Annotated in this window: 436 protein-coding genes, 17 tRNA genes, 3 rRNA genes, 1 other RNA gene, 6 pseudogenes and 2 riboswitches (2 of these 465 cut by a window edge); of the genes and pseudogenes, 209 read left to right on the top strand and 254 right to left on the bottom strand. The window is 71.4% G+C overall.

The window, feature by feature from the left end; translation table 11 throughout:
• A protein-coding gene (locus OG448_RS16935; RefSeq protein ID WP_405554769.1) for an NDP-sugar synthase crosses the window boundary here: on the top strand, positions 1–500 show its 3' portion. It extends 232 nt beyond the left edge of the window; the window shows 500 of its 732 coding nt (coding positions 233–732); its start codon lies off the left edge, out of view; the stop codon is at positions 498–500.
• Between the two features lie 76 nt (positions 501–576).
• Here OG448_RS16935 and OG448_RS16930 read toward each other — a convergent pair whose 3' ends face one another.
• From OG448_RS16930 to OG448_RS16900, 7 genes are all read right to left on the bottom strand, one after another.
• The gene (locus OG448_RS16930) at positions 577–2262 is read right to left on the bottom strand and encodes a DoxX family membrane protein (protein ID WP_405554768.1); all 1686 of its coding nucleotides are present in this window, start codon (positions 2260–2262) and stop codon (positions 577–579) included.
• 128 nt (positions 2263–2390) lie between these two features.
• Positions 2391–3329: a 23S rRNA (guanosine(2251)-2'-O)-methyltransferase RlmB gene (rlmB, locus tag OG448_RS16925; RefSeq protein WP_405554767.1), complete on the bottom strand. Its 939-nt coding sequence runs from the start codon at positions 3327–3329 to the stop codon at positions 2391–2393.
• Between the two features lie 96 nt (positions 3330–3425).
• Positions 3426–4844, bottom strand: coding sequence for a cysteine--tRNA ligase (cysS, locus tag OG448_RS16920; RefSeq protein ID WP_405554765.1), 1419 nt, complete (start codon positions 4842–4844; stop codon positions 3426–3428).
• An 81-nt stretch (positions 4845–4925) separates the two neighbouring features.
• Positions 4926–5330, bottom strand: a complete 405-nt coding sequence (locus OG448_RS16915; protein WP_405554764.1) for a PPOX class F420-dependent oxidoreductase — start codon at positions 5328–5330, stop codon at positions 4926–4928.
• Between the two features lie 49 nt (positions 5331–5379).
• A complete protein-coding gene (gene ispF, locus OG448_RS16910; RefSeq protein ID WP_030804429.1) occupies positions 5380–5874 on the bottom strand; it encodes a 2-C-methyl-D-erythritol 2,4-cyclodiphosphate synthase in 495 nt (164 codons plus the stop codon).
• Positions 5864–6628: a 2-C-methyl-D-erythritol 4-phosphate cytidylyltransferase gene (ispD, locus tag OG448_RS16905; RefSeq protein ID WP_405554762.1), complete on the bottom strand. Its 765-nt coding sequence runs from the start codon at positions 6626–6628 to the stop codon at positions 5864–5866. The genes ispF and ispD overlap by 11 nt, the downstream gene beginning before the upstream one ends.
• Before the next feature lie 281 nt (positions 6629–6909).
• Positions 6910–7392 carry a CarD family transcriptional regulator gene (locus OG448_RS16900; protein WP_003953493.1) on the bottom strand — a complete coding sequence of 161 codons (483 nt, stop codon included), beginning with the start codon at positions 7390–7392 and terminating at the stop codon, positions 6910–6912.
• Between the two features lie 615 nt (positions 7393–8007).
• Here OG448_RS16900 and OG448_RS16895 point away from each other — a divergent pair.
• Positions 8008–8670: a DUF461 domain-containing protein gene (locus tag OG448_RS16895; RefSeq protein ID WP_405554760.1), complete on the top strand. Its 663-nt coding sequence runs from the start codon at positions 8008–8010 to the stop codon at positions 8668–8670.
• A gap of 74 nt (positions 8671–8744) precedes the next feature.
• On the opposite strand, the gene OG448_RS16890 is transcribed toward OG448_RS16895, so the two are convergent.
• Both OG448_RS16890 and OG448_RS16885 read right to left on the bottom strand, forming a co-directional pair.
• Complete coding sequence (locus tag OG448_RS16890) at positions 8745–9425, bottom strand: response regulator transcription factor (RefSeq protein WP_031183999.1); 681 nt, start codon at positions 9423–9425, stop codon at positions 8745–8747.
• Entirely contained in the window at positions 9422–10693 is a 1272-nt protein-coding gene (locus tag OG448_RS16885) for an ATP-binding protein (protein ID WP_391299392.1), read from the bottom strand. The genes OG448_RS16890 and OG448_RS16885 overlap by 4 nt, the downstream gene beginning before the upstream one ends.
• 208 nt (positions 10694–10901) lie before the next feature.
• Here OG448_RS16885 and phoU point away from each other — a divergent pair, with 208 nt between their 5' ends.
• The 4 genes from phoU to OG448_RS16865 all read left to right on the top strand — a co-directional run bounded on the left by phoU (position 10902) and on the right by OG448_RS16865 (position 12779).
• Entirely contained in the window at positions 10902–11573 is a 672-nt protein-coding gene (gene phoU, locus OG448_RS16880; RefSeq protein WP_405554759.1) for a phosphate signaling complex protein PhoU, read from the top strand.
• Between the two features lie 131 nt (positions 11574–11704).
• A complete protein-coding gene (locus OG448_RS16875; RefSeq protein ID WP_405554757.1) occupies positions 11705–12100 on the top strand; it encodes a DUF6234 family protein in 396 nt (131 codons plus the stop codon).
• A 153-nt stretch (positions 12101–12253) separates the two neighbouring features.
• On the top strand, positions 12254–12409 hold the full coding sequence (locus OG448_RS16870) for a hypothetical protein (protein WP_405554755.1): 156 nt from the start codon (positions 12254–12256) through the stop codon (positions 12407–12409).
• 121 nt (positions 12410–12530) lie between these two features.
• Positions 12531–12779 carry an SCO4226 family nickel-binding protein gene (locus tag OG448_RS16865; RefSeq protein ID WP_405554753.1) on the top strand — a complete coding sequence of 83 codons (249 nt, stop codon included), beginning with the start codon at positions 12531–12533 and terminating at the stop codon, positions 12777–12779.
• Between the two features lie 17 nt (positions 12780–12796).
• Here the strand turns inward: OG448_RS16865 and OG448_RS16860 are convergent, their stop codons facing one another.
• Positions 12797–13975, bottom strand: a complete 1179-nt coding sequence (locus OG448_RS16860; protein ID WP_405554751.1) for a low temperature requirement protein A — start codon at positions 13973–13975, stop codon at positions 12797–12799.
• Positions 13976–14069: 94 nt separating this feature from the next.
• Between OG448_RS16860 and OG448_RS16855 the strand changes: the two genes are divergently transcribed.
• Positions 14070–14204, top strand: coding sequence for a hypothetical protein (locus OG448_RS16855; protein ID WP_405554750.1), 135 nt, complete (start codon positions 14070–14072; stop codon positions 14202–14204).
• Between the two features lie 353 nt (positions 14205–14557).
• Here OG448_RS16855 and OG448_RS16850 read toward each other — a convergent pair whose 3' ends face one another.
• Positions 14558–16084: an FAD-binding oxidoreductase gene (locus OG448_RS16850; RefSeq protein WP_405554749.1), complete on the bottom strand. Its 1527-nt coding sequence runs from the start codon at positions 16082–16084 to the stop codon at positions 14558–14560.
• A 467-nt stretch (positions 16085–16551) separates the two neighbouring features.
• On the opposite strand from OG448_RS16850, the pseudogene OG448_RS16845 reads away from it, so the two are divergent.
• The 3 genes and pseudogenes from OG448_RS16845 to OG448_RS16835 all read left to right on the top strand — a co-directional run.
• Positions 16552–16765 (top strand): annotated as a pseudogene (locus OG448_RS16845) (replication initiator); the annotation flags it as partial.
• A gap of 167 nt (positions 16766–16932) precedes the next feature.
• A complete protein-coding gene (locus OG448_RS16840) occupies positions 16933–17538 on the top strand; it encodes a hypothetical protein (RefSeq protein WP_405554747.1) in 606 nt (201 codons plus the stop codon).
• A gap of 10 nt (positions 17539–17548) precedes the next feature.
• A complete protein-coding gene (locus OG448_RS16835) occupies positions 17549–17878 on the top strand; it encodes a hypothetical protein (protein WP_405554745.1) in 330 nt (109 codons plus the stop codon).
• 18 nt (positions 17879–17896) lie between these two features.
• Here OG448_RS16835 and OG448_RS16830 read toward each other — a convergent pair.
• Positions 17897–18028, bottom strand: a pseudogene (locus OG448_RS16830) (IS5/IS1182 family transposase); the annotation flags it as partial.
• 180 nt (positions 18029–18208) lie between these two features.
• Positions 18209–18340, bottom strand: coding sequence for a hypothetical protein (locus OG448_RS16825; protein WP_405554744.1), 132 nt, complete (start codon positions 18338–18340; stop codon positions 18209–18211).
• Here OG448_RS16825 and OG448_RS16820 point away from each other — a divergent pair.
• Positions 18312–18791, top strand: a pseudogene (locus tag OG448_RS16820) (IS5 family transposase); the annotation flags it as partial. The gene OG448_RS16825 and the pseudogene OG448_RS16820 sit on opposite strands and share 29 nt — an antisense overlap.
• Positions 18792–18905: 114 nt before the next feature.
• Here OG448_RS16820 and OG448_RS16815 read toward each other — a convergent pair.
• The gene (locus OG448_RS16815) at positions 18906–19667 is read right to left on the bottom strand and encodes a phosphoglyceromutase (protein ID WP_399570609.1); all 762 of its coding nucleotides are present in this window, start codon (positions 19665–19667) and stop codon (positions 18906–18908) included.
• Positions 19668–19807: 140 nt separating this feature from the next.
• On the opposite strand from OG448_RS16815, the gene OG448_RS16810 reads away from it, so the two are divergent.
• The gene (locus OG448_RS16810; protein ID WP_405554742.1) at positions 19808–21082 is read left to right on the top strand and encodes an MDR family MFS transporter; all 1275 of its coding nucleotides are present in this window, start codon (positions 19808–19810) and stop codon (positions 21080–21082) included.
• 76 nt (positions 21083–21158) lie between these two features.
• On the opposite strand, the gene OG448_RS16805 is transcribed toward OG448_RS16810, so the two are convergent.
• Complete coding sequence (locus tag OG448_RS16805; RefSeq protein ID WP_405554740.1) at positions 21159–21584, bottom strand: DUF2000 family protein; 426 nt, start codon at positions 21582–21584, stop codon at positions 21159–21161.
• Between OG448_RS16805 and OG448_RS16800 the strand changes: the two genes are divergently transcribed.
• Positions 21583–22461: an AraC family transcriptional regulator gene (locus OG448_RS16800; RefSeq protein ID WP_405554738.1), complete on the top strand. Its 879-nt coding sequence runs from the start codon at positions 21583–21585 to the stop codon at positions 22459–22461. The two genes, OG448_RS16805 and OG448_RS16800, sit on opposite strands and share 2 nt — an antisense overlap.
• Here the strand turns inward: OG448_RS16800 and OG448_RS16795 are convergent.
• The gene (locus tag OG448_RS16795) at positions 22436–22939 is read right to left on the bottom strand and encodes a YbjN domain-containing protein (protein WP_391299409.1); all 504 of its coding nucleotides are present in this window, start codon (positions 22937–22939) and stop codon (positions 22436–22438) included. The genes OG448_RS16800 and OG448_RS16795 overlap by 26 nt on opposite strands.
• Positions 22932–24269: a D-inositol-3-phosphate glycosyltransferase gene (mshA, locus tag OG448_RS16790; protein ID WP_405554736.1), complete on the bottom strand. Its 1338-nt coding sequence runs from the start codon at positions 24267–24269 to the stop codon at positions 22932–22934. The genes OG448_RS16795 and mshA overlap by 8 nt, the downstream gene beginning before the upstream one ends.
• Positions 24270–24445: 176 nt before the next feature.
• On the opposite strand from mshA, the gene OG448_RS16785 reads away from it, so the two are divergent.
• The 3 genes from OG448_RS16785 to OG448_RS16775 all read left to right on the top strand — a co-directional run bounded on the left by OG448_RS16785 (position 24446) and on the right by OG448_RS16775 (position 28146).
• Positions 24446–25252, top strand: a complete 807-nt coding sequence (locus OG448_RS16785) for a class I SAM-dependent methyltransferase (RefSeq protein WP_405554734.1) — start codon at positions 24446–24448, stop codon at positions 25250–25252.
• 221 nt (positions 25253–25473) lie between these two features.
• Entirely contained in the window at positions 25474–26598 is a 1125-nt protein-coding gene (locus tag OG448_RS16780; RefSeq protein ID WP_405554732.1) for an NlpC/P60 family protein, read from the top strand.
• A gap of 255 nt (positions 26599–26853) precedes the next feature.
• Positions 26854–28146, top strand: coding sequence for a PP2C family protein-serine/threonine phosphatase (locus tag OG448_RS16775; RefSeq protein WP_405554730.1), 1293 nt, complete (start codon positions 26854–26856; stop codon positions 28144–28146).
• A 271-nt stretch (positions 28147–28417) separates the two neighbouring features.
• Here the strand turns inward: OG448_RS16775 and OG448_RS16770 are convergent, their stop codons facing one another.
• The 4 genes from OG448_RS16770 to OG448_RS16755 form a co-directional block, all read right to left on the bottom strand.
• Positions 28418–28777, bottom strand: coding sequence for a DUF2516 family protein (locus OG448_RS16770; protein WP_405558827.1), 360 nt, complete (start codon positions 28775–28777; stop codon positions 28418–28420).
• Between the two features lie 105 nt (positions 28778–28882).
• Positions 28883–29512: a hypothetical protein gene (locus OG448_RS16765; RefSeq protein ID WP_405554728.1), complete on the bottom strand. Its 630-nt coding sequence runs from the start codon at positions 29510–29512 to the stop codon at positions 28883–28885.
• A 77-nt stretch (positions 29513–29589) separates the two neighbouring features.
• Positions 29590–30039: a helix-turn-helix domain-containing protein gene (locus tag OG448_RS16760; RefSeq protein ID WP_030804372.1), complete on the bottom strand. Its 450-nt coding sequence runs from the start codon at positions 30037–30039 to the stop codon at positions 29590–29592.
• Between the two features lie 126 nt (positions 30040–30165).
• Positions 30166–30816, bottom strand: a complete 651-nt coding sequence (locus OG448_RS16755; protein WP_405554726.1) for a hypothetical protein — start codon at positions 30814–30816, stop codon at positions 30166–30168.
• A gap of 85 nt (positions 30817–30901) precedes the next feature.
• On the opposite strand from OG448_RS16755, the gene OG448_RS16750 reads away from it, so the two are divergent.
• Positions 30902–31768 carry a GNAT family N-acetyltransferase gene (locus OG448_RS16750; RefSeq protein ID WP_405554724.1) on the top strand — a complete coding sequence of 289 codons (867 nt, stop codon included), beginning with the start codon at positions 30902–30904 and terminating at the stop codon, positions 31766–31768.
• Between the two features lie 55 nt (positions 31769–31823).
• On the opposite strand, the gene OG448_RS16745 is transcribed toward OG448_RS16750, so the two are convergent.
• From OG448_RS16745 to OG448_RS16735, 3 genes and pseudogenes are all read right to left on the bottom strand, one after another.
• Positions 31824–33065, bottom strand: coding sequence for an MFS transporter (locus OG448_RS16745; protein WP_405554723.1), 1242 nt, complete (start codon positions 33063–33065; stop codon positions 31824–31826).
• A 275-nt stretch (positions 33066–33340) separates the two neighbouring features.
• A pseudogene (locus OG448_RS16740) lies at positions 33341–33593 on the bottom strand (hypothetical protein); the annotation flags it as partial.
• The gene (locus tag OG448_RS16735) at positions 33590–34165 is read right to left on the bottom strand and encodes a TetR/AcrR family transcriptional regulator (RefSeq protein WP_405554721.1); all 576 of its coding nucleotides are present in this window, start codon (positions 34163–34165) and stop codon (positions 33590–33592) included. The pseudogene OG448_RS16740 and the gene OG448_RS16735, both read right to left, overlap by 4 nt.
• A 121-nt stretch (positions 34166–34286) precedes the next feature.
• On the opposite strand from OG448_RS16735, the gene OG448_RS16730 reads away from it, so the two are divergent.
• Positions 34287–35324: an aldo/keto reductase gene (locus OG448_RS16730; RefSeq protein ID WP_405554720.1), complete on the top strand. Its 1038-nt coding sequence runs from the start codon at positions 34287–34289 to the stop codon at positions 35322–35324.
• Positions 35325–35327: 3 nt separating this feature from the next.
• On the opposite strand, the gene OG448_RS16725 is transcribed toward OG448_RS16730, so the two are convergent.
• The 7 genes from OG448_RS16725 to OG448_RS16695 form a co-directional block, all read right to left on the bottom strand.
• Positions 35328–35810: a hypothetical protein gene (locus tag OG448_RS16725; protein WP_405554718.1), complete on the bottom strand. Its 483-nt coding sequence runs from the start codon at positions 35808–35810 to the stop codon at positions 35328–35330.
• A 125-nt stretch (positions 35811–35935) separates the two neighbouring features.
• Positions 35936–37024: a phosphotransferase gene (locus OG448_RS16720; RefSeq protein ID WP_405554716.1), complete on the bottom strand. Its 1089-nt coding sequence runs from the start codon at positions 37022–37024 to the stop codon at positions 35936–35938.
• Positions 37025–37162: 138 nt separating this feature from the next.
• Entirely contained in the window at positions 37163–37888 is a 726-nt protein-coding gene (locus OG448_RS16715) for an HAD family hydrolase (RefSeq protein ID WP_405554714.1), read from the bottom strand.
• A 38-nt stretch (positions 37889–37926) separates the two neighbouring features.
• On the bottom strand, positions 37927–38805 hold the full coding sequence (locus OG448_RS16710) for a GntR family transcriptional regulator (protein WP_391299439.1): 879 nt from the start codon (positions 38803–38805) through the stop codon (positions 37927–37929).
• 119 nt (positions 38806–38924) lie between these two features.
• Positions 38925–39833 (bottom strand): winged helix-turn-helix domain-containing protein, encoded by a 909-nt coding sequence (locus tag OG448_RS16705; protein ID WP_405554712.1) that lies wholly within the window; start codon positions 39831–39833, stop codon positions 38925–38927.
• 302 nt (positions 39834–40135) lie between these two features.
• The gene (locus OG448_RS16700; protein ID WP_405554710.1) at positions 40136–41374 is read right to left on the bottom strand and encodes a GNAT family N-acetyltransferase; all 1239 of its coding nucleotides are present in this window, start codon (positions 41372–41374) and stop codon (positions 40136–40138) included.
• A gap of 61 nt (positions 41375–41435) precedes the next feature.
• Positions 41436–42023: an aerial mycelium formation protein gene (locus OG448_RS16695; RefSeq protein WP_405554709.1), complete on the bottom strand. Its 588-nt coding sequence runs from the start codon at positions 42021–42023 to the stop codon at positions 41436–41438.
• A 162-nt stretch (positions 42024–42185) separates the two neighbouring features.
• Here OG448_RS16695 and dtd point away from each other — a divergent pair, with 162 nt between their 5' ends.
• Entirely contained in the window at positions 42186–42611 is a 426-nt protein-coding gene (gene dtd / locus OG448_RS16690) for a D-aminoacyl-tRNA deacylase (RefSeq protein ID WP_403387501.1), read from the top strand.
• Here dtd and OG448_RS16685 read toward each other — a convergent pair.
• A complete protein-coding gene (locus tag OG448_RS16685; RefSeq protein WP_405554707.1) occupies positions 42608–43075 on the bottom strand; it encodes an Lrp/AsnC family transcriptional regulator in 468 nt (155 codons plus the stop codon). The genes dtd and OG448_RS16685 overlap by 4 nt on opposite strands.
• Before the next feature lie 93 nt (positions 43076–43168).
• Here OG448_RS16685 and OG448_RS16680 point away from each other — a divergent pair, with 93 nt between their 5' ends.
• Complete coding sequence (locus OG448_RS16680) at positions 43169–43642, top strand: rhodanese-like domain-containing protein (protein WP_405554705.1); 474 nt, start codon at positions 43169–43171, stop codon at positions 43640–43642.
• Here OG448_RS16680 and OG448_RS16675 read toward each other — a convergent pair.
• From OG448_RS16675 to OG448_RS16660, 4 genes are all read right to left on the bottom strand, one after another.
• Positions 43604–43927: a hypothetical protein gene (locus tag OG448_RS16675; protein ID WP_405554703.1), complete on the bottom strand. Its 324-nt coding sequence runs from the start codon at positions 43925–43927 to the stop codon at positions 43604–43606. The genes OG448_RS16680 and OG448_RS16675 overlap by 39 nt on opposite strands.
• Before the next feature lie 86 nt (positions 43928–44013).
• Complete coding sequence (locus tag OG448_RS16670; RefSeq protein ID WP_405554701.1) at positions 44014–44979, bottom strand: YgfZ/GcvT domain-containing protein; 966 nt, start codon at positions 44977–44979, stop codon at positions 44014–44016.
• A gap of 10 nt (positions 44980–44989) precedes the next feature.
• Positions 44990–45427, bottom strand: a complete 438-nt coding sequence (locus OG448_RS16665) for a Fur family transcriptional regulator (protein WP_030804316.1) — start codon at positions 45425–45427, stop codon at positions 44990–44992.
• Positions 45428–45495: 68 nt separating this feature from the next.
• Complete coding sequence (locus OG448_RS16660; protein WP_135787903.1) at positions 45496–46071, bottom strand: FABP family protein; 576 nt, start codon at positions 46069–46071, stop codon at positions 45496–45498.
• A gap of 266 nt (positions 46072–46337) precedes the next feature.
• On the opposite strand from OG448_RS16660, the gene OG448_RS16655 reads away from it, so the two are divergent.
• Together OG448_RS16655 and OG448_RS16650 are read left to right on the top strand one after the other, a co-directional pair.
• Complete coding sequence (locus OG448_RS16655; RefSeq protein WP_405554699.1) at positions 46338–46700, top strand: DsrE family protein; 363 nt, start codon at positions 46338–46340, stop codon at positions 46698–46700.
• A gap of 54 nt (positions 46701–46754) precedes the next feature.
• Positions 46755–46871, top strand: a pseudogene (locus OG448_RS16650) (VOC family protein); the annotation flags it as partial.
• On the opposite strand, the gene OG448_RS16645 reads toward OG448_RS16650, so the two are convergent.
• The 8 genes from OG448_RS16645 to OG448_RS16610 form a co-directional block, all read right to left on the bottom strand.
• The gene (locus tag OG448_RS16645; protein WP_086694124.1) at positions 46868–47131 is read right to left on the bottom strand and encodes a DUF3099 domain-containing protein; all 264 of its coding nucleotides are present in this window, start codon (positions 47129–47131) and stop codon (positions 46868–46870) included. The pseudogene OG448_RS16650 and the gene OG448_RS16645 sit on opposite strands and share 4 nt — an antisense overlap.
• Before the next feature lie 98 nt (positions 47132–47229).
• Entirely contained in the window at positions 47230–47517 is a 288-nt protein-coding gene (locus OG448_RS16640) for a DUF1416 domain-containing protein (RefSeq protein WP_031183962.1), read from the bottom strand.
• Between the two features lie 45 nt (positions 47518–47562).
• Positions 47563–48408, bottom strand: a complete 846-nt coding sequence (locus OG448_RS16635; RefSeq protein WP_135787908.1) for a sulfurtransferase — start codon at positions 48406–48408, stop codon at positions 47563–47565.
• Positions 48409–48538: 130 nt separating this feature from the next.
• Positions 48539–48619 (bottom strand): Ms5788A family Cys-rich leader peptide, encoded by an 81-nt coding sequence (locus OG448_RS16630; protein WP_350751515.1) that lies wholly within the window; start codon positions 48617–48619, stop codon positions 48539–48541.
• A 230-nt stretch (positions 48620–48849) separates the two neighbouring features.
• Positions 48850–49587, bottom strand: a complete 738-nt coding sequence (locus tag OG448_RS16625; protein WP_405554696.1) for a DUF2993 domain-containing protein — start codon at positions 49585–49587, stop codon at positions 48850–48852.
• A 184-nt stretch (positions 49588–49771) separates the two neighbouring features.
• Positions 49772–50827, bottom strand: a complete 1056-nt coding sequence (locus OG448_RS16620) for a hypothetical protein (protein WP_405554694.1) — start codon at positions 50825–50827, stop codon at positions 49772–49774.
• A gap of 4 nt (positions 50828–50831) precedes the next feature.
• Positions 50832–51086, bottom strand: coding sequence for a MoaD/ThiS family protein (locus OG448_RS16615; RefSeq protein WP_391299468.1), 255 nt, complete (start codon positions 51084–51086; stop codon positions 50832–50834).
• A gap of 53 nt (positions 51087–51139) precedes the next feature.
• Positions 51140–51982, bottom strand: coding sequence for an alpha/beta hydrolase (locus tag OG448_RS16610; RefSeq protein WP_405554692.1), 843 nt, complete (start codon positions 51980–51982; stop codon positions 51140–51142).
• A gap of 111 nt (positions 51983–52093) precedes the next feature.
• Between OG448_RS16610 and OG448_RS16605 the strand changes: the two genes are divergently transcribed.
• The 6 genes from OG448_RS16605 (at position 52094) to OG448_RS16580 (ending at position 57738) form a co-directional block, all read left to right on the top strand.
• Positions 52094–52888, top strand: coding sequence for a winged-helix domain-containing protein (locus OG448_RS16605; protein ID WP_405554690.1), 795 nt, complete (start codon positions 52094–52096; stop codon positions 52886–52888).
• 106 nt (positions 52889–52994) lie between these two features.
• Positions 52995–54020, top strand: coding sequence for a LacI family DNA-binding transcriptional regulator (locus OG448_RS16600; protein ID WP_405554688.1), 1026 nt, complete (start codon positions 52995–52997; stop codon positions 54018–54020).
• A 101-nt stretch (positions 54021–54121) separates the two neighbouring features.
• Entirely contained in the window at positions 54122–55156 is a 1035-nt protein-coding gene (locus OG448_RS16595) for a S1C family serine protease (RefSeq protein ID WP_405554686.1), read from the top strand.
• Positions 55157–55225: 69 nt separating this feature from the next.
• Positions 55226–55459 carry a hypothetical protein gene (locus OG448_RS16590; protein WP_405554684.1) on the top strand — a complete coding sequence of 78 codons (234 nt, stop codon included), beginning with the start codon at positions 55226–55228 and terminating at the stop codon, positions 55457–55459.
• A gap of 90 nt (positions 55460–55549) precedes the next feature.
• Positions 55550–56284, top strand: coding sequence for a response regulator transcription factor (locus OG448_RS16585; protein WP_405554682.1), 735 nt, complete (start codon positions 55550–55552; stop codon positions 56282–56284).
• 8 nt (positions 56285–56292) lie between these two features.
• Positions 56293–57738 carry a sensor histidine kinase gene (locus OG448_RS16580; RefSeq protein ID WP_405554680.1) on the top strand — a complete coding sequence of 482 codons (1446 nt, stop codon included), beginning with the start codon at positions 56293–56295 and terminating at the stop codon, positions 57736–57738.
• Here the strand turns inward: OG448_RS16580 and OG448_RS16575 are convergent.
• A complete protein-coding gene (locus OG448_RS16575; RefSeq protein WP_405554678.1) occupies positions 57735–59354 on the bottom strand; it encodes an ABC-F family ATP-binding cassette domain-containing protein in 1620 nt (539 codons plus the stop codon). The genes OG448_RS16580 and OG448_RS16575 overlap by 4 nt on opposite strands.
• 89 nt (positions 59355–59443) lie before the next feature.
• Here OG448_RS16575 and mshD point away from each other — a divergent pair, with 89 nt between their 5' ends.
• The 7 genes from mshD to OG448_RS16540 all read left to right on the top strand — a co-directional run bounded on the left by mshD (position 59444) and on the right by OG448_RS16540 (position 66631).
• Positions 59444–60370, top strand: coding sequence for a mycothiol synthase (gene mshD, locus OG448_RS16570; RefSeq protein WP_405554676.1), 927 nt, complete (start codon positions 59444–59446; stop codon positions 60368–60370).
• Positions 60371–60473: 103 nt separating this feature from the next.
• Positions 60474–60860 carry a GntR family transcriptional regulator gene (locus OG448_RS16565; RefSeq protein ID WP_161199926.1) on the top strand — a complete coding sequence of 129 codons (387 nt, stop codon included), beginning with the start codon at positions 60474–60476 and terminating at the stop codon, positions 60858–60860.
• Positions 60857–61741 carry an ABC transporter ATP-binding protein gene (locus tag OG448_RS16560; protein WP_405554674.1) on the top strand — a complete coding sequence of 295 codons (885 nt, stop codon included), beginning with the start codon at positions 60857–60859 and terminating at the stop codon, positions 61739–61741. The genes OG448_RS16565 and OG448_RS16560 overlap by 4 nt, the downstream gene beginning before the upstream one ends.
• Positions 61738–62694 (top strand): ABC transporter permease, encoded by a 957-nt coding sequence (locus OG448_RS16555; protein ID WP_405554672.1) that lies wholly within the window; start codon positions 61738–61740, stop codon positions 62692–62694. Before OG448_RS16560 ends, OG448_RS16555 begins: the two co-directional genes overlap by 4 nt.
• Before the next feature lie 222 nt (positions 62695–62916).
• Positions 62917–65169, top strand: a complete 2253-nt coding sequence (locus OG448_RS16550) for an RNA degradosome polyphosphate kinase (RefSeq protein ID WP_405554670.1) — start codon at positions 62917–62919, stop codon at positions 65167–65169.
• Positions 65150–66184: a CHAD domain-containing protein gene (locus tag OG448_RS16545; protein ID WP_405554668.1), complete on the top strand. Its 1035-nt coding sequence runs from the start codon at positions 65150–65152 to the stop codon at positions 66182–66184. Before OG448_RS16550 ends, OG448_RS16545 begins: the two co-directional genes overlap by 20 nt.
• Before the next feature lie 15 nt (positions 66185–66199).
• Positions 66200–66631, top strand: coding sequence for an NUDIX hydrolase (locus OG448_RS16540; RefSeq protein ID WP_405554666.1), 432 nt, complete (start codon positions 66200–66202; stop codon positions 66629–66631).
• Positions 66632–66658: 27 nt separating this feature from the next.
• Here the strand turns inward: OG448_RS16540 and OG448_RS16535 are convergent, their stop codons facing one another.
• Positions 66659–66823, bottom strand: coding sequence for a hypothetical protein (locus tag OG448_RS16535; protein ID WP_405554664.1), 165 nt, complete (start codon positions 66821–66823; stop codon positions 66659–66661).
• A gap of 207 nt (positions 66824–67030) precedes the next feature.
• On the opposite strand from OG448_RS16535, the gene OG448_RS16530 reads away from it, so the two are divergent.
• Together OG448_RS16530 and OG448_RS16525 are read left to right on the top strand one after the other, a co-directional pair.
• On the top strand, positions 67031–67849 hold the full coding sequence (locus OG448_RS16530; protein ID WP_405554662.1) for a hypothetical protein: 819 nt from the start codon (positions 67031–67033) through the stop codon (positions 67847–67849).
• A 92-nt stretch (positions 67850–67941) separates the two neighbouring features.
• Entirely contained in the window at positions 67942–68112 is a 171-nt protein-coding gene (locus OG448_RS16525) for a hypothetical protein (RefSeq protein ID WP_405554660.1), read from the top strand.
• A gap of 3 nt (positions 68113–68115) precedes the next feature.
• On the opposite strand, the gene OG448_RS16520 is transcribed toward OG448_RS16525, so the two are convergent.
• On the bottom strand, positions 68116–68421 hold the full coding sequence (locus OG448_RS16520; RefSeq protein ID WP_361661319.1) for a metal-sensitive transcriptional regulator: 306 nt from the start codon (positions 68419–68421) through the stop codon (positions 68116–68118).
• Between the two features lie 206 nt (positions 68422–68627).
• Between OG448_RS16520 and OG448_RS16515 the strand changes: the two genes are divergently transcribed.
• Both OG448_RS16515 and OG448_RS16510 read left to right on the top strand, forming a co-directional pair.
• Complete coding sequence (locus OG448_RS16515; protein WP_030804247.1) at positions 68628–69248, top strand: DUF47 domain-containing protein; 621 nt, start codon at positions 68628–68630, stop codon at positions 69246–69248.
• A 7-nt stretch (positions 69249–69255) separates the two neighbouring features.
• Positions 69256–70254 (top strand): anion permease, encoded by a 999-nt coding sequence (locus tag OG448_RS16510; RefSeq protein WP_405554658.1) that lies wholly within the window; start codon positions 69256–69258, stop codon positions 70252–70254.
• 108 nt (positions 70255–70362) lie between these two features.
• Here OG448_RS16510 and pstB read toward each other — a convergent pair whose 3' ends face one another.
• The 4 genes from pstB to pstS all read right to left on the bottom strand — a co-directional run bounded on the left by pstB (position 70363) and on the right by pstS (position 74525).
• Complete coding sequence (pstB, locus tag OG448_RS16505) at positions 70363–71139, bottom strand: phosphate ABC transporter ATP-binding protein PstB (protein ID WP_405554656.1); 777 nt, start codon at positions 71137–71139, stop codon at positions 70363–70365.
• Positions 71140–71209: 70 nt separating this feature from the next.
• Complete coding sequence (gene pstA, locus OG448_RS16500; RefSeq protein WP_405554654.1) at positions 71210–72271, bottom strand: phosphate ABC transporter permease PstA; 1062 nt, start codon at positions 72269–72271, stop codon at positions 71210–71212.
• Positions 72268–73269, bottom strand: a complete 1002-nt coding sequence (pstC, locus tag OG448_RS16495; RefSeq protein ID WP_405554652.1) for a phosphate ABC transporter permease subunit PstC — start codon at positions 73267–73269, stop codon at positions 72268–72270. The genes pstA and pstC overlap by 4 nt, the downstream gene beginning before the upstream one ends.
• A 134-nt stretch (positions 73270–73403) precedes the next feature.
• Positions 73404–74525, bottom strand: a complete 1122-nt coding sequence (gene pstS, locus OG448_RS16490; protein WP_405554650.1) for a phosphate ABC transporter substrate-binding protein PstS — start codon at positions 74523–74525, stop codon at positions 73404–73406.
• 321 nt (positions 74526–74846) lie between these two features.
• On the opposite strand from pstS, the gene OG448_RS16485 reads away from it, so the two are divergent.
• Positions 74847–76412, top strand: coding sequence for an FAD-binding oxidoreductase (locus OG448_RS16485; protein ID WP_405554648.1), 1566 nt, complete (start codon positions 74847–74849; stop codon positions 76410–76412).
• 60 nt (positions 76413–76472) lie between these two features.
• Here OG448_RS16485 and OG448_RS16480 read toward each other — a convergent pair whose 3' ends face one another.
• The 4 genes from OG448_RS16480 to OG448_RS16465 all read right to left on the bottom strand — a co-directional run bounded on the left by OG448_RS16480 (position 76473) and on the right by OG448_RS16465 (position 80365).
• Complete coding sequence (locus OG448_RS16480; RefSeq protein ID WP_405554646.1) at positions 76473–77177, bottom strand: phosphatase PAP2 family protein; 705 nt, start codon at positions 77175–77177, stop codon at positions 76473–76475.
• 229 nt (positions 77178–77406) lie between these two features.
• Positions 77407–78351, bottom strand: coding sequence for an NlpC/P60 family protein (locus OG448_RS16475; RefSeq protein WP_405558825.1), 945 nt, complete (start codon positions 78349–78351; stop codon positions 77407–77409).
• Between the two features lie 160 nt (positions 78352–78511).
• Complete coding sequence (locus OG448_RS16470) at positions 78512–79279, bottom strand: trypsin-like serine peptidase (protein ID WP_405554644.1); 768 nt, start codon at positions 79277–79279, stop codon at positions 78512–78514.
• Between the two features lie 144 nt (positions 79280–79423).
• The gene (locus tag OG448_RS16465) at positions 79424–80365 is read right to left on the bottom strand and encodes an oxidoreductase (RefSeq protein ID WP_405554642.1); all 942 of its coding nucleotides are present in this window, start codon (positions 80363–80365) and stop codon (positions 79424–79426) included.
• A gap of 98 nt (positions 80366–80463) precedes the next feature.
• Between OG448_RS16465 and OG448_RS16460 the strand changes: the two genes are divergently transcribed.
• The 7 genes from OG448_RS16460 to OG448_RS16430 all read left to right on the top strand — a co-directional run bounded on the left by OG448_RS16460 (position 80464) and on the right by OG448_RS16430 (position 88369).
• On the top strand, positions 80464–81072 hold the full coding sequence (locus OG448_RS16460; protein WP_405554640.1) for a TetR/AcrR family transcriptional regulator: 609 nt from the start codon (positions 80464–80466) through the stop codon (positions 81070–81072).
• Between the two features lie 298 nt (positions 81073–81370).
• Positions 81371–81679: a hypothetical protein gene (locus OG448_RS16455; RefSeq protein ID WP_003991275.1), complete on the top strand. Its 309-nt coding sequence runs from the start codon at positions 81371–81373 to the stop codon at positions 81677–81679.
• A gap of 111 nt (positions 81680–81790) precedes the next feature.
• Positions 81791–82609 (top strand): hypothetical protein, encoded by an 819-nt coding sequence (locus tag OG448_RS16450; RefSeq protein WP_405554638.1) that lies wholly within the window; start codon positions 81791–81793, stop codon positions 82607–82609.
• Positions 82599–83927, top strand: coding sequence for a hypothetical protein (locus tag OG448_RS16445; protein WP_405554636.1), 1329 nt, complete (start codon positions 82599–82601; stop codon positions 83925–83927). The genes OG448_RS16450 and OG448_RS16445 overlap by 11 nt, the downstream gene beginning before the upstream one ends.
• A complete protein-coding gene (locus tag OG448_RS16440) occupies positions 83924–85483 on the top strand; it encodes an SCO6880 family protein (protein WP_405554634.1) in 1560 nt (519 codons plus the stop codon). The genes OG448_RS16445 and OG448_RS16440 overlap by 4 nt, the downstream gene beginning before the upstream one ends.
• A 9-nt stretch (positions 85484–85492) precedes the next feature.
• On the top strand, positions 85493–86905 hold the full coding sequence (locus tag OG448_RS16435) for an ATP-binding protein (protein WP_391299521.1): 1413 nt from the start codon (positions 85493–85495) through the stop codon (positions 86903–86905).
• A 9-nt stretch (positions 86906–86914) separates the two neighbouring features.
• Entirely contained in the window at positions 86915–88369 is a 1455-nt protein-coding gene (locus tag OG448_RS16430) for a type VI secretion protein (protein WP_405554632.1), read from the top strand.
• On the opposite strand, the gene OG448_RS16425 is transcribed toward OG448_RS16430, so the two are convergent.
• On the bottom strand, positions 88358–88906 hold the full coding sequence (locus OG448_RS16425) for a GNAT family N-acetyltransferase (RefSeq protein ID WP_405554630.1): 549 nt from the start codon (positions 88904–88906) through the stop codon (positions 88358–88360). The genes OG448_RS16430 and OG448_RS16425 overlap by 12 nt on opposite strands.
• 35 nt (positions 88907–88941) lie before the next feature.
• Here OG448_RS16425 and OG448_RS16420 point away from each other — a divergent pair, with 35 nt between their 5' ends.
• Complete coding sequence (locus OG448_RS16420) at positions 88942–89490, top strand: cysteine hydrolase family protein (protein ID WP_405554628.1); 549 nt, start codon at positions 88942–88944, stop codon at positions 89488–89490.
• 67 nt (positions 89491–89557) lie between these two features.
• Here OG448_RS16420 and rrf read toward each other — a convergent pair.
• From rrf to OG448_RS16400, 4 genes are all read right to left on the bottom strand, one after another.
• Positions 89558–89674, bottom strand: a 5S ribosomal RNA gene (gene rrf, locus OG448_RS16415).
• An 84-nt stretch (positions 89675–89758) separates the two neighbouring features.
• Positions 89759–92881, bottom strand: a 23S ribosomal RNA gene (locus tag OG448_RS16410).
• Positions 92882–93174: 293 nt separating this feature from the next.
• Positions 93175–94700: ribosomal RNA gene (locus OG448_RS16405) — 16S ribosomal RNA — on the bottom strand.
• The 16S, 23S and 5S rRNA genes sit together here, the layout of an rRNA operon.
• Positions 94701–95348: 648 nt before the next feature.
• Positions 95349–95897, bottom strand: coding sequence for a MarR family winged helix-turn-helix transcriptional regulator (locus OG448_RS16400; protein ID WP_405554626.1), 549 nt, complete (start codon positions 95895–95897; stop codon positions 95349–95351).
• Positions 95898–96032: 135 nt separating this feature from the next.
• Here OG448_RS16400 and OG448_RS16395 point away from each other — a divergent pair, with 135 nt between their 5' ends.
• The gene (locus OG448_RS16395) at positions 96033–97295 is read left to right on the top strand and encodes an MFS transporter (protein WP_405558823.1); all 1263 of its coding nucleotides are present in this window, start codon (positions 96033–96035) and stop codon (positions 97293–97295) included.
• 71 nt (positions 97296–97366) lie between these two features.
• On the opposite strand, the gene OG448_RS16390 is transcribed toward OG448_RS16395, so the two are convergent.
• A complete protein-coding gene (locus OG448_RS16390) occupies positions 97367–98995 on the bottom strand; it encodes a SpoIIE family protein phosphatase (protein WP_405554624.1) in 1629 nt (542 codons plus the stop codon).
• 130 nt (positions 98996–99125) lie between these two features.
• Entirely contained in the window at positions 99126–100505 is a 1380-nt protein-coding gene (locus tag OG448_RS16385) for an NAD(P)/FAD-dependent oxidoreductase (RefSeq protein ID WP_405554622.1), read from the bottom strand.
• A 307-nt stretch (positions 100506–100812) separates the two neighbouring features.
• On the opposite strand from OG448_RS16385, the gene OG448_RS16380 reads away from it, so the two are divergent.
• Together OG448_RS16380 and OG448_RS16375 are read left to right on the top strand one after the other, a co-directional pair.
• Entirely contained in the window at positions 100813–101529 is a 717-nt protein-coding gene (locus tag OG448_RS16380; protein WP_405554620.1) for a TetR/AcrR family transcriptional regulator, read from the top strand.
• 184 nt (positions 101530–101713) lie between these two features.
• Positions 101714–103669: a sigma-70 family RNA polymerase sigma factor gene (locus tag OG448_RS16375; protein ID WP_405554618.1), complete on the top strand. Its 1956-nt coding sequence runs from the start codon at positions 101714–101716 to the stop codon at positions 103667–103669.
• Between the two features lie 11 nt (positions 103670–103680).
• Here the strand turns inward: OG448_RS16375 and OG448_RS16370 are convergent, their stop codons facing one another.
• A complete protein-coding gene (locus OG448_RS16370) occupies positions 103681–105768 on the bottom strand; it encodes an asparagine synthase-related protein (RefSeq protein WP_405554616.1) in 2088 nt (695 codons plus the stop codon).
• A gap of 759 nt (positions 105769–106527) precedes the next feature.
• Between OG448_RS16370 and OG448_RS16365 the strand changes: the two genes are divergently transcribed.
• The 4 genes from OG448_RS16365 (at position 106528) to OG448_RS16350 (ending at position 111468) form a co-directional block, all read left to right on the top strand.
• Complete coding sequence (locus OG448_RS16365; protein WP_405554614.1) at positions 106528–107952, top strand: MFS transporter; 1425 nt, start codon at positions 106528–106530, stop codon at positions 107950–107952.
• Positions 107953–108022: 70 nt separating this feature from the next.
• Entirely contained in the window at positions 108023–109240 is a 1218-nt protein-coding gene (lhgO, locus tag OG448_RS16360) for an L-2-hydroxyglutarate oxidase (protein ID WP_405554612.1), read from the top strand.
• 74 nt (positions 109241–109314) lie between these two features.
• Positions 109315–110133, top strand: a complete 819-nt coding sequence (gene trmB, locus OG448_RS16355) for a tRNA (guanosine(46)-N7)-methyltransferase TrmB (protein WP_405554610.1) — start codon at positions 109315–109317, stop codon at positions 110131–110133.
• Positions 110134–110190: 57 nt separating this feature from the next.
• Positions 110191–111468, top strand: coding sequence for a PrsW family intramembrane metalloprotease (locus OG448_RS16350; RefSeq protein ID WP_405554608.1), 1278 nt, complete (start codon positions 110191–110193; stop codon positions 111466–111468).
• A 91-nt stretch (positions 111469–111559) separates the two neighbouring features.
• Here the strand turns inward: OG448_RS16350 and OG448_RS16345 are convergent, their stop codons facing one another.
• The 4 genes from OG448_RS16345 to OG448_RS16330 all read right to left on the bottom strand — a co-directional run bounded on the left by OG448_RS16345 (position 111560) and on the right by OG448_RS16330 (position 115331).
• Entirely contained in the window at positions 111560–112507 is a 948-nt protein-coding gene (locus tag OG448_RS16345; protein ID WP_405554606.1) for an aldo/keto reductase, read from the bottom strand.
• Positions 112508–112584: 77 nt separating this feature from the next.
• Positions 112585–113622: a M23 family metallopeptidase gene (locus OG448_RS16340; RefSeq protein WP_405554604.1), complete on the bottom strand. Its 1038-nt coding sequence runs from the start codon at positions 113620–113622 to the stop codon at positions 112585–112587.
• A gap of 7 nt (positions 113623–113629) precedes the next feature.
• A riboswitch (cyclic di-AMP (ydaO/yuaA leader) is annotated at positions 113630–113798 on the bottom strand.
• Positions 113799–114058: 260 nt separating this feature from the next.
• Positions 114059–114132, bottom strand: a tRNA-Met gene (locus tag OG448_RS16335).
• A 65-nt stretch (positions 114133–114197) separates the two neighbouring features.
• On the bottom strand, positions 114198–115331 hold the full coding sequence (locus OG448_RS16330; protein ID WP_405554603.1) for a dihydrofolate reductase family protein: 1134 nt from the start codon (positions 115329–115331) through the stop codon (positions 114198–114200).
• A gap of 155 nt (positions 115332–115486) precedes the next feature.
• On the opposite strand from OG448_RS16330, the gene OG448_RS16325 reads away from it, so the two are divergent.
• Both OG448_RS16325 and OG448_RS16320 read left to right on the top strand, forming a co-directional pair.
• Positions 115487–116107: an SCO4225 family membrane protein gene (locus OG448_RS16325; protein WP_405554601.1), complete on the top strand. Its 621-nt coding sequence runs from the start codon at positions 115487–115489 to the stop codon at positions 116105–116107.
• A gap of 171 nt (positions 116108–116278) precedes the next feature.
• On the top strand, positions 116279–118579 hold the full coding sequence (locus OG448_RS16320; protein WP_405554600.1) for an N-acetylmuramoyl-L-alanine amidase: 2301 nt from the start codon (positions 116279–116281) through the stop codon (positions 118577–118579).
• Positions 118580–118651: 72 nt separating this feature from the next.
• Here OG448_RS16320 and OG448_RS16315 read toward each other — a convergent pair whose 3' ends face one another.
• On the bottom strand, positions 118652–118990 hold the full coding sequence (locus tag OG448_RS16315; protein WP_405554598.1) for a MerR family transcriptional regulator: 339 nt from the start codon (positions 118988–118990) through the stop codon (positions 118652–118654).
• Between the two features lie 478 nt (positions 118991–119468).
• On the opposite strand from OG448_RS16315, the gene OG448_RS16310 reads away from it, so the two are divergent.
• Complete coding sequence (locus OG448_RS16310; protein WP_405554596.1) at positions 119469–119828, top strand: hypothetical protein; 360 nt, start codon at positions 119469–119471, stop codon at positions 119826–119828.
• Positions 119829–119938: 110 nt separating this feature from the next.
• Here OG448_RS16310 and OG448_RS16305 read toward each other — a convergent pair whose 3' ends face one another.
• The 7 genes from OG448_RS16305 to OG448_RS16275 all read right to left on the bottom strand — a co-directional run bounded on the left by OG448_RS16305 (position 119939) and on the right by OG448_RS16275 (position 127135).
• Positions 119939–120247, bottom strand: a complete 309-nt coding sequence (locus OG448_RS16305) for an SCO5918 family protein (protein ID WP_405554594.1) — start codon at positions 120245–120247, stop codon at positions 119939–119941.
• Positions 120248–120310: 63 nt separating this feature from the next.
• Positions 120311–121735, bottom strand: coding sequence for a DEAD/DEAH box helicase (locus OG448_RS16300; RefSeq protein WP_405554592.1), 1425 nt, complete (start codon positions 121733–121735; stop codon positions 120311–120313).
• A 172-nt stretch (positions 121736–121907) separates the two neighbouring features.
• Positions 121908–122111 carry a cold-shock protein gene (locus OG448_RS16295; RefSeq protein ID WP_030039020.1) on the bottom strand — a complete coding sequence of 68 codons (204 nt, stop codon included), beginning with the start codon at positions 122109–122111 and terminating at the stop codon, positions 121908–121910.
• Between the two features lie 387 nt (positions 122112–122498).
• Positions 122499–122571 (bottom strand) — tRNA-Lys (locus tag OG448_RS16290).
• 77 nt (positions 122572–122648) lie between these two features.
• Positions 122649–124133, bottom strand: coding sequence for an amino acid permease (locus OG448_RS16285; RefSeq protein ID WP_405554591.1), 1485 nt, complete (start codon positions 124131–124133; stop codon positions 122649–122651).
• Positions 124134–124263: 130 nt separating this feature from the next.
• A complete protein-coding gene (locus OG448_RS16280; RefSeq protein ID WP_405554589.1) occupies positions 124264–126414 on the bottom strand; it encodes a DEAD/DEAH box helicase in 2151 nt (716 codons plus the stop codon).
• Between the two features lie 226 nt (positions 126415–126640).
• Positions 126641–127135: a hypothetical protein gene (locus OG448_RS16275; protein WP_405554587.1), complete on the bottom strand. Its 495-nt coding sequence runs from the start codon at positions 127133–127135 to the stop codon at positions 126641–126643.
• Positions 127136–127283: 148 nt separating this feature from the next.
• On the opposite strand from OG448_RS16275, the gene OG448_RS16270 reads away from it, so the two are divergent.
• From OG448_RS16270 to OG448_RS16230, 9 genes are all read left to right on the top strand, one after another.
• The gene (locus tag OG448_RS16270) at positions 127284–127634 is read left to right on the top strand and encodes a metallopeptidase family protein (protein WP_161203442.1); all 351 of its coding nucleotides are present in this window, start codon (positions 127284–127286) and stop codon (positions 127632–127634) included.
• A gap of 46 nt (positions 127635–127680) precedes the next feature.
• Positions 127681–129150, top strand: a complete 1470-nt coding sequence (locus OG448_RS16265) for a metallophosphoesterase (RefSeq protein ID WP_405554585.1) — start codon at positions 127681–127683, stop codon at positions 129148–129150.
• A 113-nt stretch (positions 129151–129263) separates the two neighbouring features.
• Positions 129264–129339: transfer RNA gene (locus OG448_RS16260), tRNA-Glu, on the top strand.
• Positions 129340–129555: 216 nt separating this feature from the next.
• A tRNA-Asp gene (locus tag OG448_RS16255) sits at positions 129556–129630 on the top strand.
• A gap of 24 nt (positions 129631–129654) precedes the next feature.
• A tRNA-Phe gene (locus OG448_RS16250) sits at positions 129655–129728 on the top strand.
• A 148-nt stretch (positions 129729–129876) separates the two neighbouring features.
• The gene (locus OG448_RS16245; protein ID WP_405554583.1) at positions 129877–130218 is read left to right on the top strand and encodes a hypothetical protein; all 342 of its coding nucleotides are present in this window, start codon (positions 129877–129879) and stop codon (positions 130216–130218) included.
• A gap of 79 nt (positions 130219–130297) precedes the next feature.
• On the top strand, positions 130298–134242 hold the full coding sequence (gene hrpA, locus OG448_RS16240) for an ATP-dependent RNA helicase HrpA (RefSeq protein WP_405554582.1): 3945 nt from the start codon (positions 130298–130300) through the stop codon (positions 134240–134242).
• Between the two features lie 95 nt (positions 134243–134337).
• Positions 134338–134412: transfer RNA gene (locus tag OG448_RS16235), tRNA-Asp, on the top strand.
• Between the two features lie 141 nt (positions 134413–134553).
• Complete coding sequence (locus OG448_RS16230) at positions 134554–134736, top strand: DUF6274 family protein (protein ID WP_405554580.1); 183 nt, start codon at positions 134554–134556, stop codon at positions 134734–134736.
• A gap of 400 nt (positions 134737–135136) precedes the next feature.
• Here the strand turns inward: OG448_RS16230 and bldC are convergent, their stop codons facing one another.
• Both bldC and OG448_RS16220 read right to left on the bottom strand, forming a co-directional pair.
• A complete protein-coding gene (bldC, locus tag OG448_RS16225) occupies positions 135137–135343 on the bottom strand; it encodes a developmental transcriptional regulator BldC (RefSeq protein ID WP_003949541.1) in 207 nt (68 codons plus the stop codon).
• A gap of 532 nt (positions 135344–135875) precedes the next feature.
• Positions 135876–136718, bottom strand: a complete 843-nt coding sequence (locus tag OG448_RS16220) for a hypothetical protein (protein WP_405554579.1) — start codon at positions 136716–136718, stop codon at positions 135876–135878.
• Between the two features lie 247 nt (positions 136719–136965).
• Between OG448_RS16220 and OG448_RS16215 the strand changes: the two genes are divergently transcribed.
• Both OG448_RS16215 and OG448_RS16210 read left to right on the top strand, forming a co-directional pair.
• Positions 136966–138060, top strand: coding sequence for a Leu/Phe/Val dehydrogenase (locus tag OG448_RS16215; RefSeq protein ID WP_405554577.1), 1095 nt, complete (start codon positions 136966–136968; stop codon positions 138058–138060).
• A gap of 356 nt (positions 138061–138416) precedes the next feature.
• Entirely contained in the window at positions 138417–138668 is a 252-nt protein-coding gene (locus OG448_RS16210) for a DUF3073 domain-containing protein (protein ID WP_030816885.1), read from the top strand.
• Positions 138669–138790: 122 nt separating this feature from the next.
• Here OG448_RS16210 and purM read toward each other — a convergent pair whose 3' ends face one another.
• From purM to purS, 7 genes are all read right to left on the bottom strand, one after another.
• Complete coding sequence (purM, locus tag OG448_RS16205; RefSeq protein ID WP_086692257.1) at positions 138791–139861, bottom strand: phosphoribosylformylglycinamidine cyclo-ligase; 1071 nt, start codon at positions 139859–139861, stop codon at positions 138791–138793.
• A 42-nt stretch (positions 139862–139903) separates the two neighbouring features.
• Positions 139904–141433: an amidophosphoribosyltransferase gene (purF, locus tag OG448_RS16200; protein WP_030816890.1), complete on the bottom strand. Its 1530-nt coding sequence runs from the start codon at positions 141431–141433 to the stop codon at positions 139904–139906.
• A gap of 200 nt (positions 141434–141633) precedes the next feature.
• Entirely contained in the window at positions 141634–142074 is a 441-nt protein-coding gene (locus OG448_RS16195) for an META domain-containing protein (protein ID WP_405554575.1), read from the bottom strand.
• Between the two features lie 58 nt (positions 142075–142132).
• On the bottom strand, positions 142133–142888 hold the full coding sequence (locus OG448_RS16190) for a sterol carrier family protein (RefSeq protein ID WP_405554574.1): 756 nt from the start codon (positions 142886–142888) through the stop codon (positions 142133–142135).
• 59 nt (positions 142889–142947) lie between these two features.
• Complete coding sequence (gene purL, locus OG448_RS16185; protein ID WP_405554572.1) at positions 142948–145206, bottom strand: phosphoribosylformylglycinamidine synthase subunit PurL; 2259 nt, start codon at positions 145204–145206, stop codon at positions 142948–142950.
• A complete protein-coding gene (gene purQ, locus OG448_RS16180; RefSeq protein ID WP_030816895.1) occupies positions 145203–145883 on the bottom strand; it encodes a phosphoribosylformylglycinamidine synthase subunit PurQ in 681 nt (226 codons plus the stop codon). The genes purL and purQ overlap by 4 nt, the downstream gene beginning before the upstream one ends.
• Positions 145880–146143: a phosphoribosylformylglycinamidine synthase subunit PurS gene (gene purS / locus OG448_RS16175; RefSeq protein WP_030816897.1), complete on the bottom strand. Its 264-nt coding sequence runs from the start codon at positions 146141–146143 to the stop codon at positions 145880–145882. Before purS ends, purQ begins: the two co-directional genes overlap by 4 nt.
• 315 nt (positions 146144–146458) lie before the next feature.
• Between purS and OG448_RS16170 the strand changes: the two genes are divergently transcribed.
• The 4 genes from OG448_RS16170 (at position 146459) to OG448_RS16155 (ending at position 147670) form a co-directional block, all read left to right on the top strand.
• Complete coding sequence (locus OG448_RS16170) at positions 146459–146776, top strand: Lsr2 family protein (RefSeq protein ID WP_030816899.1); 318 nt, start codon at positions 146459–146461, stop codon at positions 146774–146776.
• A gap of 157 nt (positions 146777–146933) precedes the next feature.
• Positions 146934–147005, top strand: a tRNA-Gly gene (locus OG448_RS16165).
• Positions 147006–147084: 79 nt separating this feature from the next.
• A tRNA-Gly gene (locus OG448_RS16160) sits at positions 147085–147157 on the top strand.
• A gap of 437 nt (positions 147158–147594) precedes the next feature.
• Positions 147595–147670 (top strand) — tRNA-Gly (locus OG448_RS16155).
• 58 nt (positions 147671–147728) lie between these two features.
• Here the strand turns inward: OG448_RS16155 and OG448_RS16150 are convergent.
• From OG448_RS16150 to ffs, 6 genes are all read right to left on the bottom strand, one after another.
• Positions 147729–148628: a phosphoribosylaminoimidazolesuccinocarboxamide synthase gene (locus OG448_RS16150; protein WP_405554570.1), complete on the bottom strand. Its 900-nt coding sequence runs from the start codon at positions 148626–148628 to the stop codon at positions 147729–147731.
• Between the two features lie 70 nt (positions 148629–148698).
• Positions 148699–150204, bottom strand: coding sequence for a N,N-dimethylformamidase beta subunit family domain-containing protein (locus tag OG448_RS16145; protein WP_399570363.1), 1506 nt, complete (start codon positions 150202–150204; stop codon positions 148699–148701).
• 288 nt (positions 150205–150492) lie between these two features.
• The gene (locus OG448_RS16140) at positions 150493–152274 is read right to left on the bottom strand and encodes a hypothetical protein (RefSeq protein WP_405554568.1); all 1782 of its coding nucleotides are present in this window, start codon (positions 152272–152274) and stop codon (positions 150493–150495) included.
• A 263-nt stretch (positions 152275–152537) separates the two neighbouring features.
• The gene (purD, locus tag OG448_RS16135) at positions 152538–153806 is read right to left on the bottom strand and encodes a phosphoribosylamine--glycine ligase (protein WP_405554567.1); all 1269 of its coding nucleotides are present in this window, start codon (positions 153804–153806) and stop codon (positions 152538–152540) included.
• Between the two features lie 335 nt (positions 153807–154141).
• Positions 154142–156337 (bottom strand): DNA polymerase III subunit gamma and tau, encoded by a 2196-nt coding sequence (locus OG448_RS16130; RefSeq protein ID WP_405554565.1) that lies wholly within the window; start codon positions 156335–156337, stop codon positions 154142–154144.
• Positions 156338–156476: 139 nt separating this feature from the next.
• An RNA gene (ffs, locus tag OG448_RS16125) (signal recognition particle sRNA small type) lies at positions 156477–156573 on the bottom strand.
• Between the two features lie 72 nt (positions 156574–156645).
• Here ffs and OG448_RS16120 point away from each other — a divergent pair.
• Positions 156646–156733 (top strand) — tRNA-Ser (locus tag OG448_RS16120).
• A gap of 291 nt (positions 156734–157024) precedes the next feature.
• Here the strand turns inward: OG448_RS16120 and OG448_RS16115 are convergent.
• The 8 genes from OG448_RS16115 to OG448_RS16080 form a co-directional block, all read right to left on the bottom strand.
• The gene (locus tag OG448_RS16115; protein WP_405554563.1) at positions 157025–157552 is read right to left on the bottom strand and encodes an SMI1/KNR4 family protein; all 528 of its coding nucleotides are present in this window, start codon (positions 157550–157552) and stop codon (positions 157025–157027) included.
• A gap of 254 nt (positions 157553–157806) precedes the next feature.
• Entirely contained in the window at positions 157807–158445 is a 639-nt protein-coding gene (locus OG448_RS16110; RefSeq protein ID WP_405554561.1) for a hypothetical protein, read from the bottom strand.
• The gene (locus OG448_RS16105) at positions 158442–159854 is read right to left on the bottom strand and encodes a hypothetical protein (protein ID WP_405554559.1); all 1413 of its coding nucleotides are present in this window, start codon (positions 159852–159854) and stop codon (positions 158442–158444) included. Before OG448_RS16105 ends, OG448_RS16110 begins: the two co-directional genes overlap by 4 nt.
• Before the next feature lie 108 nt (positions 159855–159962).
• Positions 159963–160427: a hypothetical protein gene (locus tag OG448_RS16100; RefSeq protein WP_391296989.1), complete on the bottom strand. Its 465-nt coding sequence runs from the start codon at positions 160425–160427 to the stop codon at positions 159963–159965.
• 97 nt (positions 160428–160524) lie between these two features.
• Positions 160525–161136 (bottom strand): poly-gamma-glutamate hydrolase family protein, encoded by a 612-nt coding sequence (locus OG448_RS16095; protein WP_405554557.1) that lies wholly within the window; start codon positions 161134–161136, stop codon positions 160525–160527.
• 6 nt (positions 161137–161142) lie between these two features.
• The gene (locus OG448_RS16090) at positions 161143–162840 is read right to left on the bottom strand and encodes a copper resistance CopC/CopD family protein (RefSeq protein WP_405554555.1); all 1698 of its coding nucleotides are present in this window, start codon (positions 162838–162840) and stop codon (positions 161143–161145) included.
• 97 nt (positions 162841–162937) lie between these two features.
• Complete coding sequence (locus tag OG448_RS16085; RefSeq protein ID WP_405554553.1) at positions 162938–163543, bottom strand: GNAT family N-acetyltransferase; 606 nt, start codon at positions 163541–163543, stop codon at positions 162938–162940.
• A complete protein-coding gene (locus OG448_RS16080; RefSeq protein WP_405554552.1) occupies positions 163536–165719 on the bottom strand; it encodes a penicillin acylase family protein in 2184 nt (727 codons plus the stop codon). Before OG448_RS16080 ends, OG448_RS16085 begins: the two co-directional genes overlap by 8 nt.
• Positions 165720–165802: 83 nt before the next feature.
• Here OG448_RS16080 and OG448_RS16075 point away from each other — a divergent pair, with 83 nt between their 5' ends.
• The 5 genes from OG448_RS16075 (at position 165803) to OG448_RS16055 (ending at position 168603) form a co-directional block, all read left to right on the top strand.
• Positions 165803–166525: a siderophore-interacting protein gene (locus OG448_RS16075; protein ID WP_405554550.1), complete on the top strand. Its 723-nt coding sequence runs from the start codon at positions 165803–165805 to the stop codon at positions 166523–166525.
• 24 nt (positions 166526–166549) lie between these two features.
• Positions 166550–167149, top strand: coding sequence for an HhH-GPD-type base excision DNA repair protein (locus OG448_RS16070; protein WP_405554549.1), 600 nt, complete (start codon positions 166550–166552; stop codon positions 167147–167149).
• A 57-nt stretch (positions 167150–167206) separates the two neighbouring features.
• Positions 167207–167989, top strand: coding sequence for an HdeD family acid-resistance protein (locus tag OG448_RS16065; RefSeq protein ID WP_405554547.1), 783 nt, complete (start codon positions 167207–167209; stop codon positions 167987–167989).
• 112 nt (positions 167990–168101) lie between these two features.
• Complete coding sequence (locus OG448_RS16060; RefSeq protein WP_405554545.1) at positions 168102–168425, top strand: hypothetical protein; 324 nt, start codon at positions 168102–168104, stop codon at positions 168423–168425.
• A gap of 55 nt (positions 168426–168480) precedes the next feature.
• A complete protein-coding gene (locus OG448_RS16055; protein WP_405554543.1) occupies positions 168481–168603 on the top strand; it encodes a hypothetical protein in 123 nt (40 codons plus the stop codon).
• Positions 168604–168692: 89 nt separating this feature from the next.
• On the opposite strand, the gene OG448_RS16050 is transcribed toward OG448_RS16055, so the two are convergent.
• Complete coding sequence (locus OG448_RS16050; protein ID WP_405554541.1) at positions 168693–170264, bottom strand: helicase HerA-like domain-containing protein; 1572 nt, start codon at positions 170262–170264, stop codon at positions 168693–168695.
• Between the two features lie 131 nt (positions 170265–170395).
• Here OG448_RS16050 and OG448_RS16045 point away from each other — a divergent pair, with 131 nt between their 5' ends.
• Both OG448_RS16045 and OG448_RS16040 read left to right on the top strand, forming a co-directional pair.
• Positions 170396–170692: a type II toxin-antitoxin system VapB family antitoxin gene (locus OG448_RS16045; RefSeq protein WP_003986294.1), complete on the top strand. Its 297-nt coding sequence runs from the start codon at positions 170396–170398 to the stop codon at positions 170690–170692.
• A 133-nt stretch (positions 170693–170825) separates the two neighbouring features.
• On the top strand, positions 170826–171467 hold the full coding sequence (locus OG448_RS16040) for a LytR C-terminal domain-containing protein (RefSeq protein WP_405554538.1): 642 nt from the start codon (positions 170826–170828) through the stop codon (positions 171465–171467).
• 78 nt (positions 171468–171545) lie between these two features.
• Here OG448_RS16040 and upp read toward each other — a convergent pair whose 3' ends face one another.
• Positions 171546–172181, bottom strand: a complete 636-nt coding sequence (upp, locus tag OG448_RS16035; protein WP_405554536.1) for a uracil phosphoribosyltransferase — start codon at positions 172179–172181, stop codon at positions 171546–171548.
• Between the two features lie 105 nt (positions 172182–172286).
• On the opposite strand from upp, the gene OG448_RS16030 reads away from it, so the two are divergent.
• The 8 genes from OG448_RS16030 (at position 172287) to OG448_RS15995 (ending at position 177034) form a co-directional block, all read left to right on the top strand.
• Positions 172287–172502 (top strand): hypothetical protein, encoded by a 216-nt coding sequence (locus tag OG448_RS16030; protein ID WP_391297749.1) that lies wholly within the window; start codon positions 172287–172289, stop codon positions 172500–172502.
• Between the two features lie 354 nt (positions 172503–172856).
• Positions 172857–173393, top strand: coding sequence for a hypothetical protein (locus OG448_RS16025; RefSeq protein ID WP_405558821.1), 537 nt, complete (start codon positions 172857–172859; stop codon positions 173391–173393).
• Positions 173394–173452: 59 nt separating this feature from the next.
• Complete coding sequence (tadA, locus tag OG448_RS16020) at positions 173453–173884, top strand: tRNA adenosine(34) deaminase TadA (RefSeq protein WP_030806339.1); 432 nt, start codon at positions 173453–173455, stop codon at positions 173882–173884.
• A gap of 92 nt (positions 173885–173976) precedes the next feature.
• A tRNA-Ser gene (locus OG448_RS16015) sits at positions 173977–174061 on the top strand.
• Between the two features lie 161 nt (positions 174062–174222).
• On the top strand, positions 174223–174402 hold the full coding sequence (locus tag OG448_RS16010; protein WP_030806336.1) for a hypothetical protein: 180 nt from the start codon (positions 174223–174225) through the stop codon (positions 174400–174402).
• A 28-nt stretch (positions 174403–174430) separates the two neighbouring features.
• Positions 174431–174724 (top strand): Dabb family protein, encoded by a 294-nt coding sequence (locus OG448_RS16005; protein ID WP_405554535.1) that lies wholly within the window; start codon positions 174431–174433, stop codon positions 174722–174724.
• 185 nt (positions 174725–174909) lie between these two features.
• On the top strand, positions 174910–175761 hold the full coding sequence (locus tag OG448_RS16000) for an RNA polymerase sigma factor SigF (protein ID WP_405558819.1): 852 nt from the start codon (positions 174910–174912) through the stop codon (positions 175759–175761).
• 313 nt (positions 175762–176074) lie between these two features.
• Positions 176075–177034, top strand: a complete 960-nt coding sequence (locus OG448_RS15995; protein WP_405554533.1) for an RNA polymerase sigma factor SigF — start codon at positions 176075–176077, stop codon at positions 177032–177034.
• A gap of 146 nt (positions 177035–177180) precedes the next feature.
• On the opposite strand, the gene OG448_RS15990 is transcribed toward OG448_RS15995, so the two are convergent.
• Complete coding sequence (locus OG448_RS15990) at positions 177181–177375, bottom strand: hypothetical protein (RefSeq protein ID WP_030806323.1); 195 nt, start codon at positions 177373–177375, stop codon at positions 177181–177183.
• 205 nt (positions 177376–177580) lie between these two features.
• Here OG448_RS15990 and OG448_RS15985 point away from each other — a divergent pair, with 205 nt between their 5' ends.
• The 4 genes from OG448_RS15985 to OG448_RS15970 all read left to right on the top strand — a co-directional run bounded on the left by OG448_RS15985 (position 177581) and on the right by OG448_RS15970 (position 182073).
• Positions 177581–178072: a MarR family transcriptional regulator gene (locus tag OG448_RS15985; RefSeq protein WP_391297014.1), complete on the top strand. Its 492-nt coding sequence runs from the start codon at positions 177581–177583 to the stop codon at positions 178070–178072.
• Between the two features lie 13 nt (positions 178073–178085).
• Positions 178086–180605 (top strand): MFS transporter, encoded by a 2520-nt coding sequence (locus OG448_RS15980; RefSeq protein WP_405554531.1) that lies wholly within the window; start codon positions 178086–178088, stop codon positions 180603–180605.
• A 93-nt stretch (positions 180606–180698) separates the two neighbouring features.
• Positions 180699–181520 carry a YceI family protein gene (locus tag OG448_RS15975; protein WP_391297018.1) on the top strand — a complete coding sequence of 274 codons (822 nt, stop codon included), beginning with the start codon at positions 180699–180701 and terminating at the stop codon, positions 181518–181520.
• Positions 181521–181602: 82 nt separating this feature from the next.
• Positions 181603–182073 (top strand): PPOX class F420-dependent oxidoreductase, encoded by a 471-nt coding sequence (locus OG448_RS15970; protein ID WP_405554529.1) that lies wholly within the window; start codon positions 181603–181605, stop codon positions 182071–182073.
• A 37-nt stretch (positions 182074–182110) separates the two neighbouring features.
• Here the strand turns inward: OG448_RS15970 and OG448_RS15965 are convergent, their stop codons facing one another.
• From OG448_RS15965 to OG448_RS15925, 9 genes are all read right to left on the bottom strand, one after another.
• Positions 182111–182875, bottom strand: coding sequence for a TetR/AcrR family transcriptional regulator (locus OG448_RS15965; protein WP_405558818.1), 765 nt, complete (start codon positions 182873–182875; stop codon positions 182111–182113).
• A gap of 72 nt (positions 182876–182947) precedes the next feature.
• Positions 182948–184387 carry an MFS transporter gene (locus OG448_RS15960; protein WP_405554527.1) on the bottom strand — a complete coding sequence of 480 codons (1440 nt, stop codon included), beginning with the start codon at positions 184385–184387 and terminating at the stop codon, positions 182948–182950.
• Positions 184388–184452: 65 nt separating this feature from the next.
• Positions 184453–186645 (bottom strand): ArnT family glycosyltransferase, encoded by a 2193-nt coding sequence (locus tag OG448_RS15955; RefSeq protein WP_405554525.1) that lies wholly within the window; start codon positions 186643–186645, stop codon positions 184453–184455.
• Positions 186642–187955 (bottom strand): glycosyltransferase, encoded by a 1314-nt coding sequence (locus OG448_RS15950; protein WP_405554523.1) that lies wholly within the window; start codon positions 187953–187955, stop codon positions 186642–186644. Before OG448_RS15950 ends, OG448_RS15955 begins: the two co-directional genes overlap by 4 nt.
• Before the next feature lie 14 nt (positions 187956–187969).
• Positions 187970–189565, bottom strand: coding sequence for an ATP-binding protein (locus OG448_RS15945; RefSeq protein ID WP_405554521.1), 1596 nt, complete (start codon positions 189563–189565; stop codon positions 187970–187972).
• Entirely contained in the window at positions 189562–190302 is a 741-nt protein-coding gene (locus OG448_RS15940; RefSeq protein ID WP_030806287.1) for a response regulator transcription factor, read from the bottom strand. Before OG448_RS15940 ends, OG448_RS15945 begins: the two co-directional genes overlap by 4 nt.
• Before the next feature lie 73 nt (positions 190303–190375).
• The gene (locus OG448_RS15935) at positions 190376–191251 is read right to left on the bottom strand and encodes a DUF2797 domain-containing protein (protein WP_405554519.1); all 876 of its coding nucleotides are present in this window, start codon (positions 191249–191251) and stop codon (positions 190376–190378) included.
• A gap of 118 nt (positions 191252–191369) precedes the next feature.
• Positions 191370–192347 carry a Bro-N domain-containing protein gene (locus OG448_RS15930; protein WP_405554517.1) on the bottom strand — a complete coding sequence of 326 codons (978 nt, stop codon included), beginning with the start codon at positions 192345–192347 and terminating at the stop codon, positions 191370–191372.
• 66 nt (positions 192348–192413) lie between these two features.
• On the bottom strand, positions 192414–192764 hold the full coding sequence (locus tag OG448_RS15925; RefSeq protein WP_405554515.1) for an HGxxPAAW family protein: 351 nt from the start codon (positions 192762–192764) through the stop codon (positions 192414–192416).
• A gap of 78 nt (positions 192765–192842) precedes the next feature.
• Between OG448_RS15925 and OG448_RS15920 the strand changes: the two genes are divergently transcribed.
• The gene (locus OG448_RS15920; protein WP_405554513.1) at positions 192843–193313 is read left to right on the top strand and encodes a MarR family transcriptional regulator; all 471 of its coding nucleotides are present in this window, start codon (positions 192843–192845) and stop codon (positions 193311–193313) included.
• 446 nt (positions 193314–193759) lie between these two features.
• Here the strand turns inward: OG448_RS15920 and OG448_RS15915 are convergent.
• Together OG448_RS15915 and OG448_RS15910 are read right to left on the bottom strand one after the other, a co-directional pair.
• A tRNA-Arg gene (locus OG448_RS15915) sits at positions 193760–193832 on the bottom strand.
• Positions 193833–194046: 214 nt separating this feature from the next.
• A tRNA-Ser gene (locus OG448_RS15910) sits at positions 194047–194137 on the bottom strand.
• Between the two features lie 200 nt (positions 194138–194337).
• Between OG448_RS15910 and OG448_RS15905 the strand changes: the two genes are divergently transcribed.
• Positions 194338–194856, top strand: a complete 519-nt coding sequence (locus OG448_RS15905; RefSeq protein ID WP_405554511.1) for an SSI family serine proteinase inhibitor — start codon at positions 194338–194340, stop codon at positions 194854–194856.
• 300 nt (positions 194857–195156) lie between these two features.
• A complete protein-coding gene (locus OG448_RS15900; RefSeq protein WP_405554509.1) occupies positions 195157–199446 on the top strand; it encodes a PAS domain-containing protein in 4290 nt (1429 codons plus the stop codon).
• A gap of 42 nt (positions 199447–199488) precedes the next feature.
• Here OG448_RS15900 and OG448_RS15895 read toward each other — a convergent pair whose 3' ends face one another.
• Together OG448_RS15895 and OG448_RS15890 are read right to left on the bottom strand one after the other, a co-directional pair.
• Positions 199489–201144: a long-chain fatty acid--CoA ligase gene (locus tag OG448_RS15895; protein ID WP_405554507.1), complete on the bottom strand. Its 1656-nt coding sequence runs from the start codon at positions 201142–201144 to the stop codon at positions 199489–199491.
• Positions 201145–201274: 130 nt separating this feature from the next.
• Complete coding sequence (locus tag OG448_RS15890; RefSeq protein ID WP_405554505.1) at positions 201275–201865, bottom strand: SigE family RNA polymerase sigma factor; 591 nt, start codon at positions 201863–201865, stop codon at positions 201275–201277.
• Between the two features lie 573 nt (positions 201866–202438).
• Between OG448_RS15890 and OG448_RS15885 the strand changes: the two genes are divergently transcribed.
• Entirely contained in the window at positions 202439–203293 is an 855-nt protein-coding gene (locus OG448_RS15885; protein ID WP_405554503.1) for a bifunctional DNA primase/polymerase, read from the top strand.
• A gap of 64 nt (positions 203294–203357) precedes the next feature.
• Here OG448_RS15885 and OG448_RS15880 read toward each other — a convergent pair whose 3' ends face one another.
• Positions 203358–204287: a LysR family transcriptional regulator gene (locus tag OG448_RS15880; RefSeq protein WP_405554501.1), complete on the bottom strand. Its 930-nt coding sequence runs from the start codon at positions 204285–204287 to the stop codon at positions 203358–203360.
• 125 nt (positions 204288–204412) lie between these two features.
• Here OG448_RS15880 and OG448_RS15875 point away from each other — a divergent pair, with 125 nt between their 5' ends.
• Together OG448_RS15875 and OG448_RS15870 are read left to right on the top strand one after the other, a co-directional pair.
• Positions 204413–204796 carry a VOC family protein gene (locus OG448_RS15875; RefSeq protein ID WP_405558816.1) on the top strand — a complete coding sequence of 128 codons (384 nt, stop codon included), beginning with the start codon at positions 204413–204415 and terminating at the stop codon, positions 204794–204796.
• 31 nt (positions 204797–204827) lie between these two features.
• Positions 204828–205628: a phosphotransferase gene (locus tag OG448_RS15870; RefSeq protein ID WP_405554499.1), complete on the top strand. Its 801-nt coding sequence runs from the start codon at positions 204828–204830 to the stop codon at positions 205626–205628.
• A gap of 95 nt (positions 205629–205723) precedes the next feature.
• Here the strand turns inward: OG448_RS15870 and OG448_RS15865 are convergent.
• Positions 205724–205810 (bottom strand) — tRNA-Ser (locus tag OG448_RS15865).
• 152 nt (positions 205811–205962) lie between these two features.
• Positions 205963–207384, bottom strand: a complete 1422-nt coding sequence (locus OG448_RS15860; protein WP_405554497.1) for a S1C family serine protease — start codon at positions 207382–207384, stop codon at positions 205963–205965.
• A 403-nt stretch (positions 207385–207787) separates the two neighbouring features.
• Here OG448_RS15860 and OG448_RS15855 point away from each other — a divergent pair, with 403 nt between their 5' ends.
• From OG448_RS15855 to OG448_RS15845, 3 genes are all read left to right on the top strand, one after another.
• On the top strand, positions 207788–208621 hold the full coding sequence (locus tag OG448_RS15855; protein WP_405554496.1) for a glycerophosphodiester phosphodiesterase: 834 nt from the start codon (positions 207788–207790) through the stop codon (positions 208619–208621).
• A gap of 42 nt (positions 208622–208663) precedes the next feature.
• Complete coding sequence (locus OG448_RS15850) at positions 208664–209305, top strand: ATP-binding protein (protein WP_405554494.1); 642 nt, start codon at positions 208664–208666, stop codon at positions 209303–209305.
• 138 nt (positions 209306–209443) lie between these two features.
• The gene (locus tag OG448_RS15845) at positions 209444–210415 is read left to right on the top strand and encodes a DUF5926 family protein (protein WP_405554492.1); all 972 of its coding nucleotides are present in this window, start codon (positions 209444–209446) and stop codon (positions 210413–210415) included.
• A 206-nt stretch (positions 210416–210621) separates the two neighbouring features.
• Here the strand turns inward: OG448_RS15845 and OG448_RS15840 are convergent, their stop codons facing one another.
• On the bottom strand, positions 210622–211167 hold the full coding sequence (locus OG448_RS15840) for a hypothetical protein (RefSeq protein WP_405554490.1): 546 nt from the start codon (positions 211165–211167) through the stop codon (positions 210622–210624).
• Between the two features lie 55 nt (positions 211168–211222).
• The gene (locus tag OG448_RS15835; protein ID WP_405554488.1) at positions 211223–211888 is read right to left on the bottom strand and encodes a bifunctional DNA primase/polymerase; all 666 of its coding nucleotides are present in this window, start codon (positions 211886–211888) and stop codon (positions 211223–211225) included.
• Positions 211889–212391: 503 nt separating this feature from the next.
• Between OG448_RS15835 and OG448_RS15830 the strand changes: the two genes are divergently transcribed.
• The gene (locus tag OG448_RS15830) at positions 212392–213885 is read left to right on the top strand and encodes a PP2C family protein-serine/threonine phosphatase (RefSeq protein ID WP_405554487.1); all 1494 of its coding nucleotides are present in this window, start codon (positions 212392–212394) and stop codon (positions 213883–213885) included.
• A 127-nt stretch (positions 213886–214012) separates the two neighbouring features.
• Positions 214013–215479: an aminopeptidase P family protein gene (locus tag OG448_RS15825; RefSeq protein WP_405554485.1), complete on the top strand. Its 1467-nt coding sequence runs from the start codon at positions 214013–214015 to the stop codon at positions 215477–215479.
• 57 nt (positions 215480–215536) lie between these two features.
• Here OG448_RS15825 and OG448_RS15820 read toward each other — a convergent pair whose 3' ends face one another.
• Positions 215537–215986, bottom strand: coding sequence for an ATP-binding protein (locus tag OG448_RS15820; RefSeq protein WP_405554483.1), 450 nt, complete (start codon positions 215984–215986; stop codon positions 215537–215539).
• A 222-nt stretch (positions 215987–216208) separates the two neighbouring features.
• Between OG448_RS15820 and OG448_RS15815 the strand changes: the two genes are divergently transcribed.
• The 9 genes from OG448_RS15815 to OG448_RS15775 all read left to right on the top strand — a co-directional run bounded on the left by OG448_RS15815 (position 216209) and on the right by OG448_RS15775 (position 226043).
• Positions 216209–217054, top strand: a complete 846-nt coding sequence (locus OG448_RS15815) for a hypothetical protein (protein ID WP_405554481.1) — start codon at positions 216209–216211, stop codon at positions 217052–217054.
• 146 nt (positions 217055–217200) lie between these two features.
• Positions 217201–217941 (top strand): YcnI family protein, encoded by a 741-nt coding sequence (locus tag OG448_RS15810; protein ID WP_405554479.1) that lies wholly within the window; start codon positions 217201–217203, stop codon positions 217939–217941.
• An 89-nt stretch (positions 217942–218030) separates the two neighbouring features.
• The gene (locus OG448_RS15805) at positions 218031–218696 is read left to right on the top strand and encodes an SCO family protein (RefSeq protein ID WP_405554477.1); all 666 of its coding nucleotides are present in this window, start codon (positions 218031–218033) and stop codon (positions 218694–218696) included.
• Positions 218693–219145 carry a copper chaperone PCu(A)C gene (locus OG448_RS15800; protein ID WP_405554476.1) on the top strand — a complete coding sequence of 151 codons (453 nt, stop codon included), beginning with the start codon at positions 218693–218695 and terminating at the stop codon, positions 219143–219145. The genes OG448_RS15805 and OG448_RS15800 overlap by 4 nt, the downstream gene beginning before the upstream one ends.
• 13 nt (positions 219146–219158) lie before the next feature.
• Positions 219159–221201 (top strand): copper resistance CopC/CopD family protein, encoded by a 2043-nt coding sequence (locus tag OG448_RS15795; RefSeq protein WP_405554474.1) that lies wholly within the window; start codon positions 219159–219161, stop codon positions 221199–221201.
• A gap of 8 nt (positions 221202–221209) precedes the next feature.
• Positions 221210–222487: an iron uptake transporter deferrochelatase/peroxidase subunit gene (gene efeB, locus OG448_RS15790; protein ID WP_405554472.1), complete on the top strand. Its 1278-nt coding sequence runs from the start codon at positions 221210–221212 to the stop codon at positions 222485–222487.
• A gap of 111 nt (positions 222488–222598) precedes the next feature.
• Positions 222599–223531 carry a prephenate dehydratase gene (pheA, locus tag OG448_RS15785; protein ID WP_405554470.1) on the top strand — a complete coding sequence of 311 codons (933 nt, stop codon included), beginning with the start codon at positions 222599–222601 and terminating at the stop codon, positions 223529–223531.
• 434 nt (positions 223532–223965) lie between these two features.
• On the top strand, positions 223966–225243 hold the full coding sequence (serS, locus tag OG448_RS15780; protein ID WP_405554468.1) for a serine--tRNA ligase: 1278 nt from the start codon (positions 223966–223968) through the stop codon (positions 225241–225243).
• Positions 225240–226043, top strand: a complete 804-nt coding sequence (locus OG448_RS15775; protein WP_405554467.1) for an HAD family hydrolase — start codon at positions 225240–225242, stop codon at positions 226041–226043. Before serS ends, OG448_RS15775 begins: the two co-directional genes overlap by 4 nt.
• 308 nt (positions 226044–226351) lie before the next feature.
• On the opposite strand, the gene OG448_RS15770 is transcribed toward OG448_RS15775, so the two are convergent.
• Genes OG448_RS15770 through OG448_RS15755 form a run of 4 tightly spaced genes read right to left on the bottom strand, consistent with a single transcriptional unit; the run spans position 226352 to position 229859 of the window.
• Entirely contained in the window at positions 226352–227071 is a 720-nt protein-coding gene (locus tag OG448_RS15770; protein WP_031179129.1) for an ABC transporter permease subunit, read from the bottom strand.
• Between the two features lie 10 nt (positions 227072–227081).
• A complete protein-coding gene (locus tag OG448_RS15765) occupies positions 227082–227993 on the bottom strand; it encodes an ABC transporter ATP-binding protein (RefSeq protein WP_405554465.1) in 912 nt (303 codons plus the stop codon).
• Positions 227990–228907, bottom strand: a complete 918-nt coding sequence (locus tag OG448_RS15760; protein WP_405554464.1) for an ABC transporter permease subunit — start codon at positions 228905–228907, stop codon at positions 227990–227992. Before OG448_RS15760 ends, OG448_RS15765 begins: the two co-directional genes overlap by 4 nt.
• Positions 228897–229859 (bottom strand): ABC transporter ATP-binding protein, encoded by a 963-nt coding sequence (locus OG448_RS15755; RefSeq protein ID WP_030806183.1) that lies wholly within the window; start codon positions 229857–229859, stop codon positions 228897–228899. Before OG448_RS15755 ends, OG448_RS15760 begins: the two co-directional genes overlap by 11 nt.
• Before the next feature lie 285 nt (positions 229860–230144).
• Here OG448_RS15755 and OG448_RS15750 point away from each other — a divergent pair, with 285 nt between their 5' ends.
• Positions 230145–231902: an SDR family oxidoreductase gene (locus OG448_RS15750; protein ID WP_405554462.1), complete on the top strand. Its 1758-nt coding sequence runs from the start codon at positions 230145–230147 to the stop codon at positions 231900–231902.
• Between the two features lie 285 nt (positions 231903–232187).
• The gene (locus OG448_RS15745) at positions 232188–232736 is read left to right on the top strand and encodes an RNA 2'-phosphotransferase (protein ID WP_405554460.1); all 549 of its coding nucleotides are present in this window, start codon (positions 232188–232190) and stop codon (positions 232734–232736) included.
• Positions 232737–232749: 13 nt separating this feature from the next.
• On the opposite strand, the gene OG448_RS15740 is transcribed toward OG448_RS15745, so the two are convergent.
• Entirely contained in the window at positions 232750–233652 is a 903-nt protein-coding gene (locus OG448_RS15740; protein ID WP_405554458.1) for an LLM class flavin-dependent oxidoreductase, read from the bottom strand.
• Positions 233653–233759: 107 nt separating this feature from the next.
• On the opposite strand from OG448_RS15740, the gene OG448_RS15735 reads away from it, so the two are divergent.
• On the top strand, positions 233760–234686 hold the full coding sequence (locus OG448_RS15735) for an HAD family hydrolase (protein WP_405554456.1): 927 nt from the start codon (positions 233760–233762) through the stop codon (positions 234684–234686).
• Positions 234687–234699: 13 nt separating this feature from the next.
• On the opposite strand, the gene cydD is transcribed toward OG448_RS15735, so the two are convergent.
• The 4 genes from cydD to hisC all read right to left on the bottom strand — a co-directional run bounded on the left by cydD (position 234700) and on the right by hisC (position 242119).
• Positions 234700–238236: a thiol reductant ABC exporter subunit CydD gene (gene cydD, locus OG448_RS15730; RefSeq protein WP_405554454.1), complete on the bottom strand. Its 3537-nt coding sequence runs from the start codon at positions 238234–238236 to the stop codon at positions 234700–234702.
• A 59-nt stretch (positions 238237–238295) separates the two neighbouring features.
• The gene (cydB, locus tag OG448_RS15725) at positions 238296–239300 is read right to left on the bottom strand and encodes a cytochrome d ubiquinol oxidase subunit II (RefSeq protein WP_405554453.1); all 1005 of its coding nucleotides are present in this window, start codon (positions 239298–239300) and stop codon (positions 238296–238298) included.
• A 16-nt stretch (positions 239301–239316) separates the two neighbouring features.
• A complete protein-coding gene (locus OG448_RS15720; protein WP_405554451.1) occupies positions 239317–240825 on the bottom strand; it encodes a cytochrome ubiquinol oxidase subunit I in 1509 nt (502 codons plus the stop codon).
• Between the two features lie 208 nt (positions 240826–241033).
• A complete protein-coding gene (hisC, locus tag OG448_RS15715; protein ID WP_405554449.1) occupies positions 241034–242119 on the bottom strand; it encodes a histidinol-phosphate transaminase in 1086 nt (361 codons plus the stop codon).
• A gap of 416 nt (positions 242120–242535) precedes the next feature.
• On the opposite strand from hisC, the gene OG448_RS15710 reads away from it, so the two are divergent.
• The 3 genes from OG448_RS15710 (at position 242536) to OG448_RS15700 (ending at position 246075) form a co-directional block, all read left to right on the top strand.
• Entirely contained in the window at positions 242536–243648 is a 1113-nt protein-coding gene (locus OG448_RS15710) for a LacI family DNA-binding transcriptional regulator (RefSeq protein WP_130337776.1), read from the top strand.
• 298 nt (positions 243649–243946) lie between these two features.
• Entirely contained in the window at positions 243947–245020 is a 1074-nt protein-coding gene (locus OG448_RS15705) for a metallophosphoesterase (RefSeq protein WP_405554447.1), read from the top strand.
• A 194-nt stretch (positions 245021–245214) separates the two neighbouring features.
• Entirely contained in the window at positions 245215–246075 is an 861-nt protein-coding gene (locus OG448_RS15700; protein WP_405554445.1) for a hypothetical protein, read from the top strand.
• Positions 246076–246143: 68 nt separating this feature from the next.
• Here the strand turns inward: OG448_RS15700 and thiC are convergent, their stop codons facing one another.
• Complete coding sequence (thiC, locus tag OG448_RS15695; RefSeq protein ID WP_405554443.1) at positions 246144–247949, bottom strand: phosphomethylpyrimidine synthase ThiC; 1806 nt, start codon at positions 247947–247949, stop codon at positions 246144–246146.
• Positions 247942–248114: riboswitch (TPP riboswitch) on the bottom strand. It overlaps the preceding gene by 8 nt.
• 71 nt (positions 248115–248185) lie before the next feature.
• Between thiC and OG448_RS15690 the strand changes: the two genes are divergently transcribed.
• Entirely contained in the window at positions 248186–249622 is a 1437-nt protein-coding gene (locus tag OG448_RS15690; protein WP_405554441.1) for a YibE/F family protein, read from the top strand.
• Between the two features lie 102 nt (positions 249623–249724).
• Here OG448_RS15690 and OG448_RS15685 read toward each other — a convergent pair whose 3' ends face one another.
• The 4 genes from OG448_RS15685 to OG448_RS15670 all read right to left on the bottom strand — a co-directional run bounded on the left by OG448_RS15685 (position 249725) and on the right by OG448_RS15670 (position 251981).
• On the bottom strand, positions 249725–250162 hold the full coding sequence (locus tag OG448_RS15685) for an SsgA family sporulation/cell division regulator (RefSeq protein ID WP_030806138.1): 438 nt from the start codon (positions 250160–250162) through the stop codon (positions 249725–249727).
• A gap of 97 nt (positions 250163–250259) precedes the next feature.
• The gene (locus OG448_RS15680; RefSeq protein WP_405554439.1) at positions 250260–251117 is read right to left on the bottom strand and encodes an IclR family transcriptional regulator; all 858 of its coding nucleotides are present in this window, start codon (positions 251115–251117) and stop codon (positions 250260–250262) included.
• 203 nt (positions 251118–251320) lie between these two features.
• Positions 251321–251533: a DUF5326 family protein gene (locus OG448_RS15675; protein ID WP_030806132.1), complete on the bottom strand. Its 213-nt coding sequence runs from the start codon at positions 251531–251533 to the stop codon at positions 251321–251323.
• A 130-nt stretch (positions 251534–251663) separates the two neighbouring features.
• Positions 251664–251981: a cupin domain-containing protein gene (locus OG448_RS15670; RefSeq protein ID WP_030806129.1), complete on the bottom strand. Its 318-nt coding sequence runs from the start codon at positions 251979–251981 to the stop codon at positions 251664–251666.
• 59 nt (positions 251982–252040) lie between these two features.
• Here OG448_RS15670 and OG448_RS15665 point away from each other — a divergent pair, with 59 nt between their 5' ends.
• The 5 genes from OG448_RS15665 to OG448_RS15645 all read left to right on the top strand — a co-directional run bounded on the left by OG448_RS15665 (position 252041) and on the right by OG448_RS15645 (position 255733).
• Entirely contained in the window at positions 252041–252418 is a 378-nt protein-coding gene (locus OG448_RS15665; protein WP_405554438.1) for a phage holin family protein, read from the top strand.
• Positions 252419–252425: 7 nt separating this feature from the next.
• Entirely contained in the window at positions 252426–252917 is a 492-nt protein-coding gene (locus tag OG448_RS15660) for a low molecular weight protein-tyrosine-phosphatase (protein ID WP_405554437.1), read from the top strand.
• Positions 252914–254062, top strand: a complete 1149-nt coding sequence (locus OG448_RS15655; protein WP_405554435.1) for a cystathionine gamma-lyase — start codon at positions 252914–252916, stop codon at positions 254060–254062. The genes OG448_RS15660 and OG448_RS15655 overlap by 4 nt, the downstream gene beginning before the upstream one ends.
• Before the next feature lie 193 nt (positions 254063–254255).
• Complete coding sequence (locus tag OG448_RS15650) at positions 254256–255161, top strand: LysR family transcriptional regulator (RefSeq protein ID WP_405554433.1); 906 nt, start codon at positions 254256–254258, stop codon at positions 255159–255161.
• A gap of 89 nt (positions 255162–255250) precedes the next feature.
• On the top strand, positions 255251–255733 hold the full coding sequence (locus tag OG448_RS15645; protein ID WP_391297133.1) for an NUDIX domain-containing protein: 483 nt from the start codon (positions 255251–255253) through the stop codon (positions 255731–255733).
• Between the two features lie 15 nt (positions 255734–255748).
• Here OG448_RS15645 and OG448_RS15640 read toward each other — a convergent pair.
• Positions 255749–256718 (bottom strand): annotated as a pseudogene (locus OG448_RS15640) (globin domain-containing protein).
• A 326-nt stretch (positions 256719–257044) separates the two neighbouring features.
• Between OG448_RS15640 and OG448_RS15635 the strand changes: the two are divergent.
• A complete protein-coding gene (locus OG448_RS15635; protein WP_405554430.1) occupies positions 257045–257911 on the top strand; it encodes a GNAT family N-acetyltransferase in 867 nt (288 codons plus the stop codon).
• Positions 257912–257974: 63 nt separating this feature from the next.
• On the opposite strand, the gene OG448_RS15630 is transcribed toward OG448_RS15635, so the two are convergent.
• Both OG448_RS15630 and OG448_RS15625 read right to left on the bottom strand, forming a co-directional pair.
• Entirely contained in the window at positions 257975–258394 is a 420-nt protein-coding gene (locus tag OG448_RS15630) for a heme-binding protein (protein ID WP_405554429.1), read from the bottom strand.
• 95 nt (positions 258395–258489) lie between these two features.
• Positions 258490–259695 carry an MFS transporter gene (locus OG448_RS15625; protein WP_405554428.1) on the bottom strand — a complete coding sequence of 402 codons (1206 nt, stop codon included), beginning with the start codon at positions 259693–259695 and terminating at the stop codon, positions 258490–258492.
• Positions 259696–259838: 143 nt separating this feature from the next.
• On the opposite strand from OG448_RS15625, the gene OG448_RS15620 reads away from it, so the two are divergent.
• Both OG448_RS15620 and OG448_RS15615 read left to right on the top strand, forming a co-directional pair.
• On the top strand, positions 259839–260297 hold the full coding sequence (locus OG448_RS15620; RefSeq protein ID WP_405554426.1) for a MarR family winged helix-turn-helix transcriptional regulator: 459 nt from the start codon (positions 259839–259841) through the stop codon (positions 260295–260297).
• Positions 260298–260307: 10 nt separating this feature from the next.
• Positions 260308–260760 carry a GNAT family N-acetyltransferase gene (locus OG448_RS15615; RefSeq protein WP_405554424.1) on the top strand — a complete coding sequence of 151 codons (453 nt, stop codon included), beginning with the start codon at positions 260308–260310 and terminating at the stop codon, positions 260758–260760.
• Positions 260761–260824: 64 nt separating this feature from the next.
• Here OG448_RS15615 and OG448_RS15610 read toward each other — a convergent pair whose 3' ends face one another.
• Both OG448_RS15610 and dnaB read right to left on the bottom strand, forming a co-directional pair.
• Complete coding sequence (locus OG448_RS15610) at positions 260825–262213, bottom strand: serine hydrolase domain-containing protein (protein ID WP_405554423.1); 1389 nt, start codon at positions 262211–262213, stop codon at positions 260825–260827.
• Between the two features lie 58 nt (positions 262214–262271).
• Positions 262272–263753 carry a replicative DNA helicase gene (gene dnaB, locus OG448_RS15605; RefSeq protein ID WP_030806092.1) on the bottom strand — a complete coding sequence of 494 codons (1482 nt, stop codon included), beginning with the start codon at positions 263751–263753 and terminating at the stop codon, positions 262272–262274.
• Positions 263754–264213: 460 nt separating this feature from the next.
• Here dnaB and OG448_RS15600 point away from each other — a divergent pair, with 460 nt between their 5' ends.
• Positions 264214–265551: an MATE family efflux transporter gene (locus tag OG448_RS15600; protein ID WP_405554421.1), complete on the top strand. Its 1338-nt coding sequence runs from the start codon at positions 264214–264216 to the stop codon at positions 265549–265551.
• A 124-nt stretch (positions 265552–265675) separates the two neighbouring features.
• Here OG448_RS15600 and rplI read toward each other — a convergent pair whose 3' ends face one another.
• From rplI to rpsF, 4 genes are all read right to left on the bottom strand, one after another.
• Positions 265676–266122, bottom strand: coding sequence for a 50S ribosomal protein L9 (rplI, locus tag OG448_RS15595; protein ID WP_030806085.1), 447 nt, complete (start codon positions 266120–266122; stop codon positions 265676–265678).
• Positions 266123–266139: 17 nt separating this feature from the next.
• Positions 266140–266376 carry a 30S ribosomal protein S18 gene (rpsR, locus tag OG448_RS15590; protein ID WP_003949403.1) on the bottom strand — a complete coding sequence of 79 codons (237 nt, stop codon included), beginning with the start codon at positions 266374–266376 and terminating at the stop codon, positions 266140–266142.
• 40 nt (positions 266377–266416) lie between these two features.
• Positions 266417–267004, bottom strand: coding sequence for a single-stranded DNA-binding protein (locus tag OG448_RS15585; protein ID WP_405554418.1), 588 nt, complete (start codon positions 267002–267004; stop codon positions 266417–266419).
• A 78-nt stretch (positions 267005–267082) separates the two neighbouring features.
• Positions 267083–267373 carry a 30S ribosomal protein S6 gene (rpsF, locus tag OG448_RS15580; protein WP_003975025.1) on the bottom strand — a complete coding sequence of 97 codons (291 nt, stop codon included), beginning with the start codon at positions 267371–267373 and terminating at the stop codon, positions 267083–267085.
• A gap of 275 nt (positions 267374–267648) precedes the next feature.
• Here rpsF and OG448_RS15575 point away from each other — a divergent pair, with 275 nt between their 5' ends.
• The 3 genes from OG448_RS15575 (at position 267649) to OG448_RS15565 (ending at position 270437) form a co-directional block, all read left to right on the top strand.
• Positions 267649–267966 (top strand): hypothetical protein, encoded by a 318-nt coding sequence (locus tag OG448_RS15575; RefSeq protein ID WP_405554416.1) that lies wholly within the window; start codon positions 267649–267651, stop codon positions 267964–267966.
• A 182-nt stretch (positions 267967–268148) separates the two neighbouring features.
• A complete protein-coding gene (gene femX, locus OG448_RS15570; protein WP_030806071.1) occupies positions 268149–269270 on the top strand; it encodes a peptidoglycan bridge formation glycyltransferase FemX in 1122 nt (373 codons plus the stop codon).
• Between the two features lie 135 nt (positions 269271–269405).
• A complete protein-coding gene (locus OG448_RS15565; protein WP_030806068.1) occupies positions 269406–270437 on the top strand; it encodes an alanine racemase in 1032 nt (343 codons plus the stop codon).
• Positions 270438–270524: 87 nt separating this feature from the next.
• On the opposite strand, the gene OG448_RS15560 is transcribed toward OG448_RS15565, so the two are convergent.
• Both OG448_RS15560 and OG448_RS15555 read right to left on the bottom strand, forming a co-directional pair.
• Complete coding sequence (locus tag OG448_RS15560) at positions 270525–272030, bottom strand: glycosyltransferase family 87 protein (RefSeq protein ID WP_405554414.1); 1506 nt, start codon at positions 272028–272030, stop codon at positions 270525–270527.
• 126 nt (positions 272031–272156) lie between these two features.
• Positions 272157–274796, bottom strand: coding sequence for a transglycosylase domain-containing protein (locus OG448_RS15555; RefSeq protein ID WP_405554413.1), 2640 nt, complete (start codon positions 274794–274796; stop codon positions 272157–272159).
• A gap of 364 nt (positions 274797–275160) precedes the next feature.
• On the opposite strand from OG448_RS15555, the gene OG448_RS15550 reads away from it, so the two are divergent.
• From OG448_RS15550 to OG448_RS15540, 3 genes are all read left to right on the top strand, one after another.
• A complete protein-coding gene (locus tag OG448_RS15550) occupies positions 275161–275844 on the top strand; it encodes a helix-turn-helix transcriptional regulator (protein ID WP_405554412.1) in 684 nt (227 codons plus the stop codon).
• Between the two features lie 43 nt (positions 275845–275887).
• On the top strand, positions 275888–276970 hold the full coding sequence (locus OG448_RS15545; RefSeq protein ID WP_164190220.1) for an inositol-3-phosphate synthase: 1083 nt from the start codon (positions 275888–275890) through the stop codon (positions 276968–276970).
• Positions 276971–277063: 93 nt separating this feature from the next.
• Entirely contained in the window at positions 277064–278374 is a 1311-nt protein-coding gene (locus OG448_RS15540) for an MFS transporter (protein ID WP_405554410.1), read from the top strand.
• 35 nt (positions 278375–278409) lie between these two features.
• Here OG448_RS15540 and OG448_RS15535 read toward each other — a convergent pair whose 3' ends face one another.
• A complete protein-coding gene (locus OG448_RS15535) occupies positions 278410–279852 on the bottom strand; it encodes a CCA tRNA nucleotidyltransferase (RefSeq protein ID WP_405554409.1) in 1443 nt (480 codons plus the stop codon).
• A 260-nt stretch (positions 279853–280112) separates the two neighbouring features.
• Between OG448_RS15535 and OG448_RS15530 the strand changes: the two genes are divergently transcribed.
• From OG448_RS15530 to trxA, 7 genes are all read left to right on the top strand, one after another.
• Complete coding sequence (locus OG448_RS15530) at positions 280113–282485, top strand: DUF6049 family protein (protein WP_405554407.1); 2373 nt, start codon at positions 280113–280115, stop codon at positions 282483–282485.
• Positions 282486–282531: 46 nt separating this feature from the next.
• Positions 282532–284829: a murein biosynthesis integral membrane protein MurJ gene (gene murJ / locus OG448_RS15525; RefSeq protein ID WP_405554405.1), complete on the top strand. Its 2298-nt coding sequence runs from the start codon at positions 282532–282534 to the stop codon at positions 284827–284829.
• A 118-nt stretch (positions 284830–284947) separates the two neighbouring features.
• The gene (locus OG448_RS15520) at positions 284948–286642 is read left to right on the top strand and encodes a protein kinase family protein (protein WP_405554403.1); all 1695 of its coding nucleotides are present in this window, start codon (positions 284948–284950) and stop codon (positions 286640–286642) included.
• Between the two features lie 26 nt (positions 286643–286668).
• Positions 286669–287397 carry an RNA polymerase sigma factor SigM gene (sigM, locus tag OG448_RS15515; RefSeq protein WP_405554401.1) on the top strand — a complete coding sequence of 243 codons (729 nt, stop codon included), beginning with the start codon at positions 286669–286671 and terminating at the stop codon, positions 287395–287397.
• Positions 287394–288281 carry an anti-sigma factor family protein gene (locus tag OG448_RS15510; RefSeq protein WP_405554399.1) on the top strand — a complete coding sequence of 296 codons (888 nt, stop codon included), beginning with the start codon at positions 287394–287396 and terminating at the stop codon, positions 288279–288281. The genes sigM and OG448_RS15510 overlap by 4 nt, the downstream gene beginning before the upstream one ends.
• A gap of 171 nt (positions 288282–288452) precedes the next feature.
• Positions 288453–289424, top strand: a complete 972-nt coding sequence (gene trxB / locus OG448_RS15505) for a thioredoxin-disulfide reductase (RefSeq protein WP_391297176.1) — start codon at positions 288453–288455, stop codon at positions 289422–289424.
• Between the two features lie 43 nt (positions 289425–289467).
• Positions 289468–289800: a thioredoxin gene (gene trxA / locus OG448_RS15500; RefSeq protein ID WP_030806038.1), complete on the top strand. Its 333-nt coding sequence runs from the start codon at positions 289468–289470 to the stop codon at positions 289798–289800.
• An 89-nt stretch (positions 289801–289889) separates the two neighbouring features.
• On the opposite strand, the gene OG448_RS15495 is transcribed toward trxA, so the two are convergent.
• The 9 genes from OG448_RS15495 to rpmH all read right to left on the bottom strand — a co-directional run bounded on the left by OG448_RS15495 (position 289890) and on the right by rpmH (position 296669).
• Positions 289890–290507 carry a GNAT family N-acetyltransferase gene (locus OG448_RS15495; RefSeq protein WP_366566723.1) on the bottom strand — a complete coding sequence of 206 codons (618 nt, stop codon included), beginning with the start codon at positions 290505–290507 and terminating at the stop codon, positions 289890–289892.
• Between the two features lie 161 nt (positions 290508–290668).
• Complete coding sequence (locus OG448_RS15490; protein ID WP_405554396.1) at positions 290669–291763, bottom strand: ParB/RepB/Spo0J family partition protein; 1095 nt, start codon at positions 291761–291763, stop codon at positions 290669–290671.
• On the bottom strand, positions 291760–292833 hold the full coding sequence (locus OG448_RS15485) for a ParA family protein (RefSeq protein WP_086691993.1): 1074 nt from the start codon (positions 292831–292833) through the stop codon (positions 291760–291762). The genes OG448_RS15490 and OG448_RS15485 overlap by 4 nt, the downstream gene beginning before the upstream one ends.
• 288 nt (positions 292834–293121) lie before the next feature.
• Entirely contained in the window at positions 293122–293838 is a 717-nt protein-coding gene (gene rsmG / locus OG448_RS15480) for a 16S rRNA (guanine(527)-N(7))-methyltransferase RsmG (RefSeq protein ID WP_030806030.1), read from the bottom strand.
• A 117-nt stretch (positions 293839–293955) separates the two neighbouring features.
• Entirely contained in the window at positions 293956–294468 is a 513-nt protein-coding gene (locus OG448_RS15475) for a protein jag (protein WP_405554394.1), read from the bottom strand.
• Positions 294469–294483: 15 nt separating this feature from the next.
• On the bottom strand, positions 294484–295776 hold the full coding sequence (gene yidC / locus OG448_RS15470) for a membrane protein insertase YidC (protein WP_405554392.1): 1293 nt from the start codon (positions 295774–295776) through the stop codon (positions 294484–294486).
• Positions 295777–295779: 3 nt separating this feature from the next.
• Positions 295780–296142, bottom strand: a complete 363-nt coding sequence (gene yidD, locus OG448_RS15465; RefSeq protein WP_086691980.1) for a membrane protein insertion efficiency factor YidD — start codon at positions 296140–296142, stop codon at positions 295780–295782.
• Entirely contained in the window at positions 296139–296510 is a 372-nt protein-coding gene (gene rnpA / locus OG448_RS15460) for a ribonuclease P protein component (RefSeq protein WP_405554391.1), read from the bottom strand. The genes yidD and rnpA overlap by 4 nt, the downstream gene beginning before the upstream one ends.
• A 21-nt stretch (positions 296511–296531) precedes the next feature.
• Positions 296532–296669 carry a 50S ribosomal protein L34 gene (rpmH, locus tag OG448_RS15455; protein WP_003975051.1) on the bottom strand — a complete coding sequence of 46 codons (138 nt, stop codon included), beginning with the start codon at positions 296667–296669 and terminating at the stop codon, positions 296532–296534.
• Between the two features lie 405 nt (positions 296670–297074).
• Between rpmH and dnaA the strand changes: the two genes are divergently transcribed.
• From dnaA to OG448_RS15410, 9 genes are all read left to right on the top strand, one after another.
• Entirely contained in the window at positions 297075–299024 is a 1950-nt protein-coding gene (gene dnaA / locus OG448_RS15450; protein WP_405554388.1) for a chromosomal replication initiator protein DnaA, read from the top strand.
• Between the two features lie 1299 nt (positions 299025–300323).
• On the top strand, positions 300324–301454 hold the full coding sequence (dnaN, locus tag OG448_RS15445; protein ID WP_030806004.1) for a DNA polymerase III subunit beta: 1131 nt from the start codon (positions 300324–300326) through the stop codon (positions 301452–301454).
• A gap of 170 nt (positions 301455–301624) precedes the next feature.
• The gene (gene gnd, locus OG448_RS15440; RefSeq protein WP_391297193.1) at positions 301625–302503 is read left to right on the top strand and encodes a phosphogluconate dehydrogenase (NAD(+)-dependent, decarboxylating); all 879 of its coding nucleotides are present in this window, start codon (positions 301625–301627) and stop codon (positions 302501–302503) included.
• A 72-nt stretch (positions 302504–302575) separates the two neighbouring features.
• Positions 302576–303697 (top strand): DNA replication/repair protein RecF, encoded by a 1122-nt coding sequence (gene recF / locus OG448_RS15435; protein ID WP_405554385.1) that lies wholly within the window; start codon positions 302576–302578, stop codon positions 303695–303697.
• Entirely contained in the window at positions 303694–304230 is a 537-nt protein-coding gene (locus tag OG448_RS15430; RefSeq protein ID WP_405554384.1) for a DUF721 domain-containing protein, read from the top strand. The genes recF and OG448_RS15430 overlap by 4 nt, the downstream gene beginning before the upstream one ends.
• 382 nt (positions 304231–304612) lie before the next feature.
• Positions 304613–306679, top strand: coding sequence for a DNA topoisomerase (ATP-hydrolyzing) subunit B (gene gyrB, locus OG448_RS15425; RefSeq protein WP_405554383.1), 2067 nt, complete (start codon positions 304613–304615; stop codon positions 306677–306679).
• Between the two features lie 43 nt (positions 306680–306722).
• Positions 306723–309335, top strand: a complete 2613-nt coding sequence (gyrA, locus tag OG448_RS15420; protein ID WP_405554381.1) for a DNA gyrase subunit A — start codon at positions 306723–306725, stop codon at positions 309333–309335.
• A 17-nt stretch (positions 309336–309352) separates the two neighbouring features.
• The gene (locus OG448_RS15415; RefSeq protein WP_405554380.1) at positions 309353–310054 is read left to right on the top strand and encodes a DUF3566 domain-containing protein; all 702 of its coding nucleotides are present in this window, start codon (positions 309353–309355) and stop codon (positions 310052–310054) included.
• A 110-nt stretch (positions 310055–310164) separates the two neighbouring features.
• Positions 310165–310238: transfer RNA gene (locus OG448_RS15410), tRNA-Ile, on the top strand.
• A 349-nt stretch (positions 310239–310587) separates the two neighbouring features.
• Here the strand turns inward: OG448_RS15410 and OG448_RS15405 are convergent.
• Complete coding sequence (locus OG448_RS15405; protein WP_405554379.1) at positions 310588–314631, bottom strand: AAA family ATPase; 4044 nt, start codon at positions 314629–314631, stop codon at positions 310588–310590.
• A gap of 445 nt (positions 314632–315076) precedes the next feature.
• On the opposite strand from OG448_RS15405, the gene OG448_RS15400 reads away from it, so the two are divergent.
• Positions 315077–315265, top strand: a complete 189-nt coding sequence (locus tag OG448_RS15400) for a ferredoxin (RefSeq protein WP_405554377.1) — start codon at positions 315077–315079, stop codon at positions 315263–315265.
• 126 nt (positions 315266–315391) lie between these two features.
• Here the strand turns inward: OG448_RS15400 and OG448_RS15395 are convergent, their stop codons facing one another.
• Entirely contained in the window at positions 315392–315781 is a 390-nt protein-coding gene (locus tag OG448_RS15395; RefSeq protein ID WP_405554375.1) for a DUF6344 domain-containing protein, read from the bottom strand.
• A gap of 327 nt (positions 315782–316108) precedes the next feature.
• On the opposite strand from OG448_RS15395, the gene OG448_RS15390 reads away from it, so the two are divergent.
• Both OG448_RS15390 and OG448_RS15385 read left to right on the top strand, forming a co-directional pair.
• Positions 316109–316237 carry a DLW-39 family protein gene (locus tag OG448_RS15390; RefSeq protein WP_003999697.1) on the top strand — a complete coding sequence of 43 codons (129 nt, stop codon included), beginning with the start codon at positions 316109–316111 and terminating at the stop codon, positions 316235–316237.
• Positions 316238–316438: 201 nt separating this feature from the next.
• On the top strand, positions 316439–317707 hold the full coding sequence (locus OG448_RS15385) for a hypothetical protein (RefSeq protein ID WP_405554373.1): 1269 nt from the start codon (positions 316439–316441) through the stop codon (positions 317705–317707).
• A 97-nt stretch (positions 317708–317804) separates the two neighbouring features.
• Here OG448_RS15385 and OG448_RS15380 read toward each other — a convergent pair whose 3' ends face one another.
• Both OG448_RS15380 and OG448_RS15375 read right to left on the bottom strand, forming a co-directional pair.
• Positions 317805–319094, bottom strand: a complete 1290-nt coding sequence (locus OG448_RS15380) for a protein kinase domain-containing protein (RefSeq protein WP_405554371.1) — start codon at positions 319092–319094, stop codon at positions 317805–317807.
• A gap of 84 nt (positions 319095–319178) precedes the next feature.
• Positions 319179–319727 (bottom strand): helix-turn-helix transcriptional regulator, encoded by a 549-nt coding sequence (locus OG448_RS15375; RefSeq protein WP_030805968.1) that lies wholly within the window; start codon positions 319725–319727, stop codon positions 319179–319181.
• 180 nt (positions 319728–319907) lie between these two features.
• On the opposite strand from OG448_RS15375, the gene OG448_RS15370 reads away from it, so the two are divergent.
• Positions 319908–319980: transfer RNA gene (locus OG448_RS15370), tRNA-Ala, on the top strand.
• Between the two features lie 519 nt (positions 319981–320499).
• Positions 320500–320733 (top strand): helix-turn-helix domain-containing protein, encoded by a 234-nt coding sequence (locus OG448_RS15365; protein ID WP_405554369.1) that lies wholly within the window; start codon positions 320500–320502, stop codon positions 320731–320733.
• A gap of 59 nt (positions 320734–320792) precedes the next feature.
• Here OG448_RS15365 and OG448_RS15360 read toward each other — a convergent pair whose 3' ends face one another.
• Genes OG448_RS15360 through OG448_RS15350 form a run of 3 tightly spaced genes read right to left on the bottom strand, consistent with a single transcriptional unit; the run spans position 320793 to position 322020 of the window.
• Positions 320793–320993, bottom strand: a complete 201-nt coding sequence (locus OG448_RS15360) for a DUF397 domain-containing protein (protein WP_405554367.1) — start codon at positions 320991–320993, stop codon at positions 320793–320795.
• A gap of 59 nt (positions 320994–321052) precedes the next feature.
• Positions 321053–321634: a hypothetical protein gene (locus tag OG448_RS15355; protein WP_405554365.1), complete on the bottom strand. Its 582-nt coding sequence runs from the start codon at positions 321632–321634 to the stop codon at positions 321053–321055.
• A complete protein-coding gene (locus OG448_RS15350; protein WP_405554364.1) occupies positions 321631–322020 on the bottom strand; it encodes a hypothetical protein in 390 nt (129 codons plus the stop codon). Before OG448_RS15350 ends, OG448_RS15355 begins: the two co-directional genes overlap by 4 nt.
• 147 nt (positions 322021–322167) lie before the next feature.
• Here OG448_RS15350 and OG448_RS15345 point away from each other — a divergent pair, with 147 nt between their 5' ends.
• Positions 322168–322410: a GntR family transcriptional regulator gene (locus OG448_RS15345; RefSeq protein ID WP_405554362.1), complete on the top strand. Its 243-nt coding sequence runs from the start codon at positions 322168–322170 to the stop codon at positions 322408–322410.
• Positions 322411–322462: 52 nt separating this feature from the next.
• On the opposite strand, the gene OG448_RS15340 is transcribed toward OG448_RS15345, so the two are convergent.
• The 34 genes from OG448_RS15340 to OG448_RS15175 all read right to left on the bottom strand — a co-directional run bounded on the left by OG448_RS15340 (position 322463) and on the right by OG448_RS15175 (position 345927).
• The gene (locus OG448_RS15340; RefSeq protein ID WP_405554360.1) at positions 322463–322840 is read right to left on the bottom strand and encodes a hypothetical protein; all 378 of its coding nucleotides are present in this window, start codon (positions 322838–322840) and stop codon (positions 322463–322465) included.
• The gene (locus tag OG448_RS15335; protein WP_405554358.1) at positions 322830–323258 is read right to left on the bottom strand and encodes a hypothetical protein; all 429 of its coding nucleotides are present in this window, start codon (positions 323256–323258) and stop codon (positions 322830–322832) included. The genes OG448_RS15340 and OG448_RS15335 overlap by 11 nt, the downstream gene beginning before the upstream one ends.
• Positions 323258–323524: a hypothetical protein gene (locus OG448_RS15330; RefSeq protein ID WP_405554356.1), complete on the bottom strand. Its 267-nt coding sequence runs from the start codon at positions 323522–323524 to the stop codon at positions 323258–323260. The genes OG448_RS15335 and OG448_RS15330 overlap by 1 nt, the downstream gene beginning before the upstream one ends.
• Positions 323525–323526: 2 nt before the next feature.
• Positions 323527–324279 (bottom strand): N-acetylmuramoyl-L-alanine amidase, encoded by a 753-nt coding sequence (locus OG448_RS15325; RefSeq protein ID WP_405554354.1) that lies wholly within the window; start codon positions 324277–324279, stop codon positions 323527–323529.
• A gap of 10 nt (positions 324280–324289) precedes the next feature.
• Positions 324290–324772 carry a hypothetical protein gene (locus OG448_RS15320; RefSeq protein ID WP_405554352.1) on the bottom strand — a complete coding sequence of 161 codons (483 nt, stop codon included), beginning with the start codon at positions 324770–324772 and terminating at the stop codon, positions 324290–324292.
• Position 324773: 1 nt separating this feature from the next.
• Positions 324774–325982, bottom strand: a complete 1209-nt coding sequence (locus tag OG448_RS15315) for a hypothetical protein (protein WP_405554350.1) — start codon at positions 325980–325982, stop codon at positions 324774–324776.
• The gene (locus tag OG448_RS15310) at positions 325979–327112 is read right to left on the bottom strand and encodes a hypothetical protein (RefSeq protein ID WP_405554349.1); all 1134 of its coding nucleotides are present in this window, start codon (positions 327110–327112) and stop codon (positions 325979–325981) included. Before OG448_RS15310 ends, OG448_RS15315 begins: the two co-directional genes overlap by 4 nt.
• 15 nt (positions 327113–327127) lie before the next feature.
• Positions 327128–327982 (bottom strand): phage distal tail protein, encoded by an 855-nt coding sequence (locus OG448_RS15305; protein ID WP_405554347.1) that lies wholly within the window; start codon positions 327980–327982, stop codon positions 327128–327130.
• Between the two features lie 2 nt (positions 327983–327984).
• Positions 327985–331476 carry a hypothetical protein gene (locus OG448_RS15300; RefSeq protein WP_405554345.1) on the bottom strand — a complete coding sequence of 1164 codons (3492 nt, stop codon included), beginning with the start codon at positions 331474–331476 and terminating at the stop codon, positions 327985–327987.
• A gap of 18 nt (positions 331477–331494) precedes the next feature.
• Positions 331495–331641, bottom strand: a complete 147-nt coding sequence (locus tag OG448_RS15295; RefSeq protein WP_405558815.1) for a hypothetical protein — start codon at positions 331639–331641, stop codon at positions 331495–331497.
• A complete protein-coding gene (locus OG448_RS15290; protein WP_405554343.1) occupies positions 331614–332135 on the bottom strand; it encodes a hypothetical protein in 522 nt (173 codons plus the stop codon). Before OG448_RS15290 ends, OG448_RS15295 begins: the two co-directional genes overlap by 28 nt.
• Before the next feature lie 94 nt (positions 332136–332229).
• Positions 332230–332796: a phage tail protein gene (locus tag OG448_RS15285; RefSeq protein WP_405554341.1), complete on the bottom strand. Its 567-nt coding sequence runs from the start codon at positions 332794–332796 to the stop codon at positions 332230–332232.
• 29 nt (positions 332797–332825) lie between these two features.
• The gene (locus tag OG448_RS15280) at positions 332826–333155 is read right to left on the bottom strand and encodes a hypothetical protein (protein WP_405554339.1); all 330 of its coding nucleotides are present in this window, start codon (positions 333153–333155) and stop codon (positions 332826–332828) included.
• A complete protein-coding gene (locus tag OG448_RS15275) occupies positions 333152–333601 on the bottom strand; it encodes a hypothetical protein (RefSeq protein ID WP_405554337.1) in 450 nt (149 codons plus the stop codon). Before OG448_RS15275 ends, OG448_RS15280 begins: the two co-directional genes overlap by 4 nt.
• On the bottom strand, positions 333601–334068 hold the full coding sequence (locus tag OG448_RS15270) for an HK97 gp10 family phage protein (protein ID WP_405554336.1): 468 nt from the start codon (positions 334066–334068) through the stop codon (positions 333601–333603). The genes OG448_RS15275 and OG448_RS15270 overlap by 1 nt, the downstream gene beginning before the upstream one ends.
• Entirely contained in the window at positions 334068–334751 is a 684-nt protein-coding gene (locus tag OG448_RS15265; protein WP_405554334.1) for a hypothetical protein, read from the bottom strand. The genes OG448_RS15270 and OG448_RS15265 overlap by 1 nt, the downstream gene beginning before the upstream one ends.
• A gap of 3 nt (positions 334752–334754) precedes the next feature.
• Positions 334755–335045, bottom strand: coding sequence for a hypothetical protein (locus OG448_RS15260; protein WP_405554333.1), 291 nt, complete (start codon positions 335043–335045; stop codon positions 334755–334757).
• Positions 335046–335058: 13 nt separating this feature from the next.
• Positions 335059–335265 (bottom strand): hypothetical protein, encoded by a 207-nt coding sequence (locus OG448_RS15255; RefSeq protein WP_405554332.1) that lies wholly within the window; start codon positions 335263–335265, stop codon positions 335059–335061.
• Complete coding sequence (locus OG448_RS15250; RefSeq protein ID WP_405554330.1) at positions 335265–336581, bottom strand: phage major capsid protein; 1317 nt, start codon at positions 336579–336581, stop codon at positions 335265–335267. Before OG448_RS15250 ends, OG448_RS15255 begins: the two co-directional genes overlap by 1 nt.
• A 200-nt stretch (positions 336582–336781) precedes the next feature.
• The gene (locus tag OG448_RS15245; protein ID WP_405554328.1) at positions 336782–336940 is read right to left on the bottom strand and encodes a hypothetical protein; all 159 of its coding nucleotides are present in this window, start codon (positions 336938–336940) and stop codon (positions 336782–336784) included.
• Positions 336940–337581 carry an HK97 family phage prohead protease gene (locus OG448_RS15240; protein WP_405554326.1) on the bottom strand — a complete coding sequence of 214 codons (642 nt, stop codon included), beginning with the start codon at positions 337579–337581 and terminating at the stop codon, positions 336940–336942. Before OG448_RS15240 ends, OG448_RS15245 begins: the two co-directional genes overlap by 1 nt.
• Complete coding sequence (locus OG448_RS15235) at positions 337581–337928, bottom strand: hypothetical protein (RefSeq protein ID WP_405554324.1); 348 nt, start codon at positions 337926–337928, stop codon at positions 337581–337583. The genes OG448_RS15240 and OG448_RS15235 overlap by 1 nt, the downstream gene beginning before the upstream one ends.
• 2 nt (positions 337929–337930) lie before the next feature.
• The gene (locus OG448_RS15230; RefSeq protein ID WP_405554323.1) at positions 337931–340246 is read right to left on the bottom strand and encodes a phage portal protein; all 2316 of its coding nucleotides are present in this window, start codon (positions 340244–340246) and stop codon (positions 337931–337933) included.
• Between the two features lie 10 nt (positions 340247–340256).
• Entirely contained in the window at positions 340257–341606 is a 1350-nt protein-coding gene (locus OG448_RS15225) for a terminase large subunit domain-containing protein (RefSeq protein WP_405554321.1), read from the bottom strand.
• Positions 341603–341989, bottom strand: a complete 387-nt coding sequence (locus OG448_RS15220) for a hypothetical protein (protein WP_405554320.1) — start codon at positions 341987–341989, stop codon at positions 341603–341605. The genes OG448_RS15225 and OG448_RS15220 overlap by 4 nt, the downstream gene beginning before the upstream one ends.
• 156 nt (positions 341990–342145) lie before the next feature.
• Positions 342146–342289, bottom strand: a complete 144-nt coding sequence (locus tag OG448_RS15215; protein WP_405554318.1) for a hypothetical protein — start codon at positions 342287–342289, stop codon at positions 342146–342148.
• Between the two features lie 24 nt (positions 342290–342313).
• Positions 342314–342913, bottom strand: coding sequence for a hypothetical protein (locus OG448_RS15210; protein ID WP_405554316.1), 600 nt, complete (start codon positions 342911–342913; stop codon positions 342314–342316).
• A 167-nt stretch (positions 342914–343080) separates the two neighbouring features.
• Positions 343081–343338: a hypothetical protein gene (locus OG448_RS15205; RefSeq protein ID WP_405554315.1), complete on the bottom strand. Its 258-nt coding sequence runs from the start codon at positions 343336–343338 to the stop codon at positions 343081–343083.
• The gene (locus OG448_RS15200) at positions 343335–343478 is read right to left on the bottom strand and encodes a hypothetical protein (RefSeq protein ID WP_405554313.1); all 144 of its coding nucleotides are present in this window, start codon (positions 343476–343478) and stop codon (positions 343335–343337) included. The genes OG448_RS15205 and OG448_RS15200 overlap by 4 nt, the downstream gene beginning before the upstream one ends.
• A gap of 78 nt (positions 343479–343556) precedes the next feature.
• The gene (locus tag OG448_RS15195) at positions 343557–344210 is read right to left on the bottom strand and encodes a hypothetical protein (protein WP_405554311.1); all 654 of its coding nucleotides are present in this window, start codon (positions 344208–344210) and stop codon (positions 343557–343559) included.
• On the bottom strand, positions 344207–344734 hold the full coding sequence (locus OG448_RS15190) for a hypothetical protein (protein ID WP_405554309.1): 528 nt from the start codon (positions 344732–344734) through the stop codon (positions 344207–344209). The genes OG448_RS15195 and OG448_RS15190 overlap by 4 nt, the downstream gene beginning before the upstream one ends.
• 10 nt (positions 344735–344744) lie before the next feature.
• The gene (locus tag OG448_RS15185; protein WP_405554307.1) at positions 344745–344888 is read right to left on the bottom strand and encodes a hypothetical protein; all 144 of its coding nucleotides are present in this window, start codon (positions 344886–344888) and stop codon (positions 344745–344747) included.
• Positions 344889–344897: 9 nt separating this feature from the next.
• Positions 344898–345674, bottom strand: a complete 777-nt coding sequence (locus OG448_RS15180) for a hypothetical protein (protein ID WP_405554306.1) — start codon at positions 345672–345674, stop codon at positions 344898–344900.
• Positions 345675–345747: 73 nt separating this feature from the next.
• A complete protein-coding gene (locus OG448_RS15175; RefSeq protein WP_405554304.1) occupies positions 345748–345927 on the bottom strand; it encodes a hypothetical protein in 180 nt (59 codons plus the stop codon).
• Between the two features lie 193 nt (positions 345928–346120).
• Between OG448_RS15175 and OG448_RS15170 the strand changes: the two genes are divergently transcribed.
• The 3 genes from OG448_RS15170 to OG448_RS15160 all read left to right on the top strand — a co-directional run bounded on the left by OG448_RS15170 (position 346121) and on the right by OG448_RS15160 (position 347068).
• Complete coding sequence (locus OG448_RS15170; RefSeq protein ID WP_405554302.1) at positions 346121–346378, top strand: hypothetical protein; 258 nt, start codon at positions 346121–346123, stop codon at positions 346376–346378.
• Between the two features lie 41 nt (positions 346379–346419).
• Positions 346420–346629 (top strand): hypothetical protein, encoded by a 210-nt coding sequence (locus tag OG448_RS15165; RefSeq protein WP_405554300.1) that lies wholly within the window; start codon positions 346420–346422, stop codon positions 346627–346629.
• A gap of 88 nt (positions 346630–346717) precedes the next feature.
• On the top strand, positions 346718–347068 hold the full coding sequence (locus OG448_RS15160; protein WP_405554298.1) for a hypothetical protein: 351 nt from the start codon (positions 346718–346720) through the stop codon (positions 347066–347068).
• 64 nt (positions 347069–347132) lie between these two features.
• Here the strand turns inward: OG448_RS15160 and OG448_RS15155 are convergent, their stop codons facing one another.
• The 22 genes from OG448_RS15155 to OG448_RS15050 all read right to left on the bottom strand — a co-directional run bounded on the left by OG448_RS15155 (position 347133) and on the right by OG448_RS15050 (position 357682).
• A complete protein-coding gene (locus tag OG448_RS15155; RefSeq protein WP_405554297.1) occupies positions 347133–347357 on the bottom strand; it encodes a hypothetical protein in 225 nt (74 codons plus the stop codon).
• A 2-nt stretch (positions 347358–347359) separates the two neighbouring features.
• On the bottom strand, positions 347360–347629 hold the full coding sequence (locus OG448_RS15150) for a response regulator transcription factor (RefSeq protein ID WP_405554295.1): 270 nt from the start codon (positions 347627–347629) through the stop codon (positions 347360–347362).
• A complete protein-coding gene (locus tag OG448_RS15145) occupies positions 347626–348564 on the bottom strand; it encodes a hypothetical protein (protein ID WP_405554293.1) in 939 nt (312 codons plus the stop codon). The genes OG448_RS15150 and OG448_RS15145 overlap by 4 nt, the downstream gene beginning before the upstream one ends.
• On the bottom strand, positions 348561–348917 hold the full coding sequence (locus tag OG448_RS15140) for a hypothetical protein (protein WP_405554291.1): 357 nt from the start codon (positions 348915–348917) through the stop codon (positions 348561–348563). Before OG448_RS15140 ends, OG448_RS15145 begins: the two co-directional genes overlap by 4 nt.
• Entirely contained in the window at positions 348914–349186 is a 273-nt protein-coding gene (locus OG448_RS15135) for a hypothetical protein (RefSeq protein ID WP_405554290.1), read from the bottom strand. Before OG448_RS15135 ends, OG448_RS15140 begins: the two co-directional genes overlap by 4 nt.
• A 24-nt stretch (positions 349187–349210) precedes the next feature.
• Positions 349211–349771: a WhiB family transcriptional regulator gene (locus OG448_RS15130; protein ID WP_405554288.1), complete on the bottom strand. Its 561-nt coding sequence runs from the start codon at positions 349769–349771 to the stop codon at positions 349211–349213.
• 49 nt (positions 349772–349820) lie between these two features.
• Positions 349821–350402 (bottom strand): histone-like nucleoid-structuring protein Lsr2, encoded by a 582-nt coding sequence (locus OG448_RS15125; RefSeq protein ID WP_405554286.1) that lies wholly within the window; start codon positions 350400–350402, stop codon positions 349821–349823.
• Entirely contained in the window at positions 350399–351241 is an 843-nt protein-coding gene (locus OG448_RS15120) for a hypothetical protein (RefSeq protein ID WP_405554284.1), read from the bottom strand. The genes OG448_RS15125 and OG448_RS15120 overlap by 4 nt, the downstream gene beginning before the upstream one ends.
• A gap of 83 nt (positions 351242–351324) precedes the next feature.
• The gene (locus OG448_RS15115) at positions 351325–351762 is read right to left on the bottom strand and encodes a hypothetical protein (RefSeq protein ID WP_405554282.1); all 438 of its coding nucleotides are present in this window, start codon (positions 351760–351762) and stop codon (positions 351325–351327) included.
• A complete protein-coding gene (locus OG448_RS15110) occupies positions 351762–352004 on the bottom strand; it encodes a hypothetical protein (protein WP_405554280.1) in 243 nt (80 codons plus the stop codon). Before OG448_RS15110 ends, OG448_RS15115 begins: the two co-directional genes overlap by 1 nt.
• Positions 352001–352525 (bottom strand): hypothetical protein, encoded by a 525-nt coding sequence (locus OG448_RS15105; RefSeq protein ID WP_405554278.1) that lies wholly within the window; start codon positions 352523–352525, stop codon positions 352001–352003. The genes OG448_RS15110 and OG448_RS15105 overlap by 4 nt, the downstream gene beginning before the upstream one ends.
• A complete protein-coding gene (locus OG448_RS15100) occupies positions 352522–353022 on the bottom strand; it encodes a hypothetical protein (RefSeq protein WP_405554277.1) in 501 nt (166 codons plus the stop codon). The genes OG448_RS15105 and OG448_RS15100 overlap by 4 nt, the downstream gene beginning before the upstream one ends.
• Positions 353019–353267 carry a hypothetical protein gene (locus OG448_RS15095; protein ID WP_405554275.1) on the bottom strand — a complete coding sequence of 83 codons (249 nt, stop codon included), beginning with the start codon at positions 353265–353267 and terminating at the stop codon, positions 353019–353021. Before OG448_RS15095 ends, OG448_RS15100 begins: the two co-directional genes overlap by 4 nt.
• The gene (locus tag OG448_RS15090; protein ID WP_405554273.1) at positions 353264–354178 is read right to left on the bottom strand and encodes a hypothetical protein; all 915 of its coding nucleotides are present in this window, start codon (positions 354176–354178) and stop codon (positions 353264–353266) included. Before OG448_RS15090 ends, OG448_RS15095 begins: the two co-directional genes overlap by 4 nt.
• On the bottom strand, positions 354175–355065 hold the full coding sequence (locus tag OG448_RS15085) for a PD-(D/E)XK nuclease-like domain-containing protein (protein ID WP_405554271.1): 891 nt from the start codon (positions 355063–355065) through the stop codon (positions 354175–354177). Before OG448_RS15085 ends, OG448_RS15090 begins: the two co-directional genes overlap by 4 nt.
• Positions 355065–355337, bottom strand: coding sequence for a hypothetical protein (locus OG448_RS15080; RefSeq protein ID WP_405554270.1), 273 nt, complete (start codon positions 355335–355337; stop codon positions 355065–355067). Before OG448_RS15080 ends, OG448_RS15085 begins: the two co-directional genes overlap by 1 nt.
• Entirely contained in the window at positions 355337–355822 is a 486-nt protein-coding gene (locus tag OG448_RS15075; RefSeq protein ID WP_405554268.1) for a hypothetical protein, read from the bottom strand. Before OG448_RS15075 ends, OG448_RS15080 begins: the two co-directional genes overlap by 1 nt.
• Entirely contained in the window at positions 355819–356001 is a 183-nt protein-coding gene (locus tag OG448_RS15070) for a hypothetical protein (RefSeq protein ID WP_405554266.1), read from the bottom strand. The genes OG448_RS15075 and OG448_RS15070 overlap by 4 nt, the downstream gene beginning before the upstream one ends.
• A 76-nt stretch (positions 356002–356077) precedes the next feature.
• Entirely contained in the window at positions 356078–356680 is a 603-nt protein-coding gene (locus tag OG448_RS15065; RefSeq protein WP_405554264.1) for a hypothetical protein, read from the bottom strand.
• Positions 356677–357039 (bottom strand): hypothetical protein, encoded by a 363-nt coding sequence (locus OG448_RS15060; RefSeq protein ID WP_405554262.1) that lies wholly within the window; start codon positions 357037–357039, stop codon positions 356677–356679. Before OG448_RS15060 ends, OG448_RS15065 begins: the two co-directional genes overlap by 4 nt.
• 93 nt (positions 357040–357132) lie before the next feature.
• Entirely contained in the window at positions 357133–357384 is a 252-nt protein-coding gene (locus OG448_RS15055) for a hypothetical protein (protein WP_405554261.1), read from the bottom strand.
• Entirely contained in the window at positions 357368–357682 is a 315-nt protein-coding gene (locus tag OG448_RS15050; RefSeq protein WP_405554259.1) for an XRE family transcriptional regulator, read from the bottom strand. Before OG448_RS15050 ends, OG448_RS15055 begins: the two co-directional genes overlap by 17 nt.
• A 265-nt stretch (positions 357683–357947) precedes the next feature.
• Between OG448_RS15050 and OG448_RS15045 the strand changes: the two genes are divergently transcribed.
• From OG448_RS15045 to OG448_RS15035, 3 genes are all read left to right on the top strand, one after another.
• A complete protein-coding gene (locus OG448_RS15045) occupies positions 357948–358304 on the top strand; it encodes an XRE family transcriptional regulator (RefSeq protein WP_405554257.1) in 357 nt (118 codons plus the stop codon).
• Positions 358305–358474: 170 nt separating this feature from the next.
• Entirely contained in the window at positions 358475–358729 is a 255-nt protein-coding gene (locus OG448_RS15040) for a hypothetical protein (protein ID WP_405554255.1), read from the top strand.
• A 26-nt stretch (positions 358730–358755) separates the two neighbouring features.
• Positions 358756–360063 carry a tyrosine-type recombinase/integrase gene (locus OG448_RS15035; RefSeq protein WP_405554253.1) on the top strand — a complete coding sequence of 436 codons (1308 nt, stop codon included), beginning with the start codon at positions 358756–358758 and terminating at the stop codon, positions 360061–360063.
• A gap of 339 nt (positions 360064–360402) precedes the next feature.
• Here the strand turns inward: OG448_RS15035 and OG448_RS15030 are convergent, their stop codons facing one another.
• Positions 360403–361101 carry a DUF5324 family protein gene (locus OG448_RS15030; protein WP_405554252.1) on the bottom strand — a complete coding sequence of 233 codons (699 nt, stop codon included), beginning with the start codon at positions 361099–361101 and terminating at the stop codon, positions 360403–360405.
• A gap of 278 nt (positions 361102–361379) precedes the next feature.
• Between OG448_RS15030 and OG448_RS15025 the strand changes: the two genes are divergently transcribed.
• Both OG448_RS15025 and OG448_RS15020 read left to right on the top strand, forming a co-directional pair.
• Complete coding sequence (locus OG448_RS15025) at positions 361380–361910, top strand: peptidylprolyl isomerase (protein WP_405554250.1); 531 nt, start codon at positions 361380–361382, stop codon at positions 361908–361910.
• A 119-nt stretch (positions 361911–362029) separates the two neighbouring features.
• Positions 362030–362929, top strand: coding sequence for a rhomboid family intramembrane serine protease (locus OG448_RS15020; protein WP_405554248.1), 900 nt, complete (start codon positions 362030–362032; stop codon positions 362927–362929).
• A 272-nt stretch (positions 362930–363201) separates the two neighbouring features.
• Here the strand turns inward: OG448_RS15020 and crgA are convergent, their stop codons facing one another.
• Positions 363202–363456, bottom strand: coding sequence for a cell division protein CrgA (gene crgA, locus OG448_RS15015; protein WP_030805947.1), 255 nt, complete (start codon positions 363454–363456; stop codon positions 363202–363204).
• Positions 363457–363609: 153 nt separating this feature from the next.
• On the opposite strand from crgA, the gene OG448_RS15010 reads away from it, so the two are divergent.
• From OG448_RS15010 to OG448_RS14990, 5 genes are all read left to right on the top strand, one after another.
• Entirely contained in the window at positions 363610–364398 is a 789-nt protein-coding gene (locus OG448_RS15010) for a DUF881 domain-containing protein (RefSeq protein ID WP_405554246.1), read from the top strand.
• Between the two features lie 181 nt (positions 364399–364579).
• Positions 364580–364741, top strand: a complete 162-nt coding sequence (locus OG448_RS15005) for a hypothetical protein (protein ID WP_030805941.1) — start codon at positions 364580–364582, stop codon at positions 364739–364741.
• Positions 364738–365379: an aminodeoxychorismate/anthranilate synthase component II gene (locus tag OG448_RS15000; protein ID WP_030805939.1), complete on the top strand. Its 642-nt coding sequence runs from the start codon at positions 364738–364740 to the stop codon at positions 365377–365379. The genes OG448_RS15005 and OG448_RS15000 overlap by 4 nt, the downstream gene beginning before the upstream one ends.
• On the top strand, positions 365376–366452 hold the full coding sequence (locus tag OG448_RS14995; protein ID WP_405554244.1) for a class E sortase: 1077 nt from the start codon (positions 365376–365378) through the stop codon (positions 366450–366452). Before OG448_RS15000 ends, OG448_RS14995 begins: the two co-directional genes overlap by 4 nt.
• Positions 366453–366500: 48 nt before the next feature.
• The gene (locus OG448_RS14990) at positions 366501–367247 is read left to right on the top strand and encodes a class E sortase (RefSeq protein WP_405558814.1); all 747 of its coding nucleotides are present in this window, start codon (positions 366501–366503) and stop codon (positions 367245–367247) included.
• Here the strand turns inward: OG448_RS14990 and OG448_RS14985 are convergent, their stop codons facing one another.
• The 7 genes from OG448_RS14985 to OG448_RS14955 form a co-directional block, all read right to left on the bottom strand.
• Positions 367248–367898 (bottom strand): restriction endonuclease, encoded by a 651-nt coding sequence (locus OG448_RS14985; RefSeq protein ID WP_405554243.1) that lies wholly within the window; start codon positions 367896–367898, stop codon positions 367248–367250.
• 83 nt (positions 367899–367981) lie between these two features.
• Positions 367982–369967: a Stk1 family PASTA domain-containing Ser/Thr kinase gene (gene pknB, locus OG448_RS14980; protein WP_405554241.1), complete on the bottom strand. Its 1986-nt coding sequence runs from the start codon at positions 369965–369967 to the stop codon at positions 367982–367984.
• Positions 369968–370137: 170 nt separating this feature from the next.
• Complete coding sequence (locus OG448_RS14975; protein ID WP_391297230.1) at positions 370138–371610, bottom strand: penicillin-binding transpeptidase domain-containing protein; 1473 nt, start codon at positions 371608–371610, stop codon at positions 370138–370140.
• A 172-nt stretch (positions 371611–371782) separates the two neighbouring features.
• On the bottom strand, positions 371783–373255 hold the full coding sequence (locus OG448_RS14970) for an FtsW/RodA/SpoVE family cell cycle protein (RefSeq protein ID WP_405554239.1): 1473 nt from the start codon (positions 373253–373255) through the stop codon (positions 371783–371785).
• Between the two features lie 27 nt (positions 373256–373282).
• Positions 373283–374836, bottom strand: coding sequence for a Stp1/IreP family PP2C-type Ser/Thr phosphatase (locus tag OG448_RS14965; RefSeq protein ID WP_405554237.1), 1554 nt, complete (start codon positions 374834–374836; stop codon positions 373283–373285).
• Positions 374837–374977: 141 nt separating this feature from the next.
• Positions 374978–375514, bottom strand: a complete 537-nt coding sequence (locus OG448_RS14960) for an FHA domain-containing protein (RefSeq protein ID WP_405554235.1) — start codon at positions 375512–375514, stop codon at positions 374978–374980.
• Between the two features lie 10 nt (positions 375515–375524).
• Positions 375525–376379, bottom strand: a complete 855-nt coding sequence (locus OG448_RS14955; RefSeq protein ID WP_030805914.1) for a DUF3662 and FHA domain-containing protein — start codon at positions 376377–376379, stop codon at positions 375525–375527.
• 438 nt (positions 376380–376817) lie between these two features.
• Between OG448_RS14955 and OG448_RS14950 the strand changes: the two genes are divergently transcribed.
• Positions 376818–376901, top strand: a tRNA-Leu gene (locus tag OG448_RS14950).
• 114 nt (positions 376902–377015) lie between these two features.
• On the opposite strand, the gene OG448_RS14945 is transcribed toward OG448_RS14950, so the two are convergent.
• Genes OG448_RS14945 through OG448_RS14915 form a run of 7 tightly spaced genes read right to left on the bottom strand, consistent with a single transcriptional unit; the run spans position 377016 to position 386277 of the window.
• On the bottom strand, positions 377016–377915 hold the full coding sequence (locus OG448_RS14945; protein WP_405554233.1) for an aminoglycoside phosphotransferase family protein: 900 nt from the start codon (positions 377913–377915) through the stop codon (positions 377016–377018).
• A 43-nt stretch (positions 377916–377958) separates the two neighbouring features.
• Positions 377959–379218, bottom strand: coding sequence for an ATP-grasp domain-containing protein (locus OG448_RS14940; protein WP_405554231.1), 1260 nt, complete (start codon positions 379216–379218; stop codon positions 377959–377961).
• Positions 379219–379235: 17 nt separating this feature from the next.
• Entirely contained in the window at positions 379236–380234 is a 999-nt protein-coding gene (locus OG448_RS14935) for an alpha/beta hydrolase (protein WP_405554229.1), read from the bottom strand.
• Entirely contained in the window at positions 380231–380665 is a 435-nt protein-coding gene (locus OG448_RS14930) for a RidA family protein (protein WP_405554227.1), read from the bottom strand. Before OG448_RS14930 ends, OG448_RS14935 begins: the two co-directional genes overlap by 4 nt.
• The gene (locus tag OG448_RS14925) at positions 380662–381891 is read right to left on the bottom strand and encodes an acetyl-CoA carboxylase biotin carboxylase subunit family protein (RefSeq protein WP_405554226.1); all 1230 of its coding nucleotides are present in this window, start codon (positions 381889–381891) and stop codon (positions 380662–380664) included. The genes OG448_RS14930 and OG448_RS14925 overlap by 4 nt, the downstream gene beginning before the upstream one ends.
• 55 nt (positions 381892–381946) lie before the next feature.
• Positions 381947–383176, bottom strand: coding sequence for a cytochrome P450 (locus OG448_RS14920; protein ID WP_405554224.1), 1230 nt, complete (start codon positions 383174–383176; stop codon positions 381947–381949).
• Positions 383173–386277, bottom strand: a complete 3105-nt coding sequence (locus OG448_RS14915) for an amino acid adenylation domain-containing protein (RefSeq protein ID WP_405554223.1) — start codon at positions 386275–386277, stop codon at positions 383173–383175. The genes OG448_RS14920 and OG448_RS14915 overlap by 4 nt, the downstream gene beginning before the upstream one ends.
• Positions 386278–386468: 191 nt before the next feature.
• On the opposite strand from OG448_RS14915, the gene OG448_RS14910 reads away from it, so the two are divergent.
• Complete coding sequence (locus OG448_RS14910; RefSeq protein ID WP_405554221.1) at positions 386469–389432, top strand: type I polyketide synthase; 2964 nt, start codon at positions 386469–386471, stop codon at positions 389430–389432.
• A 61-nt stretch (positions 389433–389493) separates the two neighbouring features.
• On the opposite strand, the gene OG448_RS14905 is transcribed toward OG448_RS14910, so the two are convergent.
• The 3 genes from OG448_RS14905 to OG448_RS14895 all read right to left on the bottom strand — a co-directional run bounded on the left by OG448_RS14905 (position 389494) and on the right by OG448_RS14895 (position 393468).
• Complete coding sequence (locus OG448_RS14905; RefSeq protein ID WP_405554219.1) at positions 389494–390246, bottom strand: thioesterase II family protein; 753 nt, start codon at positions 390244–390246, stop codon at positions 389494–389496.
• Positions 390243–392150, bottom strand: coding sequence for a non-ribosomal peptide synthetase (locus OG448_RS14900; protein ID WP_405554218.1), 1908 nt, complete (start codon positions 392148–392150; stop codon positions 390243–390245). Before OG448_RS14900 ends, OG448_RS14905 begins: the two co-directional genes overlap by 4 nt.
• 61 nt (positions 392151–392211) lie before the next feature.
• On the bottom strand, positions 392212–393468 hold the full coding sequence (locus OG448_RS14895) for an MFS transporter (RefSeq protein WP_405554216.1): 1257 nt from the start codon (positions 393466–393468) through the stop codon (positions 392212–392214).
• 208 nt (positions 393469–393676) lie between these two features.
• Between OG448_RS14895 and OG448_RS14890 the strand changes: the two genes are divergently transcribed.
• Entirely contained in the window at positions 393677–395644 is a 1968-nt protein-coding gene (locus OG448_RS14890) for an alpha/beta hydrolase family protein (protein ID WP_405554215.1), read from the top strand.
• Between the two features lie 94 nt (positions 395645–395738).
• Here the strand turns inward: OG448_RS14890 and OG448_RS14885 are convergent, their stop codons facing one another.
• Positions 395739–396953, bottom strand: coding sequence for a helix-turn-helix domain-containing protein (locus OG448_RS14885; RefSeq protein ID WP_405554213.1), 1215 nt, complete (start codon positions 396951–396953; stop codon positions 395739–395741).
• Positions 396954–397252: 299 nt separating this feature from the next.
• On the opposite strand from OG448_RS14885, the gene OG448_RS14880 reads away from it, so the two are divergent.
• The 14 genes from OG448_RS14880 to OG448_RS14815 all read left to right on the top strand — a co-directional run bounded on the left by OG448_RS14880 (position 397253) and on the right by OG448_RS14815 (position 411010).
• Positions 397253–397411 (top strand): hypothetical protein, encoded by a 159-nt coding sequence (locus tag OG448_RS14880; RefSeq protein WP_405554211.1) that lies wholly within the window; start codon positions 397253–397255, stop codon positions 397409–397411.
• A 177-nt stretch (positions 397412–397588) separates the two neighbouring features.
• Positions 397589–398398: a phytanoyl-CoA dioxygenase family protein gene (locus OG448_RS14875; protein ID WP_405554209.1), complete on the top strand. Its 810-nt coding sequence runs from the start codon at positions 397589–397591 to the stop codon at positions 398396–398398.
• Between the two features lie 11 nt (positions 398399–398409).
• Positions 398410–399459, top strand: coding sequence for a polysaccharide deacetylase family protein (locus OG448_RS14870; RefSeq protein ID WP_405554208.1), 1050 nt, complete (start codon positions 398410–398412; stop codon positions 399457–399459).
• Positions 399456–400703 (top strand): FAD-binding protein, encoded by a 1248-nt coding sequence (locus OG448_RS14865; RefSeq protein ID WP_405554206.1) that lies wholly within the window; start codon positions 399456–399458, stop codon positions 400701–400703. Before OG448_RS14870 ends, OG448_RS14865 begins: the two co-directional genes overlap by 4 nt.
• Before the next feature lies 1 nt (position 400704).
• Positions 400705–401697, top strand: a complete 993-nt coding sequence (locus tag OG448_RS14860) for an aldo/keto reductase (protein ID WP_405554204.1) — start codon at positions 400705–400707, stop codon at positions 401695–401697.
• Between the two features lie 52 nt (positions 401698–401749).
• On the top strand, positions 401750–402541 hold the full coding sequence (locus OG448_RS14855; protein ID WP_405554202.1) for an SDR family NAD(P)-dependent oxidoreductase: 792 nt from the start codon (positions 401750–401752) through the stop codon (positions 402539–402541).
• Positions 402542–402593: 52 nt separating this feature from the next.
• A complete protein-coding gene (locus tag OG448_RS14850) occupies positions 402594–403820 on the top strand; it encodes an ATP-grasp domain-containing protein (protein ID WP_405554200.1) in 1227 nt (408 codons plus the stop codon).
• 80 nt (positions 403821–403900) lie between these two features.
• Entirely contained in the window at positions 403901–405124 is a 1224-nt protein-coding gene (locus OG448_RS14845) for a RimK family alpha-L-glutamate ligase (RefSeq protein WP_405554199.1), read from the top strand.
• Positions 405121–406305, top strand: a complete 1185-nt coding sequence (locus OG448_RS14840) for an acetyl-CoA carboxylase biotin carboxylase subunit family protein (RefSeq protein ID WP_405554197.1) — start codon at positions 405121–405123, stop codon at positions 406303–406305. The genes OG448_RS14845 and OG448_RS14840 overlap by 4 nt, the downstream gene beginning before the upstream one ends.
• Complete coding sequence (locus OG448_RS14835) at positions 406298–407617, top strand: MFS transporter (RefSeq protein ID WP_405554195.1); 1320 nt, start codon at positions 406298–406300, stop codon at positions 407615–407617. The genes OG448_RS14840 and OG448_RS14835 overlap by 8 nt, the downstream gene beginning before the upstream one ends.
• Before the next feature lie 177 nt (positions 407618–407794).
• Complete coding sequence (locus tag OG448_RS14830) at positions 407795–409189, top strand: DUF2252 domain-containing protein (RefSeq protein WP_405558813.1); 1395 nt, start codon at positions 407795–407797, stop codon at positions 409187–409189.
• A gap of 64 nt (positions 409190–409253) precedes the next feature.
• Positions 409254–409724 carry a hypothetical protein gene (locus OG448_RS14825; RefSeq protein WP_405554193.1) on the top strand — a complete coding sequence of 157 codons (471 nt, stop codon included), beginning with the start codon at positions 409254–409256 and terminating at the stop codon, positions 409722–409724.
• A gap of 75 nt (positions 409725–409799) precedes the next feature.
• Positions 409800–410621, top strand: coding sequence for a hypothetical protein (locus OG448_RS14820; RefSeq protein WP_405554191.1), 822 nt, complete (start codon positions 409800–409802; stop codon positions 410619–410621).
• A 59-nt stretch (positions 410622–410680) separates the two neighbouring features.
• Positions 410681–411010, top strand: a complete 330-nt coding sequence (locus OG448_RS14815; RefSeq protein ID WP_405558811.1) for a rhodanese-like domain-containing protein — start codon at positions 410681–410683, stop codon at positions 411008–411010.
• Between the two features lie 9 nt (positions 411011–411019).
• Here the strand turns inward: OG448_RS14815 and paaE are convergent, their stop codons facing one another.
• The 5 genes from paaE to paaA are packed head-to-tail and all read right to left on the bottom strand — an operon-like array spanning position 411020 to position 414645.
• Positions 411020–412084: a 1,2-phenylacetyl-CoA epoxidase subunit PaaE gene (paaE, locus tag OG448_RS14810; protein WP_405554189.1), complete on the bottom strand. Its 1065-nt coding sequence runs from the start codon at positions 412082–412084 to the stop codon at positions 411020–411022.
• Positions 412084–412632, bottom strand: a complete 549-nt coding sequence (gene paaD / locus OG448_RS14805; protein ID WP_405554188.1) for a 1,2-phenylacetyl-CoA epoxidase subunit PaaD — start codon at positions 412630–412632, stop codon at positions 412084–412086. Before paaD ends, paaE begins: the two co-directional genes overlap by 1 nt.
• On the bottom strand, positions 412626–413345 hold the full coding sequence (paaC, locus tag OG448_RS14800) for a 1,2-phenylacetyl-CoA epoxidase subunit PaaC (protein WP_405554186.1): 720 nt from the start codon (positions 413343–413345) through the stop codon (positions 412626–412628). The genes paaD and paaC overlap by 7 nt, the downstream gene beginning before the upstream one ends.
• A complete protein-coding gene (paaB, locus tag OG448_RS14795; protein WP_030805879.1) occupies positions 413342–413629 on the bottom strand; it encodes a 1,2-phenylacetyl-CoA epoxidase subunit PaaB in 288 nt (95 codons plus the stop codon). The genes paaC and paaB overlap by 4 nt, the downstream gene beginning before the upstream one ends.
• Positions 413626–414645 carry a 1,2-phenylacetyl-CoA epoxidase subunit PaaA gene (gene paaA / locus OG448_RS14790; protein WP_405554184.1) on the bottom strand — a complete coding sequence of 340 codons (1020 nt, stop codon included), beginning with the start codon at positions 414643–414645 and terminating at the stop codon, positions 413626–413628. The genes paaB and paaA overlap by 4 nt, the downstream gene beginning before the upstream one ends.
• A gap of 343 nt (positions 414646–414988) precedes the next feature.
• On the opposite strand from paaA, the gene OG448_RS14785 reads away from it, so the two are divergent.
• From OG448_RS14785 to OG448_RS14775, 3 genes are read left to right on the top strand one after another with little or no spacing between them, the layout of a single operon-like run.
• A complete protein-coding gene (locus OG448_RS14785) occupies positions 414989–415795 on the top strand; it encodes a DUF5819 family protein (protein WP_405558809.1) in 807 nt (268 codons plus the stop codon).
• The gene (locus OG448_RS14780) at positions 415792–417006 is read left to right on the top strand and encodes an HTTM domain-containing protein (RefSeq protein ID WP_405554182.1); all 1215 of its coding nucleotides are present in this window, start codon (positions 415792–415794) and stop codon (positions 417004–417006) included. Before OG448_RS14785 ends, OG448_RS14780 begins: the two co-directional genes overlap by 4 nt.
• Entirely contained in the window at positions 417003–417743 is a 741-nt protein-coding gene (locus OG448_RS14775; RefSeq protein WP_405554180.1) for a TrmH family RNA methyltransferase, read from the top strand. Before OG448_RS14780 ends, OG448_RS14775 begins: the two co-directional genes overlap by 4 nt.
• An 8-nt stretch (positions 417744–417751) precedes the next feature.
• Here the strand turns inward: OG448_RS14775 and paaN are convergent, their stop codons facing one another.
• Positions 417752–419443: a phenylacetic acid degradation protein PaaN gene (gene paaN, locus OG448_RS14770; protein ID WP_405554178.1), complete on the bottom strand. Its 1692-nt coding sequence runs from the start codon at positions 419441–419443 to the stop codon at positions 417752–417754.
• 212 nt (positions 419444–419655) lie between these two features.
• On the opposite strand from paaN, the gene OG448_RS14765 reads away from it, so the two are divergent.
• On the top strand, positions 419656–421170 hold the full coding sequence (locus tag OG448_RS14765; RefSeq protein WP_405554176.1) for a 3-hydroxyacyl-CoA dehydrogenase: 1515 nt from the start codon (positions 419656–419658) through the stop codon (positions 421168–421170).
• A complete protein-coding gene (locus OG448_RS14760) occupies positions 421167–421754 on the top strand; it encodes a TetR/AcrR family transcriptional regulator (RefSeq protein WP_405554175.1) in 588 nt (195 codons plus the stop codon). The genes OG448_RS14765 and OG448_RS14760 overlap by 4 nt, the downstream gene beginning before the upstream one ends.
• 16 nt (positions 421755–421770) lie before the next feature.
• On the opposite strand, the gene OG448_RS14755 is transcribed toward OG448_RS14760, so the two are convergent.
• Complete coding sequence (locus OG448_RS14755; RefSeq protein ID WP_405554174.1) at positions 421771–422271, bottom strand: Lrp/AsnC family transcriptional regulator; 501 nt, start codon at positions 422269–422271, stop codon at positions 421771–421773.
• Between the two features lie 175 nt (positions 422272–422446).
• Between OG448_RS14755 and pdhA (OG448_RS14750) the strand changes: the two genes are divergently transcribed.
• From pdhA (OG448_RS14750) to OG448_RS14720, 7 genes are all read left to right on the top strand, one after another.
• Positions 422447–423592: a pyruvate dehydrogenase (acetyl-transferring) E1 component subunit alpha gene (gene pdhA / locus OG448_RS14750; protein ID WP_405554172.1), complete on the top strand. Its 1146-nt coding sequence runs from the start codon at positions 422447–422449 to the stop codon at positions 423590–423592.
• On the top strand, positions 423589–424593 hold the full coding sequence (locus OG448_RS14745; RefSeq protein WP_405554170.1) for an alpha-ketoacid dehydrogenase subunit beta: 1005 nt from the start codon (positions 423589–423591) through the stop codon (positions 424591–424593). Before pdhA (OG448_RS14750) ends, OG448_RS14745 begins: the two co-directional genes overlap by 4 nt.
• Positions 424593–425915: a dihydrolipoamide acetyltransferase family protein gene (locus OG448_RS14740; RefSeq protein ID WP_405554168.1), complete on the top strand. Its 1323-nt coding sequence runs from the start codon at positions 424593–424595 to the stop codon at positions 425913–425915. Before OG448_RS14745 ends, OG448_RS14740 begins: the two co-directional genes overlap by 1 nt.
• 79 nt (positions 425916–425994) lie before the next feature.
• A complete protein-coding gene (locus OG448_RS14735; RefSeq protein WP_405554166.1) occupies positions 425995–426933 on the top strand; it encodes an NTP transferase domain-containing protein in 939 nt (312 codons plus the stop codon).
• Complete coding sequence (locus tag OG448_RS14730; RefSeq protein WP_405554165.1) at positions 426930–428321, top strand: molybdopterin molybdotransferase MoeA; 1392 nt, start codon at positions 426930–426932, stop codon at positions 428319–428321. The genes OG448_RS14735 and OG448_RS14730 overlap by 4 nt, the downstream gene beginning before the upstream one ends.
• The gene (locus tag OG448_RS14725; RefSeq protein ID WP_405554163.1) at positions 428318–429415 is read left to right on the top strand and encodes a potassium channel family protein; all 1098 of its coding nucleotides are present in this window, start codon (positions 428318–428320) and stop codon (positions 429413–429415) included. The genes OG448_RS14730 and OG448_RS14725 overlap by 4 nt, the downstream gene beginning before the upstream one ends.
• Positions 429416–429461: 46 nt before the next feature.
• Entirely contained in the window at positions 429462–430442 is a 981-nt protein-coding gene (locus OG448_RS14720) for an NAD(P)H-quinone oxidoreductase (protein ID WP_405554161.1), read from the top strand.
• 13 nt (positions 430443–430455) lie between these two features.
• Here the strand turns inward: OG448_RS14720 and OG448_RS14715 are convergent, their stop codons facing one another.
• On the bottom strand, positions 430456–431043 hold the full coding sequence (locus OG448_RS14715; RefSeq protein ID WP_405554160.1) for a hypothetical protein: 588 nt from the start codon (positions 431041–431043) through the stop codon (positions 430456–430458).
• Positions 431044–431155: 112 nt separating this feature from the next.
• Between OG448_RS14715 and OG448_RS14710 the strand changes: the two genes are divergently transcribed.
• Complete coding sequence (locus OG448_RS14710) at positions 431156–431695, top strand: bacterial proteasome activator family protein (protein ID WP_405554159.1); 540 nt, start codon at positions 431156–431158, stop codon at positions 431693–431695.
• Between the two features lie 58 nt (positions 431696–431753).
• Here OG448_RS14710 and OG448_RS14705 read toward each other — a convergent pair whose 3' ends face one another.
• Positions 431754–433361, bottom strand: a complete 1608-nt coding sequence (locus OG448_RS14705) for a protein kinase domain-containing protein (protein WP_405554157.1) — start codon at positions 433359–433361, stop codon at positions 431754–431756.
• Positions 433362–433720: 359 nt separating this feature from the next.
• Here OG448_RS14705 and OG448_RS14700 point away from each other — a divergent pair, with 359 nt between their 5' ends.
• Positions 433721–435367: a protein kinase domain-containing protein gene (locus OG448_RS14700; protein ID WP_405554155.1), complete on the top strand. Its 1647-nt coding sequence runs from the start codon at positions 433721–433723 to the stop codon at positions 435365–435367.
• A gap of 66 nt (positions 435368–435433) precedes the next feature.
• Here OG448_RS14700 and OG448_RS14695 read toward each other — a convergent pair whose 3' ends face one another.
• The gene (locus tag OG448_RS14695; protein WP_405554154.1) at positions 435434–436477 is read right to left on the bottom strand and encodes a phosphotransferase; all 1044 of its coding nucleotides are present in this window, start codon (positions 436475–436477) and stop codon (positions 435434–435436) included.
• 505 nt (positions 436478–436982) lie between these two features.
• Here OG448_RS14695 and pdhA (OG448_RS14690) point away from each other — a divergent pair.
• The 3 genes from pdhA (OG448_RS14690) to OG448_RS14680 are packed head-to-tail and all read left to right on the top strand — an operon-like array spanning position 436983 to position 440542.
• Complete coding sequence (pdhA, locus tag OG448_RS14690; protein ID WP_405554152.1) at positions 436983–438173, top strand: pyruvate dehydrogenase (acetyl-transferring) E1 component subunit alpha; 1191 nt, start codon at positions 436983–436985, stop codon at positions 438171–438173.
• Between the two features lies 1 nt (position 438174).
• Positions 438175–439152 (top strand): alpha-ketoacid dehydrogenase subunit beta, encoded by a 978-nt coding sequence (locus OG448_RS14685; RefSeq protein WP_405554150.1) that lies wholly within the window; start codon positions 438175–438177, stop codon positions 439150–439152.
• Between the two features lie 10 nt (positions 439153–439162).
• Positions 439163–440542: a dihydrolipoamide acetyltransferase family protein gene (locus tag OG448_RS14680; RefSeq protein WP_405554148.1), complete on the top strand. Its 1380-nt coding sequence runs from the start codon at positions 439163–439165 to the stop codon at positions 440540–440542.
• Between the two features lie 109 nt (positions 440543–440651).
• Here the strand turns inward: OG448_RS14680 and OG448_RS14675 are convergent, their stop codons facing one another.
• A complete protein-coding gene (locus OG448_RS14675; RefSeq protein ID WP_391297298.1) occupies positions 440652–441548 on the bottom strand; it encodes a D-alanyl-D-alanine carboxypeptidase family protein in 897 nt (298 codons plus the stop codon).
• A gap of 213 nt (positions 441549–441761) precedes the next feature.
• Here OG448_RS14675 and OG448_RS14670 point away from each other — a divergent pair, with 213 nt between their 5' ends.
• Both OG448_RS14670 and OG448_RS14665 read left to right on the top strand, forming a co-directional pair.
• Entirely contained in the window at positions 441762–442412 is a 651-nt protein-coding gene (locus tag OG448_RS14670) for a GntR family transcriptional regulator (protein ID WP_405554146.1), read from the top strand.
• Complete coding sequence (locus OG448_RS14665) at positions 442409–443713, top strand: nitrate/nitrite transporter (RefSeq protein WP_405554144.1); 1305 nt, start codon at positions 442409–442411, stop codon at positions 443711–443713. The genes OG448_RS14670 and OG448_RS14665 overlap by 4 nt, the downstream gene beginning before the upstream one ends.
• A gap of 7 nt (positions 443714–443720) precedes the next feature.
• Here the strand turns inward: OG448_RS14665 and OG448_RS14660 are convergent, their stop codons facing one another.
• A complete protein-coding gene (locus tag OG448_RS14660) occupies positions 443721–444452 on the bottom strand; it encodes an SAM-dependent methyltransferase (RefSeq protein WP_405554143.1) in 732 nt (243 codons plus the stop codon).
• A gap of 49 nt (positions 444453–444501) precedes the next feature.
• Entirely contained in the window at positions 444502–445326 is an 825-nt protein-coding gene (locus OG448_RS14655; protein ID WP_405554141.1) for a maleylpyruvate isomerase family mycothiol-dependent enzyme, read from the bottom strand.
• 197 nt (positions 445327–445523) lie between these two features.
• Between OG448_RS14655 and OG448_RS14650 the strand changes: the two genes are divergently transcribed.
• The gene (locus OG448_RS14650; RefSeq protein WP_405554139.1) at positions 445524–446318 is read left to right on the top strand and encodes a carbon-nitrogen family hydrolase; all 795 of its coding nucleotides are present in this window, start codon (positions 445524–445526) and stop codon (positions 446316–446318) included.
• 3 nt (positions 446319–446321) lie between these two features.
• Here the strand turns inward: OG448_RS14650 and OG448_RS14645 are convergent, their stop codons facing one another.
• Both OG448_RS14645 and OG448_RS14640 read right to left on the bottom strand, forming a co-directional pair.
• Positions 446322–446816, bottom strand: coding sequence for an LURP-one-related/scramblase family protein (locus tag OG448_RS14645; protein WP_405554137.1), 495 nt, complete (start codon positions 446814–446816; stop codon positions 446322–446324).
• Between the two features lie 32 nt (positions 446817–446848).
• Positions 446849–447838 (bottom strand): GlxA family transcriptional regulator, encoded by a 990-nt coding sequence (locus OG448_RS14640; protein ID WP_405554135.1) that lies wholly within the window; start codon positions 447836–447838, stop codon positions 446849–446851.
• Positions 447839–447889: 51 nt separating this feature from the next.
• On the opposite strand from OG448_RS14640, the gene OG448_RS14635 reads away from it, so the two are divergent.
• Positions 447890–448285: a cupin domain-containing protein gene (locus tag OG448_RS14635; protein WP_405554133.1), complete on the top strand. Its 396-nt coding sequence runs from the start codon at positions 447890–447892 to the stop codon at positions 448283–448285.
• Positions 448286–448316: 31 nt separating this feature from the next.
• Positions 448317–450146 carry a thioredoxin-like domain-containing protein gene (locus OG448_RS14630; RefSeq protein WP_405554132.1) on the top strand — a complete coding sequence of 610 codons (1830 nt, stop codon included), beginning with the start codon at positions 448317–448319 and terminating at the stop codon, positions 450144–450146.
• A gap of 1 nt (position 450147) precedes the next feature.
• Here OG448_RS14630 and OG448_RS14625 read toward each other — a convergent pair whose 3' ends face one another.
• On the bottom strand, positions 450148–450327 hold the 3' portion of the coding sequence (locus tag OG448_RS14625) for a DUF6458 family protein (RefSeq protein ID WP_391297317.1). Its footprint extends 75 nt past the window's final position; only the last 180 of its 255 coding nucleotides appear in the window; the start codon falls outside the window, past its right edge — the gene reads right to left on this strand; the stop codon is at positions 450148–450150.

The following is a 450327-nucleotide window of genomic DNA, read 5'->3' as shown; positions in this document are numbered from 1 at the left end:
CGGCCGAGCTGCCGCTGTCCGTCACCACCGTCGTGGAGACCGAGCCGCTCGGCCGCGGCGGCGGCCTGAAGTACGCCGCCGCGCACCTGCCCCGCCCCGACCGGCCCTGGTACGCCACCAACGGCGACATCTGGACCCGCTTCTCCCTGCGGGACATGGCCGACTTCCACACCGAGCGCGACGCGGTCGCCACCCTCGCGCTGGCCCGGCCGCGCATCCCCTGGGGCGCCGTGCGCACGGACGGCTTCGGGCACATCACCGACTTCATCGAGGCCCCGCCGTCCACCGTCGAGATCAACGCCGGTGTGTACGTGTTCTCCCCCGAGTTCCGCGACCTGCTGCCCGACCGCGGCGACCACGAGCGCGCCACGTTCCCCCGCCTGGCCCGTGAGCGCAAGCTCGCCGGGTTCCCGCTGCCCCAGGGCGCGTACTGGCGGGCTATCGACACCGTCAAGGACCTGACCGAGGCCGCCAAGGAGCTGGACGCCGGCCGCGCCTAGCGCGAGCCGCCCGCCGCACGCAGAAGGGCCCCGTACCTCAACCGCGAGGTACGGGGCCCTTGGCGCGCCCAGGGGGTCAGTTGCCGAACAGACCGCCCACCAGGCCCGGCTGGCCGGTGGAGGAGCCACCCGCGTCGCTGCCGCCGCCCGACTCCGTGCCGCCGCCCGAGGTGCCCGAGCCGGTGCCGCCGGTCGCGGTACCGCCCGCGCTGGTCGGCCCCGCCGTGGTGCTGGAGGCACCGCCACCGCCACCGGTGGTCGGGGTGGTCCGCTGGGGCGGGGCCTGGCCCGTGGTGCCCTGGGTCTGGCTGGGCGCCGCCGGAGCCGTACCGGCCGTGCGGCCCGCGCCCGGGGTGCCGGCCGCGCCGGACGGGCTCGCCCCGGCCGAGGCGCTGCCCGTGGGCGAGCTGGACGCCGAGGGGCTGGCCTGCCTGCGCGGGGTGCCGGGCGCCGAGGGCAGCGGCGAACCGGGCTGGTTGTTGCGCGGCGCCTCACCCGGACCGGGCACGACCACCCGGCTCGAGTCGCGCACCGCACCGCCGAGCAGCGAGCCGACCAGCAGGGTCAGCCCGACGGTCACGGCGGTGATCAGCGCGCCCCGGCGCAGCACGTACCGGCGCAGGTCCCAGATGGCGGCGCGCGGGCCCAGCGTGCGCCAGGCGCTGCCCGCGAGCCTGCCGTCCACGGAGTACACCGGGGCACCCGCGATGACCAGCGGGGACCAGGCGGCCAGGTAGATGATGTCGGGCGCGTCGTAGGCCGGGACCGTCTTCCAGCTCACGGTGACGATGAGCGCGGCCGAGAGCAGCGCGCCCACCACCGCGGCGACCCGCTGCCAGCAGCCCAGGACGGTCAGCACGCCGACCACGACCTGGAGGAAGGCGATGACCAGCCCGGAGCCGACGGGGTGGTGCAGCGCGAACTGGCGCAGCGGCTCGGCCACGTCCCACGGGTGCAGGGTGTTGAGCCACTTGACCATGGAGCCGCGCTCGCCGCCGTCGAAGTAGACGGGGTCGCACAGCTTGCCCATGCCGGCGTAGATCGAGATGAAGCCGAGGAAGACGCGCAGCGGGAGCAGGACCACGCCGAGGTTCATCCGGCGGCCGGGGTAGTACGCGTGCCGCGCCGGGTCATCACCGCGCCGGGCGGCCCGCGAGCCGGAGGGCCGGGCAGGCGGCTCGTCGGGGTCGAACTCGTCGCTCGCGTACGGCGATTCGTCGTACGGGGGCTCGTCGTAGGCGCTGCCGACCGGACGCATGTGGGGCAGCAGCCGGGTGCCGCCGTCGGGGCCGGTGCGCTGGTGGCCGAGGACGGGGGTCTCGACGGTCGGGTCGAGCCGGTCGTAGGCGTCCGCGTAGCCGGTGTGGTCCGGGCCGAGACGCGGGATGACCTGGGTGGCACCGGCCGGTTCGTCGGGGTGGCGGACGCTGCTGCCCCGGACGGCCTGGAGCAGGCGGTGGGTGCCGGTGTCGTCGGGCGCGGACCGGCCGCTCCACACGACCGGACGGCGCCGGCCCGCGGCCTCGCCCGCCGGGCCCGCGGCGGACATGCGCGCGGGGTCCTGAGCGATCGGACGCGGGGCGGTTCTCGGGGACTGGGTGCGCCTGCCCGCCGTCCCCAACTGCACGCGGAAGCTGGCGTGATTGACGATGACCTGCGCCGGATCGCTCGGCACCTTCACCATGCTCAGCGCGGGAGCGTCGTCGAAGCCAGACGAGCGGTCCCCCGTGGGAGTGCGGGGTGTTCTGGTGTCCACACTCATCTAACCGAGTGACGCCGAGTTAGGACACTGCTTTGACCGGCCCGATGTGTCCGGGCCGCGTCAAAGTCGTCGTGAACGCCGGTCATCCCCCGGAATTACCGCATCCGGGGGAATCGCCGAACGGTCGTTCAGGAGCGGCGGCGGGACGCCTCGTACAGCACGACACCGGCGGCGACACCGGCGTTGAGGGACTCCGCGCCACCCGGCATGGGGATGCGGACGCGGTGGTCGCAGGTCTCGCCGACCAGCCGGGAGAGGCCCTTGCCCTCGCTGCCGACCACGATGACGACCGGGCCGGACAGCGCCGCCAGGTCGCCCACCTCGGCCTCTCCGTCGGCGGCCAGGCCGACCACGGTGATCCCGGCCTTCTTGTACTGCTCCAGGGCCCGGGTGAGGTTGGTGGCACGGGCGACCGGCGTACGGGCGGCCGCACCGGCCGACGACTTCCAGGCACCGGCGCTCATGCCGGCCGAGCGGCGCTCGGGCACGACCACGCCGTGACCGCCGAAGGCGGAGACGGAGCGGACGACGGCGCCGAGGTTGCGCGGGTCGGTGACGCCGTCGAGGGCGACGATCAGCGGGTCCTCGCCCTTGTCGTAGGCACCGGCGGGCAGGTCCTCGGGGTGCGCGTACTCGTACGGCGGGACCTGGAGGACGAGGCCCTGGTGGTTCAGGCCGTTCGTCATGCGGTCCAGCTCGGGGCGCGGGGCCTCCATGAGGTGGATGTTCCCGCGCTCGGCGGCGAGCTGGAGGGCCTCGCGGACGCGCTCGTCGTTGTCGATGAACTGCTGGACGTAGAGCATGGTCGCGGGCACGCCGTCGCGCAGCGCCTCGTACACCGGGTTGCGGCCGACGACCAGCTCGGAGGAGGAGCGGCCGGCGCCCTTGCGCTGCGGCGGGCGGCCCTGGGCGCGGCGGACCTTGGCAGCGGCGGCGCGCTGCTTGGCGTGGCCCTTGCGCATCTCGGCCGGGGGCGTGGGGCCCTTGCCCTCCAGGCCACGGCGCCGCTGGCCGCCGCTGCCGACCTGGGCACCCTTCTTGCCTGACATGCGGCGGTTGTTCGCCATGAGTTACCCGTCTCCGTGAGCGTTCGTACGTATGTATGCAGTGTGCCGCCCGGATCGCCGGGCGGCACACTCGATCAGGCCCGTTGCCGACCCCGCCTAGCGCGGGCCGAGGCTCCAGCGCGGGCCCTGCGGGCTGTCCTCGACGACCAGGCCGGACTGGCCGAGCTGGTCGCGGATGGCGTCGGCGGTGGCCCAGTCCTTGCGGCCGCGGGCGGACTCCCGCTGCTCCAGGACGAGGCGGACGAGGCTGTCCACCACGCCGTGCACGCTTTTGTTGAGCACGGTTTCGCCGCGTTCGCCGCTCTCACCGGCCCACTCGGGGTCCAGCGGGTCGAGACCGAGGACGCCGAGCATGGCGCGCACCTCGGCGAGGCGGGCGACCGCCGCCTCCTTGTCGTCGGCGGCCAGCGCGCTGTTGCCCTGGCGGACGGTGGTGTGCACGACCGCGAGGGCCTGCGGCACGCCCAGGTCGTCGTCCATCGCCTCGGCGAAGGCCGGCGGCACCTCGGTGGCCGGTTCGACCTCGCCCCCGGCCTTCTCCAGCGCGCGCTGCACGAAGCCCTCGATGCGCGCGAACGCCACCTCGGCCTCGCGCAGCGACTCCTCGCTGTACTCGATCATCGAGCGGTAGTGCGGGGTGCCGAGGTAGTAGCGCAGGACGATGGGACGCCACTGCTTGACCATCTCGGAGACCAGCACGCTGTTGCCGAGCGACTTGGACATCTTGTCGCCCGCCATCGTCACCCAGGCGTTGTGCACCCAGTACCGGGCGAAGTCGTCGCCGAACGCCTTGGCCTGGGCGATCTCGTTCTCGTGGTGCGGGAAGATCAGGTCCAGGCCGCCGCCGTGGATGTCGAAGACGGAGCCCAGGTACTTGTGCGCCATGGCCGAGCACTCCAGGTGCCAGCCGGGGCGGCCGGGCCCCCAGGGCGTCGGCCAGCTCGGCTCGCCCGGCTTGACCGCCTTCCACATGGCGAAGTCGCGCGGGTCCCGCTTGCCGGTCTCGCCCTCGCCGGACGGCTGGAGCAGGTTGTCCAGTTCCTGCCGGGACAGCTCCAGGTAGCCGTCGAAGGAGCGCACGTCGAAGTAGACGTTGCCGTCGGCCTCGTAGGCGTGGCCGCGCTCGATGAGGCCCTGCATCATCTCGATCATCTCGGTGATGTGGCCGGTGGCGCGGGGCTCGTAGGTGGGCGGGAGGCAACCGAGCGCGGCGTAGGCGTCGTTGAACGCCCGCTCGTTCTCGTACCCGATGGCCCACCAGGGGCGCTTCTGCTCGTGGGCCTTGTTGATGATCTTGTCGTCGATGTCCGTGACGTTGCGGATGAACGTCACGTCGTAACCGCGGTACTCGAACCAGCGGCGCATGATGTCGAAGTTCAGGCCCGAGCGGATGTGCCCGATGTGCGGTGCCGCCTGCACGGTGGCGCCACAGAGGTAGATCGAGACACAGCCCGGCTGGACCGGGGTGAAGTCGCGGATCTGCCGGGCGCTGGTGTCGTACAGGCGAATGGTCACCACACCAGGGTAGTGGGAGCGGGGCCGTGCGATGCCACCGGACGGTGACATCGCCGCTCCGGGCTGTCTCCGGGCTGTCTCCTAGAGGCTGCCGACCACCTTGCGCGGGGTGATCCGGACGACGACGCGCTCGGCGTCGTTGGCGGAGGCCGGGTTGAACTCGGCGTACTTCTTGCCGCTGTACTTCAGGGACAGCTCGTCGATGAGCGCCTGGCCGCCCTCGGTGGTCAGCTCGGCGGTGCCGCGGATCTCGGCGTACTCGTAGGGGTTCTCCGGGTCCGTGACGACGACGGTGACCCGCGGATCGCGCTTGAGGTTCTTCTCCTTGCGCCGGTCGACCGTGGTGGAGATGAGGACGTCGTCCCCGTCCCGCTTCACCCACACCGGTGACATCTGCGGACTGCCGTCGGGCTGGACGGTGCCGACGACGATGAACACGGGCGTGTCCAGCAGGGACCTGAGCCGGTCGGACAGGGCAGCGGACATGAAGATCCTCCTCGATCGACGATGGCTGTGCGGGTACCCTCGCACGCTCCTACGACACGCGCACCACGAGGGCCGTGGCGACCGCCATCAGCCCCTCTTCCCGGCCGGGGAAACCGAGACCGTCGGTGGTCGCGCCGGACACGGAGACCGGGGCCCCGGCGGCGGCGCTGAGGATCTGCTGCGCCTCGTCCCGCCGCTTGCCGATCTTCGGGCGCGGCCCGACGACCTGCACCGCGACGTTGCCGATGGCGAAGCCCGCGTCCCGCACGATCCGGGCCGCCTCGGTGAGCAGGGTGACCCCGGACGCGCCGGACCACTCGGGCCGGCCGGTGCCGAAGTGCTGCCCCAGGTCACCGAGTCCGGCGGCGGAGAACAGCGCGTTGCAGGCGGCGTGCGCGACCACGTCGGCGTCGGAGTGCCCGGCCAGGCCCGGCCCCGCGTCCTCCCACTTCAGCCCGGCGCACCACAGCTCGCGGCCGTCCTCGAAGGCGTGGATGTCGGTGCCGATGCCCACCTGGGGCAGGGCGGGGATCTCAGAAGCCATCGTTGAGCCTCCTGCGGGTGAGGACCGCCTCCGCCAGGACGAGGTCCAGCGGCCGGGTCACCTTGAACGCCTCCTCGTGACCGGGCACGGTCACGACCCGCTCGCCGAGCCGCTCGACCATGCTCGCGTCGTCGGTGACATCCTCGGTCACCCTTTCGTGGGCGCGGACCAGCGTGGCCCGGTCGAAACCCTGCGGGGTCTGTACGGCGCGCAGCCGGGCCCGGACGGGCGTGCCGAGCACCGGTTCGGGCTCGCCGGGGGTGGCCGCGGGCTCGACCTCCTTGACCGTGTCGGCCAGCGGCAGCGCCGGGACCACGGCGGGGGCACCGTCGCGCACCGCCTCGACGACCGTGTCCACGGTGTCGACGGGGACGAGGGGGCGGGCGGCGTCGTGCACGAGGACGACGTCGTAGGCGGGCGGCAGGGCGTCCAGGCCCAGGCGGACCGACTCCTGGCGGCTCTCCCCGCCGGGCACGACCAGGAAGTCCGTGCGCTCGGGCAGTGCGTGCGCGTCCAGCAGCGACTTGACCTCGGCGGCGCCCTCGGGCGGGGCGACGACGACCACCAGGGAGACGTGCCGGGAGGCGGCCAGGGCGCGGATCGCGTGGATCAGCATGGGCGTGCCGTTCAGCGCGCGGAGCGCCTTGGGGGCGCCCGGACCGAGGCGTACACCCCGGCCGGCGGCGGGGATCACGGCGGCGACACGGCTGTCCTGGCGCGGCTCGGCGGGCGCGGGACGCGATTCGTCAGACATCGGTTCCTGTCAGGTTTGTGTGCTCGGGGCCGGTGGGTATGGCCTGGAGGAGCGCCTGGGCGCGACGCCTTGACCGGACCCTTTCCGTGAACCACGGTCGAGCCGTCCACCCCCGGAGGCGAGAACGAACAGGGGAGCAGAACGACAGGGGCAGCGCACAGGGGAGGCATACGGGGACGAATATGCCGCAGCGCCCGGCGACAGGGTGAGTGTCATCGGGCACCACGGCATTTTTGCTGCGCTGGACGTGAAGGCGGGCGGGGCATGCCGCCCGCTCCTTGTCAGGAGGCGAGTACCTCGTCGAGCAGCGCCTCGGCCTTGTCCTCGTTGGTGTTCTCCGCGAGGGCCAGCTCGCTCACCAGGATCTGGCGGGCCTTGGCGAGCATGCGCTTCTCACCGGCGGAGAGTCCGCGCTCGCGCTCGCGGCGCCACAGGTCACGCACGACTTCCGCGACCTTGATGACGTCGCCGGAGGCGAGCTTCTCCAGATTTGCCTTGTAGCGGCGCGACCAGTTCGTGGGCTCCTCGGCGTACGGCGCGCGCAGCACCTCGAAGACCCGGTCCAGCCCGTCCTGACCGACCACATCACGCACGCCGACGAACTCCGCATTGTCCGCTGGCACACGTACCGTCAGGTCGCCCTGGGCGACCTTCAGCACCAAGTAGGTCTTGTCCACGCCTTTGATCTGACGAGTTTCGATTGCCTCGATCAGCGCGGCCCCGTGATGGGGATAGACCACGGTGTCGCCAACCTTGAACGTCATGTGACAGGTACCCCTTCCGTGGCTATCCAGGGTAACACGGATACGGCGTCTTCTGAATGGCGTTTTCGCAGGTCAGGGCATATCTCGGGGCTTGACAACAGCAACAGGAACGTGCTGCGGGCCACCCGCGGAAGCGGGAATTCGCAGGTGGGAGCCACTCTGCGTGCAGAGTGAAACATCTACGTCACACGCCCCAGAGAGTCGCCCCGATTGGTTGAATGTCCCGGTTTGCCCGCCTCCAAGCGTACGACTTCCGCTCCTTCGTTCGATGACCGGAGTCGGGTGCGAGACGAATCCGGAATTGATCACGCCACCCGGCGGTGATCAATTCCGGACACGCGCGTATTCCTTCACGGAAATGCCGCCCGGAGTGTCGCGGAGTGTCACCGGGATGCCGTCAACGGCGTCGTACGGCGTTATCCGAATGGCGGACGGGAAGCTCCCGGCGGCCGATCAGCGGTGTCCTCGGTACCCCCAGCGGGAGGGAAGCGGGGCACTTGGGGAGGGTCGGGTGCGGCGGCGCGTGAACGGCTCGGTAGCCTGAGGGCGCTGACAGATCCTTAGGGCGGCTTTACAGGACAGCCGCCCCTGTGCGTTCAAGGAGTTGCCGCCGCCGTGAGCAGCAGCCTTCGACGCGGCGTCCTCGCCGCATCCGCCATCGCGTTCTCGATCGCCTCGCTCGCCGCCTGCGGCGCCGGCAACAACGCCCAGACCCTGGAGATCCGGCCGGACAACGCCGCGACCCACGTCGGGCCCATCAAGGTGCAGAACGCCCTCATCATCACCCAGCCCGACGCCAAGGCCAACGGCCCGGCCGCCGTCGCCGCCACGCTGTTCAACGACGGCGCGACCGACCAGACCCTCCAGTCGATCTCCGTCGACGGCAGCAACGAGAAGGTCGAGCTGAAGCCCGCCAAGGGCGGAAAGCTCGTCGTCCCGGCCCACGGCCGCCTCGTCATCGGCGGCAAGGACAACGCCTCCGCCATGCTGGCCAGCGGCCGCGAGGCGGTCCAGAACGGCAACGCGCAGAAGGTCACCTTCACCTTCGACAAGACCGGTGCGGTCGCCCTGCGCGCCTTCGTCGTCCCGGCGACCAGCTACTTCAGCGGCTGGGGCCCGAGCGAGGTGCCGTCCGCGCCGGCCGCCGCGACCTCCTCGCCGTCGGGCAGCCCGTCCGCGAGCGACAAGCCCGAGGGCGACAAGGCCAGTTCGTCGGCCTCCGCCCCGGCGTCCTCCCCGAGCGACTCCGCGTCGCAGTCGGCGCCCGCGGGCCACTGAGCACGTACGTATGACGTGAGGGGGGCACCCGGCCGGGTGCCCCCCTCACGTCATGTACCGGCCGCTCGCGCGGTCTACGGCTCGAACTTGTAGCCCAGCCCGCGCACCGTCACCAGATAGCGCGGCGCGCCCGGGTCGGGCTCGATCTTGGCGCGCAGCCGCTTCACATGGACGTCGAGGGTCTTGGTGTCGCCCACGTAGTCGGCGCCCCACACCCGGTCGATGAGCTGCATCCGGGTCAGCACCCGGCCGGCGTTGCGCAGCAGCATCTCCAGCAGGTCGAACTCCTTCAGCGGCAGGTCGACCTTGGCCCCGGACACCGTCACCACATGGCGGTCGACGTCCATCCGGACCGGTCCGGCCTCCAGTGCGGCCGGGGTGACCTCCTCCGGCTCACCGCGCCTGCGCAGCACGGCCCGGATACGGGCGACCAGCTCGCGCGAGGAGAAGGGCTTGGTGACGTAGTCGTCGGCCCCTATCTCCAGGCCGACGACCTTGTCGATCTCGCTGTCCTTGGCGGTCACCATGATCACCGGGACGTTGGAGCGGCCGCGCAACTGGCGGCACACCTCGGTGCCGGGCAGCCCCGGCAGCATCAGGTCCAGCAGCACCAGGTCGGCGCCGTTGCGTTCGAACTCGTCCAGGCCGTCGGGGCCGGTCGCGGCGACGGCGACCTCGAAACCCTCCTTGCGCAGCATGTACGACAGGGCGTCGGAGAAGGACTCCTCGTCCTCGACGACGAGCACTCGGGTCACGGAAGGACCTCCGGGGAGGGAAGCGAAGCGTACGGGGACTGGTCGGCGGGCCCGGACTCGTCGTCGAGTCCGGGGTGCCTGGCCGCGCGGTCGCGGGCGACGCCCGCCTCCGGCAGCCGCAAGGTGAAGGTGGAGCCCTGGCCCTCGGCGCTCCAGACCGAGACCTCGCCGCCGTGCGAGGCGACCACGTGCTTGACGATGGCGAGGCCGAGGCCGGTGCCGCCGGTGGCGCGGGAGCGGGCGGGGTCGACGCGGTAGAAGCGCTCGAAGATGCGCTCCTTGTCCTTGTCGGAGATGCCGATGCCCTGGTCGGTGACGGCGAGTTCGATCAGCTCGCCGCCCGGGGCGGAGATCCGGCGGGCGGAGATGCCGACGCGGGTGTGAGCCGGGGAGTAGTTGACGGCGTTCTCGACCAGGTTGCCGAGGGCGGCGGCGAGCTGGCCGCGGTTGCCCCAGACATGCAGGCTCCCCCGTACCGCGCCGGGCGGGTCCTGGATGGCGGTGGCCATGGTGATCTGCTTCGTGCCGGCCTGGTGGCGGCAGCGGTCGACGGCCTCGGCGACCAGCTCGTCCACGCGCACCGGCTCGGCGTCCTCCAGCGGGTCGTCGTTCTGCACCCGTGAGAGGTCGATCAGCTCCTGGACCAGGTTGGTCAGCCGGGTGGCCTCGATCTGCATCCGCCCGGCGAAGCGCTGGACCGCGTCCGGCTCGTCGGAGGCGTCCATGACAGCCTCGGAGAGCAGCGAGAGCGCTCCTACGGGAGTCTTCAGCTCGTGGCTCACATTGGCCACGAAGTCACGGCGTACCGCCTCGATGCGGCGGGCCTCGGTCAGGTCCTCGACCAGCAGCAGCACCAGCCGGGAGCCGAGCGGGGCCACGCGCGCGGACACGGCCAGGGCCTCGCCCCGTCCGGTGCCGCGCCGGGGCAGGTCCAGCTCGACCTGTCGTATCTCCCCGTCGCGCCGGGTGTCGCGCGCCATCTGGAGCATCGGCTCCACGGCGAGCTTGCCGCCCCGGACGAGGCCGAGGGCGTACGCGGCGGAGCTGGCCTTGACCACGGCGTCGGCCTCGTCGAGGACGACGGCGGAGGAGCGGAGCACCGACAGCACGGTGTCCACGCCGGGCGGGAGCACCGCGTCGGTGTGCAGGGAGGTACGGGTGGGGCGCTTCTGTTCGCGTTCGCTCCAGCGGAACGCCAGCATGGCGATGACACCGGTGAGTACACCGGCGATCGCCGCCGCTGCGGCGACCGCCGCGTTCACGTCCATGTCACCAGGTTAGGCATGGCGTCCGCCCTGACCACAGCCACCGTCGTGCGACCTCGGGCACTCGTCGCCCAGAGTTCACCTTCCATCCAGTGGTGGTTCATTCGGGAGGGCGGAAACGGACGCGTACGGGACGGAACGTGGGAGCGTGGGGGTCGCACCGGCCACGGACTCCGGACCCCCGACGACATGTAGTAGGAGAGGGAACCTGATGCGGGACGCGTACCACGAGGAACTGGACTCGATCGGCGACGGTCTGGTGGAGATGGCCCGGCTGGTCGGCTCCGCCATCGGGCGCGCCACCACCGCCATCCTGGACGCCGACCTGAAGCTGGCCGAGAGCGTGATCGAAGCCGACCAGCGGGTCGACGAACTCCAGCACGATCTGGAGGCACGGGCGATAGCCCTGCTGGCGCGGCAGCAGCCGGTGGCGACGGACCTGCGCATCGTCGTCACCTCCCTGCGGATGTCGGCCGACCTGGAGCGCTCGGGCGACCTCGCCCAGCACGTGGCCAAGCTGACCCGGCTGCGGTACCCCGAGCGCGCGGTCCCGCAGGACCTGCACGCCACCATCCTGGAGATGGGCCAGCTCGCGCAGCGCCTCATGGCGAAGGCGGCGGAGGTCATCATCACCAAGGACGTCGATCTCGCGCTCCAACTGGAGCAGGACGACGACGACATGGACCTCCTCCACCGCACCCTCTTCCAGCACCTCATCGACGACCGCTGGAAGCACGGCATCGAGACGGCGGTCGACGTCACGCTGCTCGGTCGCTACTACGAGCGCTACGCGGACCACGCGGTGTCTGTCGCGAAGCGGGTCGTCTACCTGGTGACGGGCGAGCACGCGGACGAGATCCAGCAGGAGGGGGCGGGGGGCTGAGCCGCCCTCCGGGGGTTGGGGGGTGCCGGGGGCGGGGGGCTGAGCCGCCCTCCGGGGGTTGGGGGGTGCCGGGGGCGGGTTGAGTACCCGTACTCATGTGCGACTCCCCCGTCCCCCCGCACCCTGCGTGCATGACCGAATCCCTTCCGGCTCCGAGACGCCGGCTCCCCTGGTCGCGCAGGACACGCCTGGGCGTGGACCTCCCCCTGGCGATTTTGCTGTTCCTGCTGGAGATCGCCTGGGTGGTGCTGGACGCGATATACGGCGTCGGCCTGGAGGTATGGGCGGCGCAGGGCGACCAGGCGCGGATCGACGCCGCCGACCTCGCGTTCATGGACCGGCTGCAGGTGCTGCGGATAGTGGTGATCGCCCTGGCCGTCCTCGCGGCGGTCTTCCGCGCCCGCTGGACGGCGATGGTCCACCTGCTGATGGCCCTCTTGCTGGCCGGCGCACTGGCGGGCGAGCAGCACGACTGGGAGAAGAGCCACTCGACACCGGGGTGCGTCCGGTACAGCGCGAACTGTTGAGGGGGCTGGTGCTTTCCGTGCCGTAGAGCCTGCGCGCAGGGGGCTCGCGGTGGTGGAGCCGGGCGTGCGGGCGCATCCGTGCGCCGTTGATGCGCCCAGTGGAGCGGGCATGGAATGGGCGGGGGCACCTGGCCCCCGTGTCGAGGAGGACCCATGCCCGAATCCCCGAGCACCACGCCCGACCCCACCCAGGACCGCGACAGCGTACAGCCCGCCCAGATCAGAAGCCTGCCGCTGGTGGCCGCCTGCGGCTGCGGCTCGGGTTGCGGCTGCGGCTGCCAGCAGGGCGCGCCCTGCCAGTGCGGCTGAGGACGACGGCGGTGGAGGGGCCCCGGAGACTCCGGGGCCCCTCGGCGTGACTGAACCGGGTCGCCGTGAGGGGACGTGCGGGCCCAGCATGGAGAAAGGGACATCGCAAGGAGGAGTGATCATGACCAAGTTCATGGACATCCACCACGGCATGGAAGGCATCACGGCCGACCAACTGGCTCAGGCCCACCAGGCCGACCTCGCCATCGAGCAGGATGAGAACGTGCACTTCGAGGCCGCCTGGGCGGACCCGGAGTCCGGCACGGTCTACTGCCTGTCGGAGGCCCCGTCGGCCGAGGCGGTCCGACGCATCCACGAGCGCGCCGGACACAGACCGGACGAGGTGCACCCGGTACCGCTCCAGGTCTGAGCGGCGCGGAGGTCGAGTTACGCGCCGGCCCGGTGCCCGGCGCGATGCGTGGCCGTGACGACGGCCGCCACCAGCACCGACATCACGCACCCGGTCGCCAGTACCGGGCTCGGGGTGAAGGTGACCGCGAGGGCGGCGAGAACGCCCGCCGCCCAAATGACGTCCAGGGCACCGAACTTGACCGCCCCGCGATGCAACAGCCTCAGCACGGCGACGTACAGCGCGACCGGCACCGTGTACGCGGCCGCGACCACCGGCCGGTCGAGGTGCGCGTGCCCCGTGAGGTGCGCGATCTCGACGGCGAGCCCGGCGGCGACGGCCGCAGCGGAGGCGTAGACGAAATAGTGGCCGTAACCCCAGCGGAGCGCCGTACCGAGGGAGTTGAGTTTCCCGGCCGCGCTCTGGGTGAAGTACAGCCACCACATGGCGAAGACGGTGAGGACGCCGCCGACCACGAGGGGGGCGATGTCGCCGAAGGAGACCTCGGTGTCGAGGGCGGCGCGGACGGTGCCGGTCGCGGCGGTGATGGACTCGCCGAGGACGATCAGGGTGAACAGGCCGTAGCGCTCGGCGATGTGGTGCGGGTGCCAGGTGGTCTGCCCGGCGCGCTCCGCCCAGGCGGGGACGGCGAGTTCGGCGACGACGAGCACGAGGAAGGACGGCAGCCCGGCGTCGTCCGGCAGCCACAGCCGCGCGACCCAGCCGATCTGTACGACGAGGATGCCGACCGCGTACCGCAGACACGTCCGCCGCCGCTCCGGGTCGCTGCGGGCGGCGCGCAGCCACTGGCTCACCATGGCCAGCCGCATCACGACGTACCCGTACGTGATGACCGTGAAGTCGTACTCCTGAAGCGCCTTCGACGCCCCCGCCGCCAGCACCAGCGCGCCGGCGATCTGGAGGAGGGTGAGCAGGCGGTACGGCACGTCGTCGGTGTCGTACGCCGAGGCGAACCACGTGAAGTTCATCCACGCCCACCAGATGGCGAAGAACACGAGCGCGTACCCGAGCACCCCGTGCCCGACCTTCCCGGCGGCGAGCTCGTGCTCGAAGGCCGCGGCGGTCTGGGCGACCGCGGTGACGAAACAGAGGTCGAAGAACAGCTCCAGAACGGTGGCCGTGCGGTGCCGTTCGGTACTGGGGCGGGGCAGCATGGGGCGGTGCCAGGCGCTGCCGCTGGGCTGTGGGTGGTTCATGACGTCCCGTCATCCGAGTGTGCGGTGCCCTGCGGGGGCGCTGCCGGACACCCATGCTGCCGCACACCGGCGCTCCCGCGGCGTTCACCTGCTGGTGACCCAGGTTCCCGCCCTGGTCTTCAAGGGCGTGCCCGAGGAAGACGCCACGGCAGCCGTCCTGGCGCTGTGCGAGGCGGGCGCCCGGGCTGAGGCGAGAGAACAGCCGGAGCCGGACTTCCTGGAGCCATGAGCAAGGCTCCCACCGGCGGAGAAACCGCGGGTGGGAGCCTTGGTCGGAAGGGGTGGGATTTTCTTCTTGCCCTGGGTCTCGCCGTGGATCTTGGTGAGCTGGGTTTTTGCTGGTCAGGAGCTGCGAGCTCTTCCGCCTGGTCGTCGTCGTTGTCGTCATCGGCCACTGTCGAGCGGCTTCGGACGGCCCAGAGACGGCCGAGGCGACGCCCCGTTGGCAAGGCCTACGAGCTGATCGGCAGCTCCCTCGCTCGCTGCCGTACTTGGGCCCGTAGCTCCTGCGGTCGACTGTGGAACGCGTTGTGGCGGAAAGGCCGAGCCTGACCGGGGCGGGCCCCGGCGGCGCACTGTCGATCAGCGTGACGCGGGCGGGATGCTCTGCTCGTACTGGAAGACGTTGTAGGGGTCGTACTTCGCCTTGATCTCGCGCAGCCGCTCGAAGTGGGGTCTCCCCCAGTAGGCGGTCTCCCACTCCTGCATGCCGACGTTCGGCACGTTGACGTAGGCGCCGTCCACGAAGCTGCGCATCGCCTGGCTGAATTCGGCGGTCCAGGCCTGGCACGTCGAGGTGAGCGGGTCGCAGACGCCTGGTGTCGTCGAAGGAGTCCCCCAGGCTGCGCCGATCTCGCCGTAGAAGATCGCGTCGCGGTGCACGAACGCGGTGCCGCCGCGGGGCTCCTTCTTGATCGCCCCGCCGAAGGCATCGACGAAGTAGTTGCTGTCCTCCGTGGGAGCGTTTCGCATGTAGTAGCCGATGACGTCGATCGCCTTCTTCGGGAACAGCTTCTTGGCGAACTGTGAGAAGAACTTCACGTTGGCGGGCTCCTGCGAGCGCGGGACCTGGGCTCCGGCAAAGATGGGGCCCCAGTTACCGACCTGCACCTTCACATCGGGCGTGCCGATCGACAGGATCGGGGCCAGCATCTTTCTGGCCTCTGCCGCCGTGCCCTCCGCGAGCCACGCGAACAGCAGGATCTGGGACTTGTGGATCTCAACTTCGGATCCGAGGCGGTTGTCGGCGAACGGCACCGTACGCTGCCAGGCATCGAAGATCCCATGCAGGTCCGTAAGGCCGTCCCAGGTCGCCTGCACATAGGCGATGCGCTTGAGTGGGTGCACCTTGTAGGTGAGTTGCGTGACGATTCCGAAGTTGCCGTTTCCCGCCCCACGGAGCGCCCAGAGCAGGTCTGAGTGGTCCTTCAGATCGGCATGGATCACCTTGGCGCAGTCGCGACCCGACGGGACGACGACCTCGGTCCCGATCAGGCTGTCACAGGCCATGCCGAGCCAGCGGTTGAGGGGGCCAAGGCCGCCGCCGACCGTCGCACCGACCAAGCCGACGCTGCCCTCGCTTCCGGTCGTGACCGCGAGGTCCTGCTTGGCGAGCGTCGTCACCGCTTCCAACTGGGTCAGGCCGGCGCCGACCTTCGCGATACGAGCGTCGGCGTCGACGTGGACCGACTTGAGCTGGCTGACGTCGATCACGATGCCGTTGTCGATGTTCGACCAGCCCTCCAGGGCGTGGCGGCCGCTGCGTACCCGCAGTGCGACGTTGTGCTGCCGCGCCCAGGTGAGGGCGTTCACCACGTCCTGGGTCTTCTGGGCGAAGACGATGACCAGCGGGTAGTGAGAGAACAGCTGGTCGTAGTCGATGCGATCATCCGTGTACGAGGCGTCACCGGGGCGGACGACGCGACCGGTCAGCTTCGCCGGCGGACATCCCGACGACCCTTTGGTCGGGTCACTCGCGGCCAGAAGGCCCGAGGTGCTCGCGGCCGCAATGTCCGGCGCGCCTGCGGCCATAAGGCCCGGGACGACGACCGCCCCGGCGCCGGCGGCCGCTGACGCCCTGAGCAGGTAGCGGCGGGAAAAATCGCTCAAGGTTCAGATCCTCTCGATCGGGCTACGCCGGTACGCGGCTGAGGGAGCCCTTACCCGCCAGATGCCGGGCAGTCCTTTGTGGTCGACCCCCGCACGGTAACGGGGCGACCATGCCGTGTTTCCCGACACGCCAATTGAGGACGATGACGACAGTCTGAAGGAGTAACTCAGGCGGGATCTCGTCATAACCGGCGGTCAGAATACGCGGGTGCTCTCAAAGATGATGGGATCGCCGATGTCGCTAGTCAGGTCAGCATCTCGCAATGGCCCGACGAACCGCCTTTCTGCGTGGAGTTGGGCAGCCGCCACCGTAGCTTGAGAGGTGGTCGGCACCGTGATGAGTGTGGTTGGGGCGCTTGTTACTGCCACAGCTTCTTCTAGTTGCACGACACGCATCGTGGCGTCACAACCCCGTTGGCAAAGCAAAAAGTTAGAGTCGCGCACAGAGCGTGCTTAGGTCGTGCACCATGCCCGCCCTCCTGCGCCAGCTCTCGGGCCTCGGCGGCTGCACCCACCCACCCGATCCGCCTCGACGGCCACCGCACCGAGTACGACGTGAACACCCGCACCGGCGAGATCGGCGGCGTCCTCCACCACCTCGACTCCACCGCCCTCCCGGCCGGACACCTCCTCGTCCGCTGCAACAACCGCCGCACCACCCGCTGCGCGGCCTGCGCAGATGAAGACTGCCTCGGCCGAATCGTCACACCGGTTACGCCCCACCAGCGCACTTCAGCAAGATCGTGTTACGAGCTCGTAGGGAACGATCTTGAGCACACCGGGCATTCCAGGCAAGATGAGCAGCTCATCGTATCGGTTCCACTCCGGAGCGTGAACATGGTCACGCGGTGATTCCTTGCAGATACAAATCTCGGAAGGAGAGCATAAGGAAGCTCACAGAAGACATACAGAAGCATCCGGCAGCGAAAAGAGAAGACGTGCGCGCTATGTATTTCCGCAGGTCCACCGCGACGTTCATCGCGGCAGCGGGGGCCGCTGTCCTGCTAACCGCACCTATACCCGCGAATGCATCCACCGAGGTGCCCGCAGCAGCCACGGCGAGCGCGTCAAACCCCTGCAAGTCGCAGCACTACTCCAAGGTCGCCTATACCTTCTACATCGGCCCGAGCAAGATGCCTCTGCGCTGCGGAACGAAAACTTGGGGCTACAACCACATAGTTGAGCGTGGACGCTGGAGCACCAGCTTCAAGAACAAGATCAGTGACACACTCTTCAACGGTTACGAGAGGACCGCCGGGGTGTACTACCGATACAAGGTGGGCACTGGTTGCTCCTCGAAGCCGCCGAGGAAGAACTTCAAGGTGGTCGTCAACAAGGGCCCCCTTGGAGGGATGCCGGGCGGTCTGACGCCCCAGGGGATCATTACGGCCACGGTAGAGTACACAACCCCGGCCGTAGCTGCAGCGTCAGCGAGTGCAGAGGCAAAGTGCTGAGAGGACCCATATGGCCACCCCGGAGCAAGTAAGGGAAGCACTCACCCAAAGACTTTCAGGACTGCAGAGCGAGGGAGGAGGAACCTCTCTTGAAGTCCTTGAGGTGAAGGTGACGTCTGTCTTCCCTAAATTGCTTCTGGAAATCAAGGTCAGCGTCTCAGGGCAACTCTGGGAAGTCTCACTTGGCTACCAGGGTTATGAAGCAAGTTTGGTGAGCGGAGACCTCCCCGAAGAGAGCCTGAATTACCTCGGGATGCTTGTGCGAACCCACCTGTTCGAGTGGTGGCACACAAAGGACACAGAGAAGTTCTCAGCGCGCATGGGGAAAAGACTGGACTGAGAGAGTGAGGCTTTTCCATCATCGGGCTGAGCTGGCCAAATGCAGGGTGAGGACGGCCTGGACGAGGCAGGTGATCCGGGTGGTCGAGCACCGGAGCCTGCGAAGGAGCCGCCAGGACTTGAGGGTGGCCATGGCCTGCTCGACGAGGGCGCAGCACGAAGCCTCTGGTGGAGACGGATTTCTTGGTCGAAAACCCATCTACCAGGGGCTTCACCCGTCTGTCAGCCCAACTGCCTGTCCAGCCCGACAGGTTGGAAAGAGCTCACTGACCACCCCCGGACACCCGAGCGCCCCCGCCGTGGCAGTCGGCGGGGGCGCTGCTGTTTGTGCCTACTGCTGCCGGGCCCGCAGCTCCTCCATGACCGCCCGCACCACCGGCCGGGCCATCTCCACATCCTCCGGATTGCTGGTCAGGATCTCCACCAGGAGGCCGGTGTCGGACCGGCTCTGCCTGCAAGGCATCCTGTTCGTCCGCTACAACGGCATAGCCTGGCAACTTCTGCCCTTGGAGCTGGGGTTCAGCTCGGGACAGACATGCTGGCGCCGGCTGGACCGGTGGCAGAAGGCAGGAGTCTTCGACCAGCTGCACCGGGTCCTGCTCGCCGAACTGAACGCGAAAAAAAGGGGACCCGACACCGGTCCGTCGCCGGTCGACCGGCGGAAGACGGGCAGCAAACACCACCTGATCTGCGACGGACGCGGCACCCCGCTCAAAGTCATCACGACCGCGGCCAACGTCAACGACGTCACCCAGACCCTCGCCCTGGTCGACGGCATCCCACCCGTCGCGGGCCGCCCCGGCAGGCCCCGCCGACGACCCGACGCCCTGCTCGGCGACAAGGGCTACGACTCCAACCCCAACCGCGACGAGCTCCGCCACCGACGGATCCTGCCCGTCATCTCCCGCAAGGGATCACCCAACATCGTGTTACGAGCTCTAAGCGCCACGGCCCAGCGGCGGCCCCGGCGCAACAACAAGCCCCCTGCCAACGGAGAACCCGCAGGCAGGGGGCTTGATCGTGGGCGCTTACTTCTTCTTGCCCTGGTTCTTGACCGCCTCGATCGCGGCCTTCGCCGCCTCCGGGTCCAGGTACTTGCCGCCGGGGGTGACCGGCTTGAAGTCAGCGTCCAGCTCGTAGTACAGCGGGATGCCCGTCGGGATGTTCAGGCCCGCGATGTCCTCGTCCGAGATGCCGTCGAGGTGCTTGACGAGGGCGCGGAGGCTGTTGCCGTGAGCGGCGACGAGGACCGTCTTGCCGTCGAGGAGGTCGGGGACGATGTCGTCGTACCAGTACGGGAGCATGCGGACGACGACGTCCTTGAGGCACTCCGTCTGGGGACGCAGCTCCGGGGGGAGGTCCGCGTAGCGGGCGTCGTTGAACTGGGAGTACTCCGCGTCGCGGGGGAGCGGCGGCGGCGGGGTGTCGTAGGAGCGGCGCCAGAGCATGAACTGCTCCTCGCCGAACTCAGCCAGCGTCTCCGCCTTGTTCTTGCCCTGGAGGGCGCCGTAGTGGCGCTCGTTCAGCCGCCAGCTCCGGTTGACCGGGATCCAGAGGCGGTCCGCGGCCTCCAGCGAGAGCTGGGCCGTGCGGATCGCGCGCTTCTGGAGGGACGTGTGGACCACGTCGGGCAGGAGATCGGCGTCCTTCAGCAGCTCGCCGCCGCGTACCGCCTCCTTCTCGCCCTTCTCGTTGAGGTTGACGTCCACCCAGCCGGTGAACAGGTTCTTCGCGTTCCACTCGCTCTCGCCGTGGCGGAGGAGGATCAGCTTGTACGGTGCGTCGGCCATGCCTCAGAGCGTAATCCACCCCCTGAGCGCGTCGTCCGGCCACCGACGCTTGACGGCTTCTGTTAATCCAGTGGCTTCCGGCAGCCCTGGCCGAGTAAGTTCCGCTTGCCGCAAGCGCCACTTACCGGGGGGTCCCGTCCATGTCCACCGCCGCACCGGGCCGGCTGATCGCCGCCGCCAGGTCATCCGTCTCGGGGCTCCCCCGCGCCTTCTGGTGGCTGTGGGCCAGCACCCTGGTCAACCGGCTCGGCGCGTTCGTCGCCACCTTCATGGCGCTCTACCTCACCCTCGACCGCGGCTACTCCGCCTCTTTCGCGGGTCTGGTCGCCGCACTGCACGGTCTCGGCGGGGTCGTCTCCTCGCTCGGCGCCGGGGTGATGGCGGACCGGCTCGGCCGACGGCCCACCCTGCTGATCGCGCAGGTCGGCACCGCGCTCTCCGTCGCGCTGCTCGGCTTCATGCACGACCCCGTCGCCATCGCGGCCGTCGCCTTCCTGGTCGGCGCCGCCAACAACGCCTCCCGGCCCGCCGTGCAGGCGATGATGGCCGACATCGTGCGGCCCGAGGACCGTGTACGGGCGTTCTCACTGAACTACTGGGCGCTCAACCTCGGCTTCGCCGTCTCCTCCGTCGCGGCCGGTTTCATCGCCGAGTTCAGCTATCTCGCCGGCTTCCTCATCGAGGCCGGGATGACGCTGGCCTGCGCGATCCTCGTCTTCCTCAAGCTCCCCGAGTCCCGGCCCGCGCCCGTCGCCAAGGAGGCCGGGGAGCCGGAGATCGGTCTGGGTACGGTGCTGCGCGACCGGCGCTACATGGCGGTCGTCGGCCTGTCCTTCCTCGTCGCCCTCCTCTTCATGCAGGGCTCGGTCGGCCTGCCGGTCGCCATGGGCCAGGCCGGCTTCTCCCCCGCCGACTACGGCACCGCCATCGCCGTCAACGGCGTCCTGATCGTCGCCCTCCAGATCCCGGTCACCCGCTTCATCGAGCACCGCGACCCGCGCCGCCTGCTGGTCATCTCCTCGCTGCTCGCGGGGTACGGCTTCGCGCTCACCGCCTTCGCCGGGTCGCTGGGCGTCTTCGCGCTCACCGTCTGCGTGTGGACCCTCGCCGAGATCGTCAACGCGCCGACCCAGACCGGCCTGGTCGTTCGCCTCTCCCCCGTCCACGGCCGCGGCCGCTACCAGGGCGTCTACAGCCTTTCCTGGTCCGTCGCCGCCCTGGTCGCCCCCCTGATGTCCGGCACGGTCATCGACCACCTGGGCGCCGCGTGGCTCTGGGGCGCGTGCGCGGTCATCGGCACGGTGGCGGGCCTGGGGTACGCCCTGCTGATGCGGGGGCTGCCGGTGGAGGTGGCGGAGGTCGCGGGCGCGCCGGCTCCGGCGGAGGGCCGGCCCGCCGTGGAGAAGGCGGCCTGACCTGCGGGAGCCGCAACCGAGGGAGGCGCGGGGTGACCGTCCCGGCCCAGCCCCGCCCCTCTACCGCGCCGACCGCCTACGGATGCATCCTCGCCCCCTTCACCACCTTGTCCACCCCGCCCTTGGGGCCGTACACCGCCAGCCCGACCAGATCCAGGTCGGCGGTGGGCACGGCCCGCACCGCCGCCCGGTTGTCCGTGTCGTTGCCGGTCGAGAAGAGGTCGGCGGTGAAGACCGCGCGGGGCAGCGCCCGGGTGAGGGCGCGGGTGTGGGCCGCCTTCAGGACCTCCTTCGTCGCCTCGAAGACCAGCACCGGCTGGCGGAACATCGGCAGGTAGGCAACGCCGTCGGCGTCCTCGTACGGAGCGCCGATCACCTCCGGGACCTGGCTGCCCAGGCCGCTGACCAGGAACGACGTGACGTTGAGCCGTTGCCAGGGGGCGAGGTCGCCGCGGAGGAGTACGGCGATCTTGGTGTCGAAACGCAGGGGCTGTTCGTCCATGCCCCGAGACTGCCGACCAGACCCCGGCCCGGTCTTGTACGTTTCTTGCGTGGCCGCTGACCAGCCGGAAGTCTCCGCGTGGCGCCCCTCGGTACCGGGTGTCGTGGAGGTCTTCCACGCCCGGTTCACCGAGTACGCGTACCCGATGCACGTGCACGACGCCTGGACGCTGCTGATCGTGGACGACGGCGCCGTACGGTACGACCTCGACCGGCACGAGCACGGCACCCCGCGCGACACCGTCACTCTGCTGCCCCCACACGTCCCGCACAACGGCTCCCCCGCCACCCCGCACGGCTTCCGCAAGCGGGTGCTGTACCTGGACGGCAGCCGGCTCAGCCATGATCTGATCGGTCCCGCCGTCGACCAGCCGGACCTACGGGACCCCGAACTACGGCACCACGTAGGTCAGTTGCACCGCGCCCTCGCCCGTCCCGGCGACGAACTGGCCGCGGAGAGCGGGCTCGTACTCGTCGGTGAGCGCCTGCGGGACCACCTCCGCCACCGCGACCCCGAACCCCCACGCAACGACCCGCTGCTGGCCCGTCGTCTGCGCGAACTCCTCGACGAGCACCTCACCGACGGCCTCACCCTCACCGAGGCGGCCGCGCTGCTGCACGCCCATCCCGCCCACCTGGTACGGGCGTTCAGCACCGCGTACGGCATCGCCCCGCACCGGTACCTGACCTCGCGCCGGGTCGGCCGGGCCAGACGGCTGCTGCTGGACGGGCTGGCGCCGGGCGAGGTGGCGGTGGCGGCCGGGTTCTACGACCAGGCCCATCTGACCCGGCACTTCAAGAAGTTGGTGGGTGTGACACCGGGCCGCTACCGCAACGACGCCTGGAACAAGCTCAGTCGCGGTCGAGCAGGTGCGTGAAGGCGTCCAGGTTGCGGGTGGACTCGCCGCGCGAGACGCGCCAGGCGTGCTCGCGGCGGATCGCGGAGGCGTAGCCCAGTTCCAGCAGGGTGTTGAAGGCACCGTCCGCCGCTTCGAGGATCTGGCCGAGCAGCCGGTCGACCTCCTCGGGGGTGACGGCGGCGAGCGGGAGACGGGCGGTGACATAGACGTCGCCGAGTCGGTCGACCGCGTAACTCACGCCGTACAGCTTGAGGTTGCGCTCCAGGAGCCAGCGGTGGACGCCCGCCTCGTTCTCGTCGGGGTGCCGGATGACGAAGGCGTTGACGGAGAGGGTGTGGCGGCCCACCAGCAGCGAGACGGTGGTGGACAGCTTGGCGGTGCCGGGGAGTTTGACCACGTAGGAGCCCGGTTCGGGGTTCTCCCATTCCAGCTCGGCGTCCTTCAGCGCGTCCTCGAGGGTGCGCGCGGCCCGTTCCGTCGCCTCGGTGTCAGCCATGCTGCGAGCGTACGCGACGGCGGTGGGACTGGGTGGCGGCCGCGTACACGTCGGCAGTGGCGGCGGCCGAGGCGTCCCAGCCGAAGCTGAGGGCGTGCCGGGCGGCGGCCGCGCCCATGCGGTCGGGCAGGCCGGGGTCGTCGGCGAAGCGGCGCAGCACGCGCGCGTAGTCGGCGGGGTCGTGGCCCTGGACGAGGAAGCCGGTCTCGCCGTCGCGCACGGCCACCGGCAGGCCGCCGACACAGGCGGCGATGACCGGCGTGCCGGCCGCCTGCGCCTCGATGGCGACGAGCCCGAAGGACTCGCTGTAGGACGGCATGACCAGCACGGACGCGGCCCGGAACCAGTCCGCGAGCTGCTCCTGACCGACCGGCGGCCGGAACCGCACGACGTCCGCGATACCGAGCCGCGCGGCGAGCTTCTGGAGCCCCTCCGGCTTGGCGAGCCCGCTGCCGCTGGGCCCGCCGACGACGGGGACGACCATGCTCCGGCGCAGCTCGGGACGCTCGTCCAGCAGGTGGGCGACGGCGCGGAGCAGCACGTCGGGGGCCTTGAGGGGCTGTATCCGGCCCGCGAAGAGCGGTATGAGCGCGTCCTGGGGCAGGCCGAGGCGGGCGCGGGCGGCGGCGCGGCCGTCCATGGGGCGGAAGCGGTCGAGGTTGACGCCGGGGTGGACGACGGCGACCTTCGCGGGGTCGGCCTCGTAGTGCCGGACCAGCTCCGCGGCCTCCTCGGCGGTGTTGGCGATGAGGCGGCGGGCCGCGGAGACGATCTGGGTCTCGCCGATGACGCGGGCGGCGGGCTCGGGGGTGTCGCCGGTGGCCAGGCTGGCGTTCTTGACCTTGGCCATGGTGTGCATGGCGTGCACCAGCGGGACGCCCCAGCGCTGGGCGGCGAGCCAGCCGACGTGGCCGGAGAGCCAGTAGTGGGAGTGGACCAGGTCGTAGTAGCCGGGGCGGTGGCCGGCCCATGCCTGCATCACGCCGTGGGTGAAGGCGCAGAGCTGGGCGGGCAGCTCCTCCTTGGCCAAGCCCTCGTAGGGGCCCGCGTCGACGTGCCGGACGAGGACGCCGGGAGCCAGTTCGACCTTGGGGGCGAGGTCTCCGGCGGTGGCCCGCGTGAAGATCTCGACCTCGATGTTGAGGGCGGCCAGCCGCTGGGCCAGCTCCACGATGTAGACGTTCATGCCGCCCGCGTCGCCGGTGCCGGGCTGGTGGAGCGGCGAGGTGTGCACGGAGAGCATGGCGACCCGGCGTGGCTTGCGGTGCAGTCTCAGCCGCGGGGTGGTTGCCGGGGAGCGACGCCCGAGCCTGCTGACGTACTGGCTCACTGGGCTTCCTCCTCGCTCGGGCATGCCTGCCGGGGGACCGTCCGAGTCCTCCGAGGGGGACAACAGCGGAGGGGGTTCTTCCCATTTCCCGATCAAGTGGTTTTACCCAATCATGACCCGCGTTCGCTCAACCGTTCGGCCGGAGGTCGTCACCCCGCCCGCTTACCCTCATAGACATGGCACCCCGCACGACCCGCCCCGTAGGCACGGTGACGCGCGGGACGACCAACCCCAACCGGCTCCGCCGCATGGACCGCTGGATCGCGGCCACGCACGGCGCCGAACTGCGGCGCGCGGCCGACCCGCTGGCCATCGACCTCGGGTACGGGGCCGCGCCCTGGACCGCCGTCGAGCTGCTCGGCAGGCTCCGTACCGTCGCCCCGCACGCGCGCGTGGTCGGCGTCGAGATCGAACCGGAGCGGGTCGCGGCGGCGAAACCGTACGAGCGCGACGGGCTCGCCTTCCGGCACGGCGGGTTCGAGATCCCCGTCCCCGGCCGGCCGCTGCTGATCCGGGCCGCCAATGTGCTGCGGCAGTACGACGAGGAGCAGGTCGCCGCCGTGTGGCGGGGGCTGTGCGCACGGCTGGCCCCGGCGGGCGACGGCTCGCGCGGCGGGCTGCTGGTGGAGGGCACCTGCGACGAGATCGGGCGGCGGCACGTCTGGGTCGCGCTCGGTCCGGAGGGGCCGCGCACGGTCACCTTCGCCACCCGGCTCGGCTCGCTGGAACGCCCCTCCGACCTGGCCGAGCGGCTGCCGAAGGCGCTGATCCACCGCAATGTGCCGGGCGAGCCGGTGCACGCCTTCCTGCGCGACTTCGACCGCGCCTGGGCCGCGGCCGCGCCCTACGCCTCCTACGGCGCACGCCAGCGCTGGCTGCGCACGGTCCGGGACCTGACGGCCGACTGGCCGGTGACGGACGGGCCGGCGCGCTGGCGGCAGGGCGAAGTGACGCTGTCCTGGGACGCGTTGGCACCCCGCTGACGCTGGTTCACCTGTTCGAGGGAATCGCGGAGAATCCGGGATCTCGGGGGAACGATCTCCGGGTCCGGTACGTCAGACGGGCGGGAAGATCGCGGGGGAGGCGCGGGGAGCCGGGGGGATGTACGACTTCGTACGACCTCTGTCACTTCGCGCGGGATCGTGGCACGATCCTGCGGACGGACCGTAAGTTACTGACGGTAAATCAGCTTGGGGGGACTGTTATGGGTAGGGGCAAGCGCGGGCTGCTCGCCGCCGCCGTGACCGTGGTCTGCGCGGTGACCGTACTGGCGGTGCCGGGTACGGCGTTCGCATCGGTACCGGCCGGACCTGCCGACCCCTCCCCGGCACCCTCGGCGAGCGCCACCCCCGAACCCACTGCCCCGCCGGCCCCCGTTCCCGACGCCGAACTGGAGAAGGTCCGCGCGCGGCTCGACGGGCTGTACCACGACGCGGCCGTCGCCACCGACGCCTACAACGCGGCCGAGGAGAAGACGCGGAAGCAGTCCGTCCAGCTCGCCCGGCTGGAGAAGCGGACCGACGCGGCCCGGCAGAAACTGGCCGAGCTGAAGGACCAGGCGGGCGCCGCCGCGCGGGCCCAGTACCGCGACAGCGGGATGCCGCCGATGGCGCGGTTCCTGCTCAGCGACAACCCGGAGCACTTCGCGGACGGCGCCGGAACCCTGCTGAACGGCGCGCGGGCCACCAAGAAGCTGATCACCGAGACGGACCGTGTCGAGCGGGAGCTGAAGCGGGACACCGACGACGCGGCCGCGCGCTGGAAGAAGCTGGAGCGGGACCGCAAGGACAGGGCCGCCGCCCAGAAGACGATCCAGGCGCGGATCAAGGACGCCGAGAAGCTCGAGTCGCGGCTGGAGAAGAAGGAGAAGGAGCGGCTGGCCGAGCTGGAGCGCCAGGCCGCCCGCAAGGCGCAGACCGCCTGGCTGGACACCGGCGTCCTGAAGAAGACGGCCGACGCCGCGACCGCCACCGCCACCTCCGCCGGGGCCAGGGCGGTCGCCTTCGCCACCGCCCAGCTCGGCAAGCCGTATGTCTGGGGAGCCGAGGGTCCCGACTCCTTCGACTGCTCCGGCCTGACCTCCCAGGCGTGGGCCGACGCGGGCACCCCGATCCCGCGCACCTCGCAGGAGCAGTGGAAGCAGCTCCCGCGCGTGGACGTGACGGAGATGCGCCCCGGTGACCTCGTCATCTACTTCGCCGACGCCACCCACGTCGGGATGTACGTGGGCGACGGCAAGATAATCCACGCCCCGCGACCGGGCCGTACGGTCACCATCACGGGCGCCGGCACCATGCCGATCCTGGGGGTCGTGCGCCCGGACGCGTGACCGGCGCCACACCCCGCCCCGCCCTGTGACCAACGGCACGCGGGCGGGGTGGAACCAAGTGAGCTTCGTCATCCCGCACCCCCTGCCGCACCGCCCAACTGCCGTACGGGTCAGGGCATATGACAGCGGTCTGCGCGATACGGACGCCACGCGCCCCATTCCGTCGGGACGGCCGATGCCGCTAGGGTCACCCGACGGCGTTACGAGGCCCCTCGACGCCGCCGTGCCCTCGGGGGGAGGGAAGGAAACCAGGACATGCCCGTACCCGTACCGCGGCAGAGAGCAGTCCCGGCCGCCGAGTGCGGTCCGGCGCAGGTCTCGGCCGTAGCCCTCACGGAAGAGACGCACCGCGACACCGCCGCCCTCGGCGCGGCGCTCACCGTACTGCTCGTCGAGGACGACCCGTCCGGCGCGCTCGTCCCCGAGCTGCGGGACTCGGCCGGCCGGCCGATCCGCGTGCGTACCGCCCGCAACCTCACCGAGGCGGGGCGGCTGCTCACCCCCGACGTGCACTGCATCCTGCTCGACCTCGCCCTCCCGGCCGCCGGCGGCACCGGCACCGAGGACGGCGACGAGCTGGCCGTGCTCCGTCAGGTGCTGGAGCTGGCGCCGCGGCACGCCGTGATCGCGCTGACCGCCTCCGGCGACGCCGAGCGCGGCGCTGAGGCCGTGCGCGTGGGCGCCCAGGACTACCTCTTCCGCGACGAGCTGGACAGCCGGCTGCTGAGCCGCGCCATCCGGTACGCCGTGGAGCGCAAGCGTTCCGACACCGCCGAGCGGCGGCTGGCGGAGGGCCGGCTGCGCGCGCAGGAGAACCGGCGCCTGGAGCGCGGGCTGCTGCCGACGCCGCTCCTGGAGGGCGCCGCGCTGCGGTTCGCCGCGCGCTATCGCCCCGGCCGCTCACGCGCGCTGCTCGGCGGCGACTTCTACGACGCGGTCCGCACCCCGGACGGCACCGTGCACGCCATGATCGGCGACGTCTGCGGCCACGGCCCGGACGAGGCCGCGCTCGGCGTGGAGCTGCGGATCGCCTGGCGGGCGCTGACCCTGGCCGGGCTGTGCGGGGACGAGCTGCTGGGCACGCTCCAGGAGGTGCTGGAGCACGAGCGCTCGGACGACGAGATCTTCGCGACGCTCTGCACGGTGGACATCGCGCCCGACGGCCGCCGCGCGGGCCTCTGCCTGGCCGGGCACCCGGCCCCGCTGCTGATCCGCCCCGGCGCGACTCCGGTCCCCCGCCTGCTCCCCTTCGACAACAACGGCCCCGCCCTCGGGCTGCTCCCGGGCGCCCGCTGGCCCCGCACCCAGGTCGAGCTGGGCGCCGAGTGGAGCCTCATGCTCTACACCGACGGCCTCATAGAAGGCCGCACCTCCCCCGGCGGCCCCCGCCTCGGGCAGGACGGCATGCTCGACATGATCCACCGCCAGCTCTCCGAGGGCCTGCGCGGCGAGGAGCTCCTGCGAGCAGCGGTCAGCGAGGTCCGCCACCTCAACGGCGACGAACTGACCGACGACGTGGCCGTGGTCCTGCTGGACCGGCTGGCGTAGGGGCTGTCACGGGGAGGGGCGGGCGTTCGCTGCCCCTGCCCGATGCGCAGGGTGGTCGCTGTCCTGCCCAGCTCCGCGCAGCGACCGGCATCGTCGGCCGGCGCCTCAGCGTGCTGGGGCAGCCCGCTCGTACCCCCCGGCGCGAGCGGCATCTCAGCCCCTCCGGCCGGGCGCAGACCCCTCGGCACTCGCGTCCCGCCCGGCGGAGCCAATCCAGGGTGTCTGCCTGCGGCCGGCCCGGCGGGCCGACTCCGCCGAACCGGCGGAGCCCTCAGCGGCCGCCGTTGTACGGGCCGTACGGGCCGTCGCTGCTGCTGCCGCCCCCGCCCTTGCCCCGGCCCCAGCCACCGCGGTTGCCGCCGGTGAGGGCCTTGACGGCGGGGCGGACGTCGACGAGGTAGACGATGCTGGCGACGGCGCCCGCGATCGGCAGGATGGACAGGATCGAGAAGAGGTAGCTGACCACGAGGGCGATGCCCAGGATGACCAGCCAGAAGATCTTGTTCTGCTTGCCCGCCGCGCGGAACGCGTCCTCACGCCGGAAGGCCGCGTCGAAGAGTCCGAACGCGGCCAGTGCCATGAGGACGATCTTCAGGAGTCCCATGAACCCCTCGAAGCCCAGCATCAGCATGTTGCCCACCGCTCCTTGCCTTCTGAATCGCTGCCGTCACGCTACCCGCAGAACGGGCCGGGCACCCCGATGGTGCCCGGCCCGTACCTCGTCCGCCGTCCGGTGTCACTTGGCCGGCGGGGTCGGCTTCTTCGGCTGAGGAGCCTTGCGGGCGGCGGCCGGGGCCGGAGCCGGCTTCTTCGCGACGGGCTTCTCGGCAGCGGCCGGGTCGGGCTTGGCGACGGCCGGGCCGGCGGCACCGGCGGCCGGCTTCGGGGTCTCCTTGACGACGCCCGGCTCGGGCTGGCCCTCGACCGCGATGGCGAGTTCCTCGATCTCCTCGGCGGCGTCGCCGCGCCAGGTCTTCACGGCCTGCTCGCCGTGCTCGGCGACCTTCTCGTACGCCTCACGGGCCTTGACGGCGTACTCGGCGGCCACGCCCACACCGCGCAGGGCGAGGTCCTGGGCCGTCTCGCCGACCTTCTTGAAGTCGACGTCGAGGTTGCCGATGAGGCCGTTGACCTTGGTCTGGATGGTCTCCTGCGCCTCCTTGGCGCGAGCGGTGGCCCGCTCCTGCACGACCTTGGGGTCGGTCCCGCGGACCTGCTCGATCCGGGCCGGGGCCTGGGCGCGGAGCTGCTCGACCAGCGAGGGCACCTTCCGGACCTGCCGGATGGCGAGATCGGCGGTACCGGCGGCGAAGTAGAGCGGAGTCGGGTCGCTGAAGGTCTTGCGCAGGTCGTCGGTGATGGCCATGGTGAAGGTCCTCCCGGATTCGCGTTCGGCTGAGGTAGGTGTGGTCCGCGTGCGGTGGCCGGAGCCCTGGTCCGGCTTCATCCGGCCGTCCGCCGCGGACCGGCATCACTGCCGGGGGTGTCGCTCGGTTGCGCTTCCGTACCGTCGGACTCCTCGGGTCGTACGGGGCCTTCGCCACCGAGTCCGTTCTCCTTGCGGAAGGACTCGTAGATCTGGAGCAGGACCTGCTTCTGCCGTTCGTTGAGCGAGGGATCGGCGAGGATGACGGCGCGCGTCTCGACCTCGTCCCGGTCCCGCTCGGCGTCGAGGATGCCCGCGCGGACGTACAGCGTCTCGGCGGAGATCCGCAGCGCCTTGGCGACCTGCTGCAACACCTCCGCGCTGGGCTTGCGCAGCCCGCGCTCGATCTGGCTCAGGTACGGATTCGACACCCCGGCGGCATCGGCGAGCTGCCGCAGCGAGAGTTGGGCATTGCGCCGCTGCTCGCGCAGATACTCACCGAGATTGCCGACGTTGAGCGATGCCATGCCTCCACCATGCCCACCCACGCTAACTTTTGCAAGCACCTGCTTGCAAAAGTGTTGTGCCCGAGCTGTGACCGGGGAGATTTCTACCCATATGACGGCTTACAGGCGGCCCCATCGCGATGACGGCTACGCCTCCGCCCCCGGGAACCGCACCCGCACCGCCACCCCAGGCGTTGAGGGCGTCGACGTCGCCGAGAGCACGCGGGCCCAGTCGACGCCTATGTGGCCCAGCGGTACGGATGTCTCGGCCGGGGCCTCGCTCGTCCGGACCGTCATCTCCGTCCAGCCCCGCCCGCTCCCGCTGCGCGTGGCCAGTACCGGGAGGCGGCGGTCCCGTGGCACCCCGCCCACCGCGACGACGGGCACCCCGAACATCAGGAAGCTGCCGCCGCCCTCCGTGGCGGTGCGGCGGGCGCGGCGGGCGTGGGGTTCACGGCCCGGCAGTTCCTCCAAGTGAGCGCTCAGGCGGTTGACTTGGCAGTGCTCCTCGAACATCCGCTTGATCTCTGCCGCCCCTGAGGCCGGGATGTCGTGGAGCATGGTGCCCGGCTGGCGGTCGAAGCTCCGGGCAGCGGCAGAGGCATCCGGGCCGGCCACGGCGAAGTCGACCGAGTTGGCCACCTCCTCGGCCAGCTCCGGGTCGTCGACGCCGAGCAGCGCCGGGTCGATCTCCGCCGGTGACCGTTCCCCGCTCCACAGCCCCAGATGGCCGCCGTCGAGGACGACCAGGGTCCCCGAGGGGCAACTGATCTCTCCGAGCTTGAAGATCGTTTCCATGGCGCGCGAGTCTACGGACGCCCGGTCGGCCGATGCCCTGGCGTGAAACCGCCCACCCGCTCCTCCGCGTGCGGAAGCATGAAGCATGCGGTCAAGTGACTGGTACCTCACCGAAGACGTCGAAGACTTCCTCGCCCACGCCGGAGGGTTTCTCCGGGCGCGGCCCGCGGAGCACGTCATGCAGCTCACGTGGGCCGAGAGGGTGCGCACCCGGGGGCGGGGGGCGTTCGAGCGGACGCCTGTTTTCGGGGTGCTGGAGGAGGACGGCCAGGTCAGCGGCACCTTCTACCACCTTGCGCCCCGCCCCCTGGGCCTCTCCCCGCTCACTCCCGAGCAGGCCGACAGCCTCGCCGCCCGCCTCGCGGACCTCGGGCACTCCCCGACCGCCGTCGGCGCGGACCACGACACCGCCACCGCCTTCGCCGAGGCGTGGCAGCGGCACACCGGGGCGACGCCGAAGCTCCGTGACGTACGGGTCCGCCTCTACCGACTCGGCACCCTCACCCCACCCGAGCCGCACCCGGAAGGCCGGGCCCGCGTACTCGGTGACCGGGACCTCGACCAAGCCGTCTTCTGGTGCGGGGAGTTCGCCAAGGCCGTAGGGGAGGACGTCACCGTCGACGCCGGCACCTGGCCGAGCACCCGCTACGCCGACAAGCGGTACACCCTTTGGGAGACCCCGGACGGCACCCCCGTCTCCATCGCCGGCATGAACCCGCTCATCGGCGGCCAGATCCAGGTGGACATCGTCTACACCCCGGCCCACCTGCGCGGCCACGGCTACGCCGCCGCCGTCTCGGCCGAGGTGAGCCGCGCCGCGCTGGCCACCGGCGCCCAGGAGGTAGTCCTCTTCGCCGACCAGTCCAACCCCACCAGCAACGCCCTCTACCAACGCCTCGGCTACCGCCCACTCTCCGACTGGTCGGGGTACGACTTCATCCGCGCCGACTGAGCCGCCGAGCCCCTCGCCACGGAGGAGGACATCCGCTTCGCCGTACCCGAACTGCTCAGTGTGTGCGGGTGACCTCCGGTGACGGCGCGCGGACCTCGGCGGGCGGCGTCCGCAGGTTGCGCACTTGGGGAGCGAGCAGCGCCGCTGAGGTGGCCAGGACGACCAGGGTGGCGCAGCCGGTCAGGGTCCAGCTTGTGCCCACGGCCGAGGCGATGGGGCCGGCGACGAGCATGCCCAGCGGGGCCAGGGCCAGGGAGCCGAACCAGTCGTAGGAGGTGACTCGGGAGAGGACGTGTTCGGGGATCTCGCGTTGCAGGGTGGTGGACCACAGGACTCCGAAGACGTCGTTCGCCACGCCCGCGCCGAACATGGCGGTCGCCGTCAGCCAGAGGGGGGCGCCGAGGCCGAGCAGGAGCATCGGTATGGCGGCCGGGAAGGTACTCAGTACGGCGACGAGGATGGGGCGCCCGACCCGCACCCGCGCCGCGAGGCCCGCGCCCGCGATGGTGCCGAGGGCCTGGGCGCCCACGATGACCGACCAACTCCGGGCGCCGCCCTGGTGTTCGACGGTGAGGGGGCCCAGGACGCCGACCTCGGCGTTCAGGGCGGCGATCACGACCGCGTACTGGGCGACCACGACCCACAGCCATTGCCGCGAGGCGAACTCCCGCCAGCCTTCGCGGAGTTCGGTCCAGCCCGAGGCCCGTACGCGCGGCCGGCCGACCACCTTCAGCCGCCCCGTGAGGGCCGCGCTGACGGCGAAGGAGGCGGCGTTGAGGGCGAGTGCCCAGCCCGCGCCGACCAGAGCGACGGTCACGCCGGACAGACCGAGGCCGAGGAGGAGGGAGGTGTTGGTGCCGACGCGGAGGAGGCCGTTGGCCCGCTGGAGCCGGTCGGCGGGCACGATCAGGGGGACCAGGCCCTCCATCGCGGGGGCGAACATCGAGGTCGCCGTACCGGCCGCCACCGCGAGCAGGCACATCGCGGCCAGCGGGGCGTGACCGGTCAGCACGATGGCGGCGAGTCCGGCGTACGCGCCCGCGCCCAGCACGTCGGCCAGCACCATCAGCCGTGACCGTGACATACGGTCCGCGATCACGCCGCCCACCAGGATCAACACCAACTGCGGCAACGCCTGGCAGGCCAGCACCAGCGACAGCCGGCCCGCGCTCGCCCCCGGCAGCGCGAGCACCGCGAAGCCGAGCGCGACCCGCGCGAAGCCGTTGCCCAGCACGGAGACGACCCGTGCGCCGAGGAGCAGGACGAAGCGCCGGTCGCGCCAGAGCGGGGTAGCCACGACCCCGCACCCTATGCCCGCCGGGGAAGCTCCTCCGCGACTTCCGAGGCGCCGATCACCTTCTGATCTCCAGAAAGTCCCGGAGGCTGCTCGCCAGCAGGTCGAACTGCCCGGTCATAAAAGGGCTCTGGCCTGCCATACGCGACCGGAGCCGGACAGGGCACAGGCGCGGCCCTCGGCTGTCATGGCGAAGACCAGGGCCGGTTGCTCACCCGGGATCTCGATCTCGCCGTGCTCGCGGAAGAGGGCGGCGACGGTCGCGGGCGGCTGGATGGAGCGGCCGGGTCGAGGCCGGGGCAGATGAGGTCAGGGGACAGGTCCAGGGTGTCCGTCTCGGGGTCCGGGTCGCGGTCACGGGCGAGCCGCTCGCCGGTGACCGCGTCGAGGAGGCCGTGCCCGCTGCTGGACACCACCTCACCCGCCGACCCGGACGAGACCCTCCCCCCACCGGCCGCCACGGCGACGGGGCCGGCATCACGGGCGCGGCGAGGTACCGGTCCCAAGTGCCTGCTGGTACTCCGTGGTCATGACGCCCCGTACCGCAGCCCGTCCATCAACAACCCCACCATCCGCCCCGTGTGCCCGTCGTCGTCCTGCACCGGCAGGGTCAGGTTGCCGACGGCTCGGAGGAGGTCGTTGGGGTCGATGTCGGTACGGACCTCGCCGGCCTTGGTCGCCGCCGCGAGGAGGGACTCCAGGGCCGGGACCAGGCGGAGTTGGAAGTAGGCGGGGAGGCTGTCGTAGGCCGGGTCGCCGGAGTGGAGGGCGGCGCTGAGGCCGCGCTTGGTGGCGATGAAGTGGGTGAAGCGGAGGAGCCAGCGGCGGAGGGCCTCGACGGGGTCGTGGTCGGCGGCGAGCGCGGGCGCGGTGTCGGCGCAGGCGTCGACCTCGTGGCGGAAGACGGCCGCGATGAGGTCGGAGCGCTGCGGGAAGTGCCGGTAGAGGGTGCCCGCGCCGACGCCCGCCCGTGCGGTGATCTGCCGTACGGGCGCGTCCACGCCGGACTCGGCGAACACCTCGGCGGCGGCCGTGAGCAGCGTGTCGATGCTGCGCCGCGCGTCGGCCCTCAGGCGCGGGCGGGACGGCTCGGCGTCGGTCATGCCAGTCCTCCACTTGCTAACCGGAACAGCGCTCCGTATCGTTCTTCCCGGAACACCGTTCCGTTTTCGTGAGCGTAACGCGCCGCGGCGGGCCCTGGCCACCGCGGGTTGGAGGAGACTCATGAAGTACCGCACGCTGGGCCGGACCGGCATGAAGGTCAGCCCCTACTGCCTGGGCGCGATGATGTTCGGCGCCGTCGGCAACCCCGACCACGACGACTCCGTACGCATGATCCACAAGGCGCTGGACGCCGGGATCAACTTCATCGACACCGCCGACATGTACTCGTACGGGGAGTCGGAGGAAATCGTCGGCAAGGCGCTGAAGGGGCGGCGGGACTCCGTCGTGCTGGCCACCAAGGCGCGGCTGCCCATGGACTCCGGCGCCCTCGACCCCAACATGCAGGGCGCGTCCCGGCGTTGGCTGACGCGGGCGCTGGACGACTCGCTGCGCCGGCTCGGCACGGACCACGTGGACCTCTTCCAGATCCACCGGCCCGACCCGGACACCGACATCGAGGAGACCCTCTCCGCCCTCACCGACCTGGTGCGCGCGGGCAAGGTCCGCGCGATCGGCACCTCGGGCTACCCGGCCTCCGACATCGTCGAGGCGCAGTGGGTCGCCGAACACCACCGGCTCCAGCGATTCCGTACCGAGCAGCCGACGTATTCGCTGCTCAACCGGGGTATCGAGCGCGAGGTGCTGCCGGTGTGCGAGCGGTACGGGATGGGGACGCTGATCTACAGCCCGCTGGCCGGGGGCATGCTCACCGGGCGCTACCGCAAGGACCGGCCCGCCGACACCCACCGCTCCACCTACGGCTTCCGGTACCTGCGCGACGAGCGGCGGCTGGACACCGTGGAGCGGCTGATCCCGGTCGCCGAGGAGGCCGGCGTCTCGCTGACGCATCTGGCGCTGGCCTTCGTGATCAGCCACCCCGGAGTCACCTCCGCGATCATCGGCCCGCGCACGATGGAGCAGCTCGACGATCTGCTCGCGGGCGACAAGGTCACGCTGACCGACGAGATCCTGGACCGTGTCGACGCGGTCGTCCCGCCCGGTACGGACGTCGGCGCCCTCGACATGGAGTACGCCCCGCCCGCGATCACCGAGGCGCACCTGCGGCGCCGGTGGGCCGGGGAGCGGTCGGCCGCCTGAGGGTCAGTCCGACGGATTCCTGTCCAGCCACTCCCGCAAGGTGGTGAAGTCGGCCGGGGTCAGCCCGTAGTCGTGGTCGACGCGGTGCAGCAGAGCCGGGGCGGGGTGGTGGACGGCGACGTACGCCCGGTCGGCCTCGGTGATCTCGTCGTCGATCCAGATGAACGGCCGTCCCGCCGCGAACTCGACCAGCGGGCGCGTCTTCCAGTGGATCAGCGCGGGCGGCTCGTCCTCGTCCGGCCACGGCACCACCGGCAGGCGCGGCAGCCCCAGCCACGGCCCGACCACCGCGTTGGCGTCATCCATCCAGGTCGACGCCCACACCAGCTCACACCCCAGCTCCATCAGCCGGGCGCCGAGCGCGGGGTCGACCCGCCCGAGCAACGGATGCCCAGCCGTGCCGCCGCCCCGCTCGAACTCCGGGTACGTGGCGTCGGGGGCGCCGAAGGGGATGAGCGGGCCGTCGATGTCGAGAAAGAGCAGCATCACCCCTCAGCATCGGGCATGCGTCCATCTCCGGCCAGGAAAGCGGCGGCTCGGGCACGCGGCCCCGGAAAGGACCTCGCGCGGCCTCGCCGCCGGGACAGCCCCCGTCCCCGTACGGAAGGCCCTCACTCCCCGTTCCGCCCCGCCCCCTCCGCCCGGTGCCAGCGGGTCAGCGCGGTGGCCACTCGGCCGGCGTCCGGGACATCGGTCAGGCCCAGCGGACGCGCCCCCCGCACCAGGATCTCCCGCAGCTTCACCGCCAGAACCACGGCCGGAGGAGCGGCGGGACCCTCCAGCGCCAGGGCCGAGCGGATGACGTCCGTGAAGACGGACTGGGCTCGCTTGTACGCCAGCAGCGGCGCCAGGTCGTCCGCCCAGCCGCGCACGCTCCCCGGCCGCACCGCGCGGACGGTGGTGTGCCAGCGGGCGGCGATCTCGCGGGCCTGGGCGGCCGGGTAGCGCATGAGGTGGAGGTGGGTGGCGAGGTCGTACAGGGGGTCGCCCACCATGGCCAGTTCCCAGTCGATGGTCCACAGCCGGTCGACCGGGTCCACGATGAAGTTCTCGCGGTGCAGGTCGGCGTGGAGGAGGCAGAAGGGGCGCCGGGACAGGCCGTGCACCTGGGCACGCAGGTGCTTGAACGCGGTCTCCGTCAGGCCGAGTTCGGCGAAGAGCCGCTCGAAGCGGTCGAGGTTGCGGCGGTGGACGCGGTGCTCGGTGAAGTGGACGAGCCGTTCCAGGAAGCCGTCGCTGTCGCCGTCCGCCGGGCGGTCCTCGGCGGCGCAGCGCCGCTCGGCGGTGACGTCGTCCGGGCCGATCGCGGCCAGCTTGCCGAACAGCTCGGTGATCTGGCGGCACAGCGCCTCCGGCACCTCGCTGCCCGAGGGGTGGAGCGCGCCGAGGGTGGTGCCCTCGATGAACCGCATCAGCCGCATCCCGCCGACCTCCACCAGGCCGGGGACGCGGGGTACGCGGTCGCCCAGCGCGGTGAGCAGGCGTTCCTCCGAGGCGAAGCAGCGCCGGTCGAACCAGAGCAGCCCGTCGCGGGGCTCCCGGCACTTCCACCGCCCCGGATGGCGCCGCGCGGCCTCTCCGGCCAGCGGGAAGACGTACGTCTCGTGGTGGTACCCCTGGAGCGGGCCCTCGACCACCTTGTCGTCGCCGCTGGCCTCGGCCGCGTTCAGCCGAGCAATCGAAACCGTTTCGGGGGACATGGCCCGTTCTCTCGCCGTGCGCCCTGCCGAAAGGGGCGGAAGTGGCAGCACGCTACCGCCTCGGCAGCGGGTCCCGGGCCCATGACTCCGGACCGGTTCCCCCGTACCGGCGACCGGACGTACACGTGTGCCGACTCGCTACCCGCGCAGGACATGCAGCAGGGGTTCCAGGGAGGTGAGGACCGTGCCGGCGCCCGAGGCGCGGAGCTGCTTGGCGCGGCGCTCACCGGTCGCGTAGCCGAGGAAGCGGACCCCGGCGCTTTCGGCGGCGACGAGGTCGGTGGGCGAGTCCCCGATCATGAGCGCCGAATCGGGTGCGGCGCCCAGGGCGGCGAGGGCCCGGTTGAGGCAGTGCGGGTCGGGCTTGAGGTGGCGCAGCTCGGCGGTGCGGCCGTAGATGTGCGGGGAGAAGCAGCCGGTCAGGCCACGTCCGGCGAGGTAGGCGTGGACCACGCGCGGGGAGTTGTTGGTGGTGACGGCCAGCCGCGAGCCGACGGCGGCCCAGGTGCGGATCAGCGGGTCGGCGTACGGGGTCGGCCACGCGGAGGCGGCGGCCAGCAGTTCGTCCTGGGTGAGGCGTTCCTCCAGCTCGGCGACGAGGTCGCTGCCGGGGTGGCGGCGGTCCACCGCGCGCAGCACCACCTGCGGGTCCAGCGTCTCCCGCTCGTCCTCCGTGAGCAGCCCGCGCAGGCCCCGTTCGGCCAGCCACTCCACCAGCCCGGCCGCGACCCGTTCGGCGCGGTGCCGGGCGAAGAGACGGCAGACCGGGCCGTCGAAGTCCCAGAGGACGACCCGCGCGCCGATCAGTTCCCGTAGCTTTTCGGTCCCCTGGTCGCTCTTCTCCTCGACCGTTTCGGTCGCCACCAGCTCATGCTGCGTCGTTTCCGGCGTCTCAGAAGTCACTAGGAGAGTGTCAGGTCCGTCGTGATGGTTTCCCAGAGGGCGTCGAACCACTTCTGCGACTGTTCCACGAAGGAGGCGTCCCGTTGGCCCGACCGCTTCTCGAAGGAGAACAGCATGGACTCCGAGCCGAGGGTGTCGAACATCTCCAGGGTGCCGGTGTCGGTGGGTTCCTCGCGGCGGGTGACCATGTAGTACGCGTACAGCGCCTCCGCGCCGTTGAGCAGGTACAGCTTGGCCGGCGGGGTGAACGGCAGCGCGCGGAAGGTGACGTGGACGTCGATGTCGTGCGTGGCGCGCAGGGCGTTGAGGTTGTACTGGAGCACCTGGCCCTGCGCGTTGCGCATCGCCAGCCAGCGCCGGTGCACCGGGTCCGCGTCGTCGCCCCCGGGGTCCACCGGGACCGGGAAGGCGAGGCTGATGTCGCGCGAGGGCAGCAGGACGCGTACGTCGATGCGCTCGGGCCGCACCCGGCCCTCGTGGATCAGGCGCAGCGGCTCACCGAGCGCCGGGATCAGGCTCTGCGCGGTCAGGCAGACGGCGTCGACGCGGACGTGGGACGCGGTGAACGCCTCCGCCAGCCGGTGGGCGAGGGCGACCATCGTCGGCTGGGGGCCGTCCTGCGCGGGGGCGGGTTCCGCGACGCGCGGCGGGCTGCCCTTGGTGACGCCGGTGAGCAGACCCTCGTCGTGCAGCAGGCGCAGCGCCTGGCGGACCGCGCCGCGCTCCACGCCGAACTCCTCGGCCAGCTCGGCCTGGGTGGGCAGCCGCTCGCCCGCCCTGAGTTCACCGGCGCGGATGCGGGCGCGCAGGGCGTCGGCGATCTCCTGGGCGGTGAACCGTCTGCCGCTCACTGCCACGTTCTCCTGGGTCACGACCAAACGGTACAACCTCCCTCCATCTACGGGCAGTTGTCGGAAGGTAGTCGCCAAATGAGGTCAGCCGGAGAAGATTTGGCCGCCAACTCGGTCTAGTTGGCGGCCGAACAAGGGCCGCGGCGCTAGCCCAGCACCAGCTCCGAGCTGATCGTCTCCCACAGCGCGTCGAACCAGAGGCGGGACTGCGTCACGAACTCGGCGTCCCGCGCACCGGCCCCCCGCGCGAAGGCGAACAGCATCGAACGGGTGCCCTCGGCGTCGTACAGCGTCAGGTGCTCCGGGCCGATGTCCCGCTCGCGCCGGGCGAGCGTGTAGTACGCGAACAGCGCCTCGGAGCCGTTGAGCAGGTACAGCTTGACCGGCGGGGTGAAGGGGAGCGCGCGGAAGCGGACCCGGACGTCGATGCCGTGCGTGGTGCGCAGCGCGAGCAGGTTGTGCCGGAGCACCTGGCCCTGGGCGTTGCGCTGGGCCAGCCAGCGCCGGTGCAGCAGACCGGTGTCGGCGGCGTCCACCGGCGCGGGGAAGGCGAGGGCGATGTCGCGGCTCGGCAGCAGCAGCCGTACGTCGATCTTGGCCGGTTTCAGCCCTCCCGCGTGGATCTGGCGCAGCGGTTCCCCGATGGCGAGGGTGAGCGAGACGGAGGTCAGACAGAGGGCGTCGACGCGGACGTGCGGGACCGCGAAGGCGGCCGCGACGCGCGGCGCGAGGCCCGCCATCGTGGGCTGCGGCGGCGCGGCCGGCCCCACCGCGCCGGGCGGGACGGCCACCGTGGCCGGGCTGCCCTGCGACGTTCCGGCGAGCAGCCGCTCCACGCGCAGGATGCGCAGCGCCTCGCGGACCGTGCCGCGCTCGACGCCGAACTCCTCGGCCAGCTCCGCCTGGGTGGGCAGCCGTTCGCCGGGGCGCAGCACACCGGAGTCGATGCGGGTGCGCAGGGTGTCGGCCACCACGCGAGAGGTGACGCGTGAGGGCTGTGACCGTGGTGACCTGTTCCGCCCAGTGGCGGAGACGTGTTCCGGGTCCACGGACAAAGGCTACAACTTCCCGCCATCTTGCGGCAGTTCGCGGGATGATGGTTATGAGCCGCTTCCGCGCGGCTATAACTACAGTGAAGTTGGCAGCCAACTTGACCGACATGGTCGAGCTTTCCGGCGGTTGGCCGACCGGGCCCCCCTCCGGAGGGGAGCCGGGAGCCCGGCAGGGGGCGGCCACGGGAGCGCACAGCCACAACTGAACACCCGCACAGCCACAACCGAACAGCGTCAGCGCACAGCCACAACCGAACAGCACACTACGGATGAACGGCCGCCGGCACGGCAGCAGGCGACCGGGGTCAGAAGGAGTCCGGGCACCACGGCCGCCCGGACGTGCGGAACAGGGCGTCGGCCGCTCGGGCGGCGCCCTCCCGCTCCTCCTGGACACGCCCCAGCGCCGCCAGCCGTGCCAGCGAGCCGTCTCCGAGCCACACCGTGGCCAGCTCGGCCACCGGCAGCGTCAGCTCGGCGGACGCGCCGCCCGCCGGAGTGCAGGACGCGCCCTCGGGGGACGCCTCCAGCCGGTACCGCCCGCCCGCCGTGCCGTCCTCGTCCAGCACCTGGAGCACCAGCGACCCGGACCGCTCGTAGCTCCGCGCCTCCAGCGCCCGCGTGACGTCCAGCAGCCGCACCCACAGCCAGTCCGTGTACGTCTCGACGCGGGCCGCGCGGGCGTCGGGCAGCAGGAAGGGCAGCAGGGAGTCGGGGGCCCGCCAGCCGGTCTTGACGTGGGCGATCCAGTCGATCGAGCACAGGTAGCGCCACAGCGCGGCCTCGGCCGCCGGGGTCGCGGCGGTCAGCCAGTCCACCTTGGCCGTGTTGGAGGGCTGCTGCCCCTCCCACTTGATCTCGCAGCGGTACGACACCATGCCCTCGACCTCGCCGGAGGCGGACCGGTACACCGCGTAGAACGGCTCGGTCCAGTCCCGGCCGAAGCGGGCCACCCCGGTACGGGCGTCCCACCACAGCTCGTCCCGGCCGATCGCGCCCGGCGTCACCGCGCGCACCCGTTCGGAGAGCTTCGGGCCCAGCGCGCGCACCTCGGCACCGTCCACCAGGTCGATCCGGGCGCCGTCCCCCGGCCCGGCCCAGCGCGGGTCGAGCCCCGAACGTCCCACGTCCACGGTCCAGTTGGTCGCCCAGGTCGCGGGGCCGAAGCCGTGCCGGCCGTAGATCGGGTACTCGGCGGCGATCAGTGTGGCGATCACGTCCCCGCGCTCCCGCGCGGCCGCCAGGTCCTCGCGCATCATCCGCGTGAGCAGGCCGCGGCGGCGGTGGGTCGGGGAGACGGTGACGTTGGAGATCGCGTTCGCCGGGACGTACGCGCCGCCGACCGCGGTGACCTCCTGCGCGAAGGAGCGGAAGGTGCCCACGCAGCGGCCGTCGTCGAAGGCGCCGAGCAGGCGTCCCGGCTGGTACTGCCGGAGCCTGGCGGCCCGTTGCTCCGGAGTGATCACCGGGTCCTGGAGGAAACCGGTGTCCAGCGCGCGGTGCCAGTTGTCGAACTCGTGCTCGGCCACGGGGCGTACGTCGATCATGGGGCCACGGTAGGCGCGGGACCCGGCGTGTGTCGCGCGCATTTCCCCCGCCCCGGTCCACTCAGGCCAGCAGGTCGTCCACCTGGGCCTCGCCCGCCCGGTACCGGCGCGCGATCTCGCCCCCGCAGTCGTCGGCGGTGCGCTGGAGTCCCTGGCGGCGGTGCGAGATCTCCTGCTCGTACCGGGTCAGCCGGCCCATGGCGTCCGCCAGCTCGGCGTCCGTGCGGGCGGTGAGGTCGGACAGCTCGACCTCGGCGAGCATCTCCGCCGCGAGTCGGCCGTACTCCTCGCTGTGCGGGGTGCCGAGCGTGACATGGCGGGCGGAGGAGCGGTGGCGGGCCGGGGCGTCGGCGAGGATCTCCGACAGCCGCTCCACCACGGACCCGTCCACCGGCGCCGGTACGCGCTCCCCGCCCCGCCGGGCCAGCTCGGCGCGCAGGATGTCGATCCGGCCCTGGAGCAGCCGCCGGACATAGCTCAGGTCGGCCTCGTCGCGCTGGGCGTCCCGGCGCAGGGCGCGCAGCTCGGGCAGGCTCAGCGGGGCGACTACGGACGGGCCGGGTTCCTCGGACGGCGGGCTCGGCGGGCTCTCGGCGCGTTGTGCGGGCGGCCGGTGTGTGACCGGACCGCTGGTGCTCGGTGTGCTCATGTGCGGTGGACCGTCCCCTCGACCGGCGTGTGGGAAGCATCGTGCCACCCCCGGTGGCCGCTATGTGACCGACTGCCCCCGAACGGCCCTGGATGGGGGGTATTGATTGGTTGTGGACCCCCCGGACAGAGTCTCCCCCGGCCGCACGGCATGATGGGGCGCATGCGTGCGGTGGTGCAACGGGTGGACGGCGCGAGCGTCGTCGTGGACGGCGAGACGGTGGGCGCGATCGAGGGCGAGGGCCTGTGCGTCCTGGTCGGCGTGACCCACGAGGACACCAAGGAGAAGGCGGCCCAACTGGCCCGCAAACTCTGGTCGGTGCGGATGCTGTCCGACGAAAAGTCGTGCAGTGACATCGACGCCCCGCTGCTGGTGATCAGCCAGTTCACCCTCTACGGCGACGCCCGCAAGGGCCGCCGCCCCACCTGGAACGCGGCCGCCCCCGGCCCGGTCGCCGAACCCCTGGTCGACGAGGTCGTCGCCCAGCTCCGCGCCCTCGGCGCGACGGTCGCCACGGGCCGCTTCGGTGCCCAGATGCGGGTGTCCCTGGTGAACGACGGCCCGTTCACGATCCTGGTCGAGGTCTAGGCGGGGCGCTGTGCCGCGACCGCCGTCACGGAACGGCCCGGCAGCGGGCTGGAGTAGACGACGCTGGTGGTGACCGAGCCCAGGCCCGCAATACGTCCCGTCACCCGCTCCAGGTCACGCATCGAGCGGGCGACGACCTTCAGGACGAAGCAGTCCTCGCCCGTCACATGGTGGGCCTCCACCACCTCGGGCGTGCTGTCCAGCAGATCGTGGAACGGCTTGTAGTTGCCGGTGGGATAGCGCAGCCGCACGAAGGCGAGGATGTCCAGGCCGAGCGCCTCCGGGCTGACGACGGCCGAGTAGCCGGCGACGACCCCGCTCTCCTCCAGCCGCCGCACCCGCTCCGTCACCGCGCTCGGCGACATGGCGACGGCGCGGGCCAACTCGGCATAGCTGGCACGCCCGTTGCGCTGGAGGGCGCTCAGGATGCGTATGTCGGTGGGGTCGAGGGAATCGGCGGCCATGGCCGAGAGATACCACGGATCGCCCGGCGCGTGGCGGCGAACGCCGTGGATCGCCGGTTCTGCGCGGGGAGCTCCGGCCCTAGCGTCTACGGCATGACAGTCACCGAGATCAGCGCGGCCCTGCGAATGCCCCCGGCCGCCCCCGCCGAGGCCGCCGCGTTCTTCGCCGCCCGCCTCGCCTTCCAGGCCGACGTGTCCGACGTGCACGCCTCGCTGGAGTCCGGCGCGCCCGGGTTCGTCCTGGTCGACTCCCGAGGGCCGGAAGCGTGGGCACAGGGGCACATCCCCGGAGCGGTGCACCTGCCGACCGCCGAGATCCCGGGGCGGGCGGCGGACCTCCTGGACTCCACGGTCCCGGTCATCACGTACTGCTGGGGCCCCGGCTGCGACGGCGCGACCCGCGCGGCCCTGGCCCTCGCCCAACTCGGCTTCCACGTCAAGGAGATGATCGGCGGCATGGAGTACTGGACCCGCGAGGGCTTCCCCGTGAAGACCCCGTCCGGCACCACCCGCCAGGCCCCCGACCCGCTAGTGGCCCCGCCAGGCGCGCCCGACTGCGCTTGTTAGCACCCAGGCGTACGCCCCGAGCCCGAGCGCGGTACGGGCCAGAGCGTCGAGCCACATCCCGGTGTCCCCCCAGGAGATCAGCAGGGTGAGCGGGGCGGCCACGGCGAGGGCCGCCCCGTACCGCCCCCACGTCCCGCGCCCGAGCCATGCGCCCAGCAGCCCTGCCGGGATCTGGACGGCGATGTGGAGGAACAGGACGAGCGGGGGGATGACGAGGAGCGCGCTGACCGGGGAGTCCGCCGCCGGGTCGTCGGCGGCGCCGCGTAGGCCATCTCGACCAGCCATGCGGGCCACACCACGAAGGAGCACAGCAGGACGGCGCCGCTCAGGTGCATGGCGCCGACGTGCCGCAGCACCGGTCTGCCGCTCACCTACGGCTCGACCACCGTCTCCTGGGCCGCCGCCGTGTCTCCGGCCAGGAGCCGTGCGTCCGTGGGGACGTTGCGCTTGATGACGGCCAGGGCCACGGGGCCGAGTTCGTGGTGGCGTACGGACGTCGTCACGACGCCGATCTTGCGGCCGTCCGGGCCGTCGTCCGCGAGGCGGAGCTCGGTGCCGGGCGGGGGGAGGTGGACGTCGCTGCCGTCGAGGTGGAGGAAGACCAGGCGGCGCGGCGGCTTGCCGAGGTTCTGCACGCGGGCGACCGTCTCCTGGCCCCGGTAGCAGCCCTTCTGGAGGTGGACGGCGGTGCCGATCCAGCCCAGCTCGTGCGGGATGGTGCGGTGGTCCGTCTCGAAGCCGAGGCGGGGCCGGTGCTGCTCGACCCGCAGCGCCTCGTGGGCGAGGAGACCGGCGGCCGGGCCGGAGCGGGCGGCGAACGCCTCCAGCTCCTCGCGCGGCAGGAAGAGATCACGGCCGTACGGCGTCTCGCGGACGACCGCGCCCTCGGGGACCTCGGCGATGGAGCCGGCGGGCAGGTGGACCACCGCGATGTCGGCGGTGCGGTCGGCGACCTCGACGCGATAGAAGAACTTCATCGACTCCAGGTAGGCGATCAGCGCCTCCTGGGTGCCGGGCTCGACGTGCGCCCACACGGTCGTACCGTCGTCCACCAGGTACAGGGCGTGCTCGATGTGCCCGTTGGCGGAGAGGACCAGCGCCTCGGTGGCCTCGCCCGCGGGCAGATCGCTGACGTGTTGGGTGAGCAGCAGATGCAGCCAGCTCAGCCGGTCCGCGCCGGTGACGGCGACCACGCCCCGGTGGGAGAGGTCGACGAAACCGGTGCCGTCGGCGAGGGCGCGCTGCTCGCGGAACAGGTCGCCGTAGTGGGCGGCGACGCCTTCGTCCACGCCCTCGGCGGGAACGGCGCCGGGCAGGGACAGCAGGGGGCTCTTCATACGGGCCAGCCTACGTCGGGGTGGTTGAACTCTTCAGCGTGCAGTCCGCGCACCGGCCGAAGATCGCGAAGTGCTTCATGTCGGTGTCGAACCCGAACTGCTCGCGCAGCCGCGCGGTGAAGTCCGCGGCGACCTCCACGTCCGCCTCGATCACGTTCTCGCAGTCCCGGCAGACCAGGTGGAGATGGTGGTGGCGGTCGGCGAGGTGATAGGTGGGCGCACCGTGGCCGAGGTGGGCGTGACTGACCAGGCCCAGCTCCTCCAGCAGCTCCAGCGTGCGGTACACGGTGGAGATGTTGACCCCGGAGGCGGTCCTGCGGACCTCGACGAGGATGTCGTCCGGCGTCGCGTGCTCCAGGGAGTCCACGGCTTCGAGCACGAGCTGCCGCTGCGGCGTCAGCCGGTAACCGCGCTGCCTGAGATCACTCTTCCAGTCGGTGCTCACCACACTGGAAGTGTAGGGCCGCCGGGCCGGACGCCCCGCTCGGACGGGCGCCGGCCCGGTTTCGTACGGGCCTACTTGAAGAACGCGATGCCGTCGTCGGGCATGTCCTCGGGGAGGTCCTTCGCCCAGCGCTCGACGTCCTCCGGGGTGACGGCCTTCTTGAGCTGGGCCGACATGTAGGGGCGCAGCTCGACCTCGGGGGTCTGCTTCTCGCCGACCCACATGAGGTCGCCCTTGACGTAGCCGTACAGGCGCTTGCCGCCGGTGTACGCGGGGGACTCCGGGGTGCGGGCGACCGCGTCGGTGACCAGGTCGATCTGGGGCTTCTTGTCCGCCAGCTCGCCGTACCAGATCTCCACCACGCCGTCGTCGCGGGTCATCGTGACCGTGATCTTGCGCTCGGCGTCGATCCGCCAGAAGCCGGCCTCGGACTCCAGCGGGCGGACCTTGTTGCCCTCGTTGTCGAGGACCCAGGTACGGGACCGGTACTCCAGGAAGTCCCGGCCGTCGTGGGTGAAGCTCACCTCCTGGCCGAAGTTGCACTTCTCGGAGCCGGGGAAGTCGTGGACACCCGCGCCCGCCCAGTTGCCCAGCAGAAAGGCGAGGGGGACGAGGTCCTTGTGCAGGTCAGACGGGATCTCGATCATGAGCGGCCGTTCCTGTCGGTTCTGGGGCGTTGCTTCAGCGCTGGCCCTGGTACAGCTTCTTCACGGTCAGCCCGGCGAAGGCGAGCACGCCGACGCAGACCAGGACCAGCAGCAGTTCGAAGAAGATCTCCACGGGTGTGCTCCTTGAGCGGAAGTGGACGTACGACAGAGCCGCGCCCAGCTTACGCGGCCGGGGTCGGAGTCTCCTGGCGAGGTCCGGATGCGGGCGCCGGGAGCCCCGCGGAGGCCCGCACTACGATCGCGGCATGGCGAACAAGCTCGTGATCAAGGTGACCTCCGGGGCCGACGCTCCGGAGCGGTGTTCTCAGGCGTTCACCGTGGCGGCGGTGGCCGTGGCGAGTGGGGTGGACGTTTCGGTGTGGCTGACCGGGGAGTCGGCGTGGTTCGCGCTGCCGGGGCGGGCGGCGGAGTTCGAGCTGCCGCACGCGGCGCCGCTGCAGGACCTGCTGGAGTCGGTGCTGACGGCGGGACGGGTCACGCTGTGCACGCAGTGCGCGGTGCGGCGGGACATCGGCGAGGGGGACGTCATCGAGGGCGTGCGCATCGCGGGGGCGCAGGTCTTCGTGCAGGAGGTCATGGCGGACGGCACACAGGCCCTCGTCTACTGATCATCCGCCTGCCGGAATCGGCCCGTGCTGAGGCTCGGGACGATCGTGATGGGGGCCGCCGACGTGCGGCGGGCCGCGGAGTTCTGGGGGCGCCCCGACGACCCCGACTTCGTGGTGCTCGCCGACCCGGAGGGCAACCGTTTCTGCGTGATCGACACAAGCCACCCTTAGGGGCGCGGGCGCTTCTTGCCGTCGAGTTCGTCCCACCAGTCGTCGGACTCGGGGTCCCCGGAGGGGGCGTCCCACCACCGGTCCTCGGGACCGCGCCGGTTGGCGACCATCGCGGCCACCGGCGGGATCACCATGGCGAACAGGCACATCCCGACCGCCGCCGGGACGGACCAGATCCGGACCACCGCCCAGGCGAGGACGAAGAGGACGACGCAGACCCCCATCATCACGAAGTACCAGCGACGCCGCCGTGCGTACATGAGTCCAGAGTAGGGCCGGACAGCCGGAAGAGCCGCGCCCCAGGTGTCCAACCCGGTGGGCGCGGCCCCTGCCCCGGCCGCAGATGTCCGCGTACGTCTCAGACGGCGATGGCGACCTCGGCCAGACCGCCCGGCTGGGCGACGACCGTGCGGTCCGCGGTGCCGCCGGGCACCAGGGCCCGTACGGTCCACGTGCCCTCGGCCGCGTAGAAGCGGAACTGCCCCGTGGCGGAGGTGGGGACCTCCGCGGTGAACTCGCCCGTCGAGTCCAGCAGGCGGACATAGCCCGTCACCGGCTCGCCGTCCCGCGTCACCTGCCCCTGGATCGTGGTCTCACCGGGCTTGATCGTCGAGGCGTCCGGGCCGCCGGCCTTCGCTCCACACATGTCTTTCTCCGTAAGGGGTCTGACCAGAAGGTCGGTCGGGGTTGCTTACTTGGCTGCGCCCAGCTCGATCGGCACGCCGACCAGCGAGCCGTACTCGGTCCAGGAACCGTCGTAGTTCTTGACGTTCTCCACGCCCAGCAGCTCGTGCAGCACGAACCAGGTGAGCGCCGAGCGCTCACCGATGCGGCAGTAGGCGATGGTGTCCTTGGCGAGGTCGACGTCCTCCGCCGCGTACAGCTCCTTCAGCTCCTCGTCGGACTTGAAGGTGCCGTCGTCGTTGGCGTTCTTCGACCACGGGATGTTGCGGGCGCTGGGCACGTGGCCGGGGCGCTGCGACTGCTCCTGCGGGAGGTGGGCCGGGGCGAGCAGCTTGCCGGAGAACTCGTCGGGCGAGCGCACGTCGACCAGGTTCTGGCTGCCGATCGCGGCCACCACGTCGTCGCGGAAGGCGCGGATCGCGGTGTTCTGCGGCTTGGCCTTGTACTCGGTCTTCGGCCGCTCGGGCACCTCGTCGCCGGGGACCAGCTCGCGGGCGTCCAGCTCCCACTTCTTGCGGCCGCCGTCGAGGAGCTTGACGTTGTCGTGGCCGTAGAGCTTGAAGTACCAGTACGCGTAGGACGCGAACCAGTTGTTGTTGCCGCCGTAGAGGACGACCAGGGTGTCGTTGCCGATGCCCTTCTCCGACAAAAGCTTCTCGAAGCCCTCCTGGTCGATGAAGTCGCGGCGGACCGGGTCCTGGAGGTCCTTGGTCCAGTCGACGCGGATCGCGTTGCGGATGTGGTTCTTCTCGTAGGCGGACGTGTCCTCGTCCACCTCCACGAGGGCGATGGTCGGGTCGTCGAGGTGCTCCTGCACCCAGTCGGCGTCGACCAGGACGTCGCTGCGGCTCATGCTTTTTCTCCTCCGGGGCAGTCACGGTGGCGTGCGGTGAGAGGGGTGCGCGCGCATACGGGTGTGCGGCGGCGCACGAATGCCCTTCCAGCAGGGCGGCATGGAGATGCGGGAGTGCGGTGACTCCCGCTCAGAAGGGGCGACAGAGCATGGCGGCAACGCGGCACAGGTCCACTGCCCGCCGCTTCGTGAGATCCGCCTGTCGCTTCATGCCGTCGATCGTAAGGAGATCCGGGCGCACGTGTCACCGGCGTGTCGGATAATGAGACGCCATCGTCCGCATACTGGTCGCCGTCTGGGCATCCGGACACACGGAAAGCGCCCCGGCCCCCGGATTTGGGGCCGCAGGGCGCTTAAGGAGGTCTTCACGCCCGCCGCACATCTGCTTTACGGACAAGGCGTCTCGTCAGTCGGACAGACGTACGACGCTCCGGCAGGGTCCTACCCGGCCAGCTTCAGGTCCGAACCCGTCACGCCGATCTGCACCCCGTCCGCCGTGGCCCGCACGCTGCTCACCGCGATGCCACCCGGCAACTGGTCCAGGGCCTGCTGGAAGTCGGTGATCTGGCGGAAGGTGCCGTCGGCCAGGTTGGCGCCCGCGATGACCGGCAGCGCGTCCGCGTGCACCGAGACCTTGCCGCCCTTGACGTCGACCGAGCTGAGCACCGGGACGGTCCGCTGGATGCCGAGCGCCGGGATGCCGAGCTTCACCGAGACCTTGATCTTGCCGTCGCCGCCGTTGCCGAGGCCGGTGATCTGGGCGGTGATGCCGGGCGCCAGCTCGGTCGGCTCGGTCTTGGCGGCCTGCATGAGCTGGTCGTAGGCGATGGTCGCGGAACCGGTACCGCTCTTGGCGGTGGCCGATGAGTAGTCGCCGGAGAAGGTGACGTCCTTCAGGTCGGCCTTGAGGTCGTCGATGCGGATCGTGCGGCCCTCGGTGCCGGTGGGCGCCGGGTAGGACTTGATGCCCAGCTCCACGTCGTCCAGCGAGCCGGCCGCCACCTGGGTGAGGAACGGGAAGCCCTTGATGTCCACGTCCGGCGTCGAGGCGAGGTTCTCCCGCGCCCGTACCCGGTCCGCGACCTCACCCTCGGCGAAGTGCACCGCCACCCGGTCCGCGATCACGAAGAGCCCGCCGAGGATCACGACGAGAATCAGGAGTATTCGCAGGGCCCGCATGTTCTCCCCAAGGGTCGGCGGCTCGGTTCCGGCGCCGCCACCGTAGCCCCGCCGGTGCCGCCAGGGCGGGAATTGTGGATCACCTGTGACGGGCCCGCGCCGTACTGCGGCTTTTCCCGCGTTTACCCCCAGCGCTTTCAGGAAACCCCGGCCGGGAATCGCCTCCCGGCCGGGGTGAGTCCGGTCAGGCGAAGACGCGGCCCAGGAGCCAGACCGCCGGGGCGGCCGCGGCGAGGGGGAGGGCGACGCCCGCCGTGAAGTGGACGAAGCGGGAGGGGTAGTCGTAAGCAGCGACGCGGTGGCCGATGAGCGCGCAGACCGCCGCGCCCGCGCCGAGGGCCGCGCCCTGGGAGCCGAGGTCGGTCAGGCCGCCGACCGCGAAGCCGGCGCCCGCCGCCGCGAGCAGGGAGAAGACGACCGAGACCGGGGTGGGCATGGGCAGCGCGCGGGCCAGGACGGCGACCGCGACCGCCGCCGCGCCGACCGACACCGCGGCCGGGGAGGCGCCCAGGTAGCCGGTGGCGAGGATGGCGAGCGCCGAGGAGGCGACCGTGGCCATCAGGCCGTACATCCGCTCGTCCGGCGAGGCGTGCGAGCGGAGCTGGAGGACCAGGGCCAGCAGGACCCAGATGCCGAGCGGGCCGAGGATCGCCACCGGCGCCTGCTCGCGGCCCGACGCCAGCACGGCCGCGTCGGCGACCAGGCCGCCGAGGAAGGCCAGCGCGATGCCCTGCCGAGCGGGCCACATGCCGTTCAGCCGGAACCAGCCGGCCGCCGTCACGGCCTGGAGCAGCACCAGCGGCACGACCAGGGCGTACGAGCCGAGGGGCGCCGCGACCGCGAGCAGGGCGCCGAGCAGCGCGGTGAGCGCGGCGGGCTGGATGCCGGGCTCGATGACCGGGGAACGGCCCTCCAGGCGGGCCCGCTGGGCGTCGGTGATCCGGGCGTTCCCGGCGAGGGTGGCGGGACCGAAGGCGGGCTCGGGCTCCTGCACCGGCTGGGGCGCGGGGGCCTGCTGGTACGTCTGCCCGGCCACCGGCACCCGCGCGTGGTTCTGGGTGTCCCAGGTCTGCCCCTGCCACTGCTGGGCCGCGCCCTGCTGGCCCCCGTAGGGGTCGGCGTAGGGGTTCGGGAACTGCGGCTGCCCCGGGGGCGGGGCCCAGTTGCCCGGGGTCTGCGGCTGCCCGTAGGGGTCGTACCCCGAGTACGGGCCGCCCTCGTACGACTGCTGGTCGCTCAACGCCTCATCCTCCTGCGAACGGCGGGAGCACCTCGACCGTGCCGCCCTCGGCCAGCCGTACCGTCTCATGCGCGCGGGTCCCGACGGGAGCGCCGTCGACGAGGAACGCGCACCTCTGCAGCACGCGGGTGAGTTCGCCGGGGTGCCGTTCGCGGACCGAGGCCAGCGCCTCGGCGAGCGTGCCGGCGTCGTACGGTTCGTCGGCGGTCCCGGCCGCGGCCTTGGCGGCGGCCCAGTAGCGCACCGTGACCTTGGGCATCTCGTTCCTCATCGGACAGCGGGAAACAACAAATAAAGACGGTGCCGCCAAGGCTAGTCCGTCCCCTGCCCGGTGCGCGCCCGCGCCCAGCGGCCGATCCGGGCCAGCAGCTCGTCACCGGCCGCGTTCTCGGCGTGGCCCATGCCCGGCTCCAGCCAGAGTTCGCCCGCCTCCCCGGCCGCGTCGGCGAGCATCCGGGGGTGGTCGAGCGGGAAGTAGCCGTCACTGTCACCGTGCACCACCAGCAGCGGGACCGGTGCCAGCCGCGCGGCCGCCTCCACCGGGGACAGCGGCACCGGGTCCCAGTCGCGGTGGTGGATACGGGTGCGGAAGCCGTAGCGGCCGACCAGCCGGCCCGAGGGGCGGGTGACCAGCCAGTGCAGCCGGCGCATCGGCGCGGTGCCCCGGTAGTACCAGCGGGCGGGTGAGCTGACCGAGACCACCGCGTCGACCGTGCCGGGGTTCAGCGCCGCGTGCCGCAGCACCACCGAGCCGCCCATGGAGAAGCCGACGCTCACCACGCGCGCGTGCCCGAAGCCGCGCGCCCAGTCCACCGCCGCCGTCAGGTCCAGGACCTCCCGGTCGCCCACCGTGGAGCGCCCGCCGGAGGCGCCGTGGCCCCGGAAGGAGAAGGTCACCACCGCCCCGTACGCGGCCAGCGCGCGGGCCACCCGGCGCACGTGCGGCCGGTCCACGTCCCCGGTGAAGCCGTGCGCGACCACGAAGACCACGTCGGCCGGGCCCGTTTCGTATACGGCGGGTCCGGGATCGTATACGGAATCCACCGGAATTCCGTCGGCCGTACGCAGAAAAGTCCGGACACCGGGGGCTTGACCCGTCTCGGAATTCGGACGAATGGTGGAACGTGGCGCATGACCCGCCGGACGGTTGTTCATGTGGGCTATTCTGCTGGGCAGAGGACTCGGGCAGTGAAGCCCCCGAGTCCTTTTGTGCTTTCGGTACCGCACCGGACGCGTCCTCGCAGGGACCGAGGAGGAACCAGACGTATGAGTTCGCTGCTGCTCCTGACCAACGCCCTCCAGCCGTCGACGGAGGTGCTCCCCGCCCTCGGCCTGCTGCTGCACAACGTGCGGGTCGCCCCGGCGGAGGGCCCCGCTCTCGTCGACACCCCCGGCGCCGACGTCATCCTCGTCGACGGCCGCCGCGACCTCCCCCAGGTGCGCAGCCTGTGTCAGTTGCTGCGTTCCACCGGGCCGGGCTGTCCGCTCGTCCTGGTGGTCACCGAGGGCGGGCTCGCCGCCGTCACCGCCGACTGGGGCATCGACGACGTACTGCTGGACACCGCCGGCCCGGCCGAGGTCGAGGCCCGGCTCCGGCTCGCCATGGGCCGCCAGCAGCTCGTCACCGATGACTCCCCCATGGAGATCCGCAACGGCGACCTCTCCGTGGACGAGGCCACCTACTCCGCGAAGCTCAAGGGCCGGGTGCTCGACCTGACCTTCAAGGAGTTCGAGCTGCTGAAGTACCTGGCCCAGCACCCCGGCCGCGTCTTCACCCGCGCCCAGCTCCTCCAGGAGGTCTGGGGCTACGACTACTTCGGCGGCACCCGCACCGTGGACGTACATGTACGGCGGCTGCGGGCCAAGCTCGGCCCGGAGCACGAGTCGCTGATCGGCACCGTCCGCAATGTGGGATACCGCTTCGTCACCCCGGAGAAGCCCGACCGGGCCGCCGAGGAGGCCCGTGCCGAGGCCCGGCGGGCCGCGTCGGGGCGGGCAAAGGCGGCGGAAGGGGACACCTCCGCCGTCCGCGAGGACAGCGGGGTCGCGGCGGACGCTTAAAGCCGCTCGGGCCGGGGTAGTGCCAGGGCACCCCGGCTGTCTCCGGCCCGCGGTCCACGCCACGAATGCCCTGCCCAGAGCGGGTCAATCCGCGTAGACTCCGCGCGTGGCGAAGGTGACTCGGGATGACGTGGCACGGCTGGCGGGGACCTCCACCGCCGTGGTCAGTTATGTCATCAACAACGGACCCCGGCCGGTCGCTCCGGCCACGCGCGAGCGTGTCCTCGCGGCCATCCAGGAGCTGGGGTACCGCCCGGACCGGGTGGCCCAGGCGATGGCCTCGCGCCGTACCGACCTCATAGGTCTGATCATCCCGGACGCCCGCCAGCCCTTCTTCGGGGAGATGGCGCACGCGGTCGAACAGGCCGCCTCCGAGCGCGGGAAGATGGTCCTGGTCGGCAACACCGACTACATCGCCGAGCGCGAGGTCCACTATCTGCGGGCCTTCCTCGGCATGCGGGTCTCCGGTCTCATCCTCGTCTCGCACGCGCTGAACGACCAGGCCGCCGCCGAGATCGAGGCGTGGGACGCCCGCGTGGTGCTGCTGCACGAGCGCCCGGAGGCCATCGACGACGTCGCCGTCACCACCGACGACCTCGGCGGCGCCCAGCTCGCCGTCCGCCACCTGCTGGAGCACGGGTACGACTACGTGGCCTGCATGGGCGGCACCGCCGACACCCCGGCCGTGGGCGACCCGGTCTCCGACCACGTCGAGGGCTGGCGCCGGGCGATGGCCGAGGCGGGCCTGTCCACCGAGGGCCGCCTCTTCGAGGCCGCGTACAACCGCTACGACGCCTACCGGGCGGCGCTGGAGATCCTGGCCGGGCCGAACCGGCCGCCCGCGATCTTCTGCTCCACCGACGACCAGGCCATCGGCGTGCTCCGGGCCGCCCGCGAGCTGCGTCTGGACGTGCCGGGCGAGCTGGCGGTGGCCGGGTTCGACGACATCAAGGAGGCGGCGCTCGCCGACCCGCCGCTGACCACGGTGGCCTCCGACCGCCCGGCGATGGCCCGCACGGCGGTCGACCTCGTGCTGGACGACGGTCTGCGTGTGGCGGGCTCCCGCCGGGAGCGGCTGAAGACCTTCCCCTCCCGCCTCCAGGTCCGCGCAAGCTGCGGCTGCGCGGGCTGAACCCGCAGGTCACAAGGGTCTCATCGGAACCGAAGGCGGTTCTTCCGGGGTTCTCAGCCGGGCCTCAGGAAGCTCTCATGGTCGCGGGACATGCTCCTCGTATGACCGAGAGCACGCGCCGCATCGGCGGCCACGAGGACGAGCACCCGCAGGGAAGTACCGCACAGCCGTACGCGGCTTTCCCCGCGGCCGGCGTGCACCCCGAGTGGCCGCCCCCGCCGGCCCACGCCCCCACCGCGGGGCCGGTGCCCGGGCGGCGGCACAAGCGTCCCGGTGGCCCGGTCACGCTGCTCGCGGCGGTCGCGCTGGTCGCGGCCGCGGTCGGCGGAGGCACCGCCTACGCCTTCCAGCAGCTCACCGGGCACGGCACCACCGCCACCGACACGGCCACCCCGGTGGTCGCGGCCGGCAAGAAGGGCGACGTGGCGAACATCGCCGCGGCGCTCACCCCGAGCGTGGTCGAGGTCAACGCGACCCTCGCGAACGGCTCGTCCACCGGCTCCGGCGTGATCGTCAGCAGCGACGGCGAGATCGTCACCAACAACCACGTCGTCTCCGGCGCCTCCTCGGTGAAGGTGCGCACCAGCGACGGCACCAGCCGCACCGCCCGCGTGGTCGGCACCGACAGCTCCAAGGACCTGGCGCTGCTGAAAATAGAGAGGGCCTCGGGGCTCAAGGCGGCGCCGCTCGGCACCTCCTCGAGCGTCCAGGTCGGCGACACGGTCGTGGCGATCGGCTCCCCCGAGGGGCTGACCTCCACCGTGACCAGCGGCATCGTCTCCGCGCTGGACCGGGGCGTGACCGTCTCCACCGAGGACAGCCAGAGCGGCCAGGGACAGGGCGGCGACGAGCAGTGGCCGTTCCAGTTCGGCGGCCGTGAGTTCAACGGCGACACCGGTTCCTCCACCACCACCTACAAGGCCATCCAGACCGACGCCTCTCTCAACCCCGGCAACTCCGGCGGCGCCCTCATCGACGCCTCCGGCCGGGTGATCGGGATCAACTCCGCCATGTACTCCTCGGGTTCACAGGCTTCCTCGTCCTCGGACGCGGGCAGCATCGGACTCGGCTTCGCCATCCCCGTCGACACCGTCAAGGCCGACCTGGCGAAGCTGCGGGCGGGTTCCACGAGCTGACAGCACGTACCTGAGCACCAGCGCAGTACCGAGCAGCACCGAGCAGCACCGAGCAGCAGGGAGAACGTCATGATCAAGAACGTCTCGCACCAGGCCCCTGTCTCCGGACCGGCGAACGTCGCCCTCGCCCTCGAGGTGGCGCACGAGCTGCACACCCCCGACCCCACCCCCCGCCTGCCCGAGCTGCCCTCCCCCGCGCCCCAGCTGATGGGCCTGCGCACCTCCGCCGCCCGCCCGCACCGCCGCAAGGTGCCGCTGAACCGCCTCACCGCCCTGACCCGGCTCACCCCGGCCGGGGTCTGACCCCCCGGCCTCGGACGCCGCGGCGCCGAAACGTGCGAGGCTGAGAACCGCCCGTCCACGACCCACCGCACCCACGAGGTACCGCCAGCGATGAGCCCCGCCGAAGGCGACCGTGACCCCCAGCGCATCCTGATCGTCGACGACGAACCGGCCGTACGCGAGGCCCTGGAACGCAGCCTCGTTTTCGAGGGGTACGACACCCGGGTCGCCGTCGACGGAGCGGATGCGCTGGAGCAGGCCGGGGACTACCGGCCCGACCTGGTCGTGCTGGACATCCAGATGCCCCGCATGGACGGCCTGACCGCCGCCCGCCGCATCCGGAACACCGGGGACACCACCCCCATCCTGATGCTGACGGCCCGGGACACGGTCGGGGACCGGGTGACGGGACTGGACGCCGGGGCCGACGACTACCTGGTCAAGCCCTTCGAGCTGGACGAGCTGTTCGCCCGCATCAGGGCCCTGCTGCGGCGCAGCTCGTACGCGGGAAGCGTGTCCGCCGAGGCCCGCGAGGACGAGGCGCTCACGTTCGGCGACCTGCGGATGAACCTCGCCACCCGGGAGGTCCGGCGGGGCGAGCGGCCGGTGGAGCTGACCCGTACGGAGTTCACCCTGCTGGAGATGTTCATGGCGCACCCGCGCCAGGTGCTGACCCGTGAGCAGATCCTCAAGGCGGTGTGGGGCTTCGACTTCGAACCCTCCTCCAACTCCCTCGACGTGTACGTGATGTACCTGCGCCGCAAGACCGAGGCGGGCGGCGAGCCCCGGCTCGTGCACACCGTCCGGGGTGTCGGGTACGTACTGCGGCAGGGCGGCGCCGAGTGAGAAGGCTGATGCGCCGCTACCGGGCGCTGCCGATCCGGGCCCGGCTGGCCATGCTGGTCGCGGCGGCCGTCGCCTTCGCGGTGGCCGCGGTGTCGGTGACCTGCTGGTTCATCGTGCAGGGCAAGCTCTACAGCGAGATGGACGAGCGCCTCCAGAGCCTCGGCCGCCCGCTCAGCCCCGACCAGGTGACCACGCTGCTGCTGACCTGCCCGCAGTCCCCCGGCGCCGACGAGGGCCCGCCGTCCTTCCTCTACCTCCAGATCGTGACCGCCGAGGGCAAGACCTGCGTCACCCCGTTCTCCGAGGGCACGGTCAAGGCCACCGAAGCGGACGTGGCCGCCGCCCGTCACGCCACCCTCGGCCGGCGCACCCTGCGCGACGGCGTCGACTCCAAGGGCGACGACGTACGGGTGATGACCAGCGCCGTGCCGGTCGGCGGGGCGCCCGGTGGGCAGCCGTACCCCGAGGTCGCCGTGATGGTGGCCTTCTCCCTGAAGGACACCCAGCGCACCCTGAGCGACCTGGCGCTGATCCTGCTGCTCGTCTCCGGGATCGGGGTCGTGGGCGCGGGCGTGGCCGGGCTCGCCGTGGCGCGGGCCGGGCTCCGGCCGGTGGACAAGCTGACCGAGGCCGTCGAGCACGTGGCCCGCACCGAGGACCTGGCCGTCCGCATCCCGGTGGCCGAGGACAGCGACGACGAGGTGGCCCGGCTCTCGAGGTCCTTCAACTCGATGACGACCGCGCTGGCCGGGTCCCGCGACCTCCAGCAGCAGTTGATCGCGGACGCCGGGCACGAGCTGCGCACCCCGCTCACCTCGCTGCGCACCAACATCGAGCTGCTGACCCGCAGCGAGGAGACCGGCCGCCCGATCCCCGCCGCCGACCGCAAGGCGCTGCTGGCCTCGGTGAAGGCGCAGATGACCGAACTGGCCGCGTTGATCGGGGACTTGCAGGAGCTGTCCCGCGCCGAGGGGCAGCGCGGGGAGCGCGTCCAGGTGTTCTCCTTCCAGGAGACCCTCGAGGAGGCGCTGCGCCGGGCCCGGCTGCGCGGGCCGGAGCTGACGATCACGGCGGACCTGGAGCCCTGGTTCGTCCGGGCGGAGCCCTCCGCGCTGGAGCGCGCGGTGGTCAACATCCTGGACAACGCGGTGAAGTTCAGCCCCGAGGGCGGCACGGTCGAGGTCGGGCTGACCGACGGCGTGCTGACCGTACGGGACCACGGTCCGGGCATCCCGGCCGATGAACTCCCCTACGTGTTCGACCGGTTCTGGCGCTCCCCCAGCGCCCGCGCGCTGCCCGGCTCGGGGCTGGGGCTGTCCATCGTGGCCCGTACGGTCCAGCAGGCGGGCGGCGAGGTGACGCTCGACCGCGCCCCGGACGGCGGCACGGTCGCCACCGTCCGGCTGCCGGGCGCGCCGACGCCCCCGCCGGAGACGTACCAGGAGCAGCCCTAGCGGGCGCGCTCCACGCGGCGTTCGTCCCACACCGGTTCCGGGGTCTCGCGGACCCGGCCGTCGGAGCCGAAGACCAGGAAGCGGTCGAAGGAGCGGGCGAACCAGCGGTCGTGGGTGACGGCCAGCACGGTCCCCTCGTACGCCTCCAGCGCCTCCTGGAGGGCCTCGGCGCTCTCCAGGTCGAGGTTGTCGGTGGGCTCGTCCAGCAGCAGGGCGGTGGTCCCGGCGAGTTCCAGCAGCAGGATCTGGAGCCGGGCCTGCTGGCCGCCGGAGAGCCGCTCGAAGTTCTGCTCGGCCTGCCGGTCCAGGCCGTAGCGGCGCAGGATCGACATGGCCGGGCCGCGTGCCTGGGAGTGCTCGGACCACAGGATGTCCAGCAGGGTGCGGCCGACCAGCTCGGGGTGGGCGTGGGTCTGTGCGAAGTGCCCCGGCACCACCCGCGCGCCGAGCTTCCACAGCCCGGTGTGCGCGATGTCGGCGCCGGCCAGCAGGCGCAGGAAGTGGGACTTGCCGGAGCCGTTGGAGCCGAGGACCGCGACCCGCTCGCCGTAGAACACCTCCAGGTCGAACGGTTTCATCAGCCCGGTCAGCTCCAGCGCCTCGCAGGTGATCGCGCGCACGCCGGTACGGCCGCCGCGCAGCCGCATCCGGATGTCCTGCTCCTTGGGCGGCTCAGGGGGCGGCCCGGCCTCCTCGAACTTGCGCAGCCTGGTCTGGGCGGCCGCGTACCGCGAGGCCATCTCGTGGCTGACCGAGGCCGCCTGCTGGAGGGTGACCACCAGCTTCTTGAGCTGGGCGTGCTTCTCCGCCCAGCGCCTGCGCAGCTCCTCGAAGCGGGCGAAGCGCTCGCGGCGGGCGTCGTGGTAGGTGGCGAAGCCGCCGCCGTGCACCCAGACGTCGGCGCCGCCCTCGGCGGGCTCCACGCTGACGATCCGCTCGGCCGAGCGGGCGAGCAGTTCCCGGTCGTGCGAGATGAACAGCACGGTCTTGCGGGTGGCCCGGATCTGCTCCTCCAGCCAGCGCTTGCCGGGCACGTCCAGGTAGTTGTCCGGCTCGTCCAGCAGCAGCACCTCGTCCTGGCCCCGGAAGAAGTACTCCAGCACCAGCCGCTTCTGCTCACCGCCGGACAGGGTGCGCACCTGGCGCCACTGGGCCTGGTCGTAGGGGATGCCGAGCGCGGCCGTGGTGCAGATGTCCCACAGGGTCTCCGTCTCGTACCCCTGGGCCTCGGCCCAGTCGGAGAGGGCCTGGGCGTACGCCATCTGCGCGGCCTCGTCGTCCACGGTCATGATCGCGTGCTCGGCCTCGTCGACCGCCTTCGCGGCCGTGCGGATGCGCTTCGGGGCGACGGAGACGAGGAGATCGCGGACGGTCGACTCGTCCCGGACGCCGCCGACGAACTGGGGCATCACCCCGAGTCCGCCGCTGACGCTCACCTTGCCGCCGTGCGCGTCGAGTTCGCCCGCGATGATCCTGAGCAGCGTCGTCTTGCCCGCGCCGTTCGGGCCGACCAGCGCGACGGCCGAGCCCTCGCCGACGCGGAACGACACATCACCGAGCAGCGCCCGCCCGTCCGGCAGGTAGTACTCGAGATGCGCGACGTCCAGATGTCCCATGGCCCGCATTCTCCCCGCTCGACCCCGCCGGGCGGAAACGGGATTTCCGAGCACCCGGCGCGGGCCGTGCGCGCCGTACCCTCGTACGCATGAGCAGCGACGACTCCGTACGGTCCTTCCCCGCCCGCTCCATCGAGACGCACGCCGCACTCACGCCGGGTCAGGCCGAGGCCGTGCTCGCACTCCTCGCCGAGGCCGCCCGCGCGGACGGGCAGCAGCCGGTGTCCGAGCAGGGCCGGCTGCAACTGCGCGGCGGCGCCCGCCCCGGCGTCTCCCACCTGCTGCTGTACGCCGGGGACGAACTGGTCGGCTACGCCCAGCTCGAGGACACCGACCCGGTGGAGGCACCCGCCGCCGAGCTGGTCGTGCGCCCCTCGCAGCGGGGACGCGGGCACGGGCGGGCGCTCGGCACCGCGCTGCTGGCCGCCTCCGGCAAGCGGCTGCGCGTCTGGGCGCACGGCGGCCACCCGGCGGCCCGGCACCTCGCCCAGGTGCTGGGGCTGACCCTGTTCCGCGAACTGCGTCAGATGCGGCGCCCGTTGACCGGCCTGGAGCTGCCCGACCCCGTCCTGCCCGAGGGCGTGACGGTACGGACCTTCGAGCCGGGCCGGGACGAGGAGGCGTGGCTCGCGGTCAACGCGGCCGCCTTCGCCCACCATCCGGAGCAGGGCTCGATGACCCGGCGCGACCTGGACGACCGGGAGAGCGAGGCGTGGTTCGACCCGGCCGGGTTCTTCCTGGCCGAGCAGGACGGCGAGCTGGTCGGCTTCCACTGGACCAAGGCGCACGCCGAGGAGCGGCTCGGCGAGGTGTACGTGGTCGGGGTGCGCCCCGGCCGCCAGGGCGGTGGCCTCGGCAAAGCTCTCACCACGATCGGCCTGCGCCACCTGGCCGGACGCGGCCTGCCCACCGCGATGCTCTACGTCGACGCGGACAACAAGGCGGCGGTGTCGGTCTACGAGCGGCTGGGCTTCACCACCCACGAGACGGACCTGATGTACCGCACGGAGACCTGAACCCTGAGGCACATCCGCTGAGTTGAGGGGCGCCCGGCTTGACGGGTGCCCCTCTTCTGCACCACCATTCCACTACTCAATTAGTGAAAGGGTGGTTCAACGCATGGTCGAATACCGCATCGACCGGCACAGCGGGGTCGCCACCTACGTCCAGATCGTCCAGCAGACCAAACAGGCCCTGCGCCTCGGACTGCTGCGCCCCGGTGATCAGTTGCCCACCGCCCGCGAAGTCGTGGAGGCCACCGCCATCAACCCCAACACCGTCCTGAAGGCGTACCGCGAGCTGGAGCGGGAGGGACTGGTGGAGGCGCGGCGCGGGATGGGCACGTTCGTCCGCCGCACGCTCGGCGCCGCCCCGGCCGACTCGCCGCTGCGGGCCGAGCTGGAGGAGTGGGCGGGGCGGGCGGTCCGGGCCGGGTGGGACCGGGACGACATGGCGGCCCTCTTCACGGCCGTCCTCGACAAGAACTTCCAGGGAGAACGTTCATGAGCGACACCGCGATCGAGGCCGTCGGCCTCGGCAGACGGTACGGCCGGCGGGGCGCCTGGGCGCTGCGCGACTGCGCGTTCCGGCTGCCCGCCGGGCGGGTGTGTGCCGTGGTGGGTCCCAACGGCGCGGGAAAGAGCACCCTGTTCGCCATCGCGGCCGGTCTCATGGCGCCCACCGAGGGCGAGTTGCGGGTCCTGGGCACTTCTCCGGCCGACGCCCGGCCCCGCGTGGGCTACGTCGCGCAGGCCAAGCCGCTGTATCCGCAGCTCACGGTCGCCGAGACGCTGCGCATGGGCGCCGACCTCAACCCCGGCCACTGGGACGCGGCCGGTGCGGAGCGGATCGTCGCCGGGGGCGACCTGGACCCCGGTGCCCGGACACGGTCCCTCTCCGGCGGCCAGCGCACCCGGGTCGCGCTCGCCCTCGCGCTGGGCAAGCGACCCGAACTGCTGCTCTTGGACGAGCCGATGGCCGACCTCGATCCCCTCGCCCGGCACGATCTGATGGGCGTGCTGATGGGCACGGCCGCCGAGCACGGCACCACCATCGCGATGTCCTCCCACGTCGTCGCCGAGGTCGAGGAGTCCTGCGACCACCTGCTGCTCATCGGCTCCGGCCGGGTGCGGCTGGCCGGCGACATCGGCGACCTGCTCGCCGCCCATCTGCGGGTCGCCGGGTCTGCCGAGGCCGACGGCCTGACGGGTCACACCGTCGTCGAGTCCCGTACCACCGGGCGCCAGCTCTCCGCACTGATCCGGCCGGTCGGCCCGCTCTCCGGAGACTGGCGCACCGGGCGGCCCACCCTGGAAGACCTCGTCCTCGCCCATCTGCGCGGCGCGGACGCGCCCGCGCTCACCCTGACCGAGGAGCGCGCCGCGTGAGCACCCTCTCCGTTTCCGCCCGCTGGACGTTCCGTCTGCACCGGTGGGCGCTGATCACCTGGGCGGCCCTGGTGGTCGTGGGCGTCGGGCTGCTGGTGTGGCTGGCGGGGCCGCTCATGGACCAGGCCGCGCGCGGCTGGCAGCAGCTCCAGGCGTGCCAGGAGAGCATGTGCACCGTCGACAGCGCGGCCATGGGCCGGTACTCCAACCTGTACGAGCTTCTGACCGACGCCATGTTCCTCATGCCGTTCCTCGTGGCCGCCTGGGCGGGCGCCACGCTGACCGCGCGGGAACTGGAATCCGGCACCGCGCTGCTGGCCTGGACCCAAGGCGTCACCCCGGCACGCTGGCTCGCGTCCCGGCTCGCCCTGCCGGCCGCGGCCGTCACGGCGGGCGCCGGCGTGCTGGTGGCCCTCCACCGGTACGTCTGGTCGGCGTCCGAGGACCGGGTGGACACACGCGCGGGCTGGTGGCTCCTGCGCACCTTCTACGCCAACGGCCCCGCCCTGGTCGCCGTCTGTCTGACCGCCCTGGCCGTGGGCGCGCTGACCGGTCTGCTGGTCCCGCGCACCCTGCCCGCCCTCGGCATCACCGTCGCCGCCACCGCGCTGCTGTTCACCGCCGCCCACTGGCTGATGCCGTACCTGTGGCCGTCGGTGACCGAGGTGTCGCGATTCCAGGACGGCTACCGCGGTCTGTACACCGGTGTCGAGCTCTCGCACGGCCTGGTCACCAGCGCCGGGGCGCACATCCCGGCCCCGGACTGCCACGCGACCAGCATGGACGTCTGCCGGCGGATCTACGAGCAGCACGGCGGCACCGGCTTCTACGTCACCTTCCACCCCGCCTCCCACTACTGGCCCCTCCAGCTCACCACCACCGCGGTCCTGCTGGTCGTGACCGCGCTGCTCACCGCCGCCTCCTTCGTGGTGCTGCGCCGCCGTACCGGCTGACCTCCGGGGGCGGCCCCGGCCCCTGCGGGCCGCCCCCCGATTTCCCGCACGTCATGTGCCCGTAACCCTTGATTCAGAACCGCTTGCGACCCTCGGGCGATGGAACCCGTGGCCCCCCACTTTCAGCCGCGGCCCGAGGGGGCCGAGGGCGGCGCGTGCGTTCCCGCGGATCACTTGAGAACAGACGCTGCCGTAACGCCCCTGGCGCGGAAGAATGGGTTCATGAGTCAGCGAGAAGCCCAGGTACCGGCCCATCCGTCCCCCGACGCCGCCCTGCGGCCGCAGCCCCCCGTGGGCTCGATCGCCGCCCACCGGCCGCACACGGTCGCGGCGACCGTCTCCGACCTGGAACCCGATCTCGACACCGACCTCGACGTGTACGAGGAGCGGGTCACGGACGGCGCCCCGCTGCCGCAGGGCCGCTTCCTGGACCGGGAGCGGAGCTGGCTCGCCTTCAACGAGCGCGTGCTGGAGCTGGCCGAGGACCCCACCACCCCGCTGCTGGAGCGCGCCAACTTTCTCGCGATCTTCGCCAGCAACCTGGACGAGTTCTTCATGGTCCGGGTGGCCGGTCTGAAGCGGCGTATCGCCACCGGGGTCGCCACCCGCTCCGCCTCCGGGCTCCAGCCCCGCGAGGTGCTGGAGATGATCTGGTCCCGCTCGCGCGAGCTGATGGCGCGGCACGCCGCCTGCTACCACGAGGACGTCGCCCCCGCGCTCGCGGAGGAGGGCATCCACCTGGTCCGCTGGAGCGAGCTGACCGACAAGGAGCAGGCCCGCCTGTTCACCCTGTTCCGGCACCAGATCTTCCCGGTGCTTACCCCGCTCGCCGTGGACCCCGCGCACCCCTTCCCGTACATCTCCGGGCTCTCGCTGAACCTGGCCGTGGTGGTGCGGAACCCGGTCAGCGGGCACAAGCACTTCGCCCGGGTGAAGGTGCCCCCGCTGCTGTCCCGCTTCCTGGAGAGCAGCCCCGGCCGGTTCGTCCCTCTGGAGGACGTGATCGGCGCGCACCTGGAGGAGCTGTTCCCCGGCATGGAGGTGCTGGAGCACCACGCCTTCCGGCTCACCCGCAACGAGGACCTGGAGGTGGAGGAGGACGACGCGGAGAACCTGCTCCAGGCGCTTGAGAAGGAGCTGATGCGGCGCCGCTTCGGGCCGCCGGTCCGCCTGGAGGTCGAGGAGGACATCGACCGCGAGGTGCTGGACCTCCTGGTGCGCGAGCTGAAGATCTCCGAGGCCGAGGTCTACCCGCTGCCCGGCCCGCTCGACCTCACCGGTCTCTTCCGCATCCACAGCCTGGACCGCCCGGAGCTGAAGTACCGCAAGTTCGTCGCGGGCACCCACCGGGACCTCTCCGAGGTGGAGTCCGCCTCCGCGCCGGACATCTTCGCCGCGCTGCGCCAGCGGGACGTGCTGCTGCACCACCCGTACGACTCCTTCTCCACCTCGGTGCAGGCGTTCCTGGAGCAGGCCGCGCAGGACCCGGACGTGCTGGCGATCAAGCAGACGCTGTACCGCACCTCCGGCGACTCCCCGATAGTGGACGCCCTGATCGACGCGGCCGAGTCCGGCAAGCAGGTCCTGGTGCTGGTCGAGATCAAGGCCCGCTTCGACGAGCACGCCAACATCAAGTGGGCGCGCAAGCTGGAGGAGGCCGGCTGCCACGTCGTTTACGGCCTGGTCGGGCTGAAGACGCACTGCAAGCTGTCGCTGGTGGTCCGCCAGGAGGGCGAGACCCTGCGCCGCTACAGCCACGTCGGCACCGGCAACTACCACCCGAAGACGGCCCGCCTGTACGAGGACCTCGGGCTGCTCACCGCCGACCCGCAGGTCGGCGCGGACCTCTCCGACCTCTTCAACCGGCTCTCCGGCTACTCCCGCCGCGAGACCTACCGCCGGCTGCTGGTCGCCCCCAAGTCCCTGCGGGACGGCCTGATATCGCGCATCGACAAGGAGATCCAGCACCACCGCGCGGGCCGCCCGGCCTTCGTCAGGATCAAGGTCAACTCCATGGTCGACGAGGCCGTCATCGACGCCTGCTACCGGGCCTCCCAGGCGGGCGTCCCGGTCGACATCTGGGTGCGCGGCATCTGCGCGGTACGGCCGGGTGTCGCGGGGCTCTCGGAGAACATCCGGGTCCGCTCGATCCTCGGCCGGTTCCTGGAGCACTCCCGGGTGTTCGCCTTCGGCAACGGCGGCGAGCCCGAAGTCTGGTTCGGCAGCGCCGACATGATGCACCGCAACCTCGACCGCCGGATCGAGGCGCTGGTCCGGGTCACCGACCCGAGCCACCGGGCGTCCCTCAACCGCCTGCTGGACACCGGCATGTCCGACACCACCGCCTCCTGGCACCTGGGCCCCGACGGCGAGTGGACCCGGCACGCGACCGACGCCGACGGACACCCCCTGCGCAACGTACAGGAGATGCTCATTGACGCCCGGAGGCGCCGGCGTGGCACCACGACACCCTGACCGTCCCCACCCGGAGACCGTCCCGGCCCCCACCGCCGGGACGGCCCCCACCGGGGACGACCTCGCCGTGTATCTCCGGGCGCAGGCAACGGAGTTCCTGCGCGCGCTGCGGGCCCAACGGGAGCACGGGACCGGGGCCGACGGTGCCGCCGACGCGGGGCGCGCGCTGCGCCGCTCCGCCCGCCGGATCAGCGCCGCCCTGCACACCTTCCGGGCCCTGCTGGACCCCGCCTGGGCCGACTCGATGCGGCCCGAACTGGCCTGGGTGTCGGGCACCCTGGCGCTGGAGCACGCACAAGAGGCCCGGCTGGACCGGCTGTTGCTCGCACTGCACCGGCTCTCCGGGTCGGCTCCCGCGCCGGTACGGGCCGTCGTGCACGCCGGCGCACCCGCGCCGGTGCCCGAGCGGGGCAGCCTCACCGTGGGTGCGGCCAAGGCGGGCGCGCTGCTGGAGCGCCGGCTCACCCTGGCCCGGACCCGGGCCCACTCCGCCGCGCTGGAGGCGCTGGGCTCCGCCCGCTTCCACGCCGTCGCCGACCGGGTCGCCCTGCTGGCCAGCGACGTCCCGCTGGCGCCGGGCGCCGCCACCGCCGACCTGGGCCCGCTGGCCGCCGCCGCCGAGGACCGCCTCGCCGGTGCCGTCTCCGTGCTGCCCCTGGTCACCGCCGGGGACCCCTACAACGCGCAGGCCCTGATCCACGGCCTCTCCCCCGACCCCGCCCCGCACCCCCAGGACGGCCCCTGGCACCAGGTGCGGCTCCTGCTCCGCCTGCACCGCTACGCCCGCGAGATCCCGCACACCGCCCCCGCCGACCCCCGTCTCCGCCCCGCCGCCGAGGCCCTGACCCGCCACCGCGACGCCGCCGAGGCCGCCGCCGAGGCGGCCCAGGCCGCCCGCACCCCCCGCATCGCCCCCGCCACCGCCTACGCCCTCGGTGTCCTCCACGCCGACCAACGCCACGAGGTGGAAGCCGCCCGGTTCACCTTCCAGCAGATCTGGCAACAGACGCCCTGACCCCGAGGAGCCCCCGTGCCCACCGGCCCCCACGCGCTCCCCAAACTCATCCGTGCCGCCGGCTGTGTCCTCTGGCGCCGTGCCCCCGGTACCGGCGCCCTGGAGGTGTGCCTCGTGCACCGGCCCCGGTACGACGACTGGTCGCACCCCAAGGGCAAGCTCAAGCGCGGGGAGTCCGCGAAGGAGGCGGCCGTGCGGGAGGTGGGGGAAGAGACGGGGTATTCGGCCGAGTTGGGGGCCGAGCTGCCGACGCTGCGGTATCCGGTCGACGGGCGCCCCAAGCAGGTGCGGTACTGGGCCGCCGAGGCCGTGTCCGGGGCGTTCACGCCCAACTCCGAGGTGGACCGGGTGGTGTGGCTGACGCCCGCCGAGGCGCGTACCCGGATCAGCCACCCCCGCGACCGCGATCTGCTCGACGCGCTCACCCAGCGGCTCGAACACCACTGAGAGCGCGGGCCGAAGAGGCGGGAGCGTTCACGCTCCCCCGAGGTGCCCCTCCGCGTCCGTCCGCGCCTGGCTGCGCGCCCGCCGGGCGGGACCCCGCCAGCCGCAACTGCACCGCGCCACACAGAAGCGCCCCTGCTCGGTCGTCTCCGTACGGTGTTCCCGCGCCCCCTCGGGGCCCTCCTTCGACGCCACGGCGCCACGCTACCGGCCGCGCGCCGGGGCGTGCGCGCACCCCTCCCTCTTCCTCCGGGGACGGGACAGCGCGTGACGGCACTCCCTACCCGTCGTTAACCGAACGACAGGGGGCCAGTGACGGGCGTAACCGGCTGGGGGTAAGGCAGGCCAATGGATCGGCGGCAGTACACGCGCGCGGGCAGGACGGGCGTCGCGGTGGGGATCATGGGACTCACGGTCGGGCTCGGGGCGGGCGCCTCGGGGTGTTCCGGCAGCGGGGCCGCCGCCGAGGGGGTGAACGGCGCGGGCGGCAAGCCGGTGGCCGTGCTCCGGCAGGCCGCCGACACCCTGCGCGCGGCGGGCACCGCCCGGGCCACCACCTCCATGGAGATGGCCACCGGCGGCACCCGGGTCACCATCCGGGGCCGGGGCGTCTACGACTTCAAGCGGCGCCTGGGCCAACTGACCGTGGTCCTGCCGGCGGACCCGACCGGCACCCCGGAGCACCGGCCCATCACCGAACTCCTCACCCCTGGCGCCCTGTTCATGAAGAACCGGGGCGCGGGCGTGCCCGCCGACAAATGGGTCCGGATGGAGGCGGCCACGACCTCCGACGGCAACCTGGTCACCGGCGGCGCCACCGACCCGTACGCCGCGGCCGAGGTGCTGCGCGGGACCCGTACCGCGACCTACGTGGGCCGCACCAGCGTCGGCGGCACCGCCGTACGGCACTACCGGGGCACCGCCGATCTGGCGGGCGCGGCCCGCGCGGCCTCGGCGGACAACCGGGCGCCGCTCGCGGCGGCGGCCAAGGGGTTCGCCACGGCCGAGGTCCCGTTCGACGCGTATCTGGACGACGAGGGCCGCATCCGCAAGCTCCGCCAGCGCTTCAGCTTCGTCAACGGACGGCAGGCGGCCGCCGTGGCGGTCGCCTCCACCACCCTGCTGCACGGCTTCGGCACCGAGGTCGACGTGACGCTCCCCCGCGAGGCGGACATCTACGCCGGCCGCCTCGCGGAGGGCCAGGGGGCCCCGGCCGACTAGTCCGCCCCGTCGCGCGCGGACTAGCCCGTCCGTGCCATGCGCGGCACGTGGCGCGATCCCTACTCTAGGAAGCCGGTACCGGCAAGGAAGAGGTGACGCGCGTGGCTCCGGTCGGCGGTACGGCGGTGCAGGACCACGTGGCCCTCGCGGAGATAGAGCTGTGCGGCGAGCTGATCATCGCCGCCTCGGCCGCCGAGGACCGGCTGAGCCTGGCGAGCATAGACGAGGTGCTCCGGGTCACCGAGGACCGCGCCGCCGCCTAGGTACTAGGTGCGCAGCAGGCGTCCGATGGCCTTCGTCGCCTCGTCGACCTTCGCGTCGATCTCGTCGCCGCCCTTGAGGGCCGCGTCCGCGACGCAGTGCCGCAGGTGCTCCTCCAGCAACTGGAGCGCGAAGGACTGGAGCGCCTTGGTGGAGGCGGAGACCTGGGTGAGCACGTCGATGCAGTACGTGTCCTCCTCCACCATGCGCTGGAGCCCCCGGATCTGGCCCTCGATCCGGCGCAGCCGCTTGAGGTGCTCGTCCTTCTGGTGGTGGTAACCGTGCGTGGCGCCGGCCTCGGTCGTCGTCATCGCGGGCCTCCATCTCGGGACGGGCGGGGACACATACCCCTGGTGGGTATATCGTAACGAATTTCGCGGGGTAGCGGACCGGGCGGAGGTCCCCCGTGCCGAGCACGGTGCCCGATGGGCGACACTGGGGGATGGCCCGATAGCCGTGGCCGGATGATGCGCCTAGCATCAGCCTGACCGAAACCAAAGCATCCCGAGGACCACACGTGCGCTTTCGTCTGACCCCCAGGGAGACGAGCTTCTACGACATGTTCGCCGCGTCCGCGGACAACATCGTCACCGGCTCGAAGCTCCTGATGGAACTGCTCGGGGCGGACTCATCCGCCCGAGCCGAGATCGCAGAGCGTATGCGGGCCGCGGAACACGCCGGTGACGACGCCACGCACGCGATCTTCCACCAGCTCAACTCCTCCTTCATCACGCCGTTCGACCGCGAGGACATCTACAACCTCGCCTCGTCGCTCGACGACATCATGGACTTCATGGAGGAGGCCGTCGATCTGGTCGTCCTCTACAACATCGAGGAGCTGCCGAAGGGCGTCGAGCAGCAGATCGAGGTGCTGGCGCGGGCCGCGGTGCTGACGGCGGAGGCCATGCCGAACCTGCGCACCATGTCCAACCTCACCGAGTACTGGATCGAGGTCAACCGGCTGGAGAACCAGGCCGACCAGATCCACCGCAAGCTGCTCGCCCAGCTCTTCAACGGCAAGTACGACGCGATCGAGGTGCTGAAGCTCAAGCAGGTCGTGGACGTGCTGGAAGAGGCGGCGGACGCGTTCGAACACGTGGCGAACACGGTGGAGACCATCGCCGTCAAGGAGTCCTGAGGCGTCGATGGACACCTTCGCTCTGATCGTGACCGTCGGGGTCGCGCTCGGCTTCACGTACACCAACGGCTTCCACGACTCCGCGAACGCGATCGCCACCTCGGTGTCGACGCGCGCGCTGACCCCGCGCGCCGCGCTGGCGATGGCGGCCGTGATGAACCTCGCCGGTGCCTTCCTCGGCTCCGGCGTCGCCAAGACCGTCTCCGAGGGCCTGATCGAGACCCCGCACGGCTCCAGGGGGATGGCCATCCTCTTCGCCGCGCTGATCGGCGCGATCGTCTGGAACCTCGCCACCTGGTACTTCGGCCTGCCCTCGTCCTCCTCCCACGCGCTGTTCGGCGGCATGGTGGGCGCGGCGCTGGCGGGCGGCATCGACGTGCTGTGGGGCGGGGTGGTCGAGAAGATCGTCATCCCGATGTTCCTCTCCCCGGTGGTCGGTCTGATCGGCGGCTATCTGGTGATGACGGCCATCCTGTGGCTGTTCCGCAAGTCCAACCCGCACAAGGCCAAGCGCGGTTTCCGCATAGCCCAGACGGTGTCGGCGGCGGGCATGGCACTCGGCCACGGTCTCCAGGACGCGCAGAAGACCATGGGTGTCGTGGTGCTCGCCCTGGTCATCTCCGGCAACGAGACCTTCGGCGACCCGATCCCGGTCTGGGTCAAGATCTCCTGTGCGCTGATGCTGTCGCTGGGCACCTACGCGGGCGGCTGGCGCATCATGCGCACCCTCGGCCGCAAGATCATCGAGCTGGACCCGCCGCAGGGCTTCGCCGCCGAGGCGACCGGCGCGTCGATCATGTTCACCACGGCGTTCCTGTTCAAGGCGCCGATCTCCACGACCCATGTCATCACCTCGGCGATCATGGGTGTGGGCGCGACCAAGCGGGTCAACGCGGTCCGCTGGGGCGTCGCCAAGAACATCGTGCTCGGCTGGTTCATCACCATGCCGGCCGCCGCGCTGGTCGCGGCGGGCGCCTTCGAGCTGGTCAACCTGGCCGTGCTGTAGCCCCGCCCCGCCGACGGAGAAAGGGCCCGCCCCCGGAACACCGGGAGCGGGCCCTTCTCACATCCTCGCGGTGGCACCGCCATGCAGCACCGCGAGGGGCTCAGCGGCTCAGCCGAAGCGGCCCGAGATGTAGTCCTCCGTGGCCTGCACCGACGGGTTGGAGAAGATCCGTTCGGTGTCGTCGATCTCCACCAGCCGGCCCGGCTGCCCCACCCCGGCCAGGTTGAAGAAGGCCGTACGGTCCGAGACGCGCGCCGCCTGCTGCATGTTGTGCGTCACGATGACGATCGTGAACCGCTCCTTCAGCTCGCCGATCAGGTCCTCGATCGCGAGCGTGGAGATCGGGTCGAGCGCGGAGCACGGCTCGTCCATCAGCAGCACCCGCGGCTGCACGGCGATGGCCCGCGCGATGCACAGCCGCTGCTGCTGGCCGCCGGAGAGGCCGGAGCCGGGCTTGTTCAGCCGGTCCTTGACCTCGTTCCACAGGTTGGCGCCACGCAGCGACTTCTCCACCACGTCGTCCAGCTCGCTCTTGCGGTACCCGCCGTTCAGGCGCAGGCCCGCCGCCACGTTCTCGAATATCGACATCGTGGGGAACGGGTTCGGGCGCTGGAACACCATGCCGACCTCGCGCCGCACCGACACCGGGTCGACCGCGCTGCCGTAAAGGTCCTCGTCGTCCAGCAGCACCTTGCCCTCGACGCGGCCGCCGGGGGTCACCTCGTGCATCCGGTTCAGGGTGCGCAGGAACGTCGACTTGCCGCAGCCGGAGGGGCCGATGAACGCCGTCACCGAACGCGGTTCCACGGTCATCGAGATGTCCTCGATCGCCTTGTGGGCGCCGTAGAAGGCGGTGAGTCCGCTCACATCGATTCGCTTGGCCATTGCTTCACTACTTCCAAAGTCTGAGGTTCACTGCTGGGGCCCCACGCGGCGGTAGCCGCACATTGATGCTTCAGCGACCGGTCTTGGGGGCCTTCCACCGGGCGATGCCGCGGGCCCCCAGGTTGAGGATCATCACGAACGCGATCAGCGTCAGCGAAGCGGCCCAGGCACGGTCGTAGGCCGCGCCCGCGCCCGCGCTCTGCGCGTACTGCTGGTAGATGTACAGCGGCAGCGACGCCTGGGCGCCCTCGAAGGGGTTGGCGTTGATGAAGGGGTTGCCGAACACCAGCAGCAGCACCGGGGCGGTCTCGCCCGCGATCCGGGCGACGGCCAGCATGACGCCGGTCGTGATGCCGCCGAGCGAGGTCGGCAGGACCACCTTGAGGATGGTCCGCCACTTCGGGATGCCGAGCGCCAGGGACGCCTCGCGCAGTTCGTTCGGGACCAGCTTCAGCATCTCCTCGGTGGAGCGCACCACCACCGGCATCATCAGGATCGCCAGGGCCAGCGAACCGGCGAACCCGAAGGGCTGGAGGTCGAGGATGAGCATCAGGCTGAGGATGAACAGGCCCGCGACGATGGACGGGATGCCCGTCATCACGTCGACGAAGAAGGTCACGGCCAGGGCGAGCCGGCCCCGGCCGTACTCCACCAGGTAGATCGCGGTGAGCACACCGATCGGGGCGCCGATCGCGGTGGCGAGACCCACCTGCTCCAGGCTGCCGAGGATCGCGTGGTAGATGCCGCCGCCGGGCTCGGAGTCGGCGACCAGGCCCATGGAGTGGCTGAGGAAGTAGCCGTCGAGGACCTTCACCCCCCGCGAGACGGTCGTCCAGACCAGCGACACCAGCGGGACGACGGCCAGCAGGAACGCCACCCAGACCAGCGCGGTGGCGACCCGGTCCTTGGCCTGGCGGCGGCCCTCCGCACGGGCGGCGACCGCGTAGGTGCCGAGGACGAACAGCAGCGCGGCGATCAGGCCCCACTGGATGTGGCTGTGCAGTCCGGCCACCAGCCCGATGCCCACGGCCAAGGCCACGGACCCGGCCGCGACGGCCCACAGGGACCACTTCGGCAGCCCGGCGCCGCGCCGCACACCGGCGCCGTCACGGGGATTCAGTGCGGTGCTCATGCGTTGGCCCCCGAGTACTCCTTGCGGCGGGCGATGATCGCGCGGGCCGCGCCGTTGACCAGCAGGGTGATGACGAACAGGACCAGACCGGAGGCGATCAGCGCGTCCCGGCCCTGCACGGACGCCTCACCGAACTTGGAGGCGATGTTCTGGGCGAAGGTGCCGCCGCCGGGGTCGAGCAGGCTGGCCTGGATCTCGTAGCTCGGGGAGAGCACGGTGGCCACCGCCATGGTCTCGCCGAGCGCGCGGCCGAGGCCGAGCATCGCGGCCGAGATCACACCGGAGCGCCCGAAGGGCAGCACCGCCATGCGGACGACCTCCCAGCGGGTGGCGCCGAGGGCCAGCGCGGCCTCCTCGTGCATCCGGGGCACCTGGCGGAAGACCTCGCGACTCACGTTGGTGATGATCGGCAGGATCATGATCGCCAGCAGGATGCCGACGGTGAGCATCGCGCGCGGGGCGCCGCCGTTCCAGGCGAAGATCCCGGTCCAGCCGAGGTACTGGTCCAGCCAGCTGTACAGGCCCTGCATGTGCGGGACGAGGATCAGGGCGCCCCACAGGCCGTAGACGATCGAGGGCACGGCGGCGAGCAGGTCGATCACATAGGCGATCGGGCCGCTCAGCCGGCGCGGGGCGTAGTGCGTGAGGAACAGCGCGATGGCCACCGCGACCGGCAGGGCCAACCCCATGGCGACGATCGAGGAGACGACCGTGCCAAACGCCAGCACCGCGATGCCGAAGACCGGCGGGTCGGTGTTGGTGTTCCACTCGAAGGTGGTGAGGAAGTTGCCGTCGTCGGCGCTGATCGCCAGGCACGCCCGGTAGGTGAGGAAGACCGCGATGGCGGCCATGATCACCAGCAGCAGGATGCCCGAGCCGCGCGAGAGGGCCAGGAAGATCCGGTCGCCGGGGCGGGTCACGCCCCGGGCGGTCCGCCGCTCGTCGGCGTCGGGCCGCGGGGCGGAGGGGGGTACGTCGGTTGTCGTCGATATGTCCATCGGGTTCTCCGGTCTGCTGAGCCGCGCGGGGCGGCTCGCAGGAGCCGTACGCGGGGTACGGCTCCGGGCGGCGGTGCACCGGACGGTGCGCCCGGCCCCGGGGAGCGGGGCCGGTGCGCACACTCGGAATCAGGTCAGCTCAGGCCGGCGACGGTGCTGCGGACCTTGGTGATGATCTCTTCGGGGATGGGCGCGTAGTCGTTCTGCGCCAGCACCTTCTGGCCGTCCTCGCTGGCGAGGTAGGTCAGGAACGCCTTGGTCGCGGGCAGCGTCTCCGGCTTGTTGCCCTTGTCGCAGACGATCTCGTACGTGACCAGGGTGAGCGGGTAGGCGCCCTCGGCCTTGGTGTTGTAGTCCAGCTTCAGCGCGAGGTCCTGGCCGGTGCCGACGACCTTGGCGGCCGCGATGTCGGCGGTGGCGGAGTCGGTGGAGGGCTTCACCGGGGTCTTCGCACCGGTGGCGATGGCCACGGTGGTCATGTCCTTGGCGTAGGACAGCTCGAAGTAGCCGATCGCGCCCTGGTTCTGCTTGACGCCCTGGGCCACACCGGCCGACCCGGAGGCCGCCTGGCCGCCCTTGGCCTGCCACGCCTTGCCGCCCTCGTACTTCCAGTTGTCCGGGGTGGTGGCGATCAGGTACTTGGTGAAGTTGTCCGTGGTGCCGGAGTCCTCGGAGCGGTGGAACGCCTGGATCTTCAGGTCGGGCAGCTTCGCCGAGGGGTTCAGCTTCTTGATCGCGGCGTCGTTCCACTTCTGGATCTTGCTGTCGAAGATTTTGGCGAGCGTCGGGGCGTCCAGCACCAGGTTGTCGACGCCGGGCACGTTGTAGCCGAGCGCGATCGGGCCGCCCACCATCGGCAGGTCGATGCCCTGGCCGCCCTTGCAGACCTTCTTGGAGGCGACGACCTCTTCCGGCTTCAGCGCGGAGTCGGAGCCGGCGAAGGCGATCTGGCCCTGGTTGAACGACGTGACACCCGCACCCGAGCCGGCGCCCTTGTAGTTGATCTGCACACCGCACGCCTGGGAGAAGTTCTTCACCCACGCGTCGATCGCGTTCTTCTGCGCCGAGGAACCGTCGGCCAGAAGCTGTCCCTTCGCGCCGTCGCACTTGATCGAACCGGCGGCGGCCGACGACGACGAACCGCCCGGCTTGGTGCCCGCGTCGTCGGAGCCGCACGCCGTCAGGGCCAGGGCACCGGAGACGGCGACCGCACCGAGCGAGAGGGCGCGCAGCCGGTTCTTGCGCTGAAGCTTCACGTTCGGAAGTTCCTTCCAGGAGCCGCCGCTAGGGGCGGCGTGCGACGTTGGGTGGTACGCGAGTGCATCCTGTCCGCACTCCGTACCGGCTACGGCCGAAATTAGGCAGAACAGGTGAAGCCGCCGATGGCCCGAAGTGAACGAGGGGTGAACCCCTGCCGTCGGCCTGGTGAGGTGACGGAACGCTTACGGCCAGGACACGCGGAGGTCCCGGCGCCCGCCGGTATCTGACGCGTTCTCGCCCTTGCCCGGAACCCCGGCCCCCCACGCACCGTCTGGCTCCCCGAAGGGTCACCGCAAGGCGAGGGGACGGCGAGCGACATGGACCGGCGGACGTTTCTCACGGGCGGTGCCACCGCCCTCACCGCGCTCACCGCCTGCGCACCAGGCGGCGGCGCCTCGGCCCGGCCGGGGCCGTCCGGGTCCAGTGCCTCCCTTGCGGGGGTCTCCACCACCATGACAACGGCGTCCGTGAAGGCCGCCGCCGACTGGACCGCGCTCGCCCGCGACCTCGACGGCACCCTGGTCCGCCCCGGCGACGCCTCCTGGACCCCGGCCCGCCGCCTCTACAACACCCGCTTCGACACCCTGCGTCCGGCCGCCGTCGCCTACGCGGCCCACGCGGCCGACATCCGCACCCTGCTGGCGTACGCCCGTGCCCGCCGGATCAAGGTGGCGATCCGCAACGGCGGCCACTCCTACGCCGGTTACTCCTCCGGCGACGGCCGCCTGATCGTCGACGTGTCCGCGCTGAACCGGGTCGGCGCCTCGGGCGGGCACGCCGTTGTGGGCGCGGGGGCCAAGCTGATCGACGTGTACCGGACGCTGGCCGCCAAGGGCGCGACCATACCGGCCGGTTCCTGCCCGACGGTCGGGATATCCGGCCTGGTGCTCGGCGGCGGCCACGGTGTCGCCTCCCGCGCCTACGGCCTCACCTGCGACAGCCTCACCCAGGCCACCCTGGTCACGGCGGACGGCCGCACCCGCACCGCCAACGCCCACGAGAACGCGGACCTGTTCTGGGCGCTGCGCGGCGCGGGCAACGGCAACTTCGGCGTCGTCACCGAGCTGCGATTCACCACCCACCCCGCCCCGCAGGCCGTGACCGCCTCCCTGCGCTGGCCGTGGGCCAAGGCGGCGGCGGTGCTGAAGGCATGGCAGGAGTGGGGGCCCGCCCAGCCGGACGAGATCTGGTCCGCCCTGCACCTGGAGCGCGCAGGAGGCCGCACCCCGACCGTCTCCGTCTCCTGCTTCTCCATGGGCTCCCGGAGCGACCTGGAGAACGCGGTCGACCGCCTCGCCCACCGCGCGGGCGCCGACGCCTCCGCCGTCTCCCTGCGCCGCCACGGCTACGAGGAGGCGATGGAGATATACGCCGGCTGCTCCGCCTTCGCCACCGACGCCCAGTGCCACCTGCCCGGCACCACCCCGGGCCGCTCCCCGCGCGGCGCCCTGCACCGCGAGACCTACGCGGCCCGCTCCGACTTCTTCGACCGCTCCCTGTCCTCGGCCGGCGTCGAGACGTTGCTGAAGCGGGTCGGCGCCATGTCCGGCGGCGCGGGCAGTGTGGCGCTCACCGCACTGGGCGGCGCCGTCAACCGCGTCTCCCCCACCGCGACCGCCTTCGTGCACCGCCGCTCCCGGATGCTGGCCCAGTACCTCGCCTCCTGGGACGCGGGCGCCTCCGGCTCGGCCGCCCGCTCCTGGCTGGACGCCACCCACACCGCGATGCGTCCCCACGCCTCGGGCGCCGCCTACCAGAACTACACCGACGCCGCCCTGACCGACTGGCGCCGCGCCTACTACGGCAGCGCGGGCGCCCGGCTCGCCGAGGTGAAGAAGCGGTACGACCCGGACCGGTTCTTCGGGTACGCGCAGGGGCTGTGAAACGCGGGAAGGCCGCGGCAACCATGTGCCGCGGCCTTCTCGCCAGATACTCGGAACCGCCTACGCGGCCAGGTCCTTCTCCCCCGACCCGGCCGTTTCGCGTCCGCCGGAGAACAGCGCGTCCCCGCGCCCACCGCCCGCCGGAGGGGCGCTCACCAGCCGTCCCGCGCGCGGGGAGCGGGCGATGGCCCGCACCAGCGGCGTGAGCAGCGCCGTCGCGGGCGGGGAGAGCAGCAGCGCGACGGCCGTACCGAGGGCGAAGCCGCCGATGACGTCGGTCGGGTAGTGCACGCCCATGAAGACCCGGCAGAAGCCCTCCAGCAGGGCGAGCGCGATACCGGCGATGCCGAAGCGGCGGTTGGCGACGAAGAGGCCCACCCCGATCGCCATGGTGATCGTCGCGTGGTCGCTCACGAAGGAGTAGTCGCTCTTGCCGGCGATCAGGACGTCGAGTCCCTGGTGGTCCATGAAGGGGCGGGGCCGCTCCACGAAGCCCCGGATGGGCACGTTCACCAGCACGGCGACGGCCGCCGCGAGCGGTGCCCAGACCAGTGCGGCCACCGAGGGCACCGCGTCCGGGCCGCCCCTGCGCCTGACGAACAGCCAGCAGCCGAGGACCAGCAGGACCATGGCCACCGGCAGCCCGTACTCGCCGACGAACTCCATGACCCGGTCGAACCAGTGCGGGGCGGCCTTCGCCAGGCCGTTGATGTCGTAGAGCAGCTCGACGTCGGGGTTCGATCCGGATTCGGCGAGTACAGCCATGGTGCTGCGGCCCCTTCGTCGTCTTACCGGACGCACCCAGTGTGCGTCGCGCCAACCCCCCGTGGGTCGTAGATCCGCTTCCGTTGCACTGGCGCACTGACGTCTGCTCGGCTACGTGAACAGGAACGCACACCCTCTGTGCATACGTTCCACCCTCCACCGAATGATCACTCAGACGTTATCGAAGAGATACCCGTACCCGCAGCTCAGGGGGTGGGTTGACGCTCCGCTACACATGCGTCGGGAGCGCTTTCGCGCCATCCTCGGTGACCCGGGTGGCACCGAAGTAATCGCCGCCGTCGATCGGGTCGAACCGGATCACCGCACCCGTGCGCGGAGCGTCGATCATGTAACCGCCGCCCACGTAGATGCCCACGTGGTGGATGGCCCGCGAGTCGGTGGGGTCGTGCGAGAAGAACACCAGGTCGCCGGGGAGCAGTTCGTTCCGCGCGGGATGCGGACCCGCGTTGTACTGGTCGTTCGCCACGCGCGGCAGCTTGATCCCGACACTGTCGTACGACGCCTGGGTCAGCCCCGAGCAGTCGAACCGCCCGCTCTGCGCGGCCGTACCGGTGCCGCCCCACAGATACGGGGTGCCGAGCTTGCTCTGCGCGTAGGCGATGGCCCCGGCGGCCTGCCGGGAGGGGTCGACCCGGGCGACGGGCGCGGCGAAGCTCTTCGCCAGCGTCGTGATGGTCTTCACGTAGTTCCGGGTCTCCCGGTACGGCGGCACGCCCCCGTACCGGATGACCGCGTACGCGCCCGCGTTGTAGGCGGCGAGCATGTTGGCCGAGACGTCACCGGGAACGTCCTTGACGTACTTGGCCAGTTCGCAGTCGTAGGAGGCCGCCGAGGGGATCGCGTCGTCCGGGTCCCACACGTCCCGGTCGCCGTCGCCGTCCCCGTCCACGCCGTGGGTGGCCCAGGTGCCGGGGATGAACTGCGCTATCCCCTGCGCCTTCGCGGGGCTGCGCGCACCGGGGTTGAACCCGCTCTCCTGGTACAACTGGGCAGCCAGCAGTGCCGGGTTGATGGCGGGGCACAGGTTGCCCCACTTCTGCACGAGCGTCTGGTACGCCGCCGGGACGGCGCCCTTGGCCAGCCCGACCCCGCCGGCGGCGGCCCCGCCCGCGAGGTTCCCCGCGACGACGTACACCCCGACGACGAGCAGCATCACGAAGCTCAGGCCGAGCCCGATCGCGGCGCCCCCGGCCACCCATACTTTGCGCACGGGTCAACCCTCCCCCATAAAGGGCCGGTTCAAGGCCGCTTTCCCCCCGTGGCCGCCCAGCAGGCCAACAATTCGGCCTATCCGCGACCGGTCCGACGCCCTGTCAGCTCCCGGTCGCCGTCCGGTACAGCGCGGCCGCCGCGCGCCCCAGCACCACGCTGTAGGAGACGTCCGCCGTCGACCCGCCCCGCTGATGCCCGCCGAGCACCCCGACCACCTGCCCGGACCCGTTCAGCCACGGGCTCCCACTGGTCCCGCCGGTGAAGCCGGGGCAGTGCACCCGCTGCTGGGTCAGGCCGCGCGCCACCGGCCGGTCGGTGCACATCACCGGCGTCTCGCGGGCGTCCGGGAGACCGAAGAGGGTGACGGCACTCGCGCCCACCGCGGTCCCGGCCGTGAACCGGTTCCCGCCGACCACGTCCTCCACCCGTCTGCCGTCCACCTCATCAACGTGCGCGAAGGCCACGTCGCTGTTCTCGTCCTTGTCCGCCGTCCACCCCACCGGCAGAACCCACTCCCCCACCGGCCACATCCCGTACGGCGCCCGGCCGTCCCGGTAGCCCGGCGCGAAGAACAGCTCGCCGTCGGCGTGGGTGATGCAGTGCGCGGCGGTGACGAGCAGATCGTGCGCGGGGCTGTGCACCACCGAGGCGGTGCAGAAGTGGCCGCGCTCCGGCCGGCCCGTGGTGTCCGCGCCGAACAGCGCGCCCACCCGGGCGGTCCGCGCGTCGGCGGGCGCGGTGACGGTCACCTCGAGCGGGCCGCGCCCGTCGTCGGCGGCCGCGACGGAGGCCGAGGTGAGGGCGAGCATCACCACCGCGCCGAGCAGAGCGGGCCGCGAGGTGACCGGGTTGCGTGCGCTGCGCTTCATCAGTCCTCACTCTGTCCCCCCAGGGTGAGAAACCTGCCCGGCCGTCGCTGAGATTTTCCTGTGAACCGCTCCTCGTACGTAGCCGCCACCGGCCGGAGTGCCGTCCAGCGTACTCACGCCGGTCACACTCCGCCGGTCCTGCGATTACACGCTGTCAACACCCCCGGTCGTGGGCGCCGCGAGCCCCCAGGTGACGCCGGTCAGCTCCTCGGAGAGCGTCCACAGCCGCCGGGCCGCGTCCGGGTCGCTCGCCGCCGCGCTCCGGCCGACCAGCGCGGGGGCGCCGCGCATCTCGCCGAGGCCGCCGGGGCCGACGTAGGACGCGCCGGGCAGGTCCTCGGTGGCCGCGTACAGGGTGGGCAGGGACCCGCCCTTGTCGTCCTGGGCGAACACCTTGTTGCCGACGCTCATGAAGAGGCGGGCCAGCGGGTTCGCGGCATGGCTCTGGAGGTTGGTCGCCGCGTACCCGGGGTGGGCGGCGAGGGCGCGCACCGGGGACCCCGCCTCGGTGAGGCGCCGCTGGAGCTCCAGGGTGAAGAGGAGGTTGGCCAGCTTGGACTGGGCGTAGGCGCGGGTCGGGGTGTAGCGGCCGCGCAGATTGACGTCGTCGAAGCTGATCCGGCCGTCCCCGCCCCGGTGCAGCCCGGAGGAGACGGTCACCACGCGGTCGGTGATCCGCGGCAGCAGCAGGTTGGTCAGGGCGAAGTGCCCGAGGTGGTTGGTGCCGAACTGGGTCTCGAAGCCCTGCCTGGTCCGCCCCTCCGGCAGCATCATCACGCCCGCGTTGTTGACCAGCAGGTCCAGCGGGCGGTCCCACCCGGCGGCGAACTCGCGCACCGAGTCCAGGTCCGCCAGGTCCAGGCGGCGCACCTCGGTGCTGCCGCTCACCCGCCCCGCCGCGGCGGCGCCGCGCGCCAGGTCCCGCACCGCGAACACCACGTGCGCCCCGGCCCGCGCCAGCGCGGCGGCGGCCATGAAGCCGATCCCGCTGTTGGCACCGGTCACCACGGCCGTACGGCCGCTCAGATCGGGCAGACGGTCCACATTCCACTGGCGCGCAGCGCGCGCTTCGCTCGTCTCGGCCATGAACTCAATGTAGGCAACGCCAACAATGATGTCAACGACAACAATGCAGCCACCGCCAACAAAGCTGGCGCCGACAACATCGGGATACGATGACCCCCATGCCGCGCATCCCCACAAGCCGCCCGTACCACCACGGCGACCTGCGCGCCGCCCTGCTCCAGAGCGCCGAGCGCACCCTGCGCGAGAAGGGCGCCGCCGCCCTCTCCCTGCGCGAGCTGGCCCGCGCGACCGGCGTCAGCCACGCCGCCCCCGGCCGCCACTTCAAGGACAAGCAGGCCCTCCTCGACGCCCTCGCCCTCGCCGGCTACCAGCGCCTGAACCAGGCCCTCACCGCCGCGACCGCCGACGACCCCGAGGCGGACTTCGAGCAGCGCATGACCGCCCTCGCGCGCGCCTACCTCGGCTTCGCCGTCGAGAACCCCGAGCTGCTGGAGCTGATGTTCGCGCGCAAGCACGAACCCGAGAGCTCCGACCTGCTCGCCACCGCCGTCGACCAGTCCCTCGGCGCCCTCACCCGCACCTTCGCCCGTGCCCAGGAACGCGGTGAGATCGTCCAGGGCGACCCCGAGCGCATCACCCTGGTCGCCGCCGCCAGCCTGCACGGCCTCGCCGCCCTCATCGCCGGTTGCGCGCTGGACGCCGAGGAGGCCATGGCCGGTCTCGACACCCACGTACACCTGCTGCTGCACGGGCTCAAACCGCGCTGACGCCGCGTGAGAACATCGTCTCGACGTCTCACCCGACCGGCCGTCAGAAACCGTGCGGGAGGCCGAAGGGCCGTAAAAGAGCCCAACGACGGAACCACACCACAGGTTTCGCTCTCGCGTCATTGCCCGGCGTGACCTGCCGTGATACACAGAGTGACCGTACGCGCCAAATGTACGAGACCCGCCTGTGAATGCCGCCAAGTCGACATACGACGGCGACGTTGTCGGCGACAATGGGACCTGACCTCTGCACACCGCAGAGGAGCGGCACAACTACCCACCAGGGGCGGTGACTTACATGCTCTTTGCGGCCGACAAGGGAGACATCAACACCATCATCGGCGGGATCGCTCCGGACTGGGGGCCTTTCGGCAGCCTGGGCAACGAAGCGAAGGTGATGATCGAGGTCGTGATGGCCGTCGCCATCCTGCTCTGCCTCGGCATCGCCATCTGGGGCGCGGCCAAACAGCGCATCGGCGCCACCGCGCTGCGGGACACCTTCAGCGCGGAACAGGGCAAGGGACTCATCATCGCGGGCCTCACCGGGGTCTTCATCATCGGCTCCCTCGGCACGCTGTTCACCATCGTGTACGGCATGGCCGTCTGACGCCCAGGCTTGAGGTTGCGTTTCCCTGATGTCCAGTCACCACACCGCGCCCGCGCGAGGACCAGCCCGGCTACCGTCGTATGAACACAAGGCGGAGAGGGCGGACGCGGCATGAGCACCTCAGGCGAGCACGGTTACCCCGACACCGGGCAGACCCGCACCCACCTGCCCGGCGGCGACCCCTACGGCGGCGCCCCCCGCCGCACCCCCCGCTCCTCCTCCCGCAGCCTCATCACGGTCGTCGGCGTGGTCGTCCTCCTCATCGCAGCCATCGCCTTCGCCAACCGCGACAACTCCCCCGCGAATAACCAGCCCTCCAAGGGCCCCGACCACCCGGCAGCGGCCCCCACAGCCCCCTCGGGCACCACCCCGGTCCCCACCACCGAAAACGGCATCCCCACCCACTTCCCGCACACCCAGCAGGGCGCGGAGAGCGCGGCGGCGAACTACGCGGTGGCGCTGGGGTCGGCGGAGATGTTCAACAAGGCCAAGCGTGACTCCGTCCTCCAGACCGTCATGACGCCGTCCAGAGTGGCGAGTTCCAAGGCGGAGATGGACGAGGCGTACACGTCCGCCTTCAATCAGAGCCTCGGTCTGAGCTCGGACGGCGCCGCCCCGGCGGGGTCCACCTTCGTCTCGCGCACGAGTCCGATCGGCACCAAGGTGACCGAGCCCGGTGACGACACCGCCACGGTCGCGGTCTGGTGCAGCGGGCTGCTGGGACTGGCGGGAGCCAAGTCCACCAACCCGGTCACCAATAGCTGGTTCACGATCACGATGAAACTCCAGTGGGCAGCCGGTGACTGGAAGATCATCACGCATTCCCAGAAGGAAGGACCGGCACCGGTCCCCGGTGACGACAAGGCTTCCAGCGCGGACGACATGTCGAAGACGGTCGAGGAGTACGGAGGGTTCACCTATGCGCGCTGATCGCCGCGTACTCACCTTGACCGGCATCGTCGGAGCCGTCCAAGTCGCGGCCGTCCTCACGGCCACCCGCGCTTTCGCGGCACCCAGCCCGAAGCCCACGAAGAGCAACGACCCCTGCGACCTGATCCACGGCGCGGCGCGCGACTTCTGCGACAAGGACAGCAGCGGCGGAGGCAGCTCTCGAAAAGGGCTCACCACCGACAACCCCCTGACCTCCTCCCTCGACCCCCTCTCCTCGCTCGCCAAGGGTTGCGCGGACGCCGCGTCGTGGACGATCGGGAAGCTCAGTGACGCGGTGAAGGAGACGGCGAACGTCGACTTCACGAACCCGAAGTTCCTCCAGCAGTACGCCGTCGTCTTCGCCGCCTCCACCATCCTCACCCTCGTCCTGTGGCTCCTCGCCGTGGCCAAGCGAGCGGTGCGGGGCGTCCCCCTCACCACCGCCATCTCCGAAGCCGTCGGGTTCCTCTGGCTCACGGTCCTGGCCTCCGCCTTCACCCCCCTGATCCTCTACACCGTCGTCTCCGCCGCCGACGGCGTCACCGACGTCCTGGCGAAAGCCACCGGCGACCAGGCAGAGACGTTCTTCGGCACCTTCTCCGGCGCCCTGGAGAAGGGCGACGACATCGGCGGCGGCCCCATCATGCTGATCGTCGTCTCCCTGGTCAGCATCCTCGCCGCAGGCGTCCTCTGGCTCGAACTCGTCATCCGCGCCGCCCTGCTGTACGTCGGCGCCCTCCTCGGCACCGTCGTCTACGCGGGCCTCGTCGACAAGAACCTGTGGGGCCACGTCCGCCGCTGGGCCGGCATCATGATCGCCGTCATCATGATCAAACCGGTCATCGTCATCGTCCTCGGCCTCGCCGGCGCCCTCTCCGGCGACAGCGGCCCCGACGCCTTCGGCGCCGTCGTCTCCGGCCTCTCCATCATCCTGCTCGCCATCTTCGCCAGCGCGATGATCTACCGCTTCGTCCCCGGCTTCGGCGACGAGATCGCCGGCTCCCGCAACAACCGCATCATGCAGGGCGCCGAGGGCAAGGCCGCCGCCGTCATCAGCTCCCCCGCCACCCTCGTCGCCCAGGGCATCAAGACCCACAGCACCCGTGCCGACAGCAACGCGGGCGGCGGCGGACAGGGCGCGAGCACCCCCCGCCCCGCCAACCCCGCCTCCGGCGGCGTCGCCGCCCACAGCGGCCGCACCCCCCAGAACGCCCCCGCCGCGGCCCCCGCGCCCCGCGCCCCCAGCCCGGTCAACACCCCGCACGCAGGCAACACCCGCAACAGCAGCACCAACCGCTCTGGAGGTGAAGGGCGTTGACGACCGAGGCCCACCTGTCCCATCCGGTCTCGCCCCGCCGTACGTATCTCATCGGCCGCGCCCGGCCCAACGCGATCATCGGCCGCAACCGCGAGTCCGGCGAGATCGCGCTGATCGTCGCCGGCGCGTTCCTCGGCATGATGTGCGGCCTCCTCGTACCCGCCCTCCCCCTGCGCATCGCGCTCCTCAGCGGCTTCCCGATGCTCGCGCTCGCCGCGGTCTACGTGCCGTACAAGCGCCGCACCTTCTACAAGTGGTTCGAGATCAACCGCTCCTACAAGCGCACCGTCAAGCGCACGGCCGTCTACCGCTCCCCCGTCATGGAATCGGGCACCCGCCTCGACGGCCGCGAGGTCGAGATCGGCCCGCCCCCCGGCATCGGCCGCATCAACTGGCTCGCCGCCCCCTTCGGCCCCGACGAGATCGCCGTACTCCTGCACGCCGACCGCAAGACCGTCACCGCCGCCATCGAGATCGAGGGCCCCGGCGTCGGCCTGCGCGACTCCGAGGACCAGGAAGCCCTCGTCGACCGCTTCGGCACCCTCCTCAAGCACGTGGCCAACGGCGACGGCTTCGTCACCCGCATCCAGATGCTCGCCCGCACGCTCCCCGCCGACCCCGACGCCCACGCCAAGGACGTCGTCCTGCGCGGCGACGGCCGCTCCCCCGAGTGGCTCCAGCGGTCCTACGACCAGCTCCAGTCCATGGTGTCCACCAGCAGCGAGCAGCACCGCGCGTACCTCGTCGCCTGCATGAACTACAGCCGCGACCTGGCCGCCGAGGCCCACGCCATGGCCCGCGCCGCCCGCCCCCAGGCCGGCCGCAAGCTCGACCGCGACGCCGGGCTCGCCATCGTCATGGCCCGCGAACTGACCGACATCTGCTCCCGCCTCCAGGAAGCCGACATCCGGGTCCGCCAGCCCCTCGGACAGGGCCGCCTGTCCTCCCTGATCCACTCCATGTACGACCCGGACCACCCCATCGACCACATCCAGGCCATGACCCAGCGCAACGCCTGGCCCGCCGAGCTGAACGCCATGGAGCCCACCTACCTCCAGGCCAAGACCCGCGAGTCCACCACCCGCGCCCCCTGGTGCCACGCCACCGCCTGGGTGAAGGAGTGGCCGATGACCCCCGTCGGCGTCAACTTCCTCGCCCCCCTCCTCGTCCACACCCCGGACGTGATCCGCACCGTCGCCGTCACCATGGACCTCGAACCCACCGAGGTCGCCATCGAGCGCATGCTGACGGAGAAGACCAACGACGAGGCCGAGGCGTCCCGCGCGGCCAAGATGAACCGCACCGTCGACCCGCGCGACGTGGCCGCCCACTCCCGCCTCGACCAGCGCGGCGAGGACCTCGCCAGCGGAGCCGCAGGCGTCAACCTCGTCGGCTACATCACCGTCTCCTCCCGCTCCCCCGAGGCGCTCAACCGCGACAAGCGCACGATCCGCGCCTCGGCGGGCAAGTCGTACCTGAAGCTGGAGTGGTGCGACCGCGAGCACCACCGCGCGTTCGTGAACACCCTCCCGTTCGCCACCGGCATCCGAAGGTAGAGGCTCTCCATGCGAGATCCGCTGTCCGTCCTCACCGACGCCTTCACGTCCTTCCTCTTCGGGAAGGTCGAGACCACCCGCCTCCCGGTGCGCACCTCCACCGGGCAGGCCCAGGCGGTCTACCTGCCGACGGCCGCCCCCGGCCTCGGCGACTCCGGCGTCATCATCGGCCGCGAGGTCTACTCCGGGAAGGGCTACATCTACGACCCCTTCCAGCTCTACGGCCAGCAGCTCCCGGCCCCGCACTGGCTGGTCCTCGGCGAGTCCGGCAACGGCAAGTCGGCGCTGGAGAAGACGTACGTCCTGCGCCAGCTCCGCTTCAAGGACCGCCAGGTCGTCGTCCTGGACGCCCAGGGCGAGGACGGCGTCGGCGAATGGAACCTCATCGCGGAGGAGCTGGGGATAACCCCCATCCGGCTCGACCCGACCGCCGCGCTCAACCACGGCATCCGGCTCAACCCGCTCGACCCGGCGATCACCACCACGGGCCAGCTCGCGCTGCTCCGCACGATCATCGAGGTCGCGCTCGGCCACGGCCTGGACGAACGCTCCGGCTTCGCCCTCAAGGTCGCCCACTCCTACGTCAACGAGACCATCGTCGACCGCCAGCCCGTCCTCATGGACATCGTCGAGCAGCTCCGCCACCCCGAGCCGGAGTCCGCCGAGGCGATGAACGTGGCCATAGACGACGTACGCGCCTGGGGCCTGGACGTCGCCCTGGTGATCGACCGGCTGGTCGACGGCGACCTGCGGGGCATGTTCGACGGCCCGACCACGGTCGGCATCGACCTGGACGCCCCGCTGATCGTCTTCGACCTCTCGCACATCGACCGCAACTCCATCGCCATGCCCATCCTGATGGCGATCGTCGGCGTGTGGCTGGAGCACACCTGGATCCGGCCCGACCGCAAGAAGCGCATCTTCCTGGTCGAGGAAGCCTGGCACATCATCAACAGCCCTTTCGTGGCCCAGTTGTTCCAGCGGCTGCTGAAGTTCGGCCGGCGCCTCGGACTGTCCTTCGTCGCCGTCGTCCACCACCTCTCCGACGTGGTCGACGGCGCGGCGGCGAAGGAGGCGGCCGCGATCCTCAAGATGGCCTCCACCAGGACGATCTACGCCCAGAAGGCCGACGAGGCCAGAGCGACCGGCCGGGTGCTCGGACTGCCCCGCTGGGCCGTGGAGATCATCCCGACGCTCACCCCCGGCATCGCGGTCTGGGACGTCAACGGCAACGTCCAGGTGGTCAAACACCTGATCACGGAGACGGAACGCCCGCTGGTCTTCACCGACCGGGCGATGACCCAGTCCTCCGACGACCTCGCGGCCGACGACGCCCTGCGCGCCGCCGAGCTGGAGGCCGAGCAGCGGGCCGCGGCCTTCGTGGAACAGCACGTGGGCGACTCCGAGTCGACGGTGGCGTAGGGAGAGCACGTGCGAGCGGACGAGCGGGGCGGCAGCCGGGACGCCGGACGCGCGGGCGAGGGCGGCGGGATTCCGGACGGCCTGCTGGTCGGCCTGCTCGCCTTCCTCCTCGGCATGACGGTCCTGGTGTGGACGGCCACCGGCCTCGCGGCCCTCTTCGCGCGGGGCACCTGGCCGACCCCGCTGGCCTTCACCCGCACCCCGCTGGCCATACGCCACCTCGTCGCCCAGCCGCACGACATCGCCGGCGCCTGGGCGGGCACCCCAGCGGACCGGCTCCCCGGCTGGGGCCTCTTCTGGGGCCTGTTCATCGGCCAGTTCCTGATCCTGCTGGTCCTGACGGTCTTCGTCCTCGGCACGGTGGCCCGCTGGCGCGCGGGGCGGGTACGGAGGCTCGCGCGGCCGCCCGAGGCTCCCGCGGCGGAGAAGGTGCCAGAGCCGCGGATCGAGCAGCCGGTCTTCGCGGCGCCCGTCGTCATGGAGCAGCCCCAGCCGGTCGTGGAACAGCCCCCACCCGTCGTGGAACAGCTTCCGGCCCCACAGGGCCCCCTCCTCTACGGCACCCCCGAGACCCGCCACGCCTCCGCCACCGCGGCCCTCCAGGACGCCCCCGGCCCCGCGCTGATCCTCACCTCGAACCCGGCGCTCTGGCAGGAGACCAAGGACGCCCGGGCCAAGCTCGGGCCCGTCCTCCTCTACGATCCCACCCACCGCTGCGACACCCCGGCCCGCCTGCACTGGTCACCCACGGCCGGCTGCGAGGACCGCCCCACCGCGCTGAGCCGGGCCACCGCACTCCTCGCCCCGGTCCGGCCCACGGCCCGCATCGACCAGGCCGTCACCGACACCGCCACCACCCTGCTGCGCAGCTTCCTGCACGCCGCCGCACTGGACGGCCGCACCGTCCGCCACGTCCACCGCTGGACCCAGGGCACCCAGCTCCAGGACGCGGTACGCACCCTGCGCACCCACCCCAAGGCGGCCCCCGGCTCCGCGGGCGAGCTGGAGGCGGCCCTCACCTCGCACCCGGAACGCCGGGACATCGCCCAGGAGTTGACCAGCCGGGCGCTGTCCGCGCTCCTCACGGTCAACATCCGGGAATCCTGCACCCCCCACCGGACCGACACGCTCGCCCTGGATTCCTTCGTCCACGAAGGGGGCACCCTGTATGTGGTCGGTGAACCCATCGAGGACCCCAGGACGCGGCCGGGCGCGATGCCCCTGCTGACGGCCCTCGTCTCGAGCGTGGTCGAGCACGGCCGGCGCATGGCCGAACGGTCATCCTCCGGTCGGCTCGACCCACCACTCACCCTGATCCTGGACGACGTGGCCGCGGTCGCCCCGCTCCCCCAGCTCCCCGAGCTGCTCACCACCGGCCCCGCCGAGGGCCTGCCGACGCTGGCCCTGCTCCGCTCCCGCGAACAGGCCCGCGCCCGCTGGCCCCACGAGGACCTACCGGTCTAGCGCGAACTCCAGCTCCCGCTCGTCCTCGTTCTTCGAGAACGACACCACGAGCCCGGTCGGCTTGAACCCGGCCCGCAGATAAGCGCCCTGGGCCCGCGGATTGTCGGCGTGCACGAACAGCCGCACCCGCTCGGCCTCCTGCTCCCAGGCCCACGCCACACCGGCGTCCAGCAACTCCTGGATCAGCCCGTTCCCCCGGTGCTCGGGCCGCACGAACACCCCGACGACATGCCCCTGCCGCCGCTCGACCGCATACCCGGCCCAGTCCTCGGACCCGGCCTCCTCCAACAGCACGGTCACCGACCCTGCCCACTCCCCACCGGGCGCCTCGGCGATGAACTGCCGAACCCCACTCCCCTGAGCCGCCCGCTCCTTCCAGAACGAGTCCGGCCGGGCGGCAGCCACCTCATACGTCTCCAGGAACGCGAGATGAGCGACAGGGTCCCGCAGCGCATCGAGCCGCAATCGCTTCACCTCCCCCCACTCCTCCGCCCGCACAGCCCGCACCACATACCCCTGACCACCCACAACTGCCATGCGTCCCACGGTAGTACGCCCGTACAGTGACGCCCATGACAACCCTCCCCGACCGTGACCGCACAGCCCTCCTCGTCATCGACGTCCAGAACGACGTGGTTGCCGACAATCACGACCGTGACGGCGTCATCGCCCGCATCAACACGCTGATCGACAAGGCCCGTGCGGAGGAGGTGCCGGTGATCTGGGTACAGCACAACGACGACGAGCTGTGGCGGGACAGCACCGGCTGGGAATTCGTCCCCGAGTTGCAGCGCCGGCAGGACGAGCCCCTCGTACACAAGAGCTACCGCGACTCCTTCGAGGACACCGACCTGGAGTCCGTCCTGGCCGAGCACCGAGTGGGCCGGCTCGTCGTCACAGGTGCACAGACCGACTTCTGCGTCCGTTCCACACTCCAGGGAGCCCTGGTCCGCGGATACGACGCCCTTCTCGTCGCCGACGCCCACACCACGGAGGATCTCAGCATGTACGGCGCCCCGGCCCCGGAACTGGTGATCGCGCACACCAACCTGTACTGGAACGGCCAGCACGCCCCCGGCCGCAAGGGCGGAACCGTGAATACGACCGAGGTCGTATTCTGATTTTTAAAAAGGCCCGGAACGCAGAAAACCCCCGCACCAAAAGGTGCGGGGGTTTCCCATAAAATTAGTTCGGCGGCGTCCTACTCTCCCACAGGGTCCCCCCTGCAGTACCATCGGCGCTGTGAGGCTTAGCTTCCGGGTTCGGAATGTAACCGGGCGTTTCCCTCACGCTATGACCACCGAAACACTATGAAACTTTTCAAACCGTCATGTGTGGCACATGAGGCTGTTCGTGGTTTCAGAACCAACACAGTGGACGCGAGCAACTGAGGACAAGCCCTCGGCCTATTAGTACCAGTCAACTCCACCCGTTACCAGGCTTCCATATCTGGCCTATCAACCCAGTCGTCTACTGGGAGCCTTACCCTCTCAAGGAGGTGGGAATACTCATCTCGAAGCAGGCTTCCCGCTTAGATGCTTTCAGCGGTTATCCCTCCCGAACGTAGCCAACCAGCCATGCCCTTGGCAGGACAACTGGCACACCAGAGGTTCGTCCGTCCCGGTCCTCTCGTACTAGGGACAGCCCTTCTCAATATTCCTACGCGCACAGCGGATAGGGACCGAACTGTCTCACGACGTTCTAAACCCAGCTCGCGTACCGCTTTAATGGGCGAACAGCCCAACCCTTGGGACCGACTCCAGCCCCAGGATGCGACGAGCCGACATCGAGGTGCCAAACCATCCCGTCGATATGGACTCTTGGGGAAGATCAGCCTGTTATCCCCGGGGTACCTTTTATCCGTTGAGCGACGGCGCTTCCACAAGCCACCGCCGGATCACTAGTCCCGACTTTCGTCCCTGCTCGACCCGTCGGTCTCACAGTCAAGCTCCCTTGTGCACTTACACTCAACACCTGATTGCCAACCAGGCTGAGGGAACCTTTGGGCGCCTCCGTTACTCTTTAGGAGGCAACCGCCCCAGTTAAACTACCCATCAGACACTGTCCCTGATCCGGATCACGGACCCAGGTTAGACATCCAGCACGACCAGACTGGTATTTCAACGACGACTCCACACACACTGGCGTGCATGCTTCACAGTCTCCCAGCTATCCTACACAAGCCGAACCGAACACCAATATCAAACTGTAGTAAAGGTCCCGGGGTCTTTCCGTCCTGCTGCGCGAAACGAGCATCTTTACTCGTAGTGCAATTTCACCGGGCCTATGGTTGAGACAGTCGAGAAGTCGTTACGCCATTCGTGCAGGTCGGAACTTACCCGACAAGGAATTTCGCTACCTTAGGATGGTTATAGTTACCACCGCCGTTTACTGGCGCTTAAGTTCTCAGCTTCGCCACAACGAATTGTGACTAACCGGTCCCCTTAACGTTCCAGCACCGGGCAGGCGTCAGTCCGTATACATCGCCTTACGGCTTCGCACGGACCTGTGTTTTTAGTAAACAGTCGCTTCTCGCTGGTCTCTGCGGCCACCCCCAGCTCACCGTGTAAAACGGATCACCAGTGATGGCCCCCCTTCTCCCGAAGTTACGGGGGCATTTTGCCGAGTTCCTTAACCATAGTTCACCCGAACGCCTCGGTATTCTCTACCTGACCACCTGAGTCGGTTTAGGGTACGGGCCGCCATGAAACTCGCTAGAGGCTTTTCTCGACAGCATAGGATCATCCACTTCACCACAATCGGCTCGGCATCAGGTCTCAGACTATGTGCAAGGCGGATTTGCCTACCTTGCGTCCTACACCCTTACCCCAGGACAACCACCGCCTGGGCTGGACTACCTTCCTGCGTCACCCCATCACTCACCTACTAACCGCTTGGGCCGGCGGCTCCACCACTTTCCATTCCCCGAAGGGTCCGGAACGGCTTCACGGCCTTAGCATCACGATGCTCGATGTTTGACGCTTCACAGCGGGTACCGGAATATCAACCGGTTATCCATCGACTACGCCTGTCGGCCTCGCCTTAGGTCCCGACTTACCCTGGGCAGATCAGCTTGACCCAGGAACCCTTAGTCAATCGGCGCAAACGTTTCTCACGTTTGTATCGCTACTCATGCCTGCATTCTCACTCGTGAACCGTCCACAACTCGCTTCCGCGGCTGCTTCACCCGGCACACGACGCTCCCCTACCCATCCATACAGGCGTTGGCCCTATTGTATGAATGACACGACTTCGGCGGTACGCTTGAGCCCCGCTACATTGTCGGCGCGGAATCACTAGACCAGTGAGCTATTACGCACTCTTTCAAGGGTGGCTGCTTCTAAGCCAACCTCCTGGTTGTCTCTGCGACTCCACATCCTTTCCCACTTAGCGTACGCTTAGGGGCCTTAGTCGATGCTCTGGGCTGTTTCCCTCTCGACCATGGAGCTTATCCCCCACAGTCTCACTGCCGTGCTCTCACTTACCGGCATTCGGAGTTTGGCTAAGGTCAGTAACCCGGTAGGGCCCATCGCCTATCCAGTGCTCTACCTCCGGCAAGAAACACACGACGCTGCACCTAAATGCATTTCGGGGAGAACCAGCTATCACGGAGTTTGATTGGCCTTTCACCCCTAACCACAGGTCATCCCCCAGGTTTTCAACCCTGGTGGGTTCGGTCCTCCACGAAGTCTTACCTCCGCTTCAACCTGCCCATGGCTAGATCACTCCGCTTCGGGTCTTGAGCGCGCTACTGAATCGCCCTATTCGGACTCGCTTTCGCTACGGCTTCCCCACACGGGTTAACCTCGCAACACACCGCAAACTCGCAGGCTCATTCTTCAAAAGGCACGCAGTCACGACGCACTGAGTAAACTCAATGCGCGACGCTCCCACGGCTTGTAGGCACACGGTTTCAGGTACTATTTCACTCCGCTCCCGCGGTACTTTTCACCATTCCCTCACGGTACTATCCGCTATCGGTCACCAGGGAATATTTAGGCTTAGCGGGTGGTCCCGCCAGATTCACACGGGATTTCTCGGGCCCCGTGCTACTTGGGTGTCTCTCAAACGAGCCGCTGATGTTTCGACTACGGGGGTCTTACCCTCTACGCCGGACCTTTCGCATGTCCTTCGCCTACATCAACGGTTTCTGACTCGTCCTGTCGCCGGCAGACGACAGAAGAGAGATCCCACAACCCCGCACACGCAACCCCTGCCGGGTCTCACACGTATACGGTTTGGCCTCATCCGGTTTCGCTCGCCACTACTCCCGGAATCACGGTTGTTTTCTCTTCCTGAGGGTACTGAGATGTTTCACTTCCCCTCGTTCCCTCCACACTGCCTATGTGTTCAGCAGCGGGTGACAGCCCATGACGACTGCCGGGTTTCCCCATTCGGAAACCCCCGGATCAAAGCCTGGTTGACGGCTCCCCGGGGACTATCGTGGCCTCCCACGTCCTTCATCGGTTCCTGGTGCCAAGGCATCCACCGTGCGCCCTTAAAAACTTGGCCACAGATGCTCGCGTCCACTGTGCAGTTCTCAAACAACGACCAGCCACCCATCACCCCGAACCCTTACGGTCCGAGTGCACTGGGGCCGGCGACTGAGGAAAACCATTCCCTCAGACACCCAACAGCGTGCCCGACACTCTCCCCACCCTCATCCGTTCCACGCCGAAGCAGTACTAGGAGAAAAGCAGTGAGTGTGCCGAATAATCAACGTTCCACCCATGAGCAACCAGCATCGAACATTCGCCGATGTACTGGCCTCTGACCGAGCGAACTCGGTAAGAAGTGCTCCTTAGAAAGGAGGTGATCCAGCCGCACCTTCCGGTACGGCTACCTTGTTACGACTTCGTCCCAATCGCCAGTCCCACCTTCGACAGCTCCCTCCCACAAGGGGTTGGGCCACCGGCTTCGGGTGTTACCGACTTTCGTGACGTGACGGGCGGTGTGTACAAGGCCCGGGAACGTATTCACCGCAGCAATGCTGATCTGCGATTACTAGCAACTCCGACTTCATGGGGTCGAGTTGCAGACCCCAATCCGAACTGAGACAGGCTTTTTGAGATTCGCTCTACCTCACGGTTTCGCAGCTCATTGTACCTGCCATTGTAGCACGTGTGCAGCCCAAGACATAAGGGGCATGATGACTTGACGTCGTCCCCACCTTCCTCCGAGTTGACCCCGGCAGTCTCCTGTGAGTCCCCATCACCCCGAAGGGCATGCTGGCAACACAGAACAAGGGTTGCGCTCGTTGCGGGACTTAACCCAACATCTCACGACACGAGCTGACGACAGCCATGCACCACCTGTACACCGACCACAAGGGGGGCACCATCTCTGATGCTTTCCGGTGTATGTCAAGCCTTGGTAAGGTTCTTCGCGTTGCGTCGAATTAAGCCACATGCTCCGCTGCTTGTGCGGGCCCCCGTCAATTCCTTTGAGTTTTAGCCTTGCGGCCGTACTCCCCAGGCGGGGAACTTAATGCGTTAGCTGCGGCACCGACGACGTGGAATGTCGCCAACACCTAGTTCCCACCGTTTACGGCGTGGACTACCAGGGTATCTAATCCTGTTCGCTCCCCACGCTTTCGCTCCTCAGCGTCAGTAATGGCCCAGAGATCCGCCTTCGCCACCGGTGTTCCTCCTGATATCTGCGCATTTCACCGCTACACCAGGAATTCCGATCTCCCCTACCACACTCTAGCTAGCCCGTATCGACTGCAGACCCGAGGTTAAGCCTCGGGCTTTCACAATCGACGTGACAAGCCGCCTACGAGCTCTTTACGCCCAATAATTCCGGACAACGCTTGCGCCCTACGTATTACCGCGGCTGCTGGCACGTAGTTAGCCGGCGCTTCTTCTGCAGGTACCGTCACTTTCGCTTCTTCCCTGCTGAAAGAGGTTTACAACCCGAAGGCCGTCATCCCTCACGCGGCGTCGCTGCATCAGGCTTTCGCCCATTGTGCAATATTCCCCACTGCTGCCTCCCGTAGGAGTCTGGGCCGTGTCTCAGTCCCAGTGTGGCCGGTCGCCCTCTCAGGCCGGCTACCCGTCGTCGCCTTGGTGAGCCATTACCTCACCAACAAGCTGATAGGCCGCGGGCTCATCCTTCACCGCCGGAGCTTTTAACCGCAGACCATGCGATCCGCAGTGTTATCCGGTATTAGACCCCGTTTCCAGGGCTTGTCCCAGAGTGAAGGGCAGATTGCCCACGTGTTACTCACCCGTTCGCCACTAATCCCCACCGAAGTGGTTCATCGTTCGACTTGCATGTGTTAAGCACGCCGCCAGCGTTCGTCCTGAGCCAGGATCAAACTCTCCGTGAATGTTTTCCCGTAATCGGGACTACACACACGAGAGCGGAACCATCGGAGGAATAGTCCGATGGTTCACAGCGTCCTCGCTGTGTTTTTTCAAAGGAACCTCGTCCCAGTCAGTGACTGGAGACGGGGTTATCAACATATCTGGCGTTGATTTTTGGCACGCTGTTGAGTTCTCAAGGAACGGTCGCTTCCTTTGTACTCACCCTCTCGGGCTTTCCTCCGGGCTTCCCTTCGGTGTTTCCGACTCTATCAGATCTTTTTCCGATCCGATTTCCTCGGTGCTTTCCAGTTCTTCGCTTTCGCGTTTCCCTTTCCGGCGGTTCCGACTCTATCAGATCCTTTCGGCGTCTGATTCCCAGTCAGAGGGGGTTGTCTTCCCGGCCCGCTGGGCCGTTCCGACGTCTCAAACCTTAGCGGATCATCCCCGGCAGTTCCTAATCGGGCCGCCGGTTCCCATTCGAATTGAATTCGGACGTGCCGAAAGCAATCCCAGGGGGATGGTCGTACTGGTTGGTTTGGGGTTGCCGCTCCAGGCGGCGAGGTGTCGCGGAGAACCGTTACGGCTCCGTGCAACCCGAAGAACTCTACGGACTCGCCAGGGTCGGGTCAAGCCCCCCTGTCAAGATTTTTCCCCCGGCCCTGGTCAGGCCGTCAGTCGAGGTCGGAGAGCCGGCCCTCGGCGTCGGGCTGGGCGTGCTCCACCCGGCGGAGGAGCCGGGTGAGGACCTCTCCCAGTACGGAGCGCTCGCCGGAGGTGAGGTCCTGGAGCAGGTCCTCCTCGAAGACCGTCGCCAGGCGCATCGCCTCGAGCCACTTCTCGCGGCCGTCGGTGGTCAGCTCCACGATGACACGGACGCGGTTGGACTCGTCGCGCTCGCGCGTGACCAGGCCCTCGGTGACCATGCGGTCGATCCGGTGGGTCATGGCGGCCGGGGTGAGGCCGAGCCGCTTGGCCAGCTCACCGGGGCCCATCCGGTACGGGGCACCGGCGAGGACCAGGGCCTTCAGTACTTCCCACTCCGCGTTGCTGATGCCCAGCTCGGCGGTCTGGCGGCCGTACGCCACGTTCATCCGGCGGTTCAGCCGGGACAGTGCCGACACGATCGCCTCGACCTGGGGGTCCAGGTCCTGGAACTCGCGCTGGTAAGCGGCGATCTGTTCTTCGAGTGTCGGCTCCGGGACGCCGGCTGTGTCGGCCATGGCAAGGAGTATGGCACGGGGACTCTTTGCCTTGAAGTCCTTCGATGTGTACTCTTTAGCTTCGAACTTTAGCTTTGAAGTCTTCACTCCTAACTTGTGGAAGAGGTGAACGTGACCAGGGCGATGGGGGCGGCGATGCCCCGCATCCACGTGGGCAACGCGCTCAGCGCGTTCGGACTCGGCTTCACGGTCCCGTATCTGTACGTCTATGTGGCGCAGGTGCGAGGGCTGGGGGCCACGACGGCGGGGCTGGTGCTCGCCGTCTTCGCCGTGGCGGCGCTGATCGCGCTGCCGTTCGCCGGGCGGGCGATCGTCCGGCGCGGTCCGTTGCCCGTCCTGCTCACTGCCCTGGTCCTGTCCGCGCTCGGCGCCCTGGGCCTGGGGCTGGCGGGCAGGGCGGTGCCGGTACTGCTGACCGCGGCCGCGCTCGGTGCCGGACAGGCGGTGATGCAGCCCGCGCTGGCGACGATGATCGTGGACTGCTCGACCACCGCGACCCGGTCGCGGGCGTTCGCCATGCAGTTCTTCCTCCAGAACCTCGGTCTGGGCGTCGGCGGGCTCATAGGCGGCCACCTGGTCGACACGAGCCGCGCCTCCTCCTTCACCGTGCTGTTCACCATCGAGGCCACGATCTTCCTGCTGCTCGCCGTGCTGATGGCGACGGTGCGGATGCCGCGTGCCCCGCGCATCACCGACCTGCCCTCCGGCTCGGCCAAGGGCGGCTGGCGGCAGCTCGTACAGAACCGGGCGATGGTGCAGCTCTGCCTGCTGGGCTTCGTGCTGTTCTTCGCCTGCTACGGACAGTTCGAGTCCGGACTGAGTGCCTATGGCGTCGAGGCCGCCGGGATATCCACGTCCACGCTGGGCACCGCGCTCGCCGCCAACACGATGATGATCGTCGTGGCGCAGTTCGCCGTGCTGAAGCTGGTCGAGCGGCGGCGCCGCTCGCGGGTGATCGCGGTGGTCGGCCTGATCTGGACCGTCGCCTGGCTGGCGGCGGGGTACTCGGGTCTCGGGCACGGCAGCCAGGAGATGGCCACGGCCGCGTTCGTCTCGACGTACGCGCTGTTCGGGCTCGGTGAGGCGATGCTGTCGCCGACCGTGGCGCCGCTGGTCGCCGATCTGGCGCCGGAGGGCATGGCCGGGCAGTACAACTCCGCTTTCGCGCTGGTCAAGCAGTTGGCGCTGGCGGTCGGGCCGGCCATCGGCGGGCCGCTGGGTGCCTCGCTGCACGGGCCGTACATCGTGACGTTCGTGCTGTTCTCGGTGGCGATCAGTGTGCTGGCGCTGCGGCTGGGCCGACGGCTGACGCCCGCGCAGGACCACCCGTGGGCCGCTGCGGCGAAGAGCCGGGTCGTGGCGCGGGGTGGTGCTCAGGCGGAGTCGGTCAGCGCCTAAGAGAAGTACGTACACGGCGTAAGGGCCGGGAGCACACCACGTGCTCCCGGCCCTTACGCATGTACAGAGAGCTAACGCTTGGGGAGGAGGAACTCGCACCAGACCGCCTTGCCGCCGCCCGGGGTGCGGCGGGAGCCCCAGCTCGAGGCGATGGTGGCGACGATGTCGATGCCGCGCCCGGACTCGTCGGCCGGTTCGGCGCGGCGGCGGCGCGGGAGGTGGTCGTCGCCGTCGGTGACCTCGATGATCAGGCGGCGGTCGGTGCGGCGCAGTCTCAGCCGCATGGGCGGGGTGCCGTGCTGGAGGGAGTTGGCGACCAGTTCGCTGGCGGCGAGGACGCCGAGGTCGTGCAGTTCGGTGGGGAAGCGCCAGCTCGTGAGCACACCGGAGGCGAAGGCCCGGGCGCGCGGGGCGGCCTCGACACCGCCGAGGAGGTCCAGGGCCGCGTTGCGGAAGAGGTCGGCGGCGGGGCCGGTGCGGGCGGGGTGCTGGAGGACGAGGACGGCCACGTCGTCGTCGTGGTCCGCGGTGACGCCGGCCGAGCGGACCAGCCGGTCGCAGACGACCTGGGGGGTGCCGGTGGCGCCGGAGAGGGCGCGGGCCAGGGCGGTGATGCCCTCGTCGAGGTCCTGGTCGCGCCGTTCGACCAGGCCGTCCGTGTAGAGGACGGCGGTGGCGCCCGGGCCGAGGGGGACGGAGCCGGAGGAGTGGACCCAGCCGCCGGTGCCCAGCGGGGGGCCGGTGGGCTCGTCGGCGCGCAGGACCTCGCCGTTCTCGTCGCGGACCAGGATCGGCAGGTGCCCGGCGGAGGCGTAGACCAGGCGGCCCTCGTTGGGGTCGTGGATGGCATAGACGCAGGTGGCGATCTGGTTGGCGTCGATCTCCACGGCGAGGCCGTCGAGGAGCTGGAGCACCTCGTGCGGGGGGAGGTCGAGGCGGGCGTAGGCGCGGACGGCGGTGCGGAGCTGGCCCATGACGGCGGCGGCGCGCACGCCCCGGCCCATGACGTCGCCGATAACGAGGGCGGTGCGGCCGCCGCCGAGGGTGATGACGTCGTACCAGTCGCCGCCGACCGCTGCCTCGGTGCCGCCGGGCTGGTAGGTGGCGGCCACGCGCAGGTCGTCGGGTTCCTCGAGGTCCTGGGGGAGCAGGGAGCGCTGGAGGGTGACGGCGGTCTGGCGCTGGCCGCGCTCGCTGGCGCGCAGGCGTTCGGCGGCCTCGGCGTGGTCGGTGACGTCGGTGGCGAAGACGAGTACGCCGGCGTCGCGGTCGCCGTGTCCGGTGACCGGGGTGCAGGTGAACGTGTAGGAGCGGCCGTCGACGGCCTTGCGGGACTTCAGGGTGCGGGATCTGCCGCTGCGCAGCACCTGGTCGAGGAGGGGCAGGAGGCCCAGCTCGGCGAGTTCCGGGAGGGTGTCGCGGGCCGGGGTGCCGGGGGCACGGGGACCGAAGGCCGCGCTGTAGGCGGCGTTGACGTGGGCGAGGCGGTGTTCGGGGCCGTGGACCAGGGCGACGAGGGCCGGGACGCGGTCGAGGACCTCGCGTGCGGGCAGTCCGTCGACGGCGGAGGCGGGGTGTCCGGCGCGGGCGGCGGGCACCGGGCTCTCGCTCCGCCGGTCCGGGGGGACCGTCTGCTCGGTCCGCGCTGCGGCGCGGCGCTGCGTTCCGGGGAGCCGGGCGCTCCAGCGCGTGAAGTTCACAGTGGGGAAAGCCTCGCGTGTGCAGAGGGCGGGCTGTTGCCCGTCCGAGGATGTGGAGCAGTCTGGCAGGTGGCCGTCCGCGGCGACATCCGTCAGACGGTCGTACGGGCCGGGGAGTTCCCGGCTCCGGTCAGGACGACCCCTTCGGGGGGTCCGGGTGCCGCCGTGGGGGTTTTCCACCGGCCGCGCGTTCGAACTCGGCCCGCGGGTGTTCGAGTGAGCCGAGGGAGACGATCTCGCGTTTGAAGAGTCCGGCGAGGGTCCATTCGGCGAGCACGCGGGCCTTGCGGTTGAAGGTGGGCACGCGGCTGAGGTGGTAGGCCCGGTGCAGGAGCCAGGCGGGGCGGCCGGTGAGCCTGCGGCCGTACACCTGGGCCACGCCCTTGTGCAGGCCGAGGGAGGCGACGGAGCCGAGCTGGCGGTGGGTGTAGGTGCGCAGGGGTTCGCCGCGCAGGGTGTGCACGATGTTGTCGCCGAGGACCCTGGCCTGGCGCAGCGCGTGCTGGGCGTTGGGCGCGGTGGTGGCGCCGGGCTCGGTGGAGGTGACGTCGGGTACGGCGGCGGCGTCACCCGCGGCCCAGGCGTGCTCGGTGCCCTCGACGGCGAGCTGGGCGGTGCAGCGCAGCCGTCCGCGCCGGTCGAGGGGCAGGTCGGTGGCGGCGAGCACCGGGTGGGGTTTGACGCCGGCGGTCCAGACGACGGTGCGGGTGGGGAAGCGGCGGCCGTCGCTGAGGACGGCGACGCGGTCGGCGCAGGATTCGAGGCGGGTGTTCAGCAGCACCTGGATGTTGCGGCGGCGGAGCTGGGTGACGGTGTGGCGGCCGAGTTCGGGGCCGACCTCGGGCAGCACCCGGTCGGTGGCCTCCACCAGGACCCACTTCATGTCCTCGGGGCGGAGGTTGGGGTAGTACCGGGCGGCGTAGCGGGCCATGTCCTCGAGTTCGCCGAGGGCCTCGACCCCGGCGTAGCCGCCGCCGACGAAGACGAAGGTGAGGGCGGCGTCGCGCAGGGCGGGGTCGCGGGTGGAGGAGGCGATGTCCATCTGCTCGATGACGTGGTTGCGCAGCCCGATGGCCTCCTCCACGGTCTTGAAGCCGATGGCGTGCTCCGCGAGGCCGGGGACGGGCAGGGTACGCGAGACGGAGCCGGGGGCGAGGACGAGTTCGTCGTAGCCGACGAGTTCGGCGGCGCGGCCGTGCTGCTCGGTGGCGAGGGTGGTGACGGCGGCGGTGCGTACGGCGTGGTCGACGGCGGTGACCTCGCCGATGACCACGCGGCACTCGGGCAGCACGCGGCGAAGGGGTACGACCACATGGCGCGGTGAGATCGAGCCGGCGGCCGCCTCGGGGAGGAACGGCTGGTACGTCATATAGGGGTCGGGGCTGACCACGGTGATCTCGATGTCACCGCGTCTGAGCTGCCGTTTCAGTTTCCGCTGGAGACGCAGGGCGGTGTACATGCCGACGTGGCCACCGCCGACGACCAGAATGCGCGCGCGTTCCTTCACCATCCCATGACGCACCCGGCGCTGTTGTTTGTCCACAGCCTTGGCAATGTGTGTGACCGGCGGACGGATGTGCGGGGGCACGGAATCCGGACATAAATGGCTCGTACTCCGATCGAGGGGCGCACTGTGCGGAACCTACCCCTTCTGAATTGACTCCCGCTCAACTATGTTGCTGTGTCGACGGGGTGCGGGAGGGTCGTCGAGGGGGGTCGCCGAGTGCGGGCCCGCTCAGGACCGGCGCCAGTTTTCCGCGCTTTCGGAATCAGTGGCGGGGAGTCTCCGGGGGGAGACGTCATTACCGGGGGAAGACATGCATGTTCAGGACACGCACTGGTCAGCGGCGCCCCTCGCGTCGGCCGGACGGGCCGGCGGCGGGCGTGGGGCACCGCTGCGGGTGGACGCGCAGCGCAATCTGGAGCACGTGCTGAGGGCGGCGCGTGAGGTGTTCGGCGAGCTGGGGTACGGCGCGCCGATGGAGGACGTGGCGCGGCGGGCGCGGGTCGGTGTAGGCACGGTGTACCGGCGGTTCCCCAGCAAGGACGTGCTGGTGCGGCGGATCGCCGAGGAGGAGACCGCGCGGCTGACCGAGCAGGCGCGGACCGCGCTGGGCCAGGAGGACGAGCCGTGGTCGGCGCTCTCCCGCTTCCTGCGCACCTCGGTGGCGTCCGGCGCGGGCCGGCTGCTGCCGCCGCAGGTGCTGCGGGTGGGGGTCGCCGAGGAAGGCGGTACTCCGGCGGCCGACGAGGCGCGGGTGCCGCAGCAGCGTTCCCAGGCCGGTGCCGGGGAGCTGCGCCTGGTCGAGGGGGCGGGCGGCGAGCCGGGTACGGCCGCGCTGCTGGAGGTGGTCGGCCGGCTCGTGGAGCGCGCCCGGGCGGCCGGTGAGCTGCGCGCCGACGTGTCCGTGTCGGACGTACTCCTGGTGATCGCCACGGCGGCACCCTCGCTGCCGGACGCGGCGCAGCAGGCGGCCGCCTCCGCGCGGCTGCTGGACATCCTGCTGGAGGGACTGCGGTCCCGGCCCGCGTGACGCGGAGCCCTCGGCACGCTGAACCCCGGTCCACGGCCCGCTTGTTCGGAACTCTTTGCGGGCGGTTGGTGAAACTTCCGCTCGGATGAGTGACGGGTCTGACGAGTGGACCGGCGCTGAATGCGGCTATGGCACGCTGAGCCCGTAAAGGATTGGGCTGTGCCGGTGTCGGGGGCTTTACGCGATGGGCGTTGACGGGTGGGACGGCGCGCGCGCCGACGGCAGTGGTGACGCGGAGGCCGGGGGGCTGACCTCGCCGCAGGTGCCGAGCCAGGGCGGCCGGTCCGCCGCGGGCGCCGGTGAGCGGGCCGGGGCGAGTCTCCCGGCCCAGCGCGAGGGGAGTGCGCTGCCTCCCCCACCGGACGCGCCTCCCGCGGACGGCGAGCTGATCGAGCGGATGCGCGCCGGGGACGACTCGGCGTACGAGGAGCTGTACCGGCGGCACGCGGACGCGGTACGACGCTACGCGCGTACCTGCTGCCGGGACGGGCACACCGCCGACGACCTCACCGCCGAGGTGTTCGCCCGCATGCTCCAGGCGGTGCGCGGCGGTTCGGGCCCCGAGTACGCGGTGCGCGCCTATCTGCTGACCTCGGTGCGCCGGGTCGCCGCGCACTGGACGCAGTCCGCCAAGCGCGAGCAGCTCGTCGACGACTTCGCGGTGTTCGCCCAACAGGCGTCCAGGGCAGCCGAGGTGGCCGACGACACCGGGTCCCTGGGTGCCTTCGGCGCCGATCTGGGTGCCGACGTACGCGCGATGCACGAGGCCGAACAGACCCTGGCCATGCAGGCGTTCCGCTCGCTGCCCGAGCGCTGGCAGGCGGTGCTCTGGCACACCGAGGTGGAGGACGAGTCGCCCAGCGAGGTGGCCGTGCTGTTCGGTCTCGACGCCAACGGCACGCGGGTGCTGGCCAGTCGGGCCCGTGAGGGCCTGAAGCAGGCGTACCTCCAGGCGCACGTCAGCGCGACCCTGGTGAACGACGAGGAGTGCGCGCGTTACGCCGACCAGCTCGGTGGCTACGCGCGTCGCAAGCTGCGCATCCGGGCGGAGCGCGGGCTGCGCAAGCACCTGGAGGAGTGCGCCAAGTGCCGTCTGGCGGCCGCGCAGATCGAGGAGGTGGCCGGGGGCATTCCGGCCGTCGTCCCGATCGCGGTCATCGGCTGGTTCGGCGCCGCCGGGTACGCCAAGGCGCTCGGTGTCATCGCCGGTGGCGCGGGGGTGGGCGCCGCGGGTGCCGCTGCCGCCGCGACCGGGTCCACCGGTGGTGGGGCGGCGGGAGGTGGCGCGGCCTCGGAGGGGCTGGGCGCGCCGGTGAAGGCGGGCATCGCCACCGGTGTGGTCGCGGTGGCCGCCGCCGCCGTGGCCCTGGCGCTGGTGAACGACAGCCAGCCGGCCAAGGAGATCGCCAAGCCGTCGCCGTCCGCGCCGGTGGTCCAGCAGACCCTGCCGCCCGCGCCCCCGCCGGCCAAGAAGAAGGAGCCCGCGCCGAAGCCGCCCGCTCCGCCCGCCCCCGCGCCCGCCGTTCCCGTGGCGGACAAGCCGGCGCCGAAGCCCACTCCGAAGCCGACGCCCAAGCCCACCCCGCCCCCGAAGCCGGCCCCCAAACCCAAGCCCGAGCCGACCCCGACACCCACCCCCACGCCCCCGAAGCCGAAGCCGAAGCCGACTCCCACGCCGACCCCCACCCCTCCGCCGCCCCCGCCCCAGTCCTACGAGCTGAGCGAACTCAGCTACGACCTCACCGGCGACGGCACCGAGCCCGAGGTGCGGCTCGGCGACAGCAGTTGGGTGTGGCAGCGGTACGGCATGTCGATCGGCGGCGAGCGCTACTCCCCCGGTGTCACGGTGCGCGGCGACTCCTCGGTGACCGTCGACCTCAACCGCGAGTGCAGCGCCTATGACGCGGTGGTCGGGGTGGACGACATGACGCTGGGCCTCGGCAAGGTCGCCTTCTCGGTGTACGCGGACGGCGCCCGCCTCTGGCGGTCCGGCACGGTCTCCGGCGGCGACCCGGCGGTACCGGTCCATGTGAACCTGGCCGGGCGGAAGACGGTACGGCTGGTGGTGGAGCCCCGGGGCACGGGCTTCGACCAGGCGGGCCTGGCGGACTGGGCCAAGTCCCGCTTCTCCTGCGGCTAGGGAGACACCCCCTAGCTGGGCCGGGCTCCCGCTCGCAGGGCGCCCCGCTGCGGGGCGATGCCGGCCGGGACGGCGCGGGCGCGGGCCGGGGTGCCGGTCCAGCAGGTGCCGCGGCGGGCCAGGAGTCGGCCGAGCCAGAGTTCCAGGGAGACCAGGTCGGCGAGGCCGTCCAGCGGGAGCGGTTCACCGGCGGCGGCCTCCCGCACGGCCTTGCGGACCACGCGGGCCTCGACCAGCCCGGCGTCCGCGAGCAGCGGGGTGTCGAAGAGGTCGACCAGGGAGTCTGCGGCCAGCCGCAGGCCGGTGCGGGCGGCTGCGGCCGAGGACGCGTGGGACGGGGTGCCCCACCCGGGCGGCAGGTCGGTGACCCCGGCGCCCTCCAGCACCTTGCGCAGTACGGCGGCGCGGGCTCCGGGCTTGACGCGCAGGGCCTCGGGAAGATCGCGGCAGGCGCGGACGACCTGGTTGTCGAGGAAGGGCGCGTGCAGCCGCTGCGAGCGGACCTCGGCGGCCTGTTCGAGGACGCGCAGATCGGCCGCGTGCCGGGCGAGGACGGTACGGGCGCGGAACTCGCCGGGTCTCTGTCCGGGTCCGCCGGCGGCCCGGTCGGCCCCGGTCTGCAGGAGAACCGATACTTCGGCCAGTGCTTCCCCGGTGAGCCACCGGGCGGCCGGACCGGGTCTCGCCCAGGTCAGCGCGGCGAGCGAGGCACCGACCGGCCCCTTGGGCTCGTCGAACCGCCGCCGCATCAGCCGCTCGGCCAGCACCTCCAGGCCGGTGCGGTACGGGGTACGGGACAGCCGCCGGGCGGCGCCGTACACCCGGGCGGGGACCAGGACCGAGCCGTCGGCGCGGGTGAGGGCGGCGACCGGGCGGACCAGATGGCGCCGCTGGCGGTCCAGCAGCAGGTCGGCCAGCCGGGCCGGGTGGGCGTCGAGCACCTGGCGGGCGCCGTGGCCGGTGAAGTGGTCGGCGCTGCCCGCCGCGAGCCGGGCGCGGTGCCGGGCGGCGGTGACCAGGGAGGGGCCGGGCTCGTCGGTGAGGGGGCCGTCGAGGTCGGCGTAGGGAAGGGTGTCCTCGGCGCCGGTGACCACCACGTGGTGCAGGCGGGGGTTGGCGGCGAGGGCTCCGGCGCGCTCGAGTTCGGCCTCGCGGCCGCCGACGGTCAGGTCGTTGAAGGTGACGGCGAGCAGCCGCTCGCCCGCGCCGGTGCCGTGTCCGAGAAGGGTGCCGGGTCTGCCGGGGAGCCCGGCGGCGAGCAGGGCCAGGGTGCCGGAGGCGGGCCCGCCGGAGAGGTCGGCACCGATGCCGGGCACCGGCATGCCGCGGGCCGCCCGCCGTTCGGCCGGGCCCATGCCGGGCACCGGGCCGGGGTCGAGGCCGGGGACGTGCCGGGGGGCTGCGAGCCGGACCCGTACGGCTTCCACCAGGGCGTCGCGTACGGCGTCCACCGCGCGGTCGGGGTCGGCGGGGGGTGCGGCGACGGCGAGGGAGGCGACCGGCTCGTAGCCGACGATCTCGCGCGCTCCGGCGCGCAGCACCAGCGCGTGACCGGGCGCGACGCGGCGTACGCCCTCGTAGGGGGTGGTGTCGCGCAGGGCGGCCGGTACCTCGGGGGCGGCGAGGAGGGCGGCGAGGTGGCCGAAGTCGAGGTTGGCCTCGGTGAGGTCGGCGAGCGGGAGGGCGGCGGTGGCGTAGGCGGTGCCGCCCTCCCAGGGGGCGTGGAAGACCGGGCGGGCGCCCGCGAGGTCGCCGCAGACGGTGACGCGCCGGCCGGCCTGCACGACGGCGGTGTAGCTGCCCGGCCAGGCGGTGAGATGACGCAGGGCGCCGCCACGCGCGGTGAACAGGCCCCGCCGCAGCTCCTCGTCGGAGGCGCCGCAGATGCCGAGGACGGCGATGCGGTTCTGGGCGTCGGCGTGCACCACGCGGACCTCGTCGGGGCGCCAGTCGCCCACGGCCCACAGCGGATCGGGATCACCCCACAACAGGTGGGAGCCGACGGGGCGCAGGGTCTCGCCGTCGTACCCGGTGGCTCCCGCGGTCTCGGCGCCGAGAGCGCGCGCGGCGGTGCTGCTCCAACCCACCAACCACCGCATCGACGCCTCCACAGGCTGTGGACCACCAGTGCACCGCACGAACCGGACCCCATGCTGCCATGAAGAACGCGCCGGGGAAGGGTGGTGGCGCCGCCTTCGATCGAGGGAAATCACCAGGAAACACGGCGGGGCCCGGCGCGCGGCCGGGACACGGCGGGGCGTGGCGGGCAGGATGAACGCGCGTCCCGCCTGCGAAGGTTGGCGGGAGGAGGGCGAGCGGAGAGCGATGCGAATGCGCCCCGGTTCACTCCCCCGGAACGCCCTTCGCGCCCTCAAGTGCCATGGTGGGAACGGAAATACGGGCGGCGGAACGGCGGCTGTTTTCGGCCAAATTGGCGACAGGGCACGGGATTTGAGCACGCTCCGTACAGGCCCTGCGGAGCGCACGGCGACCCGGCGAGCGCACACGGCCCGGGAGGCGGGCGACGCCTCCCGGACCGGTCCGCCGCCCGCGGGGATGTAGGCGGCGGCGTCCCCCAGCCCACTGGACGCAAGTACAGCGGGCCGACCCACGCAGAGCCATGGAACCGCTCCCCCGGTGGCCGGAGAAGAGCGCACGGACAGGCGCACGGCCACACGCGCGGGGGCACGCCGCGACGCTCCGTGCACGGTGCGTACAGGGCCGTACTCCCGTACGGACCGCAATCACGCCATCCGGAACAATGCCCCTTAACGCTTGGGATGCGGCGAACTACGCTGTGTTTACGAATGCCGCGTGGTTATGCCAGCGGGGCAGCCGTCTGTGTCGAGGGGTGGCGCATGTCCAGGGAGCAACGCGGGCCGAACGAGAAACTCGGCACCGTTCTCGCCCTCGCGGGAATCAGCAACGCGGGCCTCGCGCGCCGGGTCAACGACCTGGGCGCGCAACGGGGCCTGACGCTCCGGTACGACAAGACCTCGGTCGCGCGCTGGGTGTCGAAGGGGATGGTGCCGCAGGGGGCGGCGCCGCATCTGATCGCGGCCGCGATCGGGCAGAAGCTCGGCCGGCCGGTGCCGCTGCACGAGATCGGCCTCGCCGACGCCGACCCCGCGCCCGAGGTGGGCCTCGCCTTCCCGCGCGACGTGGGGCAGGCGGTGCGCTCGGCGACCGACCTGTACCGCCTGGACCTGGCCGGACGCCGTGCCGGGTCGGGCGGGATCTGGCAGTCGCTGGCCGGGTCGTTCGCCGTGAGCGCCTACGCGACGCCCGCTTCCCGATGGCTGATAACCCCCGCCGACAGCTCGGTCGAGCGGGAGGCGAACCTCGAAGGGGGCGCCGCCGCACCGATCAAAGTCGGCCACAGCGATGTGCAGAAGCTGCGGGAGGCCGCCGAGGACGCCCGGCGCTGGGACTCCAAGTACGGCGGCGGTGACTGGCGTTCCTCGATGGTGCCGGAGTGCCTCAGGGTGGAGGCGGCCCCGCTGCTGCTCGGCTCCTACTCCGACGAAGTGGGCCGCGCGCTGTTCGGCGCGGGTGCCGAACTGACGCGGCTGGCGGGGTGGATGGCCTTCGACACCGGCCAGCAGGAGGCGGCCCAGCGGTACTACATCCAGGCGCTCCGGCTGGCCCGCGCGGCGGCCGACGTCCCGCTCGGCGGGTACGTGCTCGCCTCCATGTCCCTCCAGGCGACCTACCGGGGCTTCGGCGACGAGGGCGTCGACCTCGCCCAGGCCGCCCTGGAGCGGAACCGGGGACTGGCCACCGCACGCACCATGAGCTTCTTCCGGCTGGTCGAGGCGAGGGCCCACGCGCGCGCGGGCGACGCGCACGCGGCCGGGGCCGCCCTGAAGTCCTCCGAAGGCTGGCTGGAGCGGTCCCGCGAGGGCGACAGCGACCCGTCCTGGCTGGGCTTCTACGGCTACGACCGCTTCGCCGCCGACGCCGCCGAGTGCTACCGCGACCTCAAGGCACCCCGGCAGGTCCGCCGCTTCACCGAGCAGGCGCTGTCCCAGCCGACCGAGGAGTTCGTCCGCTCGCACGGGCTGCGCCTCGTGGTCTCCGCCGTGGCCGAACTGGAGTCGGGCAACCTGGACGCCGCCTGCGAGCAGGGCGTACGGGCGGTCGAGGTGGCCGGCCGCATCTCCTCCGCCCGGACCACCGAGTACGTCAAGGACCTCCTCCACCGCCTGGAGCCCTACGGCGACGAACCCCGGGTGGTGGAACTCCGCGAGCGAGCCCGCCCCCTGCTGATGGCGCCGGCCTAGACCGCACAAGGCTTCTGTGGCGCGGTTTGAAGGCGTTGTCAGTGGCGCAGTGCACTATCGAGGCCGGGAGGTGGTGCAAGTGCGGGCGGACGCGTACGACTGCGATGTGCTGGTGGTCGGTGGCGGCATCGTCGGGCTGTCGACGGCGTACGCCCTGACGCGCGCCGCGCCCGGCACGCGGGTCACCGTGCTGGAGAAGGAGCCCGGCCCGGCCCGCCACCAGACCGGCCGCAACAGCGGGGTCGTGCACAGCGGCATCTACTACCGGCCGGGCTCGCTCAAGGCGCGGTACGCGGTGCGCGGTGCCGCCGAGATGATCAAGTTCTGCGCGGAGTACGGCATCGACCACTCCGTCACCGGCAAGCTGATCGTCGCCACCGACCGGGCCGAGCTGCCCCGGCTGCACGCCCTGGTGCAGCGCGGCCGGGAGAACGGCATCCCGGTCCGCGAGCTGGGCGCCGCCCAGATCGCGGAGTACGAGCCCGAGGTGCGCGGCCTGGCCGCGATCCACGTCGGCACGACCGGCGTCTGCGACTTCACGGCCGTCGCCCGGCAACTGGCCCGCGCCTCCGGCGCCGATATCCGGTACGGCTCGCGGGTCGTCCGGGTGGACCGGCGTCCCGACCGGGGCGTGGCGGTGCTGACCTCGGCCGGCCAGGTGGTCCGCGCGCGCGTCCTGGTGAACTGCGCGGGCCTGTACTGCGACGAGCTGGCCCGCCTCACCGGAGACGAGCCGGGCGTACGGATCGTGCCGTTCCGGGGCGAGTACTACGAGCTGGCCCGCCCTGAGCTGGTGCGCGGCCTGGTCTACCCGGTGCCGGACCCGGCGTTCCCCTTCCTCGGTGTCCACCTGACCAAGGGCCTCGACGGCGGGGTCCACGTCGGCCCCAACGCCGTCCCCGCGCTGGCCCGCGAGGGGTACCGCTGGGGCGTCGTCCGCCCCCGCGAGCTGGCCGCCACCGCGGGCTGGCCCGGCGCCTGGGCCCTGGCCCGCAAGCACTGGCGCTACGGCGCGGGCGAGCTGCACCGCTCGCTCTCCAAGCCCGCCTTCCTGGACGCGGTCCGCCGCCTGGTTCCCGGCGTGGAGGAACACGACCTGGTCCGGGCCCCCGCCGGCGTACGCGCCCAGGCGGTCACCCGGGACGGCACCCTGGTCGACGACTTCCTCATCCGCGAGGGCGCCCGCGCGGTGCACGTCCTGAACGCCCCGTCCCCGGCGGCCACGGCATCCCTCCCGATCGGCCGGGAGGTGAGCCGCCGGACACTGGAGATGCTGCGGGCCTTGTGAGGGGCTCCGTGACCGACCGCACGGCCGTCGGCGGCCGGGTGCGGGTCGGGGGAGCGCCTAAAATCGGAATCACTGTGTCTGACTCCGTGAACACCCCCGAAGCCATCCGGCCCGCCGAGGCCGGGCCGTCCGCGCGGACCTCCCGGAGCAAGGGCGAGCCCCGGTTTCCGGACGGGCCGCAGCCCGACCCCGCCGGATCGCACTTCGAGCGGCGCATCCGCAGCTTCCAGCCCCGGCGCAGCCGGGTCACCACCGGGCAGGCCGACGCGCTCGCCCGGCTGTGGCCGCAGTGGGGGCTGGACATCGACGGGCAGCGGGTCATCGACCTCGCGGAGCTGTTCGGCAACGCGGGCCCCGTCGTGCTGGAGATCGGCTTCGGCATGGGCGAGGCCACCGCGCAGATGGCGGCGGCCGCCCCGGACACCAACATCCTCGCCGTCGACGTGCACACCCCCGGCCAGGGCAATCTGCTGAACCTCGCCGAGCAGGGCGGGCTGACCAACGTCCGGGTCGGCAACGGCGACGCGATCATCCTGCTGCGGGAGATGCTCACCCCCGACTCCCTCGACGGGCTCCGCGTCTACTTCCCCGACCCCTGGCCGAAGAAGCGGCACCACAAGCGGCGGCTGATCCAGCCCGAGTTCCTCACCCTGGCCGCGAGCCGGCTGGCGCCCGGCGCGATCGTGCACTGCGCGACGGACTGGGAGCCGTACGCCGAGCAGATGCTGGAGGTGCTCGACGCGCACCCCGGCTTCGAGAACACCCGCGCCGAAGGCGGCTACGCCCCGCGCCCCGCGTTCCGGCCGCTGACCCGGTTCGAGGGCCAGGGCCTCGACAAGGGCCACGTGGTGAACGACCTGCTCTTCCGCCGCGTACCGCACGAGAACCCGTAGCCCAGCGGGGCGCAAAGCCCGAGGCCGTACGGCCCGGTCACCGTTAGGGTCGATGCTGTGGCCATCAGTTCTCCGTATCCGCCCCACACCGACGGCCCCCGGCCGGTCTGGTGGCGGCGGGAGTGGGTGCGGCACGGCGCGCTGGCCGGGCTGCTGGCGTTGTCCGGGGTGGTGATCCTGGCGCTGGTGCGGCGGCAGACCGGAACGGAGGGGTTCCTCGTCGGGCTGGGGCTGGCCGTGGTGCCCGTCCCGTGGCTGACAGCCGCGTTCCGCTGGCTGGACCGCGTGCGGCCCGGCCCCTGGCGGAACCTGCTGTTCGCGTTCGCGTGGGGGGCCTGTGCGGCGGCGCTCATCGCCATCGTCGCCAACAGCTTCGCCACCCACTGGATCGCCACCGCGACCGCCGATCCCTCCGGCGCGGACACGCTCGGCGCGACGGTGATCGCGCCGGTGGTGGAGGAGTCCGCGAAGGCCGCCGCCGTCCTGCTGGTGTTCGTCTTCCGCAGACGGGACTTCACCGGGCCGGTCGGGGGCGCGGCGATAGCCGGGGTGACCGCGACGGGGTTCGCGTTCACCGAGAACATCCTCTACCTGGGCAACGCCTTCGGCACCGACCAGTCCATCGGCACCTCGGGCATCGTGTCCGTGACCGCCGCGACCTTCTTCGTACGCGGGGTGATGTCGCCGTTCGCGCATCCCCTGTTCACCGTGTTCACAGGCATCGGCTTCGGCCTGGCCGCGCTGCCCCGTGGTCGCCGGCTGCGGGTCCTCTTCCCGGTGGGCGGTCTCCTGCTCGCCATGGGCATGCACGCCCTGTGGAACGGCTCGGCCGCCTTCGGCCAGTTCGGCTTCCTCGTCGTCTACGGCGGCTTCATGGCACCGGCGTTCGGCCTGCTGGCCTGGCTGCTGATCCGCTCCCGGCAACGCGAACTACGCGTGGCCCGCGAGGAACTCCCCGTGTACGTCTACGCCGGCTGGCTCGCCCCCGCCGAACCCTTCGCCCTCGGCTCCCTGCGCGCCCGCCGCCTGGCCCGCGACCACGCCCGCCGTTTCCTCGGCGGCCGACCGGCCGCCCGGGCGGTGGTCCACTACGAAACCACCGCCACGGAACTGGCCCTCCTCCGCCACCGAGCCCGCGCGGGTCGCATCGGCCCCGACTTCGCCACCCGCGAGCACGAACTCCTCACGGCCCTGTGGCGAACCCGAGCCTCCTCCCGCCCGGCCCTGGAATACGCGGCCCAGGTGACAGCCCCACCCCCGTCCCCAGTCACCTACTGGCAACGCTATGGCCACCCGGCCCCGCCCTACGCGGGCTACAACCCGTACCGCACCTAGGGGCACCGGTAAGGCGCCGTCGGCGAGTGCCTGCCCAAGGGACGCGGGGAACTGCGCGACCAGCCACGACGAACCCGCAAGCCGCCCACGCTCAGGCAGACGCCTCCGTCAACCGGTCCAGCTCCGCCGGCGTCAGCGTCAGCTCGGCCACATCCAACAGCGCCGGAAGCTGATCCACCGTGCGGGCCGAGGCGATGGGGGCGGCGACCGTCGGCTGGGCGGCGAGCCAGGCGAGGGCGACGGTGGCGACGGCGGTGTCGTGGGCGGCGGCCACCTCGTCCAGCGCCGCCAGCACCTTCTGACCCCGCTCGGAATCCAGGTGCTTCGCCGCAGAACTCGCCCGCGCGCTCTCGACCGTCGCCCCCGGCCGGTACTTGCCGGTGAGGAAGCCGGAGGCAAGGGCGAAGTACGGGACGGCCGAGAGCCCCTCACGGGCGGCGATGTCCTGGAGCGGCCCCTCGTAGGTGTCGCGGGACACGAGGTTGTAGTGCGGCTGGAGCGCGACATACCGGGCCAGCCCCGCGCGGTCGGAGAACTCCAGGGACTCCTTCAGCCGCTCGGCGCTGATGTTGGACGCCCCGATGTACCGCACCTTGCCCGCCCGCACCAGCTCGTCCAGCGCGCCGATGATCTCCTCGACCGGCACCTCGGGCTGGTCGAAGTGGGTGTAGTAGAGATCGATGTGATCGGTGCCGAGACGGCGCAGGGAGGCATCGGCGGCGGCCTTGATGTTGGCGGCGCCGAGCCCCTTGTACTCGGGGTGCTGGCTGACCTTGGTCGCGATGACCACCTGGTCGCGGACACCCCGAGCCCGCACCCACTCACCGATGAGCGTCTCGGACTCACCGCCCTTGTTGCCCTCGACCCAGGCCGAGTAGGAGTCAGCGGTGTCGACGAAGTTGCCGCCCGCGGCGAGGTAGGCGTCGAGAACGGCGAAGGACGTGTCCCGGTCGGCGGTCCAGCCGAAGACGTTGCCGCCGAGGGCGAGCGGGAAGACCTCGAGGGAGGAGGAGCCGAGTTTGCGCAGAGAAGCAGTCATGTCTCTTCTCAACGATCACTCGGGTCCCGTCCATTCCGGTTCCGGGCAAGGACCCGGTCAATCCCCGGAAGGAACCCTCAGGGATTGAGCCCCTTGCCCCGCAGCCACGCGCCGGGGTCGATGCCGGTGGGCTGGCCGCCCGGGTGGACCTCCAGGTGGAGGTGCGGCCCCGTGACGTTGCCGGTGGCGCCGACCCGGCCGATGACCTCGCCGGTGGAGACCTTCTGCCCGGCGCTGACGCTGATCGAGGACTGGTGGCAGAACCACAGCTCGGTGCCGTCGTCCAGGGTGAGGATCGTGCGGTAGCCGTACGCCCCGGCCCAGCCGGCCTCGGTGATCGTGCCGCTGTGGATCGCCTTGATCAGCGTGCCGGTGGGCGCGGCGAAGTCGAGCCCGGTGTGGTACCCGGAGGACCACATCGAGCCGGCCTGCCCGAAGGTCGAGGTGATCGTGTACGAGGAGGTCGGCAGCGTGTACTGCTTGGCCAGCGTGGCGAGACGGGCCTCCTCGGCCTTCTTCTCGGCGTCGGCCTCCGCCTTCTCCTTGGCCGCGGCGGCTTTCACGGAGGCTTCCTTCGCGGCCTTGGCGGCGGCGTCGGCGGCCTGCTGGTCGGCCTTGGCGACGGCGGCCGCGGTGGCCCGGCTGTCGGCCTTGCTCTGCTGCCGCTCGGCCTGGGCCATGATCCGGCTGCGCAGCGCCTCGCCCGCGTCGGCGGTGGAGTCGTCGCCGGCGGCGGTGGCCGTGGCGGTGGCGGTGGCGACACCGGCGAGGGAGGCGGCGGGCGTCTCCGTGTCGTGGTGCCCGTCGATCAGGGAGTCCACGGAGGGCAGGTCGGGCAGCGCGATGGAGACGGGCGGCTTGCCGGTGTTGGCGCTCGCCATGCCACCCGCGCCGACGGCGGCGATGACACCGACGCCGAGCACGGTGGAGCTGCGGGCGAGTCCGCCGCCGCGCTGCTTGGCCACCCGGTGGCGGCCGCGTACGGGGGGCAGGGACTCCTCGGTGGGATTCCACTCCTCCCACGCGTCGCCTTCCGCGCGGGGGGCGCCGTAGGCGAAGGGCTCACTCGCGTCCGGCGCGAACGGGGCTTGTGGGGCAGGCCGGTTGGACGCCACGCGGGCGCACTCCTCTCCTCCTCCGCCTACCGGGTTAGCTGACGGGTTCGGAGCAGGAAGGTCTCCTACGCGCGTAAACCCGGCGTGCTCCGAGAGCGGTGCACGGCGGACAGGGCGCGATTCACCCCAAGTTGGTGGGTCCCCGGTTCCCTTGCGGGATTCGGCGTGTGCGCACGGCGCCGTCTCTGCTGACGGCTGTAACGACCGCACTGCGTTATCGAACGTTAATAGACACGCGCACCGGATTCCAAGCCCGTTCAGCTTGATCGTTTGACCCTCTGACGGGGTGTATACCGGTCAGAAGTAGCGCGAACAGGGCGAGTTGACTGCACTTCAGGAGTCACAGGAGTTTTGCTGGTGACTCAAAAACACCAGTCGCCCCGGAAAACACTCAGGGCCGGAATCCGTTTACTGGATTCCGGCCCTGAGTCTTCAGTAGCGGGGACAGGATTTGAACCTGCGACCTCTGGGTTATGAGCCCAGCGAGCTACCGAGCTGCTCCACCCCGCGTCGTTGTGTCTCAAGCATACGTCATCCGCGGGGCCCCGCGCACACACCCCGCCGTGACGTGGGCCTCAGTGCGGAAGGTGAGCGTTCGGCTCCTGTGCGAGAGCGGCGTACTCGGGCACCGTCACGACCTCCACGCCCCCGGCACCGAGCACGCCCGCGCCGTCGGCCGCGGTGACGAAGGTGTCCGGCTCGCGCCAGGCGGTGACCACCCGGCGTACCCCCGCCGCCAGGATCAGCCCGGCGCACGGGACGGGCCGGGAGGCGCGGTGGGCGCAGGGCTCCAGGCTGCTGTAGACGGTGGCGCCGGGCAGGCGCGGGTCGGCCGGGTCCAGCTTGGCGAGCGCGGCCTCCTCGGCGTGGACCACCGGGTCGCCGCCCTCGCGGGAGTGTCCGCGCGCCAGCTCGGTGCCGTCCGCCGCGACGATGACGGCGCCCACGCTGAAGGCCGTGTCCGAGGGCGGGCAGAGCGCGGCCAGCCCACAGGCGGTGCGCAGCCAGTGCCGGTCGGCGGCGGTGTCCAGCGGGCCGGTGCCGGGGGCGGTGGGCTCGTACCGCATGAGGACGACGTCCTCGATCCGGCGGCTGTCGGTCAGCCGCAGCCGGCCGCCCTGGTAGGCGCCGGGGCCGAAGAGGCGGGGGGCGGCCGGGTCGCCGACGAAGAGCGGGGCGAGGACCAGTTGGAGTTCGTCGGCGAGGCCCTGCTGGAGGAGCTGGGTGTGCACGGTGCCGCCGCCCTCGACCATCAGCCGCCGTACCCCGCGCACGTCGTGCAGATGCGCGAGCAGCGCCCGCCAGTCGAGAGCGGCGCCGAGCGGGACCACGTCGGCGGTGTCCCCCAGGAGGCCCGTGGCCCGCTTCGCCCCCGCGTCGGTCGTGTAGACGAGCTTCTCGGCGCCGGTGTGCCAGAAGTTGGCGGCCGGGTCGAGGTCGCCGGACCCGGACACGGTCACCTTCAGCGGGTACTCCGCCTTGCCCCCGGCCACCCGCGCGGCCCGCCGCTCGGGCGAGTTGACCAGGAGGCGGGGGTTGTCGGCGCGGATGGTCCCGGCGCCCACGAGGATCGCGTCCACCGAGGCCCGTACCTCGTCCACCCGGTCGAAGTCGGCGGGGCTGGACAGCAGCAGCCGCTCGGGGCCGGTGTCGTCCAGGTATCCGTCGAGCGAGACGGCGGCGGACAGCAGGACATGGGGGTAGGGCATCGACGCGGTCTCCGGACTCTGGGCTCTACGGGCGGGCACCCCCTTTGTACTCCGTACCGGTGTGCACCCTGCCCAGGCAGGGATGAGTACGGCTACTCATCCCCGGCGTCACCCCTCGGCCCACTGTGGAGGTCACCCAGCAGAAGGAGACCTCCATGCCGCACGCCATCCGCCCACGCCGCCTCTTCACCCTCGCCACCGGCAACTGGCTCTCGCGGGGCTACCTCGCGGTGCTCGCCGTTTCCGTCGTGGCCATGTTCGCCTTCCCGGAGAGCGAGCTGGGCCTGGGCCCGATGACGCTCACGGCGCCCCTCTCCTTCCTGGGCATGGCCTTCCCCTTCGGTCCCGGTACCGAGGGCGGCCTGGCGGTGGAGGTGCTGGCCACCGGCTTCTGGGTCGGGCTGCTCCTGCTGGGCGCCCTCGGGAACGCCGCCGCGCTCGGCGCCCTCGCCACCAGATCCGCCGGCGTGCCTCCCCGACAGCGGGCGCGGAGCCTGCTGGCACCCGCCGTGGACAACTGGCCGGCGCGCGGGTACCTCGCCGTGGTCGCGGCGGCGATCGGGGTCTTCCTCTACGCGGTGTACGTCTCGCCCGACGCCGGTTTCGCCGGGATCTGGCCGCTCATGGCCACGGCACCCCTCAGCATCCTCGCCATCACGCTGTCCGGGCCCGTGGACGGCTGGCTGAGCCCGGTGATCTTCACCGCCGGTACCGCCCTGGCCGGTCTCTTCAACGCCGTGCTGCTGGGCCGGCTCGCGCGTGCGCTGCGGGGCTGAAACCCACGGCCAGGTATGGACCAGGGAAAAAACTGTATAAGCCATCGGATGACATGACCGCATCAGTTACGGTGCCTCTTTGGTCATCTTCTTCACCAATTCCCCCGGTAAGTGGGGGAGCAGTGAAGGCTCCGAAGACCAGTCACCGTAGGGAAAGGCATCCGAACCGGTATGAGAGCACGTTGGTGGGGGACGGGCGCGGTCGTCGCGGCGGCCGTGTGCGGGACGTTGGTCGTACAGGGGGTGAGCGGCGGGGACTCCGGGCACGACGGGAAGGCCGCCGCCGCGCCGGTACGGGACCGGGTGCGGTCGGCCGCGCTGGACGTCCGGGGGGACGGGGCGGGCGCGACGCTCGCGCGGCGGGACACCAAGCCGTTCAGCATGCTCGGAGTGAGCTGGGAGAAACCTTCCGCCAAGCTGGCCGGCAAGGTGGAGGTGCGCTCGCGGGCCGTCGGCTCCGGAAAGTGGTCCGACTGGCTGCTGCTGGACAGCGACCGGGGCGCAGGCGAGCAGAACGCTTCGCGCGGCGGCACAGAGCCCGCGTGGGTCGGGCTGTCGGACGGCGTCGAGGCGCGGGTCGACGGCAAGACCACCGCGAAGCTGCCCGCAGGACTCCGGCTCGACATGATCACGTCGGGCGGGAAGAGCGCCGGCGGTGACGCCGAGCCCGCGGCCTACGTCGCGGACGGGCCCGACGACACCGGGGAGCCCGTCGCCACCGACACCCCGGCCGGGACGCCGGACCCGACCGACGTCACCACCACCGAGCCCGCGCCGCCGGAGGAGACCACCGCCGAGCCGTCGGCCGGCGAGTCGTCGCCGGAGCAGTCCACGGAACCGCCTGCCGAGTCGCCGCCGGCGTCCGAGAGCACCGGGCCCACCGAGTCGGCGTCGCCCTCGGACCCCGCCTCGCCCTCCCCCTCCGCGTCCGTCCCGACCGCGCCGCCCTCCACGGTTCCCCGGCCGCCGATCACCCCGCGCTCGGGGTGGAAGGCCGACGAATCCATCAGTCCCGAGGCACCGACGTACATCGACGGCAAGATCAAGGCGGTGGTGGTCCACCACACCGCCTCGACCAACGACTACACCTGCGCCGAGGCGCCGTCGATCATCAACGCGGTCTACACGTACGACGTGACCGGGCTGGGCTGGAAGGACCTCGGCTACAACTTCGTCGTCGACAAGTGCGGGACGATCTACGAGGGCCGCAAGGGCGGGGTGGACCTGCCGGTCGTGGGCGCGCACGCGTACGGCTTCAACTCGCAGACGACCGGCATCGCGGTCCTCGGCACGTACGTGGACTCGCCGCCCCCGATGGCCGCGATGGCCTCGGTCGCGCGTCTCGCCGCGTGGAAGCTGGGCCAGTACGGGGTCCAGCCGGACGCGACGGTCACCCTCACCACCGCGCTCAGCGGGCAGAACTTCGCCGGCCGGACCTGGGAGCCGGGCGAGGAGATGACCCTCCCCGCGATCCACGGCCACCGCGACGGGTACAACACGGTGTGCCCCGGTGACGCCTTCTACGCCGCGCTCGGCACCGTCCGCACGCTCGCCGCCGGCCCCGTCACCGGCCTCACCCTCGGCACGGTCACCGGTACGGCGACGGTCGGCACGACCCCGTACACCAACGGCCCGCTCACGGTGAACTGGTCCACGACGACACCGGCATCGCTGATCTCGTCGTTCCAGGTGCTGGTCGACGGCAAGACGGCGGCGACGGTCGCGGGTTCGGCCACGTCCGCCAAGCTGACGCTGACGGCGGGGACGCACAAGGTGCAGGTCAAAGCGGTGCACCAGTCGGGCCGTACGGCGACCAGCGCGACGCGGACGGTCGTCGCCGACACCACCGCGCCCACCTTCACCACCAAGCCGAACCTCTCCCTGCGGACCGGCACGGTCAACACCACCGCCGTCCCGCTCACCCTCGGCTGGAAGGCCGCGGACAACGTCTCCCTGAAGGAGACCCGCCTCACCGCCCCGCTCGCCAAGACCTACGGTCCGACGGTCACCAGCGCGGCCCAGACCGCCAAGTCCGGTGCGGCGACGGCCTGGACGCTGCGGGCGTACGACACCCTCGGCAACTCCGCGAGCGCCTCCGTCCCGGGCACTCCGGTGATCCTCCAGGAGACCTCGGCGACGAGGTCCGGCACCTGGACCACCAAGTCCTCCGCCAGCTACCTGGGCGGCAAGTCCCTCGGCAGCAGCACCAAGAACGCGTCCCTGACCTGGACCTTCACGGGTCGCTCGGTCGCGTGGGTGGTCTCCCGAGCGTCGACCTCGGGCCAGGCGGACATCTACGTGGACGGCACCAAGCTCACCACCGCCGACCTCAAGTCCACGACCACGGCCTACCGCAACGCCCTGTGGACCAAGACCTGGTCGACGAGCGCGAAGCACACCCTGAAGATCGTGGTCCGGGCCACGACCGGCCGTCCGGCCATCACGACGGACGGGATCGTGTACCTGAAGTAGGCCGCCGCCGGCCCCACGGGGTCCTGCGCCTGACCGCCTGAGGGCCCGCCGAAACCGGCGGGCCCGCTCACCTCAGGCGTCGGCAGACAGGCCGGGCGATGCGCCGGCACGGCGGTACTCGGCGTTGATGCGCTGGGCTTCCTCGAGCTGGTCCTCGAGGATGATGATCCGGCACGCGGCCTCGATCGGGGTGCCCTGGTCGACGAGCTCACGCGCGCGCGCCGCGATCCGCAGTTGGTAGCGGGAGTAGCGGCGGTGTCCGCCCCCGGAGCGCAGTGGTGTGATCAGTCGTGCTTCGCCGAGGGCACGGAGGAAGCCGGGCGTGGTACCGATCAGTTCGGCGGCCCGGCCCATCGTGTAGGCGGGGTAGTCGTCGTCTTCAAGACGGCCCAGCGACTCGTCTGCTGTCATCTCACCTCTCTGTGGAACGCGTGGAGGGGCCTTGGTGCCGTACGGCACCAAGGCCCCGAAGGAACTGCAACCATCTGCCGACCCTAATACTGCGTCGGCCTTCTGTGTCCGCACAGCCGCCCGATACGCCGACGGGGGTGCGGGGATCGCGGATGCGTGACCGGAGACCACCTGCCTATCGATGTCCTGCGGTACCCGGACGCACGTCCTGCCGGTCCGGGCGATCCTGATGGCGCTCGACTCCTCCGTTCTTCCCTCTGAAGCGATCACTTGTCATAGCTGTACTGCTGCCCGGCAGTTCGTGTCTGCCGGGCCTTGATCGATCTCGGCTACGAGAGAAACCGTAACCAACCACCCCTCGAATGTCTACTCCGGCGGCGATAGATTTTCGCGTGTCCGACGAAGAGGTATTCCCCTCCGGTGGCCACTGTGGCGGTCCCCGCCGCCCGGCCGGGCCCGGCGCATAGAATCCGGTCCTATGCCGAAGCCTGACGAGCTGATCGTTGACATCGCCGCCCTCGTGGAGTCCGGGCAGAGCAATCAGATGTCCCTCACCGTGGTCACCAGTGGTGCTGTCATCACCGGTCGACTGGCTCCCGAAGCCATGTGGCGGCGAAGGGTGTCCGAAGTGCTGCGGGATTCCACCCATCTGGGCGAGTTCTGCGCCGTCTTCGACGCCCCCGCGAAACGGGACGGGAAACCCACGCACCTGCACTTCCACGTCGCCCGCATCCTTCAGGGCACCGTGGGCATCCCGATGACGGGCGGGATGTACCGCGTCGCCATCGAGGACGTCACCGCCTGGACCATGGGCGACTTCAGCTACTCCGACCACTGACCCGCAGTCCCGCCCCCGCGCCGGGAACGGCACGGAACACACTGAGGGCCCGACCGGCGCGCGCCGGTCGGGCCCTCAGTGTGTTGGTGGGCTCGCGCCCCTCCCGCCGGTCAGACGGTCAGGGAACTGCCGAGCATCGCGGACGCCCGGTCCAGCGGGCTTTCGGCAGGTGCGGGGGCGGCCTCGGGAACCGTGCGGCAGGTGAAGCCGAGCCGGGCCATGGCCCGCAGCACCTCACCGGCGCTGAAATCGCGCCGGTCCTGACGGGTGATGACCTCGCCGACCTGCTTGGCGGGGTAGTGGCGGCGGCCGATGATCACGGACTCGGCGGTGACCGGCTCGGGCTTGACGCCCTTCATCGATTCCAGCACGCCGTTCTTGGTCAGTTCGAACGGGAAACGTGCGATGACACAGCGCATGATGCCTCACAGGGAGAAGGGAAGACGGGGCCGACCTCGGTGACGTGGTTCAGCACCAGGGTCCTATGCTGCCGTGCCGTCGGCGGACTGCCGTCCGGGTGCGCGACGGGCCGCCGGGACGGGGCGGCGCCGGCCGCGTGAGGGGGCCCTGCGCTTCTTGGGGCGTTCGGCCACCGGTGCGGTGATGACGACCGGGATGCCGGTCGGGGCTTGGGCTCCGGTGATCCGGCTGAGGGTCTCGTCGCCCGAGCGGACCTGGGTGGTCTGCGGCCGGATTCCGGCGTCCGACATGAGGCGGGTCATGCCGCGGCGCTGGCTCGGGGTGACCAGGGTGACGACGCTGCCGGACTCGCCCGCGCGGGCGGTGCGGCCGCCGCGGTGGAGGTAGTCCTTGTGGTCGGTCGGAGGATCGACGTTGACGACGAGGTCGAGGTTGTCGACGTGGATGCCACGCGCCGCGACATTGGTCGCCACCAGCACGTTGACGTGCCCGGTCTTGAACTGCGCCAGGGTGCGGGTGCGCTGCGGCTGCGACTTCCCGCCGTGCAGGGCCGCGGCCCGTACCCCGCTGCTCAGCAGGTGCTCGGTGAGGCGGTCGACGGCGTGCTTGGTGTCGAGGAACATGATCACGCGGCCGTCACGGGCGGCGATCTCGGTGGTGGCCGCGTGCTTGTCCGCGCCGTGGACGTGCAGCACGTGGTGCTCCATCGTCGTGACCGCCCCGGCCGAGGGGTCGACGGAGTGCACCACGGGGTCGCTGAGGTAGCGGCGCACCAGCAGGTCGACGTTGCGGTCGAGCGTCGCGGAGAACAGCATGCGCTGACCGTCCGGGCGCACCTGGTCGAGGAGGGCCGTGACCTGGGGCATGAACCCCATGTCGGCCATCTGGTCGGCCTCGTCGAGGACGGTGACACAGACCTGGTCCAGCCGGCATTCGCCCCGGTCGATGAGGTCCTTGAGGCGCCCCGGCGTGGCGACGACGACCTCGGCGCCACCGCGCAGCGCGCTCGCCTGCCGGCCGATCGACATGCCGCCCACGACCGTGGCCAGCCGCAGCTTCACGGAACGGGCGTACGGGGCGAGCGCGTCGGTGACCTGCTGCGCCAGCTCACGCGTCGGTACGAGGACCAGCCCCAGCGGCTGCCGGGCCTCGGCGCGCCGCCCGGCGGTCCGGGCCAGCAGCGCGAGCCCGAAGGCGAGGGTCTTGCCGGAACCGGTGCGGCCACGGCCCAACACGTCCCGGCCCGCGAGGGAGTTCGGCAGGGTCGCGGCCTGGATCGGGAACGGCACGGTCACGCCCTGCGAGCCGAGCGCGGCCAGCAACTCCCGTGGCATGTCCAGATCGGCGAAATCCTCCACGGCGGGAAGCGCCGGGGTGATCGTCCGGGGGAGAGCGAACTCCCCCTGAAGCGCGGCGGGCCGGCGGCCGGAGCCGTTATTCCCGTAACGGGGGCGATTAAAGCGGTCGTTCGTGCGTGTGCGGTTCATGCGGAACCTTCCTTGATTCGGCACATCTCAAGGAATTCCCGCAGCACTGAGCCGCACGGGTAATTGCAAGAATGAGCCGGTGGAGCGCAGCGGAAAAGCGCTGCGGAAAATGCAAGTAGCTGGGGCCCGCACCCCGAAGGATGCGGGCCCCAGCTACAAAGTGCGCGCGGCGTCAGGCGAGGACGATGTTCTCGGCCGTCGGGCCCTTCTGGCCCTGCGCGATGTCGAAGGACACCTTCTGGCCTTCGAGCAGCTCACGGAAGCCCTGGGCGGCGATGTTCGAGTAGTGGGCGAAGACGTCGGCGCCGCCGCCGTCCTGCTCGATGAAGCCGAAGCCCTTTTCCGCGTTGAACCACTTCACGGTGCCAGTAGCCATGTCATATCTCCTTCGGGGCAGTGCATCGCGGTACGCACTGTGCGGACCGCGTGTCGCCGCGATGATTACCCCACCCGCAAAGGAAGTTTTGGGAACCACAACTGCAACTGAGATCGACAGTAGCACGCCGCAGCGGCCCGTGTTCGGTGAAGAACCTCACCCCGGCTATTGCGGTAAATAATCTGTCGGCGCGTTCCCTTGAAAACTCAGTTCGCGGGAACAGCTATTGATTCACCGGGAGGGCAACGTTTCGATCATGGGGTGGGACGCGTCCGGGCCTCTCACCGCTGTCCACACCCGAGGCGACGGACGAGCACCCCGCGGCCGGAACCGGGCAAAACGGACGCGCCCCCAGCTCAACACGTGGTCGAGCTGGGGGCGTTCGCGTAGGCCCTGTGGGACTCGAACCCACAACCAATGGATTAAAAGTCCACTGCTCTGCCAATTGAGCTAAGGGCCCAGGGCGGTGTTGCCTGTCCGAGCATAGCTGGCGGTGGCCGTGTCTCCGATCGGGTATCGGGGACACGGCCGCGTCGGTCAGTCGCGGAGGAACCAGTGGCGGGCGGAGGCGAGCCACCAGGCGGCGGCGAAGCCGAGGACGACGAGGACGGCGACCGGGGCGTAGTTGAAGGTCTCCCAGGTGACCGGGGAGACCTGGGGGAGCATGAAGAGGACCGTGATCAGGACGACCCAGACGACCGAGACCACGCCGATCGGGAGCGACCAGCGGCCCAGGTGCCACGGCCCCCGCTGGAACGCGGCGCCCTTGCGGACGCGCAGCAGGGTCGGGATGACGTAGGCGATGTAGAGCCCGATCACCGCGATGGACGTCACGGCCGCGTACGCCGTGGAGTTGATGAGGTACGGCAGGCCGAGGACGAGCGCGCCCAGGGCGGCCAGCCAGACCGCCGCGACCGGGGTCCGGGTGCGGGGGCTGACCGTGTGCCAGACGCGGGAGAACGGGAGCGCCCCGTCCCGCGAGAAGGCGTAGATCATGCGGCTGTTGGCCGTCACCGAGGCCATCCCGCAGAAGAGCTGGGCGCCGATCACCACGAGCAGGAGCAGCTTGCCGGTCGTGGCGCCGAGCGCGTCCAGGAGGATCTGCGCCGGGGGCGCGCCGGTCGGGGAGTTCAGCGCGCCGTCGTAGGACTGGATGGCGAAGGTGAAGCCCAGCAGCAGGACGAAGCCCGCGATCCAGGAGGTCCAGATGGAGCGGACGATGCCCTTCGGGCCGGCGGTCGCCGCGTCGTGGGTCTCCTCGGTCATGTGGGCGGAGGCGTCGTAGCCGGTGAAGGTGTACTGCGCCATGAGGAGGCCGAGCAGCACGACGTAGAAGCCACTGCCCCAGCCCGTCTCGTTGACGAACTGGGTGAACACGAAGGCCGCCGACTGGTGGTGGTCGGGCAGGAAGGCGAGCGCACCGACGATGACCGCGACACCGCCCACGTGCCACCACACGCTCACGCTGTTCAGCAGGGCGACGATCCGCACCCCGAAGGTGTTCAGCAGGCCGTGCAGCAGCAGGATCGCGGCGAAGAGCAGGACGGTACGGCCGGGCGTCACCCGGAAGCCGAACTGGAGGTTCAGCCAGGCCCCGAGGAAGGACGCCGCGCCGAAGTCGATGCCCGCCGTCACCGCCACCTGGCCGAGCACGTTGAACCACCCGGTGAACCACGCCCAGGCCGCCGCCGAACGCGGGGGCGCGAGCCGGTGCGCCCAGAAGTACAGCCCGGCCGAGGTCGGGTAGGCGGAACAGATCTCGGCCATCGACAGGCCGACGAACAGCGTCATCAGGCCGACGGCCACCCAGCCCCAGGTGATCACGGCGGGCCCGCCGGTCACCATGCCGAACAGATACAGCGTGAGGCAGCCGGACAGCACCGAGATGATCGTGAAGGAGACGGCGTAGTTGGAGAACGCCGACATCCGGCGGGCCAGGACCTGGGTGTAGCCGAGCTGGGCGAGTCGCTCCTCGTCGGACAGGCCGCCGGACTCCCCGCTGACTTTCGTGTCGTCTGTCATGCCCCCAGCAATTCCCTGGGCGCAGACGTGACATGCGCCACTCGATGGCCGGAAACCACCAGGACATCACCGGGAAACCCGAAGGGCCCGTACGGAGATCCGTACGGGCCCTTCGTCAGCTCACTGGGTGTCAGCCGTTGCGCTTCCAGCGGGGCTTGTCGTCGCGCCGGCCGAAGGAGGACGAGCCGCCGGTGCCGCGGTGCTCGTCACGGCGGCCGTAGGGACGCTCGTGGCCGCCGGAGCGGAAGCCCGGACGGTCGTCGCGGCGCTCACGGTTGAACGGACGGTCGCTGCCCCGGTGACCGCCACGGTCGTCGCGGCGGAAGCCACCACGGTCGTCACGGCGCTCGAAGGAACGGCCACCGCGGTCGTCACGTCGCTCGAAACCCCGGTCGCCCCGGTCCTGGTTGAACGGACGGCGCTCGCCACCGCGGTCGTCACGACGCTCGCCGCCACGCTCGTCGCGGCGCTCGAAGGAACGGCCGCCACGGTCGTCACGGCGCTCGAAGGAACGGCCACCGCGGTCATCGCGGCGCTCGAAACCCCGGTCGCCCCGGTCCTGGTTGAACGGACGGCGCTCGCCACCGCGGTCGTCACGGCGGAAGCCGCCACGGTCGTCGCGGCGCTCGAAGGAACGGCCGCCACGGTCGTCACGACGCTCGAAGCCACGGCCACCACGGTCGTCGCGGCGCTCGCCACGGTCGCGGTCGAAGGAACGGCGGCCCGCCGGGCGCTCGTCGCGCTCGGTCTCGCGGGCGGCCGGACGCTCCGCCTCGGCGGTCGCCTCGGCCACGGCCTGCTCGGCCGAAGCCTGCGCCTCGGCCACGGCGGCCTCCGGGTCCTCGCCACGCTCGCGGGCGACCCGCGCCACCAGGCGGTCGGCCTCCTCGCGCAGCTCACCGGCGCGGCGCTGGGCCCGCTCCAGCTCCTTGACCAGCCCGGCGACCTCGCGCTCGGCCTGCTGCGCGGCGTTGCCCGCGGACTCGGCCTGCACCTCGGTCATGGACCGGGCGCCGGTGATCTCGGCGACCTCGGGCTCGAAGGCGCCGGCCCCCTGGATGATGTGGCGCGCGGCGTCGACGCCCGCGTCCTCCATCAGCCGGAAGATCTGACGGCGCTGGTGCGGCAGCGACAGCGAGACGACGGTGCCGGAGCGGCCCGCGCGGGCGGTACGGCCGGAGCGGTGCAGGTAGTCCTTGTGGTCGCCCGCCGGGTCGACGTTGAGGACCAGGTCGATGCCGTCGACGTGGATGCCGCGCGCGGCGACGTCGGTGGCGACGAGCGCGTTGACGTAGCCGTCCTTGAAGTCGGCCAGCGTCCGCGTACGCGCGCCCTGGGTCATGCCGCCGTGCAGCGCGTCGGCCTTCACGCCGGACTCGCGGAGCTGCTCGGCGATGCGGTCGGCGCCGAGCTGGGTGCGGACGAAGATGATCGTGCGGCCCTTGCGGGAGGCGATCGCGGCGGTGACCGGCGCCTTGTCCTTGGGCTTCACGATGAGGATGTGGTGCGACATGGTCGTGACGTTGCCCTGGGCGCTGTCGACCTCGTGCGTGACCGGGTTGGTCAGGTAGCGCTTGACCAGCGTGGAGATCTCGTTCTCCATGGTCGCGGAGAACAGCATGCGCTGACCGCCGGCCGGGACCTGGTCGAGCAGCTCGGTGACCTCGGGCAGGAAGCCCAGGTCGGACATCTGGTCGGCCTCGTCGAGGACCGCGATCTGGACGTCCTCCAGCGAGCAGGCGCCGCGGTTGATGATGTCGCGCAGGCGGCCCGGGGTGGCGACGAGGACGTCGACGCCGCGCTCGAGGGCGTAGATCTGGTTGCCCATCGAGGTACCGCCGCAGACGACCTTCATCTTCAGGCCGAGCACGTCGCCGTAGGGCTGGAGGGCGTCGGCGACCTGCATCGCCAGCTCGCGGGTCGGCGTCAGGATGACGGCGCGCGGGCGCTTCTTCTCGGTGCGGCCGCCGGCCAGCGTGGCCAGGGTGGGCAGACCGAAGGAGAGGGTCTTGCCGGAGCCGGTGCGGCCGCGGCCGAGGATGTCCTTGCGGGCCAGGGCGTCCGGGATGGTCGCGGCCTGGATCGGGAACGGGGTGGTGACACCGTTCTGCGCGAGCTTGCGCACGATGCCCTCGGGCAGACCGAGGTCGGCGAAGGTGAGCTCGGGGGTGGTGTCGGTGGTGTCGTCGGCCTCGACGACAGCGGTGACCTCGTTCGTCTCGTCGACGGGGGTGTCCCCGTCCTCGGGCGCGACGAACTGGTCAGTAATGGAAACGGACATGCGAATGCGAAACCTTCCGGAGTCTCTCGGCACGCGCCCGTCAACTCCGTGATTCGCACAACACAACCGCCTCAATGCGGTCCGTCACGGCAAAGGAGAGTACGCGCCACACGGCGCGCTCTGCGATGGCGCCGGGCAAATGGGATCAAACGATCTACCACCATACGCACCCCCCACCCCGGAAGGCAAACCCGCTCGTCAGCGCCGGTATGGCGCCCTCCGGGACTCACATCGGAGCCCGTCCGCCGAGCTGCGGGGCGGGGTCCTCGTGGGCCGAGGACGACGGCTCGGCCGACGGCGGCTCGGTGTCCGGCGGCGGCGGGGTCGACGCGGGCGGCTCGGGCGGCGCGGAGGTCACCGGGGGCGGTGTCGGCTCCCCGGTCGGCACCGGCTCCCCGGGTCGCACCGTCTGCCCGGGCTTGGACGGCGCCGCCGAACCCTCGCGCGGCTCCCGCTCGTCCGCCGAGGCGGAGGCCGACTCCCCGTGCTTCTTCTTCTTGCCGCCGCGTCCGTGCTTGCCGTCGCCCTCGTCCTCGTCGTCCGCCTCGACCCCACCGCCGCGGGACACCGGCCCGCCCCCGGAGTCCGCGCCCTCCCGCTGGGCGGCGGAGTGCGGGGCACGGCGGGGGCCCGCGTCGTCACCGACGTGCACACAGCCGGAGGCGGCGGCCGCGGTCAGCACCGCGACGACCAGACGGACAGGTACGTACAAGCGGCGCACGACGGCCACCTCCGACAGCGGGGAACGGGAGCACCCTGCCCAACTCCCGCCGCCCGCAGGAGGACACGCGGCCGTTCCGAGCCCGCCGGAGCGCGGCGGACCGCGCGTACACCCCCCGCTCCCGGCGCGTTTGGCCGACAATGGCCCTGTGCTGGAGATGACACGCGACAGGTTCGAAGAGCTGGTGAGCGAGGCCCTGGACCGGATCCCGCCGGAACTGACGCGGGTCATGGACAACGTGGCCGTCTTCGTGGAGGACGAACCCTCCGCCGACGACCCCGAACTGCTCGGCCTGTACGAGGGCACCCCGCTCACCGAGCGCGGCGAGTGGTACGCCGGGGTCCTCCCGGACCGCATCAGCATCTACATGGGCCCCACCCTGCGGTACTGCGGGACCGCCGAGGAGGTGGTCCACGAGGTGGCCGTCACCGTCATCCATGAGGTCGCCCACCATTTCGGCATCGAGGACGCCCGTCTGCACGAACTGGGCTGGGGCTGACCGGGCGCCCCGCATATCCGGGCGTGCGTACGGGCATACGGCTCCAATGCCCCAAGTCCCCGCCGCTTCCGTCCCGGACCCGCCCCGCGACCGGAAGTGGTGGCATCTGCCGCGCCGGCCGGGCAGCGGCCGGTGGCTGAGGGCGTTCGGCCTGATGGGTGTCGTCCTCGTGGGGGCCTGGCTGGGCCTGCTGGTCGTCGGCAGCGTCCGGACCCCGGTCGGCCCGATGGACACCACCATGGCCCTGCGGCCCTCGCTCAGCGGCGGCACCAAGGTCAACGTCTCCCCGCTCGGCGCGCTGACCCTGGACAGCCATGTCGCGCCCGTCCGGCTGGACGTCGACGTGGACCAGCTCGACCCGGGACGCGCACAGGCGCTGGTCGACCACCCCGAGCGGCTGTCCGGCCTCCAGGACGAGGTGGCCCGTGACGTCGAGCGCGGCACGCTCGGCCTCGCGGTGCGCTCGTGCGTGGCCGTCGTCACCGGCGCCACCGCGCTCGGTCTCGCCGTCTACCGCCGCCCGCGCCCCGCGCTCGCGGCCGGCGGTCTCGCCCTCGCGCTGCTCGCGGCCTCCGGGGTGTCGGCGTGGGCCACCTGGAACCCGAAGTCGGTGCTGGAGCCGAAGTTCTCCGGCCTGCTCTCCTCGGCGCCGTCCGTGGTGGGCAACGCCCGCAGCATCGTCACCGACTTCGACGTCTACCAGCAGGAGCTGGCCCGCCTGGTGACCAACGTGACCAAGCTGTACGACGTCGCCTCCACGCTCCCCGCCTACCAGCCCGACCCCTCCACGATCCGGGTCCTGCACGTCTCCGACATCCACCTCAACCCGGCCGCGTGGAAGATCATCGGCTCGCTGGTGGACCAGTACAAGGTGGACGTGATCGTCGACTCCGGCGACACCATGGACCACGGCACCTCGGCGGAGAACGGCTTCCTGGACCCGGTGAAGGACCTGGGCGTGCCGTACGTCTGGGTCCGGGGCAACCACGACTCGCGCGCCACCCAGCGCTACCTGGCGGGCATCAAGAACGCGCACGTGCTGGACGACGGCCGGGCCGAGACGATCGCCGGGGTGCGCTTCGCGGGCACCGGCGACCCCCAGTTCACCCCCGACCGCTCCCAGGCGACCGGCGGTGACGCGGCGGAGCGGCTCGCGGGCGCCCGGCTCGCCTCGGCGCTGCGGGACCAGAAGGCCAAGGGCACCCCGGTGGACATCGCGGTGGCGCACGAACCGGTGGCCGCCGCCGAGACCGACGGCACGGTGCCGCTGGCGCTCTGCGGGCATCTGCACACCCAGGGCACGAAGATCCTCCCGCTGGGCACCCGGCTGCGCCGCGAGGGCTCCACCGGGGGCAGCGGACTGCGTGCGGTGGAGGGCCAGTACCCGGCGCCGATCGAGGCGTCGGTGCTCTATCTGGACCGGGACACCCGGCAGCTCCAGGCATGGGACGCGATCGAGCTGGGCGGGCTCGGACGGACCACGGCCGAGGTCAGCCGGCATCTGGTGAAGCACTGAATCCCCAGCCCGGCCCCCTCCTGACGGCGAAGGGTTTTGCCCATACCGCTCACGATCCCCTATGCTGCAGACGTCCCCGACGCGCCGCGATGCGGCGCCCAGGCGGGCCGATAGCCCTCATCGTCTAGCGGCCTAGGACGCCGCCCTTTCAAGGCGGTAGCACGGGTTCGAATCCCGTTGGGGGCACCACAGCGGACTTGTCATGAAGGCCCGCCCTGATCCAGGGCGGGCCTTCGTGTTTCCCCACGTCCGGGCCCCGCCCGCCCCGAAAAGCGCGGTACGGAGCACCGCCCCTGCTCTGATACGCTTCTCCAGCGACGTCAGCCCGACAGATGCGCACCTCACCCCGGTGGGAAACGCGTTGGGAGGACCCGCAACCTTGTGCGACACTGTCGTACAGCGCCTGGTCCTGTGGAGCAGTTTGGAGTGCTCGCCACCCTGTCAAGGTGGAGGCCGCGGGTTCAAATCCCGTCAGGACCGCTGAGGTTTCACGTGAAACCTCGTGGCTGGGTAGCTCAGTTGGTACGAGCGATCGCCTGAAAAGCGATAGGTCGCCGGTTCGACCCCGGCCCCAGCCACAACCGCCCGATCCGGGCCCGAACCCCCTCCAGTTCCTGGAGGGGGTTCTTGCGTTTCCGGGTCCTTCGGAGCGCGGTTGCAGCCAAGTGGCGCAGGACTAGAGTGAAAAGCATCCATTCGTGGGGAAATAACCCAAGGGGGCGTTCCATGCCCGCCACGAACAGAAAACGGACGGCTGCCCTGTGTTCGGTCTTCATGGCCGCCGGCGTCGTCCTCGCTCCGATGGGCTTCCAGCAGGCAGCCTCGGCGGCGCCCACTCAGTCCCACGTCAGTACGACGACCAAGGCGCCCACGTCCCAAGGGGACTACCAGCGTGGGTTCCGGGACGGGTTCAAGTCCGGGTACCGCGACGGCCGTCACTGCCATCACCACCACGGTGACCACCAGGACGGCAAGGGCTTCTCGCTGAAGGACCCGCACCGCGACTACCAGCAGGGATTCAAGAACGGGTACAAGTCGGGCTTCCGGCTCGGCCTGAACTCCTGCTGACCCCCGGCGTCCCGCGCGGCGGACCCCCGCGTCAATTCGTTCGCGCGGAATTTCCCCGAGGTGAGATCCTGGATCGCGTATGTCTACGCATCCCGCCCCCGCCTTGGGGTCTCTCGCCTCCCGTCTGACCGAGCTGTCGCTGCGTGACGCGCACCGGCTCGGGCGCAGGCTCGAAGGCGCACGCAAGATCCGTAAGCCGGAGGCGCGTGCCGCCGTGCTGACCGAGCTGGAGGGCGAGGTCGACAAGGCCGCCTCCCGCATGGCCGAACGGCGCTCGCGTGTGCCTTCGGTCAGCTATCCCCCGCAGCTTCCGGTCAGCCAGAAGAAGGACGAGATCGCGGCGGCCATCCGCGATCATCAGGTCGTCATCGTGGCCGGCGAGACCGGCTCCGGGAAGACCACGCAGATCCCCAAGATCTGCGTGGAGCTGGGCCGGGGCCTGCGCGGGATGATCGGGCACACCCAGCCCCGCCGGATCGCCGCGCGCACGGTCGCGGAGCGCGTCGCCGACGAGCTGCACACCCCGCTCGGCGAGACCGTCGGCTGGAAGGTCCGCTTCACCGACCAGGTGAACCCGGACGCCACCTTCATCAAGCTGATGACCGACGGCATCCTGCTCGCGGAGATCCAGAACGACCGCGAGCTGCGCGCGTACGACACGATCATCATCGACGAGGCCCACGAGCGGTCCCTCAACATCGACTTCCTGCTGGGCTACCTCGCCCAGTTGCTGCCCAAGCGGCCCGACCTGAAGGTCGTCATCACCTCGGCGACCATCGACCCGGAGCGGTTCTCCCGGCACTTCGGGGACGCCCCGATCATCGAGGTCAGCGGGCGGACGTACCCGGTGGAGGTGCGCTACCGGCCGCTGCTGGAGGAGGACTCCTCCGACGCCGACCGGGACCAGATCACCGCGATCACCGACGCCGTCGAGGAACTGATGGCCGAGGGCCCCGGCGACGTCCTCGTCTTCCTCTCCGGCGAGCGGGAGATCCGGGACACCGCGGACGCTCTGGAGAAGAAGAAGTACCGCTCGACCGAGGTGCTGCCGCTGTACGCGCGGCTCTCCCACGCCGAGCAGCACCGGGTCTTCCAGCAGCACTCCGGGCGCCGGATCGTGCTGGCGACCAACGTCGCCGAGACCTCGCTGACCGTGCCCGGCATCAAGTACGTGATCGACCCCGGCTTCGCCCGGATCAGCCGCTACAGCCACCGCACCAAGGTCCAGCGGCTGCCCATCGAGCCGGTCTCGCAGGCCAGCGCCAACCAGCGCAAGGGCCGCTGCGGCCGTACCTCCGACGGCATCTGTATCCGGCTGTACAGCGAGGACGACTTCCTCGCCCGGCCGGAGTTCACCGACGCCGAGATCCTGCGCACCAACCTCGCCTCCGTCATCCTCCAGATGACCGCGGCCGGCCTCGGCGACATCGAGAAGTTCCCCTTCATCGACCCGCCGGACCACCGCAACATCCGCGACGGCGTCCAGTTGCTCCAGGAGCTGCACGCCCTCGACCCGGCGCAGAAGGACCCGCGCAAGCGGCTCACCGACACCGGCCGCAAGCTCGCCCAGTTGCCGGTCGACCCCCGCCTGGCGCGGATGGTGCTGGAGGCCGCGAAGAACGGCTGTGTCCGGGAGGTCATGGTCATCGCCGCCGCCCTGTCCATCCAGGACCCGCGCGAGCGCCCGGCCGACAAGCAGACCCAGGCCGACCAGCAGCACGCCCGCTTCCGCGACGAGACCAGCGACTTCCTCGCCTACCTCAACCTCTGGCGGTACCTGCGCGAGCAGCAGAAGGAGCGCGGCTCCTCCTCGTTCCGCCGGATGTGCAAGCAGGAGTACCTCAACTTCCTGCGGGTGCGGGAGTGGCAGGACATCTACCTCCAGCTCCGCACGGTCGCCAAGCAGATGGACATCCATCTGAACGAGGACGACGCCCCCGCCGACCGCGTCCATGTCTCCCTCCTCGCGGGCCTGCTCTCCCACATCGGGATGAAGGACGTGAAGGACGGCAACAAGAACGAGTACCTGGGCGCCCGCAACGCCAAGTTCGCGGTGTTCCCCGGTTCCTCGCTGTTCAAGAAGCAGCCCAAGTTCCTGATGTCCGCCGAGCTGGTGGAGACCTCCCGGCTGTGGGCACGCGTCAACGCCAAGATCGAGCCGGAGTGGGTCGAGCCGCTCGCGGAGCACCTGCTGAAGCGCACGTACAGCGAACCGCACTGGGAGAAGGACCAGGCGGCCGTGATGGCGTACGAGAAGGTGACGCTGTACGGCGTGCCGATCGTCGCCCAGCGCAAGGTGAACTACGGGCGGATCGACCCCGAGATCTCCCGCGAGCTGTTCATCCGCAACGCCCTGGTCGAGGGCGACTGGCGCACCCACCACAAGTTCTTCGCCGACAACCGCAAGCTGCTCAGCGAGGTCGAGGAGCTGGAGCACCGGGCGCGGCGCCGGGACATCGTGGTGGACGACGAGACACTGTTCGACTTCTACGACCAGCGGGTTCCCGAACACGTCGTCTCCGGCGCCCACTTCGACTCCTGGTGGAAGCGGAAACGGCAGGAGCAGCCCGAATACCTCGACTTCGAGCGGGAGATGCTCATCCGGGAGTCGGCGGAGGCGGTCACCAAGGCCGACTATCCCGACAGTTGGCGCCAGGGCGAGCTGAAGTTCCGGGTGACCTACCAGTTCGAGCCGGGCGCGGACGCCGACGGTGTGACCGTGCACATCCCGCTCCAGGTGCTCAACCAGGTCACCGACGAGGGCTTCGACTGGCAGATCCCGGGCCTGCGCGAGGACGTCGTCACCGAGCTGATCCGCTCGCTGCCCAAGCCGATCCGCCGCAACTACGTCCCCGCGCCGAACTACGCCAAGAAGTTCCTCGAGCGGGCGGTCCCCCTCCAGGAGCCGCTGACGACGACCATGGCGCGCGAGCTGAAGCGCATGGTGGGCGTGCCCTTCGAGGCCGAGGACTTCGACTGGTCGAAGGTCCCGGACCACTTGAAGGTCACCTTCCGGATCGTGGACGAGCGGCGCCGCAAGCTGGCCGAGGACAAGGACCTGGAGGCGCTCAAGCTCCAGTTGCGCCCCAAGGCCCGTAAGGCCATCTCCCAGGCGGCCGCCGCCACCGCGTCCCGGCAGGGCGGCCCCTCGCTGGAGCGCTCGGGCCTGACCGACTGGTCCATCGGCACCCTCAGCCGGGTCTTCGAGACCCGCCGGGCCGGCCAGCCGGTGAAGGCGTACCCGGCGCTGGTGGACGACGGCGACACCGTCTCGGTCCGCCTCTTCGACACCGAGGAGGAGCAGGCCGAGGCGATGTGGAAGGGCGTGCGCCGGCTGATCCTGCGCAACATCCCGGTGAACCCGGCGAAGTTCGCGTCCGAGAAGCTGACGAACGCGCAGAAGCTCGCCCTCTCCGCCAACCCGCACGGTTCGGTGCAGGCGCTGTTCGACGACTGCGCGATGGCCGCGGCCGACAAGCTGATCGCGGACTTCGGCGGCCCGGTGTGGGACGAGGAGTCGTACCGGAAGCTCTACGACAAGGTGCGGGCCGACATCGTGGACACCACCGTGCGTGCGGTGGGCCAGGTGCAGCAGGTGCTGGCCGCCTGGCAGGCGTGCGAACGGCGCCTGAAGTCGGTCTCCAGCCCCGTGCTGCTGGCCAACCTCACCGACGTACGGCAGCAGTTGGACGCGCTGGTGAAGCCCGGCTTCGTGACCTGGGCGGGGATCGCGCGGCTGCCGGATCTGATGCGGTACGTGGTGGCCGCCGACCGGCGTCTGCAGCAGATGCCGAGCAACGTCCAGCGGGACACCACCCGTATGCAGAAGGTGCACGAGATGCGGGACGAGTACGCCTGGCTGCTGGAGCAGCTTCCCCAGGGGCGGCCGGTGCCCCGGCGGGTGCTGGACATCCGCTGGATGCTGGAGGAGCTGCGGGTCAGCTATTTCGCCCACGCGCTGGGCACCGCGTACGCCGTCTCCGACAAGCGGATCGTGAAGGCGATCGACGCCGCCGTACCGTAACCGAGTGGTCGCACCGGGTGAGTTCGACCCGGGCACCCGGACTCCTGTACAGTCCTTCTCGCAGCGCAACGCAGAAGTGAAGCGCCGCACCAGATGGTCCTGTGGAGCAGTTTGGAGTGCTCGCCACCCTGTCAAGGTGGAGGCCGCGGGTTCAAATCCCGTCAGGACCGCAGCAAGGAGAAGGGCCCCCGGATTTCCGGGGGCCCTTCCGCCGTTCCTGGGCGCCCGCCGGCGCCCTTGACGGGGTCACGTCCCACCGGTACCCAGATGACAAGGCCCCGTTTCCCCTGTGCGGCCTGCGGAGGTGGCGTATGGCGGCATCGGCCCGGCACGAGACGCGGGCGCTCCTGAGGGCGCACCTGGCGGCCGCCTCGTCCTACCGACACCGCACGAGCCGCTGCCCCGTCTGCCACCGTCTGCTGCGACTGGCCATGGACGCCCCCGCCCCAACACCCGTTCCCACAGGGGACGGTGAGACGGGAGAGCGCCGATAGCGCACCCGTGTGCGGGACAACAAGCGTCTCGGTGTGTGACGGGAGTCACGGCATGAGTTTTTGAAACCCGGGTTCTTACCGCTGCCCTACAACAGGTCAATTTAATATGTGCAATTGCACCCTCCCCGAGGGTGCATCACGGGGCTTCCCACAGCCCTCCCCAGACTCCGACAAGGCCGCTCACGCACGGGCCCGAGGGCGCCCGTGAGCGCACAAAAAAGATCGCGCTGGACCCGGCGGAGTCCAGCGCGATCGATGACGCACCCGGTGCCACGTGCCTTCGGAGTTCGTCCGGCGTGGGCATGGGGCCTGTTGGGGCAGGCCCGCGTCGTTTTGGAGCTAGGGTTCGGGCGCTTCGGCCGGTTGGGGGGCCGGTCGTTTTGCCCGGTTATTCAGTTGTTCAGGCCTCGCTGCGCTGCTGCGGGATGCCCGCCAGCAGGGCGCGGACCTCCGCCTCGCGGTAGCGGCGATGCCCGCCGAGCGTGCGGATCGACGTGAGCTTGCCGGCCTTCGCCCACCGCGTGACCGTCTTGGGGTCGACACGGAACATGGTGGCGACCTCAGCCGGGGTCAGCAGCGGCTCGGCATCAGGGGTGCGAGCGGTCATGAGCGGCCTCCTCGGGAGAACCGAACCTTCTCGGTTCTTTCCTCTAAATTCTGCACCTTGACCCGCGTTGCCCGAAATGGCGGACGCGAGTCGAGTCGGTTATAGGACGAACGGCTTGTCCTCGGCACTACAACTACACCATCTGTCCAGCCGCGTCGGCCAAACCGATGGAATTGCCCTCCCAGGTGTTCATCCACGACGGAAGCCGATGGACCATGCCATAGCGGACAGTCACGCCGACGTGACGATCAGTCACATGGGCGCTCGGGAGTCGCAAGACCCCCCAAAGCTAGCAATGCGGAGAATCCACCCATAGTGGAGCACAGATGGGCAGACAGAGTCCTCCCCGGACTCCTTGTCCTATTTTGGCACGAGGAGTGGCAAGAGACGCAAGGGCCGTGTAAGTGCCGTCCATCACCCAATGAGGCAAAAGCCCGGTTCGAGGCCAACGCCCCGTCAAACGGTCCAAGTTCCGTAGACCGTACGCTGTTCGAGCCTATTTCGACCGTGACGTGCGTCACTCCGCACGGGCTCAGTTCGCCGAGCGCAGGTCCCGGATCGACCGCCAGCGGGACGCCAGGCGGGTGTAGGCGCCGGTCGCGGCGCTCTCGTCGCCCCGGCGCAGTGCGTCGATGCCGGCGGCCACGTCCGCCGCCGAGTGGTCCTCTTCCAGCGTCCCGGCCGGCACGGCGTGCACCAGGCCGCCGTAGTCCAGCTCCACCACCGAGCGCGGGTGGAACTCCTCCAGCCAGCGGCCGACGTCCAGCACACCGTCGATCAGCGGGCTGTCCTGCACCGTGTCCCTGAGCGTGCGCAGCGCCCGCGCCACCCGGCGCCGGGCCTGCACCATCGGCGTGCGGTAGCGCAGCAGCGCCGGGGTCTCGCCGCTGCGCGGCTCGAAGCGGCGCTCCTCGTCGGCGACCAGCACGAACCAGTTCAGCGGGATCTGCCAGGTCGCCCCGCGAATCCAGGGGCGCGCCTCGGGATTGCGCTCCAGCCAGCGCTCGTAGTCCTGGGCGGCCTGGTCGCGCACCAGGGGCGGCAGCACCGCGTCCAGCACCGGGGTGGGCAGCTCCTCGCCCAGGCCCGCCAGCGCCTGCCAGCCGCGCAGCCGGGTGCGCCAGGGACAGACGCAGACCACGCCGTCCCGCTCCAGCACGAACGCGTCGGCGCTCTCGTGCACCGGCACCGCGACGGGCGGCGTGGGCAGCAGGTCGGCCAGCGAGCGGCGCAGCTCGTCCTGGTAGGTGGGGCGCTCGGCGCGGCGGGCGTAGCGGGCCCAGTGATCGCGCTCCGGCTCCGGGAAGGCGGCCAGCGGCTCGTACACGCGCAGGTAGGCGGCGTAGGGGACGACCACCGAGGACACCTTGGCCACGCCTGCTCCCTCCCCGTAGGGGTCACCTCGAAACCACTGCAAATCGTGCCACGCCACCGCCGGGGCGTCGCACCTGTGGGTGATCCTTCACGGACGCCGGTCGTGGGCCGGGCGCAGGCTCTACTCTCAGCCGTGCGGCCCAACCGCCGCGTGGCAGCACCCCGCCGCCTCCCCCGCCACCAAAAGTGTGGGGGAACCCCCAGGGGCTCCGGCCCCGCCCGCCGCTTCTTACACAGGAGTCACCACAGTGACCGAGGTAACCGGCGTCACCGCAGATGTCCTGCACACCCTGTTCCACTCGGACCAGGGCGGCCATGAGCAGGTCGTGCTCTGCCAGGACCGCGCCACCGGCCTGAAGGCCGTCATCGCCATCCACTCCACCGCGCTGGGACCCGCGCTCGGCGGAACCCGCTTCCACCCGTACCCGAACGAGGCGGCGGCCGTGGCCGACGCGCTTCAGCTCGCGCGCGGGATGTCGTACAAGAACGCCATGGCCGGGCTCGAACACGGCGGCGGCAAGGCCGTGATCATCGGTGACCCCGCGCGGGACCGCACGGAGGAGCTGCTGCTCGCCTACGGCCGCATGGTCGCCTCGCTCGGCGGCCGCTACGTCACCGCGTGCGACGTCGGGACCTATGTCGCCGACATGGACGTGGTGGCCCGCGAGTGCCGCTGGACCACCGGGCGCTCCCCCGAGCAGGGCGGCGCGGGCGACTCCTCGGTGCTCACCGCCTTCGGCGTCTACCAGGGCATGCGCGCCTCCGCCCAGCACCTGTGGGGCGACCCCTCGCTGCGGGACCGGGTGGTCGGCATCGCCGGCGTCGGCAAGGTCGGCCGTCATCTGGTCGGGCACCTGCTCGAGGAGGGCGCCCAGGTCGTGGTGACCGACGTCCGCACGGAAGCCGTGGACCGGATCGTCGAGGCCCACCCCGCCGTGCGCCGGGTCGTGGACACCGAGACGCTGATCCGGCTGGAGGGGCTCGACATCTACGCCCCCTGCGCGCTCGGCGGGGCGCTGGACGACCACACGGTGCCGGTGCTCACCGCGTCCGTGGTGTGCGGCGCGGCCAACAACCAGCTCGCCCACCCCGGTGTGGAGAAGGACCTCCAGGACCGGGGCATCCTCTACGCGCCGGACTACGTGGTGAACGCGGGCGGGGTCATCCAGGTCGCCGACGAGCTGCACGGCTTCGACTTCGAGCGGTGCCGGACGAAGGCCGCGAAGATCTTCGACACCACGCTGGCGATCTTCGCACGTGCGAAGGCGGACGGGGTTCCGCCCGCTGCGGCGGCCGACCGGATCGCCGAACAGCGGATGGCCGACGCGCGCGCCGCGCGCTGACCGACACGCCGGGGAAACGCCCACCCCGACCCGGAGCCGGCGGTGCGCCCGGCCCGCGTCGGGGTGGGCGCCTGCGGCCCCCGGCGGTACCCGCCGGGGGCAACTTGGAGAGAACTGTCACTTCCGTCGGCGGGTCGTACCCCGATAAGTGGTTAAAATCGCCATTGACCAGCGAGGACAGGGCTCCTCGTGGGTCCTGTGCACACGCGCGTGCTGCGGGCGACGTACCGTATGGGCGCGGGCTCAGGTACCGTGGAAGCCCTACGGACCGGCCTCTCTACGGGGAGTCCGTTTCGGATCATGAACGCGTGTCAGACTCTGGGGCCGTTGAGCCCCGTCACCGAGGGGGTCGAGCCATGGGGCGCGGCCGGGCCAAGGCCAAGCAGACGAAGGTCGCCCGCCAGCTGAAGTACAACAGCGGTGGGACTGATCTGTCGCGTCTGGCCAGTGAACTGGGCGCATCAACTTCGAACCAGCCGCCGAACAGCGAGCCGTTCGAGGACGATGAGGACGACGAGGAAGACCTCTACTCCCGTTACGCCGACCTCTATGAGGACGACGACGAGGACGAGGACGACGGTCCCTCACAGCACCGTCGTGGCGCTTGACCTTGCACTGAGCACCTTGCAATGAGCAACGGAAGACCGGTCGGTGGCACTGCCACCGACCGGCTTCTGTGCTGTCCGGAAGCCGGCGGGCGGCCGCGGCCGCGCCAGACCGGCTGGACCGGCTAGACGGCGTAGTCGCCGACGAGCCCGGCGGCGCTCTCCTGCTCGCCGCGCTCGGCGATGGTGCCGGCCACCCAGGCTTCGACGCCCCGGTCGGCCAGCGTGGTCAGCGCCGCCTCGGCGGACTCCGCCGGGACGACGGCCATCATGCCGACGCCCATGTTCAGCGTCTTCTCCAGCTCCAGCCGCGCCACGTCACCGCTGCGGCCGACCAGGTCGAAGACCGGGCCCGGCGTCCAGGTGGAGCGGTCCACGGTGGCGTAGAGCCCGTCCGGGATCACCCGGGCCAGGTTGGCCGCGAGGCCGCCGCCGGTGATGTGCGAGAAGGCGTGCACCTCGGTGGTGCGGGTCAGCGCCAGGCAGTCCAGCGAGTAGATCTTGGTGGGCTCCAGCAGCTCCTCGCCGAGCGTCCGGCCCAGTTCCGCGACCTCGCTCTCCAACGCCAGCCCGGCCCGCTCCAGCAGGACGTGGCGGACCAGGGAGTACCCGTTGGAGTGAAGCCCGGAGGACGCCATGGCGATCACCACGTCACCGGAACGGATGCGGTCGGGGCCCAGCAGCCGGTCGGCCTCCACCACGCCGGTGCCGGCGCCGGCCACGTCGAAGTCGTCCGGGCCGAGCAGCCCGGGATGCTCGGCGGTCTCGCCGCCCACCAGGGCGCACCCGGCGAGCACACAGCCCTCCGCGATGCCCTTGACGATCGCGGCGACCCGCTCGGGGTGGACCTTGCCGACACAGATGTAGTCGGTCATGAACAGCGGCTCGGCGCCGCAGACCACGATGTCGTCCATGACCATGGCGACCAGGTCGTGCCCGATGGTGTCGTACACGCCGAGGCGGCGCGCGATGTCGACCTTGGTACCCACCCCGTCCGTGGCGGAGGCCAGCAGCGGGCGCTCGTAGCGCTTGAGGGCGGAGGCGTCGAAGAGGCCGGCGAAGCCGCCGATGCCGCCCAGGACCTCGGGACGGCGGGTCTTCTTCACCCACTCCTTCATCAGTTCGACGGCGCGGTCGCCCGCCTCGATGTCGACGCCCGCGCTCGCGTAGCTGGCGCCCGTGGTCTCAGAGGACATGCTTGAGAGAACTTTCCTGTCGTACGGCTCGGACGGCGCAGCTCAGGGACGCCGGATGGCGTCGGCCGCGGCGGTGGTGGCGGGCCCGGCCGCCAGCTCGGTCTCCAGCAACTGCTTGCCGAGCAGTTCGGGGTCGGGCAGGTCCATCGGGTACTCACCGTCGAAGCAGGCGCGGCACAGGTCCGGCTTGGCGATGGTGGTCGCCTCGATCATGCCGTCGAGGGAGATGTACGCGAGCGAGTCGGCGCCCAGGCTGGTGCCGATCTCCTCGATCGTCATGCCGTTGGCGATCAGCTCGGCGCGGGTGGCGAAGTCGATGCCGAAGAAGCAGGGCCACTTCACCGGGGGCGAGGAGATCCGGATGTGGACCTCGGCGGCGCCCGCCTCGCGCAGCATGCGGACCAGGGCCCGCTGGGTGTTGCCGCGCACGATGGAGTCGTCCACGACGACCAGGCGCTTGCCCTTGATGACTTCCTTGAGCGGGTTCAGCTTCAGCCGGATGCCGAGCTGGCGGATCGTCTGCGAGGGCTGGATGAAGGTCCGGCCGACGTAGGCGTTCTTCACCAGACCGTTGCCGAAGGGGATGCCGGACGCCTCGGCGTACCCGATCGCGGCCGGAGTGCCGGACTCCGGGGTCGCTATGACGAGGTCGGCCTCCGCGGGCGCCTCCTTGGCCAGGCGGCGGCCCATCTCGACGCGGGACAGGTACACGTTCCGGCCGGCGATGTCGGTGTCCGGGCGGGCCAGGTACACGTACTCGAAGACACAGCCCTTGGGCTTCGCTTCCGCGAACCGGGAGGTGCGCAGGCCGTTCTCGTCGATGGCGATGAACTCGCCCGGCTCGATCTCCCGGACGTAGGACGCGCCGCAGATGTCGAGCGCGGCGGACTCGGAGGCGACCACCCAGCCGCGCTCGAGGCGGCCGAGGACCAGCGGGCGGATGCCCTGCGGATCACGGGCGGCGTAGAGGGTGTGCTCGTCCATGAAGACGAGGCTGAAGGCGCCCTTGACCTTGGGGAGCACCGCGTGGGCGGCCTCCTCGATGGTCAGCGGCTTGCCGTCCTCGTCGACCTGCGCGGCCAGGAGTGCCGTCAGCAGGTCGGTGTCGTTGGTGGCCGCGACCCGGGTGGAACGACCGTTGGTGTCCTTGGGCAGGTCGGCGACCATCTCCGCCAACTGGGCGGTGTTGACCAGGTTGCCGTTGTGGCCGAGCGCGATCGAACCGTGCGCGGTGGCGCGGAACGTCGGCTGGGCGTTCTCCCACACGGAGGCGCCGGTGGTCGAGTAGCGGGCGTGTCCGACCGCGATATGACCCTGGAGCGAACCGAGCGAGGTTTCGTCGAAGACCTGGGAGACCAGGCCCATGTCCTTGAAGACGAGGATCTGGGAGCCATTGCTTACCGCGATTCCCGCGGATTCCTGACCCCGGTGCTGGAGGGCGTAGAGCCCGAAGTACGTGAGCTTTGCGACCTCTTCACCCGGCGCCCAGACACCGAAGACGCCGCAAGCGTCCTGGGGGCCTTTTTCGCCGGGAAGCAGATCGTGATTGAGTCGACCGTCACCACGTGGCACATTCCCGAGTGTAGGCGAGGCCGACCGCTGGGCCGAATTGGGGATATGTGGCCCCCGCCGAACGCGGACTCGTGATCACCTTGTGTGATTCTGCGTTTTCGCAGGTCAGCGAGGTGTCCCTGCATCGGCTCGCCGGTGGGTGGGGCTCAGGTGAGCGCTTCTGGGGCCCCTGGGGGCCGTCCTGAGTGAGTTGTCGCACATCATTCGGCCGCGCTCGGCGTGAGCTGGACGCGACCTCCCTTGCCCGTGGTGAGGGTGAGCGCCCCGTCGTCGGTACGGGCGGTCAGCGCACCGGAGTTGAGGGCGCGGGTCAGCGCGCGTTCGAAGGTCATCCGGGGTTCGTCGCAGGCCATCCGGGTCGTGCGCAGGGTGCCGAAGTCGATCCGGCCGCCGTCGATGGTGGTGGGCGCGGAGAAGGTGTTGCAGCCGAGGTTGCCGGTCGCCCGGCCCTCGTCGTCGATGCGGATGCGGGCGGCCGCGGGGGCGCGGTGCGTGGTGTCGCCCTCGGTGACGCTGTCCACCCGCCAGTCGGTGCCGGTGAGCTTCGGCGGTGGGGCCACCGAGCCGCTGCCGGTGTCGGCGGTGTCGTTCCCACAGGCCACCGCGAGCGGTACGAGCGCGGCGGCCACGGTCAGTGTCATGCGCTGCGTGTGCCGGTCCATACCGGTCCGACGCGCACGGCGCCGCCGGGGTTCCCCGCTATCCGCCGAGTGGCAGCAGCCCGGAGAGGTCGGCGCGCTCCCCGCTCGCGCTCACCTCGGCCCGTGCGACGGCGTCCGCCCAGGTCAGACGCCCGGTGGCGAGACGCACCCAGGTGAGCGGGCCGGTCTCGACCACATTGGGCGGGGTCCCCCGTGTGTGCCGGAGCCCCTCGACGCACTGCACCACCGCGTACGGCGGCACCCGCACCTCGGTGGACCCCCCGGGCGCCTTCGCGGCGAGGGCGTCGGCGAGCAGCCGGGTCGCGGCGGCGAGGGCGTGCCGGTCCTGCGGTACCTCGAGTCCGGGCACCGCGTCGGACAGGTCGTCGGCTGCGAGGACCAGCTCGACGGCACGGGTGACCAGGTACTCGTTGAGCGGCAGCACCCCCGCGCCGGTGTCCACCAGCGGGCTGCCCGGATGGTCGGCCAGCAGGGCACGCAGATCGGCCTCGGCTCCACCGAGATCGAGCGGTACGGGCGGGAAGGCGACGGCCCTGCGCAGCGGCCACTCCGCCAGCGGCAACGTCTGCTTGAACTTGGCCGGCCGCTCCACCGCCTGCCGCACGGCGACTACGGACGCGGCGACCTGCTCGGCCAGCTCCCGCACGGTCATCCCCTCCCGCCGCGTGGGCAGGGCGAGTTGACCGGGATCGAGCCCCTCCACGGCCTCCCGCACCGCACCGAGCTGCGCGAGCACGGCGGCACGGGTCCGGAGGGGGTCGTACTTACGGGCACGCTTCTTGGCCGGAGGCATGGAGCGACCCTATGCCGGGACGACCCCCGCCCGGGTGGGGCGGGGGCCGTCCGCGGTCGTCACGCCAGCAGCGCCGGAATCGTGTTCTCGTGCGCCTCGCGCAGCTCGGCCAGAGACAGGGCGAACTCGCCCTGAATGTCCACCGAGTCACCGTCCACGACGCCGATCCGGGTGGCCGGCAGGCCCCGCGCGCCGCACATGTCGGTGAAGCGCAGCTCCTCCGAGCGCGGCACGGCGACGAGCGCGCGGCCCGCCGACTCCGACAGCAGGAAGGTGAACGCGTCCAGACCGTCCGGGACGATCAACCGCGCGCCCTTGTCACCGAGCAGCGCCGACTCGACCACGGCCTGGATGAGGCCGCCGTCGGACAGGTCGTGCGCGGAGTCGACCATGCCGTCGCGGGACGCGGAGATCAGGATCTCGGCCAGCAGCCGCTCGCGCTCGAGGTCGACCTTCGGGGGCAGCCCGCCGAGGTGGTCGTGGACGACCTGGGACCAGGCCGAGCCGCCGAACTCCTCGGAGGTGTCGCCCAGCAGGTAGAGGAGCTGGCCCTCCTCCTGGAAGGCGACCGGGGTGCGCCGGGCCACGTCGTCGATGACGCCGAGGACCGCGACCACCGGGGTCGGGTGGATGGCGGCCTCGCCGGTCTGGTTGTACAGCGAGACGTTGCCGCCGGTCACCGGGGTGCCGAGCTGGAGGCAGCCGTCCGCCAGACCGCGCACGGCCTCTGCGAACTGCCACATCACGGCCGGGTCCTCGGGCGAGCCGAAGTTCAGGCAGTCGGAGACGGCGAGCGGCTTGGCGCCGGTCGTCGCCACGTTCCGGTACGCCTCCGCCAGCGCGAGCTGCGCGCCGGTGTACGGGTCGAGCTTGGCGTAGCGGCCGTTGCCGTCGGTGGCGATGGCGACGCCGAGGCCGGTCTCCTCGTCCACGCGGATCATGCCGGAGTCCTCCGGCTGGGCGAGGACGGTGTTGCCCTGCACGAAGTGGTCGTACTGCGAGGTGATCCACTTCTTCGACGCCTGGTTGGGCGACGCGACCAGCTTCAGGACCTGCTCGCGCAGCTCCTCGGGCGTGGCCGGGCGGGGCAGCTTGTTCGCGTCGTCGGCCTGGAGGGCGTCCTGCCAGTCGGGGCGGGCGTAGGGACGCTCGTAGACCGGGCCGTCGTGGGCGACGGTGCGCGGGTCGACGTCGACGATCTTGCCGCCGTGCCAGAAGATCTCCAGCCGGTCGCCGTCGGTGACCTCACCGATGACGGTGGCGATGACGTCCCACTTCTCGCAGATCTCCAGGAAGCGGGCGACCTTCTCCGGCTCGACCACCGCGCACATGCGTTCCTGCGACTCGCTCATGAGGATCTCCTCGGGCGAGAGCGTGGAGTCGCGCAGCGGTACGTCGTCCAGGGTGACGCGCATGCCGCCGGAGCCGTTGGAGGCCAGCTCGCTGGTGGCGCAGGACAGCCCGGCCGCGCCGAGGTCCTGGATGCCGACGACGAGCTTCTCCTTGAACGCCTCCAGGGTGCACTCGATGAGGAGCTTCTCCTGGAAGGGGTCGCCGACCTGGACAGCCGGACGCTTCGACGGCTTGGCGTCGTCGAAGGTCTCCGAGGCCAGGATCGACGCGCCGCCGATGCCGTCGCCGCCGGTGCGGGCGCCGTAGAGGATGACCTTGTTGCCCGCGCCGGACGCCTTGGCCAGGTGGATGTCCTCGTGCCGCATGACGCCGATGGCACCGGCGTTGACCAGCGGGTTGCCCTGGTAGCAGGCGTCGAAGACGACCTCGCCGCCGATGTTGGGCAGGCCCAGGCAGTTGCCGTAGCCGCCGATGCCGGCGACCACGCCGGGCAGCACGCGCTTGGTGTCGGGGTGGTCGGCGGCGCCGAAGCGCAGCGGGTCCACGACCGCGACCGGGCGGGCGCCCATGGCGATGATGTCGCGCACGATGCCGCCGACGCCCGTGGCCGCGCCCTGGTAGGGCTCGACGTAGGAGGGGTGGTTGTGCGACTCGACCTTGAAGGTGACCGCGTAGCCCTGGCCGACGTCCACCACACCGGCGTTCTCACCGATGCCGACGAGCATGGCGTCCGACTGGGGCGCCTTCTCGCCGAACTGGCGCAGGTGGACCTTGGAGGACTTGTACGAGCAGTGCTCGGACCACATGACCGAGTACATGGCGAGTTCGGCGCCGGTCGGGCGGCGGCCGAGGATCTCGACCACGCGCTCGTACTCGTCCTTCTTCAGGCCCAGTTCGGCCCAGGGCAGCTCGACGTCGGGGGTCGCGGCCGCGTTGTCGACCGTGTCCAGAGGCGTCCGGCTCATGCGTTGACCAGCTTCTTCAGGATCGAGGTGAAGAACGGGAGGCCGTCGGTGCGGCCGGTTCCGATCAGCGGCTCGACGGCGTGCTCGGGGTGCGGCATGAGGCCGACGACGTTCCCGGCCTCGTTGGTGATGCCGGCGATGTCGCGCAGCGAGCCGTTGGGGTTCATGTCCAGGTAGCGGAAGACCACCCGGCCCTCCGCCTCCAGCTTGTCGAGCGTGTACTCGTCGGCGACGTACCGGCCGTCCATGTTCTTCAGCGGGATGTGGATCTCCTGGCCCTGGCGGTAGTCGCCGGTCCAGGCCGTCCCCGCGTTCTCCACCCGCAGCTTCTGGTCGCGGCAGATGAAGTGGAGGTGGTCGTTGCCGAGCATCCCGCCGGGCAGCAGGTGCGCCTCGGTGAGGACCTGGAAACCGTTGCAGATACCGAGGACTGGCAGACCGGCCTTCGCCTGCTCGATGACGGACTCCATCACCGGCGAGAAGCGGGAGATCGCCCCGGCACGCAGATAGTCGCCGTAGGAGAAACCGCCGGGCAGCACCACGGCGTCGACCTGCTTGAGGTCCTTGTCCTTGTGCCAGAGGGCCACGGGTTCGGCGCCGGCGAGGGTGATCGCGCGCCGGGTGTCACGGTCGTCGAGACTTCCCGGAAAAGTGACGACGCCAATACGAGCGGTCACTCGGCGGCCCCCGCTACTTCCTCCACCTTCACGGTGAAGTCTTCGATCACGGTGTTGGCGAGGAAGGATTCCGCCAGATCATGGATGCGGGCGAGCGCGGCCTCGTCGACCGGCCCCTCTACTTCCAGCTCGAATCGCTTTCCCTGACGGACGTCCGAGATCCCCGTGAAACCCAGGCGCGGCAGCGCACGCTGGACCGCCTGGCCCTGGGGGTCGAGGATCTCCGGCTTGAGCATGACGTCGACTACGACGCGTGCCACTGGCACTCCCGGTGTGTGGTGCTGAGCAGGTTCCTTCAGACTACCCGTACAAAATTTCTACGCGGGTAGAGTTGGAGGTTTCTACGTGACCCCCATCACGATCGGGTGTCGAGCACCGGCCCCGGTGAAAATTTCTGGGAAAGTTCTGCGGGCCACTGGTGATGCCTATTGAGTCCGGACACGCGGAGGTATTCAGTAGGACTTCCCATTTCATTGGCGCGCACTGTACAAATGAATTGGCAATAGCCGATACTCGGCACGTCATTGCCGGTCAAGACCGGTGAACCGACGTGCCGCACGAAGGGACCGATATCCGTGGCGCAAAAGGTCGTGGTCACGCTCTTCGACGACATCGACGGCTCGGAAGCGGCGGAAACGATCGCCTTCGGACTCGACGGCAAGTCGTACGAGATCGACCTGAACGAAACCAACGCCAAGAAACTGCGCAAGGCGCTCGCGCCCTACGTGGAGGCCGGCCGCAAGCGCGCCCGGTCCGGCAAGGCGTACCGGCAGACCGAGGTCGCGCCCGACCCGTCGGCCATCCGCGCCTGGGCCCAGGCCAACAAGATGGATGTGCCCGCGCGCGGCCGCATCCCCAAGAAGGTCTACGAGGCGTTCAGCGAGGCCCGCTGAGCCCGTACGGGCGGACCCCTCAGGGCCCCGGACCGAGGGCCCTGAGACTCGTTCACCTGCCCCCGGGGGGAGCCGACTTGCGCAACCCCCCTGCTGATCGGCTAATGTCTGGCTCACGCCGAGGGGCGAGGCCGAAAGGCCGAAACCCACGGACCGTGCGGGTGTAGTTCAGTAGTAGAACACCCCCCTTCCAGGGGGGAGGCGCAGTGTGCGATTCCTGTCACCCGCTCTGGCACCGGTCATGACCATCCTTTTGGATCAGGTAGGCTGGTGCTCGCACCGATCGGTGGGAGCCGGTCGGGAGCAGTGCGGACGTAGCTCAGTTGGTAGAGCGCAACCTTGCCAAGGTTGAGGTCGCGAGTTCGAGCCTCGTCGTCCGCTCAGTGAAAAGGCCCCGGTCTTCGGACCGGGGCCTTTTGCATGCCTCGGCGGCGCTGGCGGCGTGAGGGTCGCCACATCCCCATGGACCGAACTGCCCGGCTGCCAGGTGGGTGCGGCGGCCGGGACACCCGGAGCGGGCGCTCGCGGCAGGTGGGCGGGGGTTCGTGCCGCAGACGGTCGGCGTCCCGCACCGGCCACGTGGAAGCCCTTACGCCGGCCCCGAGTTGGCCGCCGACGCGATCTTCCGTGGGCGACTCCCCGTCGACCGCGCAGGGGCCGCTGGAGCGCCCGTCCCGGAGATCGTCGGGTGGGCCGCGCTGCCACCGGGGAACCCCTCCTCGGCCGTCACCGAACCGGACGCGGAGAAGCGCGCACACGGCGGCGCGTCTCGCGCACCCCTGGGGTTGGGTATAGTTGGCTCCGCGCCACGGCGCAGTGCGGACGTAGCTCAGTTGGTAGAGCGCAACCTTGCCAAGGTTGAGGTCGCGAGTTCGAGCCTCGTCGTCCGCTCCATGAAGAAGCCCCCCGGTTCTCCGACCGGGGGGCTTTTCTCGTCCTAGGCCGACAGGGCCTAGCTCCAGCGGGTGCCGGTCAGGCGCTCGTACGCCTCGATGTACTTGGCGCGGGTCGCCTCCACCACCTGCTCGGGCAGCGCGGGCGGGGGCTGCTCGCTCTTGCGGTCCCAGCCGGACTCGGGGCCGGTCAGCCAGTCCCGCACGAACTGCTTGTCGTACGACGGCTGGGCGTGGCCCGGCTCCCACGTCTCGGCCGGCCAGAAGCGGGACGAGTCGGGGGTGAGGACCTCGTCCGCGAGGACCAGGGTGTCCCCGTCGAAGCCGAACTCGAACTTGGTGTCCGCCAGCACGATCCCCCGCTCCCGGGCGATGTCACGGGCGCGGGCGTACACCGCGAGGGTGAGCTGGCGGAGCTGGGCGGCGGTCTCCGCGCCGACCTGGCGGGCCACCTCCTCGTACGACACGTTCTCGTCGTGCTCGCCGACCTCGGCCTTGGTGGCCGGGGTGAAGATCGGGCCGGGCAGCTCCGAGCCGTCCACCAGCCCCTCGGGCAGCGCCAGCCCGCAGACCGTACGCGACTCCCGGTACTCCGCGAGGCCCGAGCCGGTCAGATAGCCGCGCGCCACGCACTCCACCGGGACCATGTCCAGCGACTTGCAGACCAGCGTGCGGCCCGCCCAGTCGGCCGGGGCGCCCTTGGGCAGTTCGGTGCTGATGACGTGGTTGGGCGCCAGGTCACGGAGCTGGTCGAACCACCACAGGGACAACTGGGTCAGCACCCGGCCCTTGTCGGGGATCTCGGTGGGCAGCACCCAGTCGTACGCGGAGATGCGGTCGCTGGCGACCATCACGAGGTCGCCCGCCTCGTCGCGGTACAGGTCGCGCACCTTGCCGGTGTGCAGGTGCACCAGACCCGGAACCTGGATCGGCTCGGGCTTTTCTACGAATCCGGACACGGTTCCTCCCCGTGGTTCTGTCCAACTGCCTCGATTCTCCCGTATGCCGGTGATCGGGCCGGTGGCAGGGTCAGTCCCGCTTGCAGATACGGTCCAGCAGGTTGGCGGTGGCGCGCTGGACCCGGGCGTCCACATGGCCGGGCCGGTCCAGCGCCGGGGACCAGGCGAAGGTGCCGGAGGCGAACACCCAGGCGCCGGACGGGGCGCGGTACAGGGAGGTCTCCTGGTGGCGCCGGGCGCCCTCGCCGTCGGTGTACGGGGAGTGCGCGAGCAGCACGCGCTCCTCGTGCTCGGGCAGGGCGGTGCGCGGGAAGTACCGGTCGGCCTCGCCCGCGACCAGGCCCGCGATCTCGTCGCCCTCGCGGGCACCGGTGGCGTCCCACAGCCAGTGCCCGGCGTTGCGGACGATCAGCGGATGCGGCTCGGGCACCCGGCCCGCGTACTGGATGCCGATCACCTGCTGCTCGGGGCGGTCGATCTCCCGCCACAGCACCGGCTTCCCGGGACCCTTGCGCTTGCGGCAGGTCAGCAGCCGGTCCGGCACCCCGGACGCGGAGGGCGACAACTCCACCTGCCAGTACATGGTGTTGGCCGACAGGAAGACCAGCGAGGTCCCCCGGTCGCGGGCCTCCTCCACCGCCCGCCGCATCGGCACCGACCAGTACTCGTCGTGGCCGGGGAAGACCAGGCCCCGGTACCGGGTGGGGTCGATCCGGCCGGCGTGCAGGTCGCGGGCGTCGGCGTAGGCGAGGTCGTAGCCGTAGCGCTCGGCCCAGCGGATGAAGTCGTAGGCGTGGCCCACGTGCAGGGGCAGGCCCGCACCGGCGTACGGGCGGTCGAAGGAGACGGTGGTGGCCGCGTCGGCCTCGCCGAGCAGGGAGCCCTTCTCGTCCCAGGCGTGGTAGAGGCTGGCCCCGGTGCGGCCGTCCTCCGGGTAGAGGTTGTACGCCTGCCACGTGATGTCCGGGAGCAGCAGGAGCAGGTCGGCGGGCTCGTCGTCGCGGACCGTGAAGGGCACGTGGGAGCGGTAGCCGTCGGCGGTGGTGAGGACCGCGACGTACGCCCCGACCCGCCACTCGGCGGGCACCTGGAGGCGCCAGGACAGCCACCAGTGGTGACAGGAGACCGTACGGTCGGCGGCCAGCGGCGCGGACTGGACGATGCCGGAGAGGCGGGGGCTGGTGGTGATCTTCGCGGCGCCGTGACCGGCGTAGTGGCCGATCCGGTAGATGTCGACGCTGAACTCCTGCGGCGGGTCGACCGTGATGTGGAAGTCGATCGCCTCGCCGGGCGCCACCGCGCCGGTGGACGCGAACCCCTTGATCTGGCGGCCCACGTCGTCGGCCGAACGCGGGCCGGGACCGGCCGAACGCGGCGCCGGGACGCGCGCGCCGGGCCGGCCGGACCGGGTGGTGGCCGGCTGGATGGGGTCGACGTACCAGGGCACCACGTGTCCGGTGTCGTCGAAGTAGGTCTCACTGCCGCGCAGCCAGGGCACCGGGCCCAGGCCGAAGGGATCGGTGACGGCGTGCGCGAGCGCTCCCGACTCCCAGCGGCGGATGTGATCCGAGGTCATGGACGCCCCCTCCCTCGTGTCCCCCGTTGCCGTGATGGCGTTGTCTGTGGTGCCAGGACCGGAACCCGGTGTTGCCGTCTCGGGTGTGCTCGGTGCGCCGGATCGCTCGGCCGTGCGAACGCGTGTCGTATGCCCGTGCCATGTGCGTGTCGGTCCCAGCACATCACATAACGCACGACTCCGGTCACTGTTCGTTGTGAATTGGCCTGAAGTGGAAGATGCTGCTCCGTTACACCGGTGGACGGCCGGGACTCCTGGTGCCCGGTGACGACTCCTGTGCCGTGTGGCTCAGACCAGCCGGACCGGCTTCTCCGGCCGTATCCCGGACTCGGCCAGCCAGGCGCGCAGCGGGCCCGGATCGCCCTCCTCGATCAGGCTGAGCACCTTCGCGGTGAGGTCGGCGGCGCGCTCGCCGTCCAGCAGCAGGGTGGGGCCGTCCAGCCAGTCCAGGCCGGGGGCGGCTCCGGCGGTGTCGACGGCCGCGCAGCAGATCATCGCGGTGATGTGCGCGGCGAGGAGTTCGCGTCCGGTGCGCGGGGGCTGGAGGGGGAACAGCGGCAGGTCGCCGTCCTCCCACAGCGCGCTGTCCGGGCCCTGCGCCCGCGCGCCCTGCGGTACGGCGCTCTCCTCGCGGGCCAGGGCTGCGCTGAGGCCGGCGGCGAGGAGGGCGCTGCGCTCGGTGGCGGGGTCTGGGTCCGCGTCGGCGCTGTCGGGGCTGCCCGCGTCGTCCGCGTTGTCGAGGGGCGCGGTGGGGGCCGGGACCGTGGGGGTGCTGTCGGCGGCGGGCTGGGCCAGGTGGTCCAGGACACGGGCCAGGGTGGGGCCGCCGGGGTCCGGGGTGGCCGGGTCCAGGCTGGGGCTGACGCCCAGGGAGTCCAGTACCCGGTGCAGCCGGGCCGCCTCCGCGCGCCAGGTGCGGTCCACGACCTCCTCCGGGTACGCCTGCCAGTCCACCGGCGCCCAGCTCGGGCCCGACTCGGCCGGGCCGCCGTGGAAGAGGCGGGCGGTGAGCAGGGACACCGCCTCGTCCACCACGCCGGGCTCCTCCAGCAGGTCGCACGCCGGGCGCTCGCCCAGCCGGGCGGCGAAGCCGTCGGCCAGCCGGTCGCGCCGGGACAGCTCGGTCAGCGCGGCGGCCACGCCCACGTCCAGCCGGGAGGGCCAGCGGCCCATCCGCCAGGCGGGCAGCGCCACCTTGGTCAGCAGCCGGTCCCAGCCCGCGTACGCCAGGCCGACCTGCTCCTGGGCGGCGATCCGGGGGCCGTAGTCCACCGCCTGGGCGCGCTCGGCGGCCGCCGTGGCGACCCCGCGCTCCATCAGCGCGGCATGCTCACGGCAGCCCTGCAGCAACAGCCGGGCCACCCGGCCCAGGGCCGCGTACACGCCCCGGGTCAGCGGGCCGCGGCCCGGCGCGTCGGCGACGGCCACCGCGGCGTCCAGACCGCGCACGAAACGGCGGGCGGCGGCTATGTCGGGCTGCGCGGACGGGCCCGTACCGGCCACGACCGGGGCGAGCACCGCGCGCAGTTCCGCGACCCGCATCCACCACAGGAAGGGCGACCCGATCACCAGCACCGGCGCCGGGACGACCGGCCGCCGCTCGGGGCGGCCGCCGGGGACCACCGGCTCGTTGTGCGCGCGGGTGACGGGCGGGGCGTGCGCCGGGTGCGTACGGTCCTCGAGCCAACTGTCGCAGTCCGGGGTGAGCGCTATCGCGGAGGGGGCGGGCACGTCCAGCCGGTCGGCCAGGTCGCGCACCATCCGGTACAGGTCGGGGGCGGAGCGCTCGGGCACCGGGACCGTGGGGCTCGCGGCGGGGCGTGCGCGGGCCACGACCAGGGCGATGCCGGCGGCCGCCAGCAGCACCAGCACCGCGAGGACGCCCACCACCCAGCGGGCCGTGTCCCAGCCCTGGCCGGTGAACTGGCCGGTGGCGGCACCGGTCAGCAGGATCACCTCGGCTGCCGCGGGCAGCAGCGCCACGGCCAGCGCCCGGCTGCGCACCCGCAGCACGGCCAGCGCGCGCGAACGCGCGGCCCTGGCGCCCAGCTCCCCACCGGTTCCGGTCATGCGCGACGCTCACCCCCTGCCTGCCGATCGCGTGCTGTCCTGGCGGTGCCCACTCCCCCACTGTGGCACCCGCCCCTGACATCGCAATGCCGGTGGGCCAAGTGCCGGACCGCTTGCGCCGCACCATAGTTGGGGGTCCGGCCCCCGTCAGCCGGATGGCGCATTGCTCACTCGATGGAATGGCCTTGGTCAGAGCTGGGTGACAGACGGCAAAGGTCAGGCCCCGGATTTCGGGGTCCGGGGCCTGAGTGGAGCGGGGGCTTCTATGCGACGCCGGTCGTGGCCGTGTCGGCCGCCTTCGCCGCGATGTCCGTGCGGTGGTGCGAGCCCTCGAGACCGATCCTGGCCACCGCGCGGTACGCGCGCTCGCGGGCCTCGGCGAGGTCCTCGCCGGTGGCCGTGACGGACAGCACGCGGCCGCCCGCGCTGACGACGTCCTCGCCGTCCTGCCTGGTCCCGGCGTGCAGCACATAGGCGTGGGGGGCGTCCTCGGCGGCCACCTCGTCCAGGCCGGTGATCGGGTCGCCGGTGCGCGGGGTGCCGGGGTAGTTGTGCGAGGCCACGACCACGGTGACGGCCGCGTCCTCGCTCCAGCGCAGCGGCTCCAGGTGGGCGAGGGTGCCGTTGGCGGAGGCGAGCAGGAGGGAGGCTAGCGGGGTCTTCAGGCGGGCCAGCACGACCTGGGTCTCGGGGTCGCCGAAGCGGGCGTTGAACTCGATGACCCGTACACCGCGCGAGGTCATGGCGAGCCCCGCGTACAGCAGGCCGGAGAAGGGGGTGCCGCGCCTGCGCAGCTCGTCCACGGTCGGCTGGAGCACGGTGCGCAGCACGTCGTCCACCAGCTCCGGGTCGGCCCACGGCAGCGGGGAGTACGCGCCCATGCCACCGGTGTTGGGGCCCTCGTCGCCGTCGAGCGCGCGCTTGAAGTCCTGCGCGGGCTGGAGCGGTACGACGGTCCTGCCGTCCGTCACGGCGAAGAGCGAGACCTCGGGGCCGTCGAGGAACTCCTCGATCACCACCCGCTCGCACCCGGCCGCGTGCGCCTTGGCCTCCTCGATGTCCGAGGTGACGACGACGCCCTTGCCCGCGGCCAGCCCGTCGTCCTTGACGACGTACGGCGCCCCGAAGGCGGCCAGCGCCTCGGCGACCTCGTCGGCGGTGGTGCAGACGTACGAGCGCGCGGTGGGCACTCCGGCCGTGGCCATGACGTCCTTGGCGAACGCCTTGGACCCCTCCAGCACGGCGGCCTCACGGGACGGCCCGAACACCGGGAACCCCGCCTCGCGCACGGCGTCGGCGACGCCCGCCACCAGCGGGGCCTCCGGGCCGATCACGACCAGGCCGGCCTCCAGCTCGGTGGCGAGCGCCGCTACGGCCTTGCCGTCGAGCGCGTCCACCTGGTGCTGCTGGGCCACCTCGGCGATGCCCGCGTTCCCTGGCGCGCAGTGCAGTTCGGTGACGTCGGGATCGAGGGACAAGGAGCGGCACAGGGCGTGTTCGCGGGCGCCGCCGCCGATGACGAGGACCTTCACGGGGGTCAGCTTATCGGCTGGGTTGCCGAAGGTCGGGGGGTGGGGAAGTTGGAGGAATCTACGAGGGCGGGGGCGCGTCGCGGTTCGGGGCGGGGGGCGTTGGCGGCTGCGGGTTCGTCGTGGCTTGTCGCGCAGTTCCCCGCGCCCCCGGGATGGCACAGCGGAAGGGGGCCGAAACGCTTGGTCCGTTCACTCGCCGAGGCGCGCCTCGCGGGTGCGCGGGGCACGTGGGCGGCTGCCGGTTCGTCGTGGCCTGTCGCGCAGTCCCCCGCGCCCCTTGGGTGGGGGCGGAAGTAGGTCAGGAGGTCCGCCCGTTCACTCGCCGGCGGGGCGGCCTACTGATCGTGGGAGAACTCGTCCAGGACTGTGGCACCGAGTTCGCGGACGATCAGGTCGCGGCCGGAGAGGGCGGATTCGTCCAGGTCGGGGTCGTCGTCGGCGGGGGTGTCGTCTTCGAGGGAGACGGGGGGTGGTTCGGGGGCCGGGGGTCTCGGGGCCGGGGCCGGCTGGGAGCCGCCGGTCTGGGAGGGGGCGCTCTGCTGGGGGGCCGCGGCGCGGGAGGGGGCCGGGGTGCCGTAGCCGCCCGCGTTCGCGGCGCCGCCTCCGCCGAAGTTCCCGGTGCCGCCGGAGGGCGGGGGGGCCGAGCCGCCGCCGGAGGGGTCGATGACCGCCTCGATCTTCCACTGGACGTTGAACTGTTCGGCCAGCGCCTGGCGGAGTACGTCCTCGCTGCCGCTGGCGGAGAAGTTGTCGCGGGCGCCGGCGCTGGCGAAGCCGAGCTGGAGGGTGGTGCCGTCGAAGCCGGTCACCTGGGCGTTCTGGCTGAGCAGAATCCAGGTGAAGCGGCGGCGGTTCTTGACGGCCTCCAGGATGTTCGGCCAGAGCATGCGGGGGTCGAGGCCGCCGGAGGGGGCGGGCGCGACGGGCGCCGTCGGCGCGGGGGCCGCGGGCTGGGGCTGGCTCGGGGCCTGTGGCCGGCTGGGCGGGGTCTGCTGCTGCGGCTGGCCCTGGCCTGCCGGGGTGGCGGTGGGCCACGCGCCGGAGCGGCGGCCGCCACCGGCGGGAGCGGCGGTGGGCCAGGCGCCGGGAGCAGCCGGGGCGGCGGGGGCGGCTTCAGGAGCCGGAGCGGGCGCCTGGGCCGGAGCGGGCGGCGGGGTCGGCGCGGGGGCCTGCGCCGCCGGGGCAGGGGCGGGTGCCGTACCCGCGCCGGGTCCGCCGGGGTTGCGTACGGCCGCCCGAGCGGCGGCGGGACCGCCGCCAGGAGACACTGCGGGCCCGTCCCCCATGGCGGGTGCCGGGGCCGCCGCGCCGGGGTGGGCCTCGGGGCCGGGCACGTACTGCATGGGCGGAGCGCTTGTACCGGCGGAGAAGTTCACGCCCCGCTCGATGCGGTCGAGGCGGGCCATGACGGAGCGCTCGTCGCCGTACGCGGCGGGGAGCATCACGCGCGCGCAGATGAGTTCGAGCTGGAGACGGGGCGAGTTGGCGCCGCGCATCTCGGTGAGGCCCTCGTTGACGAGGTCGGCGGCGCGGCTCAGCTCGGCGGCGCCGAAGATCTCGGCCTGGGCCTGCATGCGCTCCAGGACGTCGGCCGGGGCGTCGATGAGGCCCTTCTCGGCGGCGTCGGGCACGGCGGCGAGGATCACCAGGTCGCGCAGCCGCTCCAGCAGGTCGGCGACGAAGCGGCGGGGGTCGTTTCCGCCCTCGATGACGTGGTCCACGACCTCGAAGGCCGCAGCGCCGTCCCCAGTGGCGAAGGCTTCGACGACGGAGTCGAGCAGGGAGCCGTCGGTGTAGCCGAGGAGGGAGGTGGCCATGGGGTACGTCACACCGTCCGCACCGGCACCCGCGAGGAGCTGGTCCATGACGGACATGGAGTCACGCACGGAGCCCTGGCCCGCGCGCACGACCAGTGGGAGCACGCCCTCCGCGACCGGGATGTCCTCCTTCTGGCACACCTCGCCGAGGTACTCGCGCAGGGTGCCGGGGGGGACGAGCCGGAAGGGGTAGTGGTGCGTACGCGACCGGATGGTCCCGATGACCTTCTCGGGCTCGGTGGTGGCGAAGATGAACTTGAGGTGCTCCGGCGGCTCCTCGACGACCTTCAGCAGCGCGTTGAAGCCGGCCGACGTGACCATGTGGGCCTCGTCGATGATGTAGATCTTGTACCGGCTGCCAGCGGGCCCGAAGAACGCCTTCTCGCGCAGCTCACGGGCGTCGTCCACGCCGCCGTGGGAGGCGGCGTCGATCTCGATGACGTCGATCGAACCGGGCCCGTTGCGCGCGAGATCGCGGCAGGACTGGCACTCGCCGCAGGGGGTGGGGGTGGGACCCTGCTCACAGTTGAGACAGCGGGCCAGGATGCGGGCACTGGTCGTCTTGCCGCAGCCGCGCGGGCCACTGAACAGGTACGCGTGATTGACCCGGTTGTTCCGCAGCGCCTGCTGCAGCGGGTCGGTTACGTGCTCCTGCCCGATGACCTCGGCAAAGGTCTCGGGGCGATAGCGGCGGTACAAGGCGAGAGACGACACGCATACGAGGTTATAGGCGCCCACGGACAACGCGTCGCGGCGCTCGCTCCGGCCCAGGTCAGAGAGGTGCGCATCTTGTCGGCGGCCGTACACCCACCCGGGTCACCCGGTACCGGCCACGGTCCCCCGCCCCCGGGAACGCAAGGGCCCCCCACGCACCCGCCAGAGCCAACCTACCCTTGCTGCCTTCCGGCCCTGGGGGAGTTCAGTCAGATAGCGCCGCGTGAGGGGCTGCGCAAAGAGTACCTGATCCGGGGCCGGGGGGACGAGTTCGCGACCACTCCTTCCGGTCATGTAATGTCTCCCTCGGAGGATTCGCCTAGAGGCCTAGGGCGCACGCTTGGAAAGCGTGTTGGGGGCAACCCCTCACGAGTTCGAATCTCGTATCCTCCGCCAGTGCCTCACCGGGCACGAAGTCGAAGGGCCCCACTGCTTGCAGTGGGGCCCTTCGACTTCGTGCCCCTGGACCGGGTGGATGTGATCGCAGCTTCCCAAGCCCCCTGAAGTGACCGTCATCCACGGCAAGGTTCCGCTGCGGGCCACGCCGGGTGATGTATCAAGTAGTCCACCCCACCGTCGCCCTCACTGCCCTGGACCAGAGGACCGGGTTCGTATCCCGCGATCTTGAGCACGTGCGGATGATGGCACGAGGGACAGAAACTACGTCCGCCGGCAGCAGCGGGTCGATCATCGGCAGAGCGCCATGACGATGTCGTCGAAGTCCGGGAACTCCTCGGCAGCCTGCTTGATGACATCAGGTGCCGGCTGGCGACTGTCCGCTGCGAAGCGAGTCGCGACTGCTTCCAGTTCGTCGTTGCGCCCCGGCGACCAGTCGGGGTCGTACGCTGTGGCGGCTTCCCACGGACCGAAGCCGCCGGCCAGCAGCCACAGGAAACCAGCGAGATCAGGCGCTATGACTCCCGTCTCGCCCTCGGAGCCGAGGAACACGACCGGCTGCTCGCTCAGTGGTCGGGACTCACGGACCAACCAGAACGCCGCGTAGCCCCCGGTGCCGTCCTGTCCGAAGACGCGGAAGGCCGAACCGTCCACTTCGGGGTTCCCGGTCCAAGAACGGAACCAGTCTGCCGTCTCGGCTTCGGACACAAAGGCCGGGAACGGCTCGAAGTCCACTCCTCGCCCGTCGTCGTACTCGAACGGCACAGCAAAGGCAGCAGCCAACGCGGGCGGGAACGGGCGTCCCGGATCGTGAATCACGCCGGCAGGCTAACGACCAGCACTGACAGGCCCGCCCAACCTCCTTGGGAGGCTCTGGCTCATGGGTCGCTTCGGCAGCTTGAGAACGCCATCGCCGGGGGGGACTGTTGCGGTGTTCTCGACTGTGGGTGTTACTGCTTCGGCTTCCGGGACCATCTCGAGGTCGGGCTGCATGCCCTGCCGAAAAAGAGTGCTCGGGAGCTGCGAGCACTCGTCTCGGCGCTCGACGAGAAGATTTTTACCAGGGCCGTCGCTCAGTTCCCCGGCAGCGGGCTGATGCCCGGTTCGTAGTGGGCGCGTACGTAGATGCGGGTGCGGGTCGGGGCGTAGTCGTGGGCGTAGAAGGTCACGCACTGGGGGTCGGAGGTCGCGTACGGGTCGTCCGTGGTGTCGGGGGCGCCAGGGCAGACGTCGCCGTAGCGCATGCCTGTGGTGAGCGTTTCCGGTTCGTCGAGGCCCAGGTGGGCGAAGTCGTGCGGAGCCTTGGCCGGCTGGGAGGGCGACGGCGTCAGCCACTTGCCGTCCGGCGGGTACTTCGCCAGATACTTCTCTGCTTCCGCCCGCGTCAAGGTGAAGGTGAGGATGCCGGTGTCGAAGCGGGACGTCGTCTCGTACGCGGCCTGAGGGGAGTGCGCGGCCTTCGGGAGCTCGAGGCCCATGTGCGTGCTCATCCACTCGGGAGTGATGCCCTTGGCCCACTGGGCGTCCGACACCCGAGCGGTGGCGGAGGTGTCGCTCTGGTCACCGAGGTACCAGGCCGTCGTAGCGACACCACTCGCCAGAACCAGCACCCCGACGGCGACTCCCGCGATGAGCCAGCCCTTCCGGCGTCCCCCCTTACCCGTGCCGGGCTGTTCCGAGGTGTACGCGTAGGCGTTGTTCACATCGTTCATCGGCCGGCCGCCCTGCCCGCAGCGCCACTAGTGCGTCCTTGCTGCTGCTCACGGGCGGGATTCGTACGGCCGTCCCTGCTCTCTTCGGAGCCGGGCAGTTGAGAGGCGCCGGGCGCCGATGAACCGAGGTCGTAGTGCTTCACGTCGCTGCTCCCGGACATGTCGAACTCTTGGGCGAGGCCCACGCGGTGGAGCTTGGCCATCTGGCCGTCGGGGATGTCCAGCGGACCCACCTTCACGCCCTTCCCCTCGTCCCAGTTGTACCGGTCCCAGACGTTCACCTGGTAGTCGACAGAGACCTTCGGAGCACCGTTCGCGTCCGGCACGGCCGTCACCACCCCGGTCACATTGCTATTGGCCCCGCCCACCGCGTAGAACCAGTTCGGGTTGTCCTCCTGGCTGAAGTAGAACCCCGGGCGCCGCTTGACCTCCACCGGGAAGGCGACCGGCTTGCCGCCGTTCTCCTTGAACTCCTTGAGGGCCTGCTCACGCCAAGCGTCCTGGTGGAGTGTGACGGTGCCGTCGACGTACTGCTTGAAGGCGGGTACGTCCGCCATCATCTTGTCCACCGGCAAGGTCATCGGAGCTCCGCTGTTGCCCAGGTAGTGCGACATGTTGCGGGACGCGTCCGTCATCCCCTTCCAGTCCGCCCCCTCGGCCAGCAGCCTCATCTTCTCCTTGGTGGACCAGTCCGCCGCGCCCGGTGACTCGGAGCGGTGCCGACCTGCTCCCGCGTCTGCCGCGACCTGCTGCATGGAAGGGCTGAGGATGCCCGCCGCCTCCAGGTCCTTCTGCTGCGCGAGCCAGAGCCGAGCTCGGGCCTCGGGGCTGAGGGATTCCCAGAGACGGCGCAGTTCGGCCCGCTGCTCGGGCTTCGCGTCGGCGCCGAGTCCGGCGAGCTTGCGGGCTCGCGGAAGCTGGTCCTCGTCCAGCGACGTGTATCTGGAGTGCCCGGCGTTGTTCGGATCGTTGCCGTGGCTCCCGCGTAGTGCACGCACAGCCGCCGCATCGACCTCCGCCGCGTGCTGGACGATTCCGGTGAGGGTGTCCGCGTACCACCGCATCCGGTCCTTGGTGCGCTGGTTGGGCCCTTCGGGGGTGCAGAGCGTCTCCATGACGCGAACCGTGCCGCCAGGGCCCTCGCCCACCATCAGCCCAGGGTCCGGCGGCTGGTGCTTCGGGTCACCCTTACGAGCCGCTTCGGTGAGGGTCCTGGCCTGCTTTTGGTACCGCACGAGTTCGTCGTGAGCATCCGTGAGCACATTGGCGATGCTCAGAGCCTCCGCGTGGAGATCGCTGAACTCCTTGACGGTCTTGCGCACGAACTCCCTGCTGACGTCCGCGTTGATGCCCTTCCAGCGAGCCCTTTCGGCCTTCTTCGCCAGAACGTCCCGTGCGTCTGTCGCCAACTTTTCCAGCTCACTCACCATCGACCGCCAGTGTGAGGCCGACGTACCCAGTTTGGTCAGGTCCACGGTCATGAGGTCCGAGTACGTGAAATCTGCCACCGGGCGCCCCTACCTGAAGTCCTTGTCCAGCTCCGAGACAGGCAGCGGGCCGCTACGGCCGCGGAGATCAGCGACGATCTTCGCGTCCTCCGCCGTGTGCCGCTTCTTGGTGTAGTCGAGGTGGTTCGAGATGTGTGCGCAGGCTTGCAGGACGTGCTTGACCTGCGAGGTCCAGATCTCGACCGTCGTTTCCAATTCGGCACCGAGGCTGAAGTGGTGGCTCTTGAGCGCCGTGGCCGCCTGCATCGTGGACCCGGACCCGCCCTTGTCGATACCCGCCCCCGCGATATCGGCCTTTTTCTTCAGCTCACCGTGCAGAACGAACGCCTCATGGCCGACACCGCCCAAGTCGTCCTGGTAGGCCACCAGATCATGGTCGTCCGTGCCTCCTGAACCGACCCCGTTCAGGCGCGTACGGGCCTCCCTGGCCGCCCGCGCCCCGGCTTTCGCGTTCTCCCACTCCTGCCAGGCCATGTCTCCCCCGTCCTGACTCGCCCTTGCGAGATCGGCTCCCGTTGACGAACCGAACCCGTCGGCTCGGAAGTTATCAACTCCCCTATGAACAAAGAGGTTAGAGCTCATCTGATTCGGACACCGCGCTCAGGCGCTCCGTGATCAACCGGACGCCTGCCGTCAGCGCGTCAACCACCTCCGTGGGCGGGACCTCCGGGTCCGTCGGCGCCGGGTGGGTCGTGCGGGCCTGCACCGGGAGTTCGAGTTGGACGCCGCCATCCCTGGTCTGGTTCACCGGGTTGTCCGGGTGGAGGCCCCGTAGGGGGTTGGGGATTTCGGACAGGGTGGTGATGGGGACGAAAGCGGGGGCCCAGTGGGACAGGGCGGTCGCCAGGACGCGGGCCGCTGGGCGGTTCGAGCCGCCCACGTAGATCGTTCGGGGGGTCGATCGGCGGTTGTGGCCGTGCAGGGAGATCGTCAGGGTGGTGTGGGTCAGAAAGGTGGTCAGGGGGGTGCAGGGGGACATGCGGGTGGAGGGGATGTGGGTCGGGGGGCCGAGGGGCTGGGTGAAGGTCAGTAGGGTCGCGCCCGTGCGAGTCGCCACCTCCCGCGCCAGTTCCGCCGTGCCACCCTCCACGCCGCCGTGCAGGGCCAGTAGGCCGATGGGACCGCCCAGGCGCAGCGTGGTCTCGAAGTCCACGCCCTCGATCGTCACTCGCTCCGTGTGCATCACCCGTCAGCGTGCCACCCGTACCGTGCGCGAGAGCGTCACCTGGTCCAAGTCGGATACCCGCACCGTCACCTTCATGGTCCAGGTGCCGGGGATCGGGAGGTCGAAGGAGTTCGTGGCCCAGTAGCCGCCTCGGTCGGTGATGGCGGTGTCGAGGGGGCCCAGGCGCTGGGCGGGGAGGGTCATGGTGATGCGGAGTTCGGGGACGGCCGCCAGGGCTCCGTTCGCGCCGTAGACCACCGCCTGGACGGAGTTGGGGCCGACCCGGCCGGGATCGAAGGTGATCTGGACCTTGCCGCGGCCGCTCTCGCCCACCGTGAACGGGACCGTGGTGACCGAGGCCGCCGGGATGCCCGTCTCCGCCGTGGCCGCCTCCTCGGCCGCCCGGCCCGGAAGCGTGCTGGTCAGAAGGGTCGTCAGAACGAGGACCACCACGCCTACGGCCGCCTCCGCCAGTACCGAGCGGCGCAGGCGGCGCACCGGGAGGTCCGGTGCGGCAGCGGGAGGCTCCGGGGGGAGCGCGGGGCCGCCCGCCGGCTGCGGCACCTTCACCCGCACCTCCGCCGTCGACAACCGCCCCGTCCACCTCCGCGACCACCCCGCCACCCCCAGCAGCACACCCACCGCCACCAGCTTCGCCAGCAGTACCCGGCCGTACGTCGTCTCCGTGAGCGCCTGCCAGGTACCCAGGCCGCGCCAGGACTGGTAGACGCCGGTCACCACCAGGACGATCACCGAGGTGAGGGCGAGGCGCGAGAAGCGGGTCACCACCCTCGGCGGGACGGCCGGAGTGCGCAGGGTCAGCAGCAGGGCCGCGAGGCCGCCCAGCCAGGACGCCGTCGCCAGCAGGTGGAGGGTGGTGGAGGCGATGGCGAGCGGGACCTGGATGCCGGCCGAGGCGTGTTCGGCGGCCGACCAGGTCAGGGCGAGGGCCACGGCCAGAATCGCGCCCGCGGTCACCGCAGCGGGGCGCGGTACGGCCCAGCGGCGCAGGCACCACGCGCCGACCACCGCCAGCAGCAGCAACGCCAGCCGGGCGAGCAGCAGTTCACCGGGCCGCGTGGTCATGGTGCGGCCCAGCGAGGTGAACGCCGGTGCCGTGCCCTCCTCGTACGGGCCCCGCAGCAGGAGCAGGGCCAGCGTTGAGACCAGCAGGGTGGCGGTGCCGATCACGAACAGCGGCCGCAGCGCCGCCCGTTGAGGCGGGCGGCAGTAGGCGACGAACGTGGCCGCGCCGAGCAGGAGCGCCACCGCGAGGTACGCCAGGTAGCGGGCGATGTTGTAGAGGCTGGTGGTGGTGCCGTTCTCCGTCTGGCCGGAGGCCGTCGCCGTGGTCACCGTGCGCTCGCCCACCGAGAAGGTGAGCGCGCCGGAGACGGGGTGGCTGTCGGCGGACACCACGCGCCACGCCACCACGTACGTGCCCTTCGCCATCCGCGCCGGCAGCGGTACGCGGACCGTGTCCGCCCGGCCGGGGGCGTGGTCGGCCGGGCCGGTGCGGAGGCGGTGGTTCTCGGGGTCGTAGACGCGGAACGAGTCGGCGAGCAGGCCGACCGACTCGGTGTACGTCAGGGTCAGCGTGCGCGGGGCGCGCTGGAGGATCGTTCCGTCTTCGGGGTCGGTCGCGCGCAGGGCCGCGTGCGCGGAGGCGGGGGACGCGGTGCCGAGGACGAGCAGGAGCAGGCTCACAACCGCCAACAGCATGCGCCTGAGCGCTCTTCCACGGTCCCGCACGTCGCCCCGCCTCCGTCTTCGGACCCCGCCCTGTCCCCCGCCTGTACGGATGTCGGCGGCGGCGCGCTCAAACCGTACCGGTGGCCTCCGCGATGGCGTTCTCGCGGGTGAGGAAGGCGAGACGGGCGTGCTTCTCCGGCAGGTACACGTCCGGCAGGTCGATCTCGGGGAGGACGACCTCGGGGCCGGGGGTGAAGCCCTGGCGCTCGAAGCGGGTGAGGGCCTTGGTGTTGCGGACGTCCGGGTCGACCACGACGCGGGTGCGGTCCAGTACGCGCAGGACGTAGTCCGCCACCACGGTCAGCAGGGCCGAGGTCCAGCCGGGGCGGTGGGCGCCGGGGGCGGGGGCCAGGAGGAGGTGGACGCCGATGTCTCCCGGGCGGACCTCGTAGCACTCGCTCACGCGGTCGGCGGCGGGGTCGTAGGTCTGGAGGAGGGCCGCCGGTTCGCCGTCCTTGGTGACGAGGTGGGCGTGGTGGGTGTCGAGGGTGGCCATATGGGCGTAGATCTCGGCCACTTGGGCCTCGGTGAGGTCCGTCATTCCCCAGAAGGCGGCTCTTTCCTGGGAGACCCAGGCGTGGATGACCGGGGCGTCCGTCGCGGGGTCCAGGGGGCGGATGGCGACGGTGCCGTAGTCGGGGATGTGCTGCTCGTGGCGGGCGGTCTCAGGCATGTGCTTCCTCGGCGAGGTCGGTGTGTTCGAGGGTGAGCCGGGTCCAGTCGGTGATCACCTGGGCCAGCTCTCCCCTGAGCCACAAGGGGAGTTGGTCGCGGTGGTGGGGGTTGCCGGGTACGCCGTCCGCGCCGAAGGGGACGATCCAGCGGCTGTTCTCGCGGTCGTTCAGGTCCCAGACGTAGCGGGCGGCGGGGCCTCGGGCCGCCAGGTCGGTGATGCCGGGGACCGCGGTGGTGCAGTTGACGCAGTCGTGGTCGCCAGCCAACCCCGGTTCTGTGTAGGGGCCTTCGGGGAGGGCTCGCCAGGGGGCCACGCGGTGGGTGTCGGACCAGGGGGTGGCGGGGGGTGCGGTGGCGATCTCCTCCAGGGCGGCACGTACGGTCTCGCGGCGGTCGATGCCGTACAACTCCTCTGCCTTCAGCAGGTGTTCCAGGGCGAAGCCGATGCGGGCCGTCAGGGACATCCAGGGGAGGAGGACCTCGGGGTAGGCCGGGGGTTCGGTGAGGGGGGCGAAGGCGGGGTGGGCGGCCAGGCGGCGGACCACTGCCGTGCGGAGGGCCGCGTATACGGCTGCTTCGGTGCTGTCGGCGTCCATGTGGCGGTTCCAGGACAGCAGGCGGTCGCGTAGGCGGGTGGCCTCCGGGGTGAGGGCGGTCAGGGCCGCGAGGTGGTTCAGGAGGGGCGCGGCCGAGGCCAGGTGGGTGTCGGTGTGGATGGCGGGGAGGTCGGTCGCGGACCAGGTGGGGCGCTGTTCCAGGAGGGTGCGGATGCGGTTGGCTCGGTGGGGTGGGGCGAATTCGATGCCCAGGGGGGCGGCCGGGCCGCGCTGGTTCGCCATCACGGCGATGCCGTTGTCCAGCGTGGCGTACGGGGGTGTGTGCCAGCCCCGCCATTCGTGGCCCTTTTCCCAGGCGGGGACGAGGCGGAGGCTGTTGGTACGGGGGCGTACGGGGACTCGGCCGGCGATCCGGTGGAGTACGGCGCCCGTGGTGTCGGCGGCCTGTACGACGTTGACGGGCTCGGTCCAGGCGTCCAGGGCGTGGTCCACGTCGGTGACCGTGCGGGCTCTGAGGAGGGGGAGCAGGGCGCTGAAGCCGAGGTCTTCCGTCACGCGGGGTGGGTAGCGGAGGGCGAGGGCGGTGGCATGGGCAGCCGGGAGGGGGAGGGGGGAGGGGACATCCTCTCCGTCCAAGTCGGAGGTCTCACTGACTTCACACGTCCGAACCTCCGCTCCCTCCAGTCCCCCCAGCCCTTCCGGCCCCCCAGCGATCACCGGCCCCCGTTCCGTCTCGATGATCTCGACCTCCACCACCCCCTCCCCCGCGACCTCGACAACCTCCACGCACCGAACCGCCCGCTGCCAGACCCCCTCCGGACCCAGGGCCTCCACCCCCGCCCCCGTTCGCCGGAGGCGTTCTCGGTAGAGGTCCTGGTAGTCGGCCATGGCGTTGGTGATGGACCAGGCGACGGGGCCGGTGTGGGCGAAGTGGGCTATGCCGGGGACGCCGGGGACGGCGAGGCCGATGACGTCGAACTCGGGGCAGGAGAGGCGGATCTGCTGGTAGACGCCGGGCTCCTCCAGGAAGCGGTGGGGGTCGCCGGCGAGGAGGGGGAGGCCGGTGGTGGTGCGGGTGCCGGAGAGGAGCCAGCCGTTGCTGCCGGCGGTGCCGGGGCCGTCCGTGGCGAAGAGGCCGACCGCGTCGGGACCGAGGTGCCGTATCGCCTCCTCGCGCCACAGCTTGGCCGGGAACCCGGTGAACAGGATGTGCGTGCCCAGCCAGACACCGAGGGGGGTCCACGGCTCCCAGCGGCCGGGTGCGAGGCCCACCCGCGCGAACTCCGGTGTGCGCGCGGCCCCTTCGGGCAGGCCCGCGTTGACGCCGTCGACGTAGGCGCGGACCCAGTCCGCCGTCTCCGGGTCCCGTCTCTCCAGTGCGGCGAAGCAGCGTCTCGCGGTGTCGTCGAGACGGGCGCGGCGGGCGAACACGTCCCACGGGAGCGCGGAGGCGCCGAGGAAGGACGCGGAGGTGCCCTGGGCGCGGTGCCGTTCGACCTCCAGTTGCCAGGCGCGGTCGACCGCGGTCACCCGGCCCTGGGCGCGGGCGAGTTCGCGGGCACTGATGGCGCGCAGGTGGGGGATGCCCCAGGTGTCGCGGTAGGTCTCGGTGGTCACCCTGGAGCGCCCTTCCATTTTAGGTTAGCCTTGCCTAACTTCACAGCCAAGTGGAGGAATCGTACGCGAGGGGTGGAGACGCGATGGGTCAGGGTCGGGGCTGGGAGGGCGCGGTACTCAGGCTGATGCGGGCGAAGGACTTCACGTGCACGGTGACCGGCGCCGAGGACGTCACCCCGCACTACCGGCGGCTGCGGATGACCGACGGCGGGCTGCTCGCGGCGACCGGGGTGCACCCCACGATGTGGGTCCGCCTGTGGTTCTCCGACGACGGCCGCCCCCACCAGCGCGCGTACACCCTCGTCGACCCCGATCCGGAGACCGGCACCTTCGCCCTGGAGTTCGCCCTGCACCAGGGGTGCGCCTCGGACTGGGCCCGCGCGGCCAAGGAGGGCGACACCGTCGAGGCGACCGTCCAGGGCACCGGCTTCCAGCGCCCCGAGCCCGACCCCTCGCACGTCCTGGTGGTCGGCGACACCGCCTCACTGCCCGCGATCAACTCCCTGCTGACGGAGCTGGGTTCGGCCCCGGCGACCGTCTGGTTCGAGGGCGCCCTCGACGGGCTGCTGTCCGGCGCCGACCCGGAGCGGCACGAGATCCGCGAGGTGCCGCGCCGGGAGGCGGGCAGGCACCTCGTCGAGCGGGTCCGCGCCGAGCTGCCCGAGATCCTGTCCGGCACCGAGCACCCGTACGTGTGGATCGCCTGCGACACCGCCACGACCCGCGCCCTCGGCTCGTACGTCCGCAAGGAGCTGGGCGTGCCCAAGCAGCGGGTGCACGCGCTGGGGTACTGGCGGGCGGACTGATCCCGCGCGCGGGATCATGGACGCATGGACGTCACCCTGCACCTCGCCCAGGACCCCGACGCCGACGCGCTGCTCAGCCGCAGCCCGCTCGCCGCGCTCACCGGGATGCTGCTGGACCAGCAGATCCCGATGGAGTGGGCGTTCAAGGGCCCGGAGACGATCGCGCGCCGCATGGGCGCCGACGACCTGGACGCGCACGACATCGCCGCCCGCGACCCGGAGGAGTTCGCCGCGCTGCTCTCCGAGAAGCCGGCCGTGCACCGCTACCCGGGATCGATGGCCAAGCGGGTGCAGACGCTGTGCCAGTACCTGGTCGAGCACTACGACGGTGACGCCGAGGCGGTCTGGCGGGACGCCGGCAGCGGGCCCGAGCTGCTGAAGCGGCTGGAGGCGCTGCCGGGGTTCGGCAAGCAGAAGGCGCAGATCTTCCTCGCCCTGCTCGGCAAGCAGCTCGGGGTGACGCCCGAGGGGTGGCGGGAGGCCGCCGGGGCCTACGGCGAGACGAAGTCGTACCGCTCCGTCGCCGACATCACCGGGCCGGAGTCGCTGGCCAAGGTGCGGGCGCACAAGCAGGAGATGAAGGCGGCGGCCAAGGCGGCGAAGGCCGCCAAGGCGAAGGAGTAGCACCCGTCGGGCGCCCCCCGAGTGGCGGAATGTCCCCGTTCGGTCCAAGCATGGAACATGACCGAGCCTCCCATCGGCGGCCCCACGCAGGGCGGCCCGTACGACCCGAACACCGGCGCGGGCCAGGCCCAGCCCGGTGACACCCCCGGCTCCGGCCCTAACGCCGGCGCCGGCCAGGCCCAGCCCGGTACCGCCCCCGGCCCCGGCCCCGAAGCGGTCCGCATGGACAAGGACCGTGAACGCGCGGAGCGGGAGCACCACGAGCCCGAGGAGCCGTTCGAGGGACCGCTGCACATGCTGTCCCAGGCGGCCTGGCAGGTCGTGCTGCTCACCGGCATCGCCTCGCTGATCCTCGGCATCCTGGTGCTGATCTGGCCGGGCGCCACCCTGGTCGCGGTCGGCGTCCTGTTCGGCCTCTACCTCCTGGTCAGCGGCGTCTTCCAGTTGGTCTCCGCCTTCGGCACGCACAAGAAGACCTCACTGCGGGTGCTGGCCTTCCTCAGCGGCGGTCTGTCGATCCTGCTGGGCCTGCTCTGCTTCCGGGGGCCGATGCAGTCGATCCTGCTGCTGGCCCTGTGGATCGGCATCGGCTGGCTGATCCGGGGCGTCACCCAGACCATGGCCGCCGTCTCCGACAAGGACATGCCCGCCCGTGGCTGGCACATCTTCCTCGGCATCGTCACCTTCATCGCCGGCATCGTCCTGATCGACTCACCCTTCGAGTCGGTGGCCGTGCTGACCCTGGTCGGCGGCTGGTGGCTGATCGTCGTCGGCATCGTCGAGATCATCACCTCCATCCGGATCAAGGGCCGCGCCAAGGACATCCCGCAGACGGTCTGACCCGGGCCCTCGCTCCCTCCGGTCGTCAACCTCCCGCCGCCGCCGTACGCCGTGCGGGCGGACTTGGGCGGCCGGAGGCAGAGTGGGGGGCTCCGGCGGGGAGAGAACCCGGGTGAGCACCGCGCGTCCTCGTGCCTCGCGCGCCCGGAGCTGGTTCCGGGCGCTCGTGCTGCTGCTCGCCCTGTCGGTGCCCGGCGGCCATGTGGCCCTCGCGCAGACGGGCCCGGTACCGGGCATGGTCCAGGAGTGTGAGCACGACCTGCCCGCCACCCCGGCCCGCCCCGGCGCCCGCGCCCCGCACCACGCCGACCTCCCCGACCGCACCGCTCCCCCGCCCGCCCCCGCGTCCGGCCCGGCCGGCGCCCAAGCGGACCCGGAGCGCACGCGGCCCCCGTACACCGCACCCCTCCTGAGCACGGTCGTCCTGCGCTGCTGAGCGGGCCGAGCAGTCGGCACCGCTCTGTCAGCTCGAAAGCAGGAGGACCACCGCCATGCCCACCGACCCCTACGCGGTCCTGCGCGCCCTGCTGCGCGCCGAGGCCCGGCGCAACGCGCCCGACCAGCGGGACGAGACGGCCCAGCGGCAGCGGCCGCCCAAGGAGAAGCACCGCTGACGCCCCGGCGGGGGCGGGCCAGGGGGTGTTGTCCGGATCAGATGTGCGAGCCAGACCCCGCGTCGTCGAACTGGTCCGGACGGCACCCCCTATCTCCCCCGCCGGGCCGTGCCGAACAGCGAACGGGTGATCTCCCGGCCGAGCTGCGTGCCCACCGAGCGCGCCAGCGACCTGAACATCCCGCTGCCGACGACCTGTTCCACCAGCGAGGGCTCCTCGGCCGGGGCCTTCTCCCGCTTTGCCTTGGGCGCCTTCGGGGCCTCGGCAGGGGCCTGTGCCGCCGTCAGCTTCTCGTACGCCGACTCGCGGTCCACAGCCTGTGCATAACGTCCGTGCAGCGGCGACTCCCGTACCGCCCGGTCCAGCTCGGCCGGGTCCACCGGGCCCATCAGGGACTCCGGGGCGCGCAGCCGGGTGGCGGCGACCGGGGTGGGGGCGCCGTTCTCGCTGAGCACGGTGATCACGGCCTCGCCGGTCCCTAGCCCGGTGAGGAGTTCTTCCAGGTCGTAGGGGGAGTCGGGGAAGGTCTTCACGGTCGCCTTCAGCGCCTTCTGGTCGTCCGGGGTGAAGGCGCGCAGGGCGTGCTGGACGCGGTTGCCGAGCTGGCCTAGCACGTCGGAGGGGACGTCCTTCGGGGTCTGGGTCACGAAGAAGACGCCGACGCCCTTGGACCGGATCAGCCGCACGGTCTGCGTGATGGCGTCCAGGAACGCGTCCGAGGCGTCGTGGAAGAGCAGATGCGCCTCGTCGAAGAAGAACACCAGCTTCGGTTTGTCGGCGTCCCCCACCTCGGGCAGGTCGTGGAAGAGGTCGGCCAGCAGCCACATCAGGAACGTGGAGAACAACTGCGGCTTGTCCTGGACCGCGGGCAGCTCCAGCACGGAGACCAGACCCCGCCCGTCCGGTGCGAGGCGCAGCAGGTCGGCGGTGTCGAACTCGGGCTCGCCGAAGAAGTCCGCCATGCCCTGCGCCTCGAACGCGGTCAGCGAGCGCAGGATCACCCCGGCCGTGGCGGTGGACAGGCCGCCGACGCCCTTCAGTTCGGGCTTGCCCTCGTCGGAGGTGAGGAAGGCGACGACCGCGCGGAGGTCCTTGAGGTCGATCAGCTCCAGGCCCTTGGTGTCGGCGTAGTGGAAGATCAGGCCGAGGGACTGCTCCTGAGTGCGGTTCAGGCCCAGCACCTTGGACAGCAGTACGGGCCCGAAGCTGGTGACGGTGGCCCGCACCGGGATGCCGTGGCCGATCCCGCCGAGCGCCAGGAACTCCACCGGGAAGCCCTCCGCCGACCAGCTCTGCCCGGTCTCCGCCGCCCGCGTACTCACCCGGTCCCCGCCCTGGCCGGGCCGTGCGATGCCGGAGAGGTCGCCCTTGACGTCCGCGAGGAACACCGGGACGCCCTGGGCGGAGAGTTGCTCGGCGACGAGCTGGAGCGTCTTGGTCTTGCCGGTGCCGGTGGCGCCCGCGACCAGTCCGTGCCGGTTCAGCATCGGCAGCGGCACCCGCACCTGCGCGTCCGGGTGGCACACCCCGTCCCACAGCAGCGCGCCGAGGTCGAGCGCCGGGCCGGTGAAGGCGTAGCCGGCCGCGATCGGGCGGGCCGGGGCGGGCAGTTGCGCCGGGCCGGAACCGTCGGGGGCGGGCGTGGTCGCGCTGTCGCTCATCTCAAGGCCCCTCGTCCCGGTGACCGCCGCTGCCGGTAGTCGCCGTAATGCCCGCTTTGCCGTGTCTTTTTCAGCGTCGCACTCCGCCGCCATGGCTGCGCCCGGAACGTCTGGGCCGGTAGGCTTTCCGTGTGATCTTCAAGCGCATCGGAAACGGCCGGCCGTACCCCGACCACGGCCGGGAGAGCACCCGGCAGTGGGCGGACGTCGCGCCGCGCCCGGTCCGCCTCGATCAGCTCGTGACCACCAAGCAGCAGCTCGACCTGGAGACGCTGCTCGCCGAGGACTCCACGTTCTACGGCGACCTCTTCGCCCACGTCGTGAAGTGGCAGGGCGACCTCTATCTGGAGGACGGGCTGCACCGCGCGGTCCGCGCCGCGCTCCAGCAGCGCCAGGTGCTGCACGCCCGCGTCCTCGAACTGGGCTGACGGGCTCTTCGCGGCTGTCGGGGCAAGCCCGACTGGCCCGTACGGCCCGCCGGTTACCCCTTTCGGGTTCGGCTACGCCGGATGGACTGATCATCTAATAGGCATCGCGGCCTCGGCGCACTACGCTGCGCTCATGAGCATGCTGACTCCCCCCGGCATGGGCGGTAAATACCGGATCACAGGGGACACCTACCCTCGGATGCGCCCGCCCCGGCGACGCGGCAGGCTCGTCGCCGCCGTCGTGGCCTCCGTGGCCGCGCTGGGCGTCGCCGGCTGGGGCACGCTGCAGCTCATCGACGTCTTCACCGGCGGCGACGGCTCGGTGTCCGGCCACGCGGCGGACTGCCGCACAAAGGTCGCCTCGGCGGCACCGGTCAAGGCCCTGCCCAAGCCCGGCACCATCACCGTGAACGTCTACAACGCCACCACGCGCTCCGGGCTCGCCAAGCAGACGGCGGACGAGCTGAAGAAGCGCGGCTTCAAGATCGGCGACGTGGGCAACGCGGACAAGCAGTTCGACAAGAAGGTCAAGGGCACCGGGATGCTCATCGGTCCCGCCACCGCCCTCGACACCACCCTGCCGGTGCTGAGCACCCAGCTCGCCGACGCCGAGCGCCGTACCGACGCGGCCCGCAAGGGCGCCGAGCTGGACCTGGTCATCGGGGACCGGTTCAAGGCCCTGACCCAGCGGCCGGCGGCCGACAGCGCGGTGACCAAGCTGACCGCGCCGGAACAGGTGGCCGCGGTCACGACCACCAAGAAGAAGACCTGCTGAACCCGCCGGCAACAAGAAGCCGGCAACAAGAAGGGAGGCCACCCGACCGGGCGGCCCCCCTTCTGCTGTCCTAGGTGCTTACTCGGCCGCGCCGTACAGGCGGTCGCCCGCGTCGCCCAGACCCGGGACGATGTAGCCCTGCTCGTTCAGGCGCTCGTCCACCGCGGCGGTGACCACGGTGACCGGGGTGCCGGCCAGCTCGCGCTCCAGGATCTCCACGCCCTCGGGAGAGGCCAGCAGGACCACGGCGGTCACGTCGTCGGCGCCGCGGCCGATCAGCTCGCGGATGGCCGCGACCAGGGTGCCGCCCGTGGCCAGCATCGGGTCCAGGACGTACACCTGGCGGCCGGAGAGGTCGTCCGGCATGCGCGAGGCGTAGGTCTCCGCCTGGAGCGTCTGCTCGTTGCGGATCATGCCCAGGAAGCCCACCTCGGCGGTCGGCAGCAGCCGGACCATGCCGTCCAGCATGCCGAGGCCGGCACGGAGGATCGGCACCACCAGCGGGCGCGGGCGGGCGAGCTTGACGCCCGTGGTCCGCGCGACCGGCGTCTGGATGTCGACGGCCTCGGTGCGCACGTCCCGCGTGGCCTCGTAGGCGAGCAGGGTGACCAGCTCGTCGGCGAGACGGCGGAAGGTCGCGGAGTCGGTGCGCTGGTCGCGCAGCGTGGTGAGCTTGTGAGCGACCAGGGGGTGGTCGACGACGTGGAGACGCATGTCTTCAACAGTAACCGTGCCCGCCCCGTGCCTCGTCTCGGCATCAAACCGTCCGTCCGGGGGAATGCGCAGAAGACCGACCGGGGTGGTGAAACCGTGGCTGACCTGCCGAACCTGCCGAACAACGGCCCGGCGACGACCGGGGAGATCGGGCCTTTCAGGCCCCCGAGGCCCGAGACGGACGCCGAACGCAGGCGCCGGCGGGCCCAGTTCCTCCGCGACCTGGCCGAGGCCCGGCAACTGCGCGACCGGGTCCAGCCGCGCCGCGTCAAGGCCGCCCGGCTGCGCCACGCCATGCGCATGCGAACGTTCCGCTGGTAGCCCCGGGCGTCGTACGGTCCTGTCAGCAAGCACCGGGAAAAGCTCCCGGCGAGGATGATCGGCGCCCGTCCCGCGGCCGCGGAGACGGGCGTGCGTGGGCGCCCGCGAAGCCGCGTACGATCCGCAGGTGGCGGCAACGGGGGTGCTGGTGAGCCCTTTACGGACCCACGGTCGGCCGTTTGGTGACGGACGACCGAAACAGCCGGACACAGGGAGCCGAAGACGTCCCCTGAGCGACTTGTTTCTGCCACGATTCCCAGTGGGCGGACCCCGGAGCGCACCTGCTCCTCCCGCCCGGACCTCCGCCGGGGGGACCCCCCGACCGGCACACCTATGACCAGTGGGAGAGTCACGGTGTACTTCGCCGCACTGCTCGCGCGCACCGAAGACGGGTGGGAAGCGAGCGACACGGAGCTCGACGATGTGGAGACCCTGTCCGATCTGGCCGACCTCGCCCGCGAGGCGTCGCCGGAGGAGGACACGGTGCTCGTCCTGATCGAGCAGGAGGACTCCTGGTTCGGGGTCGTCCGGGTGGACGGGGAGGAGGACCCCCGCATCTATGTCTCCGACGCGGCCGCCGCCGCCCGCAGCGCCTACGGGGAGCTGCTCCTCACCGATGAGCTGCTGGGCCGCGAGCCCGGCGCGGACTACGGACCCGACCTGGACTCGCTGGACCTCGACGGCACCGAGGACGGCGAGTCCGAGGAGACCGAGGACGGCGAGGAGTCCCCGGACGGCGACGCCGTCCCGCACAGCCCGGTCGGCGACCGCGAGATCCTCGGCGATCTCGGGATCGGCGAGAAGGAGCTGCGCGCCCTGGACGCGAACGACGCCCTGGGGACGATCGCCGAGGTGCTGGGCGCCTCGGAGGTACTGGAGACCGTCCGCTGAGCGCTCCGTACGAGACCCGAGGAACCGTGGACCCGGTGCGCGACCCCTGGCGTCCCGCGATGCGGCTCGCCCTGGCCGAGGCCGGGCGGGCCGCGCTCGGCGGTGACGTGCCGGTGGGCGCCGTCGTGCTCGGCCCGGACGGCACCACCGTGCTGGGCGCCGGGCACAACGAGCGTGAGGCGACCGGTGATCCGACCGCCCACGCCGAGGTGCTGGCGCTGCGCCGGGCCGCTGCCGCGCTCGGCGAGTGGCGGCTGACCGGCTGCACGCTGGTGGTGACGCTGGAGCCGTGCACGATGTGTGCGGGCGCCCTGGTCCAGTCCCGCGTCGAACGGGTCGTCTACGGCGCCCGCGACGACAAGGCGGGCGCGGCCGGCTCGCTCTGGGACGTCGTGCGCGACCGGCGGCTCAACCACCGGCCGGAGGTCGTGGAGGGCGTGCTCGCCGAGGAGTGCGCCCGGCCGCTGACGGAGTTCTTCAGAGGCCGCTGAAGAGCAGGCCGAAGGGGTACCGAAAGCCCTGCTGAGGGGGGCTCCGGCCATCGATTTCTGCCGATGGGGCACCTTGCTGTAAGGTCTCCCTCGGTAGCGTGTCCGAGCGGCCGAAGGAGCTCGCCTCGAAAGCGAGTGTGGCGCAAGTCACCGAGGGTTCAAATCCCTCCGCTACCGCTTGAGAAGGGCCTCGTCTTCGGACGGGGCCCTTCGTGCGTCCCGGTTCCGGGCCCTCAATTGACAATCGTGGGCGTCCTGTTGGGTCCGCCGAGGCCCGTGGCGGTTACACTCGCCGCCGCAGGCAGGTCAGTGGGGTCGATGGGACAGGGGAGGCCGCGGTGGCGGTGAACGCCAAGAAGATCGTCGTGTTCGCGCTCGTGGTCTTCGCCATGTACGTGATCATCACCGACCCGGCCAAGGCGGCCGACTACGTCCAGATAGCCTTCGAGGGCATATCGGACGCCGCCGGGGCCATCGGGGACTTCATGACCTGGGTCGTGGACGGCGCGAAGAACTGACCGGCCGAAAGAGCAAGAGGTACGCCGCATGATCCGGCACCTGGTCCTGTTCAAGCTCAACGAGGGTGTCGAGCGCGACGACCCGCGCGTCCAGGAGGGCGTGGCCGCCTTCCGCGCCCTGGGCGGCCGGATCGACGAGCTGCGCTCCTGGGAGTGCGGCTGGAACGTCACCGACCGCCCCATCGCCTACGACTTCGCCATCAACTCCTCCGTCGAGGACCCCGGCGCCCTCCAGCGCTACCTGGACCACCCCGACCATCAGGCGGGCGTCGCGCTGTGGCGGGAGTTCGCCACGTGGGTGATCGCCGACTACGAGTTCTGAGGGCCGGGCGGGCCCGGACAGCGAGCCCTCCGCCGTTACGGCGGGGGGCTTTTTCACGTCCGGCGATCCATCCATTGGCGTCGTTTGAGGGCCAACACGACGTTATGCGGTGCTTGCACACAGTGCACATGTCTTGTGATGCTATGACCGCTTTTGACGGATGATTGACCGATGAAGAGGTGGCGTTGACCGTGTCGGCCAGTACTGCGCCGCCCCAGGCGGAGGCGCCCGCGTCCCTCCCCGAGCCCTCCGCCGCGCCCCCTCCCGAGAAGCGCCGGGGCGCCGACACCCGCGCCCTGACCCAGGTGCTCTTCGGCGAGCTGAAGAATCTGACTCCGGGCACCCCGGAGCACAACCGGGTCCGCGGGGCGCTCATCGAGGCCAACCTCCCGCTGGTGCGCTACGCCGCCGCCCGTTTCCGCTCCCGCAACGAGCCGATGGAGGACGTGGTCCAGGTCGGCACCATCGGGCTGATCAACGCCATCGACCGCTTCGACCCCGACCGGGGCGTACAGTTCCCGACTTTCGCCATGCCGACCGTGGTCGGTGAGATCAAGCGCTACTTCCGGGACAACGTCCGCACCGTGCACGTTCCGCGCCGGCTGCACGAGCTGTGGGTGCAGGTGAACGGGGCCACCGAGGACCTCACCACCGCGTTCGGCAGATCACCGTCCACCGCCGAGATCGCCGAGCGCCTGAGGATCAGCGAGGAGGAGGTGCTGTCCTGCATCGAGGCCGGACGCTCGTACCACGCCACCTCGCTGGAGGCAGCGCAGGAGGGTGACGGGCTGCCCGGGCTGCTGGACCGCATCGGGTACGAGGACCCGGCGCTGGACGGCGTCGAACACCGCGACCTGGTCCGGCACCTGCTGGTCCAGCTCCCCGAGCGCGAGCAGCGCATCCTGCTGCTCCGCTACTACAGCAACCTCACCCAGTCGCAGATCAGCGCCGAACTCGGTGTCTCCCAGATGCACGTCTCCCGACTGCTCGCCCGGAGCTTCCAGCGGCTCAGATCGGCCAACCGGATCGAGGCATGACCGGCGCACGGGAGCACGGAACGGAAAACAGCAGGTAGCAGCCGTTCGCATGCGGGATCGAATGATCACCGTCAGGAGCGAATCACAGCACGTCGGCAGTGTCGGCAATTGTGCGCCGAAAGGCCGTCAGACCCCGTTCTGCCAGGGCTTCTTGGCGTCTCACGTGTCGACATGTCACTACAGCGCGTTGCCGACATGTGACATTCTGCGGGAAGCGCGTTTGCCGAGGCTTCGGCTCCGGTATTCAGGTGAAGGCCGCGCTGTCCGATCAGGACAGTGCGCCGCGACCGTCCCGCGACCCAAAGGGGGTGGCATGTCCGCAGAACAGGGCAGCTCGAAGGTGCTCACGAAGACCGTGGCAGCGCCGCAGAAGCTCGACGCTCTCGATGTCCTCGACGGCTTCGAGGGCGCTTCCGCCCTCGACGCCACGCCCGCCCCCGCCGTCCCGGCACCGGCGCCCGACGCGGCACCGGCCGCCGAGGAGGCCGCGCAACTGCCGGTGCCCTCGGGGGACATCGACACCCGCACGCTGTCCCGCTCCCTGTTCCTGCGGCTCGCCGCGCTCGGTGAGAACAGCCCCGAGCGGGGCTACGTCCGGGACACCCTGATCGAGCTGAACCTCCCGCTGGTGCGGTACGCGGCGGCCCGCTTCCGCTCGCGCAACGAGCCGATGGAGGACATCGTCCAGGTCGGCACCATCGGGCTGATCAAGGCGATCGACCGCTTCGACTGCGAACGGGGCGTGGAGTTCCCGACGTTCGCCATGCCGACGGTCGTGGGCGAGATCAAGCGGTTCTTCCGTGACACCTCGTGGTCGGTGCGGGTGCCGCGCCGGCTCCAGGAGCTGCGCCTGGCGCTGACCAAGGCGAGCGACGAGCTGTCCCAGCGGCTCGACCGCTCCCCGACCGTGCCGGAGCTGGCGGTCGCGCTCGGTGTCTCCGAGGAGGACGTGGTCGACGGTCTGGCGGTGGGCAACGCCTACACCGCCTCCTCGCTCGACTCCCCGGCCCCCGAGGACGACGGCGGCGAGGGCTCGCTGGCCGACCGCCTCGGCTACGAGGACACGGCGCTGGAGGGCGTGGAGTACCGGGAGTCGCTCAAGCCGCTGCTGGCCAAGCTGCCGCCGCGCGAGCGCCGGATCATCATGCTGCGCTTCTTCGCCAACATGACCCAGTCGCAGATCGGTGAGGAGGTCGGCATCTCGCAGATGCACGTCTCGCGGCTGCTGACCCGCACGCTGTCCCAGCTCCGCGAGGGTCTCGTCTCGGACTGACGAACCTTCAAGGCCCGCCCGGCCCGTGTCGCGCGCTCCGGCGCGGACGCGGGCCGAGGGTTTTTGTGGGAGCCACAGGGCTCCCGTAGGCGGCGGGCGAGTTCAGGTACCGCCCGCCGGACGGGGCTCCGGGAAGGAGCCGGGGGTCACTTCAGCGCGAGCCAGGCGACGGCCGCGACGACGGCCACGGCCACGATGACGCCGATGATCAGGCCGACGCGGGGACCGGAGGAAGCGGCCTCCTGCTGGCGAGCCGGGGGAGTCTCGTCGACGAACGCGCGGAACATCTGGGTGCTGCCTGCGGGGTCGTAATTGCCCTGGGGGCCCTGGGTGTTAGCCATGGGCCGAGACACTAGCGAATCCGGGTGCCCACCCCAAGTGCGGGGCCATGGGGACAGAGGCGGGCAGGTCACCCGCGTTCACCTGCACATTTACGATTGCAATACTTGCCTTTGCCAAGTTTTTGCGCCGTCGGCCACCGATTTATTTGCCTACAGCAACCAAGCATCTCTATGGTTGCCCAAAGCAACGAATACGGGAGGTGTGATGGCCGAGCAGGCGCAGTTCGAGGAGCTGGCACGTCAGCTCAGTGCCGTCGGCGCCGTGAAGCGCGACATCGGGCGGATACTCCCGCCCGACTGCCCGGCCGGTTCGGCCGCCGTGCTGACCCTGCTCGGCCGCCACGAGGAGATGCGCATGAGCAAGCTCGCCGAGCTGCTCGCCGTCGACATGTCGGTCACCAGCAGGCATGTCGCCCACGTGGCCGCGCGCGGCTGGATCGAGCGGTCGCCGGACCCGGCGGACAAGCGCTCGCGCATCCTGCGCCTGACGCCCACGGGCCACGACCAGCTCGTGGAGCTGTCGCTGCGCACCAGCCGGCTGCTGGCCGAGCGGCTGAGCGACTGGACCGACGACGAGGTCGCCCAGCTCATCCAGCTCATGACCCGGCTGCGCGCGTCGTTCGGCGACTGCCGCTCCGGTGTGCCGAGACCGGCCGCCCCCGTTTCCGCAGAAACCCGTACACCCGCGATCACGTAAGTAAAGGAAGCCCATGGCAACGACCACACCATCCGGTGTGCGGGCTCACGCCAAGCACGGGGGCGGGGCCGAGGAGGCCCCGATGACCCACCGGCAGATCATGGAGGCGCTGTCCGGGCTGCTGCTCGGCATGTTCGTGGCGATCCTGTCGTCCACGATCGTCTCCAACGCCCTCCCGCACATCATCGGTGACCTCGGCGGCGGCCAGTCCGCCTACACCTGGGTCGTCACCGCGGCCCTGCTGTCGATGACGGCTGCCACCCCCCTGTGGGGCAAGCTCGCCGACCTGTACAGCAAGAAGGCGCTCGTCCAGATAGCCCTGGTCATCTACGTCGTCGGCTCGATGGCGGCCGGTCTGTCGCAGAACCCCGGAATGCTGATCGCCTGCCGTGTCGTCCAGGGCATCGGCGTCGGCGGTCTGTCCGCCCTGGCGCAGATCGTCATGGCGGCGATGATCTCCCCGCGTGAGCGCGGCCGTTACTCCGGCTACCTGGGCGCGACCTTCGCCGTCGCCACCGTCGGCGGCCCGCTGCTCGGCGGTGTCATCACCGACACCTCGTGGCTGGGCTGGCGCTGGTGCTTCTACGTCGGCGTCCCCTTCGCGGTCATCGCGCTGATCGTGCTCCAGAAGACCCTGCACCTGCCCGTGGTCAAGCGTGAGGTCAAGGTCGACTGGGGCGGCGCCGCGCTGATCTCCGCGGCCGTCTCGCTGCTGCTGGTCTGGGTCACCTTCGCCGGTGACAAGTACGACTGGCTGTCCTGGCAGACCTACGCGATGGTGGCCGGCTCGATCGTGCTCGGCGCGCTGTTCGTGCTCGTCGAGGCCAAGGCCAGCGAGCCGATCATCCCGCTGCGCCTGTTCAAGAACCGCACCATCACGCTGGCCTCCCTCGCCTCGCTGTTCGTCGGCGTGGCCATGTTCAGCGGCACCGTGTTCTTCAGCCAGTACTTCCAGCTCGCCCGCGACAAGTCCCCGACGATGTCCGGCATCCTGACCATCCCGATGATCGGTGGTCTGTTCATCTCCTCGACCGTCTCGGGCCAGTTCATCACCCGTACCGGCCGCTGGAAGGCGTGGCTGGTCAGCGGTGGCGTCCTGGTCACCGCCGGACTGCTCCTGCTGGGCGGCATCCGGTACGACACGGACTACTGGAAGATGGCCATCTTCATGGCCCTGCTGGGTCTCGGCATCGGCATGATGATGCAGAACCTGGTGCTCGCCACGCAGAACCAGGTGGCGCCCTCCGACCTCGGCTCGGCCAGCTCCACGGTCACCTTCTTCCGCTCCCTCGGCGGCGCGGTGGGCGTCTCGGCGCTCGGCGCGGTGATGGCCCACCGGATCACGCACTACGTCACGGACGGCATCGGCTCGCTGAGCCCGAAGTACCAGGCCGCGATGGCGCAGTCGGGCTCGACCGACACCATCCCGGACATGAACAAGCTCCCGGGTCCCATCCGGAACCTGCTGGAGAGCGCCTACGGCCACGGCATCGCCGATGTCTTCCTCATCGCGGGCTGCCTCGCCGCCGTCGCCTTCCTGATCACGCTGTTCATCAAGGAGGTCCCGCTGAAGACGAAGGGCGCGCTCGCGCAGTCCTCCGAGGGCGAGGCCCCCGTCACCGACCCGGCCGCCGCCCCCGCGGTCGCCGAGGCCCAGCAGGTCCCGGCCATGGCCGTCGCCACCACCGAGGGCGCCCCCTCTGCCGACGGCACGGCCACCGCGAGCGCTCCGCAGGTGACGGCTGTCGCCATGGCCGGCGAGACCGGTCCCGGCGGCACCCCGGTGCAGGGCTTCGTGCGCGGCGCCGAGAGCGCCCCGGTCCCGGGCGCCGCGGTCACGCTGATCTCGCTGGCCGGCCGCCAGCTCGGCCGCGCGGTCGCCCAGGCCGACGGCTCCTACGCACTGGCCGCCCCCGGCACCGGCTCGTACGTGCTGATCGCCTCCGCGGACGGCTTCCAGCCGCAGGCGTCCACCGTGGTGGTGGGCGAGGAGCCGCTGTCGTACGACATCCTGCTCAGCGGCACCAGCGGCCTGACCGGTGTGGTCCGGGCGGCCGGGAGCGCGCTGCCGGTGAAGGACGCGATGGTCGTCGTCACCGATGTGCGCGGTGATCTGCTGGCCGCCGCGCAGACCGGCGAGCAGGGCGAGTTCGGGTTCACCGAGCTGGTGCCCGGCACCGTGACGATCGCGGTCAACGCCGCCGGCTACCGGCCGCGCGCCCTGCCCGTGGAGGTCGCCACCACCGGGGTCACCCGCGTGGAGGTCGACCTGGACACCGGCGCGCTGCTCAGCGGTGTCGTCCGGGCCCCGCACGGTCCGCTGGCCGACGCCCGCGTCACCCTGGTCGACCAGGCGGGCAACGTGGTCGGCACCGCCACCACCGGTGCGGACGGCGCGTACGCCTTCACCGACCTGGACGGCGGCGAGTACACCGTGATCGCCACGGGTTACCCGCCGGTGGCCACCGCGCTGACCGTCGCCGGTACCGGCACGGACGGCCACGACATCGAACTCGCCCACCCCGGCGAGTAGTTCACCCGACCGGCCCGTGGCCCGCCTTCGAACGCGGGCCACGGGCCGGTCCCCTGATCTACGCGCGCTCAGCCGCGCAGGGAGAAGAACGCCATGGCACTGACCGCGAGAATCCGCACCCGTGACGGCTGGGCCGTCTCGCACGCGGTGGTCACGGTGGCCGACATGACCGGTACGCAGGTGCTGCGGGCCGAGGCCGACGCCGAAGGCGTGGTGCGCGACGACACCGCACTGGCTCCGGGGGCGTACACGGTGATCGTGACCGCCGTCGGGTACGCGCCCGTCGCCTCCAGCGCGCTGGTCACCGCGAGCGGCCGGGCCGAGGTCGGCGCGGTCACCCTGGCCCGGCAGGGCGGCAGCGAGCTGCCACCGCCCGGCCCGTGGACCATCGACCCGGTGCACTCCTCGGTCGGCGCGGTCGCACAGCACCTGGGCATCTCCAGCGTGCGGGGCCGGTTCACCGAGTTCGGCGGGAGCATCGAGATCGCGCCCGACGACATCACCAAGTCCCGCGTGGAGGCGGTCATCCGGGCCGAGTCCATCGACACGGGCAACGGGATGCGCGACACCCACCTGCGCTCGGCGGACTTCCTGGACGTGGAGAAGTACCCCGAGCTGACCTACCGCTCGGCCGGGCTGACCCAGGCCGGCCCGGACCGGTGGACCGTGCACGGTGAGCTGTCGATGCGCGGGATCGTCCGCCCCGTCGACCTGGACCTCGCCTACCTCGGCACCGGCGCCGACCCCTGGGGCGGCACGCGGGCCGCGTTCCGCGCGACGGCCGAGCTGCACCGGGACGACTTCGCCATGAACTACAACCAGGTCCTCCAGGCCGGCATCGCCGCCATCGGCACCACCCTGCGGATCGAGCTGGACATCCAGGCGGTCCAGGGCGACGCGCTGCCGTCGCTCTGACCGGACACGCCAGGGGGTGTCCCGTCGGTCAGGCCGGAGCAGGGAGCGGCCTGACCGACGGGACACCCCCTAGGCTCGGCGCATGGCACCCAACATCGCTACGAACACCAAAGTGACCCTGTCGGAACTGCTGGACTTCGTACGACCCCGCCATCGCGCCATCCTGCTGACCCGGCGCTCCGACGGCGGGCCGCAGGGCTCACCGCTGACCTGCGGGGTGGACGACTCCGGCCGGATCGTGGCCTCCACCTACCCGGAGCGGGCCAAGACCCGGAACGCGAAGCGGGACGAGCGGGTCAGCGTGATCGTGCTGAGCGACGAGTGGAACGGGCCCTGGGTCCAGATCGACGGCACGGCCGAGGTGCTGGACAGCCCGGACTCCATCGAGCCGCTGGTCGAGTACTACCGGAACATCGCCGGTGAGCACCCGGACTGGGACGAGTACCGCAAGGCCATGGCCGACCAGGGCAAGTCCATCATCCGCGTCACGCCGCAGCGGTGGGGGCCGGTGGCGACGGGCGGCTTCCCGGCTCGGCCGGCGTCCGACTCGTAGAAACACCGTGGTGGCCCGTGGCCGGCCCTCGAAGGGGTCAGCCGCGGGCCACCATCGCTTCGATGCCCGCGATCAGCAGGTCCAGCGCGAAGACGAAGTCCCGGTCGAGCATCTCCTGGACCGTGTCACCGCCGCGCGCGGCCATCAGGGCACGGGACTCCCGGAGGACCTCGGAGGTCCCGGCCACCTCGGAGGCGACGGTGAGGGACTGCTGGAAGTATTCGTCCGCGCTCAGCCCGGTGTCCGCGATCCGGGCGTGGAAGTGGCCCTCGATCGTGCCGTAGCCGTACACGAACTGGAAGACGGCCGAGATCGCGCCCGTCACCCCGTGCGCGGGCAGCCCGGCCCGGCCGACCACCCGCTGCACCGCGCGGGAGAACGCCAGGGAGTTCGGGCCGATGTTGAGGAAGCGGCCCGCGATCGGGGACAGCCAGGGGTGGCGGACCATCATCGCCCGGTACTCGGTCGCCAGGGTGCGCAACTGCTCGCGCCAGTCGGCCTCCGTGTCCTCCGCGTCGGGCAGCGGAAGCTCGCCGAAGGCCGTGTCCAGGGCGAGTTCGAGCAGGTCGTCCTTGGTGTCGACGTACCAGTACAGGGACATCGCGGTCACGTTCAGCTCGCCCGCCAGGCGGCGCATGGAGAAGCGGTCCAGGCCCTCGGCGTCCAGCAGGGCGACCGACACGGCGGTGATCCGGGCCCGGTCCAGGCCGGAGGGCTGGCCGCCCCGGCCGCGCCGCTCCTTGCCGGTCACCCAGACGCTGCCGCGGGCCGGGCGGTCTTCCTTCGGGCCGTCTTCCTTCACCACCGGGCTTCCCTCCCCGAGCCGTCACTCACCGCACACCTTGCCAGGTCCGGGCGGCTCAACCACCCCGGCTCAGGCGGCATCGCGCTGGGCCCGCTTGAGCAGGGCCGCCGCGACCAGGCCACCGGCCAGTACCGAGACGGAGCCGACCAGTTGCCCGGCGCTGAGACCGGCCGACAGGGTGCGGCCGGAGGCCAGGAACGAGCTGAGCACCGCACCCAGCACGGCCACCCCGAGACCGTTGCCGAACTCGGCCAGCGTGCCGTTGATCCCGGCGCCGACCCCGGCCTTCTCCGGCGGGATGGCGCTCATGATGGCGTGCGCCATGGCCGGATTGGCCAGCGCGCACCCGGCGCCGATCAGCACCAGGCCGAGCAGCGTCCCGGCGTACCCGGAGGAGGCCAGCTCGGCGATGGAGACCAGGCCGCCCGCCATCAGCGCCATGCCCAGCGCGATCGCCACCGGGGTGCCCAGCTTGGCCGCCCACTTCGCGGAGACCCCGCTGAAGTTGAGCAGGACCACGGTGAGCGCCAGCGGTGCTGTGCGCGCGCCCGCCTCCAAGGGGCCGTAGCCGAGTACCAGTTGGAGGTGCTGGGTGAGCAGGAACAGCGCGCCGCCCATGCCGAAGGTGATGAGCACCGCGCCCGCGACCGCCCCGGTGAACCTGCGGTCCCGGAAGAACGCGAGGTCGAGCATCGGCTCCTCGACCCGGCTCTCCCAGTACCCGAACACCGCCAGCACGGCCACCGCCACGGCCGCCGAGCCGAGCACCCGGGGTGAGGTCCAGCCGTGGTGCGGGCCGGAGATGACCGCGAAGACCAGTGCGGTCATGCCGATCGTGGAGAGCAGTGCGCCCAGCAGGTCGGGGCGGGCGGGCAGGCCCGTGGCGCCGATGGCGCGGGTGGCCTTGGACTCGGGGACGAGCGCCACCACGGCGACCATGCCGAGGGCGGCGACCGGGAGGTTGATCAGGAAGATCGCGCCCCACCAGAAGTGGTCGAGCACGAAGCCGCCGATCAGCGGACCGGCCGCGAAGCCGAGCGAGTTGACCGCTGCCCAGATGCCGATCGCCTTCGGCTGCTCCTCGGGCGCGAAGATCTGCATGGCGACCGCGAGGGTGGTGGTCAGCAGCAGGGCGCCGCCGATGCCCATGCCCGCGCGGGCGGCGATCAACTGGCCGGTGGTGGTGGAGAGTCCGGCAGCCAGCGAGCCCAGGCCGAACACCGCGAGGCCCGCGATCAGCATCTTCTTGCGGCCGTACCGGTCGGCGGCGCTGCCCGCGGTGAGCAGCAGGCCGGACTGGACCAGGGAGTACGCGTTGATCATCCACTGGATGTCGGAGGTGGCCGCGTGCAGCCGGTGGGTGAGCGAGGGGATCGCCACGTTCAGCACGGTGTTGTCGAGCAGCACGGTGAGCTGGGCGAGGCAGATCACGCCGAGGATCAGCCAGCGGCGGGGGTGGCCCTCGGGGGCCTTCGGGAGCGGTGGTGCCGAGACGTCGGGAGCGGACATGCTGTACACCGTATAGCGGTTTCCCTATACGGTGTACAGCATTATCGGCCGAGGGGTGTTTCCGGTCAGCCGGACTTCTTCTGGGTGAGGTCGTAGAAGGTGGCCGAACCGACCGTCACCTTCTTGAAGTCGGCCTCGACCCAGGTGCTGATGGAGGAGGCCGTACCGCTGCCGCCGCCCATGCCGCCTCGGGCTTCGCCCATGCGGCCCATGCCGCCGCCCGCGATGTAGTAGTGGATCTTGCTGTCGGCGACGTACTGCTTGAACTGGGCGAGGGTCGGGGACGGGTCCGTGCCGTTGAAGCCGCCGATCGCCAACACCGCCTTGTTGGTGGCGAGTTGGTAGCTGGCCGCGTTCTGCGAACCGGTGGAGGCGGCGACCCAGGTGTAGGAGTCGGCGTCGGCCAGGAGGAGCTTCTTGGCCTTGGCGGAGACGTCGGCGCCGTTGAGCAGGCCGCCCGCGCCGCCGGGGGCGCCCATGCGGCCGGTCTCGCCGGTGCCGCCGGGGAAGCCCTGGCCGCCGGGGAAGCCGCCGCCGTTCTGCTGGCCTTGGCCCTTGCTCTGGCCGTTGCCCTGACCGCCCTGGCCGGGGAAGACCCCGCCGGGGAAACCCTGACCGCCCGCACCGCCGGGCGGGGTCTGGCCCTGGCCCTTCTGGCTCTGTCCGCCCGGCATCCCGCCGGGGAAGCCGCCGCGCATGCCCTCGCCCCACCCGCCCGGACGGCCGCCGAAGCCCAGCATGCCGGCCCCCGCCGGTCCGGCCGTGGGGATCGACCCGGTGTGAGCGGAGTTCACGGTGCTCAGGGTGTACGCGGTCGGCCCGGTCAGCGCCGCGACCAGGCCCAGCGTGGCAGCGCCGAGCGCCAGGTTCCGGGGCGCGCGGCCGAGGAACAGCAGACCCAGCGCGGCCAGCAGCCCGCCGACCAGCACCAGCCACTTCAGCCAGGGCAGGTAGTCGGAGGTGCGGTTGAGCAGGACGTACCCCCAGGCCGCCGAGGCCACTGTGGCCGCCGCGAGCGCGGCCCCGGCCCAGGTCTCCTTGCGGCGCTCCCACAGCAGCCCGGCCCCCATGCCGACCACGGCGGCGAGATACGGGGCGAGGGCGATCGTGTAGTACTGGTGGAAGATGCCGGCCATGTAGCTGAAGACCGCCATGGTGATCAGCAGCGAGCCGCCCCAGACCAGGAACGACGCGCGGGTGACCGAGGTGCGGCCCAGCTTGCGGGTGGCCCAAAGGCCCGCGATCAGCAGGATCAGCGCGGCCGGGAGCAGCCAGGAGACCTGGCCGCCGACCTCGGCGTCGAACATCCGGTCCCAGCCGGTCGAGCCCCAGCGGCCACCGCCGCCGCCCATGCCGCCGCCTCCGCCGCCGACGCTGCCGGTCTCGTCACCGTTGATCCGGCCGAGGCCGTTGTAGCCGAAGGTCAGCTCCGGGAAGCTGTTGTGCTGCGAGCCGCCGATGTACGGGCGGGAGGAGGCCGGCCACAGCTCGACCACCGCGACCCACCAGCCGCCGGACACCACCAGCGCGAGCGTGGCCAGACCGAGCTGCACCAGCCGCCTGCCCAGCCGCACCGGCGCGCAGACCGCGTAGACGATCGCCAGCGGAGGCAGGATCAGGAACGCCTGGAGGGTCTTGGCGAGGAAGGCGAAGCCGATGGCGACGCCCGCCCAGACCAGCCAGCGGGTCCGGCCGTCCTCGACCGCGCGGACGGTGAAGTAGCAGGCCAGCGCCATCAGCAGGGCCAGCATCGCGTCCGGGTTGTTGAACCGGAACATCATCGCCGCGACCGGCGTCAACGCCAGCACCGCGCCCGCGACCAGTCCGGCCACCGCGCTGAACCGGCGCCGTACGGCCGCGTACACGACCGCCACCGAGCCGACGCCCATGAGGACCTGGGGGACCAGCACCGCCCAGGAGTTCAGGCCGAAGATCCGGACCGACAGCTCCATGGGCCACAGGAACGCCGAGGGCTTGTCGACGGTGATGGCGTTGCCGCCGTCCAGCGAGCCGAAGAAGAAGGCTTTCCAAGAGGTGCTGCCCGCCTGCACGGCCGCCGAGTAGAAGGAGTTGGCGAAGCCGGAGGCGCTCAGGTTGTAGAGGTAGAGCAAGAAGGTCGCGGCAAGCAGCGCCCAGAACGCGGGGCGGGCCCAGCTCGGGTCGTCGGGGCGGCCGCGCCACGCACGGTGTGCGAGGGAGGCTCGTGGCGCCGGTGGCGTCTCGGCAACCCGCGGGGGCTGGTCGTACTGGGTGGTCATCGGGGGTCCCCCGTGGAGATGGTGGTGGGCTCGGCGTAGAGGGCCGTCGGGATGAGGTCCGGCGCGGGGTCCCGGCGGTCCGGGAAGACCCAGGCGCGGAAGAGCAGGAAGCGCAGGACGGTCGCGGCGAGGTTGGCGACGACCAGGACCGCGATCTCGGTGGTGTGCCCGGGGTTGGTGGTGGCCGCGTCGAGGGCGGCCAGGGAACCGCTGGTCAGAGCGAGGCCGATGGCGAAGACGACCAGGCCCTGCGCCTGGTGCCGTACCGCTCCGCCCCGGCCCCGCACGCCGAAGGTGAGGCGCCGGTTGGCGGCGGTGTTGGCGAGCGCGGAGAGCAGCAGGGCGAGCGCGTTGGCCGCCTGCGAGCCGCCGAACTGCCTGAAGCCGCTGTAGAGCAGCAGGTAGAACAGGGTCGAGAGCCCGCCGACCACGCAGAATCCGACGAGCTGGCGGGCCAACCCCTTCGGCACGTCGGTGATCTCGCGGTCGCGGGGGTCGTCACCGAACGGCCGGGCCAGCCGGTCCAGCGGCAGCGAACCGGTGGTGAGCGCCCGCCCCACCCGCCACACGCCCTTCAGGTCGTCGGTCGCCGTGCGCACGATGTGCACGGTGGAGTCCGGGTCGTCGACCCAGTCGACCGGCACCTCGTGGATGCGCAGCCCCGCCCGCTCGGCCAGCACCAGCATCTCGGTGTCGAAGAACCAGCCGGTGTCCTCGACCAGCGGCAGCAGCACCTGGGCCACCTCGCGCCGGATCGCCTTGAAGCCGCACTGGGCGTCGGAGAACCGGGCCTGGAGCGAGCCGCGCAGGATCAGGTTGTAGGCCCGGCTGATGAACTCCCGCTTCGGCCCGCGCACCACCCGCGAGGTCCGGCTGAGCCGGGAGCCGATCGCCAGGTCGGAGTGGCCCGAGATCAGCGGGGCGACCAGCGGGAGCAGGGCGTTGAGGTCGGTGGAGAGGTCGACGTCCATGTACGCGAGGACCGGCGCGTCGGAGGCGGACCACACCGTGCGCAGAGCGCGTCCCCGGCCCTTGCGCTCCAGCCGGACGTTGGTCACGTCCGGGTAGTGGGCCGCGAGTTCGGCCGCGATGAGCGGGGTGCCGTCGGTGGAGGCGTTGTCCGCGATGGTGACCCGGAAGGCGTAGGGGAAGGTGCGCGCCAGGTGCTCCCGCAGTCTGAGCACGCACCGGCGCAGGTCCCTCTCCTCGTTGTAGACGGGGACCACCACGTCCAGCACCGGGGTGCCGGCGGCCGTGGCCGGGAGGTGCTCCCGTGCCGGAAGGGTGCCGGGAGAAGAGTCGGTTCGCATGGGACCGACTCTTCTCAACTCCCCTGTTGCGCCCGTGTGGTGACGCTGTGGCCCGGCTGTGAGTGCGGAACCGGCTCGGGTCCGGCCGCGGGCAGTCGTACGGTGAACACGGTCCGGCCCGGCGCGCTCCGGACGTCCACGGTGCCGCCGTGCGCGGTGACGACCGCCCGCACGATGGCGAGGCCGAGCCCGGTGGAACCGGTGGCACGGGTACGGGCGGAGTCGCCGCGCGCGAACCGCTCGAATACGTGCGGCAGCAGCGCGGCCGGGATGCCCGGACCGTCGTCCTCCACCTGTACGCACATCCGGTCGCCCTGCCTGCGGACCCGCGCGGTCACCGTGGTGCCCGGCGGGGTGTGGCTGCGGGCGTTGCCCAGCAGGTTGACCAGGATCTGCTGGAGCCGGGCCGCGTCGGCTCTCACCGGCGCCGGTTCGTCGGGCAGGTCGAGCCGCCAGATGTGGTCCAGGCCGGCCGCGCGGGCGTCGCTGACGGTGTCCACGACCAGCGGGACCAGGTCGGTTCGGTCGAACTGGAGCGGGCGGCCCGCGTCCAGCCGCGCCAGCAGCAGCAGGTCCTCCACCAGCAGGGTCATCCGGCCCGCCTCGGACTCGATGCGGGCCAGCGCGTGCCGGGTGTCCGGGCCGACCTGCTCCCGGCCGCGCCGGGTCAGCTCGGCGTAGCCGCGTATCGAGGCGAGCGGGGTGCGCAGCTCGTGGCTGGCGTCGGCGACGAAGCGCCGGACCCGGGTCTCGCTCTCCTGGCGGGCGTGCAGGGCGCCGTTGACGTGGTCGAGCATCCGGTTGAGCGCGGCACCGACCCGGCCGACCTCGGTGTGCGGGTCGCACTCGGACTCCGGTACCCGCTCGCTGAGGTTCACCTCGCCGGAGTGCAGGGGGAGTTCGGAGACCCGGGTGGCGGTGCGGGCGACCCGGCGCAGGGGGCGGGTGGCGACGCCGACGATGACCGTGCCGGCCAGCGAGGCCGCGACGAGTCCGGCGACGGTGACACAGACCTCGACCAGGATCAGGGTGTCGACGACGCCGTCCATGTCGGCGGTGGGGAGGGCGACGTAGTACCGGTCGGCACCGTCGGGGCTCTGCGCGTACCGGACGAGGTAGTCGCCGAGGCCGGGGAGGTGGACGGTGTGGGCGCCGCTGTCCTGGGGGACGGAGGCGAGGGCGTCCATCTGGGCCCGGCTGAGCTGCTCGGCCCGCATCCGCCGGAAGACGCCGCTGCCGTCCTTCTGCTCCTCGGACACGGCCCCCGACACGATCGCGCCGTCGCGCACGTACGCGGCGACGGTCTGCTTCTGGAGGGGGCCCCGGGTGAGCAGGTTGGTGACCCGTTCGGCGGGACTCTCGGTGGCCACCGCCGAGGCGAGCGCGGCGGCGGCCGGGTCCAGCGTGCCGGGGGTCGGACGCGGGCGGCCGACCGCACGCTCGGCCATCTCCCGCACCTTGCCGTCGAGTTGCTGGTACAGGTGCTCGTGCAGGGCGAGGGTGGTCACCGTACCGATCACCGCGCAGACCACGGCGATCAGCACGACGGACGCGACGACCAGCCGCGTCCGCAGGGTGCGCGGGGTGCGCGCACGGCGTGCGAGCCTCACGACACGGCGGGCTTGATCAGGTAACCCGCCCCCCGACGGGTGTGGATCATCGGCTCCCGGCCGGCGTCGATCTTCCGGCGCAGATAGGAGATGTACAGCTCCACGACGTTCGCCTGCCCGCCGAAGTCGTACGACCAGACCCGGTCCAGTATCTGCGCCTTGCTCAGCACCCGGCGCGGGTTGCGCATCAGGAAGCGGAGCAGCTCGAACTCGGTGGCGGTCAGGTGGATGGACTCCTCGCCCCGCCAGACCTCGTGGCTGTCCTCGTCCAGGCTGAGGTCGCCCACCACCAGCACGGAGTCCGGGCGCCGGTCGGTGGCGCCGGAGCGCCGGATCAGCCCGCGCAGCCGGGCCACCACCTCCTCCAGGCTGAACGGCTTGGTGACGTAGTCGTCCCCGCCCGCGGTGAGCCCGGCGATACGGTCCTCCACCGCGTCCTTGGCGGTCAGGAACAGCACCGGTACGTCCGGCAGTTCACGGCGCAGCCGGCTCAGCACGGTCAGGCCGTCCATGTCGGGCAGCATCATGTCCAGGACCACGGCGTCGGGCCGGAACTCGCGTGCCGCGCGCAGCGCACCCTGCCCGTCCCCCGCACTCCTTATCCGCCAGCCCTCGTAGCGCAGCGCCATGCTCAGCAGTTCGGTGATCGACAGCTCGTCGTCCACCACCAGCACGCGGACGGGGCTGCCGTCCGGCCTCAGCAGTTCGGTGCGCCCCTGGGGCGAGGTCGTGGTCATGGTGGGACCTTGTCCCCAGCCTCTGAGAGAGCCCTTTCGGCAGTCTGTGATTTCGCTGAGAAAGGGGTGAGGGTCAGAAGAGGCCGTCTTGGCGGGCGCTGAACTCTTTGGTGGGGAAGGTGATTTCTTTCTCCGACTGAGCCGGCATCAGCTCCCAGCCGGGGAGCAGACGGGTGTCGAGCACGAGTACGCCTCTGGGTCCCCCGGTGTCCAGGTGCAGGTCGGGTCCGGCGGCGGCGACGAGTTCCCCGGCCACCCGACCTCCGGCCACCAGCTCGGTCACGACGCCTGTGGCGGGCTCGGCGCGCTGGAGGTTGAAGTCGGCCATGTGGTCCGTCACTTGGCACGGTTCGCGCAGGACGGACTCGGGCCAGTTCCCGAGGGAGACGGCCCGCGCGTGCAGTTCCCGCACCTCCGCCGCCCGCTCCTCGGGGTCGGCCGGGAGGGCGGCCCGTACGGTGCGCTTCCCGGCGTACGGAATCCGGTCCGGGACGCCGAGCGCGGCCCGCAGCAGTTCCTCGGTGCGCCGGGCGGCCATCAGCGGGCCGGTGCCGAGCCAACTGAAACAGACGGCACCCTGCTCCAGCAGCCGGGCCGACCCGCGCTCGGCTCCGGTGATGCCGACCTTGACCAGTCCGGGGCCGAACCAGGCCAGGTAGACGCGGTACGGGCGGGGGTCGTCGGCGATCGTGTCGGCGGCCACGGAGTGCGCGCGGTCCAGGCGGGCGCACTCCTCGCAGCGGGCGCCGGTGCTGCGCGGCGGCACGGGGGTCTGGGTGGGGCACGCGTGCCCCCGCGCGCCCACGCACTGCCGGACGGTGTCCTCCCGTACGCCGAAGGCGACCCGCTTCCCCCACGTCAGCGCGCTGCGCCGCCCGCCGGACCAGACCAGCTCGGGGCCTTCCAGGGACCAGCGCAGTCCCGTACACGTCCACATCTGTGCTGCCATCACTCGTGAGGGTAGGAGATGCCGCCGACATCACCCGGCCGACGGCAGGGCCGGGTACGGTACGTGAAGAGCCCGAAGCCGCATCCTCTGAGTGCGACTTCGGGCTCTGTCTCTTCAGCTAGGGGAGCGTGTAGACGGGCACCCCGTCCGCCGCGCTGCCGCTCTGCCGTACGCAGCCCCGCTTGATCAGCATGCGCACGCAGTCGTGGACGCGGTCCAGGGTGAGGCCGGTGCGGGCGGCGACGTCCTCCAGCCGGCAGGCGACGGGGCCGTGGACCAGGGCGGGGGCCAGGTGGGCGGCGACCGCGTGCACGTCTTCGGTGACGACGAGGTTGCGGTCGCGCCAGGTGGCGAGGAGGCGCTGGGGGGTGAGGGGTGCTCGCTGCGGCTCGGGGGGTGGGACGGGGCGCATGCGGTCGACGATCTGGTCGAGGGCGTCGGCGATGCGGGTGAGGACGTCTTGGACGCCGGTCACTCGGTGGGTGAGGGTGCCCAGTTGTTCGGCGACCCTGCCGCGCTCTTCGTTCGCGCGTCGGAGTTCGGCGAGGTGCTCGGCCTGGGCGGCGGCGAGTGCCTCGTCGGCGCGGAGGTTGCGCTCCTCCAGACGGACGATGGCGTCGGCGACCTGTGGGGGCATGACGTACGAGGTCCCCGGAGCGGTCTGGAGTGGGGCGGGGTCGAGGCTGTAGGTGCCGTCGCGCTGGATGGCGACGATGACTTCGGAGACCCAGGCTTTGAAGGGGGCGCATTCGGACTTGGTGCAAGCGTTCACGAGGGTGATCAGAGACCGCAGATTCACCATCCGCATCGACTTCTTGAGTCCGTGACCTGCGATTCTGCGCAAAGTGTCTCCGCCATAGACGCTTCGTGCAAGATCTTCGAGACTCTGATGCCCATCCGTCGGGACGTGGTGCAGCAGGGCCTGCCGGGTGTTCACGTACCCCAGCCTCGTCGCCACGTCCACGGCCGGGAACCAGTGTTCGCCGTCCGGAGTGGTCAACCTCCGTACGCGTGCTCCGGTGGCCGCGAACACGAAGTCGCCGATGTCGATCGCGTCCCGTTGGGGCAGCCTGGTCGTGTCGTCGTGCTCGTACATCGAGCATCACCTCCACCCCGGAAGCTAGGGAGGCTGATCAGCAACTACGGCCGGTGCAGGGCACGTTCACTCGATAGGAGACAGAGGTATCGATTCGGCACGGGTGACCACGGGCGCGGAGGCCGGACGCCGGCCCGCCAGAGCACATCCCACGCACCCGGCGTGCCCGTCACGGGCCTGCGTGTCCCGCACCCCCAGCCGCCACTCCTCCCGCGGCCGGACACCCGGCGGCTTGCCCCAGCCGGTGAGGTGCAGCGCCCAGGTGACCAGCACGCTGACCGCCACGAGCACCCCGCCGCCCACGAGTGCCGGAACGGACCCCGTGCACACTCCCGCGCCCACGACACCACTGCCGAGGGTGGCGATGGCACACCCCGTCCACCCGGCGATCGTGTGACCCTCGTCGTACAGACTCATGGAACGGCCTCCTACAGGTCTCTCACGTTCTAAGAGATTTACCTCTAGAATATCTCACGAACTAAGGAATCAAGGAAGATGGACGGCAAGTCCCGCCCGCCCGCGACCCCCGCGCAGGCGCTGACCGCGATGGACGACCTCATCGCCGCGCACCTGATCGGCCAGCAGGAAATGGCCCGGCGGCTGGGCCTCACCGTCACCGACCTCACCTGCTTCGGCTACGTCCTCCAGGCGGGCCCGGACCTCCTCACCGCCGGCGACCTCGCGTCCCGCGTCCAGGTGACGACGGGCGCGGTGACGGGCATCCTGAACCGCCTGGAACGCGCCGGCTTCGTAACCCGCCGCCCCGACCCCACGGACCGTCGCAGGGTCCGCGTGGCGGCGGTCCCGGCGGCGGTGGCGCGCGTGGAGGCGGCGTACGGTCCCCACTACACCCGCCTGATGACGCTGTTCGCGGACTACACCCCGGCCGAACTGGCAGTCATCACGGACTGGTTCACCCGCGCGACGGCGCTGGCACACGAGTCGAGAGCGGAGCAGCCGACCTGACGCATCAGCGAAGCTCGACCCGCCAGGCAACCATCCCGACGGCGCCCTGGGTTGCATCGACATCACCCCCTTGCCCCCGCCGATCCGCCGCTGCGCAGCGCCCCAAAAAAGATCAAGCGCTGGGACCCTACGGCCCGATCCGGGAGCAGCGAGTCCCCTTTTACGAAACCGCAAGAAGCCCGTCGACATGGCTCGTGGCAGTGGGGCATCGACTCGCCGATGGAACGCATCCGGCTGGACACCGCCGAGATGATGGGCTCCGCGTGCTCGATCAGGCCACTCGCACGGCCGCGCGGTACGGACTCGTGCACCAGTTGCGCTGCATCGAGGGCGTCCCATGCGACGGTGACAGGGAGAGAGCCGGGTTCCCGGGCGGCCGATTCACCCCGTCCCACCCCTCACCGCAAACGCAAAAGGCCCCGGATTTCTCCGGGGCCTCTTTACTGTGCACTCGGCAGGATTCGAACCTGCAACCTTCTGATCCGTAGTCAGATGCTCTATCCGTTAAGCTACGAGTGCTTGTTCTTTTGTTTTTGTCTCCGTTTCCCTGGCCTTTCGGCCTGTCCCGGCGACAGGAAGAACATTACATGACTGCCGCCGTCATGTGAAATCCGTTCCCCGCACCCCGCCTGACCTGCGGAAACGTCGAAACCTAGATCGAACGAGCGCACCCGGACCGACCCCCGCAACGCCGAAGCCCCGGTCCAGGTGGACCGGGGCTTCGGATCAGGGGCGGAGGCGGAGGGATTTGAACCCTCGATGGGCTTTAAGACCCAAACCGCATTAGCAGTGCGGCGCCATAGACCGGACTAGGCGACGCCTCCAGCACAACCACTCACGCGAGCGCGCGATTGGTGCGTGCAGATGATGACACAGGCAAGCGCGGTGTCACCAATCGCCCCCCACGGTACTAGGCGCGAGGCCCGCAGGGCAAAGGGCTTCTCCCGGCGAGGCGCGAGCCGCTTCCGCGGGCGGCGCCGCAGGTGGGGCGCAACGTCCGGCGAGGGTGCGCGTTGGGGTGGGTATGACTGCTCTCCCGCGGCGCGGCATCGCGTCCCTCGCCGTCTCCCTCCTCTGCGGCCTCGCCGCCGCCCCGGCCCACGCGGCTCCCGCCCCCGCCTCCACTCCTATCCACGCGACCTCCCCCACCCCGGTCCACGCCACCCGCGCCCTCCCCCCACCCCCACTCCCCGACGACCGCACCGGCGACCACCTCACCCTCGTCGTCCACGGCGCCGGGGCGGGGCGCGACGGTGTGCGGCAGCTCTTCTGTCACCCCGAAGCCGGTGATCACCCCGACCCCGCCGCCGCCTGCCGCGTCCTCGACGAGAACACCCGCTGGGGTCAGGACACCTTCGCCCCCGTCCCCCCGGACAGCATCTGCACGATGATCGACGGCGGACCCGCCACCGCCCACGTCACCGGGTACTGGGCCGGCCGCCCCGTGGACGCCGACTTCAGCCGGCGCAACGGCTGCGAGATCGCCCGCTGGGACCGGCTCGTGCCGTTCCTCCCGGCCACGGGGTCCCGGACGTCCCGGTAAAGGTCCCGCGAAGGTCTCAGGGAGTGGTTGCGCAGCCGGGGAGTGCCGGCGGCGGGGGCCGGGGAGGCGGGCCGGGGCGCACGTCAGAGGGTGGCGGGGCGGCAAGTCGCGTACCGGGGAAGGCGACCCGTGGTGGGATGCGGGCATATGTTCGACGTCACTTCGTCGTGGTACCTCCCTCCCATCCGGCGCCGTCCGCGCGGGCGGAGCCCTTAGACTCCCTCGCGTGACACCCCGCGGGCCGCTTGGCAAGATGGCCCGAGCGGTCGGCAAGGTGCGGTGACAGGGAGGAAGCGTCTCGTGAGCAGCAGGCCATCCCGAGGCGCTGCTCGCCTCGCAGCCATACTCGACGCCCTGCCCGACGCGTTGCTCCTGGTCAACGCCAACGGCACGGTCGTCAACGCCAACACCATCGCCCTGGAGGCGTTCGAGGCACCCGGTACGGCGCTCGTGGGGCGGGGCCTCCTCGATCTGCTCCCGCAGTTCGACTCCAAGCTCATCCCCGGCTCGATGCGCCGCCCCGACCACATGGACCCGGCCGGGCGTACCAAGCCGACGCGGATGATCGCCCGCCGCACCGACGGCACCGACTTCCCGGTCGAGGTCACCAGCGCCAACCTGGAGAACCCCCAGCAGGCGTACGACGGTTCGTCCTACACCGGCGACGAGCTGCTGATGCTCGTCGTACGGGACCTCTCCGGGACCGTGGACACCGAGGCCGAACTGGCCCGTTCGCAGCGGCAGACCGAGATGATCCTGCGCGCCGCCTCCGAGGGCGTCGTCGGCACGGACACCGACGGCCGGGTCGTGCTGGTCAATCCCGCCGCCGCGCAGATCCTCGGCTACCGCGCCGGTGAGCTGGGCGGCCGCGAGCTGCACACCCTCGTCCTGCACTCCCGCGCCGACGGCTCCCCCTTCCCGTACGACGATTCGCCGCTCGCCGACACCCTGCGTTCCGGGCGCAAGCACCGGGTGCGCGGGCAGGTGCTGTGGTCCAAGAGCGGGGACGAGGTCTCCGTCGACCTGACCACCGCACCGGTGCGCGACGGCGACCAGCTCGTCGGCGCCGTCATGACCTTCACCGACCGGCGTCCGTACCAGTCCCTCGCCGACGAGAAGGAGGCGCTGGAGCAGGCGCACGCCGAGGAGTTGGAGCGGCTCGCCGAGGAGCACGCCGCCGACCTCACCGCGCTGCGCCAGAAGCACGCCACCGAGGTCGAGGAGCTGACCGAGCGCGGCGCCGCCGAGCTGACCGAGCTGCGCGAGAAGCTCCAGGAGGAACTGGCCGCGGGCGAGGAGCGGTACGCCGCCCTGGGCGAGCGCGAGAAGGACCGGTACGAGGCTCTCGCCGGCCGCCACGAGCAGTTGCTGACCCTCCTCGCCTCCTCCCTGCGCGGCCCGCTGGACGAGCTGCGCCGTGAACTGGCCGCCCTCGCCGCCGACGACGCGGGCCAACTGTGGCCCGAGGCCAACCAGGTGCTGCACCACCTCTCGGCCGGGTACGCCCGCATCACCGCCCTCATCGACAACGTCCTCGGCTTCCAGCGCCTGGACTCCGGCACCGAGGACATCGCCCGTACCAAGGTGATGCTGGACGCGGTCGTCGCGGCCGGTGTCGACGGTGCCGTGGAGCTGATCGGGCCCGGACGCGTGCAGTTCGCCGTGCACGCGCCGCCCATCGAGGCCGAGGTCGACCCGCAGCGGCTCGCCACCGCGCTGGCCCACCTCGTGGCGGACGTCGCGGGCGTGGACGCCACCGGCAATGCCCCCGTGTCGTCGGCCGGTTACCTGGACAACACCGTGGTGGTCGCGGCCGCCCAGCGCGGCGAGGTCGCGCGGATCGAGGTGCGCGGGCCGTACGCCGGGGGCGACCCGGTGCACGAGCCGATCGTGCGGGGCATCGTCCGGGCGCACGGAGGTGTGCTCCAGACACATGAGGTGCCGGGCATGAGTGGGCGTGCCTACGTCCTCGAAGTGCCGCTGGGCGGCGGCGCCGGTACGGTCGCCGCGCGCGTCCCGGACCCGCGCGAGGCCGTGTCGACCGGCGCCGAGGTCGCCCTCGTGGGCGACGCGGGCGAGCAGGGTGGCCGGCGGCGGGCGCGGCGGTCGTCGACCGACGCGTTCCTGGAGAGCGAGATCGCGGGCGCCGAGGCGGCCGACGCGCCGGGTGCTCCCGCGCCCACCGGGCGGCGCCGCAGGCGCGGTGCCCCGGCTCCCGAGGAACTGGCACCGGTCGCGATCGAGAGCGCGGAGACGGCTTCCAGCGGCACCGGCCGGCGGCGGGGTCGTCCCGCCGAGGTCGGCGACGGGGTGGCGGCCGAGGGTGCCGTGATGACGGCGGCCCAGCAGGCTGCCGGGACCGCCGCTTCGAACACGGGACTTGGTGGTGCCGTGCCGCCGCAGGGCGTACCGGTGCCCGCCGGGCAGCGGGCCCCGCAGGGCGCCGGCGAGCAGGCCGCCCTGCCGCCCGCGCTCCCCGCCCCGAGTACGGAGGGCGCGTCCGAGGACGCCCAGCCGACCGGCCGTCGCCGCCGCGCGCTGGCCGCCGCGGCCGAGCGTGCGGCCGCGCAGGACACGGGTGCGCGTACGGTCTTCGCCCTGCCGCCCGCCGAGGCGGACCGGACGCCGGAACCCGAGGCCGCGCCGGGCGTGCGGGTGGGTCCGCTGCCGGGGGCTCCGGTTCCTGGTGCGGGTACGGCCGCGGGGGCGGGGATTGCTCCGGGGATGACGGTGAACGCCGGTCCGGCGGTTGGTCCGGTTCCGATGCAGGGGCTTGGTCAGGGTGTGGGACCGGTTCCGGCGCAGGGTGCCGCTCCGATGCCGGGTGGCGCTCCAGGTGTGGGTCCGGTCCCGGTCCCGGCACAGGGTCCGGCTCCCATGCCGGGTGCCGCTCCGGGCGTGGGAGCCGTCCCGGCACAGGGCCCCGCCCCGACGCCGGGCCCCGCTCCCGCCCCCGGTACCGCCACCGCCACCGGCACCGCTCCGGGCATGGTCCCCGCCGCGGCTCAGGCCCCCGCACCGGTGGCTCCGGCCCAGTCCGGCCCCGTACCCCCGCAGCCCCCCGCCGAGGGCGAGCCCGCCGACGGCGGGCGGCACGACGCGGTACCCGTGGACCAGTCCGAGGACCACACGCCTCCGCAGCCGCATCCGACCACCGCGCCCACCGGCAGGCGCCGCCGGGCCGTGGCCCAGCCGGCGCAGCAGGAGGCAGTGATCCCGGCACAGGCCACGGCCCCCGCCCAGCCTCTCCCCGTACCCCCGCAGGCGACCGCCCCCGAGGCGGCCGTACCCGCGCAGCCGCTGCCCGCCGAGGCCGCGCCCGCCGCAGCTCAGGGCGCCGCACCGGCCGCCCCCGCGCCGGTCCCGCAGCCGTGGCCCGACGACGAGGACGACGACACGGCGGGTGCGGGTCTGCCCGGTGCCGCGCTGCCGCCGCAGTTCACACCGCAGGCACGGGCCGCGCAGCCCCTTCCCGCCGAGGCGCCCGACTCCGGCTCCACCCAGGGCCGCGCGATCAGCGTGCGCACGCTGGGGCAGGGCGTGCCGTTCGTGCGCCAGGCCGCGCAGGTGCAGCAGCCGACCGCGACCCCGCCCCCGCACGCGACCAATGGCAGCGGGCGGCGCCGCAAGCTGGGCACCCCGCCCCCGCGCCCCGAGGCGCAGCCCGAGGCGGGCGCCCGCCCGCACCCCGAGGCCGCGCCGACGCCCGCGCAGCCGCGCCGCGCACCGGGCACCGAGGGCGTCGGACGCTCGTACGCCATAGGGGCGCCGGACGCGAACGCCGCCGAGGGGCCCGAGCCGCTGGACGGTCCCGGCGGTGCCGTGGAGGTCGCGGACACCCCGCGTCCGCAGCGGATGGACGACGAGCTGCCCCCGGAGCCGCTGGACAACCCGCGTCGGCTGCTGGTGTGGCCCGCGCCGGACGTGACGACCGCGGAGGCGCTGAGCACCCGTGGCTACCGGCCGGTGGTCGTGCACTCCCGCGAGGAGGTCGACGCGCAGATCGCGGCGTTCCCCGCCGCGTTGTTCGTGGACCCGCTGACCGGCCCGATCACCCGGACCGCGCTCCAGTCGCTGCGCCAGGCGGCGGTGGCCGCCGAGGTGCCGGTGCTGGTGACGGCCGGCCTCGGCCAGGCGAGCCGCGAGGCGGCGTACGGCGCCGACCCGGCCGTCCTGCTGAAGGCGCTGGCGCCGCGCGACAGCGAGCAGCATCCGCCTCGGGTCCTGCTGATCGAGGAGCACGCGGAGATCGCGCTGGCGCTCACCGCGACGCTGGAGCGGCGCGGGATGCAGGTGGCGCGGGCCGCGAGCGACGCCGACGCGGTGACGCTGGCCGGGCAGTTCCGGCCGAACCTCGTGGTGATGGACCTGATGCAGACCAAGCAGCGCCAGGCGGGGATCGTGGACTGGCTGCGCGCCAACGGGCAGCTCGACCGGACCCCGCTGGTCGTCTACACGGCGGCGGTCGAGCAGGCGGACCTGCCGAAGCTGGCGTCGGGCGAGACGGTGCTGTTCCTCGCGGAGCGCTCCACCAGCGACGAGGTGCAGGGCCGGATCGTGGACCTGCTGGCCAGGATCGGCACCAACTGACAAAGGGGCCGGGGGTGTTCGTACCCCCGGCCCGCCCTTTGCTCAGAGCCGGGTGACGTCCAGCTCGCCGTCCGCGTACCGCCTGCGCAGCACCTTCTTGTCGAACTTGCCGACGCTGGTCTTCGGGACCGTCTCGACGATCGTCCAGCGCTCGGGGAGCTGCCAGCGGGCGATCCCGCACTCCTCGGCGAGGAAGACGCGCAGCGCCTCGAAGCCGACCTCCGCGCCCTCCTTCAGCACGACGGTGGCCAGCGGGCGTTCGTCCCACCTGTCGTCCGGCACGGCGACCACGGCGGCCTCGGCGACCTCCGGGTGGGCCATCAGGGCGTTCTCCAGCGCGACGGAGGAGATCCATTCGCCGCCGGACTTGATGACGTCCTTGGCACGGTCGGTGAGGGTGAGGTAGCCGTCGGGGGAGATGGTGCCGACGTCGCCGGTCTTCAGCCAGCCGTCCGCGCTGAACTTGTCGTCGGGGCGCAGGGGTTCGGCGTCGGGGCCGTTGTAGTAGGCGCCCGCGATCCAGGGGCCGCGCACCTCCAGCTCGCCCGCCGACTCGCCGTCCCAGGGCAGGCGTTCGCCGCCGGGGCCGGTGAGGCGGGCCTCGACGGAGGTGGGGAAGCGGCCCTGGGTGAGCCGGTACGCGAACTCCTCCTCGGTGCCGATCGCGTGGGCGGGCGGCCGGGCGACGGTGCCGAGCGGGGAGGTCTCGGTCATGCCCCAGGCGTGGCAGACCCGCATGCCGAGCGCGTCGAACGCCTCCATCAGGGAGGGTGGGCAGGCCGCGCCGCCGATGGTGACCTGGACGAGGGAGGAGACGTCGCGGGGGTTGGCGCCGAGCTCGGCGAGCAGGCCCTGCCAGATGGTGGGGACGGCGGCCGCATGCGTCGGGCGCTCGGCCGCGATCATCTCGGCCAGCGGCACGGGCTGGAGGAACCGGTCCGGCATCAGCAGGTTGACGCCGGTCATGAACGCGGCGTCCGGCAGGCCCCAGGCGTTGACGTGGAACTGCGGGACGACCACCAGCGAGGTGTCCTGGTCGGTCAGGCCCATCGACTGGGTCATGTTGACCTGCATGGAGTGCAGGTAGACCGAACGGTGGCTGTACACCACGCCCTTGGGGTCGCCGGTGGTGCCGGAGGTGTAACACATGGCGGCGGCCCGGCGTTCGTCCAGCTCGGGCCAGTCGTACGTCTCCGGGTGCCCGGCGAGCAGTTCCTCGTACTCGTGCACCCGGGCGGTGCCGCCCGCGAGCGGGGCGCGGTCGCCGGGGCCGGACACCACGATGTGCTCGACGGTGGGGAGCTGGGGCAGCAGGGGCGCGAGGAGCGGGATCAGCGAGCCGTTGACGATGATCACGCGGTCGGCGGCGTGGTTGACGATCCACGCGAGCTGCTCGGCGGGAAGCCGCAGGTTGAGCGTGTGCAGCACGGCGCCCATGGACGGGATGGCGAAGTACGCCTCCACGTGCTCCGAGTTGTTCCACATGAGGGTCGCGACCCGGTCGTCGTCCCGTACCCCGAGGGCGTCCTTCAGGGCGTGCGCGAGCTGGGCCGAGCGGGTGCCGATCTCGGCGAAGGTACGCCGGTGCGGCTCGGCCTCGCCGGTCCAGGTGGTGATCCGCGACGACCCGTGCACGGTGGAGCCGTGGGTCAGAATCCTCGAGATCAGCAGCGGTACGTCCTGCATGGTGCTCAGCACGGCGGGCGTCCTCCCCGGCAGCGTTGCCTGTACGGAAGTAGAGTCGCGCTGATTCTGCGCACATACCGAGCGGTATGTCACTAGGGCAGGGAAAGTCGGCGCTGTGTCCTGCACCTCCCGGCGGTGCTTCTCAGTGGGCGAGACCCAGCTCCGGGTCCTCGCGCAGTTTGCCGAGGGCGCGGGAGACGGCGGACTTCACGGTGCCGACGGAGACCCCGAGCAGCTCGGCGGTCTGGGCCTCGCTGAGGTCCTCGTAGTAGCGCAGGACGACCATCGCCCGCTGGCGGGCGGGCAGGCGCAGGATCGCCCGCCACATCGCGTCGCGCAGCGCCTGCCGTTCGGCCGGGTCGTCGGCGGCGGAACGCGGCTCGGGCTCGGGCAGCTCGTCGCAGGCGAATTCGTCCACCCGCCGTCTGCGCCACTGCGAGGTACGGGTGTTGAGCAGGGCGCGGCGCACATAGCCGTCCAGCGCCCGGTGGTCCTCGATCCGCTCCCAGGCGACGTACGTCTTGGCCAGCGCGGTCTGGAGCAGGTCCTCGGCGTCGCTCGGGTTGGCGGTGAGCGAGCGGGCGGTGCGCAGCAGGGCGGGGTGGCGGGCGCGGACGTAGGAGGCGAAGGAGGGGTACAGCGCGGTCGCGGCCGGTGCGAGCCGGGGGTGGGGGAGAGTCTGCCGCGCTGGTGCGGCGGCGGCCGAGGCGCTGGTGCAGACGGGTGCGGTCATGTCTCCACGCTAGGAGCGGGTAGGGCGCCGGGGATCGGCCGGAGGTCCCGAAGCCGGGTCCGCCTCAGGTTGTAGGGGTGGGGTTCGCCGGACCTCCTGAAGGTGGAGTGGACGTCCACCCGGCCTGGGGGTTGTCCCGGAGGGGTTCCCGGAGCGGGGCGAGGCACACGTACGCCTCGGGCGCGGGCGGGCGTACGACAGCGGCGCGGCGGGCACCGAAGTGCCGGCCGCGCCGCTGTCATGACCCCGAAGCACACCCCGGCGGAGCCCCTCCCCAGGGACCCCGCCCCCGGCTCACCGGAGAGGTCCGCGGTGACTGCTGTCCATCTCTTCCTCCAGACCCGACTACGGCTTGAGTCAGGGCGGTTGGCCGACCATCCCGACTCGTTCGTACGACGTCGCACCGGAGTACTGCCCGTCTCACCCCGTCCCAATCTCCCCAGGGGGCCCGATTACCACGCAAGCGTGATGACAAGTCGATAAACCCCCATCGCCACATTTCTTCTCCCTGTGGTTCAGACCGGACATCGCCGCCCACTTCCCATACTCGAACGCACGTACGACCATGAAGGCATGGCCACCTCCGACCGGCGGGCCAGGACGTCGGCCCTCGCCCACGCACTGTCGGCCGCCGAGCGCGGGCTGGCCGTCATACCCCTGTCCCGGCGGAAGCTCCCGGCGCTGCGTTCCCCGCACCACGACGACCCCGCGCACCCGCCCTGCCACGGCGAGTGCGGCCGGCTCGGGCACGGGGTGCACGACGCCTCGGCGGACCCCGCCCGCGTGCGCGCGCTGTTCGCCGCCGCGCCCTGGGCCATCGGCTACGGCATCGCCTGCGGGCTGCCCCCGCACCATCTGATCGGCGTCGACCTGGACACCAAGCCCGGCACGGACTCCCCGGCCGCGCTGCGCGCCCTGGCGGTGCGGCACCGGTTCACCATCCCCGAGACGGTCGTCGTCCTCACCCCGAGCGGCGGCCGCCATCTCTGGCTCACCGGCCCACCGGACGTGGCGGTCCCCAACTCCGCGAGCCGGCTGGCCCCCGGCATCGACATCCGGGGCGCGGGCGGCTACCTCGTCGGCCCCGGTTCACGGGGCACCCGCGGTACGTACGTGACGGCGCCGGGCACCGCCCATCTCCGCCCGGCGCCCTGTCCCCCGGCCCTGCTGCACCTGCTCCTGCCCCCGCCACCCGGGCCTTCGCGGGCGGACTCCACCGACGGGGGTGCGGCACTGGTCCACTTCGTCCGCACCGCGCACGAGGGCGAGCGCAACTCCCGCCTCTTCTGGGCGGCGTGCCGGGCCTGGGAGCAGGGCATGGGGGTGGCGCTGGCGGGACCGCTGCTCGACGCGGCCCGCGATGCCGGGCTGCCGGAACCGGAGGCGCGGGCCACGTTGGGGTCGGCGGCGCGGAGGGTGGGGGGTTAGGGGCTGTGTCGGGATCTCGCGGGGCCGCGGGACCCGGCACGCCCGACGTCGGTCGCCGTGTTCCTCACGCTCGGCCGAGAGCACCGTCGGCCGGCTGGTGGCAGGGGCCCTGACTCTGTGCCACGTCCGCTGCGGCTCGTACGAACTCCCGTACCCGCGCCGTCGTGTTCCCCGTCCGCCACACCGGCCCCCGGCGGATGGGCGGGGCGTCGCGCAGGGGTACGTAGGCGATGTCCGGGCGGGGGTAGTAGTGGCGGGAGTGCTCGCCCACCGGGAGGACGCCGAGGCCGAGGGCGACCAGGGTCAGCATCTCGGAGAAGGAGGCTCCGGCGGGGCCCTTGGGTATCGGGCGGCCCGAGGGGGTGCGGCCGGGGGTGCGGTCCCGTTTGAAGGCGGCGGAGGTGACCGCCGGGTACTGCACGACGGGGTGGTCCGCGAGCACCTCGAGCGAGACGGACTTCTCGCCCGCGAGCGGATGCCCGGCCGGGACGGCGAGCACGCGCTCCTCCACGAGCAGGGGAGTCCCGCAGGCCATCCCGTCGAAGGGGTACGAGGCGATCAGCACGTCCACCGAGCCGTCGAGCAGGCTCGCGCGCGAGTCGGAGAGCTGCGCCTCCCGTACGACGACCCGGCATTCGGGGTGCCGCTCGCGGAACAGCCCGACCGCCTTCAGCAGCGCGGGCGCCGTCCACTCCCCCAGGAAGGCGACCCGCAGCTCGCCGGTGATCCCGCGGCTGGCGTCGGTGGCCCGGCGGAGGGCGTCCGCCATGCCGTCGACCAGGGGCACGAGGTCGTCGGCGAGGCGCTGTCCGACCGCCGTGAGCCGGACACTCCTGCTGTTCCGCTCGAACAACGGACCCCCGATCCGCCGCTCCAGCTTCCGGATCACCTGGCTGACCCGCCCGGTCGTCACGCCCAGCCGCTCGGCGGTCCGTCCGAAGTGCAGCTCCTCCGCGAGCGTCAGGAAGGACTCGATCTCGAACCGCTCCCACATGCGTCCCCCCGGCGTTTAATCAGGCTCAACGACCCTAAGCCGATCAGCGCTTGATGTGACCCCGGCACCGGCGGATCGTAGAAGCGTCTCCACTCCCACCCTCACTGGAGGAAAAAGTGCCCGCCCTGCGCGTCAAGGCATTCGACCACCTGGTCCTCAACGTCGCCGACGTCGAACGCTCCCTCGGCTTCTACACCACCCTCCTCGGCCTCCAGCCCGAGAACGTCGACGAATGGCGCGCCGGCAAGGCCCCCTTCCCCTCCGTCCGCATCTCCCCGGACACGATCATCGACATCGTCGAGGGCCCGCGGCACGAGTCCAACGTCGACCACTTCTGCCTGGTCGTGGACCCCCTCGACTGGACCGAGGTCATCGCCACCGGCCGCTTCACCGTCCTGGAGGGCCCGGTCCAACGCTCGGGCGCGCGGGGCGAGGCGACGTCGATCTACATCCAGGACCCGGACGGGAACACGATCGAGCTGCGCTGGTACCCGGAGGACGCGGGGTAGTGAGGGTCGATCCGGGCGTAGCGTGATGGCCATGACAGCCGAGGGTGAGGCGCTGGTCGGTGGCATGGTGAACGCGGGGGCGGTCTTCCGCCGGGGTGAGCTGGTGGAGCGTCCGGCACCGCCCAACGCGGGCGCCCTGCATCCCTACCTCCTTGCTCTGAGAGAACACGGCTTCGACGCGGCTCCGGCGCCCGTCGGTCTCACCGCGGACGGCCGTGAGCAACTGACCTTCGTCCCGGGCGACGTGGCCCTGCCGCCGTTCCCGGACTGGGTCATGACGAAGGCCGCCCTCCGATCGGTGGGGAGCCTGTTGCGGCGCCTGCACGAGGCCGGCGCGGCCGTCGCGGTCGACACCCGCGCTGAGTGGCCCCGGCACCTGGCCGACCCGGCAGGGGGAACGATGCTGTGCCACAACGACGTCTGCCCGGAGAACGTCGTCTTCCGCGATGGCCGTGCCGCCGCCCTGATCGATTTCGACATGGCGGCCCCGGGCCGTCCCCTCTGGGACGTGGCCATGACGGCCCGTTACTGGGTGCCCATGCTCGATCCGGTATCCGCGGCAGCCCTGTACCCCGCCGGCCTGGACGCGCCCGCGCGGCTGCGAATCCTCGCCGACGGCTACGGCCTTTCGACCCCAGAGCGCGCCGAGTTGCCCGGCGTCATCGAACAGGCCACGGAGGTCTGCCGCACCTTTGTCGCCCACCGCGTGGCCGAGGGCAGCCCCCTCTACCTCCAGGCACTGGCTGAGCGTGGCGGCTGGGAGCGCTGGAACCGCATGCAGACCTGGTTGGCGGACCACCGCGAGACGTTCACGACCGCCCTGCTGAACTGATCGACGACGTGGCAGGGCCGGATCAAGGTGAGACAGACCCCAACGCAGAAGGGGCGCCCCCTGACGAGGGGCGCCTCTTCTGTTTCCTGCCTCTGCGGAGGCGGTGGGATTTGAACCCACGGTGACATCGCTGCCACGACGGTTTTCAAGACCGTTCCCTTAGGCCGCTCGGGCACACCTCCCCGCTTCGCCCACCTGGGGCGGAGCGGGGTACAGCGTACCGGGAGCGGGGGTGGGACGGGGGACGGACCTGGTAGGGCCTGTCTTCCGGACCTGGCCGGCCCGAGCCGACGGTGCCCTCGCGCCGACCCCGGCAAGATCCGGGAGGCAGGTCCTAGCTGTCGCCCACTCGGGAGCCGAGGGTCAGGTCGACGGTGTGCTGGTCGCCGTCTCGGGTGTAGGTGACCTTGACCTTGTCGCCGGGCTTGTGGGTCCAGATCTCGCCGATCAGGGTGGGACCGCTGTCGATGACGGAGTCGTCGAGCTTGGTGATGACGTCGCCCGGCTTGAGGCCGGCCTTGGCGGCGGGACCGCTCGGCTCGACCGCGTCCGCGCCGCCCGTGCCCTGGTCGGTGATCTTCGCGCCGTCGGTGGACTCCTCCAGGGAGACCGAGGCGCCGATCTTGGCGTACACCGGCTTGCCGGACTTGATGAGCTGCTGGGCGACGTACTTGGCCTGGTTGATCGGGATGGCGAAGCCGAGGCCGATCGAGCCGGACTGACCGGAGCCGAAGCTGCCGCCGCTGGTGGACTGGATCGCGGAGTTGATGCCGATCACCGCGCCGGAAGCGCTCAGCAGCGGGCCGCCGGAGTTGCCGGGGTTGATCGACGCGTCGGTCTGCAGGGCGCTCATGTAGGACGCCTTGCTGCTGGAGCTGCCGTCGCTGGAGGCCACCGGGCGGTTCTTGGCGCTGATGATGCCCGTGGTCACCGTGTTGGACAGCCCGAAGGGAGCGCCGATGGCGATCGTCTCGTCGCCCACCGCGACCTGGTCCGAGTTGCCGAGGGAGAGCGGCTTGAGGTCCGAGGGCGCGTTCTTCAGCTTGATGACGGCCACGTCGTAGCCCTGGGCGTGTCCCACGACCTCGGCGGCGTACTTGCGGCCGTCCGGGAAGGTGGCGGACAGCTTGCCGCCGTCGACCGCCTCGGCGACCACGTGGTTGTTGGTGACGATGTGGCCCTGGGTGTCGAAGACGAACCCGGTGCCCGTGCCGCCCTCGCCGCTGTTGCTCTCCGCCTCGATGGTCACCGTGCTGGGCAGCGCCTTGGACGCCACGCCCGCGATGGTGCCCGGCGCCCGCTTGACCTGCGAGGCTCCGTTGTCCGCGGCGGAGACGGTGGTGGAGCCCTGGCCGTCGTTGTCCTTGGCCAGGGTATAGCCGAGGCCGCCGCCCAGACCGCCCGCGACCAGCGCGGCCACCAGCACCGCCGCGATCAGCCCGCCGCGCCCGCCGCCGGCCGGCTTCGGCGCGGGCTGCTGGTACGAGGCACCCCAGCCGCCGCCCGGGCCGCCCGCGCCCGCCTCGCCGTAACCCGGCGTGCCGGGCGGCGGCGGAGGCGGCCAGGAGCCCTCGGGGGCGCCGTAGGACTGGGTGGCGCCGGGCCCGTAAGGGTGCTGCTCCGGCGGGCCGGGGGGCACCGGCGGAAGCTGAGCCGTCGCACCCGCGTCACCCTGCGGGGGAGCGGGAGATGCCACCGGCACAGGAGGTGCGGACGGGGCCGGGGGTACCGCGTTGCCCTCGTTCTCGGTGCTCACAGCTCTTCTCTCCTCGATCCACGGCTGTTGTCGTCGGTCGCGCTCGGTCGCACTCGATCATGCTCGGCCGCCACCGGTCGCGTCGCGTCGTACACGGGTCGCGCCGGTCCATGGTCGGTCATGTACGTGGCCGCGTGCACGCCCGTCACCCGAGACGCGCGGACCGGCGCGAGCGGGCGGCGCATGGTCCCGTGTGTGTTCCTGTTGTACGCACTCAGCTTTTCCCACGGGCCGTCAGGGCACCGTAAGCGGTCCCTGTGGGATCGCGGGCACCCTTTATATAAGACTTCTCGGGCAAAAGTGAGATAAGTTTGCACGGAGGCCCGCCCACTGGCGCACTCCTCCCCGGCGCCTGCCCGCTCGCGCGCCCCGCGCAACCCTCTGACGGTGGCACCATGACGCGGTGACCCACGCACCACACCACACGATCCAGGTCGTCGCCCACCGTGGAGCCTCCGAGGACGCGCCCGAACACACCCTCGCCGCCTACCGCAAGGCCATCGAGGACGGCGCGGACGCCCTGGAGTGCGATGTACGGCTCACCGCCGACGGCCACCTCGTCTGCGTCCACGACCGCAGGGTGAACCGCACCTCCAACGGCCGCGGCGCCGTCTCCGCCCTGGAGCTGTCCGACCTCTCGGCGTTGGACTTCGGCTCCTGGAAGGGCCGCGCGGGCCGGGACGAGGAGCCCGACTGGGAGCACCGGCCCGAGGACCGCGAGGAGGCCTCCGTACTCACCCTGGAACGCCTGCTCCAACTGGTCGCCGACGCGGGGCGCCGGGTCGAGCTGGCCATCGAGACCAAGCACCCCACCCGCTGGGCCGGCCAGGTCGAGGAACGGCTGCTCGTCCTGCTGCGCCGGTACGGGCTGCACGCCCCCGCCTCCCCCGAAGCCTCCCCGGTGCGCGTGATGAGCTTCTCCGCCCGCTCCCTGCACCGGGTGCACGCCGCCGCCCCGGCCCTGCCCCTGGTGCTCCTCGCCCAGTTCGTCACCCCCCGGCTGCGTGACGGACGCCTCCCCGAGGGCGTCACCATCGCGGGCCCCTCCATCCGCATCGCCCGCAGCCACCCCGCTTACGTACGGCGGCTCAAGGAGGCCGGTCACCAGGTGCACGTGTGGACGGTGAACGAGCCCGCCGACGTGGACCTCTGTGTCGACCTGGGCGTCGACGCCATCATCACCAACCGCCCGCGCGAGGTGCTCGGCCGCCTCGGCCGCCGGCCCCTCGCCTCCTGAAGGAGTGCTCCGGCGCGTTCGCTTCCCGCACCGAGGTTGCGAATGCGTCGCCGGAACGAGACTGGCCGGTTTCCGGTTCAGGCCAATGGGGCATCCACACCGTGGCGTGGGGCGAAGGAGGTCTCGGGGGTGGCGTTGGTGGTGGCACAGGAAGTGCCCGCGTCGTCGAGCATGGCCGTACCTCATGGCCCTGTCGGCGTCGGGAAGGCGAGGCACCGGATGCGTGCGCAACTGCGCGGCGGCGGGGTCCCGGAACCGGTCGTGGACGACGCCGTGCTGATTCTGTCGGAGCTGCTGAGCAACGCGTGCCGGCACGGGCGCCCGCTGGGCGGCGCCCGGGCCGGGGACGGCGCGGTGCGCGCGGACTGGCGGATCGACCCGCGCGGACGGCTCATCGTGGAGGTCACCGACGGCGGCGGCCCGACCCGCCCCGCTCCGGCCACCCCCTCGGTCACCGCGCACGGCGGCCGGGGCCTGAGCATCATCGACGCGCTCGCCGACGACTGGGGCGTACGGGACGACGTGCCGGGCGAGGTGACGGTCTGGGTGGTGGTCCACGCGGACGTGCACGATCCCGATGCCGGCCGCCCGCACGAATCTTTCGCTACGCGCGTCACCACCCCCACGCCGGTCGCCGCGCTGGCCGAACTCGGCTTCACGGAGGCGTTCGAGAGCCTGGACTGAACGGGCGTCCCGGAAACGGCGGTTGTCCACAGGCGCCGCCCTCCCCCGTCCGCGTCGTCCACAGGTTCCCGTGGCCCGTGGCCCGAACGACTAGGCTCCCGCCCGTACGAGACCAGCCGTTACCGGGAGACAGCCACGATGGCCAAGAAGCGACCCCAGACCAAGGGCAGCCGCCCGCAGCCGCACGGGGCCGAGGGCGAGGTTCCGGTCGTCGGTGCCCGCGAGGCGTGCCCGTGCGGCAGCGGCCGCCGCTACAAGGCGTGCCACGGCCGCGCGGCCGCGCACGCGGTGACCGAGCTGGTGCAGCGCCCGTTCGAGGGCCTGCCGGGCGAGTGCGACTGGGTGGCACTGCGCGAGCTGGTCCCGGCCGCCACCGTCGAACTGACCCTGAAGGGCGGCCTGCCCGAGGGCGTCCCCTCGGTCACGCTGGCCACCGTGCTGCCGATGGCGTGGCCCGCGCTGCGCCGCGACGACGGCTCGGTGCTGCTGGGCCTGCAGAACGACACCGCCTCCGGGGACATCAGCCGCGACCTGGCCGACACCCTCCAGCGGGCCCTGGTGGCCGAGCCGGGCACTCCGGTGGAGGGCCGCCGCGCCCCCTCCGACGCGCCCCGCCTCCAGGACCTGCTGGCTGCCGACGGCGCCTTCGAGCCGGTCGTGCACAGCGGGTTCGAGTTCTGGGTGCCGGACGCGGAGAACGCGACGCCCGAGGTGGCCGCCTCCCTGGAGCGGGCCAACTCCGCCGCGATCCCCACGGTCAAGCTGGCCGGGGTGGACGCCGCGTACTGGTGCGAGACCCCGGAGAAGAACCACCTGCGCTGGGTCATGCCGCACGAGGAGGAGCACCTGCTGAACGCGCTGGCCCGGCTGCACGCGGCGGGCACGTCCAGCCTCGGTGAGGGCACCCGCCTGGTCGGCTCGTTCCGCGCGCACGGGCTGACCGTGCCGGTGTGGGACCTGCCGAGCGGGGTCGGCGCCGAGGAGATCGAGAAGCCGGCCGCCGAGTTCGCCGAGCGGCTGGCCGCGGCCCTCGCGGTGACCGAGCCGCTCACCCCGGAGGAGCGCCGGGCGCGCGGCGGCCTCACCAACCGGCAGGTCACCCTGAGCTGACCCCCGCCGAGAGCATGGGGAACGGGTGACTCCTGTCACAACTCCTCGGCGTGACAAGCGAATCGGTGTCCGAATGGGCCGGACCGAATTTGCGAACCGCCGATCTCTTGTTACCGTTCCAGTAGCCCGGTTGCTGGTGCATCCCCCGTCGCCAGCAACCGGGCCTTTCCATGCCCGCGCCCGGCCGGGTCAGCCGTAGCCGGTCCTCAACTCCCGCTCGTATCAACGGAGTTGCTGGCAGAGCGGAGCAGCAGCGGGCCCTCGGCGCCGCGCGCGAACTCGGAGACGGCCGTGTACGCGGCCCCCGCACCCCGCGTGCGCTCGCGCGGGGTCTCACAGGTGGCGGGCGCGTCGTCCTCGCCGGTGGCACAGGTCGTACGCACCGCCCGGCCGTCCGGGCCCAGCAGACTCAGGCCGGCGTCCAGGGCGTCGCCGGTGGTGTTTCGGTAGTAGACCCGCCCCCAGGTGTCACCGCCCCGTGTCAGGACACAGGTCTGCGCCTCTAGCCCGTCCGGCGAGGCGAGTTCGGGACCGCAGCGGGTGCGGGTGATCCGGCCCGCGGAATCGGGGGAAGGGGACACCGAAGCAGCAGCCGAGGGGGCACGCACGTCCACGTCCGCCCCCTCCGCCTGCCCCGCCGACGCCCCGCCCAGCGGCAGCAGCAGCGCCGCCGCGACGAAGCCCGCCAGGGCGGAGGTACGGAGCGGGCCGGCTCCCGGCCCGCCCGCGCGGGACCGGTGATTTCGCAGCATGGGCGGAACATAACGAGCGCGCGCGGCCCCAAGGCCCCGCGCGCCCCCGACACCCCTACAACTCGGGCGCGCTCACACCCGTACGAGTGAGGGTTTCGACCACCGCGTCCACCACGGCCTCCACATCGGGCACCCACGGGGAGGCGGAGCCGGGCAGTGGGGCGCGCGCCCAGCGGACCTCGCCCTGGCCGGTGGTGGAGGGCGGGAGGGCGAGGTAACCGCCCTCGCCGTGGAAGCGGAGCGAGCCGGGGACGAAGTCCTTGGCGTACAGCAGTTCGCCCAACTGCTCCATGGAGTAGGGCTTCACAAGGATCGCCCAGCGGTGCGGGGCGGCGACGACCGGGCCGAGCCGCATGCCGCGCCGGTCCAGCAGCGCGAGCGCGCGGGCTCCGGCCTCGGCGGGCAGGCTGACCGCGCACGGGGCCTGGCCGCCGGTGGCGAGGACGATCGGCGCGTCCGGCCGGCTGGTCCACCACCAGCGCACCATGCGGGCGTCGGTGGTGGCCGCGAGCAGATCGGGGTCACCGGGGTGGGCGCCGGGCACCGTGCAGGCGGGGTCGGGACAGGAGCAGCCGGCCGGGCCCCGCGGATCGGGGGCGGTGCCCGGCAGTACGGGCCACCGCCACATCGCCGCGAAGGTCGAGGCCGCGTCGATCAGCGCCGGGCCGTCGTCGCCCCGCCGGGGCGGAAGACCGCTTCGGCTTCCGAGGATCTCGCGCATGAGCGCTCGTTCCTTTCCGTTGCACCGCTGGCAACACCGTGGACATCACAACATGTGTGGATCACTTCACTGTGCGTACCTGTTGGCGCATCACGCCCCCGCGTACGGCGGGGGAACCCCCAGGGATGGAACAACGGCCGCGTCCGACGTGCGGTTCTTCAGACGTGCGGTTCTTCAGGAGCACGGACACGGCACGGGGGTGGCGAAGTCTGGCGTTTTGCCGTCGCGCGTGTTTCTCTCCGCCTCCGCCACGGGAGGATGGGGCTCGGTCGTCGGTGGTTATGACGTCCGGGTCCTTCGCCAGGTTCCGGGCGGCCTGAGGCCACCCCTGGACTTCTCTCGAGTACGTACCCCGCACGACCGTGGTGACGCTCCGTCGAGCAGGGCCAGTCGACCGCAATGAAGCTTCACCCGAGGCAGTTTCCAGCCAACTTGCCAGTAGGGCAAGGGGTTCCGGGCAATCCCTCCCGCACCCCACCAACACCAGGAATCCCCGCAGGACAATGCTGGACATCCCCTCACGAGTGCGTGTACATGTGGAGACACTGCTGGCGGCGCAGAATCACATGGGGGTTTGCGATGCTTTTCAGCAAGACGCACCGGTCCGAGAGCCGGACACCATGAACGCCCCGCACCCTCCGAAAGTGGCCGGAATCGATCCCACGGTTCCCACTCCCGCCCACACTGTCGCGCCCGCACCCCCCGCCCCGGGAGCCGGTCCCGCACCGGACGACCCAGGAGGCACCCCGCCCCCCGTCGCCGCCCCGGAAGCCCCCGGCAGCCTGCTCCAGGACCGGCTGGCCGGCTGGGTATCCGACCTCACCACCCTCCATGAGCTGACCGAGCGGATGTGCCGAACATCCGCCCTGCCAGCCGCACTTGAGGAACTGCTGCGCGCCGGTGCCGCCCTCGTGGGCGCCCGGCGCGGTCTCGTCGTACTGGAACCCGGCGACGGACTCGGCCCCCGCACCACCGTCGGCCTCGGCCTCGGCCGCGCCGACCTCGGGCACATCGAGACGGTCCCGCGCGACGCCCTGCTCACCGGCACGGCCGACCTCCTTGCCGAGCCCGGCCTCGACCCCCGCCACCGCGAGGTCGCCGCCCGCCTCGGCTACGCCGCCAGCCACGCCGTGCCGCTGACCACGGACAGCGCGCACCTCGGCGCCGCCCTCTGGCTCTACGACGAACCGGCCGCCCCCGACGAACACCACGGACATCTCATCGCGCTCTACCTCCGCCAGGCCACCGAGCACCTCGCCCTGCTGCTGGAGGTGGAGCGCGCCCGCCTGCGCACCGCGACCCTCACCGAGGAACTGCTCCCCTCCCGGCTCCCCCGCGTCCCCGGCGTCCAGCTCGCCGTCCGGCACCGCACCGGCCCGCGCGGCGGCGGCGACTGGTACGACGCGCTGCCGCTGCCCGACGCCGCCCTCGGCCTCTCCGTCGGCTCCGTCACCGGCAGCGGACCGGGTGCCGTCGCCGCGATGGGCCGGCTGCGCGCCTCCCTCAGGGCGTACGCCGTCATGGAGGGCGAGGACCCGGTCGCCGTCCTCTCCGACCTGGAGCTGCTGCTCCGGCTGACCGAGCCCGCCCGCTCGGCCACCGCTCTGTTCGCCTACTGCGAGCCCGCCGCGCGCCGGGTCACCCTGGCCGGTGCCGGGCACAGCCCGCCGCTGCTGATCGGGGAGCGCCGCACCGAGTACGTCGAGACCTCCCTGTCCGCCCCGCTCGGCATGCTCGCCTGCTGGGAAGCGCCCAGCGTGGAGTTCGGCGTCAAGTCCGGAGAGACGGTTCTGCTCTACACCGACGGGCTGCTCCGCCGTACCGGTGCGGCCATGGACCGGGCCTTCGCCCGGCTGCACGCGGCCGCGGCGGGCGTGCCGCGCGCCCTGCGCGGCGACCCCGGCGCCGTCGCCGACCATGTTCTCGCCACCCTCCTGCCGGAGGACACCACCGCCGGCGACGAGGACGTGGTGCTGCTGGCGGCCCGCTTCGAGTGAGCCCGGGCGGGCACGACCGGTCCGGTTTCGGTACGAACGTACGATGATGGGGGCACCCCTGCTCGGGCATGGACGCGAGCGCCGCGTGCCCCCTGGGGGACATCACACGCCGTACCGAGGAGGATCAGTGTCCGACGAGCTCAACCCGGCCGTTCCCGACGAGGCCACCGAGGCCGAGGAGCCCATCAAGCAGCGCAAGAACGGCCTCTACCCCGGTGTCTCGGACGAGCTGGCGGAGAACATGCGCTCCGGCTGGGCCGACACCGAGCTGCGTGACCTGGAGCCGATCCCGCAGGCCGCCGACACCGCGCGCCGCCGCGCCGCGCTGTCCGCCCGCTTCCCCGGCGAGCGTCTGGTGATCCCCGCCGGCAACCTGAAGACCCGCTCGAACGACACCGAGTACGCCTTCCGCGCCGCCACCGAGTACGCCTACCTCACCGGCAACCAGACCGAGGACGGCGTCCTGGTCCTGGAGCCCACCGCCGACGGCCACCGCGCGACCATCTACCTGCTGCCCCGCTCCGACCGCGAGAACGGCGAGTTCTGGCTCTCCGGCCAGGGCGAGCTGTGGGTCGGCCGCCGCCACTCGCTGACCGAGTCCGAGGCGCTGTACGGCATCCCGGCCGCCGACGTCCGCGAACTGGCCGACACGCTGCGCGAGGCCACCGGCCCGGTGCGCGTGGTGCGCGGCCACGACGCCGCGATCGAGGCGGCCCTGACCGACAAGGTCACCGCCGAGCGCGACGAGGAGCTGCGCGTCTTCCTCTCCGAGGCCCGCCTGGTCAAGGACGAGTTCGAGATCGGCGAGCTGCAGAAGGCCGTCGACTCCACCGTGCGCGGCTTCGAGGACGTGGTGAAGGTCCTCGACAAGGCCGAGGCCACCTCGGAGCGCTACGTCGAGGGCACCTTCTTCCTCCGCGCGCGCGTGGAGGGCAACGACATCGGCTACGGCTCGATCTGCGCCTCCGGGGCGCACGCCTGCACCCTGCACTGGGTGCGCAACGACGGCCCGGTCCGCTCCGGCGACCTGCTGCTGCTCGACGCGGGCGTGGAGACCCACACCCTCTACACCGCCGACGTCACCCGCACCCTCCCGGTCGACGGCACCTACACCGACCTCCAGCGCAAGATCTACGACGCGGTGTACGAGGCCCAGGAGGCCGGCATCGCGGCGGTGAAGCCCGGCGCCAAGTTCCGCGACTTCCACGACGCCTCCCAGCGCGTGCTCACCGAGAAGCTGGTCGAGTGGGGGCTGGTCGAGGGCCCGGTCGAGCGCGTCCTGGAGCTGGGCCTGCAGCGCCGCTGGACCCTGCACGGCACCGGCCACATGCTCGGCATGGACGTCCACGACTGCGCGGTCGCCCGCACCGAGGCGTACGTCGACGGCACGCTGGAGCCCGGCATGGTCCTCACCGTCGAGCCCGGCCTGTACTTCCAGGCCGACGACCTGACGGTGCCCGAGGAGTACCGGGGCATCGGCGTCCGGATCGAGGACGACATCCTCGTCACCGCCGAGGGCAACCGGAACCTGTCGGCGGGCCTGCCTCGCCGCTCCGAGGACGTCGAGGCGTGGATGGCGTCGCTCAAGGGCTGACGACATGCGAAGGGCCGGGCCTCCCCAGCGGGCGCCCGGCCCTTCGTCCTGGTCCGCTCAGGCCGTGAGCAGCGAGGGGTCCTTCTTCCACTTCAGGACCTTGTCGAAGCTGACCACGGTGCCGGCGCGGCCCGGCCGGGCGCCGATGTGCACGTGGTCGGCCAGCTCCCGGATCAGACACAGGCCCCGGCCGTCCTCGGCGTCCACGCGGGCCATCCGGATGCCCAGGGCGGGGGCGGGCGCGACACCGGGGCCGGAGTCGGCCACCTCGATGCGGCACTTCTCGCCGTCCAGATAGGCGGTCACCCGGTACGCCTCCGTGTGCTCCCCGCGCGCGGTCCCGCCGTGCTCGACGGCGTTGGCGCACGCCTCGGTGAGGGCCACGGAGATGTCGTAGGAGACGTCGGGGTCGACACCGGCCGTCTCCATGGTGCCGATCAGCAGCCGCCGGGCGAGCGGGACGCTCGCGGCATCGCGGCGCAGATGGAGTGACCACCAGATGCTCATGCTCCAGCCTCCCGGCCGCGGCTCGACATACCGTTACCTATTGCCGCGCGTGAGCGCCCGTAAGCCCTTAAGTGACGTGATGCCGCCCATATGGTCGATGTGCGCCGGGACGAATCGGGGTATGAGGTACGGCCGCGTCGGCAGCGCGCGTCCCGGCCGTGGCGTGATCCGGCGGCCCTGCCTCGGGGGTGCGGCGGGCGCAGTGCGATGATGAGCCCCGCCATGAGTGCCCCTCACCCGCGCACGGCGCGACCCGGACCCCGTGTCCGGCTTCTGCGGGCCGCGGTCTTCGCCGCGGTCTGTGTCGTGCTGGCCGCCGCCGGGCACACCGTGGCCTCCTGCGTGAACGTCCCGCTGTGGACGCTGGGCGCCGGGTTCGCGGGCTCCCTGCTGGTCATGGCGCCGCTCGCCGGACGGGCCCGCTCGGTGCCCGCCATCGCGGCCCTCCTCGCCCTCGGCCAGGTGGCCCTGCACACGCTGTTCGGCCTCGGCCAGCACAGCGCGCAGCCCATGGCCTCCATGGGCGCCGGGCACTCCGGTGCGGCCGACGACGAGATGGTGCAGCGGGCCGCCCAACTGCTGTGCGGGTCCGGCCCGGCCACCCTCACCCCCGGCCACGCCTACCGTCTGCTGCTCGACGCCCGCCTCATCGACGCCTCGGGCCGCTTCACCGGGCACGCCCCCACGGGCGGCCACGCCTCCGACATGGCCGGCTCCTCGGCCGACTCCCTGCCGTCGGCGCTCTCGCTGCTCTCGCTGCCGATGCTTCTCGGCCACCTCCTCGCGGCGCTCGCCCTGGGCTGGCTGCTGCGCCGGGGCGACCTGGCCGTGCTGCGGCTGGTCGAGCTGTCGACGCACGGGGTCGCGGAGGGCGCACTCGTCCGCTCCCTGCGCGCCGCGCTCGCGCTGACCCGAGCCCTGTACGCCGGACTGCTGCCCGCGACCGGGCCCGCCCCTCGCCTGCGCCGTACCGAGCGGGACGAGGAGCCGGTCCCGCAGGCCGCCGCGCTCCAGCACTCGGTGATCCGGCGCGGCCCGCCCGCCGACGCGTTCCGACTCGCCGCCTGACGCGACCACCGCTCCCGTACGTACGAGGAGGGGAGGGGCCGCCGTCGCGCGGCACGCGCGCGTGCGCCTCTTTTACGGGCCACGCGCATCCCTCACCGTCACCGGGCTCAGCACCGGATCTCGCTCAAGAGCGGAGTTTCCCCAGCATGCAGATCTCCCGTACCGCCTCCCGTGTCACCGCCGCCGTCGCCGTGGCGGGCGCGACCGTCCTCGCCGTGTCGGTGCCCGCCTTCGCGCACGTCAGCGTGCAGCCGGAGGGCACCGCGGCCAAGGGCGGCTACGCCACCGTCGACTTCAAGGTGCCCAACGAGCGCGACAACGCCTCCACCACCAAGGTCGAGGTCAACCTCCCCGCCGACCACCCGCTGGCCTCCGTCATGCCGCAGCCGGTGCCGGGCTGGAACGTGAAGGTGACCAAGTCCAAGCTGGACAAGCCGCTGACCATGCACGGCGAGAAGATCGGCGAGGCCGTCACCAAGGTCACCTGGACCGCCGACGGCAAGGGCATCCAGCCCGGCTACTTCCAGAAGTTCCCGCTCTCGCTGGGCGCGCTGCCCGAGGACACCGACCAGCTCGTCTTCAAGGCGATCCAGACGTACTCCAACAAGGAGGTCGTCCGCTGGATCGAGGTGCCGCAGGAGGGCCAGGACGAGCCGGAGAACCCGGCCCCGACGCTGGCGCTGTCCGCCGCGACCGACGACCACCACGGCACGGCGGCCGCCGCCGGTGACGACGACGCCAAGGGCGGCGACGAGAACGACGCCCACCAGGAGGCGGCCGCCGACAGCACCGACAACACCGCCCGTGTGCTGGGCATCGTCGGCATCGTGATCGGCGTCGCGGGCGTGGCCTACGGCGTCCTCGCGGGCCGCCGCCGCACCGCCTGACCTCATCTCATCCGCGCGCACCGGGGCCGTGCCCGCCCGGTACGGCCCCGGTGCGCGCGGGAGTTCTCGACCCCCTGGGACATCTCTCCATGCTTTCTCCGCGCAAGAAGACCCTGGCCGCGGCCGCGCTGCTGGCCGCCGCCGCCTTCACCCTGTCCGCCTGCGGCAGCGGTGACGACTCCGCCTCCTCGCCCGTCTCCGTGGTCTCCGAGGAGGGCGGCTCCGACAAGGCCGCCACCGTCCTCGACCAGCCCTTCGCCAAGCCCGGCCTGGTCCTCACCGACACCCACGACAAGAAGTACGACCTGCGGGCCGAGACCAAGGGCCACCCGACGCTCGTCTACTTCGGCTACACCCACTGCCCCGACGTGTGCCCCACGACGATGAGCAACATCGCCGTCGCCATGAAGGCGCTCCCCAAGGCGGAGCAGGACGACCTGCGCGTCGTCTTCGTCACCACCGACCCCGGCCGCGACACCCCCGCCGAGCTGGGCACCTGGCTCAAGAGCATCGACCCGCGCTTCACCGGCCTGACCGGTGACTTCTCCACCATCCAGGCGGGCGCCCGCTCGCTCGGCATCTCCGTGGAGCCGACCAGCAAGGACAAGAACGGCAAGACCGTCTCCGTCCACGGCACCCAGGTCATCGCCTTCTCCCCGAAGACCGACGGCGGCTACGTCCTCTACGGCGAGGAGGCCACCGTCGACGACTGGACCAAGGACCTGCCCAAGCTCGTGCGCGGGGCGAAGCCGTGAAGCGAGCCGCACTGCCCGTCACCGCCCTCGCCGCCGCCCTCGTTCTCGCGGGCTGCGGCTCCGGACCGGGGTCCGGCGAGCCCGAGCTGTCGGTGAGCGCCACCTACATGCCCCAGCCGGTCGCCGCCGACATGGCCGCGGGCTTCCTCACCGTCACCAACAAGGGCGGCGAGCAGGACGAGCTGACCTCGGTCAGCAGCGACATCGGCAAGGTCACCATGCACAGCACCAGCGGCGGCACCATGGCCGAGCGCACCTCCTTCGCGGTGCCCGCCCACGGCCGGCTCGTCTTCAGGAGCGGCGGCAACCACCTGATGTTCGAGCAGCTCAAGCAGAAGCCGCGCCAGGGCCAGACCGTCACCCTGAAGCTGGGCTTCGCCAGGTCCGGTCCGCTCACCGTCGAGATGCCGGTGCGGTCCGCCACGTACAACCCGTCGACCGGACACTGAGGGAGGGACCACCTTGACGCGGACCATCACCCCCCGGCTGCGCACCCTGGTACTGCTGCTCCTCGCCGTCACCGGCGCGCTGTTCGCGGGTGCCGCACCCGCCTCCGCGCACGCCGCGCTGACCGGCAGCGACCCCGCGCAGGGAGTGGTGGTCGACCGGGCGCCCACGCAGATCTCGCTCACCTTCTCCGAGCAGGTGGCGATGGGCGACAACTCGCTGCGCGTCCTCGACCCCAAGGGCAAGCCGGTCCAGTCCGGCAAGCCCGCCAACGTCAGCGGCACCACCTACGCGGTCCGACTGCACGCCGGGCTGGCCGACGGCACCTACACCGTCGCCTACCAGGTCGTCTCGGCCGACAGCCACCCCGTCGCCGGGGCCTACACCTTCTCCATCGGCGCGCCCTCGCGCACCGTCGTCTCCGACACGGGGGCAGGAGCGGGCGGTGGCGCCGTGGGCTGGCTGTACGCCGTCGGCCGGTACCTGTCCTACGCGGGCTTCATCGTGCTGGCCGGCGGCGCCGCCTTCGTGCTGGCCTGCTGGCGGCAGGGCGCGGGGGTACGCCCGCTCCAGCGGCTCGTGGTCGGGGGGTGGCTGACGCTCACCGCGGCCACGCTGGGGTTGTTGCTTCTGCGGGGCTCGTACACCTCGTCGGGCAGGCTCGGGGACGTCTTCGACCTCGATCTGCTCGGGCAGGTGCTCCAGACCAAGACCGGGGCCGCGCTGGTGTCCCGGCTGCTGCTGCTCGCCGCCGCCGCGCTGTTCGTGGCGGTGCTCTTCGGGGCCTACGCGCGGCGGGAAGAGGAGGAGGGCGCCGACGAGGACGCGGCTGCCGAACGCCGTGACCTGGGCTTCGGGCTCGCCATCGGCGGGATCGTCGTCGCGGCCGGGCTCGCGGCGAGCTGGGCGATGGCCGAGCACGCGTCCACCGGGCTCCAGCCGGGTATCGCCATGCCGGTCGACATCGTGCATCTGCTCGCCGTCGCCTGCTGGTTCGGCGGGCTGACCGCGCTGCTCGTCGCCCTGTACCGGGCACCCGCCGACACCCCGCTCGGCACCGACGCCGTCCGCCGCTTCTCCCGCCTCGCCTTCGGCTCGGTCCTCGCCCTGGTCGCGACGGGCGTCTACCAGTCCTGGCGCCAGCTCGGCTCCTGGTCGGCCTTCACCGACACCCGGTACGGGCAGTTGCTGCTGGTCAAGCTGGGGCTTGTGGCGGTCATGGTCGGGCTGGCGTGGATCTCGCGGCGGTGGACGGGGCGGTTGGCGGAACCGGTGACGGTGGCTGGGCCCGAGGAGGAGACGGCACAGGTGCCGACGGCGGCCACCGTGCCGACCGGGGCTGCCACCGCCGAGGCCGGTGGAGCGGGGCAGACCGGGACGGGGGAGGCTGCCGTGGCGGTCACCGAGCCGTCCGGCACCGAGGCCGGAGAAGCCCGGCCGACCGCCGAGGACGAGGCTCCCGCCGACCCCGCCGACCCCGGCCGGGCCGCGCAGCTCGCGCGGCAGCGGGTCGCCGTCGAGGCCGCGCGGCGCAAGCGGTTGCGGGACGCCGATCCGAGCCGGGCCGGACTGCGCCGCTCGGTGCTCGCCGAGGCGGGCGTCGCCATCGTGCTGCTCGCGGTGACCACCGCGCTCACCCAGACCGAGCCCGGCCGCACCGAGCAGGAGGCCAGGGCGGCCACCGCCCCGGCCGCGAGTTCCCCGGCCGACACCTCCGGCGCCCTCACCCTGGACATGCCCTTCGACACGGGCGGCAAGAACGGCAAGGGTCTGGTCCGGATCGACCTCGACCCCGCCCGCGTCGGCGCCAACGAGATGCATCTGTACGTCCAGCGGCCCGACGGCCGTCCGTACGACATCCCCGAGGTGAAGGTCGCCCTCACCCTGAAGGCGAAGAAGATCGGTCCGCTCCCGGTGGCCCCGGAACACGTCACCACCGGCCACTGGGCGGCGAGCGGTGTCCAGCTCCCCATGGCAGGAGACTGGGAGGTCGCCGTCACCGTACGGACCTCCGACATCGACCAGGTGACCGTCTCCAAGAACGCGCAGATCGGCTGAACCGCACCATGCCCGACCCGTCAGTCCCCCAGGCCCGCACTCCGGAAGCCCAGAAGCCCGCCCCCGAGCAGGTCCGGGGCGTCTCCCGGCGCACCCTGCTCGGCACCGCCGGGGCCACCGGCCTCGTGCTCGGCGCGGCGGGCGGCGCCCTGGGCTACGCCGCCGCGCCCGCCCCGGCCACACCGCTCACTTCGATCGGTACGGACCGCGCGATGTTTCACGGGAAACATCAGCCCGGCATCACCGACGCGCTCCAGGCCCACGGCCACCTCGTCGCCTTCGATCTGAAGGCGGGCGCGGGCCGCAAGGAGGCGGCGGCCCTGCTGCGCCGCTGGTCGGCGGCGGCCGAGCGGCTGATGGCCGGCGAGGCGGCTCCGCACGAGGACACCGACGTGGCCCGCGACGCCGGGCCCTCCTCGCTGACCGTCACCTTCGGCTTCGGGCACAGCTTCTTCGCCCGCACCGGCCTGGAGAAGCAGCGGCCGACCGCGCTGGACCCGCTGCCCGACTTCTCCGCCGACCACCTCGACAAGAAGCGCGGCGAGGGCGATCTCTGGGTACAGATCGGCGCCAATGACGCGCTGGTCGCCTTCCACGCGCTGCGCACGCTGCAGAAGGAGGCGGGCGACACGGCCCGCGTCCGCTGGCAGATGAACGGCTTCAACCGCTCCCCGGGCACCACCGCGCACGCCATGACCACGCGCAACCTGATGGGCCAGATCGACGGCACCCGCAACCCCAAGCCCGCCGAGCCGGACTTCGACCGGCGGATCTTCGTGCCCGCCTCGGGCGAGCCCGCCTGGATGGCGAACGGCTCCTACGCCGTCGTCCGCCGCATCCGCATGCTTCTCGACGACTGGGAGAAGCTGGCGCGCCCGGCGCAGGAGGCGGTGATCGGCCGCCGCAAGTCGGACGGCGGCCCGCTGTCCGGCGGCGACGAGACCACGCCGATGGACCTGGAGAAGGCGGACGCGCAGGGCGAGTACGTCGTCCCGCTCAACGCGCACGCCCGGATCACCCGGCCCGACCAGAACGGCGGGGCGGCGATGCTGCGGCGCCCGTTCTCCTTCCACGACGGCTTCGATGCGGACGGCACCCCCAACGCCGGGCTGCTGTTCATCTGCTGGCAGGCCGACCCGCTGCGCGGCTTCGTACCGGTGCAGCGCAAGCTCGACCGGGGCGACGCGCTGTCGCGGTACCTGCGGCACGAGGCGAGCGGGCTGTTCGCGGTACCGGGCGGCGCGGCGCAGGGTGAGTACGTGGGGCAGCGGCTGCTGGAGGGCTGACCAGGCATTACGAGCGCCCACTTCGCAGGCGTCCGGGATCGAAACCACCCGGAAGGGTGGTTGCCGTGAGACGGTCGGGCCGGGTCGTCCCAGGGCCATTAGGGTGAGGGCATGCCAGCGAGCTACGCGTATCTCGGTCCCGAAGGCACCTTCACCGAAGTCGCCCTCCGCACTCTCCCGGAGGCCGCCACCCGCGAGCTGATCCCGTACGTCTCGGTGCAGTCCGCGCTGGACGCGGTGCGCACGGGCGAGGCGGAGGCAGCGTTCGTGCCGATCGAGAACTCGGTCGAGGGCGGGATCACCACCACCCTGGACGAGCTGGTCGCGGGCGAGCCGCTCACGATCTACCGCGAGGTGCTGCTGTCGATCACCTTCGCGCTGCTGGTCCGGCCGGGCACGAAGCTGGCCGACATCAAGACGGTCACCGCCCATCCCGCCGCCCAGCCACAGGTCCGCAACTGGTTGCGTGCCCACCTCCCGGACGCCCTGTGGGAATCGGCCGCCTCGAACGCGGACGGCGCCCGCCTGGTCCAGGAGGGCCGGTACGACGCGGCCTTCGCGGGCGAGTTCGCGGCGGCGCGGTACGGCCTGGTCCCGCTGGAGACCGACATCCACGACGCGGAGAACGCGCAGACCCGGTTCGTGCTGGTCGGCCGGCCCGCCCGGCCCGCCGCGCCGACCGGTGCCGACAAGACCTCTGTGGTGCTGTGGCAGCGGGACGACCACCCCGGCGCCCTGCGCGATCTGATCGACGAGTTCGCCACCCGTGGCATCAACCTGATGCTGCTCCAGTCCCGGCCGACCGGCGAGGGCATCGGAAACTACTGTTTCTGCGTGGACGCCGAGGGGCACATCTCCGACCGGCGGATGGCGGAGGCGCTGATGGGGCTGAAGCGGGTCTGTCTCCAGGTGCGATTCCTGGGTTCCTATCCGCGTGCCGACATCACGCCGGGCGGGGCGCGGCCCCTCCAGCCGGGTACGTCGGACCAGGAGTTCCTGGCCGCGTCCGACTGGGTGACCCGCTGCCAGGACGGCCGTTTCTAGCGGTCCTCGTTATCCACAGAAGTTATCCACAGGTCCGCTTCTCTACCTGGGGACAAGTCGACAACAAGGCCCATCCGGTCGACAAATCGGCCCACAGCCCTCAGGTGCATTCAGCCCAGCCTCGATCACCCTTCGTCCACCTGTTTCCATCGATTCAGCTTTTGGGGCGACCCCTTTCCACTCGAAAGTGGTCATCCAGGGAGTTTGAACCGGGAATTCCTCAGTCGACAACTCACTCGGAATGATCAATTCCGAAATCCACAGTCACTCCACACAGCCTGTGGATAACTTTCCCCAGGGTGTGCGTCCCTGTGGACGACGACGGACCCGACCCGCCCGCCAAGTACCCGCCCGCGCAAGGGAGTCCGGCCGGGCAGCGCCGCCCCGGGTATATGGGTCCCGGCCGGACTCCGCGCACCGGTAGCCTTGGGCCTGTGATTGACCTTCGCCTGCTTCGTGAGGACCCTGACCGTGCGCGCGCCTCCCAGCGCGCTCGTGGAGAGGACGTCGCGCTCGTCGACTCCCTCCTGTCTGCCGACGAACGGCGCAGGTCATCGGGTGTCCGCTTCGACGAGCTGCGCGCCGAGCAGAAGCAGCTCGGCAAGCTGATCCCCAAGGCCACCCCCGAAGAGCGGGCCGAGCTGCTCAGCCGTGCCGAGCAGCTCAAGGCCGACGTGAAGGCGGCCGACGCCGAGCGCGACGAGGCCGACGCGGAGACCCAGCGCCTGCTGCTCGGGCTCGGCAACCTCGTCCACCCCGCCGTGCCGGTCGGTGGCGAGGAGGACTTCGTCACCCTGGAGACGCACGGCGAGATCCGCGACTTCGACGCCGAGGGCTTCACGCCCAAGGACCACCTCGAACTCGGCCAGATCCTCGGCGCGATCGACACCGAGCGCGGCGCCAAGGTCTCCGGCTCCCGCTTCTACTTCCTCACCGGCGTCGGCGCCCTGCTGGAGCTGGCCCTGGTCAACGCGGCCATCGCACAGGCCACCGCCGCCGGCTTCACCCCGATGCTGACCCCGGCGCTGGTCCGCCCCCAGTCCATGGCGGGCACCGGCTTCCTCGGCCAGGCCGCGCAGGACGTGTACCACCTGGACAAGGACGACCTCTACCTGGTCGGCACCTCCGAGGTGGCGCTCGCCGCGTACCACATGGACGAGATCATCGACGCGGACCGGCTGCCGCTGCGCTACGCCGGTTTCTCCCCCTGCTTCCGCCGCGAGGCCGGGTCGCACGGCAAGGACACCCGCGGCATCTTCCGGGTCCACCAGTTCGACAAGGTGGAGATGTTCTCCTACGTCGCCCCGGAGGACTCCGAGGCCGAGCACCAGCGGCTGCTGGAGTGGGAGAAGCAGTGGCTGACCTCGCTGGAGCTGCCGTTCCGCGTGATCGACGTGGCCACCGGTGACCTGGGCTCCTCCGCCGCCCGCAAGTTCGACTGCGAGGCGTGGATTCCGACCCAGGGCAAGTACCGCGAGCTGACGTCCACCTCGGACTGCACCGAGTACCAGTCCCGCCGGCTCCAGATCCGGATGCGCGACGGCAAGCAGGTCCGCCCGCTGGCCACGCTCAACGGCACGCTGTGCGCCGTGCCGCGCACCATCGTGGCGATCCTGGAGAACCACCAGCAGCCCGACGGCTCGGTCCGTGTCCCCGAGGTCCTGCGCCCCTACCTGGGCGGACGGGAAGTCCTGGAGCCGGTCGCCAAGTGAGCAACCCCTTCCCCTACCGGCTGGTCGCCACCGATCTGGACGGCACGCTGCTGCGCGGCGACGAGACGATCTCGCCGCGCACCCGTGAGGCGCTGGCCGCCGCCACGGCCGCGGGCGCCGCGCACATCGTCGTCACCGGCCGCGCTGTCCCGTGGACCCGGCACATCCTGGACGACCTCGGTTACCAGGGCCTCGCCGTCTGCGGCCAGGGCGCCCAGGTCTACGACGCCGGACAGCACCGGCTGCTGACCTCGGTGACGCTGGACCGGCAGTTGGCGGGTGTGGCCCTGGCCAAGATCGAGGCCGAGGTGGGCCCGTTGTACCTGGCGGCGAGCCGGGACGGGCTGGACGGCGAGGTCATGGTGGGCCCCGGTTACGCGGTCACCGGCCGCCTGCCGGCCAAGGCGTTCACGGACGCGGCCGACCTGTGGGAAGCCCCGCTGAACAAGATCTACATCCAGCATCCGACGCTGTCCACGGACGAGCTGGCGGAGGCTGCCTCGCGCGCGGCGGGCGGTTTCGTCACCGTCGTCATGGCGGGCGAGGGCATCGTGGAGCTGCTGCCGCTCGGGCTGTCCAAGGCGACGGGTCTGTCGCTGGCGGCCCGGCGGCTGAAGCTGAAGGCGGCCGACACGATCGCCTTCGGCGACATGCCGAACGACGTGCCGATGTTCGCCTGGGCCGCGCACAGCGTGGCCATGGCCAACGCCCATGAGGAACTCAAGGCCGTGGCCGACGAGGTGACCGCCTCCAACGAGGAGGACGGCATCGCGCTGGTGCTGGAGCGGCTGCTCGGCTGAGAGGCAGGGCACGGCGGAACCCTGCCCTGCCTCACTGCCGGTTCTCCGGGTGGGCGGCCCACGCGAGAGCGACATCGCGTGCTCGAAGCGGCCGCCCCGGGCGGTCCCTGTGCGGGAGCGGGCTCGACGGCGGAGTAACCGCACCGGAGCCCACCCGGGACCGCCCTGACGGAAGCCGGACGTGACGTCGTCCGGCTCCGCTCCCGGTACGGGGGCGCGCCGGGCTCCGTGAACCCGGCGTCGGCTCCCCCACTGTGCCCCCGCCCGGAAGCCCGGCGCCAGCGAATTAACACCCGCCGCGAGGGCTGCTACTCCTCGCCCGCCAGGGTCAGGGCGCGCAGGCGCTGGCCCGCGTACCAGGTGGCGGCGACGGTGACCACGACCAGCAGGGCGGTGGCCGCGGGGAGGCCGACGTCGGAGGTGATCAGGTTGCTGCCGACCACCTTGTGCGCGACCGCGAGCGACCACTGCTGGACGCTCAGGGTGCGGGCGCCGGAGACCAGCGAACCGAACAGGGCCTCCCAGACCAGGGCGTAGACCAGGCCGAAGACCACCGCGTGCCGCGAGACCGTGCCGAGCAGCAGGAACAGCGCCGAGTAGGCGATGGACGCGACGAGCGCGGCGACCGTGTAGGCGACGGCGACCTGCTGGCCGTTGCCGTTGAGGATCAGGCCCGCGATCAGGGTGGGCAGCGCGGAGAACACCATGGTCACCGCGATGGCGACGATCAGCTTGGTGAAGATGATCGTCGGCCGCTTCAGCGGCTTGGACAGCAGATAGACCACGGAGCCGTCGTCGATCTCCGGCCCGATCGCACCGGTGCCCGCGATGACGCCGATGATCGGCACCATGGTGGCGAGCGCGAACCCGCCGAGCACGTCGGCGGCGACCTGGTCGTCGGCGCCGGTCAGCAGGCGTACGGCCACCGAGATCACGATGAGCAGCAGGGGCAGGGCGCCGAGGACGAGGGCCCTGCGGCGGCCGAGCAGGGCCCGGTAGGTGAGCCGGGCGACTGTGGGGTCGTACATCTTCGGCCTCCTACGCCGCGACGAGATACGAGAAGACGGACTCCAGGGACTCGTCCGAGGGCGAGACCGTGAGGAGCCGGATGCCCTGGTCACTGGCGACCTTGGGCAGCAGCGTGGTGAAGCGGCCGAAGTCGACGGCCTGGACGACCAGCCCGCCCTCGACGGCGTCGACCTCGATGCCCGCGGTGGACGGGTCGGCGATCAGGGCGGCCGCGAGGGCGCGGTCGTCACTGGAGCGGACCAGGTAGCGGTGCGGGCGGTCGGTCATCAGGCGGCGGATCTTGCGGAAGTCTCCGCTGGCCGCGTGCCGTCCGGCGACGACGACCTCGATGTGCCGGGCGAGCTGCTCGACCTCCTCCAGGATGTGCGAGGAGAACAGCACGGTGCGGCCCTCGTCGCCCATGGTGCGCAGCAGTTCCATCAACTGCAGCCGCTGGCGCGGGTCCATGCCGTTGAAGGGCTCGTCGAGCAGCAGCAGCGAGGGGTCGTGGACGAGCGCGGACGCCATCTTCACGCGCTGGCGCATGCCCTTGGAGTAGGTGGAGATCTTCCGGTCCTGGGCGTGCTCCATCTCCACCGTGGCCAGGGCGCGCTGGGCGGCCTTGGCACCGAGACCGTGCAACTCGGCGTTGGCGACGACGAACTCGCGGCCGGTGAGGAAGTCGTACATCGCCTCGCGCTCGGGGACGATGCCGATGTGCTTGTACACCGTCTCGTTGCGCCACACCGGCTGCCCGTCGAGGGTGACGGCGCCGGTGGAGGGGGCGAGGAAGCCGCCCATCATGTTGATCAGGGTGGACTTGCCGGCGCCGTTGGGGCCGAGGAGGCCCGTGACGCCGGGGCCGATGGTCATGGTGATGTCGTTGACGGCGACCACGTTGCCGAACCAGCGGGAGACGTGGTCGATCTGGAGCGTGGTCACAGGCCCACCTTCTTGTAGCGGCGCAGCAGTAGGCCGTAGCTCGCGGCGATCAGGCCGAGGACGACGATCAGGTAGACGAAGCCCTCGCCGGTGGACGGACCGACCCCGCCGGGGAACGACGACGTGCCGCCGAGCAGCGCCGACTGGACGCCGTCGATCAGCGTGACCGGGGAGAACAGCCCGATCCACGGCACCGAGTCGCTGTTGCCCTGGGAGTCGGCGATGGCCTGGAGGGTGGAGACGGCGCCGTAGGAGATGGTCATGACGGCGATGACGGCGGCGATACCGAAGCCGCGGCGCGGGGTGACGGCGGCGATGACCAGGCCGATCCCGGCGAACAGCAGGGAGAGCAGGACCACCGTGACGAGTCCCTCGCCGAACTTCTCGCTCTGGTGGGCCACGCCCATCTTGGCGAGCAGCGAGCCCACGAAGAGCACGAGCAGCGGGCCCCCGGTGAGGATGAACAGGGCCGAGGCGAGCGCCGCGAACTTGGCGAGCACGTAGTCGGCGGTCTCGATGGGCCGCGAGAAGTACAGCGGGACCGTCTTGAAGCGCAGGTCGCGGGAGACGGACTGCGGGGCCTGGGAGGCGACGAACAGGCTGATCACGGCCTGCATGATGATCGCGTACCGGCTGTAGGGGACCGGCAGGTCGTGCGCCTTGGTGGTCACCGCGACGGCGACCATGATGGCGGCGGGCACGCACATCACCGCGAACAGCAGCATCGGCAGCACCTTGGACTTCGCCGAGCGGCCGAGTCCGTAGGCGCCGCGCAGGGACTGCGAGTACAGCGAGCGCCGGGCGTAGGCACGGCCGAGGCGGGGGCCGTCGTAGCCCCGGTAGCCGATGTCGTGGATGCGGGACTGGTCGCCCGAGGGCGCCGGTGCCGTGGGGACGGGCTGGTCAACCGCCATGGCCGACTGCCTCCTTCCGCTGCTCGTCACGGGTGAACACCTCGGAGATGTGGTGGCGCCGCTGCTCCATCCGGACCAGGCCGAGGCCCAGTCCGGCGACGGTGTCGCGCACCAGGTCGTATGTCTCCTCGCCCTGCGCGGTGAGCAGCAGGATGTGGCCGGCGCCGGGCAGGCCGCCGCCGTCGTCGTGGGTGTCGATGCCGCGCGCGTGCAGCGCCTCGCGCAGGGCGCGGGTGCCGTCGGGGTGGGTGTCGCTGTCGGTGACCTCGATGGCGAGCGTGGTGGTGCTCTGGGTGAAGTCGGTGGTGGAGCTGGAGCGCAGCAGCTTGCCGCCGTCGACGACCACGACGTGGTCGCAGGTGCGCTCCAGCTCGCCCAGCAGGTGCGAGGTGACCAGGACCGAGATGCCGAAGTCGGTGTGGATGCGGCGGATCAGGCCGAGCATCTCGTCGCGGCCGACCGGGTCGAGGCCGTTGGTCGGCTCGTCCAGGAAGACCAGCCGGGGGTCGTGCACCAGCGCCTGGGCGAGCTTGACCCGCTGTTTCATGCCGGTCGAGTAGCCGCCGATGGGGCGGTAGCGCTCCTCGTACAGCCCGACGTGGCGCAGGGTGTCGGCGGTGCGCTCGCGGGCGGCGGTGGGCGGCAGACCGGACATGCGCGCCATGTGCACGACGAACTCGGTGGCCGAGACGTCGGGCGGCAGGCAGTCGTGCTCCGGCATGTAGCCGACGCGCTCGCGGATGGCGGCGCCTTCGGTCGCCACGTCGAGGCCGAGCACGGCGGCGCGGCCCTCGGTGGCGGGGGACAGACCCAGCAGGATCTTGATCAGGGTGGACTTGCCGGCGCCGTTGGCACCGACGAGTCCCGTCACACCGGGTCCGATGTCCACGGACAGCCGGTCGAGCGCGGTCACCCGGGGGAACCGCTTGCTCAGGCTCTCGGTCACGATCACAGTCACGTCCCCGACAGTAGTGACGTGGGGCACGCGGGTCGTCAGACCTCAGAGCCGTCTTGGGGTCCGTCTCGGGTAGTACGGGGCCCTAGGGGGTGGGGGCCCTAGGGGGGCCTTGTGGGGAGAAGACACGCCGGGCCGGTGATCCACCCCTGGGGGATCTCCCCTATTGACGCCACCTCTAACAACTGCCACATTCGCAGGGAGTCGCACGGGTGGCGTCGCACGGGGGGACGCCGAACGGGCGGCGCTGGACGGAGTCGGGCGGATGCGGGCGGAGGACAAGTGACGCTGAAGGACGCGCGTGAACGGCGGGTGCGCACCGGCGGGATCGAGCTGTGCGTGGCCGAACTGGGCGATCCCGAGCGCCCCACCGTCGTGCTGGTGCACGGCTACCCGGACAGCAAGGAGGTCTGGTCCGAGGTGGCCGCCCGCCTGGCGGACGACTTCCACGTGGTGCTCTACGACGTGCGGGGCCACGGCCGCTCCACCGCGCCCAAGCCGCTGCGCGGCGGTTTCACCCTGGCCAAGCTGACGGACGACTTCCTCGCGGTGGCCGACGCGGTGAGCCCGGCCCGGCCGGTGCACCTGGTCGGGCACGACTGGGGTTCGGTGCAGTCCTGGGAGTTCGTGACGGTCGGACGGACACGGGGCCGCATCGCCTCGTTCACCTCCATGTCGGGCCCCTCGCTGGACCACTTCGGCCACTGGATCGACGCCCGCCTGAAACGCCCGACCCCGCGCCGGGTGGGCCAGCTCCTCGGCCAGGGCGCCAAGTCCTGGTACGTGTACCTGCTGCACACGCCGGTGCTGCCGGAGCTGGCCTGGCGCGGGCCGCTGGGCAAACGGTGGCCGAAGCTGCTGGAGCGGGCGGAGAAGGTCCCGGCCGGCGACTATCCGACGGCCTCGCTGCCCTCGGACGCGGCCCACGGCGCCTGGCTCTACCGGGACAACGTCCGCCCCCGGCTGCGCCACCCCCGCCCGGACGCCGTCGCGCACGTGCCGGTGCAGCTCATCACCCCGCAGGGCGACGCGTTCCTCTCGGAGCGGCTCTACGACGACCTGGAGCAGTGGGTGCCCCGGCTGACCCGGCGCACGCTCCCGGCCAAGCACTGGGTGCCGCGCACCCGGCCCGACCAACTGGCGCGGTGGATCGAGGAGTTCGTGACCTCCGTGGAGCAGGGTGAGCCGGAGCCGTCTCGGGGTGGCGGGCGCCATGCCGACCGCTTCGGCGGGCAGTTGGCGCTGGTCACGGGTGCGGGAAGCGGCATCGGACGCGCGACGGCGCTGGCTCTCGCGGAGGCGGGGGCGCGGGTGGTGGCGGTCGACCGGGACGCCGCGACGGCTGCCCGTACCGCCGAACTGGCCCTGGCGGCCGGCGCGTCGGGCGCCTGGTCGGAGACGGTGGACGTCTCGGACGAGCAGGCCATGGAGAAGCTGGCCGAGCGCGTACACCGCGAGTACGGCGTGGTGGACCTGCTGGTCAACAACGCGGGCATCGGCATCTCCGGCTCCTTCTTCACCACGACGCCGGACGACTGGCGCAAGGTGCTGGACGTCAACTTGTGGGGTGTGATCCACGGTTGCCGTCTCTTCGGGGCCCGCATGGCGGAGCGGGGGCAGGGCGGCCACATCGTCAACATCGCTTCTGCGGCGGCCTTCCAGCCCTCACGGGCGCTTCCGGCGTACAGCACGTCGAAGGCGGCGGTGCTGATGCTGTCGGAATGCCTACGCGCCGAACTGGCCGGACGGGACATCGGAGTTACGGCCATCTGCCCGGGCATCGTCAACACCAACATCACGTCGACGACGCGCTTCACAGGGGTGGACGAGACCGAGGCGCGGCGGCGTCAGGAGCGGTCGTCCCGGCTGTACGGGAAGCGCAACTACGCGCCGGAGAAGGTCGCCAGGGCGATTCTGGACGCGGTGGCGGAGAACCGGGCCGTGGTGCCGGTGACTCCCGAGGCGCGGGGGGCGTACCTGCTGTCGCGGCTTCTGCCGGGGGCGCTGCGCAAAGTGGCGCGGGTGGAGCCGAAGTTGTGAGCCGGGGGTCCGCCGAGGGGCGCTCCATCTGCCGTGAACAGCCCCGAAGTTGATCAACCTGCCTGAAACGGGCGCCGGTTGTCCACAGAATCGTCAAAAAGGCTGTGGATAACGGGCATTGGCTGTGGATCAAACCTGCCTGCGTAAATGGGATGCGTGATCCGCGTCTCTCCAAGAGGCTGGAGAGACGCGGAAAACGGGCCGAAAACGCGGGGCAGCCCGAAGAGAGGGAGATACGACAAGCATCACATGAGAGAAACGGTAGAAATGGGTACATCAGAAGTGATGGACGACAGACGCACCGTAAAGGTGTCCAAGTACCTCTCGAAGCACCTGCGGCACCAGCCCGAGCGCATCGGACTCACCCTGGACCCGGCCGGCTGGGTGGAGATCGACACCCTGCTCGCCGCCGCGGCCGCCCATGGCTTCCCCATCAGCCGAGCCGAGCTGGACCATGTCGTGGCCGTCAACGACAAGCGGCGCTTCGCCGTGGAGGGCGGCAGAATCCGCGCCAGCCAGGGCCACAGCGTCGAGGTGGCGCTCGGCCTGCCCCCGGCCACCCCGCCGCCGTACCTGTACCACGGCACCGTCGCCCGCAGCCTGGACGCGATCCGCGCCGAGGGGCTGCGCGCCATGAACCGGCACGACGTCCATCTCTCGGCCGACCGCGAGACCGCGACCCGGGTGGGCGCCCGCCGTGGCCGGCCCGTGGTCCTCACCGTGGACGCGGGCGCCATGCACCGCGACGGCCATGTCTTCCACGTCAGCGCGAACGGCGTCTGGCTGACCGACGCCGTCCCGCCGCGCTATCTGCGGTTCTCCGAACCGCGCTGAGGTCCCCGGCCGCTCAGCCGAGCTGGGCGACGGCCTCGATGGCGATCTTCTCGAAGACGGCCTGGTCGGCCGCGAAGTCCGAGTCCGCGATGGGCCAGTGGATCACCATTTCGGTGATGCCCAGTGCCGCGTACCGGCCGGCGAAGTCCACGAACGCGTCGACGGACTCCAGCGGACGGGCACGGTCCGGGGTGAACCCGGTCAGCATGATCTTGTCCAGGCCGGCCACGTCCCGGCCGATCTCCGCGCACGCCTCGGTGAGCCGGCCGATCTGCCGCTCCACCGCCAGCACCGACTGCTCCGGCGTGCCGGTCTCGAACAGCTTCGGGTCGCCCGTGGTCACCCACGCCTGCCCGTACCGCGCGGCCAGCCGCAGCCCGCGCGGGCCCGTCGCCGCCACCGCGAACGGCAGCCGGGGCTCCTGCGCGCAGCCCGGAATGTTGCGGGCCTCGTGCGCCGAGTAGTGGTCGCCCGTGTACGACACCGCGTCCTCGGTCAGCAGCCGGTCCAGCAGCGTCACGAACTCCGCGAACCGGTCGGCCCGCTCACGCGGCGACCACGCGTCCTGTCCGAGCGCCGTCGCGTCGAACCCGGAGCCGCCCGCGCCGATGCCCAGGGTGACCCGGCCGCCGGAGATGTCGTCCAGGGAGATCAGTTCCTTGGCCAGCGTCACCGGGTGCCGGAAGTTCGGCGAGGTCACCAGTGTCCCCAGCCGCAGCCGCTCGGTCCCCCCCGCGGCGGCCGTCAGCGTCGGCAGCGCCCCGAACCACGGCCCGTCCCGGAACGACCGCCACGACAGATGGTCGTAGGTGTAGGCGGCGTGGAACCCGAGTTCCTCGGCCCGCTGCCATTTCGCCCTGCCCCCCTCGCTCCAGCGGTCGACGGGGAGGATCACGGTACTGAGACGAAGGGCCATGCCGACGAGCCTACGACGCCCGGATGGCCGCCCGGGACACGATCCTGAACGCATCTGACGTGTACTTGACCTCATCTGGGCTCAGTGGCGCACGATCGTGCGCGCATATGCGCGAGAATGGCCGGGTGACCTCAGCGACCAGACGGCCGGGGACCCCGGCCTCCGAACAGCCGTCGGCCCCGTCCGGACGAGGAGGGGCCTCTCTCCCGCCGCCGCGCCTGATCGCCACCGACCTCGACGGCACCCTGCTGCGCGACGACCAGACCGTCTCCCCGCGGACCGTCGCCGCGCTGGCCGCGGCCGAGGAGGCGGGCGTCGAGGTCTTCTTCGTCACCGGCCGCCCGGCCCGCTGGATGGACGTCGTCAGCGAGCACGTGCACGGCCACGGCCTGGCGATCTGCGGCAACGGCGCCGCCGTGGTCGACCTGCACGGCGGACCCGGCGCCCACCGCTTCGTGAAGGTGCGCGAGCTGGCCAGGGAAAACGCCCTGAAGGCCGTCCAACTGCTGCGCGAAGCGGCCCCCGGCACCCTGTTCGCGGTGGAGCAGACCTACGGCTTCCACCAGGAGCCCGCCTATCCCAAGCTGCACATGGAGATCCCGGACACCCTGCGGCCCGCCGAGGAACTCCTCGCCCCGGACGGGGTCGCGGCGAGCCAGCCGGTGCTGAAGATCCTGGCCCACCACCCGGAGCTCGACCCGGACGCCTTCCTCACCCTGGCCCGGATCGCCATCGGCGGCCACGCCAACGTCACCCGGTCCAGCCCCAGCGCGCTGCTGGAACTGAGCGGACCCGGCGTCTCCAAGGCCAGCACCCTGGCCCTGTGCTGTGCCGAGCGCGGCATCTCGCACGAGGAGGTCGTCGCCTTCGGCGACATGCCGAACGACATCGAGATGCTGACCTGGGCCGGCCGCTCGTACGCCATGGGCAACGCCCACCCCGACACCCTGGCCGCCGCCACCGGCCGCACCCACGCCAACAACGAGGACGGCGTGGCCCGCGTGATCGAGGAGCTTCTCGCCGGACGAGTCTGACCGGACCCGCCGGTCACAGCACGACGAGGGCCTCCGCCTCGGCCTCTCGGCGGGCCATCGCGGCCAGCGGGCCGTCCACGGCGAGCAGCTCGGCGTAGGGGCCGCGCTGCGCCACGCGGCCCGCGTCCAGGACGAGCACCTCGTCGACGGCCGCGAGACCGGCGAGCCGGTGCGTGATCAGCAGCGTGGTGCGGCCCTCGGTCGCGGCCAGCAGGTCGTCGGTGAGGGCGTCCGCAGTGGGCAGGTCGAGGTGCTCGGCGGGCTCGTCCAGCACCAGCACCGGGAAGTCCGCGAGCAGCGCGCGGGCCAGCGCCAGCCGCTGCCGCTGGCCGCCGGACAGCCGGGCGCCGTGCTCGCCGACGTGTGTGTCCAGGCCCTCGGGGAGTCCGTCCACCCAGTCCAGCAGCCTCGCCCGCAGCAGGACGTCCCGCAGCTCGGCCTCGGTCGCGTCCTTCCGGGCGAGCAGCAGGTTCTCCCGGACGGTGCTGTCGAAGAGGTGGGCGTCCTGGGCGCACAACCCGACCAGCCGCCGTACCTCGTCGCCGTCCATCTCCTCCGCCGGCACCCCCGCCAGTGTGTACGCGCCCGAGCCGGGGTCCAGGAAGCGGAGCAGCACCTGGGCGAGGGTGGTCTTGCCGGAGCCCGAGGGGCCGACCACGGCGATCCGGCGGCCCCGGTCCAGCGTGAGGTCGAGCCCGTGGAGCGCGTCCCGGTGCTGGTCCTCGTAGCGGGCGGTCAGGTCCTTCACCACGAGCGGGAACGGCGAGGCGGGGGCCTCGCGCGGCTGCTCGGGCTCGTGGACCGGCACCGGGGCGTCCAGCACCTCGTAGACCCGCTCGGCGCTGCGGGCGACCCGCTGCCGGTAGCGGACGGCCAGCGGGAGGCCGAGCACGGCCTCGAAGGCGGCCAGCGGGGTGAGGACGACCACGGCCACCAGCACGCCGTGGATGCGGCCCGCGGCCGCCGCCTGCGCGCCGAGCAGTGCGGCGACGGTGACGGTCAGGCCCGAGATCAACGCGGTCAGGCCGTCACCGAGCGCGGTGACCCCGGCCGCGCGGGACGCGATCCGGGTGAGGGTGCCGTCGGCCTTCCGCGTGGCCGCCGTACGCGAGGGCAGCGCCCCGGCGACGGTCAGCTCGGCGGTGCCGGTGAGCAGGTCGGTGACGCGGGTGGCCAGCACACCCCGGGCGGGCGCCAGCCGTCGTTCGGTGCGCCGGGCCACGGCCGCCGTGATCAGCGGGACGCCGACACCGGCCAGCAGCAGGCCGACGGCGAGCGCGGCTCCCGCCTCGGGGAGCAGCCAGGCGGTGAAGCCGACCGAGGCGGCGGAGACGACGACCGCCACACCGGTGGGCAGCAGCCAGCGCAGCCAGTAGTCCTGGAAGGCGTCCACGTCGGCGACGAGCCGGCTGAGCAGATCGCCGCGCCGGGTGCCGCGCAGCCCGGCCGGGGCCAGCCGCTCGAGCCGCTTGTAGACGGCGACGCGGGTGTCGGCGAGCATACGCAGCACGGCGTCGTGCGACACCAGCCGCTCGCTGTACCGGAAGACCGCGCGGCCGATGCCGAAGAACCGGGTGGCCGTCACCGCGACCAGCAGATACAGCACCGGCGGCTGCTGGGAGGCGCGGGAGATCAGCCAGCCGGAGGTCGCCATCAGACCGACGGCGCAGCCGAGGGCGAGGCTGCCGAGCAGCAGGGCGAAGAGGAGCCGTCCGCGCCGGGCGGCGGCCACGGAGCGGACGCGAGCCAGGATGCCGCGCTCACGGGCCGTCGCCTCCTCGGGCGCGGGCTCGTCCCGGTCGTCGTCGGTGTCGTCCGGCTCGGGGAAGAAGGCTTCGCCGCCGGCGGGCTCGGGCACATGCGCGTCGAGCGTGGTGGCGGCGAGCTCGGCCATGACCGGCTCGGGAGCGGCGGCCGGCTCGGCCAGCTCCAGCCGCACGACCCGGTCCGCGACCTCCAGCAGGGCGGGCCGGTGCACGACGAGCAGGACCGTGCGGCCGACGGAGAGGCGTCGTACCGCCGCGACGACGTCGGCCTCGGTCGCGCCGTCCAGCGCGGCGGTGGGCTCGTCCAGCAGCAGCACCGGCCGGTCGGCGAGGAAGGCGCGGGCCAGGGCGAGCCGCTGCCGCTGACCTGCGGAGAGCCCGGCCCCGTCCTCACCGAGCACGGTGTCGGCGCCCGCGGGGAGCGCGTCCACGAATTCCTGTGCACCGGCGTCCGCCAGCGCCCGGCGTACGGCGGCGTCGTCCGCGTCGGGGCGGGCCAGGCGTACGTTCTCCGCGATGGTCCCGGCGTACAGGTGCGGCCGCTGCGGCACCCAGGCGATCTTGGAGCGCCACTCCTCCAGGTCGAGGTCGGCGAGGTCGGCGCCGCCGATAAGCACCTGGCCCTCGGTGGGCCGGACGAAGCCGAGGAGCACGCTGAGCAGAGTGGACTTGCCCGCGCCGCTCGGCCCGATCAGAGCCACGGTCTCGCCGGGTGCCACCGAGAAGGACACATCGGTGACGGCGTCCGCCGAGCGGCCGGGGTAGCGGACCGTCACGGAGTCGAAGGCCATGGAGCCGGCCGGGACGGGCGCGGTGCCGGTGGCCGGGACCGGCGTCTCCAGCACGGCGAAGATCTCCTCGGCGGCCGCCAGCCCCTCCGCCGCCGCGTGGTACTGCGCGCCCACCTGGCGCAGCGGGAGGTACGCCTCCGGGGCCAGGATCAGGATGACCAGGCCGATGTAGAGGTCCATCCCGCCGTGCACCAGCCGCATGCCGATGGTGACGGCGACCAGCGCGACGGAGAGCGTGGCCAGCAGCTCCAGGGCGAAGGAGGAGAGGAAGGCGATCCGCAGGGTCCGCATCGTGGCCCGGCGGTACTCGCCGGTGATCTTCCGGATGGACTCGGCCTGCGCCTTGGCCCGGCCGAACACCTTCAGGGTGGGCAGCCCCGCGACCACGTCCAGGAAGTGACCGGAGAGCCGGGACAGCAGCGACCACTGCCGGTCCATCCGGGACTGGGTGGCCCAGCCGATCAGCATCATGAAGACCGGGATGAGGGGGAGGGTGGCGACAATGATCGCCGCCGAGACCCAGTCCTCGGTGACGATCCGCGCCAGCACCGCCACCGGGACGACCAGGGCGAGCCCCATCTGCGGGAGGTACCGGGAGAAGTAGTCGTCCAGGGCGTCGACCCCGCGCGTGGCCAGGGTGACCAGCGAGCCGGTGCGCTGGCCGCTCAGCCAGCCGGGACCCAGCACGGCGGCACGCTCGACCAGCCGCTCCCGCAGCTCGGACTTCACGGCCGCGCTGGCCTTGTGCGCCGCCAGCTCGGTGAGCCAGGAGACCAGCGCCCGCCCGCAGGCCACACCGGCCAGCAGGGCCAGCGGCGTGACCAGGTCACTTGCCGACTTGCCCTGCTGGAAGGCTCCGACCACGACTTCGGCGATCAGCATGGCCTGAGCGATGACCAGGCAAGCACCGAGCCCGCCCAGGAGGACGACCGCCACGAGGAAGAAGCGCGTGGCACGGGCGTAGCGCAGAAGGCGGGGATCGATCGGTTTCACGTGAAACGTGTCCTTCAGTCCCGAGAGTGTGTTTCACGTGAAACATACCCTTGGGACGGTCAGTGTGCGGCTTCGGCGATGTGCTGGGTACCGATGCGCTTGCGGAACACCCAGTACGTCCAGCCCTGGTAGAGCATGACCAGCGGGGCGGCGATGCCGGCGCACCAGGTCATGATCTTCAAGGTGTACGGGCTCGACGAGGCGTTGGTGACCGTCAGGCTCCAGTCCGCGTCGAGGGTGGACGGCATCACGTTCGGGAAGAGCGACAGGAAGAGCATCGCCACGGCGGCCGCGATGGTCACCCCGGACAGTGCGAACGCCCATCCCTCCCGCACCCGCCAGATGGCACCCAGCGCGCCGACCAGGGCGACGGCCGCCACCACGAGGGCGACCAGGCTCGCGCCGTCCCCGCTGTGGAACTGCGTCCAGACCAGGAAGCCGAGCGCCAGGACGACGGTCACCGGGCCGAGGCGCAGCGCCAGCGTCCGGGCCCGCGCCCGGATGTCGCCGACGGTCTTGAGCGCCGTGAACACCGTCCCGTGGAAGGTGAACAGGGTGAGCGTCACCGCGCCGCCGAGCAGGGCGTAGGGGTTGAACAGGTCGACCAGACCGCCGACGTACTCGAAGTTCCGGTCGATCCGCACGCCCCGCACGATGTTCCCGAAGGCCACGCCCCACAGGAACGCCGGGATCAGCGAGGACCAGAAGATCGCCCACTCCCAGTTGCGCTGCCAGTTCTCCTCGGGCCGCTTGGCCCGGTACTCGAAGCCCACGCCCCGCACGATCAGGCAGACCAGGATGAGCAGCAGCGGCAGATAGAAGCCGGAGAACAGGGTGGCGTACCACTCCGGGAAGGCGGCGAAGGTCGCACCGCCCGCGGAGAGCAGCCACACCTCGTTGCCGTCCCAGACCGGGCCGATCGTGTTGATCAGCACCCGCCGCTCGGGCCGGTTCCGGGCGAGCAGCCGGGTCAGGACACCGACCCCGAAGTCGAACCCCTCCAGGAAGAAGTAGCCGGTCCACAGCACGGCTATGAGTACGAACCAGACGTCATGCAGTTCCATGGCTGTTCCCCCAGCGCTAGTACGAGAAGGCCATCGGCCGGTCGGCGTCGTGGTGGTCGCCGCCGATCTTCGTGGGCGGGTTGAGGTCGGCCTCGGTCAGCTCCGGGGGCCCGGCCTTGGCGTACTTGACCAGCAGCCGGACCTCGATGACCGCGAGGATCGCGTACAGCGCGGTGAAGACGGCCATCGAGATGGCGACCTCGGTCTGGGAGACACCGGGGGAGACCGCCTGGCGGGTCTGGAAAAGGCCGTAGACGACCCAGGGCTGGCGGCCCATCTCGGTGAAGATCCAGCCCCAGGAGTTGGCGATCAGCGGGAAGGCCATCGTCCAGGTGGCCACGCGCCAGAACCAGGGGGTGAGCTTCGGGCCCAGCGTCCGTTTCCCGAACAGCACCAGATGCGGCACCTCGTCGTCGCCGGTGCGCAGGTGCTGGGGCAGCAGGAACTTCTTCCGGGTCAGCCAGAGCCCGAGCGCCCCGAGGGTGAAGGAGGCCATGCCGAACCCGATCATCCAGCGGAAGCCCCAGTAGGCGACCGGGATGTTGGGCCGGTAGTCGCCGGGCCCGAACTTCTGCTGCTCGGCCTTGTTGACGTCGTTGATGCCGGGGACGTACGAGGTGAAGTCGTCGTTGGCGAGGAAGGACAGCAGGCCCGGCACCTCGATGGCGACGGTGTTGTGGCCCTTGTCCACGTCGCCGTAGGCGAACACCGAGAAGGGCGCGGGCTTCTGACCGTCCCACAGGGCCTCGGCGGCGGCCATCTTCATCGGCTGCTGCTTGAACATCACCTTGCCGAGCGTGTCGCCGCTGATGGCGGTGAGCAGGCCGGCGATCACCACGGTGACCAGGCCGAGCCGCAGCGAGGTCCGCATCACCTTGATGTGCCGGCGCCGGGCCAGGTGGTAGGCGGCCAGGCCCACCATGAAGGCGCCGCCGGTCAGGAAGGCCGCGGACAGGGTGTGGAACGCCTGGCTGAGCGCGGTGTTCTGGGACAGCACGGCCCAGAAGTCGGTCAGTTCGGCGCGCCCCCGCTCCTTGTTGATCCGGAAGCCGACGGGGTGCTGCATCCAGGAGTTGGCCGCGAGGATGAAGTACGCCGAGAGGATCGTGCCGAGCGAGACCATCCATATGCAGGCCAGGTGGATCTTCTTCGGCAGCTTGTCCCAGCCGAAGATCCACAGCCCGATGAAGGTCGACTCGAAGAAGAAGGCGATCAGCGCCTCGAAGGCCAGCGGGGCGCCGAAGATGTCCCCGACGAAGCGCGAGTACTCCGACCAGTTCATGCCGAACTGGAACTCCTGCACGATGCCGGTGACCACGCCCATCGCGATGTTGATCAGGAAGAGCTTGCCCCAGAACTTGGTGGCCCTGAGGTAGACCTCCTTCTCCGTGCGCACCCAGGCCGTCTGGAGCCCGGCCGTGAGCGCGGCCAGGGAGATCGTCAGAGGGACGAACAGAAAGTGATAGACGGTGGTGATGCCGAACTGCCAGCGCGCCAGGGTCTCCGGCGCCAGCGCCAGTTCCACGTCGTCACCCCTCCTTACTTCGCCGTTCCGGTGCGGCCTTCGCCGCTTATGCCCCCCACATATGGAGCAATCCGGTCGGAGCTTGTGAAAGCGTTCACATTCACAAGCCATTATGGCGCACACGCATTCGGCAGCCGAAAGGGGGGCCCTACGACGAAGGACCCCACCGGACGGCGGGGCCCTTCAGCTCATCGACGGGAGGCCGGCGTCAGCCCGCCACCTCGCGGCGGAACGCCTCCGCCGCCTTCAGGAACAGGTCGTTCGCCTCGGTCTCCCCGACCGTCACCCGCACGCCCTCGCCGGCGAACGGCCGCACCACCACCCCGTGGTCCTCGCACGCCGCCGCGAACTCCATGGTCCGCTCCCCCAGCCGCAGCCACACGAAGTTGGCCTGCGTCTCCGGCACCGTCCAGCCCTGCGCGCGCAGTGCGTCGACCACCCGGGCGCGCTCGCACACCAGCGAGCCGACCCGGCCCAGCAGCGCGTCCTCGGCCTGGAGCGAGGCGATCGCCGCCTCCTGCGCGACATGGCTGACGCCGAACGGCACCGCCGTCTTGCGCAGCGCGGCCGCCACCGGCTCGTGCGCGATGGCGAAACCGACCCGCAGCCCGGCCAGCCCGTACGCCTTGGAGAAGGTGCGCAGCACGCAGACGTTCGGCCGCTCCCGGTACAGCTCGACACCGTCGGGCACCTCGGGGTCGCGGATGAACTCCCGGTACGCCTCGTCCAGCACCACCAGCACGTCCTTCGGCACCCGGTCGAGGAACCGTTCCAGCTCGGCCCGCCGCACCACGGTGCCGGTCGGGTTGTTGGGGTTGCAGACGAAGATCAGCCGGGTCCGCTCGGTGATCGCGTCCGCCATCGCGTCCAGGTCGTGCACATCGCCCGGCGTGAGCGGCACCTGCACGGGCGTGGCGCCGCTGATCCGCGTGATGATCGGGTACGCCTCGAAGGAGCGCCAGGCGTAGATCACCTCGTCGCCCGGTCCGCTGGTCGCCTGCACCAACTGCTGGGCCACACCGACCGAGCCGGTGCCCGTGGCCAGGTGCGAGACCGGGACGCCGAAACGCTCCGCCAGCTCGGCCATCAGGCCGCCGCACGCCATGTCGGGGTAGCGGTTGAACTCGGCGAGGGCCGCCGCGACCCGCTCCATGACACCGGGCAGCGGGGGATAGGGGTTCTCGTTGGAGGACAGCTTGTAGGCGGCCGGACCGTCGGCCGAGGCGGGCCTGCCCGGCTTGTAGGTGGGGATACCCTCCAGCTCGGCGCGCAGCTTGGGGCTCGTCTCGCTCACCGCAGTCCTCCTCGCGACCACCGGCGGACCGTCGACGCCGCCGGCATCCAATGCTCCTCACCTTATGAGGATTCGGCTCGCTTGCGTACCGGTGCGCCGCCCTTCCACGACGCCGGGGCGTCCTGGGCCGCGCCGGGCGACTGGCTGCGCTTTAGGGGGCGCACCGCGCATTTGTCCATGCGCCGGTGGCTCGCGCCGTAGCGCGCATCCCCCGTGAAGGTGAGTTGAGACCTCTTCGAAACATGGGGCACTTGGCAGGCCCACGCGCGTCGACAAGACACGTCCTGCCATCGGACCGGCCAACTGACTTGCTTTCAAAGGCGGTTGGAGCCTGACGACCATGCAGAAACGTGCCTGTCAACGCATGCATATGCGTCCGCCCTACCCCACCACAAGAGCCCTACTATCGGCTCGCCATGACAGCAGCAGGGAAGCACCAGGTGAGCCGCGCGGAAACCTCCCGGCGGGGCAGCCGGCCGGGACGGGCCGGCATCAGAGACGTGGCCGCCGCCGCCGGGGTCTCCATCACGACCGTCTCCGACGCCCTCAACGGCAAGGGGCGGCTCCCGGATGCCACCCGCCGCCATGTCCGCGAGGTCGCGGACCGACTGGGCTACCGGCCCTCGGCCGCCGCCCGCACCCTCCGTACCGGCAAGTCCGGCCTGATCGGCCTGACCGTGACGACGTACGGGGATGAACCTTTCACCTTCACGGAGTTCGCGTACTTCGCCGAGATGGCGCGGGCCGCCACCTCCGCCGCGCTCGCCCGCGGGTACGCCCTCGTCATCCTGCCCGCGACCTCCCGGCACGACGTGTGGTCCAACGTCGCGCTGGACGGCACGGTCGTCATCGACCCCTCCGACCAGGACCCGGTCGTCAGCGAACTGGTCCGGCAGGGTTTACCGGTCGTCTCCGACGGCCGCCCGGCCGGCTCCCTCCCGGTCACCGCCTGGGTCGACAACGACCACGAGGCCGCCGTCCTCGGCATCCTCGACCACCTCGCCGCCGCCGGAGCCCGCCGCATCGGCCTGCTCACCGGCACCACGACGGACACGTACACACACCTGTCCACCACCGCCTACCTGCGCTGGTGCGAGCGGGTCGGCCAGGACCCGGTCTACGAGGCGTACCCCGCGCACGACCCGTGCGCGGGCGCCGTCGCCGCCGACCGGCTGCTCGCCCGCCCCGACCGCCCGGACGCCGTCTACGGCCTCTTCGACCCCAACGGCACGGACCTGCTCGCAGCCGCCCGGCGCTACGGCCTGCGCGTCCCGGAAGACCTGCTGCTGGTCTGCTGCAGCGAGTCCACCGTGTACGCGACCACCGAGCCGCCCATCACCACGCTCTCGCTGAAGCCGCGCCGCATCGGCACGGCGGTCGTGCAGCTCCTCATCGACGCCATCGAGGGGGTCGAGTCGGACCAGCCGGTCGAGCAGGTGATACCGACGGAACTGATCGTGCGCACCTCCTCCCAGCGCCGCCCGCCGCGCACCACGGTCAGCCCGCCGCGGGCGCCGGAGCGGGACTGACGGAAACCGGCCCGAGGGGGGTCGGAGGGGTCCGCGAGGCGTGGCGGGGGTCTGCCGCGCCTCGTCGAACCGGGGCGGACGACCGCCCGGCGGGCCCCCGATCCCGAGCGGGCAACCGGCCGGACTCCTGCCCAATCGGGACGAAAGCCCCCGTGATCAGGGACCTCACCGTGATTCACCACCCCTGGGTCATCACATGGCGCGACGCGCATTCCTATGATGGGCGCACGACACCGCGGGCCGCTGCGACCAGGCAGTCCGAAGCGGTGCAGCTTCGGCGCGATGGTGGAGGGGTCTGATGACTCAGGGGGCCGGTCTGGGACCCGAGACGGAGCGTACGGCGACGTTGCGCGACTTCCGGGTGCCCGCGTACGTCCATGAGACCGGTCCGTACGCCGACGTGCACCCCGGTGACGTCGTCCCTCCGCACGAGGAGGAGCACCCCGACGGGTACACCCCGACCGAGCGCGACCTGCCGGTCATCCAGCGCGGCGACACCCTTCCGCCGCCCGTCGAGCCCGCTCCCGCCCCGGCGCCGCAGCCCGAAGCAGGTCCTGGCCCGCTGTTCGTCGTGGGCGACGTCCACGGCTACATCGAGGAGCTGCTGAGCGCGCTGCGGGAGAAGGGCCTGGTCGACGAGGACGGCCAGTGGTGCGCGGGCACCGCCCGGCTGTGGTTCCTCGGCGACTTCACCGACCGGGGCCCGGACGGCATCGGCGTCATCGATCTCGTGATGCGGCTGTCCGCCGAGGCCGCGGCGGCCGGCGGCTACTGCAAGGCGCTCATGGGCAACCACGAGCTGCTGCTGCTGGGCGCCAAGCGGTTCGGCGACACCCCGGTCAACTCCGGCGCGGGCACCGCCACCTTCCAGGCGGCCTGGCTGCTCAACGGCGGCCAGAAGACCGACATGGACCGTCTCCAGGACCACCACCTGCAGTGGATGGCCCGGCTCGACGCGGTCGAGGAGGTCGACGGCCATCTGCTGCTCCACTCCGACACCACCGCCTACCTCGACTACGGTGACTCGATCGAGGCGGTCAACGACACCGTCCGCGAGGCGCTGACCCGCAACGACGCGGACGAGGTCTGGGACCTGTTCCGCAAGTTCACCAAGCGCTTCTCCTTTCGCGACGAGGGCGGCGCCGACGCCGTGCGGTCCCTCCTGGATACGTACGGCGGCTCCCGGGTCGTTCACGGCCACAGCCCGATCCCCTACCTGCTCGGCCAGGTCGGTTCCGAGGAGGGCGAGGAGCGGGGCGAGCCCCACGTCGAGGGTCCGCACGTCTACGCCGACGGCCTCGCCATCGCCATGGACGGCGGCGTGACCATGGCCGGAAAGCTGCTGGTCCAGCAACTCCCGCTGGGCGCCTGACCCTTCACCGCGCCGCCCGGCACCGGACCGGGACGGCGCGGAACCGGCATCGGGCATCGCCGCAATTTCCGGCAACCCCCTGTCTCCGTGCGGTATGACAGCTCTACCATCGGCTTATCCGTAGCAGGCTCCCCTCCGTTTCTGCCCGACGGCTCGTCCCCATGCGAGCCCCAAGCCCTACGGAGCATCGGGGGATGCACATGAACAGCGTTCCGCAGCACCTGCTGAGCGAGGACCGCCGGGAATTCGAGCGGCTCCTCGATGAGGCGCTGCGCTCCGCACCCGAACACCCGGAGCTGTCCGCCGTCGGACAGCGGCTCAACCCCGAGCAGTTGCGCACGATGGCGCTCAGCGCCACGGCTCTCATCACGGCGGCCGCCGCCGCCGAGTACCAGCACTACGTCAAGGCCCGCGAGGAACTGCGCCATCCGGCACCGGCCGCCGAGACGGCCGTCACCGAAACCGCCCCGGCGGAGGCGGAGTCGGGCGCCCTCGGGCTCGCCGCCGCCCTAGGTGAGACGGCCGAGGCCGCCGGTGCGGGCGCCAGCGCGATGGTCGCCGTCCTCGCCCCCGTGCTCGCGGGGACGGCCGCCGTGATCTTCCTGCTGGTCGGCTACATCCTGCGGATGGTCGCCCCCGGCCAGCAGTTCGGCCGGACCATGGTCACCGTCGGCTGGGTCTTCGGCGCCGTGACGGCGGCGGCGATCCTGGCCGCCGGGGTGGCGCTGCTGCTCACCGCGCTGCGCAACAGCTCCTCCGCCGAGGCCGCCGCCCAGGCGGAGGCCCGCGAGGCGGTGGCGAGGGCACAGGAGGAGTGGCGGGACGCCCTGCTGGAACGCGGCATCCTGCCCTTCCTCCGGGACGCCCTCGCCCAGCCCGGCGCCCCCGCCGCCCAGCCCCTGCCGGCCCCCGGCCCGAGCCGGATGCCGCGCCTGGGCTACGGCCGCCCCGGCTTCACCAGCCCCGACGACGGCACGGCCACCGACCGGCCCCGCTTCAGCAGCCCGGACTACTCGAGCCCGGACTTCGGCGGCCCGGAACACCAGCCGGACTAGCAGCCCGGCCGGTGCCCGGTCCGGCTAGGGGGCGTCTCGTTGACCATGACTGATCAACGAGGCACCCTCTAGGACCGGTCGTCCGCGATCGGCAGGTAGACCCGGTTGCCCTTGGCCGCGAACTCCAGGGACTTCCTCGCCATGCCCTCCTCGATCTCGGCCCGGTTGCCGCCGTGTTCGCGCCGGATGTCCTGCGAGATCTTCATGCTGCAGAACTTCGGCCCGCACATGGAGCAGAAGTGGGCCGTCTTGGCGGGTTCCGCCGGCAGCGTCTCGTCGTGGAACTCCCGTGCCGTGTCCGGGTCCAGGGCGAGGTTGAACTGGTCCTCCCACCGGAACTCGAAGCGGGCGTCCGAGAGCGCGTCGTCCCACTCCTGGGCGCCGGGGTGCCCCTTGGCGAGGTCGGCCGCATGGGCGGCGATCTTGTAGGTGATGACGCCGGTCTTGACGTCGTCCCGGTTCGGCAGGCCCAGGTGCTCCTTGGGCGTGACGTAGCAGAGCATCGCCGTGCCCCACCAGGCGATCATCGCGGCGCCGATACCGGAGGTGATGTGGTCGTAGGCCGGTGCGACGTCGGTGGTCAGCGGGCCGAGCGTGTAGAACGGAGCTTCATCGCAGATCTCCTGCTGAAGGTCGATGTTCTCTTTGATCTTGTGCATCGGGACGTGACCGGGGCCCTCGATCATCGTCTGTACATCGAAACACCTGGCGATCCGGTTGAGTTCTCCGAGCGTGCGCAACTCCGCGAACTGCGCCTCGTCGTTGGCGTCCGCGATCGACCCGGGCCGCAGACCGTCACCGAGCGAGTAGGTGACGTCGTAGGCGGCGAGGATCTCGCAGAGCTCCTCGAAGTTCTCGTACAGGAACGACTCCTTGTGGTGCGCCAGGCACCAGGCGGCCATGATCGAGCCACCGCGCGAGACGATGCCGGTCTTCCGGTTCGCCGTGAGCGGGACGTACGGCAGCCGCACACCGGCGTGCACCGTCATGTAGTCCACGCCCTGTTCGGCCTGCTCGATCACCGTGTCCTTGTAGATCTCCCAGGTCAGCTCCTCGGCCCGGCCGTCGACCTTCTCCAGCGCCTGGTAGAGCGGCACGGTGCCGATGGGCACGGGGGAGTTGCGCAGCACCCATTCGCGGGTGGTGTGGATGTTGCGGCCGGTGGAGAGGTCCATGACCGTGTCCGCGCCCCAGCGGGTCGCCCACGTCATCTTCTCCACCTCCTCCTCGATCGAGGAAGTGACCGCCGAATTGCCGATGTTGGCGTTGACCTTCACCAGGAACCGCTTGCCGATGATCATCGGCTCGATCTCCGGGTGGTTCACATTGGCGGGCAGCACGGCGCGGCCCGCCGCGATCTCGTCGCGGACCACCTCGGGAGCGACGTTCTCCCGGAGCGCCACGAACTCCATCTCGGGCGTGATCTCCCCCTGGCGGGCGTACGCGAGCTGCGTGACCGCCCGGCCCGCGCGCCCCCGCCGGGGCTGGCGGGGCCGTCCCGGAAAGACGGCGTCCAGGTTGCGCAGCCCGCCACGCGGCGAGGTGTGCTTGATCCCGTCGTCCTCGGGGCGGGCCGGACGGCCCGCGTACTCCTCGGTGTCGCCACGGGCGACGATCCAGTTCTCCCGCAACGGGGCGAGCCCCCGGCGGACATCGGTGTCGGTTTCCGGATCGGTGTACGGGCCGGAGGTGTCGTACAGCGTGACCGACCGCCCGTTGGTGAGGTGCACCTGACGGACCGGCACGCGCAGGTCGGGGCGCGAACCCGCGACATACGCCTTGTGCCAGCCGATGGACTTCCCGGCCTCCTCGCCCGACGAGCTGTTCGTCGCGTTCTGTGTGGAGGCAGGCGTGCGTGCGTCCTTGTTGGTCATGAGACCTACTCCCTACGCCGGCATTACCCGGTAACAGGTTCGGCGGTCGACGCAGCGATTCCCGTCCGCAGATGTTCCCGTTGAACCACGTTCCACGTGAAACATCGCAACGACGGAGGTCAGCGCCCTCTCAGCCCGGTGCTCCGAGCTCCCGCGTGTGCAAAGGTGCCTCCACGCTAGCGCCCCATGTGACGGGATGAACAGTGGGCCTCCCCGGTTCTTGCAATGATCGGGCCGTGACCACGACGCAGCAGCCTCCCTATCCTCCTCCCGGCCCGGCCCACCGGCCCGGCTCCGGACCAGGTCCCGGCGACGGGAGTGGACGTGGGCACGGCGGGCACGGGCATGGCGGGCACGGCTCGGGAGGCGGGCACGGCCACTCCCACAGTCACGGCCCGGCCGCGCCGGTCTCCCAGCATCTGCGCAAGGTCATCGCGGCCATCCTGATCCCGTTCAGCGCGGCCGTCGTCGTGGGTCTGGTGGTGCTGTGGCCCGGAGGCGCGCCCCCGCACCAGCGCACCGGCGTGGGCTTCGACCGCCAGACGCAACAGGCCACCGTCACCCAGGTCACCTCGGTGAGCTGCCAGGTGGGCGGCGCGGGCGGGCGGGCCCCCGTCAGCGATCCCTCCGCCACGGGCACCGGTCCGGCCACCCAGGAGGACAAGAAGGGCCCCTGCAGGAAGGCGACGGTCCGGGTCGACACCGGCAAGGACCGGGGCCGTACCTTCACCGAGCTGGTGCAGCCGGACCAGACCCGGCAGTTGCACCAGGGCGACAAGGTCGTGGTCGCCTACGAGCCCAAGGCGCCGAAGGAGCTCCAGTACGCGGTCACCGATCTGGACCGCAAGTTCCCCATGGCACTGCTCGCCGGGATCTTCGCGGTCGCCGTCGTGGTGGTGGGCCGGCTGCGCGGCGTCATGGCGCTGGTGGCCCTGGCGGTCAGCTTCCTGGTGCTGACCCTGTTCATCCTGCCCGCGGTGCTCCAGGGCTCGGACCCGCTGCTGGTGGCCGTGGTCGGGTCGAGCGCGATCATGCTCATCGCCCTGTACATGTGCCACGGCCTCTCCGCCCGGACCTCCGTGGCGGTGCTCGGCACCCTGGTCTCGCTGCTGCTGATCGGCGTCCTCGGCTCGCAGTTCATCGGCTGGGCCGCACTCACCGGCAACACGGACGACAACACCGGCCTGATCCACGGGCTCTACCCGTCGATCGACATGAGCGGTCTGCTGCTCGCGGGCGTCATCATCGGCTCGCTGGGCGTGCTGGACGATGTGACGGTCACCCAGACCTCGGCCGTGTGGGAACTGCACGAGGCCAACCCCTCGATGGGCTGGCGCGGGCTGTACCGGGCGGGAATCCGCATCGGCCGCGACCACATCGCATCCGTCGTCAACACCCTGGTCCTCGCCTACGCGGGCGCCGCGCTGCCTCTACTGCTGCTGTTCTCCATCGCGCAGAGCGGCGTGGGCACCGTGGCCACCAGCGAGCTGGTCGCGGAGGAGATCGTGCGCACGCTGGTCGGCTCGATCGGCCTGGTCGCCTCGGTACCGGTCACCACCGCGCTCGCCGCCCTGGTCGTCTCGGCCGACCGTCCCGCGGCCGGTACGGCGGCTCCGGCGGGCGCCCAGCCCGTCGCGGCGTCGGGCGGCCGGGGGCGGCGCCGGAAGCGCTGAGCGGGGCGCCGGGGGGTGCCGGACCCCGAACCCTTGCAGAAGCGTTTCTTCAAAGGTTCCCGGAGCCCGGTCGAGCGCTCGGCTCCCCTCGGCCCCGCCGCTTCAGCCCGCGCTCTGCTCCTCGGCCAGGATGCGGCCCAGCGCCTCGTCGAGGTGGGTGTCGAAGTCGGCCAGCGCACCCTCCTGCCCGAGCGGCACCAGCTTGTCGGTGCGGTCGAGGAACGCCACGAGCGGCGGCGTCGAGGAGCGGAACAGCGCCTGGTCGCCACCCACCTGAAGCCGGATCAGCACCTCGCCCAGCACCTCGCAGTCGACGGGGGAGATGTGCACATCCCCCTCGCCGCACGGCCGGCCGACCCCGTCGATCATCAACTCCCGGCCGAAGACCCAGGTCACCGGGGCGTCACCGGGCAGATGGAAGGTGAGCCGCACCGCATAGGGATCACTCGTCTCGTAGCGCAACTCCACCGGAATTCGGAAGGAAAGCTCCTCCGAGACGAGGAAGCTCATCATGACTTCTGCCTGTACGGACTCGCGCATCGCCTACCCCGTCATAAGACATCGACTGGCCGGGTTTAATCCCTGACTGGGGTCAAATCTAGCTGAACGTACATGGCAGATCACAAGGAGTGAGTTTTCAGATGCTGATAGAGAGCGCCAGCGCGCCCATGTGACGGCCCATTTCCGTCTGCAACCTCCTTGTCATGCGCGGCAGTTGATCTTCCTGATGAGCCGGGAGCGAAATCGCCATCGTCGCGGCGGTTGTACCGACAGTGATCGGCACCGCCGCACAGACCGCGCCAAGGGCGTACTCCTGCCGCTCCACCACCGGTTCCATGCGCCGGGTCCTGGCCAGCCGCCTGAGCAGGGCATCGTTGTCGCGGACCGTGTAGGGGGTGAGGGAGCGCACCGGGTAGCGCGCGAGGTGGTCGCGGCGGGCGTCGTCGTCCAGTTGGGAGAGCAGGCATTTCCCGACGGCGTGGGCGTGTCCCGTCTCGCGGAAGTCGGCCCACTCCGCGACCGCGGGTGTCTCCCGCGAGTCGGCCACGCACATGACCTCGATCTCGCCGTCCCGGTACATCGCGTAGTACACCGGGGTGCCGATCCGATCGCGCCAGTGCGCGAGAGTGTCGGCCACCGTGCTGCGACGTTTCTGCTGCGCTCCGCTGCTACTGAGCCGGTCCGCCGCGTCGCCGAGGAAGAACCGCCCCTTGTCCCGGCGCAGATAGCCCTCGTGTACCAGGGTGCGCAGCAGGTGGTACGCCGTGGGGAGCGCGAGGCCCGTCTCGCGGGCCAGTTGCTTGGCGGGGGCGCCGTACTCGTGCGCGGCGACCGTCTCCAGCAGGCGCATCGCGCGCTGGACTGACCCGATGAGGGTCGCGGAGTGCTTGTCGGGGGCGGTGGCGGCGGGTGGCCGCTGCATCGGGGGCGCGCAGGACCGCGCCGGAGCCGGGGGTGCGTGGGGTCCTGCCGGGGCGGTGTCGACCGTGGCCAAGGAGTTACTCCCGAAGCGCGGAGGTGGGGGCGGCCCGTGCGGGGTGGACACGGGTGGGGTGCGTGCCGCCCGTGGGGTTCGGGGCCCCACGGGAGTTCCGGACTCTAACCGTCCACCACCGCGCGCGGACGGCCTGCCGGGGAAACTTCCCTCCCCCGAGGGAACCGGCGTTCCGTGTTACCGCTCCCCGTCGCCCCCGCGCGTCACCAGTCGCCGCGCGAGGAGGAACCCGCCGTGAACTTCCGCACCACGTAGATGAGTCCGCCGACCAGGGCGACGAAGAGCAGGAGCTTGAACAGCAGCCCGATCAGGAAGCCGACCACGGTCGCTATCAGGCCGCCGAACACCACCAGCGCGATGACCGGCACCGCGACCCACTTCACCCACCACGGCAAGCCCGTGAAGATCTCTCGCATCGCCTCGTCCTTTGCGCTAGCGGTTCTCGATGTCCCGCTTCGATGCTAGGGCCGGCGAGGGCCTCCGTGGGGGTCTCGCACCCCTTGTCGTCCCCTGATCCATCCCCTAGGGAACCCTGAGACCCGACCCTCACCCCTCAGGGGGAGAGAACACCACCAGGACCCGCAGATCCTCGCTGATGTGGTGGAACTTGTGGGACACACCCGCGGGCACGTAGACCACGCTGCCCCGCGCGACCTCGGTGGTCTCCAGCCCGACCGAGACCGAGGCCCGGCCACTGACCACGAAGTACACCTCGTCCTGGAGGTGGGGTTTCTGCGGGTCGTGGGAGCCGGCGTCGAGCGCGTACAGACCGACCGACATGTTCCGCTCCCGCAGGAACTGGAGGTAGGCGCCCTCGTTCGCGGCGCGCTCCGCCTCCAGATCGTCCAGCCGGAATACCTTCATCGCCGTCGTCCGCCCTTGCCGCGCCGCCCACTCTGTTCTGGTCTGCAACGATCAGACACATGAAGAATCTCCTAGTCAAGACGATCGCCAACGCGGGCGCCCTCGCGGTCGCCGTGTGGCTCCTCGACAAGATCACCCTCACCGGTGACAGCACGGGCAAGAAGGTCGGCACGCTGATCGTGGTCGCGCTGATCTTCGGGTTGGTGAACCTTCTGGTCAAGCCGCTGGTGAAGGTGCTCACCTTCCCCCTGTTCATCCTGACCCTCGGCCTGATCACCCTCATCGTCAACGCGCTGATGCTGCTGCTGACCTCGTGGGTGTGCGGGCAGCTCAACCTGAGTTTCCACGTGGAGGGGTTCTGGACGGCCGTGCTCGGCGGTCTGATCATCTCCATCGTCTCCTGGGCGCTGAACCTCGTCCTGCCCGACGAGGACTGATCCGGTCATGGCCTACCGCGTCTGTTTCGTGTGCACCGGCAACATCTGCCGCTCCCCGATGGCCGAGTCGGTCTTCCGGGCGCGCGTCGCCGAGGCTGGTCTCGACGGTCTGATCGAGGCCGACAGCGCCGGCACCGGAGGCTGGCACGAGGGCGACGCCGCCGACCCGCGCACCGTGTCGGTCCTCGATGAGCACGGCTACGGCACCGAGCACATCGCGCGGCAGTTCCAGCCGTCCTGGTTCGGCCGGCTCGACCTCGTGATCGCCCTCGACACCGGCCACCTCAAGGCCCTACGCCGCCTCGCCCCCACCGAGGAGGACGCCCGCAAGGTGCGCCTGCTGCGCTCCTACGACCCGGCGGCAGGCGCCGACCTCGACGTACCGGACCCGTACTACGGTGGCCGCGACGGCTTCGAGGAGTGCCTTGAGATGGTGGAGGCGGCGAGCGCCGGACTGCTCGACTCCGTACGCGAACATCTGGAGGAACGGCCCGTATGAACGACACTGCCGCGCACCCGGACTCCCCCGGCGACGGCACGCGCGCCGTCCGCGCCGGTCTCCCCGAGCCGGTGAAGCACGAGCCGACCCTGCCGGGGCCGGTCTTCGCCGCGCACTTCCACCTGCCCGGCGAGGTGAGCGGCCCGTACTCCTACGGCCGCGACGGCAACCCCACCTGGACCCTGCTGGAGCGGGCCATCGGCGAGCTGGAGGCGCCCGGCGCCGACGACGCCGAGACGCTGGTGTTCGCCTCCGGCATGGCGGCCATCTCCGCGGTCCTCTTCTCCCAGCTCAGGACCGGCGACACGGTGGTGCTGCCCTCGGACGGCTACCAGGCGCTCCCCCTGGCCCGGGCCCAGCTCGAGGCGTTCGGCATCGAGGTGCGCACCGCGCCCACCGGAGGCGACGCCCAGCTCGACGCGCTCGACGGGGCGAAGCTGCTGTGGATCGAGTCGCCGTCCAACCCGGGGCTCGACGTGTGCGACATCCGGCGGCTGGTGAAGGAGGCCCACGCCCGCGGCGCGCTGGTGGCCGTGGACAACACCCTCGCCACGCCGCTCGGGCAGCGTCCGCTGGAGCTGGGCGCCGACTTCGCCGTGGCCAGCGGCACCAAGCAGCTCAGCGGGCACGGCGACGTTCTGCTGGGGTACGTCGTCGGCCGCGCGGGCGAGGCGATGGACGCGGTGCGCCGCTGGCGGAAGATCGTCGGGGCCATCCCCGGCCCGATGGAGGCGTGGCTCGCCCACCGCTCGATCGCCACGCTCCCGCTCCGCGTCGACCGGCAGAACGCCACGGCGCTCGCGGTGGCCGAGGCGCTGCGCGAGCGTCCCGAGGTCTCCGGCCTGCGGTATCCGGGGCTGCCCGACGACCCGTCGCACGAGGTCGCCGCGCGGCAGATGCGCCGCTTCGGCTGCGTGGTCTCCTTCACGCTGCCCACGCGCGAGCGCGCCGAGCGTTTCCTGGAGGCGTTGCGGCTGGTCGAGGACGCGACGAGCTTCGGCGGGGTGCGCTCCACGGCCGAGCGGCGCGGCCGCTGGGGCGGGGACGCGGTGCCGGACGGATTCATCCGCATGTCGGTCGGGGCCGAGGACGCCGAGGACCTGGTGGCCGACGTGCTGCGAGCCCTGAACGAGTCCGCGGACTGAAGGCGGTGCGGACGGTCCGAGCCTCCCCCCTCGTGGCTCGGACCGTCCCGGTTCCGCGCGCGAAGAACCGCGCGAACAAGGCTAGTTGACCCTGCGTCAGTGTCCAATCACGGTAACGACAGAGACCTATCGACTTATTTATAGTTGGGGCCTGCCCGGCCTGCCCGAGGAGGCAGGGAAAGGGGACCCCGCAATGGACCTGGCCCTGCTGCGGACCTTCGTCACCGTGCACCGGGCCGGCTCCTTCACCCGCGCCGCCGCGCTGCTGGGCCTGTCCCAGCCGGCTGTCACCTCCCAGATCCGCACGCTGGAGCGCCAGCTCGGCCGCCCCCTCTTCCTGCGGCAGGCGCGCGGGGTGACCCCCACGACCATCGGCGACGAACTGGCCCACAAGGCCGCGCCCCATCTCGACGCCCTGGTCGAGATAGCCGAGAGCGGCCTGGACGACGAGTCCTCGCTGCGCACCCTGCATCTGGCCGGACCTCCGGAGTTCACCACCGAGCGCGCCCTGCCCGCCCTGGCCGAGCTGACCGGCGCCGACGGCCAGGGCTTCGCCCTCCGCGCCTCCTTCGGCACGGCGGAGGAGGTCCTGGAAGGGCTGGCGGCGGGCCATCACGAGCTGGCCATCAGTACGGTCCGGCCGCGCGGCGCCCTGCTGAGCGCGAGCCCGCTCTGCGACGAGGAGCATGTGCTGGTCGCCGCCCCACGCTGGGCCGAGCGGATCGGGCCGGACGCGCTGCGGCGGACAGGGGCGGCCGCGCTGAAGAACCTGCCCGTGGTGGAGGTCCACGAGTCGCTGCCTTTCGTCTCGCGCTACTGGGTCTCCGTGTTCGACACGCGTCCGGGCGCCTCGGGCACGGTCATCGTGCCGGACCTGCGGGCGGTGCTGGCCTGTGCTGCCTCGGGGGCGGGGCTCGCGGTGCTGCCGCGCTATCTGTGCGCCGCCGCGCTCGACCGGGCCGAGGTGGTCCTGCTGCACGACCCGGCCGTGCCGCCGCTGCGGACCTACTTCCTGGTGGTGCGCACCGGCTCGCTCGCGCTGCCGCATGTCGCCCGGGCGCACGAGTGGCTTCAGCGGGCCGCCTCGCGGTGGTGCTGAGCGGGCATTTCTCCGCGAATGTCTCCCCGTGGTGAGGCCGGAGCCGCCCGCGATGTTTCACGTGGAACCGGTCGGGCCACATTGTTCCCATGACCGTCCGACCCGTGGTCAAGCGCACCGCCCGTGCCGTTCTGCTGGACGGTGACGACCTGATCCTGATCAAGCGCACCAAGCCCGGCGTCGATCCCTACTGGGTCACCCCCGGTGGCGGGGTCGAACCCGAGGACACGACCGTCGTCGACGCCCTGCACCGCGAGGTGTACGAGGAACTCGGCGCCAAGATCTCCGATGTCGTGCCCTGCTTCGTGGACACCGTGGAGCACATCGGCGAGGACGGCGGCGCGACCGGGGTGAAGGTCCAGCACTTCTTCGTCTGCCGCCTGGAGTCCATGGATCCCTCGCTCCGCCATGGCCCCGAAGTGGAGGAGCCGGCCGGGGAGTACGAGATCGTCCGCATCCCGTTCAACCGGGTCGGCATCGCCTCCGTCCACCTCGTCCCGCTGTCGCTGCGGCACTATCTGGACGGCAACATCGAAGGCGTCCGCGCCATGCACGCCCCCGACCTCGGCTGACCGGAGCCTGATGGCTCAGGAGCCGATGACCACCAGGTCCTCGACCGGATCGTGGCGTATGCGGGACACCGAGCGCCCGCAACGCGGAGACACCACTGCGGATCATGCCGGGCGGGCCGGAGAGATAGGCGTCGTAGTCCCGCCAGGGGCCGCCCGCCCGCACGGCGTCGTACAGATGGCGGTCCTCCCGGTCGATGACCGAGCGGACGGATATCCAGGGGTGGGCCTGTCGCAGCCGGAGCAGAGTGTCGCGGCCGGGACCGCCCGCACATGGAAGGTGAGCAGGCCGTCGGCGCGGGGTGCGCAGGCGAAGGAGTAGTGCCGCCAGACGCGCGGCCACCAGTGGGTCTCGACGCTCGCGTACTGCCCGGCCAGGAAGGGGTACGGCTGGTCGGGGCGCAGCGTGATCACGGCGACGTCGGGCGTCCGCAGGTCGTGGGTCACGACCTCGGCGTGCCACCAGGGCGGAGCGTCCCGCCCGTCCGTCTCCGCGGCCTCGATCATGACCTGGGAGATGGTCGCGTAGACCCGGCCCCAGGCCGCCTCCACCTGCGGGTTCCAGGTGTGGGTGGCGTAGGTGCTCAGGGCGCCGATCAGACACGCGCCCACGGCCGGGTAGTGCTCGGGCCGGGTGCCGTACTTGCGGTGGCCCCGGCCGAGGTTGCGCAGGTGGTCGACGAGTACCGGGGTGTTGTCGATGTGCTCTGTCGCGGTGAGGAAGGGCCCGCAGCAGCCGGTCCCGCTGGGTGTCCATCGCGGGCGGGAACAGGGGGCGCAGCTCCGGGTGGCGGACGAAGAGCAGGGCGTAGAAGTAGGAGGTCACCTTGTCGGCCAGGGGCGCGATCTCCGCCATCGTGCGACGGATGAGCAGGGCGTCCCAGGATGCCTGTGCGCGGGGCGGCGCCGGTCGCACCTCGGTTCCGTGCCGTCGGCCGACGCCGTTCGCCGTGCCGTCGTCCCCCGATGGGGTGGCCGGAGCTTCCATGTGTGCCCTCGCTCGCACTCCTGCGGCGGTCTGCGCTCTCCCGTCGGAAGCGCGTGATCCCCGCCGGGGCGAAGGACCGCAGCACTCGTTCCGCAGCGTGGCACCGTGGGCCGGTGCCGCGTCCCGTTACTCGGAAAGACGGCTCTTGGCGAGCTTCGTCCGATTACGCTGTTGGCCGCCACGGCAGCGGGTTGGTCAACTGTGCTGTTTCACGTGAAACAGCCCTGCATGTCAGCGGTTTGCCGGACGGAGAATCTGACCGGAAGCGGTAAGAGGTCTTTGAATCCGGTGGACGTGCGGGGTGTGGTTCGGACAGCCTGACCGGCGTGCCGATCTCTTCACTCGCCGCGCTGCCCATCCGCCGTCTGACTCCGCGCGATCTCACCGCCTGCGCCGATCTGTCCGAGGACCGGGGATGGCCCCGCGAGGAACACAAATGGGGGCTGCTGCTCACCGCCGGCCACGGCTACGGCATCGACGACCTCGACGGTGGCCTGGTCGCCGCGTGCGTCGTCACGGAGTACGGCTCCGGGCAGCGGGTGGAACTTAGCGCGATCGGCATGGTCCTGGTCGCCGAGCGTCACTCCCGCCAGGGCGTGGGACGCCGTCTGATGCGGCACGTCGTGGCGGCCATGGACGGCACACCGCTGACCCTGCACGCCACCCCCCTGGGCCGGCCGCTCTACGAGGAGATCGGCTTCAAGACCGTGGGCCGGGCGGAGATGCTCATGGGGCACTTCACGCCCGACGGAGCGGAATCGCCGGTGCCGACGCGGGCCGCGACCGCCGAGGACCTTCCGCCGATCCTCCGTCTCGACGCGGAGGTCTTCGGCGTCGACCGCACGCCGGTGCTGGCCCGGCTGCCTGCCTTCGCCGACCAGGTGCGCGTGGCGGAGGAGGACGGCCGGATCATCGGTTACGCCGCCGCGTGGCCCAACATGCGGACCCATGTCGTCGGCCCCCTGATCGCCCGCGACACGGACACGGCCAAGGCACTCGTCGAGTCGCTCGCGGCCCACACCGACCGACCGCTGCGCACCGATGTGGACGTGCGTCACGAGGAGTTGCTGGTCTGGGCGAAGGAGCGGGGGCTCGCACCGGTGGCGTCGAACGCGGTCATGATGCTCGGCGCGCCCGATCTGCCGGGGGACTGGACCCGGAGGTTCGCGCCGCTGACGGTGGCCGCGGGCTGAATACCCGCATGACGAAGGCCCCCGCGATGCGACGGGGGCCTTCGTCATGTGTGCGTGGCTCGCTCAGACGAGGGCGCTCACGGCCTCGGTGGCGAAGCCGTGGTCCTGCTCCGGCGCACCGCCGCCGACGCCGATCGCACCGATCAGCCGGCCGTCGCGGTGGACGGGGACGCCACCGGCGATGAACAGCAGCGGGCGGTCCAGCGCGGTCGGCAGCGTGTGGAAGAGGCCGCCGGGCTGCACGGCGTCGACCAGGTCGGCGGTCGGCGCGTCGAGCTGGAGCGCGGTGTACGCCTTGCGGGTGCTGGTCTCGCCGGAGATCAGCACGGCCCGGTCGTCCCGACGGAAGGCGAGCAGGTGGCCACCGGCGTCCAGGACGGTGACGCTGACGGTCACACCGGCGTCCTCGGCCGCGCGCCGCGCGGTGGCGATGAGCAGTTCGGCGTCCTCGATGGTGAGCGGGGCGAAGGTGGTGGTGCTCATGGTGGGGTCTCCTTGGAAGTTCCTGAGGTGGGGCCGCCCGGGCCGGGGTTGGTCACCGGCGCGGACGGGGGCTGGGAGGGGATGCCGGGCCGGCCTCAGTGACGGGCGGGCTCCGGCATGGCGGGCGCCTCGGAGGCGATCGCCGCGCCGGTCCTGGTGTCGCGCCGCTCCAGAGCGGCCGACAGGACGGCGAGCAGGAGGGCGGCCGCGGCGAGGACGGCGCCGACCCAGTTGGGGGCGGTGTAGCCGAACCCGGCCGCGATGACCATGCCGCCGAGCCAGGCGGACAGGGCGTTGCCCAGGTTGAAGGCGCCGATGTTCACGGCCGAGGCGAGCGTCGGAGCGCCGTGCGCCTGGTCGAGGACGCGCTTCTGGAGCGGCGGGACGGTGGCGAAGCCGAGGGCGCCGATCAGAGCGATGGTCACGGCGGCCGCGATCTTGTTGTGCGCGGTGAGCGTGAAGAGCGCGAGGACGACGGCAAGGGCGCCCAGCGAGACGTAGAGCATCGGCATCAGGGCGCGGTCGGCGAACTTGCCGCCGATCAGGTTGCCGCCGACCATGCCGAGGCCGAACAGGACCAGCAGCCAGGTGACCGAGCCGTCGGCGAAACCGGCGACGTGGGTCATCATCGGCGCGATGTAGGTGATGGCGGCGAAGACTCCGCCGAAGCCGAGCACGGTCATCGCCATGGCGAGCAGGACCTGGGCGTTCTTGAAGGCGGCCAGCTCATGCCGCAGATGCACGCCCTCGGGCTTGGGCACCTCGGGTACGAGCTTCGCGATGCCCGCGAGGCCGATGACGCCCAGGACGGCGACGATGCCGAAGGTCACCCGCCAGCCGATCTGCTGCCCGATGAGCGTTCCCAGCGGGACGCCGACCACGTTGGCGACGGTCAGTCCGGTGAACATCATGGCGATGGCGCCGGCCTTCTTCTGCGGTGCCACCAGCTCGGCCGCGACGACCGACCCGATGCCGAAGAAGGCACCGTGGGCGAGGGACGCGACCACCCGGCCGATCAGCATGACCGCGAAGACGGGGGCGACGGCGGAGAGCAGGTTCCCGGCGATGAACAGGCCCATCAGCACCATCAGCATCCGCTTGCGCGAGACCTTGGTGCCGAGCACGGTCATCAGCGGAGCGCCGATCACCACGCCGAGGGCGTAGCCGGTGACGAGCAGGCCCGCGGTGGGGATGGAGATCCCGAAGTCACCCGCGACCTGGGGCAGCAGACCCATGATCACGAACTCGGTCGTCCCGATTCCGAAGGCCCCGATCGCCAGGGCCAGAAGCGCGAGAGGCATGAGGGGGTAGACCTTCCCAAACGATTGCAGGAGCGCTTTGCGTGCCTCCACAATAGTTGCAGACGCGGGTTAAATGCAATCGCTGGATATTGCGGCCGTGCTCTACTCTGGAAGTCGGCCGCTCCGGGACGGAGGAACACCCAATGACAGCGACGGACCCCGCGCTCACCGCCCTCGCGCAGGGCTGGTGCGCCCTGTCTCTGCTGCACGGGAGGATCGAGGCGCACATCGAGCGCGCCCTCCAGGCGCAGCACGAGCTGAGCGTGCGCGAGTACTCCCTGCTCGACGTGCTCAGCAGGCAGCACGACGGTGACGGCGGCCATCTCCAGATGAAGCAGGTCGCCGACGCCGTCGTCCTCAGCCAGAGCGCCACCACCCGGCTGGTGACCCGCCTGGAGGACCGCAGCCTGCTGGAGCGCTACCTGTGCCCCACCGACCGCCGGGGCATCTACACCAACGTCACCGAGGCCGGACTGGAACTGCTGGAGAAGGCGCGTCCGACCAACGACGCGGCGCTGCGCGAGGCGCTGGACACGGCGGCGCTGAACCCCGAACTCGCCCCGCTGGTCAGGGCCGTGGAGTCGCTGCACGTCGCCGCATAGGCTGCGGGCCATGACCGACCTCGATATCAGGCCCGCTGCCTCGGACGACATCCCGGCGATCGTGGCCATGCTCGCCGACGATCCCCTGGGCGCCCAGCGCGAGTCACCCGCCGACCTGGCGCCGTACCTGGCGGCCTTTGAGCGGCTGGACATCGACCCGAACCAACATCTCGTGGTGGCGGTCCGCGACGGCCGGGTGATCGGGACGCTCCAGCTCACGATCATTCCGGGGCTCTCCCGCAAGGGTGCGACCCGTTCCCTCATCGAGGCCGTCCGGATTCATGCGGACGAGCGCGGCAGCGGGCTGGGCAGCGAGCTGATCCAGTGGGCCGTCGACACATCCCGCCGCCTCGGCTGCCACCTGGTGCAGCTCACCTCGGACAAAACGCGCCCCGACGCCCACCGCTTCTACGAGCGACTGGGCTTCACCGCCTCGCACGAGGGCTTCAAGCTGAGCCTCTGACAGCGGGGTCGATGTCCCGACGGGCCCTGTTTCACGTGAAACAGGGCCGGTCGTCCACGGCCTGCTAAGGCTGGCCGAGCCCCCGCCAGCCCTCCGCGTCCACGCCGCCGGGCACCGGCGCCCCCTCCTCGTACGGCTGACGCGTGAACACGAACGACCCGAGGTCCAGGTGGCTCACGGTTCCGTCCGGCCGTCGTACGGCCTCCAGCAACTCCCCGGCGTAGTAGCCCTCCAGCCCCGTCCAGGTGCCGTCACCGTTCGGCCGGAACCGGGTACGGCGCCCGCCCCCGGCGAGCGGCCCCAGCGTGATGCCGTCGGCCAGTACCCGCAGGACGAAGGGGTGCGTCCCCCAGTACCAGGGCCCGGCCAACTCCAGTACCGACGGCTCGACTTCACGCAAGGGGCGCCACGGCTCGGGGATGCGCGGCTCGGCCTCGGCGACGATGCGGACGAGGTCGGCGCCCACCGCGCCCACCGCGGGGCCACTGGTGCAGTTGGCCAGCACCACCGCCGCCACGTCGTCCGCCACGCTGAACGTGAGGGTCGCCAGGAAGCCCGGCAGCGAACCGGAGTGCCCGGCGAGCAGCCGACCGTCCCGGTGCTGGATCTGGAGCCCGAGACCGTACGTGACGCCGTCCACCATGTCCGCGGGCTCGGCCGGCGCGGCGGGGGTACGCATCTCCCGTACCGACTCGGCGCTCAGTACCCGGTCGTCCCCCTGGACCAGGAAGGCGGCGAAGCGGGCGAGGTCGTCGGTGGTGGACCAGAGTTGGCCTGCCGGGGCCATCAGGCCGAGGTCCTCAAGCGGCTCGGGCAGCAGCGCGTCCGCCCAGGGGTGCACCGCCCAGCCGCCCGCGTGCGGTGCCTCGGGCTGGGCGCTGGTGCGGTGGAGGCCGAGGGGCTGGAGCACCTCGTCGCGCAGCACCTGCTCCCAGGGGGCGCCGCGGAGTTCCTCCACCAGGGCGCCGAGCAGGGTGTAGCCGGGGTTGGAGTAGTGGTGGCGCCGCCCGGCCGGGTGCAGCAGCGGCTTCTCGCCGAGCACGTCGCTCAGTTCGGGGCGCAGCGAGCCCGGTGTCCGCTCCCACCAGGGCGCGGGTGACTCGGCCGCCAACCCCGCGGTGTGCGCCAGCAGTTCGGCGATGGTCGCCTCGCCGGCGCCGGTGCCCGGCAGATGCTTCTCCAGCGGGTCACCGAGGTCGAGCACGCCCTCGTCCCGCAGCCGCAGCACCAGCACGGCGGTGAAGGTCTTGGTGATGGAGCCGATCCGGTACTGCACGTCCGCGTCCGGCCCGTGCCCGTCCACCGAGGTCCGGGCCCCGTGCCACACCGCCCGTCCCCCGCGCACGACCGCGGCCACGAGCGACGGCGCCCGCCCCTCGGCCTGCGCGACGGCGATCCGATGCGTCAACGCCCGGCGCGTCGCCGGAAGCAGCTCTTCGTCCCATGTCGTCATGGGCTCAGTCCACCCGCTGGGACGGGCCACGTCGAGCGCATTCCGCCGAGGGCGTCGATCAGGTCTGGGCCATGTCCACGAAGCGGGAGTAGTGCCCCTGGAAGGCCACGGTGATGGTGGCCGTGGGGCCGTTTCGGTGCTTGGCCACGATCAGGTCGGCCTCGCCCGCGCGGGGGGACTCCTTCTCGTAGGCGTCCTCGCGGTGCAGCAGGATGACCATGTCGGCGTCCTGCTCGATGGAACCCGACTCACGTAGGTCGGAGACCATGGGCTTCTTGTCGGTGCGCTGCTCGGGACCGCGGTTGAGCTGGGAGAGCGCGATGACCGGGATCTCCAGCTCCTTGGCGAGCAGCTTGAGGTTACGGGACATGTCCGAGACCTCCTGCTGTCGGCTCTCGGCCCGCTTGGAGCCGCCGGACTGCATGAGCTGGAGGTAGTCGATGACGACCAGCTTCAGGTCGTTGCGCTGCTTGAGGCGGCGGCACTTCGCGCGGATCTCCATCATCGACAGGTTCGGGGAGTCGTCGATGTAGAGCGGCGCGGCCGACACGTCCGGCATCCGGCGGGCCAGGCGCGTCCAGTCCTCGTCGGTCATCGTGCCGGAGCGCATGTGGTGGAGGGCGACCCGGGCCTCTGCGGACAGCAGACGCATGGCGATCTCGTTGCGGCCCATTTCGAGCGAGAAGACCACGCTCGGCAGGTTGTGCTTGATCGACGCGGCCCGTGCGAAGTCCAGCGCGAGCGTCGACTTACCCATGGCGGGACGCGCCGCGATGACGATCATCTGACCGGGGTGCAGCCCGTTGGTCAGCGAGTCGAAGTCGGTGAAGCCGGTGGGCACACCCGTCATCTCGCCGCTGCGCGAGCCGATCGCCTCGATCTCGTCGAGCGCGCCCTCCATGATGTCGCCGAGCGGCAGGTAGTCCTCGCTGGTGCGCTGCTCGGTGACCGCGTAGATCTCGGCCTGGGCGCTGTTGACGATCTCGTCGACGTCGCCGTCTGCCGCGTATCCCATCTGCGTGATGCGGGTGCCGGCCTCCACCAGGCGGCGCAGGACGGCCCGCTCGTGGACGATCTCCGCGTAGTACTCGGCGTTGGCCGCGGTCGGCACCGTCTGGACGAGGGTGTGCAGGTAGGCGGCGCCGCCCACCTTGTTGATCTCGCCGCGCTTGGTGAGTTCGGCCGCGATGGTGATGGGGTCGGCCGGCTCACCCTTGGCGTAGATGTCGAGGATCGCCGTGTAGATCGTCTCGTGCGCCGGCTTGTAGAAGTCGTGGCCCTTGAGGATCTCGACCACGTCGGCGATGGCGTCCTTGGAGAGCAGCATGCCGCCCAGCACGGACTGCTCGGCGTCCAGGTCCTGCGGCGGTACCCGCTCGAAGGCGGAACCGCCGCCTTCCCAGCCGCCGTTCTCACGGCCGCGCTCGTGCTGCTCGTCACGGCCGCCGCGGCCGGAGTCACCGCGGCGTCGGGAGGCGGGGAGACGATCGCTGGGACCGCTGTCGGCCCACGGATCGTCCAAGGGCTCGGAAATGCTCACCGAGCCACCTCCTCCCGTCCGCCGGAGCGGACCTCGCCATGCCCTCTGTTCTACGGCACGGCACTGACAAAATGAGAGGCCCAACTCCGGTTCCGGCGCGTCGGATATGTGACGTTTCCACGGCCAGGAGAGGGAGCGGGCGCCGGACCACGGTAGGCCCCCCGGCACCGTCAGCCAATCTGGTTATCCACAGGCCATGTGGACGACGGTCCATATGCTGTGGAGAACTCCCCGAAACCTGTGCACGACCCGGTGGACAGCCCTGTGAACAAGACCTCGCCCTCCCCGACAGGACATCACTGACCTGCACCTTTCCCGTCCACCGGCTGTGCAGAAGAAAAACTTTTCCCGTCGGACCAAGATCACCTCGAACGCCGCACGAAACCTTGCCCTCCGGAAACAGAGGTAAGGGCCAAATGCCAATTGCATCTCTTACCTGTGGACGATTACATTGATGCGCATGACACAGGCTCCCGCGATCCCCAAGGCCACCCGGCGACGTCACGACCGGGAGATCGTGGCGCTCGCCGTGCCGGCCTTCGGCGCGCTGGTCGCCGAGCCCCTCTTCGTCATGGCCGACAGCGCGATCGTCGGCCATCTCGGCACCGCACAGCTCGCCGGTCTCGGTGTGGCCTCCGCGCTCCTCACCACCGCGGTGAGCATCTTCGTCTTCCTCGCCTACGCCACCACGGCGGCGGTCGCCCGCCGGGTCGGAGCGGGCGACCTGCGGGCCGCTATCCGCCAGGGCATGGACGGCATCTGGCTGGCCCTGCTCATCGGCGCCGCCGTCATCGCCGTCGTCCTGCCCCTCGCGCCCGGCATCGTGGACCTCTTCGGCACCTCCGCCACCGCGGCGCCCTACGCCATCACCTATTTGCGTATCTCCGCCCTCGGCATCCCGGCCATGCTGGCCGTCCTGGCCGCCACCGGTGTGCTGCGCGGACTCCAGAACACCCGGACCCCGCTGTACGTGGCGATCGGGGGCTTCATCGCCAACGCCGCCCTCAACGCCGTGCTCGTCTACGGCGCTGGGCTCGGCATCGCCGGTTCCGCCTGGGGCACCGTGATCGCCCAGGGCGGCATGGCTGTCGTCTACCTATGGGTGGTCGTCCGGGGTGCGCGGCGCCACGGGGCCTCTCTGCGCCCGGACCTCGCCGGTATCCGCGCCTCGGCACAGGCGGGCGTACCGCTGCTCGTCCGCACCCTGTCCCTGCGGGCCATCCTCATGATCGCCACCGCGATGGCTGCCCGCCTCGGGGACGCCGACATCGCCGCCCACCAGATCGTGCTGTCCCTGTGGAGCCTGCTGGCCTTCGCCCTGGACGCGATCGCCATCGCCGGACAGGCGATCATCGGCCGCTATCTCGGTGCCGACGACGCAGCCGGCGCCCGCGCGGCCTGCCGCCGCATGGTGCAGTGGGGCATCGCCACCGGTGTCGTCCTCGGTCTGCTCGTCGTGGCCGCGCGGCCGCTGTTCCTGCCGCTGTTCACCAGTGACGCCGGGGTCAAGGACGTGGCGCTCCCGGCACTGTTGGTGGTCGCCCTCTCCCAGCCCATCTGCGGCATCGTCTTCGTGCTGGACGGGGTGCTGATGGGGGCCGGTGACGGGCCCTACCTGGCCTGGGCCATGGTGGTCACGCTGGCGGTCTTCACCCCGGTCGCGCTGCTCGTGCCCACCCTGGGCGGTGGCCTCACCGCGATCTGGGCGGCCATGACGCTGATGATGACGGTCAGGATGGTGACCCTCTGGCTGCGCGCCCGCTCCGGCCGCTGGATCGTGACGGGCGCGACCCGCTGACCGTTTCACGTGAAACGTGCCCTGGGTTCCACCCCCGTAAGGCCCTGAGCGCATGAGAAAGGGGCCGCATCCTCGAAAGGATGCGGCCCCTCACCAGCTCAAACGAGCCGAGCGGTCACGGCGATCAGGCCGCGACGACCTCGAGGGTCACCTTGGCGGCAACCTCGGGGTGCAGACGCACGGACGTCTCGTGGGCGCCCAGGGTCTTGATCGGAGCGGTCAGCTCGATGCGGCGCTTGTCGACCTCGGGGCCACCGGAAGCCTTGATCGCGGAAGCGATGTCGGCCGGGGTGACGGAACCGAAGAGACGACCGGCGTCGCCGGAGCGGACGGCCAGACGGACCTTGACACCCTCGAGCTGGCCCTTGATCTGGTTGGCCTGCTCGATGGTCTGGATCTCGTGGATCTTGCGGGCGCGGCGGATCTGCGCCACGTCCTGCTCGCCACCCTTGGTCCAGCGGATAGCGAACTTCCGCGGGATCAGGTAGTTGCGGGCGTACCCGTCCTTGACGTCGACGACGTCGCCGGCGGCACCGAGGCCGGAGACCTCGTGGGTGAGGATGATCTTCATGTGTAGGTCACCCTTCCTTAGCGCGCGGTGGACGTGTAGGGCAGCAGCGCCATCTCACGGCTGTTCTTGACGGCCGTGGCGACGTCACGCTGGTGCTGCGTGCAGTTGCCGGTCACGCGGCGGGCACGGATCTTGCCGCGGTCGGAAATGAACTTCCGCAGCATGTTCGTGTCCTTGTAGTCCACGTACGTGACCTTGTCCTTGCAGAAAGCGCAGACCTTCTTCTTAGGCTTGCGCACAGGCGGCTTCGCCATGGTGTTTCTCCTGTGTGATCAAGAAGTGGGATGCGAGCCCTTAGAAGGGGGGCTCGTCCGAGTAGCCGCCACCGCCGCCGGAGCCGGAACCGCCGCCCCAGCCGCCGCCACCCTGGTTGCCGCCGGCGGGAGCGCCGGAAGCCCACGGGTCGTCGGCCTGGGAACCGCCCTGGTTGCCGCTGCCGGAGCCACCGCCCCAGCCGCCACCACCCTGGCCCTGGTTGCCACCGCCGCTGTAACCGCCCTGGCCGCCGCGTGCGCCGCCGGAGGTCTTGGTGACCTTCGCCGTCGCGTTGCGCAGGCTGGGGCCGACTTCCTCGACGTCCAGCTCGTAGACCGTGCGCTTGACACCCTCGCGGTCCTCGTACGACCGCTGCTTCAGCCGGCCCTGCACGATGACGCGCATGCCTCGCTGGAGCGACTCCGCGACGTTCTCCGCCGCCTGACGCCAGACCGAGCAGGTCAGGAACAGGCTCTCGCCGTCCTTCCACTCATTGGTCTGACGGTCGAAGGTGCGGGGAGTGGACGCGACGCGGAACTTTGCGACCGCCGCACCGGAAGGGGTGAAGCGCAGCTCGGGGTCGTCGACAAGATTGCCGATGACCGTGATGACGGTCTCGCCTGCCATGGGGGAACCTCTCGGCGGGATTGCTCTGGCTGCTTGGTTGCTGCTACTCGAATCCCGAGATCAGCTGAGCGGAAGAGCTCAGTGCATCTCGGGGCGGAGGACCTTGGTCCGGAGGACCGACTCGTTCAGGTTCATCTGGCGGTCGAGCTCCTTGACGACCGCAGGCTCGGCCTGCAGGTCGATGACCGAGTAGATGCCCTCGGGCTTCTTCTTGATCTCGTACGAGAGACGACGACGGCCCCAGGTGTCGACCTTTTCCACCTTGCCGCCGCCATCGCGGACGACAGAGAGGAAGTTCTCGATCAGCGGGGAGACAGAACGCTCCTCGAGATCGGGGTCGAGGATGACCATCACCTCGTAGTGACGCATGTGGAACCCACCTCCTTTGGACTCAGCGGCCACGGTCGTTCCGTGGCAGGAGGGTCGTGATGCGTGAGCAACGGTATCGGCCGCCACTGACAATCGAAGGTTCCGCGAGGAACCGTCCACAGTGGGCCGCCACGGGCCAGGGCAGACACCGGTGCAGACGTTACAGACTACCCGCCCACCCGCTTCCGGTTGAAATCCGGCCCTGGGAGCCCGCAATCTGTACACATCGGGTGTGTAGGGCGCTACAGTGCGCCGCGATCCGCAGGAGGTGCCTCATGACCCAGGCATTGCGACCGACCACCGCCGGCTCCCTCTTCGCCAGCGACGGCAAGCCCCATCCACTCCAGGACACCCTCACGGTGGTGACGCTCGTCCTGGGCGTGCTCGCCTTCGTCACCTGCTTCATCGGCGGCCTCCACCTGGTGGCCTCCTGGGCCGGCCTGATCGGTCTGCTCACCGGTGCCTACGGGCAGTGGATCTCGATCACCACCCGGGAACGCTTCGGCCTGATCGTCGGGCTCGGCGCCTCCGGGGTCGGCTTCCTGATCGGCATGGCCAACGGCGGTCTGTTCGGCGGCCTCATCGGCGGCTGACCCCACCCGGCCGCCCGTCCACGACGGCATCACGAGCACCTGGAACGTTCCGGTCCGCCAGCGGGCCGGAACACCGGTGCTGTACGCCCCATTCGGGGCGCTCGCAGGGCGCAGTAGGCTTCGGCGCGAGAGCCGGAGCCCCTGATCCCATGGGGACACACCAGCCCGAGGAGCGCCCCGACATGAGTCTGACCCTGAGGACCATCAGCCGCGAGCAGCATCTGGCATACATCCAGAGCCTGCCGTCGGCCAGTCACATGCAGGTCCCCGCATGGGCCGACGTGAAGGCGGAGTGGCGTTCGGAGAACCTCGGCTGGTTCGACGAGCGCACCGGTGAGATGGTCGGCGCCGGTCTGGTCCTCTACCGCCAGCTCCCCAAGATCAAGCGCTACCTCGCCTACCTCCCCGAGGGCCCGGTCATCAACTGGTTCTCGCCGAACCTGGAGGACTGGCTCCAGCCGATGCTTGCCCACCTCAAGCAGCAGGGCGCTTTCTCGGTCAAGATGGGCCCGCCGGTGATCATCCGCCGCTGGAACGCGGAGACCATCAAGAAGGGCATCCAGAGCCCGGACGTGAAGCGGCTGCGCGACATGGAGGCCGACTTCATCGAGCCTCGCGCCTTCGAGGTGGCCGACAAGCTGCGCCGCATGGGCTGGCAGCAGGGCGAGGACGGCGGGGCCGGCTTCGGCGACGTCCAGCCGCGCTACATCTTCCAGGTGCCGCTGGCCAACCGCTCGCTGGAAGAGGTCCACAAGCAGTTCAACCAGCTCTGGCGCCGCAACATCAAGAAGGCCGAGAAGGCCGGCGTCGAGGTCGTCCAGGGCGGTTACCAGGACCTGGAGGAGTGGCAGCGGCTGTACGAGATCACCGCGGTCCGCGACCACTTCCGGCCGCGCCCCCTGTCGTACTTCCAGCGCATGTGGACGGCCCTCAACACCGAGGACCCCAACCGGATGCGGCTGTACTTCGCCCGCCACAACGGCGTGAACCTGTCGGCGGCCACCATGCTGATCGTCGGCGGCCACGTCTGGTACTCCTACGGCGCCTCCGACAACATCGGCCGTGAGGTCCGCCCCTCCAACGCCATGCAGTGGCGGATGCTGCGCGACGCCTACGCGCTCGGCGCCACCGTCTACGACCTGCGCGGCATCTCCGACTCGCTGGACGAGACGGACCACCTGTTCGGCCTGATCCAGTTCAAGGTCGGCACCGGCGGCCAGGCGGCCGAGTACCTCGGCGAGTGGGACTTCCCGCTGAACAAGCTGCTCCACAAGGCGCTCGACATCTACATGTCGCGGCGCTGAGCGGCGAGCGGCCGCCCGTCCCGCCTTCTGGTTCCATAGCCTTCACAAGGCTTCACCGTCACCCGTCCCCGTACACCCCCTCGGGGACGTCCCTCTGAATCCACCGCAGCCACGAGAAAGGTTCCGGGTCCGGCCATGGCGCTCACGCTCTACGTCGACACCGCGCGCTGGCGTGCGCACCACAAGCACGTGCAGGAGCAGTTCCCGGGACTCGTCCCGGTCTGCAAGGGCAACGGATACGGCTTCGGTCACGAACGGCTCGCGGAGGAGGCCACCCGGCTGGGCTCCGACATGCTGGCCGTCGGCACCACCTACGAGGCCGCGCGCATCAAGGACTGGTTCAGCGGCGACCTGCTCGTGCTGACGCCGTACCGGCGCGGCGAGGAGCCGGTGCCGCTGCCGGACCGGGTGGTCCGCTCGGTGTCGTCGGTCGACGGCGTGTACGGCCTGGTGGGGGCCCGTGTCGTCATCGAGGTGATGTCCTCGATGAAGCGGCACGGCATCAGCGAGCAGGACCTGCCGCAGCTTCACCAGGCCATAGAGAACGTCCGCCTGGAGGGCTTCGCCATCCACCTGCCGCTGGACCGCACCGACGGCTCGGACGCCGTCGAGGAGGTCATCGGGTGGATGGACCGGCTGCGCGCGGCCCGGCTGCCGCTGCACACCATGTTCGTCAGCCACCTCAAGGCCGATGAACTGATCCGGCTCCAGCAGCAGTTCCCGCAGACCCGCTTCCGCGCCCGGATCGGCACCCGGCTGTGGCTGGGCGACCACGACGCCACCGAGTACCGCGGAGCCGTCCTGGACGTCACGAAGGTGACCAAGGGCGACCGCTTCGGCTACCGGCAGCAGAAGGCGGCCTCGGACGGCTTCCTGGTGGTCGTGGCGGGTGGTACGTCGCACGGGGTGGGCCTGGAAGCCCCGAAGGCCCTGCACGGCGTCATGCCGCGCGCCAAGGGCGTGGCGCGGGCCGGTCTCGCCACGGTGAACCGGAACCTCGCGCCGTTCGTCTGGGGCGGCAAGCAGCGCTGGTTCGCGGAGCCGCCGCACATGCAGGTGTCGATCCTCTTCGTCCCCTCCGACGCTCCCGAGCCGAAGGTCGGCGACGAGCTGGTGGCCCATCTGCGGCACACCACCACGACGTTCGACCGGATCGTGGACCGCTAGGACCCGCGAGACCGGGCTGAAGCGAACGGAAAGGCCGTGCACGAGCTTTCGTGCACGGCCTTTCTCATGCCTTCGGAACTTGTTCGCTCAGAGCGAACGACCCTTGGAAGGCAGGGGTTCCGGGCCGCCCCACTCCGTCCGGGACGGCTCCTCGTGCGACTCGTGCTCCGGGTGCCGGAGCCCCCGCAGCACGAAGTGGTCGGCCGCGCCGTCGAGTACGCCCCCTGAGGGGTCGTCGTCCCCGGCCCGGCGCACCACGTCCCGTTCCGGCCGGAGGATGTCGCGCACGACGACGGCGCACAGGTACAGGGTGCCGAGCAGGTGCAGGGCGATCGCCCAGTGGTAGCCCTCGGTGGGCAGGCCCTTGTGGGCGTCTCCGCTGGTCGTGTACGCCAGGTACAGCCAGATGCCGAGGAAGTACGCCACCTCGCAGGCCTGCCAGATCAGGAAGTCCCGCCACTTGGGCCGGGCGAGGACCGCCAGCGGCACCAGCCACAGCACGTACTGGGGGGAGTAGACCTTGTTGGTGAGGATGAAGGCCGCCACCATCAGGAAGGCCAGTTGGGCGAAGCGCGGCCGGCGCGGGGCGGTGAACGTCAGCGCCGCGATGCCGAGGAACGACAGCACCACCAGCGCGCTGGCGGTGGTGTTCACGAAGTCGATGCTCGGCGGGTTGCTGGAGTTCTGGGACCAGATCAGCCAGAACGAGCCGAAGTCGATGCCCCGGTCGTGGCTGAACGTGTAGAACTTCGACCAGCCCTCGAAGGCGAACAACATCACCGGCACGTTCACCACGAGCCAGGCGCCCGCCGCGCCGCCGACGGCCTGGAAGAACTCCCGCCACTTGCCCGCCCGCCAGCACAGCACCAGCAGGGGGCCGAGCAGGACGAGGGGATAGAGCTTGGCGGCCGTGGCGAGGCCGAGGAGCACGCCGAAGGCGACGGCCCGGCCACGGGACCACATCAGCATCGCCGCGGCCGTCAGGGCCACCGCCAGGAGGTCCCAGTTGATGGTGGCGGTCAGCGCGAAGGCCGGGGCCAGTGCGAGCAGCAGGCCGTCCCAGGGGCGGCGGCGGTGGGTCCGGCTGACGCAGACGGCGATGACGGCCGCGCAGACCATCAGCATCCCCGCGTTGACGAACCAGTACCACTGCTCCTGGCGCTGGATGCCGCCGCTGCCCGGTGTGAGCCAGGAGGCGACCTCCATGAACACGCCGGTCAGCACCGGGTACTCGAGGTAGTCCATGTCGCCGGGCAGCTTGTCGAAGTACGGCACGAGCCCGTCGGCGAAGCCACGCCCCTGATACAGGTGGGGGATGTCCGAGTAGCAGGCGTGTGTGTACTGCGAGCTGGCCCCGAAGAACCAGGCGCCGTCGTAGCAGGGCGCCTTCTGGACGAGCCCGAGGGCGAACATGCCGATCGCCACGAGCACGACGACCCGGACCGGCGTCCACCAGGACGTCCCGGTCAGGGCGCGTCGCCCGAGGGGGCCGCCGATCAGCTCGCTGCCGGCCGCGGCGATCTCGTCCTCCCGCGTCGGTCGTACCGTCTCCGGTTCACGCACGCGCGCGGGCGTCGTCTCTGCACTGGGCATGGGGCACATCCTGCCGTACTCGCTCGGGAAAACGCCGAGGGCCGCCGCACCTGGTCGGTGCGACGGCCCTTGTTTCACGTGAAACACCCGTGTCGGTCGAAATGAACGCCAGTCGGGCAGATGGCCCTACTGGCCGTCTTGGCCTCCGAACAATCCTCCGCCGTCGCCCGCATTGGCACCGGCGTTGCCATTGCCCCTGACACCACCAGTTCCGGGTGAGGTCGAGTCGGTCGGTGAGGGGCTGGTTCCGCCGTCGGCACCACCGGGTCCGGTGCCACCGCCGTTGTCGTTGCAGAAGAACCGGCAGGTCTCGCTTTCGGTGGGCGAGGGCGATGGCGTGGACTCGCTCGGCGACGGGCTCGGTGACTCGGTCGGCGTCGGGGTGGCCGTGATGCTCGGCTTCGGGGTCGGCGTGGGAGCGCCCACCTCGTTGTGGATCTTGCCGATCTTGATCGCGTCCGGGAAGCCGGGGTCGTTCTTGCCCTTCAGCGCGGCCATCATGTACTCGGTCCACACCGAGGTCGGGATGTCACCACCGTGGATGGAGTCCGTGCCCGCCGTACCGTTCATGGACAGCAGACGGTGATCCTTGGGGTTCTCACGGAACATCGCCACCGAGGTGGAGAGCTGCCGGGTGTAGCCGACGAACCAGGCCGACTTGTTCTCGTCGGTGGTGCCGGTCTTGCCGGCGGCCGTGCGGCCAAGAGCCTTGGCGTTCTGCCCCGTGCCGTTCTGGATCACGTTCTCCAGGACATCGGTCACATTGTTGGCGATGCTGGAGTCCATCACCTGCTTGGGCTTCGGCTTGGTGAAGTCTGACAGTTCCACGCCGTCCTTCTTGACCGTGGTGACCGAATACGGGTCCGCCTGCTTGCCGGATGCGGCGAACGTCGCGTACGAGTCCGCCATGCGGATCGCGCTGGGGGTGGAGGTACCGATGGCGAAGGACGGGTTCAGGTCCTTGGCCATGCTCCCCTCCAGGATGCCGGTGGAACGGGCCATGTCCCGGACCTTCGACATGCCGACATCGACACCGAGCTGGACGAACGGCGTGTTGACCGACTGCTCCATCGCCTTGCGCAGGGTGATGTAGCCCCAGGGGTGGTCACTCTCGTTCGCCTGGAAGAAGAACGAGTTGTCCTTGTTGAGGTAGTACGAGCCATCGGGTCGGCGGACCTTCAGGTGGTCGTTGCCGTTGTACTTGCTCAGCGGGGAGATGCCCTCACCGTTGGAGTTGTACGTGCCGTCCTGCATGGCCGCGGCCAGCACATACGGCTTCCAGGTCGATCCCACCGGGACACCGGAGGTGTCGGCGTTGTTCGTGAAGTGGCCGTTCTCGTAGCCGTCGCCGCCGTAGAGAGCGACGATCGCGCCGTCGTTGGGCACCACCGAGGCCGCGCCGAACTGGACGTACTTGTCCTTCTCCTTGGTCTTGGGGTTCAGCCGCGACTTCTGGATCTTCTTCACGGCCGCGGTCAGGGCGTCGACCTTGTTCTTCTGGAAGGTCGTGGTGATCTGGTAACCGCCCTGGTCGAACTTGGCCTCCGTGATGTGGGAGTGGTTCAGGACGTACTTCTTCGCCGTGTCGACCATGTAGCTGATCTGGCCGTTCATACCCCTGGTCGCCTTGCGGCCCTGTGGGTGGGGGTACTTGCTGATCGCCTTCTGGTAGTCGGCGTCGGTGAGGTGCTTGTCCTTGTGCATCTCACCGAGAATCCAGCGCCAGCGCCCCTGGGAGCGAGCAGTGTTCGCCTCCGTCGTCGCGTTCTTGTCGAGATCTGCGTTGCCGGCCGGGTCGTAGTAGGTCGGACCCTTCAGCAGGGCGGCGAGGACCGCGCACTGGCTGGCCGTCAGGTCCTTGGCGTCCTTGCCGTAGTACGTCTGCGCGGCGGCCTGGATGCCGTAGGCACCTCGCCCGTAGTACGAGGTGTTCAGGTAGCCCTGCATGATCTGGTCTTTAGTGAGCTTCGTGCCCACCTTCAGGGAGATGAACATCTCCGTGAACTTACGGGTGAGGGTCTGGTCCTGGCTCAGGTAGGTGTTCTTGACGAACTGCTGGGTGATCGTGGAGCCACCCTGCGTCTGTCCGCCGCGCGCCATGTTGGCCAGGGCCCGCGCGATACCCATGGGGTCCACGCCGGAGTCCTTGTAGAAGCTCTTGTTCTCCGCGGAGATCACCGCGTACTGCATGGCCTTGGGGATCTTGTCGATCGTGAGGTTCTGCCGGTTCACACCGGTGCCCGTGGCCACCATCTGGGTTCCGTCGCCCCAGTAGTAGACGTTGTTCTGCGACTTTGCGGCGTCGTTCTCGCTGGGGATGTTGACCAGCGCGTAGCCCACACCGGCCATGACGACCAGGCTGCCCACGAACCCGATGCCCAGACCCGTGGCCAGCCGCCAGGACGGTACCCAGCGCCGCCAGCCGTACTTGCCCACGCGGGGATAGTCGATGAACCGGGGGTTGTCCGGCGGCCCCTGATCCCGGCCCCGGCCGCGGCCCGAGGGAGCGTTGTCCGCGCCCCGGCGGCGGCCGCCGCCCCTCTGGGCGGCTCGGCGCGCCTCGGCACGGCTGCCGTACTCACGCCCATCACCCCCAGAGCCGTAGGGGTCCGGTCCCTGGGAATGAGACCCATAGGAGTGGTCGGAGGCCCCGTTGGCGCCTCGCGGTGCCGCGGGACGGCCGGAGGGCGGGCCGGGCTGGCCGCGTCGGGCCGCGGCACGTCCGCCTCCCTGCGGCTGCGGCGGTTTGCGACGGTGCTCGCTCATCGAACGATTACTCCTCGGGCAGGCGCATCCGTGCGCGCCTGGAAACAGCGGCTGGTTTCCGGTCCCCCCGAAGTACGGATGTGGTCGTTGCTGCATTCACCCGTACTGCACCGAGGATCACGACGCTCCCCAAGCGCCCCTTGGTTCCCGGTGTTGTGCATGCCGCACAGACTACGCACCACCAAAACCCTCCGAGCCCCGAAGTTCACCCCAAAACAGGCAACTTGCCTCGTACGAATCGGTGATGTGATCCCGTTCACCGTCGACCCTCTTGTCGCATGCCGGGGGGCGTTCTATCGTCGTGATGTATCGAGTCGATACATCAGAGCGAGATAAGAGCGCTGTGTACCGAGAGGAGGCGATCATGAGCCGTCGTTCCGGCATCCTTGAGTTCGCCGTGCTCGGGCTGCTGCGCGAGTCGCCGATGCACGGCTATGAGCTGCGCAAGCGACTCAACACGTCCCTGGGTGTGTTCCGGGCGTTCAGCTACGGGACGCTCTACCCCTGCCTCAAGACGCTGGTCACCAACGGCTGGTTGATCGAGGAACCGGGCAACACCCATGAAGACGCTCTGGCCGCCCCTCTCACCGGACGCCGCGCCAAGATCGTCTACCGGCTGACGGCCGAAGGTAAGGAGCACTTCGAGGAACTCCTGTCGCAGACCGGCCCCGACGCATACGAGGACGAGCACTTCGCCGCCCGGTTCGCCTTCTTCGGGCAGACCTCGCGCGATGTGCGCATGCGTGTGCTGGAGGGCCGGCGCAGCCGGCTGGAGGAGCGCCTGGAGAAGATGCGCGCCTCCCTGGCACGCACCCGGGAGCGCCTCGACGACTACACGCTCGAACTCCAGCGCCACGGAATGGAGTCCGTGGAGCGCGAAGTGCGCTGGCTGAACGAGCTCATCGAGAGTGAGCGGGCCGGGCGGGACCTGAAGGGTCCCGAATCCGGCGGGTCCGCTCAAAAGGACACCACATCTGGATCGACGGGCGGCCTGCCCCGTCCCACGGATCTTCCGGGGACGGATACGCCCGGCGACACCGCCACGTGACGGCCCGTCGGGGCCTCACTCGTACACACAGGGAGCAACCGGAATGGGTTCGGTTCGCGTAGCCATCGTCGGTGTCGGCAACTGCGCCGCGTCGCTGGTGCAGGGAGTCGAGTACTACAAGGACGCCGACGCGGCGGCCAAGGTACCCGGCCTGATGCACGTGCAGTTCGGTGACTACCACGTGCGGGACATCGAGTTCGTCGCCGCCTTCGACGTGGACGCCAAGAAGGTCGGCCTCGACCTCGCGGACGCCATCGGCGCCTCCGAGAACAACACCATCAAGATCTGCGACGTGCCCTCCAGCGGTGTCACCGTCCAGCGCGGTCACACCCTCGACGGTCTCGGCAAGTACTACCGCGAGACCATCGAGGAGTCGGACGCCGAGCCGGTCGACATCGTCCAGATCCTGAAGGACAAGCAGGTCGACGTCCTGGTCTGCTACCTGCCCGTGGGTTCCGAGGACGCGGCGAAGTACTACGCCCAGTGCGCCATCGACGCCAAGGTCGCCTTCGTCAACGCCCTCCCGGTCTTCATCGCCGGCACCAAGGAGTGGGCGGACAAGTTCACCGAGGCCGGCGTGCCGATCGTCGGTGACGACATCAAGTCCCAGGTGGGCGCCACCATCACGCACCGCGTCATGGCGAAGCTGTTCGAGGACCGCGGTGTGATCCTGGACCGCACGATGCAGCTCAACGTCGGCGGCAACATGGACTTCAAGAACATGCTCGAGCGCGAGCGCCTGGAGTCCAAGAAGATCTCCAAGACGCAGGCCGTCACCTCCCAGATCCCCGACCGGGACCTCGGCGAGAAGAACGTCCACATCGGCCCGTCCGACTACGTGGCCTGGCTGGACGACCGCAAGTGGGCCTACGTCCGCCTGGAGGGCCGTGCGTTCGGCGACGTCCCGCTGAACCTCGAGTACAAGCTGGAGGTCTGGGACTCCCCGAACTCCGCCGGTGTCATCATCGACGCCCTGCGTGCCGCGAAGATCGCCAAGGACCGGGGTGTCGGCGGCCCGATCCTGTCGGCGTCCTCGTACTTCATGAAGTCCCCGCCGGTTCAGTACTTCGACGACGAGGCCCGCGAGAACGTCGAGAAGTTCATCCGCGGCGACGTCGAGCACTAAGCGCCGCTCGCTCGAGAACGCTCCTGCCAGGGCTGTGAGGGTCCCCGGGGTCTGTCGACCTCGGGGACCCTCCGCATGTGTGAGGCTGTGCCCATGCCCGTCGTCCGTGATCTGCGCCTGCTGCTGCGCGAGCGGGACTTCCGGCGCCTGCTGTACGTCCGCCTGCTCTCGCAGGGCTCGGACGGCGTTTATCAGATCGCCCTCGCCTCGTACGTCGTGTTCTCCCCCGAGAAGCAGACCTCGGCACCGGCGATCGCCTCCGCGATGGCGGTCCTGCTGCTGCCCTACTCACTGGTCGGCCCCTTCGCGGGGGTGCTGCTGGACCGCTGGCGCCGACGTCAGGTCTTCGTCCACGGCAATGTGCTGCGCGCCCTGCTGGCGGCCGCCACCGCCGTACTCATGGCCGTGCACGCGCCGGACTGGCTGTTCTACGCCTCCGCTCTGTGCGTCACGGCCGTCAACCGGTTCGTCCTCGCCGGGCTCTCGGCGGCACTTCCCCGGGTGGTCGACACCGAGCGCCTGGTGCTGGCCAATTCCCTCTGCCCGACCGCCGGAACGCTGGCAGCGACCCTCGGTGCCGCCCTGGCCTTCGGCGTACGGTTCGTCGCGGCGGACTCGGACGCGGCGGTGGTGCTGCTCGGCGCCCTGCTGTATCTCTGCGCGGGCCTGGCCGCCCTGACCATGGCCCCCTCCCTGCTCGGCCCCGACCGGCCGCCGGTGCTGCCCCGGCTGCGCACCGTCCTCGCCGACACGGCACGCGGTCTCCTTGCGGCCGTGCGGTACCTGGCCGAGCCCCGGCGCAGGGAAGCCGTCTGGGCGCTCACGGCGATGACCTGCATGCGCTTCTGCTACGGCGCGCTGCTGGTCCTGCTGCTCATGCTGTGCCGCTACGGCCTCTCCAGCACCCCTGAGGAAGGGCTCCGTCTGCTGGGGCTGGTATTGGGGGTGTCCGGCGCCGGGTTCTTCACGGCCGCCGTGGTGACGCCCTGGAGCGCGGGCCGGCTGGGTGCCGGGCGGTGGATCGCGGTCTGTTCGGGCGCCGCTGCTCTTCTGGTCCCGGCGCTCGGACTTCCGTTCGCCACAGTTCCGCTGCTGATCGCGGCCTTCCTGCTGGGGCTGGTCACCCAGGGCGCCAAGATCGCCACCGACACGATCGTCCAGGCGTCGGTCGAGGACGGCTACCGGGGCCGGGTCTTCTCCGTCTACGACGTCCTCTTCAACGTCGCCTTCGTCGGCGCCGCCGGGGTGGCCGCCCTGATGCTCCCGCCGGACGGCCGGTCGGCGCTGCTGGTGATCCTCGTGGCGCTGCTCTACGCAGCCGTCACCGTGACCATGGCTCGCTTCGAGTGGCGCCGAAACAACGAGAAGGGCGGTGTTTCACGTGAAACACCGCCCCACCGCTGAGTCATGTTTCACGTGAAACACGATCCCGGAAGCGCTCAGCTCTGCTGCGCCCACCACTCCTTGAGGGCCGCGACCGCCGCGTCGTGCTCCATCGGGCCGTTCTCCAGGCGCAGCTCCAGCATGTGCTTGTACGCCTGGCCGATGACCGGCCCCGGCCCGACGCCGAGGATCGTCATGATCTCGTTGCCGTCGAGGTCGGGGCGGATGGAGTCCAGCTCCTCCTTCTCCTGAAGCTCGGCGATGCGCGCCTCCAGCCCGTCGTAGGCGCGGGACAGCGTGGCCGCCTTGCGCTTGTTCCGGGTGGTGCAGTCGGAGCGGGTCAGCTTGTGCAGCCGCTCCAGCAGCGGGCCCGCGTCGCGGACGTAGCGCCGGACCGCGGAGTCCGTCCACTCGCCGGTGCCGTAGCCGTGGAAGCGCAGGTGCAGCTCGACCAGGCGGGAGACGTCCTTCACCAGGTCATTGGAGTACTTCAGGGCCGTCATGCGCTTCTTGGTCATCTTGGCGCCGACCACCTCGTGGTGGTGGAAGGAGACCCGGCCGTCCTGCTCGAAGCGCCGCGTCCGGGGCTTGCCGATGTCGTGCAGCAGCGCGGCGAGGCGGAGGGTGAGGTCCGGGCCGTTCTCCTCCAGGTCGATCGCCTGCTCCAGCACGATGAGCGAGTGGTCGTAGACGTCCTTGTGGCGGTGGTGCTCGTCACGCTCCAGCCGGAGCGCCGGCAGCTCGGGCAGCACATGGTCGGCGAGCCCGGTGTCGACCAGCAGGGTGAGGCCCTTGCGGGGGTGCGCGGAGAGCAGCAGCTTGTTCAGCTCGTCCCGGACCCGCTCGGCCGACACGATCTCGATCCGCGCGGACATCTCCGTCATCGCGGTGACGACCGCCGGGTCCACCTCGAAGTCGAGCTGGGCGGCGAACCGGGCGGCCCGCATCATCCGCAGCGGGTCGTCGGAGAAGGACTCCTCCGGCGTGCCGGGCGTACGCAGCACCCGCGCCGCGAGGTCCTCCAAGCCACCGTGCGGGTCGATGAACTCCTTCTCCGGCAGGGCCACGGCCATCGCGTTGACCGTGAAGTCCCGCCGGACCAGGTCCTCCTCGATGGAGTCGCCGTACGACACCTCGGGCTTGCGGGAGGTGCGGTCGTACGCCTCGGAGCGGTAGGTGGTGACCTCGATCTGGTAGCCGTCCTTCTGGGCGCCCACCGTGCCGAAGGCGATCCCGACCTCCCAGACGGCGTCCGCCCAGGGCCGGACGATCCTCAGCACGTCCTCGGGACGCGCGTCGGTCGTGAAGTCCAGGTCGTTCCCGAGCCGGCCCAGCAGCGCGTCACGGACCGAGCCGCCGACCAGGGCGAGCGAGAAGCCGGCCTCCTGGAAACGGCGGGCAAGGTCGTCGGCGACGGGAGCCACCCGCAGCAGCTCGCTCACCGCGCGCTGCTGCACCTGGCTGAGGGCAGCGGGATTGTCATCGTTGGGGTTCGGCACAACAGAAGAGGGTACGTGGCCCGGCCGCCCGGGACCGCACCCGTTTGACCCGCGCGGAGGCTCTCGGCCATACCCCCACAAGGGCTCCCCTAGGGGCGGACACCGGCTCTCCGCTCCTTAATGGATATAGAGGACAGGCGGCCGGTTCGTGGCGATCTTGGGGAACGGTCCGTGGCACTTCACCTCTGCGGTCATCGTTACCATGCGGGGACGCACATTCCGACGACCACTGATGACGACGACGAGGGACGGGCTAGCGCGTGGCCGACGCGGCTGAAATCCAGGGGCCCAGTGCCTCTCCTGCCCGCCGCCGACTGCGGCGCGCCGGAGCGCTGCTGGCGGGCGCACCGCTGCTGGCCGGGCTGCTCCAGTTGACCGCGGCCGAACCCGCGCAAGCGGCGCCGGCGGACTCGGTGTCCGTGGCGTTGGACTCAATGACGCCCAGCGCGCCCACCGAGGACGACACCTTGACCGTGTCCGGCACGGTGATCAACAACGGCAGGCAGACCGTGACCGGCGCCCACGTCGGGCTGCGGGTGGGACCTCTGCTGAACACCCGCTCCGCGGTCGACGGCATCGCCCAGCACCCGAACGATCTCCGCGGCGGCACCGGAAACGAGGTCGGCGGCAAGTACACGGAGAAGTTCAGCAAGCTGGTCCCGGGCGTCGCCGAACACTTCAGCATCTCCGTCCCGGTGGACGAGCTGGACCTCGGCAAGGACGGCGTCTACTCGTTCGGGGTCTCCGTGTCCGGCAAGACATCGGCGCGGCCCTGGGACCAGATGCTCGGCATCGAGCGGACCTTCCTGCCCTGGCAGTCGTCCGAGGCCGACACCAAGAGCCGGACGACGGTCATGTGGCCGCTGCTCTCCTCCGTCCACATGACGGCCCGCACGGGCGCCGGAGAGCGACAGACCCCCGTCTTCCAGGACGACGAGCTGGCCAAGGAGATCGCCCCCGGCGGCCGCCTGGCGCAGATGATGGACCTGGGCCGCGATCTCGACGTCACCTGGGTGATCGACCCGGACCTGCTGGCCGCGGTGGACGCCATGGCGAACGGTTACCGGGTCCAGCAGCCCGACGGCACCAGCAAGGCCGGCTCGCGCGAGAACCAGGACGTCGCCAAGCAGTGGCTGGCCGGTCTCCAGAAGGCCGTGGCGGGCAAGGAGGTCGTCGCGCTGCCCTTCGCCGACCCGGACCTCGCCTCGCTCGCCCACACCGGCACCAGCGTCACCGGCTCGCTCAGCCATCTCAAGGACGCCACCGACGTCGCCGCCCTCACGGTGAAGACCGTGCTCCACGTCACGCCGACCACCGACTTCGCGTGGCCGGTGGAAGGTGCCGTCGACCCCTCGATCATCAAGGTGGCCACCTCCGCCGGCGCCGACCGGGTGATCGCCCGCAGCGACAGCCTCCGCGAGTCCGCCGGGCTGTCCTACACGCCGTCCGCCGCCCGCCCCATCGGCGGCGGCACCACGGCGGTGGTCGCGGACGCGCGGATGTCCACGGCCTTCGAGGGCGACCTCACCAAGGCGGACACCTCCACGCTCGCGGTGCAGCAGTTCCTCGCACAGAGCCTCGAGGCGAATGTGCAGAAGGACGAGCAGCGCAGCATCGTGGTCGCCCCCCAGCGCACACCGACCGCCAGCCAGGCGCAGGCGATGGCCACGGCCGTGAAGGCGCTCCAGGACGGCAACTGGTCGCAGCCCGCGACCCTCACCGCCGCCGCCAAGGCCAAGCCCGACCCGGACGCCACCACACGCATCCCCTCCACGTCGGCCTACCCCTCGTCGCTGCGCAAGCAGGAACTGCCGAGGAGCGCCTTCGAGCAGATCGCGGACACGCAGGACAAACTCGACAACTTCCAGGTGATCCTCACCGACCAGTCCCGTGTGGTCACGCCGTTCGGCCGGGCCATAAACCGCGGGATGTCCACGTCGTGGCGGGGTCAGGCCGCCAAGGCGGACGGCTTCCGCGCGGATGTTCTGAGCTACCTCGACAACCTCGGCGGCCAGGTCAAGCTGATCGACAAGTCGGAGACCAAGCTCTCCGGGCGCAGTGCCACCATCCCGGTGACCGTGCAGAACAACCTGGTCCAGCCCGTCGGCCATCTCTACCTGCGGCTCAGCTCGACCCAGCCGACCCGGCTGAAGATCAGCGGCAAGGCGTACGACGAGCAGCCCGTCGAGGTCTCCGGCGGCCACAGCCAGTCGGTGAAGTTCACCACCTCGGCCAACGCCAACGGCCGGGCCACGGTCCTCGCCCAGCTCTACACCGAGGACGGCCAGGAGTACGGCGACCCCGTCAGCTTCGACGTGAAGGTCACCGAGGTCACGCCCACCGTCATGCTGGTGATCGGCGGCGGGGTGCTGCTGCTTGTCCTCGCGGGCTTCCGGATGTACACCCAGCGCAAGCGCGCGGCCGCCCGCCAGGCCGAGGACGAGGGCCCGGACGAGGCGGAGACGGACTCCGGCGACGACTCCGGGAACCCGGACGACGCCAGGGACCGTCTTCCCGAGGAGTCCGGTTCCCCCGCGGGGGCAGCCGGGCCGGACCAGCCGGGTGACCCTGCACCGGACACCGCACCGGAAAGCGCCGACCCGTCCGGCACGGGTGAGAGAGTGGACCGTTGAGCGACGCCGCGGCCCGTGTGGCCAGGGACGATGAGGTGGGGTAACCATGAACGCGCCGTACGACGGTGACCGCGGCCAGGACGCCGCCGACTCGGGCCACGGTCCCGAGACCCCGCCCGAGCCCGGCCAGGAGCCGTCGCAGCCCGCGGCGGACATGTACCTCCAGGACGCCTACGACCAGGACCCCTACCGGGCGCGGGACCTCTCCGCCCAGGACCCGGTCGCCGAGGCGCTCTACGACCGCGCCGCGCACCCGCCGCCCCCACCGGGCAGCTACGAGCCGCGCCGGCCGCTCTACGCCCCGCCGTCGCAGTCCTCCTACTCCCCCGACCCGCGTGTGTGGGCCCAGACCCCGGCGCCCGAGCCGGAGGGCGACGCCACCCAGCATCTGCCGTACGGCGACCACCCGCGCACGACCCAGTTCGTGGGCGTGGACGACCTGGTCTCGCACTCCGGCGAGGAGTACCACGAGCCGGACGCCTTCGCGCACCTCCTGCGGGACCAGCAGCACAGCGGGGCCACCGGCTCCGCCCGCACGGGCCAGGGCGCCGGTGCCTCGTACCCGCCGCCCCACATCCAGAGCCCCGCGCACCACGGCGGCGGAAACCCGTACCAGGCAGCCTCCGGGAACCCCATGCAGCCACCCGTACCCGCCCCGGCCGGCCCCTCCGGTCCCGTGGAGACCCCGGCCCCGCCGGCTCCGGCCCCAACGAAGGGGCGCGCCTCCGGACTGCTCGGCTCCAGCGCCGTCATGGCCGCGGGCACGATGGTGTCGCGCCTCACCGGCTTCGTCCGCTCCGCGATGATCGTCGCAGCGCTGGGCACCGGCATCCTCGGCGACTCCTTCCAGATCGCCTACCAGTTGCCCACGATGATCTACATCCTGACCGTCGGCGGCGGCCTCAACTCGGTCTTCGTGCCCCAGCTCGTCCGGTCGATGAAGGAGGACGAGGACGGCGGCGAAGCCTTCGCCAACCGGCTGCTGACCCTCGTCATGGTCGCGCTCGCCGCGCTGACCGCACTGACCATGCTCGGCGCGCCATACCTGGTGCGGGTGCTGTCGGACCCGATCGCCTCCGAGCCGGCGGCCAACCAGGTGGCGGTCACCTTCACCCGCTACTTCCTGCCCTCGATCTTCTTCATGGGCATCCACGTGGTGATGGGTCAGGTCCTCAACGCGCGCGGCAAGTTCGGCGCGATGATGTGGACCCCGGTCCTGAACAACATCGTCATCATCGTCACGCTCGGCATGTTCCTGTGGGTCTACGGCTCCGCGGCCGACTCCCACATGACCGTCCACAACATCCCGTCGGAGGGCCAGCGCCTCCTCGGCATCGGCATCCTGCTCGGTCTCGCCGTGCAGGCCCTGGCGATGATCCCGTACCTGCGCGAGACCGGCTTCCGTATCCGGCCCCGGTTCGACTGGCGGGGCCACGGCCTTGGCAAGGCCGCGATGCTCGCCAAGTGGACCGTGCTGTTCGTGCTCGCCAACCAGGCGGGCGCCATGGTCGTCACCCAGCTCTCCACCGCCGCCGGCAAGGCCTCCAGGATCGACGGCACCGGCTTCGCCGCCTACGCCAACGCCCAGCTCATCTGGGGACTGCCGCAGGCCATCATCACCGTGTCCCTCATGGCCGCGCTGCTGCCGCGTCTGTCGCGCTCGGCCGCCGAGGGCGACGGCGGCGCCGTCCGCGACGACATCTCGCAGGGCCTGCGCACCACGGCGGTGGCCATCGTGCCCATCGCCTTCGGCTTCGTCTCGCTCGGCATCCCCATGTGCACGCTGATCTTCGGCTCCTCCGGCACCGGCTCGGCCACCAACATGGGCTTCATGCTGATGGCCTTCGGTCTCGGCCTGATCCCGTACTCGGTGCAGTACGTCGTCCTGCGCGCCTTCTACGCGTACGAGGACACCCGGACCCCCTTCTACAACACGGTCATCGTGGCGGCGGTCAACGCGGGCGCCTCCGCGCTCTGCTACTTCCTGCTGCCGTCCCGCTGGGCGGTGGCGGGCATGGCGGCCGTGTACGGCCTCTCCTACGCCATCGGCGTCGGTGTCGCCTGGCGCCGGCTGCGCAAGCGGCTGGGCGGCGACCTGGACGGCTCCCGGGTGCTGCGGACGTACGCCCGCCTGGCGATCGCCTCGGTCCCGGCGGCGCTGCTCAGCGGCGCGGCCTGCTACGGCATCGGGCACTCCCTCGGACAGGGCGTCTTCGGCTCTCTGGTGGCCCTTGTGGCAGGTGGGGCGGTACTGCTCGGAGTCTTCTTCGTGGCCGCGCGCCGCATGCGGATCGACGAGCTCAACTCGCTCGTCGGCATGGTGCGCGGGCGTCTGGGGCGCTGAGGCGGGGGTAGTCGCACAACCATCGTCCCCCTCTGCGTGTCGTGCATAGCGGCGGACTGTGGGCACAATTGGTTTCGGCGTCGGACAGCGTGCAACGGATGGGGAGGCAGGGACGACGGTGGCGGAACGCAGCACGGCTGCCGTCGACGTGGCAGACAACAGCGGTGACGAGCCGCTGACCGCCAAGGCGGATCAGGCCACGGCCGACGGGGTGGCCAAGAACCCGGAGCGGGACACGGACATCGACCAGACGCAGGGGAGAGGCGGCGCCGAGGACTCCGGCAGGGCGTCCTCGACCACCGAGTTGCACAGCGGTCACAAACTGGCCAGGCGCTACCGCCTGGAGGAGTGCGTCACCCGTCTGGACGGATTCAGCAGTTGGCGTGCGGTCGACGAGAAACTGCGCCGGGCCGTCGGAGTGCACATCCTGCCCGCCGACCACGTACGCGCCCGTGCCGTGCTGGCCGCGGCCCGTTCGGCGGCGTTGCTCGGTGACCCGCGCTTCGTCCAGGTCCTCGACGCGGTCGAGGAGAACGACCTCGTCTACGTGGTCCACGAGTGGCTGCCCGACGCCACCGAGCTGACCGCTCTGCTCGCGGCCGGCCCGCTGGAGCCGCACGACGCCTACCAGATGGTCAGTCAGGTCGCGGCCGCCATGGCCGCCGCCCACCGTGAGGGCCTCTCCCATCTGCGGCTCAACCCGAACGCGGTGCTGCGCACGTCCTCCGGACAGTGGCGCATCCGCGGCCTCGCCGTGAACGCCGCGCTGCGCGGCGTCGGCTCCGACACCCCACAGCGCACCGACACCGAGGCGATCGGCGCCCTGCTGTACGCGGCGCTGACGCAGCGCTGGCCCTACGAGAGCGACGCGTACGGCCTGGCCGGCCTGCCCAAGGACATCGGCCTCATCGCGCCGGACCAGGTGCGCGCCGGAATCCACCGGGGGCTGTCGGAACTGGCGATGCGCGCGCTCGTCAACGACGGTGCCACCGCCTCTCGGCACGAGGCCGCGTGCACCACGCCGGAGGAGCTGGTCAAGGCGATCGGCGAGATGCCGCGCGTGCGGCCGCCGGAGCCCGCGTTCAGCGGCCCGCCGGAGTACCAGCGCACGACCTACCAGCAGGGCACCTACGGCCGTCCCTCGGCGCACTCGGGCATCACCCAGTCCGTCGTACCCCCGCCGGCCCCGCTCCAGAGCCGCACCGGCAAGGCGTTGAAGTGGGCGGTCTCCGCCCTCCTCATCGCAGCGCTCGGCCTCGGAAGCTGGCAGCTCGCGGACGCCCTGATGGACCGCGGCAAGAACTCCGACGACACCAACACCACGCAGACGCAGGACGAGGGTGACAAGGGCCGGCAGCAGGTGATCAGCAAGCCGGTCACCATCGGAGGCGCACGGGACTTCGACCCGCTCGGTGACAACTCCGAGAAGCCGGCCACCGTCGGAAGCGTCTACGACGGCGACCCGACCTCCTACTGGCAGACGGACTACTACCTGAGCTCCGACTTCGGCCGCCTGAAGTCCGGCGTCGGCGTCATCCTGGATCTGAAGAAGGTTCAGTCCGTCAGCAAGGTGACGGTCGGCTTCCTCGGGCAGACGTCGGTCGAGCTGCGCGCCGCGGGCTCGGACGCCGCGTCGGAGCCGACGAGCCTGTCCGCCTACGAGAAGGTGGCCTCCGGCTCGGGCACGACGGTGGATCTCAAGCCCGGCAAGCCCCTCCAGACCCGGTACCTCTTGGTGTGGCTGACCCACCTGCCGCCGGACGGTCAAGGCCACTGGCGGGGCAGGGTCACTGACGTCAAGATCACCGGCTGACGTCTCATCCACACCGGAGGGGGACGATGGCAGGCGGTACGCGGTACGGCGAGGTGCGGGACGAGGATCTGCTCGCCCGTCATGTGCAGGGTGACCCCGATGCCTTCGGTGAGATCGTGCGGAGGCACCGGGACCGGCTGTGGGCGGTCGCGCTGCGGACGCTGGGGGACCGGGAGGAGGCCGCCGACGCGGTGCAGGACGCGCTGGTGTCGGCATACCGGGCCGCGCACACCTTCCGGGGGCAGTCAGCCGTCACGACCTGGCTGCACCGGATCACGGTGAACGCCTGCCTGGACCGCATCCGCAAGGCCGCCTCACGGAAGACCGCCCCCGTCGACGACCCCGAGCGCCTGGAACAGCTCCTGGAGCCGCACGAGTCGGCCTCCGCCCCGGCCGAGCGCAACGACCTCCACCGCCAGCTCCTGGAGGCCCTCGGCACCCTTCCCGCCGAACAGCGGGCGGCGCTGGTCCTGGTGGACATGCAGGGCTATCCCGTAGCCGAGGCCGCCCGGGTCCTGGACGTGCCCACCGGGACGGTGAAGAGCCGTTGCGCACGGGGCCGGGCCAGGCTCCTCCCCCTGCTGACCCACCTGCGGCCGGGCGCCGCCGGCGACGGGGGAAAAGAACCCGTGGCGGGACGGAACCGGGTGCACGGGGCATCCGTCCCACCTCCGACAGGATCTGCGGGCGAGGGAACCGAAGACTCCGGGCCGAATGGTTCAGCCGTCGTGAAGGGCGGAGGTGGGCGAGCATGACGTCCTCGACGGACACGACCGGGCACCCGGACGTCGCCGAGATCTCCGACCTGGCCGAGGGCCTCCTCCCGCCGTCCCGTAGCGCGGAGCTGCGGCGCCATCTGGAGGGCTGTGAGGCGTGCGCGGAGGTCCATGCGGCGCTGGCGGAGATCCAGGGCTTGCTGGGCGGCGTCCCGGAGGTCCCCCCGATGCCCTCGGACATCGCAGACCGGATCGACGCCGCCCTCGCTGCCGAGGCAGCGGGGCGGACCGAGCAGGCGGACCCCGAAAGCCCCGGCCGTCATGTTTCACGTGAAACACCGACCCCACCGGACCGTCCCGCCAGGCTCTCCCGCGCCACCACCGGCCCCGGCCGGAAGGAGCGCTCCCGAAGCCGTCGCCGGACAGCCGCGCTGGGCGCCGTGCTCACCGCCGCCGTCCTCGGGGCCGGCTCTCTGCTCATGCAGTCCCTCGGGACCAACGCGTCCGACAAGGCGGCGCAGAGCACGGCCGCGTCCGCCGTCGGCACCTTCTCCGGGGCGAGTGTGAAGAGCCAGGTGTCGGACCTGCTCACTGCCAGGGAGGGGCTGCAGCGAGGCAGCCAGCGCCCACAGCAGGACACGGAGACGGACCTGGCGCCCTCGGGGCCTACGCAGAGCGCGAACACACTGATCCAGACCGAGGTTCCGGTGCCCGACTGCGTCCGGCGAGCGCTGCATTCCGGTGAAACGGTTCTGGGGGCGAAGAGCGGCACCTACGCCGACAAGAGCGCCTACCTCGTCGTAGTGCCCGACAAGGCCGACAGCAAGCGGGTCACCGCCTATGTGGTCGACGCCTCCTGTACGTCCAAGCGGACGGCGGACGCCGGCAGGGTGCTCCTGAAGCAGACGCTCGTCCGTTCTTGAAACGGCGCGGGCGTCGTCTCCGCCCGCCTCTCCGCGCACGTACCGTGTGAGCCGTCGCGTGGCCGGACATCAGGGGAATGTGCGCCCCTTAGGATCGGTTGGGTGGTGTGAGAGTCCCGGCAGGGGCTCCCACCGGTCGGCCGACACAGACCAGAGACGAGGAACCAAGCCGTGAGCGACGTCCGTAATGTGATCATCATCGGCTCCGGGCCCGCGGGCTACACGGCGGCGCTGTACACCGCGCGTGCGTCCCTGAAGCCCCTGGTGTTCGAGGGTGCCGTCACCGCCGGTGGCGCGCTGATGAACACCACCGAGGTGGAGAACTTTCCGGGCTTCCCCAACGGCATCATGGGTCCCGAGCTGATGGACAACATGCGGGCGCAGGCCGAGCGCTTCGGCGCCGAGCTGCTGCCGGACGACATCGTCGCCGTCGACCTCACCGGCGACGTGAAGACCGTCACCGACACCGCGGGCACGGTCCACCGGGCGAAGGCCGTCATCGTCGCCACCGGCTCCCAGCACCGCAAGCTCGCGCTGCCCAACGAGGACGCGCTGTCCGGCCGTGGCGTCTCGTGGTGCGCCACCTGTGACGGCTTCTTCTTCCGGGACCAGGACATCGCCGTGATCGGCGGCGGCGACACCGCGATGGAGGAGGCGACCTTCCTCTCCCGGTTCGCCAAGTCCGTGACGATCATCCACCGCCGGGACACCCTGCGCGCCTCCAAGGCGATGCAGGAGCGTGCCTTCAACGACCCGAAGATCAAGTTCGCCTGGGACAGCGAGGTCGTCGAGATCCTGGGCGAGCAGAAGCTCACCGGGCTGAAGCTGCGCAACCTCAAGACCGGCGAGCTGTCCGACCTGCCCGTGACGGGTCTGTTCATCGCCATCGGCCACGACCCGCGCACCGAGCTGTTCAAGGGCCAGCTCGACCTGGACGCGGAGGGCTACCTCAAGGTCGAGGCGCCCTCCACCCGGACCAACCTGTCCGGCGTCTTCGCCGCGGGTGACGTGGTCGACCACACCTACCGCCAGGCGATCACCGCGGCCGGCACCGGCTGTGCCTCGGCCCTGGACGCCGAGCGCTACCTCGCGTCCCTGCTGGACGAGGGCGGCCACGCCGAGCCCGAGAAGACCGCCGTCTGACTTACCCCCTTCCCCCACCGAATGATCAAGTGAGGAGCCCGCTGTGGCCGGCACCGTGAAGAAAACGACTGACGACTCCTTCGACGAGGACGTCCTCAAGAGCGACAAGCCCGTCCTGGTGGACTTCTGGGCCGAGTGGTGCGGCCCGTGCCGCCAGATCGCTCCGTCCCTGGAGGCCATCGCCGCCGAGCACGGCGACAAGATCCAGATCGTCAAGCTCAACATCGACGAGAACCCGGCCACGGCCGCCAAGTACGGCGTCATGTCCATCCCGACGCTGAACGTGTACCAGGGCGGCGAGGTCGTCAAGACGATCGTCGGCGCCAAGCCCAAGGCGGCGCTCGTCCGCGACCTGGACGACTTCATCACCGGCTGACGTTTCACGTGAAACAAGGCTCACGAAGGGGCCGGCCCACTGGGGCCGGCCCCTTCGTCATGTCCCTGGTCCGGAGTCCGCGCGGACCCTCACAGCGGCCGCAGCGCGGGCTCCTTGTGCACCGCGCCCAGCAGCCGGTCGAGGGCCATCTCGACGTCTTCCTTCCAGGACAGCGTGGAGCGCAGTTCCAGACGGAGCCGGGGGTGCCGGGAGTGCTGGCGCACCGTCTTGAAGCCGACGGCGAGGAGATGGTCTGCCGGCAACAGGCAGGCGGGCTCTTTCCAACGGGTGTCGCCGAACGCCTCGATGGCCTTGAAGTTCCGGCGCAGCAGATCCTTGGCGACCGCCTGCACCAGCATCCGGCCCAGCCCCTGCCCCTGGTAGCCGGGCATGATGAACGACGTGATGAGCTGAACGGCGTCCGGCGAGACCGGGCTCGTGGGGAACGCCGTCGCACGCGGGACATAGGCCGCCGGAGCGTAGAGCACGAAGCCGACCGGCACGTCGTCGACATAGGCGACCCGGCCGCAGGAGCCCCAGTCCAGCAGGACGGCGGAGATCCAGGACTCCTTCTCCACCTCCGCGGTGCCCTCGCGTACGGCGGCTTCGGCGCTGACCGGGTCCAGTTCCCAGAACACGCAGGAGCGACACCGCTGGGGGAGGTCCTTAAGGTTGTCCAGCGTGAGCGGTACGAGCCGACGCCCCATGAAAGAGGTTCCTCGCTTCCTTCGCCGGGTCACATCCGCTCGCATCGTATCCACGATGCGATTGCCTAGATACCGGCGCAAAGCAAAGAGCGGGCCGTGTTCCGGTACACACCGGACACGGCCCGCCCATGCGGCCCTGCTCAGGACGCCCTGACGGAGGGCTACTCCTCGGAGTCGTCCTCTTGGAGCCCCTTCGGCAGGATCGGCCCCTCACCCGGCGCCAGCGTGCCGAGGATGCGCTCCAGATCGTCCACCGAGGCGAACTCGACGGTGATCTTGCCCTTCTTCTGACCGAGGTCGACCTTCACCCGCGTCTCGAACCGGTCGGAGAGCCGCGTCGCCAGATCGCTCAGCGCCGGGGAGACCAGGGCGCCGGCCCGGGGGCCCTTGGCACGCTGGGCCCGCTGGGGGCGCGAGCCCATCAGGGTCACGATCTCCTCGACGGCCCGCACCGACAGCCCCTCGGCCACGATGCGGTGCGCCAGCCGGTCCTGCTCCTCGGAGTCCTCCACGGACAGCAGCGCCCGCGCGTGACCGGCCGATAGCACGCCTGCGGCGACCCTCTTCTGCACGGTGGCCGATAGCTTCAGCAGCCGCAGGGTGTTGGAGATCTGCGGCCGGGAACGCCCGATCCGGTCGGCCAACTGGTCGTGCGTGCAGTTGAAGTCCTTGAGCAACTGGTCGTAGGCGTGCGCCTCTTCCAGCGGGTTCAACTGCGCGCGGTGCAGGTTCTCCAGCAGGGCGTCCAGCAGCAGCTTCTCGTCGTCCGTGGCACGGACGATCGCCGGGATGGACTCCAACTCCGCCTCACGGCTGGCGCGCAGACGGCGCTCACCCATGATCAGCTCATAGCGGTCGTCGCCCAGTTCCCGTACGACGACGGGCTGGAGCAGGCCGACCTCCTTGATGGAGATGACCAGTTCGTTCAGCGCGTCCTCGTCGAAGACCTCGCGCGGCTGGCGCGGGTTCGGCGTGATGGACTCGAGCGGCAGCTCGGCGAAGTAGGCACCGGCGGGCGGCGCGGGCCGCTCGTCGGCCGGGCTCGCCGGGGCCTCCTCCGGCTCCTGAGCCGCCGACGGCAGGGCGCCGCCCCGGCCGATGCCGGTGGGCCTGCGGTCGGACGACAGAGCCGGACCCGATGCCGAGGCGGTGGACGAACCGCCGCCCAGCACGGCCGAAGCCGGGATCTTCTCGGTCGGTGCTGCGGGGATCAGTGCGCCAAGTCCTCGGCCCAGCCCCCTTCGTCGATCACTCACTGCATCCCCTCCACCATGTTCGGGTCGTTCTGGGTGCCGAGGTGGGCCTGGGTCGGGTCATAGCTGACCCCCACGCCCCTCAGCGCGATCTCTCGGGCGGCCTCGAGGTAGGAGAGCGCACCGCTCGATCCTGGATCGTAGGTCAGCACCGTCTGGCCGTAGCTCGGCGCCTCGGAGATACGGACCGAGCGGGGAATGCTCGTCCGCAGCACCTCGTCGCCGAAGTGGGTGCGCACCTCTTCCGCGACCTGGGAGGCGAGGCGGGTCCGGCCGTCGTACATGGTGAGCAGGATCGTCGACACATGCAGGGACTGGTTGAGGTGGCCCCGCACCAGGTCGACGTTGCGCAGGAGTTGCCCCAGGCCCTCCAGCGCGTAGTACTCGCACTGGATCGGGATGAGGACTTCCTGGCCGGCCACGAGTGCGTTGACCGTCAACAGGCCCAGCGACGGCGGACAGTCGATGAGGATGTAGTCCAACGGCTGCTCGTACGCCTGGATGGCGCGCTCCAACCGGCTCTCGCGGGCCACCAGGGAGACCAGCTCGATCTCCGCGCCGGCGAGGTCGATCGTGGCGGGAGCGCAGAAGAGGCCCTCGACATCGGGAACGGGCTGGACGACCTCGGCCAGGGGCCGACTGTCCACCAGGACGTCGTAGATGGAGGGGACTTCCGCGTGATGGTCGATCCCCAGTGCCGTGGAGGCGTTCCCCTGCGGGTCGAGGTCGATCACCAGGACCCGGCCGCCGTGCAGCGCGAGGGAGGCGGCCAGATTGACGGTCGTCGTGGTCTTGCCGACGCCGCCCTTCTGGTTGGCGACCACGATGACTCTGGTCTGCTCCGGCCTCGGCATGCCTTCCGCGGCACGACCCAGGGCGTCGACCGCCACTTGGGCCGCACGGCCGATGGGAGTGTCGTCCATCGGAGGCGGTGTTTCACGTGAAACATCCGCCCCCCTCGATTCGGTACGGGGACCGGGGACCGGATCGGTCATCGGTCCCGCGATGTTGGCGTCGGACCGCAAGGATTCACTCTCCTCGACTACAGGCTCGCAATGAACAGAGCCTCCCATGCCCTCGGGGGCGTGAACCAGTGAGCCCTGTCCTTCTGTGGAGAAGTCCACCTCTGTGGACAACTTCGGAACCCCTCCGAGTGAACCAAGAGGCCGCCGGTCGAGGGGTTCTGCCGCAGCGCGACCGCGGCTGATGATGCCGTGCAGCAAGGAGCGACGTTTCACGTGAAACACGATGCACAGCCGCGAGGACCAGTGCTCTGCGACACTCCGGCCCGCCCAGCCGACTAGCCCGGCCGGGAAAGAAAAATGCGCCCCCGGCGGCAGCCAGGGACGCACTCTCAGGACTCAGCGACGCCGACGCGTCCGGCTCGTCCGGGCTGCCTTGGCTCGCTTGGCGGCGAAGCGGACACCACCCGGGCTCTCACCGACCTCCACCCGGACCACGGTGGACAGCGGGTCCACCACGCCCTCGCCGACCTGGAGGACGGAGGTGGAGACCGCGCCGAGCTTGCTGAGAGCGGTGGATGCCGCCTTCAGCTCCTCCTCGGCCGTGTCGCCCTTCAGCGCCAGCATCTCGCCGTAGGGCCGCAGCAGCGGGATGCCCCAGGCGGCCAGGCGGTCCAGCGGGGCCACGGCGCGCGCGGTCACCACATGGACCGGCGGCACCTTGCCCAGCATCTCCTCCGCGCGCCCGCGGACCACGGTGACATGGTCCAGGCCCAGCAGCTCCACGACCTCGGTGAGGAACGTGGTGCGCCGCAGCAGGGGCTCCAGCAAGGTGATGTTCAGGTCGTCCCGGACCAGGGCCAGCGGAATGCCCGGCAGTCCCGCACCCGAGCCGACATCGCACACCGTCACCCCCTCGGGGACGGCCTCGGAGAGCACCGCGCAGTTCAGCAGGTGCCGCTCCCACAGCCGTGGCACCTCCCGCGGGCCGATCAGACCACGCTGGACGCCTGCCTCGGCCAGCAGCTCCGCATAGCGGACCGCATCCTCGAAGCGATCGCCAAACACTTCCCGCGCCTGTTCGGGCGCGGGGGGAAGCTCCGCTGCCTCCGTCACGGGGACCGTCCTTCCGTACCGCGCCGGTGCTTCACGCACCGGCCCTCAGAACTACCAGGCTGACAAAGTTCGGCCCCGTCTGTTGGTCAGACGGGGCCGATGGAACCATGAGGCCGATCAGGCGGGCAGCACGACGACGAACCGCTGGGGCTCCTCGCCCTCGGACTCGCTGCGCAGTCCCGCGCCCTTGATCGCGTCGTGGACGACCTTGCGCTCGAACGGGGTCATCGGCTTGAGCTTCACCGGCTCGCCGCTGCTCTTGACCTCGGCCGCCGCCTTGGCGCCCAGCTCGGCAAGCTCGGTGCGCTTCTGCGCCCGGTAGCCCGCGACGTCCAGCATCAGCCGGCTGCGGTCACCGGTCTCGCGGTGCACGGCCAGGCGCGTCAGCTCCTGGAGGGCCTCCAGCACCTCGCCGTCCCGGCCGACCAGCTTCTGCAGATCGCGGCCCGGCGCGTCACTGATGATCGAGACAGAGGCGCGGTCGGCCTCCACGTCCATGTCGATGTCGCCGTCGAGATCGGCGATGTCCAGCAGACCCTCGAGGTAGTCCGCAGCGATCTCACCCTCCTGCTCCAGGCGGGTGAGGGTGTCTGCACCCTCGGCGGCGGCGGTGGTGGTGCCTTCCGTCACGGGATGGGCTCCTTCTTACTTCTTGGACGAGGACTTGGGCCGCTGGCCACCCTTGCGCTGGCCGGACTGGGCCTTGCTGCGGGTGCCGGAACCGGGCTTCGGAGTCTGCTTGGGAGGCGCGGGCGCGGCGTCCTGCGGCTCCTCGGACTTGGTCAGCGAGGGCGTAGCGGACGCGGGCTCATCGTCCGCCTCGGCCTCGTGCGGCTGCTTCTGCCCCGACTGGCGCTGGGACTTGCTCTGCCGCTTGGGCTGCTGACGGCGCGGGGCGCCGACGGCGGCGGTGGGCGTGCCGTCCTCGGTCTGGGCGACGGCCTGGCTGTCGCTCTTGACCACGTTGCCGTCGGCCTGGGCCGTGAGGCCGGCCTTGGTGAGGGAGTTGATGAACTTCCGCTCGGCCTCGTTGCGGTCGCGGCCCTTGGCGACGATCGCCTTGACGATCACCCGGGCGCTGCGGCTGCGGACCTTGCCGTGGTGCGTGACGTGACCGGTCAGGCGCTCCAGGTAGGCGGCCTGCGCCTTGGAGCCCGGAGTCGGGTTGTTGCGGATGACGTACATCTGCTGGCCCATGGTCCACACGTTGGTGGTCAGCCAGTAGATGAGGACACCGACGGGGAAGTTGATGCCGAAGACGGCGAACATGATCGGGAAGACGTACATCAGCATCTTCTGCTGCTGCATGAACGGGGTCTTCACCGAGGTGTCGACGTTCTTCGTCATGAGCTGGCGCTGCGTGTAGAACTGCGACGCCGACATCATGATGATCATGATGGCGGTGACGACCCGCACATCGGTGACCGTGGCGTGCAGGGCAGCCAGCGTGTCGGCGTTGTCCTTGAACTTCGCCGCCAGCGGAGCACCGAAGATGTGGGCCTTACGGGCGCTCTCCAGCAGCGAGTCGTTGATGACGCCGATGGTCTTGCCCGACGCGATGCCGTTGAGCACGTGGTACAGGGCGAAGAAGAACGGCGACTGCGCCAGGATGGGAAGGCACGAGGAGAGCGGGTTGGTACCCGACTCCTTGTACAGCTTCATCATCTCTTCGGACTGGCGCTGCTTGTCGTTCTTGTAGCGCTCCTGGATCTTCTTCATCTCCGGCTGGAGCGTCTGCATCGCGCGCGTCGCCTTGATCTGCTTCACGAAGAGCGGGATCAGGCAGATGCGGATCAGGACCACCAGGGACACGATGGACAGGCCCCAGGCCCAACCCGTGTCCGGGCCGAAGATGGCCCCGTACACCGTGTGGAACTGGACGATGACCCAGGAGACGGGTGTCGTGATGAAGCTGAAGAAGCTGGCAATCGTGTCCACTAATCATGCTCCTTGGGCATGGGACGAGGTCTCTGCGGCCGGGCCCGAAGGTGGCTCGGAAGAAAGCTTCGCCTCGGTGGCCGGTTCGGCGGAGTTCCCGCCCTTGCGTGCGCCCCAGGCGTTGCGCAGCATTTCGTGCCACCGCGGGCGCTTGCGCGGCGGGACATGGTCCACACCGCCCAGCGACCACGGATTGCAGCGGAGAATGCGCCAGGCCGTGAGAGCTGTTCCCTTGATGGCACCGTGCCGGTCGATGGCCGTGTAGCCGTAGTGGGAGCACGACGGGTAGTACTTGCACACCGGCCCCAGCAGCGGACTGATCGTCCACTGGTACAACTTGATCAGAGCCAGTAGCGGGTACTTCATCGCGTGCCCCCTCCCAGTAGCCGCTGGATAGCGGCGTCCAGGTCTTGGGCCAGCCGTGCGTGGTCCGCGTCGCCCGATCCGGGCAGCGCGCGTACGACTACCAGGCTACCGGGGGGAAACAGGGCGACTCGGTCACGCATCAGGTGACGCAGTCTGCGCTTGACGGTATTGCGGACGACCGCGTTGCCCACGGCCTTGCTCACGACGAAACCCGCACGCGTCAGGGAAGCGCTCTCCCCAGACGCGTGCGGGTCCGTGGCACCGCTACGAAGGTGGACGACGAGAGTCGGGCGACCGGCCCGGCGTCCTCGTCGTACCGCGGATGCGAAGTCCTCGCGCCGCCTCAGCCGGTTTTCGGGGGGCAGCACGATGTCATGACCTGATCGGGATCAGGCGGACAGACGGGCGCGGCCCTTGCTGCGGCGGGTCGCCAGGATGGCACGGCCGGCACGGGTACGCATACGAAGCCGGAAGCCGTGGGTCTTCGCGCGACGACGGTTGTTCGGCTGGAAGGTGCGCTTGCTCACTCGGGGGCTCCAGAAGAAATCGGTAGTGGCGGGGTGCCGTCCTGGCTGTCACCGTGCGCCCACGAGTAGCTCGCGTCACGCCCGAGTGCACCGCTTCCCGATCACCTGAAGCGATCTGTGCCCATCGGAGGCAGGCGGCAGCAGCCATCGACAACTCGACCTGGTTACGGTACGCGCGGCTACGCCATCCGGTCAAACCGGCGCCCGTCGGGGGAGACTGTCCACAGGCTGGGGACAACAACTTGAACCCTACCCGCCGCCCTGACTACCGTGGCTGGACTCCGATTCGTTCCCTTGTCCCCGCACGACCGGGATTGCCCGGCCCAGTCCGGCCCGTCCACCCGATTTTCATCCCGACCCATCCCACAACCACACGTTCGTGGGACCTGCGAGAGAGCGTGCCCCGTGGCTGACGTACCTGCCGATCTTGCCGCAGTGTGGCCACGCGTACTGGAGGAACTCCTGGGCGAGGGCCGGGGCCAGGGCGTCGAGACCAAGGACGAGCACTGGATCAGGCGCTGCCAGCCGCTGGCCCTGGTCGCGGACACCGCGCTGCTCGCCGTGCCGAACGAATTCGCCAAGGGCGTACTGGAAGGCCGCCTGGCCCCGGTCGTCAGCGAGACCCTGAGCCGCGAGTGCGGCCGCCCCATCCGGATCGCCATCACGGTGGACGATTCCGTCGGCGGCCCCCCGGCCCCCCAGCCGTCCGGCGGCCACGAGCAGCCGGACTCCCGCGACCAGCGCGACCAGGGCGCCCCGCCGCGCTACGAGGAGCCGGAACTGCCCTCCGGCCCCTACGAGGGCTACGGCCGCCACCGCGCCGACGACCAGCAGCGCCCGGGCGACGGCCCGGCCGGCCGCGGCGAGCGCCCGCCGACCGGGCGCGAGGAGCGGATGCCGACGGCCCGCCCGACCTACCCGGCCGAGTACCAGCGCCCCGAGCCGGGCGCCTGGCCGCGCTCCGGCCAGGACGACTACGGCTGGCAGCAGCCCCGCCTCGGCTACCCCGAGCGCGACCCCTACGCCTCCCCGTCCCAGGACTCCTACGGCGGCGCGCCGGACTACCGCGCACCCGGCAGCGAGCGCCAGGGGTACGAGCAGCAGCGCCCCGGCTACGACGCCCCGCGCCCGGAGTACGGCGCGCCGCGCGCCGAGTACGACCAGCGCGACCCGGTCCGGCGCGAGCGGCCCGAGCCGCCCTCCGACAGCGGTGCCGGGCGGCGCGGCGGCGGGACCGGGCGTCCCGAGCTGCCGTCCACCGGCCGCGGCGGCGCCGGCTCGTCGTCCTCCCCGTCCCCGAGCACCGGGGGCCCCGGTGAGCCGACGGCGCGACTGAACCCGAAGTACCTCTTCGACACCTTCGTCATCGGCGCCTCGAACCGCTTCGCGCACGCGGCCGCGGTGGCCGTCGCCGAGGCGCCGGCGAAGGCGTACAACCCCCTCTTCATCTATGGGGAGTCGGGGCTCGGCAAGACGCACCTGCTGCACGCGATCGGGCACTACGCGCGCAGCCTGTACCCCGGCACGCGGGTGCGGTACGTCAGCTCGGAGGAGTTCACCAACGAGTTCATCAACTCCATCCGCGACGGCAAGGGCGACAGCTTCCGCAAGCGGTACCGGGAGATGGACATCCTGCTCGTCGACGACATCCAGTTCCTCGCGGACAAGGAGTCGACGCAGGAGGAGTTCTTCCACACCTTCAACACGCTGCACAACGCCAACAAGCAGATCGTGCTGTCCTCCGACCGGCCGCCCAAGCAGCTCGTCACGCTGGAGGACCGGCTGCGCAACCGCTTCGAGTGGGGCCTGATCACCGACGTCCAGCCGCCCGAGCTGGAGACGCGGATCGCGATCCTGCGCAAGAAGGCGGTGCAGGAGCAGCTCAACGCCCCGCCGGAGGTGCTTGAGTTCATCGCCTCCCGGATCTCGCGGAACATCCGCGAGCTGGAGGGGGCGCTGATCCGGGTGACGGCGTTCGCCTCGCTCAACCGGCAGCCGGTGGACCTGGGGCTCACCGAGATCGTCCTCAAGGACCTGATCCCCGGCGGCGAGGACTCCGCCCCGGAGATCACGGCGACGGCCATCATGGCGGCCACCGCGGACTACTTCGGGCTCACGGTGGACGACCTGTGCGGCACCTCGCGCGGCCGCGCGCTGGTCACCGCCCGGCAGATCGCCATGTACCTGTGCCGCGAGCTGACGGACCTGTCGCTGCCGAAGATCGGCGCGCAGTTCGGCGGCCGGGACCACACCACCGTCATGCACGCGGACCGCAAGATCCGGGCGCTGATGGCCGAGCGGCGCTCGATCTACAACCAGGTGACCGAGCTGACGAACCGCATCAAGAACGGCTGACCCAGCCGCGTACGGGCTCTGAGGGCGCTCCGGGAGGTCTCCGGGGCGCCCTTCGCCGTTCCTCCTGCGGGAAGCATCTACGGGAGAGAGGGCTGGGGGACCGCCCGCCGGGCTGGAGAGGCGGTGGAGGGCACCCGCGGCAACCTGAGGCGCCGCTTGCCCCGCCCAGCCCCCTCAGAGCCCGCCGCTCGCCCTCGTGTCACCCGCCGACAGGCGGAGCCGCACCACCCCACGACCGCCCGGCGCCCGCACCATCCCACGACCACCCCCGCCGCCGTCCTCTTCGCCCGCCCCGCGCCTCGTCACGCCCACCCTCGCGGCATGGCCCGGTCCCCAGATCCGCCTCCGAGCACCCGCCCGCACCCACGACCGGCCACCCCCAAAGCCCGTCTCGGAACACCCGCCCGGCCCCCGCGATCGACCTCCGAAGCTCCCCAGAAACCCCGCCGACCCCCGCCCGAACCCCCGATCGGAGCCGCTCGAGCCCTCCGCGGCCCCTCCCCGCCGCCCAAACCCCGTGTCCCACCAGCAACCTTGTGTTCGATTCCCCGCCGGGTTACGGCCTCCCTCCACAGATTTCCCGACTTTCTTCCGCCCACAGGCTGGGGACTGCGAAGTTGTCCCAAGCTGCGTCCACAGGGAGTCTGGGGGTTGGACATCCGCCCAGCTCAGAGGGCTGTGGATTCGTGGACGAACGATCTCCACAGGGTGTGGACAAAGACTCCGTCCACACCCTGTGCGTAACTTTGTCCACGGCTCGGCCCACAGGTTGGGGGCGGTTGTCCCCAACAGAGGCCTGCTTCTCCACATCACTGTCCACTGTTCGGCAACATCACGGGCCCGGTCACTGCGTCGAGTGAAAGCCGTCACACGAAACTGCCAACAGCCCCTGTGGGAAACGACGCCAAACCTGGGGACGTAGCTGGGGAGAACTCGCCCTGTCCTGTGGGCGGTGTGTGCAGAACTTTCTGTTCTCCACAGAGAGGCCGAGTTGTCCACCGGCTCCGCCCACAGGGGCAGTGGATAAAATTTGGGGCCTGACCTGGGAAAACGAGGTTATCCACGGTATCCACAGGCCCTACTACTACTCCCGACTAGAGAGAGCTAGGAATCCGTTTCGAAGCGGGGCCTGTGCACAACTCGCTGTTTCGCGCTCGGCTGCCCCTCGGCCCGACTTGACCCCGACCGGCACCTGCTGTCAGCGCGGTGCGTCAGACTGGTCACCGGTGTCCTTCCCCTCGCAACGGGAGGCGATACCGAGTCGGAGGACTCAGAAGCAACAGCAGGAGGCGGCTTACGGTGAAGATCCGGGTGGAACGCGACGTACTCGCGGAGGCAGTGGCGTGGGCGGCACGCAGCCTCCCGGCCCGTCCGCCGGCGCCTGTCCTCGCCGGCCTGCTGCTGAAGGCCGAGGAGGGCCAGCTCAGCCTGTCGGGCTTCGACTACGAGGTCTCCGCCCGGGTGGGCGTCGAGGCCGAGGTCGAGGAGGAGGGCACCGTCCTGGTCTCCGGCCGGCTGCTCGCCGACATCTGCCGCGCGCTGCCCAACCGCCCGGTGGAGATCTCCACGGACGGTGTGCGGGCGACCGTGGTCTGCGGCTCCTCGCGGTTCACGCTCCACACCCTGCCGGTGGAGGAGTACCCGGCGCTGCCGCAGATGCCGACCGCCACGGGCACCGTCCCCGGCGAGGTCTTCGCGGCCGCCGCGTCCCAGGTGGCCATCGCCGCCGGGCGCGACGACACGCTGCCCGTCCTCACCGGTGTGCGCATCGAGATCGAGGGCGACACCGTCACCCTGGCCTCGACCGACCGCTACCGCTTCGCGGTCCGCGAGTTCCTGTGGAAGCCGGAGAACCCGGACGCCTCCGCGGTCGCCCTGGTCCCGGCCAAGACGCTGCTGGACACCGCCAAGTCGCTCGGCGCTGGTGACAGCGTCACCCTGGCGCTCTCCGGCTCCGGCTCCGGCGAGGGCCTCATCGGCTTCGAGGGCGCCGGCCGCCGCACCACCACGCGGCTGCTCGAGGGCGACCTGCCGAAGTACCGCACGCTGTTCCCGACGGAGTTCAACTCGGTCGCCGTGATCGAGACCGCCCCCTTCGTGGAGGCCGTCAAGCGCGTCGCCCTGGTCGCCGAGCGGAACACCCCGGTGCGGCTGAGCTTCGAGCAGGGCGTGCTGATCCTGGAGGCCGGCTCCAGCGACGACGCACAGGCTGTGGAAAGGGTCGACGCCCAGCTCGACGGCGACGACATCTCGATCGCCTTCAACCCGACCTTCCTGCTGGACGGTCTGAGCGCCATCGACTCCCCCGTGGCCCAGCTCTCGTTCACCACCTCGACCAAGCCGGCGCTGCTCAGCGGCAAGCCCGCGCTGGACGCGGAGGCGGACGACGCCTACAAGTACCTGATCATGCCGGTTCGCCTGAGCGGCTGAGCCGGGCTCCCCGGCACAGGGCCAGTGACCACGGCCCTGGTGACAAAAGCCCAGGTGGGGACGTACGTATGAGCGCGTATACCCACAGTTGTGCATGACGGGTCGCCGTTAGGCTCGGTGCCGGGCACCCACGTGCCCGGCACGCCACACAGCGACCTAAGGAACAACTGATGGAGCTCGGTCTCGTCGGCCTCGGCAAGATGGGCGGCAACATGCGCGAGCGCATCCGCCGCGCAGGCCACACCGTCATCGGATACGACCGCAACGCGGACCTCGCGGACGTCCACAGCCTCGAAGAGCTTGTGGGCAAGCTCAGTGCCCCGCGCGTGGTCTGGGTGATGGTCCCGGCGGGCGAGGCGACGCAGGCGACCGTCGACCGGCTCGGCGAGCTGCTGGAGCCCGGCGACGTGGTCGTGGACGGCGGCAACTCCCGCTGGACGGACGACGAGAAGCACGCCGAGGAGCTGGCGGCCAAGGGCATAGGCTTCGTCGACTGCGGCGTCTCCGGCGGCGTCCACGGCCTGGCGAACGGCTACGCGCTGATGTACGGCGGTGACGAGGAGAACGTCGCCAAGGTGCGGCCCGTCTTCGACGCGCTGAAGCCCGAGGGCGACTTCGGCTCCGTACACGCCGGCAAGGTGGGCGCGGGCCACTTCTCCAAGATGGTTCACAACGGCATCGAGTACGCCATGATGCAGGCGTACGCCGAGGGCTGGGAGCTGCTGGAGAAGGTCGACTCCGTGGAGAACGTCCGCGAGATCTTCCGCTCCTGGCAGGAGGGCACGGTCATCCGCTCCTGGCTGCTCGACCTCGCCGTCAACGCGCTGGACGACGACGAGCACCTGGAGGGCCTGCGGGGCTACGCGCAGGACTCCGGTGAGGGACGCTGGACGGTGGAGGCCGCGATCGACAACGCGGTACCGCTGCCCGCGATCACCGCGTCGCTGTTCGCGCGGTTCGCCTCGCGGCAGGACGACTCGCCGCAGATGAAGATGATCGCCGCGCTGCGCAACCAGTTCGGCGGCCACGCGGTCGAGAAGAAGCCGTAACGAGGAAGAAGAAGTAGTCCACAGGGTCGCGCCCGCGATCCACAGGCTGTTGAGGGAGGTCGGCGAACGACCATGCACGTCACGCATCTTTCGCTGGCCGACTTCCGCTCGTACGCCCGGGCCGAGGTTCCGCTCGGCTCGGGCGTCACCGCCTTCGTGGGCCCCAACGGCCAGGGCAAGACCAATCTCGTCGAGGCCGTCGGCTATCTGGCCACCCTCGGCAGCCACCGGGTCTCCGCCGACGCGCCCCTGGTCCGCATGGGCGCCGAGCGTGCCGTCGTCCGGGCCCAGGTCCGCCAGGGCGAGCGGCAGCAGTTGGTGGAGCTGGAGCTGAACCCCGGCCGCGCCAACCGGGCCCGGATCAACCGGTCCTCGCAGGTCAGGCCGCGTGACGTGCTGGGCATCGTGCGGACCGTGCTGTTCGCGCCCGAGGACCTCGCGCTGATCAAGGGCGACCCGGGTGAGCGCCGCCGCTTCCTTGACGAGCTGATCACCGCGCGCGCCCCGCGCATGGCGGGCGTCCGCTCCGACTACGAGCGGGTGCTCAAGCAGCGCAACACCCTGCTGAAGTCGGCCGCGCTCGCGCGCCGGCACGGCGGCCGCTCCATGGACCTCTCCACCCTCGACGTGTGGGACCAGCACCTCGCGCACGCGGGCGCCGAACTGCTCGCCCAGCGCCTGGACCTGATCGCGGTGCTCCAGCCGCTCGCCGACAAGGCGTACGAGCAGCTCGCCCCCGGCGGCGGCCCCGTCGCACTGGAGTACAAGTCCTCCGCGCCCGGCGAGGCGCACACCCGCGAGGAACTCGCCGAGCAGCTCCTGGCGGCACTCGCCGAGGCGCGCAAGCAGGAGATCGAGCGGGGCGTGACCCTGGTCGGCCCGCACCGTGACGATCTGGTGCTCCGCCTCGGCCGCCTCCCCGCCAAGGGCTACGCCTCGCACGGCGAGTCCTGGTCCTACGCGCTCGCGCTGCGCCTGGCCTCGTATGACCTGCTGCGTGCCGAGGGCAATGAGCCGGTGCTGATCCTGGACGACGTCTTCGCCGAGCTGGACGCGCGCCGCCGGGAGCGGCTGGCCGAGCTGGTGGCGCCCGGCGAGCAGGTGCTGGTGACGGCCGCGGTCGACGACGACGTGCCGCACGTCCTGGCGGGTGCCCGGTACGCGGTCTCCGACGGCACGGTGGAGCCGGCATGAGCGACGGGGGCGAGCAGGACCGCAAGGCGCCGGAGCCGTCCGGTGTCGACCTCGCGCGCGTGGCGCTGCGCGCGGCGAAGGAGCAGGCACGCGCGCGTGGGGACGCGGCGCGGCAGAAGAAGCAGGCGCGGCGCGGTGGTGGCCTGCGCTCGGGCGCGCGGGCTGACGGCCGCGACCCGATGGCGCTGGGCGCGGCGATCAACCGGCTGCTGAGCGAGCGCGGCTGGGAGGCCCCGGCGGCCGTCGGCGGCGTCATGGGCCGCTGGCCGCAGATCGTCGGCGAGGACCTGGCGAAGCACTGTGTGCCGCAGCGGTACGACGAGGACGAGCGGGTGCTGTCGGTCTCCTGTGACTCGACGGCGTGGGCGACGCAGCTCCGGCTGCTGGCGCCGACGCTCGTGGCCCGGCTGAACGAGGACCTCGGGCACGGCACGGTCCGGATGATCAAGGTGAACGGTCCGGGCGCCCCGGTGCGCCGTTACGGCCCTCTCAGGGCCCCCGGAAGCGCCGGTCCGGGCGACACCTACGGGTGACGTACCTCACGTCTGACCAGTGAGGCGCAAGGGCACTCCACGGCCGTACGGGTGTACGGATCACCGGCCGATCATGGGCTGACCCCCCGATGGACAAGGGCTGACGGCCCGAAGCCCTGAGCGCCGCTGTGAGCCCCTCGCAGCCCCCTTCCCCATATCGGGACCCGGTCGGGGCCGGTTCAGGGCGGCACATGCGGACTCAGGTGCCCGCAAGCCCCCATCATTGTCGGCGCTACCGGTAGACTGGAAGGCGATCCCGCCCCAATCGTGGGGACCGTCCGGGAAAAGCTGAGCAACGCTGATTCAGGGCTTACCAACGCAACATGCCGCAGCCGCTCCGGCAACCCTCCTTCCGGAGGGCGCGCACCCGCAAGGAGCGCTCGTGCTGTGCCAGAAAGGGCGCTTCGTGGCCGATTCCGGCAACCCCAACGAGAACATCCCTTCCACCGACGCCGGCGTCATCGGCGAGGCAGTCGTCGCCTCGTACGACGCCAGTGCCATCACCGTGCTCGAAGGGCTGGACGCGGTCCGCAAGCGCCCCGGCATGTACATCGGTTCCACCGGTGAGCGCGGTCTGCACCACCTGGTGTACGAGGTCGTCGACAACTCCGTCGACGAGGCGCTGGCCGGTCACGCGGACACCATCGACGTGACGATCCTGCCCGACGGCGGCGTCCGCGTGGTGGACAACGGCCGAGGCATCCCGGTCGGCATCGTGGCCTCCGAGGGCAAGCCGGCCCTCGAGGTCGTGCTGACCGTGCTGCACGCGGGCGGCAAGTTCGGTGGCGGCGGTTACGCCGTCTCCGGCGGTCTGCACGGTGTGGGCGTGTCCGTGGTGAACGCGCTGTCCATGAAGGTCGCCGTCGAGGTGAAGACGGACGGCTACCGCTGGACGCAGGACTACAAGATGGGCGTCCCCACGGCGCCGCTGGTGAAGAACGAGGCGACCGAGGAGACCGGCACGTCGGTCACCTTCTGGGCCGACCCGGAGATCTTCGAGACCACGGAGTACTCCTTCGAGACGCTGTCGCGGCGTTTCCAGGAGATGGCGTTCCTCAACAAGGGCCTGACGATCAAGCTCACCGACGAGCGCGAGTCGGCGAAGGCCACGAGCGGCGCGGACGAGGCGGGCGCGGACGAGAAGGCCGAGGTCAAGTCGGTCACGTACCGCTACGACGGCGGCATCGTCGACTTCGTGACGTACCTGAACTCCCGCAAGGGCGACGTCGTGCACCCGACCGTCGTCTCGCTGGAGGCGGAGGACAAGGACAAGAGCCTGTCCCTCGAGGTCGCCATGCAGTGGAACGGCGGATACAGCGAGGGTGTCTACTCCTTCGCCAACATCATCCACACCCACGAGGGCGGCACGCACGAAGAGGGCTTCCGGGCCGCGCTGACCTCCCTGATCAACAAGTACGCGCGCGACAAGAAGCTGCTGCGCGAGCGGGACGACAACCTCACCGGTGACGACATCCGCGAGGGCCTGACCGCGATCATCTCGGTCAAGCTGAGCGAGCCGCAGTTCGAGGGCCAGACCAAGACCAAGCTGGGCAACACCGAGGCCAAGACCTTCGTGCAGCGCGCGGTCTACGAGCACCTCAACGACTGGCTGGACCGCAACCCGGTCGAGGCGGCGGACATCATCCGCAAGGGCATCCAGGCGGCCACCGCGCGTGTGGCGGCCCGCAAGGCCCGTGACCTCACCCGGCGCAAGGGCCTGCTGGAGTCGGGCGCGCTGCCGGGCAAGCTGTCCGACTGCCAGTCGAACGACCCGTCCAAGTGCGAGATCTTCATCGTCGAGGGCGACTCCGCCGGCGGTTCGGCCAAGTCCGGCCGGAACCCGCAGTACCAGGCGATCCTCCCGATCCGGGGCAAGATCCTCAACGTCGAGAAGGCGCGGATCGACAAGATCCTGCAGAACCAGGAGATCCAGGCGCTGATCTCGGCCTTCGGCACGGGTGTGCACGAGGACTTCGACATCGCGAAGCTCCGCTATCACAAGATCATCCTGATGGCGGACGCCGACGTCGACGGCCAGCACATCAACACCCTGCTGCTGACCTTCCTGTTCCGCTTCATGCGGCCGCTGGTCGAGTCCGGGTTCGTGTACCTCTCCCGTCCGCCGCTGTACAAGATCAAGTGGGGCCGGGACGACGTGGAGTACGCGTACTCCGACCGGGAGCGCGACGCGCTGATCGAGATGGGGCGCCAGCGCGGCAAGCGCATCCGCGAGGACTCGATCCAGCGCTTCAAGGGTCTGGGTGAGATGAACGCGGAGGAGCTGCGCGTGACCACGATGGACCCGGAGCACCGCGTCCTCGGCCAGGTCACCCTCGACGACGCCGCCCAGGCCGACGACCTGTTCTCGGTCCTGATGGGCGAGGACGTCGAGGCCCGCCGCCTCTTCATCCAGCGCAACGCCAAGGACGTCCGCTTCCTCGACATCTGAGTCGGTCCCGGCTGACCGCACCAGGGAAGGATCTTCACCAGCAATGACCGACGAAACCCCCGAGTTCATGCCCGAACCGGTGACCCCGGAGGAGGAGACGGGCGAGACCGTCACCCTCCGGATCGAGCCGGTGGGCCTCGACGCCGAGATGCAGCGCTCGTACCTCGACTACGCGATGTCCGTCATCGTGTCGCGCGCGCTGCCCGACGTCCGGGACGGCCTCAAGCCCGTCCACCGCCGTGTGCTGTACGCGATGTACGACGGCGGCTACCGCCCCGACCGCGGCTTCTACAAGTGCGCGCGCGTCGTCGGTGACGTCATGGGTAACTACCACCCCCACGGCGACAGCTCGATCTACGACGCCCTGGTCCGCCTCGCCCAGCCGTGGTCGATGCGCATGCCGCTCGTCGACTCCAACGGCAACTTCGGCTCGCCGGGCAACGACCCCGCGGCCGCCATGCGCTACACCGAGTGCAAGCTGGCGCCGCTGTCGATGGAGATGGTCCGCGACATCGACGAGGACACCGTCGATTTCAAGGACAACTACGACGGCCGCTCCCAGGAGCCGACCGTCCTGCCCGCCCGCTTCCCCAACCTGCTGATCAACGGCTCGGCCGGTATCGCGGTCGGTATGGCGACCAACATCCCGCCGCACAACCTCCGTGAGGTCGCGGCGGGCGCCCAGTGGCACCTGGAGCACCCGGAGGCGTCGCAGGAGGAGCTGCTGGACGCCCTCATCGAGCGCATCAAGGGCCCGGACTTCCCGACCGGTGCGTTGGTCGTGGGCCGCAAGGGCATCGAGGAGGCGTACCGCACCGGACGCGGCTCCATCACGATGCGCGCGGTGGTCGAGGTCGAGGAGATCCAGAACCGGCAGTGCCTGGTCGTCACCGAGCTGCCGTACCAGGTGAACCCCGACAACCTGGCGCAGAAGATCGCCGACCTGGTGAAGGACGGCAAGATCGGCGGCATCGCCGACGTCCGCGACGAGACCTCCTCGCGCACCGGTCAGCGTCTGGTGATCGTCCTCAAGCGGGACGCGGTCGCCAAGGTCGTGCTGAACAACCTGTACAAGCACACCGAGCTGCAGACGAACTTCGGCGCCAACATGCTGGCGCTGGTCGACGGGGTGCCGCGCACGCTGTCGCTGGACGCGTTCATCCGGCACTGGGTGACGCACCAGATCGAGGTCATCGTCCGCCGGACCCGGTTCCGGCTGCGCAAGGCCGAGGAGCGCGCCCACATCCTGCGCGGTCTGCTGAAGGCCCTGGACGCCATCGACGAGGTCATCGCGCTGATCCGGCGCAGTGAGACCGTCGAGATCGCCCGCGGCGGCCTGATGGACCTGCTCGCCATCGACGAGATCCAGGCCAACGCCATCCTCGAGATGCAGTTGCGCCGGCTGGCCGCCCTGGAGCGCCAGAAGATCGTCCAGGAGCACGACGAGCTCCAGACGAAGATCAACGAGTACAACCGCATCCTCGCCTCCGAGGAGCTGCAGCGGCAGATCGTCCACGACGAGCTGGCCACCATCGTCGAGCGGTTCGGCGACGACCGGCGCAGCACCCTGGTGCCCTACGACGGCGACATGTCCATCGAGGACCTGATCGCCGAGGAGGACATCGTCGTCACCGTCACGCGCGGCGGCTACATCAAGCGCACCAAGACGGACGACTACCGGGCGCAGAAGCGCGGCGGGAAGGGGGTGCGGGGCGCGAAGCTGAAGGAGGACGACATCGTCGACCACTTCTTCGTCTCCACCACGCACCACTGGCTGCTGTTCTTCACCAACAAGGGCCGGGTCTACCGGGCCAAGGCGTACGAGCTGCCCGACGCCGGCCGGGACGCGCGCGGCCAGCACGTGGCCAACCTGCTCGCCTTCCAGCCGGACGAGGCGATCGCGGAGATCCTGGCGATCCGTGACTACGAGGCGGCGCCGTACCTGGTGCTGGCCACGAAGGCGGGCCTGGTCAAGAAGACCCCGCTGAAGGACTACGACTCGCCGCGCTCCGGCGGTGTCATCGCCATCAACCTGCGGGCGGGCGAGGACGGCACGGACGACGAGCTGATCGGCGCGGAGCTGGTCTCCGCCGACGACGACCTGCTCCTCGTCAGCCGGAAGGCCCAGTCCATCAGGTTCACCGCGTCGGACGACACGCTGCGCCCGATGGGCCGTGCCACCTCCGGTGTGAAGGGCATGAGCTTCCGCGAGGGCGACGAGCTGCTCTCGATGAACGTGGTGCGGCCGGGTACGTTCGTGTTCACCGCGACGGACGGCGGTTACGCCAAGCGGACGGCCGTGGACGAGTACCGCGTCCAGGGACGTGGCGGTCTGGGCATCAAGGCTGCCAAGATCGTGGAGGACCGGGGGTCGCTCGTCGGCGCGCTGATCGTCGAGGAGAGTGACGAGATCCTCGCCATCACCCTCGGCGGCGGTGTGATTCGTACGCGCGTCAGCGGGGTCAGGGAGACGGGCCGTGACACCATGGGCGTCCAACTGATCAACCTGGGCAAGCGCGATGCCGTGGTCGGTATCGCTCGCAACGCCGAAGCGGGGCGTGAGGCGGAGGAGGTCGACGGCGAGATCGTCGTCGACGAGACCGTCGAGGTCACCACGATCGCCACGGACGAGGGTGAGGCGCCCTCGGCCGAGTAGCACGAGGAGTGAATCACGTGAGCGGAGCCACGGGCGCCGGATCGGCCGGTACCTCCACGGGTACGGAGACGGACGGCGGCGGCCGTGGCTCCGCCGCGCAGGCGGCCTCCGCCGACGCTTCTTCTGCTTCTACTCCTGATTCTTCGAGTTCCCAGGGGGGAACCGTGACGGACACCCGTGGCGCGCAGGCCAGGGCCGGTGCGACCGAGGGCATGGCGGCCTCCCCGCTGCCCGGTGAGCGTGGCCCCGAGCAGCCGGCCGGGCCCTACCACCCGCCGCAGGCGTACGCGGCGCAGCCGCCCGCCGGGGCGGTACGCCGTCCACGCACGGGTGCGGGCACTGCGCCGCGCACCCGCAAGGCGCGGCTGCGGGTGGCCAAGGCCGACCCGTGGTCGGTGATGAAGGTCAGCTTCCTGCTCTCCATCGCGCTCGGCATCTGCACGATCGTGGCGTCGGCGGTGCTGTGGATGGTGCTGGACGCGATGGGCGTGTTCTCCACCGTGGGCGGCACGATCTCCGAGGCGACCGGGGCGACCGAGGCGACCGGCTTCGACCTCCAGTCCTACCTCTCGCTGCCGCACGTCCTGATGTTCGCGACGATCATCGCGGTCATCGACGTCGTCCTGGCCACGGCCCTGGCGACCCTCGGCGCCTTCATCTACAACCTCTCCGCGGGCTTCGTGGGCGGCGTCGAGCTGACCCTCGCTGAGGACGAGTGAGGGTGCCTCCCGGCCCGGTTGACGATCCCCCGACAACCGATTTTGGGACTGCCCCGGTCGTGCGCTAATCTTCAGGAGTCAGCGCGCGGGACACACCCCGCGAAGCGGGCGGGGCTATAGCTCAGTTGGTTAGAGCGCATCCCTGATAAGGATGAGGCCACAGGTTCAAATCCTGTTAGCCCCACATTTCACGAAGCCCCCCGGTCCACTGGACCGGGGGGCTTCTGCGTTGCGCGGGCGCGTGGTCTAGCCCGCGGCCACGACGGCTTGGATCAGGCCGGGGAACCGGTGGTCCAGGTCGTCCTTGCGGAGGCGGATGTACAGGCCGTTGCGGCGTGGCGCTGGTGGACCAGGCCCGCCTCGCGCAGGACGCGCCGTTCATGACCCTTTGAGGGGCCTGACGCACACAAAAGACCCGATCGCTGGCGACGGGGGATGCACCAGCGATCGGGCTATGGCCAAGGGTAACAAGGTTGGGGGCGTTGCGGGGCCAACGGGGTTGATCGGTGGGGGAGTTGGCTGATCTTGGTGGGTCAGTGGGGGCACGGGGGGTCGTAGGAGAGGCGGGGGAGGTACTCGTGCCACTTCTGGGGCGTGAGGACGCCCCGGGTGACCGCGCAGATGTGGCGGACCGCCTCGTCCGCGTCCAGGCTCCACAGCCGTACCGTGTCCGCGCCGCTGGAGACGCCGAGGACGTGGCTGCCGGGGCTGAACGCGAGGAAGTTGCCTGTCTTGGCGTACGGGCTCATCGACTGGCCGATCGGTGCGGCCGAGCCGGGGTGGGTGACGTCCCAGAGGCGGACGGTGTTGTCGTTGCCGCCGCTGGCCAGGGTGTGGCCGTCGGCGTTGAAGGTCAGCGAGGTCACCGACTCCGTGTGGCCGGTCAGGGTGTGGCCGATGGGCGCGGCCGAGCCGGGGTCGGTGACGTCCCACAGCCGTACCGTGTCGTCGTCGCCGCCGCTGACCAGGGTGTGGCCGTCCGGGCTGTACTCCAGCGCGTTGACCGGGCCCGAGTGGCCGGTGAGCGGGCGGCCGCGCAGGACGGGCCGGGCGGGATCGGTGACGTTCCACAGCCGGATCGTGCCGTCCGCGCTGCCGCTGGCCAGGGTGTGCCCGTCCGGGGTGAACTCCAGCGCGTTGATGTACCCCCGGTGTCCGGCCAGGGGAGCCCCGTAGGGGGCCGGGTGCGCGGGGTCGGCGACGTTCCACAGCCGGAGCCGGTGGTCGTCGTAGGCGGTGGCCAGGACGCGGCCGTCGGGGGTGAAGGCGAGCGCGTCGGAGCCCATGAAGCGGGTCATGAGCTTGAGCGGTGGCCCGGCGACCACCGGACGAGCGGGATCGCGGACGTTCCACAGGTACACCGAGCGGTTCCCGGTCAGCACCGCCAGCGTGCGGCCGTCCGGGGCGAACATCAGGGTGCGCTGCCCGCCGTCCGCCGGCATGAACGGCGCGCCCAGCGCCACCGGCCGCCCCGGCACCGTCACCCGCCACAGCCGGACCCGGCCGTCGCGCGCGGCCGTGGCCAGCACCTTGCCGTCCCGGCGGAACGCGGCGCTGCGCCCGGTCATGTCCGAGGTCGGCACCGCCCACAGCCGGGCCCTGCCGTCCCCGCTGCCGGTGGCGAGGGTACGGCCGTCCGGGCTGAACCCCAGCGCGTACATCTCCCCGCTGCTCCCCGCGAGCGGCTCGCCCACCTGGGACGGGGAGGCCGGGTCGGTGACGTTCCACAGGCTCGCCGTGGAGTCGGCGCTGGCCGCCGCGAGCCTGCCCCCGTCCGGGCTGAACGCCACCGACCACACGGGCCCGGTGTGCCCGGTCAGTGGCGAGCCGAGGGGGGCCGGGCGCGCCGGGTCGGCCACGTTCCACAGGCGGATGGTGTCGTCCGCGCTGCCGCTGGCCAGCACCTTGCCATCGGGGCTGAACGCCACCGAATGCACCAGATCGGTGTGCCCCCGCAACACCTCGCGCCGAGCCTTGGGCCGCCGGGGGTCGGCCACGTCCCACAGCCGTACGGTTTCGTCGTCGCCCGCCGAGGCGAGGGTCCGCCCGTCGGGGCTGAACGCCACCGACCGCACCGGCGCGGTGTGCCCGCGCAGCGCGCCCAGCGGCTTCGCCCGGCGGGGATCGGCCACGTTCCACAGCCGTACGGTGCGGTCCTCGCCCGCGCTGGCCAGGGTCCGGCCGTCCGGGCTGAAGGCGACGAGGTAGATCGTGCCGTCGTGACCCGTGAGGGGCTCCCCCAGGGATTTCGGGTGGGCGGGGTCGGTGACGTCCCAGAGGTGGATCGTGCCGTCGTCGCCCGCGCTGGCCAGGGTGTGCCCGTCCGGGCTGAAGACCGCGCTGCTCACCCAGGACCGGTGCCCGTGCAGCGGGACGCCCAGGGGCTTGGGGTTCCCCCGGTCGGCGACGTTCCACAGGCGGACGGTGCGGTCGTAGCTGGCGGTGGCGAGGACCTTGCCGTCGCGGCTGAAGGAGGTCAGGTAGACGGCGCCGGTGTGGCCGGTCAGAGGCGTGGCGAGCGGGGCGTTCACTATGGAGATCAGCCTGCTGTAGGCGCCCTCGTCGTCCGGGCGCAGCCGGTGCGCCACCAGGTCGAGGCCCGCGGCGAGCGACGGGTCGGTGTGCTGGACCCGGTCGGCCTCCGCGAGGACCTGCTCGAACACCGCGTCGTTCCGCTGCTGCCAGGCGACCACCGCGGCCCCCGCGGCGAGCACCGCCAGCACGGTGAGTGCCGCCACCGCGGCCCTGCTGATCAGCACCGTGCGTTTGCGCAGCCGTACCGAGGCGGCCAGGAAGTCCAGCGCGCCCCGCGTCAGATAGGTGTCCCCGGCCGACTCGGCCCAGCCGCGCGCCTGCTCGAGACGGGAGCCCCGGTACAGCAGGGAGCTGTCGCGCTCGGAGTCCTCCCAGGCCCGGCCGTCCTCCTCCAGCCGCTGGCGCAGCAGATGGTCGCCCCGGTTGTCGTCGATCCAGTGCCGCAGCCGGGGCCAGGCGTGCAGCAGCGCCTCGTGGGTGATCTCCACGGTCTCCGCGTCGAGGGTGACCAGTCGGGCACGGACCAGCGCCTCCAGCGACTCCTCGGTCTTGTCCGGGTCCGCGGACTCAGCTGCCAACTGGCGCCGGGTGCCGCGCCTGCGGGTGGCCTGGGTGTCCTCGCCGAGCCGCACCAGGCGCAGCAGGAGCAGCCGGGCGGCGGCGCGGGCGGCCGGGTCGAGCCCGGACCAGGCGCGCTCGGCGGTGGCCGCGACCGCGCCCTGGATGCCGCCCGCCGACCGGTATCCGGCCACCGTCAGCCGGCCGGCCCTGCGGCGCTGCCAGGTGGCGAGGAGGGCGTGGGAGAGCAGCGGGAGCACGCCCGCGTCATGGGCGCCGCGCGGCCCGTCGGCGCTGACCTCGCGGACGATCAGCTCGGTCAGGCCCGCCTCCAGCTCCAGCCCCACCGCCCGCGCCGGCCCGTTCACCGCCTCGCGCAGTTCGGCGGTGGTCAGCGGACCGAGCACCATGTGCCGGTGCTGGAGGGCGTCGGCGAGTTCGGGGTAGCCGAGGCACTCCTCGTAGAAGTCGGCACGGATGCCTAGGACGACCTGGACGGGGGCGGGGCCGGAGGGGCCGGGGGTGCAGGCGGCGTGCAGGAACTGGACGAAGGCCCGGCGGTCGGCCTCGTCGGGGCAGAGGGTGAAGGTCTCCTCGAACTGGTCCACGATCAGCACCGGCCGGGCCGTCCTGCGGGCGGCGGGCGCCGGGGACTCCGGTGAGGAGCGGGGGCCGGGGATGGTGACGGTGCCCGGGGGCCGCAGGCCGAGGGCCCATTCGGTGACCGTCTCCCGTATCGCCCCGGCGGCCGGGCTCCGGTCCTCCTCCCCGGCGGCCCGCGCCTCCTCGGCGAGCGGGGCGAGGGCCGGGACCAGGCGGGTCAGCTCCCCCAGCGGATCGGCGCCCGGTACGAGCTGGAGGACCGTGTGCGCGTCCTCGTCCTCCAGGGCGGGCACCAGGCCGGCGTTGAGGAGGGACGACTTCCCGGCGCCCGATGCGCCGACCAGCATCACCAGTCCCCCGCCGCGCTCGGCGGCCCGCAACTGGCCCACCAGCGCCTCCGTGCCCCGCTCCCGGCCGAAGAACCAGCGGGCGTCCTCCTGCCGGTAGGAGGCGAGGCCCCGGTACGGGCACACCGGGGACTCGGCCGGAGGAGGTTCGGCGCCGGGGCCCTCGGGGCGCTCGCCCACCGGGTCGGCCAGGGCTCGTTCCCACAGCCGCTGCCACTGGGCCAGGTCGTACAGGCCGCTGGAGACCGGGGTGGGGCTGGCGCGGCGGGCCTCGGGGATGAGGATCTGGAGGACGGCGGCCAGGGCGGCGAACTGGGCGGGCGCGTTCTTGGCCCGCCGCCAGTCACTGATCCGCTGCGCGGAGACCCGTACCGGCCGGCCCCGCTCGTCCACCCGCTGGAGCCGGACGACCGCCTCCGACACGCTTTTCAGGGGCGGATTCCCGGCTTCCCTGTACAGCAGGGCGAGGCGTTCGGCGAAGGCTGTGCGTGCCCCTGAGTCGGAACCCAAGGTCCCACCCCTCACTTCCCCCATCTGATGCGTCCGGACCGGAAAACTCACCCTATACGGCTGACCTGCGGGAAAGCCCGGGTTCGGTGGTCCGGACCTCCTCGCCGGTTGCCACAGATGGCAGGATCGCACCGCGGTAGCGGAGCTGTCACACACCGTCCGGACAGGCCACCGGCCCGGTCCGCGAACAGGTCCCGCCGGACGCCGAACGTTCTCGGTCAAAGTTCGCCAGGAGCGACACACGGCGTGGCGGGAGGCCCCGAGCTCCACGGGCCCACCGCGCCGGGCACACCGGCACGGCTCGGGACGAAGACCCCCCGCTCCGTTCGGTACCGGTCCCCACGAGGGGAGGGACCGGTGCCGGACGGGCGGTGGCGCGGCCGGTTCGGGCGCGTGCCCGAGGGGCAAGGACCTCGTGGGCGCGGGCCGTCGAGGGCCCGGGGCCGCCCGTGTGAGCAGGGGAGGACGCATGAAGGTGTCCGTGGACCGGAGCGCGTGCTACGGCTCGGCCGAGTGCGCGTACCGCGCTCCCGAGGTCTTCGACTTCGTCGAGGGGTACGGCGTGGTCAGGCCGGGACGGGAGGATTCCGGGGACGATCCGCTGGTGCGCGAGATCGTGGAGAAGTGTCCCTCGCAGGCCGTGCTGCTGGGGGAATGAGGCGGACGCGGTGCGGGCCCCCAGGCCGGTGGCCGGGGGGCGTTCCGTGTCGACGGTCGGGTACGCAAGTCGCCAGTGTGTCGAGACGTCCGCGGTACTGGATGTCTGCCTTGGGGCTCGGCAGTCTCAGCAGTCGAGGTGGGACGCGTACTGCTCGGTGCTCTCCTGCCGGTGCGTGGTCTCGGTGCGGTCCGGGGCGTTCACGCGGTGCGGGGCGAGGGTGCCCGCTTCCCGTCCGGCCAGTGAGCGGTGCCGGCAGTTGGGGGACTTCCCGTGGGCCTCGGCCCGGATGCGCTGCTTCATCGTGGGGGGCAGGGACCTGGCTTGTGGCCAGATCTGGTGGCTGACGGCCGCCGGTGCCTCCGGTGCGCTGTGCTCCGTGCTGCCGTGACTCGGGCTCCCGGCCTGGGCCGAGGCGACCGGGGCGGTCGCGGTGACGAGTCCGAGCGCCGTGCACAGCGCGAGGAAGGCGGTGACGATGGCGGTCCACAGCGTCATGACCTTGTTCCTGGCCATGGCCCCTCACTTTCAGGTTGGGCGATTTGCGTACTTTCCTCATGATGTGTATGTGGGCGGCGAAGTGGTGGACCGACGCCCGTGGCGCGTCGATGTTCAGATGAACACCACTCGGATGGGTGCAAGGAGGCGGAAAACCCCTGAAACTGTCTTGAAATGGGAGGAACGCAACCCTCTGTGCGGGTGTGATCACCCTCCGATCGCAACGGCTCCGGGCCGTCGGGAGACGGGAGTTGGGGGCCTGCGGCAGGTCACCGATCGGTCTCGGCCGGTGTGTATAGTCGGGCGGCAGAGGTCCCCTACGTCAACGAAAGACGAGGTCGCGCGGTGAAGAAGCTGCTCCTGGTCGCACTGGCCGCCATCGGCGGTCTCCTTGTGTACCGCCAGATCCAGGCGGATCGCGCCGAGCAGGACCTGTGGACGGAGGCCACCGACTCCGTGCCCACCGGTTCCTGAAACCCCGGCACCACGGTCTGAACGAACCCCGGTCGCTCGAGCGGCCGGGGTTCTGTGTTGCCGTGCCCCGGAAGGTGAGGTACGCCTCGTCCCTGGGACCGCGGGCGTTTCGGACGGCCCCGCCAAAACCCTGATGGCGCAAGCGGTACCGGGCAGGATGGGCCCGTGAGCTGACGGGGCCTAGGGGCAGGGGGGCGGCTGATGCGGCGGGGGTTGCGGAACGCGGTGCGGGGGCTGTGCGCGGGGGCCGTGCTGTGGGCCCTCGCCTGGACACCCGCGGTGGCCGCGCCGGACGGGTACGCCTTCACGCCGGGTGCCGAGACTCTCGCCGGATCTCCGGACACCGCCGGGGCGAAGTCGCTCCTGCCGGGCCACACCTACCGCAGCTCCCTCCCCGTGCACGGCCGCCTCTACTACCGGCTCACCCTCACCGCCACGGCGAACGCCTACGTCCCCGTCACCGCCGTGCCCCCGCGCGGCGCGACCGTCGCCGCCACGGACGGCATCCGGGTCTCGCTCCAGGACGCCGACGGCAACCCCTGCTTCTACTCCTCCGCGTCCTTCGGCGCCGGGCTGAGCCCCCGGCCCGTCACGGCCGTCGGACAGCGGGACACCGGCAAGTCGCTGTGCCAGAGCGCCGCCGTGTACTACCTGCTGGTGGAGCGGCTGGACGCCAAGAACTCCGACCCCGGCCGCTGGGACCTGGAGCTGGCCCCCGCCACCGAACCCGGCCTCGCCGCCACCGGCCCCACCACGCCGCCTCGCGCCTGGAACTCCGCCACGCCCCAGCCGCCCGGCGACGTCCCGCGCGAGAGAAGGGGAGGCGACGGCTTCGGCTCCGCCCGCCTGCTCGGCCAGGGGGTCTGGCGCACCCGCCTCGCCCCCGGCGACACCCTCTTCTACAAGGTGCCGGTCGACTGGGGGCGCCAGGTGCACGCCGGCGCCGAACTGGCCGCCGCCCCCACGGGCCACGGCTACGTGGGGGGCGCCCTCACTCTTTCCCTCCTCAACCCGGCCCGAGGCCCGGTCGAGGACGCAGCCCTCGGCTACACCGGCACCCGCCGCGCGGTGTCCCTCGCCCCGGTCCCGCCGGTCGAGTACGCCAACCGCTACGCGGTGCCGAGCGGGGAGAACGGGGTGCGGTTCGCGGGTGACTACTACGTGGTCCTCCACCTCAGCGAACGCCTCGCCGACTCCTTCGGCACGGGCCCCTTCGGGGTGACCCTCCGGGTACGGCTGGACGGCACGGCCCACGCCGGTCCGAAATACCGGGGGCGCACTGAGCCGACGGACCTCTTCGCCGTGAGCGCGGGGGACTGGGGGGCGGCCGTGAGCGGGGACACCGCTGGCGGTGATCCGGCGATGCGGGTGCTGGCGTACGGCGGGCTCGGGGCCGGTACGGCCCTGCTGCTGGGGTTGGGCGCGTGGACGCTGCTGGCCCGGCGGTCCCGGGTGCGGGCCGGTGCTTAGAAGCCGACGGCGGTAGAGGAGCGGTGGCAGCGGCACGACAGGCCGCCGCGAGCCCTGGCGATGGGGGTGCTGGGCGCCCGGGTGCTGCCCGCCGGTCTCAGACGCGGGTCAGTGCCCAGAAGCCGACGGCGTAGCAGACCAGCGCCAGCAACAGCACCGGGACTGCGACCTTGGCCGAGGGGCCCGGACGTGGGCGGGAATGGGCGCGGTGGCTGGGGGTGCGGGGGGTTTCGGTGGGGTGGCCCGGTGGCGGGGTGCGGGGGTCGCGGGCTGTGTACGCGGCGGTGTGGGGGTCGGTCGTGGGCCGGGGTGGGCGTGGGGGTGGGAGGTGGAAGCTGCCCGTGTCGGACATCGGCGGGGTGGCGACGGCCGGGGGCCGGGTGCGCAGGTCGGCTGTCGGGGGTGTGGCCGAGGCGCTGGGGAGCGGGGCGTCCGTCGTGGTGCCGCTGGTGTCCGGGGTGTCGGGGGGACGGTGGCCCCAGCGGGCGTCCACCGCGGGGGCGGCTTTGTGGGGGCCCTCGGGGCCGAAGCCGGGGGGCAGGGGGCCCAGCTGGTCGAAGATTTCGATCGGCTCGTCGTCGGGGCCGGGCTCCGGCAGGAGTTCCCTGGCGGCGGCGAGGGCCTTGCGGGCGCCCGTGGCGGTGCGGAAGCGGGCGGCGGGGTCGGGCTGGAGCATGGTGGCGATCACCTGCCACAACGGCTCGGGCACCCGCGCGGGCGCGCTCGGCGTCCCGTGCTCCAGGAAGTACCGGACGATCTCCTTGCCGTCCGGCTTGGCCCCCTCCAGCAGGTACAGGGCGACCAGGCCCACGGCGAACAGGTCACCGGGGAAGTCGGGCTCGGCCCCCAGCAGTTGCTCGGGCGCGAGATATCCCGGCGTGCCGACCACCAGGTTGGTCTCGGTCAGCCGGGGCTCCCCGAACCGCATGGCGATGCCGAAGTCGGACAGCCGTAGCCGAGGCCGGCCGGTGCCGGTGGCCTCCAGCAACACGTTGGCGGGCTTGATGTCCCGGTGCACGACCCCCTCGGCGTGCACGGCGCCCAGGCCGGACAGCAACTGGTCCAGCAGGGTGCAGACGAACACCGGCGGAAGAGGACCGTAGTCGTTGATCAGATGGACCAGTGAGCCACCGGACACCAGGTCCATGGTGAACAGGACCTGGTCGTCGTCGGCCGCCCAGCTCGCCGGCGCGAGCACATGCGGATGATCGATGCGCAGCGCCTGCTCGCGCACGAAGCGCAGCAGGGTGTGGGCGTCGCGCTGCTGAAGCACCTTGGCGGCGACATAGCGCCGTCTGCGGTGGTCCCAGGCGCGCCATACCGCGCCCACGCCGCCACGCCCGATCGGGTCGGCCAGCTCGTACCGGCCCGCGAAGACCTCACCCATGACCGTGCAGCTCCTCCCCCTGGTGCGCTGCCCCGGCCGTACGACCGGGCCCGGTGCCGGACCCCCTCCGGACCGGGCCGGGGGTCAGCTCTGGTGGGACTGGTAGTGCGCGACCGCGTCGGCGGTGCGGCCCGCGCCGTAGACCCGGAGGAACTCTGCCAGTTCGGGGTGGGTCGGGGCGAGGGTGTCCGCGGCGTCGATGATGTCCCCGGCGGCGGCGACGGAGCGCAGCAGCGACTGGATCTCTCGTACGACCCGCTTGACCGTGGGCGCGCCCGAACTGCTCGTCGTCTGGGTGGTGTTGCTCAGCACCGAGCCCCCTTGGGACTTCTTGATCTCGTCCATGCGGTCGGTCGCCTCGGCCGCGCTCACACTGCCGTCCGCGACCTGCGCGGCCAGCTCCTGCAACAACTGCACCCGCTGCACCACCGCGGGATTGCCGATCTTGGCGCGCTGGCCGCTCATGAGCTGTGACAGCATCGGAGCCGACAGCCCCAGCGCGGCGGCGAGCCGGGCCTGATTGAGCCCGAGATCGTCGATGAGCTTACGGAAGAGCGCCCCCAACGGCTCCCCGTACCAGTTCCGCTGGAGCTCCCGCGCTCTCGCGGTGGCTTCCTGCTGTGCGGCGTCCATTGCGTCTCCCCATCGCTTCCCCAGAAACCGAGGTTCGCTGAAGCGAACCACGTCGAGCATCCTACGGAGCGGGGTGATTCGCGGGGACCCCCAATCTTTTTGCGGGATACGGGGGGTGAACCGGTACTCTGGTCTGCGACGCCCGCCAGGAGCCCGTCCTCCCGTCGGCCGTCCCCTTTCGGGGCCTTAGCTCAGTTGGTAGAGCGCTGTCTTTGCATGGCAGATGTCAGGGGTTCGACTCCCCTAGGCTCCACAGCAGGTCAGACGCCCTCCGAGGATCACCTCGGAGGGCGTTCTGCTGTCCCGAGTCCGCATAGAGTCCACAACCCCAAGATGATCACGGTTTCGCCGTCACCCTCTTGGGGGACTTGATCGATGCACGATGCACCTTAGAGTTCCGACTGGGACGAGGACGGCGCGACTCCCCTCGCGCGCCCGACGCTGGCTCGTCGTCACCTGCGGTACCCAGGTGGGGAGACCTGGCCCGCAGGCGGCGACCCCCGCCGCATCAGTCGGCGGGGGTCGCACGTACAACCCAACGTAGACCGCCCCACCCCGTGCTGGGGGTGGGGCGGCTCGCTCTGTCCGAAGACAAAGCGACCGGTGGCGTGATCGCGGCGGACGCTGGTACGCCGGTACGCCACCTGACCCGCCCGGCGGACCGGGCGGGGGTTCATGGAGACGGGATGGATGCTGTGTCCAGCCGGTCATGATCCACAAATATGCCCAGCCAGGCAGAGACAATTCTCCATGATCAATCCAACGTGGGCGGGTGCCTCTCGACCCCATGCCCGACTGGGTGCCCGCCCGCCGTCGGGAGATCGGGGCACGCATCCGCGCTGAGCGCGAGCGGATAGGGCTGACGCAGGAGCAACTCGGCACCCGCGTAGGCCGGGAGTACCGGACCATCCACCGATGGGAGTACGGCGCTCGCACCCCGAACCTGGACGACCTGCTGCTACTGGCCGCTGCTTTCGAGATCCCGTTGGCGGAACTGGTGAGGTGACTGCCACAGAGCACGGCCGCCCCTGCTGATGGCGAGGGCGGCCGTGGGCGGTCCAGGGACTAGTTGTCGAACTGGCCATCCTTGGCGCCCAGCACGAACGCGTCCCACTCCTCACGGTTGAAGAAGTGCACCGGCCCGTTCGGGTTCTTGGAGTCGCGGACCGCGCGCCCACCGTCGGGGAGAGCTGCGACCTCCACGCACGCGTTCTGCACGCTGTAGCTGGACTTCACGAAGATGAGGCCCTCGCTGCTGTTCTGCATGGTCGTGCCTTTCTGGGTTTCCTCACCGGCGCAGGGAGCGCCGGGGGCTAGGGGGGCTGCTACCGGGTGACGGTCACCTGGCACAGCTCGCGGACGACCTGGCGGGCGACGACGAACGGCATGGCGTCGGAGTCGTACGGGACCAGGGCGTCGGGGTCGGGCTCGCCGGGCTGGCCGGGCCGGGGGTGGAGGGTGCCGCGGACGCCGATCGGTTCGGCCTCGCGGACGCGGAGGGTTACGTGACCGTCGCGTAGGACGGGGCAGACGCGCGGGGCCAGCTCGGCGCAGGCCGCGCACATGGGCGGGATCGCCGCGTGCACGCCCTCCCAGCGGGTGTCGGGGGAGGCGCCGAGCAGGGGTATCAGCCACAGCACCCCGTCCGGGCCCCGGTCGGCTGACTCGCGGCATCCCGCGCACAGCAGCCGCTCCATCGCCTCGCGCTGCCGGGCCGGGTGCAGCTCGGCGGTGTACGCGGGCGGTCCGGTCGGAGTGCCCTCGCGCACCTCCCACAGCACGCCGTCCGGGTCGCGCCCAGCCCGGTCCCGTGCCGGGTCGGCGTAGCGGACGCCGGCTGGGGTGACGATGACGGGCACGGGCGGCCCGAGTTCCCCGGTGCGGGGCAGCACGTAGGGCATCGTCACCGGGCATCCCCAGGGCGCGGCAGGCGGAGCGCTTCGACGCGGAGGCGGTGGAGGCCGCCCCCGATGGGGCAGTCCTGCCAGCGCTCGCGGTCGTGGCAGGGCTCGCAGTCGATGGAGTGCGGGGCGAGGGCCAGGAGGGCGCGCTCGGCGACGCACGGCCCGCAGGACTGAGGGAAGACGCGCACCCCGTCGTGCCGGGTCTCGCCGAGGTCTATGGCGGTGTCGAGCTGGAGCCGCGCGCCGCCCCAGACGCAGGCGCGTCCGGCGGCCTGGTCTGGGGTGAGCGTGGCGAGGTCGGGTACGCCGAGCAGCGGGATCAGCTCGGCGGGGAAACTGGCGGGTGGGCGCTCTGCCAGTGCGGCTAGCTGAGCGGTACGGTGCGCCATGTCGACTCCATCCAGTCGGCCCTTGCCCCCAGCGGCCCGGCAGCCGCTCGGGGGCTTACTCATTCCCGCAGCGTAGACCTAGCATGCTATGGGTTGCCAGGCATAGGACAACTCGCGTGGTACGCCCTGGCGTGTCACGTTGGCCGCATGATCGAGTGGGAGCCGGATGTGCCCAGGTGGAAGCAGGTAGCCGACGTGGTCCGGGCGCGGATCGCTGACGGCACCTACCCGCCGCGCACCCGAGTGCCCTCGGTCATGCAGCTCGTCACCGAGTTCGGCATTGCGCAGGCGACCGCGCAGAAGGTTCATCAGGGCCTGCGGGCAGACGGGCTGATCTACACCGAGCCCGGCCTCGGAAGCTTCGTCGCTGCTCAGCGGCCCACCGGGTGACCCAGGAAATGAAGAAACAGCCCCGCCCTCCCGGAGGAGAGCGGGGCCGCTGTCACGAACTGATGTCGTGCAAGTAGGGGCGGACCTCGTCGGGTATCGGCTGCGGCGGGGGCGGTGGTTCGAGACGCTGCTCCCGCATGTACGTCACCAGGGAGCGGGCCCAGGCGGCGATGTAGCGCAGGGCGAAATCTTGAGCACCGATCCTCGCCCGGTCGTGCTCGGCCTGCTGTCGGTCCTGCTCGGCCTCGCGCTCCAGGCGGGCGATGTGCTCGCCGAGTTTGTCGGTCACCGCAGTGAAGTCGTCCCGCCTCTCCGCGCCTCGGGGGCGTCGGGGCTGCCGCCGGCCGATGACGGTTGTGACGGTCCCGCCTGCTGCGGTGACAACGGCGACGGCCAGGGCGCTGACGGCGGTCAGCATTTCAGGTCTCACGCGGTAGCTCCGATCGTGCCGGAGGCTCGTCCCAGCCGATGGCCACCAGGCAGACCGAGCCGAACGCGCCGAAGATCATGGCGAGGACCCAGCCGCGGGGGCTTTCGCCGAGCGGCCACCACGACGCCAGGTAGGCCATTGCCCACGGGGTGGCGATCAGCCATACCGCGAGGTAGCCGGGCCAGTCCCGGCGTTGTGGCAGCCACGCGCAGACGAGCGCCACTGCACCAGCCGTGATCCACGCCCACCCCCATCTCTCCAGCGGCATGAACTTCAACAGCAGCGTCAGGCCGTGCCGGTCGCCGGTGGGCTGGACAATCTGCCCTGAGCCGTAGCCCATGGCCATGACCCCTTTGAGGGAGAGCAGTGCGCCGCGGCGGCCCAGCCGCTTGCGCAGCCGCCGGACCGCCGCGCGCATCAGACGCCCGCTGCGGTGGAGGCGCTGTTCTTCGAGCCGATCGCGCGGGCGGCGATGCCCTTCACCAGCGCGACGGCCGCCGCGAATCCGGCCGTTCCGGCGCCCTGCCAGAAGGAGACGTGCAGCATGTCCGCCGGGCCGCCCGCGAGGGCGACCGCGCCGGCCGCGCCGAGGAACGTCCACAGGACGCGCTCGGTCAGGTCGCGGGCGTAGGTGCCGCTGGTCTTCACGACGGTGTCGGCGGTGGGCAGATGGATCTCGGCCATGGTCAGGCCCCCTTCTTCAGTGTGGCGACCTCGGCGCGCAGCGCGTCGATGTCCTTCTTCATCCCGGTGAGGAGGTCGTACATCTCGCGGAGGAACGAGATCGGCTTCCACGTCGGGTTGCTCTTGGCGGTCGAAGAGGTGCTGGGGGCAGGCGCCTTGTCCTGCTCCCACACCGCGTCGAACACCTTGTCCTCGTCCATGTCCAGCTCCTTGCTGTCGGTGGCCTTGCCGGTTGCGCGGGCGACGATCGCCGGGAAGACGACCTCGTGGAACTGCTTCACGCGGGCGTCGCCCGGGCAGGAGTGGGCGTCCGGATTCCACGCGGTGTGCAGCCGGTGGTAGCCGTAGCCGGGGTCGTCCGCGCTGCGGCAGATCCGCAGCGGGATGCCGTGGGTCTGGTGCAGCCACACGCCGAGCCGGACGATCGCCTCCACCTGCGCGGCTGTCCACGGGTCCGACGCTTGGAGGTTCGATGCCGACTCCAGCGAGACCGCGCCCGTGCCGTCCGGCCGCCGGTTGGCGGGGCCGTTCGCATCGGCGCGGGTCTGCGTCCCGATGAACTGCCCGAGGCTCCCGTCGTAGCCGAGGCCGAAGTGGCTCTCCAGGTTGGTGCTGTCGCGCCAGTACTCGTACGTCCGCTGCGGGGTCCAGGGGGCGACGATGCTGTGGAGGATGAACTGCGTGGGCTTGATGGCGGGCTGCTGATCCGACTCGGGTTGCAGCTCCATCTTCTTGGCGCCGGGGTACCAGGCCATGGGGTTCCTTTCAGAGGAGTCGGGCGTAGCGGGGGGCGGAGCCGATCGAGCCGCCGCCGCCGTACTTGCCGCCGGTCGTGGCGCCGGATGTGCGGCGGGTCTGGATCTGCACCTTGAGCTGGGCAGCCGTCAGGTACGGGGTGAGGTCAACGGTGAGCGTGGCGATCTGGAACGCGAACGTGGCGGGGACGGTCCCGGAGGAGATGACCGTGGTGTCGTTGAGCACCACCTGCCAGGCGCCGCCCGTGTTGGTGCCGCTGACCGCGTCGCCGATGAAGACCAAGCCGAGCTGGAGCGTGGCCGTGCGCGGGCTGAGGATCGTCTCCCACGTGGTGGTGAAGCTGGTGCCGTCCTCGTAGACCAGGCCACGCAGGGAGGTCGGGAAGAACGGCAGCTCGTCGCGCTCCCGGCCGGACCTGCGGAGGTCGGCCACCTGCTCCTTCAGCTCGGCCAGCTCGCGGAGGATGTCCGGGGGTCTCTGCACCTTCGGCACGTCACACCCCCACGCAGGTCAGGCGGATGCGCTCGGGGCCGTTGACGCTGGTGTTCTCGATGGAGGCGATGCGCAGCGTGCCTTGCCGGCCGTTCGGGGACTGGGGCTCGGGGTCGATGACGAACAGGGCCTCGTCACCCACGCTGTAGCTGCCGAAGGCGGGGTCCGCGTCGGCGCTGACCTCGAAGGTGGGCATCACCTGACTGCCCGATGCCGCCTCCAGGTCGGCGTTGGTCAGGCCCTGCACCTGCCCGCCGTCTATTACCCCGTCGTAGGTGGCGACGCCCTCCAGCAGAGGCCAGCCCGCATCGAGCATGTCCTGTGCGACGGCGGTCCGGATGACCTTCGCCTCACCGCTGCCGCCGCCGAGGCCGGACATCTCCGTGACCAGCGAGGTGCCGTCCTCGGGCCAGTCGTACGACAGGATCGACCCGTACCCGCCGCCCTTCGAGAACACGAGCCCGGACTCGGCGGCCGGGCGGCCCCGGCGGGGGAACCACGTCTTAGCCCTCCGGTACCGGACGGGCGCCTCGTTGTTCGCGGCCGTCGTCCAACCCACCTCGATACCGAAGTCGAACCCGTCGTCCGCGCTGGCTAGTTCGCTGATGGCCTTGTAGATCTCGGGCCGCTCGTAACCGAAGTACGTCGTGGCCGGCCGGTCGATGCCGTGCGGGTCGCCGGACAGGGCGTTGATGTCGATGAGGATGTGCCCGCCCGGCTGGTCGCGGGCGTACCGCATCAGCGACCAGGTGAGCCACTTCTGATCGGTGTAGATCCGCTGGCCGCCGTCCTGCACGAACGAGGGGTCGACCAGCAGCGACGTGTCGTTGGACAGCGTCTTCTTCACGTACCGGTGCTGGTAGTAGCTGAAGAACTCGGCAGCCTGGATCTGCTTCCCGCCGGTCACGTCCTGCCGCGTCCACACGATCCCGCCCCACACGATCACCCCGTCCCGGTCCACGTAGACGGCAGTGCGCGCGGGCGTGCTCGCGGTCTCCGGATCGAGCGGCAGGGTCTCGCTGTTGTAGGGGATGGTGCCGGTCAACTTGCCGATCCCGTTCAACTCGAAGCTGTACGAGACGGCGGACATGGGCAGCTCGGCGAGCAGCGCGTCCGTGCGCAGGTCGCAGAACAGGTAGGTGTACGTGTGCTGCGGCTGCTGACGGTCGGCGGCGGACAGCTCGGCGCGGAGCATCGTCAGGTCCGTCACGATGCGGCCTCGTACTGGCCGTTGACGGTGAACCGCATGCCCGACGCCCACGTGAACGGCGTGACGGAGTCGGCGATGCCGGTCCCGGCCGTAGTGCTGCTGTCGATGCGGGGGCCGTCCAGGTAGATGCTGAACGTATCCGTGGGGCTGTTGACCTGAGCCAGGGCGCTGGAGGCCCTCGCGCCGTTGCCCGGCTCCAGGCTGACCTTGCCGATCGGGGCACCCGCCACGGCCGCCGCGGTGGGGAGGCCGAAGGTCCAGTTGTCGGAGCCCGTCGCACCCGACCCGAAGTTCGTGGACGAGCCGAACGTGATGTTCATGTAGAAGAGAACCGTCCTACCGATGCGGGTGTACCGGCAGTCGATCGTCGCGTTCCCGTACGACGGGGTGTGCTGCCCGTTCGCCGTCGTCCACGCAGGGGTGTACGAGGTCCACACCCCCGGACTTTTCTGCACCTCGCCCTGCGAGCCGTCCGACTTGCCGTACAGCAGACGGTCCGTGTCCGTCACATACAGCATCTGCCCAGGGTGGAGCCGCGGCGGAGCCACCGCCGAGGACACCGGCACCACACCGCCCGACGCAACGCAGTAGTTCCGCAGGTCGGTGATGTTGGCCGCCGACACGCTGGTCTGTGACGGGCTGAGGGAGATGTCGGCCAGCACCTGCGCGTTGGACGGGAGGGTGCCCCGGACCGTGGCGCCGGCCGACGCGGCGTACGGGCCCTGGATGACCTCCAGCCGCCACTCGGAGAGGGCGCCCGCGTACTCGGCGTCGTAGGCGGACGCAATCACTGTGTCCTTGCGGTACTGTCCGGCCCCGCCCGCAGGCGCGATCGTCAGCGTCACGTCGCCGTCGTTGGCGCAGATGTAGGTGCCGACGCCGCCCGTGTCGTGCTGGTCGATGAACACGAACCCACCGCTGACGATCACGGTCATGTTCGGGGTGGCCGCTGGCCTGACCTTCATCTGGTAGTTCTGGTACGACGGCTTGACGCCCTGCCGGATGCGCAGCGGCGTCGCCTCGTCCGCCGCGAAGCCGGGGTACGACAGCAGCCCGGAGAGTGCGAGCCGGTCATTGCGGGCCGGGTACGAGCCAGCCTGCATCCAGGCCGGGGGGTTGATCACAGCCACGGGGTGGCCTCCTTCCTACAGGCTGGTGTCACGCCAGGTGACGGTCAGCAGGGACGATTGGCCGGGAGCGCCCGGCAGGGCATTCCCGCGGTAGGCGAGTTCGTTGACGCCGGGACACAGCACCGGCCACGCCGACCCGGCGCGCACCCACGACCGGCGCGGGCTGGTGCCCATCAGCAGGACGGCGCGGGAGCGGGTGTCGATGGTGAGGTACTCGCCCGCCTGGAGCGTGGCGTCCAGGGTGAGGATGCCGCCGGTCGTGACCTGCTCGATCGCGGGCGAGGCCACGGGGCCGTCGATGCGCAGCACCGGGAAGGCGGGCGACGCCCCCTTGTTGGCGGCCGTGAGTCGGCCGGATTGGCCGGCGGTGCCGTACGAGCGCGGGTGCACCATCGGGTAGGTGCGGCCCACGGAAGGGCTGTAGGTGGTGGTGCTCGCCGACTGCTCCTCCAGCCCGTACAGGTACGGGTCGGCGCAGTAGAACTCCAGCGCCGCGTCCCCGATGCTCCACAGGTACTCGGCGTCGTACGGGATGCTGCGCTTCCGCACCTTGGCCCATACGAGCGTGCCCTGCTGGAGGAACTGCAACGGCGCGGGCTGGGCTTGTGGCTGGGTGGCCGCGCGCAGTGCGAGGCTCAGGTCCCGGAGCTGGTCGGGGCTGTCAGTGTGCAGCCCGAGCCGCATAGTGATGACGCGGGCGCCGGTCCAGTCGGGGCCGGTGTAGTCGCCGTGCTGGCCGGGCCGGTCCACGTCCTCGGCCCGAATCTCGGGCAGGTCGTCCAGCCCTTCCAGTGCGGTCACCGCGTACGGCGTGCCAGGCCCGAACGTGAGGTCACCCCACTGCACGGTGCCGAGTGCCTGCTGCGCCACGGTCATCGCCTCCCCACGAGGCCCTGCCACGACAGGGCGCGCAGGATGCCGCCCGGCGTGGCGTCCCCGCCGTACAGGTGGAAGTGGTTGTCTCCGCCGGTGGCGGGGCCCGCGCCCGCGTAGACCGCGGCGAGCTGCCCGCCGGTCGGCACAGCCGCGGTGAGCGCCCCGCCCACCCCGGACGCGGCCCGGAGCGCGCGGCCTGCCACGTCGGAGACGGCGCCGATCGCCCGGTGCGCACTGCTGAGCACGCCGCCGCGCAAGCCCTCCATATCCATGACGCCGATCTCGGCGAACGCCCGTGACGGCGAGTGCGTCTTGTGCTTCTTCTTGACCGTGGTGAGCATGCTGTTGGCGATCTTCGCCATCTGCTTTTCGATCGCCGCCTCCTGCGACTTCAGCCCGGCCACGAGGCCCTGCGCCGCCCGGATGCCCGCGCCGTACAGGGCGTCGCCCACGGTGTTGCCGGTGGCGGTGGCGCTCTTGGCGAGCTGGCCTTGCAGGTCGTTGATCCGCTTCAGCTCGGCGGGAGTTGCGCGGGCCAGCGCGGTCGCCGTGGCGGCGCCGCCTTCCACGCCCGCGTCGGCGATCTGCTGGAGCAGGTCGGAACGCAGGCCCGCCTTGCGGAGCTTGGCAATGTTGGCCTGGAAGTCCTTCGTCTTCTTGAGCGCCTGTTGCAGTTCGACCGTGATCGCGGAGACGCTGTTCACGTCGGCGTGGCCGCTGGTGATGTTGGCTTCCTGGAGGATGCCCGAGGTGATATCGCCCGCGACCTTGCTGCGCGCCTTCACCAGCCCGTCGAGCTTCTTCTGCGCGGCGGCCAGCTTCTTGATCACCCCGTCCCGCTTGGTGACCAGCTTCTCCAGCTCGGCCGTCGCTCTGGCCAGCGTCTTGCCGATGCCCGAGCGGACGTTGGCCGGCAGCGCCTTGGTGATCGACGCCAGTCTGGCGCGGAGCTGAGCGGTGGTGCCGTCGATGCCCTTGATGAAGCCCTGGATCAGCAGGCGGCCCGCCGGGGTGAGGATCGTGGCGTCCTTCTTCTTCGGGCCCTTCCAGTCCGTCAACTTGCTGGTGAGGCCCTGAAGGGTGGACCGCACGGCCCCGATCTGCGACTGGATACCGGAGATGAAACCGGAGATCAGCGAGGCGCCCGCCCCACGCAGCACGCCGCCGAGGCCACCGAGCGCGCCCGCCGCGCGGCCGGGCAGGCCACGCACCGTGGCCACCGCCGAGTCGACCTTGGCGCGCATCGAGTTGTTGAGAGACTGGCCGGCCGAATTGGCCGCCGCCGCCAGCCTGCCCACCAGCGGGGCCAGTGCCGCAGCCGCCCGGCTGGGCAGGCCCGTGAACAGGCTGACCGTGGTGGAGACCAGTCCGCTGAACATGGTCTTTGCGGCAGACACCGCACCGCTCACGTTGCCCGACAGCAGCGCCGACAGCGCCCGGAGCGCGGGCACCGCCACGCCCGTGATGGCCTGCGCCAGGTTGCCGATCAGGATGGACGCGAGGCGGGCGACGAGCGAGATCAGCGGGCCCAGAGCGGGGCCCGCGTGCGTGAGCATCTCGGTGGCGAACTGGGCCACCGCCACGATGACCGGGGTGAGCGCCACGAGGAGCTGCCCGCAGGCGACGCCGAGCTGCACCAGCGACGGCCCCACCTGCATCAGGAGTTGGCCGATGAGCTGGAACTGCACCGCGAGGTTCTGCGCGAGCATGTCGGCCAGCGGCGCAATGAGCGCGGGCAGTTGGGCGATGATCGGCGCGAGGGTCTGCTGGAGGATGTAACCCACCTGCGTGACGACTGGCGCCAGTGCCGCGAACACGACGCGGCAGGCATCGAGCACCGGGGTGAGCGCGGGCAGGAGGGCAGCGGCCAACTGGCCGACGACGGGCAGCAGCGGGGCGAGTGACACGATCAGCTCGCCGACCGCGCCCGCCGCGCTCTGGAGCACCGGACCGAGCGCGTCGATCACCGGAGTGAGGCCGACCTGGAGGGCCTGGAGCACGTCCTGGATGGGCGGCCCCAGCGCGGTGAAGATGGGGGCGATCGTCGCCAGCGCCTGCGCCAGCAGCGGGGCCGCGGTCGCGCCCACCGTGCTCATGGTCTGGAAGAGGGCGGCGAGGCCCTGCTGCACGTCCGCCGTCCCCGTGATCGCGGCGAGCGCGCTGGTGATGTCCTCCAGCACGCCGACCAGGCCGCCGCCCCCGGCCGGCATCGCCGAGAACACGTTGCCCAAGACCTCGGCCACGTTGCCGCCGACGGCCACGAGTTGCTTGATCAGATCTACGGCGTGCTCGATGGCCTTCTGCATGGCGCCCGACTCGAACGCCTTGCTGAGCTTGTCGCCGATCCCGGCCGCGCCCCGGCCCGCCGCCGCTGTCAGCCGCTCGAAGGTGGGGCCCGCTGCTGCGGCGAGTTGCCCGAGGGAGTTGACCACCGTGGCCGGCACGCCCGCCAAGTTGTGCAGGCCCTTGGTCGCCGAGCCCAGCGCCTTCCCCAGCGTGCCGTTATCCGCCATGTACGTGGCGGCCATGAGGACGCCGGTACCCATCTGGTTCAGGGCGCCAGCCGTGCCGACCAGGTTCGCCTTCAGTACCGGTAGCACGCTCTTGCCGGTGCGTTCGAGCTGGTCGCTGAGCCCCTTGAAGGCGCGGTCCTGCACGGACTGTTGGAGCGCCCGGAGCTGGGGCGCCGCGTCGTGGATGGTCTCGGCGAACTTGCGGGCCTCGGGCGACAGCTTCTTCAGCGCCTCCCCGTACTCCTTCGCCTTCTCCGGATCGAGCGCCGCCGACAGTGCGTCGCCCATGCCGACGGCCGCGAGCTTCACCGTGCCCGAGGCGAGCTGGACGGCGGCCAATCCGGTCACCGCGACCGCGCCTGCCGGGGCGACGTTCGCCAGCATGGTGACAGCGCTGGACAGGGCCGGGGCGATGGAGCCGATGCCCGCCGCCGCCTTGCCGATGCCCGCGCCGATCCCGCCGAGCGAGCCGAGCCCCGAGACCAGCTTGCCGAGCAGGCCGTGCGCCCGGCTGATCCGGTCTTCGTCTACGTGGACATCGATCTCCACGTCCGTGTCGTCCACGCGGCGGGCGGCGGCGAGGAGTTCATCGAGCTGCCGTGAGGCGCCGCGCGTCGCCGCCTGCACGTTGATGTTCGGGTGCTGGTCGGAGAGGCGGTCGAGGTGCGGCTGAAGCTCGTTGATGCGGCGGAGCGCGTCCTCGATGGAGATGTCCACGCCGATGCGCTGGGTGGCCAGCTCGTCCATCTCGCGGCGGACGCGGGCGAGGTCCCGGTCCAGGTCGCTGCTGTCGCCGTCGATCTCGATGTCGGGCAGGTGCGAGACGAGATCCCGCAACTCCCGCTGGACGCCTGCGCCGAGGGCGGCGCCGATGCTGGAGCCCTGCCGCTGCGCGTCGGCGATCGTGCCGGACATGCCGTCCAGGTTGACCGCGAGGTGGCTGACCAGATTCGGCAGGTTGATGTCGTCGGCCACGTGCCACCTCCTCGTCGGCTACTGCATGCGGGCCATCTCCAGCAGGCCGGGGCCTGACTGGGTGGGCTGGGATCGGTCGCCGCCCGTCTGGTGGGCGGCCTGGTGCTCGTCGGCCAGCGTCATGAGCTGGCCGAGGGTCATGTCCCAGAAGTCGCCGGGAGGAATGTGGAGGGCACCGACGGCGAGGTAGTAGAGCTGAGACCAGGGGAAACGGTCTCCGTCGTCGCTGCGTCCGCCCCGGCCCCCGGGGCGTCGCCGTTTCCCATGGCCTCCAGCGCCTTGGTAAAGGCGGTCTGCCACGCGTCCACGTAGGAGCCGAGGTGGCCGGGGTGCAGCAGGTCGGCGAGGTCGGCGCCGTCGGTGCGGCGCCGGTAGGTGATGTCCCCGGCCACCCGCCTGACGCCCTTGGCGTCCTGGTGCTCGCGGAAGTGGGGCTCGAAGCCTCCGGGGCCGAGGCAGCCCGCGCCGATGAGCTGGACGATCGGTCCGTACGCGGCACCGTTGCCAGTGGTGTCGATGGCCGACTGCACGGCGACGACAGACCCGTATCGAGCCTCCAGCAGTGCGATGGCGCGCATCGGGTAGCGCAGCGACACCTCGGTGCCGTCGGTCAGGGAGATGCTCGCCCCCGAGGCGAGCAGGTCCAGTCCTGCGGTCATGGTCATGTCCCTTGCTGAGTGCCGGGTTTCGGCCTGCGGGTGGGGAGCGGGGCCGGGCCGGGAGCGCTGAGCGAGGACGCGCCCGGCCCGGAGATCAGACGATCGCGGCGGCGGTCTCGTTGATGACGGTGCTGATCCACTTCTTGTTGGACAGCAGCGGGTCCGCGTCCGCCGTGAAGGAGGCGATGCGGTAGTCCTCCTCGGAGAACCCGAGGTCAGGGAACGCCGACAGCGTCAGCTTGTGGAGGATCACGTGGCAGTCGCCGCCGATGATGTCCACACCGTTCGGCGGCGTGACCCCCTCCAGCTTGAAGGGCGGCATGTTGGCCGTGTCCGAGGTCAGGTCCCACGTCGTCTTCTGCGCCGGGGTGGTGCCCGAGTCGGTGACCGTGCCGCCGACGATCGCGGCCAGCACGTCGAGCGACATCTTGGCGTGGCTGACCGAGACCTGAATGTTGGAGATCGCGGCGTTGGTGGCCAACTGGGTGTTGTCGCCGCGGAGCTTCTTAACCTCCACGTCGCCACTGATCTCGAAGGTCTTGATGCCGGGCACGTCGATGAGCGCCCCGTAGGTCGGGGTGCCCGTCGCCGGGTCGCTCGTCAGGGGAGCGATCTTGGCGTCCTGGATTCCGTAGACGCGGGTAAAGCGCTGGAGAGGCATGGTCTTCCTTCCTGGTGCCGGGGTCCGGCTCAGTCCGTGGGCGAGAGCGAGGCGTCTGAAGTCGGTGGCGGGCCGTCCAGCACGGGGTGGGGGTCCGGAACGGTGGTGAGGACGGAGCCCGGCAGCAGAGCGGCCAGCGCCTCGTCGGGCGTGCCGGCGTCCTGCTGGTAGACCGTGCTGTCGACCACCCACCACGCCATGCCGGGCTGGCCCTCGCGCGGGTAGACCGTGGCCGCCCCGTCGGTGAGCCCGGCGTCGGCCGGCACGGTGAGGCAGGGGTCGCCGGGGCGCGGGGGCCAGCAGCGGCCGAGGTAGCTGATCACCTCGTCGCGGTCGAGCGACGTGTAGATGGGGTTCACGACGGGACCACCTCGTCTCGCAGCAGGACGCGGTGGACCTGCACGGTGATGGAGTGCCGCACCCGGTTGTCCTCGATCGGGATGCGGTCGATGTCCTGCAACCGGACGGCTGTGACCTTCGCCGGGTGCGCGGGGAGTGTGCAGCCGTGCAGGGCGTGTGCGATGGCTTCGGCCAGCCCGTACCGTTCGGTGACCTTGGTGGTGCGGGCGCCGGTCTGGACGCGGGCCCGCTGCACGAGGTCGACGGTGATGGTCTCCACGATGTTGATCTCGGCGGTCGGGTCGCCGAAGTCGCCGTTGCCGGTGTCGAGTCCGGCGGGCATGCCCTCCTGGACGACGATGTACGGCTCGTCCTGCCCCTCGCGGGGTCCGTCGCGGAAGGCGGGCACGCCGAACCCGAGCGCCTCCAGGCGGGCTTTGATGGCGCCCGCAGTGCTCGCGGCCATCAGCGCCTCCCGATCTGCGAGGCGTGCGCCCGCCAGAAGATCGGCGTCAGCTCGATGGCCGGGCGGAGGAAGGGCTGCGCGCGGGTACCGGGGTGGTTGACCTGCGCGACGGGGTGCGCGGCGCCCGGCCAGTACAGCGCCTTCTTGTGCTTGGGCTTGATGACGTGCGGCGCGGTCCCGTACTCCACGGCGGACGCATAGTTGACGTTCGAGCCGATGACGTAGCCGAGCGACCGGCCGCTGCCCTCGGCGCGGGAGACGATGCTGGAGCGCAGCCGGCCGGTGTCGACCGGTGCCCGGCGTCGCGCCTCGTTCTGCACGTCGATGCGGGTCGCTTCCACGGCGCGGGCCACGTCGTCGGACATGCGGCCGATGACGCGGCGCAGGCCGCGCTCGTACTGGCGGGTGTTGATGGTGGTGCGGGCCTCGGTGCGCATGCCCATGCGGACGCTGCGGCGTACGCGCATCAGATGCCCCCGATCAGCGAGGGGCCACGGTTCATGTACGGGGCGAGGAGGGCGTCTACCTGCGTCGATCCGGTCGACGCCGACGGGGCGACGGGCTCCGACGACGGGGCGTCGTCGTTGTTCTCGATGGCCACGTTGTTGCCCTCGTCGTCCACCTGGAGGCTGGAGTCCTGTGCGGCGTCCGCGTCGGACGGCTGCGCCTTGGCCTGGAGGTCGGCGGCGAGCAGGGCGCACGCCTGGCCCACGAGGAGCGGCGGCGCGGCGTATCCGAACTCGCCGGTCACCCGGACCTGTTCGGCGCCCCACTGCTCCCACAGCCCGAGCCAGCCGCCGTTGTACGACTCGGCCCCGGCCACGAGATCGTCGTAACCGCCCCACGCAAGGTGCAGGGCGTCGATCTGTCCGAGCACGTCAGACGAGGTGAGACGCCACGACGACGACGGCAGCGACGCCCCGTCGTCGTCCAGTACGGGCGCGACCGAGACGACCGACCGGACGCGGCGCGGCAAGATGACCAGTCCCGCCGCGCTCACGTCCGCTACCACCACCCGGTCGGTGGGCTCGAAGAGCTGCTGGGTGTACCGCTCGATCCCCTCTTGGGCAGCCTCGATCCACGCGGCGACCACGGCGTCATCGCCGGTGCAGCCCGCGCTCCTCGCGGCTTCGATCGAGCAGTACGCCACAGATCAGCCCTGCTCGTTCTCGCGCTCGGCGTCGTCCAGCTCGCGGCGCACGCCCTCGGTGATCTGGCCTCCCTTGGCGACGATCTGCCGGGCGTAGCCGCCGGGGTGCTCGTGCACGACCGGGCCGGTCGGCGAGCCGGTGCCCGCGGCGTCCAGCGCGCGGAACGCGTCGCTCGGCGCGGTCTGGCCGACCTCCCAGCCGGTGCCCGCGCTGTACTCCTGCGTGCGGACGGCGGCCGCGGGCGGCTGCTCAGGGGCAGAGGTGGGGGTCTCGTCGGGCTTGCGTGCTGCCATAAGTGATCAGCTCCTAGGAGATGACGCCGCGCGTCCGCAGGGCGGCGAGCAGCGTGTTGAAGTTGGCCTGCGTGGGGGCGGCCGTGAGGTCGGCGATGGCGGGCTTGGTGGTGCCGTCCATGAGGGCGGGCGCGGCACCGACCACGCGGAGCGTGGTGGTGCCCTTGTTCTCGCGTCGGGTCCCGCCCTTGACGAGGGTGACCTGCTGCTCGCCGGCCATTACGGCAGCGCCTGGAACGTGATCTTCACGAAGGCGGCGGGGGTGTGCACCGCCACGTTCGCGCGGCGCTCGGCCAGGATGACCAGCGTGTTCGCGGTGAAGTAGTCCGCGTGGCTGTCGGTCATGAGGATCGTGATCCCCTGCCGCTCCCACAGCGTGGCCCCGGTCCGGAACCCGCCGAGGAGCGCGGTGCCGGCGGACATTGCCACGGAGGTGACGACGACCAGGCCCCACAGGCGCGTCGGGGCGCCCGGGTCGGTGACGTTGGCGATGACGCGGAACTGCCCGTTGGCGTCCTCGTCCAGCTCGATGTCCTGCCAGTCCATCGGGTTCATGACCACGGCGTCCGGCGGGTAGAGCGCCAGCTCGCCCTGGGTCTTGGCCTTGCGGACGGTGATGAGCTTCGGGTCCGTGGACCCGGAGCCGGGCTGGTAGGTGCCGATGCCGGGGGTGGTGAGGATGCCCTGCATCTCCGAGGAGCCGTTGCCGGTGAGGATCTCCCGGTCGAGCTTGTACTCCAGGCCGTACGTCAGCCGCCCGTTGATGTAGCCCATGAGCTGCGCGTTGTCGTCCGCAGCCTGCCTGGTGATCGGCACCCAGTGCGCGACGGTCTTGAGGGTGGTCGTGATCAGGTCGAAGGAAAACGGACCGCTTTTCGGCTTGTCCGCGCCTTCGGCGACCACGGCCGCCTTGTTCCACGTGGACTGCGGGCCCGAGGTGTCCCGCATGTACTCCAGCGTGGTCCCGTCGCTGGTCTGCCTGTCGAGCAGGTTGGCGATCAGCAGCGGGAGGTCGGGGTTCTGCGGGATGATCCCCGGCACCCGGGTGTTCTGCTGCGGCTGCGTGCCCGTGGTGACCGTGCCGGCCGGGGCCGCGCGGTGCTCTACGGCGAACTTGCCCTGCTTGCCGTTGGCGCGGAAGTTCTCCAGCGCCTTGGAGCGGACGAACGCTTCGGCGACGGTGACCGGGTGGTCCTGGCCCTGGTCGTCGGGCCCCATGCCGGGCTGCTGCCGCTGGCCGGGCTGGGGCTGCGGGTCGCCGGGCGGCATTGCGGCCTGGAGGGCGCGGAGTCGGGCGTCGCGCTGGTTGGCCTGCTCGATCTGCCCGGTGATCTGGTCGGCGCGCTGGAGCAGCTCGGCCACGTCGCCGTCGAAGTTGGGGTCCTGGAGCAGGCGTACGACCTCGTCGCGCTGCTCCAGCAGGGTCGGGGCGCCGCCCTTGATGGCGTAGATCGGGTACCGCTGTGCCGGGTCCTCACCGATGGAGGCGCGGCCCTTGCGGTAGCCGATGGGGCGGACCTTGGCGAAGTTGCTCACCGGTTGTCCTCTCGGCCAGTGGACGGCTCGCAGCCGCCCATACGTGATGGGTGTCTGCGGTCCGTCTGTCACGGCCGGTGGATCGCGCCCGGCATGCTCGCGGCTTTTACGTCCGGTGCGAGCGGCCCGGATGGGGGGAGAGTAGATCGACTGGCGGTGTGCGTGCGGGTGGGGGCTGCAATCCGCCCCGCGACGGGCGTCTACCGGCGTCGTCGGCCGCGCCGCCCGGTGCCGCCGTGATGCTGGGGCAGCGTCCGGTACGGCTGGCTCGCTTGGTTGCGGTGGGCCCACTTCCGGGCGAACGGCAGCCGCCGGGCGAACGCCATGCGCCACTGCGCCTTGCTGACGAAGCGACGCATCACGCACCCCCCACCGTGGTCAGCTTCAGCAGGGCAGCGCGCCGGGCCCGCTCCTGCATATGCCGGTCAGTCTCGGCCGCTCGCCGCCCCTGCTCCTCGCGGATACGGTCGGCGATCGTCGGCGCGTCGACCTCGGCGTACAAGTCACCGAGCGCGCTGCGCACGGTCTTCAGCTTCGAGCCGGGCACGGCCGCCATGCGGGCGGTGATCTGCGAGACCTCCACCAGCCGGGCGCCCTTGATGTTGGCGAGCGCGGCCTCGCGGTCCTCGTCGCTCATCTCGGCCAGCTTGGACCAGTCGGGCAGGTCGGTGCGCACGAAGCCCACCGACAGCTCGCCGGCCGACCCGGACCGGGCCATGGTGCGCGCGTCGCGTCCGGCTGCCGTGTCGTCGTACCGGCCGCTGATGTAGAGCCCGTCGTCCCGCTCCTCGGCGGTGAACGTACCGACGGGCTGGTGGGGCGAGTGCATGAACAGCAGGGCGTACGTGCCCTTCAGGCCCTTGCGGAAGGCGCGCTGGTGGAACGTGGTGCCGTAGCTGTCGACCACGCCGTACTGGCAGGCGCGGCCCTCGAAGGTGCCGTCCTCGCCCTCGCCTACGCGCAGCTCGATGTCCTCCAGGCTGCGGAACTCGATCTCCATCACTGGCCTCCCTTGGCCTTGTTCAGGGCGTGCTCGGCGTAGACCTCGGCCACGCCGTTCATCACGTCGCGGTGGGACGGGGACAGGCGGGGCGCGTACCGGTAGACGGCCCGGCCCTGCCCGTCGCGGCCGTCGTACTCGTAGGCGACCCGGCCGCCGCCGAAGGTCATCACCTTGGGCAGCTCGCCGTCGGCGTCCGGCCGGACTGCGATGTCCGCCTTGCCGTCGAAGGGCCCGCGCCTGACCTCGGCGAAGGGCACGCCCGGCGGGCAGTAGGCGTCCTGGTACTGAGCAAGCCCGGCGGGCTGGAGGATGGCGCGGACCTCGCCGCGCAGCAGGGTGGCCACGGTCAGGACTCCTCGAACTCGAAGGTCAGCGCGCATCGGCACTGGATGGACTGCGCGGCGGGGGCGGTCGGGTCGGCGGGCCACCGGCTCTTGGTGAGGGTGAAGCGCTTGTTCATGGCGACGGCCCGGCCGTTCTCCTGCCGGTGCGTCTCGCGGGTGCGCTGGTCGGCCGTGGCAAGCCACGTCTTCCGCGTCGCCCCGGCGTCCAGCGCGGCGAGGAACGAGGCGGCGTTGTACCCGCCCACGGTCTCCGTGCGGGCGATCATCGTCGCGCGGTAGTCCCCGAGGTTGGCGAAGACGGTCTGGATGCGGGCGCGCAGCTCGGGCACCGACTCGCCCTCAGCCACGCCGTGCGCGAGGAGCTGCGAGCGGAGCACCTGCTCGGTCGTCGCCGTCACCTGCCCGGCCAGCTCCTCAATCCGGTCCCGCAGCGCCTGCGCCACGTCCGGCTCGTCCAGGTCGAAGCTGCCCGAGATGCTGGCGCCGCCGCGCTTCCACGCCCGCTCCACGAACGGCTTCAACACCTCTCCCGTCCGCCGCCTCCAGTAGCGGGGGTCGAACAGCTCGCGCACCTTGATGCGCTCCTCCCACCCCTCGGGCCCGGACGCCACATCCATGTCGGTCAGCCGCGCGGCCGGCACCTGCTCGGGGTCGGGCGGGGCGAGCGTGAGCTGCTGCTCGCGGGCCAGCGCGCACGCCTCGGTGCGCACCTCGGTCAGCCACTGCGCGCTGCGCTCGGGCTTCTTCATCAGCCGGTCGAAGTCGCGGAGGGTCCGCTCTCGCTGCTCGCGGGCGAGGGCCTGCACCGCGCGCCGGCCTGCGCCCTCCAACTCGTCGTACGCGGCGCCGATCTCGGCGAGCGACGGCGACGACGGGGCGTCGTCCGCGCGCTCCAGACGGGGCGTCGGGTGGGCGTCGACCTGCGGCGACGTGCCGCCGAGCAGCCGGGCGAGGACGGACTCCACGGCCCGCTCCACGACGGCCCCCACGTCAGGCGTCGTCGGTCGCGGGAGACGTGAGAAGTCGGCGTCCCACGACCGGGCGTCGTCGGCCCCAGCCTGCCCCTGCACGGGGGCGAAGAGGGCGCGGTACGGGGTGAGGGTGTTCTGCCCGATCCCGCCGGGCAGCGGGTCGTAGCCCAGCTCGGCGCGCGCCTCGTCCATCATCAGCGTGTCGGAGTACACCGAGGCCCGCACCCGGTTGGCCACGGAGTCCTGCGCCTCCTGGAGCGCAGCCACCCCAGAGAGATCGAACTCGGCTTCCTCGCCGTCGGACGGCAGCATGCGCAGGTCGATCTCGGAGCCGATGACCTCCAGCTTGCCGGTGATCGTGTCGGACCACAGGGTGCCTCGTGCGGCGCTGCGGTTCTCGTACGTCGTCCCGCCGAGCAGGTAGTCACGCGGGACACCGAAGGCCAGCATGACCTCCTCGGCGTTGGCGACGCGGGACTCCAGGTACTCCATCTCCTCGGGCGTGAACGTCAGCCGCTCGTACCCGATGCCGCTGCTGCCGCCCGCGCGAGGCTCGGACCGGACCAGCAGGTTCTTGCCAGCGTTCGCCGGGCCCTGCATCGAGGAGCGCCATGCGGCCTTGACCTGGTTGAACTCGGTCTCGCCCATGTCGCCGAGGTAGACGACGCCGCTCGGGCGGGCCCCGTTGGCGTAGCTGGATCGCTGCCACTCGCGGGCGAAGGCGTCCATGTCCACCGCGTGCCGGGCGGCCTTCCACGGGGCCAGGCAGCCCAGCGGGTCCCACGGGTGCGGGTAGCGCAGCCACAGCATCTCCTCGGGCAGCACCGGGACTTGCGTGCCGTCCGCGCGCCGGATGATGAACCCGATCACGTTCGCCGTGGTGGGGCGCTGCGCGAGCGGCCGGTCCACGATCACGTCGACCTGATCGAAGACGAGGTGCATCTCGGTCACGTCGCCAAGGCCAGTCTCGCCACGGTCCAGCCACACGAAGGACTGGCCCGCCAACTCCAACTGCTGGAGCAGCAGGGACTTGAAGGCGCGGGCGCTCATCAGCTCATTGGGCCGCTTGTTGAACAGGCGGGCGACCGGGTGCCCGTCGATGACCTCGCCGTCCGGGCGGCGGACCACCAGCGGCACGGACGCGGCGTTGGAGGCGATGGCGTCCACGCACCGGTACGCCACCGCGCTGTTCGCATAGCCGCGGGCCTCGGCGTCCAGCGCCATCGTGAGGGACTGCTGTCCGCCGATCGACGCCACGGTGATGGGCGTGCGGTCCCGGAGCGCGTCGAGCCCGCCGGCCCGCGCCTCGGCCGCGCGCCGTAGCGCCCGGTTCCTGTAGCTACTCAAGTCGTCCTCCTCAGGCGATCGCGGCTGTGTTGCCCGCGGGGGCGAGCATGAGATCGGTAAGGGCCCAGACGTAGGCGTCGAGCCGGTCGGGGCTGGAGTCGCCGGGCACCCACGAGACGAGCTGCTCTTCCAGCTCGGGGAGGCTGCCGACGATGTGGGCGCTGCCCTGGTCGGTGAGCGCGGCCACCGGCTCGGCGCGGGTCACCTTGCCCCGGCTGGCGTGCACGGTGCGGTAGTTCACCGTGGGGTCGATCTGCCGGATCACGGTCCCGATCCAGTCCCCGCCGTTGTTGACCTCGGCCACGATCGCGTCGGCCCGGTAGTGGTGATACGCGCGGATCGCCTTCCGTGCGGCCTCGATGGGGGGCATGCGGCCGGACAGGTCGTCCAGGGCGTAGCCGTGCTGGCGGGCGAATCCGTTGGCGTCCGGGATGTACTGGGTGCCGCGTCCGGCCACGATGATGCCCATCTCGTCGGACTCATCGTGCGAGGTGGCGGCCGGGTCCATGGCGACGACGGCCCTGGCCAGGGATGGCACAGCGCCCACGCGCGCCTTGTCGATCCCACCCCGCGACCAGAGCGCGCCCTCGATGTCCTCCAGCAGGATGCCGTCCAGCTCCTGCGCCTCGGTGCGGGTGCCCTTGTACTTGGCGATGAGCTTGTCCCGCTGCTCCTGCGGGAGGTGGATGGCGTCACGGGTCCGGCCGCGGGTCATCACCACGTCGCTGCGCTTGGTGAGGGCGATCAGCTCGGTGCGTGGCTTGGGCGTGGTGGACGCGATGTAGTGCGGGTTCGGGCCGATGCGCAGACCCATCTCGCTGTGCGTGATGGCCTCGCCGAGGCGGCGCTGCGCGGCGACCTCCTCCATCCACACGAGGCACCGGTTACCGCCCGCGCGCAGGCGCTCCACGTCGTCCGGGGTGTGGGCCCCGAACAACTTGGCCTCGGCCCCGGACGGCCAACGCGCGAAGGTGCCACCCGCCGTCGTGCGCAGCACCACCCGCGGGTCGTGGGCGCGCAGCCCCGAGGGTCCGTTGACGCAGGCTTCCACGGCGTCGCCTTGGGTGGGGGCGATGATGGCCATGCGGTGCCCGCCGGGCAGCCGGTCGTCGCACGGGGGTCCGTTGACATGGGCGACCATGTAGCGCGCGCACCCGTCGGTCTTGCCGGTGCCGCGCCCGCCGAGCTGGAGCCACCAGCCGAGCGTCTCCACGTGGGCCGGGGGGACCTGCCACGGGTACGGCGTCCAGCGGTCCCACCGCTTCTGCCACAGCCGCGCGGCCAGCTCACGCTTGAGTAGCTCCAGGCCCTCGGGCGGGAGGTGCTGGAGCCGCTCACGCAGGGCTTCGGTACGCGTCACGACGGGGTCCCGAGGTCTTCGAACTTGTCGGCCAGACTCATGATCTCGGCGGTCAGCGCATCGGTGACGGTGGCGTTGACCTTCACCGGGGCGTACAGGCCGAGGAGCTTGGCCTGGTGGTCGAAGAGGCGGACCAGTCCTTCGACGGCGCGTACGTCGCCTTTGATGACCTTCGGCATCAGGGAGTTGATGGCTATGTCCAGGTTGGCGAGCTGCTCGCCGAGGTACTCGCCGTGCGCGTCGGCGGCCTGCTTGGCGAGGTCGGCGACGCCGCGCTTCCACGCCTCGTAGACGTTCTTCACGTCGCAGTGCAGGTGCTCGGCGATCTGCCGGAACTGCATCCGCTCTTGGGTACGCAGGCGTACGACCTCGTGCTGCCGCACGAGGCCGAGATCGTGTTGGGGCTGTCGCCGCGCCACCGCACCTCCCTGGGCAGGACGGTACGGATTTCGGGCGGACCAGGATCTTGGGGGCTGCAATCCGCCGGACGCGACGAAGCCCCGACGACGCTGGTCGACGGGGCTTCGGGTGGTACGAGGTCAGTCTACGGAGGGCAGGTCCGTGGCGAGGCGCGGGCACTCCTCGGGTTCGACTGCGAGGCCCAGCCGGACGGTTCGCCCATCACGCTCCCACAGCACGGTGACGCGTGGGTCGTTGGTGCTTGCGGTTCCCATGTCGTCCATGCGGCCAGCCTAGACCTGCGGGCGTCAGTAGTTGGCGTTGGCCATCATGTCGCCGTCCGAGCCGTACACGGTGACGAGACCGTTGTCCGACTTGTAGCAGGACGTGAACGCGCTGGCGATGAGCTTGGCCTGCCCCGCGTCCTTGCTCATCAGCCCGCCCTTGAAGTCGGTGTACACCTCGGCGGCGTCCAGCACGTCGTTGCGCTTGTCGGCGCCGGTCACCTTGGTGACGTGCTTGACGGCCGCCTGCTCTCCGGGCGTGCCCGTCTTGGCCACGCACGCCTGGAACTGCTGCGCCTGCGACGTGGTGTCGGCGGGCTTGTCGGCCTTCTTGCCCGCCTCGCCCTTCGGCGTGCTGTGCGCGGCGGCCGGCTTCTTGCTGCCCTCGTCGCTGTCGCCTCCGCCGGCCACGGCAGCGATGATGCCGATGAGGACGAACAGGCCGATGATGCCGAGGCACCCGAGCCCGATGATCTTCCCGGCGCCGGTCTTCTTCGGGGGCTGCGGCGGCGGGCCCCACTGCTGCGGGGCGCCGGGTCCGGCCCATCCCTGCGGCTGCTGGCCGGGCTGCTGGCCGGGCTGCTCCTGGCCGTTCCAACCGGGCTGCTGCGGCTGCTGAGTCATGTGTGTCCCCCGAGGGTGGAGTAGGTGAGCTGCGGGTGTATGACTCGTGAAGGGCCTGTGTGGTTGCACAGTGAACGAAGATTCTTTGGACGCGGCCGGGCCCCGCCGTCGGGGGAACTTCACGGTGGGGCCCGAGTCTTCAGTGTGGCAGTGGGGTGTGACAGCGGTCAGGCGCACCAGCGGGCGAAGCCGAGCGTCTCGGTGCGGAGCGCTGCGGCGGCCAGCAGTGGGGCATCAGGCGCTCCGGCGGCGATGGCGGTGAGAACGTCCCGGTGCAGATCGTCGGTCCTTCCATGCGCGGCCTCGTCGTCGCCCTGTAGGGCGTGGATTTCGGCGAGGCGGCGGGCGATGTCCTCAGCGGTAAGCGTGGGGGTGGGTTGCCCGGCCCGGTCAATGGGGTGTCCGTACGGCTCGATCTCGCTCACTGCTTTCCCTTCTTCTTCGCGCCGGGGACCGGCTTCTTCTCGGGCGGGAACCAGCCGCCCCTGCTGCCCTGATACTCCGTCTCGCGGCCCTTCAGGCGGGGGTCGTCGGGCTCGATGGGCTTCTTGAATCCGAGTGCCATGATGGCGTCTCCGTCTCGCAGTTGGGATGGGACTCGGGGCGGGCGGCTAGCTGCCAGGCGGGCGCCCGCCCCGGGGTCTTAAGGCTTGCTGATCTTGTGGAAGCGGGCCGCGTCGCCGGGGTCGAAGAGGCGCGTAAAGCCGAGCGTGCGGTCTACACGCACCCCCTCTCGGGGCCCCTCTCCGTCGGCGTTGTCGCTGTTGGCGTTGTCGCCTGACCTGCAACAACAACCGTCCCCGTGCGCGTCGGCAGAAGCGGGAGAGGGGGCGGCCGGGATGTCCTTCACGTGCACGCCCGGCCCGTTCCCGCGCGGCGTGCGGACTGCCTTCCAGCTCACGCCCGCGTCGTCCAGGAGGCGCTTCACCACCTTGGTGTCCGGCAGCTTCAGGTCGTCGCGGAGCCGGGTCAGCAGTACGCCGTTGTCGTCGCCCACGAGGCGGCGCAGCGCCGCGCCCACGTCCGGCTGCTCGGCGGCCTGCTCCTCCTCGGCGGCCGGGGTCCGGCGCCGGGCGAGCCAGCCGCCCGCCCGCTGCCAGCCGAGGCAGACCAGCACGCCGACGATCACGTAGGCGACGTACGGGAAGACGACGACCAGCCGCCACACGATCACCAGGGCGACCACCACGGCGGCCACGCGGACCCCGCGGTCGCTGCCCTCCTCGCTCTCCCCCGCCACACCTTCAGGCTCGATGGCGGACCGGGTCGGCTCGGCCTCGGCCGCGCGGCGCCTCACAGCAGCCCCGTCACGTAGTCGCCGGCCCACGACACGGATGGCGCGACGACCAGGCCGACGGCGCCCGCGATGCTGGAGGCGAGACCGAGGCTGATCCCGGCGAGGATCTGCCGGACGAAGTCCCAGCGGAAGCCCCGGCGGCTGCACACGGCGACGATGACGACGGTGATGACGATGACCGCGGCGTGCCCGCCGGGGGTGAGCGCGAGGTGGCTGGCTCGGGTGACGTTCGGCGTGGAGGCGCCGAGGCCGTAGACCAGGACCACGTTGCCTGCGGTGTTGGTGCCCCACAGGGACCAGTCGGCGATGCCGCCGATGATGCCGCCTGCGGACAGGATGAGCAGCGCGCCGTAGGAGAGGCAGAGGAACTGCGGGACGAGCCGGGCCAGGGCCTTGAAGCTGAGGCGCTTCTTGTGGCCGGTCCACCAGTGGGTGAAGTCCCAGGCGACCAGGCTGAGTCCGATGGTGACGCCACCGAGGGACACGAGACCGTAGGTGGGGATGTCGAGCGGGGAGAAGTTCACGCGGAGTCCTTCAGCGGAGGACGGCGACGCCGAGCGCCGCGAGGGTCAGGATGAGCGCGCAGGTCCCGGTGATGGGCGGGACGGTGCGGAGGTCGACAAGGGCCAGGCCGAGGACACCGCCGACGGCCGCGAGCACGAAGAACACGGTGAGCACGGCGGCCCCCTACGCGGTCCGGCCGATGGCCGGCGGGAGCTGCTTCAGGTGCGGCTCGTGCTGCTCCACCTCGGCGCGGATCTTCTCGCGGATCGTGCTGTCGCCGACGCGTCCGTATCCGGCGTCGACCAGCGCGGCCCGCATCTCGCTGGTGACGGGGCGGTAGCCGCCGTCGTACAGCGGGCGGATGGCGGCGCAGCGCGGGTCCCGGTAGGCGATGGGCGCGGGGACCGGGGGCTCGATGGCCTGCTGCTCCTCGGCCGGGAGCGCGGGCGCCTGCTCGGGCTTCGGCGGGACGACCGGCACGACCGGCGCGGGCGGCTGCTCGGTGCGCTCCACGCTCACGGCCGGGGCCGGGGCCGGGGCGGGCGCAGGCACCCGCTCGGTGGCCGGCGTCGGCGTGGCCGCGAGGTGCAGCAGGTGCGCGAGCACGGCCGGCGGCACCATCGACGTGACCGCGATGAGCCACGCCTGGTCGTGGTCCATGTGCCCGGTGGTCACCAGGTGCGCGACGACCTGCGCGGCGAGCGCGAGGACGATGGCGAACGCTGCGCCCACGGTGGCGGAGAACCGGCCGCGTGCCCCCTTCGGCCGGGTGGCGGCCACGACCGCGGCGATACCGGCGTAGGCGCTGAGGGAGAACGGCATGCCGTACGCCCACGGGTCGGTCCATCCGGCGAAGCGGGCGACGTGGTACTCGCCGGGCATCGACATGATGAGGGTGGCGCCGAGGACGGCGGGGCGGCCGGCGGTGGTGGCGACGCGGGCGTACCAGGGGGCGGCCATCAGAGGTGCCGCCCGATGAGGAACGCGATGATGACCAGCGGCCAGATCATGGCGAGGATGTAGAGCGCGCGCATCAGTGGCCACCGCCGGGGAGGATGCCCTGCCGGTTGCCGGTGCCGCCCTGCTCCTGCTTCGCCTCGGCGGCGGCGCGGGCGGCCGTGAGGTCGGCGGCGGCGCGCTGCTGGAGCTGCGCGGTGGTCGCGTTCGCGTCCTCGTGGACGGGCGTGGTTGCGGGTACGCTGCGGTCAGCCATGGAGACTTCACCTCTCCGGTGGTCAGAGCCCCGTCCGGTGTTAGCGCACCTGCGGGGCTCGTTCAGTTGTAGGGCGTCGTCGGTCGTCGTCGGGCCCGTCGTGACGGTACCAAGGGGTACCCCTTGGACGCCAGTGGGTACCCCCTGGACGGGTGATCGTGCGGGCCTACGCTCCGGGCCGGGAGGTGGCGTGGTGGCTGGTGAGGTTGAGCGGGTGCGTGAGGCGCTGCGCGCGCTGGAGGCGATCCCGGATGCGCTGGACAGGGCGGCGGCCTGCGCCGAAGTGCTGCGCGAGTGGCCCGAGCTGCACCGGCTGGTGGCGGACGTGCGGCAGCAGGCGGTGCGCACGGCGAAGGCGGGCGGCCACACCTACCGGGTGATCGGCGAGCGTATGGGCGTGACGGGGGAGACGGCCGGCCAGATCGCGGCGGGCAAGGGCCGGTCGGCGTAGCCCCGGCTGCGCCCCATCGTCGCCGGGGTGACGCTGGTCAGGTGGCCAGTCCCCTGCGTGTCGTCGTCGCCCCGCCGTCCTCGTCGGGCGGCCGTCGGGTGCGCGTGGATGGGGAGATCTTGGGGCTCGCGCATTCGCTGCGGGATCTCGCGGAGTTCCTGCGCCGGGCGGGGCTGGAGCTGGAGCCCGAGGAGCTGCCGGGCTCGCCGTTGATCGACTGGCGCGGGGTGGGCCCGGAGGTGTGGACGTGACGACGCACGTCAACTGTCGTCGTCAGCCTCGCGGGCGACGCTGCCCGTGCGAGCGTGTCCCCGCCTTGGCGGCTCTGGTTGGTTGGTCATGGCGAACCAACAAGTGCCTCTGCCGCAGGGCGAGGAAGAGATCATCCAGCAGTCCACGGCGTACCAACTGGCAGGCATCACCCGAGCTGTGCTGCGCGGCTGCATTGACCGCGGTGAGCTGCGAACCGCCGACCACCACGGCTCGCGGGGGTCGGCTCGGGTGTACCGCGCGGACGTGGTGCGGTTGATGGCTGAGCGGGGGTGGCCGGGGCCGGGGTCTCCCATGGTGCCCGCGCAGTCGATGGGTAGCGAGGGCTGCCCTGAGTGCGGGCGGTTGCGGGAGGCGCGGGCGAGGGACGCGGAGACGATGCGCCGGCTGCGGAGTGCGCTGGCGGCGGCGACGGAGTAGGGGGACACGACGACGCCCCGTCACCTGCCGTCGTCGGACGGGGTGACGGGGCGTCTGGCCTGCGTCAACGGGTGTCGGGCTGCTGCTCGCTCTCGTCCAGCAGGCGCAGCGCGTGGGTGAGGAGCGCCCGGCACAGCGCCCGCTCCCTCGGGTCGGTGGGGGCGTGACGGTCCACGTCGATGAGCTGCTCGCTGCCGTTCCGGTCCGGGCCGGCGGTGAAGGTGAGGCGGGGGCCGCCGATGATGCGGACGGGCGGCAGGGGCGTGAGGCCGAAGGCGTCGATGGGCATGGTCAGTTCCCTTCGGTGGTGGGCAGGCGGTCGCCGTGGATGCGGGCGAGGTCGGCCGGGGTGATGTCGCCCCGGTAGATGGCGAGTGCGAGGGCGGACGCCCGGTCGGGGACGCCGAGCGCGGCGTAGATCCGTCCGAGCCGTCCGGCGACGGTGTACGCGTGGATGCCCATCGCGTGGCCGATGGCGGCGTTGGTGCCGCCTGCGGCGACGTGCAGTAGCAGATCGCGCTGTCGCTGGGTCAGGGGGCGCGGGGCGGGCGGGGCGGTCACTCGGTGCCGTCCAGGGCGTAGCGCACGCGGTTGATGGCTGCGCGCATCCCGTCGTCCTCTGCACCGGCCAGGTCCGACTCCATGGCCCGGCACTCGGCGCGCACCCGCTCGATGGCGGCCTGCGCGGCATGCCGCTCCTCGGCCAGCACATCGCCGCGGCGCCGCTCGCGCTTGCACGTCTCGGCCAGGTCGCCCGCCTTGGCCCGCGCTGTGTCCCCGTCGCGCACCTCGTCGGCCAGGAGACTGCGGAGACGGTCGGACTCCTTGCGGGTGAGCGGCACGCTGCTGGCCAGCCGGGCGCGAAGGTCGCGCAGATTGGAGCGCCGGGCAGTGCGCACCGCGTCCTCGTCGGCGGCCGGGCTGTCCTGCCATGGCGCGGGGTCGTCCGACTCGAACCGTGCGCACGGTCGGTCGCCGCAGGGGCCGTTGTAGGACGGGGGGCAGGTCCGGGTCTCCATGATCCGACAGGCGGGCGGGCGCCTCATGTCGGCGGGGAGGTACACGGTGCATCCGCCGCAGAGGCCGCCGATGACCGGGGCGCTCGGGTGCTGCGCGCAGGGGGCGGCCATCTGTCGGGCGGCTACGTCGGCCAGCGCCCCGAGGGCTTCGCGGGCGGCCGTGCTCATGTCGGGGTCGCCGTGCACGGTGATGAAGGGCGCCACCACGCCGCCGGGCATCGGGTAGACCGCGAGGTGGTCGGCCCAGTGGAAGCCTGCCGAGTCGGTGTGGTGCTCGTCGTGGTCGGCGGGGCGGATGCACCAGCGCATGGGGTCGGTGCTGGCGTAGCGGGCGGGGCACGTCGTGGCCGTCGTCGCTGCGCCGTCGTCACCGTCCGCGACGGGCGTCGGCGACCGGTCGGCTACGCGTTTGACCTGCGTCGTCAGGGCGTCGATGGCGCGGACGACGGCCCGCAGGTCGGTGGTGGGCTGGGTCATGCGTGGTGGTCCTTCCGGGTGCAGGTGGTCTCGTGGTCGACGCCGCCGGACATCAGCCCGGTCAGGCAGCAGGACATGGCCAGCGCGTGCCAGCCGAGGGCGGCCTCGTCGGCGAGCTGCTGCTCGCTCGGGCCCGTCGGCCGTATGGCGCGCTCGAGGTGGGCGAGGGCGGTGCGCAACTGGTCGCGGTGGTAGGCGTGGTGGACGATGCCGAGGCCGAGCAGGATGGCGGTGGCGGCGCAGAGCGCGGCGTGGCCGGGCGCGCCCTGCTGTGCGGCGGTGAGGCCGCTGTGGATGAGCGCGGCGGCGGTGAGGGCGTAGGCCGTGGTGAGGGCGGTGGTGAGGTGTCTCATCGGCTGGCCTCGTCGGCCATGCGGCGCAGCTCGTTCGCGGCGGCGTTCACGTCGGCCATGTGGTCGTCCGTCAGGTCCCGCAGGGTGTCGGACTCGTCCAGCGCGTCGGCGGCCTCACGCAGGACGGTGGCCCGGTCCACGGGCGGGGGCAGCTTGGCCAGCACCGCGTCGGCAGCGTGCTCCACGTCCGCCTCGTCGGCGCCAAGCAGCCACGGGCGCAGGGCGTCAGCAACGTGATCGCGCAGCGTGGGCGCGTCGGTGTGCTCCATGTCGGTCTCCTCGGTGATGGTTGGTCAACTGGCAGCAGCGAGGCCGTGTACGCCCGCCTGAGCGCCCGGCAGCGTGGCGGTGGACCCGGAGGCCGGGGAGGCGGTACGCGGACGCTGGAGCCCCCGCCGCGCCTGCTCCCGGCGCTGCCGAGACTTCTCCCGGCTCGCCGCCTTGCACAGCCCGCACGCCACCTCCTCCAGCCGCAGGTGGATGTCGTAGCCGCGGACCGTGCCGCCCTTCGCGTGCTCGATCGCCAGCTGGGCACGGCGGGCCCGCTCCAGCCGCCGGGCATGAACCTCCCGGCACGGCCCACACGCCGCCTCCCCGTTGCGCACGTGGATCTGGTGGCCGCGCTCCGTCCCGCAGTACGTCACCACCGCCGTGAAGTCCCGCCCGCCCCACACCCCCCACACCTGACCCGAGGCCACCGCGTACGCCTCACACGCCGCTAGCAGCGGGCAGCCGGCACACAGGCCCTGCGCCCGGCGCCGGTCCGGCGGGTAGTCGCTGTGGAACAGGGCCGGGTCGGGACGGCAGGGCAGGCCGGGAGTGGCGGCCACAAGGCGGCTGAAGTCGCTGGTCATCGATACCCCCGGGGGGTGTTGGTGCTGGGGCGGTTGGCTGGAGTGCAGGTCAGGCGGGGGTGGACTGCTGCTCGGTGTGGGTCTGCGTGGCGCGCCAGGCGTCCACGACGGCCTTGGGGACGCGGCCGTGGGCCGGGCAGTCGACGCTGTTCGCCTTGGCCCAGGCGCGGACTTCTGCGGGCTCGTAGTCGCGCTGCGTCTTCTTCTTCGGCTTAGCCGGGGCCAGTTCGCCCTTGCGGGTGCGGATCTCCTCGAGGCGGCGGGCGAGCTGCTCCTCCTCGTTTTCGAGGGCGGTGAGTTCGCGGTCGGCGACGTAGCGCTGGCGGAGGCCCACGAGGGCGGCTCGGGCGCGGGCGGCCTGGTCCTGGATGTCGGGGTCGTTGTGCTGGTCGCCCCAGGCGAGGAGCTGGCCGACGGGCAGCCGCTCCGGTTCGGTGTCGGTGGCGGGTGTGCGGACGGTGATGAGCGGCTGGGGGATGGGCGGGTGGGCCTGTGCGGTGGCGAGCGCGGTGGTCATGGCGGTGGGTACTCCTTCGGTGTCGGCGAGGCGGAGGTGGCCAGAGCGGGCGGCTTCGGGGCCGCCTTGGGTGTCGATTTCCTCGAGGAGGCGGCGGAGGGCGGCGACGGTCATGCGCTGTGCCTCTCCGGGTGGGCTGCGGCCTGCTCGGCGTAGGGCTCGCAGCGGGCGTGGATGGTGCGGCCGGGGCGCTGTGGGTCCGGGAGGATCGGGCGGCGGCAGAAGCGGCAGCGAGTCCAGGTGGTGTGGTTGTCCGAGTCCGGGGTGTCGGCGTGGCCGTCGTGGTGCTGTTCCTGGGATTCGGATTGCTCTTCGGGGGGCCCATCCACCTGAGGTTGGGAAACAACCTCAGCCCCGTCTTGGGAACCCCATGGGTACCCCCCTGGGTTGTTCGGGGCGCTGTCCCCCGAACCGTTCGGGGCGCTGTCCCCCGAACTCATACGGGGCGCTGTCCCCCGAACTTCTTCCGGCGTACCGGCGGTAAGTTCCGGGCGCTGTCCCCCGAACTGGTTCGGGTCTCTGTCCCCCGAACTTCCGGTGGTCGACTCCCACCCCGGAGCCCGCTTCCGGGCGGTCGACCGGAGGTGATCCTCAGCCGCCTGCCAGTCCGGGAACGGGGTCACGATGAGCGCGTACCGGGTCGCCTTGCCCCGCTTCCGCTCGCCGAGGACGCGGACGACGCCGGCCCGGATCGCGGCCTCCATGTAGCGGCGTGCGTCCTTCTCGTCGCAGCACGCGGCCTTGGCGATGTCCTGGATACGGATGGGCTTGCGGTCCCCGCTGAACGCGATCTCTCCGGAGGCGGCGGCGAGGTTGCGGAGCTGGCACAGGAGCAGGGGCAGGCCGGACCGGCGCAGGTACGCGGACATCTGCCGTGTCCACTTCCACGACAGTGCGTTGCCGTACGCGTTCGGCACGCTGCCGGGGGCGGTGGCCTGCTCCTCAGTGCTCAACTCGGTCTTCTCTCGGGTGCGGTGTGGCTGGGGGCCGGTGGCCCCGGGACGGCACGGTGTGGGGCCGTCCCGGGGCGGTGGGGTTAGCGGACGTACTCGCCGCGGCGGCGCTCTTCGGCAGCCCGCTTGTGCGCCTTCAGCTCGGCATCGCTGGGGTGGTTGGCCGTGATTTCGGCGAGCTGCGTCTCGGGCCGCATCGGGCCCTCTCCGACCTCGTCCAGCGTTCCGTCCATCTGCCGGCCGCGGTACATGGCTGCCTTGGCGTCGGCGAGCGCGAGGGCGTCCTCGTCGGTGCGGGCGACCTCGCATTCGGTCACCCGCAACTTGACCTGCGGCTTCTTGTCCTCGCCCTCGGCGTGCCCGGTGTAGGACTTGGAGGTGAGGGCGACGATCGCGTAGACGGTGCGGCCGGGCTTCTCGAAGAGGGCGCGGCGCAGCTCGCGGGACATCGACGCTTCGATGGGTACGGCGGCGCCGTCGAGCTTGACCTCGGGGACTTCGGCGGGTCCGAGCTTCGGCATTACAGGGTTCCTCTCGGGTGGTAGGCGGCCTGTGCTTCGGCGGCCTGCATGGCGAGCGCGTCCTCGGCGCACACCTTGTGGGCTGGTTTCATGCGGGTGTCGCGGAGGTTGGTCGGGAAGCCGCAGTAGCGGCAGGGGAGTTCGCGTGCCGACCAGTGCCGGGCGTCGCGCCAGTCGAGGAGCTGGCCCGGCTGGTATCCGGGCTCGGCTGGCGGGGCTCGGCGCCGCTGCCGGGGGGTCATGCCGCCGCCCCGAAGATGCCGGCGTACAGGGCGTCCACGCGCTTCTCCCGCTCGCGCTCACGCGCACGGCCGGCCCGTCGTAGCCCCCGCGCCCACGCTTGGACGACCTTCGAGCGGGCTCGGGCGTGGGCCCGGTCGATCCGGTCGGCGTGATGGCCCGGCATCACGCAGTGGTCGCGCCCACAGGACGGCCGCGCCTGCCCGTCAGCGGGGCGGCCGTTGGCGATGCGGTAGGCGATCGAGCAGGCCGTCAGGTTTCTACCGTCGTAGCGCAGGGCCGGAGTTCGGCCAACGTGGGAACCCGTCCACTCCATGTGGCCGTCGTCGGTCGGCTTGACCCGGCGCCAGAACAGGTCTTCCGCGCTGGCGGACGCCTTCGGGCCGCGCTTAGCCTTCGGCAGCCCGAGGGCCGCACGGGCCGGGGCCACGGTGGCCGTCCGGTCGACGCCGAGCTGTCGGGCGATAGCGCTGTCGGAGTGGCCGGCGTACAGCAGCTCGGCGATGTCGGCGCGAACCTTCATGAGGTCACCGCCTGGTAGCCGAGGGGGTCCTCGCCGGGCTCCAGGCCCTGCACTACGAGGACGATCTGCCCGCCCTTGACGACGCGGCCGAGGCGCATGTCGGGGCCGATGACGCGGGTGTGGTCGTCGTCCTCGAACAGGCCGGCGTCCACGAGTCCGTCCACGGCCGCCTTAAACGACGGGTACCAGTTCGCCGGGTCGCGGCGGCGGCCGTACGTGGACGGGTTCAGCACGCCGAGGATGTGAGCCCGCCGGAAGAGGACGCCCGGCTTCGCGGCGGCGAGGGCGTCCATGAGGGACGGGCACTCGCTGACTGCCTCGAACGCTGCCGCGCGGATCTTCTTCGTGAGCCGGGCGCGGGCCTTCTCGTGCATCCGCTGGTTGGAGTTGATCAGGTCCAGCCCGACAGGGAGGGCGATGACGAACGGGGCGGGCCGGGGCCCGGCCACCGCAGGGGTGGCCGGACGCTCCGGGTTGAACAGGGCCGGGGTGTTCACTCGGCACCTCCGGGCGGGACGGGCGTCATGGTGAGGTGACGGCACGTCCAGCAGATCCGGCCGCCGAGCGCGAGGAACGCGTGCAACGTGACCTGCTGCTCGGCCGGGCACCACGCCTCGTCGGTCACCAGGGCGTCGACGGGGCGGAGCATGGTGACGGTCTGGTCGGTGGGCTGCGGGCCGGTCGCGCGGCGGCGACCGGAGCCGGGGCGGCGGAGCTGCCGCAGGAGGGTACGGAGGCTCACGACTCGGCCCCCGATCCCGCCTGCCGCGCGGCCGGCCACTGCGCGCCTTCGGCGCCCGGCTCACTGGCGGCCGGTCGGCTCGCCTGCTGCTCGTGCTGCTGGCGGATCTCCCCGGCGGTCACCCGCTGCTGCGGGAACTCCTCGTCCACGGTGACCTCGCCGCGGCGGATCGACTCCGAGATGATCTGGAGCTGGCCGAGGTCCAGACCGGTCCACTTGTTGGAGTCGCGGTTGCGGTTCTCCTCAAGCTGTTCGACGGTGACGCCGAGGCCCTCGAAGTGGGCGATGCAGTCGGCGATGCGCTGCGCGAGGGGCTTGTTGCCCTGCCCCTTCTCCACCGTGTTGGTAGCGATCTCCTTGGCCTGCTCCCGGAACCAGTCCGGCAGCACGGAGAAGATCATTTCCCGGAGGCGGCGGGCGCCGTTGTTGCTGTTGTTCTCGTACACGTCGCGCGGGTCCTCCAGCCGGGAGGAGCCGTTGGACTTCGTCCAGCGCGAGTGCGGCACGATGAACGTCGTGGACGCCCGCTCGTTGGTCTCCAGGTCCCACGCCCACGCCTGCATCTCGGACTCGCCGGCCGCGTCGTCACGGCGCAGCTCGTGCACGCCGTAGTGGATGTTCGTCCAGCAGCGGGCCAGCTCCTTGGCGAACTGGATGGTCTCGCCCGAGACGTTGGAGCCGCCCCGGCTGAACCGGAAGAAGGAGCGGACGGCGAGGCTGTGCTGCGCGAAGCCGGTCCGCATCTTCTGCACGGCCATGGCCTCGTTGCGAGGGAACTGCCGGGCGACGACGACGGCGGCCTGGACCTCGGCGACCGCGCGGGACTGCTCCACGGCGGTGCCCTGCCCGACGAACGTCGGAGCCGGCGCGGGCGGCACGGCGAACTGCTGCTGCTCTACCGGGTAGTTCACAGGTACTCCAGGGTGTCTCGGGTCTCGGCCCAGCCGGGCAGGGCGACGGGCACCACGTCGTCGCTGTAGCCGGGCCAGTAGCCAGTCGCGGTGCAGTGGGCGAAGGTCTCCAGGGCGCGCCGGTTGCGGGCGGCGCCGATCCGCCGGGCGGTCGCGTTCACCTCGATCACGGTGATCACGTAGGGGGCGGTCTTCTCCTGGCAGACGAAGACGAACGCACTGGTCTCGTCGGCGATGCCGAGGGCGTGGCAGGCGGACCGGTAGGTGTCGTCCTGCTGGTGGTAGCCGAGGTCATCGATGACCCGCTCCAGGCGCTCGGGCTTGGCCGAGACGCAGGTCTTGTAGTCGGGGATGATCAGCCGTCCTGAGCGCGGGTTCGGCAGCCAGTCGAGCCGGGCCCGGCGCATCACCCCGGTGCGGTCGTCCCGCCAGAACAGGGACCGCTCGGGGGTGCCGTGCTCGGGGTCGAACAGGAGGGAGGCGACGGGGTGTCGGCGCAGCGCGTTGGCCATCTCGTGCACCTGGTCCCACTCGCTGGGCTTCAGGGGGACGCCCCCTTCGGCGCGAACGGCCGCGACCTCCTCCTTGACCGCCTTCGTCCGCCACTCGTCGGCGTCGATGCGGACGAGGTCGGGCCCGTTGCCGAGCACGAGGCGGTGGGCGGCGTTGCCGATGTCCCAGATCTTCTTAATCGGCTGCGGGTGGTCCTGCTCGTATCGGAAGTGCGCGGGGCTCGCTTCGATCAGCTTGCGGGCGCCGCTGGAGGAGAGGGCGTACCGGTGGGAGTGGTACGTCTCGTTGTCCATGTCGTAGATGCCGGGCTCGGTGATGGGCTCCGGGCCGGCGGCCGGGGCGGCGGTCGCCCCGGCCTGCGCGACGGTCGTCATCAGGCGTCGTCTCCGTCCACCACGATGGGCTCGGGGGTGGTCGCGGCGGCCGAGGCCCACGCGTCCCACTCCGTCTCGGTCAGCCCGGCGTTGTCGTGCCCGGCGGTCGGGGCGGACAGCGCGGTGGCAGCGGCGTGGGCGAGGGTGGCGTGGGCCTGCGCCTCGGCGGCCAGCGCGGCGCCCACGGTCGCGTCCGCGCCGTCCCCGTAGGTGAAGCGGTGGGCCATGCGGAGGAGGCGCTCGGCCTCGCGGTAGTGCTCGGGGCCGGTCATCAGCGGCCGTCCTTCCTGTGCAGCACGTAGTGCTTGTTGTCGGGCTCGTCCACGAGCACGAGGTGTCCGGCCCGGTGGAGCGCGTCGAGGTCGCGGCGGGCGGTGCCGCGCTGGACGACGCCGGGGTCGGTGAGGGCGTAGAGCGACAGCGCTCGGCTGGTGGTCCACTGGCCCTCGTGGGTGCGGATCGCGTCGAGGAGGCGGGTCTGCCGCTCGGTCAGTCCGGGAGTGGCGTCGGCCGCCGGGCGGCTGCTCTGCTCCTCGGTCGTCACGTCGGTCCAGCACTTGGGCCACTCGTCGGTCGGTTCGGCATACGGCGACCAGGCCACGTCCTCGGCGGTGCGAATCCAGCCGAACGCCATGCGCTGGCCGGTCTCCGGGTGGGCGGTGTCGGCCACGACCTGGAACAAGGTCACGAGCTCGGGAGCGGTGAAGCCGTTGGCGTCGTACGCGTACGTACGGCCAGGCTGGAAGAAGTCGCTCACGCGGACCGCCTCTCCTGCTGCACGGGCAGAGGGTTGGCCGCGAGGTAGCGGCGGGTGGCGGCGTGCGACGGGTGCTTGATCGCACGCGCGGCCCACGGACGGCCCGTGTCCTCGTAGGCGACCTGGTCCGGAACGTCCATGTCCTCGGGCTCGTCGGCGTCGTACATGCGCGGGGTCATCGCTCACACCCCCGGACCACGGCGATCGAGCCGAGGAGGTAGAGGAACAGCGCGGCGAGGATGAAGGCGAGGGTGATCACGCGTCGGCCCCCTCGTCGTACTCGGAGGCCAGCTCCAGGGCCGTGACGATGTAGCCGGTGGTGGACTCCTCGTTCTGCCCGGCGGTGACAACCAGCTCGGCGACGCGGTCCTCGTCGTCCTCGATCCAGTCGAAGCGGAGATCGCTGGACGACGACCACGCGCGCCGTTCCTCGGCCTCGCAGTGAGCACGGGCGGCGGCCCCGGTGCCGTAGTGGCCGAGGGTGATCCCGGAGTCCGGGTGCTCGGCGCGGTAGACCGTGGTCGGCGCGGCCTCCAGCTCGGCGATGCGGTCCCGGTTCGCCCGCAGCGTCTCCGCCGCGTCGGACAGGGCTTCGTTCGTCGTGTGCCGCTCGGCCTCCAGCTCGGCGACCCGAGCCTCGGCGTCGAGCAGGCGACGGAGCACCGGGCCCATCCGCTCGCCCATCCAGGACACGAGGTTGAGGCAGTACAGGTCTTCCCACGTGGGGTGCTCGTGGACGGCCCGGTCGTGGACGGACTTCGCCGTCTGCTGAACCAGACCAGTCGTGGCGGGCTTCGCGTCGCCGATCAGGGCGGCAATCTGCTCGCGCTGCTCCAGCGTCATCGGCGTCTCGCTCATGCCGCCACCGCCGCGCGGATGTAGTCCATGACCAGCTCGCCCGCCGGAACCGGCACCGACACCCGGACCGGCACGCGGCCCCGGCGGCGGGACGGCGGGGTCAGCGTCAGCAGCGTCCACAGCTCCAGGCCGTCACCCGCCGACGTGCGGTGCACCTTCCCGCCCAGCTCGTTCAGCCACAGGCCGAGGTCGTCCACGTCGGCGACCGTGATGAACACGGCCTCGGCACGGGCGATCAGGGTCGGGGCGGGCAGCGGCGTGTAGTCGAGCAGCGACTCCACCGCGATGCGGTTGTCACTGGTCTGCGCCATCAGGTCCGTCAACTCCGAGAGCGGGCGGACGGTAGAGTCCAGGGCCATCGGTGGCCTCTCTTTCTGGATTGGTAGGGGCGCCGGTCGTTGGGTCGCCAGGCCGGTCAAAGCGGGCGGCCCTTCGGCGCGTCTGGGGGTGGGTCAGGCCGTGGCGTACTCGGGCACCGACTCGCGGTCGGCGGCCCCGGACTGCTCGGCGTGCCACGCCTCGCACTTGGCGAGGGAGAAGCGCCGGCCGCGGCCCGCGAAGGGCTCTTCCGGCATCCCCTGCTCGATCCACTGGAGGACGGTCCAGTCCGAGACGCCGTAGTACGTCTCGATCTCGCGCTGGGTCAGCAGGGGGATGAGGCCGGCCGGGAGGGCGACGACGCGGCGGTCACTCTTCTTCGGCATCAGACCTTGACCTTTCGATATTCGAAGTCGAACCTGTGGGCATGGCGAAGAGGTCCTGGAGGGGGGTGCTCGTCTCCCGGTGCAGTGCTTCGGTGACGAGCCAGGCCGTGCGCAGCTCGCAGTTGTCGCGTGCCGTCTTGCCCTGCCCCACGAGGTGTCCGACGGTCGCCGGGCTGACGCCCTTCCCGGCCGGGTCCACCCTCTTGGTCGCCTCAGCGAGTGCGGGGATGGAGAGTCCGGCGCGGTCCATGGCGGCCCGGATGGGCCGGCCGTCGTCCTTGCGGTGCAGCTTGGGCATAGATGGGACCTCGGGCCTGTGTGGCTGGATCACCCCGGCTGGGGTGTCTTCGATATTTCTACTTTCGAAATCGAAGAGAGTCAAGCGGTTCGCCGAGACTCGCCGAGTTCTGGGGTGTTGGACACGCGAGGCGAACGTGTGTTCTAGTCGGGTGGCATAGTCCTTGCACAACGGCGCGTAGCGGGGAGAACGCGCGCCGCCAAGTTCGCGCCAACGCTTCTACTTTCGCTTGCGAAAAGTAGAAGACGGCGGCAATCTTGCGTGCGTGGATACCCCCCAGAATCCTGCGGAGACCTTCGCTCAGGTGCTTGCCGAGCTGAAGAGTCACTACGGCGCGAGCGACAGCGAGATCGCCCGCCGCATCGGCAGCCACGTATCCACGGTCAACAACTGGGCCCACGGCAAGGCGAGCCCCCGAGCCGCCGCGATCCGCCGGCTCGCTGCGGAGTTCCCCCACTTCACCGAGGCCAGGCTTTTTGCAGCGATCGGAAAGAGGGCGCCCGCCCCGCTCAGCGCCGATGACCGCGAGGCCCTGCTCGGCGTCTTCGACCGACTCACCGAGGAGCAGCAGCAGATGCTGCTCATCCAGGCCAGTGCAGTAGCAGACAGCAACGAGCGGTAGCCGGGGGGCACTCCGGCCTGCACGTCCGCACATCGCCCCTGCCTCATTCGCGTGCGCAGAGTGGTCGCATATTCACCCGTCAGCAGGTACGGTCGTTCACGCTGCTGACGTTCTCCCCCGCCAGCGTGCACCAGTCACACGTGCATCTATCGCTGGGGGAGTGTGCGCCCATGTGCATCCGTGTCGAGTACGCGCCGCGTCAGGCCATCAGCGATCCGTATGACGCTGACCGGCAGGTGATCACCCTCCCTGCCCACTTCCGCGAGTGGCGCGTCTACGCGATGTCAGCCCTTCAGGCCGTACTGCTCCGACTCGATGTCGAGCAGCCCTCGTTCAGTGCAGTCTGCTGGTGCGGGGACCCCATCACGCTGGGCCCCCGCATCCCCATCCAGCGACGACACGAGGTGATCAACCTTGGGGCCTGACCAGCACCAGACGAGGAGGGGGCACGATGCCTCGTAGGGCGACGAACAACCCGCGGCAGCTCCGCTCCAAGAGCTGCGGCTGCCAGCACTGCGTGGAGGCATACCCGCCCGAGCAGTACGGCGACCGGAAGAAGCGGCGCGACTGCCTCGGCTCGTGGCAGGCGCGCTACCGCGACGCCAACGGCCAGCAGAAGGCGAAGAACTTCCCGAAGAAGGGCGCGGCCGACGCCTTCCTGGACAAGGTCCGGGAGTCCGTCCGGGCCGGCAGCTACCTGGACCCGAAGCGCGGGGAGATCACTCTCGCCGCCTGGTGGCAGGAGTGGTGGCCGGGCCACGAACCCGAGCGGCCCACCACCCGTAACCGCAAGCTGTCCTCCTGGACCGCCCACATCGAACCGAAGTGGGGCCGGCGGAAGCTGAACTCGATCCGCACCACCGAGGTGCAGGCATGGATGCGGACAGAGGTCCGCGGGCACGCAACGCAGGTCAAGGTCCGCGAGTTGTTCCGGGCCATGCTGCGGGACGCGGTGGTGGACGAGCGCATCCCGAAGAACCCGCTGGACGCGGTGACCATCACGGTCGCCTCGCCCGCCCGGCACCCGGACGAACTCCGGCCACCGACCGAGGAGCAGTACGCGCAGATCCGCGAGGCCATCCCCGCTTGGTACCGGCCGCTGGTGGACTTCGCCCACGAGACCGGCATGCGGTGGGGGGAAATCGCCGGGCTGCGCGCCTGCTACCTGGACCTGGACGCAGGGGCCGCAGATGTGCGGCACATCCTCGTGGACGACAAGGGCACCATCGTCCGACAGGCCATGCCCAAGACGCTGGCGGGGTACCGCACGGTGCCGCTCACCGAGGTGGCGGTGGAAGCGGCCCGCCTCATGCTGGAGCGCCTGCCGGCGTCGACCGCCAGGAGTGACGTGTCCGACGGGTTGCGCCCGGAAGAGCTGGTGTTCCGTGGTCCCATGGCGGGGGAGTCCCGGCTCCTGAAGGGCGAGCGGGTCACGCTGGATGGGGCGCTGCGGGGGAACAACTTCCGGCGCCGGATCTGGATTCCGGCGATCAAGGAAGTGGGATTGGCGCGGCTCATCAAGGACCCCGTGACCGGCCGCGAGGAGTACTGGCCGCGCATCCACGACTACCGCCACGCGGTGGCCAGTCGTCTGCACGCGGCCGGCGTCTCCGAGAAGGAAGTACAGCTCTTCCTCGGTCAGGAGCGAGGGGGCCGGGTGACGTGGCTGTACACGCACGGCACCGAGGGGGCCGCGGACCGGCTGCGCGCGGCGCTCGAAGGGGGTGGCGGCCCTCGCCATCTGCGGGTTGTCTCATGACGCCTGACGGGCCGGGAGTCCACATCGATTCCACAAACCCCCCTCGGCGAGTCTCGGCGGAACCGGGTGTTGCGGAGGAGATGGGCCGTGCAGCTCGCTGACCTGCACTCGGAGCCACTCGGTGAGACTCGGCGAAACCCGCACCAGGGCGCATGTGATTTTGCATGGCAGATGTCAGGGGTTCGACTCCCCTAGGCTCCACAACGAAAACCCCCTCCGACCTGCGAAAACGCAGTGCGGAGGGGGTTTTCTCGTGCCACCGTGGGGACGGGGGCTCGGGTATCGCGGGCGCCGTTTCACGTGAAACGGCGTGCGGTGCCCGTGACTTGGGACGTCAGATCACCGGTTCTCGTCGCCCTCGACGTCGTCCTCGACCTGCTTTGCCTGGACCTCCGGGTCCAGGACGGAGGGGCCGGTGCCGTCGACCGAGTGGAGGCGGGCGGAGTCCGGCATTTCCGTGGCGGCCGGGGGCTCGACCAGCCAGTCCGGGTTGGCCTGGCGGTCCCACCACTGCCAGACGGCGTAGGCGCCGCCCGCGAGCAGACTGGCCAGGGCCACGTACTTCAGCGCCCGGCCGGTGCGGCCGCGGCGCTCGTTGCGGCGGGCCAGCTTCTTGATCTCCTTGGCCGAGACATTGCCCTGCAGTGCGACCAGGGCGGCGGCGCTGCGCGCTGCGGCCTCGTCGTACACCGGGGTGGCGGCGGCCACGGCCTGCTCGATCTTGGGGCGGGAGTACTGCGCCGCCTGCTTGGCGGCCTTGCGGGTCAGCTTGGCGGCGTCCTGCGCTGCCTGATCGACCTTCGGCGGTACGTGGGAGAGCGCTCGCTCCACCTGCGGGGCGAGCTTGGCGTCGTACTGAAGACGGGCCTGGTCGGCCGCCTGCGAGACCACGGGCGCCAGCCGTACACGTGCCTCCTGCGTGTAATGAGCGGCACGCTCCTTGGCCGTGTCGGCATAAGGCGCCACCACGTCCGCTGCGTGCAGCACGCTGTCCTTGGCCGAACCGGTCGCGGCGCGCACGCTGTCGATGCGGGTCACGGGAACCTCCTCCTCGGTGGCGTACGGTATTTCGACTGTCCACACTGTTACGGATCATGCCTGTCGGTGGCCCACACAGCATGTGTGGACGGGCATACGGGTGCCGATCTATGGCGAAGCGGTGAAATTCCGGGCAACCGGCCCCCGCACACGACCCTGCCACGATTCGCCGCCGGGCGCCGCCCATACGGGCCGAACTCGCCGTCACCCGTCCGGTTCCGGGCCGCCCGGAGCGTGCGAGGATCGGGGGCGAACGGAAAGACAACGGAAGGCAGATCGTGGCCGAGCAGCTTTACGCCACCCTGAAGACCAACCACGGCGACATCAAGATCAGGCTGTTCCCGAACCACGCGCCGGCCACGGTCAAGAACTTCGTCGAGCTGGCCCAGGGCGAGCGCTCCTGGAAGCATCCGGGGACCGGCGTCGAGAGCACGGACCCGCTCTACGACGGCACCACCTTCCACCGGGTGATCAGTGGCTTCATGCTCCAGGGCGGCGACCCGCTCGGCACCGGCATCGGCGGCCCCGGCTACCAGTTCCCGGACGAGTTCCACCCCGACCTGTCCTTCAACAAGCCCTACCTGCTCGCGATGGCCAACGCCGGGCCGGGCACCAACGGCTCGCAGTTCTTCATCACGGTCTCCCCGACCACCTGGCTGAACCGCAAGCACACCATCTTCGGCGAGGTCGCCGACCTGGCCAGCCAGAAGGTCGTCGACGCCATCGCCGCCGTCCCCACCGGCCGCAACGACCGCCCGGTCGAGGACGTGGTGATCGAGTCCGTGGTCGTGGAGAAGACCGCGAGCTGACCGGCGGCCGGTGAGTCCCGCACAGGGAACCAAATGCCCCGCTCGTCCGTAAGGATGGGCGGGAGCGGTGCCGCGCTCCCGGAGTGACGACGGACGACGCGAGGGACGAAGGGGATCTCATGGACCAGGCAGCGGCCGACGCCCCGGGCGCCCGCAGCGTGCCCGTCTGCTACCGGCACCCGGACCGCGAGACCGGCGTGCGCTGCACCCGCTGCGACCGGCCGATCTGCCCCGAGTGCATGGTCGACGCCTCCGTCGGCTTCCAGTGCCCCGACTGTGTGCGCGGCGGCACCCCCGGCTCGGGCGACGCCGCTCCCGCCCCGGCCGACAACCGCCCCCGCACCCTCGCGGGCGGCACCCTCACCCGCGACCCCCGCCTGGTCACCAAGGTCCTCATCGGGCTGAACCTGGCCCTCTTCCTGGTGAAGCTCTCCCTGGGCGACGTCTTCACCAACCAGCTCGACCTGATCGGCCGGGCCTACGCCCCCCATCTCACCGGCATCCAGGGCGTCGCCGAGGGCCAGTGGTACCGCCTGCTGACCTCGATGTTCCTGCACGGCGGCTATGTGCACATCCTCTTCAACATGCTCAGTCTGTGGTGGATCGGCGGCCCGCTGGAAGGCGCCCTCGGCCGCGCCCGCTACCTCACGCTGTACCTGGTCTGCGGCCTGGCCGGCGGCGCGCTGACCTATCTGCTGGCCGCGCCCAACCAGCCCTCACTGGGCGCCTCCGGTGCGATCTTCGGCCTGTTCGGCGCCACCGCCGTCCTGCTGCGCCGCCTCCGGTACGACATGCGGCCGGTCATCGTGCTGCTGGTGGTCAACCTGATCATCACGTTCGGGGTGCCGGGCATCGCCTGGCAGGCGCACATCGGCGGGCTCGTCGCCGGTGTCGTCGTGGGGTACGCGATGATCCACGCCCCGCGCGAGCGGCGGGCGCTGATCCAGTACGGGGCGTGTGCGCTGGTGCTCGTGGTGGTGGCCGTTCTCACCCTGGTGAGAACCCTCCAGCTCACCTGAGCCCGAACCGTTGTCCACAGTCTGTGCCCGATCTTGTGCATACGGTGCGGGAACAACCGTGCCCCCTGCCGCTCGGATGTGAATCCGCAGGTCAGGCAGGGGGCATCAGGTGGAGCGCCGGTCGTCGGATGGTGTTTCCGGCGTCAACCGGGGATTAGTTATCCACAGATCGTATTCCTTTTCCCCAGGGGGGTGTGGATACTTCGTTGGCCTGTGGATAACTCAGTGGAGGGCCGTGGGCAGAGGTCGCCGGAACCGGGCTCGGGGCCCGGTCACTTCCACTGGGTGGAGACGCCGAAGCCCGCCGCGATGAAGCCGAAGCCGACGACGATGTTCCAGTTGTCCAGGCTGTCGATCGGCAGCGAGCCGTCGGTCACGTAGAACACCACGATCCACGCCAGGCCGATGAGGAACATGGCCAGCATGACGGGCGCGACCCAGGCGCTGTTGGTGAGCTTGATGGCCTGCGCCTGCTTGACGGGCGGCGGCGTGTAGTCGGCCTTCTTGCGGATACGTGACTTCGGCACGAAGGTCTCTCCTGTCGATGCGCTGCGTGACCGCGCAGGTGTCTGGGTCGAGCTCGGGGCAGCGTACAAGGGGACTGGCAAGGGCACACCGAGCGCTCCCCCGGACGTCCGTTAGCGTAGTGCTTCCGCGGCGCCGAAGGAGATAAGGGTACGTTGAGCAATTCTGCCGACTCCCCAGGGACGGGAGCAATGGGTTCCGCGCCCGCCCGTCGTCCCCGTTTCCGGCCGGTGCGGATTCTCACCGCCGGTGTCTTCGCTCTGGCCGGCCTTCTCTTCGTCACCAGCTTCAACACCGCCAAGGGCACCGACCTGCGTACCGACACCTCGCTGCTGAAGCTGTCGGACCTCATCCAGGAGCGCAGCCGGAAGAACCAGGGCCTGGACGAGTCCAACGCCACACTGCGGCACAGAGTCGAGTCGCTCGCCGAGGGCGACGACGGCAGCACCCGCGCCCAGGACCGGCGGCTCGGCGGACTGGAGAAGAGCGCGGGCACCGAGCGGCTCACCGGCAAGGCCGTCACCGTCACCCTCAACGACGCCCCGCCGAACGCCACCGCCAAGCTCCCCGGTTATCCCCCGCCGCAGCCCGACTACCTGGTCATCCACCAGCAGGACCTCCAGGCGGTCGTCAACGCGCTGTGGCACGGCGGCGCCCAGGGGATCAAGGTCATGGACCAGCGGCTGATCTCCACCAGCGCGGTCCGCTGCGTCGGCAACACCCTGATCCTCCAGGGCCGTGTCTACTCACCCCCGTACAAGATCACCGCCGTGGGCGACCCGGACCGGCTGAAGCAGGCGCTGGCCGCGAGCAAGGCGATCCAGAACTACATGGTGTACGTCAATGTCTACGGCCTCGGCTGGGACGTCGCCGACGAGGGCACCGTCACGCTGCCCGGCTACACCGGCACCGTCGACCTGCACTACGCGACGCCCGCGCAGTAGCCGCAGCTCACCCGCCGACCGCTTGTTCGCGGCGCGAAACCGTTCCGCCCGTCATTGAGGGGATCGGCGCCCGGCCCCGTAAGTCCAGGTGTGCTCCAGGCACGCCGGTGACGGACCCGGCGCCGTTAGTCTGGTGCCGTACGGCGTGAGTCAGGAGCCGTGGAGGAACGGAAGGGACGGCATGTACGGCTGGATCTGGCGGCATCTGCCGGGCAACGCGTTGGTGAGGGCACTGATCTCGCTCGTGCTCGTCGTGGCCGCGGTCTACGTCCTGTTCCAGTACGTGTTCCCGTGGGCGGAACCGCTGTTGCCCTTCAACGATGTGACGGTGGACAACCAGTGAGCAGCGCCCGGATTCTCGTCGTCGACAACTACGACAGCTTCGTCTTCAACCTCGTCCAGTACCTGTACCAGCTCGGCGCCGAGTGCGAGGTGCTGCGCAACGACGAGGTGACCACCGCGCACGCCCAGGACGGTTTCGACGGCGTCCTGCTGTCGCCCGGACCGGGCACGCCCGAGGAGGCCGGGGTCTGCGTGGACATGGTCCGGCACTGCGCGGCGACCGGTGTCCCGGTGTTCGGGGTCTGCCTCGGCATGCAGTCGATGCAGGTCGCCTACGGCGGGGTGGTGGACCGCGCGCCCGAGCTGCTGCACGGCAAGACCTCGCCGGTGATCCACGAGGGCCGGGGCGTCTTCGCGGGCCTTCCGACGCCGTTCATCGCCACCCGGTACCACTCGCTGGCCGCCGAGCCGGCCACCGTGCCCGCCGATCTGGAGGTCACCGCCCGCACCGAGGACGGGATCATCATGGGGCTGCGCCACCGTGAACTCCCGGTCGAGGGTGTGCAGTTCCACCCCGAGTCGGTGCTGACCGAGCACGGCCACCGGATGCTGGCCAACTGGCTCGCCGAGTGCGGCGACCGGGACGCGGTGGCGAGGTCGGCGGGGCTCGCCCCGGTGGTGGGCAGGGCCACGGCGTGACCACCCCGCGCCCGGAACGCGAGGACGCGTACGGCGGGGTGCCGTACGGGTCCTACGGTCCGGCGTTCGTGGGCGCGGGCGATCCGGGGACGGCACGGATGCCGGCCGTGGACGATTACGGCGGCTACGACGAGTACGCGGCAGGCCCCGAACTCCCCCTGGACGACCGGACGATGGCACTCCGGATGCCCGGCGCCACGGAGGGCGCGTACGGCTCGCTGAGCGCCTCCGCGGGCGCCTCGGGCCCCGGCGGAGCCACCGGGGGGCGCGCGGCCCGCAGGAAGGCCGCCAAGCGGGGCGGCGGGCGGCGTGGCGGGGGGCGCGAGGGGGCACCGGCTTCGGCTCGCCCGGCGCGGCCGCTGTCGCGGGTGGAGGCCCGGCAGCAGGCGCGGGCGCGCAAGCCGGGGGCGGCGGTCATGGTGAGCCGGGCGGTCGGCGAACTCTTCATCACCACCGGCGTGGTCATGCTGCTGTTCGTCACCTACCAGCTCTGGTGGACCAACGTCCGGGCGCACGCGGAGGCCGGCAGCGAGACGAGCCAGCTCCAGGACGACTGGGCGAACGGCAAGCGGGCGCCGGGGGTGTTCGAGCCGGGGCAGGGGTTCGCCATCCTGCACATTCCCAAGCTGGACGTGGTCGCGCCGATCGCGGAGGGCGTCAGCAACAAGAAGGTGCTCGACAAGGGGATGGTCGGGCACTACGGGGAAGCGCCGCTGAAGACGGCGATGCCGTACGACAAGACCGGCAACTTCGGGCTCGCGGCGCACCGCAACACCCATGGGGAGCCGTTCCGTTACATCAACCGGCTGGTCGCGGGCGACGCGGTCGTGGTCGAGACGCAGGACGAGTACTTCGTGTACAAGGTGGCGTCGATGCTGCCGGTGACTCCGCCGTCCAACACCAGCGTGCTGAATCCGGTGCCGCAGGGGTCCGGGTTCACCCAACAGGGGCGGTACATCACCCTCACCACCTGCACGCCCGAGTTCACCAGCAAGTACCGGCTGATCGTCTGGGGCAAGATGGTCGAGGAACGCCCGCGCAGCAAGGGCAAGCCGGACGCGCTCATCCAGTAGCGGCGGTCCGTCTCACCAGCCGAAGAGCCGAACATGGGCAGGGGATCTGTGGCAGCGACCGCCGACGGCACCGAAGAGCACACGGCCGCGTCCGGCACGGGCGGGGGCCCGCCGCGGGGGCAGGGGCCGATCGCGCGGGCGGTCAGCTTCCTCGGGGAACTCCTCATCACGGCCGGGGTGGTGCTCGGGCTGTTCGTCGTCTACTCGCTGTGGTGGACAAACGTCGTCGCCGACCGGCACGCCGACCGGCAGGCGGACCGGGTCCGCGACCACTGGGCGAACTCCGCGACCGGTCCCGGCGCGCTGGACACCAAGGACGGTATCGGCTTCCTGCACGTCCCGGCGATGCGCAACGGCGCGGTGCTGGTGGAGAAGGGCACCTCTCCCGACGTCCTCGACGAGGGCGTGGCCGGCTACTACACCGACCCGGCCAAGGCCGCGCTCCCGACGACCGGCATGAAGGGCAACTTCACCCTCGCCGCCCACCGCGACGGCCACGGCGCCAAGTTCCACAACATCGACAAGGTCCACGAGGGCGACCCGGTCGTCTTCGAGACCAAGGACAAGTGGTACGTCTACAAGGTCTACTCGATCCTCCCCGAGACCTCGAAGTACAACGTCGACGTCCTCGCCCAGGTCCCGAAAGAGTCCGGCAAGGACAAGCCGGGCCACTACATCACCCTGACGACCTGCACCCCGGTGTACACGAGCCGCTACCGGTACGTGGTCTGGGCCGAACTGGTCCGCACGGAGAAGGTCGACAACAAGCGCACGCCTCCGGCGGAACTCCGCTGATCACCTCTTGGCGCCCTCCAGCCTCCGCAACCGCGCATGATGCGTCCGCAACCGCTGCTCGATCCGCCACACTCCGTCGCGCATCGCCACCAGCTCCCGCTGGTGCTCGCCCGAGGTCTCGATCAGCGCGTTGAACATCGGCACGACCGTCTTGCCGAGGACGTGCGCGATCCGCTGATCGATACGGTCGTCCAGCGCGGGGCCGTCGAGCCGGGCACGGACCGCCTGCTCCACATCGAGAAGGTATGTGCGCACCTGCCGGGCGACTTCGCTGTCGCGCAGGAGCATGGCGATGTTGAGGACGGCGCGGCGGGAGTAGACCGTGAGGCTCCGACGGGCCTGTGGATAACTTCCGAGCGAGAGTGACAGGTTGTCACTCTCGAATTGCCGCAGGTCAGCGCCGCGTAGGACGGCCATGCCATTGGCTGAGAGTTCCTCCCGATGCCGGCGGGTCAGTTGGCGCACAGCCTCGGTGGTCACCCCGAAGTAGGTCGCCACCATCGCCGTCGTCACATGCAGGCCGTCCGGAAGCAGGGAGAGGGCCTTCACCCGGTCCAGTACCTCGGTGCGGTCCAGCACGCTGGTGCGCAGGGTCACGGATTCCAGGAGTACGGTCTCGTCGATCATGCACTGGTAACGATCTGCGGGCATATGAGGGCACGATCGGAAAACGAGACAGTCCCCCGGCACCCACAGGTGCCGGGGGACTGTCTGTTGATCAGAGCGGAGCGGGGTCAGCCGTTCTGGCCGCCGAAGATTCCGCCGAGGCCGCCTCCGCCGTCGTTGCCCTGGCTCGCGACGACGAGGGTGATGGTGTCGCCCTTGTTGGCCGTGGTGCCGGGCGGGACGCTCTGCGTGAGGACGGTTGCCTTCTCGTCACCGGCGCCAGGTCCCTGGGCGTTTACCTGAAGGCCGAGGCCCTGGAGGGTGTTGCGGGCGTCCTTCAGGGACTGCTTGGTGACGTCCGGGACCTGCACCTGCTGCGGGGTGTCGTTCTTGCCGACATTGACGGACACCGGGGTGTTCTTCTTGACCTGTGTGCCGGCCGGCGGGTTGGTGCTCTGGACCTTGCCGTTCTGGGCCGGGTCGGGCACGGGCTGGTCGTTGCAGGTCGGGGTGAGGCCGGCTTCCTGGAGGGCGGCCTTGGCCTCGTCGCACGACTTGCCGGTGACGTCCGGAACGGCGACCTTCTCCTCGGCCTTGGCGACGATCAGGGTGATCGTGGACCCCTTCTGCACCTGCTTGCCGCCGGTGGGGTTCTGGTCGACGACGTTGTCCGGGGTGTCGCTGGAGACGCGGGTCTCCTTCTTCACCGTGAGCTGGTAGTCGTCGCCTTCCAGCTTCTCCCGCGCCTCGTCGAAGCTGAGCCCGATGACACTCGGGATCGTCACCTTGGGCGCGCCCGTGGAGACGACCAGGTCGATGGTGTCGTTCTTCTTGACGTCCGAGCCCTCGCTCGGCGTCTGCGAACAGATCTTGTTCTTGGGCTGGTCGTCACACGGCTTGCGCGTGATGTCACCCAGCTTCAGATCCGACGCCTCCGCCATCTTCCGGGCGTCCTCGACGGAGTTGCCCACGAAGTTCGGCGCCGGGAAGGGCTTCTCGGTCTTGCCGGAGAACATCCACATGCCGATGAGGACCGCGCCGACCAGCACCAGCACACCCGCGACCGCGAGCAGGATCGTCGAGGTGTTGTTGCTGTTCTTCTTCTGCTGGCGCCGCCGGTCGGGCCGGTCGTCGTAACCGTAGCCGCCGTCGTCCGGGTTCATCGGCGGGAGCATCGTCGTCGCCCCGGCCGGCTCCTGCCGCAGCGCGGTGGTCGCATGGTCGTCCGCGTAGCCGTAGCCGACCGTGCTCATGGCCGCGGTCGCGCCGACGGGCTGGCCGTCGAGGCACGCCTCGATGTCGGCGCGCATCTCGTCGGCCGACTGGTAGCGGTAGTCCGGGTCCTTGGTCAGCGCCTTGAGGACGATCGCGTCCATCTCCGGCGTGATCTCCGGGTCGAACACGCTCGGCGGCTGCGGCTCCTCGCGCACGTGCTGGTAGGCCACGGCCACCGGGGAGTCACCGACGAACGGCGGACGGACGGTCAGCAGCTCGTAGAGCAGGCAGCCCGTGGAGTACAGGTCGGATCGGGCGTCCACCTGCTCGCCCTTGGCCTGCTCCGGCGAGAGGTACTGGGCGGTGCCGATCACGGCCGCGGTCTGCGTCATCGTCATCCCGGAGTCGCCCATGGCGCGGGCGATGCCGAAGTCCATCACCTTGACCTGGCCGTTGCGGGTCAGCATGACGTTGGCCGGCTTGATGTCCCGGTGGACGATGCCGCTGCGGTGGGCGTACTCCAGACCCTGGAGGATGCCGATGGTCATCTCCATCGACCGCTCGGGCAGCAGCTTGCGCCCGGAGTGCAGCAGCTCACGGAGCGTGGAGCCGTCGACGTACTCCATCACGATGTACGGGATCGAGACCCCGTCGATGTAGTCCTCGCCCGTGTCGTAGACCGCGACGATCGCGGGATGGTTGAGCGAGGCGGCAGACTGGGCCTCCCGGCGGAACCGGGCCTGGAAGGACGGATCACGCGCGAGGTCCGCGCGCAGCGTCTTCACCGCCACGGTGCGGCCGAGGCGGGTGTCATGCGCGAGGTAGACCTCTGCCATGCCACCACGGCCGAGTACGTGGCCCAGCTCGTACCGGCCGCCTAGGCGACGCGGCTCTTCCATAGCTACTTACCAGCCCTCTCCGTCGGTCCCGCCCGGCACGGGTGTGCGCGGCCGGAGCTTCCGTCCGGGCCTACCGTACCCGGCTCGCTCTGTGTGACCTGGCCAAGCCGATAACCCGATACCGGACCGGTATCGCAACGTGCGGCGATGTGAAGGGCACGTGAGCGGGTTCACTTCTTGGAGTTGATGACCGCCTCCATGACGTTCTTCGCGATCGGCGCGGCCAGGCCGCCACCGGAGATGTCGTCGCGGACCGCGTTGTCGTCCTCGATGACCACGGCCACGGCCACCGGCGAGCTGTGGTCGGGCAGCTTGGCGTAGGAGAGGAACCACGCGTAGGGGTTCTCGCTGTTCTCCACACCGTGCTGCGCGGTACCCGTCTTGCCGCCCACCGTCACGCCGTTGATCTGCGCGTTCTTACCGGTGCCGTCCTTGACGACCGTCTCCATCATCGACTGGAGGATCTGCGCGTTGCTCGGAGAGAGCGGCTGGCTCATCTCCTCCGGCTCGAACTTCTCCACCGGGTCCAGGTTGGACTGGAGCGAGTCGACCATGTACGGCTTCATCAGCTTGCCGTCGTTGGCGACCGCGGAGGCCACCATGGCCATCTGGAGCGGGGTGGCGGCGGTGTCGAACTGGCCGATGGAGGACAGCGCGGTCTGCGAGTCGTTCATGTTCTTGCCGAACACCGAGGCGTTGGCGCGGATCGGCGTGAACTGCTCGGAGTCGAAGCCGAACTTCTTCGCCTCCTCCAGCATCTTGTCGTTGCCGAGGTCGGCGCCGATCTTGCCGAAGACGGTGTTGCAGGAGTACTGGAGCGCGACCCGCATCGTCGCGTCCTTGCAGGGGATGTTGCCCTCGTTCTTCAGCTCGGTCTGCGTGCCGGGCATCACCCAGGGCAGCGGGCTGTCGGTCTTCTGGTCGGCCGAGGCGTACTTGCCGTTCTCCAGCGCCGCGGCGGCGGTGACCACCTTGAAGGTCGAGCCGGGCGGGTAGGTCTCGCGCAGCGCCCGGTTGAGCATCGGGTCGGCGGCGTCGCTCTTCTTCTGGAGCTTCGCCCAGGCCGCCGCGTCACCGTCACGGGAACCCGCGAAGGACGACGGGTCGTACGAGGGGTACGAGGCCAGCGCGAGGATCTTGCCGGTCGAGGGCTCCAGCGCGACGACCGCGCCCTTGCCGCCCTGGTTCTTCAGCCCGGCGTACGCGGCCTTCTGCGCCGCGGAGTTGAGCGTGGTGACGACGTTGCCGCCCTGCTTGGGCTTGCCGGTCAGCATGTCCAGGGTGTTGCGGAAGAACAGCCGGTCGTCGTTGCCGGTGAGGATGCCGTCGTTGATCTTCTCGAGCTGGGTGCTGTCGAACGCCTGGGAGGAATACCCGGTGACCGGCGCCCACATGGGCCCGTTCTTGTACGTGCGCTTGTACTTGAAGTCGCCGGCCTTGGTCTCGACGGAACCGGTTATCGGCTCGCCGTCCACGATGATGTCGCCGCGCGGGGCGGCGTAGCGCTCGATGGCGACGCGGCGGTTGTCGCTCGCGGTGCGGAGCTTGTCGGCCTGCACGTACTGGAGCCAGTTGTCGCGGATCAGCAAGGCCAGGACGAGCAGTCCGCAGAAGAGGGCGATGCGGCGCAGGGGCTTGTTCACGTCCGGCCTTTCCACGAGCTGACAGGGGCGCCTGTCGCTTCGGTCTCTCGGTGTCGCTGGGGCTGGCCCCCGTCCTTGGCCGCCCACAGTCTAGGGGCACTGCCTGTGGACGGGGACGCGCCGAAGGCCCGGCGGGACCCACCCTGAGGTACGGTCCCGCCGCCCGCCGCGCTCACTGCGGGTCGGGCCCGGTGGCGCCGGGCCGCACGATCTGCGTCATCTCGGCGTCGGGGTTGGCGGCCGGGCTGGGTGCCGGGCGCCGGGCGGTGTCGCTGATGCGGATCAGGATGCCGATGAGCGCCCAGTTGGCGATGACGGACGAACCGCCGTACGCGAGGAAGGGCATCGTCATACCGGTCAGCGGGATGAGCCCCATCACACCGCCGGCGACCACGAACACCTGGAGGGCGAACGCGCCCGACAGGCCCACCGCGAGCATCTTGCCGAAGGGGTCGCGGGCGGCGAGGGCGGTGCGTACGCCGCGCTCGACGATCAGGCCGTAGACCAGCAGGATCGCCATGATGCCCGCCAGACCCAGCTCCTCGCCGAAGGTGGCGAGGATGAAGTCGGAGTTGGCGGCGAAGCGGATCAGCTCGGAGTGGCCCTGGCCCCAGCCGCTGCCGAGGGTGCCGCCGGAGCCGAACGCCCACAGGGCTTGCTGGAGCTGGTCGGAGTGGGGGATGCCGTCGTGGGTCACCATGCGGCTGAGCTTGTACTCGTGCATCGGGTTGAGCCACGCCTGGACACGGGTCTGGACGTGCGGCTCGAAGGTGGCCACGCCGACGGCGCCCGCCGCGGACATCAGCAGGCCGAAGACGATCCAGCTGGTCCGCTCGGTGGCGACGTACAGCATGATCACGAACATGCCGAAGAACAGCAGCGAGGTACCGAGGTCGGTCTCGAAGACCAGGATGATGATCGAGATGAACCAGACGACCAGGATCGGGCCGAGGTCGCGGCCGCGCGGCAGGTAGAGGCCCATGAAGCGGCGGCTGGCGAGCGCGAGCGCGTCCCGCTTGACCATCAGGTATCCGGCGAAGAAGATCGCGAGCACGATCTTGGCGAACTCACCGGGCTGGATGGTGAAACTGCCGATCTTGATCCAGATCTTGGCGCCGTAGGTCAGGTCGGCGCCGAGGCCGGGCACCAGCGGCAGCAGCAGCAGGACGAGCGCGGCCACCATGGAGATGTACGTGTACCGCTGCAGCGTGCGGTGTTCCTTGAGGAAGATCAGCACGACGGCGAACAGGATGATGCCCAGCGCGGTGTAGACGAGCTGGTTGGTGGCCTTGCCGCCCGCCTGGCCGATGGACTGCAGCAGCTTCGACTGGTCCAGGCGCCAGATGCACACCAGGCCGAGCCCGTTGAGCAGGGTGGCCAGCGGCAGCAGCAGCGGGTCGGCGTACGGGGCGAACTTGCGCACCGCGAGGTGGGCGACGCCCGCCAGCAGGCCGAGGCCCAGGCCGTAGCCGAGCAGGCCCGCGGGGACCTGGTCGTTGAGGGCCAGGCCCACGTTGGCGTAGGCGAACACCGGGATGGCCACCGCGAAGATCAGCAGGGCCAGCTCGGTGTTGCGGCGGCTCGGCGCACCGATCGAGCCGATCGTGGACGTGTGGTGCGTCGGCGTGTTGGTAGTGCTGCTCATCGTGTGACGGGGCCTCTCACGGCTTGCCTACTGCTTGCCGCACTGATCGGCGACCTTCTGCTCATCCTCGGAGAGGCTGGGGCCGGGCCGGGGAGTGGCGGATGCGGTCGGGGACTTCGAGGGCGACGCCGGCGACTTCGACCCGGAGGCCGAGGGGTCCGGCGAGGGGCTGGCCTTGGTGAAGGCGGTCTTGGTGGCACCGGTGGTGCCGCCGGTCGCGCCCTGGCCCGTCTTGGAGTTCTGCTGCTCGCGCGCGGCGGCGGTGCGCTCGGCTTCCTTGCGGCAGGCGGACGCCTGCACGGAGAGCGCCTGCACCTTGGAGCGGGCCTGGGACAGACCGCCCGCCACCACGATCGTGTTCTTGACCTGCTTCTGCTGGTACGGCGGCAGGTACTTGAGTTCGATCTCGGGGTGGTCCTGCTGGACCTTGGACAGTGAGACCCAGGCGAGGTCCTGGCTGATGCCCCGGTAGACCGCGACGTGCTCGCCGTTGACCCCGACGTAGTACTGGGTCTGGGTCCAGCGCCAGCCGCCGTAGACGGCGCCGCCGATCACCGCGAGGGCCAGCGCGCTCCAGAGGGAACGCTTCAGCCAGCGGCGGCCCTTGCGGGGCTTGGTGAAGTCCTCGTCGGAGTACTCGCCGAAGCTGCCCTCGGGGACGTATTCCTCGGTCTCACCGGAGGGCCCGCCGTGCCTGCCGCCACCGCCCTGCCTGCGGCCCTGGCGGCCGAGGTGCGAGGCGCGGCCGGCCGGGGTCTGCATGATGCCGTTGTCGTGGCCCAGGTGGTGCTGGTTCTCGGCGACAGCGCCGACCACGACCGGGGTGTCGGAGAGCTGCCCGGCGAGGGTGTCGCCGGTCTCCAGGTCGAGCACGTCGGCGACGATCACCGTGATGTTGTCGGGGCCGCCGCCGCGCAGCGCGAGCTGGATCAGCTCCTGCACGGTCTCCTGCGGGCCCTGGTAGCTGGCGAGCGCCTCCTCCATCGTCTGGTGGGAGACGACGCCGGAGAGCCCGTCGGAGCAGATGAGGTAGCGGTCGCCCGCGCGGACCTCGCGGATGGAGAGGTCGGGCTCGACGTGGTCGCCGCTGCCGAGAGCGCGCATCAGCAGGGCGCGCTGCGGGTGGGCGCCGGCCTCCTCCTCGGTGATCCGGCCCTCGTCGACCAGGCGCTGCACCCAGGTGTGGTCCTGGGTGATCTGGCTGAGCATGCCGTCGCGCAGCAGGTAGGCGCGCGAGTCGCCGACGTGCACGAGGCCGAGCCGCTGGCCGGTCCACAGCAGCGCGGTGAGGGTGGTCCCCATGCCTTCGAGCTGGGGGTCCTCCTCGACCATGGAGCGCAGTTGTTCGTTGGCGCGGCGCACGGCGGTGCCGAGCGAGGTGAGGATGTCGGAGCCGGGCACGTCGTCGTCGAGCGTGACCAGGGTGGAGATGACCTCCGAGGAGGCGACCTCACCGGCGGCCTGGCCGCCCATGCCGTCGGCGATGGCGAGCAGGCGCGGACCGGCGTAACCGGAGTCCTCGTTGCCCTCCCGGATCATGCCCTTGTGCGATCCGGCGGCGAAGCGCAGTGACAGGCTCATGCGCACCTCGCCAGTCGGCTCCGGGTACAGCCGGTCGTGTCGAGCCACACTGCCCACCCTCCGGTCGGGAGCGCGCCGGGGACTGGATTGCGGTCCGCCGCCGCGTGCTCGCTCCGCTCGCGCTCATTCATTGGTGTAGCACTACTTCCGCAGCTCGATGACGGTCTTGCCGATGCGGATCGCCCCGCCCAGCGGGACCGGCGTCGGGGTCGTCAGCCGGGACCGGTCCAGGTAGGTGCCGTTGGTGGAACCGAGGTCCTCCACGATCCACTGGCCGTCGCGGTCGGGGTAGATCCTGGCATGCCTGCTGGAGGCGTAGTCGTCGTCCAGCACGATCGTGGAGTCGTGCGCGCGGCCCAGGGTGATGGTCTGGCCCTGGAGCGCCACGGTGGTCCCGGCGAGGGTGCCCTCGGTGACGACGAGCTTGCTGGGCGCGTTGCGCCGCTGGCGGCCGCCGCCGCTCTGCTGGGCCCGCTGCCCGCGCTGGCCGCGCTGGGGCGGGGGCGCGGTCTGCTGCCGGGCGGCGGTCTGCGGGCGCTGGGCCTCCCGGCGCGCTCCCCGCTGTGTGACACGCGTACCGAACAGATCGCTGCGGATGACCTGCACGGCCACGATCACGAACAGCCACAGTACGGCCAGGAAACCCAGCCGCATGACCGTGAGGGTCAGCTCTGACATTGCCCCCGCTTCACCCTTCGGCTTGCCTATAGATAACGGTGGTGCTGCCCACGACGATCCGCGAGCCGTCGCGGAGCGTAGCGCGGGTGGTGTGCTGCCCGTCCACCACGATGCCGTTGGTGGACCCGAGGTCCTGGATCGTCGAGGGCGTCCCGGTGCGGATCTCGCAGTGCCTGCGGGAGACGCCGGGGTCGTCGATCCGTACGTCCGCCTCGGTGCTGCGGCCCATCACCAGGGTCGGGCGGGAGATCTGGTGGCGGGTGCCGTTGACCTCGATCCAGTACCGGGTCGCGGCGCCGCCCATCGGGGCGGCGGCGGGGCGCTGGGTGGCGGGCTGGGGGTAGCCGTAGCCGCCGGGCCGGGCGCCGGGGGGCGGCGCGGACGGCATCGGGGGGGCTCCGGCGGGCGGGTAGCCGTATCCGCCCTGGGGGGCCTGGGGTCCCGCGGGGCCCGGACCGCCGGAGTGCGGGGCCTGGGGCTCCTGGCTGCTGGAGGAGGCGAGGGTGCGGCTGCGCACCCGGTACAGACCGGTGTCCAGGTCGGGGGCCTTCTCCAGGGTGACCTTGATCGGCCCCATGAAGGTGTAGCGCTGCTGCTTGGCGTAGTCGCGCACCATTCCGGCCAGCTCGTCACCGAGCTGTCCGGAGTAGGGGCTGAGCCGCTCGTGGTCGGGCGTGCTCAGCTCCACGATGAAGTCGTTGGGCACGACGGTCCGGTCGCGGTTCCAGATCGTCGCGTTGTTGTCGCACTCCCGCTGGAGCGCGCCGGCGATCTCCACCGGCTGGACCTCGGACTTGAACACCTTGGCGAAGGTGCCGTTGACCAGACCTTCGAGACGCTGCTCGAATTTCTTCAGGACTCCCATGGGGCACCTCCTCCGTCGCTGCCGTTCTGCCGTGCCGTGCTCGGCGCGGCAGCCTCGCCGGTACTGCTCACTGATCGTATCTACGCGCCCGGCAATCAGCCGGTTCCCCCAGCGGACCCCCTTCGAACTCCTTCGGAGGAGGATCGTAGAGGTGGTCCCGGTCCAGTGTCCCGCACCCGGCGTCCGGTCCGGTCCCCCTGTGGATGAGATGGCCGGGACCGGTACGAGGTTGATACCTGAACAGCTTTGTCCACAGGGGCGGGGGTTGCGGAGCGCCATGCGGGGCCGCCGCGCGGTGCGGGTTCGCGGGTTCGGCGGGACAGATGGCCAGGTGGGGGGCCCGCGGAAGGGATGTGATTCCACCCCGTGGGCCGTGCTAATGTTCTGCATGTCGGAAGGGGCCAGCCCGCAAGGGCCGAACCGGAAGACACACCCAATGCGCGGGTGGCGGAATAGGCAGACGCGCTGGATTCAGGTTCCAGTGCCCGAAAGGGCGTGGGGGTTCAACTCCCCCCTCGCGCACAACACCCAAGTGGGCGGCATCATTTCGATGCCGCCCACTTCGGCGTTTCCGGGGTCGTGCGCGTCCGAAGCCAGCGGACGCAGCCGTGTGAGTAAGGTCTCAGGGCCCGGTGTTCACCGGTCGGCCAGCACCTGGCCGATCACATGGCGGGCGTTCGCGGAGATGACCGGGTTGGTGTGCCGGTAGTACGGGAGCTGAATCACCGCCATGGACAGGGCCCAGCCGCGCCCCCGCTCCCAGGTGGCGTCGTCCACGTCGGCCCCGTCCCGGAAGACCGGGCGGGAGGCGGGCGTCAGCAGGTTCCAGGCGGGGATGAGGTCGATCGCCGGGTCGCCCACGCCCGCCGTGCCGAAGTCGATGACGGCCGCCAGCCGGCCGTCGGCGCCCAGCAGGTTGCTCGGCATCAGGTCGGAGTGGGTCCAGCACGGTGCCCCCGTCCAGCGGGGTGCCGCAAGGGCCGCCTCCCAGGCGGCCGTGATCGCGTCGGCGTCGAAGGGCTCGTCGGTGCGGCGCAGTGCCTCGATCGCGGACCGGGTCTCGGTGTCGGCCGTGCTCAGTGGGCCGCCCCGGTAGGCCGGGGGACCGCCGTCGAGGCCGGCCTTGCGCAGGGCGGTGACGAAGGCCGCCAGGTCGCGGGCCACGCCCTCGGTGCCGTACTCCGCGCCCTCGACCAGGACTTCGCCCTCCAGCCACCGGTGGACGGCCCACCGCCATGGGTAGCCCTCGGCGGGCTCCCCCAGCGCGACGACCTCGGGGACCGGCACCGGCAGCAGCGGCGCCAGCCGGGGCAGCCACCGGGCCTCGTGGTCCAGCGTCCCGGCGCCGCCTTGGAGAAGCGGCAGCCGGACCGTCAGGCCGGTGCCCACGCGGTAGATGGCGTTCACCGTGCCGCCGGACGCCAGGCGGGAGACGGGCAGGTCGGCCCACTGGGGGAACTGACCGCGCAGCAGCCGCCGTACGAGGTCGGGGTCGGTGTGGGCCTCGCCCGCGTGCATCTTCCTGGTGGTGCTCATGTGGGGGTGACGGTCCTCTTCGTGTCGGTGATGGTGCCGTGCTCTACCGGTACAGGGGGGTGGTGACGTCGGTCATCTCGAAGGTGACGGATTCGGCCAGTTCGCGGGCGAGCGCGCGGGCGGCGGCCGGGGTGTCCGCGCCGACCGCGAGATGGCCGGCCCGGGAGCCGGAGTCCCGGACCGGGCCGAGGAGGTCGCCGGGAGCGACGGCCTGGGCGGCGCTGAGCACCGCGGGATGTGCGGTCACCCGGTCCCAGCCGGTGATCCGCTCCAGGCGCCCCGCGGGCGGGGCGAGGAAACGGACGGCCGCGGCCCGGGTGGCCGGGGGTACCGGGGCGGCGGGCAGCCCGAAGGCGTCGTCGTAGATCAGGCCGAACAGTTCCAGTCCGGGCCTGGCGTGGGCCATGAGCAGGTGCAGCCAGTCGCCGCCGGGACGGGTGTGGACCTCGCCGAGGACGATTCCCCCGGCGGTGCGCCACAGTTCGACGTGGAAGACGCCCACGCGCAGCTCGAGCGCGCGCAGCGCCCGGCCGACCTCCCGGGTGATCTCCTCGTGCGCCCCGTCGGGCAGTTCGGCCGGGATGACGTGGCCGATCTCGACGAAGTGGGGCGGCGGGAGCTTCTCCTTGGCGGTGACGGCCAGCGTCATCGGGCCGTCACCGAGCAGGACGCCCTCGACGCTGTACTCCTCACCCGTGACGTACTCCTCCAGCAGGAAGGGGTCGGCGGTCGGCAGCTCGGCCAGGGCGAGATCCAGGTCCGCCGGTCCCGTGACCTTGCGGACGCCCGTACTGCCCATCCCGGCGCGGGGCTTCACCACCCAGGGGCCCGGCGTCGTGCCGAGGAAGGCAAGGGCGTCCGAGCGGTCGGCACAGAGCCGGACGCCCGGCTGCCGCAGTCCGGCCGCGGCCAGCGCGGCCCGGCAGACGTCCTTGTCGCGGGTACGGCGCACCGCCTCGGGGGAGTTGCCCGGCGTGCCGAACACCTCGGCACAGGCGGCGACCGCGTCCTGGACCGGGTCGCGCAGGCCCAGCACGAGGTCGTAGCCCTCGCCCCGGGCCACGCGGTCGCGGGCCCAGGCGCGGGTGGCGTCCGGGTCGTCGGGGTCGACGGCGAAGACCTCGTCGGCCAGGGCCGTGACACCCGCCGTGCGCGCCAGGTGGTCGGGCCGCCCGGTGAGGTCGACGCGGATGCCGCGGGAGCGGGCCTGAGTCAGGGCCGTCCCGACGATGTCCACGCTGGAGGGCAGGGGGGTGGCGCCGCCGACGAGCAGCAGGCGGGGAGCGGCGGGACGGGGGCTCATCGTGGTCCTCCTCGGGCTCAGGGCAGCAGCAGGCGCCGCAGCCAGTCGACGCGGGCCGCCTGGGCGGACCGGGAGACGATCGCGTCCGGCACCCATTCGTCGAAGCTGTGGAAGGCGCCCGACCACACGTGCAGTTCGGCCTCGCCGCCCTGCTGCCAGATCCGGGTCGCATAGGTGACGGCCTCGTCGCGCAGCGACTCCACGGAACCGACGTCGATGAAGGCCGGGGCCAGGCCGCGCAGGTCCGCCGCGCGGGCGGGGGCGGCGTAGCGGGAGACGGCGTCGGTGCCGCGCCGGTCGCCGAGCAGCGCGTCCCAGCCGGTCATGTTGGAGACCCGGTCCCACAGCCCGACGCGCTCCATCTGGTACGCCGACGGGGTGTCGCAGGTGTCGTCGAGCATCGGGCACTGGAGCATCTGGCCGAGCAGCCGGGGGCCGCCGCGGTCGCGGGCGAGCAGGGCCATGGCGGCGGCCAGTCCGCCGCCCGCGCTGTTCCCGCTGACGACGACACGCTCCGGGTCGAGGCCCAGTTCCGCCGCGTGCCCGGCGGTCCACAGCAGTCCGGCGTAGCAGTCCTCCACCGGTGCCGGGTCCGGGTGTTCGGGGGCCAGCCGGTACTCCACGGCGACGACGGCCATGCCGAGCGCCTCGGCGCGCGACAGCTCGCCGGCCAGCTCGGTGGTCCGGTTGTGACCGCCGACCATGCCGCCGCCGTGGGTGTTGTAGATCACCGGGTGCGGGCCGGGAGAGGCGGTGGGGCGGCAGATGAGCAGCGAGATGTCCGGGGCGCCGGCCGGACCCGGCACGGTGCGTTCGGTCACGGTGAACGCGCCGCGGCGCCGGATGTCGTCGTCGCTGAGGCGGTTGAGCCGTGCGACCTCGCGGCGGGCCGGGATGAGGTCGGGGGTGAGCGGTGTGGGCAGGGTGCGCAGGATCTCGCGCAGGGGGCCGTCGAGCTGGCGGTCGAAGGGCGGGTGCGGCACGGCGCGGGACGCGGCCGGTTCGGTGAGGGTCATCGGGTCTCCCGGGTCGGGGCGGGGGAGGTCGGCGGGACGAGCGCGAACGCGTCGACCTCCAGCAGGAGTTCGGGCCGGTAGAGCGCGGCGACCTGGACGACCGTGCTGGCCGGCGGGCGCTTCGTGTCGATGAACTCGTCGCGCACCGCGAGGATCGCCGGGATGTGCGCGGCGTCGGTGACGTAGTAGGTGAGCTTGATGACGTTGTCGAAACCGGCGTCCGCCGCGGCGAGCACACCGCGCATGTTGGTGAACACCTGGCGGGCCTGGGCCTCGGGATCGCCCTCGCCGACCAGGGAGCCGTCGGGCGCGAAGGGCATCTGTCCGGCCAGAGCGGCGAGTTGGCCGGGTCCGGTCACCAAGTGCGTGTAGCCGCTGCTCGGTACGACCCCGTCGGGCCGGGAGATGTGGGTGAGCGGGACGTCGGTCATGGGGTCTCTTCTCGTAGGGGTCGGGCGTCCGCCGGGTGGGAGGCGGGTACGCATCGGTCGTCGAACCAGTCGGCCAGGTCGTGGACGAGTTCGCTGGTGTGCCGCGGGTCCTTGCCCTCGACGACGGCCGTCGCCGGGAAGAGGCGCGCGGCGGGTGCGGGGGGCGGAGGCTGGGCGGCCGTGTGCCGTACGCCCGGGCGGGCCGCGATCTCCGGAAGGCCGGGCAGCGCGCATCGCGGGCCCGGGGCGGCCAGGAAGACATGACCGAACGAGGTGACCGCGGCCGGGCGGGCCGGGGTCGGGGGAAGTCCCAGTACCGCGCGGGCCCACTCCTCGTGCAGGTCGACCCCGTGCTGGAGGCGGACCATCACGTCGATGGAGCCGCCCGCGATCCGCCCGCCGCACTCACCGAACACCCAGGTTCCGTCGGGCTGTTCGTAGACCTCCAGGTGGAACACGCCGTCGTGGTGGTCCAGCGCCGCCATGGCCCGGTCGGCGAACGCGCCTGCCCGGTCGTACAGGCTCGGGTCGTGGTCCGGGTGCTCCATGAGGGAGCCGCGCGGGCCGCCCGTGTGCACGGCGAGCGGGTTCTGGAGGTACCGGCCGACGGAGACGAACCGGACCCGGCCCGCCCGCACGACCCCGTCGAGGTGGAGTTCCGTACCGTCCACCCAGGACTCGGCGAGCCAGGGGCCGGGGGTGGGCGAGTCGGCCAGGGTCTCGGCGAGGAGAGCCCGCCCGGCGTCGTCGGCCCAGGTGCGCACACCCCGGCCGGCGGACAGGTCCAGCGGCTTCAGCACGCCGCGTGAGAGGGCGAAGCCGTGCAGGGCGGCGGGGCGGGTGACCAGCGCCGAGTCGGCCACGGGGAGCCCCGCGGCCCGGATACGGCGCTTCTGGAGGGCCTTGTCCCGCAGCAGCAGGGCCTGCTCGGGGCTCGTCCGGCTGCGCGCCCCGCCCACGACGGCGGCGTTGACCAGGGAGTACTCGAACTGGCTCGTGACCACGTCGAAGCGGTCGGCGGACAGGCCCTCGCGAGCCAGTGCGGCCAGGGTGGGCTCGGTGGCGTACGGGTCGCCGGCCACCACGGTGTGCGCGTCGTCCAGCAGGGCACCGACGGCGGGCAGTTCATGGGCCGCGACGACGCAGGTGACCTCGGCGCCGAGGCGGTGCAGGGCCTCGACGGCGTCGGGCCGCCAGCCGATCAGGAGCACATGCCGGTGGGCCATCTCGTCTCTCTTCCGCTCTTGTTCCCGATGCCGTGGGTCGGTGCCGCGCGGCGCGTCAGTGGGGCGCTCTGACCCGGAGCGGGGCGCTCTCCGGGCCGGCCACGTGGATCGAGCTGAGGCGCACCATCGGGCCTGACTGCTCCAACTCCACTCCCGAGTCCAGGAGTTCGGTGAGGAGCAGCCGTAGCTGGACGCGGGCCAGCGTGCTGCCGATGCAGAAGTGCTCCCCGGCCGCCAGCGCCAGATGGCGGTTGGGTGTGCGGCCCACGTCGAAGCGGTAGGGGTCGGTGAAGACCGTCTCGTCGCGGTTGCCGGAGGGCACCCAGACGACGACCTTGTCGCCGGCCTCGATGCGGCGGCCGCCGATCTCGACGGACCGGGTCGCGGTGCGCATGCTGTGGGTGGCGCTGGAGGTCCAGCGCAGGATCTCCTCCCCCGCGGCGGGCAGCAGCGCGCGGTCGGCCCGCAGCCGGGCCAGCTCCGCCGGGTGCTCCAGCAGGGCCAGCAGCCCGGCGGCGAGCGCCAGCCGGCCGTTCTCGGTGGCGCCCACGAGGTTCTCGCAGTTGAGGAGGATCTCCTCCTCGGTGAGCGGTTCGCCGTCGACGGTCCCGTGGGCGAGCGAGGACAGCAGGTCGTCCGTCGGTTCGGCGGTGCGCTGGTCCATCAGGTCGATGAAGTAGCCCATGAAGCCGTGGTGGGCGGCGAGCGAACGGTGGGCCAGGAAGCATTCGTTCGCCCACGTGAAGAGCGACTCCTGGTCCTCGCGGGGCACGCCGATGATGCGGGCGATGGTGTACATCGAGATCCGGGCGGCCACGTCGTCGACCGCGTCGCACGAGCCGCGCTCGACCGCGAGGGCGAGCGTGTCCCGTACGGCGTCCCGCATGAAGCCCTCCAGCTCCCGGACCGCGCGGGTGTTGAACCAGTCGGCCATCAGACCGCGCAACTGCTTGTGCCGGGGCGGGTCGGTCAGCGCGAGGGTCTGCCCGGCCCCCGGGTCCTCGCCCAGCGCCAGCGGCCGCAGCAGGACGCCCTGGGCGGAGCTGAAGGTGGCGGGGTCGCGGTAGACGGCGCGGATGTCCTCGTAGCGGGTGAGCGACCAGAAGGCGGGCAGCTCGCCGGCCTCGTGACGGTGGACGGGGGAGTGTTCGCGCATCCAGCGCCAGATGGCGTGCGGGTCGCCCGTGGCGTGCAGGGCGGGGTCGGTCAGGAGGCCGGGACGGTCGACGGGACCGGGGCCCGTGGCCGGGCGGGGCTGGACGGCGTGCTCGGTGAGGACGGTCACGAGGCATCTCCTGTGCGGCCGGTGCGCGGGGCGTCCGGGGTGCGGAAGTGGTCCAGGAAGGTGCCGACGGTGGACTCGGGCACGGCGCCCGGCCGGTACGACACCGTCAGCAGCAGTGCGCCGTCGTCCTCCGGCCACAGTTCGGCGTGGAACTCCAGCGGCAGGTCCGCGTACGGCAGGCGGACGAAGCGGGTGGTGGCGCCGGGCAGGTCGAGCGGCGCCGGGGCGTTGTCCTGGAGGGCGAACAGCGCCTGGTACAGCGGGGGACGGTCGCCCCGCGGGCGGCGTCCGGCGGCCCGGAGGAGGTCCTGGAAGGGGACGTCCAGCGCGGCCAGGGCGTCCGTCACCGACCGGGCCGTGGCGCGCAGGGCGTCGGGCCCCTTCCCCAGCGCCCTCCCGCGCAGGCGTACCGGGGCCATGGTGAGGTGGCAGCCGACGGCGTGCTGGACGAGCGGGGTGTCCCGCTGGGCCACCGGGACGCCGAGGGTGAGGTCGCGTTGCCCGGTGGCCGCGGCGAGGGCCATGGCGCACCGGCGGAGCAGCGCGGTGAAGCGGGTGGTGCCGACGGCGGCCGCCTCGGCGTCCAGCTCGGCGACGGACTCGGGGGGCAGCCTCAGCTCGCGGTGCCGGACCGGTCCGGCCACCCGGGGGCCGTCGGGCCACACGAGGTCGGGCGCGTCGGCCAGTTGACGGCGGAGCCGGTCCTGTGAGCCGTCCAGATCGGTGAGGGAGAGCCGCCGCAGGCGCTCGGTGTGGGCCTCGGCGAGCGTGGGCACGGCGGGGGACGGGTCCGTGGGCCTCCCGAGGGCGCGGCGGTAGCCGGCCGACAGATCACGGGCGAGCACGGACTCCGACCAGCCGTCGAAGGCGATGTGGTGGACCAGGCAGCCGAGGACCGTCCGCGGGGTGCCCCCGTCGTCGACCGGTACCAGGGCGGTGCGCCAGACCTCGCCCTCGGTGGGTTCCAGGCCGTCGGCGAGCTGGGCGTCCAGGGCCTTGAAGGCGGCTTCCAGGGTGGGCTGGGGCGCGACCTCCTCCAGTTCCGGCGGGGGCAGGCCCGGCAGCGCGGCGGCCGGGGCAGGGTCGACGACGTACCGGGCGCGCAGCGCCTCGTGCCGGCCGTGTGTCCAGGAGACCGCCGAGGCGAGGGCCGCCGCGTCCAGTTCCCCCTCGATGACCCAGCTCAGGCGGCACTCTCCGGTGCGGTCGCCGGGATCGGTGAGGTGGCGGGTGAGGTGGACGAGCTGGAGCGGGGTCAACGGGACGCGCTCCGGGTCGGCGGCCGGACCGCTCTCCTCGGGCGGCGCGGCGCGCAGGAAGGCGGCGAGGCCCGCGACGGTGGGCTCGCGGAACATGCGGGAGACCGGAACGGGCCTGTCCAGTCGTGCGGACAGGCGGGCGCAGACCCGGCCCGCGTCCAGGGAGGTGCCGCCCAGCTCGAAGAAGGAGGCGTCGGCGGGGACCGTCCCGCGGTCGAGGACGGCCGCGAAGGTCTCGGCGACGAGCCGCTCGGCCGGGTCGGCCGGGGTGCCGCCGGAGTCGGAGTCGGGGTCGCGAGCGGGTCCGGCGCCCGGCTCCGGCGCGTCCAGCAGGGCCAGAAGTGCCCGTTCGTCGAGCTTGCCGACGGCGGTGAGCGGGAACGCCGGCACGCCGACCACGGTGCTCGGACGCTGGTACGGCACGAGGGTGTCCGCCAGGGTCTCCAGGGCGCCGGTGAGCGGATCGCCCGGCGTGCGGGGGACGAGGAAGGCGACCAGGTCGCGTACGGCGCCGTGCGGGTCCCGGCGGGCGAGCACGCGGCAGCCGCGCACGGCGGGGAGCAGTTCCTCGATCTGCCGCTCGACCTCGGCCGGTTCCACCCGGTGGCCGCGGATCTTGACCTGACGGTCGGCCCGGCCGCCGTAGCGCAGCAGCCCGTCCTCGCCCCAGGAACCGAGGTCGCCGGTGCGGTAGATCCGGGTGGGCACGCCGTCCGGTGCCACGGTGGTGAACGCGGCCTCGGTGAGCGCCGGGTCGCCGAGATAGCGCAGGGCCAGGCCCTGGCCGGCGAGGCAGATCTCCCCGGTTTCACCTGGTCCGCACGGACGGTCGCCGTCCAGCACGTACACCCGCGTGCCCGGCACGGGGGTGCCCAGCGGGATGCCGTCGGCGGCCGCGCAGTCGGCCTCGGTGATGCGGTGGGTGGTGGCGAAGACGGTGGATTCGACCGGCCCGTAGCCGTTCAGCAAGGTGATCGACGGGTGGCGCCGCAGGAACCGGGCCACATGCCCGGGGGACAGCCGCTCCCCGCCGGTCATCAGTGTGCGCAGGCCGGTGAAGGCGTCGGGGTTCTCGTCCACGACCATGTTGAACAGACCGGCCGTCAGCCAGACGGTGTCCGCCCCGTGAGTGGCGATCGCCTGGCGCAGGGCCTGCGGCGACAGGTACGGCTCCGCCACCAGCAGGGCGGTGGCGCCGTTCAGCAGCGCGCCCCACAGCTCCAGGGAGAACGCGTCCCACGGCATCGGGGCGGCGACCGGGACCACCGTGCCGGGCCGGATGCCGACGAAGCCGCCGGCACCGGGGGGCGGGAAGAGCCGGGCGGTCGCGCGGTGGGGGCTGAGAACGCCCTTGGGCCGTCCGGTCGTTCCCGAGGTGAAGAAGACGCAGGCGGGGTCGGCGGACCGCGCGGTGACCGGGCGGAACCCTCCCGGTGCCGAGGAGCTGCCGTCCGGGGGCGGGCAGAGCGGAAGCCCGCCCAGTCCCTCCGGCCCGGTGCCGGCCAGCACGGGAGCGTCCAACTGGCCGAGGATGTCGCGCAGTCGGCGTTCGGGCCACTCCGGGTCCAGCAAGGCGTAGGCGGCCCCCGTCTTGAGGACCGCCAGCAGCGCGGTCACGAGGTCGGTGCCGCGGGGCAGCAGGACCGGGACCACACGGCCCGGACCGGCTCCGGCGGCCGCGAGCCGGGCCGCCCAGGCGTCGGCCGCCGCGTCCAGCGCCGCGTAGGTCACCGAGCCGTCCGCCGCGATCAGCGCGCGGGCCTCCGGGTGCCGCCGGGCGACCCGCGCGAAGGTCTCGTGCAGACCCTCGTCGGGCACCGGCCACTCTGCTCCAGCTCGCATGTCGGCGCTCTCCCCTCGTCGGCGGCCGGGCCGGACGGCGCACGGGGCCGGTCCACCCTCGGTTGCCAAGAGGTTGCCACAGCTAGGCAACATCAGGCAACCTCTTGCCAAGCAGTTGGACAGCACGTCGCGTTCCTGCGGTCACCCCCGCACGTCGGCGGCGGACACCACTCAGCGACCGAAGGGGAAACATGTCCCGCGATCGATCTCTCGACATCGCCGTCACCGGCATCGCCGCCCGGTTCCCGGGCGCACCCGACCTCGCCGAGTGGTGGGACGCGGTGCTCGCCGGGCAGGTCCTCACCCGGCGCTACGAGCGGGCCGAACTGATCGAGGCCGGAGTGGACCCCCGTCTGGTGGAGGACCCCGACCATGTGCCGGTGCACGGCCATCTGGCCGACGCCGACCGGTTCGAGAACGCCCTGTTCCGGGTCAGCCCGCGCGAGGCCGAGATGATGGACCCGCAGCACCGGCTGATGCTGGAGACGGCCTGGGCGGCGCTGGAGGACGCGGGTTGCGCGCCCCGCTCCGCCGATCTGCCCACCACCGCCGTGTTCGCGACCGCCAGCAGCAGCGGATACCTCCGCAGCATGGTCGCCTCCGGCCGGCTCGACCCGCTCACCCTGGAAGACGCCCTGCACGGCACCGAGCCGGACTTCATGGCGAGCCTGATCTCCTACAAGCTCGGCCTGACCGGACCGGCGATCGCGGTGCAGACCGCCTGCTCCTCCTCGCTCGTCGCGGTGCACCTCGCCGTGCAGGCGCTGCTCAACGGCGACTGCGACCAGGCACTCGTGGTCGGCGCGGGCATCGCCCACCCCCAGCACGGGCACCTCCATGTGGCCGGCGGCGTCCATTCCGCCACCGGCGACTGCCGGCCCTTCGACGCGGACGCGGACGGAGTCGTCTCCGGCTCCGGGGTCGCGGCCGTGGTGCTGCGCCGCCTCACCGACACCGAGGAGGAGCCCGGACCCGACCCCTACGGCGTACTGCTCGGTACCGCCGTGAACAACGACGGCTCCGCCAAGGCCGGTTACTACGCCCCGTCCGTCGACGGCCAGGAGAGCGTGATCCGTGCCGCGGTCACCGCGGCGGACGTCCCCGCCGACTCGATCGGCTACCTCGAGGCGCACGCCACCGGCACCCGCGTCGGCGACCCCATCGAGTGGGCCGCCGCCTCCGCGGCCTACGCCGGGCTGGGAGCCCCGTCGGGCAGCATCGCCGTCGGTGCCCTGAAGGCCACCACCGGTCACCTCGACAACGCGGCCGGGGTCGCCTCACTGATCAAGACTTTGCTGGTGGTGAAGGAGGGCGTCATCCCGCCCGTGGCCGGCTTCCGGCGGCTCAACCCGCTGCTGGACACCGAGGGTTCGCCGCTGTACGTGCCGGACCGGCCCGTGGAGTGGACCGCGTCCGGGCCGCGCAGAGCCGGTGTCTCCTCCTTCGGCGTCGGCGGCACCAACGCGCACGTCATCGTCGAGCAGCCCCCCGTACGCCCGCCCCGCCCCGTCCGGGAGCCGCGCGAGGCGGGCGAGCTGCTGCTGCTCTCCGCCCAGGACGACGCCGCGCTGGACCGCGTCGCGACCCGCCTCGCCGCACACCTCGGCCAGCGGCCGTCCGCGTCGGCGCTCGGCGACGTCGCGAGCACGCTCGTCCGGCGGGCCGCGCTGCCCGCGCGCCTCGCCGTGACCGCGCGGGACACCGCGGAGGCCGTCGAGCGGCTGCGGGCCGGCCGCCAGGGCTCGGTACGCGGGACCGCGGCCGGGGCACCGGCACCCGTCGTGCTGCTCTTCCCCGGCCAGGGGGCCCAGCGACCCGGAATGGCCCTGCCCTTCAGGGCGGCACTGCCCGGCTTCGGCGCCGCGCTGGAGGAGTGCCTGGCCGCCTTCCCCGAGGACATCGCGGACGAGGTGCGCGCCGCCCTGCTGGACACCGGCTTCCCGGCCGAGCGGCTCGCCGCCACCTCGCTCGCCCAGCCGGCGCTGTTCGCGGTCGAGTACGCCGCCGCCCGCGCCCTGCGCGCGCTCGGCATCGGTCCGGTCGCCCTCGCCGGGCACAGCCTCGGGGAGATCACCGCGATCGCCGTCGCGGGCGGGCTGGAACTCGCGGAGGCCGCCCGGCTGGTGGTCGCCCGCGGACGGGCCATGGCCGACTGCCCGGCGGGGGCGATGGCCGCGCTCGAATGCGACCCGGCCACCGCGCTCGCCCTGGCCGAGGAGTCCGGGTGCGCACTCGAACTCGCCGCGCACAACGCTCCCGAGAGCTGTGTGCTGGCCGGTGCCCGGGACGAGGTCGAGCGCTTCCTCGCCCGCATCGGCGACCGCGTCCACGCCAGGCCGCTGCGCACCAGCCATGCCTTCCACTCGGCGCTCGTCGAGCCGGCCCTGCCGGTGCTCGCGGCCGCGGCGCAGGGACTCGCGCCGCGCCGCACCACGCTGCCGATCGCGGTGAACCGCACCGGCGGCATCCTCCCGGCGGGCAGCACGCCGACCGCCCGGGACTACGTCGACCAGGCGCGCGGAACCGTGCGTTTCGCGGACGCGCTGGCCGCACTGGCCCGTCGTCACCCCGGTGCGGTGGCCGTCGAGGTCGGCCCCGGCCGGGCTCTGTCGGCGATGGCGGCCGCGGCGGGCCTCACCCCCGTCCCGCTGAGCCCGGACCGCACCGAGCGCCCCGCCGAGGAGGTGCTGGCCGCGCTGGGCACGCTGTGGACCCTGGGCCAGCCGCTGTCCACCGGCGCCCTGTGCGCGCACGGCGATCCGGTGCACCTGCCGGGCTATCCCTTCGCCGGGCCGCGCTGGACGGCCCCGGAAGCCGCTGCCCGTCCAGCGGCACCCCGGCCCGAGGAAGCCGCGGTTCCGCCCGGCGTGGCGGCAGGGGCGGCTGACGAGCGGCAGGCACCCCCGGCCGACCCGGCGCAGGTGCTGGCCGGACTCTGGGCGGACCTGCTCGGCCACACGGAACTGACCGACGGCTCGGACTTCTTCGCTCTCGGCGGGGACTCGCTGCTCACCACGCACCTGGCCCGTCGGATCAAGCTGGAGCTCGGGGTGAAGGTGCCCATCCGCGAGATGTTCCTCGCGCGCACCCTCGGCAGCCAGCGGGAGATCGTGCGGGGGCTGCTGGCGGAGCGGGACACCGTGTCCGTGAGCTGAGCCCGCCACGACGACGGCGCCCCCGGAACCGATGGGTTCCGGGGGCGCCGTCCTTGGTCGTTCAGGGTCTGGGCGCGCCGGCCAGCTCCTGTTCGACGAGCGCGTACGGCGGTTCGTCGATGAGGTAGAAGTGACCGCCGCGCACGGTGCGTTCACGGAACGGGCCGCTGGTCAGCTCCGGCCACGGCCGCAGGTCTGCGTCCGCGTCGGCGTCCCCGACGATGGTCGTCACCGGGCAGGTCAGGAGGGGGCCCGGGTCCATGGCGTAGCTGTGGAAGAGACGGCCGTCGGCGCGGACGTACGGGATGACCAGCTCCTGGAAGAAGGGGTCGGCGGCCAGCTCGGGGTCGGTGCCGCCCATGGCCACCAGCCGGGCGGCCACGGTCGCGTCGTCCTCGCCGTCGTCGGTGAAGGGCTCCGGCTCGGGCAGCGGCGCGTTGCGCGAGCCCGACGCGAACAGATGGGCGATGCCGACGCCACGGCCCTGGAGGGAGCGCGCGGTCTCCAGCGCCACCGCCGCCCCCAGACTGTGTCCGAAGAGGACCAGCGGCCGGTCCGCCAGCGGAAGCAGCGCCCGGGCGATGTCGTCGGCGAGGGCCCGCAGATCGGTGGCGCAGGGTTCCGCGAGGCGTTCGGCCCGGCCGGGATAACGCACGGCGTGCACCGTGCAGTCGGGTACGGCCGCCCACTCACGGAAGAAGGAGGCCGAGCCCCCGGCGTGCGGGAAGCACACCAGCCGGTGGGTGGCGTCGGGACGTTCGGCGACGGTGTGCAGCCACAGCTCGTGCGTGGCGTCGGGGGCGGTGCTGGTCATGCGACATCCTCCTTGTCACGGCTGCGGCGGGCGCGCCGGGCGCTGACCCGGCGGGCGGCGGCCTCGCGGCGCCCGGCCGCCGAGTCGTCCCGGCCGTCCTCGGCGCCGCCGGCGAGCAGGGCGGCCTGGGTGGTGACGGTCGTGTGCCGGAAGAGCGAGACCACCGAGGGGCGCACGCCGGTACGGCTCTCCAGCGCGGTCTGGAGCTGGTACATGGTGAGCGAATGACCCCCGAGGTCGAAGAAGTTGACGTCCAGCGGTACCGAGGGGATCTTCAGCACCTCCGCCCAGGCCGCGGCCACCTGGGCGGTGGTGTCCCCCTGCGCGGCGGGGACCTCGGGGGCGGCCACGGGGGTCCGCTCGGCCCGCTCGGCGAGCCCGGTGCGGTCCACCTTGCCGTTGACGGTCAGGGGGAACGCGTCGACGGCCAGCAGTCGCGCGGGAACCATGGCGTCCGGCAGCCGCCGGGCCAGGGCCTGCCGCAGCGCGGCCGGGTCGGTGCCCGGCTCGGTGCGGACGAAGCCGGTGAGCAGCGTGCGGCCGGCGTCGGGGACGACGGCGGCGTCCCGGACACCGGGCAGCCCGCGCAACTCCTCCTCCACCGCGCCCAGCTCCACCCGGTGGCCCCGGATCTTCACCTGATGGTCGCCACGGCCGCGGAAGTCCAGGGTGCCGTCGGCGCGGCGGACGACCAGGTCGCCGGTGCGGTAGCGGCGCCCGCCCGGCCGGTGCGGGTCGGGCGGGAACGCCGCCCCGGTGGCCTCCGGCCGGCCGAAGTAGCCGCGCGCCACCTGCTCGCCGCCGATGTACAGCTCGCCCTCGGTGCCGTCCGGCACCGGTTCGCCCCGCTCGTCCAGCACGTACAGGGAGACACCGGGCACCGCCCGGCCGATGGTGACCGGGGCGGGTCCGGTGTAGCGCCGGTAACTGGCCCACACGGTGGCCTCGGTGGGGCCGTACTCGTTGACCAGCTCCGTTTCGCGCAGCAGGCGGAAGTGGCGGTCCAGCAGGGTCTGGGGCAGCGGCTCCCCGGCCATGATCACGGTACGCAGCGAGCGCAGCGCCGCCGTGCCGGTGCGCTCGGCGGCGTCCAGCAGCACCGAGTAGAGCGAGGGGACGCAGAGCAGGCGGGTCACCGTGTGCCGGTCGACGAGCCCCAGCAGCCGCTCGGGGTCCGTCACCTCCTCGGGCCGGGCGACCACCAGCGTGCCACCCGTCGTGAGGGTGCCCCACAGCCCGGCGACGGAGGAGTCGAAGGCGAGCGGTGAGACGAGCAGGAAGACGCCCGCGTCCGGGTAGACCTCGGCACGGGCCGCGGTGGAGGCGGACAACTGGGCGTGCTCGACCAGGACGCCCTTGGGCTCACCGGTGGTGCCCGAGGTGTAGATCAGGTAGGCGGGGTCGGCCGGGGAGGCGGCGCGGTCCGTATGGCTCCCCTCGGGCTCGTCGTCCTGATCGCCGTCGTCCGGCTGCTCGGTGTCCTCGGCGCGGACCACGGGGACGCCTCCGGTGACCCGGTGTTCCAGGTCCGCCGTGACGACGGCGGCGCTCACCCGCGCGTCGGCGAGCACGGCGGCGACCCGGTGGTCGGGGAGGGCCCGGTCCACCGGTACGTAGGCCGCGCCGGACTTCAGGATGCCCAGCGCCCCGGCCACCATCGCGGTTCCGGGCGCGGCCAGGATCGCCACCCGGTCTCCGCGGCCCACGCCGGCCGCTGCCAGCCGTGCGGCGATACGGGCCGCCCAGGCGTCCAGGCCGCCGTATCCGATGGTGGCGTCGCCGCTGCGCACGGCGGCGCGGCGCGGCGTCAGGCGGGCGAAACGGGAGACGAGTTCGTGCACCGGCGGCCGGTCGGCCGCCGTCCCGGTGGCCGGGGCCGCCGCTACGGCTTCGGTAAGGGACATGGGGAGAGTCCTTTGCTGTGAGCTCTGCGAGTGAGGGCGGAAGAGGGAGCCGCGTACGCGGTCAGTCCGGGCGGCCGGTCCGGTCGGGACGCCGGTCGCGGAAGGCGAGCGGCAGCGTGGCGGCCAGGGTGAGGACACCGAGGGCGACCCAGTACAGCCGCCCCCGGCCGGTGTCGTGCAGGAGCAGGAAGAGCGAGCCGCCCGCCAGGGAGCCGAGCGAGTCACCGGCGGTCCGGCACACCTGGCGCAGGTGCATGACCTCCAGGCTGGAGCCGGTGCGCAGCGAGGCGAAGGCGGTGCTCATCATGGGCGCCCACACCATTTCGGCGAGGGCGAAGACGACCACCGCGAGAGCGGCGCCGAGCAGCTCGGGCGTCCCGAGGCCGAGCAGCAGCATGGCCGTCGCGAACAGCAGGTTCGCGTATCCCAGCAGGGTGAGCGGGGTGCGGCCGGCGGCCATGAGGCGGCCGACGCCCGCCGTCACGACGGTCTGGAGCACCACGATGGAGACCGCGGGCACGGCCAGCAGGACCGAGCGCACGGCACCGGAGGCGAAGTCCCGGCCGACGTACAGGGCGAAGGCCGAGTAGAACTGCGCGTAGACGAAGGTGCCGAGGGTGCCGATCACGACCAGCCGCCACACGGCGGAGGTCCGCACCACCTCGCGCAGCATCGCCCGGCTCAGCGGCCAGCTTCCGGAGGTGGGAGGCGGCCGGTGGCCGCGCGGGACGCCGGGGACCATCACGGCACCGGCGAGCAGGTAGCACAGCGCGATCACGGTCATCAGCGGACGGGGATCACCGCCCCCGTACAGCGCGTTGGCGACGAACGGGCCGAGCATCGCGCCGGCGTTCACGGCGATCTGGAACAGCGAGAAGATCCGGTGCCGGCCGATGTCGTCGGCCACCGCCTCGGCGATGAGTACACGGGAGACGGTGTAGTGCACGCTCACCCCGGTGCCCGCGAGGACCAGCAGCCCGCACAGCGCCCAGGGGAGCGTCGGGTAGGGCAGCGAGCCGAAGGCGAGGGCCGAGAGCAGCACGCCGCCGACCATGCCCGTGCGGTAGCCGACGCGGTGCAGCCACCGGTTGAGCACCAGGGCGGACAGCCCGGCCGAGGCGGTGTAGCAGAACAGACCGGTGCCCACCCATCCGGTGCTCATGCCCGAGGTGCGGGCGGCGAGCAGCAGGCCGAGCACGGGAAAGACCGTGAACAGGCCGAGGCTGCCGAAGAAGTGGTCCAGGAAGAGCGCCGGCCGGAGATGCCGTGGCGCGCTGAGCGACACGCCGGCCTGCTGCACGGCGGTCTGCTGGGTCATGGCGGGGCTCCTGACATCAACGATAGGCAATGAGTTGCCAAGGTGGCGTTCAGGCCGGGCGTGCAGATGAAGGGCTTGTTTTCAGCCTTGTCCGCCCATCGGCAGACCCTCCCGTGAGGCAAGCGTTGCCAACTGAGGAAGTAGCGTGACAACCTTTTGCCAACATTGTCAATCGTTCGCGTCCGGAACGACCCTCCAGGAGGCACCCATGGTCCACGGACAACGCACCGCCCCGTACGGGAGCTGGGCCTCCCCGATCGGCGCCGATGACGTCGCCGGCGGGGAGGCCCTGCCCGAGTGGGTGGACTTCGTGGGGAGCGAGGTCTGGTGGACCGAACCCCTGCCGGAGGACGGTGGCCGGGCCGCGCTGATGCGAGGCGGCCCGGACGGCCCGGTGGAGGCGCTGCCCGGCCGGTGGGACGTCCGTACCCGGGTGATCGAGTACGGGGGCCGCCCGTGGCGGGCGGTCTCCACCGACCCCGCCGACGGCGTCGTCTTCACCCACGGCCCCGACCAGCGGCTCCACCTCTGGCGGCCCGGCGCCGACCCGCTTCCGCTCACCCCGCCGGGCAGTTGGGCGGCCGAGCTGCGCTACGCGGACCCCACCGTCCGCGGCGACGAGGTCTGGTGCGTGCGCGAGACGGTGGCTGACGAGGAGGGCACCCGGGTCACCCGGCACCTGGTCGCCGTGCCGCTGGACGGGAGCGCCCGGACCGACCCGGGCCGGGTGCGCGAACTGGCGGCCGGCCACCAGTTCCTGACCGGCCCCCGGATCGAGCCCGGCGGTGACCGGGTGGCCTGGATCGGCTGGAACCACCCCGATCTCCCCTGGGACGCCACCGAGTTGATGGTCGCGGACATCACGCCCGCCGGTGCGCTCTCCGAGCCCCGGGCCGTGCTCGGCGACCTGGCCGGTCCCGAGCCCCGCCAGGCGGTCACCCAGGCGGAGTGGGCCGCCGACGGCTCCGGCGTCCTGTACGCGGTCACCGACCCGGACGGCTGGTGGAACGTCCACGCGGTCTCCCCCGACGGCACCGTGCGCAACCTGCGTCCGGCCCAGGAGGAGTTCGGCGACGCCCTGTGGCGCATCGGACAGCGCTGGATCGTGCCGCTGCGCGACGGCACGCTCGCGGTGGTGCACGGCACCGGGGAGCGCCGGCTGGGCATCCTCTCCCCGGACGGCGCCCTGCGCGATCCGGAGGGGTTCGTCGCGGCCGGCACCGAGTGGATTTCGCCCGCCACGGACGGACGGCTCCTCGCCGCGGTCTGTGCCGGTCCGCGCCGCCGCCGTACCGTCGTCGTCGCCGATCCGGCCGACGGCGGCGTGACGGTGGTGCGGCCCCCCTCGGGGACCGAGTTCGACGCCTGGGCCCCGGCGCCGTACACCCGCGCCTTCGACGGGACGGACGGAGAGGAGGTGTACGCGCACCTCTACCCGCCGTACAGCCCCGACCACGCCGGACCGGACGACGAGCTGCCGCCGTGGCTGATCTTCGTGCACGGTGGTCCGACGAGCCGCAGCGCTCTGGTGCTCCGCCAGGACATCGGCTTCTTCACCAGCCGCGGCATCGGCGTGGCCGACGTCCAGTACGGCGGCTCCTCCGGCTACGGCCGGGCCTACCGCGAACGGCTGCGCGGGAACTGGGGGCTCACCGATGTCCAGGACTGTGCCGCCGTGGCCCGCGGGCTGATCGCCGAGGGGCTCGCGGACCCCGCGCGCATCGCCATCCGGGGCGGCAGCGCCGGGGGCTGGACCGCCGCCGCGTCGCTGTGCGCCGAACCCGACCTCTATGGCGCCGCGGGCGTCTACTTCCCCCTGCTCGACCCGGTGACCTGGGCCGCCGGAGGGACCCATGACTTCGAGGCGCGCTACCTCGACAGCCTCATCGGTCCCTGGCCGGAGGCGAGGGACCGTTACGAGGAGCGCTCCCCGCTCGCCGGGGCCGACCGGATCAAGGCGCCGTTCGTCCTGCTCCAGGGCATGGAGGACAAGGTGTGCCCGCCCGAGCAGAGCCGGCTGATGGCCGAGCGGCTCGCCGAGCGCGGGGTGGCGTGTGAATACCTCACCTTCGAGGGCGAGGGCCACGGCTTCCGCAAGGTGGAGAGCATCGTCACCGCCCTCCACGCCGAGCTGAGGCAGTACGGCGAGGCGCTGGGCTTCACCCCGGTGCTCTGACGGTCCGGGCCCGGGACCGGGTACGCCCCGCCGAGCCGGTGCTCGGTGGGGCGTAGGCGCCGTGAAGCGGGTGCCGCGGTGCGGACGGCCCCGGTCAGCTCTCGGCGGCCTGCGGCGTGAGCGACTGGGCCAGCAGCCGCCATGCCTCGGCGGCCAGATCGATGTTGGCCTCGCGCTGGGTCTCCTCGGCGAGCTGCCGCAACTGCTGGACGCCCTCGGCCGTTTCCCCGGAACCGATCATGAGCTGCGCCTCCAGGATGCGCAGCCGGATCAGGTCCCGGTGGGTGATGAGCAGCGGCTCCTTCCGCATCTCCCGGATGATCCGGAGCGCCTCGTCCGGCCGGCCCTGGTGCTGGGCCAGGTGGGCCTTGAGGGTGGCGAGCTCCTGGCGGGACACCTCGGTACCGACCAGCACGACCGCCGGTTCCACCTCGGCCAGCAGCTCCGCCGCCCGTTCGACCAGCGGCGGGTGCGACTGCAGGGACAGGGAGGCCGCCGCGAGTCGCAGCCGGACCCACAGCAGCAGGTTCTCGTGGCTCGAAAGCCGGTCCAGGGCCTGGCCCAGCAGCTTCTGCGCGCCCTCGTAGTCACCCTGCCGGACCCGGACGGTCGCGGAGGCCCAGTGGGCCTCGGCACCCAGCACGTCCGCGCGGTCGCCCACCACTTCCAGCAGTTCCTCGCTGTGGGCGCGGGCGTCCGGGAGCCGGCCGGCTTCGGCCTCGCAGGAGATCAGGGCCAGCAGCGCGGCCCCGACTTCCTGGGCCGACAGGTCGGCTCCCCGGCTGAGCCGGTACGCCTGCTCGGCGACGGACAGCGCGGCGCTGACCTCTCCGAGGGAACGCAGACAGCGGGCGAACTGCGTACGGGCGCGGCATCGCAGCTCGGGGATGTCGAGGTCGTCGGCGATGCGGACGGCCTCCTCCAGGTGACCGCGCGCCTCGTCGTGCCTGCCCTGTTGCAGACGGCGCTGCGCCACCAGCCAGAAGCCGTGCCAGCGCAGCACGGGGTCTTCGACACCGGAGCTCTCCAGCAGTTCGCTCAGCTCGTCGTTGAACTCCTCGCTGTTCGCGGAGGCGGCGATGGTGAGGGCCTGGAGGAACGACTTCTTGCTCGGTTCCTCGAACGCGCCAGGCTCGATGCCGAGGCGCTCTGCCAGGTAGTCGACCGCCCGCTCGGTCGGCTTCCGGGCACCGGATTCCAGTCGCGAGAGATAGCCGGTGGACATGCCGTCCCCGGCGAGGGCGGACTGCGACAGGCCGCGTTCGGTCCTCAGTTGCCTGAGCCGACGGCCGAATTGGGGCTGCTGCACGCGAAATCCCAGCCATGTCGACGGATAGGGGGATCCGGCCGGTGGCGCACGTGGGTAGCCCCCGCCTGTCCCCACGTCGTCCTGGGCCCGGCCAGACAAGGCAGAGCCTACTCCAGGCAGCCTCTTTGACAAAGCTATGCCTCTATTTCTCCACGAATTAAGAGGTCTCAGCAACGCGATCAAGATCAACATGATCAATAGTTTGGCAACCCTTGCCAAGCGGTTCGCCCGCTCGGTACGTTCCTTGGCAAGGCGGGGGGCCGATCCCCGCATTCCGAGTCATAAGGACAGTCATGCGCGTGATCAAGCACTCCGTCCGCTTCGTTACGTTCTGTGCGGTCTTCCTCGCCGCGGCCGCGGGCGTCACGCTCGACTCCATCGACTGGCCCGCCCCGCAGCCCACCCACGTGGCCGCGGCCGGCGCCGGTGAGGCCGACGGCGGCATCGACTGGCCGTAGGGCGCGCCCGTATCCGCAGAAACCTTTCTTCGCACCGCACTGCTGACCAGCCGGTTCCAGAACCATGGATTCCGCTTGATTGCCAGCATTGCCTTCGAATGTTGTCAAGTCTGTCCAAGGCTTGGCAACCCCAGCCCAAGCGCCGAGGTTCCCTGACCAGAACGGAGCTGTTTTTCCGTGTCCGTGCAGACGCTTCACATACCCCGCCAGCAGTCTCGGCTGGACGACGAACGGAGGGCGCAGTTCGAACGGTCCGGCTTCCTCGTACTGCCGGGATTTCTCCCCGCCGACCTGGTGGCCAGGCTCAAGCCCGAGGTCGACCGCTGGGTCGACACCGGCCTGCGGGCCCGGTCCATCGCCGCCGTGCTGGCCCCCGAAACCCACGGGGTGCCGGAGGTCATGGAACTCGACCTGCCCGCACATGGTGAACTCCTCGCCCACCAGCCGCTGCTGAGAATCATCGAGCAACTGATGGGGCCCCGCTTCGCCTTCCACCACATGCACAGCGACCGGCACGCGCCCGACCTGCCCGGCAAGCCCTGGCACCACGACTACGAGCAGCGGGTGCAGTCCGAGCGCACCTACTCCATGGTTCACACGCTGCACTACCTCGACGGCATGGACCCGGACATGGCCGGTCTCGCCCTGCTGCCCGGCTCGCACCGGGAGATCGCGGAGAAGGACGCCCGCGGCCACCTGGGCACCGAGGAGCTGCCGGGCGAGGTCTACCTCGAGGACCTGCCCCCCGGCTCCACCGTGCTCGTCCACTCCGCGCTGTTCCACGCCCGCCGGGCGAAGCCGGACTACCCGGGCCGTCCGCGGTACTTCGTCGACGCCTCCTACTGCCAGGCCGGGACGCTGTGGCCGCCGGTCAAGCCGTACTGGCGCGAGATGCTCGCCCGCGCGCGGCACCGGCGCCTGGGCGGCCCCGAGTGGCCCGACCTGTTCTCCGAGCGTCACTTCAGCGACTACGTGAAGCCCGAGTAGGGGGACGACGCATGCTGTACACGGGAATCTCCTGGCACGAGGGCGGTTACCGGCTCGCCGTGGTGGACGGTGACGGCCGGGACGTCCTGACGCCCACCGACTTTCCGTCGCACCGGGCCGGCGAGCTGGTCGGCAGGCTGAGGGGGCTGACCGGACCGAACACCGTGGTGGTCGACAGCACCAACGGCACGCTGGACGGCCGGCTGATGGCCGCGGGCGTCCGGGTGTACCGCGCCGACGCACGGCTGCTGCCCGAGCGCCCCCTGTTCGGCGCGGTCCCGGCGGAGGCACTGGCCCGGGCCGCCCTGCGCGACGAGGGTGACCTGGTGCGGCTCCAGCGCCACCGGGGCACGCAGACCGGCCGGGAGGGCGAACTCGCCGGCTGGATAGCCGGGGCGGCCGCCGCCGACCGTCAGATGATCGCGGCGGGACGCCTGTTCAGTCACGGCGACGGCGAGAGCCGCACGGTGGCCCTCACCTTCGACGACGGCCCCCTGCCGCCGTACACCGGGCAGGTGCTCGACATCCTGGAGCGGTACGGCGTACCGGGCACGTTCTTCTGCTGCGGCATCCATGTGCGGGGATACGCCGGTGAACTGGTGCGGATGCGCGAGCAGGGACACGCCATCGGCAACCACACCTGGTCGCACCCGTTCCTGCCGGAACTGACCGGGGCCCAGCTCGCCGAGCAGATCGACCGCACCGACGAGGCCATCGCCGAGGCATGCGGGGGCGACGCGCCCCGGCTGTTCCGGCCGCCCTACGGGTCGCGTACGCCCGAAGTGCTCAGCCGCCTGGCCGAGTTCGACACCACCACCGTGCTGTGGGACGTCGCCCCGGACGACTGGGCGATGCGCGAGGCCGACGCGATCGCGCGGGACGTGCTGGCCGAGGTCCGCCCCGGCTCCGTCGTGCTGCTGCACGACGGGGGCGGCGACCGTTCGGCCACCGTGGCCTCGCTCCCGCCGATCATCGAGGGCCTGCTGGACCGCGGCTACACCTTCGTGCGCGCCGACGACATGCTCGACCGGGACCGGACCGCACTGGCGGGCGCCGTATGAGGAACTGGGCCGGCACCATCGATTTCGGCGCGTCCAGGGTCGTCCGCCCGGAGACCGTCGACGCCCTGCGCAGGGCCGTCGCGGAGAGCGAACGGGTCCGGGCCACCGGCACCTGCCACTCCTTCAGCGGTGTGCTGTCCCCGGCGAGCACCGTCGTACGGCTCGACGGACTTCCCCGGGCCGTCGACGTCGACCCGCACACCCGCACCGTCACCGTCTCCGCGGGCATGCGCTACGCCGAAGTGGCCGACGCGCTGCACCGGCAGGGCTTCGCCCTGGCCAACCTGGCCTCGCTGCCCGACATCACCGTCGCGGGGGCCGTCGCCACCGGGACCCACGGCTCCGGCGACACGGTCGGCAGCCTCGCCGCCGCGGTCACCGGTCTGGAACTGGTCGGACCGGACGGCGACCTGGTGCGGCTGCGCCGGGACATGGACCGGGACACCTTCTCCGGGTCCGTGGTGTCCCTCGGCGCGCTCGGCGTGATCGTCAGGGTGACCCTGGAGATGGAGCCGTCCTTCGAGGTGGCCCAGTCGGTCCGGGTCGGGGTTCCGCTGGATGCGGTGCCGGACCGGTTCGACGAGGTCTTCGGGGCCGCCTACAGCGTGAGCGTGTTCACCACCTGGCAGGACGAGGCGAACCTGTGGCTGAAGCGGCGCACCGACCGCCCCGCCCCGGAACCCGCCCTCGGCACCCGGGCGGACGGCCCGCTGAACCCGGTACCGGGGACGGACCCGGCGCCCTGCACCGCCCAACTGGGGGTGCCCGGACCGTGGCACGAGCGGCTCCCGCACATCCGCACCGGCACCGCACCCCTGCTCGGGGACGAGCTGCAGTCCGAGTACTTCCTGCCGCGCTCCGCCGCGCCGGCCGCGTTCGCGGCGCTGCGCGGGCTGGGCGGAGTCCTCGCCCCGGTGCTGCAGGTCGGCGAGGTACGGACCGTGCGCGGCGACGACCTGTGGCTGAGCCCGGCGTACGGACAGGACTCGGTGGCCTTCCACTTCACCTGGGTCAAGGACCCGGGCCGGGTGGCCCCCGTGATCGCCGACGTCGAGGAGGCACTGGTGCCGCTGGGCGCCCGGCCGCACTGGGCCAAGCTCACGGCGATGCCCGCCCCGGCGATCCTCGCCCGCTACCCCCGGGCGGCGGACTTCGGGGAGCTGCGGCACAAGGCCGACCCGGGCGGCAAGTTCGGCAACGACGTCGTCGACGCGCTCTTCCCGCAACGCGACCAAGGGGCATGACATGGAGAAGCGACTTCTGGGCACGACCGGGCGGAAGGTGTCCGTCGTCGGGCTGGGCACCTGGCAGTTCGGCGACGGCTGGAGCCACGTCCACGAGGGCGACGCCCGGGCCATCCTGGAGACGGCCGTGGAGAGCGGCGTCGACTTCATCGACACCGCCGACGTCTACGGCGACGGCCGCAGCGAACGGATCATCGGCGGCTTCCTCCGGGACTTCGGCACCTCACCCGGCGAACGCCCGACCGTGGCCACCAAGTTCGGCCGGCGCGGCCCGCAGGAACCGGCGGCCTTCACCCTGGAGAACCTCCGGGCCTGGGCCGACCGTTCGCGGGAGAACCTCGGGATGGACACGCTCGACCTGGTGCAGCTCCACACCCCGCCGGACTCGGTGTTCGCCTCCGACGCCGTTTTCGACGCCCTGGACGCGCTCGTCGACGAGGGCCGGATCGCGTCGTACGGCGTGAGCGTGGAGACCTGCGACCAGGCGCTGTCCGCCCTCGCCCGGCCCCACGTGGCCTCGCTGCAGATCATCCTGAACGTCTTCCGGCGCAAGCCGCTGGACCGGGTGCTGCCGGCCGCACGGGAGGCGGGTGTCGGGGTCATCGCCCGTGTGCCGCTGGCCTCCGGGCTGCTGTCCGGGAAGTTCCGCGAGGACACCGTGTTCGCGGCCGAGGACCACCGCGCGTACAACCGCCACGGCGAGCAGTTCGACGTGGGCGAGACCTTCTCCGGGGTCGACTACGCCACCGGTGTCGCGGCGGCCGCCGAGTTCACCGGGCTGGCACCCGACGGGATCACCCCCGCGCAGCTCGCCCTGCGCTGGGTCACCCAGCAGGACGGCGTCACCACCGTGATCCCGGGCGCCAGTTCGGTCGCCCAGGCCCGTGCGAACGCGGCCGTCGGCTCCCTGGGCCCGCTGTCGCGACCGCTCCTGGACCAGCTCCGTGAGCTGTACGACCGGCGCGTCCGCGCCCAGGTGCACGACCGCTGGTGACCACAGCAGCCGACCCGCCCCCGCCCACGCCCGCATCCCCTGGAGCAGTCCGATGAAGATCGCAGGAGAGACCGTCCTCGTCACCGGTGCCACCGGGGGTGTCGGGCGCGTCCTGGCCCGGCGTCTGGCGCGGGCGGGCGCCGCGCTGGTCCTCACCGGCCGCGACCCCGACGCGCTGCGCGAGCTGGCCGAGCCGCTCGGTGCCCGCTGGGTGGCCGCCGACCTGGCGGACCCGCGCCAGGTCACCGAGCTGGCGGACGCCTGCGCGGACGTGCGTGTCCTGGTGGCCAACGCGGCGCTGCCCGCAAGCGGTGACCTGCTGGAGTACACGCCCGGGCAGATCGAGCGGGCGCTGGCGGTGAACCTGGGCTCCGTCGCGCTGCTGGCCCGGCTGCTCGTGCCGGCGATGACCGAGGAGGGCCGCGGACACCTGGCGTTCGTGGGCTCGATGTCGGGCAAGGCGGCCACTCCGTCCTCCTCGCTGTACACCGCCTCCAAGTTCGGGCTGCGCGGGTTCGCCCACGCCCTGCGGCTGGACCTGCGCCCGGCGGGCGTCGGGGTCTCGCTGGTCCAGCCGGGCTTCGTCAGCGAGGCCGGCATGTTCGCCCGGACCGGGGCCCCGCTGCCGCGCGGGGCGCGTCCCGTCACTCCGGACCAGGTGGCGGAGGCGGTGCTCCGGGCTGTCGAGGGCGACCGGGGCGAAGTCAACATCGCTCCGCTCGGCCTGCGGCTGAAGTGCGCCCTGGCCGTGCAGTTCCCGTCCGCGTCGGCCTGGCTCCAGCGGCGGGCCGCACCCGACGACAGCGGCCGGCTGATCGTCGAGGCGCAGCGCGCCCTCCGCTGACCGTCCGGCCGCACCCGTCGGCCTCGCCACGCCACCCACGAGGAGTGACCACGTGAAGGAAAGTGTTCTTGTCATCGGCTCGGGATACCGGCACTTCCGCGAGTACGCGCTGCGCGGCCTCGCGGAGGCCTTCCCCCTCGTCATGATCGGTCCGTCCCCGCTGGACTGGCAGTTGCCCTACCTGGCCGACCACCGCCGGGCCGATGTCCACGACGAGGCCGCGCTGTTCGCCGCCGCCGAGGAACTGGCGGCCGGCCGCCGCATCGCCGGCGTCGTCACCTGGGAGGAGTCCCTGCTGACACCCGTCGCCGAGCTGGCGGCCCGGCTCGGGGTGCCCGCCATGCCGGTGGAGTCCGCGCGGGCCTGCCGGGACAAGGCGCGCCAGCGGGACCGGTTCCGGGCGGCGGGGGTTCCCTCCGCGCGGTTCGCCCTGGTGGGCTCGGCGGCGGAGGCGGTGGGCGCGGCCGAGGACATCGGTTATCCCGTCGTGCTCAAACCGCGGGGCCGCGCGGCCAGTGTCGGGGTGACGATCGTGCGCTCCGAGGACGAACTGCGCCGGGCGTTCGCCGCGGTGCGGGACTCCGAGAGCCCGTCCATCGACGACGGACTCGTGCTCGTGGAGGAGTTCCTGACCGGTCCCGAGATCGCCGTGGACAGTTGGGTGCTCGACGGCCGGGTCGTGCCCTTCTCGATCGCCGCGAAGCGCACCGACTACCCGCCGTACTTCGAGGAGGTCGCCCATGTCGTCGGGCGGGTGCTCGATCCCGGCACCGAGGCGCGGGTCCGCGAGGTGGTGATCGCCGCCAACCTGGCTCTCGGCACCGACCGCACGATCACCCACACCGAGCTGATGCTCACCCCGGACGGCCCGAAGGTGGTGGAGGTCAACGGACGTCTCGGCGGCGACCTCATCCCGCACCTGGCCGAACTCGCCGCGCCGGGCCTGTCCATCGGCCGCGTCCTCGGCACCGTCGCCACGGGACGCGTCCCCGAGCCGATCGCCGAGCCTGACCGTCTGGTCGGCATCCGGTTCCTGTACCCCGAGGCGGACCTCACCTTCGACGACATCGAGGCACCGGCCGCCCTCGTCGGCGAACCGTGGGTGCACGAGGTACGCAGGGTCAGCGACCCCGGCACCGAACTCCGCCTGCCGCCCCGCCAGTTCCTCGGCCGGGCCGGCTATGTGATCGCCACCGGCGCCGACGTCGCGGAGATCGACGCGCGCCTGCTCAAGCTGGCCGAGGCCACCGCCGTACGGGGTGAGCCGCTCTCCGCCTGAGGGCCGCTCCCGGCCCCGGACCGTCTTCTCGTCCCCTCTCCCGTCCCTCTTCCGTCCCTCTTCACCCACTGGAGCAACCGATGAAGAAAGCCCTGCTCTTCGGCGAGTACAAGATCGCTCGCTTCCTGCCGGTCCTGCGGGACCGCGGCTACACCGACATCGTCGTCTACTCGGCCGTCGAGTTCGACGCGGCCTCGGAGTTCGACAACGAGGGCGTCGAGGTCAAGCTGATGGACCTCGACTGGACGGCGGACGACGTCGTCGCCGTCCTGGAGGCCGAGCGCCCCGACGTGGCGATCGCCAACCCCTACGCGCACGGTCAGGAGCAGTTGCCGATCGTCTACGGTCGTGCGGCCGCCCGCTGGAACGGCCGGTTCGTGGCCCACTCCGCCGAGTTCGCCGAGGTCGCCTGCGACAAGGTGGCGCTCCACCGGACCGCCGTGGAGCGGGGCTGGCCGGTCCCGGCGGGCGCGGTCTGCGCCGACGCCGACCAGGTCACCGCCGCCGCGGCCGAGGTGGGCTTCCCGCTCGTCATCAAGGAGGCCCAGGCCCAGGCCGGTGACGGACGCTTCCACGCCTCCTCCCAGGAGGAGCTGGACGCCGTCCTGGCGGCGGGGCTCGCCTTCCCGGCGATCGTGCAGTCCTTCGAGCGGGGGACCGAGACGGGTATCGAGCTGATCAGCTCCGGCGGGACGCTCATGCGCTGGCCGGTGGTCTCGATGGGACCGCTGGACGACGGCCTCAACCCCTCGCTGCGGGCGCGGATCACACCGTACGAGATGCCCTCGGGCGCGGCGGCGCGGCTGGAGGAGTTCCTCACCGACATCCAGGACAACTTCGCCCCGTTCGGGCCGTGGCAGATCGACTTCGCGGTCGTCGGTGACGACATCGTCGTCCTGGAGATCAACCCGCGACTCGGCGGTCTGTCCGACCTGGGGCTGACGGGCACCGGAACCGACCCGCACGCCGTGTTCACCGCGACCGCGCTCGGCGAGGCCCTGCCGGAGGTGGAGACCCGCGCGGTCACGATCGAGCTGCCCTCCACCGAGATCCCCGGTGTGGAGGTGCCCGCTCACCCCGAGGGCGCCGAGGTGATGAAGGTGACCGCGCGCCGGCCCACCAACCGGTGCTTCGTCAACACCGACCGGATGCAGCTGGTCACCACCATCGGCGACCTGGAGGCGGGCAAGCGCTGGCTGAAGGAGCTGGACGCCGCCGGACTGCTGCGCTGCTCCGTCGAGTCCGCCGCCCGGCAGCTCGAGCAGGGCTTCGAGGTCTTCGGCGCCAAGGCGGGCACGCGGTGAGGGTGCTGATCGCCGGTCTGGGCGACAACAAGGACTTCGGGCTCAAGTCGCTGCGTGACGCGGGGCACTTCGTCGGGGTGATCGATCTTCCGCACCGCATCCCGGTCAACCTGTGCGACTGGTGGCGGGCGGGCGACCGCTTCTCGGTCGACTCCATGCTGGAGGAGGCGAGTTCGGCCGACTTCACCTGGGACGCGGTCCTGTGCTGGGAGGAGCTGTCCACCGACATCGCCCGCGAGGTCGCGCGCAAGCTCGGCGTCCCGGGGACCCGGATGCCCGCGGGCCATTTCCGGGACAAGGGCCTGATGCACGGCCGGCTGCGGCAGGAGGGGCTGCCCACCCCCCAGCTCGGGGTCGCCCGCACGCTCCAGGAGTGCGAGGAACTGGCCGAGGGCCGGTTCCCGCTCGTGGTCAAGCCGACCGACTACGGCGGCAGCGGCGGCGTCCAGGTCGTCACCGGCCCGGACGGACTCGCCGTCGCCTTCCGGTCGGCCGCCACGCTGTCGGCGAGCGGCCGGGTGGCGGTGGACCGCTATGTGCGTGGCAAGGAGTACAGCGTCGAGGCGGTCACCTGGGCGCCCGGGGACACCGAGGTTCTCGCGGTCACCGAGAAGCATCTGACCCGGCCGCCGTACTGCGTCGAGCTGGGCCATGTGGTCCCCGCGGTGCTGCCGGACGCGGACCGCGAGGCGCTGGCCGCCGCGACGAGGGCCGCGCTGGACGCCCTCGGCATGGAGGCGGGCGTGTGTCACGCGGAGTTCCGGATGACCGAGGAGGGGCCCGTCCTGATGGAGGTGGCCGGGCGCCCCGCCGGCGGCCAGATACCGCGGCTGGTGGAACTGGCCACCGGCTGGAACATCAACCTCGCGGAGCTGGCGGCGGTGGCGGGACAGCGGATTCGCCCCTCGGAGCCCGCGGCGGAGTGTGCGGCCATCCGCTGCTTCGTCGGGGACGGCGTCACCCCGTTCACCCACCCGGTGACGCTGGCGAACGCCTCGCGCCCCCCGCTGCTCGGCACCCTGCGCGAGCTGCGGTACTCCGCCGGTGAGGGCACGGTGCACCGGGTGCCGCGCGGTCCCGAGGACCGTCTCGGCTACGCGCTCTTCGCCGGTACGCGCGAGGAGGTCTCGGCCGCGCTCGCGGCGCTGGATCAGGGCACGGAGGTCTACCGAGGTGACTAGTGCACCGGCCGAGCGGCCGACGGAGAGCGAACCGGAGGACCGGGTGCCACCCGGTACGGAGAAGGTCCGGGGAGGGCTGTGGCGCAACCGGGACTTCCTCAAGCTGTGGTCGGGGGAGACGGTCGCCGCGATCGGCGCGCAGGTCACGCAGCTCGCGCTGCCCATGCTGCTGCTGAGCACCCTGGGGGCGAGTTCGGCCGAGGTCGGGCTCGTCGCCGGGATGCAGTACCTGCCCGCGCTGTGCGTCACCCCGTTCGCGGGCCTGGTGATCGACATGTTCGACCGCAGGCTGGTCCTTCTCGTGGCCAACCTGGCGCGGGCGGTGGCGCTCGCCGTGGTGCCGGTGCTGTATCTCACCGACACCCTGACCGTGCCGACCCTGTGTCTGATCGCCTTCGTGGTGGGCGCCGGCACCTCGGTGTTCGACGTGGCCTACCTGGCCTACCTGCCCGCGCTGGTGCCCCAGCGCGATCTGGTGGACGCCAACAGCAAGCTGCAGGGCTCGTACTCCGTCGCCCAGATCGGCGGCTCCAGTGTCGGCGGTCTGCTGATCAGGGCGCTCGGCGCGTGGCTGGCGATCCTGGCGAACGTCGTCGCCTACCTGGCGGCCTTCGTCACCATGCTGCTCATCCGGCACCGCGAGCCGCCCCGCGAGCGGTCCTCGACGGGTCGGCCCCGCGCGGCCGACCTGCTCACCGGGGTCAGGCTGCTGTGGCGGGACCGCACCCTGCGGGTGCTCAGCATGCGGGCGGGCTGGTTCAACTTGTGCGAGCAGGCGATCCTCACGCTGTTCCTGGTCTACGCGGTGAAGGAGCTGGGCATGGACGCGGGCGGCGTCGGCTTCGTGCTCGCCTTCGGCAGCATCGCGTCGCTGGCCGGGGCGTTCGTGGCCCGTCGCGCCGGGAACCGCTTCGGCTTCCCCGGCATTCTGATCCTGGCCAGCAGCGCCTCGTCCCTGGCGCCCCTGCTGCTGCTGCCGACCGGGCCCGGTTCGGGGTGGAACTTCACCCTGGCGACGCTGACGTTCGCGGTCTACGGGTTCGGGCTGACCATCTACAACGTCCATGTCGTCGCCTTCCGGCAGTCGGTGATCCCGACCGAGGTGCTCGGGCGGGCGACGGCCGCGTACCGGATGCTCACCTACGGGACGCTGCCGATCGGCGCCTTCCTCGGCGGCCTGCTGGGCGGGCGGCTGGGCCTGTGGAACTCGATCCTCGCCTTCGCGCTCGCGTCGGTGGTGGGCTGGCTGCTGTTCATCGCGGCCTGCCGGCGGCTGCCGGCGCCGGAGCGGGAGGGGGTGTCGGCGCAGTAGGGGCGCGGAGCGCCCGCCGTGGAGGTCCACAAGTGGTGAGTTGTCCACAGGGTCTGACGCGTTTCGGCCACCGCATGTACCTTCGGCACGAGTTGATGTTCGAGGCGCTCGTGCGGGGGCGTCGGGTGTGCGGGGGAGGCGGTCGTGGTGGCCGGAGCCGGGGTGGAGCCGGCCGAGATGAGGCCGGTGGGCAGGGTGCCGAGGCTGCGCGGGTTCGCGCAGTGGCCGCCGGCCGGGTCCGCCAAGCATCAGGGCAAGGCGCTGCGGGCCGACGTACCCCGCGATGCCCACCGGGACCTCGTGGTGGACGACGCGCGTCCGGACGCGGTGGCCGCGGTCGAGGAGTCCAACGCGGGTCGCCTTCCCGAGCTGACCCCGATACGGGTGGGCCGCATGGCCGCCTCCCCCTTCGCCTTCCTGCGCGGCTCGGCCGGCCTCATGGCGTACGACCTGGCCCGTACCCCGGTGACCGGCATCGGCACCCAGCTCTGCGGCGACGCCCACGCGGCCAACTTCGGTCTGTACGGGGACGCGCGCGGCGGTCTGGTCATCGACCTCAACGACTTCGACGAGACGGTGCACGGCCCCTGGGAGTGGGACCTCAAACGGCTGGCCGCCTCCCTGGTGCTGGCCGGGCGGGCGGCGGGGGCCGACGAGGAGACCTGTCACGCGGCCGCGCGGGACGCCGTCGGCGCGTACCGGCGCACCATGCGGCTGCTGGCCAGGCTGCCCGCGCTGGACGCCTGGAACGCCATCGCGGACGAGGAACTCGTCTCCCACACCGACGCCCACGACCTCCTCGGCACCCTGGAGCGGGTCTCGGCGAAGGCGCGGGCCAACACCAGCGGCCGCTTCGCCGCCAGGTCGACCGAGGAGTGCGAGGACGGCGGGCGCCGCTTCGTCGACGCGCCCCCGGTGCTGCGCCGGGTCCCGGACGCCGAGGCCGCCGCGGTCGCCGCCTCGCTGGAGCCGTATCTGTCGACGCTCGGCGCGGACCGGCTGCCGCTGCTCGCGCGGTACGCGGTGCAGGACGTCGCCTTCCGCGTCGTCGGCACCGGCAGCGTGGGCACCCGGTCCTACGTCGTGCTGCTCCTCGACCATCGCGGGGAGCCGCTCGTCCTCCAGGTGAAGGAGGCCCGGCCCTCCGCGCTCGCCCCGCATCTGGCCATCGCGGGCTTCCCGGTGCCGGCCGCCGAGCACGAGGGACGGCGCGTGGTCCTCGGGCAGAAGCGGATGCAGGTGGTCAGCGACATGTTGCTGGGCTGGACCACGGTCGACGGACGGGGCTTCCAGGTACGGCAGTTCCGCAACCGCAAGGGCAGCGTCGACCCGGCCGCCCTCGCGCCCGACCAGGTCGACGACTACGGCCGGATGACCGGTGCCCTGCTGGCCCGCGCCCACTCCCACAGCGCCGACCCCCGGCTCATCGCCGGGTACTGCGGCAAGAACGAGGAGCTGGACGACGCCGTGGCCGACTTCGCCACCGCCTACGCCGACCTCACCGAGGCCGACCACGCGCGCCTGGTGGAGGCGGTGCGCTCCGGGCGGATCGCGGCGGAGACGGGGGTGTGAGCGGGGATGCGGGGAAGAGCGGGCCGGCCGCCGTGGTGGGGAAAAGGATGCCCGGGGTGGTGAGATGAAGTACGTCGAGCTCCGTGGCGGTGGCAGCGAGGAGCCCGTGCTCGCCGATCCCCGTCCCTATCTCGCCCGGCTGCCCGGCATCGCCGCCGGACTGCCACCCGGCGCCCGAGCCTTCGCCACCGACCCGGCGCACTACGACCCCGAGGCCAAGCGATGTGTCCGCGACCTGCTGCCCACGCGGGTCCACCGCACGGCCGAGGGTGATGTCGAGATCCGCTTCCGGCACAACTGCTTCCGGCACGAGGAGGACCTGCTGGTCCGCTACACCGGGGTGTCCCGCTTCCAGTCGGACGTGCTGGACGTGTGCGATCCGGCCTCGCTGGGCGATGTGATCCTCGACGAGATCCTGCCGCTGCCGGGTGGCTGTACTCATGAGGTGGCCTGCCGTCCCGGCCGGCTGGTGGTGGCGTGCCGGGACCTGGTGGCCGAGTGGGTTCCGGCTGCTTGCCCGGAGACGGGTCCTTAGGCGGAGACGGCGAGTCGGGCCGGTCGTTCCGTTCCGTCGCGGTAGGCCCTTGTGGGCGTGGCCTAGGCTGGTCGGGTGACGACCCCGGAAGCTGAGCAGACCGAGCAGTCCCAGTCGCCGCGGCCCGAGGAACGGCTGGAAAAGGCCGTCCGGGTCGCCGAGCAGGCGCTGATCGACTTCGAGATCGCCGTGGAGACCTTCCGCGTCGAGGTCGAGAACTTCGCCCGGCTGCACGAACAGCGGCTCGGGCCGCTGTACGCCCGCATCGAGGAGCTGGACGCCTCGATCGCCGAGGCGCGGGCCGCCCGTACCCAGGACCCCGAGGACATCCGGCGCGCCGCCGAAGCCCGCGCCAACCTGTCGCCCATCCCCGGTGTCGAGGAACTGCTGCACGGCTGGATGGACGGCCAGGGCCTCTTCCCGGAGGCCACCGCGATGCTCACCGACCAGCCGGTGCGGCCGCCGCAGCGGGTGCGTCCCAGCGAGGAGGTACGCAAGCTCTACCGCGACCTCGCCCGCAAGGCCCACCCCGACCTCGCCCAGGAGAACGCCGAGCGCACTCGCCGCGAGGAGTTCATCACCCGCGTCAACGCGGCCTACGCCCGCGGTGACGAGGCCCTGCTCCGGGAACTCGCCGCGGAGTGGGCGGCCGGCCCGGTGCCGCCCGAGCGGCAGCCCAGTCCCAGCGACGAGCTGTACGCCCGTCTGGAGTGGCTCGCCCAGCGCAAGGAACTCCTCACCCTGGTCGCCCGGGAACTGGAGAACGGCGCCATCGCCGGCATGCTCCGCCTCGCCCCGGACGATCCCGACAGCCTCCTCACCGAGATCGCCGAACGGCTGCACGGCGACATCGCCCGCCGCGAGTCCGACCTCGCGGCCTTGCTGACGCAGGAGTGACGCCGGGCGTCGCGTGCGGCGCTTCGGGTAGCGTCGGGGGCATGAGTTTCGGAGCTGGTGTGCCCACGGTCGAGGTCACGGACCTCAAGGACGGCGATTTCCTGCTGGACGTCCGCGAGGACGACGAGTGGCAGGCCGGTCATGCCGAGGGGGCGCTGCACATCCCGATCAGCGAGTTCGTCGCCCGCTACGGCGAGCTGACCGAGGCCGCCCCCCAGGACGGCCGCGTCAACGTCATCTGCCGCTCCGGCGGCCGCTCCGCCCAGGTCACCATGTACCTCGTCCAGCAGGGCATCGACGCGGTGAACGTCGACGGCGGGATGAAGCACTGGGAGGCCACGGGCCGCCCCGTGGTGACCGACGCGGGGCAGGCCGGGGTTGTGATCTAGACACCCCGCTCACCGGTCGAAGTCCACCTCCACCTTCTCTGTCATGGGGTGGGACTGGCAGGCCAGGACGTAGCCCGCTTCGGTTTCCTCGGGTTCCAGGGCGAAGTTGCGGTCCATGCGGACTTCGCCGGAGACCAGGAAGGCGCGGCAGGTGCCGCAGACGCCGCCCTTGCAGGCGTAGGGGGCGTCGGGGCGGTTGCGCAGGACGGTGTCCAGGAGGGACTCGCCCTGCTGGGCCGGCCAACTGCCGCCCCGGCCGTCGAGGCGGGCGGTGACCGTGCTGTGGGCGGCTGCCGGTGCGGTGGTGGCCGGGGCGGTGCCGCCGTCCACGTGGAAGATCTCCTGGTGGATGCCGGAGCGGTCCACGCCCAGACCCCGCAGGGCCCGTTCGGCGTCCTCCACCAGGCCGTAGGGGCCGCACAGGAACCAGCCCTTCACCTGGTCCACCGGGAGCAGCGCGGGCAGCAGCCCGGTGAGCCGGTCCCGGTCGAGGCGCCCGGAGGGCAGGCCCGCCTGCTGTTCCTCGCGGGAGAGCACCGTCACCAACTGGAACCGCTCCGGGTAACGGTCCTTCAGGTCGGCCACCTCCTCCAGGAACATGGTCGAGGCGGCCGTACGGTCGGCCCGGATCAGGCAGAACCGCGCGCCCGGCTCGCGGGCCAGCAGCGTGGCGGCGATCGACAGCACCGGCGTGATGCCGCTGCCGCCCACGACGGCCGCGAAGAGACCCGGCGCCGGGTCCAGGGTGAAGCGTCCGGCCGGGGTCATCACCTCCAGCTCGTCCCCGGCCGTGATCTCCTTGAACGCGTACGTCGAGAACGCGCCCCCGTCGACCAGCCGCACCCCCACCCGCAGCGTGCCCGGGCCGGGCCCGGCCGGGTCGGGGGCCGGGGAGCAGATGGAGTAGGTGCGGCGGATGTCCCCGCCGTCGACACGGCGGCGCAGGGTGAGGTGCTGGCCCGGCCGGTGCCGGTACTCCTCGCGCAGCTCGGGCGGCACGGTGAAGGTGACGGCGACCGAGTCGTCGGTCAGCCGGTCGATCTCGGCCACCCGGAGCCGGTGGAAGCGTGCCATCACAACTCCTTGAAGTGGTCGAAGGGTTCACGGCAGGCGAGGCACCGGCGCAGCGCCTTGCAGGCCGTGGAGGAGAAGCGGCTCAGCAGCTCGGTGTCGGCGGAGTCGCAGTGCGGGCAGCGGATGGCCTCCGGTGCCGTCCCGGTCGGAGCTTCCCCGGCGGGCCCGGTGCGGGTCGGGCCCAGGGTGAGGGTGACGGGACCAGCGGCGTGCTGGGTGCGCGGCGGGGCTATGCCGGACTGCTGGAGCTTGCGGCGGCCCTCGGGGGTGATGTCGTCCGTGGACCAGGCGGGGGCGAGGACCCTGCGGACGGTCACCTCCCGCATGCCGTGGGCGCGCAGGACCTGCTCTATGTCCGCGCTCATCGTCTCCACCGCCGGGCAGCCGGTGTAGGTCGGGGTGAGATCCACCTCGACCGCGCCGGTGCCGGTGAGGTGCACCGCGCGCACGACGCCCAGCTCGTGCAGGGTGAGCACGGGGAGTTCGGGGTCGGGCACCGAGCCGGCCAGCTCCAGCAGTTCCGTCTCCAGCGCGGTGGCGGTCACCATGACGCCCCCGGATGGCTGCGGTGCAGGTGCTGCATCTCGGCGAGCATCCGCCCGAACGGCTCGGTGTGCAGGCCCTGTCGGCCCGCGCCCGCCGCCCACGCGCCTGTGCGGGGGCCCTCGGGCACCGTCAGGGTGGCGCGCCCGAGCACGTCCGTGACGGAGGCGAGCCAACTCGCCTCCAGCGCGACCCAGTCGACGTCCACGCCGGGGATCGGCTGGAACATCTCGCCGGTGAAGCGCCAGAGTGCGTCGCAGGCCCGGCTCATCCGGTCGTGGCTGAGTTCGGTGCCGTCGCCGAGGCGCACGGTCCACTGCTCGGCGTGGTCGCGGTGGTAGGCGACCTCCTTGACCGCCTTCCCGGCGAGCGGCTGGAACGGGCCTTCCTGTGACGCCAGTTCGGCGTACAGGAGGTGCTGGTAGGTGGAGAAGTAGAGCTGCCGGACGATGGTGTGGGCGAAGTCGCCGTTCGGCTGCTCCACCAACTGGAGGTTACGGAAGGCGCGTTCCTCGCGGAGATAGGCCAGCTCGTCCTCGTCGCCGGTCATGGAGAGCAGCACGCGGGCCTGGCCGAGCAGGTCGAGCGCGATGTTGGCGAGGGCGACCTCCTCCTCCAGGACGGGGGCGTGCCCGGCCCACTCCCCGAGGCGGTGGGAGAGCACCAGGGCGTCGTCGCCGAGGGCCAGCGCGGCGGTGGTGGGGACGGTGGCGGTCACAGGTGCTTCACCCCTTCCGGGATCTCGTAGAAGGTCGGGTGCCGGTAGGGCTTGTCGGCGGACGGCTCGAAGAACGGGTCCTTCTCGTCGGGCGAGGAGGCGGTGACGGCGGTGGCCGGGACCACCCAGATGGAGACGCCCTCGCCGCGCCGGGTGTAGAGGTCACGGGCGTTGCGCAGGGCCAGCTCCGCGTCGGGTGCGTGCAGGCTGCCGGCGTGGGTGTGGGAGAGGCCGCGGCGGGAGCGGACGAAGACCTCCCACAGGGGCCAGTCGGTGTGGGTCATGCGCGCGTCGCTCCTGTCCGGCCGGTGCTCCCGGCGTGTTTGGCCGCGTGGGCGGCGGCCGCTTCCCTGACCCAGGCGCCCTCGTCGTGTGCGCGGCGGCGCTGGGTGATGCGCTGTTCGTTGCAGGGGCCGTTGCCCTTCAGCACTTCCTTGAACTCGGTCCAGTCGATGGCGCCGAAGTCGTGCTGCCCGCGCTCCTCGTTCCACTTCAGGTCCGGGTCGGGGAGGGTGAGGCCGAGGGACTCGGCCTGGGGGACGCAGATGTCGACGAAGCGCTGGCGCAGCTCGTCGTTGGAGTGGCGCTTGATCTTCCACTCCATGGACTGCGCCGAGTGCTGCGAGGCGTCGTCGGGCGGGCCGAACATCATCAGCGAGGGCCACCACCAGCGGTCGACCGCGTCCTGCGCCATGGCGTGCTGCTCAGGGGTGCCCTTGCTCAGGGCGAGCAGCAGCTCGTACCCCTGGCGCTGGTGGAAGGACTCCTCCTTGCAGATGCGGACCATCGCGCGGGCGTACGGGCCGTAGGAGCAGCGGCACAGCGGGACCTGGTTGGTGATGGCGGCGCCGTCCACCAGCCAGCCGATGGCGCCCACGTCGGCCCAGGTCAGGGTGGGGTAGTTGAAGATCGAGGAGTACTTCTGGCGGCCGCTGTGCAGCTTGTCGAGCAGCTCCTCGCGGCTGGTGCCGAGGGTTTCGGCGGCGCTGTAGAGATAGAGGCCGTGGCCCGCCTCGTCCTGGACCTTGGCCATCAGGATCGCCTTGCGGCGCAGGCTGGGGGCGCGGGTGATCCAGTTCGCCTCGGGCTGCATGCCGATGATCTCGGAGTGCGCGTGCTGGGCGATCTGGCGGACGAGGGTGGCGCGGTAGGCGTCCGGCATCCAGTCGCGTGGCTCGATGCGCTCGTCGGCGGCCACCGCCGCGTCGAAGGCGTGTTGGTGCGCCGCGGTGTCCGCGGTGGCGCCGGGTGTGCCGTCCGCGGGTGTGCGGTCCGTGCGAGGCGCGGCTGCTGTGGCCATGCGGTCCCCCTGACCTAGGACTCTGCCGGAAACACGTCCCGACCGATCGTTCGGTTCGTGCGTGTCAATGGTGTGCCGGGGCGTCCTCGGGTGTCAACCGCTGTGGACGACGATGCCGCGCACCTGTGGAAAACCTCCGTGGCCGGTCTGCTTCCCCCGGCGGTGCCGGGCCGGTGTGCGACGGCCGGAGCCGGGTGGTGAAGGCGGGGCCCGGGGCTGCGCGGGGCGGGTGGGGCTGAGTACCGTTCCGTGCGGGTGCCAAGCGGAAGCAAAGGCGCCCGACACCAGGGGGCGCCCCGTGACGGGCGCGTCGATGCCGGAGCGGAAGCGGGACGGGGCGGGGATGGACGCGTACGACGAGGAGCCGGAGGCCCTGAGCGGGCCGGGCGGCCCGGCCGGGGCGCGTCGCGCGGGCGGCCCCGGCATCCCGAGCGAGGACACCGGGCCCGGGGACACCGGGCCCGGGAACACCGGAGGCGACGGCGCCGCGGAATCAACCCCGCGCGCCGGACTCGCCGCCCTGTCCCCCCGCTACCGGCTCGTGGCGGGCGGCGCGCTGGCGGTCGTGGCGGCCGTCGCCGCCGTGCACCTCGGCATGGTGTTCCTGAGCCTCGCCCCCGCCAACACCGTGAGCAAGCGGCACGTCAAGGCGGTGGAGGGGTGGGTGTACCCCGAGTTCGAGCAGAACTGGAAACTGTTCGCGCCGAACCCGTTGCAGCAGAACGTCGCCGTACAGGTGCGCGCCCAGGTCCGGGGCGGGGACGGTGACCTGCGCACCACCGGCTGGACCGACCTGTCGGCGCGGGACGGCGCCGCCATCGACGGCAACCTGCTGCCCAGCCACACCCAGCAGAACGAGCTGCGCCGCGCCTGGGACTTCCTCGGCACCACCCACGGCACCGACAACCGGCCCGTGGGCGTGCGCGGGGCGCTCTCCGAGCAGTACGTGCGCCGGATAGTGGTGCTGCGCCTGCGGCGGGACGAGGACATCGACCGCGCCGGGACCATCGAGCGCGTGCAAGTGCGCTCCCGCACCGTCAATGTGACCCCGCCCGAGTGGAGCCGGGAGAAGGTCTCCGCCAACCCCGCCTACCGCGTGCTGCCCTGGTGGACGGTGACCGGTGACGAGACCGAGGCGGGTGCGCGATGAACCGGCTCTCCCAGACCTTCGCCCACGGCGTCGAACGCGTCACCGGCGCGGCCCTCGGCCCCTACCAGAGCGCCGTGATCCGGATCGGGTTCGCCGGGACCTGGCTGCTCTTCCTGCTGCGCGAGTTCCCGCACCGCCAGGAGCTGTACGGGCCGGCCGGGCCCTGGAGCTGGAACCTGGCCCATCAGCTCATCGCCGACAACCACGCCTTCACGGTGCTGATGTGGTCCGACAGCCGGCTCTGGTTCGAGGTCTGCTACCTCCTGGCGGTCCTGGCCAGTGCCGCCCTGATGGTCGGCTGGCGCACGCGGACCGCCGCCGTGGTGTTCATGGTGGGGGTGCTGTCGCTCCAGAACCGCAGCGTGTTCATGGGGGACGGCGGCGACAACGTGCTGCACCTGATGTCCCTCTATCTCGTGGTCACCCGCTGCGGCCAGGTCTGGTCGCTGGACGCGCGCCGGGCCGGGCACGCGGAGGCGGCACGCGCGCGTGGGGAGCGCGTTCCCGCCGACCGGGTGGGTCCGGTGCTGTGGGCCCTGTCCGGCGCGGTGCTGGTCACGGCCGCGGTGACGGGCCGGTTCGGCGGCGGCTGGCTGGTGCCCGCCCTGCTGTGGGCGGCGTGGGCCGGGCTCGGCCTGTGGTGGGCGGCGGGCCGCTGGACCCGGTCGCAGCAGCCCCGGATGCTGCTCGACGTGCTGGCCAACGTGCTGCACAACGCCGGTCTCGCCGTGATCATGGCGGAGGCGTGCCTGATCTACGCCACGGCCGGCTGGTACAAGATCCAGGGCTCGCGCTGGCAGGACGGCACCGCCGTCTACTACCCGCTGCACCTGGACTACTTCTCCCCCTGGCCCGCCCTCGCCGACCTGATGTCCGCCAGCGGCGTCCTCATGATGATCGTGACCTACGGGACGGTCATGGTGCAGGTCGCCTTCCCCTTCACCCTGTTCAACCGGCGGGTGAAGAATGTCCTGCTGGTGCTGATGATGGCCGAGCACGCGGTGATCGCCGTCGTTCTCGGACTGCCCTTCTTCTCCCTGGCGATGATCACGGCGGACGCCGTCTTCCTGCCGACCGCCTTCCTGCTGCTCCTCGGCGGCTGGGCGGCACGCGCGCGTGGACGGCTGATACGACGTGGCGGGACGGGCCGGGTGCCGCCGCCCCGCGCCCCGGAGGAGTCCACCGCGGGCCACGTAGGGTTCAGGGCATGACCGACCCCCTGTACCGCTGGCGCGAGCGCGCCGGGGACGCCGTGCTGCTGGACGGCTTCCACGCCCTCAAGCACGCGCTGCGCTTCGGTGCCGAGGTGCCCGTGGCGGTCACCACCGACCGGGAGGCCACGCTCGCCCTCGCCGGTGAACTCGCCGGGGACGTCCGGGACCCGCTGGACGCGCTGCTGACGGAGGTGCCCCAGGCGGTCTACGCCTCCCTGGTGCCCCGCCCGCACCCGACCGGCGTGGCCGCGCTCGCCGTACGACCCTCCCGTGAGGACAACCTCAAGGCGCTGGCCCATATGCCGCGCACCGCGCCCGTGGTGGTGCTGGACGAGCCGCGCAACCTCGGCAACGCGGGCGCGGTGATCCGGCTGGCCGCCGGGTTCGGCGCGACCGGGGTGGTCACCACCGGCACCCTCGACCCCTGGCACCCCACCGTGGTGCGCGGCGGGGCGGGGCTGCACTTCGCCACCGCGGTGGAGCGCCTCGGGGTCGACGAGCTGCCCGCCGGCCCGCTGTTCGCCCTCGACCCCGAGGGTGACGACATCCGGCGGATCGAGCTGCCTGACGACGCCGTGCTGGCGTTCGGCTCCGAGCGCAGCGGGCTCTCGGCGCCGCTGCGGGCCCGCGCCGACCGGCTGCTGGCGCTGCCCATGCGGCCGCAGGTCTCCAGCTACAACCTGGCCACCAGCGTGGCCATGACGCTGTACCACTGGAGCCTGCGCACCGCCTGACCTCGCGACTACGCCTCCCTGCGGACCTCCACCACGCGGAAGCGGTTGGCGACGTACGCGCCGTCGGTGAGCGCCGCGTTCGCCGCCGGGTTGCCGCCGGAGCCGTGGAAGTCGGAGAAGGCGGCGGTCTGGTTGACGTACACCCCGCCGGTCAGGTTCAGGGAGAGCTGGGCGGGCTCCTCCAGGCAGACCTCCTCGATGGCCCGCGCGACCTCAGGGTCGACGGTGTGGGCGCCGACCGTCATCGCGCCCTGCTCGCGGATGGTGCGCCGCAGCAGATCCACCGCGTCGGTGACCGAGTCGACGGCCACCGCGAAGGACACCGGGCCGAAGCACTCGCCGAGGTAGGCGGCCTCGTCGTCCGGCTTGGCGCCGTCCAGCTTCACGATCACCGGGGTGCGCACCACCGCGTCCGGGAAGTCCGGGTTGGTGATCTCGCGGGAGGCCAGGGCGACTTCGCCGAGGTCGGCGGCGGCCTCCAGGCGGGCCTTCACATCGGGGTTGACGATGGCGCCCAGCAGGGCGTTGGCGCGGGCGTCGTCCCCGAGGAGGCCGTCGACGGCGCGGGCGAGGTCGCCGGTCACCTCGTCGAAGGACTTGTGGCCCTCGTTGGTGCTGATGCCCTCGCGCGGGATCAGCAGGTTCTGCGGGGTGGTGCACATCTGGCCGCTGTACAGGGAGAGCGAGAAGGCGAGGTTGGCCAGCATGCCCGGGTAGTCGTCGGTGGACTCCACGATCACCGTGTTGACGCCGGCCTTCTCCGTGTAGACCTGCGCCTGGCGGGCGTTGGTCTCCAGCCAGTCACCGAAGGCGGTGGAGCCGGTGTAGTCGATGATGCGGATCTCGGGGCGGGTGGCGAGGGTCTTGGCGATGCCTTCACCGGGCCGCTCGGCGGCCAGCGCCACCAGGTTGGGGTCGAACCCGGCCTCGGCCAGCACCTCGCGGGCCACCTGGACGGTGAGCGCCAGCGGCAGCACCGCGCGCGGGTGCGGCTTGACCAGGACCGCGTTGCCGGTCGCCAGGGAGGCGAACAGGCCCGGATAGCCGTTCCACGTCGGGAAGGTGTTGCAGCCGATCATCAGGGCGATGCCGCGCGGGACCGGCGTGAAGCTCTTGGTCAGCGTCAGCGGGTCGCGCTTGCCCTGCGGCTTGCTCCACTCCGCAGTCTCCGGCGTGCGGGTCTGCTCCGCGTACGCGTACGCCACCGCCTCCAGGCCGCGGTCCTGGGCGTGCGGGCCGCCCGCCTGGAACGCCATCATGAACGCCTGGCCGCTGGTGTGCATGACCGCGTGCGCGAACTCGTGCGTCCGGTCGCTGATCCGCTTCAGGATCTCCAGACAGACCGCCGCGCGGGCCTCCGCGCCCGCGTCGCGCCAGGCGGCCTGCCCGGCGCGCATCGCGGGGAGCAGTACGTCCAGGTCGGCGTGCGGGTAGCTCACGCCCAGCTCGATGCCGTACGGCGAGACCTCGCCGCCCACCCAGTCGTCCGTGCCGGGCTGGTCCAGGTCGAGACGGGTGCCGAGGAGCGCGTCGAAGGCGGCCTTGCCCGCGCCCGCGTCCAGGCTGCCGTGCTCGCCGTACGCCTTGGGGTGCTCGGGGTGCGGGGACCAGTACGCGCGGGTGCGGATCGCCTCAAGGGCCTGATCGAGGGTGGGGCGGTGCTTGGCGATCAGCTCGTGTGCGGTCGGTCGGGCGGTCATCCGGGACCAACTCCTCGTCTGCGTGAACTCGTCATCGAGCTCGTGACCTGGGGGTTTGGAGAGACGGCAGGGTTGCGGCGGGCGCGGCCCGCGAAGCCTTCCGCCGGACGGTGGTGGGCTGCGGGCGGTCAGGGCTAGAGTAACCGAACGATCGGTCGGGACAAGGGGGTCCGCCGCATCTGTGGACAACGTCGTGCGGGAGGATCGCGCACATGACAGCTATCGACCTCAGCAGTCCCGTGGCCGTGGTCGGCACCGGCACCATGGGCCAGGGCATCGCCCAGGTCGCGCTGACCGCCGGCCACCCCGTCCTGCTCCATGACGCGGTGCCCGGACGGGCGCGGGAGGCCGCCGAGGCCATCGGCGCCCGCCTCGACCGCCTCGTGGCCAAGGGCCGGCTCGGCGCGGACGAACGGGACGCGGCGCGCGCCCGGCTCACGCCCGTCGAGCAACTCCGCGAGCTGGCCGACTGCGCGCTGGTCGTCGAAGCCGTGCTGGAGCGGCTGGACGTCAAGCAGGAGCTGTTCCGGGAGCTGGAGGGGATCGTCTCCGAGGACTGCCTGCTCGCCACCAACACCTCCTCCCTGTCGGTGACCGCCGTCGGCGGCGCGCTCGCCTCCCCCGGCCGCTTCCTGGGCCTGCACTTCTTCAACCCGGCCCCGCTGCTGCCCCTGGTGGAGGTCGTCTCCGGGTACGCCACCGACGTCACGTCCGTCACGCGCGCGTACGAGACCGCCCGCGCCTGGGGGAAGACCCCGGTGGCCTGCGCGGACACCCCCGGCTTCATCGTCAACCGCATCGCCCGGCCCTTCTACGCCGAGGCGTTCGCCGTGCTGGAGGCCCAGGGCGCCGACCCGGCCACCATCGACGCGGTGCTGCGCGAGAGCGGCGGCTTCCGCATGGGCGCCTTCGAACTGACCGATCTCATCGGGCAGGACGTCAACGAATCCGTCACCCACTCGGTGTGGAACTCCTTCTTCCAGGACGTCCGCTTCGCGCCCTCGCTCGCCCAGCGCCGCCTGGTGGAGTCCGGGCGGCTCGGCCGCAAGAGCGGCCAGGGCTGGTACGACTACGCCGAGGACGCCGAGCGCCCCGAGCCGCACACCGCCGAGAAGGAGAAGCCTCCGGCGCACGTCACCGTCGAGGGCGACCTCGGCCCGGCCGCCGGGCTGCTCCCGCTGATCCGTGAGGCGGGGATCGCCGTCCATGAGGAGGACGAGGACCAGGGCAGCCGGCTGGCCCTGCCGAGCGGCGGCCAACTGGTCCTCGCCGACGGCCAGACCGCCGTGGAGTTCCGGGACGTCGTCTACTTCGACCTCGCCCTCGACTACCGCGCCGCCACCCGGATCGCGCTCTCCGCCTCCCAGGACACCTCCGCGCGCACCCTCGCCGAGGCCATCGGCCTCTTCCAGGCGCTCGGCAAGGACGTCAGCGTCATCGGGGACGTGCCCGGCATGATCGTCGCCCGCACGGTGGCCCGTATCGTCGACCTCGCGCACGACGCCGTCGCCAAGGGCGTGGCCACCGAGGAGGACGTCGACACCGCGATGCGCCTGGGCGTCAACTACCCCCTCGGGCCCTTCGAGTGGAGCCGCAGGCTGGGCCGGAGCTGGGCCTACGAGCTGCTGGACGACCTGCACCTGCGCGACCCCTCCGGCCGGTACGCGCCGTCCCTCGCGCTCTACCGCCACGCGTACGCCACCGACAAGCGGGAGGGCACCTCATGACCACCGCCAAGCGCGACACCTACACCCCCGAGACCCTGCTCTCGGTCGCCGTGGGGGTGTTCAACGAGCGCGGTTACGACGGCACCTCCATGGAGCACCTCTCCAGAGCCGCGGGCATCTCCAAGTCCTCGATCTACCACCACGTCAGCGGCAAGGAGGAATTGCTGCGCCGGGCCGTCAGCCGGGCGCTGGACGGGCTGTTCGCCATCCTCGACGAGGAGCACGCGCGCGTGGGACGGCCGGTGGACCGGCTGGAGCACGTCGTACGGCGCATGGTCGAGGTGCTCATAGCCGAGCTGCCCTACGTGACGCTGCTGCTGCGCGTCCGGGGCAACACCGAGGCGGAGCGGTGGGCGCTGGAGCGGCGCCGGGACTTCGACCACCGGGTGGCCGACCTGCTGCGGGCGGCCGCCGAGGACGGGGACGTACGCGGGGACGTGGAGGTCCGGCTGGCGACCCGGCTGGTCTTCGGGATGATCAATTCCATCGTGGAGTGGTACCGGCCCGAGACGCGGGGGGCCAGCGGGCGCGAGGTGGCCGACGCGGTGGTGCGGCTGGTCTTCGCCGGGCTGCGCAAGGAGTAGGGGCCTCGCGCGGAGGTCACGCGTCCGGCTCCAGGTCCTCCTCCTCGAACACCAGCAGCGTGCGGGTGCCGAGCACCTCGGGGATCGACTGGAGCCGGGTGAGCACCAACTCCCGCAGCGCCCTGTTGTCCGGCGTGTGCACCAGCAGCAGCACGTCGAAGTCGCCGCCGACCAGCGCCATGTGGGACGCGCCGGGCAGGCGGCGCAGATGTTCGCGGACCGTGCGCCAGGTGTTCTGGACGATGTTCAGCGTGATGTACGCCGAGGTGCCGTGCCCGGCCCGCTCGTGGTCGACTCGGGCGCCGAAGCCGCGGATCACCCCGTCCTCGACCAGCCGGTTGATCCGCGCGTAGGCATTGGCGCGGGAGACGTGGACCCGCTCGGCGACCGAGCGTATGGAAGCGCGGCCGTCCGCCTGGAGGATCTTGAGGATCTCCTGATCTATGGCGTCCAGCGGGCGGGGCGGGGGCAGTGCGCCATTCGCCTCCGCCGCCTGGGCCATTTGTTCAGGTGTCATGTCCCCCCGCTTCATCGCCGTGGACGTCCTGCACTCATTCCAGGCTGTGCAAAACCGTTTGTCCACAGCCTGAGGGGGCCGGTAGCCAAAATGCGCCGACGACCGAACAATCGGTAGGTGAGACGGGTCACAGCCGACCCGCCTCTTGTAGCCGCTCCCACGAGGAGGTGCCGTCATGACGGTCATGGAGCAGCGGGGCGCGTACCGGCCATCGCCGCCGCCCGCCTGGCAGCCCCGCACGGACCCCGCGCCGCTGCTGCCCGACGCCGAGCCCTATCGCGTCCTCGGCACCGACACGGCCGCCAAGGCCGACCCGGACCTGCTGCGCCGGCTCTACGCCCAGGTGGTCCGCGGCCGGCGCTACAACACGCAGGCCACCGCGCTCACCAAGCAGGGCCGGCTCGCCGTCTACCCCTCCAGCACCGGGCAGGAGGCGTGCGAGGTCGCCGCCGCCCTGGCCCTGGAGGAGCGCGACTGGCTCTTCCCCAGCTACCGCGACACCCTCGCCGTGGTCGCCCGGGGCGTCGACCCGGTGGAGACGCTCACCCTGCTGCGCGGTGACTGGCACAACGGCTACGACCCGCACACCCACCGCGTCGCCCCGCTCAGCACCCCGCTCGCCACCCAGTTGCCGCACGCCGTGGGCCTCGCGCACGCCGCGCGGCTCAAGGGGGACGACGTGGTCGCGCTCGCCATGGTCGGCGACGGCGGCACCAGCGAGGGCGACTTCCACGAGGCGCTGAACTTCGCCGCCGTCTGGCAGGCCCCGGTCGTCTTCCTCGTGCAGAACAACGGCTTCGCCATCTCCGTCCCGCTGGCCAAGCAGACCGCCGCGCCCTCCCTCGCCCACAAGGCGGTCGGGTACGGAATGCCGGGCCGCCTGGTCGACGGCAACGACGCGGTCGCGGTGCACGAGGTGCTCAGCGACGCGGTACGGCGCGCCCGCGCGGGCGGCGGCCCGACTCTGGTCGAGGCGGTGACGTATCGCGTGGAGGCCCACACCAACGCCGACGACGCCACCCGCTACCGCGAGGACGACGAGGTCGAGGCATGGCGGCGGCACGACCCGGTCCAGCTCCTGGAGCGCGAGCTGACCGCGCGCGGGCTGCTCGACGAGGCGGCGATCGACACGGTCCGGCAGGACGCCGAGGCGATGGCCGCCGACCTGCGTGAACGCATGAACCAGGACCCCCGGCTCGACCCGATGGACCTCTTCGACCACGTGTACGCCGAGCCCACCGCGCAGCTCCGCGAACAGTGCGCGCTGCTCAGGACCGAGCTGGCCGCCGAACAGGACGACCAGGAAGGCGACCCGCGATGACCACCGTCGCCGTCAAGCCCGCCACCATGGCGCAGGCCCTCACCCGCGCGATGCGCGACGCGATGGCCGCCGACCCCGCCGTCCATGTCATGGGCGAGGACGTCGGCACCCTCGGCGGTGTCTTCAGGGTCACCGACGGACTCGCCGCCGAGTTCGGCGAGGACCGCTGCACGGACACCCCGCTGGCGGAGGCGGGCATCCTCGGCGCCGCCGTGGGCATGGCCATGTACGGCCTCAGGCCCGTGGTGGAGATGCAGTTCGACGCGTTCGCCTACCCGGCCTTCGAGCAGTTGATCAGCCACGTCTCCCGGATGCGTAACCGCACACGGGGCCGCATGCCCCTGCCGATCACGGTCCGCGTCCCCTACGGCGGCGGCATCGGCGGCGTCGAGCACCACAGCGACTCCTCCGAGGCGTACTACATGGCCACCCCCGGCCTGCACGTCGTCACCCCGGCCACCGTCGCCGACGCCTACGGGCTGCTTCGGCAGGCCATCGCCTCCGACGACCCGGTGGTGTTCCTGGAGCCCAAGCGGCTCTACTGGTCCAAGGACGCCTGGAACGCCGACCACCCCATCGAGGTGGAGCCCATCGGGCGCGCGGTGGTCCGGCGCCCCGGCACCAGCGCCACCCTGATCACCTACGGGCCCTCCCTGCCGGTGTGCATGGAGGCCGCCGAGGCCGCCCGCGCGGAGGGCTGGGACCTGGAGGTCGTCGACCTGCGCTCGCTGGTGCCCTTCGACGACGAGACGGTCTGCGCCTCCGTACGGCGCACCGGACGCGCGGTCGTCGTGCACGAGTCCACCGGGTTCGGCGGTCCCGGCGGCGAGATCGCGGCCCGGATCACCGAGCGCTGCTTCCACCATCTGGAGGCACCGGTGCTGCGCGTGGCCGGGTTCGACCTGCCCTACCCGCCGCCGATGCTGGAGCGGCACCACCTGCCCGGTGTCGACCGCGTGCTGGACGCGGTGGCCCGTCTCCAGTGGGAGGCGGGGAACTGATGGCTCAGGTACTGGAGTTCAAGCTGCCCGACCTCGGCGAGGGGCTCACCGAGGCGGAGATCGTGCGCTGGCTGGTGGCCGTCGGTGACGTGGTCGCCGTCGACCAGCCCGTCGTCGAGGTCGAGACGGCCAAGGCGATGGTGGAGGTCCCCTGCCCCTACGGCGGCGTGGTCACCGCCCGCTACGGCGAGGAGGGCACCGAACTGCCCGTGGGCGCACCGCTGATCACCGTCGCGGTCGGCTCCCCCGACTCCGTCGGACCGGCCGGCGAGCCCGCCGCCGAGGCCGAGGGTTCCGGCAACGTCCTGGTCGGCTACGGCACCCAGGCCCCCGCCCGCCGCCGACGCCGGGTACGCACCCAGCTCACCGTGGCCAACGGCACCGCCCCAGCAGCCCCGGCACCGGCACCCGCACCCGCGCCGGAGCCGGCCGCACCGGAACCCCCCGCCCCCCAGGGCCCCGTCCCCGTCATCTCCCCCCTCGTCCGCAAGCTCGCCCGCGACAACGGCGTCGACCTGCACACCCTGCGCGGCACCGGGCCGGACGGCCTCATCCTGCGCGCGGACGTCGAAGCGGCCCTCCGCGTCGAAGCCACGGCACCACCCACAGCGACAGCCCCCCTTGCCCACCCCGAAGGCACCCGCATCCCCCTCAAGGGCGTGCGCGGAGCCGTCGCCGAGAAGCTGAGCCGCAGTCGCCGGGAGATCCCGGACGCCACCTGCTGGGTCGACGCCGACGCGACCGAACTCCTGCGCGCGCGGGCCGCGATGAACGCCGCCGGAGCCACGAAGATCTCCCTGGTCGCCCTGCTCGCCCGTATCTGCGCCGCAGCCCTCGCCCGGTTCCCGGAGCTGAACTCCTACGTCGACACCGAGGCCCGCGAGGTCGTCCGACTGCCCGGTGTGCACCTGGGGTTCGCCGCGCAGACCGACCGCGGGCTGGTCGTGCCGGTCGTCCGGGACGCGCACACGCGGGACGCCGAGTCGCTGACCGCCGAGTTCGCCCGGCTCACCGAGGCCGCCCGCGCCGGACGGCTGACGCCGGGTGAACTCACCGGCGGCACCTTCACGCTGAACAACTACGGCGTCTTCGGCGTGGACGGCTCCACCCCGATCATCAACCACCCCGAGGCGGCCATGCTCGGCGTCGGCCGCATCGTCCCCAAGCCGTGGGTGCACGGGGGCGAACTGGCCGTGCGCCAGGTCGTGCAGCTCTCGCTCACCTTCGACCACCGGGTCTGCGACGGCGGCACGGCGGGCGGCTTCCTCCGGTACGTGGCGGACTGCGTGGAACAGCCGGCTGTACTGCTGCGCACCCTGTGAGCCCGGCCGGTTGATTCCCGCCGCCCGGTACCCGCCGGGCGGCGTCCGCCCCCGAGGGTCCACCAGCCATACTCGAAGGGTGACCGACAACGTCCCGGCCGGCCTCCCGTCGGCCGCATCCCCCGACTCCAGCGGGTCCGGCCCGGCGACCGGCGCCCCGTACGACGCCGTCGTGCTGGCCGGCGGTGGGGCGCGGCGGCTCGGCGGGGCCGACAAGCCCGGTGTCCAGGTCGGCGGCCGGGCGCTGCTCGACCGGGTGCTGGCCGCCTGCGTGGACGCGGTCACCACCGTCGTCGTGGCCGACCCCCGCGCCACCGCCCGGCCGGTGCGCTGGGCGCGGGAGGAGCCGGCCGGTGGCGGACCCGTCGCCGCGCTCGACGCGGGGCTGCGGCTCACCACGGCCGAGTACGCGGTGGTGCTCTCCGCCGACCTGCCGTTCCTCGGCGCGGACACCGTGCACCGGCTGCTGGCCGCCCTGCGGGACAGCGATGCCGACGGGGCGATGCTCACCGACGACGACGGCCGCGACCAGCCACTGGTGGCCGCCTACCGCACCGCCTCCCTACGCGGCGCCCTCGCCGACCTCGCCCCCGAGCACGGCGAGCACGGCGGGCTGACCGGGCTGCCCTTGCGCCGCCTGACTGGCGCCCTGCGCCTTACCCGGCTCACCGACCCGCTGGCCTCCTTCGACTGCGACACCTGGGAAGACATCGCCCACGCCAGGGCCCGGATCAGGGAGCATGGGCACGTGCTGAACGAATGGATCACCGCAGTCAAGAACGAGCTGGGCATCGAGCTCGACGTCGACACCCGCGTCCTCCTCGACGCCGCCCGCGACGTCGCCCACGGCGTGGCCCGCCCCGCCGCCCCGCTCACCACCTTCCTCATCGGCTACGCCGCCGCCCAGGGCAAGGGCGACGCCGAGTCCATCGCCGAGGCGTCCGCCAAGGTCGCCGACCTGGCCATCCGCTGGGAAGCCGAGCACAGCGGGGGCGGGTCCGCCCCGGACGCCGGATGACCGCCTCCGGCACCCATGCGAGCCCGCACGCCGGGCGCGGCGACGCCTCCGACGCCGACGACCTCGACGTGGAGGAGGCCCTGGCCCTCGTCCGCGCGCCCAGAAGCGACCGGGCCGACCGGGCCGACCAGACCGGGCGGACGGGCCACGCGCCCGCCCGCCCGGCCGGGCACGAGCACCCCCACGACCGCGCCACCCCCTGGCCCGAGGCCCGCGAGATCGCCGCCCGAGCCGCCCGCCAGGCCACGCGGCGCCCCGCTGTCTCCGTCGCCCTGAGCGACGCCCTCGGGCTGGTCCTCGCCGCCCCCTTGGACGCGCTCAGCGACCTGCCCTCCTTCGACACCTCCGCGATGGACGGCTGGGCCGTCGCCGGACCCGGACCCTGGCAAGTCCGCGACGGCGGAGTGCTCGCCGGGCACGCGCCCCCCGAGCCGCTCACCGACGGCGAGGCGGTCCGGATCGCCACCGGCGCCCGCGTCCCCACCGGTGTCACCGCCGTCCTGCGCAGCGAACACGGCCGCACCGGACCCCAGGACCGGCTGCACGCCACTGGGGAGATGAGCCACGGCCAGGACATCCGCCCGCGCGGCCAGGAGTGCCGTCGCGGCGACCAGTTGCTGCCCACCGGCACCCTGATCACCCCGGCCGTCCTGGGCCTCGCCGCGGCGGCCGGGTACGACACCCTCACCGTCGTTCCGCGCCCGCGCGCCGAGGTCCTCGTCCTGGGCGACGAACTCCTCACCGAGGGGCTGCCGCACGACGGCCTGATCCGGGACGCGCTCGGCCCGATGCTGGCGCCCTGGCTGCGCGCGCTGGGCGCCGAGGTCATCGCCGTCCGCAGGCTCGGCGACGACGCCAAGGCGCTGCGCAAGGCGATCACCACCTCTCGCGCCGACCTGATCGTCACCACCGGGGGCACCGCCGCCGGACCCGTGGACCACGTCCACCCCACACTGGACCGGATCGGCGCCGAACTCCTCGTCGACGGCGTCGCGGTGCGCCCCGGCCACCCCATGCTGCTGGCGCGTACCAAGGCGGACCAGCACCTCGTCGGGCTGCCCGGCAACCCGCTCGCGGCCGTCTCCGGGCTGCTCACGCTGGCCGAACCGCTGTTCCGGGCACTGGCCGCCCACCCCGCGCCCGAGCCGTACCGGACGCCGCTGAGGGAAGCGGTGCAGGGACACGCGCACGACACCCGGCTCGTCCCCGTGGTGCTGCGCGGGGAGCGCGCCGTACCGCTGCACTACAGCGGGCCCGCCATGCTGCGCGGGATCGCCACCGCCGACGCGCTGGCCGTCGTCCCGCCGGGCGGGGCGGCGCAGGGTGCCGGAATGGAATTGCTGGACCTGCCGTGGGACACGGCCGGAATCGGGGTGTGTTTCACGTGAAACTTCCGGGCCATGACGCCATAGCCCGCCAGGCCGGCGAACATCTGGTGCCCTCGCGGGTGAAGCTCCCGAGGAAGGCGATGGAACGCCCCATACGCCAGGTCGCCAAGCGCCTGGTGATGGCGCTGGTGGTGCTGGTCGCCACCGCGTTCGTCGTCTACGCCGACCGCAGTGGCTACCACGACAACTCCGACGGTCCCGTCGACCTGCTCGACGCGTTCTACTACGCGACGGTCACCCTCTCCACCACCGGGTACGGCGACATCACCCCGGTCAGCGACGGTGCCCGGCTCATCAACATCCTCGTCATCACCCCGCTGCGCGTGCTCTTCCTGATCATCCTGGTCGGTACCACGCTGGAGGTCCTCACCGAACGGACCCGTGAGGAATGGCGTCTCAACCGCTGGAGGTCCACCTTGCGCGACCACACCGTGGTCATCGGCTTCGGCACGAAGGGGCGTTCGGCGATCCAGACCGTCTGCGCGACCGGGCTGAAGAAGGAACAGGTCGTCGTGGTCGACCCCAGTTCCAAGGCGATCGAGGCGGCCACCGCCGAGGGGTACGCGGGCGTCACCGGCGACGCGACCCGCAGCGAGGTGCTGCGGCGCGCGGAGGTGCACAAGGCGCGGCAGATCATCATCGCCCCGCAGCGCGACGACACCGCTGTGCTGGTCGCCCTGACGGCGCGCCAGCTCAACCGGCGTGCCAAGATCGTGGCCGCCGTCCGCGAGGAGGAGAACGCCCCGCTGCTCAAGCAGTCCGGCGCCGACGCGGTCATCACCAGCTCCGGAGCGGCGGGCCGGCTGCTCGGTCTCTCCGTGCTCAGCCCCGCCGCCGGCATGGTGATGGAGGACCTGATCCAGCAGGGCAGCGGCCTGGACATCGTGGACCGCCCGGTGGTCCGCGCCGAGGTGGGCCGCAGGCCGCGCGACACGGAGGACCTCGTGGTCAGCGTCGTACGCGGCCATCGGGTCCTCGGCTACGACGACCCGACCGTCGGGGAGTTGCAGCTCACCGACCGGCTGATCACCATCGTCCGGGCCACCCCCACCGCGCATGTCGCCCCGCACGCGCGTCCACTGCCGGGCGACTGAGCGGGCCGTCAGGCCCGTGGCGCGGTCGGGGAGTAGCGTCGCGGGCATGCATGCGATCACGATTTCAGAACCCGGCGGGCCCGAGAACCTGACCTGGACCGAGGTGCCCGATCCGGTGCCCGGCGAGGGCGAGGTGCTGGTCGAGGTGGTGGCAAGCGCCGTCAACCGGGCCGACATCATGCAGCGCCAGGGCCACTACGACCCGCCGCCCGGCGCCTCCGCCTACCCCGGCCTGGAATGTTCCGGCCGGATCGCCGCGCTCGGCCCCGGCGTCTCCGGCTGGTCCGTGGGCGACGAGGTGTGCGCGCTGCTCGCGGGCGGCGGTTACGCGCAGAAGGTCGTCATCCCGGCCGGGCAACTGCTGCCCGTGCCCGAGGGCATCGACCTCAAGCAGGCGGCCGCGCTGCCCGAGGTGGCCTGCACGGTCTGGTCCAACGTCTTCATGCTGGCCCACCTCCGGCCCGGCGAGCTGCTGCTGGTGCACGGCGGTTCCAGCGGCATCGGCACTATGGCGATCCAGTTGGCCAAGGCCATCGGAGCGCGGGTCGCGGTGACCGCCGGGACCAAGGAGAAGCTGGACTTCTGCGCCGAGCTGGGCGCGGACATCCTGATCAACTACCGCGACCAGGACTTCGTCGCCGAGGTCGAGCGGGCCACGGACGGCGGGGGCGCCGACGTCATCCTCGACAACATGGGCGCCAAGTACCTGGGCCGGAACGTGGAGGCGCTGGCCGTCAACGGGCGCCTGATGATCATCGGGATGCAGGGCGGCACCAAGGGCGAGCTGAACATCGGCCTGCTGCTGGGCAAGCGCGGCGCGGTCAGCGCGACCTCGCTGCGGGCCCGCCCGCTGAGCGAGAAGGCGGCCATCGTCGCGGCGGTGCGTGAGCACGTCTGGCCGCTGATCGAGTCGGGCGTCGTACGTCCCGTCGTCGACCGCGAGGTGCCGATGACGGACGCGGCCGAGGGACACCGGGTGGTGGAGGGCAGCGGCCACATCGGCAAGGTGCTGCTGGTCGCGCCGTAACCTCACGCGCCCCTCAGGTGCGGCGGATGCGCAGGCCCAGCCGGGCCAGCGCGATGCCGAGGCCCAGCAGGACCAGGCCGCTGCCCAGGGGGAGGATGCGCGGCGCCCGCGCCGTGGTGCTCTCCCCCTGGCGTACGGCGGCGGGCCGCGAGGCCGGGGCCGAGGTGGCGGTCGGCGGGGGCGCGGCGGGGCTGTCGGCGGTCTCCGGCTCCTCCGGGTAGGCGGCCTCCGGGGTGGCGGGCGTGGCGTTGCCCGCCGGGGCCTGGGCCTGGTCCGCCGGGTCGGGCGGCTCGGGGCGGCCCGGCCGCATCCGCCCCTCCCCGCCCCGGCTCCCGGCCCGCGCGGGCTTGGAGACGGTGGGGGACGGCGAGGCGGTGTCGGCGGCGTTCCGGGCCCGCACGGCGGGGGCGGAGGAGCGGCCGGACGGGGTGGGCGAACCCGGCGGAGCGCTCTCCGCGCCGTACGCGGTCGCGGTGCCGCACACGGGCGCGGCCGTCGCCAGGACGAGCAGCACCCGCACCAGGCGGAGGGTGAGTCGCAGCCATGGAGTCACGTCGGTGACCTCCGGGGAAATGCCGGGGAAGAAGGAGTCCAGCCTCACATTTGATGGCGTACCGGGCATTTCGGGTTGGGCCGTCAGGGGCGGGACGCCGGATCACCGGCGCGTGGGGGTGCGGCGGTGACGGTGCGGCCGGGTGCGAGAGAATGACGGCATGGAGATGCCGAGGAACGAACGGTCGCCCGAGAACCCCCAGATCCTCGTCGTGGGCCAGGACGGGATGGCGCTCGGTGGCGACACGGACGAGGGCTCCCGCGAGATCCCGGTGACGGACCAGGTGGAGCAGCCGGCGAAGGTCATGCGGATCGGCAGCATGATCAAGCAGTTGCTGGAGGAGGTGCGCGCCGCTCCTCTGGACGAGGCGAGCCGGGTCCGGCTGAAGGAGATCCACGCCAGCTCGGTCAAGGAGCTGGAGGACGGCCTCGCGCCGGAGCTGGTGGCCGAGCTGGAACGGCTGTCGCTGCCCTTCACGGACGAGGCGACGCCGAGCGACGCCGAGCTGCGGATCGCCCAGGCCCAGTTGGTCGGCTGGCTGGAGGGCCTCTTCCACGGCATCCAGACCACGCTGTTCGCCCAGCAGATGGCCGCCCGCGCCCAGTTGGAGCAGATGCGCCGCGCGCTGCCGCCCGGCAGTGTCCCGGAGGGCGCCGAGGAGCAGCACACCGGCGGCCGCTCGGGCGGGCCGTACCTGTAGACCCGGAACGTGGGAAGGGCCCGGCGGAAACAGTCCGCCGGGCCCTTCTCGCACACGCCTACTGCGGCGGCTCGCCCGTGGAGACGCTCAGCGAGACCTCGCCCATGTTCTTCGGGTCGACATCCGTGCCCGGCGCGGGGAACTGGTCGAGGACCGTGCCGTCGCCCCAGGTGTTGTTGTCTTCCTTCTTCACCTTGTACTGCCAGCTCGCGGCCTGGAAGCACGCCTTCACGGAGTCGATGTTCTTGTACCGGAAGTCGGGCAGCCGGATCTTCTTCTCGTCGTCGTAGGACTCCTGCGGCTCGGTGCACTCGGTGCTGTCGATCGTGCGCGAGGTGTCCGGACCCCGGTAGCCGGAGGCGTGCGAGGACGTGGAGGCGCTGGGGGAGCCGCCGCCGCCCGCCGTGGTGTCGTCCTTCTTGTTCATGTTGAGCGCGATCAGCAGGCCCGCGATCAGCACCGCGGCCACCGCGACCGAGCCGATCAGCACCGGCTTGTTGTTCCGGCCGCCGCCCCCGGAGGAGGGTACGGCGGTCGGCGGCTGGGCCCCGTAGGCGGGCGCCGGCTGCTGTCCGTACGCGGGGGGCGTCGGGTAACCGCCCTGCTGCGGGTAGCCGTAGGCCGGGGGCGGGGTGCCGTAGGGGTTCGGCGTCGGCTGGTAGGGCTGCTGCACCGGGCCGGGGTGGGGCTGCGGGGCCGTGTGGTCCACCGGCGGGAACACCGCCGAGCCCACGCCCGAGCCGCTCTGCGCCGGGCCCGCGCCCGGCACGATGCTCGGCGCCGCCTGCTGGAGCGAGGCGGCCACCCGCAGGCACTCCTCGCGCATGGCCTCGGCGGTGGGGAAGCGTTCGTTGGGGTTCTTCTTCAGCGCGCGGGCCACCAGGGCGTCCACCGCCGGGGGCAGCGCGCGGTTGATCGAGGAGGGCGCGACCGGCTCCTCCTGGACGTGCGCGTAGGCGATGGCCAGCGGCGAGTCCGCGTCGAACGGCAGCCGGCCGGTGACGAGCTGGAACAGCATGATGCCGACCGAGTACAGGTCGGAGCGGGCGTCCACGCCGCGGCCGAGGGCCTGCTCGGGGGAGAGGTACTGCGGGGTGCCGACGACCATGCCGGTCTGCGTCATCGAGGTGACCCCGGACTGCATGGCCCGCGCGATGCCGAAGTCCATCACCTTGACCACCCCGCGCTTGGTGGTCATCACGTTGCCCGGCTTGATGTCCCGGTGGACCAGCCCCTTCTCGTGGCTGATCTCCAGCGCGGCCAGCACGTCCGCGGTGATCCTCAGGGCCTTGTCGGCGGGCATCGCGCCGAACTGCCGTACGTCGTCGGCGAGCACGGAGCCGAGCGGGCGGCCCTCCACGTACTCCATGACGATGTAGGGCATGCCGTCCGCTTCGTCCTCGCCGGTGTCGAAGACGGAGACGATGTTGGTGTGCGTGAGCTTGGCCACGGCCTGGGCCTCACGGCGGAACCGCTCGCGGAACGCCTGCTCCCGGCCCAGCTCGGTGTGCAGGGTCTTGATGGCCACCTGACGGTCCAGCACCGAGTCGTGGGCCAGGTGCACGGCGGCCATGCCACCCTCGCCGAGCAGGTCCTGGAGCCGGTAACGGCCACCGGCCAGTGCCCGCCCCGTGTACCGGCCGCCCTGTGCGCCGTCCTGGCTCATCGTTCCGTGTCCCCCACTGGCCCGTCGGAGCCGTCATCGACCGGACACGCGCCACTCGGCACCTGCCTTGATCGAATGTGTCATTCCCGGCCAAGTCTGCCCGAGGGCACGGACACGTCAAGCCCGGTGCCCGTTCCGTGACCGTACGCGAAAGAAGCGTCGCGCAAGCGTTACAGCAGGCGTACGACCGGTGCACGGAATTTGCACGAGGGCCTGTGCTGCGGGTTTCATGGCCGGTCCGTCCTGGGCCCGTCCCGGTGCCGGATCGGGACCGGCGGCCACCGGCGAGGCTGTAGCGTGGCCGACGGAGTCCGTATCAACACCGCGCGCATCGCGGGCAGAAACGACGGCGAGGACCGATGGCACAGACGCACGGCGCCCAAGGCCCGTCCGACCCCGAGGCGGCGGCCGGCGGCGGCATGGCGGAGGCGCCGGAGAACTGGGGCAACGGCGGGCTCGTCGGCGACGGCCGCTACCGGCTCACCCACCGGCTCGGCCGGGGCGGCATGGCCGAGGTGTTCGCGGCCGAGGACGTGCGGCTCGGCCGCACGGTCGCGGTCAAGCTGCTGCGCGCCGATCTCGCCGAGGACCCCACCTCCAAGGCCCGCTTCACGCGTGAGGCCCAGTCGGTGGCCGGGCTCAACCACCACTCGATCGTCGCCGTGTACGACTCCGGCGAGGACCAGGTGAACGGCCAGGCCGTGCCGTACATCGTGATGGAGCTGGTCGAGGGCCGCACCATCCGTGAGCTGCTGGTCGACGCGGACGCGCCGGGCCCCGAGCAGGCCCTGATCATCGTGTCCGGGGTGCTGGACGCGCTCGCCTACTCGCACCAGCACGGCATCGTGCACCGCGACATCAAGCCCGCCAACGTCATCATCACCGACAACGGCGCGGTCAAGGTGATGGACTTCGGCATCGCCCGCGCGCTGCACGGCGCCTCCACGACGATGACCCAGACCGGCATGGTCATGGGTACCCCGCAGTACCTCTCCCCGGAGCAGGCGCTCGGCAAGGCCGTCGACCACCGCTCCGACCTGTACGCGACCGGCTGCCTGCTCTACGAACTCCTCGCGCTGCGGCCCCCCTTCACCGGTGAGACCCCGCTGTCGGTGGTCTACCAGCACGTGCAGGACATGCCGGTGCCGCCCTCGCAGGTCACCGCCGGCTGCCCGCCCGAGCTGGACGGCCTGGTCATGCGCTCCCTCGCCAAGGAGCCGGACGACCGCTTCCAGACGGCCGAGGAGATGCGCGGCCTGATCCAGTACGGCCTGCAGATGCTGTACGACCAGGGCGCCCACTCCGGCACCTGGAACACCGGCCCGGTGGACGCCACCGCGGGCGCGCCGACCCCGCCCGGCGGCTACGCGGGCACCACGGTGATGCCCCAGTCCGGTGGCTACGGCGGCGGCACCACACAGATCCCGCAGCCGATCCTGCCCGGCGGGTACGGGGGCGGCGACGACGGCGGCTTCGAGGGCCACGGCAACCGGGGCAGCGGCAAGGGCAGGCTGTGGGTGCTGGCCGCGCTCGCGGTGGTGGCGGTCGTGGCCGGTGTCGCGCTCGCGCTGAACAACACCGGCGGCGACGAGGGCAACGGCACCAAGCCGACCCCGACGCACTCCCAGACGCACAAGGACGACAAGGCGTCCGAGACGCCGACCGACGACACCACCAAGGAGCCGACGGACGGCCCGGCCACCCAGGGCGGCTCGGGCGGCTGGAACAACGGCTCGGACTACACCCCGTCCTACCGGCCGACGGACCCCGGCACGGCCGAGCCGTCGGACGAGCCGACCGACCAGCAGACCTCCGAGCAGCCGACCGACCCGCAGACCTCGCCGCCCGCCACGGGCGACGCGGCCGGCGGCACCGGTACGGACGCGGGCACCACGGACGGCACGGGCAACGCGGGCGGCACCGACCAGGGCACCACGGCCGGCGCCGGCGGTGCGGACGCCGGTGCGGCGGCCGGCGCGGACGCGGGCGGCCAGAACGGCACTTGAAGGCCGACGACGCCGGCCCCCGGAACGGGCCCGGACGGGCCTGCCGGCTGACCGCGCCGAAGCGGCTCAGCTCGTGAAGGCGTCGCACACCGCGTCGTACTCCCGGGTCCACCACACCGCGAGCGCGGAGGCGGCCGGGAACTGGCGGTCGGCGCGGGTGTCACCGCGCTCGTAGTGCCAGCGCAGCATCCAGAAGTCGTTCAGGCGCTCCCACCACACCCGGTGCACGGCCGCCGCCAGCTCCGAGGGGGTGGCGCGCGCCGCGCGCCGGTACGCCCGCGCGTACGCCCGCGCCTTGGGCAGGTCCAGCATCCCCGCGGGCCGTACGAAGAAGATCGCGGCGGCGCGTACGGCCTCCTCGGCGCGGGGCTGCACCCCCAGGCGGTCCCAGTCGACGATGGCGGCGGGGGTGCCGCCCCGGTAGAGCAGGTTGAACGGGTGGAAGTCGCCGTGCACCCAGCCCACCGGGCCGCCGCGCGGCGGGCGGCGGTCGGTGTGCTGCTCCAGCAGTGACCGGCGTTCCAGCAGGCGGTGGCGGGCCAGGTCGTCGAAGGCGTCGGCGGGCCTGTGGCGGTGGACGTGGCCGAGCAGGTCGTCGATGAGGGCGAAGGTGTCGGCCGGGTCGGCGCTCTCCACCGGGTGCGGGCTCGTGGCCGGGCGGGTGCGCCCCTTGGGCGGCATCACGCGCTCCAGACAGGCGTGCACGGCGCCCAGCAGCGCGCCCAGGCGCGCGCTCTCGGAGCGGGTGAGCTGGCCGCCGTGCAGATGCCCGCCGTCGATCCAGGGGTGCAGGGCGTACGCGTGCCCGCCGACCACCGCGACCGTACGGCCCTCGCGGTGGGTGAGCGGCGGGACGGCCGGGACGCCGACCTCGGCGAGGCGCTGGGTGGCCAGGTGGCGGCGCTCGATGGCGTCGGGGTCGGCGGTGTCGGGGTCGAAGTGGTGCTTGAGGAAGTACCGGCCCCGCGTGGTGCGCACCCGGAAGCCCCGGTTGAGCAGGCCCTGGTCGACCGGTTCGCAGGCGAGGGCCGTACCGGCTCCGTACAGGGGTAACAAGGTGCCGAGCGGGGGCGCGTGGGGCACGACGGGTGGTACACGAAGGCGCTGCACGCGCCGATGCTAGGGCACGAAAAGCCCCCGTGAGCTGGGGGTTGTCACAGGCAGTCGTCGGCGGTCGCATTCGGTCACTCGGGGTGTCGCCGTGAACGTCCCCGTGTGCCCGGAAGCGCAATTCGCGAGCGGCGCGAAAGAAATCCGCGACTGTCCGCGGTGACGCGCCGGGACTCTTCCTTTGAGCTGGGTGGGCGGGATAACGTGCCGTTGCTCCGGCCTCCTGCAAGGCTGTGACCAGGCAACTTCCGGGCCGTGTCGATTTACTTGGAAATCCAAGCAAAATCGCAGGTCAGGTGGGGTTTCACAGAAATGTGGAGCACTGGGTAACGTTAAAAGCCGCAGGCGCTCGCCGGGGCACCTGTCACGCCTGTTCCCGGCCGAGCGGCACCCACCCCGTGCCCGGTGGTCGAGAAGAGGTGGCCGCTCCCCCCGGCTCCGACCGAGCAAGGGGGAACCCAGGCTCACCGGCAACCCCGTGGGCCGGAACGACGGAGGAGCACACGTGACCGTGGAGAGCAGTGCCGCGCGCAAGCCGCGACGCAGCGCCGCAGGCAAGACCGGTACCGCCGGTACCGGGCGCAGCACCCGCAGCACCGCGAAGCAGGGCACCGAGCCGGAGCTGGTGCAGCTCCTGACGCCGGAGGGCAAGCGGGTCAAGAACGCCGAGTTCGACGCCTACGTCGCCGGCATCACCCCCGAGGAGCTGCGCGGTCTGTACCGCGACATGGTGCTCACCCGCCGCTTCGACGCGGAGGCGACCGCCCTCCAGCGCCAGGGCGAGCTGGGCCTGTGGGCCTCGCTGCTCGGCCAGGAGGCCGCCCAGATCGGCTCCGGCCGCGCCACCCGCGAGGACGACTACGTCTTCCCGACCTACCGCGAGCACGGCGTCGCCTGGTGCCGCGGGGTCGACCCGACCAACCTGCTCGGCATGTTCCGGGGTGTGAACAACGGTGGCTGGGACCCGAACGGCAACAACTTCCACCTGTACACGATCGTCATCGGCTCGCAGACGCTGCACGCCACCGGCTACGCGATGGGCGTGGCCAAGGACGGCGCCGACTCGGCCGTGATCGCCTACTTCGGCGACGGCGCGTCCAGCCAGGGCGACGTGGCGGAGTCGTTCACCTTCTCCGCGGTCTACAACGCCCCGGTCGTGTTCTTCTGCCAGAACAACCAGTGGGCGATCTCCGAGCCCACCGAGAAGCAGACCCGCGTCCCGCTCTACCAGCGCGCCCAGGGCTACGGCTTCCCCGGCGTCCGGGTCGACGGCAACGACGTGCTGGCCTGCCTCGCCGTGACCCGCTGGGCGCTGGAGCGCGCCCGCAATGGCGAGGGCCCGACCCTGGTCGAGGCGTTCACCTACCGGATGGGCGCCCACACCACCTCCGACGACCCCACGCGCTACCGGCACGACGACGAGCGCGTCGCCTGGGAGGCGAAGGACCCGATCCTGCGCCTGCGCGCCTACCTGGAATCCTCGAACCACGCGGACGACGGATTCTTCGCGGACCTGGAGAACGAGTCCGAGGCGTTGGGCAGGCGAGTGCGGGAAGCGGTCCGCGCCATGCCGGACCCGGACCGATTCGCCATCTTCGAGAACGTGTACGCGGACGGGCACGCGCTCGTCGACGAGGAGCGCGCCCAGTTCGCCGCCTACCAGGCGTCGTTCGCGGACGCGGAAGGGGGCAACTGACATGGCCGAGAAGATGGCTCTGGCCAAGGCGATCAACGAGTCGCTGCGGCGCGCGCTGGAGACCGACCCCAAGGTCCTGGTCATGGGCGAGGACGTCGGCAAGCTCGGCGGTGTCTTCCGGGTGACCGACGGCCTCCAGAAGGACTTCGGCGAGGAGCGGGTCATCGACACCCCGCTCGCCGAGTCCGGCATCGTCGGCACCGCGATCGGTCTCGCCCTGCGCGGCTACCGCCCGGTGGTCGAGATCCAGTTCGACGGCTTCGTCTTCCCGGCGTACGACCAGATCGTCACCCAGCTCGCGAAGATGCACGCCCGCTCGCTGGGCAAGGTCAAGATGCCCGTCGTCATCCGCATCCCCTACGGCGGCGGCATCGGCGCGGTGGAGCACCACTCCGAGTCCCCCGAGGCGCTGTTCGCGCACGTGGCCGGCCTCAAGGTGGTCAGCCCGTCCAACTCCTCGGACGCCTACTGGATGATGCAGCAGGCCATCCAGAGCGACGACCCGGTGATCTACTTCGAGCCCAAGCGGCGCTACTGGGACAAGGGCGAGGTCGACCCCGAGCTGATCCCCGGCCCGCTGCACAAGGCGCGCGTGGTCCGCGAGGGCACCGACCTGACGCTGGCCGCGTACGGGCCGATGGTCAAGCTCTGCCAGCAGGTGGCCGACGCGGCCGCCGAGGAGGGCAGGTCGCTGGAGGTGCTCGACCTCCGCTCGGTCTCCCCGCTGGACTTCGACACCATCCAGACCTCGGTCGAGAAGACCCGCCGTCTGGTGGTCGTCCACGAGGCGCCGGTGTTCCTCGGCTCCGGTGCGGAGATCGCCGCGCGGATCACCGAGCGGTGCTTCTACCACCTGGAGGCGCCGGTGCTCCGGGTCGGCGGCTATCACGCCCCGTACCCGCCGGCACGCCTGGAGGACGAGTATCTGCCGGGCCTGGACCGGGTGCTCGACGCCGTCGACCGCGCCCTTGCGTACTGAGGAAGGTTTCGTGACGACGATGACGGAAGCTTCCGTGCGCGAGTTCAAGATGCCGGACGTGGGCGAGGGGCTCACCGAGGCCGAGATTCTCAAGTGGTACGTGCAGGTCGGGGACACGGTCACCGACGGCCAGGTGGTGTGCGAGGTCGAGACCGCCAAGGCGGCCGTCGAACTCCCCATCCCCTACGACGGGGTGGTGCGCGAGCTGCGCTTCGCCGAGGGCACGACGGTCGACGTGGGTACGGCGATCATCGCGGTGGACGTGTCGGGCGGTGCGGCTCCCGAGCCGGCGCCGGCCGCTCCTGCCGAGCCCGCTCCCGCCGAAGAGGCCGAGCCGCAGGGCCGTACGCCGGTGCTGGTCGGGTACGGCGTGGCCGCCTCCTCCACCAAGCGGCGTCCCCGCAAGGGGTCCGAGGTGCCCGCGGCCGCCGCGCAGGCGGTGCAGGCCGAGCTGAACGGGCACGGCGCCGCCGCCCCCGTGAAGGAGCGCCCGCTGGCCAAGCCGCCGGTGCGCAAGCTGGCCAAGGACCTGGGCGTCGACCTGGCGCTGGTCACCCCGTCCGGGCCGGACGGCATCATCACCCGCGAGGACGTGCACGCGGCGGTGGCCCCGGCGGAGCCCGTGGTGGAAGCCCCGGCCCCGGCCCCGGCTGCCGTGCCCGCGCCCGCCGTTGCGGTGTACGACTCCGCGCGGGAGACGCGTATCCCGGTCAAGGGGGTCCGCAAGGCGACCGCGCAGGCGATGATCGGCTCGGCGTTCACGGCGCCGCACGTCACGGAGTTCGTGACGGTGGACGTGACGCGGACGATGAAGCTGGTCGAGGAACTGAAGCAGGACAAGGAGTTCCAGGGGCTGCGGGTGAACCCGCTGCTGCTGATCGCCAAGGCCCTGCTGGTCGCGATCAAGCGCAACCCCGAGGTCAACGCCTCCTGGGACGAGGCGGCCCAGGAGATCGTGCTCAAGCACTACGTCAACCTGGGCATCGCGGCGGCGACTCCGCGCGGGCTGATCGTCCCGAACATCAAGGACGCGCAGGACAAGACGCTCCCGCAGTTGTCCTCGGCGCTGGGCGAGCTGGTGACCACGGCCCGCGAGGGCAAGACGTCCCCGGCGGCGATGCAGGGCGGCACGGTGACCATCACCAACGTGGGCGTCTTCGGCGTCGACACCGGCACGCCGATCCTCAACCCCGGCGAGTCCGCGATCCTCGCCGTCGGCGCGATCAAGCTCCAGCCGTGGGTCCACAAGGGCAAGGTCAAGCCCCGCCAGGTGACCACCCTCGCCCTCAGCTTCGACCACCGCCTGGTCGACGGCGAACTCGGCTCCAAGGTCCTGGCAGATGTCGCGGCAATTCTGGAACAGCCGAAGCGGTTGATCACCTGGGCGTGAAGAACCAATTCCCCTTGCGTGTTCCGTAGGGGGAAAGGCCGGCCGGTTCTGCGAAAAGGGCCCGCCGTCACGGAGTTCTCCGTGACGGCGGGCCCTTTGGTGTTCGGGACTACTTCGTGAAGCCGTAGTTCAGGATCTTCGTCGCGTCCGTGCCGCGCTGGGTGACGGAGGACGACGCGAGAACCGTGCCGATGACCGTCTTGCCGTTGCGGGTGGCGGCGAAGACGAGGCAGTACTTGGCCTCGGGGCCGGAGCCGGTCTTGACGCCGATGGTGCCGCTGTAGCTGCTCAGCAGCGTGTTGGTGTTGGTCCACGCCTTCATCGTGCGCGTGCTGCCGGTCTTGGTGACCGTCTTCGCCGTGTACGACTTGGTCTTGACGATCGCGCGGAAGTTGGCGTTCTTCATCGCACTGCTGGCGATCTTCGTCAGGTCGCGCGGGGTCGAGTAGTTCGAGCCCTTGCCGATGCCGTCGAAGGAATCGAAGTGCGTGTTCTTCAGGTTGAGAGCCTTCGCGGCGGAGTTCATCTTGCCGAGGAAGGAGTTCACGCGCGCGGTGTGGCTGCTGCCCGAGCCGTACTTGTCCGCGAGGACGTACGCGGCGTCGCAGCCGGACGGCAGCATCAGCCCGTACAGGAGCTGGCGGACGGTGACCTTGTCGCCCACGATCAGACCGGCCGAGGACGCGTTGTTGGCGACGATGTAGTCGCTGGCGCCCTTGGGGATCGTGACCTTGGTGTCCAGGTTCAGGTTCGGCTGCGCCAGCACGACCTTCGCGGTCATGATCTTGGTGGTGGAACCCGTGGAGCGCCGGGTGTCCGCGGCCTTGGTGTACAGCGACGCACCGGTGGAGTTGTTCATCGCGTAGCCACCCGCGGCCACGATCGAAGGCGCGGAGGCGGCCTGCGCGGGCGCTGCGGTGAGGGCACTGGTGGTGAGCAGCGCGCCGGACGCGACGGCGACGGCGGCGGCCCTGCGGAGGGAGGAGCCCTTGATGCCGGTAATCAAAGCGAAATACCTCGATTGTCTGAAATGCCCTGGGAATGCGGCCTAGTTGAGGTGCCCTGAAAGGAGAGCCGCACCTGTGTGACAAGTGAACGGCCCCCATGGTTGCACTTCGGCGGAAGGAAATTTCCGGCGTTCCGCTGACGCCCCCTCACCCCAGGTCCGCATGCTGGACCACCCTGCCCCCTGTCCGCCTGTTGTATCTATCCTGTGGGCATGCAAACGGCCACCAGGCAGCCACCCGCCGCCGACCGCGTCTACACCCACGTCAAGCAAGGCGTTCTCGACCGCCGGTACGAGGGCGGAACCCTGCTCACCGAGGGCGAGCTGGCCGAGGCGGTGGGAGTGTCCCGTACCCCCGTCCGCGAGGCGCTGCTGCGGCTGGAGGCCGAGGGGCTGATCCGGCTGTACCCGAAGAAGGGCGCGCTGGTGCTGCCGGTCTCCGCGCAGGAGATCGCCGACGTGGTGGAGACCCGCCTGCTGGTCGAGGAGCACGCCGCCCGCAAGGCGGTCCCCGCGCCGCCCGCCCTGCTGGACCGGCTCGCCGAGCTGCTCCAGCGGCAGCGGGAGCAGGCCGCGGCGGGCGACTTCGCCGCCGCCGCCGTCACCGACCGCTGCTTCCACGCCGAGATCGTGCGCAGCGGCGGCAACGAGATCCTCTCCCGCCTCTACGACCAGCTCCGCGACCGCCAGCTCCGGATGGGCGTCGCCGTGATGCACTCGCACCCCGACCGGATCGCCAAGACCCTCACCGAGCACGCCGAGATCCTCCACGCGCTGCGCGCCGGGGACGCGGAGGCGGCGGTCGGCCTGGTGCACCGGCACGTCGGCTGGTTCTCCGGGCTGGCGCGCGGGGAGGTCCGATGAGCCGGGCCACGACCACCCTGCCGGGTGACCCGCCGGGCGGCCGCCGGGCCGTCGCCGTGTGGTCCATAGGCGTCGCGGTCTACTTCGTCGCCGTCATCTTCCGCACCTCGCTCGGCGTGGCCGGCCTGGACGCCGCCGACCGCTTCCACGTGAACGCCTCGGCGCTGTCGACGTTCTCGATCCTCCAGTTGCTCGTGTACGCGGGCATGCAGATACCCGTCGGCCTGCTGGTGGACCGGCTCGGCACGAAGAAGGTGCTGTGCCTGGGCGCGGTGCTGTTCACGGCCGGGCAGCTCGGCTTCGCCTTCTCCCCGTCGTACGGCACCGCCCTCGCCTCCCGTGCGCTGCTGGGCTGTGGGGACGCGATGACGTTCATCAGCGTGCTGCGACTCGGCACCCGCTGGTTCCCGGCCCGGCGCGGGCCCTTCGTCGCGCAGCTCGCCGGGCTGGTCGGCATGGCGGGCAACCTCGTCTCCACCCTGGTGCTGGCCCGGCTGCTGCACGGGCTCGGCTGGACCCCGGCGTTCGCGGGCAGCGCGCTCGCGGGTGTGGTCGTGCTGGTGCTGACGCTGCTGTTCCTCAAGGACCACCCCGAGGGGCACGAGCCGGCGCCCTTCCCGCACCAGGGCGCCGCTTATGTACGCCGGCAGATCGCGGAGGCGTGGCGGGAACCCGGTACCCGGCTGGGGATGTGGGTGCACTTCACCACCCAGTTCCCGGCGATGGTCTTCCTGCTGCTGTGGGGGCTGCCGTTCCTGGTGCAGGCGCAGGGGCTCAGCCGGGCCACCGCGGGTGAGCTGCTCACCCTGGTCGTGCTCTCCAACATGGTGATCGGGCTCGTCTACGGCCAGGTCGTCGCCCGGCACCACGCGGCCCGGCTCCCGCTGGCACTCGGTACGGTCGCCGCGACCGCCGTCATGTGGGCGCTGACCCTCGCCTGGCCGGGCGCGCACGCGCCGATGGCGCTGCTGCTGGTGCTGTGCGTGGTGCTGGGTGCGTGTGGTCCCGCCTCCATGCTCGGCTTCGACTTCGCCCGCCCCGCCAACCCGCCCGAGCGTCAGGGCACCGCCTCCGGCATCACCAACATGGGCGGTTTCATCGCCTCCATGACCACCCTCTTCGCCATCGGCGTCCTCCTGGACGCCACCGGCGACGACTACTCCGTCGCCTTCTCCGCCGTCTTCGTCCTCCAGGCCCTCGGCCTCACCCAGATCCTCCGCCTCCGTGGCCGCGCGGCCCGCCGCGAACGCGAACGCCTGGTGGCCAGCAGGGTGGAAACGGTGCACGTGCCCGCGGCGTAGCCGGCTCTCAGCGCTGGACCGGTACCAGCGTCAGGTACGCCATCCCCAGGACCCCCCGGTAGCTCATCCACTGGGCCCGGTGGCGGTCCAGGCGTTCGCGGACCTCGGTGGCGTCCGGGTGGGCGGCGAGCCAGACCTCCTGGTCGGCCTGGTAACCCGACTCGAAGTGCTCCCACTCCGACAGGGTCGCCGTTTCCGTCCACTCGGGGCGGAAGCCCGCCGCCACGGCGAGGTCGAGGAGTTCGGCGAGGCTGAGGTGGTCGTCGGCGCGGGCGCCCGGCCACATGCCCGCCAGCTCGGTCTCCGTGGGCGGGCGTTCCCAGAAGCCCTCGCCCAGCAGGACGCGGCCGCCGTCGGAGACCAGCCGGCGGAGGGCGTGGAGGGCCTTTGCCGTGGGGCAGTCGGCGTCGGACAGGGCCTGGCTCGCGCCCAGGCAGAGGACCAGGTCGGCGGGACCGCGCCCGGTGTCGCGCGCGGACTCCGCCAGGAAGGCCACCCGCCCCGCCAGCCCCCGCTCCTCCGCCGACCGGCGCCCGCGCGCGAGGTCGGTCTCGTCGATGTCGATGCCCGTGCCCCGCGCCTCCGGGGCCGCCTCCAGTATCCGGAGCAGCAGCTCGCCCCAGCCGCAGCCGATGTCGAGGACCGTGCGGGGGCGGTTCGCGGCGAGCCGTTCGACGATCGCGGTGGCGCGCCCGGCGGAGAGCGGGCCGTGGAAGGTGAGCCGGGTGTGGGTGGTCATGGCGGGCACGCTAACGGCGCGCCACGACACCGGCATCCGAATAACGGGGTCAGGGCGTGACGGCGAAGTTCCGCAGGATCGCCGCCGTCAGTTCCGGGTCGCCCTCGGCCTTGATGCGGTCGCCCGCGGCCTCCGCGCTGATCCGGCCGCAGGCCAGCCGGAAGTACGTCTCCCAGTCGAGGCTGAAGCTCGCGGCGGGCCCGAGCGCGGGTGCCGTCTCCAGCGTGCCACGGCCCTGGATGTCGACGCGGATCGTGCGCAGGAACTCCACCGGCCCGTGCACGTCGAAGACGATCGCCGAACTGCGCGGCGCCTGAGCCTGCTTGGCGACCACCTTGGGCAGCCCGGCCAGCAGCAGGTCACGGGCGACCAGTGCGCCGGGCGAGTCCAGGTTGCCCGGACGCCCGAGGGCGGTGCGCAGATCCTGCTCGTGCACCCAGACGTCGAACGCCCGCATCCGCATGGCGAGTTCGAGGGTGATCTCCTTGCCCATCGGACCCCGGACGACGGTGTCGGGCTGCCGGGACTCGTTGCGGATCTGGCGGTTGCGCCGGATGACCGTGTACTCCAGTTCCGACGTCATCTCCGGCGCCGTGTGATGGCGGCGCACGTCGACCTGCATCTCCATGTACCGCTGCGACTCGTTGGTGACGTGGAAGAGGTCGCGGGGCAGCGTGTGGATCGGCCGTGGGTCGCCGAGCATCTCGCAGTCCAGCCCGATGACGTGTGAGACCACGTCCCGCACCGACCAGCCGGGGCACGGCGTACGCCGGTTCCACTCGGTCTCGGCCAGCGGGTTCACCAGCTCGGATATCGCGTCGATCGAGTGGTTCCAGGCGTCGGCGTAGGGCTGGAGGGTGGGATGCAGACTCACGGAACGGGACCCCTCGGCGGTCGGTACACGGGCAGAATCGGCGGCTGCACTGGGCGGGTCTGGAAACTCCCCCACGCTCTCGGCTTGCGCGAGGAGGGGGGACCCCCAAGTTACGCTGCTCCGATACCCCCCGGCAGTGCTTTCGTGTGACGATCGTAGGCCCGTGGGAACGACTCGAATGCCAGGACGGTGGTAGTGTGCGCGCCTCGCTGATCCAGATCCGTGTGGACGAGGGCGAATCCGTGGCCGAACGGCGCCTGCGCGCGGCGGACCTCGTGCGCGCCGAGGCGGGTGCCGGCCTCGTGGTGCTGCCCGAGCTGTGGACCACCGGGGCCTTCGCCTACGACGCGTTCGCCACCGAGGCCGAGCCGCTGGAGGGCCCCACGCACGAGGCGATGGCCCAGGCGGCGAAGGACGCGGGCGTCTGGCTGCACGCCGGGTCGATTCCCGAGCGGGACCCCGACGGCACCCTCTACAACACCGCGCTCGTCTTCTCCCCCGCCGGTGAGCTCGCCGCCTCCTACCGGAAGATCCACCGTTTCGGCTTCGACCAGGGCGAGGCCGTGCTGATGGGCGCCGGGCGCGAACCCGTCACCGTCCCCCTGCCGGAGACCACCGTGGGCCTCTCCACCTGTTACGACCTCCGCTTCCCCGAACTCTTCCGCGCCCTCACCGACGCCGGCGCCGAGACCCTGGTCGTCTCCGCGGGCTGGCCCGAGCGCCGGCGTGCCCACTGGACGCTGCTGGCCCAGGCGCGGGCGGTGGAGAACCAGGCGTACGTCGTCGCCTGTGGAACGGCCGGTACGCACGCCGGAGTTCCCCAGGCGGGTCACTCGATCGTGGTGGACCCGTGGGGCGAGGTGCTGGCGGAGGCGGGCCCGGACGAGGAGGTGCTCAGGGTGGAGTTCGACCCGGCGAAGGTCCCGGCGACCCGTGAGCAGTTCCCCGCGCTGAAGGACCGCGTCCTCGGCCTGGAACCGCCCCGCCACTGAGCCTCAGTCGTCCTCCCGCTCCTTCTCCGCCAGGTGGATCACGCAGACCGCCACCGCGATGAGCAGCGCGGGGTCGGCGTCGTCGCGTACGACGTCGACGCCGTAGGTGTCGCGGACGGTGAGCCAGCGGCGGGAGATCACCGCGAGGAGTTCGCCCTGGTACTCGACGGCGAACTCGTGGTCCAGGATCTTGCCGCTGATGTCGAGTTCGGTGCCGTCGACCAGCTCGACACGGTAGTGGTTGCGCAGCAGGGAGAGCCGCTTGCGCCGGACGGTGGCGAGGTCCTCGCCGTCCCGCTGGATCACCATGGTGTCGCGCAGGGCGAACATCTTCTGGTGGATGTCGATCAGGACGTTGCCCGCGGTGTCCTTCAGCTCGAAGGTGTCCCGCAGCCGCATGGCCTTGCCGTCGACGAGGAAGACCTTGCGGCCGTTCTCGTCCTCGATCCAGTAGTCGTCGCCGATGCCCAGCAGCCGGTCGCGCACGAGGAGTCTCATGTCTGAAGCGCTTCCCCGGCGGGAGGCGTTCCTCACCGCGCGGCGGGCCCGAACCGCTTCCGGTAGTCGGAGGGGCTCAGTCCGGTCTCCCGGCGCAGCCGCGCCCGCAGGTTGGCCGCGGTGCCCAGTCCCGAGCGGGCGGCCACCACGTCCAGCCGGGTCTCCCCACGCTCGATCAGACGGCAGGCCAGCGCCACCCGTTCGCCGGTGAGCCAGGCCAGCGGGGTGGTGCCGAGGCGTTCGCGGAAGCGACGGTGCAGGGTGGCGGGGGAGACGGCCGCGCGGGCGGCGAGGTCGGCCACCGTGAGCGGTTCGCCCAGCCGTTCCTGCGCCCAGGCCAGCAGCGGGCCGAGCGAGCCGTCGGGTACCTCGGGCAGCGGGCGTTCCACGAACTGCCGCTGCCCGCCGTCCCGGTGGGCGGCGAAGACCAGGCGCCGGGAGACCGCGTTGGCGATCTCGGCGCCGTGGTCCCGCTGCCACAGGTACAGCCCGAGGTCGAGCGCGGCCGCGCTGCCCGATGCGGAGAGCACGTCCCCGTCGTCGACGAAGAGCACGTCCGGCTCCAGCAGCACCTTCGGGTGCAGCCGCCGGAAGGTGTCGGCCCACCTCCAGTGGGTGGCGGCCCGGCGTCCGTCGAGCAGTCCGGCCTCGGCGAGCGCGAAGGTGCCGGTGCAGAAGCTGACGATCCGGCTGCCCCGCGCGTGAGCGCGCCGGATCGCGTCCCGTACGGGGGCCTCGCGCGGGACCACGTTGTCCGGGCGGCCGGGCACGATCAGGGTGTCCGCGCCGTCCACCGCGTCCAGCCCGGCCAGGTCGGTCAGGGTGAAGAAGCCGTGGTTCATCCGCACCTCGGGGGTCGGCGCGCACACCGTGACCTCGTACAGCGGTGCGGGCAGGCCGAGTTCGGGGCGGGGCAGGCCGAACAGCTCGGTGGCGACGCCGACCTCGAACGGGTTGATGCCGGCGTCCACCAGGACGGCGACCCGGTGGGTGCGCCGCGCCTGCGAGGATTCTTGCGCCATGTGCAATTCCTAGCACTCGTACGGTCCGCCCCCACACCCCACGATGAGCACATGGCAACCGAACAGCCCCGCTCCCTCCCCGACGTCCTCGCCTCCTTCACCGACCGCTGGAGCCCCCGCATCGTCGCGTCGGTCAACGACTACGACGTGCGCGTGGCCAAGGTCGAGGGCGAGCACCTCTGGCACGCGCACGACGACACCGACGAGTTCTTCCTCGTCCTGACCGGCGAACTCCACATCGCGCTGCGCGAGCCGGCCGGTGAGCGCACGGTCGTCCTGCACCAGGGATCGGTCTTCACGGTCCCGCGCGGTACCGAGCACAAGCCGTACGCCCCGGTCCCCACCGAGATCCTGCTCCTCGAACCCACCGGCACCCTGACTGTGGGCGACCGACACGAAGAGGTCCCGGACCATGTGGACGCCACCACCGGCCACACCCTGGACTGAGTCCCGCCCTTCCGGGTGGCACCCTTGAAGCATGAACGACTCCGCTTCTCGACGCGTCCGTGTCCGTGCTCCCGAGCTGGTCGGCAAGGGCGGCTGGCTGAACACCGGCGATCAGCAGTACACCCTGGCCGACCTGCGAGGACGCATCGTCATCCTCGACTTCTGGACGTTCTGCTGCATCAACTGCCTGCACGTCCTGGACGAGCTGCGGGAGCTGGAGGAGCGGCACCGGGACACGGTGGTCGTCGTCGGCGTGCACTCCCCGAAGTTCGTGCACGAGGCCGAGCACCAGGCGGTCGTGGACGCGGTCGAGCGGTACGGCGTGGAGCACCCCGTACTGGACGACCCGGAGCTGGCCACCTGGAAGCAGTACGCGGTACGCGCCTGGCCGACGCTCGTGGTGATCGACCCGGAGGGGTACGTGGTCGCCCAGCACGCCGGTGAGGGGCATGTGCACGCCATCGAGCGGCTGGTCGAGGAGCTGGAGGCCGAGCACGAGGCCAAGGGCACCCTGCGCCGGGGCGACGGCCCCTACGTGGCGCCGGAGCCGGAACCGACCGTGCTGCGCTTCCCCGGCAAGGCGCTGCTGCTGCCCTCGGGGAACTTCCTGGTCAGCGACACCACCCGGCACCGGTTGGTGGAGCTGGCCGAGGACGGCGAGAGCGTGGTGCGCCGGTTCGGCACCGGTGAGCGCGGCTTCGCGGACGGCTCGGCCGAGCAGGCGTCCTTCAACGAGCCGCAGGGTCTGGCGCTGCTGGAGGACGGCTCCGTGGTCGTCGCCGACACCGTGAACCACGCCCTGCGCCGCCTGGACCTCGCCTCCGGCGCGGTCACCACCCTGGCCGGCACCGGCAGGCAGTGGATGCAGGGCGCCCCCACCTCGGGAGCGGCCCGCGAGGTCGCGCTTTCCTCACCGTGGGATGTGGCCCTCTTCGGTGGCAAGGTGTGGATCGCCATGGCGGGCGTGCACCAGCTCTGGACGTACGACCCGGTGGCGAAGACCGTCCAGGTCGCGGCCGGTACCACCAACGAGGGCCTGGTGGACGGGCCCGGCGCCGAGGCGTGGTTCGCGCAGCCCTCTGGGCTCGCGGCGACCGACGAGCGGCTGTGGCTCGCGGACTCCGAGACCTCCGCGCTGCGCTGGGTCGACCTCGACGGCGCGGTGCACACCGCCGTCGGCACCGGCCTGTTCGACTTCGGCCACCGGGACGGCGAGGCCGGGCAGGCCCTGCTCCAGCACCCGCTGGGCGTCACCGCGCTGCCGGACGGCTCAGTCGCCGTCGCCGACACCTACAACCACGCCCTGCGCCGCTATGACCCCGCCACCGGCGAGGTCACCACCCTCGCCACCGACCTGCGCGAGCCCAGCGACGCGGTGCTCGTCGGTGACGACATCGTGGTGGTGGAGTCCGCCCGCCACCGGCTGACCCGGCTGCGCCTGCCCGAGGAGGCGGTCCGCGTGGAGGCGGTCGCCCACCGCACGCAGCGCGCGGCCACCGAGGTCGCCCCCGGCCGGCTGCGGCTGGACGTGATCTTCCAGGCGCCGGCGGGCCAGAAGCTGGACACCCGCTACGGCCCCTCGACCCGGCTGCTGGTCTCCGCCACCCCGCCCGAGCTGCTGCTCAAGGGCGAGGGCGCGGACAGCGACCTGAGCCGGGAGCTGGAGCTGGACCCGGCCGTCACCGAGGGCGTGCTGCACGTCTCCGCGATGGCCGCGTCCTGCGACGACGACCCGGCCAATGAATACCCCGCCTGCCATGTCCACCAGCAGGACTGGGGCGTGCCCGTGCGCCTCGTGGAAGGCGCCACGGACCGTCTGCCCCTGGTGCTGGCGGGACTTGACGAAGGTGACGCGCGGTAGATCAGGCGCCGTAGCCGTCGGTGTAGCCGTCCCGGTGGGTGTGGTGGTGACGTTCCTCCTCGACCACCGGGGTGGTCGGCGGCACCATCACGCGCCTGCGCCGGGCGATCCCGCTGAAGGTCACCAGGCCGATGAGGCCGGTGGCCATGAAGATCACCCCGACGAGGTCGAGGTTGACGCC

The sequence above is a fragment of the Streptomyces sp. NBC_01171 genome (assembly GCF_045039805.1).
Classification (GTDB): Bacteria; Actinomycetota; Actinomycetes; order Streptomycetales; family Streptomycetaceae; genus Streptomyces.
This window is presented reverse-complemented; position numbering and strand designations above follow the sequence as displayed.

What these genes read in the sequence shown, in the direction of transcription:
- OG448_RS14660 (WP_405554143.1), bottom strand. Translation starts at nt 444,452, where the DNA reads ATGACCACCCACACCCGGCTCACCTTCCACGGCCCGCTCTCCGCCGGG.
- OG448_RS15350 (WP_405554364.1), bottom strand. Translation starts at nt 322,020, where the DNA reads ATGGCGCACCGTACCGCTCAGCTAGCCGCACTGGCAGAGCGCCCACCC.
- OG448_RS15995 (WP_405554533.1), top strand. Translation starts at nt 176,075, where the DNA reads ATGTCCGCAGAACAGGGCAGCTCGAAGGTGCTCACGAAGACCGTGGCA.
- pdhA (WP_405554172.1), top strand. Translation starts at nt 422,447, where the DNA reads ATGACGGTCATGGAGCAGCGGGGCGCGTACCGGCCATCGCCGCCGCCC.
- OG448_RS15760 (WP_405554464.1), bottom strand. Translation starts at nt 228,907, where the DNA reads ATGGCGGTTGACCAGCCCGTCCCCACGGCACCGGCGCCCTCGGGCGAC.
- OG448_RS14865 (WP_405554206.1), top strand. Translation starts at nt 399,456, where the DNA reads ATGAGGAACTGGGCCGGCACCATCGATTTCGGCGCGTCCAGGGTCGTC.
- OG448_RS15385 (WP_405554373.1), top strand. Translation starts at nt 316,439, where the DNA reads ATGCGGCGGGGGTTGCGGAACGCGGTGCGGGGGCTGTGCGCGGGGGCC.
- OG448_RS15665 (WP_405554438.1), top strand. Translation starts at nt 252,041, where the DNA reads ATGAAGAATCTCCTAGTCAAGACGATCGCCAACGCGGGCGCCCTCGCG.
- OG448_RS14860 (WP_405554204.1), top strand. Translation starts at nt 400,705, where the DNA reads ATGGAGAAGCGACTTCTGGGCACGACCGGGCGGAAGGTGTCCGTCGTC.
- OG448_RS14745 (WP_405554170.1), top strand. Translation starts at nt 423,589, where the DNA reads ATGACCACCGTCGCCGTCAAGCCCGCCACCATGGCGCAGGCCCTCACC.
- OG448_RS15005 (WP_030805941.1), top strand. Translation starts at nt 364,580, where the DNA reads ATGTACGGCTGGATCTGGCGGCATCTGCCGGGCAACGCGTTGGTGAGG.
- rlmB (WP_405554767.1), bottom strand. Translation starts at nt 3,329, where the DNA reads ATGGCGAACAACCGCCGCATGTCAGGCAAGAAGGGTGCCCAGGTCGGC.
- OG448_RS16140 (WP_405554568.1), bottom strand. Translation starts at nt 152,274, where the DNA reads ATGACCGGAACCGGTGGGGAGCTGGGCGCCAGGGCCGCGCGTTCGCGC.
- OG448_RS14720 (WP_405554161.1), top strand. Translation starts at nt 429,462, where the DNA reads ATGCATGCGATCACGATTTCAGAACCCGGCGGGCCCGAGAACCTGACC.
- OG448_RS15815 (WP_405554481.1), top strand. Translation starts at nt 216,209, where the DNA reads ATGAGTGCCCCTCACCCGCGCACGGCGCGACCCGGACCCCGTGTCCGG.
- OG448_RS16765 (WP_405554728.1), bottom strand. Translation starts at nt 29,512, where the DNA reads ATGGCCATCACCGACGACCTGCGCAAGACCTTCAGCGACCCGACTCCG.
- OG448_RS14970 (WP_405554239.1), bottom strand. Translation starts at nt 373,255, where the DNA reads ATGAGCAGCACTACCAACACGCCGACGCACCACACGTCCACGATCGGC.
- OG448_RS16460 (WP_405554640.1), top strand. Translation starts at nt 80,464, where the DNA reads ATGCCGCGCATCCCCACAAGCCGCCCGTACCACCACGGCGACCTGCGC.
- OG448_RS16380 (WP_405554620.1), top strand. Translation starts at nt 100,813, where the DNA reads ATGCATGTTCAGGACACGCACTGGTCAGCGGCGCCCCTCGCGTCGGCC.
- OG448_RS16510 (WP_405554658.1), top strand. Translation starts at nt 69,256, where the DNA reads ATGGACACCTTCGCTCTGATCGTGACCGTCGGGGTCGCGCTCGGCTTC.
- OG448_RS14630 (WP_405554132.1), top strand. Translation starts at nt 448,317, where the DNA reads ATGAACGACTCCGCTTCTCGACGCGTCCGTGTCCGTGCTCCCGAGCTG.
- bldC (WP_003949541.1), bottom strand. Translation starts at nt 135,343, where the DNA reads ATGACCGCTCGCACCCCTGATGCCGAGCCGCTGCTGACCCCGGCTGAG.
- OG448_RS15275 (WP_405554337.1), bottom strand. Translation starts at nt 333,601, where the DNA reads ATGGCCGCGAGCACTGCGGGCGCCATCAAAGCCCGCCTGGAGGCGCTC.
- OG448_RS16800 (WP_405554738.1), top strand. Translation starts at nt 21,583, where the DNA reads ATGCCCCGAGACTGCCGACCAGACCCCGGCCCGGTCTTGTACGTTTCT.
- OG448_RS14710 (WP_405554159.1), top strand. Translation starts at nt 431,156, where the DNA reads ATGGAGATGCCGAGGAACGAACGGTCGCCCGAGAACCCCCAGATCCTC.
- OG448_RS15960 (WP_405554527.1), bottom strand. Translation starts at nt 184,387, where the DNA reads ATGTCCGCTCCCGACGTCTCGGCACCACCGCTCCCGAAGGCCCCCGAG.
- OG448_RS16310 (WP_405554596.1), top strand. Translation starts at nt 119,469, where the DNA reads ATGCCGAAGCCTGACGAGCTGATCGTTGACATCGCCGCCCTCGTGGAG.
- OG448_RS16900 (WP_003953493.1), bottom strand. Translation starts at nt 7,392, where the DNA reads ATGACGTTCAAGGTTGGCGACACCGTGGTCTATCCCCATCACGGGGCC.
- OG448_RS16860 (WP_405554751.1), bottom strand. Translation starts at nt 13,975, where the DNA reads ATGAACCACCCACAGCCCAGCGGCAGCGCCTGGCACCGCCCCATGCTG.
- OG448_RS14890 (WP_405554215.1), top strand. Translation starts at nt 393,677, where the DNA reads ATGGTCCACGGACAACGCACCGCCCCGTACGGGAGCTGGGCCTCCCCG.
- OG448_RS16825 (WP_405554744.1), bottom strand. Translation starts at nt 18,340, where the DNA reads ATGCCTTGCAGGCAGAGCCGGTCCGACACCGGCCTCCTGGTGGAGATC.
- OG448_RS15970 (WP_405554529.1), top strand. Translation starts at nt 181,603, where the DNA reads ATGGCACCCAACATCGCTACGAACACCAAAGTGACCCTGTCGGAACTG.
- OG448_RS16320 (WP_405554600.1), top strand. Translation starts at nt 116,279, where the DNA reads ATGAGAGCACGTTGGTGGGGGACGGGCGCGGTCGTCGCGGCGGCCGTG.
- OG448_RS14870 (WP_405554208.1), top strand. Translation starts at nt 398,410, where the DNA reads ATGCTGTACACGGGAATCTCCTGGCACGAGGGCGGTTACCGGCTCGCC.
- OG448_RS15735 (WP_405554456.1), top strand. Translation starts at nt 233,760, where the DNA reads ATGCGCGAGAATGGCCGGGTGACCTCAGCGACCAGACGGCCGGGGACC.
- OG448_RS16385 (WP_405554622.1), bottom strand. Translation starts at nt 100,505, where the DNA reads ATGGTGAAGGAACGCGCGCGCATTCTGGTCGTCGGCGGTGGCCACGTC.
- OG448_RS15890 (WP_405554505.1), bottom strand. Translation starts at nt 201,865, where the DNA reads ATGACCGCACCCGTCTGCACCAGCGCCTCGGCCGCCGCCGCACCAGCG.
- OG448_RS15615 (WP_405554424.1), top strand. Translation starts at nt 260,308, where the DNA reads ATGACCGACCTCGATATCAGGCCCGCTGCCTCGGACGACATCCCGGCG.
- ispD (WP_405554762.1), bottom strand. Translation starts at nt 6,628, where the DNA reads ATGTCTGACGAATCGCGTCCCGCGCCCGCCGAGCCGCGCCAGGACAGC.
- OG448_RS16195 (WP_405554575.1), bottom strand. Translation starts at nt 142,074, where the DNA reads ATGACACTGACCGTGGCCGCCGCGCTCGTACCGCTCGCGGTGGCCTGT.
- OG448_RS15935 (WP_405554519.1), bottom strand. Translation starts at nt 191,251, where the DNA reads ATGGCAGCACAGATGTGGACGTGTACGGGACTGCGCTGGTCCCTGGAA.
- OG448_RS15065 (WP_405554264.1), bottom strand. Translation starts at nt 356,680, where the DNA reads ATGAGCGAGACGCCGATGACGCTGGAGCAGCGCGAGCAGATTGCCGCC.
- OG448_RS16005 (WP_405554535.1), top strand. Translation starts at nt 174,431, where the DNA reads ATGATCCGGCACCTGGTCCTGTTCAAGCTCAACGAGGGTGTCGAGCGC.
- OG448_RS15600 (WP_405554421.1), top strand. Translation starts at nt 264,214, where the DNA reads ATGACACAGGCTCCCGCGATCCCCAAGGCCACCCGGCGACGTCACGAC.
- recF (WP_405554385.1), top strand. Translation starts at nt 302,576, where the DNA reads ATGCACGTCACGCATCTTTCGCTGGCCGACTTCCGCTCGTACGCCCGG.
- OG448_RS15650 (WP_405554433.1), top strand. Translation starts at nt 254,256, where the DNA reads ATGGACCTGGCCCTGCTGCGGACCTTCGTCACCGTGCACCGGGCCGGC.
- phoU (WP_405554759.1), top strand. Translation starts at nt 10,902, where the DNA reads ATGCGGGACGCGTACCACGAGGAACTGGACTCGATCGGCGACGGTCTG.
- OG448_RS16560 (WP_405554674.1), top strand. Translation starts at nt 60,857, where the DNA reads ATGAGCGACACCGCGATCGAGGCCGTCGGCCTCGGCAGACGGTACGGC.
- OG448_RS16735 (WP_405554721.1), bottom strand. Translation starts at nt 34,165, where the DNA reads ATGACCGACGCCGAGCCGTCCCGCCCGCGCCTGAGGGCCGACGCGCGG.
- OG448_RS15495 (WP_366566723.1), bottom strand. Translation starts at nt 290,507, where the DNA reads ATGGGGCGTCGGCTCGTACCGCTCACGCTGGACAACCTTAAGGACCTC.
- OG448_RS15020 (WP_405554248.1), top strand. Translation starts at nt 362,030, where the DNA reads ATGGACCAGGCAGCGGCCGACGCCCCGGGCGCCCGCAGCGTGCCCGTC.
- OG448_RS15835 (WP_405554488.1), bottom strand. Translation starts at nt 211,888, where the DNA reads ATGCGCGAGATCCTCGGAAGCCGAAGCGGTCTTCCGCCCCGGCGGGGC.
- femX (WP_030806071.1), top strand. Translation starts at nt 268,149, where the DNA reads ATGAGTCTGACCCTGAGGACCATCAGCCGCGAGCAGCATCTGGCATAC.
- OG448_RS14965 (WP_405554237.1), bottom strand. Translation starts at nt 374,836, where the DNA reads ATGAGCCTGTCACTGCGCTTCGCCGCCGGATCGCACAAGGGCATGATC.
- OG448_RS15840 (WP_405554490.1), bottom strand. Translation starts at nt 211,167, where the DNA reads ATGCTGCGAAATCACCGGTCCCGCGCGGGCGGGCCGGGAGCCGGCCCG.
- OG448_RS16280 (WP_405554589.1), bottom strand. Translation starts at nt 126,414, where the DNA reads ATGTCCGTTTCCATTACTGACCAGTTCGTCGCGCCCGAGGACGGGGAC.
- OG448_RS15710 (WP_130337776.1), top strand. Translation starts at nt 242,536, where the DNA reads ATGACAGCAGCAGGGAAGCACCAGGTGAGCCGCGCGGAAACCTCCCGG.
- OG448_RS16075 (WP_405554550.1), top strand. Translation starts at nt 165,803, where the DNA reads ATGGGTCAGGGTCGGGGCTGGGAGGGCGCGGTACTCAGGCTGATGCGG.
- OG448_RS14935 (WP_405554229.1), bottom strand. Translation starts at nt 380,234, where the DNA reads ATGACCCTCACCGAACCGGCCGCGTCCCGCGCCGTGCCGCACCCGCCC.
- OG448_RS16610 (WP_405554692.1), bottom strand. Translation starts at nt 51,982, where the DNA reads ATGAACAACCGTCCGGCGGGTCATGCGCCACGTTCCACCATTCGTCCG.
- OG448_RS15630 (WP_405554429.1), bottom strand. Translation starts at nt 258,394, where the DNA reads ATGAGCACCACCACCTTCGCCCCGCTCACCATCGAGGACGCCGAACTG.
- OG448_RS15160 (WP_405554298.1), top strand. Translation starts at nt 346,718, where the DNA reads ATGGCGAACCAACAAGTGCCTCTGCCGCAGGGCGAGGAAGAGATCATC.
- OG448_RS15830 (WP_405554487.1), top strand. Translation starts at nt 212,392, where the DNA reads ATGCTGGACATCCCCTCACGAGTGCGTGTACATGTGGAGACACTGCTG.
- OG448_RS15805 (WP_405554477.1), top strand. Translation starts at nt 218,031, where the DNA reads ATGCTTTCTCCGCGCAAGAAGACCCTGGCCGCGGCCGCGCTGCTGGCC.
- OG448_RS15990 (WP_030806323.1), bottom strand. Translation starts at nt 177,375, where the DNA reads ATGGCTAACACCCAGGGCCCCCAGGGCAATTACGACCCCGCAGGCAGC.
- OG448_RS16040 (WP_405554538.1), top strand. Translation starts at nt 170,826, where the DNA reads ATGAGCATGCTGACTCCCCCCGGCATGGGCGGTAAATACCGGATCACA.
- paaA (WP_405554184.1), bottom strand. Translation starts at nt 414,645, where the DNA reads ATGGCCACAGCAGCCGCGCCTCGCACGGACCGCACACCCGCGGACGGC.
- rpsF (WP_003975025.1), bottom strand. Translation starts at nt 267,373, where the DNA reads ATGCGTCACTACGAGGTGATGGTCATCCTCGACCCCGATCTCGAGGAG.
- OG448_RS15565 (WP_030806068.1), top strand. Translation starts at nt 269,406, where the DNA reads ATGGCGCTCACGCTCTACGTCGACACCGCGCGCTGGCGTGCGCACCAC.
- OG448_RS16785 (WP_405554734.1), top strand. Translation starts at nt 24,446, where the DNA reads ATGGCACCCCGCACGACCCGCCCCGTAGGCACGGTGACGCGCGGGACG.
- OG448_RS15290 (WP_405554343.1), bottom strand. Translation starts at nt 332,135, where the DNA reads ATGACCGCAGGACTGGACCTGCTCGCCTCGGGGGCGAGCATCTCCCTG.
- purM (WP_086692257.1), bottom strand. Translation starts at nt 139,861, where the DNA reads ATGTCCTCTGAGACCACGGGCGCCAGCTACGCGAGCGCGGGCGTCGAC.
- paaE (WP_405554189.1), bottom strand. Translation starts at nt 412,084, where the DNA reads ATGGCACGCTTCCACCGGCTCCGGGTGGCCGAGATCGACCGGCTGACC.
- OG448_RS14730 (WP_405554165.1), top strand. Translation starts at nt 426,930, where the DNA reads ATGACCGCCTCCGGCACCCATGCGAGCCCGCACGCCGGGCGCGGCGAC.
- dtd (WP_403387501.1), top strand. Translation starts at nt 42,186, where the DNA reads ATGCGTGCGGTGGTGCAACGGGTGGACGGCGCGAGCGTCGTCGTGGAC.
- OG448_RS16685 (WP_405554707.1), bottom strand. Translation starts at nt 43,075, where the DNA reads ATGGCCGCCGATTCCCTCGACCCCACCGACATACGCATCCTGAGCGCC.
- OG448_RS15545 (WP_164190220.1), top strand. Translation starts at nt 275,888, where the DNA reads ATGGGTTCGGTTCGCGTAGCCATCGTCGGTGTCGGCAACTGCGCCGCG.
- OG448_RS14960 (WP_405554235.1), bottom strand. Translation starts at nt 375,514, where the DNA reads ATGTCAGAGCTGACCCTCACGGTCATGCGGCTGGGTTTCCTGGCCGTA.
- OG448_RS15930 (WP_405554517.1), bottom strand. Translation starts at nt 192,347, where the DNA reads ATGTACGAGCACGACGACACGACCAGGCTGCCCCAACGGGACGCGATC.
- OG448_RS16345 (WP_405554606.1), bottom strand. Translation starts at nt 112,507, where the DNA reads ATGACTGCTTCTCTGCGCAAACTCGGCTCCTCCTCCCTCGAGGTCTTC.
- OG448_RS15245 (WP_405554328.1), bottom strand. Translation starts at nt 336,940, where the DNA reads ATGCGTCGCTTCGTCAGCAAGGCGCAGTGGCGCATGGCGTTCGCCCGG.
- OG448_RS16630 (WP_350751515.1), bottom strand. Translation starts at nt 48,619, where the DNA reads ATGAAGCGACAGGCGGATCTCACGAAGCGGCGGGCAGTGGACCTGTGC.
- OG448_RS14985 (WP_405554243.1), bottom strand. Translation starts at nt 367,898, where the DNA reads ATGCCCGCAGATCGTTACCAGTGCATGATCGACGAGACCGTACTCCTG.
- OG448_RS15985 (WP_391297014.1), top strand. Translation starts at nt 177,581, where the DNA reads ATGGCCGAGCAGGCGCAGTTCGAGGAGCTGGCACGTCAGCTCAGTGCC.
- OG448_RS16675 (WP_405554703.1), bottom strand. Translation starts at nt 43,927, where the DNA reads ATGGCTGGTCGAGATGGCCTACGCGGCGCCGCCGACGACCCGGCGGCG.
- OG448_RS15115 (WP_405554282.1), bottom strand. Translation starts at nt 351,762, where the DNA reads ATGCCGAAGCTCGGACCCGCCGAAGTCCCCGAGGTCAAGCTCGACGGC.
- OG448_RS15400 (WP_405554377.1), top strand. Translation starts at nt 315,077, where the DNA reads ATGAAGGTGTCCGTGGACCGGAGCGCGTGCTACGGCTCGGCCGAGTGC.
- OG448_RS16585 (WP_405554682.1), top strand. Translation starts at nt 55,550, where the DNA reads ATGAGCCCCGCCGAAGGCGACCGTGACCCCCAGCGCATCCTGATCGTC.
- OG448_RS16520 (WP_361661319.1), bottom strand. Translation starts at nt 68,421, where the DNA reads ATGACGACGACCGAGGCCGGCGCCACGCACGGTTACCACCACCAGAAG.
- gyrA (WP_405554381.1), top strand. Translation starts at nt 306,723, where the DNA reads ATGACCGACGAAACCCCCGAGTTCATGCCCGAACCGGTGACCCCGGAG.
- OG448_RS15125 (WP_405554286.1), bottom strand. Translation starts at nt 350,402, where the DNA reads ATGACCGTCGCCGCCCTCCGCCGCCTCCTCGAGGAAATCGACACCCAA.
- gnd (WP_391297193.1), top strand. Translation starts at nt 301,625, where the DNA reads ATGGAGCTCGGTCTCGTCGGCCTCGGCAAGATGGGCGGCAACATGCGC.
- OG448_RS16470 (WP_405554644.1), bottom strand. Translation starts at nt 79,279, where the DNA reads ATGAAGCGCAGCGCACGCAACCCGGTCACCTCGCGGCCCGCTCTGCTC.
- OG448_RS16795 (WP_391299409.1), bottom strand. Translation starts at nt 22,939, where the DNA reads ATGGCTGACACCGAGGCGACGGAACGGGCCGCGCGCACCCTCGAGGAC.
- OG448_RS15585 (WP_405554418.1), bottom strand. Translation starts at nt 267,004, where the DNA reads ATGGCAGGCGAGACCGTCATCACGGTCATCGGCAATCTTGTCGACGAC.
- OG448_RS16575 (WP_405554678.1), bottom strand. Translation starts at nt 59,354, where the DNA reads ATGGGACATCTGGACGTCGCGCATCTCGAGTACTACCTGCCGGACGGG.
- OG448_RS16325 (WP_405554601.1), top strand. Translation starts at nt 115,487, where the DNA reads ATGCCGCACGCCATCCGCCCACGCCGCCTCTTCACCCTCGCCACCGGC.
- OG448_RS16465 (WP_405554642.1), bottom strand. Translation starts at nt 80,365, where the DNA reads ATGGCCGAGACGAGCGAAGCGCGCGCTGCGCGCCAGTGGAATGTGGAC.
- OG448_RS15375 (WP_030805968.1), bottom strand. Translation starts at nt 319,727, where the DNA reads ATGGACGCCGCACAGCAGGAAGCCACCGCGAGAGCGCGGGAGCTCCAG.
- tadA (WP_030806339.1), top strand. Translation starts at nt 173,453, where the DNA reads ATGCGGCTCGCCCTGGCCGAGGCCGGGCGGGCCGCGCTCGGCGGTGAC.
- OG448_RS15055 (WP_405554261.1), bottom strand. Translation starts at nt 357,384, where the DNA reads ATGCCGAAGAAGAGTGACCGCCGCGTCGTCGCCCTCCCGGCCGGCCTC.
- OG448_RS16700 (WP_405554710.1), bottom strand. Translation starts at nt 41,374, where the DNA reads ATGATCGACGTACGCCCCGTGGCCGAGCACGAGTTCGACAACTGGCAC.
- OG448_RS15140 (WP_405554291.1), bottom strand. Translation starts at nt 348,917, where the DNA reads ATGAGACACCTCACCACCGCCCTCACCACGGCCTACGCCCTCACCGCC.
- OG448_RS15955 (WP_405554525.1), bottom strand. Translation starts at nt 186,645, where the DNA reads ATGACCACCCAGTACGACCAGCCCCCGCGGGTTGCCGAGACGCCACCG.
- OG448_RS15070 (WP_405554266.1), bottom strand. Translation starts at nt 356,001, where the DNA reads ATGACCCCGCGCATGTACGACGCCGACGAGCCCGAGGACATGGACGTT.
- OG448_RS16645 (WP_086694124.1), bottom strand. Translation starts at nt 47,131, where the DNA reads ATGTACGCACGGCGGCGTCGCTGGTACTTCGTGATGATGGGGGTCTGC.
- OG448_RS16670 (WP_405554701.1), bottom strand. Translation starts at nt 44,979, where the DNA reads ATGAAGAGCCCCCTGCTGTCCCTGCCCGGCGCCGTTCCCGCCGAGGGC.
- OG448_RS16580 (WP_405554680.1), top strand. Translation starts at nt 56,293, where the DNA reads ATGCGCCGCTACCGGGCGCTGCCGATCCGGGCCCGGCTGGCCATGCTG.
- OG448_RS14760 (WP_405554175.1), top strand. Translation starts at nt 421,167, where the DNA reads ATGACCACCGCCAAGCGCGACACCTACACCCCCGAGACCCTGCTCTCG.
- OG448_RS15325 (WP_405554354.1), bottom strand. Translation starts at nt 324,279, where the DNA reads ATGGCCTGGTACCCCGGCGCCAAGAAGATGGAGCTGCAACCCGAGTCG.
- OG448_RS14700 (WP_405554155.1), top strand. Translation starts at nt 433,721, where the DNA reads ATGGCACAGACGCACGGCGCCCAAGGCCCGTCCGACCCCGAGGCGGCG.
- OG448_RS16375 (WP_405554618.1), top strand. Translation starts at nt 101,714, where the DNA reads ATGGGCGTTGACGGGTGGGACGGCGCGCGCGCCGACGGCAGTGGTGAC.
- OG448_RS15180 (WP_405554306.1), bottom strand. Translation starts at nt 345,674, where the DNA reads ATGGCCGCCCCCTGGTACGCCCGCGTCGCCACCACCGCCGGCCGCCCC.
- OG448_RS15360 (WP_405554367.1), bottom strand. Translation starts at nt 320,993, where the DNA reads ATGCAGAACAGCAGCGAGGGCCTCATCTTCGTGAAGTCCAGCTACAGC.
- OG448_RS14830 (WP_405558813.1), top strand. Translation starts at nt 407,795, where the DNA reads ATGAGGCCGGTGGGCAGGGTGCCGAGGCTGCGCGGGTTCGCGCAGTGG.
- thiC (WP_405554443.1), bottom strand. Translation starts at nt 247,949, where the DNA reads ATGACCAACAAGGACGCACGCACGCCTGCCTCCACACAGAACGCGACG.
- OG448_RS15550 (WP_405554412.1), top strand. Translation starts at nt 275,161, where the DNA reads ATGAGCCGTCGTTCCGGCATCCTTGAGTTCGCCGTGCTCGGGCTGCTG.
- OG448_RS14825 (WP_405554193.1), top strand. Translation starts at nt 409,254, where the DNA reads ATGAAGTACGTCGAGCTCCGTGGCGGTGGCAGCGAGGAGCCCGTGCTC.
- OG448_RS15820 (WP_405554483.1), bottom strand. Translation starts at nt 215,986, where the DNA reads ATGAGCATCTGGTGGTCACTCCATCTGCGCCGCGATGCCGCGAGCGTC.
- OG448_RS15655 (WP_405554435.1), top strand. Translation starts at nt 252,914, where the DNA reads ATGAACGACACTGCCGCGCACCCGGACTCCCCCGGCGACGGCACGCGC.
- murJ (WP_405554405.1), top strand. Translation starts at nt 282,532, where the DNA reads ATGAACGCGCCGTACGACGGTGACCGCGGCCAGGACGCCGCCGACTCG.
- OG448_RS16230 (WP_405554580.1), top strand. Translation starts at nt 134,554, where the DNA reads ATGGCGGCATCGGCCCGGCACGAGACGCGGGCGCTCCTGAGGGCGCAC.
- OG448_RS14845 (WP_405554199.1), top strand. Translation starts at nt 403,901, where the DNA reads ATGAAGAAAGCCCTGCTCTTCGGCGAGTACAAGATCGCTCGCTTCCTG.
- OG448_RS15130 (WP_405554288.1), bottom strand. Translation starts at nt 349,771, where the DNA reads ATGACCAGCGACTTCAGCCGCCTTGTGGCCGCCACTCCCGGCCTGCCC.
- paaN (WP_405554178.1), bottom strand. Translation starts at nt 419,443, where the DNA reads ATGACCGCCCGACCGACCGCACACGAGCTGATCGCCAAGCACCGCCCC.
- OG448_RS14900 (WP_405554218.1), bottom strand. Translation starts at nt 392,150, where the DNA reads ATGTCCCTTACCGAAGCCGTAGCGGCGGCCCCGGCCACCGGGACGGCG.
- OG448_RS16530 (WP_405554662.1), top strand. Translation starts at nt 67,031, where the DNA reads ATGGGACTCACGGTCGGGCTCGGGGCGGGCGCCTCGGGGTGTTCCGGC.
- OG448_RS14670 (WP_405554146.1), top strand. Translation starts at nt 441,762, where the DNA reads ATGCAAACGGCCACCAGGCAGCCACCCGCCGCCGACCGCGTCTACACC.
- OG448_RS15155 (WP_405554297.1), bottom strand. Translation starts at nt 347,357, where the DNA reads ATGCCCATCGACGCCTTCGGCCTCACGCCCCTGCCGCCCGTCCGCATC.
- OG448_RS16625 (WP_405554696.1), bottom strand. Translation starts at nt 49,587, where the DNA reads ATGCGGGCCCTGCGAATACTCCTGATTCTCGTCGTGATCCTCGGCGGG.
- OG448_RS15880 (WP_405554501.1), bottom strand. Translation starts at nt 204,287, where the DNA reads ATGTGGGAGCGGTTCGAGATCGAGTCCTTCCTGACGCTCGCGGAGGAG.
- OG448_RS16050 (WP_405554541.1), bottom strand. Translation starts at nt 170,264, where the DNA reads ATGAGCGACAGCGCGACCACGCCCGCCCCCGACGGTTCCGGCCCGGCG.
- OG448_RS15940 (WP_030806287.1), bottom strand. Translation starts at nt 190,302, where the DNA reads ATGACCACGACCTCGCCCCAGGGGCGCACCGAACTGCTGAGGCCGGAC.
- OG448_RS16930 (WP_405554768.1), bottom strand. Translation starts at nt 2,262, where the DNA reads ATGAGTGTGGACACCAGAACACCCCGCACTCCCACGGGGGACCGCTCG.
- OG448_RS16245 (WP_405554583.1), top strand. Translation starts at nt 129,877, where the DNA reads ATGCCCGCCACGAACAGAAAACGGACGGCTGCCCTGTGTTCGGTCTTC.
- OG448_RS14640 (WP_405554135.1), bottom strand. Translation starts at nt 447,838, where the DNA reads ATGGCGCAAGAATCCTCGCAGGCGCGGCGCACCCACCGGGTCGCCGTC.
- OG448_RS16370 (WP_405554616.1), bottom strand. Translation starts at nt 105,768, where the DNA reads ATGCGGTGGTTGGTGGGTTGGAGCAGCACCGCCGCGCGCGCTCTCGGC.
- efeB (WP_405554472.1), top strand. Translation starts at nt 221,210, where the DNA reads ATGCCCGACCCGTCAGTCCCCCAGGCCCGCACTCCGGAAGCCCAGAAG.
- OG448_RS15050 (WP_405554259.1), bottom strand. Translation starts at nt 357,682, where the DNA reads ATGCCCAAGCTGCACCGCAAGGACGACGGCCGGCCCATCCGGGCCGCC.
- OG448_RS15380 (WP_405554371.1), bottom strand. Translation starts at nt 319,094, where the DNA reads ATGGGTGAGGTCTTCGCGGGCCGGTACGAGCTGGCCGACCCGATCGGG.
- OG448_RS16095 (WP_405554557.1), bottom strand. Translation starts at nt 161,136, where the DNA reads ATGCACACGGAGCGAGTGACGATCGAGGGCGTGGACTTCGAGACCACG.
- OG448_RS16455 (WP_003991275.1), top strand. Translation starts at nt 81,371, where the DNA reads ATGCTCTTTGCGGCCGACAAGGGAGACATCAACACCATCATCGGCGGG.
- OG448_RS16755 (WP_405554726.1), bottom strand. Translation starts at nt 30,816, where the DNA reads ATGGAAACGATCTTCAAGCTCGGAGAGATCAGTTGCCCCTCGGGGACC.
- OG448_RS15335 (WP_405554358.1), bottom strand. Translation starts at nt 323,258, where the DNA reads ATGCGCGCGGCGGTCCGGCGGCTGCGCAAGCGGCTGGGCCGCCGCGGC.
- OG448_RS16590 (WP_405554684.1), top strand. Translation starts at nt 55,226, where the DNA reads ATGATCAAGAACGTCTCGCACCAGGCCCCTGTCTCCGGACCGGCGAAC.
- OG448_RS15285 (WP_405554341.1), bottom strand. Translation starts at nt 332,796, where the DNA reads ATGCCTCTCCAGCGCTTTACCCGCGTCTACGGAATCCAGGACGCCAAG.
- OG448_RS16815 (WP_399570609.1), bottom strand. Translation starts at nt 19,667, where the DNA reads ATGGCCGACGCACCGTACAAGCTGATCCTCCTCCGCCACGGCGAGAGC.
- OG448_RS15700 (WP_405554445.1), top strand. Translation starts at nt 245,215, where the DNA reads ATGCACATGAACAGCGTTCCGCAGCACCTGCTGAGCGAGGACCGCCGG.
- OG448_RS16635 (WP_135787908.1), bottom strand. Translation starts at nt 48,408, where the DNA reads ATGAGCCGCAGCGACGTCCTGGTCGACGCCGACTGGGTGCAGGAGCAC.
- OG448_RS14780 (WP_405554182.1), top strand. Translation starts at nt 415,792, where the DNA reads ATGAACCGGCTCTCCCAGACCTTCGCCCACGGCGTCGAACGCGTCACC.
- upp (WP_405554536.1), bottom strand. Translation starts at nt 172,181, where the DNA reads ATGCGTCTCCACGTCGTCGACCACCCCCTGGTCGCTCACAAGCTCACC.
- OG448_RS15330 (WP_405554356.1), bottom strand. Translation starts at nt 323,524, where the DNA reads ATGGCCGAGATCCATCTGCCCACCGCCGACACCGTCGTGAAGACCAGC.
- OG448_RS16640 (WP_031183962.1), bottom strand. Translation starts at nt 47,517, where the DNA reads ATGTGTGGAGCGAAGGCCGGCGGCCCGGACGCCTCGACGATCAAGCCC.
- OG448_RS15145 (WP_405554293.1), bottom strand. Translation starts at nt 348,564, where the DNA reads ATGACCCAGCCCACCACCGACCTGCGGGCCGTCGTCCGCGCCATCGAC.
- OG448_RS15850 (WP_405554494.1), top strand. Translation starts at nt 208,664, where the DNA reads ATGCGTCGCCGGAACGAGACTGGCCGGTTTCCGGTTCAGGCCAATGGG.
- OG448_RS15200 (WP_405554313.1), bottom strand. Translation starts at nt 343,478, where the DNA reads ATGGCACTCGGATTCAAGAAGCCCATCGAGCCCGACGACCCCCGCCTG.
- OG448_RS15740 (WP_405554458.1), bottom strand. Translation starts at nt 233,652, where the DNA reads ATGGCCCTTCGTCTCAGTACCGTGATCCTCCCCGTCGACCGCTGGAGC.
- cydB (WP_405554453.1), bottom strand. Translation starts at nt 239,300, where the DNA reads ATGGAACTGCATGACGTCTGGTTCGTACTCATAGCCGTGCTGTGGACC.
- OG448_RS15110 (WP_405554280.1), bottom strand. Translation starts at nt 352,004, where the DNA reads ATGACCCCCCGGCAGCGGCGCCGAGCCCCGCCAGCCGAGCCCGGATAC.
- OG448_RS14895 (WP_405554216.1), bottom strand. Translation starts at nt 393,468, where the DNA reads ATGACCCAGCAGACCGCCGTGCAGCAGGCCGGCGTGTCGCTCAGCGCG.
- OG448_RS14925 (WP_405554226.1), bottom strand. Translation starts at nt 381,891, where the DNA reads ATGGCCCACCGGCATGTGCTCCTGATCGGCTGGCGGCCCGACGCCGTC.
- OG448_RS14740 (WP_405554168.1), top strand. Translation starts at nt 424,593, where the DNA reads ATGGCTCAGGTACTGGAGTTCAAGCTGCCCGACCTCGGCGAGGGGCTC.
- pknB (WP_405554241.1), bottom strand. Translation starts at nt 369,967, where the DNA reads ATGGAAGAGCCGCGTCGCCTAGGCGGCCGGTACGAGCTGGGCCACGTA.
- OG448_RS15675 (WP_030806132.1), bottom strand. Translation starts at nt 251,533, where the DNA reads ATGCGAGAGATCTTCACGGGCTTGCCGTGGTGGGTGAAGTGGGTCGCG.
- OG448_RS16425 (WP_405554630.1), bottom strand. Translation starts at nt 88,906, where the DNA reads ATGGCAGTTGTGGGTGGTCAGGGGTATGTGGTGCGGGCTGTGCGGGCG.
- paaB (WP_030805879.1), bottom strand. Translation starts at nt 413,629, where the DNA reads ATGACCCACACCGACTGGCCCCTGTGGGAGGTCTTCGTCCGCTCCCGC.
- OG448_RS14785 (WP_405558809.1), top strand. Translation starts at nt 414,989, where the DNA reads ATGGACGCGTACGACGAGGAGCCGGAGGCCCTGAGCGGGCCGGGCGGC.
- OG448_RS15215 (WP_405554318.1), bottom strand. Translation starts at nt 342,289, where the DNA reads ATGGACGACATGGGAACCGCAAGCACCAACGACCCACGCGTCACCGTG.
- ispF (WP_030804429.1), bottom strand. Translation starts at nt 5,874, where the DNA reads ATGGCTTCTGAGATCCCCGCCCTGCCCCAGGTGGGCATCGGCACCGAC.
- OG448_RS16550 (WP_405554670.1), top strand. Translation starts at nt 62,917, where the DNA reads ATGAGTCAGCGAGAAGCCCAGGTACCGGCCCATCCGTCCCCCGACGCC.
- OG448_RS15135 (WP_405554290.1), bottom strand. Translation starts at nt 349,186, where the DNA reads ATGGAGCACACCGACGCGCCCACGCTGCGCGATCACGTTGCTGACGCC.
- OG448_RS16100 (WP_391296989.1), bottom strand. Translation starts at nt 160,427, where the DNA reads ATGGCCTGGCAGGAGTGGGAGAACGCGAAAGCCGGGGCGCGGGCGGCC.
- OG448_RS14955 (WP_030805914.1), bottom strand. Translation starts at nt 376,379, where the DNA reads ATGGGAGTCCTGAAGAAATTCGAGCAGCGTCTCGAAGGTCTGGTCAAC.
- purL (WP_405554572.1), bottom strand. Translation starts at nt 145,206, where the DNA reads ATGAGCCGGACGCCTCTGGACACGGTCGACAACGCGGCCGCGACCCCC.
- OG448_RS16365 (WP_405554614.1), top strand. Translation starts at nt 106,528, where the DNA reads ATGTCCAGGGAGCAACGCGGGCCGAACGAGAAACTCGGCACCGTTCTC.
- OG448_RS16065 (WP_405554547.1), top strand. Translation starts at nt 167,207, where the DNA reads ATGACCGAGCCTCCCATCGGCGGCCCCACGCAGGGCGGCCCGTACGAC.
- OG448_RS16725 (WP_405554718.1), bottom strand. Translation starts at nt 35,810, where the DNA reads ATGCTGCTCTTTCTCGACATCGACGGCCCGCTCATCCCCTTCGGCGCC.
- OG448_RS16330 (WP_405554603.1), bottom strand. Translation starts at nt 115,331, where the DNA reads ATGCCCTACCCCCATGTCCTGCTGTCCGCCGCCGTCTCGCTCGACGGA.
- OG448_RS16450 (WP_405554638.1), top strand. Translation starts at nt 81,791, where the DNA reads ATGAGCACCTCAGGCGAGCACGGTTACCCCGACACCGGGCAGACCCGC.
- OG448_RS16475 (WP_405558825.1), bottom strand. Translation starts at nt 78,351, where the DNA reads ATGCTGCTCGTCGTCGGGGTGTACGTCGTCGCGGGGAACCTCGCGGGC.
- OG448_RS15870 (WP_405554499.1), top strand. Translation starts at nt 204,828, where the DNA reads ATGACAGCCGAGGGTGAGGCGCTGGTCGGTGGCATGGTGAACGCGGGG.
- OG448_RS14945 (WP_405554233.1), bottom strand. Translation starts at nt 377,915, where the DNA reads ATGAGCACCACCAGGAAGATGCACGCGGGCGAGGCCCACACCGACCCC.
- OG448_RS16400 (WP_405554626.1), bottom strand. Translation starts at nt 95,897, where the DNA reads ATGGCCGACACAGCCGGCGTCCCGGAGCCGACACTCGAAGAACAGATC.
- OG448_RS15430 (WP_405554384.1), top strand. Translation starts at nt 303,694, where the DNA reads ATGAGCGACGGGGGCGAGCAGGACCGCAAGGCGCCGGAGCCGTCCGGT.
- OG448_RS16110 (WP_405554561.1), bottom strand. Translation starts at nt 158,445, where the DNA reads ATGAACGATGTGAACAACGCCTACGCGTACACCTCGGAACAGCCCGGC.
- OG448_RS16305 (WP_405554594.1), bottom strand. Translation starts at nt 120,247, where the DNA reads ATGCGCTGTGTCATCGCACGTTTCCCGTTCGAACTGACCAAGAACGGC.
- pstA (WP_405554654.1), bottom strand. Translation starts at nt 72,271, where the DNA reads ATGAGCACCGCACTGAATCCCCGTGACGGCGCCGGTGTGCGGCGCGGC.
- OG448_RS16085 (WP_405554553.1), bottom strand. Translation starts at nt 163,543, where the DNA reads ATGCCTGAGACCGCCCGCCACGAGCAGCACATCCCCGACTACGGCACC.
- OG448_RS15560 (WP_405554414.1), bottom strand. Translation starts at nt 272,030, where the DNA reads ATGCCCAGTGCAGAGACGACGCCCGCGCGCGTGCGTGAACCGGAGACG.
- OG448_RS15240 (WP_405554326.1), bottom strand. Translation starts at nt 337,581, where the DNA reads ATGGAGATCGAGTTCCGCAGCCTGGAGGACATCGAGCTGCGCGTAGGC.
- OG448_RS15210 (WP_405554316.1), bottom strand. Translation starts at nt 342,913, where the DNA reads ATGACTCAGCAGCCGCAGCAGCCCGGTTGGAACGGCCAGGAGCAGCCC.
- OG448_RS14930 (WP_405554227.1), bottom strand. Translation starts at nt 380,665, where the DNA reads ATGACCGACGTCCCGCTCACCCACATCTCCCGGCCCGACGGGGTCGTA.
- OG448_RS16435 (WP_391299521.1), top strand. Translation starts at nt 85,493, where the DNA reads ATGCGAGATCCGCTGTCCGTCCTCACCGACGCCTTCACGTCCTTCCTC.
- paaD (WP_405554188.1), bottom strand. Translation starts at nt 412,632, where the DNA reads ATGGTGACCGCCACCGCGCTGGAGACGGAACTGCTGGAGCTGGCCGGC.
- OG448_RS16655 (WP_405554699.1), top strand. Translation starts at nt 46,338, where the DNA reads ATGGCGAACAAGCTCGTGATCAAGGTGACCTCCGGGGCCGACGCTCCG.
- pstC (WP_405554652.1), bottom strand. Translation starts at nt 73,269, where the DNA reads ATGGACATATCGACGACAACCGACGTACCCCCCTCCGCCCCGCGGCCC.
- OG448_RS14915 (WP_405554223.1), bottom strand. Translation starts at nt 386,277, where the DNA reads ATGCGAGCTGGAGCAGAGTGGCCGGTGCCCGACGAGGGTCTGCACGAG.
- rplI (WP_030806085.1), bottom strand. Translation starts at nt 266,122, where the DNA reads ATGAAGATCATCCTCACCCACGAGGTCTCCGGCCTCGGTGCCGCCGGC.
- OG448_RS16295 (WP_030039020.1), bottom strand. Translation starts at nt 122,111, where the DNA reads ATGGCTACTGGCACCGTGAAGTGGTTCAACGCGGAAAAGGGCTTCGGC.
- OG448_RS14905 (WP_405554219.1), bottom strand. Translation starts at nt 390,246, where the DNA reads ATGACCAGCACCGCCCCCGACGCCACGCACGAGCTGTGGCTGCACACC.
- OG448_RS15810 (WP_405554479.1), top strand. Translation starts at nt 217,201, where the DNA reads ATGCAGATCTCCCGTACCGCCTCCCGTGTCACCGCCGCCGTCGCCGTG.
- OG448_RS16145 (WP_399570363.1), bottom strand. Translation starts at nt 150,204, where the DNA reads ATGACCTCGGATCACATCCGCCGCTGGGAGTCGGGAGCGCTCGCGCAC.
- rpsR (WP_003949403.1), bottom strand. Translation starts at nt 266,376, where the DNA reads ATGGCGAAGCCGCCTGTGCGCAAGCCTAAGAAGAAGGTCTGCGCTTTC.
- OG448_RS16680 (WP_405554705.1), top strand. Translation starts at nt 43,169, where the DNA reads ATGACAGTCACCGAGATCAGCGCGGCCCTGCGAATGCCCCCGGCCGCC.
- OG448_RS16315 (WP_405554598.1), bottom strand. Translation starts at nt 118,990, where the DNA reads ATGACAGCAGACGAGTCGCTGGGCCGTCTTGAAGACGACGACTACCCC.
- OG448_RS15405 (WP_405554379.1), bottom strand. Translation starts at nt 314,631, where the DNA reads ATGGGGGAAGTGAGGGGTGGGACCTTGGGTTCCGACTCAGGGGCACGC.
- OG448_RS15105 (WP_405554278.1), bottom strand. Translation starts at nt 352,525, where the DNA reads ATGAAGGTTCGCGCCGACATCGCCGAGCTGCTGTACGCCGGCCACTCC.
- OG448_RS16915 (WP_405554764.1), bottom strand. Translation starts at nt 5,330, where the DNA reads ATGTCCGCTGCCCTGTCCGACCGGCTCAGGTCCCTGCTGGACACGCCC.
- OG448_RS14645 (WP_405554137.1), bottom strand. Translation starts at nt 446,816, where the DNA reads ATGAGACTCCTCGTGCGCGACCGGCTGCTGGGCATCGGCGACGACTAC.
- OG448_RS15980 (WP_405554531.1), top strand. Translation starts at nt 178,086, where the DNA reads ATGGCAACGACCACACCATCCGGTGTGCGGGCTCACGCCAAGCACGGG.
- OG448_RS16720 (WP_405554716.1), bottom strand. Translation starts at nt 37,024, where the DNA reads ATGTCCCCCGAAACGGTTTCGATTGCTCGGCTGAACGCGGCCGAGGCC.
- OG448_RS16660 (WP_135787903.1), bottom strand. Translation starts at nt 46,071, where the DNA reads ATGATCGAGATCCCGTCTGACCTGCACAAGGACCTCGTCCCCCTCGCC.
- OG448_RS15395 (WP_405554375.1), bottom strand. Translation starts at nt 315,781, where the DNA reads ATGGCCAGGAACAAGGTCATGACGCTGTGGACCGCCATCGTCACCGCC.
- OG448_RS15040 (WP_405554255.1), top strand. Translation starts at nt 358,475, where the DNA reads ATGTGCATCCGTGTCGAGTACGCGCCGCGTCAGGCCATCAGCGATCCG.
- OG448_RS16760 (WP_030804372.1), bottom strand. Translation starts at nt 30,039, where the DNA reads ATGGCATCGCTCAACGTCGGCAATCTCGGTGAGTATCTGCGCGAGCAG.
- OG448_RS16055 (WP_405554543.1), top strand. Translation starts at nt 168,481, where the DNA reads ATGCCCACCGACCCCTACGCGGTCCTGCGCGCCCTGCTGCGCGCCGAG.
- OG448_RS16485 (WP_405554648.1), top strand. Translation starts at nt 74,847, where the DNA reads ATGGACCGGCGGACGTTTCTCACGGGCGGTGCCACCGCCCTCACCGCG.
- OG448_RS16885 (WP_391299392.1), bottom strand. Translation starts at nt 10,693, where the DNA reads ATGGACGTGAACGCGGCGGTCGCCGCAGCGGCGGCGATCGCCGGTGTA.
- OG448_RS14665 (WP_405554144.1), top strand. Translation starts at nt 442,409, where the DNA reads ATGAGCCGGGCCACGACCACCCTGCCGGGTGACCCGCCGGGCGGCCGC.
- OG448_RS14775 (WP_405554180.1), top strand. Translation starts at nt 417,003, where the DNA reads ATGACCGACCCCCTGTACCGCTGGCGCGAGCGCGCCGGGGACGCCGTG.
- OG448_RS16190 (WP_405554574.1), bottom strand. Translation starts at nt 142,888, where the DNA reads ATGCCTCCGGCCAAGAAGCGTGCCCGTAAGTACGACCCCCTCCGGACC.
- OG448_RS15905 (WP_405554511.1), top strand. Translation starts at nt 194,338, where the DNA reads ATGACTGCTCTCCCGCGGCGCGGCATCGCGTCCCTCGCCGTCTCCCTC.
- OG448_RS16835 (WP_405554745.1), top strand. Translation starts at nt 17,549, where the DNA reads ATGGCCACCCCGGAGCAAGTAAGGGAAGCACTCACCCAAAGACTTTCA.
- OG448_RS16565 (WP_161199926.1), top strand. Translation starts at nt 60,474, where the DNA reads ATGGTCGAATACCGCATCGACCGGCACAGCGGGGTCGCCACCTACGTC.
- OG448_RS15270 (WP_405554336.1), bottom strand. Translation starts at nt 334,068, where the DNA reads ATGCGCGTACGCCGCAGCGTCCGCATGGGCATGCGCACCGAGGCCCGC.
- OG448_RS16605 (WP_405554690.1), top strand. Translation starts at nt 52,094, where the DNA reads ATGAGTTCGCTGCTGCTCCTGACCAACGCCCTCCAGCCGTCGACGGAG.
- OG448_RS15925 (WP_405554515.1), bottom strand. Translation starts at nt 192,764, where the DNA reads ATGAGTCTGTACGACGAGGGTCACACGATCGCCGGGTGGACGGGGTGT.
- OG448_RS14765 (WP_405554176.1), top strand. Translation starts at nt 419,656, where the DNA reads ATGACAGCTATCGACCTCAGCAGTCCCGTGGCCGTGGTCGGCACCGGC.
- OG448_RS15745 (WP_405554460.1), top strand. Translation starts at nt 232,188, where the DNA reads ATGGACGACAGACGCACCGTAAAGGTGTCCAAGTACCTCTCGAAGCAC.
- OG448_RS14940 (WP_405554231.1), bottom strand. Translation starts at nt 379,218, where the DNA reads ATGAGCCCCCGTCCCGCCGCTCCCCGCCTGCTGCTCGTCGGCGGCGCC.
- OG448_RS16300 (WP_405554592.1), bottom strand. Translation starts at nt 121,735, where the DNA reads ATGAACCGCACACGCACGAACGACCGCTTTAATCGCCCCCGTTACGGG.
- OG448_RS16070 (WP_405554549.1), top strand. Translation starts at nt 166,550, where the DNA reads ATGGACGTCACCCTGCACCTCGCCCAGGACCCCGACGCCGACGCGCTG.
- OG448_RS16595 (WP_405554686.1), top strand. Translation starts at nt 54,122, where the DNA reads ATGACCGAGAGCACGCGCCGCATCGGCGGCCACGAGGACGAGCACCCG.
- OG448_RS16865 (WP_405554753.1), top strand. Translation starts at nt 12,531, where the DNA reads ATGACCAAGTTCATGGACATCCACCACGGCATGGAAGGCATCACGGCC.
- OG448_RS15035 (WP_405554253.1), top strand. Translation starts at nt 358,756, where the DNA reads ATGCCTCGTAGGGCGACGAACAACCCGCGGCAGCTCCGCTCCAAGAGC.
- OG448_RS15975 (WP_391297018.1), top strand. Translation starts at nt 180,699, where the DNA reads ATGGCACTGACCGCGAGAATCCGCACCCGTGACGGCTGGGCCGTCTCG.
- OG448_RS15620 (WP_405554426.1), top strand. Translation starts at nt 259,839, where the DNA reads ATGACAGCGACGGACCCCGCGCTCACCGCCCTCGCGCAGGGCTGGTGC.
- OG448_RS14855 (WP_405554202.1), top strand. Translation starts at nt 401,750, where the DNA reads ATGAAGATCGCAGGAGAGACCGTCCTCGTCACCGGTGCCACCGGGGGT.
- OG448_RS15510 (WP_405554399.1), top strand. Translation starts at nt 287,394, where the DNA reads ATGACGTCCTCGACGGACACGACCGGGCACCCGGACGTCGCCGAGATC.
- OG448_RS16395 (WP_405558823.1), top strand. Translation starts at nt 96,033, where the DNA reads ATGCCCCGCATCCACGTGGGCAACGCGCTCAGCGCGTTCGGACTCGGC.
- OG448_RS15085 (WP_405554271.1), bottom strand. Translation starts at nt 355,065, where the DNA reads ATGACGACCGTCGCGCAGGCCGGGGCGACCGCCGCCCCGGCCGCCGGC.
- OG448_RS16750 (WP_405554724.1), top strand. Translation starts at nt 30,902, where the DNA reads ATGCGGTCAAGTGACTGGTACCTCACCGAAGACGTCGAAGACTTCCTC.
- OG448_RS16810 (WP_405554742.1), top strand. Translation starts at nt 19,808, where the DNA reads ATGTCCACCGCCGCACCGGGCCGGCTGATCGCCGCCGCCAGGTCATCC.
- OG448_RS15770 (WP_031179129.1), bottom strand. Translation starts at nt 227,071, where the DNA reads ATGTACGACCCCACAGTCGCCCGGCTCACCTACCGGGCCCTGCTCGGC.
- OG448_RS15685 (WP_030806138.1), bottom strand. Translation starts at nt 250,162, where the DNA reads ATGCGCGAGTCCGTACAGGCAGAAGTCATGATGAGCTTCCTCGTCTCG.
- pheA (WP_405554470.1), top strand. Translation starts at nt 222,599, where the DNA reads ATGCCAGCGAGCTACGCGTATCTCGGTCCCGAAGGCACCTTCACCGAA.
- OG448_RS15485 (WP_086691993.1), bottom strand. Translation starts at nt 292,833, where the DNA reads ATGGGAGGCTCTGTTCATTGCGAGCCTGTAGTCGAGGAGAGTGAATCC.
- OG448_RS16870 (WP_405554755.1), top strand. Translation starts at nt 12,254, where the DNA reads ATGCCCGAATCCCCGAGCACCACGCCCGACCCCACCCAGGACCGCGAC.
- OG448_RS14755 (WP_405554174.1), bottom strand. Translation starts at nt 422,271, where the DNA reads ATGACACCTGAACAAATGGCCCAGGCGGCGGAGGCGAATGGCGCACTG.
- OG448_RS15670 (WP_030806129.1), bottom strand. Translation starts at nt 251,981, where the DNA reads ATGAAGGTATTCCGGCTGGACGATCTGGAGGCGGAGCGCGCCGCGAAC.
- OG448_RS15255 (WP_405554332.1), bottom strand. Translation starts at nt 335,265, where the DNA reads ATGGCCGGCGAGCAGCAGGTCACCCTCGTCAAGGGCGGGACCCGACGC.
- OG448_RS14705 (WP_405554157.1), bottom strand. Translation starts at nt 433,361, where the DNA reads ATGAGCCAGGACGGCGCACAGGGCGGCCGGTACACGGGGCGGGCACTG.
- OG448_RS15060 (WP_405554262.1), bottom strand. Translation starts at nt 357,039, where the DNA reads ATGGCCCTGGACTCTACCGTCCGCCCGCTCTCGGAGTTGACGGACCTG.
- mshD (WP_405554676.1), top strand. Translation starts at nt 59,444, where the DNA reads ATGAGCAGCGACGACTCCGTACGGTCCTTCCCCGCCCGCTCCATCGAG.
- OG448_RS16090 (WP_405554555.1), bottom strand. Translation starts at nt 162,840, where the DNA reads ATGCTGTTGGCGGTTGTGAGCCTGCTCCTGCTCGTCCTCGGCACCGCG.
- OG448_RS15610 (WP_405554423.1), bottom strand. Translation starts at nt 262,213, where the DNA reads ATGACGACATGGGACGAAGAGCTGCTTCCGGCGACGCGCCGGGCGTTG.
- OG448_RS15080 (WP_405554270.1), bottom strand. Translation starts at nt 355,337, where the DNA reads ATGACCGGCCCCGAGCACTACCGCGAGGCCGAGCGCCTCCTCCGCATG.
- OG448_RS16770 (WP_405558827.1), bottom strand. Translation starts at nt 28,777, where the DNA reads ATGCTGATGCTGGGCTTCGAGGGGTTCATGGGACTCCTGAAGATCGTC.
- OG448_RS15555 (WP_405554413.1), bottom strand. Translation starts at nt 274,796, where the DNA reads ATGAGCGAGCACCGTCGCAAACCGCCGCAGCCGCAGGGAGGCGGACGT.
- OG448_RS16775 (WP_405554730.1), top strand. Translation starts at nt 26,854, where the DNA reads ATGCCCGTACCCGTACCGCGGCAGAGAGCAGTCCCGGCCGCCGAGTGC.
- OG448_RS16695 (WP_405554709.1), bottom strand. Translation starts at nt 42,023, where the DNA reads ATGAGCACACCGAGCACCAGCGGTCCGGTCACACACCGGCCGCCCGCA.
- OG448_RS15885 (WP_405554503.1), top strand. Translation starts at nt 202,439, where the DNA reads ATGGCCACCTCCGACCGGCGGGCCAGGACGTCGGCCCTCGCCCACGCA.
- OG448_RS15920 (WP_405554513.1), top strand. Translation starts at nt 192,843, where the DNA reads ATGGACGGCAAGTCCCGCCCGCCCGCGACCCCCGCGCAGGCGCTGACC.
- OG448_RS16730 (WP_405554720.1), top strand. Translation starts at nt 34,287, where the DNA reads ATGAAGTACCGCACGCTGGGCCGGACCGGCATGAAGGTCAGCCCCTAC.
- OG448_RS16875 (WP_405554757.1), top strand. Translation starts at nt 11,705, where the DNA reads ATGACCGAATCCCTTCCGGCTCCGAGACGCCGGCTCCCCTGGTCGCGC.
- OG448_RS16210 (WP_030816885.1), top strand. Translation starts at nt 138,417, where the DNA reads ATGGGGCGCGGCCGGGCCAAGGCCAAGCAGACGAAGGTCGCCCGCCAG.
- OG448_RS16780 (WP_405554732.1), top strand. Translation starts at nt 25,474, where the DNA reads ATGGGTAGGGGCAAGCGCGGGCTGCTCGCCGCCGCCGTGACCGTGGTC.
- OG448_RS16265 (WP_405554585.1), top strand. Translation starts at nt 127,681, where the DNA reads ATGCCCCAAGTCCCCGCCGCTTCCGTCCCGGACCCGCCCCGCGACCGG.
- OG448_RS14685 (WP_405554150.1), top strand. Translation starts at nt 438,175, where the DNA reads ATGGCCGAGAAGATGGCTCTGGCCAAGGCGATCAACGAGTCGCTGCGG.
- sigM (WP_405554401.1), top strand. Translation starts at nt 286,669, where the DNA reads ATGGCAGGCGGTACGCGGTACGGCGAGGTGCGGGACGAGGATCTGCTC.
- OG448_RS15845 (WP_405554492.1), top strand. Translation starts at nt 209,444, where the DNA reads ATGGCCAAGAAGCGACCCCAGACCAAGGGCAGCCGCCCGCAGCCGCAC.
- pstB (WP_405554656.1), bottom strand. Translation starts at nt 71,139, where the DNA reads ATGGCCAAGCGAATCGATGTGAGCGGACTCACCGCCTTCTACGGCGCC.
- OG448_RS15260 (WP_405554333.1), bottom strand. Translation starts at nt 335,045, where the DNA reads ATGGCAGCACGCAAGCCCGACGAGACCCCCACCTCTGCCCCTGAGCAG.
- OG448_RS16615 (WP_391299468.1), bottom strand. Translation starts at nt 51,086, where the DNA reads ATGCCCAAGGTCACGGTGCGCTACTGGGCCGCCGCCAAGGCCGCGGCC.
- OG448_RS16285 (WP_405554591.1), bottom strand. Translation starts at nt 124,133, where the DNA reads ATGACAGACGACACGAAAGTCAGCGGGGAGTCCGGCGGCCTGTCCGAC.
- OG448_RS16805 (WP_405554740.1), bottom strand. Translation starts at nt 21,584, where the DNA reads ATGGACGAACAGCCCCTGCGTTTCGACACCAAGATCGCCGTACTCCTC.
- hrpA (WP_405554582.1), top strand. Translation starts at nt 130,298, where the DNA reads ATGTCTACGCATCCCGCCCCCGCCTTGGGGTCTCTCGCCTCCCGTCTG.
- OG448_RS15950 (WP_405554523.1), bottom strand. Translation starts at nt 187,955, where the DNA reads ATGCGAACCGACTCTTCTCCCGGCACCCTTCCGGCACGGGAGCACCTC.
- OG448_RS15625 (WP_405554428.1), bottom strand. Translation starts at nt 259,695, where the DNA reads ATGCCTCTCGCGCTTCTGGCCCTGGCGATCGGGGCCTTCGGAATCGGG.
- yidD (WP_086691980.1), bottom strand. Translation starts at nt 296,142, where the DNA reads ATGAAGTACCCGCTACTGGCTCTGATCAAGTTGTACCAGTGGACGATC.
- OG448_RS15575 (WP_405554416.1), top strand. Translation starts at nt 267,649, where the DNA reads ATGACCCAGGCATTGCGACCGACCACCGCCGGCTCCCTCTTCGCCAGC.
- OG448_RS15660 (WP_405554437.1), top strand. Translation starts at nt 252,426, where the DNA reads ATGGCCTACCGCGTCTGTTTCGTGTGCACCGGCAACATCTGCCGCTCC.
- OG448_RS14635 (WP_405554133.1), top strand. Translation starts at nt 447,890, where the DNA reads ATGGCAACCGAACAGCCCCGCTCCCTCCCCGACGTCCTCGCCTCCTTC.
- OG448_RS15645 (WP_391297133.1), top strand. Translation starts at nt 255,251, where the DNA reads ATGACCGTCCGACCCGTGGTCAAGCGCACCGCCCGTGCCGTTCTGCTG.
- OG448_RS15705 (WP_405554447.1), top strand. Translation starts at nt 243,947, where the DNA reads ATGACTCAGGGGGCCGGTCTGGGACCCGAGACGGAGCGTACGGCGACG.
- OG448_RS16445 (WP_405554636.1), top strand. Translation starts at nt 82,599, where the DNA reads ATGCGCGCTGATCGCCGCGTACTCACCTTGACCGGCATCGTCGGAGCC.
- OG448_RS15540 (WP_405554410.1), top strand. Translation starts at nt 277,064, where the DNA reads ATGCCCGTCGTCCGTGATCTGCGCCTGCTGCTGCGCGAGCGGGACTTC.
- OG448_RS16480 (WP_405554646.1), bottom strand. Translation starts at nt 77,177, where the DNA reads ATGGCTGTACTCGCCGAATCCGGATCGAACCCCGACGTCGAGCTGCTC.
- OG448_RS16420 (WP_405554628.1), top strand. Translation starts at nt 88,942, where the DNA reads ATGACAACCCTCCCCGACCGTGACCGCACAGCCCTCCTCGTCATCGAC.
- OG448_RS14910 (WP_405554221.1), top strand. Translation starts at nt 386,469, where the DNA reads ATGTCCCGCGATCGATCTCTCGACATCGCCGTCACCGGCATCGCCGCC.
- OG448_RS15175 (WP_405554304.1), bottom strand. Translation starts at nt 345,927, where the DNA reads ATGGCTGACCGCAGCGTACCCGCAACCACGCCCGTCCACGAGGACGCG.
- OG448_RS15345 (WP_405554362.1), top strand. Translation starts at nt 322,168, where the DNA reads ATGATCGAGTGGGAGCCGGATGTGCCCAGGTGGAAGCAGGTAGCCGAC.